General features: G+C 32.9%; 368 protein-coding genes, 9 tRNA genes and 3 rRNA genes (2 of these 380 running past the window's edge). 234 read left to right on the top strand and 146 right to left on the bottom strand.

Going from position 1 to position 461373, the window contains the following annotated elements:
* From ACXAG4_RS03765 to queG, 5 genes are all read left to right on the top strand, one after another.
* Nucleotides 1-338, top strand: partial view of a PorP/SprF family type IX secretion system membrane protein gene (locus tag ACXAG4_RS03765; RefSeq protein WP_475294737.1) — the 3' end only. Its footprint begins 619 nt before the window's first position; only the last 338 of its 957 coding nucleotides appear in the window; its start codon lies beyond the left edge, outside the window; the stop codon is at nt 336-338.
* 18 nt (nt 339-356) lie between these two features.
* On the top strand, nt 357-2243 hold the full coding sequence (locus tag ACXAG4_RS03760) for an OmpA family protein (RefSeq protein ID WP_475294736.1): 1887 nt from the start codon (nt 357-359) through the stop codon (nt 2241-2243).
* Between the two features lie 123 nt (nt 2244-2366).
* Nucleotides 2367-3389 (top strand): Holliday junction branch migration DNA helicase RuvB, encoded by a 1023-nt coding sequence (gene ruvB / locus ACXAG4_RS03755; protein ID WP_475294735.1) that lies wholly within the window; start codon nt 2367-2369, stop codon nt 3387-3389.
* Between the two features lie 135 nt (nt 3390-3524).
* The gene (locus ACXAG4_RS03750; RefSeq protein WP_475294734.1) at nt 3525-4868 is read left to right on the top strand and encodes a cytochrome-c peroxidase; all 1344 of its coding nucleotides are present in this window, start codon (nt 3525-3527) and stop codon (nt 4866-4868) included.
* Nucleotides 4869-4918: 50 nt separating this feature from the next.
* Entirely contained in the window at nt 4919-5845 is a 927-nt protein-coding gene (queG, locus tag ACXAG4_RS03745; protein WP_475294733.1) for a tRNA epoxyqueuosine(34) reductase QueG, read from the top strand.
* On the opposite strand, the gene ACXAG4_RS03740 is transcribed toward queG, so the two are convergent.
* Nucleotides 5842-6879, bottom strand: a complete 1038-nt coding sequence (locus tag ACXAG4_RS03740) for a LacI family DNA-binding transcriptional regulator (protein WP_475294732.1) — start codon at nt 6877-6879, stop codon at nt 5842-5844. The genes queG and ACXAG4_RS03740 overlap by 4 nt on opposite strands.
* Before the next feature lie 169 nt (nt 6880-7048).
* Here ACXAG4_RS03740 and ACXAG4_RS03735 point away from each other — a divergent pair, with 169 nt between their 5' ends.
* The 27 genes from ACXAG4_RS03735 (at nt 7049) to tsaB (ending at nt 41484) form a co-directional block, all read left to right on the top strand.
* Nucleotides 7049-9673: a TonB-dependent receptor gene (locus ACXAG4_RS03735; protein ID WP_475294731.1), complete on the top strand. Its 2625-nt coding sequence runs from the start codon at nt 7049-7051 to the stop codon at nt 9671-9673.
* Nucleotides 9674-9764: 91 nt separating this feature from the next.
* Complete coding sequence (locus ACXAG4_RS03730) at nt 9765-10130, top strand: glutaredoxin family protein (RefSeq protein WP_475294730.1); 366 nt, start codon at nt 9765-9767, stop codon at nt 10128-10130.
* 2 nt (nt 10131-10132) lie between these two features.
* Complete coding sequence (locus tag ACXAG4_RS03725; RefSeq protein WP_475294729.1) at nt 10133-11428, top strand: MFS transporter; 1296 nt, start codon at nt 10133-10135, stop codon at nt 11426-11428.
* Nucleotides 11429-11464: 36 nt separating this feature from the next.
* Entirely contained in the window at nt 11465-12397 is a 933-nt protein-coding gene (locus ACXAG4_RS03720; RefSeq protein WP_475294728.1) for a carbohydrate kinase family protein, read from the top strand.
* 23 nt (nt 12398-12420) lie between these two features.
* Nucleotides 12421-14001 (top strand): sucrose phosphorylase, encoded by a 1581-nt coding sequence (gene gtfA / locus ACXAG4_RS03715; protein WP_475294727.1) that lies wholly within the window; start codon nt 12421-12423, stop codon nt 13999-14001.
* 576 nt (nt 14002-14577) lie between these two features.
* Nucleotides 14578-16875: an NADP-dependent malic enzyme gene (locus tag ACXAG4_RS03710; protein ID WP_475294726.1), complete on the top strand. Its 2298-nt coding sequence runs from the start codon at nt 14578-14580 to the stop codon at nt 16873-16875.
* Between the two features lie 47 nt (nt 16876-16922).
* Nucleotides 16923-17504 carry a Holliday junction branch migration protein RuvA gene (gene ruvA / locus ACXAG4_RS03705; RefSeq protein ID WP_475294725.1) on the top strand — a complete coding sequence of 194 codons (582 nt, stop codon included), beginning with the start codon at nt 16923-16925 and terminating at the stop codon, nt 17502-17504.
* Nucleotides 17505-17511: 7 nt separating this feature from the next.
* The gene (gene sov, locus ACXAG4_RS03700) at nt 17512-24768 is read left to right on the top strand and encodes a T9SS outer membrane translocon Sov/SprA (RefSeq protein ID WP_475294724.1); all 7257 of its coding nucleotides are present in this window, start codon (nt 17512-17514) and stop codon (nt 24766-24768) included.
* Between the two features lie 80 nt (nt 24769-24848).
* The gene (gene gcvH / locus ACXAG4_RS03695) at nt 24849-25229 is read left to right on the top strand and encodes a glycine cleavage system protein GcvH (protein ID WP_475294723.1); all 381 of its coding nucleotides are present in this window, start codon (nt 24849-24851) and stop codon (nt 25227-25229) included.
* A 58-nt stretch (nt 25230-25287) separates the two neighbouring features.
* Nucleotides 25288-25599 (top strand): VanZ family protein, encoded by a 312-nt coding sequence (locus ACXAG4_RS03690; RefSeq protein WP_475294722.1) that lies wholly within the window; start codon nt 25288-25290, stop codon nt 25597-25599.
* 59 nt (nt 25600-25658) lie between these two features.
* Complete coding sequence (locus ACXAG4_RS03685; protein ID WP_475294721.1) at nt 25659-26378, top strand: energy transducer TonB; 720 nt, start codon at nt 25659-25661, stop codon at nt 26376-26378.
* 143 nt (nt 26379-26521) lie between these two features.
* A complete protein-coding gene (locus ACXAG4_RS03680; RefSeq protein ID WP_475294720.1) occupies nt 26522-27313 on the top strand; it encodes an energy transducer TonB in 792 nt (263 codons plus the stop codon).
* Nucleotides 27314-27439: 126 nt separating this feature from the next.
* On the top strand, nt 27440-29536 hold the full coding sequence (locus tag ACXAG4_RS03675; RefSeq protein WP_475294719.1) for a gliding motility protein RemB: 2097 nt from the start codon (nt 27440-27442) through the stop codon (nt 29534-29536).
* Between the two features lie 159 nt (nt 29537-29695).
* The gene (gene cyoE / locus ACXAG4_RS03670) at nt 29696-30520 is read left to right on the top strand and encodes a heme o synthase (protein WP_475295238.1); all 825 of its coding nucleotides are present in this window, start codon (nt 29696-29698) and stop codon (nt 30518-30520) included.
* A gap of 6 nt (nt 30521-30526) precedes the next feature.
* Nucleotides 30527-31108, top strand: coding sequence for a cytochrome c oxidase subunit 3 (locus tag ACXAG4_RS03665; RefSeq protein ID WP_475294718.1), 582 nt, complete (start codon nt 30527-30529; stop codon nt 31106-31108).
* Between the two features lie 148 nt (nt 31109-31256).
* On the top strand, nt 31257-32240 hold the full coding sequence (locus tag ACXAG4_RS03660; protein WP_475294717.1) for a cytochrome c oxidase subunit 3: 984 nt from the start codon (nt 31257-31259) through the stop codon (nt 32238-32240).
* 51 nt (nt 32241-32291) lie between these two features.
* A complete protein-coding gene (locus tag ACXAG4_RS03655) occupies nt 32292-32672 on the top strand; it encodes a cytochrome C oxidase subunit IV family protein (RefSeq protein WP_475294716.1) in 381 nt (126 codons plus the stop codon).
* Between the two features lie 141 nt (nt 32673-32813).
* The gene (locus tag ACXAG4_RS03650; protein ID WP_475294715.1) at nt 32814-33530 is read left to right on the top strand and encodes a hypothetical protein; all 717 of its coding nucleotides are present in this window, start codon (nt 32814-32816) and stop codon (nt 33528-33530) included.
* 3 nt (nt 33531-33533) lie between these two features.
* Entirely contained in the window at nt 33534-34280 is a 747-nt protein-coding gene (locus tag ACXAG4_RS03645; protein WP_475294714.1) for an SCO family protein, read from the top strand.
* Nucleotides 34281-34311: 31 nt separating this feature from the next.
* Nucleotides 34312-34839, top strand: coding sequence for a DUF420 domain-containing protein (locus tag ACXAG4_RS03640; RefSeq protein WP_475294713.1), 528 nt, complete (start codon nt 34312-34314; stop codon nt 34837-34839).
* Nucleotides 34840-34850: 11 nt separating this feature from the next.
* Nucleotides 34851-35069, top strand: a complete 219-nt coding sequence (locus ACXAG4_RS03635; protein WP_475294712.1) for a hypothetical protein — start codon at nt 34851-34853, stop codon at nt 35067-35069.
* A gap of 89 nt (nt 35070-35158) precedes the next feature.
* Nucleotides 35159-35860 (top strand): ABC transporter ATP-binding protein, encoded by a 702-nt coding sequence (locus ACXAG4_RS03630; RefSeq protein WP_475294711.1) that lies wholly within the window; start codon nt 35159-35161, stop codon nt 35858-35860.
* Entirely contained in the window at nt 35853-37082 is a 1230-nt protein-coding gene (locus tag ACXAG4_RS03625; protein ID WP_475294710.1) for an ABC transporter permease, read from the top strand. The genes ACXAG4_RS03630 and ACXAG4_RS03625 overlap by 8 nt, the downstream gene beginning before the upstream one ends.
* Before the next feature lies 1 nt (nt 37083).
* Nucleotides 37084-38328 (top strand): ABC transporter permease, encoded by a 1245-nt coding sequence (locus tag ACXAG4_RS03620; RefSeq protein WP_475294709.1) that lies wholly within the window; start codon nt 37084-37086, stop codon nt 38326-38328.
* 12 nt (nt 38329-38340) lie between these two features.
* Nucleotides 38341-39474, top strand: a complete 1134-nt coding sequence (locus tag ACXAG4_RS03615) for an efflux RND transporter periplasmic adaptor subunit (RefSeq protein ID WP_475294708.1) — start codon at nt 38341-38343, stop codon at nt 39472-39474.
* The gene (locus ACXAG4_RS03610) at nt 39458-40804 is read left to right on the top strand and encodes a TolC family protein (RefSeq protein WP_475294707.1); all 1347 of its coding nucleotides are present in this window, start codon (nt 39458-39460) and stop codon (nt 40802-40804) included. The genes ACXAG4_RS03615 and ACXAG4_RS03610 overlap by 17 nt, the downstream gene beginning before the upstream one ends.
* A gap of 8 nt (nt 40805-40812) precedes the next feature.
* On the top strand, nt 40813-41484 hold the full coding sequence (gene tsaB / locus ACXAG4_RS03605; RefSeq protein WP_475294706.1) for a tRNA (adenosine(37)-N6)-threonylcarbamoyltransferase complex dimerization subunit type 1 TsaB: 672 nt from the start codon (nt 40813-40815) through the stop codon (nt 41482-41484).
* A 55-nt stretch (nt 41485-41539) separates the two neighbouring features.
* On the opposite strand, the gene ACXAG4_RS03600 is transcribed toward tsaB, so the two are convergent.
* The 4 genes from ACXAG4_RS03600 to ACXAG4_RS03585 all read right to left on the bottom strand — a co-directional run bounded on the left by ACXAG4_RS03600 (nt 41540) and on the right by ACXAG4_RS03585 (nt 45871).
* A complete protein-coding gene (locus ACXAG4_RS03600; RefSeq protein ID WP_475294705.1) occupies nt 41540-42352 on the bottom strand; it encodes a mechanosensitive ion channel family protein in 813 nt (270 codons plus the stop codon).
* 143 nt (nt 42353-42495) lie between these two features.
* A complete protein-coding gene (locus ACXAG4_RS03595; protein WP_475294704.1) occupies nt 42496-44532 on the bottom strand; it encodes a thioredoxin domain-containing protein in 2037 nt (678 codons plus the stop codon).
* A 161-nt stretch (nt 44533-44693) separates the two neighbouring features.
* The gene (locus tag ACXAG4_RS03590; protein WP_147138163.1) at nt 44694-44894 is read right to left on the bottom strand and encodes a dodecin family protein; all 201 of its coding nucleotides are present in this window, start codon (nt 44892-44894) and stop codon (nt 44694-44696) included.
* Nucleotides 44895-44968: 74 nt separating this feature from the next.
* Nucleotides 44969-45871 (bottom strand): NifU family protein, encoded by a 903-nt coding sequence (locus ACXAG4_RS03585; RefSeq protein ID WP_475294703.1) that lies wholly within the window; start codon nt 45869-45871, stop codon nt 44969-44971.
* Between the two features lie 174 nt (nt 45872-46045).
* On the opposite strand from ACXAG4_RS03585, the gene ACXAG4_RS03580 reads away from it, so the two are divergent.
* Nucleotides 46046-47050: a PorP/SprF family type IX secretion system membrane protein gene (locus ACXAG4_RS03580; RefSeq protein WP_475294702.1), complete on the top strand. Its 1005-nt coding sequence runs from the start codon at nt 46046-46048 to the stop codon at nt 47048-47050.
* A 52-nt stretch (nt 47051-47102) separates the two neighbouring features.
* Here the strand turns inward: ACXAG4_RS03580 and ACXAG4_RS03575 are convergent, their stop codons facing one another.
* Nucleotides 47103-48266 carry a VWA domain-containing protein gene (locus ACXAG4_RS03575; protein WP_475294701.1) on the bottom strand — a complete coding sequence of 388 codons (1164 nt, stop codon included), beginning with the start codon at nt 48264-48266 and terminating at the stop codon, nt 47103-47105.
* Nucleotides 48267-48497: 231 nt separating this feature from the next.
* Between ACXAG4_RS03575 and ACXAG4_RS03570 the strand changes: the two genes are divergently transcribed.
* From ACXAG4_RS03570 to ACXAG4_RS03560, 3 genes are all read left to right on the top strand, one after another.
* Entirely contained in the window at nt 48498-50666 is a 2169-nt protein-coding gene (locus tag ACXAG4_RS03570; RefSeq protein WP_475294700.1) for a tetratricopeptide repeat-containing sensor histidine kinase, read from the top strand.
* A gap of 19 nt (nt 50667-50685) precedes the next feature.
* A complete protein-coding gene (locus tag ACXAG4_RS03565; RefSeq protein ID WP_475294699.1) occupies nt 50686-51420 on the top strand; it encodes a LytR/AlgR family response regulator transcription factor in 735 nt (244 codons plus the stop codon).
* 74 nt (nt 51421-51494) lie between these two features.
* Nucleotides 51495-52010 carry a gamma carbonic anhydrase family protein gene (locus tag ACXAG4_RS03560; RefSeq protein ID WP_475294698.1) on the top strand — a complete coding sequence of 172 codons (516 nt, stop codon included), beginning with the start codon at nt 51495-51497 and terminating at the stop codon, nt 52008-52010.
* A 99-nt stretch (nt 52011-52109) separates the two neighbouring features.
* Here the strand turns inward: ACXAG4_RS03560 and murI are convergent, their stop codons facing one another.
* From murI to ACXAG4_RS03520, 8 genes are all read right to left on the bottom strand, one after another.
* Nucleotides 52110-52889 carry a glutamate racemase gene (gene murI, locus ACXAG4_RS03555; RefSeq protein WP_475294697.1) on the bottom strand — a complete coding sequence of 260 codons (780 nt, stop codon included), beginning with the start codon at nt 52887-52889 and terminating at the stop codon, nt 52110-52112.
* A 110-nt stretch (nt 52890-52999) separates the two neighbouring features.
* The gene (locus tag ACXAG4_RS03550) at nt 53000-53509 is read right to left on the bottom strand and encodes an OmpH/Skp family outer membrane protein (RefSeq protein ID WP_475294696.1); all 510 of its coding nucleotides are present in this window, start codon (nt 53507-53509) and stop codon (nt 53000-53002) included.
* Between the two features lie 29 nt (nt 53510-53538).
* Nucleotides 53539-54540, bottom strand: a complete 1002-nt coding sequence (locus ACXAG4_RS03545) for an OmpH/Skp family outer membrane protein (RefSeq protein WP_475294695.1) — start codon at nt 54538-54540, stop codon at nt 53539-53541.
* A 125-nt stretch (nt 54541-54665) separates the two neighbouring features.
* A complete protein-coding gene (locus tag ACXAG4_RS03540) occupies nt 54666-57335 on the bottom strand; it encodes a BamA/OMP85 family outer membrane protein (RefSeq protein WP_475294694.1) in 2670 nt (889 codons plus the stop codon).
* Complete coding sequence (locus ACXAG4_RS03535; RefSeq protein WP_475294693.1) at nt 57268-58008, bottom strand: isoprenyl transferase; 741 nt, start codon at nt 58006-58008, stop codon at nt 57268-57270. The genes ACXAG4_RS03540 and ACXAG4_RS03535 overlap by 68 nt, the downstream gene beginning before the upstream one ends.
* Before the next feature lie 3 nt (nt 58009-58011).
* Nucleotides 58012-58701: a type IX secretion system protein PorG gene (gene porG / locus ACXAG4_RS03530; protein WP_475294692.1), complete on the bottom strand. Its 690-nt coding sequence runs from the start codon at nt 58699-58701 to the stop codon at nt 58012-58014.
* Nucleotides 58702-58811: 110 nt separating this feature from the next.
* Nucleotides 58812-59696 (bottom strand): NAD kinase, encoded by an 885-nt coding sequence (locus ACXAG4_RS03525; RefSeq protein WP_475294691.1) that lies wholly within the window; start codon nt 59694-59696, stop codon nt 58812-58814.
* 16 nt (nt 59697-59712) lie between these two features.
* A complete protein-coding gene (locus ACXAG4_RS03520; protein ID WP_475294690.1) occupies nt 59713-60372 on the bottom strand; it encodes a CBS domain-containing protein in 660 nt (219 codons plus the stop codon).
* An 87-nt stretch (nt 60373-60459) separates the two neighbouring features.
* Between ACXAG4_RS03520 and ACXAG4_RS03515 the strand changes: the two genes are divergently transcribed.
* The 6 genes from ACXAG4_RS03515 to clpX all read left to right on the top strand — a co-directional run bounded on the left by ACXAG4_RS03515 (nt 60460) and on the right by clpX (nt 65972).
* Nucleotides 60460-61173: a pyridoxine 5'-phosphate synthase gene (locus ACXAG4_RS03515; RefSeq protein ID WP_475294689.1), complete on the top strand. Its 714-nt coding sequence runs from the start codon at nt 60460-60462 to the stop codon at nt 61171-61173.
* Nucleotide 61174: 1 nt separating this feature from the next.
* Complete coding sequence (locus ACXAG4_RS03510; RefSeq protein ID WP_475294688.1) at nt 61175-61945, top strand: alpha/beta fold hydrolase; 771 nt, start codon at nt 61175-61177, stop codon at nt 61943-61945.
* A 27-nt stretch (nt 61946-61972) separates the two neighbouring features.
* Nucleotides 61973-62320, top strand: coding sequence for a phage holin family protein (locus tag ACXAG4_RS03505; protein WP_475294687.1), 348 nt, complete (start codon nt 61973-61975; stop codon nt 62318-62320).
* A gap of 208 nt (nt 62321-62528) precedes the next feature.
* The gene (tig, locus tag ACXAG4_RS03500) at nt 62529-63857 is read left to right on the top strand and encodes a trigger factor (protein WP_475294686.1); all 1329 of its coding nucleotides are present in this window, start codon (nt 62529-62531) and stop codon (nt 63855-63857) included.
* A 133-nt stretch (nt 63858-63990) separates the two neighbouring features.
* Nucleotides 63991-64665, top strand: a complete 675-nt coding sequence (gene clpP, locus ACXAG4_RS03495; RefSeq protein WP_475294685.1) for an ATP-dependent Clp endopeptidase proteolytic subunit ClpP — start codon at nt 63991-63993, stop codon at nt 64663-64665.
* 74 nt (nt 64666-64739) lie between these two features.
* Nucleotides 64740-65972: an ATP-dependent Clp protease ATP-binding subunit ClpX gene (gene clpX / locus ACXAG4_RS03490; protein ID WP_475294684.1), complete on the top strand. Its 1233-nt coding sequence runs from the start codon at nt 64740-64742 to the stop codon at nt 65970-65972.
* A gap of 240 nt (nt 65973-66212) precedes the next feature.
* Here the strand turns inward: clpX and ACXAG4_RS03485 are convergent, their stop codons facing one another.
* Nucleotides 66213-67727 carry a GH3 auxin-responsive promoter family protein gene (locus ACXAG4_RS03485; protein ID WP_475294683.1) on the bottom strand — a complete coding sequence of 505 codons (1515 nt, stop codon included), beginning with the start codon at nt 67725-67727 and terminating at the stop codon, nt 66213-66215.
* 42 nt (nt 67728-67769) lie between these two features.
* Between ACXAG4_RS03485 and ACXAG4_RS03480 the strand changes: the two genes are divergently transcribed.
* Nucleotides 67770-68561 (top strand): DUF2797 domain-containing protein, encoded by a 792-nt coding sequence (locus ACXAG4_RS03480; protein ID WP_475294682.1) that lies wholly within the window; start codon nt 67770-67772, stop codon nt 68559-68561.
* 51 nt (nt 68562-68612) lie between these two features.
* Here ACXAG4_RS03480 and rpsU read toward each other — a convergent pair whose 3' ends face one another.
* From rpsU to ACXAG4_RS03465, 3 genes are all read right to left on the bottom strand, one after another.
* Nucleotides 68613-68807, bottom strand: coding sequence for a 30S ribosomal protein S21 (rpsU, locus tag ACXAG4_RS03475; protein WP_475294681.1), 195 nt, complete (start codon nt 68805-68807; stop codon nt 68613-68615).
* Between the two features lie 100 nt (nt 68808-68907).
* The gene (locus ACXAG4_RS03470) at nt 68908-71538 is read right to left on the bottom strand and encodes an AsmA family protein (RefSeq protein WP_475294680.1); all 2631 of its coding nucleotides are present in this window, start codon (nt 71536-71538) and stop codon (nt 68908-68910) included.
* Between the two features lie 86 nt (nt 71539-71624).
* Nucleotides 71625-72329 (bottom strand): queuosine precursor transporter, encoded by a 705-nt coding sequence (locus tag ACXAG4_RS03465; protein ID WP_475294679.1) that lies wholly within the window; start codon nt 72327-72329, stop codon nt 71625-71627.
* A gap of 70 nt (nt 72330-72399) precedes the next feature.
* Between ACXAG4_RS03465 and folK the strand changes: the two genes are divergently transcribed.
* Complete coding sequence (folK, locus tag ACXAG4_RS03460; protein ID WP_475294678.1) at nt 72400-73530, top strand: 2-amino-4-hydroxy-6-hydroxymethyldihydropteridine diphosphokinase; 1131 nt, start codon at nt 72400-72402, stop codon at nt 73528-73530.
* Between the two features lie 4 nt (nt 73531-73534).
* Here folK and ACXAG4_RS03455 read toward each other — a convergent pair whose 3' ends face one another.
* Nucleotides 73535-74191, bottom strand: a complete 657-nt coding sequence (locus ACXAG4_RS03455) for a class I SAM-dependent methyltransferase (protein ID WP_475294677.1) — start codon at nt 74189-74191, stop codon at nt 73535-73537.
* A 187-nt stretch (nt 74192-74378) separates the two neighbouring features.
* On the opposite strand from ACXAG4_RS03455, the gene ACXAG4_RS03450 reads away from it, so the two are divergent.
* The gene (locus ACXAG4_RS03450; protein WP_475294676.1) at nt 74379-75674 is read left to right on the top strand and encodes a hypothetical protein; all 1296 of its coding nucleotides are present in this window, start codon (nt 74379-74381) and stop codon (nt 75672-75674) included.
* On the opposite strand, the gene ACXAG4_RS03445 is transcribed toward ACXAG4_RS03450, so the two are convergent.
* The gene (locus ACXAG4_RS03445) at nt 75671-76210 is read right to left on the bottom strand and encodes an RNA methyltransferase (protein ID WP_475294675.1); all 540 of its coding nucleotides are present in this window, start codon (nt 76208-76210) and stop codon (nt 75671-75673) included. The two genes, ACXAG4_RS03450 and ACXAG4_RS03445, sit on opposite strands and share 4 nt — an antisense overlap.
* A 193-nt stretch (nt 76211-76403) precedes the next feature.
* Between ACXAG4_RS03445 and mutS the strand changes: the two genes are divergently transcribed.
* The 3 genes from mutS (at nt 76404) to ACXAG4_RS03430 (ending at nt 79300) form a co-directional block, all read left to right on the top strand.
* Complete coding sequence (gene mutS / locus ACXAG4_RS03440; protein ID WP_475294674.1) at nt 76404-79016, top strand: DNA mismatch repair protein MutS; 2613 nt, start codon at nt 76404-76406, stop codon at nt 79014-79016.
* A gap of 99 nt (nt 79017-79115) precedes the next feature.
* Nucleotides 79116-79187, top strand: a tRNA-Gly gene (locus ACXAG4_RS03435).
* A 29-nt stretch (nt 79188-79216) separates the two neighbouring features.
* A tRNA-Leu gene (locus tag ACXAG4_RS03430) sits at nt 79217-79300 on the top strand.
* A 54-nt stretch (nt 79301-79354) separates the two neighbouring features.
* Here the strand turns inward: ACXAG4_RS03430 and ACXAG4_RS03425 are convergent.
* From ACXAG4_RS03425 to ACXAG4_RS03415, 3 genes are all read right to left on the bottom strand, one after another.
* Nucleotides 79355-79993 carry a peroxiredoxin-like family protein gene (locus tag ACXAG4_RS03425; protein ID WP_475294673.1) on the bottom strand — a complete coding sequence of 213 codons (639 nt, stop codon included), beginning with the start codon at nt 79991-79993 and terminating at the stop codon, nt 79355-79357.
* Nucleotides 79994-80017: 24 nt separating this feature from the next.
* Nucleotides 80018-81091, bottom strand: a complete 1074-nt coding sequence (locus tag ACXAG4_RS03420; RefSeq protein ID WP_475294672.1) for an alkene reductase — start codon at nt 81089-81091, stop codon at nt 80018-80020.
* A gap of 123 nt (nt 81092-81214) precedes the next feature.
* Nucleotides 81215-81778, bottom strand: coding sequence for a TetR/AcrR family transcriptional regulator (locus ACXAG4_RS03415; RefSeq protein WP_475294671.1), 564 nt, complete (start codon nt 81776-81778; stop codon nt 81215-81217).
* A 295-nt stretch (nt 81779-82073) separates the two neighbouring features.
* Here ACXAG4_RS03415 and ACXAG4_RS03410 point away from each other — a divergent pair, with 295 nt between their 5' ends.
* The 14 genes from ACXAG4_RS03410 to ACXAG4_RS03345 all read left to right on the top strand — a co-directional run bounded on the left by ACXAG4_RS03410 (nt 82074) and on the right by ACXAG4_RS03345 (nt 104210).
* A complete protein-coding gene (locus ACXAG4_RS03410) occupies nt 82074-84650 on the top strand; it encodes a WD40/YVTN/BNR-like repeat-containing protein (protein ID WP_475294670.1) in 2577 nt (858 codons plus the stop codon).
* A gap of 28 nt (nt 84651-84678) precedes the next feature.
* Nucleotides 84679-86181, top strand: coding sequence for a sulfatase family protein (locus ACXAG4_RS03405; RefSeq protein ID WP_475294669.1), 1503 nt, complete (start codon nt 84679-84681; stop codon nt 86179-86181).
* Between the two features lie 20 nt (nt 86182-86201).
* Nucleotides 86202-87812 carry a sulfatase-like hydrolase/transferase gene (locus tag ACXAG4_RS03400; RefSeq protein ID WP_475294668.1) on the top strand — a complete coding sequence of 537 codons (1611 nt, stop codon included), beginning with the start codon at nt 86202-86204 and terminating at the stop codon, nt 87810-87812.
* Between the two features lie 4 nt (nt 87813-87816).
* Entirely contained in the window at nt 87817-89643 is a 1827-nt protein-coding gene (locus ACXAG4_RS03395; RefSeq protein WP_475294667.1) for a sulfatase-like hydrolase/transferase, read from the top strand.
* A gap of 417 nt (nt 89644-90060) precedes the next feature.
* Nucleotides 90061-91827 carry a metallophosphoesterase family protein gene (locus ACXAG4_RS03390; protein WP_475294666.1) on the top strand — a complete coding sequence of 589 codons (1767 nt, stop codon included), beginning with the start codon at nt 90061-90063 and terminating at the stop codon, nt 91825-91827.
* Nucleotides 91828-91830: 3 nt separating this feature from the next.
* Nucleotides 91831-93084, top strand: coding sequence for a family 16 glycosylhydrolase (locus tag ACXAG4_RS03385; RefSeq protein WP_475294665.1), 1254 nt, complete (start codon nt 91831-91833; stop codon nt 93082-93084).
* 13 nt (nt 93085-93097) lie between these two features.
* A complete protein-coding gene (locus tag ACXAG4_RS03380) occupies nt 93098-94411 on the top strand; it encodes a glycoside hydrolase family 117 protein (RefSeq protein WP_475294664.1) in 1314 nt (437 codons plus the stop codon).
* A 177-nt stretch (nt 94412-94588) separates the two neighbouring features.
* Nucleotides 94589-95596, top strand: a complete 1008-nt coding sequence (locus ACXAG4_RS03375; protein WP_475294663.1) for a family 43 glycosylhydrolase — start codon at nt 94589-94591, stop codon at nt 95594-95596.
* 24 nt (nt 95597-95620) lie between these two features.
* On the top strand, nt 95621-95935 hold the full coding sequence (locus ACXAG4_RS03370; protein WP_475294662.1) for a sulfatase family protein: 315 nt from the start codon (nt 95621-95623) through the stop codon (nt 95933-95935).
* A gap of 1 nt (nt 95936) precedes the next feature.
* Complete coding sequence (locus ACXAG4_RS03365) at nt 95937-97487, top strand: sulfatase family protein (RefSeq protein WP_475294661.1); 1551 nt, start codon at nt 95937-95939, stop codon at nt 97485-97487.
* 52 nt (nt 97488-97539) lie between these two features.
* Entirely contained in the window at nt 97540-98943 is a 1404-nt protein-coding gene (locus ACXAG4_RS03360; protein WP_475294660.1) for a glycoside hydrolase family 28 protein, read from the top strand.
* 3 nt (nt 98944-98946) lie between these two features.
* Nucleotides 98947-100368: a glycoside hydrolase family 28 protein gene (locus ACXAG4_RS03355; protein WP_475294659.1), complete on the top strand. Its 1422-nt coding sequence runs from the start codon at nt 98947-98949 to the stop codon at nt 100366-100368.
* Between the two features lie 10 nt (nt 100369-100378).
* Nucleotides 100379-101410: a glycoside hydrolase family protein gene (locus ACXAG4_RS03350; protein WP_475294658.1), complete on the top strand. Its 1032-nt coding sequence runs from the start codon at nt 100379-100381 to the stop codon at nt 101408-101410.
* 217 nt (nt 101411-101627) lie between these two features.
* Entirely contained in the window at nt 101628-104210 is a 2583-nt protein-coding gene (locus tag ACXAG4_RS03345) for a right-handed parallel beta-helix repeat-containing protein (protein ID WP_475294657.1), read from the top strand.
* Nucleotides 104211-104262: 52 nt separating this feature from the next.
* Here the strand turns inward: ACXAG4_RS03345 and ACXAG4_RS03340 are convergent, their stop codons facing one another.
* From ACXAG4_RS03340 to ACXAG4_RS03315, 6 genes are all read right to left on the bottom strand, one after another.
* Nucleotides 104263-105825, bottom strand: a complete 1563-nt coding sequence (locus tag ACXAG4_RS03340; protein WP_475294656.1) for a sulfatase family protein — start codon at nt 105823-105825, stop codon at nt 104263-104265.
* Nucleotides 105826-105828: 3 nt separating this feature from the next.
* Nucleotides 105829-107388, bottom strand: a complete 1560-nt coding sequence (locus tag ACXAG4_RS03335; protein ID WP_475294655.1) for a DUF4955 domain-containing protein — start codon at nt 107386-107388, stop codon at nt 105829-105831.
* A gap of 2 nt (nt 107389-107390) precedes the next feature.
* Entirely contained in the window at nt 107391-108590 is a 1200-nt protein-coding gene (locus ACXAG4_RS03330) for a glycoside hydrolase family 88 protein (RefSeq protein WP_475294654.1), read from the bottom strand.
* Between the two features lie 131 nt (nt 108591-108721).
* Complete coding sequence (locus ACXAG4_RS03325; protein ID WP_475294653.1) at nt 108722-112864, bottom strand: two-component regulator propeller domain-containing protein; 4143 nt, start codon at nt 112862-112864, stop codon at nt 108722-108724.
* A gap of 139 nt (nt 112865-113003) precedes the next feature.
* Nucleotides 113004-114794: a RagB/SusD family nutrient uptake outer membrane protein gene (locus ACXAG4_RS03320; RefSeq protein WP_475294652.1), complete on the bottom strand. Its 1791-nt coding sequence runs from the start codon at nt 114792-114794 to the stop codon at nt 113004-113006.
* Between the two features lie 16 nt (nt 114795-114810).
* Nucleotides 114811-117879 carry a SusC/RagA family TonB-linked outer membrane protein gene (locus tag ACXAG4_RS03315; RefSeq protein ID WP_475294651.1) on the bottom strand — a complete coding sequence of 1023 codons (3069 nt, stop codon included), beginning with the start codon at nt 117877-117879 and terminating at the stop codon, nt 114811-114813.
* Between the two features lie 278 nt (nt 117880-118157).
* On the opposite strand from ACXAG4_RS03315, the gene ACXAG4_RS03310 reads away from it, so the two are divergent.
* Both ACXAG4_RS03310 and ACXAG4_RS03305 read left to right on the top strand, forming a co-directional pair.
* A complete protein-coding gene (locus ACXAG4_RS03310; protein ID WP_475294650.1) occupies nt 118158-119834 on the top strand; it encodes a DUF4955 domain-containing protein in 1677 nt (558 codons plus the stop codon).
* 55 nt (nt 119835-119889) lie between these two features.
* The gene (locus tag ACXAG4_RS03305) at nt 119890-122361 is read left to right on the top strand and encodes a glycosyl hydrolase family 95 catalytic domain-containing protein (protein ID WP_475294649.1); all 2472 of its coding nucleotides are present in this window, start codon (nt 119890-119892) and stop codon (nt 122359-122361) included.
* A gap of 2 nt (nt 122362-122363) precedes the next feature.
* Here ACXAG4_RS03305 and ACXAG4_RS03300 read toward each other — a convergent pair whose 3' ends face one another.
* Nucleotides 122364-123386, bottom strand: a complete 1023-nt coding sequence (locus ACXAG4_RS03300) for a LacI family DNA-binding transcriptional regulator (protein WP_475294648.1) — start codon at nt 123384-123386, stop codon at nt 122364-122366.
* A 162-nt stretch (nt 123387-123548) separates the two neighbouring features.
* Here ACXAG4_RS03300 and kduI point away from each other — a divergent pair, with 162 nt between their 5' ends.
* Together kduI and ACXAG4_RS03290 are read left to right on the top strand one after the other, a co-directional pair.
* Nucleotides 123549-124388: a 5-dehydro-4-deoxy-D-glucuronate isomerase gene (gene kduI / locus ACXAG4_RS03295; protein WP_475294647.1), complete on the top strand. Its 840-nt coding sequence runs from the start codon at nt 123549-123551 to the stop codon at nt 124386-124388.
* Nucleotides 124389-124406: 18 nt separating this feature from the next.
* Entirely contained in the window at nt 124407-125576 is a 1170-nt protein-coding gene (locus tag ACXAG4_RS03290) for a DUF4861 family protein (protein ID WP_475294646.1), read from the top strand.
* On the opposite strand, the gene ACXAG4_RS03285 is transcribed toward ACXAG4_RS03290, so the two are convergent.
* Nucleotides 125566-126552, bottom strand: a complete 987-nt coding sequence (locus tag ACXAG4_RS03285; RefSeq protein WP_475294645.1) for a LacI family DNA-binding transcriptional regulator — start codon at nt 126550-126552, stop codon at nt 125566-125568. The two genes, ACXAG4_RS03290 and ACXAG4_RS03285, sit on opposite strands and share 11 nt — an antisense overlap.
* Before the next feature lie 258 nt (nt 126553-126810).
* On the opposite strand from ACXAG4_RS03285, the gene ACXAG4_RS03280 reads away from it, so the two are divergent.
* The 7 genes from ACXAG4_RS03280 (at nt 126811) to ACXAG4_RS03250 (ending at nt 134384) form a co-directional block, all read left to right on the top strand.
* A complete protein-coding gene (locus ACXAG4_RS03280; RefSeq protein WP_475294644.1) occupies nt 126811-127821 on the top strand; it encodes a zinc-binding alcohol dehydrogenase family protein in 1011 nt (336 codons plus the stop codon).
* 18 nt (nt 127822-127839) lie between these two features.
* Nucleotides 127840-129492, top strand: coding sequence for a UxaA family hydrolase (locus tag ACXAG4_RS03275; RefSeq protein ID WP_475294643.1), 1653 nt, complete (start codon nt 127840-127842; stop codon nt 129490-129492).
* 62 nt (nt 129493-129554) lie between these two features.
* Nucleotides 129555-130991, top strand: coding sequence for a tagaturonate reductase (locus ACXAG4_RS03270; RefSeq protein ID WP_475294642.1), 1437 nt, complete (start codon nt 129555-129557; stop codon nt 130989-130991).
* Between the two features lie 3 nt (nt 130992-130994).
* Nucleotides 130995-131822 (top strand): amidohydrolase family protein, encoded by an 828-nt coding sequence (locus ACXAG4_RS03265; RefSeq protein WP_475294641.1) that lies wholly within the window; start codon nt 130995-130997, stop codon nt 131820-131822.
* Nucleotides 131823-131825: 3 nt separating this feature from the next.
* The gene (locus tag ACXAG4_RS03260) at nt 131826-132617 is read left to right on the top strand and encodes an SDR family oxidoreductase (protein ID WP_475294640.1); all 792 of its coding nucleotides are present in this window, start codon (nt 131826-131828) and stop codon (nt 132615-132617) included.
* Nucleotides 132618-132710: 93 nt separating this feature from the next.
* Entirely contained in the window at nt 132711-134036 is a 1326-nt protein-coding gene (gene fucP / locus ACXAG4_RS03255; RefSeq protein WP_475294639.1) for an L-fucose:H+ symporter permease, read from the top strand.
* Between the two features lie 3 nt (nt 134037-134039).
* Nucleotides 134040-134384, top strand: a complete 345-nt coding sequence (locus ACXAG4_RS03250; RefSeq protein WP_475294638.1) for an L-rhamnose mutarotase — start codon at nt 134040-134042, stop codon at nt 134382-134384.
* A gap of 84 nt (nt 134385-134468) precedes the next feature.
* On the opposite strand, the gene ACXAG4_RS03245 is transcribed toward ACXAG4_RS03250, so the two are convergent.
* Nucleotides 134469-137780, bottom strand: coding sequence for a tetratricopeptide repeat protein (locus tag ACXAG4_RS03245; RefSeq protein ID WP_475294637.1), 3312 nt, complete (start codon nt 137778-137780; stop codon nt 134469-134471).
* Between the two features lie 123 nt (nt 137781-137903).
* On the opposite strand from ACXAG4_RS03245, the gene ACXAG4_RS03240 reads away from it, so the two are divergent.
* Nucleotides 137904-139181, top strand: a complete 1278-nt coding sequence (locus tag ACXAG4_RS03240) for a hypothetical protein (protein ID WP_475294636.1) — start codon at nt 137904-137906, stop codon at nt 139179-139181.
* A gap of 62 nt (nt 139182-139243) precedes the next feature.
* Here the strand turns inward: ACXAG4_RS03240 and ACXAG4_RS03235 are convergent, their stop codons facing one another.
* Both ACXAG4_RS03235 and ACXAG4_RS03230 read right to left on the bottom strand, forming a co-directional pair.
* Nucleotides 139244-139576: a hypothetical protein gene (locus ACXAG4_RS03235; protein WP_475294635.1), complete on the bottom strand. Its 333-nt coding sequence runs from the start codon at nt 139574-139576 to the stop codon at nt 139244-139246.
* Between the two features lie 55 nt (nt 139577-139631).
* Nucleotides 139632-140912 (bottom strand): 3-deoxy-D-manno-octulosonic acid transferase, encoded by a 1281-nt coding sequence (locus ACXAG4_RS03230; RefSeq protein ID WP_475294634.1) that lies wholly within the window; start codon nt 140910-140912, stop codon nt 139632-139634.
* Between the two features lie 70 nt (nt 140913-140982).
* Between ACXAG4_RS03230 and ACXAG4_RS03225 the strand changes: the two genes are divergently transcribed.
* Both ACXAG4_RS03225 and galE read left to right on the top strand, forming a co-directional pair.
* Nucleotides 140983-142140 (top strand): DegT/DnrJ/EryC1/StrS family aminotransferase, encoded by a 1158-nt coding sequence (locus ACXAG4_RS03225; protein ID WP_475294633.1) that lies wholly within the window; start codon nt 140983-140985, stop codon nt 142138-142140.
* Nucleotides 142133-143155 (top strand): UDP-glucose 4-epimerase GalE, encoded by a 1023-nt coding sequence (gene galE, locus ACXAG4_RS03220; protein WP_475294632.1) that lies wholly within the window; start codon nt 142133-142135, stop codon nt 143153-143155. The genes ACXAG4_RS03225 and galE overlap by 8 nt, the downstream gene beginning before the upstream one ends.
* A gap of 39 nt (nt 143156-143194) precedes the next feature.
* Here the strand turns inward: galE and lspA are convergent, their stop codons facing one another.
* The 4 genes from lspA to ACXAG4_RS03200 form a co-directional block, all read right to left on the bottom strand.
* Nucleotides 143195-143704, bottom strand: coding sequence for a signal peptidase II (gene lspA / locus ACXAG4_RS03215; RefSeq protein ID WP_475294631.1), 510 nt, complete (start codon nt 143702-143704; stop codon nt 143195-143197).
* Nucleotides 143705-144598 (bottom strand): ACP S-malonyltransferase, encoded by an 894-nt coding sequence (fabD, locus tag ACXAG4_RS03210; RefSeq protein ID WP_475294630.1) that lies wholly within the window; start codon nt 144596-144598, stop codon nt 143705-143707. It abuts the gene before it with no gap.
* A 74-nt stretch (nt 144599-144672) separates the two neighbouring features.
* Nucleotides 144673-145965, bottom strand: a complete 1293-nt coding sequence (locus ACXAG4_RS03205; RefSeq protein ID WP_475294629.1) for a Kelch repeat-containing protein — start codon at nt 145963-145965, stop codon at nt 144673-144675.
* Between the two features lie 3 nt (nt 145966-145968).
* The gene (locus tag ACXAG4_RS03200) at nt 145969-146880 is read right to left on the bottom strand and encodes a dihydrofolate reductase (protein WP_475294628.1); all 912 of its coding nucleotides are present in this window, start codon (nt 146878-146880) and stop codon (nt 145969-145971) included.
* Nucleotides 146881-147179: 299 nt separating this feature from the next.
* Between ACXAG4_RS03200 and ACXAG4_RS03195 the strand changes: the two genes are divergently transcribed.
* Entirely contained in the window at nt 147180-147476 is a 297-nt protein-coding gene (locus ACXAG4_RS03195) for an isoamylase early set domain-containing protein (RefSeq protein WP_475294627.1), read from the top strand.
* A gap of 96 nt (nt 147477-147572) precedes the next feature.
* Here the strand turns inward: ACXAG4_RS03195 and ACXAG4_RS03190 are convergent, their stop codons facing one another.
* From ACXAG4_RS03190 to ACXAG4_RS03165, 6 genes are all read right to left on the bottom strand, one after another.
* On the bottom strand, nt 147573-150344 hold the full coding sequence (locus tag ACXAG4_RS03190) for a T9SS type A sorting domain-containing protein (RefSeq protein ID WP_475294626.1): 2772 nt from the start codon (nt 150342-150344) through the stop codon (nt 147573-147575).
* A gap of 20 nt (nt 150345-150364) precedes the next feature.
* Complete coding sequence (locus ACXAG4_RS03185) at nt 150365-151189, bottom strand: thymidylate synthase (RefSeq protein ID WP_475295237.1); 825 nt, start codon at nt 151187-151189, stop codon at nt 150365-150367.
* A gap of 216 nt (nt 151190-151405) precedes the next feature.
* Nucleotides 151406-152905: a NupC/NupG family nucleoside CNT transporter gene (locus tag ACXAG4_RS03180; RefSeq protein WP_475294625.1), complete on the bottom strand. Its 1500-nt coding sequence runs from the start codon at nt 152903-152905 to the stop codon at nt 151406-151408.
* Nucleotides 152906-152911: 6 nt separating this feature from the next.
* Entirely contained in the window at nt 152912-153544 is a 633-nt protein-coding gene (locus ACXAG4_RS03175; protein ID WP_475294624.1) for a bifunctional nuclease family protein, read from the bottom strand.
* Nucleotides 153545-153663: 119 nt separating this feature from the next.
* On the bottom strand, nt 153664-154623 hold the full coding sequence (locus tag ACXAG4_RS03170; RefSeq protein ID WP_475294623.1) for an electron transfer flavoprotein subunit alpha/FixB family protein: 960 nt from the start codon (nt 154621-154623) through the stop codon (nt 153664-153666).
* Between the two features lie 95 nt (nt 154624-154718).
* On the bottom strand, nt 154719-155465 hold the full coding sequence (locus tag ACXAG4_RS03165) for an electron transfer flavoprotein subunit beta/FixA family protein (protein ID WP_475294622.1): 747 nt from the start codon (nt 155463-155465) through the stop codon (nt 154719-154721).
* A 327-nt stretch (nt 155466-155792) separates the two neighbouring features.
* Between ACXAG4_RS03165 and ACXAG4_RS03160 the strand changes: the two genes are divergently transcribed.
* On the top strand, nt 155793-156770 hold the full coding sequence (locus tag ACXAG4_RS03160; protein WP_475294621.1) for a pyruvate dehydrogenase complex E1 component subunit beta: 978 nt from the start codon (nt 155793-155795) through the stop codon (nt 156768-156770).
* Nucleotides 156771-156833: 63 nt separating this feature from the next.
* Complete coding sequence (locus ACXAG4_RS03155; protein WP_475294620.1) at nt 156834-159335, top strand: DUF5686 and carboxypeptidase-like regulatory domain-containing protein; 2502 nt, start codon at nt 156834-156836, stop codon at nt 159333-159335.
* 63 nt (nt 159336-159398) lie between these two features.
* On the opposite strand, the gene ACXAG4_RS03150 is transcribed toward ACXAG4_RS03155, so the two are convergent.
* The 6 genes from ACXAG4_RS03150 to ACXAG4_RS03125 all read right to left on the bottom strand — a co-directional run bounded on the left by ACXAG4_RS03150 (nt 159399) and on the right by ACXAG4_RS03125 (nt 165110).
* Nucleotides 159399-159704 carry a PID-CTERM protein-sorting domain-containing protein gene (locus tag ACXAG4_RS03150; protein ID WP_475294619.1) on the bottom strand — a complete coding sequence of 102 codons (306 nt, stop codon included), beginning with the start codon at nt 159702-159704 and terminating at the stop codon, nt 159399-159401.
* Nucleotides 159705-159806: 102 nt separating this feature from the next.
* Nucleotides 159807-160454 carry a YiiX/YebB-like N1pC/P60 family cysteine hydrolase gene (locus ACXAG4_RS03145; RefSeq protein WP_475294618.1) on the bottom strand — a complete coding sequence of 216 codons (648 nt, stop codon included), beginning with the start codon at nt 160452-160454 and terminating at the stop codon, nt 159807-159809.
* 108 nt (nt 160455-160562) lie between these two features.
* A complete protein-coding gene (locus ACXAG4_RS03140; protein ID WP_475294617.1) occupies nt 160563-161144 on the bottom strand; it encodes a DUF1287 domain-containing protein in 582 nt (193 codons plus the stop codon).
* 119 nt (nt 161145-161263) lie between these two features.
* Nucleotides 161264-161662 (bottom strand): hypothetical protein, encoded by a 399-nt coding sequence (locus ACXAG4_RS03135; RefSeq protein ID WP_475294616.1) that lies wholly within the window; start codon nt 161660-161662, stop codon nt 161264-161266.
* A 28-nt stretch (nt 161663-161690) separates the two neighbouring features.
* Nucleotides 161691-162860, bottom strand: a complete 1170-nt coding sequence (locus ACXAG4_RS03130; RefSeq protein ID WP_475294615.1) for a cytochrome-c peroxidase — start codon at nt 162858-162860, stop codon at nt 161691-161693.
* Nucleotides 162861-162875: 15 nt separating this feature from the next.
* Nucleotides 162876-165110 (bottom strand): M1 family metallopeptidase, encoded by a 2235-nt coding sequence (locus tag ACXAG4_RS03125; protein WP_475294614.1) that lies wholly within the window; start codon nt 165108-165110, stop codon nt 162876-162878.
* 186 nt (nt 165111-165296) lie between these two features.
* Between ACXAG4_RS03125 and ACXAG4_RS03120 the strand changes: the two genes are divergently transcribed.
* A complete protein-coding gene (locus ACXAG4_RS03120) occupies nt 165297-165824 on the top strand; it encodes an inorganic diphosphatase (protein ID WP_147137876.1) in 528 nt (175 codons plus the stop codon).
* A 281-nt stretch (nt 165825-166105) separates the two neighbouring features.
* Nucleotides 166106-168445, top strand: a complete 2340-nt coding sequence (locus ACXAG4_RS03115; protein WP_475294613.1) for a sodium-translocating pyrophosphatase — start codon at nt 166106-166108, stop codon at nt 168443-168445.
* Between the two features lie 81 nt (nt 168446-168526).
* On the opposite strand, the gene ACXAG4_RS03110 is transcribed toward ACXAG4_RS03115, so the two are convergent.
* From ACXAG4_RS03110 to ACXAG4_RS03090, 5 genes are all read right to left on the bottom strand, one after another.
* Entirely contained in the window at nt 168527-169906 is a 1380-nt protein-coding gene (locus ACXAG4_RS03110; protein WP_475294612.1) for a TlpA family protein disulfide reductase, read from the bottom strand.
* A gap of 41 nt (nt 169907-169947) precedes the next feature.
* Nucleotides 169948-171102, bottom strand: coding sequence for a redoxin domain-containing protein (locus tag ACXAG4_RS03105; RefSeq protein WP_475294611.1), 1155 nt, complete (start codon nt 171100-171102; stop codon nt 169948-169950).
* A gap of 117 nt (nt 171103-171219) precedes the next feature.
* Nucleotides 171220-172644: a RagB/SusD family nutrient uptake outer membrane protein gene (locus ACXAG4_RS03100; protein WP_475294610.1), complete on the bottom strand. Its 1425-nt coding sequence runs from the start codon at nt 172642-172644 to the stop codon at nt 171220-171222.
* Nucleotides 172645-172655: 11 nt separating this feature from the next.
* A complete protein-coding gene (locus ACXAG4_RS03095) occupies nt 172656-176177 on the bottom strand; it encodes a SusC/RagA family TonB-linked outer membrane protein (protein ID WP_475294609.1) in 3522 nt (1173 codons plus the stop codon).
* 167 nt (nt 176178-176344) lie between these two features.
* Nucleotides 176345-177493: a FecR family protein gene (locus ACXAG4_RS03090; RefSeq protein ID WP_475294608.1), complete on the bottom strand. Its 1149-nt coding sequence runs from the start codon at nt 177491-177493 to the stop codon at nt 176345-176347.
* Between the two features lie 124 nt (nt 177494-177617).
* On the opposite strand from ACXAG4_RS03090, the gene ACXAG4_RS03085 reads away from it, so the two are divergent.
* Nucleotides 177618-178190: an RNA polymerase sigma factor gene (locus ACXAG4_RS03085; RefSeq protein WP_475294606.1), complete on the top strand. Its 573-nt coding sequence runs from the start codon at nt 177618-177620 to the stop codon at nt 178188-178190.
* 31 nt (nt 178191-178221) lie between these two features.
* Here ACXAG4_RS03085 and ACXAG4_RS03080 read toward each other — a convergent pair whose 3' ends face one another.
* Nucleotides 178222-178836, bottom strand: a complete 615-nt coding sequence (locus ACXAG4_RS03080; RefSeq protein ID WP_475294605.1) for a deoxynucleoside kinase — start codon at nt 178834-178836, stop codon at nt 178222-178224.
* A gap of 4 nt (nt 178837-178840) precedes the next feature.
* Nucleotides 178841-179620 carry a hypothetical protein gene (locus ACXAG4_RS03075; protein WP_475294604.1) on the bottom strand — a complete coding sequence of 260 codons (780 nt, stop codon included), beginning with the start codon at nt 179618-179620 and terminating at the stop codon, nt 178841-178843.
* A gap of 178 nt (nt 179621-179798) precedes the next feature.
* On the opposite strand from ACXAG4_RS03075, the gene ACXAG4_RS03070 reads away from it, so the two are divergent.
* Both ACXAG4_RS03070 and ACXAG4_RS03065 read left to right on the top strand, forming a co-directional pair.
* Nucleotides 179799-180644 (top strand): GLPGLI family protein, encoded by an 846-nt coding sequence (locus ACXAG4_RS03070; protein ID WP_475294603.1) that lies wholly within the window; start codon nt 179799-179801, stop codon nt 180642-180644.
* Between the two features lie 32 nt (nt 180645-180676).
* Nucleotides 180677-183388 (top strand): carboxypeptidase regulatory-like domain-containing protein, encoded by a 2712-nt coding sequence (locus tag ACXAG4_RS03065; protein ID WP_475294602.1) that lies wholly within the window; start codon nt 180677-180679, stop codon nt 183386-183388.
* Between the two features lie 29 nt (nt 183389-183417).
* On the opposite strand, the gene ACXAG4_RS03060 is transcribed toward ACXAG4_RS03065, so the two are convergent.
* Entirely contained in the window at nt 183418-184035 is a 618-nt protein-coding gene (locus tag ACXAG4_RS03060; protein ID WP_475294601.1) for a PAS domain-containing protein, read from the bottom strand.
* A gap of 210 nt (nt 184036-184245) precedes the next feature.
* On the opposite strand from ACXAG4_RS03060, the gene ACXAG4_RS03055 reads away from it, so the two are divergent.
* Nucleotides 184246-184328: transfer RNA gene (locus ACXAG4_RS03055), tRNA-Tyr, on the top strand.
* A 194-nt stretch (nt 184329-184522) separates the two neighbouring features.
* On the opposite strand, the gene ACXAG4_RS03050 is transcribed toward ACXAG4_RS03055, so the two are convergent.
* From ACXAG4_RS03050 to metK, 5 genes are all read right to left on the bottom strand, one after another.
* The gene (locus ACXAG4_RS03050) at nt 184523-185281 is read right to left on the bottom strand and encodes a hypothetical protein (RefSeq protein WP_475294600.1); all 759 of its coding nucleotides are present in this window, start codon (nt 185279-185281) and stop codon (nt 184523-184525) included.
* A complete protein-coding gene (locus tag ACXAG4_RS03045; RefSeq protein ID WP_475294599.1) occupies nt 185281-189396 on the bottom strand; it encodes a carbohydrate-binding protein in 4116 nt (1371 codons plus the stop codon). Before ACXAG4_RS03045 ends, ACXAG4_RS03050 begins: the two co-directional genes overlap by 1 nt.
* Before the next feature lie 304 nt (nt 189397-189700).
* Entirely contained in the window at nt 189701-191653 is a 1953-nt protein-coding gene (locus ACXAG4_RS03040; RefSeq protein WP_475294598.1) for a GNAT family N-acetyltransferase, read from the bottom strand.
* 156 nt (nt 191654-191809) lie between these two features.
* Nucleotides 191810-192394 (bottom strand): HPP family protein, encoded by a 585-nt coding sequence (locus ACXAG4_RS03035; RefSeq protein ID WP_147137845.1) that lies wholly within the window; start codon nt 192392-192394, stop codon nt 191810-191812.
* Between the two features lie 39 nt (nt 192395-192433).
* Nucleotides 192434-193687: a methionine adenosyltransferase gene (metK, locus tag ACXAG4_RS03030; RefSeq protein ID WP_475294597.1), complete on the bottom strand. Its 1254-nt coding sequence runs from the start codon at nt 193685-193687 to the stop codon at nt 192434-192436.
* 606 nt (nt 193688-194293) lie between these two features.
* Here metK and ilvD point away from each other — a divergent pair.
* From ilvD to ACXAG4_RS02980, 10 genes are all read left to right on the top strand, one after another.
* On the top strand, nt 194294-195976 hold the full coding sequence (gene ilvD, locus ACXAG4_RS03025; protein WP_475294596.1) for a dihydroxy-acid dehydratase: 1683 nt from the start codon (nt 194294-194296) through the stop codon (nt 195974-195976).
* A gap of 46 nt (nt 195977-196022) precedes the next feature.
* Complete coding sequence (gene ilvB / locus ACXAG4_RS03020) at nt 196023-197759, top strand: biosynthetic-type acetolactate synthase large subunit (protein ID WP_475294595.1); 1737 nt, start codon at nt 196023-196025, stop codon at nt 197757-197759.
* Nucleotides 197760-197863: 104 nt separating this feature from the next.
* Nucleotides 197864-198391, top strand: coding sequence for an acetolactate synthase small subunit (gene ilvN, locus ACXAG4_RS03015; RefSeq protein ID WP_475294594.1), 528 nt, complete (start codon nt 197864-197866; stop codon nt 198389-198391).
* Nucleotides 198392-198461: 70 nt separating this feature from the next.
* Nucleotides 198462-199937, top strand: a complete 1476-nt coding sequence (gene ilvC, locus ACXAG4_RS03010; RefSeq protein WP_475294593.1) for a ketol-acid reductoisomerase — start codon at nt 198462-198464, stop codon at nt 199935-199937.
* A 15-nt stretch (nt 199938-199952) separates the two neighbouring features.
* Entirely contained in the window at nt 199953-201218 is a 1266-nt protein-coding gene (gene ilvA / locus ACXAG4_RS03005) for a threonine ammonia-lyase IlvA (protein ID WP_475294592.1), read from the top strand.
* 142 nt (nt 201219-201360) lie between these two features.
* Nucleotides 201361-201879, top strand: a complete 519-nt coding sequence (locus ACXAG4_RS03000; protein WP_475294591.1) for a plastocyanin/azurin family copper-binding protein — start codon at nt 201361-201363, stop codon at nt 201877-201879.
* 200 nt (nt 201880-202079) lie between these two features.
* Nucleotides 202080-203657, top strand: a complete 1578-nt coding sequence (locus ACXAG4_RS02995) for a DUF7133 domain-containing protein (RefSeq protein ID WP_475294590.1) — start codon at nt 202080-202082, stop codon at nt 203655-203657.
* Nucleotides 203658-203801: 144 nt separating this feature from the next.
* Nucleotides 203802-204647, top strand: a complete 846-nt coding sequence (locus ACXAG4_RS02990) for a sugar phosphate isomerase/epimerase family protein (protein ID WP_475294589.1) — start codon at nt 203802-203804, stop codon at nt 204645-204647.
* 89 nt (nt 204648-204736) lie between these two features.
* Nucleotides 204737-205753: an AraC family transcriptional regulator gene (locus ACXAG4_RS02985; protein WP_475294588.1), complete on the top strand. Its 1017-nt coding sequence runs from the start codon at nt 204737-204739 to the stop codon at nt 205751-205753.
* A gap of 11 nt (nt 205754-205764) precedes the next feature.
* Nucleotides 205765-206520 (top strand): ThuA domain-containing protein, encoded by a 756-nt coding sequence (locus ACXAG4_RS02980; RefSeq protein WP_475294587.1) that lies wholly within the window; start codon nt 205765-205767, stop codon nt 206518-206520.
* 64 nt (nt 206521-206584) lie between these two features.
* Here the strand turns inward: ACXAG4_RS02980 and ACXAG4_RS02975 are convergent, their stop codons facing one another.
* The 7 genes from ACXAG4_RS02975 to ACXAG4_RS02945 all read right to left on the bottom strand — a co-directional run bounded on the left by ACXAG4_RS02975 (nt 206585) and on the right by ACXAG4_RS02945 (nt 216962).
* On the bottom strand, nt 206585-208531 hold the full coding sequence (locus ACXAG4_RS02975) for a plastocyanin/azurin family copper-binding protein (RefSeq protein WP_475294586.1): 1947 nt from the start codon (nt 208529-208531) through the stop codon (nt 206585-206587).
* Nucleotides 208532-208547: 16 nt separating this feature from the next.
* Nucleotides 208548-210446 (bottom strand): 3-keto-alpha-glucoside-1,2-lyase-like domain-containing protein, encoded by a 1899-nt coding sequence (locus tag ACXAG4_RS02970; RefSeq protein WP_475294585.1) that lies wholly within the window; start codon nt 210444-210446, stop codon nt 208548-208550.
* Nucleotides 210447-210485: 39 nt separating this feature from the next.
* Complete coding sequence (locus ACXAG4_RS02965; protein WP_475294584.1) at nt 210486-213299, bottom strand: TonB-dependent receptor domain-containing protein; 2814 nt, start codon at nt 213297-213299, stop codon at nt 210486-210488.
* Between the two features lie 105 nt (nt 213300-213404).
* On the bottom strand, nt 213405-213773 hold the full coding sequence (locus ACXAG4_RS02960; protein WP_475294583.1) for a transmembrane 220 family protein: 369 nt from the start codon (nt 213771-213773) through the stop codon (nt 213405-213407).
* A gap of 72 nt (nt 213774-213845) precedes the next feature.
* A complete protein-coding gene (locus ACXAG4_RS02955; RefSeq protein WP_475294582.1) occupies nt 213846-214655 on the bottom strand; it encodes a 3-keto-disaccharide hydrolase in 810 nt (269 codons plus the stop codon).
* 4 nt (nt 214656-214659) lie between these two features.
* Complete coding sequence (locus ACXAG4_RS02950; RefSeq protein ID WP_475294581.1) at nt 214660-215262, bottom strand: gluconate 2-dehydrogenase subunit 3 family protein; 603 nt, start codon at nt 215260-215262, stop codon at nt 214660-214662.
* Nucleotides 215259-216962: a GMC oxidoreductase gene (locus ACXAG4_RS02945; protein ID WP_475294580.1), complete on the bottom strand. Its 1704-nt coding sequence runs from the start codon at nt 216960-216962 to the stop codon at nt 215259-215261. The genes ACXAG4_RS02950 and ACXAG4_RS02945 overlap by 4 nt, the downstream gene beginning before the upstream one ends.
* Nucleotides 216963-217089: 127 nt before the next feature.
* Between ACXAG4_RS02945 and ACXAG4_RS02940 the strand changes: the two genes are divergently transcribed.
* The 18 genes from ACXAG4_RS02940 (at nt 217090) to ACXAG4_RS02855 (ending at nt 238123) form a co-directional block, all read left to right on the top strand.
* A complete protein-coding gene (locus ACXAG4_RS02940; RefSeq protein WP_475294579.1) occupies nt 217090-218133 on the top strand; it encodes a helix-turn-helix transcriptional regulator in 1044 nt (347 codons plus the stop codon).
* A gap of 102 nt (nt 218134-218235) precedes the next feature.
* Nucleotides 218236-219213 (top strand): sugar phosphate isomerase/epimerase family protein, encoded by a 978-nt coding sequence (locus ACXAG4_RS02935; RefSeq protein ID WP_475294578.1) that lies wholly within the window; start codon nt 218236-218238, stop codon nt 219211-219213.
* A gap of 23 nt (nt 219214-219236) precedes the next feature.
* Nucleotides 219237-220409 (top strand): MFS transporter, encoded by a 1173-nt coding sequence (locus tag ACXAG4_RS02930; RefSeq protein WP_475294576.1) that lies wholly within the window; start codon nt 219237-219239, stop codon nt 220407-220409.
* 8 nt (nt 220410-220417) lie between these two features.
* Nucleotides 220418-221566, top strand: a complete 1149-nt coding sequence (locus ACXAG4_RS02925) for a Gfo/Idh/MocA family protein (protein WP_475294575.1) — start codon at nt 220418-220420, stop codon at nt 221564-221566.
* Nucleotides 221567-221794: 228 nt separating this feature from the next.
* Nucleotides 221795-222847, top strand: coding sequence for a sugar phosphate isomerase/epimerase family protein (locus ACXAG4_RS02920; protein WP_475294574.1), 1053 nt, complete (start codon nt 221795-221797; stop codon nt 222845-222847).
* A 1-nt stretch (nt 222848) separates the two neighbouring features.
* Nucleotides 222849-223586: a 3-keto-disaccharide hydrolase gene (locus tag ACXAG4_RS02915; protein WP_475294573.1), complete on the top strand. Its 738-nt coding sequence runs from the start codon at nt 222849-222851 to the stop codon at nt 223584-223586.
* Between the two features lie 465 nt (nt 223587-224051).
* The gene (locus ACXAG4_RS02910; protein ID WP_475294572.1) at nt 224052-224642 is read left to right on the top strand and encodes a GNAT family N-acetyltransferase; all 591 of its coding nucleotides are present in this window, start codon (nt 224052-224054) and stop codon (nt 224640-224642) included.
* 49 nt (nt 224643-224691) lie between these two features.
* On the top strand, nt 224692-225867 hold the full coding sequence (locus ACXAG4_RS02905) for an argininosuccinate synthase (protein ID WP_475294571.1): 1176 nt from the start codon (nt 224692-224694) through the stop codon (nt 225865-225867).
* Between the two features lie 53 nt (nt 225868-225920).
* Nucleotides 225921-226904 carry an N-acetyl-gamma-glutamyl-phosphate reductase gene (argC, locus tag ACXAG4_RS02900; protein WP_475294570.1) on the top strand — a complete coding sequence of 328 codons (984 nt, stop codon included), beginning with the start codon at nt 225921-225923 and terminating at the stop codon, nt 226902-226904.
* A gap of 91 nt (nt 226905-226995) precedes the next feature.
* On the top strand, nt 226996-227790 hold the full coding sequence (gene proC, locus ACXAG4_RS02895) for a pyrroline-5-carboxylate reductase (RefSeq protein ID WP_475294569.1): 795 nt from the start codon (nt 226996-226998) through the stop codon (nt 227788-227790).
* Nucleotides 227791-227792: 2 nt separating this feature from the next.
* Entirely contained in the window at nt 227793-228917 is a 1125-nt protein-coding gene (locus ACXAG4_RS02890; RefSeq protein WP_475294568.1) for an aspartate aminotransferase family protein, read from the top strand.
* Between the two features lie 85 nt (nt 228918-229002).
* Nucleotides 229003-230196 carry a glutamate-5-semialdehyde dehydrogenase gene (locus tag ACXAG4_RS02885; protein WP_475294567.1) on the top strand — a complete coding sequence of 398 codons (1194 nt, stop codon included), beginning with the start codon at nt 229003-229005 and terminating at the stop codon, nt 230194-230196.
* Between the two features lie 24 nt (nt 230197-230220).
* Nucleotides 230221-230982, top strand: coding sequence for a glutamate 5-kinase (proB, locus tag ACXAG4_RS02880; protein ID WP_475294566.1), 762 nt, complete (start codon nt 230221-230223; stop codon nt 230980-230982).
* A 104-nt stretch (nt 230983-231086) separates the two neighbouring features.
* Nucleotides 231087-232025: an N-acetylornithine carbamoyltransferase gene (locus tag ACXAG4_RS02875; protein WP_475294565.1), complete on the top strand. Its 939-nt coding sequence runs from the start codon at nt 231087-231089 to the stop codon at nt 232023-232025.
* Between the two features lie 63 nt (nt 232026-232088).
* A complete protein-coding gene (gene argB, locus ACXAG4_RS02870; RefSeq protein ID WP_475294564.1) occupies nt 232089-232865 on the top strand; it encodes an acetylglutamate kinase in 777 nt (258 codons plus the stop codon).
* Nucleotides 232866-232867: 2 nt separating this feature from the next.
* Complete coding sequence (locus tag ACXAG4_RS02865) at nt 232868-233938, top strand: M20 family metallo-hydrolase (RefSeq protein ID WP_475294563.1); 1071 nt, start codon at nt 232868-232870, stop codon at nt 233936-233938.
* 200 nt (nt 233939-234138) lie between these two features.
* Nucleotides 234139-235416, top strand: coding sequence for an argininosuccinate lyase (argH, locus tag ACXAG4_RS02860; RefSeq protein WP_475294562.1), 1278 nt, complete (start codon nt 234139-234141; stop codon nt 235414-235416).
* Nucleotides 235417-235495: 79 nt separating this feature from the next.
* The gene (locus tag ACXAG4_RS02855; protein WP_475294561.1) at nt 235496-238123 is read left to right on the top strand and encodes an ATP-binding response regulator; all 2628 of its coding nucleotides are present in this window, start codon (nt 235496-235498) and stop codon (nt 238121-238123) included.
* Here the strand turns inward: ACXAG4_RS02855 and ACXAG4_RS02850 are convergent.
* Complete coding sequence (locus ACXAG4_RS02850; RefSeq protein ID WP_475294560.1) at nt 238107-238790, bottom strand: LytR/AlgR family response regulator transcription factor; 684 nt, start codon at nt 238788-238790, stop codon at nt 238107-238109. The two genes, ACXAG4_RS02855 and ACXAG4_RS02850, sit on opposite strands and share 17 nt — an antisense overlap.
* Before the next feature lie 114 nt (nt 238791-238904).
* Here ACXAG4_RS02850 and ACXAG4_RS02845 point away from each other — a divergent pair, with 114 nt between their 5' ends.
* Nucleotides 238905-240401, top strand: a complete 1497-nt coding sequence (locus ACXAG4_RS02845) for a vanadium-dependent haloperoxidase (RefSeq protein ID WP_475294559.1) — start codon at nt 238905-238907, stop codon at nt 240399-240401.
* 22 nt (nt 240402-240423) lie between these two features.
* Entirely contained in the window at nt 240424-240861 is a 438-nt protein-coding gene (locus ACXAG4_RS02840; RefSeq protein WP_475294558.1) for a doxx family protein, read from the top strand.
* A gap of 99 nt (nt 240862-240960) precedes the next feature.
* Here the strand turns inward: ACXAG4_RS02840 and ACXAG4_RS02835 are convergent, their stop codons facing one another.
* The 4 genes from ACXAG4_RS02835 to ACXAG4_RS02820 form a co-directional block, all read right to left on the bottom strand.
* Nucleotides 240961-242448: a cellulose synthase family protein gene (locus tag ACXAG4_RS02835; RefSeq protein WP_475294557.1), complete on the bottom strand. Its 1488-nt coding sequence runs from the start codon at nt 242446-242448 to the stop codon at nt 240961-240963.
* Nucleotides 242448-243137 (bottom strand): glycosyltransferase family 2 protein, encoded by a 690-nt coding sequence (locus ACXAG4_RS02830; protein WP_475294556.1) that lies wholly within the window; start codon nt 243135-243137, stop codon nt 242448-242450. Before ACXAG4_RS02830 ends, ACXAG4_RS02835 begins: the two co-directional genes overlap by 1 nt.
* 91 nt (nt 243138-243228) lie before the next feature.
* The gene (locus ACXAG4_RS02825; RefSeq protein ID WP_475294555.1) at nt 243229-244821 is read right to left on the bottom strand and encodes a 4Fe-4S binding protein; all 1593 of its coding nucleotides are present in this window, start codon (nt 244819-244821) and stop codon (nt 243229-243231) included.
* A 2-nt stretch (nt 244822-244823) separates the two neighbouring features.
* Nucleotides 244824-246131, bottom strand: a complete 1308-nt coding sequence (locus ACXAG4_RS02820; protein WP_475294554.1) for an NAD(P)/FAD-dependent oxidoreductase — start codon at nt 246129-246131, stop codon at nt 244824-244826.
* Between the two features lie 204 nt (nt 246132-246335).
* Between ACXAG4_RS02820 and ACXAG4_RS02815 the strand changes: the two genes are divergently transcribed.
* The 7 genes from ACXAG4_RS02815 (at nt 246336) to ACXAG4_RS02785 (ending at nt 252215) form a co-directional block, all read left to right on the top strand.
* Nucleotides 246336-247046, top strand: a complete 711-nt coding sequence (locus tag ACXAG4_RS02815; protein ID WP_475294553.1) for a DUF547 domain-containing protein — start codon at nt 246336-246338, stop codon at nt 247044-247046.
* Between the two features lie 25 nt (nt 247047-247071).
* Nucleotides 247072-247986: a hypothetical protein gene (locus ACXAG4_RS02810; protein WP_475294552.1), complete on the top strand. Its 915-nt coding sequence runs from the start codon at nt 247072-247074 to the stop codon at nt 247984-247986.
* Between the two features lie 40 nt (nt 247987-248026).
* Nucleotides 248027-249028, top strand: coding sequence for a glycoside hydrolase family 113 (locus tag ACXAG4_RS02805; RefSeq protein WP_475294551.1), 1002 nt, complete (start codon nt 248027-248029; stop codon nt 249026-249028).
* Nucleotides 249025-249759, top strand: coding sequence for a hypothetical protein (locus ACXAG4_RS02800; protein ID WP_475294550.1), 735 nt, complete (start codon nt 249025-249027; stop codon nt 249757-249759). The genes ACXAG4_RS02805 and ACXAG4_RS02800 overlap by 4 nt, the downstream gene beginning before the upstream one ends.
* Entirely contained in the window at nt 249759-251015 is a 1257-nt protein-coding gene (locus ACXAG4_RS02795) for a POTRA domain-containing protein (RefSeq protein ID WP_475294549.1), read from the top strand. The genes ACXAG4_RS02800 and ACXAG4_RS02795 overlap by 1 nt, the downstream gene beginning before the upstream one ends.
* Nucleotides 251016-251085: 70 nt before the next feature.
* The gene (locus ACXAG4_RS02790) at nt 251086-251817 is read left to right on the top strand and encodes a metallophosphoesterase family protein (RefSeq protein ID WP_475294548.1); all 732 of its coding nucleotides are present in this window, start codon (nt 251086-251088) and stop codon (nt 251815-251817) included.
* 149 nt (nt 251818-251966) lie between these two features.
* Nucleotides 251967-252215 (top strand): DUF1456 family protein, encoded by a 249-nt coding sequence (locus ACXAG4_RS02785; RefSeq protein ID WP_475294547.1) that lies wholly within the window; start codon nt 251967-251969, stop codon nt 252213-252215.
* A gap of 49 nt (nt 252216-252264) precedes the next feature.
* Here ACXAG4_RS02785 and ACXAG4_RS02780 read toward each other — a convergent pair whose 3' ends face one another.
* From ACXAG4_RS02780 to ACXAG4_RS02735, 10 genes are all read right to left on the bottom strand, one after another.
* Nucleotides 252265-253788, bottom strand: a complete 1524-nt coding sequence (locus ACXAG4_RS02780) for a carboxypeptidase-like regulatory domain-containing protein (protein WP_475294546.1) — start codon at nt 253786-253788, stop codon at nt 252265-252267.
* Between the two features lie 78 nt (nt 253789-253866).
* Entirely contained in the window at nt 253867-254586 is a 720-nt protein-coding gene (locus ACXAG4_RS02775; protein WP_475294545.1) for a TIGR04283 family arsenosugar biosynthesis glycosyltransferase, read from the bottom strand.
* On the bottom strand, nt 254579-255433 hold the full coding sequence (locus ACXAG4_RS02770) for a DUF547 domain-containing protein (protein WP_475294544.1): 855 nt from the start codon (nt 255431-255433) through the stop codon (nt 254579-254581). The genes ACXAG4_RS02775 and ACXAG4_RS02770 overlap by 8 nt, the downstream gene beginning before the upstream one ends.
* A gap of 10 nt (nt 255434-255443) precedes the next feature.
* Nucleotides 255444-256412, bottom strand: coding sequence for an arsenosugar biosynthesis arsenite methyltransferase ArsM (arsM, locus tag ACXAG4_RS02765; protein ID WP_475294543.1), 969 nt, complete (start codon nt 256410-256412; stop codon nt 255444-255446).
* A 70-nt stretch (nt 256413-256482) separates the two neighbouring features.
* Nucleotides 256483-257295: a purine-nucleoside phosphorylase gene (locus tag ACXAG4_RS02760; protein WP_475294542.1), complete on the bottom strand. Its 813-nt coding sequence runs from the start codon at nt 257293-257295 to the stop codon at nt 256483-256485.
* Nucleotides 257289-257918: a TIGR04282 family arsenosugar biosynthesis glycosyltransferase gene (locus ACXAG4_RS02755; protein WP_475294541.1), complete on the bottom strand. Its 630-nt coding sequence runs from the start codon at nt 257916-257918 to the stop codon at nt 257289-257291. The genes ACXAG4_RS02760 and ACXAG4_RS02755 overlap by 7 nt, the downstream gene beginning before the upstream one ends.
* Complete coding sequence (locus ACXAG4_RS02750) at nt 257911-258402, bottom strand: rhodanese-like domain-containing protein (RefSeq protein WP_475294540.1); 492 nt, start codon at nt 258400-258402, stop codon at nt 257911-257913. Before ACXAG4_RS02750 ends, ACXAG4_RS02755 begins: the two co-directional genes overlap by 8 nt.
* A gap of 10 nt (nt 258403-258412) precedes the next feature.
* The gene (gene arsS / locus ACXAG4_RS02745; protein WP_475294539.1) at nt 258413-259468 is read right to left on the bottom strand and encodes an arsenosugar biosynthesis radical SAM (seleno)protein ArsS; all 1056 of its coding nucleotides are present in this window, start codon (nt 259466-259468) and stop codon (nt 258413-258415) included.
* 93 nt (nt 259469-259561) lie between these two features.
* Nucleotides 259562-259897, bottom strand: coding sequence for an arsenosugar biosynthesis-associated peroxidase-like protein (locus ACXAG4_RS02740; RefSeq protein WP_475294538.1), 336 nt, complete (start codon nt 259895-259897; stop codon nt 259562-259564).
* A 237-nt stretch (nt 259898-260134) separates the two neighbouring features.
* A complete protein-coding gene (locus ACXAG4_RS02735) occupies nt 260135-261277 on the bottom strand; it encodes an acyl-CoA dehydrogenase (RefSeq protein WP_475294537.1) in 1143 nt (380 codons plus the stop codon).
* An 88-nt stretch (nt 261278-261365) separates the two neighbouring features.
* Between ACXAG4_RS02735 and ACXAG4_RS02730 the strand changes: the two genes are divergently transcribed.
* From ACXAG4_RS02730 to ACXAG4_RS02690, 9 genes are all read left to right on the top strand, one after another.
* Entirely contained in the window at nt 261366-262430 is a 1065-nt protein-coding gene (locus ACXAG4_RS02730; protein ID WP_475294536.1) for an anhydro-N-acetylmuramic acid kinase, read from the top strand.
* Nucleotides 262431-262585: 155 nt separating this feature from the next.
* Nucleotides 262586-263812, top strand: coding sequence for a Glu/Leu/Phe/Val dehydrogenase dimerization domain-containing protein (locus ACXAG4_RS02725; protein WP_475294535.1), 1227 nt, complete (start codon nt 262586-262588; stop codon nt 263810-263812).
* A 12-nt stretch (nt 263813-263824) separates the two neighbouring features.
* Nucleotides 263825-265300, top strand: coding sequence for a sodium/proton antiporter NhaB (gene nhaB / locus ACXAG4_RS02720; protein ID WP_475294534.1), 1476 nt, complete (start codon nt 263825-263827; stop codon nt 265298-265300).
* 51 nt (nt 265301-265351) lie between these two features.
* Complete coding sequence (locus tag ACXAG4_RS02715) at nt 265352-266038, top strand: MotA/TolQ/ExbB proton channel family protein (RefSeq protein ID WP_475295236.1); 687 nt, start codon at nt 265352-265354, stop codon at nt 266036-266038.
* 1 nt (nt 266039) lies between these two features.
* Nucleotides 266040-266432: an ExbD/TolR family protein gene (locus ACXAG4_RS02710; protein ID WP_147137684.1), complete on the top strand. Its 393-nt coding sequence runs from the start codon at nt 266040-266042 to the stop codon at nt 266430-266432.
* 7 nt (nt 266433-266439) lie between these two features.
* Nucleotides 266440-267288 carry an energy transducer TonB gene (locus ACXAG4_RS02705; protein ID WP_475294533.1) on the top strand — a complete coding sequence of 283 codons (849 nt, stop codon included), beginning with the start codon at nt 266440-266442 and terminating at the stop codon, nt 267286-267288.
* Nucleotides 267289-267291: 3 nt separating this feature from the next.
* A complete protein-coding gene (locus ACXAG4_RS02700; RefSeq protein WP_475294532.1) occupies nt 267292-268509 on the top strand; it encodes a bifunctional folylpolyglutamate synthase/dihydrofolate synthase in 1218 nt (405 codons plus the stop codon).
* A gap of 84 nt (nt 268510-268593) precedes the next feature.
* Nucleotides 268594-268668: transfer RNA gene (locus ACXAG4_RS02695), tRNA-Val, on the top strand.
* Between the two features lie 112 nt (nt 268669-268780).
* Complete coding sequence (locus ACXAG4_RS02690) at nt 268781-269554, top strand: LuxR C-terminal-related transcriptional regulator (RefSeq protein WP_475294531.1); 774 nt, start codon at nt 268781-268783, stop codon at nt 269552-269554.
* A gap of 138 nt (nt 269555-269692) precedes the next feature.
* Here the strand turns inward: ACXAG4_RS02690 and ACXAG4_RS02685 are convergent, their stop codons facing one another.
* Both ACXAG4_RS02685 and gldJ read right to left on the bottom strand, forming a co-directional pair.
* Entirely contained in the window at nt 269693-270967 is a 1275-nt protein-coding gene (locus ACXAG4_RS02685) for a UDP-N-acetylmuramoyl-tripeptide--D-alanyl-D-alanine ligase (protein ID WP_475294530.1), read from the bottom strand.
* Nucleotides 270968-271058: 91 nt separating this feature from the next.
* The gene (gene gldJ, locus ACXAG4_RS02680; protein ID WP_475294529.1) at nt 271059-272753 is read right to left on the bottom strand and encodes a gliding motility lipoprotein GldJ; all 1695 of its coding nucleotides are present in this window, start codon (nt 272751-272753) and stop codon (nt 271059-271061) included.
* Between the two features lie 264 nt (nt 272754-273017).
* Here gldJ and porU point away from each other — a divergent pair, with 264 nt between their 5' ends.
* From porU to ACXAG4_RS02620, 12 genes are all read left to right on the top strand, one after another.
* Nucleotides 273018-276902: a type IX secretion system sortase PorU gene (gene porU, locus ACXAG4_RS02675; RefSeq protein ID WP_475294528.1), complete on the top strand. Its 3885-nt coding sequence runs from the start codon at nt 273018-273020 to the stop codon at nt 276900-276902.
* Between the two features lie 34 nt (nt 276903-276936).
* Nucleotides 276937-278142 carry a type IX secretion system outer membrane channel protein PorV gene (gene porV / locus ACXAG4_RS02670; protein ID WP_475294527.1) on the top strand — a complete coding sequence of 402 codons (1206 nt, stop codon included), beginning with the start codon at nt 276937-276939 and terminating at the stop codon, nt 278140-278142.
* Nucleotides 278143-278211: 69 nt separating this feature from the next.
* The gene (cdd, locus tag ACXAG4_RS02665; RefSeq protein ID WP_475294526.1) at nt 278212-278694 is read left to right on the top strand and encodes a cytidine deaminase; all 483 of its coding nucleotides are present in this window, start codon (nt 278212-278214) and stop codon (nt 278692-278694) included.
* Nucleotides 278695-278895: 201 nt separating this feature from the next.
* The gene (gene pdhA / locus ACXAG4_RS02660; RefSeq protein WP_475294525.1) at nt 278896-279894 is read left to right on the top strand and encodes a pyruvate dehydrogenase (acetyl-transferring) E1 component subunit alpha; all 999 of its coding nucleotides are present in this window, start codon (nt 278896-278898) and stop codon (nt 279892-279894) included.
* A gap of 3 nt (nt 279895-279897) precedes the next feature.
* Complete coding sequence (locus ACXAG4_RS02655; RefSeq protein ID WP_475294524.1) at nt 279898-281511, top strand: pyruvate dehydrogenase complex dihydrolipoamide acetyltransferase; 1614 nt, start codon at nt 279898-279900, stop codon at nt 281509-281511.
* 123 nt (nt 281512-281634) lie between these two features.
* Nucleotides 281635-282642, top strand: coding sequence for a M28 family metallopeptidase (locus ACXAG4_RS02650; RefSeq protein WP_475294523.1), 1008 nt, complete (start codon nt 281635-281637; stop codon nt 282640-282642).
* Nucleotides 282635-283318, top strand: coding sequence for an SDR family NAD(P)-dependent oxidoreductase (locus ACXAG4_RS02645; RefSeq protein ID WP_475294522.1), 684 nt, complete (start codon nt 282635-282637; stop codon nt 283316-283318). Before ACXAG4_RS02650 ends, ACXAG4_RS02645 begins: the two co-directional genes overlap by 8 nt.
* 146 nt (nt 283319-283464) lie before the next feature.
* Nucleotides 283465-286098, top strand: a complete 2634-nt coding sequence (locus ACXAG4_RS02640) for a T9SS type B sorting domain-containing protein (RefSeq protein ID WP_475294521.1) — start codon at nt 283465-283467, stop codon at nt 286096-286098.
* A 4-nt stretch (nt 286099-286102) separates the two neighbouring features.
* Nucleotides 286103-286738 carry an HAD family hydrolase gene (locus ACXAG4_RS02635; protein WP_475294520.1) on the top strand — a complete coding sequence of 212 codons (636 nt, stop codon included), beginning with the start codon at nt 286103-286105 and terminating at the stop codon, nt 286736-286738.
* 142 nt (nt 286739-286880) lie between these two features.
* Entirely contained in the window at nt 286881-287447 is a 567-nt protein-coding gene (locus ACXAG4_RS02630) for an RNA polymerase sigma factor (protein WP_475295235.1), read from the top strand.
* Nucleotides 287434-288183 carry a hypothetical protein gene (locus tag ACXAG4_RS02625; protein WP_475294519.1) on the top strand — a complete coding sequence of 250 codons (750 nt, stop codon included), beginning with the start codon at nt 287434-287436 and terminating at the stop codon, nt 288181-288183. Before ACXAG4_RS02630 ends, ACXAG4_RS02625 begins: the two co-directional genes overlap by 14 nt.
* 49 nt (nt 288184-288232) lie before the next feature.
* Entirely contained in the window at nt 288233-289312 is a 1080-nt protein-coding gene (locus ACXAG4_RS02620) for a hypothetical protein (protein ID WP_475294518.1), read from the top strand.
* 79 nt (nt 289313-289391) lie between these two features.
* Here the strand turns inward: ACXAG4_RS02620 and ACXAG4_RS02615 are convergent, their stop codons facing one another.
* The 3 genes from ACXAG4_RS02615 to ACXAG4_RS02605 are packed head-to-tail and all read right to left on the bottom strand — an operon-like array spanning nt 289392 to nt 291363.
* Nucleotides 289392-290354, bottom strand: coding sequence for an alpha/beta fold hydrolase (locus ACXAG4_RS02615; RefSeq protein ID WP_475294517.1), 963 nt, complete (start codon nt 290352-290354; stop codon nt 289392-289394).
* Nucleotides 290338-290748, bottom strand: coding sequence for a DUF1348 family protein (locus ACXAG4_RS02610; protein ID WP_475294516.1), 411 nt, complete (start codon nt 290746-290748; stop codon nt 290338-290340). The genes ACXAG4_RS02615 and ACXAG4_RS02610 overlap by 17 nt, the downstream gene beginning before the upstream one ends.
* Nucleotides 290749-290799: 51 nt before the next feature.
* On the bottom strand, nt 290800-291363 hold the full coding sequence (locus tag ACXAG4_RS02605) for a TetR/AcrR family transcriptional regulator (RefSeq protein ID WP_475294515.1): 564 nt from the start codon (nt 291361-291363) through the stop codon (nt 290800-290802).
* Nucleotides 291364-291473: 110 nt separating this feature from the next.
* On the opposite strand from ACXAG4_RS02605, the gene dnaG reads away from it, so the two are divergent.
* A complete protein-coding gene (gene dnaG / locus ACXAG4_RS02600) occupies nt 291474-293432 on the top strand; it encodes a DNA primase (RefSeq protein ID WP_475294514.1) in 1959 nt (652 codons plus the stop codon).
* Here dnaG and ACXAG4_RS02595 read toward each other — a convergent pair.
* The gene (locus tag ACXAG4_RS02595; RefSeq protein ID WP_475294513.1) at nt 293427-294059 is read right to left on the bottom strand and encodes a response regulator; all 633 of its coding nucleotides are present in this window, start codon (nt 294057-294059) and stop codon (nt 293427-293429) included. The two genes, dnaG and ACXAG4_RS02595, sit on opposite strands and share 6 nt — an antisense overlap.
* A gap of 96 nt (nt 294060-294155) precedes the next feature.
* Nucleotides 294156-294944 (bottom strand): NAD(+) synthase, encoded by a 789-nt coding sequence (gene nadE, locus ACXAG4_RS02590; RefSeq protein WP_475294512.1) that lies wholly within the window; start codon nt 294942-294944, stop codon nt 294156-294158.
* A gap of 74 nt (nt 294945-295018) precedes the next feature.
* Between nadE and gldB the strand changes: the two genes are divergently transcribed.
* Nucleotides 295019-295999: a gliding motility lipoprotein GldB gene (gene gldB / locus ACXAG4_RS02585; protein WP_475294511.1), complete on the top strand. Its 981-nt coding sequence runs from the start codon at nt 295019-295021 to the stop codon at nt 295997-295999.
* Nucleotides 295999-296334 carry a gliding motility protein GldC gene (gldC, locus tag ACXAG4_RS02580; protein WP_475294510.1) on the top strand — a complete coding sequence of 112 codons (336 nt, stop codon included), beginning with the start codon at nt 295999-296001 and terminating at the stop codon, nt 296332-296334. The genes gldB and gldC overlap by 1 nt, the downstream gene beginning before the upstream one ends.
* Here gldC and ACXAG4_RS02575 read toward each other — a convergent pair whose 3' ends face one another.
* The 10 genes from ACXAG4_RS02575 to ACXAG4_RS02530 form a co-directional block, all read right to left on the bottom strand.
* Nucleotides 296335-296742, bottom strand: a complete 408-nt coding sequence (locus ACXAG4_RS02575) for a GNAT family N-acetyltransferase (RefSeq protein WP_475294509.1) — start codon at nt 296740-296742, stop codon at nt 296335-296337.
* A complete protein-coding gene (locus tag ACXAG4_RS02570; RefSeq protein ID WP_475295234.1) occupies nt 296729-296875 on the bottom strand; it encodes a peptide deformylase in 147 nt (48 codons plus the stop codon). Before ACXAG4_RS02570 ends, ACXAG4_RS02575 begins: the two co-directional genes overlap by 14 nt.
* Nucleotides 296871-297356, bottom strand: a complete 486-nt coding sequence (locus ACXAG4_RS02565; RefSeq protein WP_475294508.1) for a peptide deformylase — start codon at nt 297354-297356, stop codon at nt 296871-296873. Before ACXAG4_RS02565 ends, ACXAG4_RS02570 begins: the two co-directional genes overlap by 5 nt.
* A 32-nt stretch (nt 297357-297388) precedes the next feature.
* Nucleotides 297389-298666 carry a rod shape-determining protein RodA gene (gene rodA / locus ACXAG4_RS02560; RefSeq protein WP_475294507.1) on the bottom strand — a complete coding sequence of 426 codons (1278 nt, stop codon included), beginning with the start codon at nt 298664-298666 and terminating at the stop codon, nt 297389-297391.
* On the bottom strand, nt 298666-300603 hold the full coding sequence (gene mrdA / locus ACXAG4_RS02555; RefSeq protein ID WP_475294506.1) for a penicillin-binding protein 2: 1938 nt from the start codon (nt 300601-300603) through the stop codon (nt 298666-298668). The genes rodA and mrdA overlap by 1 nt, the downstream gene beginning before the upstream one ends.
* Nucleotides 300600-301106 (bottom strand): rod shape-determining protein MreD, encoded by a 507-nt coding sequence (locus ACXAG4_RS02550; protein ID WP_475294505.1) that lies wholly within the window; start codon nt 301104-301106, stop codon nt 300600-300602. The genes mrdA and ACXAG4_RS02550 overlap by 4 nt, the downstream gene beginning before the upstream one ends.
* The gene (gene mreC, locus ACXAG4_RS02545) at nt 301099-301911 is read right to left on the bottom strand and encodes a rod shape-determining protein MreC (protein WP_475294504.1); all 813 of its coding nucleotides are present in this window, start codon (nt 301909-301911) and stop codon (nt 301099-301101) included. Before mreC ends, ACXAG4_RS02550 begins: the two co-directional genes overlap by 8 nt.
* 11 nt (nt 301912-301922) lie before the next feature.
* Nucleotides 301923-302951, bottom strand: a complete 1029-nt coding sequence (locus ACXAG4_RS02540; RefSeq protein WP_475294503.1) for a rod shape-determining protein — start codon at nt 302949-302951, stop codon at nt 301923-301925.
* Nucleotides 302952-303284: 333 nt separating this feature from the next.
* Complete coding sequence (purH, locus tag ACXAG4_RS02535) at nt 303285-304817, bottom strand: bifunctional phosphoribosylaminoimidazolecarboxamide formyltransferase/IMP cyclohydrolase (protein ID WP_475294502.1); 1533 nt, start codon at nt 304815-304817, stop codon at nt 303285-303287.
* 178 nt (nt 304818-304995) lie between these two features.
* Entirely contained in the window at nt 304996-305454 is a 459-nt protein-coding gene (locus ACXAG4_RS02530) for a GAF domain-containing protein (RefSeq protein ID WP_475294501.1), read from the bottom strand.
* A 68-nt stretch (nt 305455-305522) separates the two neighbouring features.
* Between ACXAG4_RS02530 and xrtF the strand changes: the two genes are divergently transcribed.
* From xrtF to ACXAG4_RS02500, 6 genes are all read left to right on the top strand, one after another.
* Nucleotides 305523-306071, top strand: a complete 549-nt coding sequence (xrtF, locus tag ACXAG4_RS02525; RefSeq protein ID WP_475294500.1) for an exosortase family protein XrtF — start codon at nt 305523-305525, stop codon at nt 306069-306071.
* A complete protein-coding gene (locus ACXAG4_RS02520; RefSeq protein ID WP_475294499.1) occupies nt 306064-306498 on the top strand; it encodes an exosortase F system-associated membrane protein in 435 nt (144 codons plus the stop codon). The genes xrtF and ACXAG4_RS02520 overlap by 8 nt, the downstream gene beginning before the upstream one ends.
* A gap of 65 nt (nt 306499-306563) precedes the next feature.
* Complete coding sequence (locus ACXAG4_RS02515; protein ID WP_475294498.1) at nt 306564-306977, top strand: HYC_CC_PP family protein; 414 nt, start codon at nt 306564-306566, stop codon at nt 306975-306977.
* Nucleotides 306978-307049: 72 nt separating this feature from the next.
* Complete coding sequence (locus tag ACXAG4_RS02510; RefSeq protein WP_475294497.1) at nt 307050-309290, top strand: TonB-dependent receptor; 2241 nt, start codon at nt 307050-307052, stop codon at nt 309288-309290.
* A 93-nt stretch (nt 309291-309383) separates the two neighbouring features.
* Complete coding sequence (locus ACXAG4_RS02505) at nt 309384-309731, top strand: heavy-metal-associated domain-containing protein (RefSeq protein ID WP_475294496.1); 348 nt, start codon at nt 309384-309386, stop codon at nt 309729-309731.
* 24 nt (nt 309732-309755) lie between these two features.
* Nucleotides 309756-311033 (top strand): cryptochrome/photolyase family protein, encoded by a 1278-nt coding sequence (locus ACXAG4_RS02500; RefSeq protein WP_475294495.1) that lies wholly within the window; start codon nt 309756-309758, stop codon nt 311031-311033.
* A 114-nt stretch (nt 311034-311147) separates the two neighbouring features.
* On the opposite strand, the gene groL is transcribed toward ACXAG4_RS02500, so the two are convergent.
* The 7 genes from groL to miaB form a co-directional block, all read right to left on the bottom strand.
* Entirely contained in the window at nt 311148-312779 is a 1632-nt protein-coding gene (gene groL / locus ACXAG4_RS02495; RefSeq protein WP_475294494.1) for a chaperonin GroEL, read from the bottom strand.
* Between the two features lie 103 nt (nt 312780-312882).
* Nucleotides 312883-313158, bottom strand: coding sequence for a co-chaperone GroES (locus tag ACXAG4_RS02490; RefSeq protein WP_475294493.1), 276 nt, complete (start codon nt 313156-313158; stop codon nt 312883-312885).
* Nucleotides 313159-313325: 167 nt separating this feature from the next.
* Nucleotides 313326-313682, bottom strand: a complete 357-nt coding sequence (gene secG / locus ACXAG4_RS02485) for a preprotein translocase subunit SecG (RefSeq protein ID WP_475295233.1) — start codon at nt 313680-313682, stop codon at nt 313326-313328.
* Complete coding sequence (locus ACXAG4_RS02480) at nt 313679-314641, bottom strand: hypothetical protein (RefSeq protein ID WP_475294492.1); 963 nt, start codon at nt 314639-314641, stop codon at nt 313679-313681. The genes secG and ACXAG4_RS02480 overlap by 4 nt, the downstream gene beginning before the upstream one ends.
* 56 nt (nt 314642-314697) lie before the next feature.
* On the bottom strand, nt 314698-315207 hold the full coding sequence (locus tag ACXAG4_RS02475; protein ID WP_475294491.1) for an LptE family protein: 510 nt from the start codon (nt 315205-315207) through the stop codon (nt 314698-314700).
* A 33-nt stretch (nt 315208-315240) separates the two neighbouring features.
* Entirely contained in the window at nt 315241-316509 is a 1269-nt protein-coding gene (locus ACXAG4_RS02470; RefSeq protein WP_475294490.1) for a sigma-54 interaction domain-containing protein, read from the bottom strand.
* Between the two features lie 66 nt (nt 316510-316575).
* Nucleotides 316576-318024: a tRNA (N6-isopentenyl adenosine(37)-C2)-methylthiotransferase MiaB gene (miaB, locus tag ACXAG4_RS02465; protein WP_475294489.1), complete on the bottom strand. Its 1449-nt coding sequence runs from the start codon at nt 318022-318024 to the stop codon at nt 316576-316578.
* A 240-nt stretch (nt 318025-318264) separates the two neighbouring features.
* On the opposite strand from miaB, the gene ACXAG4_RS02460 reads away from it, so the two are divergent.
* From ACXAG4_RS02460 to ACXAG4_RS02420, 9 genes are all read left to right on the top strand, one after another.
* Nucleotides 318265-318654, top strand: a complete 390-nt coding sequence (locus tag ACXAG4_RS02460; RefSeq protein WP_475294488.1) for a hypothetical protein — start codon at nt 318265-318267, stop codon at nt 318652-318654.
* 79 nt (nt 318655-318733) lie between these two features.
* Nucleotides 318734-319516: a hypothetical protein gene (locus ACXAG4_RS02455; RefSeq protein WP_475294487.1), complete on the top strand. Its 783-nt coding sequence runs from the start codon at nt 318734-318736 to the stop codon at nt 319514-319516.
* A 127-nt stretch (nt 319517-319643) separates the two neighbouring features.
* Nucleotides 319644-322133 carry a type I DNA topoisomerase gene (gene topA, locus ACXAG4_RS02450; RefSeq protein WP_475294486.1) on the top strand — a complete coding sequence of 830 codons (2490 nt, stop codon included), beginning with the start codon at nt 319644-319646 and terminating at the stop codon, nt 322131-322133.
* A 5-nt stretch (nt 322134-322138) separates the two neighbouring features.
* Nucleotides 322139-323305 (top strand): formimidoylglutamase, encoded by a 1167-nt coding sequence (locus ACXAG4_RS02445; protein WP_475294485.1) that lies wholly within the window; start codon nt 322139-322141, stop codon nt 323303-323305.
* Nucleotides 323306-323468: 163 nt separating this feature from the next.
* Nucleotides 323469-324836 carry a T9SS ring complex lipoprotein PorK/GldK gene (porK, locus tag ACXAG4_RS02440; protein WP_475294484.1) on the top strand — a complete coding sequence of 456 codons (1368 nt, stop codon included), beginning with the start codon at nt 323469-323471 and terminating at the stop codon, nt 324834-324836.
* Nucleotides 324837-324916: 80 nt separating this feature from the next.
* A complete protein-coding gene (gene porL, locus ACXAG4_RS02435; RefSeq protein WP_475294483.1) occupies nt 324917-325558 on the top strand; it encodes a type IX secretion system motor protein PorL/GldL in 642 nt (213 codons plus the stop codon).
* A 41-nt stretch (nt 325559-325599) separates the two neighbouring features.
* The gene (gene porM, locus ACXAG4_RS02430; RefSeq protein ID WP_475294482.1) at nt 325600-327162 is read left to right on the top strand and encodes a type IX secretion system motor protein PorM/GldM; all 1563 of its coding nucleotides are present in this window, start codon (nt 325600-325602) and stop codon (nt 327160-327162) included.
* A gap of 38 nt (nt 327163-327200) precedes the next feature.
* Complete coding sequence (gene porN, locus ACXAG4_RS02425) at nt 327201-328091, top strand: type IX secretion system ring subunit PorN/GldN (protein WP_475294481.1); 891 nt, start codon at nt 327201-327203, stop codon at nt 328089-328091.
* Between the two features lie 105 nt (nt 328092-328196).
* A complete protein-coding gene (locus tag ACXAG4_RS02420) occupies nt 328197-329240 on the top strand; it encodes an NAD(P)/FAD-dependent oxidoreductase (protein WP_475295232.1) in 1044 nt (347 codons plus the stop codon).
* A 163-nt stretch (nt 329241-329403) separates the two neighbouring features.
* On the opposite strand, the gene ACXAG4_RS02415 is transcribed toward ACXAG4_RS02420, so the two are convergent.
* Nucleotides 329404-329787, bottom strand: a complete 384-nt coding sequence (locus ACXAG4_RS02415) for a DUF983 domain-containing protein (protein ID WP_475294480.1) — start codon at nt 329785-329787, stop codon at nt 329404-329406.
* 85 nt (nt 329788-329872) lie between these two features.
* On the opposite strand from ACXAG4_RS02415, the gene ACXAG4_RS02410 reads away from it, so the two are divergent.
* The 6 genes from ACXAG4_RS02410 to ACXAG4_RS02385 all read left to right on the top strand — a co-directional run bounded on the left by ACXAG4_RS02410 (nt 329873) and on the right by ACXAG4_RS02385 (nt 338733).
* On the top strand, nt 329873-331783 hold the full coding sequence (locus ACXAG4_RS02410; RefSeq protein WP_475294479.1) for an ABC-F family ATP-binding cassette domain-containing protein: 1911 nt from the start codon (nt 329873-329875) through the stop codon (nt 331781-331783).
* Nucleotides 331784-331874: 91 nt separating this feature from the next.
* Entirely contained in the window at nt 331875-333005 is a 1131-nt protein-coding gene (locus ACXAG4_RS02405) for an efflux RND transporter periplasmic adaptor subunit (RefSeq protein WP_475294478.1), read from the top strand.
* Nucleotides 333005-336211, top strand: coding sequence for an efflux RND transporter permease subunit (locus ACXAG4_RS02400; RefSeq protein WP_475294477.1), 3207 nt, complete (start codon nt 333005-333007; stop codon nt 336209-336211). Before ACXAG4_RS02405 ends, ACXAG4_RS02400 begins: the two co-directional genes overlap by 1 nt.
* Entirely contained in the window at nt 336195-337508 is a 1314-nt protein-coding gene (locus ACXAG4_RS02395; protein WP_475294476.1) for a TolC family protein, read from the top strand. Before ACXAG4_RS02400 ends, ACXAG4_RS02395 begins: the two co-directional genes overlap by 17 nt.
* Before the next feature lie 145 nt (nt 337509-337653).
* Nucleotides 337654-338478 carry a leucine-rich repeat domain-containing protein gene (locus ACXAG4_RS02390; RefSeq protein WP_475294475.1) on the top strand — a complete coding sequence of 275 codons (825 nt, stop codon included), beginning with the start codon at nt 337654-337656 and terminating at the stop codon, nt 338476-338478.
* 182 nt (nt 338479-338660) lie between these two features.
* A tRNA-Met gene (locus ACXAG4_RS02385) sits at nt 338661-338733 on the top strand.
* A gap of 103 nt (nt 338734-338836) precedes the next feature.
* Here the strand turns inward: ACXAG4_RS02385 and ACXAG4_RS02380 are convergent.
* From ACXAG4_RS02380 to ACXAG4_RS02370, 3 genes are read right to left on the bottom strand one after another with little or no spacing between them, the layout of a single operon-like run.
* Nucleotides 338837-340117 (bottom strand): HlyD family secretion protein, encoded by a 1281-nt coding sequence (locus tag ACXAG4_RS02380; RefSeq protein WP_475294474.1) that lies wholly within the window; start codon nt 340115-340117, stop codon nt 338837-338839.
* The gene (locus ACXAG4_RS02375; protein WP_475294473.1) at nt 340107-342293 is read right to left on the bottom strand and encodes a peptidase domain-containing ABC transporter; all 2187 of its coding nucleotides are present in this window, start codon (nt 342291-342293) and stop codon (nt 340107-340109) included. Before ACXAG4_RS02375 ends, ACXAG4_RS02380 begins: the two co-directional genes overlap by 11 nt.
* Nucleotides 342286-343881: a nucleotidyltransferase domain-containing protein gene (locus tag ACXAG4_RS02370; RefSeq protein ID WP_475294472.1), complete on the bottom strand. Its 1596-nt coding sequence runs from the start codon at nt 343879-343881 to the stop codon at nt 342286-342288. The genes ACXAG4_RS02375 and ACXAG4_RS02370 overlap by 8 nt, the downstream gene beginning before the upstream one ends.
* Nucleotides 343882-343981: 100 nt before the next feature.
* Between ACXAG4_RS02370 and ACXAG4_RS02365 the strand changes: the two genes are divergently transcribed.
* From ACXAG4_RS02365 to ACXAG4_RS02345, 5 genes are all read left to right on the top strand, one after another.
* Nucleotides 343982-344776, top strand: a complete 795-nt coding sequence (locus tag ACXAG4_RS02365; protein WP_475294471.1) for a hypothetical protein — start codon at nt 343982-343984, stop codon at nt 344774-344776.
* 9 nt (nt 344777-344785) lie between these two features.
* Nucleotides 344786-345481, top strand: a complete 696-nt coding sequence (locus ACXAG4_RS02360; RefSeq protein WP_475294470.1) for a hypothetical protein — start codon at nt 344786-344788, stop codon at nt 345479-345481.
* 65 nt (nt 345482-345546) lie between these two features.
* Nucleotides 345547-346971 (top strand): TolC family protein, encoded by a 1425-nt coding sequence (locus ACXAG4_RS02355; protein WP_475294469.1) that lies wholly within the window; start codon nt 345547-345549, stop codon nt 346969-346971.
* Nucleotides 346972-347155: 184 nt separating this feature from the next.
* Nucleotides 347156-348226, top strand: a complete 1071-nt coding sequence (locus ACXAG4_RS02350; protein WP_475294468.1) for a hypothetical protein — start codon at nt 347156-347158, stop codon at nt 348224-348226.
* Between the two features lie 671 nt (nt 348227-348897).
* Nucleotides 348898-350229, top strand: a complete 1332-nt coding sequence (locus ACXAG4_RS02345; protein ID WP_475294467.1) for a sugar MFS transporter — start codon at nt 348898-348900, stop codon at nt 350227-350229.
* Here ACXAG4_RS02345 and ACXAG4_RS02340 read toward each other — a convergent pair.
* Nucleotides 350226-351257 (bottom strand): LacI family DNA-binding transcriptional regulator, encoded by a 1032-nt coding sequence (locus ACXAG4_RS02340; RefSeq protein WP_475294466.1) that lies wholly within the window; start codon nt 351255-351257, stop codon nt 350226-350228. The two genes, ACXAG4_RS02345 and ACXAG4_RS02340, sit on opposite strands and share 4 nt — an antisense overlap.
* A gap of 152 nt (nt 351258-351409) precedes the next feature.
* Here ACXAG4_RS02340 and ACXAG4_RS02335 point away from each other — a divergent pair, with 152 nt between their 5' ends.
* The 5 genes from ACXAG4_RS02335 (at nt 351410) to ACXAG4_RS02315 (ending at nt 356753) form a co-directional block, all read left to right on the top strand.
* On the top strand, nt 351410-352456 hold the full coding sequence (locus tag ACXAG4_RS02335; protein WP_475294465.1) for a PfkB family carbohydrate kinase: 1047 nt from the start codon (nt 351410-351412) through the stop codon (nt 352454-352456).
* A 118-nt stretch (nt 352457-352574) separates the two neighbouring features.
* Nucleotides 352575-353243, top strand: coding sequence for a bifunctional 4-hydroxy-2-oxoglutarate aldolase/2-dehydro-3-deoxy-phosphogluconate aldolase (locus tag ACXAG4_RS02330; RefSeq protein ID WP_475294464.1), 669 nt, complete (start codon nt 352575-352577; stop codon nt 353241-353243).
* Between the two features lie 114 nt (nt 353244-353357).
* A complete protein-coding gene (locus ACXAG4_RS02325; protein ID WP_475294463.1) occupies nt 353358-354086 on the top strand; it encodes an FKBP-type peptidyl-prolyl cis-trans isomerase in 729 nt (242 codons plus the stop codon).
* Between the two features lie 122 nt (nt 354087-354208).
* Nucleotides 354209-355093 (top strand): GTPase Era, encoded by an 885-nt coding sequence (gene era, locus ACXAG4_RS02320; protein WP_475294462.1) that lies wholly within the window; start codon nt 354209-354211, stop codon nt 355091-355093.
* 85 nt (nt 355094-355178) lie between these two features.
* Nucleotides 355179-356753, top strand: a complete 1575-nt coding sequence (locus ACXAG4_RS02315; RefSeq protein ID WP_475294461.1) for a choice-of-anchor I family protein — start codon at nt 355179-355181, stop codon at nt 356751-356753.
* Nucleotides 356754-357113: 360 nt separating this feature from the next.
* On the opposite strand, the gene ACXAG4_RS02310 is transcribed toward ACXAG4_RS02315, so the two are convergent.
* Complete coding sequence (locus ACXAG4_RS02310; protein WP_475294460.1) at nt 357114-357641, bottom strand: GTP-binding protein; 528 nt, start codon at nt 357639-357641, stop codon at nt 357114-357116.
* A gap of 145 nt (nt 357642-357786) precedes the next feature.
* Here ACXAG4_RS02310 and der point away from each other — a divergent pair, with 145 nt between their 5' ends.
* Nucleotides 357787-359091 carry a ribosome biogenesis GTPase Der gene (gene der / locus ACXAG4_RS02305; RefSeq protein ID WP_475294459.1) on the top strand — a complete coding sequence of 435 codons (1305 nt, stop codon included), beginning with the start codon at nt 357787-357789 and terminating at the stop codon, nt 359089-359091.
* Nucleotides 359092-359135: 44 nt separating this feature from the next.
* On the opposite strand, the gene ACXAG4_RS02300 is transcribed toward der, so the two are convergent.
* The 5 genes from ACXAG4_RS02300 to ACXAG4_RS02280 all read right to left on the bottom strand — a co-directional run bounded on the left by ACXAG4_RS02300 (nt 359136) and on the right by ACXAG4_RS02280 (nt 362458).
* Nucleotides 359136-359996, bottom strand: coding sequence for a TPM domain-containing protein (locus tag ACXAG4_RS02300; RefSeq protein ID WP_475294458.1), 861 nt, complete (start codon nt 359994-359996; stop codon nt 359136-359138).
* A gap of 9 nt (nt 359997-360005) precedes the next feature.
* Nucleotides 360006-360443 (bottom strand): TPM domain-containing protein, encoded by a 438-nt coding sequence (locus ACXAG4_RS02295; protein ID WP_475294457.1) that lies wholly within the window; start codon nt 360441-360443, stop codon nt 360006-360008.
* A gap of 24 nt (nt 360444-360467) precedes the next feature.
* Nucleotides 360468-361055, bottom strand: a complete 588-nt coding sequence (locus ACXAG4_RS02290; RefSeq protein ID WP_475294456.1) for a LemA family protein — start codon at nt 361053-361055, stop codon at nt 360468-360470.
* Between the two features lie 102 nt (nt 361056-361157).
* Nucleotides 361158-361487, bottom strand: coding sequence for a MerR family transcriptional regulator (locus tag ACXAG4_RS02285; protein WP_475294455.1), 330 nt, complete (start codon nt 361485-361487; stop codon nt 361158-361160).
* Entirely contained in the window at nt 361487-362458 is a 972-nt protein-coding gene (locus ACXAG4_RS02280; protein ID WP_475294454.1) for a M23 family metallopeptidase, read from the bottom strand. Before ACXAG4_RS02280 ends, ACXAG4_RS02285 begins: the two co-directional genes overlap by 1 nt.
* Before the next feature lie 221 nt (nt 362459-362679).
* On the opposite strand from ACXAG4_RS02280, the gene alaS reads away from it, so the two are divergent.
* From alaS to ACXAG4_RS02240, 8 genes are all read left to right on the top strand, one after another.
* The gene (alaS, locus tag ACXAG4_RS02275) at nt 362680-365292 is read left to right on the top strand and encodes an alanine--tRNA ligase (protein WP_475294453.1); all 2613 of its coding nucleotides are present in this window, start codon (nt 362680-362682) and stop codon (nt 365290-365292) included.
* Between the two features lie 165 nt (nt 365293-365457).
* Nucleotides 365458-366423 (top strand): GSCFA domain-containing protein, encoded by a 966-nt coding sequence (locus ACXAG4_RS02270; protein ID WP_475294452.1) that lies wholly within the window; start codon nt 365458-365460, stop codon nt 366421-366423.
* 113 nt (nt 366424-366536) lie between these two features.
* On the top strand, nt 366537-367082 hold the full coding sequence (locus ACXAG4_RS02265) for a DUF6252 domain-containing protein (protein ID WP_475294451.1): 546 nt from the start codon (nt 366537-366539) through the stop codon (nt 367080-367082).
* Nucleotides 367083-367113: 31 nt separating this feature from the next.
* Nucleotides 367114-368991 (top strand): outer membrane protein assembly factor BamB family protein, encoded by a 1878-nt coding sequence (locus ACXAG4_RS02260; RefSeq protein ID WP_475294450.1) that lies wholly within the window; start codon nt 367114-367116, stop codon nt 368989-368991.
* A 235-nt stretch (nt 368992-369226) separates the two neighbouring features.
* On the top strand, nt 369227-369508 hold the full coding sequence (locus tag ACXAG4_RS02255; RefSeq protein WP_475294449.1) for a hypothetical protein: 282 nt from the start codon (nt 369227-369229) through the stop codon (nt 369506-369508).
* Nucleotides 369509-369517: 9 nt separating this feature from the next.
* Entirely contained in the window at nt 369518-371461 is a 1944-nt protein-coding gene (locus tag ACXAG4_RS02250; RefSeq protein ID WP_475294448.1) for a tetratricopeptide repeat-containing sensor histidine kinase, read from the top strand.
* A 2-nt stretch (nt 371462-371463) separates the two neighbouring features.
* Complete coding sequence (locus tag ACXAG4_RS02245; RefSeq protein ID WP_475294447.1) at nt 371464-372114, top strand: response regulator; 651 nt, start codon at nt 371464-371466, stop codon at nt 372112-372114.
* A gap of 170 nt (nt 372115-372284) precedes the next feature.
* Nucleotides 372285-372899 (top strand): DUF4230 domain-containing protein, encoded by a 615-nt coding sequence (locus ACXAG4_RS02240; protein WP_475294446.1) that lies wholly within the window; start codon nt 372285-372287, stop codon nt 372897-372899.
* On the opposite strand, the gene ACXAG4_RS02235 is transcribed toward ACXAG4_RS02240, so the two are convergent.
* Nucleotides 372888-373196: a rhodanese-like domain-containing protein gene (locus ACXAG4_RS02235; protein WP_475294445.1), complete on the bottom strand. Its 309-nt coding sequence runs from the start codon at nt 373194-373196 to the stop codon at nt 372888-372890. The two genes, ACXAG4_RS02240 and ACXAG4_RS02235, sit on opposite strands and share 12 nt — an antisense overlap.
* A gap of 111 nt (nt 373197-373307) precedes the next feature.
* Between ACXAG4_RS02235 and ACXAG4_RS02230 the strand changes: the two genes are divergently transcribed.
* Both ACXAG4_RS02230 and ACXAG4_RS02225 read left to right on the top strand, forming a co-directional pair.
* On the top strand, nt 373308-374243 hold the full coding sequence (locus ACXAG4_RS02230; RefSeq protein WP_475294444.1) for a pyridoxal-phosphate dependent enzyme: 936 nt from the start codon (nt 373308-373310) through the stop codon (nt 374241-374243).
* A gap of 26 nt (nt 374244-374269) precedes the next feature.
* Nucleotides 374270-375028 carry an enoyl-CoA hydratase/isomerase family protein gene (locus tag ACXAG4_RS02225; protein WP_475294443.1) on the top strand — a complete coding sequence of 253 codons (759 nt, stop codon included), beginning with the start codon at nt 374270-374272 and terminating at the stop codon, nt 375026-375028.
* Nucleotides 375029-375207: 179 nt separating this feature from the next.
* On the opposite strand, the gene ACXAG4_RS02220 is transcribed toward ACXAG4_RS02225, so the two are convergent.
* Nucleotides 375208-376971 carry an aromatic amino acid hydroxylase gene (locus ACXAG4_RS02220; RefSeq protein ID WP_475294442.1) on the bottom strand — a complete coding sequence of 588 codons (1764 nt, stop codon included), beginning with the start codon at nt 376969-376971 and terminating at the stop codon, nt 375208-375210.
* A gap of 146 nt (nt 376972-377117) precedes the next feature.
* Between ACXAG4_RS02220 and ACXAG4_RS02215 the strand changes: the two genes are divergently transcribed.
* Nucleotides 377118-377444 (top strand): thermonuclease family protein, encoded by a 327-nt coding sequence (locus ACXAG4_RS02215; protein ID WP_475294441.1) that lies wholly within the window; start codon nt 377118-377120, stop codon nt 377442-377444.
* Between the two features lie 39 nt (nt 377445-377483).
* Here the strand turns inward: ACXAG4_RS02215 and ACXAG4_RS02210 are convergent, their stop codons facing one another.
* Together ACXAG4_RS02210 and ACXAG4_RS02205 are read right to left on the bottom strand one after the other, a co-directional pair.
* The gene (locus ACXAG4_RS02210; RefSeq protein ID WP_475294440.1) at nt 377484-378044 is read right to left on the bottom strand and encodes a DUF4136 domain-containing protein; all 561 of its coding nucleotides are present in this window, start codon (nt 378042-378044) and stop codon (nt 377484-377486) included.
* A gap of 155 nt (nt 378045-378199) precedes the next feature.
* The gene (locus ACXAG4_RS02205; RefSeq protein ID WP_475294439.1) at nt 378200-378361 is read right to left on the bottom strand and encodes a DUF5522 domain-containing protein; all 162 of its coding nucleotides are present in this window, start codon (nt 378359-378361) and stop codon (nt 378200-378202) included.
* Nucleotides 378362-378410: 49 nt separating this feature from the next.
* On the opposite strand from ACXAG4_RS02205, the gene ACXAG4_RS02200 reads away from it, so the two are divergent.
* Genes ACXAG4_RS02200 through hemL form a run of 4 tightly spaced genes read left to right on the top strand, consistent with a single transcriptional unit; the run spans nt 378411 to nt 381745 of the window.
* Nucleotides 378411-378740 carry a hypothetical protein gene (locus ACXAG4_RS02200; protein WP_475294438.1) on the top strand — a complete coding sequence of 110 codons (330 nt, stop codon included), beginning with the start codon at nt 378411-378413 and terminating at the stop codon, nt 378738-378740.
* Nucleotides 378740-379651 (top strand): 1-aminocyclopropane-1-carboxylate deaminase/D-cysteine desulfhydrase, encoded by a 912-nt coding sequence (locus tag ACXAG4_RS02195; RefSeq protein ID WP_475294437.1) that lies wholly within the window; start codon nt 378740-378742, stop codon nt 379649-379651. Before ACXAG4_RS02200 ends, ACXAG4_RS02195 begins: the two co-directional genes overlap by 1 nt.
* Nucleotides 379652-380440, top strand: coding sequence for a glucosaminidase domain-containing protein (locus tag ACXAG4_RS02190; RefSeq protein WP_475294436.1), 789 nt, complete (start codon nt 379652-379654; stop codon nt 380438-380440).
* Nucleotides 380441-380458: 18 nt separating this feature from the next.
* The gene (hemL, locus tag ACXAG4_RS02185) at nt 380459-381745 is read left to right on the top strand and encodes a glutamate-1-semialdehyde 2,1-aminomutase (RefSeq protein WP_475294435.1); all 1287 of its coding nucleotides are present in this window, start codon (nt 380459-380461) and stop codon (nt 381743-381745) included.
* Nucleotides 381746-381829: 84 nt separating this feature from the next.
* Here hemL and ACXAG4_RS02180 read toward each other — a convergent pair whose 3' ends face one another.
* The 4 genes from ACXAG4_RS02180 to lysS all read right to left on the bottom strand — a co-directional run bounded on the left by ACXAG4_RS02180 (nt 381830) and on the right by lysS (nt 388254).
* Complete coding sequence (locus ACXAG4_RS02180) at nt 381830-382309, bottom strand: hypothetical protein (protein ID WP_475294434.1); 480 nt, start codon at nt 382307-382309, stop codon at nt 381830-381832.
* 97 nt (nt 382310-382406) lie between these two features.
* Complete coding sequence (locus tag ACXAG4_RS02175) at nt 382407-383627, bottom strand: hypothetical protein (RefSeq protein ID WP_475294433.1); 1221 nt, start codon at nt 383625-383627, stop codon at nt 382407-382409.
* A gap of 288 nt (nt 383628-383915) precedes the next feature.
* Nucleotides 383916-386378 carry a TonB-dependent receptor plug domain-containing protein gene (locus ACXAG4_RS02170; RefSeq protein WP_475294432.1) on the bottom strand — a complete coding sequence of 821 codons (2463 nt, stop codon included), beginning with the start codon at nt 386376-386378 and terminating at the stop codon, nt 383916-383918.
* Between the two features lie 184 nt (nt 386379-386562).
* Nucleotides 386563-388254 (bottom strand): lysine--tRNA ligase, encoded by a 1692-nt coding sequence (gene lysS, locus ACXAG4_RS02165; RefSeq protein ID WP_475294431.1) that lies wholly within the window; start codon nt 388252-388254, stop codon nt 386563-386565.
* A gap of 232 nt (nt 388255-388486) precedes the next feature.
* Here lysS and ACXAG4_RS02160 point away from each other — a divergent pair, with 232 nt between their 5' ends.
* Together ACXAG4_RS02160 and lipB are read left to right on the top strand one after the other, a co-directional pair.
* Nucleotides 388487-388645 carry a YqaE/Pmp3 family membrane protein gene (locus tag ACXAG4_RS02160; protein WP_475294430.1) on the top strand — a complete coding sequence of 53 codons (159 nt, stop codon included), beginning with the start codon at nt 388487-388489 and terminating at the stop codon, nt 388643-388645.
* A gap of 29 nt (nt 388646-388674) precedes the next feature.
* Complete coding sequence (gene lipB / locus ACXAG4_RS02155; protein ID WP_475294429.1) at nt 388675-389394, top strand: lipoyl(octanoyl) transferase LipB; 720 nt, start codon at nt 388675-388677, stop codon at nt 389392-389394.
* A 1-nt stretch (nt 389395) separates the two neighbouring features.
* On the opposite strand, the gene ACXAG4_RS02150 is transcribed toward lipB, so the two are convergent.
* The 5 genes from ACXAG4_RS02150 to ACXAG4_RS02130 form a co-directional block, all read right to left on the bottom strand.
* Complete coding sequence (locus ACXAG4_RS02150) at nt 389396-389908, bottom strand: DUF3124 domain-containing protein (protein ID WP_475294428.1); 513 nt, start codon at nt 389906-389908, stop codon at nt 389396-389398.
* Nucleotides 389909-389981: 73 nt separating this feature from the next.
* Nucleotides 389982-391031 (bottom strand): nucleoid-associated protein, encoded by a 1050-nt coding sequence (locus ACXAG4_RS02145; RefSeq protein WP_475294427.1) that lies wholly within the window; start codon nt 391029-391031, stop codon nt 389982-389984.
* Nucleotides 391032-391183: 152 nt separating this feature from the next.
* Nucleotides 391184-392722, bottom strand: coding sequence for an OmpA family protein (locus ACXAG4_RS02140; RefSeq protein ID WP_475294426.1), 1539 nt, complete (start codon nt 392720-392722; stop codon nt 391184-391186).
* 93 nt (nt 392723-392815) lie between these two features.
* Nucleotides 392816-395251: a ribonuclease HII gene (locus ACXAG4_RS02135; RefSeq protein ID WP_475294425.1), complete on the bottom strand. Its 2436-nt coding sequence runs from the start codon at nt 395249-395251 to the stop codon at nt 392816-392818.
* A gap of 61 nt (nt 395252-395312) precedes the next feature.
* Nucleotides 395313-395912: a ribonuclease HII gene (locus ACXAG4_RS02130; RefSeq protein ID WP_475294424.1), complete on the bottom strand. Its 600-nt coding sequence runs from the start codon at nt 395910-395912 to the stop codon at nt 395313-395315.
* A 478-nt stretch (nt 395913-396390) separates the two neighbouring features.
* Between ACXAG4_RS02130 and ACXAG4_RS02125 the strand changes: the two genes are divergently transcribed.
* The 11 genes from ACXAG4_RS02125 to ACXAG4_RS02075 all read left to right on the top strand — a co-directional run bounded on the left by ACXAG4_RS02125 (nt 396391) and on the right by ACXAG4_RS02075 (nt 414620).
* Nucleotides 396391-399759, top strand: coding sequence for a SusC/RagA family TonB-linked outer membrane protein (locus ACXAG4_RS02125; RefSeq protein ID WP_475294423.1), 3369 nt, complete (start codon nt 396391-396393; stop codon nt 399757-399759).
* A gap of 11 nt (nt 399760-399770) precedes the next feature.
* Nucleotides 399771-401270 (top strand): RagB/SusD family nutrient uptake outer membrane protein, encoded by a 1500-nt coding sequence (locus ACXAG4_RS02120; RefSeq protein WP_475294422.1) that lies wholly within the window; start codon nt 399771-399773, stop codon nt 401268-401270.
* Nucleotides 401271-401287: 17 nt separating this feature from the next.
* On the top strand, nt 401288-402139 hold the full coding sequence (locus tag ACXAG4_RS02115) for a substrate import-associated zinc metallohydrolase lipoprotein (RefSeq protein ID WP_475294421.1): 852 nt from the start codon (nt 401288-401290) through the stop codon (nt 402137-402139).
* 5 nt (nt 402140-402144) lie between these two features.
* The gene (locus tag ACXAG4_RS02110) at nt 402145-403527 is read left to right on the top strand and encodes a DUF4302 domain-containing protein (RefSeq protein WP_475294420.1); all 1383 of its coding nucleotides are present in this window, start codon (nt 402145-402147) and stop codon (nt 403525-403527) included.
* Nucleotides 403528-403702: 175 nt separating this feature from the next.
* Nucleotides 403703-405730 carry a putative porin gene (locus ACXAG4_RS02105; protein ID WP_475294419.1) on the top strand — a complete coding sequence of 676 codons (2028 nt, stop codon included), beginning with the start codon at nt 403703-403705 and terminating at the stop codon, nt 405728-405730.
* Nucleotides 405731-406666: 936 nt separating this feature from the next.
* Nucleotides 406667-408184: ribosomal RNA gene (locus tag ACXAG4_RS02100) — 16S ribosomal RNA — on the top strand.
* A 135-nt stretch (nt 408185-408319) separates the two neighbouring features.
* Nucleotides 408320-408393: transfer RNA gene (locus ACXAG4_RS02095), tRNA-Ile, on the top strand.
* Nucleotides 408394-408479: 86 nt separating this feature from the next.
* Nucleotides 408480-408553, top strand: a tRNA-Ala gene (locus tag ACXAG4_RS02090).
* A gap of 140 nt (nt 408554-408693) precedes the next feature.
* Nucleotides 408694-411493 (top strand): 23S ribosomal RNA (locus ACXAG4_RS02085).
* Between the two features lie 161 nt (nt 411494-411654).
* Nucleotides 411655-411762, top strand: a 5S ribosomal RNA gene (gene rrf, locus ACXAG4_RS02080).
* Together the 16S, 23S and 5S rRNA genes with 2 tRNA genes alongside form the textbook arrangement of a ribosomal RNA operon.
* 317 nt (nt 411763-412079) lie before the next feature.
* Nucleotides 412080-414620 carry a S9 family peptidase gene (locus tag ACXAG4_RS02075; RefSeq protein ID WP_475294418.1) on the top strand — a complete coding sequence of 847 codons (2541 nt, stop codon included), beginning with the start codon at nt 412080-412082 and terminating at the stop codon, nt 414618-414620.
* Nucleotides 414621-414738: 118 nt separating this feature from the next.
* Here ACXAG4_RS02075 and ACXAG4_RS02070 read toward each other — a convergent pair.
* Nucleotides 414739-414811 (bottom strand) — tRNA-Phe (locus ACXAG4_RS02070).
* A 174-nt stretch (nt 414812-414985) separates the two neighbouring features.
* On the opposite strand from ACXAG4_RS02070, the gene ACXAG4_RS02065 reads away from it, so the two are divergent.
* The 7 genes from ACXAG4_RS02065 to ACXAG4_RS02035 all read left to right on the top strand — a co-directional run bounded on the left by ACXAG4_RS02065 (nt 414986) and on the right by ACXAG4_RS02035 (nt 422874).
* A complete protein-coding gene (locus ACXAG4_RS02065; protein ID WP_475294417.1) occupies nt 414986-415720 on the top strand; it encodes a type III pantothenate kinase in 735 nt (244 codons plus the stop codon).
* Complete coding sequence (gene bamG / locus ACXAG4_RS02060; protein WP_475294416.1) at nt 415717-417027, top strand: BamG family beta-barrel-assembly machinery protein; 1311 nt, start codon at nt 415717-415719, stop codon at nt 417025-417027. The genes ACXAG4_RS02065 and bamG overlap by 4 nt, the downstream gene beginning before the upstream one ends.
* An 18-nt stretch (nt 417028-417045) precedes the next feature.
* Nucleotides 417046-418425, top strand: a complete 1380-nt coding sequence (locus ACXAG4_RS02055) for a tetratricopeptide repeat protein (protein WP_475294415.1) — start codon at nt 417046-417048, stop codon at nt 418423-418425.
* A 33-nt stretch (nt 418426-418458) separates the two neighbouring features.
* Complete coding sequence (gene lptC / locus ACXAG4_RS02050; protein ID WP_475294414.1) at nt 418459-419007, top strand: LPS export ABC transporter periplasmic protein LptC; 549 nt, start codon at nt 418459-418461, stop codon at nt 419005-419007.
* Between the two features lie 47 nt (nt 419008-419054).
* The gene (locus ACXAG4_RS02045; protein WP_475294413.1) at nt 419055-419249 is read left to right on the top strand and encodes a hypothetical protein; all 195 of its coding nucleotides are present in this window, start codon (nt 419055-419057) and stop codon (nt 419247-419249) included.
* Nucleotides 419250-420539 (top strand): hemolysin family protein, encoded by a 1290-nt coding sequence (locus ACXAG4_RS02040; RefSeq protein WP_475294412.1) that lies wholly within the window; start codon nt 419250-419252, stop codon nt 420537-420539.
* Between the two features lie 211 nt (nt 420540-420750).
* The gene (locus ACXAG4_RS02035) at nt 420751-422874 is read left to right on the top strand and encodes a peptidylprolyl isomerase (protein ID WP_475294411.1); all 2124 of its coding nucleotides are present in this window, start codon (nt 420751-420753) and stop codon (nt 422872-422874) included.
* Between the two features lie 49 nt (nt 422875-422923).
* On the opposite strand, the gene ACXAG4_RS02030 is transcribed toward ACXAG4_RS02035, so the two are convergent.
* Both ACXAG4_RS02030 and ACXAG4_RS02025 read right to left on the bottom strand, forming a co-directional pair.
* On the bottom strand, nt 422924-423832 hold the full coding sequence (locus ACXAG4_RS02030) for a GYDIA family GHMP kinase (protein ID WP_475294410.1): 909 nt from the start codon (nt 423830-423832) through the stop codon (nt 422924-422926).
* On the bottom strand, nt 423825-425150 hold the full coding sequence (locus ACXAG4_RS02025; protein ID WP_475294409.1) for a hydroxymethylglutaryl-CoA reductase, degradative: 1326 nt from the start codon (nt 425148-425150) through the stop codon (nt 423825-423827). The genes ACXAG4_RS02030 and ACXAG4_RS02025 overlap by 8 nt, the downstream gene beginning before the upstream one ends.
* Before the next feature lie 236 nt (nt 425151-425386).
* On the opposite strand from ACXAG4_RS02025, the gene ACXAG4_RS02020 reads away from it, so the two are divergent.
* From ACXAG4_RS02020 to ACXAG4_RS02005, 4 genes are all read left to right on the top strand, one after another.
* Entirely contained in the window at nt 425387-427564 is a 2178-nt protein-coding gene (locus ACXAG4_RS02020; RefSeq protein ID WP_475294408.1) for a S9 family peptidase, read from the top strand.
* A gap of 46 nt (nt 427565-427610) precedes the next feature.
* A complete protein-coding gene (locus tag ACXAG4_RS02015) occupies nt 427611-429002 on the top strand; it encodes a peptide MFS transporter (protein ID WP_475294407.1) in 1392 nt (463 codons plus the stop codon).
* A gap of 9 nt (nt 429003-429011) precedes the next feature.
* The gene (locus ACXAG4_RS02010; RefSeq protein WP_475294406.1) at nt 429012-430787 is read left to right on the top strand and encodes a peptide MFS transporter; all 1776 of its coding nucleotides are present in this window, start codon (nt 429012-429014) and stop codon (nt 430785-430787) included.
* Between the two features lie 84 nt (nt 430788-430871).
* On the top strand, nt 430872-431420 hold the full coding sequence (locus ACXAG4_RS02005; protein WP_475294405.1) for a thioredoxin family protein: 549 nt from the start codon (nt 430872-430874) through the stop codon (nt 431418-431420).
* Between the two features lie 3 nt (nt 431421-431423).
* Here the strand turns inward: ACXAG4_RS02005 and ACXAG4_RS02000 are convergent, their stop codons facing one another.
* The 5 genes from ACXAG4_RS02000 to surE are packed head-to-tail and all read right to left on the bottom strand — an operon-like array spanning nt 431424 to nt 436205.
* Nucleotides 431424-433463, bottom strand: coding sequence for a ComEC/Rec2 family competence protein (locus ACXAG4_RS02000; protein ID WP_475294404.1), 2040 nt, complete (start codon nt 433461-433463; stop codon nt 431424-431426).
* 23 nt (nt 433464-433486) lie between these two features.
* Nucleotides 433487-433999 carry a C40 family peptidase gene (locus ACXAG4_RS01995; RefSeq protein WP_475294403.1) on the bottom strand — a complete coding sequence of 171 codons (513 nt, stop codon included), beginning with the start codon at nt 433997-433999 and terminating at the stop codon, nt 433487-433489.
* A 12-nt stretch (nt 434000-434011) separates the two neighbouring features.
* Nucleotides 434012-435124: a lipid-A-disaccharide synthase gene (gene lpxB / locus ACXAG4_RS01990; protein ID WP_475294402.1), complete on the bottom strand. Its 1113-nt coding sequence runs from the start codon at nt 435122-435124 to the stop codon at nt 434012-434014.
* Between the two features lie 8 nt (nt 435125-435132).
* Nucleotides 435133-435414 carry a hypothetical protein gene (locus tag ACXAG4_RS01985; RefSeq protein ID WP_475294401.1) on the bottom strand — a complete coding sequence of 94 codons (282 nt, stop codon included), beginning with the start codon at nt 435412-435414 and terminating at the stop codon, nt 435133-435135.
* An 8-nt stretch (nt 435415-435422) separates the two neighbouring features.
* Nucleotides 435423-436205: a 5'/3'-nucleotidase SurE gene (gene surE / locus ACXAG4_RS01980; RefSeq protein ID WP_475294400.1), complete on the bottom strand. Its 783-nt coding sequence runs from the start codon at nt 436203-436205 to the stop codon at nt 435423-435425.
* 178 nt (nt 436206-436383) lie between these two features.
* On the opposite strand from surE, the gene ACXAG4_RS01975 reads away from it, so the two are divergent.
* Together ACXAG4_RS01975 and ACXAG4_RS01970 are read left to right on the top strand one after the other, a co-directional pair.
* A complete protein-coding gene (locus tag ACXAG4_RS01975) occupies nt 436384-438534 on the top strand; it encodes a carboxy terminal-processing peptidase (RefSeq protein ID WP_475294399.1) in 2151 nt (716 codons plus the stop codon).
* A 7-nt stretch (nt 438535-438541) separates the two neighbouring features.
* A complete protein-coding gene (locus ACXAG4_RS01970) occupies nt 438542-439636 on the top strand; it encodes an ABC transporter permease (RefSeq protein WP_475294398.1) in 1095 nt (364 codons plus the stop codon).
* Between the two features lie 68 nt (nt 439637-439704).
* On the opposite strand, the gene yihA is transcribed toward ACXAG4_RS01970, so the two are convergent.
* Together yihA and ACXAG4_RS01960 are read right to left on the bottom strand one after the other, a co-directional pair.
* A complete protein-coding gene (gene yihA, locus ACXAG4_RS01965; RefSeq protein WP_475294397.1) occupies nt 439705-440310 on the bottom strand; it encodes a ribosome biogenesis GTP-binding protein YihA/YsxC in 606 nt (201 codons plus the stop codon).
* 24 nt (nt 440311-440334) lie between these two features.
* The gene (locus tag ACXAG4_RS01960; RefSeq protein WP_475294396.1) at nt 440335-441099 is read right to left on the bottom strand and encodes an alpha/beta fold hydrolase; all 765 of its coding nucleotides are present in this window, start codon (nt 441097-441099) and stop codon (nt 440335-440337) included.
* 291 nt (nt 441100-441390) lie between these two features.
* Here ACXAG4_RS01960 and mraZ point away from each other — a divergent pair, with 291 nt between their 5' ends.
* The 15 genes from mraZ (at nt 441391) to ACXAG4_RS01885 (ending at nt 457792) form a co-directional block, all read left to right on the top strand.
* Nucleotides 441391-441858 (top strand): division/cell wall cluster transcriptional repressor MraZ, encoded by a 468-nt coding sequence (mraZ, locus tag ACXAG4_RS01955; RefSeq protein ID WP_475294395.1) that lies wholly within the window; start codon nt 441391-441393, stop codon nt 441856-441858.
* Entirely contained in the window at nt 441845-442741 is an 897-nt protein-coding gene (gene rsmH / locus ACXAG4_RS01950; RefSeq protein ID WP_475294394.1) for a 16S rRNA (cytosine(1402)-N(4))-methyltransferase RsmH, read from the top strand. Before mraZ ends, rsmH begins: the two co-directional genes overlap by 14 nt.
* Nucleotides 442742-442780: 39 nt before the next feature.
* Entirely contained in the window at nt 442781-443098 is a 318-nt protein-coding gene (locus ACXAG4_RS01945) for an FtsL-like putative cell division protein (protein WP_475294393.1), read from the top strand.
* A gap of 60 nt (nt 443099-443158) precedes the next feature.
* Nucleotides 443159-445120, top strand: a complete 1962-nt coding sequence (locus ACXAG4_RS01940; protein ID WP_475295231.1) for a penicillin-binding protein — start codon at nt 443159-443161, stop codon at nt 445118-445120.
* Complete coding sequence (locus ACXAG4_RS01935; RefSeq protein WP_475294392.1) at nt 445117-446580, top strand: UDP-N-acetylmuramoyl-L-alanyl-D-glutamate--2,6-diaminopimelate ligase; 1464 nt, start codon at nt 445117-445119, stop codon at nt 446578-446580. Before ACXAG4_RS01940 ends, ACXAG4_RS01935 begins: the two co-directional genes overlap by 4 nt.
* 52 nt (nt 446581-446632) lie before the next feature.
* Entirely contained in the window at nt 446633-447874 is a 1242-nt protein-coding gene (gene mraY, locus ACXAG4_RS01930; RefSeq protein WP_475294391.1) for a phospho-N-acetylmuramoyl-pentapeptide-transferase, read from the top strand.
* The gene (murD, locus tag ACXAG4_RS01925) at nt 447875-449206 is read left to right on the top strand and encodes a UDP-N-acetylmuramoyl-L-alanine--D-glutamate ligase (protein ID WP_475294390.1); all 1332 of its coding nucleotides are present in this window, start codon (nt 447875-447877) and stop codon (nt 449204-449206) included.
* Nucleotides 449207-449293: 87 nt separating this feature from the next.
* A complete protein-coding gene (locus ACXAG4_RS01920; protein WP_475294389.1) occupies nt 449294-450490 on the top strand; it encodes an FtsW/RodA/SpoVE family cell cycle protein in 1197 nt (398 codons plus the stop codon).
* Nucleotides 450490-451587, top strand: a complete 1098-nt coding sequence (gene murG / locus ACXAG4_RS01915) for an undecaprenyldiphospho-muramoylpentapeptide beta-N-acetylglucosaminyltransferase (protein ID WP_475294388.1) — start codon at nt 450490-450492, stop codon at nt 451585-451587. The genes ACXAG4_RS01920 and murG overlap by 1 nt, the downstream gene beginning before the upstream one ends.
* Nucleotides 451584-452936 carry a UDP-N-acetylmuramate--L-alanine ligase gene (murC, locus tag ACXAG4_RS01910; protein WP_475294387.1) on the top strand — a complete coding sequence of 451 codons (1353 nt, stop codon included), beginning with the start codon at nt 451584-451586 and terminating at the stop codon, nt 452934-452936. The genes murG and murC overlap by 4 nt, the downstream gene beginning before the upstream one ends.
* An 85-nt stretch (nt 452937-453021) precedes the next feature.
* Nucleotides 453022-453642: a cell division protein FtsQ/DivIB gene (locus ACXAG4_RS01905; protein WP_475294386.1), complete on the top strand. Its 621-nt coding sequence runs from the start codon at nt 453022-453024 to the stop codon at nt 453640-453642.
* An 81-nt stretch (nt 453643-453723) separates the two neighbouring features.
* On the top strand, nt 453724-455052 hold the full coding sequence (gene ftsA / locus ACXAG4_RS01900) for a cell division protein FtsA (RefSeq protein WP_475294385.1): 1329 nt from the start codon (nt 453724-453726) through the stop codon (nt 455050-455052).
* Nucleotides 455053-455122: 70 nt separating this feature from the next.
* Complete coding sequence (gene ftsZ / locus ACXAG4_RS01895; protein ID WP_475294384.1) at nt 455123-457108, top strand: cell division protein FtsZ; 1986 nt, start codon at nt 455123-455125, stop codon at nt 457106-457108.
* A gap of 147 nt (nt 457109-457255) precedes the next feature.
* Nucleotides 457256-457705 (top strand): GatB/YqeY domain-containing protein, encoded by a 450-nt coding sequence (locus tag ACXAG4_RS01890; protein ID WP_475294383.1) that lies wholly within the window; start codon nt 457256-457258, stop codon nt 457703-457705.
* Nucleotides 457706-457718: 13 nt separating this feature from the next.
* Nucleotides 457719-457792 (top strand) — tRNA-Arg (locus ACXAG4_RS01885).
* A 141-nt stretch (nt 457793-457933) separates the two neighbouring features.
* Here ACXAG4_RS01885 and ACXAG4_RS01880 read toward each other — a convergent pair.
* The 3 genes from ACXAG4_RS01880 to ACXAG4_RS01870 all read right to left on the bottom strand — a co-directional run.
* A complete protein-coding gene (locus ACXAG4_RS01880) occupies nt 457934-459304 on the bottom strand; it encodes an alpha-L-fucosidase (protein WP_475294382.1) in 1371 nt (456 codons plus the stop codon).
* Between the two features lie 71 nt (nt 459305-459375).
* Entirely contained in the window at nt 459376-460743 is a 1368-nt protein-coding gene (locus tag ACXAG4_RS01875) for a glycoside hydrolase family 28 protein (RefSeq protein ID WP_475294381.1), read from the bottom strand.
* A gap of 2 nt (nt 460744-460745) precedes the next feature.
* Nucleotides 460746-461373: the 3' portion of a sulfatase-like hydrolase/transferase gene (locus tag ACXAG4_RS01870; protein WP_475294380.1), read on the bottom strand. Its footprint extends 1037 nt past the window's final position; the window shows 628 of its 1665 coding nt (coding positions 1038-1665); its start codon lies off the right edge, out of view; it ends in the stop codon at nt 460746-460748.

Below are 461373 nucleotides of genomic sequence, written 5' to 3'. Positions count from 1 at the left end.
TTACTGGTGGTTATGTGTTTGATATTGATGAAAACTTAAAACTAAAACCTGCTTTTATGGCCAGAGCAGTTAAAGGCGCCCCTATGGCGGTTGATGTTACAGCTAACGTTTTAATAAACGAAAAACTAGAAGCAGGTTTAGGGTATCGTTTAGGTGATGCTATTAGCGGTTTAGTAAATTTTAGAATTACACCAGAACTAAGAATTGGTTATGCCTATGATTTTACCTCAAATAACTTAGGCGATTACAACTCAGGTTCTCATGAAATATTCATTCTTTTTGATGTAGATTTATTTGGTTTCAAAGGCGGTTATGATCGTTCACCAAGATTCTTCTAACATTTAATAATTGTAAACATGAAAAAAAACACATACATACTTGCAAGCCTATTATTAGTTAGCGGATTAGGTTTTGCCCAAAAGAAAAATTTAAAGCGTGTAAATAAACTTTTTGAAATGCGTGCTTACGCCCAAGCTGCTCAAATTTATGAAACCAAAGAAAAAAACCAAGAAGTGTTGCAAAATTTGGCCGATAGTTATTACTATAACGCCAATTTGCAAAATGCTATAAAAACATACCGAGAGCTGTTTGTAACCTACGGAGATTCTATTGATATTGAATACCATTTTAGGTTTGCCCAAGCATTAAAAGGCGTTAAACAATACAATGAAGCCGATGAGCATTTAACCCTATATTACAATAAACCCATAAATACAAAAGCGTTTATTGAAGCAACAGATAAAAAAGCACCACATGTATTCAAACTTAAGCAAATTGTAAATGAAGGTTCTACTAGTGATTTTGGTTTGTCATTCTACGGAAATGATAAAGTTGCATTTGCATCGGCTCGCAGTACAGATAATCCGTCGTATGCATGGAATAATTTACCATATTTAAATTTATATAGCGCCACGTTAAAAAGTGATAACACCATTGCAAATGTGCAACCGTTTCCTGAAACTATAAACACAACATCGCATGAAAGTAACGCTATATTTACAAAAGATGGTAAAACTATGTATTTTAATAGAACCAATACAACACGCAAAAAAACAGATGCAGAGCGTATTGCACATATTAAAATTTATAAAGCAGAATTAGTTGATAGTACCTGGACTAATATTACCGCTTTACCATTTACCTCAAACAGCTATAGTACAGAACACCCTGCTTTAAGCATTGATGAGAAAACACTATATTTTGCTAGTGATATGCCCGGAACTGTTGGTGGTTTTGATATTTATAAAGTAGCTATAAATGATGATGGCACTTACGGAGAGCCCGAAAATTTAGGCAATACGATAAACACAAAACACCGCGAACAGTTTCCGTTTATAAGTGAAAACAATGTATTGTATTTTTCTTCAATTGGTCATGAAGGTTATGGCGGATTAGATGTTTTTAAAAGTACATTTGAAAACGGGGCATACAAAAAACCTGAAAATTTAGGTAGCTCAATAAACAGCAATTTAGATGATTTTGCCTATGTAGTTAAAGAAGCAAATAACATAGGTTATGTATCGTCTAACCGTTCAGGATATGATAGAATGTATGGTTTTGTTAGAAACGAAAATCCTTTATCAAAATATCAAGTTGAAGGTGTTGTAAAAGATAAAAATAGCAATGAACCATTACCTAATGCCTTAGTTGAAGTTATTGATCAGTCATCAAAATCAGTTAAAGACACAATTGTGGGTGAAAATGGTTACTATAATTTTAAGCTTCAACCAAATAAAGTGTATAAAATTAGAGCAAGTAGAGAAGCTTACATTGAGCAAGAATTAGAGTTTTTAACCGGAAAATATGGCAAACCACAACATAAAATAGATATTACTTTAGAATCACTTACTGTTGCTGAAGAACGCATTCAGCAAAACGAAAAAGGCGAATTACTCATAAAATTAGATAAAATTTATTTTGAATATGATACGTCTGAAATATCAAGTGAAGCCGCCAAAACATTAAATGTTTTAGTAAATATAATGAAAAAGCATACTAGCATAAGTGTTGAAATATCTGCACATACAGATGCTCGTGGGGCTCAGTCATATAACCAAATACTATCTGAGCAAAGAGCAAACTTGGTACTAAACTACTTAGTAAATCAAGGAGTTAATAAAAGCAGATTAACAAGTGTTGGTTATGGCGAAACACAACCACTTAACCGTTGTACTGAAGAGGGCATTTGTAGTGATGAAGAGTACGATATAAACCGAAGATGCGAATTTAAAATTATACAATAAACCCTTGTAACCAACCCTAATTAACCAATTTATTTGATAAAGCCTTTCTTAATTTAGAAAGGCTTTTTGTGTATATTTGTTTGCCATTAGCGTATTTAAACTATTCCAATTATATCTATTTGAATGAACGAAAACCTAAATCCTTCAAACGAAAATTTTTCTCCTGAAGAGTTAGATGTCGAAAAAAAATTAAGGCCATTGGCCTTTAATGATTTTACAGGTCAAGATCAGGTTTTAGATAATCTTCAAGTATTTGTACAAGCGGCTAACTTACGAAGTGAAGCACTAGATCACACCTTATTTCACGGTCCACCAGGTTTAGGTAAAACAACATTAGCACATATTTTAGCCAATGAGTTAAATGTAGGCATTAAAGTAACCTCGGGCCCAGTTTTAGATAAACCAGGAGATTTAGCAGGTTTACTAACTAATTTAGATGAACGCGATGTATTGTTTATAGACGAGATTCATAGGTTAAGCCCCATTGTAGAAGAATATTTGTATTCTGCCATGGAAGATTATAAAATAGACATCATGATAGAGTCTGGGCCTAATGCCCGAACGGTTCAAATTAATTTAAATCCGTTTACATTAGTTGGTGCCACTACACGCTCGGGCTTGTTAACATCGCCCATGCGTGCCCGTTTCGGTATTCAAAGTAGATTACAATATTATAAAACCGATTTATTAACCACAATTTTGCAACGTAGCGCTTCTATTTTAAGTATGCCTATTTCTATGGAAGCTGCTATTGAAATTGCAGGCCGAAGCCGAGGAACACCACGTATAGCCAATGCTTTATTACGTAGGGTTAGAGATTTTGCACAAATAAAAGGCAACGGCACCATTGATATTAAAATAGCCAAATATGCTTTAGAAGCTTTAAATGTTGATGCACACGGCTTAGATGAAATGGATAATAAAATACTAACCACAATAATCGATAAGTTTAAAGGCGGCCCCGTTGGTATAACAACCATAGCAACTGCTGTAAGCGAAAGTCCTGAAACTATTGAAGAAGTTTATGAACCCTTTTTAATACAACAAGGTTTTATTGTGCGCACACCACGCGGGCGCGAGGTTACAGAGTTAGCCTATAAACATTTAGGCAAAATTAAAGGAAATATACAAGGCGGTTTGTTTTAAATAACGTGTTCCGCTTATCTGTTAAATTGTACACTTTAACTTATAAACTAATATATTAAGCTTTTTGTCAAAAAATCTGTAAGGTTTTTTATAACCTTGTTTAAGTTTGGTGCCTAATTAAGCCTCAAATTTAAAATGACAAAGTTTTTAAAACCAGCACTTTCGCTACTAACCATATTAGTGCTTTTTTCATCTTGTGAGAAAGATAAAGATGATTATGTTGATTTAACGCTACAAACCAACTTAGAAAAACAATTAAATAAACTTTTTGGTTCAAAAGAAAATCTAATATTACCAGAGTCTGATGATTATTCGGCCATTCCAAATGATATAAAAAACCCTATAACACAAGCAAAAGTTAACTTAGGTAAATTACTATATCATGAAACAGGTATTGCTAAAAACCCTACACAAACCGAAGGTATGAATACATACTCTTGCGCAACATGTCATCATGTTGATGCAGGTTTTCAAAGTGGAATAAAGCAAGGCATTGGTGAAGGTGGCTTTGGTTTTGGTTTTAAGGGCCAAAGTAGAGTTATGGCTTCAAATTATACATCAGAAAAAATAGATGTACAACCCATTAGAACGCCATCTGTTTTAAATGTAGCTTATCAAGATGTAATGCTCTGGAATGGACAATTTGGAGCAACAGGAACTAATGGAAATACACAAGCTAGTTGGACGCCAAATACACCTAAAGCAGAAAATAATTTGGGTTTTGAAGGTGTAGAAATTCAGGCTATAGCAGGTTTAAATGTTCATAGGCTTTCAATAGATGATAACTTTATAAAAACCACCAATTATAAAGCACTTTTTGATGCTGCTTTTCCTAATGATAGTGAAAATGAGCGTTACTCAAGAGTAAATGCAGGTTTAGCAATAGCGGCTTATGAAAGAACACTACTGCCTAATCAAGCGCCTTTTCAAATGTGGTTAAAAGGAAATTTTGAAGCTATGAGTGATAAAGAATTAATAGGCGCATCAATATTTTTTGGAAAAGCACAGTGCTACAACTGTCATTCTGGGCCAGGTCTAAACGGTATGAGTTTTCATGCGTTGGGTATGAATGATTTATCAGGTAATAACGTTGCAGGAATAGTTGATGAAGCTACCAAAAAAGGGCGCGGTGGCTTCACTGGTAACAGTGCAGATGATTATAAATTTAAAACACCCCAGCTTTACAACTTAAAAGATGTTAACTTTTTTGGGCATGGTGGTAGTTTTTCAACAGTAAAAGATGTTATAGTTTATAAAAATAATGCAACTAAAGAAAACCAAAATGTACCAAATGATAAACTTTCAGCAAAGTTTAAACCATTAGGTTTATCAAGTGAAGAAATAGAACAACTAACAACGTTTTTAGAGGTTAGTTTGTATGATGATAATTTAAACAGGTATGTGCCAGAAGAATTGCCATCTGGTAATTGTTTTCCAAATGCAGATTCGCAATCTTCAATAGATATGGGTTGTAATTAAAAATTATTTAATCTAACTATTTATTTGTAGTTTAGATATAATTTTTAGTATTGAATAATAAAAAACAACATTATACAACACTTATTAAAACCGAAGCAAAACGCCTCGGTTTTTTATCTTGTGGTATTAGTAAAGCTACTTTTTTAGAAGAAGAAGCACCTAGGTTAGAAAAATGGTTAAACAACAATATGCATGGCCAAATGCAATACATGGAAAACCATTTTGATAAGCGTTTAGACCCAACTAAGCTGGTTGAAGATTCAAAAAGTGTAGTTTCACTTTTACTAAACTATTTTCCTGAAGAAACACAAACCAATAACACATTTAAACTTTCAAAATACGCTTACGGAACAGATTATCATTTTGTTATAAAAGATAAACTAAAAGCACTTTTACACTTTATTCAAGATGAAATTGGAGAGGTAAGTGGGAGAGCATTTGTAGATTCAGCGCCTGTATTAGATAAAGCTTGGGCAGCCAAAAGTGGCTTAGGCTGGATTGGTAAACACAGTAACTTGCTTAGCCAAAAAGTAGGTTCTTTCTATTTTATTGCCGAATTAATTATTGATTTAGAATTAGAGTATGATGCGCCAACAACAAATCATTGTGGCACCTGTACAGCCTGTATTGATGCATGCCCAACACAAGCCATTACAGAGCCTTATGTGGTTGATGGTAGCAAATGTATTTCGTATTTCACTATTGAACTTAAAGACAATATTCCTTTAGAGTTTAAAGGTAAATTTGACGATTGGATGTTTGGGTGTGATGTGTGTCAAGATGTATGCCCTTGGAATCGTTTTTCAAAAGCACACAATGAGCCACTGTTCAATCCGCATCCAGAACTACTGTCAATGAGTAAAAAAGATTGGCAAGAAATAACCGAAGAAACCTTCCGGAAGGTGTTTAAAAAATCGGCAGTTAAACGCACCAAGTTTTCAGGATTAACACGCAATATTAATTTTTTAAAAGATTAATTCAATTCTTTTTTAGTTGAATCGCGTTTAATTAAAGCCGTGTTTAGGGTGATTGTTTCAGGGGTAAACGGCTTTTCCTTCTTGTAAGCTTTTATTTCTTTATAAAGTTGTTTAAATGCAGTTTTTCCCATTAAGTAACCTGGTTGGTCAATGGTAGTTAAACTTGGTGAAATTACTGATGACATAAACCAGTTGCTAAAACCAACAATACTTATATCTTCGGGTATTTTAACTCCTTGATTATTAAATTCTGTCATGGCACCAATAGCCACCAAATCAGTGTTAATAAAAATACCATCAACATCATCATGATCTTCAAGTAGCTTTTTAACATTGTTTCTGCCTTCATCAAAACTTTTATCTCCACATTCACAAATGTATACCAAAGAGGGGTCGTATGTAAAACCGTTATCAGTAAGCGCTTTTTTATAGCCTAAAAACCTGTCTATAGAGTTTTGTGGTAATAGTGCACCTCTAAAATGTGCTATTTTTTTGCATCCAGTATTAATTAAATGCTGAGTGGCATTATAGGCTGCAAGTCTATCATCAATAATAACTTTTGAGCATTTAACAACCTTGGCAATTTTATCAAACATTACTAATGGTTTATTTTTATTAATAATATCGTTTAAATGGTTAAAGTCTGCTGTTCCGTTAGCTAAAGATATTATAATGCCATCAACACCTTGATTCATTAAATGATCTAATTGTTTTTTTTCTAATTTATATGATTCGTTTGATTGAAGTATAATTACTAGGTAACCTTTTTTTTCGGCTTGAGAAATAATACCTTTAATAACATTTGAGAAAAAGTGATGAACAATTTCTGGTATAATAAGCCCAATAGTTTTAGATTCTTTGGTTCTTAAATTTACTGCAAATTTGTTAGGTTTATAATTTAATGTTTCTGCCAACTCTTTAACAAGTTTTTTGGTTTTAGGGCTTACGTCTGGGTAATTTTTTAGTGCTTTTGAAACAGTTGTTACAGAAATATTTAATTGTTCGGCAATATCTTTTAATGTGGCAGGCTTCATACGGTATTAGTTATTCCGCTAAAGATAATAATAAAAATAAAGTTATCGAAAACGTTTTCGGTTATTTCGAAAACGTTTTCGAATGTTAAAATCGTAAAATAACACTTGTCAAATTATACATTTGGTAAAAATAATTTTAATTTTTTACTATAAACTAAATACATAAGCAATGAAACTATTAAAAAAACACGGTTTTTTTCTGATCTTGGTTCTGTTAACAGCAGGTAGTGCTATGGCTCAATCAATTTCAGGAAACGTAAAAGACAATGCAGGAGTACCACTTCCTGGGGTAAACATTATTTTAGAAGGAACTACTAAAGGTGCTGTTACTGATTTTGATGGAAATTACACAATTTCAGGAGTTGAAAGTGGTGCGTACACAATTTCAGCTTCTTTTATAGGGTATGCAAAGTTTTCAAAAAGCATAACCTTTACTGGAGAAAATTTAACAGTTAATATTGTTATGGCTGAAGATGCACAATCTCTTGATGAAATTGTTGTAACGGGTGTTGTAAATCCAAAATCTAAAATAGAATCTAGTGTGTCTGTATCTACAATGGATGTTGAGTTAATAGAAAAAGCAGCCCCAAGAAGTGCCGGTGAGCTTTTTAGAAATATCCCTGGTATTCGTGCAGAGTCTTCAGGTGGTGAGGGTAATGCTAACTTTAATGTACGTGGTGTGCCTATTTCATCAGGTGGTTCAAGATATTTTCAAATTCAAGAAGATGGTTTGCCATTAAACTTATTTGGTGATACGTCATTTGGTAATGCCGATAACTTCTTAAGAATAGATAGTAATGTAGGGCGTGTTGAGGCAATTAGAGGTGGTTCAGCATCAACTCAAACCTCAAATGGTCCAGCAGGTATTATTAATATGATTAGTAAAACCGGTGCTACAGAGGGAGGTTCTTTGGGAACTACTTTTGGGTTAGATTACCAAACTAATCGTTTAGATTTTGAATACGGTACTCCGCTTGGTAATGGCTTATCATATCACATTGGAGGTTTTATGAGAGCAGGCGAAGGCCCAAGAGAAATAGGATACCAAGGTAACAAAGGAGGGCAATTTAAAGCAAACTTAACTAAGCGTTTTGATAATGGTTACGTACGTGCATATGTTAAATTATTAAACGATAAGTCTGTAATGTATTTGCCAATGCCAATGTTGTTAGAAGGTAGTAACGACGACCCTACATTTTCAAATTTACCAGGTTTTGATATAACTTCTGATGCTGTACACTCTGTAAATTTACAGCAAAGTGCTGGAACATCACCATTTAGTGGAGAAAACCATGTAAACGATGTTCGAAATGGAAACAATCCTATTTCAAAAGCATTAGGAGCAGAGTTTTCTTTTAACTTAGAAAATGATTGGAAAGTTACAGGTAAGGCAAGGTATTCAAGAAATAGCGGTGAGTGGGTGTCGCCATTTACAGCTGCCGTAGGAACAGTTGCAGAAATTGAAACAACAGCAAGAGATGCCGTTAGCGCTACAGGTGCTTTAGTGTATTCTGATGGAGATAGAGAAACTTTTGCACCCTCAAACGGATTAGCACAAATTATTCACATGTTTGATGTAACTGTTGATGATTTGAGTAACTTTTTTGGAGATGTTAAAGTAATCAAGAAAATAAGTGACAATGTAGGTTTTACAGCAGGTTTATTTACAGCCACACAAAACACAAAAATAGGATGGCAATGGAGTTCTTTTATATCTGAAGTAAAAGGAGGTGGACAAGCAAGATTAGCTGATTTTGATGGGTTTTCACGAAACGGACAGTACTCTTATGGTACGCCTGTTTGGGGTAACTGTTGTCAACGTAAATACAATACTGTACATAATGTAAACTCACCTTATGTAGGTATTGATGCTAATATTACAGATAAATTAAATTTTGATGGAAGTGTACGTTTTGAAAATGTACGTGTAAATGGAAATATTCAAGCAGGACCAACAAGTCAAGGTGCTTATGATTATGATGGAAATGGATCTATTGAAGGTATTGAGCAGAGTGTGCCCGTAATTATTGGAAATGCAGGTCAAAATATTGATGATAAATATAACTTCGTATCATATTCTGCAGGTCTTAACTACAAATTAAACAAAGGTGCAGCAGTATTTGCAAGATATAGTTCTGGTGCTTCAGGTAGAGCGGCAGATAGAAACAATTATGGAACAAACGGAAAAGCCGATGTACAATATGATGAAGTATCTCAATTAGAAGTTGGTTTCAAGAAAAGATTAAACAACGGTGTGGTTAATGTTACTGGATTTATGAGTAACACAGATGAAGGATTAAGTAATGAGTTAAATCGATCAGTAGGTAACCCATTTAAAGCATTAGGTTTAGAGGCTGAAACTGCTTTAGCCTTTGGAGAAAATGTTACCTTTAATGGATCTTTTACTTGGACAAAAGCTGAAATTGATGGAGGAGATAATAAAGGAAATACTCCAAGAAGACAAGCCGATTTAGTGTACAATCTATCTCCAGCATACAATTTTGGTGATAACCAGCAACATGGTATTGGCTTAAGTGTTTTAGGTACAACAAAGTCTTATGCGCAAGATGACAATGATTTAGTAATGCCAGGTTATGCATACTTTAACTTAATTGGTAGAGCAGGTTTAACAAAAGGTTTATCTCTAGTGTTAAGTGTAAATAACTTATTTGACACTGTTGGTATAACAGAAGTAGAAGGAAATGGCGATGGTGCTTTTGGAGATGCTCGTTTAGTAAGAGCTCGTTCTATTAGTGGACGTTCATCAACAATATCTTTACAATATAAATTTTAAGATTATTTAAAGTTTAGTTTGATTTAAGTTTGAATAAAAAGGGGTGGGTTTATTTGTTGTTCCACCCCTTTTTTACAAAAAAATAAGTGTCATGAAAAAGCGTTTTGTTTTGTTTTTAGCAATATTAGGATATGTTTCCTTAAGTTTTGTTGCAGTCAAAAAAATAAGTAATAATCAAACCACAAAGAATGAAGTAGTAATTTATGGAGCTGATACTTGCCATTATTGTACTGATACTAAAGCTTTCTTAAAAGAACACAAAGTAGCTTTTACTTATTTTGATGTTGATAAAAATTTAGCTAAAGAAAAAGAAATGATATTAAAATTACAACAAGCAAATATATCTTTAAATACGGTGTCATTACCAGTTGTTGTAATTGATAGAGAAATAATAATGAATGATGATGTAGCAAATTTTAAAGGCTTTTTAAACCAACTAATTTCTAAAACCAAATAAAAATGAAAATGGCTAAACCAAAATTGTCTTTTTGGCAAATACTAAATATGAATGTTGGGTTTTTTGGCATTCAATATAGCTTTGGTTTACAACAAAGTGCTGTAACACCTATTTATGATTTTTTAGGAGCTAGCCCAGATCAAATACCTATACTACATTTAGCGGGTCCTGTAACAGGTTTGTTGGTACAGCCAATTATAGGCGCTTTAAGTGATAAAACATGGAGCCCAAAGTTTGGAAGACGCAAACCCTTTTTTTTAATTGGTGCTATTTTATGTAGTTTAACTCTATTTGCATTTCCTTACAGTAGTTCTTTATGGATGGCTGCTGGATTATTATGGATTTTAGATGCCGGAAATAACACTGCTATGGAGCCATATAGAGCCCTCATTGCAGATAATTTAGATGAAGAACAACAACCTTTAGGCTTTCAAATGCAAAGCTTTTTTACAGGTTTTGGGCAGGTATTAGCAAATCTTTCATTGTTTATTTTTCCCTTAATATTTATAGGTAAAACGGGTGCTTTACCAACATGGGTTTATGCGTCATTTTTTTTAGGAGCTTTTTGTTCAATAGCTTCTATATTATGGAGTATAAGTAAAACAAAAGAAATACCGCCCACTGATGAAGAACTAGCTAAAATAAAAGAAAAACAAGGTGTTTTTGAGCCCATTCTAGAAATATTTTCTGCCATAAAAGATATGCCTAAAGTAATGTGGCAGTTGGCTTTGGTATATTTGTTTCAATGGTATGCGTTGTTTTGTTATTGGCAAAATTCATCAAAAAGTGTGGCGCTTTCAGTTTGGAATGCAACTCCAGAAAATACCGAAGCTTATAGTGAAGCCGTAGGATGGACAGGTTTAGTAAATGGTTGGTATAATGTTGTAACATTTTTAGTGGCATTTGCATTGGTTGGTTTTGCTAAAAAGTTTAGTGCTAAAAAAGTACATGCATTTTGTTTAATTATTGCAGCTATTGGGTTTTTAGCCTTTCCGCATATAGAAAACAAAAACCTACTATTTTTTGCCATTACAGGGTTTGGTATTGGTTGGGCAAGTATGATGGGGATTCCTTACTTAATGGTTGTGTCTGATATTCCAAAAGAACGTTACGGTGTTTACATGGGTATTATAAATATGATGATTGTAATACCAATGATTCTTCAAACACTTTCTTTCGGCTTTATTCTTAAAAACTTCCTAAATAACGACCCTAGAAACGCTATAACTTTTGCAGGAGTATTACTTGTAATAAGTGCGTTGTGTACACTTTTTATAAAAAGTAAAAAGGTAGGTTAAAATTAGATAAACAGAATTTTACAGATATAATTTTCAATGGAAAATAATAATATAGATATTTTGTGTGTTGGCGAAATTTTGGTCGATTTTATTGGACATCAACCAGGTGTTTTAATAAACGAAACTAGCGATTATCACCGCTATTTAGGTGGGTCGCCAACTAATGTTGCCATGAATATGGCTCGATTGGGTTTAAACGCTGCTTTAGTAGCTACTGTTGGGCAAGATGGATTTGGTGAGTATGTTTTTAAGCGCTTAAAAGGCGTTGGTGTTAATGTTAATTTTATTAAACAATTGGAAAGAAATGCAACAAGTGTCATTTTTGTGTCCCGATCGGAAGGTACGCCAGATTTCTTGCCATTTCGTGATACCGATTATAAAATAACAGAAGACCAAATAACTTCTGAAACCCTTAAAAAAACAAAAATATATCACACAACCTGTTTTGCGTTAAGTAAAAAACCAGCGCAAGACACCATAATTAAAAAAGCCGAAGAAGCTTATAATTTAGGGTGTAAACTTAGTATTGATGTAAACTATGCCAGAAAACTTTGGGAAAGTAGAGATGAAGCTTTGTCGGTAATAAAAGCATATTGTAAATTTAATCCTTTGGTAAAAGTTAGCGAAGATGATATGCTGCGACTTTTTGAAAAAGAGTTGCCTCACGAAGAAATTTTCGAATTTTTTCATAATCAAGGTGTTGATACGGTGTGTTTAACTTTAGGCAGTAAAGGTGTTGTTTTGTCGCAAAAAGGAAAAGAACTCATAAAAATGCCTGCTATAAAAATTGAAAAAGTGATGGATGCAACAGGTGCTGGTGATGCTTTTTGGTCTGGGTTTTTGTTTGCGTATATTAATGAAAAACCTGTAACTGAATGCTTAGAAGTTGCTTTAAAATTGGCAGCGCTAAAGCTTCAAAATGTAGGAAGGTTGCCCGATAACATTAACATAGTTTCAAAACTTTTATAAAATAGTCTCAACATATAATTATTATGAGCTCAACTAAAAATTCTATTCCAAATGGCGTTATGCTTAACGCTTATCCAGATAGTATTGGTGAAAATTTAAGCGATATCATTTCAATGCTTAAAAAACCTGAATTTAAAGATGTTTTTTCGCTGTTTTATGTGTTGCCAACTTTTTTTAATAGCGATTTAGATCGAGGGTTTTCAATAATAGATTATAATATTAATAAAGACTTGGTTTCAGAAGCCGATTTAAAAGATTTAGATGCGCTCAATATCATGCTAAAATTCGATATTGTTCTAAATCATTTATCTGTAGCTTCGCCGCAATTCAAAGATTTGTTAGCACATGGTAATGCTTCTAAATACAAAGATTTTTTTATAAACTGGAATACCTTTTGGGAGGGTTATGGCGAATTAAATAGCGATGGCGTTATAAAACCAAATCCCGAATATCTCGATAAACTTTTTATGAGAAAATCGGGTCTTCCAATTTTAAAAGTGCCGTTCTCTGATGGTAGCGAACAACCTTATTGGAACACTTTTTATCAGCAAATAATAGAAGATTCAGAAACTAAAGAACGAAGTTATTTAGGGCAAATGGATGTAAATGCCAAATCGGAATTGGTTTGGGAATTTTATGAAGAAACTTTAGCTAAGTTAAAACAATACGGTTGTAAAATATTAAGGTTAGATGCTTTTGCTTATTTGCATAAAGAAGTAGGAGAAACTAACTTTTTTAATAAACCAGGAACTTGGCAATATTTGGAGCGCATAAAACAAATTGCCGATAAAAATAATTTAAAGTTGTTGCCAGAAATTCATGCCGAATATGGTGTGAATCTTCATGATGAGGTGGCTAATGAAGGCTATCAAATTTACGATTTTTTCTTGCCGGGATTAATGATTCATACATTAGAAACCGCAAGCAATAAAGCCTTGTATAAATGGATTAACGAGATTGTTGCAAAAGGTTATAAAACTGTAAACATGCTTGGGTGTCACGATGGTATTCCTGTACTCGATTTAAAAGGTAAGGAAATTGATGGTGTTTACAACCAAGGCCTTTTAAATGATAGCGAGATTGATGCTATTATGGAAACGGTAATAGGCCGCGGTGGTCGTGTAAAAAATCTTTACGGTCCCGACGGTAAAAAAATATCATATTATCAGGTTAATGCCACATTTTTTAGTGCGTTAGGTGAAGATGAAAAAAAGTTGTTATTGGCTAGAGCTATTCAAATGTTTGTTCCTGGAATTCCTCAAGTATGGTATCTCGATTTATTTGCAGGGAAAAACGATTATGAAGCTGCCGATAACGCAGGAAGCGGTGGTCATAAAGAAATTAACCGTACTACATTGTCTCTAGCAGAAATTGAGTCTGGCTTAAAACAAGATGTAGTTTTGAAACAATTAGAGTTAATGCGTTTACGTAATACTAGTAAAGCTTTTTCTGGAGATATTAAAATTAATAAATCTGAAGCTCATATTATTGATATAATTTGGACTAATAATGATGAATTTGCACAATTAAAAGCAAACATTAAAAGTCTTTCATTCCATATAATCATTAAAAAAGGAGCAGACAAACGTACACTTCATTTTTAAACAATAAATACTATCATAAAAGGTTTATTAGTAATCGAATAATTAATTAGGTTACTAATAAACCTTTTAAAATATAATTGAATTGCAAATTAATGCTTTGTCAAAATTGTTTTTTTACTCTAAATATTAATTTACTACAATAAAATGAAGTTTAAAATACCTTTTTAAGCATAGGGCATTTCTAATGCTCGCCTATATTTTAAAGCGTATAATTTTAATTTAATAGTTAAAATCCAATACTCGTATGATACCTTTTTTTTCAGTCTGTTTAAGTTATTCTGTAATTTCATAGGGCTATTAATTTTTAGCAAAATTACTAAATTTACTTTTAGTTTACAATTTGTTAACATTAAATTTACATTCAGGTAGCTTTCAAAGCTTGTTAAATTCTTTAAAAAACAATTAAAAAACCACTGTTAAATCAATACTTGTCGTTATTTTTCAGTAATTATGTTGTTTGCTTAAAAAGCTATTAATAATATTTAAAGATTGCATGGTTACGTTTTTAGTATTCTTATATTTGAAGTTCAAAAAACATGCTATTCTCAATAAAAAGAGAAGAAAAACATACACACCATGAGCGAAGAAAGTAAACGTAGAGAAGCACTTATATATCACGCAAAACCAACACCAGGTAAAATTAAGGTAGTACCAACAAAAAAATATGCAAGCCAAAGAGATTTATCTTTAGCATATTCACCCGGAGTTGCAGAGCCTTGTTTAGAAATTGATAAAGATGTTGATAATGTTTACCGTTACACATCAAAAGGTAATTTAGTAGCTGTAATTTCAAATGGAACAGCTGTATTAGGGTTAGGTAATATTGGTCCTGAAGCCTCTAAACCAGTAATGGAAGGTAAAGGTTTGTTATTTAAAATTTTTGCAGATATTGATGTTTTTGATATTGAAGTTGATACTGAAAATGTTGATGAGTTTATTAAAACAGTAAAAAATATAGCACCAACATTTGGAGGTATAAATTTAGAAGATATTAAGGCACCTGAAGCGTTTGAAATTGAGCGTCGCTTAAAAGAAGAACTAGATATACCGGTAATGCATGACGATCAACATGGTACAGCAATAATATCTGCGGCAGCATTATTAAACGCTATTGAACTTACTGAAAGAAATATTGAAGACGCCAAAATAGTTATTAGTGGAGCAGGTGCAGCAGCCATTTCATGTTCAAGGTTATACCAAGCCTGTGGTGCTAAAAAGGAAAATATGGTAATGCTTGATAGTAAAGGCGTTATTAGAGATGATAGAAATAATTTAACACCAGAAAAAGCAGAGTTTGCTACCCATAGAAAAATTGATACACTTGATGAAGCTATGCAAGATGCCGATGTGTTTATTGGGCTTTCAATGGCAAATATTGTAACACCAAATATGTTACTTTCAATGGCAAAAGATCCTATAGTTTTTGCCATGGCAAATCCAGATCCTGAAATTAAATACGATTTAGCCATAGACACGCGTGATGATATAATTATGGCTACTGGTCGTAGTGATCATCCTAACCAAGTAAATAACGTTTTAGGGTTTCCGTTTATTTTTAGAGGCGCTCTAGATGTTAGAGCAACTGCCATAAACGAAGAAATGAAAATGGCTGCAGTTAAAGCGTTGGCAAGATTAGCAAAAGAACCAGTGCCAGAGCAAGTTAATGTTGCTTATGGCGAAACCAAACTAACCTTTGGTAGAGATTATATAATACCAAAACCTTTTGATCCGCGTTTAATTGCCGAAGTGCCACCAGCAGTAGCAAAAGCGGCCATAGAATCTGGTGTAGCTAAAAAACCAATAAAAGATTGGGTAAAATATCAAGATACATTATACGAAAGATTAGGCTCAGATAATAAGTTGGTAAGACTCCTTTTAAACCGCGCTAAATTAAACCCCAAACGTATTGTTTTTGCAGAAGCAGACCAGTTAGATGTTTTAAAAGCAGCACAAATTGCTTATGAAGAAGGTATTGCAATTCCTATTTTATTAGGAAGAAAAGAAGCTATTGAAGAGTTAATGGAATCTATTGAATTTGATGCTGACATTGAAATTATAGACCCTAAAACCGAAGAAGAAAATCCCCGAAAAAACAAATACGCAAAAGTATATTGGGAGCAACGTAAACGCAGAGGTGTTACCTATTACTCAGCACAACGTTTAATGCGAGAGCGCAACTACTTTGCTGCTATGATGGTAAATGAAGGTGACGCCGATGGTTTAATATCAGGGTATTCACGCAGTTATCCTACGGTTGTAAAACCAATGTTAGAGCTTATTGGTATGGCGCCTGGAGTTTCAAAAATAGCTACCACCAATTTAATGATGACTAAAAGAGGGCCTCTGTTTTTAAGTGACACGTCTATCAACATTGACCCATCATCAAAAGATTTAGCTAAAATTGCTCAAATGACATCAAAAGTTATTTCGTTGTTTGGTTTAAATCCGGTAATGGCCATGGTTAGTTATTCAAACTTTGGGTCTTCAGATAACGATAAAGCATCAAAAGTTAGAGAAGCTGTATCATATTTACATCGTTATTATCCAGATATGGTGGTTGATGGTGAATTACAAACCGATTTTGCCTTAAATGATGAAATGCTAAAAGAAAAATTCCCGTTTTCTAAATTAGTAGGTAAAAAAGTAAACGCTTTAATTTTTCCAAATTTAGATTCGGCAAATATCACCTATAAATTATTAAAGCAGTTAAATGAAGCAGATTCTATTGGGCCAATAATGATGGGTATGCGCAAACCAGTACATATTTTACAGTTGGGTGCTAATGTAGATGAAATTGTAAACATGACGGCTATTGCTGTTATTGATGCACAACAGAAAGAAAAGTACGAAAAGGAAAATGCACTTAAGAAATAATTTAATGCCAATAATTTTATTACATTTGGTGAGTTAAGGGTACATACATGATAACGCACATTCAAGGAAAACTTACTGAAAAAAATCCAACCCATGTTGTTATAGATTGTAACGGAGTAGGCTACATGATAAATATTTCTTTACATACCTACTCTCAAATTCCAGATAACGAACAGCTTAAGCTTTATACGCATCTTCAAGTTAGAGAAGATGCGCACACACTTTTTGGGTTTTCATCTTTAGCTGAACGCGAAATTTTTAGGCTTTTAATATCGGTTAGTGGTATTGGGGCTAGTACGGCGCGTACCATGCTATCATCATTAACACCAAAACAGGTACGCGAAGGTATAGCAGGTAATGACGTGGCTTTAATTCAGTCTATAAAAGGTATTGGCGCTAAAACAGCACAACGGGTAATTATAGATTTAAAAGATAAAATATTAAAGATTTACGATATTGATGAAGTTTCTGTTGCCCAAGGCAATACCAACAAAGATGAAGCGTTATCTGCTTTAGAAGTGCTTGGGTTTGCCAAAAAACAGGCAGAACGTGTGGTTGATAAAATTGTAGCGTCTGAGCCAGATGCCAATGTTGAAACCATTATAAAACAGGCCTTAAAAAATTTATAAAAGTATTTTGAACACAACCAACCTCAAATTTTATAAATCTGTAAAACAATCTACACTATTAGCTTTTATGCTGCTTTGCAGTGTAGTTGTATGGTCTCAACAAATACCACAAGACTCTGTAAAAACAGGCTTTAGTTTAGGTACAATAAAATCACCAAACCCTAATAGTATTGAGTCTAAATACACCTATGATCCTGTTACAAATAGGTATATTTATACTGAAAAAATAGGTAGCTTCAATATTAAATATCCAGTAATATTAACACCAAAAGAGTATTATGATTTAGTTGCTAAGCAAAGTATAAAATCATACTACCAAGAAAAAATTGATGCCTTTAGCGGAAATAAAGATGACGAAGAAGGCCAAAAAAACTTATTACCAGAGTTTTATGTAAAATCTGGTTTGTTTGAAAGCATTTTTGGCGGTAATTCAATTGAAATTATTCCGCAAGGTTCTGTTGAAATGGATTTAGGAATTCTGTTTTCAAGACAAGACAATCCTGCATTTTCACCAAGAAACCGAAGCAATTTCACCTTTGATTTTGATCAACGTATCAATTTAAGTCTGCAAGGTAAAGTTGGTACTAGGTTACAAGTAAATGCTAATTATGATACGCAGGCATCGTTTGATTTTCAAAACCTAATAAAATTAGAATACACACCAACCGAAGATGATATTATTCAAAAAATAGAAGTTGGTAACGTAAGTATGCCCTTAAACAGTTCATTAATAACGGGCGCACAAAGTTTATTTGGTGTAAAAACACAATTACAGTTTGGAAAAACAACAGTAACTGGTGTGTTTTCTGAACAGAAATCTCAAGCAAATACCGTTGTAGCTCAAGGTGGCGGAACTGTTGAAGAGTTTGAACTTTTTATTAGAGATTATGATGAAAATAGGCACTTCTTTTTAGCACAGTATTTTAAAGATACGTATGATACCTCTTTAAAAAGTTATCCGTTTATAAATAATAAAGGACTTCAAATTACAAGAATTGAAGTTTGGATAACCAACCGTAGCAACCGAACAGATAATGTTAGAAACATTGTAGCGCTTCAAGATTTGGGTGAAAACGATGTTATTGGTTTAGATACACCACCTGCAGGCTTTGTAAATGTAGGTCCGGGTGCCTACCCAAACAACTTAAATAATGATTTTGATCCTACAAATATTGGTGGCGCAGGCTCACAACTAACCAATGCTGTTAGAGATATTGCTACCGTACAATCTGGTATTACGGTTTCTAACGTAAGAGAAGGTTTTGATTATGCTAAGCTTGAAAACGCCCGTAAGTTAACCCAACAAGAGTATACTTTAAACTCGCAGTTAGGTTATATTTCGTTAAATCAGCGTTTAAATAATGATGAGGTTTTAGCCGTAGCATTTCAATATACTGTTGGTGGGCAAGTATACCAAGTGGGTGAATTTGCTAATGATGGTGTTGATGCTACTAATGTTGAAACAAACAATAATGGGCAGGTAACCAATGTTGTAAATACAAGTTTGGTATTAAAACTTTTAAAAAGTAGCATAACAAATGTAAATGAACCTGTTTGGAATTTAATGATGAAAAACATTTATGATACAGGTGCTTATAACTTAAGTCAAGATGATTTTACATTAAATATTTTTTATAACGAAGCATCGCCATTAAACTTTATTACACCAGTTGGCGGAGACTTTGAGTTAGATATTAACGGTAATACTGTTAATGGTTCAACGCCTGAAGACAATAAACTACAAAACGTACCATTACTTAGAGTTTTTAATTTAGATAAGTTGAATTTTAATAATGACCCACAGGCAAAAGGTGATGGGTTCTTTGATTTCTATCCAGGCATAACAGTAATTCCCGAAGGTGGAAAAATTATTTTCACCAGTGCCGAACCATTTGGTGAATACTTATTTAATGTGTTAGGTGGTGGTGATTATAATAATGATGCAGATTATAACGCAGATCAGCAAAAATATGTTTATGATATTCTTTATAAACAAACCAAAACAGCTGCTTTAGATGAAATTGAAAAAAATAAATTCAAACTAAAAGGGCGCTATAAATCTGCCGGAAGTGATGGTATTCCGTTGGGTGCATTTAACGTACCCAGAGGTTCGGTTAGGGTAACTGCAGGAGGAAGATTGTTGGTTGAAGGCGTAGATTATACGGTGAATTATCAATTAGGGCGCGTTCAAATTTTAGATGAAGCTTTAAAAGCATCAAACACGCCTATTGAAGTTTCAACAGAAAACAATGCCGTATTTGGGCAGCAAACACGCCGTTTTACAGGTTTAAATATTGAGCATAAATTTAATGAAGATTTTCTTTTAGGTGCTACACTTTTAAACCTAAATGAACGCCCAATAACTCAAAAAGCAAATTACGGTACAGAGCCTATTAACAATACCATTTTTGGTATTAACGGTAACTATGCCACAAAAGTGCCGCTTTTAACACGTTTGGTAAATAAATTACCTAATATTGATACCGATGCAGAATCTAACCTGTCATTAAGAGGTGAGTTTGCATATTTAGCACCAGGTTCACCCAAAGGAACTAATTTAAATGGCGAAGCTACATCGTATATTGATGATTTTGAAGGCACCCAAAATGCCATAGATTTAAGATCGCAACAGTCTTGGTTTTTATCAAGTAGACCTTTAGATTTAACTAATTCTCCTGGTAATGACAACCCAGGCGTTGAAAACGGTTTTGGTAGAGCCATGTTAAACTGGTACACCATAGACCCTATTTTTTACAGTACAAGACGTCCTGATGGTATAAATGATAACGATTTATCATCACTTTACACCAGTAGAGTTTTTATAAATGAGTTGTTTCCAGATAGAGATTTAGTACAGGGGCAAAACTCGGTGCTTTTCACACTAGATTTAGCATATTACCCGCAAGAGCGTGGGCCTTATAATTTTGAACCATCGGCAGCCGATGGAATTATTGATAACCCAAACCAAAGTTGGGCAGGTATTACGCGCCAATTAACATCAACAGATTTTGAGCAACAAAATGTTGAGTACATAGAGTTTTGGTTACAAGATCCGTTTCAAGAAAACCCCGCAAACTCAGGAGGAAAATTAGTTTTTAACTTAGGTAATATTTCCGAAGATATAATAAAAGATGGTAAGAAATTATACGAAAACGGCTTACCAAAAGATGGCGATATTAGCCTATTGCCAACCACAGATTGGGGAACGGTAACGCCTCAAAATCAATCGTTAATTTATGCATTTGATACTACCGGAGAACAACGTACAAACCAAGATGTTGGTTATGATGGTTATAGTGATAATGCCGAAAGAGACTTTGTCACTAGAGAAAATTTAAACCCTAATTATGCCGCTTTAGATGATCCTGCAAATGATAATTACAACTATTTTCTAGATACAACAGGTAATATTTTTGATAGGTACAAACGCTTTAATGGTGTTGAAGGCAACACGCCCGATACGTTTACAGATACGCAAAGAGCCGCCAATACACAACCTGATGTTGAGGATATTAACCGCGATAACACAATGAATACCATTGATAGTTATTTTGAGTATGAGTTAGATATTACACCCGAAAATTTACCCGAAAATCAATCAGAATTTGATAATTTACCTATTACAAACCCAATTAGGGAGTTTATTAGAGATTTTAAAGTAACACCACGTAATTTACCAAACGGAAATACAGAAAATGTAAGATGGTATTTATTACGCGTACCTGTAGAAGGTAGTCACGTTAAATCTGTAGGCGGTATTAGTGATTTAAGGTCGGTGCGCTTTGTCCGTATGTATTTAAAAGAGTTTGAACAGCCAACAGTGTTCCGTTTTGGTACTTTAGATTTGGTAAGAAGTGATTGGAGGCGTTACACATTGGCACTTGATAAAAATGACCCGTCGCCTGATGACCCTCAAACCGATTTTTCTGTGGGCGTTATTGGTACTTTAGAAAACGAAGGAAGTTATGAAAGGCCACCAGGTATTGAGCCTGAAGAGCTTTTTAATAATAATACTGTAGTTGAGCAAAATGAGCAATCGTTAGTTGTAAATGTTTGTAATTTAGAAACTCAGGATGCTAGAGGTGTTTTTAAAAACATAAATGTAGATATGCGCCAATTTAAACGTTTGCGTATGTTTTTACATGCCGAAGCACAAGAAGGCCAAAGCTTAAGTAGTAATGAAGTAGTTGGTTTTATTAGAATTGGTAACGATTTAAATGATAACTACTACCAAATAGAAATTCCTTTAGAAGTGTCAACCTCTACTACCAGAGAAGGGTTGTGGCCAGGGGCTAATGAAATAAATTTACCCATAGATTTATTGGGGCAAGCAAAAGCATTAGGTATTTCAAATGCTACGCTAAGCAATGAAGACCCTACGTTTTATGATGTAGTTAATGGTGGTTTAGTTGAGGTGTCAAACCCATTTACAGGTTATGTGGCTGGCCAACACAGAATTGGTATAAAAGGAAACCCAAATTTTGGTGATGTAAGAACACTTATGGTTGGTGTAAAAAATGCTACTCCACGAAATGATGTTTGTGCCGAGGTTTGGTTTAATGAGTTACGTTTATCTGATATGGATAACGAAGGTGGTTGGGCTGCTGTAGTAAGCATGGATTCAAACATTGCAGACTTTGCAAATGTTAGTGCCACCGGTAGGCAAAGTACTTCTGGTTTTGGGTCTATAGAGCAAGGACCAAGCCAGCGTGCTTTAGAAGATGTAAAACAATATGATGTGGTAACTAATGTACAGCTTGGGCAATTGTTACCAAAAAAATGGGGTATTCAAGTGCCGTTTAATTATGCGCAAAGCGAAGAGTTAATTACGCCTAAATACGATCAAGTATACAAAGATTTAAAATTACAAGATCGTATTGATGCCGAAGACACACAGGCAGACAAAGATAGGGTTAAAAAACAATCTGAAGATTATACCAAGCGTCAAAGTATCAATTTTATTGGCGTTAGAAAAACCCGAACAACCGATAAAACCCCACGTTTTTATGACGTTGAAAACCTAACACTTAATTATTCCTATAATAAAGTAGAACATAGAGATTTTGAAATTGAAAACTCTGTAAATAAAACGGTAAGAGTTGGTGCTAACTACGCATTTAACTTCAATCCGGTAAAAATTGAACCTTTCAAAAAGAACGATTCATTATTTACAGGTAGATACTGGAAATTCTTAAAAGATTTCAATCTTAATTTATTACCATCAAGTTTCAGTATTAATACAGATATTAATAGACAATTCAATAGACAAAAGTTTAGAAATATTGAACTGAGTGATGATGATATTTCGGTTGAAGAACTATTCCGAAGAAATTATACTTTCGATTTTCAATATACTATCAATTATAATTTAACAGATGCTTTACAGCTAAACTTTAATGCAGCTAATAACAATATAGTTAGAAATTATTTTAAGGATAACGACTTAATTAGAGGTGAACAAGATGAAACCCTTGATGTTTGGGACGGTTTATTTGATGTGGGTGATCCAAACAGGCAAAGTCAAAACTTAGGTATAACTTATCAATTACCAATAAATAAAATACCAACACTTAGTTTTATTGATGCTACATACCAATACACAGGTAACTTTCAATGGCAAAAAGGATCTGATTTATATGGCGAAGTTATTGGTGAAGATGTACATACCATTCAAAATTCTAATGTGCATGATATTAATGCATCGTTAGATATGAATAAATTTTACCGTTATATTGGTTTAGTAAAAAAACCAATTAGGCGCGTACGCAGCAGAACAACTCCAGGTGGTACACCTCCAAGCCCTACAAACGCTAAGAAAAAGCCAAAACCAAAAGCCAAAAACCAGTCGGTAACTAAACTTTTAAATGCTGGCGTAGACATTTTAACCAGTATAAAGCGTATGCAAATAAGGTACTCTGAAAACAACGGTACTTTTTTACCAGGTTATACACAAACACCAGGTTTTATTGGTACATTAAGGCCAACATTAGGGTTTACATTTGGAAGCCAAAGTGATGTTAGGCATTTAGCAGCCAGAAAAGGATGGCTAACCTTATTTGATGAGTTTAACCAACAATACACCGCAACACATACCAAACAATTAGATATTTCGGCAAGTTTAGAGCCTGTAAAAGATTTAAAAATAGATTTAGTTGGAAACAGAACATACTATGAAAATTACACTGAGAATTTCAGAGTAAATAACGTTCTAGGTAATTTACAATACCAATCATTAACACCAAACACATTTGGTAATTATAATATTTCTACAGTTTTAATTAAAACAGCATTTAATACCAGTGATGAAATAACATCAGAAACCTTTAATACATTTAGAGCTAACAGACTTGAAATTGCAGAGCGTTTAGCCGAAAAGTTTTACGGTCCTGGTGTTGCATATGGTAGAGATGCCGATGGTTACCCACTAGGTTTTGGTAAAAACAATCAAAAAGTATTATTGCCAGCATTTTTAGCCGCGTATACGGGGCAAGATGCAAGTAAAGTTAAAACCAGTGCTTTTAGAGATGTGCCAATACCAAACTGGGATTTAAAATATTCTGGTTTCATGAAATTTAAATGGTTTAAAAAACATTTTAAACGTTTTTCTTTAACACACGGGTATCGTTCAGCATATACAATAAACCAGTTTAATACCAACTTAAATTTAAATACAAACCCAAATGATAACGAAGCACCAATACCCGGAGTAGCTTATGCGAGCCAGCCACAACAAGCTTTAGATCAATCAGGTAATTACAAAAACCAGCGTTTGTTTGGAGGTGTTAATTTAACAGAATCTTTTAGTCCGTTGGCACGCATAGATTTTGAAATGAAAAACTCGGTAAAAGTATTATTAGAAATAGCCAAAGACCGTATGTTGTCATTAAGCTTTGATAATAATTTGTTAACTGAGGTACAAGGCAATGAATACACGTTAGGTTTGGGTTACAGAATAAAAGATTTACGCATAAAATCAAACCTAGCAGGCCCTAAAAAACGTGTGGTAAGCGATTTAAATATGAAAGCAGACATATCTGTACGCGATAATAAAACCATTATTAGGTATTTAGATTTAGAAAACAATCAAGTAACCTCAGGCCAAACTATTTGGGCATTAAAATACACTGCAGATTACGCGTTTAGTAAAAACCTAACAGGTATATTTTATTTTGATTATGCCTTTTCTGAATATGCAATATCAACCGCATTTCCGCAAACAACCATCAGGTCTGGTTTAACCATACGTTACAATTTTGGAAATTAGTAATTAAGTGTTTGAATTATATGCTTAATTAAATACATTTGTGAAGAACAAATAATTAAGTCATATAATTAAGACATACCATGAATATACCATCAGAATTAAAATACACCAAAGACCACGAGTGGGTTAAGCTAGAAGGCGATGTAGCAACCATAGGAATAACAGATTTTGCACAAAGCGAATTGGGTGATATTGTATATGTTGAAGTTGAAACACTTGATGAAACATTAGATGCCGATGAAGTTTTTGGAACTGTTGAAGCCGTAAAAACAGTATCTGATTTATTTTTACCACTATCAGGTGAAATTACAGAATTCAATGAATCTTTAGAAGATGAACCCGAAAAAGTAAATTCAGATCCCTATGGTGATGGTTGGATGATAAAAGTAAAATGCTCAAACCTTTCAGAAGCAGAAAACCTTATGTCTGCCAATGATTACAAAGCATTAATTGGTGCTTAAAAAAGCAATACTAGCAGTAACCATTTGTTACACCGTTTTTTTGATAGCGGTAAGCTTAATGCGGCTAAATAATTTGCCAGAAGTAAACATATCATTTGCCGATAAAATATTTCATTTTGGGGCTTATGCCGTTTTAACAACATTATGGTTTTACAGCTTGTTTTTAAATTTCAAATTAAAGTTTAAAACATCAATTACATATGCCGCAATATTTGCTGTAATATTTGGTATAATTATTGAAGTATTACAACAAACACTAACAGCGTACAGAACGTTAGATGTTTATGATGCCCTAGCAAACACACTAGGAGCACTATTAGCAACAACAGCAATTTGGTTTACTAAAAGTTTACACATTAAAAACTTATAAACACTTGCTTTTTTGGTAAATAAATAGTTATTTTAGCAACCTTGATAAACGAATAAATTATGGAACAAAAGAAAAACGCAAAAGCAAACGTAGGACGCAACAGTTCTTTATACTTTGCAATTGGTTTAGCATTAATGTTGTTTTTAACAAATTTTGCTATTAATTACAAAACATATGATAAAGAAGCCATAGATATAGGTATGGTTGAAATGGAAGCTGAAGATGATGAAGAAATTCCATTAACAGAGCAAATTCAAACGCCACCGCCACCACCGCCGCCACCAGCAGCGCCAGAGGTTATTGAAATTGTTGAAGACGAAGTTGAAGTTGAAGAAACTGTAATTGAGTCTACTGAGGTTGATCAAGAAACCGAAATTGTTGAAGTAGAAGAAGTAGTGGTTGAAGAAGTAGAAGAAGATATTGATGTACCATTTGCCGTAATTGAAAATGTACCAGTTTTCCCAGGTTGTGAAAAAGGAAGCAACAACCAAAAAAGAGCGTGCATGTCTAAAAAAATATCACAATTTGTAAATAAAAAGTTTAATACAGAGTTAGCTAGTGACCTTGGTTTATCAGGAAGACAACGTATTAACGTAATATTTAAAATAGACAAAACAGGTGCTGTAACAGGTATTCGAGCAAGAGCACCACACCCAGGTTTAGAAAAAGAAGCTAAACGTGTAATAGGTATGTTACCAAAAATGAAACCAGGTAAACAACGTGGTAAGCCGGTTAACGTTCCATATTCGTTACCAATTATTTTCCAAGTTCAGGATTAAAAATACAGTTCAAATTTGTAATTAAACAGTTTTTAATTACATAATGGGCTTAAAAATAAAAACCCGCTACAAATTGTAGCGGGTTTTCTTTTTTGGTATGCTTATTGTGATTTTATCATAATATTAACATTTAAACTATAATTATGAGAAATCGTAAAGAATCTCACAGCAGCATTCGGCAAAATGCTCACGCTGTGAAAAAATCGCACAAGCATGATGCTAATTTACAAAAAAACTCAACCTTATACTTTCAAGTAGGGTTGATAGTGTGTTTACTTATGGCTTATGGCCTCTTTGAAATGAAATTTGAAACCAAAATACCTGCGTTGGCAGATAATTTCATTAATGATGATCCTTACAGTATTGAAATTCCCTTAATCACACCTGTAAAACCAAAGGTTGAAGCGCCTGTTATTCAAAAATCAGTAAAAAAGAAAGCTTCTATTATTAAAGAAGTGCCTGATGATACTGAAATTGCGAAGGATATTTTAGATTTACCTGAAGCTCCTATTGAAGACAAAAACCCACCAATAAACCCTGATGATGTGGTAGTTGATAAAATTGATGATGAGGTAACAATGCCTTTTGATTTTGTTGAGGTTGTACCAATATATCCAGGTTGTGAAAAATCTAAAAACAACCTAGAACGAAAAAAATGTATGTCTGATAAAATTAACAAACTCATTCAACGAAAATTCAACACAGACCTGGGAAGTAGTTTGGGCTTAAACGGAAAACAAGTTATTCAAACGCAATTTAAAATTGATAAATCAGGCCGTATTATTGATGTTAAAACACGCGGCACACACCCAGATTTAGAAAAAGAAGCCCAACGTGTTATTGGTATTATACCAGAAATGGTGCCGGGGAAACAACAAAATAAAAATGTAAGTGTAATGTACACGTTGCCAATTGTGTTTCAGGTACATAATTAAAAGTTATAATTTTAAAACTATTAAACCGTTATCATGTTATGTGGTAGCGGTTTTTTATTATTTCAATGTAAAACCGTGTTTTTAAAAATGACTATCTTTCAACCCTAAAAACAAAATTACGCTTTCATGCCAAAATACATTGTACTGTGCCTGCTTTTAGTTCAATTAAAAAGCTTTGCTCAAGATAATTTTTCAAACGAAAAACCACCCATTTTTCCAGATTGTGAAACGGTAAGCGTTAATAGTTTGCAACAGTGTTTTGATGCGCAAGTAGCAAACTTCATTTATAACAATTTTAAAGTGCCACAAAATGTTTTAAATAATAATTATAAAGGCAAGGTGGTAGTGCTTTTTGAGGTTGACACAACTGGTGCTTTTAAGGTTATGTATACTGATGCTGCTTATAATGAATTAAAGGCCGAAGCTAAGCGTGTTTTTAATAGTTTACCAAAAATTACACCAGGTACATATAATGGCCGCAAAACATTTAAACAATATTCAGTACCAATTCAAATTCCGTTAGTAAAGCAAACTAATAATACTCAAAATTTAAGAGATAATACTAATGAGATATCTACTTTAGAAAAAGCGGCAAAGCAAGAGTATGATAAGTTAAATAAAACCATAAAACCATACACAAACAACCGCTATAAAAGTGCTTTAAATGTACAATTTGTGCATAGTGATTACGCTAAGTTTGACCGCGCAATGAATGTTGTTGGAACAAATAGTCATACGGCATCTAAACCATTTTTGTATAGTGATGTTTCGGCATATTACAATTTTGAAGAAGCAGAAAATAAATTAAAAAAGAATACTAAAACATGGGCAGGTAAAAAAATTTGGAATGAGCATTTAGTGCAATTGCAAGGCAAAAATTATTGGTTTACTATTGATCCGGTTTTTGATTTACAAGTTGGTAATGATAGTGAAGGCGGCAACACATATAACAATACCCGTGGTTTTGTAGTACAAGGAGGCTTGGGTAAAAAGTTAAATTTTTATTCGTCAGTATTTGAAAGTCAAGGGCGTTTTGCCGATTATGTTAATAGGTATTCCGAAAGCTTAAAAGCCTTTGGTCCAGATCCTGCTATTATTCCTGGGCGGGGTATTGCTAAGCGTTTTAAAATGAATAGTTATGATTATCCGGTTGCCGAGGCGTACTTATCATATTCACCTACAAATTTTCTAAATGTTCAGTTTGGTCACGGTAAAAACTTTATAGGCGATGGTTACCGTTCTTTATTACAAAGTGATGTGTCTAGCCCACACACATTTTTAAAATTAAATACTAAGTTTTGGAAACTTAAATACACAAATACTTTTATGTGGATGAAAGATGTGCGTGATGAAGTAGTTGAAGACAAAGCCTTTTTAACTAAATATGTAGCAAATCATTATTTAAGCTGGAATGTATCAAAACGTTTCAATTTAGGATTGTTTGAATCTGTGCTCTGGACCAATAGTAATGATAGAGGTTTTGATGTAAACTACCTAAATCCAATAATTTTTTACAGAGCTATTGAGTTTGAAACAGGTCAAGGTGCAGGAAATGCGCTTTTAGGCGCTACTGCCAAATATAAATTTACAGATAATATAAATGCATATAGTCAGTTTATTCTAGATGAATTTTCTCTAAGTGATATAAAAGGTGGCGAAAAAAGCTGGAAAAATAAGTACGGCTATCAAATTGGTTTGAAATATTACAATGCTTTTAAAGTAGATAATTTAATGTTACAATTAGAATATAACCGCATTAGGCCTTATACCTATTCGCATAACACTATAGTTTTAAATTACGGGCATAATAATCAGCCAATAGCACATTTATGGGGCGCAAACTTTTCAGAATTAATATTAATAGGAAGATACCGTTTAAACCGATGGTTTGCTGATGCTAAATTTATTTTTGGCTCACAAGGGTTAGATTATAACAACGAAACAGATAACTTTAGTTACGGTGCCGATATTTATAGAGATTATAATGATAGGCCTTTTGATACAGGTGTTGAGGTAACCCAAGGTATTAAAACCAATATTTTCTATGGAAATTTACAAGCAGGTTATGTACTTAATCCGGCTTCAAACTTAAAATTATTTACAGACATTACAATTAGAAATTTTAACCCTAATGCCACCACAACCACCACATTTAAAAACAATACCATATGGTTTAATTTGGGGTTAAGAACAGATTTATTTAATTGGTATTTCGATTTTTAACATAGTTCTGCTCAATATGTTTCTTATTTTGTAATAAACTCATTGCCAAAACACTTTTATAGAGTATCTTTGCACTCGCAAAACAATTAAGCATTGGCAAGGTCTAAATCATCAACTGTAACTCCTTCGGTAATTTCAGATTTTAAAGAAATTACAAAAATGCGTTTGTCATTAAGTGTTGTGTTTTCATCACTTGCAGGTTATTTGTTAGGGGTTGAAACTATTGATATAAAAACACTTGTTTTATTAGCTTTAGGCGGGTATTTTATGGTGGGAGCCTCAAATGGCTTTAATCAAATTATAGAAAAAGATTTAGATGCTTTAATGAATCGTACCAAAAATAGGCCAATACCTTCAGGTAGAATGTCTGTTACTTCAGCATTTGTTATTTCATCAATCTTTACACTTTTAGGTATAATAATATTGTACACCATAAATAAGCAAACAGCCATGTTTGGTGCTATTTCAATATTTTTATATACATGCGCATATACGCCTTTAAAAACCATGACGCCAATAGCGGTTTTTGTAGGAGCCATACCAGGAGCAATACCTTTTATGTTAGGTTGGGTAGCTGCTACAAATGATTTTGGTATAGAACCAGGAACCTTATTTGCGCTACAGTTTTTTTGGCAATTTCCACACTTTTGGGCTATAGGTTGGTTTTTATATGAAGATTATGAAAAGGCAGGATTCAAAATGCTTCCAACCGGTAAGCAAGATAAAGGTACTGCTGTACAAACAATAATGTACACAATCTGGACTATTATTGTGTCTATTATTCCTGTATTTGGATTTACTGGCAAGTTACAACTCTCTATTGTAGCCGCTATTTTAGTTTTTTTAGCAGGTTTAGTTCTGTTAAATTTTGCCATAAAGTTGTTTAAAGAAATGACCTCAAAAGCGGCCAGACAATTAATGCTGGTTAGTGTTTTGTACATTACTCTGGTTCAAATAATATATGTAATTGATAAATTTATATAATAACTTATGGATTTAACGCAAGGAACAGCAAAGCAAAAAAATGAAAGAGCCAAAAAAATGATGCTTTGGTTTGGCATTATTTCACTAATAATGTCTTTTATGGGCTGGACAAGTGCTTTTATTGTAAGTAGCTCTAGGCCAGATTGGTTAAAAGATTTTCAGTTACCTAATGCTTTCATAATTAGCACGGTGCTTATTATTATTAGCAGTATAACGTTTTTGTTATCTAAAAGAGCATTAAAGCAAAGCAACAGAACATTAACAACTGTTTTATTGCTATCAACCTTTATTTTAGGTATAGCATTTGTAGTTTTTCAATTTAAAGCATTTCAACAAATTATAAATTTAGGTTACAACTTTACTGGGCCAACAAGTAATGTAACCATGAGTTACATTTATTTAATAGCTGTAATGCACATATTACACGTAGCAGCCGGCTTAATAAGTGTAATTGTTGTAATTTATAATCATTTTAAACAAAAGTATACGCCAGAAAATATGTTAGGGTTTGAACTATCAGCAACATTTTGGCATTTCGTTGATATTCTATGGGTTTACCTGTTATTGTTCCTGTATTTTGTTGGATAAAAAAGCAGTACAATCTAAAAAATAAATGACCGATACTTAAAAATTACTAAACTGATAATTATCATAGTTTAAAATTTGAAGCTTTAATTTTATTAAAAAGAATAATTGATTATTTTTGTGCAACTTTATAAAATAACAACCATTACATATGAGTACTACAGTTGTAAATGTTGAAACCGAAGGGAAAACTTGGGGAGGCGGTAATGAACCGTTAAAAGCAAGTTACGGTAAAATGATGATGTGGTTTTTCATCGTTTCAGATGCATTAACTTTTTCAGGCTTTTTAGCAGCCTACGGATTTTCAAGATTTAAATTTATTGATTCCTGGCCAATAGCCGATGAGGTGTTTACACACGTACCATTTTTGCATGGGCAAGAGCTCCCCATGATTTATGTAGCTTTTATGACGTTTATCCTTATCATGTCATCAGTAACAATGGTTTTAGCTGTTGATGCTGGTCACCATTTAAACAAAGCTAAAGTTACAATTTATATGTTTTTAACCATTATTGGTGGTTTAATATTCGTAGGGTCGCAAGCATGGGAATGGGCAACATTTATTAAAGGAGATTATGGTGCAATACAAACTAAAGGCGGTAATATTTTACAGTTTGTAGATACTGAAGGGCACAGAGTAGCTCTAAAAGATTTTGTAGTTGCTAGTGGTGATGTAGATAGAACACAACATGAAAATGATAACGGACTTTGGTTTGTTTCTGAAGGTACATTGCCAACATACACAGTTCAAGAAGTATTACATGGTTTAGAGTCACACGATAATATTTTAGTTAGAACACAGGCCTTAACAGAAGAAGGACATAAAACAGTTTTAACAAGAGCAGAATCTATAAAACAAATTAAAGAAAACGGTAAAGCAGTTGTTGAAGGCGCAAACCTTCATGTAAATGAATACGGCTCGCCATTATTTGCAGATTTCTTCTTCTTTATTACAGGTTTTCACGGTTTTCACGTATTCTCAGGGGTTGTACTTAATATCATTATTTTCTTTAATGTAGTATTAGGAACTTATGAAAGACGTAAAAGCTACGAAATGGTTGAAAAAGTTGGTCTTTACTGGCACTTTGTAGATTTAGTTTGGGTATTTGTATTTACATTCTTCTACCTAGTTTAATAAATAAATATGGCGCCAAAAGCAATATGCTAAAGGCAAAAAGAACATAACATGGCACACGAGCATAAATTAGAAATTTTTAGAGGACTTTGGAAATTTAAGTCTAACACACAAAAAATTTGGGGTGTATTAGCATTCTTATCTTTAGTAACAGCAATTGAGGTTGTATTAGGTATTTATAAACCTGATGTATTAATGGGTAGCGTTTTAGGAATGAAAGGCCTTAATTGGATTTTCATTATTTTAACCATAGTAAAAGCCTATTACATTGCTTGGGATTTTATGCACTTACGCGATGAAACCAAAGGTTTAAGACGCGTTATAGTATGGACAGGTGTATTCTTAATACTTTACTTAACCTTCATTTTGTTACAAGAAGGCGGTTATGTATTTAAAGTATATGACGAAGGTTTTATAAAAAGAGATTTTTAAAATAGAATTTTTAGCATTTAAAACGATAGCTAAATAGTGAAGTTTTGAAAGCTAAATGTTAAAATATATAATAAAAGGTGGTTATAATAACCACCTTTTTTATTTTTGCATAATTAAATATTCAACCCAAAAAAATAGGCAATGAATTTAAAAAAAGTAGGCAGATACACAATTTTGGGTGTTTTATTTTTTCTTCCAGTAACCTTTTTATTATTACTGTATCCGGCAACGCACAATTATAATCCGTTAGATATTGTAAACGAAGATGTTATTGAAATAAGTGATTTTTCATCAGCTACTCAAGAGCCAATAACACTTAAAGATAATATTACGGTGTTAGGTTTTTTAGGTAACAACCCAATGCTTAAAACCACCACAGCTTCAAACTTAAAAGAATTAGTGTATGATAAGTTTAAAGGCTTCAAAAAATTACAAATAGTAATAGTGTTGCCAAACGGAACTGAACAACAAGCAAAACAACTTAAAAACGAAATAAGCCAATATGAAGATTTGAAATTTTGGCATTTTGTATTCGGTACAACAAAAAACATAAATAAACTTTATTCAAGTTTAAAAAGCGAAGAATCTTTAGCAAATGATTTATCTACCGAAAATGTATTTATTATTGATAAAGAATTAAACCAACGCGGTAGAATTGATGATAGAGAAGACAACCAAAAAAATAAAAACACACCCATTTTCGGATTATACAGTTATAACTGTATTGAAGTAGCAACCATAAAAAATAAAATGAGCGAAGACGTTCGTATTTTATTTACTGAATACAGGCAAAAACGAAAAGGAGAATTTAATTCTACCATTAGAAGAGCAAACGATTTAAAAGCGGCTAACAATTAAAACATGAGTAAAAAAACGAATTATTCATACATAGGTATTGCATTTATTATTTTAGTTTTTGGTATCATTTTCGTACCAAGAATTGTTGATAGAATTAACCAAGGTGATATTACAAGGCATGAAAGCCGCAGCGATTATGCTGATGAAAAAGGAAAACAAGCCACAGATTTGGTTTTTATTCAAGGTGAAAACGGTAACAGGCGTGTGCCAGATTTTAGTTTTACTAACCAAAAAGGTAAAACCATTACCAATAAAGATTATTTAGGAAAAGTATATGTTATTGAGTTTTTCTTTACCACATGCCCAACAATTTGCCCTATAATGAATACCAATTTAGTTGAAGTTCAAAACGAGTTTGAAAATTTTGAAAACTTTGGCGTAGCATCATTCACAATAAATCCAGAGCACGATACCGTTTCTGTGTTAAAAAATTACGCTTCAACTTATGGCATAACAAACCCCAATTGGCATTTGCTAACAGGTGAAAAAGAAGCCATTTATAAATTAGCTAATGACGGTTTTTATATTTATGCCGCAGAAAACGCTGCAGTTGAAGGAGGTTTTGAGCACTCAGGAAACTTTGCATTAATTGATAAAAACGGATTTATACGCTCTAGAAAAGATGCGTTTGGAAACCCTATTATTTACTACAATGGTATAGTTACTGAAAAAGAACAGGTAAATGATGATGGCCAAAAAGAGCAAATAAGTATATTAAAAGAAGACATAAAAAAACTACTAAACGAATAAGTTTTGTATTTTAATTGAAAACCAAATGAGTATGAGCAATAAAGAGGTGTTAAACGAAAAAAAATACAACAAACTAATAGTAATTCTATCAATTGTAATTCCGTTAGCTGTTGCAGCACTTTTTGGTATAAAAATTCCAACAGAATTACCAATATTTTTACCACCAATTTATGCTTGTATAAATGCAGCTACAGCATTAATATTAGTGTTAGCATTTATTGCTATTCAAAATAAAAAAGTTAAACTGCATGAACGCTTAATAAAAGTAGCTCTTGGGCTTTCTGTGCTTTTTTTATTAATGTATATAGTGTATCACATAACCAGTGATTCTACCAAATTTGGAGGCCAAGGTGTAATTAAATATATGTATTATTTTATTTTAATAACGCATATAATAATGTCTGTAGCAGTAATTCCTTTTGTTTTAATTACCTATGTTAGAGCCATTACAAACAACATTGAAAAACATAAAAAAATAGCTAAAATAACCTTTCCGCTATGGTTATATGTTGCCATAACAGGTGTGGTTGTTTACATTATGATTTCGCCTTACTATTAATAATTAAGTAAATGAAGCGCACTACTATTTTATATATAACATTCTTACTCTTTTTTATACAGAGTAATGCACAATGTGCTATGTGTAGAGCGGTTTTAGAGAGTGAAGAAACCAAAACCGTAGCCGAAGGTATAAATGATGGTATTGTATACCTAATGGCAATACCATATTTGTTAGTTGGTGGTATTATTTTTATTATTTATAAGAAATTCAGAACGTTAAAAAAATAATAAAAACTTTTTAGCACCATTTTTGTAACATTTCTTTGCGTTAGTAGTCTAGTTTATAAGTGCAAAATAACACTGTAACCAATCAAGAAATGTTAGAAATTAAAAACTTGCATAAATCCTATCCAATAGGAGACTCTAGTTTACATGTTCTAAAAGGTATAAATCTTTCAGTAAATGAAGGCGAAATGGTAGCAATTATGGGGTCTTCGGGTTCTGGTAAATCTACACTTTTAAACATTATTGGTATGCTAGACGAAGCAGATTCAGGAGAATACATTCTAGATGAGCTTCCTATTAAAAATCTTACCGAAAAAAAAGCAGCCGTTTATCGTAATAAGTTTTTAGGTTTTATTTTTCAATCATTCAACCTTATAAATTATAAAAATGCCTTAGAAAATGTGGCTTTACCACTTTATTACCAAGGTATGAAACGTAAACAGCGCCAAGAAAAAGCACTATTTCATTTAGAAAAAGTAGGACTTGCAGATTGGGCGCACCATTTGCCAAAAGAACTCTCTGGAGGCCAGAAACAACGTGTAGCCATTGCACGAGCTTTAGCGGCAAACCCTAAATTATTATTGGCCGATGAGCCTACAGGTGCTTTAGATACTAAAACATCGCATGAAATTATGGAGTTTATCCAACAGTTAAATGACGAAGGAAAAACCATTTTAATGGTAACACATGAAGAAGATATTGCAAGCATGTGTAAACGTATTGTTAGGCTTAAAGATGGTGTAATTATGGAAGATAAACCAGTAACCCAAGTTAGAGCTAGCCAATATGTTTGATTTAGACCTTTGGAGAGAAATATTTCAAAGTATTAACAAAAACAGAACCCGTAGTTTACTTTCAGGGTTTACAATAGCTTTTGCTATTTTACTTTTTGCCATATTATTTGGTATTGCCAACGGTTTGCAAAACACCTTTAAAGAAGCGTTTGGCTCTGATGCCAGAAATGCTATTATGATTTTCCCCGGCAGAACAACCAAAGCACACAAAGGCTTACAAGCAGGAAGGCGCATTCAGTTTAAAGATGAAGATTATAATTTGCTTTTAGATGAATATGGAGATAAAGTACAGTACATCACATCAAAAGTAAATAGAAATGCAAGCGCTTCATACAAAGGCGAAAGAAACAATTATGAGCTCAGAGCCATCCATCCAGAATATATGTTTATTGAAAACAATAAAATTAAGTCTGGGCGTTACATCAACCAGCATGATTTAGATGAAAAAACAAAAGTAGTTGTAATAGGAAAAGTAGTTGAGGAAGAGCTTTTTATAAAAGAAGACCCCATTGGAAAATATATAGATTTAAGCGGAATACCCTATAAAATAGTTGGTGTTTTTACAGATGATGAAGGTGATAACGAAGAAAGCGTAATTTATATGCCTTTAACCACAGCACAATTTGTGTATGGTAATAATGATTTTGTTGATATGATGCACCTTACCTATAACCCAAAGCTAAGCTATGATGCTGCCATTAATTTTGGAAACTCCATTACAAAATCTTTAAAAGAAAAATTTAGTGTTGCCGAAAACGATCAGCGTGCCATAAGGCTTTTCAATCTAGCCGAAGGTACCAAAGCCGTAAACCAAATGATGGTAGGCCTAGGTTTTATAATATTAGTAATTGGTTTTGGTACTTTAATAGCGGGTGTTGTAGGTGTTAGTAATATTATGATATTTATTGTTAAAGAGCGCACAAAAGAAATTGGTATTAGAAAAGCGTTGGGTGCTTCGCCAAAATCTATAGTATCTATTATTTTAATAGAATCTATTTTAATTACTGCCATTGCAGGCTATTTTGGGTTGTTAATTGGTATGGGAGTTTTAGAGTTAGCAGCGCCCTATTTAGAAACCTACTTTATAAAAAACCCAAGTGTTAGCAGTGGTTTAGTAATTGGCGCAACACTAACCTTAATTTTTGCGGGTGCTTTGGCAGGGTATTTTCCGGCAAAAAAAGCATCAAAAATTAAACCCATAGTTGCCTTAAGAAACGATTAATATGTTTAAGTTTTTATTTGATAGAGATACTTGGCAAGAAGTTTTTGATAGTTTTAGCAAAAACAAACTACGCTCTATACTCACCATGGTTGGTGTTTGGTGGGGTATTTTGTTACTTATTGGCCTACTAGGCTCTGCCAGAGGTTTAGAGAATAAGTTTAATAGACTGTTTGGAGATTTTGCAACAAACAGTGTGTTTATTTGGGGGCAAAGTACTGGCATACCGTTTAAAGGTTTTCAAGAAGGAAGGCGCGTACAACTGTCATTAACAGATACTAAAAAGGTTGAAGAAAACATTGAAGGTATTGAGTTTGTAGTACCACGAAACTTAAGGCAAACCAGTGTAACACGTAAATTTCAATCGGGTAACTTCAGGGTTGCAGGCGATTATCCGTTGCTTGATGTGGTTGAAAAAAAACGCTTGTTAAACGGGCGTTTTATCAATCAAAATGATATAGATAATAAACGTAAAGTAACCGTTATTTCCGAAGATATTTACAAACAACTCTTTGAAAAGAAAGAGCAAGCTGTTGGGCAATACATTTTAATAAACAACATAAATTTTAAAGTTATTGGTGTGCATAAACTATCAAATGTAAATATGGGGCCACCAATAGATATGCACATACCATTTACCACATTTCAGCAAATATTCAATCAAGGTGATAAAATAGGTTGGGTAATGATTACCGGAAAGCCAAACTATGATATAGTTCAAATTGAACAAGACAGTAAATTGTTATTAAAAAACTTAAACAACATTCACCCAGATGATAAACGCGCCTTTGGTAGTGCAAACGCAGGTAAAGAGTTTGGTAAAGTTACCGGGTTTTTAACTGGTATGCAGTTTTTAACATGGTTTGTAGGCATTGCAACATTAATAGCGGGTGTTTTTGCTATAGGAAATATACTACTAATAACAGTAAGAGAGCGTACCAAAGAAATTGGTATTAGGCGCGCTTTAGGAGCAACACCTTTTGAAATTAAAAGGCAAATTGTTGTTGAAGCCGTTTTTTTAACATTAGTTGCGGGTATTTTGGGTATTATAACCGGCGGGTGGATATTAATACTTTTAGATTCCCTTTTTGGTCAAGGTGATGATGCCACATTAGTAAACGCATCAGTATCTATTTTAGTAGTTTTTATAGCATTATTTATATTAGTAATATTAGGTACATTAATAGGGTTAATACCAGCATTTAAAGCTACAAGTGTTAAACCAATAGAAGCATTAAGAGAAGAATAAACAATCAAAAAAATGAATAAAACAGTAAAACTTATTTTAGTTTTAGTAGCCATTGTGCTACTGGCATTTGTGTTAAAGTATTTTGTAAGCGCCAACTCTAAATCTATTGAAGAGTTTAAAGTGCAAGAGCCATTTCACACAGCAATTAATACAAAAGCGGTGGCAACAGGTAAATTAAACCCAGAGGAAGAAATTGAATTAAAACCACAAATTTCGGGTATTGTAGACCAGATAATTGTTGAAGAAGGTGATGTTGTAAAAAAAGGAGAGCTAATTGCAAAAATTAGAGTGGTGCCAAATGAGCAAAGTTTAGCAAACGCAAAAAGTAGAATTGCAACAGCAAAATTATCATTTGAAAATGCTTCAACAAGATATTCAAGAGATAAAAAACTATTTGATAAAGGCGTAATTTCAGTACAAAATTTTGAAGATAGTGAGCTGTCATACAACCAAGCAAAAGAAGCTTTAGCCCAAGCACAAAATGATTATCAAATTATAAAACGCGGGTCAATATCTGGTGGCGGTTCTGCTAATACAAACATTATAGCCCAAATATCGGGTACAATTTTAGAAATTCCTGTACGAGAAGGAGATCAAGTTATACAAAGTAACAATTTTAACGCAGGTACAACCATTGCAACCATTGCAGATATGAGCAATATGATTTTTGAAGGAAAAGTAGATGAGTCTGAAGTTGGTAAACTAGAAGAAGGTAAACAAATTAGCGTGGTACTTGGCGCTATTGATGATAAAGAATTTCCGGCAACCTTAACCTTTGTTGCTCCAAAAGGAAAAGAAGAAAACGGTGCCGTACAGTTTACAATTAAAGCCAATGTTAAAATAGATGAAACAACTAATGTAAGGGCAGGTTACAGTGCCAATGCTGAAATTGATATTGAAGGAAAAGATAGTGTTTTGGCCATTAAGGAAGCTTTATTACAGTATAACCGAATTACCGATAAACCATTTGTTGAAATTCAGCAAGAAGATGGAGCTTTTAAAAAGAAAACCGTAAAAACTGGTATTTCTGATGGTATAAATATTGAAATTATTGAAGGTGTTGAAGAAGGAGATAAAATAAAGGTTTGGAACAAAGCATCTGAAGAAGACAATAAAAAGGAAGGTGAAGATGAAGACAAAGACTAACACATCAATGAAAAAACAACTTTTTATAGCGTTATTTTGTGTGTTTGTAGCGCAAACATTCGCGCAGCAAAAAAAATGGACATTACAAGAATGTGTAAATCACGCTTTAGAAAATAATATTACCATAAAACAAAGCGAAAACAGTTTGTTGTCTGGAGAGCAAGATGTAATTGCTGCAAAAGGGCAGTTTTTACCATCGGTTAGTGCAAACATAAATCAGAATTTAAGTTTAGGAAATAGAGAATTATTTCCTGGGCAATTTGTTGATAGAACAGATAATAGTACAAGTATAGGTTTAGGCGCTAACCAAACTATATTTAATGGTTTTAGATTAACAAATCTTTACAAACAATCTAAATTAAACTTAGAAACTAGTAAAATTGAATTAGATAGAATTAAAGACGACATATCATTAAACGTTGTTAATTCGTATTTAAATGTATTATTTAATATTGAGAATTTAGAAGCAGCTAAAGCACAGTATGAATTTTCAAAAAAACAATTAGAGCAAGTAAAAGAATTGGTTGATGCCGGCGTACAACCAAGAGTTAACATTTATGATTCCGAGGCTACTTTAGCCAATGATGCGCAGAATGTTACGGTAGCCGAAAATAATTACACCCTAGCATTACTAACATTATCACAATTACTACAGTTACCTTTTGATGGTTTTAATGTTGAATTATTAGAAATTGATACACCGTCTGAAGCCTTGTTGTATAGTGATATTAAACCAATTTTAGCATACGCACTAGAGAATAGAAATGAAATAAAAGCAGCCGAAAAGCGCGTTGAAAATGCCACTTTAGGTACAGAAATTTCAAAATCTGGTTATTATCCAACATTAAGTTTTAATTATGGCTTTGGTTCAAATGCTTTTTTTTCAAACCTATTAGAAAATGAAGCGTCGTTTTTCAGACAATTAAATGATCAGAAATCCCACCGGTTCTCTTTAAGTTTAAATGTGCCTATTTTTTCAAGATATCAAAACAAAACATCGGTAGCTAAATCTGAAATTCAAGAAGAAAATTCAAAATTAAATTTACAGCAAGCTAAAATAGATTTAGAAGCTAATATACAACGTGCTTTTACAGATGCCCAAGCAGCTTTTAAAACGTACCAAGCCAGTAAAAAATCATTAGAATCGCAAAAATTAGCCTTTAATAATGCTCAAGAGCGCTATAATATTGGAGTTATGAATGTTTTTGAGTTAGAACAATCTAGAGTACGTTATATTAACGCACAATCTTCTTTAATAAATGCGAAATACGATTTTGTTTTTAAAACAAAAATTTTAGATTTTTACATGGGTAAAACATTAATAAATTAAGAAGAAAATTGGCATTAATACTTAGCATAGAAACAGCAACAACCAATTGTTCGGTATCTGTTTCAAAAGAAGGCAAAACCATTGCCTTAAAAGAAGATAGTAGAAACGGGTATTCGCACGCCGAAAAATTACATGTATTTATTGATGAAGCTTTAAAAGAAGCTAATATTGAAAAAACAGATTTAGATGCCATAGCCGTTAGCAAAGGCCCAGGTTCTTACACGGGTTTAAGAATAGGGGTTTCTGCAGCTAAAGGTTTAGCATTTGCCCTAGATAAACCGTTAATTTCAGTGCCAACATTATCTGCTTTAGCACAACAAGTTAATATTGAAAAGGGCGTAATTGTTGCTATGTTAGATGCCAGAAGGTTAGAGGTTTATTCGGCAATTTTTAATGCTAATTACAAACAAATTAGAGATACACAAGCCCAAGTTTTAGATGAAACTTCTTTTTTTGATTATTTAAATGAAGGAAAAGTACATTTTATTGGTGATGGAGTAACAAAAACTAAAGAACTGATAAACCACCCAAATGCCATTTTTATTGAAGATAAGTTGCCATCGGCAAATGAAATGGGTGTATTAGCTTATAATAAATATAAAATAAGCAACACCGAAGATGTCGCTTATTTTGAACCATATTATTTAAAAGATTTTGTGGCTATAAAGCCTAAAAAATAACAAAAAAAGACCTGAATTTTCAGGTCTTTTTTTTGTTTGGAGTATATTATAAAAATTACTCTTTGTGTATTTCAACTTGATGTGGGTAAGGAATTTCAATACCAGCAGCATCAAGCGCTTCTTTAGTTTGTTCGGTTACATCAAAATAAACATCCCAATAATGTTCTGTTTTACACCAAGGTCTTACAGCAAAATTAACTGAGCTATCAGCTAATTCCAAAACAGTTACAGCAGGTGCCGGATCTTTTAATACTTTTGGGTGAGATGTTAGTACATTCATTAAAACCTCTTTAGTTTGCTTAATATCGGCATCATAACTTACACCAAAAACTAAATCTACACGTCGTGTGCCTTCAGTAGAATAGTTAATAATATTTCCATTTGATAACGAACCGTTAGGTATAATTATTTCACGGTTTGATAAGCCTATTAATTTAGTTGTAAAAATTTCAATTTCTTTAACAACACCAATTTCACCTTGAGCTTCAATTAAATCTCCAATGCGTATAGGTTTAAATATCATAATTAAAACGCCACCAGCAAAATTTCCTAATGAACCTTGTAAAGCCATACCAACAGCTAAACCTGCAGCAGCTAAAATGGCAGCAAATGATGTGGTTTCAACACCAAGTTTTGCAAGTATTGCTAGAATTAGTAATATTTTTAAAACCCAACCAAGTAAGTTTAATAAAAACTTTTGAAGGCTTTCTTCGTAATTGCTTTTGGCCATTACTTTTTTTGTGGTGTTTAAGAGTTTTTTAATTACCCACGAACCCACAATCCAGATAACAATGGCAGCAATTACTCTAAGGCCATATTCGGCAGCTAGATTTATCCATTTTTCGGTGTCAATGTTTTCAAAATTCATAATTTGATGTTTTTGTTAGTGTTTAAAATTAATAACTATTGTACGTTTTTTTCATTTTACAACGTGAAAATATTGTTAAATGAAGTGTTCAGCTTCATTGTAAATTAAGACACACAATCTTTTAAATTGTCACGTTTAAAAGGTTATTCTTTAATAAACTCAATAGCTTTTTCAACAGCGCTTACTGGTAATTTACAAGCTTTGTTAACACATACATAAATGAGTGTTTCGTTTGGGTTGTAACGGTTTAAAAGTAGTGGCATATTACTTTCGGTAGTACTACCTGCAATTAATTTATTGGGCAAATATGTTTGGTTTAATGTAGCAATTTTTTGTTGTGCATTTGTGCCTACAATAGCAACTTCGTAGTATGAATTGGTGTAATTTAGCATTAGGTCTAACCAATTTGAATAGCCTGAAGCATAATCTTGTATTTCGGGTTTAACATTGTTAAGCATAGTAATTGCTGTTTTGTTAAAGTGTTCATTGTCAAAATAATGACCAAGTTTAAATAAGTTTTTTGCCATTATAGAGTTGCTTCCGGGTATAACATTGTCTCTGTATTCAATACTTCTTGAAACAAGTGAGGCATCTTCATTTGATGTAAAAAAGAACATATTGCTAGTTTCATCAAAAAAGTGATCAAACGTATAGTTGGTTAAATTTCTTGCAGTATTAAGCCATTTTGCGTCTAGGGTGTTTTCATAAAGCGCAATAAAAGCATCAATAACAGTTACGTAATCTTCTAAATAGCCATTTATTTTGCTTTTACCTTCTTTGTAAGTATGAAATAAACCACCATCAGGCTTCATCATGTTATTACTAATAAAATTAGCGTTTTTCAAGGCTGTTTCTAAATATTTGGGGTTTTGAAAAACGCGGTAGGCATCAATATAACCTTTTAGCATAAGTCCGTTCCATGAGGTTAAAGTTTTATCGTCTAACCTTGGTTTTGGGCGTTTGTTACGGGTTTTTAAAAGAATAGATTTCCACGAATTAACTTTTGTGTTGAGGTTTTCTTTTGAAATGTTATGCTTTTTAATAATGTCAACTTCATCATCTTTTCTAATTAATACATAATTTCCATGTTCCCAAAGTCCGTAATCATTAATATTGAAGTAATCTGAAAACAATTCAAAATCATCAGCCAAAATTTGTTGTAGTTCGGCTTTATTCCATACATAAAAAGCACCTTCTTCAAGTTTGCCATCAGTGTTGTTGCTATCGGCATCTAATGATGAGTAAAAAGCACCCTCATTGGTTGTCATTTCACGCTCTATAAAAGTAAGCGTTTCTTCAACTGTTTGTTTGTATAGGTTGTTTTTTGTGAGTAAATAAGCATCGGCATACAAGCTTACAAGCTGGCCATTATCATAAAGCATTTTTTCAAAATGTGGTACGTGCCATTTGGTATCTACAGAATAGCGAGAAAAACCACCGCTAACTTGATCAAAAACACCACCATGCGCCATTTTAGTAAGCGTAAGATTTACATAGTTTAAAAGCTTAGTATTATTGGTTTGGTGGGCATAACGCAATAAAAAATGATAGTTATTAGGCATCATGAATTTAGGTGCTCTGTTAAGGCCTCCAAGTTCATGGTCAAATTGTTGAGACCAAGTATTTACAGCATTTTCAATAAAAGCGGTTTCAAAAGTTGGAGCATCTGTATTAAGAGCAACCATGTCAAGACTTTTTATGCCTTTGGTAACATTATCGGCTTGTTGCTGTAGTTTTTCAGGGTTGTTTTGGTATAATTTAGTAATTTGTTCTAAAATACTTATCCATTGTTCCTTGGGGAAATATGTGCCGCCCCAAACAGGTCTTCCATCGGGTAAAGCCACAACGTTTAAAGGCCAACCGCCACTACCAGTCATAAGTTGTACGGCATTCATGTATGCTTGGTCTACATCGGGTCTTTCTTCTCTATCAACCTTTATGTTTATAAAATTTTTATTCATAACGGCAGCAACCAAACTATCTTCAAAACTTTCGTGTTCCATAACGTGACACCAATGGCAAGCTGAATATCCTACGCTAATTAGCATAAGTTTTTTTTCGGTTTTAGCTTTTTCTAAAGTTGCGTCATTCCAAGCTTCCCAATTTACTGGATTATGTGCGTGTTGCAGTAAATAAGGGCTTGTTTCGTTAATAAGATTATTGGTGAATTTATGTGTCATTGTATCAGACGTTTTGCTTTTGCAGCCCAAAAAGGCCATACAAAGTGCAGAGGTTATAAATATTAGGTTTCGCATAGTTTCAAAAGTAAACATAAATAAATGAAAAAAGCACTCCGTAGAGTGCTTTAAATATATATATAATTTGAGTAGATTGGGGGCAGTTATTCTAGTTCAAATGTTATTTTTAGATTTACTCTAAAATCTGTTACTTCACCGTCTTTTACACTTGCACTTTGATCTTGCACGTAAACAGAACGAATATTAGTTAAACTTTTTGAAGCTTTTTTTACTGCTTTTTTTGTGGCATCTTCCCAACTTTTTTCAGAGTTAGATAAGACTTCTATAACTTTTAATACTGCCATGACATTTTTTTTAAATTATACTTTTTGTATTTACTATTTAGAAACAAAAAGAAAAAAAAAGTCACATAAAAAGTTTAGCCATTTATAGCCTCTACCATTTCTACTTTGCCAGGTAGCATTTGTTTTAGCATATTTTCAATGCCATTTTTTAGTGTAAATGTTGATGATGGGCAACCACTACAAGCACCTTGTAGCAATACACTAACGTTTTTTGAAGTTTCGTCATATGATAAAAACTGAATGTTTCCACCATCACTAGCTACGGCTGGTTTTACATATTCTTCAAGAATATTTACAATTTCTTTTGAAACATCATCTAAAGCTTCAAAATTTGAATCTTTTTGAGCAGATGTTTTTTGTAAAGTTTCGGCAGCTTCGGGTAACACAACATCTTTACCACTTTCAATAAAATGCTTTATAAATTCTCGTACTTCAACTGTAACATCTTGCCACTCTGCTACATCATATTTTGTTATAGAAACGTAGTTTTCTTCAATAAAAACACTTTTTACAAAGGGTAAATGAAAAAGTTCAGTTGCTAAAGGCGATAGTTTTGCTTCGTCTATGGAGGTAAATTCAAATAAAGCTGTTACAATTTTTTTATTAGCAACAAACTTCATAACAGCAGGGTTTGGTGTTGCTTCGGCATAAACGGTTACAGGCACCTTTTTAGGAGCCTCAGTTTCAGTTATAACTACACCGCCATTATTTAAATAGGATTCAATTTGTTGCGCTACTTCGTCTTGTACATCGTTCCATTCAACAATATCAAAACGTTCAACAGCAACAAAATTACCCGAAATGTAAACCTTTTTTACAAACGGAAGATAAAATAATTGTTGTGCCAAAGGCGAAGGTTTAGCATCATCAATATTTTTAAATTCAAAGCTTTGATGCTTTGTTATAAATTGATTTACTTCAAATTTTACAATGGCTTTATTGGATGTTTCTTGCACAGAAACCTTGAAAGTATTCATTTTAGCTAATTTTTCACAAAAATACTAAAAGAAAACTTTAGATATCCATATATTTGATTGCTATGCTATAGATTTTAAACATAGCATAATAGAGTAAAACTTTATATGTTTTTTGTGTAATTTTTTAATAATCAACACGTTTGATGTATACCAAACCTACTAGGTGAAAAGTTTATGAAATTAAAAAATATTTTAACAATGGTAATAGCGGTTGTGTTAACCAATATTGCCGTTTCACAAGAGGGCTTGCCTATTTATACTGATTATTTAACAGATAATTACTATTTAATACACCCCTCAATGGCCGGAGCCGCTAATTGTGCAAAAGTAAGGCTTACAGCACGACAACAATGGTTTGGTCATGATGATGCTCCTAAACTTTTAACTATGAGTGTTAATGGTAGAATTGGAGATTCGCCATCGGGTATTGGTGGTATTGTGTATGCTGATAAAAACGGATTTCACTCGCAAAAAGGTGCTTACGCTACGTATGCACACCACATTATGTTTTCTAGAAGTGAAGTAGATTTAAACATGCTTTCTTTTGGTTTAAGTGCTGGTTTTATTCAGTATCAATTAGATGAAACGTCATTTTTGTTTGATGGCCCAGACCCTTTAATTGATGGTATTGTGCAAAATGCTACAAATTTTAATATGGATTTTGGGTTTTCATATCAGTATTTAGATTACTACGCCCACGCCACTGTTAAAAATATTCTTAATAACGAAGGGATAAATAAAGACCCTAATATAACTAGTAATTTAAGACGTTATTTAATTTCTGTTGGCGGTGTTTTAGGAAAATACGGAAGTCCTTGGAGTTATGAGCCTTCGGTAATGTTACAATATAGAGATGCTACTGAAGAAGCTTCAATTGATATAAACGCTAAAGTTTATAGGCAAATGGATTTTGGTTCACTTTGGGCAGGTTTATCATACCGAAACAGTTTTGATGGTGCCGAATATATAAGTACTAATACTGTAAATAGCCAAAGGTTGCAGCAAATAACACCACTTGTAGGTGTAAATTATAAAAACTTTATGTTTGCTTACACGTACACACATCAGGCAAATTCTGTGGTTTATACCAATGGCGGATTTCACCAGTTTACTCTGGGTATTAATTTTGGTTGCCGTAGAGAACGTTATGATTGTAAATGTCCGGCAATTAATAATTAATTTAGCTTACAATATTAAAAAAGGCGCGTTTAAAAACGCGCCTTTTTTGTGTTTAATCCCAGGTATAATTCTTCTTTTTGGCTTGTGTTTTTATAGCCTTTGTCATGGCGTTTTCTAAACCATTGGTGTTATTGGTTTTCTTTTGTTCAGAAATGTATTTGCTGCGTTTAGCTTGTAATGCTTGAATTTTTTTCTGAATTTCGGTTCTTTCGGCTTTCTTTTGGGCAATGTAAGCCTTAATTTCTGCGTTGTTTTTGCCTTTTAAAGCCTCAGGAAGTGCTTCTTCTTTTATAGTTTCAACAACTATTTCTTCATCTTCAACAGCATCAACCAAATCCCAAGATTTGTTTTTGTATAAATGCGAACTTTTACTAATGGTTCGTTTTACAGCGTTGGCTTTACTGTAACCTTGTGCGTTAGCATCTTGTTCTGCTTGTAATGCCATTTTTGAAACACCTTGTTTTCCGTAGGCAATATATGTTTTGTTTAATTGTTGGTTTAAAATTAATATATCATCATCATATGGCGATGCTATGTGCACAGTAGCTTTATTGTGGTCTATGGCCATATAATTGCCTTGTGTTAATTGGGCACCATTTTTCCAGTGTGATGTTACACCTTGGTTGTAATTTCCGCAAAAAATAGTATTTACCGTTATATCTTTTTCGTTAGCATTTGTGGCAGCATCTTTATAATTTACGTTGCCTTGGGTAAAGGGTTCATTACCTGCTATAAAAATAAGTTTTAAATCATCTGGATTGTTACCCCAATTAAGCTGATTTATTGATGTTTGAATAACCGCACCACAATACTCATTGCCGCCGTTTGTTGTTAATGAAAATAGCTCTTTTGAAATATCATCTAAGTCATCACTAAACGGAAGTACTTGCCTAATAAAGCCTTCATTACCGTTAAGGCGGTCGTTACCATATTCGTATAAAGCAATTTTTAAATTGGGTTTTTTGGTGCCGCATTTAGCGTATGATAGGTCATTAACAATATCCCAAAGTTGTGCTTTTGCTTGGTCTATTAAACCATCCATACTATTACTAGTATCTAACAGTAACGCTACTTTTATGTATTGTTTATTAGGTTCAGTGTGTTTTGTTTTTTTAGCGCTAACTAAAAGTTTTTGTGTTTTTTTGTTGTGGCCATTACAAGCTAAAAAGCTAGATAAAGCAATGCATAGTAATACAAATTGAATACGTGTTTTCATAAGATTTTGTTTTTTGATTTTTTTCTGAAAGCATTTTTAATACTACAGTAAAACTATAATCAAACTTTCTTAAAAAAAATCGACAATGCGTGAACAGGCTTTTTGGGTGAGTTAAAACCTTTATACAATTTGTGAGCACGCCTTTTTAAGGCTAAAAAGCCCACAAAATGTAGATATGCTATTTTATAAAACCAATTTAAGTGCGTAAGTTTAGCTAATATAAATTTGCACATGCGCCAAGTTTTAAAAAATATAGGTTTTTTGCTCATAATGTTAAGCGTTGCTATAATACATGGGCAAGTATTACAAAACCAAACCAAATTTACGGTTAGAGGTAAAGTGCTTGAAAGTGATACCCGCAACCCAATAACCAATGTTAATATTGAAGTTAATGGCGGCGCCTATACAACTACCGATATGTTTGGCGAATTTAGAATTGAAGCTAGTATTGGAGACCAGCTCACAATAAGGCATAAAGATTTTGAAACCATTTATTACACCATTAAAAGTAGTGAGCGTATTTTGGTTGAGGTAGAACCCGAAGTTGATGCATTGGCAGATAACGAATATTTAAGCAAACGCTCTAAAAAAATACAACCACAGTTTAATTGGTTTATAGACTCTGCTGAAGTGTATTTAAAAAAAGATGCTAAAAAAAGTATTAACTTTATTACTCAAGCTTTAAAAATTAGTAATTCTAAAAAAGAAAATGCCCAAGCTTATGAAGTTTTAGCCGATGTTAACATGTTTTGGAAACAGTATGATTTAGCTATTTCAAACTATACCATAAGTATACAAAATAGCAAAACAAGTACTGTAGAGCTTAAACTGGCAAAGGCTTATAAAGAAAACAAAAATTATCAAGAAAGTATTCAGCTTTATAATAACATTAACAAGGCAGAACTCTCAAATTATCAATTAGTTATTTTGTATGAAGGTTTGGGTGATGTTTACAAAGCAACCAAACAGTTTGATAAAGCCATACGTGTTTATAATCAGGCCTTAAACATAGCTAAAAAGCATATAATTACACCTAAAATAACCAATATAAATTCTAAAATTGCTGAAGTTTACACAGATAAAGGTGCTTTAAATGAAGCTGAAGGATTCTTTAATAAATCACTAAAACTCGCTGAAAATGAAAATCCAAAACGCGCAGTTGAAGAAAAAATTAAAGTGGCCGATTTTAAAAACAAAAACAATAATTTTTCAAGTGAAATAAACCTAAGAAAACAAGCTTTAAAAGAAATTGAATCTATTGAGCAAGACACCGTTTTAAACAACCAAAGCGCTTTAACACCCCAACGCCAAAACTACAAAATAGGAAGTGCCTACGCTTACCAAAATGATATTGGAAACGCCATAAAATACCTTGAAAAAAGTATTGAAGAAGCTGATGATAAAGAAGATTTAGTAGTGCAAAAAGACGCCACCAGAAAATTATCTGAAATTTATCGTGATGCCGGACAATTTGATAAAGCATTAATTGCTTACCAAAGTTATGTAGATTTGGTTGATAAGCTTTACATGAAAAAAGAGCAAGAAATTTCGCAAGCCACAAAATTCAGTAAAGATTTGGTTGCCAAACAAAACCGTATTAACAACCTTGAAAGCCAAAAAACACTTGCAGACACTAAATATCAATTAAATACAGAGCAAACTAAACGTCAAAAACTCATAATTTATTCATTAATTGGCGGTTTGTTATTGCTACTTATTGCTGCATTTCTAATGTATAAAAACAACAGGCAGCAGCGTTTTGCAAATAATTTACTGGCATTAAAATCGTTACGCAGTCAAATGAATCCACACTTTATTTTCAATGCGTTAAATTCGGTAAATAGCTTTATAGCTTTAAATGATGAACGGACGGCAAATAAATACCTATCAGATTTTTCAATGCTTATGCGTGCTGTTTTAGAAAATAGCGAAAAAGATTTTATTCCGTTAGAAAAAGAAATTGAACTGCTTCAGCTTTACACAAAACTAGAACATTTCAGGTTTAAAGATAAATTTGATTACACCATAAATGTTAATGAAAATGTAGCTGTAAAAGATTTTGTTATTCCACCAATGCTGTTGCAACCTTACATTGAAAATGCCGTTTGGCACGGGTTGCGTTACAAGAAAAGTAAAGGCCACTTAAATATTAATATTGCAAAAAAAGCATCAAATGAAATAACAATTACAATTAAAGATAACGGTATTGGTAGGGCTCAAAGTAAAGCCTTAAAAACGCAAAACCAAAAAAAGCAAACCTCTACAGGTATGGGTAATATTAAAAAGCGTGTATCTATTTTAAACAAAATGTATAAAGATAAAGTAGATGTAGTAGTATCAAATCTTCAAGAAACTGAAGACACCGGTACCAAAGTTGTTGTAACCCTAAAAAAAGATTAAAGCTTCAAACAAAACATATATGAAACTAAACGCTATTATAGTTGAAGACGAACAAACTAGTAGAGATATTTTAAAAAACTATTTAAGTAAATATTGCCCAAACGTTGCCGTTTTAGGCGAAGCCGAAAATATTGATGAAGCTTTAGTTTTAATTAGAAACAACCATTTAGATGTAGTATTTTTAGATGTTGAAATGCCCTATGGCAACGCCTTTGATTTATTAGATAAACTAGGCAATGTTAATTTTGAAACCGTTTTTGTAACCGCCTATAACCATTATGCAATTGATGCTTTAAATGCCCACGCATCCTATTATTTAATGAAACCTATTTCTATTGATGAACTTATTAAAGCAGTAGATTATGTAACCGAAATTAAAACTAAAGAGCATGCGTTACAAGATCAAGTTTTGGTGCCAAAAACAAATAGTGTTAATGGTAAAATAACCATACCGCAGTTAGATGGTTTTGAGGTTTTAAACACCCAAGACATTTTGTTTTGTAAAGCCGATGATAATTACACCGAAATTCACTTAAACAACAACAAAAAGAAAATAGTAAGTAAAACACTTAAATATTTTGAAGAAGCCCTAAACAATTCTAGCTTTGTAAGAGTGCATAAAAGCTACTTAGTAAACGTAAAAGAAGTAGTAAAATATGTAAAAGGAAAGGGCGGAAGTGTTATTTTAAGCAACGGACAAGAAATCATGGTTTCAGCATCAAAAAAAGCAGCATTGTTATCATATTTTAAGTAATACTTTCATTTAAAACTATATCTTAAAATATAAAATAATAAATAAGATTTTCGTTTTCAAAAAAATAAAAAGTTATGCCAGTAATATTACCAGTAAGAGGAAAATCACCTCAAATACCCCAAGATTGTTTTGTAGCACCAAACGCCACTATTGTTGGAGATGTAACCATGGGAGCCCAATGTAGTGTTTGGTTTAGCGCCGTTATACGTGGCGATGTAAACTTTATAAAAATGGGAAATAAAGTAAACGTGCAAGACGGTGCGGTTATTCATGGCACTTTTGAAAAAGCGCCTACCACAATAGGCAACAATGTATCTATTGGCCACAATGCATTAGTGCATGGTTGTACCATACAAGACAATGTTTTAGTAGGCATGGGTGCCATTATTATGGATGGTTGCGTGGTAGAAAGTAACACCATAATAGCAGCAGGTGCAGTTATAACACAAAATACAAAAGTAGAAGCCGGTAGTATTTACGCAGGCGTACCCGCAAAAAAAATAAAAGATATTAGTAAAGAATTAATTTCGGGAGAGATTAACCGAATTGCCGATGCTTACATAAAATACTCTAGCTGGTTTAAAGAGTAATTGGGCGTTACCCAAGGGTCGCGCTTTCACTACTCAATCTTTTTGCGAAAAAGCAAAAAGGATTTCAAACAAACCGTTCAATCGCTAACGCAAAAGCCACTAAAAATCTAAATAACTAAGGTTGTAATCTTTTTCTAAAAGCAATTTTAAAACCTCTAAATTACCATTGGTATAAAACTCAAGATTAGCAGTATTTTTTTCTTTATTTAATAATTCTAAACGCTCTAATACAGCTTTAGTTTGTTTAGCTACCGCTTCTCCAGAATCTATAATTTTTACATGTTTTGGTAGTAGCTTTATAAGTTGTGGCATTAAGTAAGGGTAATGTGTACAGCCCAAAACCAAATAATCAATATTAGCCTGTATCATTGGTTTCAAAAACATTTTTAAAAGCGCTGTCATTTCATTTGAGTGTAATTTGCCAGCTTCAATTAAATCAACCAAACCTTCGCCAACTTGCTCTACTACCTTAATGTGGCTAGCAAATTTTCCTGCAGTTTTTGAAAACAATTCACTACTTAAAGTTCCTGCAGTTGCTAAAATACCTACAGCATTAGTTTTAGTTTGTAATGCAGCCGGTTTAATAGCAGGTTCAATGCCAATAAAAGGCACATTATAGGTGTTTCTTAAATAATTTATAGCATTAGTAGTTGCCGTGTTGCATGCAACAACAATTATTTTACAACCTTTTTCTAGTAATAACTCTGTGTTTTTAATAGAAAGTTTAGTAATGGCTTCTTTTCCTTTTGGTCCGTAAGGTGCATTAATACTATCAGCTAAATAAATAGTGTTTTCATTTGGTAAAAATTTATGTATTTCTTTCCAAATAGATGTGCCTCCAACACCCGAATCAAAAATGCCAATAGGTTGCTTGTTCATAAAATTCAATGTATAATAAATTTATAAAATAAACATAAAAAAGGTGTTTATATTCACAAAAAAAAAGCAGCTTTTTAAAGCTGCTTTTTAGTTTATTTAAATAAGGTTTTTTAAAGACCTAATTCTTTCTTTACATCGTCAATTAAGTTTTTACCATCGGCTAAAATAGTAACACCAACAGATGAGTCTAAAACGTAATCAAACCCTTGAGCTCTTGCTACTTTTAAAATAGCAGCTTTAGCTTTTTCAGTAATAGGTTGTAATAAATCTACACGTTTTTTATCAATGTTTTGAGCGGCATCTGCTTGAAATTGTTGAATGTTTTGTTGCATTGCTTGAATTTCTTGCCCTCTTTTTGCATTTTCTTCATCGGTTTTTGTAGCTGCTTCAGCCTCGTATTGCTTTACTTTATTTTGAAACTCTGTAACAGATGCTTGGTAATCTGTTTGATAAGTTTTTTGTAAAGCTTCAAGTTCTTTTTGTGCATTTTTCATTGCAGGCATTGCAGCAATTAATTCTTGAGTATTTATGTGGGCAACTTTACTTTGTGCTTGCGAAAAACTAATACTCCCTATACATACGGCCGTTGCTAATAAAATAGTTTTTAAGTGTTTCATCATTTTCTAAATTGTATTAATGTGTTATAAAATTATTTGTTTTGGTTTATACTATCGTTTTGTTTTTGGCGTTCTTCTAACGCTTTTTTACGTTCTTCTAATATTTGTTTTTTCTTTTCTTCTAATGCTTTTTTTCTAGCTTCTCTTTCGGCTAATTTTTTTTGTCTGTTTTCTTCAATTAACTGTTCTCTTGTTTTGGTTTCAGTTTTATTGGTGCTTGTTTCTTCTTCAGCTTTTTTATTATCGGTTGCGTTATTTTTACCGTTTAATTTAGCTTGTTTAGCTTTTTCACGTTCGGCTAATATTTTTTGTCTTCTTTCTTCGGCAGCTTTCACTTTAGCTTCTCTTGCAGCAAGTTTTTCTTGTCTTGCTTTTTCAATGGCGCTTTCACGCTCTTTTTTCTTTTCTTCTAAGGCTTTAGCTCTAGCTTCTTGTTCTAAATTTATTTCAGGCACTAATTCTTCATCTTTGGCTGCTTTTCTTTCGGCTTTAGATTGTGCTTGGGTTCTTTTGGCAGTTCTTGTAATGCTTCGTATTACGGTTTCGCTAACATCTAATACTTTGTTTGAAAATAGCATGGTACCGTTTGATGATTTATCAAAAATGAAATCATATTTTCTGCTTGAAGCTATATCTTGTACTGCTGCAAAAATTTGGTCTTGTATGGGTTGCATGAGCTGCTTTTGCTGTATAAACAAATCGCCATTTGGCCCAAAACGTTTTTGCTGATAGTCTAAAATTTCTTTTTCTTCAAAATATATATCTTCTTCACGCTCATCAATAAGCTCTTTTGTTAAAAGTGCTTTTTCATTACTTAAGTTTTTGCGTTTTTGCTCAATAGCACTAAGTTTTTCTTGAATTTCGTTTTTCCAACTATCGGCTTTTTGGTTTAATTGTGCCAAAGCTTCTTGGTATTCAGGAACATTTTCTAAAATATACTCAGTATCTACATAGGCAACTCTTACACCACGTTGTGCGTTTAAAGATAAGCTTAGTAAAACCAATATCAGTAAATAAAGAACTTTGTTTTGCATCCTGTTTGTTTTTTTAAAATTGAATAACATCTTCAAAATTAACGAATTTTAATTGTAAAAATTTTAATTCTTTTGCAAAACACCAAACTGTTATTAGAAAATATCGTGCCAAAATTATTTTTGGGTTAAAATTGCTGACCAATTATGAAGTGTGTTTCCCAACCGTTTTTCTCTGTTAGCCCAGGCACAGCATCAAATCCATGACCAAAATCTATGCCTAATAAACCAAAGGCTGGCATAAAAATTCTAACACCTAAACCTGCAGAACGTTTTAAGTCAAACGGACTAAAGTCTCTAAAACTATTAAATGAATTACCACCTTCTATAAAAGCTAAACCATAAATTTTAGCTGATGCTTTTAAGGTTATTGGGTAACGTAGTTCTAACGAAAACTTGTTGTAAATAGTACCACCATCTTGACTTGATAATGATTGGTTTGGGTAACCACGTAATTGAATGGCTTCTCTACCATCTAAACTATAAGTTCCTAAACCATCACCACCTAAAAAGTATCTTTCAAAAGGAATAACACCTCTGTCATTGTTGTAAGCTCCTAAGAATCCAAATTCTACAAGAGGTCTTAATACTAAATTTTTTGCCAGTTGATTGTACCACTCGCCTTTAAAGTTAATTTTATAAAATTCTAACCATTTATATTTTTCTTGGTCAATTTCAGAACGTCTGCTTAAAGCGTTATTATATTCGGCTGTTTGCTCTACAGTTGGTGATGCAATGGCGCCAAAGTTGTTAATAATGTCTTGTTTTTCATTACGTTCATTATCTAAAGCTTCGTAATCTACACCATTAACTAAAGAGTATGGAAAGGTTAGTTTAGCCGTAACAGAAAATTTTGATCCACCAGTAGGGAAAATAGGGTCTACTGAGGTGTTATCTCTACTTAAACCAACGGTATATGCTAGGTTGTTAGAGTAGCCATCACCAAATGTAAATAAACCAGTATTGTAATTATTTAAATCATAACGTTGGTAGCTAATAGCGTTAGATAGTGTAAAGAAATCATCTGGCACTGTTAAGCGTTTAGCTAAGCCAAAAGTAATACCTGTAATATTAAAACTTCTACTTTTGTCGGCATTTCCTGTAAAGCTATTAAATAAAAATTGTTTTGTATGTGAGATAGATGTTGAAAACTGTACAGGTTTTTTGCCGCCTAACCAAGGTTCTGAAAATTGAAAACTGTAGGTTTGGTAAAATCTACTAGCCTGTAAACGTAATGCTAAACGTTGGCCATCGCCCATTGGTATTGGTTTGTAAGCTTCTTTATTAAAAATGTTTTTTAACGAGAAATTATTGAATGATAACCCTAAGGTGCCAATAAAACCACCGCCACCGTAACCACCTTGTAGCTCTATTTGGCTAGATCCTGTTTCTTTAACAGAATATTCCATATCAATAGTACCTTCAACGGGGTTTGGGTTGTTAAAATTTGGAGCTATTTCTTGGGCATCAAAAAAGCCTAATTGCCCAAGCTCTCGTACTGTTCTAACAACATTTTGTTTGCTGTAAAGCATGCCAGGGCGTGTTCTAAGCGTTCTATAAATTACGTGGTCATTAGTTTTGTCATTACCAACTACAGATACGCTATTGAAATATGCTGGTTTACCTTCGGTAATTCTAATTTCCATGTCAATAACATTGTTATCGGCGCTGGTTTCTACTTGACGAATGTTTGAAAATAAATAACCGTTGTTTTGGTATAGGTTTGTTAAATCGTTACCATCAGGTTTTGAGTTGTCTGCAATTCTTTTTTGTAATAAAACACCATTGTATGTGTCTCCTTTTTTTATACGAAGAATGTTACTTAATTGCCTATCTGTATAAACCGTGTTACCAATAAATTTGATATCGCCAAAGGTGTAAAGTTCGCCTTCATTTACATCAATATTTAAGGAAATTGTACCGTCGTTGTTATAAATAATACTATCTGATATGATACGAGCATCTCTGTACCCGTTTTCTTTCATTTTATCTACAGCACTAGATAAATCGGCTTGATATGCTGAATCTATAAACTTTGAACGCTTAAAAATGCGTAGTCTATTAATTTTTTTGGTGCTTTTCATGGCTTTTCTAAGTTGTTTATCACTCACTGCATTGTTGCCATTAAAAGCTATATCTTTAATTTTTACTTTTTCGCCTTTATCTATATTTAAAACCATGTTAACACGTGCTGTTTGTGTAGAATCTGCAACATCAATAGTGTTAATGTGTATTTTGGTGTTTAAATAGCCTTCTTTTTTATATTTTTTGGTTAAAAAGTTTTTAGTGTTTGTTATGAGGTTTTCAGTAACTTTTGTGCCTTTTTTTAGGTTATTGTCTTTAACAATGCCTTCTATTTTACCTTTTTTAACACCGTTAATTTTTAGTTCGTTAAGTTGAGGTAAATCAGATAGTCTAATTTCAAGATAAGCTATGTCTTTTTCAATATTTTTAACGTAAACTTCAATGTTATTAAAAAGTTTTGTTCCCCAAAGTTTTTTTATGGCAGCCCCTATTTCTTCACCAGGAATGTTTATTTCTTTTCCTTCGCGTAAGCCCGAAAAATTCACAATAGTTTGCTCACTAAAACTTGTATTACCTAAAACAGAAATGCCACCAATAGTATATTTTTTACTGGTGTCTAGATTTTGAGCTTGTAATTTAACGCTACTTATTGAAACGGTTAGTAGTATTAATAAGAGCTTTAAGTATGTTTTAAAAGGTATATAATTAATTAAGTTGTTCACTTGTTTTCCCAAATCTTCTCTCTCTTTTTTGAAATTCAATAATAGCTTCATACAAATGTTCTTTTGTGAAATCTGGCCAAAGTACATTTGTAAAATATAATTCTGCATATGCAATTTGCCAAAGCAAAAAATTACTAATGCGCTGCTCGCCACTGGTTCTAATAAGCAGGTCTACATCTGGTAAATCATGCGTGTAAAGATGCTTATTTATAATTGATTCGTCAATAGCTGCCGGCGAAATTATATTATTTTTAACTTTATTACTAATCTCTTTAACAGTATTTAATAATTCTTCTCTAGAGCCATAGCTTAAAGCTAAGGTTAAAGTCATTCTAGTATTGGCTTTAGTTTTATCTATTACTTCTAAAAGTTCATTATGAACTTTTGTTGGTAATGCGTTTAAATTTCCAATAGCAGAAAGTTTTATGTTGTTGTCTTGTAGTGTGTTAATTTCTTTTTTTAATGAAGAAATTAATAGTTTCATTAGGGCTTGAACCTCTAATTTTGGGCGGTTCCAGTTTTCAGTAGAAAAAGCATAAAGTGTTAAATTTTGTATGCCAAGTTCGGCACAATTTTCTACAGTTGTTCTTACTGATTTGGTGCCATTTTCATGCCCAAAAGCACGCATCATTCCTTGTTTTTTTGCCCAACGCCCATTACCATCCATAATTATGGCTATGTGCTTAGGAAGTGTTTTGCTTTGTATGCTTTCTTTTAAATTCATTTTTTAATTTACGCAGTAGCATGGGTTTTCGCCAAAGGTATAGGTTAGGGTTATACCAGAAAACATGTACCAATCGTTATTATTTATGTTACCAAACCTAAAAGGTTGGTTGTTGGCTTCACTTGGTGTGCTGCCTTCAATTTCATCAGTAAAGGTGTAGCGTGCACCAATTTCAATACCAATTACAATATTATCAATAAAGGTGGCTTTGTACCCAAGTGTCATGGGTATGCCTAATGTCCAGCTAGAAACATTTTCAGATGTTTGAAAGCCGTTAGCCGGATAGTAATAATTATCAAATTTAGTGGCAACCAAGCCTGTGTGCAGGTAAGGTGCGCCTATTTTTCGTTCGTTATGTAAATTAAAATCGGTAAAGGTAAACTCCATACCAAGTGATACTTCTAATAAATTAGAATCAAATTCATAACCTCTTTGTATGCGTCTTGGGTCATCAGCATCAATATCTTCTGCTTTTAAATCAGAATATATAACACTGGCTCTCCACGAGTGTCTTGAGCTAGCATTCCATTTGTACAAAAAACCTAAAGCAGGTGCATTAGGGTTAATGTATTTGGTTGAGCCTAAATCTCCAATAAAATTACTGCCACCAACGTATACGCCAATTTCATTAATTTGAGCATGACTTACATGTGTGGCTAAAACACTAATTACTAATACTATTAAATGCTTCATAGGTGTTTAAAAGTTTGCAAATATAATAAATAAGATTAGCCAATTGTAATTTGAGCTAAATTGTATTAGTGTTAAACAGTAATTCTTGTAATTTATTGTGAAATATAGGTTTAATTACGCTTATCTTCTCCCCAAAGTAATTTTTTACGTAAGGTATTTAAAAAACTTTCATTTAGTAAATCTATCATTTTTATTTTGAAGTTGGCTTTTTTAATTTTTATAATGGTACCATTGCTTAAAGTGGCAATTCTAGAATCTAAAGAAATTAAATGATGTTCTTCTCTGCTATCTACTTTTAGTTGCACTTCGGTATCGTCTGGAATTACAAGTGGTCTTGCTCCTAAATTATGTGGTGCAATGGGTGTTAAAACAAAATTACTTGCACCTGGTGTTATTACAGGGCCGCCACAACTTAATGAATAACCTGTTGAGCCTGTTGGTGTGGCAACAATTAGGCCGTCACTCCAGTAAGAGTTAAGGAAAGCGCCATCTAAATAAGTTTCAACAGTAATCATTGATGTTGAGTTTTTTCTGCTTACTGATACTTCATTTAAAGCAAAGTTTAATGATGTTATATCTGTGTTTTCAGGGCTAGTTTCAACAGAAAGCAAGCTTCTTTCAGATATTTTATACTTTCCGTCAATTATATTTTGAATAGCAGTTTCAATTTCATCAACATGTATAGTGGCTAAAAAACCTAAACGCCCTGTGTTTATGCCAATTACGGGTATGCCTAAATCTTTAATAAACATGGTTGATCTTAAAATAGTACCATCACCACCAATACTTACTAAAAAATCAAACGAAGTATCTAACTCAATAAACGTTTTATAGTTGTTAAAGTCTTTTATATTGTGATTTTCAACCGCAATAAGCTCATGAAAATGTGTTTCAATGTAGGCGTCAATACCTTTTTTAACTAAAAAGTTAACAAGTGTTTCAACTGATGCAGGTGTTGTTTTGTTGTAGTAACGTCCAAAAATGGCAACTTTCATGTGGGTGCGTTTGTGTTTAAATGTTTAGGTATTTGTTTAAATAATCTGAGCGTTCTTTTAGGTTTTTAATATAGCTGTCTTCTTCATGGCCAGCAGCAATTTTATAGCTGTATCTTCTAAAAGTTTGTATGATATCGTTTAAGCCTGTGTTGCCTATTTTTAAAGTTATTTGTGCAATATCATTGGTCATTTTAGAAATAAAAGCGCCTAAAAGTTTTCCGTTGTTAGATTCTACTATTTGGCTAATTTCACTAAAAGAATAATCATTAATACCTTTTTCAACCACTAAAACACCGCCGGCGTAATTAAAAAAAGGTGCTTCATTAAAAAGGCCAATAATATCGTTTAATTCATAATACCCTAAATAATTATTTTTTTCGTCTAAAACCGGCATTATGTTAGATGAGTTTTGAGCAAAAGCTTCTAAAACATCCAGCCATAAGGTGGTGTCTCTTACATAAAAATCTTCGGTAGCATATAAATATTCGCTAATACTTTTGTTGTTATCAAAGCAATGTACATCAGTTTCAAATAAAACGCCCATAAAAACACCGTTAGCGTCATTTACTGGAATGTGTGAGTAGGTAAGCTGGTTAAATAATAGTTGTAAATCTGCAACTTTACTCGTGCTTTCTATTGGTTTAATGTCGTTTATAATGAATTCTTGTAGTTTCATAATACTTAAATATACCCTGCAAAATAATTAAAAAAAAAGTACTTAAGCCTCTTCAACTTTGTATTTTTGTACTTTAAAATTCAATTTATGACAAAGTTAAGTGTAAACATTAACAAAATAGCAACTTTAAGAAATTCTAGAGGTGGCAATGTGCCAAACGTAGTGCAATTTGCAAAAGATGCTCAAAATTTTGGAGCGCAAGGTATTACCATACACCCAAGACCAGATGAAAGGCATATACGCTACCAAGATGCTTATGATTTAAAAGAAGCCGTTTACACAGAGTATAATATTGAAGGTAACCCAATACCTAAATTTATAGATTTGGTACTGCAAGTAAAACCAACGCAGGTTACCTTAGTGCCTGATGCCGAAGATGCTATAACAAGTAACGCTGGCTGGAATACTATAAAGCACAAAAATTTTTTAATTGATGTTATAAAAGAATTTAAGCAAAATGGCATTAGAACATCTATTTTTGTCGATCCGGTTTTAAACTTAGTTGAAGCTGCAAAAGAAACAGGTACAGATAGAATTGAGTTGTATACCGAAGCCTTTGCACATAATTATGCTCAAGGGGATAAAGAAGGCATTAAGCCATATGCCGCTTGTGCAGAATTGGCTAATGAATTAGGAATGGGTGTAAATGCTGGCCATGATTTGTCTTTAGATAATATTCAATTTTTTAAAGAAAATATTCCAGGTTTATTAGAGGTTTCTATTGGTCATGCATTGGTAGCCGAAAGTTTATATTTAGGCGTTGAAAACGTAATACAAATGTATTTAAGAAAACTAAAGTAAAATGATATTACATTCTAATATTTTAGGCGAAGGAAAACCATTTATAATTCTTCACGGTTTTTTGGGTATGAGTGATAACTGGAAAACACTAGGCAGGCAGTTTAGTGAGCAAGGTTTTCAAGTACATTTAGTAGACCAGCGTAATCACGGGCGCAGTTTTTGGGATGCTAATTTTAGTTATGAATTGCTTGCCGAAGATTTAAAAAACTATTGCGAAGCTCATAATTTAACTAATATTACATTATTAGGGCATTCTATGGGTGGTAAAACGGCTATGTTGTTTGCTTGTATGTATCCAGAGTTTGTATCAAAATTAATGGTAGCCGATATTTTACCAAGGTTTTACCCGGTACATCATCAAGATATATTAGAGGGTTTAAGTGCTTTAAACTTTTCAGAAATTAAAAATAGAACTGAAGCCGACAAAGCATTATCTGGTTATGTAACCGATTTTGGAACACGCCAATTTCTACTCAAAAATTTATATTGGGTTGAAAAAGGCCAATTAGGGTTGCGTATTAATTTAGAGGTTTTGAAAGCTGAAGTGGCCGAGGTTGGAGAATCATTAGCACCACATTTACAATTTAATGGCAGTGCTCTGTTTTTAAAAGGAGATAGATCTGAATACATTGGGGCCGAAGATGAGCGCTTAATATTAAACCAGTTTCCAAATGCCAATATAGTAACCATAGCAAATGCAGGCCATTGGTTACATGCCGAAAACCCAAAAGACTTCTACAACGCAGTTTTACAGTTTCTTGATATTTTGTAAATTGTAAAAAAACAAAAATTGTAGAAAATGAAACTCATAATCAAACTTTTGCTAAACGCCTTAGCTGTATTTGCGTTAGCGCACGTATTTTCAGGTGTTGTGGTTAATAATTACACTACTGCACTAATAGTAGCTGTAGTACTTTCAATATTAAATTTATTAGTAAAGCCAATTTTAGTTATTCTAACATTACCAATAACCATTGTTACGTTAGGCCTATTTTTATTGGTAATTAACGCATTTATTATTTTGCTTGCCGATAATTTAATTGATGGTTTTTCAGTAAGTAGCATCTGGACAGCTATACTTTTTAGTATCCTACTTTCAATATTACAATCTATATTACATTCATTACTAAAAGAAGATAAAAAATAGCCTTATAATCAGTGGGTTAAAAACTTTGTAAGCTTGTAAAAATATATTACTTTTGCATCCCAATTTTAAGCACTAAAACATAAAAAAGCAATTTGCTTAAAACTGTTTTATTTAAAATTGAGTTTCCCTAGTTTGTCACTACAATAATTTTAAGTGCCAAAGGAAATTAATTAATAATAATTGCCATAAGGCTATATATCATTTAAAAATGAACATTACAAGAGAAAACGTTGATGCATTAAATGCGGTAGTAAAAGTAGATATTGCTAAAGAAGATTATAGCGATAAGGTTGAAAAAATATTATCAGATTACCGTAAAACAGCTAACATTCCTGGTTTTAGAAAAGGGCATGTGCCAATGGGTATGGTAAAAAAACAATACGGTAAAGCTGTATTGGTTGATGAGGTAAACAAACTTTTACAAGACGCTTTAAACAAATATTTAACCGAAGAAAAGTTAGATGTTTTAGGGCAACCACTACCAAAACCACAAGATGAAATAAACTGGGATGCTGAAGCTTTTTCATTTGAATTTGAATTAGGCTTAGCACCAGAATTTGATGTTAACATCAAAGGAAAAAAAGCCATCACACACTATAATATAGTTGCCGATGACAAAATGATTGATGAGCAAATTGAGCGCATTCAAAAACAATACGGTAAATTAGTATCTCAAGACACTGTTGAAAAAGACAGCGAAATTACCGGAACTTACAAAAACGAAGAAAAAGAAATTGATAACACTGTTACAATAACTTTAGATAAGTTTAAAGGTAAAACTACCGAAAAACAATTTATAGGCGCAAAAGCTGGAGATGTAATTACATTAAAAACCAAAGGCTTATATAATGATGAGCATGAGCTAATGCACGCTTTAAAATTAGGTCATGATGAAGTACACGATTTAGATATTGAAGTAACATTTACAATTACCGAAATTAACAAACGTGAATTAGCAGATTTAGACCAAGATTTATTTGATAAACTTTTTGGCGAAGGTGTTGTAAAAACCGTTACAGAATTAAAAGACAAAATAAAAGAAGATGCTGAAAAGCAGTTTGTACAACAAGCAGACCAAAAGCTTTTAAATGATGTAACTGAATACTTAGTTGAAAGCACAAAATTTGATTTACCAGCTGAGTTTTTAACAAAATGGTTGCAAACAGCAGGCGAAAAACAATTAGATGACGAGCAAGCTAAAGAAGAATATGAAAAATCTGAAAAAAGCTTACGCTATCAATTAATTGAAGGTAAACTAATTGAAGAGAACGATGTTAAAGTAACCATGGATGATATAAAAAACCATGCAAAAGAAATGATCAAAGGTCAAATGGCTCAATTTGGTCAAATGAACCCTTCTGATGAAGAGTTAGATGGTATTGCAGCACGCGTATTATCAAACCAAGATGAAGCTAGAAGAATTTCAGAGCAATTAATAAGCCAAAAACTATTAGAAGTTTACAAAGAAAAAGCAAACTTAAAAGTTAAAGAATTAAGTTATGAAAACTTTGTTAAAGAAGTGTATGGCGATAAATAAGTAAGAGAATATTCCTTATATTTAGGCGCTTAAACGGTATTGTTTAAGCGCTTTTTTGTTAAAAAAAGCACTCCTGTTTAATACAGTTTAATTGTACCTTAATGTAAATCAGGTATTTAAATAAAAAACAACTATGGATTACGCAAAAGAATTTGAAAAATTCGCAATAAAAGATCAAGGTATCAGCAGTACGTATTACAATAAAATAATGAGTAGTATGTACCCAACCAATTTAACACCCAATATAATTGAAGAACGCCAAATGAACATCGCTATTTTTGATGTGTTTTCGCGTTTAATGATGGATAGAATTATCTTTATGGGAACCGCTATAAATGATCAAGTAGCAAACATCATTCAAGCACAATTATTATTTTTAGAAAGTACAGACCCTAATAAAGATATTCAAATTTACATAAACTCTCCAGGAGGTAGTGTTTATGCGGGCTTAGGTATTTATGATACTATGCAGTTTATTAAGCCAGATGTAGCAACCATATGTACAGGTATGGCAGCATCAATGGGCGCTGTATTATTATGCGCAGGTGAAAAAGGTAAACGTAGTGGTTTACCGCACTCTAGAGTAATGATTCACCAACCACTTGGCGGTGCGCAAGGGCAAGCTAGTGATATTGAAATAACAGCTAGAGAAATTTTAATACTAAAAGAAGAGCTTTATAAAATTATTAGTAAGCATTCAGGGCAAGATTACGACAAAGTATACCAAGATAGTGATAGAGATTACTGGATGAAAGCCGATAAAGCTAAAGAATACGGTATGATTGACGAAATTTTAACAAGAGATTAAAATAAAATTAGTAACTTTAATTTATTGTAAATTAAATGTTTACAATTGAATTTTATCAAAACCAAGATTGATTAATGGCAAAAGAAGAGTTAGAATGTTCATTTTGTGGTAGAAAAAAATCTGAAACCAACTTATTAATAGCTGGTTTAGATGCTCATATTTGTGACAGATGTATAGAGCAAGCACATGGCATTGTTTTAGAAGAATCTAAACAAAATGAAAGCAACGATTTATCAGCAGAATTAAAACTACGTAAGCCTCAACAAATAAAATCGTTTTTAGATGAGTATATAATTGGGCAAGACATTACTAAAAAAGTAATGGCTGTGGCAGTTTATAATCATTACAAACGTTTGTTGCAAACACCAACACAAGACGATATTGATATTCAAAAATCAAATATCATTATGGTTGGTCAAACAGGTACAGGTAAAACATTAATGGCCAAAACCATTGCAAGAATGTTAAATGTGCCTTTAGCTATTGTTGATGCTACTGTTTTAACTGAAGCTGGTTATGTAGGTGAAGATGTTGAAAGCATTTTAACACGTTTATTACAAGCAGCAGATTATAACCTAGAAAAAGCACAAAAAGGTATTGTTTTTATTGATGAAATTGATAAAATTGCTCGTAAAAGCGATAACCCATCTATAACACGTGATGTTTCAGGTGAAGGAGTACAACAAGCTTTATTAAAACTTTTAGAAGGAACCGTTGTTAACGTACCACCAAAAGGAGGTCGCAAACACCCTGATCAAAAGTTTATTGAAGTTAACACTGAAAATATTTTATTTATTGCAGGTGGCGCTTTTGATGGTATAGAGCGTGTTATTACAAAACGTCTAAACATGCAAGCTGTTGGTTATAGCGCATCAAAATCTGATGATGTAATTGATAACAACAACTTGTTGCAATATATTATTCCAAAAGATTTAAAAGATTTTGGCTTAATACCCGAAATTATTGGGCGTTTACCAGTACTTACACACATGGATCCATTAGATGCTAAAACACTAAGAGCCATTCTAACAGAACCTAAAAACGCCATTATAAAACAGTACAAAAAACTGTTTGAAATGGATGAAATAGATTTTTCTATTACTGATGGTGCTTTAGAATTCATTGTAAATAAAGCCATAGAATATAAATTAGGCGCTAGAGGTTTACGCTCACTATGTGAAGAAATATTAACCGATGCTATGTTTGAGTTACCAAGTTCAAATGAAAAGAAACTTAATGTAACAAAAGCTTATGCCGAAGATAAATTAACAAAAACTACATTAAAAAAACTCAAAGCTGTTTCTTAAAAAAAAGTAGTTTTTAAACGAAAAAAACCACGCAATTAGCGTGGTTTTTTTACTATATGGATGTTTTAATTAATAAGAAACATTATGGAACTAAATCCTAGTTTTTTGCTTATTTATTGTAAATATATGTTTAAGTGCTTTGTGTACAAAGCTATGATTACTCATTTTAGATGATTAGACCAAATACTCGTTTAAAAACTTAAATGGTAGTATTTTAACAGGTATTTAAACGATGAAACTTTAAACGTTCAATTTTAAAAGTTCATCCATGTAATCTCTAGTGTTAGAAAGTCGTGGTACTTTATGTTGTCCGCCTAATTTGTTATTTACCTTAAGCCAATCATGAAAAAGTTGCTTACGGGCAATATTTATTTTAGGCTTGTTAAGTGTAATATTGTTGTAGCGTTTAGCCTCATAATCAGAGTTTAAGGCTTTTAAGGCATTATCAAAAAGCTCACTAAAATAATCAAAATCAGTGGGTGGTGTTTTAAATTCAATAAGCCATTCATGAGCCCCTTTTTCTTTACCTTCCATAAAAATAGGAGCTGCCGTAAAATCTACTATTTCAGCTTTTGTGCGTTTACAAACTTTTTTAAGAGCCTGTTCTGCATTTTCAATAATAAGTTCTTCGCCAAAAACATTTATATGGTGTTTTGTGCGTCCAGATATTTTAACCCGGTAAGGGTTTAGTGATGTAAACCTTACGGTATCACCAATTTTATAACGCCATAAACCAGCGTTGGTTGTTATAATAACTGCGTAGTTTTTGTTTAGCTCAACTTGGCTAAGTGGTATGGCTTTTTCTTCAGAAGTAGCATAAATATCCATGGGTACAAACTCGTAAAAAATACCGTAATCTAACATTAGTAATAATTCACTTGAGTTATTCTGGTCTTGAATAGCAAAAAAACCTTCCGAAGCATTATAAATTTCATAATATTTAAAATCTTTTTTAGGAAGTAGTTTTTTGTACTGATCTTTGTAAGGAGTAAAACTCACGCCACCATGAAAATAAACTTCTAAATTAGGCCATACATCAAATAGGCTATGTTTGCCGGTGGTTTCTAAAACATTGTTGAGTAGCACAAGCATCCATGAAGGCACGCCAGCTAAACTAGTAACATTTTCATTAATGGTTTCATCAACAATAGCCTGCATTTTGTGTTCCCAATTGCTCATTAACGAAACTTTATTGCTTGGTGTACTACTAAACTCTGCCCAAAATGGCATATTGTCAATTAAAATGGCCGATAAATCTCCAAACGCTGTGCCGTTTTCTTTATATAATTCTTTGCTGCCACCAAGGCGTAAACTTTTACCTGTAAATAGTTGAGAGCCTTCGTTATTGTTTAAATACATACACAATAAATCTTTACTGGCTGCATAGTGGCAGTCTTCTAAAGACTCTGTGCTTACAGGAATAAATTTACTTTTAGCTCTGGTTGTGCCACTAGATTTTGCAAACCATTTAATAGGTGTAGGCCAAAATAAGTTGTTTTCACCGCGTCTAGATCGTTCAATAACATCTTGCCAACCATCATAATTTTTTATAGGAATACGTTCTGCAAAAGTTTTATAGTTTTTAATAGAAGCAAAATCGTATTGTTTGCCAATTTCGGTATCTTTTGCAATATTTAAAAGGTTTAAAAGTAACTCGTTTTGTACTTCATTTGGGTATTTTAAAAACAATTCAATTTGATGAAAACGTTTCTTAAGAAACCACGAAGCAATAGAATTAACTAAAGGAATTGGCATATTTATTCTATCTTTATTTTTTTAAAAATAATATTTTTTTTCATGTTCTACCAAGGTGTTTTAACAAAAATGGCAACAGAGTTTTCAAATCCAATTCAATACTATTTAGTTTTTGAAAACGATTTTATAAACATAAACCAACTGCTTAACAAAACAATTACTATGCAGTTTGTTAAGTATCAGTGCTTAAACTGTGGTTTAGATAAGCCAATTTACCGCCAAGGTTTTGATAAACAATGCTTTTTTGAAGTGCCACAAGCAGCAGATTGGATTATGAGGCCCGAGTTAAGTAAAGCGCATTTAGGTATTGAAGATCGTGATTTAGCCTATGAAAAAAAGGCGCAACTACAACCACATATTGTGTATTTGGCAAATTCAAGTAACGTAAAAGTGGGTGTAACCCGAAAAAACCAAGTGCCAACACGTTGGATAGATCAAGGTGCACACGAAGCTATTGAAATTGTTGAAGTACCAAACCGTTATTTAGCAGGTATTACCGAAGTGGCTTTAAAAGAGCATGTTGCAGATAAAACCAATTGGCGAAAAATGCTTAAAAATGATATTGAAGATGAAAATTTGGTTGAATGGCGAGAAAAGTTAAAAGACTTAATTCCTGATGAGGCTAAAGATTATTTTATAGAAACAAATACCGAGACAAACATAGAATTTCCGGTGTTTAAATACCCAGAAAAACCCAAAAGTTTAAACATTATAAAAGCACAAACTTATACTGGTAAACTTGTTGGTGTAAAAGGACAATATTTAATTTTTGAAGATGAAACCGTTTTTAATGTTAGGGCCAATGAAGGCTTGGTAGTTAAAATTACGGTATAAAAAAAGTTCGTGTTTTTTATCACGAACTTTTAATTGTCTTCACGAAGCATTTTAAACTTCTTCTTGATCTCTTAAATTTTGAATATAAGCGGCCTTTTGTATTTCACGACGTCTTTTTACAGATGGTTTTGTGAAAAATTGACCGTCTCTTAAATTCTGCATTACTTTAACGTTACGGTGTTTTCTTTTGTAGCGTTTTAATGCACGCTCTATATTTTCACCTTCTTTAATAATAATTTTTAACATTAATATGTTTTTGAGTTGTTACCGCAGTATAGGTTTTTCCTTTTGCGCAGGGTACAATGTAAACTTTTTAATGTAATAACCTAATATTATTTAATATCTTTTAATTTACAGTGTCTTTTTTCTTTCTTTTAAGTAAACCGCCTAAAACATTTTTAACGCTTTCTTCAATAGTTGGTTTGGGTGTTGTTGTGGCGCTAGAGTCTTGTGCTTTAGTAGTTTTTGTTGTGTCTGTTTTGGTTTTGTTTCCTAAAAGACCGCCTAATAAATCGGTTACTTTGTCTTTGCCTTTGTTTAATAGTTTTTGTTTTTCAATTTCTACTAATTGTTTGGTAAGGTTGGTAACGGCCGATTTTAAATCGGTTTTTACTGTTGGTGATGTGTAACTACCGCCAATATTGGCAGTTACAGGTATGGTTATGTTTTTAACATCATCAGTATTTATTTTGCCAATTAATTGGTTTACTTCGCTACCTAAATATTTGGCAGGAATGTTAAAAACAGCATTGTAGTTTAGGGTTTTATCAAATTTATGATCGCCAGAAACAGTTATTGAAATATCTTCATAATTTAAATTAAATGGTTTTACGCTTACGCCACCATTGGCAAATTCTAGTTTTGTTTTAATGTCTTTTAAATTTAATTTTTCAAAATCAATAAAATTTAAGTGGCTTTCTAAAGTATTAAACAATTGGCCTTTATTGGCGTTAACTTTTGTACTTAATAGTTCTGCCAATGCAGATCCTGAAATACTAGATAATTCGGGCGTAAATTCTTCATTTAAATTACCTTTAAAATGTAAGGTAGAATTTAATTTACCTTGAAGTAATTTGGCAATAGGAGCAAGGTTTTGAAGTAGCTCCATGTTGGTAAAAGATTGCGCAATATCAAAACCGTCAATACCTAAATTTAAATCGAATGTAGGTGTTTTTTCTTTTGTTGAAACATTACCAATTAACGCAATAGAGCCATTAAATAAGCTAGATGTAACATCTTTTAAAGTGGCTTGCTGATCTTTAATAACTAATGAACCGGTAACATTTTTTAAATTTAAATTATCATACACTACGGTTTTGGCATTGGCATTTATGGTACAATCTAAAAACGCCGGAATTTTTAATGATTCTTCACTGCTTGTTGTTTTGTTGTTGGTTTCAGTCGTGGTATCTTCAGTCATAAAATCACTCACTTTAAAAAGGTTTGCGTTTACATTAAAGTTTCCTTTTAAAGTATTATTACTAAGTAAAAAACCTAATAAGTTTTCAATTTTACCTGTAGCGCTTAAATCACTATCGCCAGTTTTTGCATCAAAATTGTTTAATAAAACGGTGCCCGGATTAAATGTTATGTTGGCTGTTGAAATATGAATTGGGTTTACAATATCTTCTGAAGAAAACACAAAATCTTTTATACTTGCTGAACCATTGTTTTTAATGCGCTCATAGGCATTGGTTTCAATGGCATTCATGTCAAAAACGGTGTTAAGTTTAGCTTCTAAAATACCGCTAAGTGTTTTATCAAATTCAACAGGGTAAACTTTGGTTATATTGCCTAAATTTAGTTTGCCATTAACATTTGCGTTAACCAACATGTTTTTGGTAATGTTTTTTAGTGTTGCCGATGCTTTAAAAACATCTTCATCTATTTTAAAGTTTAATTTATCAATATCAATATACGTATCATCAACATTGCCTGTTGTATTTTTAATACTTGTGTTAATGGCAATTTGCTCAACACTTTTAGGTAAATTAGGGTATTTAAATGAAGCGTTGTTTGATGATATGTTAATATCTAAATTAGGTATGGTTTCATCGGTGCTTAAGCCTTGTATTTTTCCTTTAATTTTAAAATCGCCAGTGGTTGTAATATTGTCTAAGTTTTGCGTGTATGCTTTGGGCATAACGGCTAAAAAGTTTTTGAAAGAAGACTCTGGGTTTTCAAAGGTAATATTAATAAGCTGTCCAGTTTCTTTTTGTTGCACAGACCCATGAAATTCTAAAGGTAGTTTATTAATGTAGCCTTTGTTGTTTTTAAAAGTGTAAATGCTATTGTTTAAATCTAAACCAATAATAGCATCTAGTTTTAGTGAATTATTTTCTAGGTAGTTGGTGCTATCCATTTTAAAGCTAATATTGGCTTCGCTGGTGGTATTTAATTCTGAAGTTTCAGCAGAAAAAACGCCATTACCTTTATGATTAAATTCAGATAAGTGAATGTGCATATTAGAAGCTTCATCAATGTACGTTAACGCACTATTGTTAATGCTATAGTTTTCAATGCTGAATGAGAAACTATCGGATTCTTCGTCTTGCGCCGGAATATTTTCGCTTTCTTTTACAATATCATAATTTGTGTTGCCAAACTTATCGGTTTTTAGTGTTAAAAGGGCCTCATCAATATTAAATGCGTTTACCGTAATTGGCGCGTCAGCAGATTTCTTAAACACTTCATTAATAGGCATTGAAAACGCAATGCTTTTAACGGTGGCTAGTGTTTCATCTTTAAAAGGTTCAAAATTTGTAATAACCAAGTCGTTTACAGATACGTGTGCTTGCGGAAAATCTTTAATGAAACTAAGGCTAACACTGCTAAATTCTACATTAGCATTTAGGTTTTGGTTAATGTAGCGTTTAACTATTTCTGCTATTTGCGATTGAAAAGCAAAAGGCAATGCAATTAGCAACGCAATAATGATAAGTGTAATTATGCCGGCAATTTTTAAGGCTTTCTTCATACAGAAAATTCTTTTTATTAAATATACGGAAGACGTTGCTGTTTGGTTGAATTTTTTAGAAAGTTTAATATAAATTTAATGTTTTTTTACATAAAATCAATCTCTTCGTTTATCTTTAAATTAAAGCGTTTTCTAAATAAATACACGCCTAAATACATAAAAGGCGTATCAAAAGCAGCAACGACTACTTTAAATAAAAAGCCGCTAAATAAAAGGCCTAAAAATTTATCCCAAGCAATTATATTAAAAATACAAAGTAAGCCAACAACTGTAAAGGTGTCTACAAATTGTGATAACCACGTTGAAAAATTATTGCGTAACCATAAGTGTTTGCCTTTAGTGAGTTGTTTCCAAAAATGGTAAATTTGAATATCAACAAACTGCGCAAATAAATAAGCCATCATACTAGCAAAAACGGCTAAAATGGTATTGCCAAAAACAGTGTTAAACATATCATCATTTACTGGAGACCACGGTGTGGCGGGTACTAAACTAGAGGCGTACACTATTAACAACGAGAAAAAAGAGGCGAAAATACCAGTAATAACTACTTGGTTGGCTCGTTTTTTGCCGTAAATTTCGCTTATTAAATCGGTTATTAAAAAGGTTATTGGGTAGGGTAAAATGCCTACTGAAATTTCAAAAAGTTTGCTGCCAAAAATCTCAATGTCAACCGGATACCAGTAAAAAAATTTTTGAAATATTAAGTTTGATACTACTAATGATGTGATAAAAAGCGCCCCCAAAAGCATGTAAATACGTTGGGCGGCTAGTTTGTTTTCAAGTTTCATGTGCATTGTGAATAAATACCTTTTGCAAATGTAAAATAAACCATTTACTTTTTTTTATTTTGCTTTTTCTATGAAGCAACCCACTACATTTTATATAGCCTTAGGAAGCAACAAAGGAGACAAACTTAAGAATTTACAAACTGCGGTTAATAGCATACATGAGCAAGTTGGTACAATTAAGCTTATTTCAAAGGTTTATAAATCGGCAGCATTTGGTTTTGAAAGTGACGATTTTTTAAACGCTTGTTTGGTGTTGCAAAGTTATTTTACCCCTAACAAAGTGCTAAAAAAATTGTTAACCATTGAAACAACAATGGGGCGCTTGCGTAAAAAAACAACAGGTTATGAGGCGCGTGTTATAGATTTAGATATTATTTTAGCTGAAAATCAGGTTATTGATACCAAAACGCTACAAGTGCCTCACCCCGAAATGCAAAAACGAAAATTTGTATTGCAACCTTTACATGATGTGGCAGCACAAGTAAAGCATCCTGTTTTTGGTAAAGATATAGCACATTTGCTGCAGGTTTGTAAAGATGAATCAGTGTTAGAGCCTATTCAAATTTGGTTAAAAAACCCACGTAAAAACTATAATTTTTCAAAGCTTAATTACATTGCTATTGAAGGTAATATTGGTGCAGGTAAAACAAGTTTAGCTACTATGATAGCGCAAGATTTTAATGCTAAATTAATTTTAGAACGGTTTGCCGATAATCCCTTTCTGCCCAAATTTTATAAAGATGCGGTGCGGTATGCATTTCCGTTAGAAATGTCTTTTCTTGCAGATAGATACCAGCAAATAAGTGATGATTTATCGCAATTAGATTTGTTTAAAGATTTTATTGTAAGTGATTATGATGTGTTTAAATCGTTAATTTTTTCAAAAATAACACTGCAAAATGATGAGTTTAAACTATACCGAAAACTTTTTTATTTAATGTACAAAGACATTGCAAAGCCCGAGTTATATGTGTATTTATACCAAAATACCGAGCGCTTGCAACAAAACATTAAAAAAAGGGGGAGAAGTTATGAGCAAAGTATTGAAAATAATTATTTAGAAAAAATAAACGAGGGTTATTTAGAGTTTTTAAAAACGCAAACAGATTTTAATACTAAAGTTATTGATATTTCAAATATTGATTTTGTGAAAAACAGAGCCGATTATTTATGGCTATTACAGGAAATTTGTGGAGCCTAAGTGTTTATGTTTCCAAAAGAAACGTTGTTATTTTTCCTTTGTCTTCTTTTAAAAAATAGTTGTTTAAAACAGTTTGTTTTTTTGCCTTAAAATTAAAAGGATGTTGTAAAATATCCACACCACTATTATGCTTAATTCTTATGCCTTGGCCAGAAATAATATTAATGTTAGGGCAGAAGTTGCCAATAGGTAAATGTTCAGTAAGTATAATGTATTTATAGTTTTTTAGCTGTTTACAAATATTTGAAATTTCATCATTTGTTAGGTGTTGTAAAACCTGTCTTAAAATAACACAATCTGCTTCTGGGAGCGTTTCCTTTGAAATATCTAAACAATAAAATTCTAAACTTTCAGTATTAAAAATTTGTTTGTTGCGCTTAATAAGTGCTTTAACAATGTCAATAGCAACATATGTTTTAGTGTATTTTACTAAATGTTTACCAATGTTAAAATCGCCACAGCCTAAATCACACACACTTAAAGGTGTTTTAAAACTTTTTAAAAAGGACGATACACTTTCTAAATAAGGCATTATAATTTCAGGTAAGTGTGAGCCTTCACCAGAATAAAAATCAAAATTTTTACCACCCCAAAGATGTTGGTTATAAATTTGGGTCATGGCCGCTTTTGTAGGCCATGGTTTTTTGTTTTTGCGCTTCAAAATATATTGTAATAGTGCAAATATAGTATTTCAATAAAAAAAGTGAAAGTATTTATTTAACAGGAGTTTTGGCTGTTTTTTTTAAGGTGATTTTTAATAAGGTTTTAAAAATGGTATAAAAATTGATTATATCTTCATGTGGTTGTTTATCAACTACGTATAAAACCAAATCAAAATACAATATAAAATGAAAACTAAATTAACCTACTTTCTATTACTTTTTTATGCCTTAATGTTTGCTCAGCAAGAGCGCGGTATTATTGGCGATGATAATTGGCTAGATTATTGGGCAGAGTTCAACCCAAAAAATATTAACTACAGCGAGCCAAATTTTATACTTACAGGAGATATTGCCGAAGACATAACTTTAACAAAAAGAAATGTGTACTTATTAAGCGGTAACGTGTTTGTAACAAACAATGCAACATTAACTATTGAACCTGGCACTGTAATTTTAGGAGACGCAGATTCTAAAGCTACACTAACAATTACGCAGGGTGCTAAAATTATGGCAGAAGGTGAAGTAACAGACCCTATAGTTTTTACATCTAGTAGAAGTTTTAAAAAAGCTGGAGATTGGGGCGGCATAATTATACTTGGCAATGCTTTAACAAATAGATTAGGTAAAGGTTCTGCAGTTGGTTATTACCCAAGTATTAATGCTGCTAATTATGCTAAAACACTTTTTGGTGGTGAAAACAACAGTAGTAATTCTGGAGTTTTAAAGTATGTTAGAATTGAGTATGCTGGTAAAAAAACAAAACAAGCTAAATCATCAAACGCTTTAACTCTTGCTGCTGTAGGTGGTAATACGCAGGTTGAAAACGTTATGGTAAGTTTTTCTGGAGCTAATGCAATTAATATGGTTGGTGGTAACTTTAATATGGCTCAAATGGTATCGTATAAATCAAAAGGAAGTGATTTTAATTTTAATACAGGAGCACAAGTTAATATTAGTAATTCTTTAGCTGTAAGATCGCCATATATTTCGGGATACAATGTGGCACGATGCATAAACGTGCTTTCTTTTGATAAAAATAAAGAAGCCATTTTAAGTGATGTTGAAACACAAGTTGTGGCTAAAAACATGACGGTGTTAACAGATACTAAGGATCTTGATTTTGATTTGAAATCTGGTTTAATACGAGAAGCTATTTATGTTGGCGCAAACACCCGCTTTAAAATTGAAAATAGTGTTGTTTCGGGTTTTAGTAAAGCTGCCGTTTTAGATGAAAATATCAAATTGAACACATCTAATCTAGAAAAAATACAATTTGTAAACTCATATTTTAATAAATGTATGGGTAATATTTACCAAGGTTATAATGAAAACAATGAAGATTTAGAAAACTGGTATGGCAACCCAATATACCAAAACTTATACTCTAAAGGCGTGCACTCTGAAACGTTTATTAAAATTGCTGGCAATAAACCAGATTACAGATTGCGCATAGAAAAAATAATTGCAATGCGAAAAAACTAAGCATTAGCTAGTTTTAGCTTTGTAAAAATATCCCAAACAACAACGCCACAACTTACAGATATATTTAAAGAGTGTTTTGTGCCAAATTGAGGTATTTCAATAACAGCATCACTTTGGTTTACAATACTTTGTTGTACACCTTTAACCTCGTTGCCAAAAACAAGTGCATATTTTGTGTTAGCTTCAATGTTAAAATTATTTAACATGGTGGCGTTTTCAGCCTGCTCAATGGCGCAAACTTTTGTGTTTTCGGTTTTTAATTTGTTAATTACATCAAGGGTGTTTTCAGCATATTCCCAAGTAACTGTTTCTGTGCTTCCTAAGGCAGTTTTATGTATGTCTTTGTTGGGCGGTGTAGCTGTAATGCCACACAAGTAAATTTTTTCAACTAAAAAAGCATCACTGGTTCTAAAAACAGATCCTATATTGTTTAAGCTTCGTATGTTATCTAAAACAATTATAATTGGTGTTTTTTTTGCGTTTTTAAAAGCATCTACACTTAATCTATCTAGTTCGTTATTTTTTAATTTTCGCATTTAAATATCTTCTTTAAACATGGCGTTGTTATATTGTTGAAAATCTGTAAGCAATTGTAAATAACTTGTGTTTTATCAACTTCAATAACCCTGAAATTAATAGTACATTGCATGCTACAATTTTCACAAAAATAATATTAAAAAATTACTTTACCATTGGTAGAAGCACGCCCAAAAAGGCGATAGATTAGTTATGGCGAAAAAAGCAAAAAAAGAAACCCCGTTAATGAAACAGTACAATGCTATAAAAGCAAAGTATCCTGATGCGTTATTGTTGTTTCGTGTGGGCGATTTTTATGAAACCTTTGGTGAAGATGCTGTGAAAACCGCAGGTATTTTGGGTATTATTTTAACCAAACGAGGCGCTGGTAGTGAAAGCGAGACTGAGTTAGCAGGGTTTCCGCATCACTCATTAAACACCTATTTGCCTAAATTGGTAAAAGCGGGCGAGCGTGTTGCTATTTGTGACCAGTTAGAAGACCCAAAACAAACAAAAACCATTGTAAAGCGTGGTGTTACTGAGCTGGTTACACCAGGCGTAGCTTTAAATGATGAGGTTTTACTATCAAAATCAAACAATTTTTTATGTTCAGTGTATTTTGATAAAAAATATATTGGCATATCATTTTTAGATATTTCTACGGGCGAATTTTTAACCTCGCAAGGCAATGCAGAATATATTGATAAGTTATTGCAAAATTTTAGCCCAAGCGAAGTGTTGGTTTCTAAACAAAAGCGTAGTTTGTTTAATGAAACTTTTGGCGAAGATTTTCATACATTTTATCTTGAAGATTGGGTATACCAAACCGATTATGCTTATGAAACTTTAATAAAACATTTTAATACTAAAACACTAAAAGGCTACGGTGTTGAAGATTTGCATGAAGGAATCATTGCAGCAGGATCTATTTTACATTATTTAGGTGAAACCCAACACCATAAATTACAGCATATAACATCTATTTCAAGAATTGCCGAAGATGATTACGTGTGGATGGATAAATTCACTATTAGAAATTTAGAGCTATACCATTCAACAAACAATAATGCGGTAACATTACTTCAGGTAATTGATAAAACTATTTCTGCCATGGGCGGGCGTATGCTAAAACGTTGGTTGGCATTGCCATTAAAAAAAATTGACAAAATAAAACAGCGCCATGAGGTTGTTAGTTTTTTAGCCAAAAATGTGCAGATACATCAAAAAATACAACATCATATAAAGCATATAGGCGATTTAGAACGTTTAATTTCAAAAATAGCAACGGCAAAGGTTAATCCGCGTGAGGTTATTCAACTTAAAAATTCACTAGAAGCTATTGTTCCCATTAAGGCGATAGCATCAAATAGCAGTAACGAATCTTTAAAAATTATAGGCGAAAATCTTCAAAGTTGTGATATTCTTAGAAATAAAATTAAAGAAACCTTAAACGAAGATGCTCCCGTAAATGTGCTTAAAGGCAATGCCATTGCTGCTGGTTTTTCTTCAGAATTAGATGAGTTAAGAGGTTTGTCTCAATCAGGAAAAAAATATTTAGATGATATGCTACAACGCGAAAGTGAACGTACAGGCATACCATCACTTAAAATAGCATCAAACAACGTTTTTGGGTATTATATTGAAGTGCGTAATACTCACAAAGATAAAGTGCCTGAAGAGTGGATTAGAAAGCAAACCTTAGTAAATGCAGAGCGCTATATTACAGAAGAACTTAAAGAATACGAAGCCAAAATTTTAGGTGCCGAAGATAAAATACAAGCCATAGAACAGCAGTTATTTGCCGATTTAGTGGTTTGGATGGGGCAATACATTAAAGCAGTTCAACAAAACGCCCATTTAATTGGCCAGTTAGATTGCCTTTGTGGGTTTGCACAATTAGCAAATGATAATAATTACATATACCCAACAATTGATGAAACATTTGATTTAGAAATAAAAAATGGGCGTCATCCTGTTATTGAAAAACAATTGCCTTTAGGTGAAACATATATAGCTAACGATGTTTTTTTAGATAGAACCGGTCAACAAATTATCATGATTACAGGACCAAATATGTCTGGTAAATCGGCTATTTTAAGGCAAACAGCACTAATAGTATTGCTAGCCCAAATAGGAAGTTTTGTACCTGCCGATGCCGCAAGAATTGGTGTTATTGATAAAATATTTACCCGTGTTGGTGCTAGTGATAATATTTCTATGGGAGAATCTACCTTTATGGTTGAAATGAATGAAACAGCCTCTATTTTAAATAACATGTCTGAAAGAAGTTTAGTGCTTTTAGATGAAATTGGGCGTGGTACAAGTACGTATGACGGTATATCAATAGCATGGGCAATTAGCGAATATTTGCATGAGCACCCAGCAAAAGCAAAAACACTGTTTGCAACCCATTACCATGAGCTTAATGAAATGACAGATACTTTTGAGCGTATAAAAAACTTCAATGTATCTGTAAAAGAGTTAGAAGATAATGTGTTGTTTTTAAGAAAATTGGTTGCTGGTGGCAGTGCACATAGTTTTGGTATTCATGTGGCAAAAATGGCAGGTATGCCACAGCAAGTACTACATAAAGCCAATAAAATTTTAAAGAAATTAGAACAATCACATTCTAGTGAAGAACTTACAGATAAAGTTAAAACAGTAGAAAACGATATGCAGCTAAGTTTTTTTAATTTAGATGACCCACTTTTGGAAAATATTAAAGATGAAATTTTGCACACTGATATTGATACACTTACGCCCGTAGAAGCGCTAATGAAACTAAATGAAATTAAGCGTATGCTAGTAAAGAAAAAGCAAGCTTAAAATATTTTTCATTTATTTTTACAAAAAGGCTTTGTAGTTTATATAAAAGTTTTAAATTTGCATCCGCAATCAGGAAGATTGTATGTTCAAAAACAAACTGCGAAAGTAGCTCAGGGGTAGAGCATCACCTTGCCAAGGTGAGGGTCGCGGGTTCAAATCCCGTCTTTCGCTCTGAGAATTTCTTGAAAATATACCAAGTTGCTGAAGTGGTGGAATTGGTAGACACGTTGGACTTAAAATCCAATGGACATTAGTCCGTGCGGGTTCAAGTCCCGCCTTCAGTACAAAAGCCTTATCTTTTTTTAGATAAGGCTTTTTTATTTTTTATGTTTTTGTGCTTAAAGCCTTTGTAAAGCCTTTGTTATTTCAGTAGGTTCAGGTCTATTTCTATAATCAGCATCTAAAAATGCATAAGTAATTTTTCCATTTTCATCAATTATATAAGTGGCAGCAAGCGGTAATTCATTTGAATCATCACCATTAAATTCTTCTAAGCTAAAATGATTTTTGTAGTTATTGGCCACATCATCAGGTAGTTTAAACATAATGCCAAAATTTTTAGCTACTTTATTGCCTATATCACTTAATACTTCAAATTCTAAATTGTGTTTTTCAGAAGTGTTTAAAGACTTGTCTGGTAACTCTGGTGTTAAAGCCAATAATGTAGCGTTATTTGCTTTAAAATTTGGTAATTCACTTTGTAATGTGCGTAAAGTTAAATTACAATAAGGGCACCAACCACCTCTGTACCAAGTTAACACTACGGGGCCTTCTTTTAAATAATCTTTTAGTTCTACACTATTTCCTGTAGCATTTTTTAGTTTGAAATTTGGTGCAATATCACCAACTTTTTTGGCATTAGTAAGTATGTTGCTTTGTTCTACTTTGTTAACACCATTATTATACAATTCTATTACTGCTGTGTCAGCATTTGCTTCAAAGTTTTGTTTTATTTTATTTAATTCTTCTTGTAGCATAATTTATTATTAAAGTTAAAATTTTTAATTAAGTGTAGGGTAGGTTGTGTAACCCTCTTCGCCTGGTGTATAAAGGGTTTCTTCGTTAGCTTCATTAAAGCTAGCGCCTTGTTTAATACGTTCAATTAAATCAGGATTTGCAATAAAAGGAAACCCAATAGATATTAAATACCGGTTGTTTTCAGATACTATTTTTTCAGCTTCTTTTAGGTTGTTGCCGTAGCCACCGTTAAAAATAACGTTACCATTAAATTTAGTACCTAAAGCCTCTAAAAAGCCTTCAGGAATTTTATTAGATAGTGCAGCCATATGTAAATAAGCTAAGTTTAAACTGTTTAATTGCTTAACTAGATAGTTGTAAGTTTCGGGTATATCATCATAAAGTGCCATGTCATTAAACACTCCAAAAGGAGAAATACGAATACCAGTTTTTTCAGCACCTATTACAGTTGAAATTTTTTCGGCTAATTCTAATACAAAGCGCGTTCTGTTTTCAATAGAACCACCGTAATTATCGGTACGGTTATTAGAACCTCTATTTATAAATTGATTTGGAAGGTAACCATTTGCGGCATGAATTTCAACACCGTCAAAACCTGCTACCATAGCATTTTTAGCTGCTACTAGATAATCATTTTGAATGATTTCAATATCTTCCACAGTCATTTCATGAGGTTTGCTGTGTGGTTTCAAACCTTCAGAGGTGAAAATTTCACCAGCAGCTTGAATGGCAGATGGGGCTATAACCTCAGCACCTTTAGGTAAGTTTAATTGGTGTGCAATTCTGCCTGTATGCATAATTTGTAAAAATATTTTACCTCCTTTTTTATGCACAGCTTCTGTTGTTTTGCGCCAGCCAATAGTTTGTTCGTTAGAATAAATGGCCGGAATGTTAGGGTAGCCCAATCCGCTTTGTGATGGCGATGTGGCTTCAGATATTATTAAACCACTTGTAGCGCGTTGTGCATAATACGTTGCCATGATATCATTGGGTAAGTTGTTAATGGCTCTAGAGCGCGTCATTGGAGCCATAACCACATGGTTGTTTAGCTTTAAGTGATGTAATTTAAAGGGAGATAGTAATTTTGAGTTTTTCATAATTTTTTATTTAACAGATTGATTATCAATCTAAAATTTTAAAATTCTGTTTTGGTTACTTTATAGTTAAGCTATAATTAAGCTTATATCTAAATATATATTTAGATATGAAGTAAAATTTTTTTATATGTTTTTGAATGTGGTTTCTATAAAATCTTCAATTTCATTTTTGCAACTTACCCTGCACGATGTTAGCAATGCGTTTTTAGCAAGCATTAAAAAATTGGCTTCTCTTTGTATTGTTGCTTCATCTTTTGAAGAATTTGTTTTTAATTTTTCAATAAAAATTGTTTTAAATGTTTTTAAATGTGGCTCAATAGCTTTGTTTATTATTTCGTCGTTAGTTTTAGCAAACTCATAATGGGTATTAACTATTAAACACCCGTTTTGATCAGATTCATTAAAGTTGATACTTGCTAAATTGTAAAACAATTGTTTAATGTCTTCAACACCATTGTTAGCATTTTTAAAATCTTCAAGTAGTTTTTTAGATTTTTCTTTGTATGCTTTTATGCATTCTAAAAAAACGCCTTTTTTATTACCAAACCTTGCGTAAATTGAAAACATATTTATACCCATAGCTTTTTCTAAAGCTTGGATTGATGTGTTAGTATAACCATTACGTAAAAATAAAAGCATGGCTTTGTCTATTACTTCTGCTTCTATGTATTGTTTTTTTCTAGGCATGTAAAACTTAATTCAATACAAAACTAAATATATATTTAGAAATAGAATAGTATTTAACGTTTGTTTAAGTTATTGAGTGAATATGCCTTATTAAAATACCGCAGCAAACAGCTGTCATTGTTAATAGGTGTTTGTGTTAAGGTGTAATGTTTGATTTGTATAATAATAGTATATCAAAGAAGGGTTTACAACTATTATACTAAACCATTTCAGTAAAAATCAAAATCATTTGTAACATAGTTAGGGCTGTTATTAAACTAGATTTGTAGTGTTCTTTTTTTCAAAAAAAATAAATATGAAATTAAAAAACTGTTATTTTCTTGCAATGTTTCTTTTTACAACAGTTTTGGTTGCTCAAGAGAAAACTGAATTATTTTTCAAAAAAATAAAAAGTGAAAGAGTAACATCAGACCAATCTGTGGAGTGGAAAAACTTCGGACCAGGAATGTCTGGTTACAACGAAGAGTTTTGGTGTCATCCCACAGATACAAATGTGATGTTTATGGGGCCAGATATGCACGTTAGTTACGGAACATGGGATAATGGTAAATCATGGCACTCAATTAAAGATTATGATGGTGATGGAAAATGTATGGAGCGCGTTTTAGATATCACCTTTTCTAAACAGAACCCAGACTTTGGTTTAGCCCTAGAAAGACGTGGAAAAATATTTAAAACTACAAACAGAGGAAGAAATTGGGAATTAGTGTATACCATACCAAGAGCCGAAAAATCGGCATATAATGCGCATACAAAATTGGCTATACATCCAGCAAATGACGCTATTTGGTTTGTTGGAGCCGGAGATTTTTGGAACGTAAAGTATAACCATCGTTCCAAAGCGTTAATTCATGGTAAGAAAAACAAAATTGCCAGTTATGGCTACGTGTTAAAAACTATAGATTATGGTAAAACATGGAAAAAGGTAGCCAATACTATTTCAAAAGATTTAGATGTTGCACGTATTATTATCAATCCCATAAGGCCAAATCAAATGTACATTGCTACAAACTATGGCTTTTTTGTTAGTAATGATACGGGAGAGACTTGGAAACCTAGCGGAAAAGGGCTACCAAACAATCTACCAAGAGAGCTTACATCCTACTATAATTCTAAAACCAAAGAGTTTATCTTGTATTTAGTAGAGCAAACAGTTTATGAGCCTAATGGCAAGTCTATTACAACTAAAGGTGGTGTTTATAAAAGTAGTAATGGCGGAAAAACGTGGGAGAACATTACTGGTAATTTAGGTGTAAACTATAATATGATAACAGATAAATATCATAGCAATAACTACCATAGAGTTTTAAGTTATTGGTTTGATACAGACTCAAGAAAAGCGTACCCAAAATTTCCAGAAAACACTTATTCCATTTTCAATAGAATAGCTGTGAATCCTTTAAATAAAAATGAGATTTATTTAGTGGCTAACCAGCGTCATGATAAAAGTTTTGGTCCAGGTGACGCTTGGAAAACAGAAGACGGAGGTAAAACTTGGAAAATCTGCGCACGGGCAGGAACGTATTGGAATCAAAATAAAGATAATGCATACTGGGAAAGTAAAGGTTTTGAAAAAGGTGCAAATGTAGAATTCTCTCATGTAGCAAAAGCAAATGCCGAACAAAGCGAAGTAAGATTTGGTAATAGAAGTTTAGCAATTAATGCTAAAGGTGATGTTTTTATTGGCGTACATCAACAAACACAACGTTCTAATGACGGTGGTAAAACTTGGCAACAAATTGATGATTACGAAACCACACCAGGAAGTAATGCATGGGTTGGCAGAGGCGATAGTAATTTACCAGGGCGATTCATGCTGCTTGAAACAGGAATTAAAGACAGATATTTACTTTGTAGTGGAGAACATGGTTTATGGGAAACAGCTCCTTTAGGGAACTACCCTGATAAAGATGCCGTGGCTGTAAAACAAATAGAAGGGCAAGTACATGACCATAGCGGTAACCACGGCTTACATTCTGCTTCTACAGTAGCAGTGCATCCCAAAAACCCAAATATAATTTATGTTATTGGTTGGAGGCAGGAACACCGTGGTAAAATGCGTAGATCTACCGATGGTGGAAAAACTTGGGAAAATATAGCAACAATTTTTGAAGGTAAAAATCCCGAATATAGAGGTATAGCACCACAATACTCCTTAATGATTGACCCTGAAAATCCAAATAATATGTATTTCACAGCCATTCGGCATGTAGTGCAAGAAGTTGGAGCTTCTCCAAAGGAAGATGTCATGTCTAAAGGGAAGTATGGAGTGTATCGCTCTAATGATGGCGGTTATAATTGGATGCTTAGCAATGAAGGACTACCAAAATTGGGGAGTGTGCGAAGGTTAACAATGGATCCAAAAAAGCCAAAAGTTATTTATGCTTCAGTAAATCAAAGAAATAAACACCATGTTGGCGGATTGTATAAATCTACAGATGGCGCTTTAACTTGGAAAAAGGTGAAAATTCCTGCCCAAATAGAATCCGTTAACAACCTATTTGTAGATAGAAATACAAAAGCAATGTACCTGTCAACGGGTTCCAATTTCGGGTCTTATGAAGCTGGTGGTGTTTGGAGAAGTACAGACAATGGTAAAAATTGGAAAAAGTTTTTCAAAGCGCCATATGTATGGCAAACAGAAGTATCTCCAGTTAATTCAAATATCATAACAGTAAATGTGCCTTACCATAAAAACTTTAAAAATCCGGGGTTATACATAACCAAAGACAATGGTGAAAGTTGGAGTAAGATTAACAAAGGTATAGGACAACCTGATAAAATGACCGACTTTAAGCCAGACCCATACAATGAAAATGTGCTTTGGTGTGCAGGATGGGGAAGCGGATGGTTTAAGACCGTTTTAAAGTAATAGAAAACAGAGTTTAAAATAGTAGGATATGAAACATAAATTTAGCTTATTGGTTGTTACGCTAGTATTAATGACTAGTTTGTTTATGGTAGGTCAGGAAAAACCTAACTTCATAGTAATTGTAGCTGATGATTTAGGCTATAATGATGTTGGTTTTACTGGGTCTAAAGAAATTGAAACTCCAGTCTTAGATAAGCTGGCAAAAGGAGGTGTAATATTCACAAATGGCTATGTTACACACCCCTATTGCGGGCCATCTCGTGCGGGATTAATAACGGGAAGGTATCAAGCAAGGTTTGGTTTGGAAATTAATTTGACGAATTCGCATTACGATGCCCATAATGGACTGCCAACCACAGAAACCACCTTTGCTAAGCGGTTAAAAGCTTCTGGATATCGCACAGGGATGATTGGAAAGTGGCATTTAGGCGCGTCATATGTATTTCATCCTAATAATAGAGGTTTTGACTATTTCTATGGTTTCCTTTCTGGCGGTCATACCTATTGGCCTAAAAATGTAACCACAACGCATCCATTATACTTAAAAAATGGGTCACCACATTATTCTGCTAATGAAGGCGGGTATTGGCCTTTATTACGAAATAATAATGCAGCTGAATTCAACGAGTATCTCACTACGGCATTAAGTAGAGATGCAGCTAAATTTGTAAAAGAAAGTGATGATCCTTTCTGTTTATACTTAGCTTATAACGCACCACATGCACCTCTAGAGGCTCCCAAAGAATTAATCGATAAATATGCTCATATAGAAAATAAACAAAGACGTATTTATGCCGCAATGATTGATGCAATGGATCAAGGAATTGGCATGGTAGTAAAAGCTCTTGAAGATTCAGGTAAATTAGATAATACTTTAATTTTCTTCATTTCTGATAATGGTGGAATAGTAGATAAAACAAGAAAAGAATCTGAACCTAGAAGAAAAACTAAAGATTGGGGAGACAATACGCCGTATAGAGGAGGTAAAGGTAGCATGTTTGAAGGAGGTCATAATGTGCCATTTATAGCGCATTGGCCAAAAGGAATTACGGCAGGAAATACTTATGAGTTACCAATTTCGGCGCTTGATATTGCAGCAACTTTAGTTGATTTAGGTCAAGGTGATGCCTCAGGAAAACCATTAGAAGGAGTTAACATTATTCCATACGTTGAAGGCGAAAATAAAGGCGTGCCTCACGAAGCATTATTCTGGCGAATGGATAGTGGAAAAAAATGGGCCGTAAGAACACCAAACGCAAAGTATTTTTTGCCACGTGATGAAACAGGTTTGAATGGAGGTTTCCTAGTAGACATGGTTAAAGATCCTTATGAAAGTACCAACATTATTAATGAGAATCCTAAGTTGAGAAAGAAACTGGCAAAACTATGGAATGAGTGGAATGCTAAAAATCAACCTAATAAATACTTACAAGCAGGTAATTATCAAAAAGCAAGATTAAAGTTTTACAAAGAACTTAGGGAGAAACTAGATAAAGAAGCAAAAAAAGAAAAACCATTGGTTATTGAATAATACACAACATGAATACAAAGATGAAAACAAATAAAACATATTTTTTAGCAATAGTACTGGCATTTTCAACATTGGTTGGGGTAGCCCAAAAACAGCCAAATATTGTATTGCTTTTTGCTGATGATATTAGCGCAAGAGAATTACCAATTTATGGCTCAACCGTTTGGAGTCCGCCTAAAGGGGGAACAACTTCAGATGTTAAATACAAAGCAAAAACACCAGTTTTAGATAAAATAGCAGAAGAAGGCTGTTATGTAAAAACTGCCTGGGCATCAACAGTTTGTGGTCCAAGTAGAGCAATGATGATGACAGGACGTTATGCACATTTGCACAAATGGTGGCATAATAAAGACAAAGGAAAAGCACCAAACGGAAAAGGAAGTTGGGATTTATATGATAGTTCCCCACATAGTATAGCTCATGTTGCAAAAGCCGGAGGATATGCCACGTTTTGGGCGGGCAAAACTCAAATGAATATAGAAGGGTTTCCTTTTGATGAAGGTTGTTTTACACCAGGTGAAGGTTCTTATAATACAGCTATTCACACCACAGATTTTAGGTTAGAAACAAGAAAAGTGAATGGTAAAAAAGAAATTTACAATGCAGACACAAATAAGCCAATTCATAAAAAAAGTTATGTGCAATCTGGTTGGTACTGGAAACCTCATGTACAGTTAATGAATCACCCTGATGCCAAAGAAAAATTTGTTTGGTGGCCAAATGATAAAAAATCAGAAAAGGAATTTGGACTTAACACTTTTGGTCCAGATGTAGAATTGGAATTTACCTTCGACTTTATTGAAAGAAAAGTAAAAGAAGACAAGCCATTTTTTGTGTATCACACCAGCCATTTGGGGCATGATGCTTGGGATTTTCTTCACCCAAGTAATGAAGGGAAATGGCCAGGGACACCAAAAATTAATTGGGATGGTAAAAAATATAAACGCACAACGCCTAAAGTAACTGGAGATAATGGTGTTTATAATGATTATGGAACTATTACTGAAAATGGAATTCACACACATATTAATTATTTAGATTATCAAGTGTGGCAGTACCTAAACAAATTCAAAGAATTGGGTATTGAAAACAATACCATCTTTATTTTTTGCGCAGATAATGGTACGAGTGGTTATGGTAAGTCTAGCCCAATTTCGCAAAAAGGAACACATGTGCCGTTAATTATTTATGCACCTGGTATGAATCTCACTAAAAAAGGTGCGCAAGATGTTTTGGCTAACATGTCGGATTTAATTCCAACTATAGCAGATTTAGGAGGTGTTACAATTCCAGATTCTTATGAGATGAATGGAGAAAGTTTAATGCCTTTCTTAACCACAAATAAACCAAAACATAGAGATTGGGTGTATGGTTATCACAAAGAAACTACTATAATTCGTGGCGATTTGGTAATGAAAGATGGTAATAATGTGTGGTATGATGTTAGTAAATACCCAAAAGATTTAATCTCTTTTCCAAAGATTAAAGATTGGAGTAAAGTGTCTGAAGCTCATAGAAAAGAGCGCGATGAACTTAAAAAAATAGTACCAAAATTTGATTTACATGCTACAGCTCATGATGCTCCAAAAGGCGGTTACGGTAAGGTAGCTCCGCTAAAACATAAAAACTAAACATATGAAAACAAGGTTACTAATAGTATTGTTCTTTACAGGTGTAATTAAATTTGCTTTTGCCCAAGAACAACCAAATATTCTTTGGATAGTTACTGATGATCATCGTTATGATGCCATTCGTTCATTTAATAAAATGCTTACTGGAAATGAAATGAGTGAACTTGGTTATGTAGAATCACCAAACATAGATCGTTTAACAAAAATGGGTACTACGTTTATTAATACCTATTGTCAAGCCTCTGGGTGCGCCCCATCAAGAGCATCTATGCATTCAGGAAGATATCCGTTTCGTTCTGGAGTTTATGAGTTTGAATACCATCATAATAAGGCAGAACATTGTGAACCTACTTTTCCAGAACAACTAGCAAGTTTAGGATATCAAACCTTACGAATTGGAAAATTAGGGGTTCGGTTAAAAACGGTTGAAAACGGTAAATCTAAAAATTATAATATCTATCAAAATAACTTCGATTTTAAACAATTACGAAAAGATGGTTTTACAGGCTGGGGAAAAGATTGGTTCTATGAAATGGATGGAAAAAAACTAGACAAGCCATTTAAAAGTATGGAGTATTTTGTTACTGAAAACGGAGAGTTTGAATATATATCTGAACGATTAGAAAAAGAATTCCCTAAATACGAAGGAACTGCTGAAAAATCTCATAAAAAATATGATTTGTTAAGACATTATAACAAAAAGAAAGGGCCTCAAACCCCATTTTCAGCAGGTATATTAGCAGGAGTTAGTTCAAGAAAAGCAGGTGAAACTAGAGACGGATATTACGCTCAAATATTCAAAGAATATTTAAAAAATGAAGAAGATAAATTTTCGTTTGGCTCACAAACCGTTAACGGAATTAACGAAGAGAAGCCTCAATTTTTCTACATTGGGTTTGATTTTCCGCATACACCAGTATTACCACCAGCATCTTACAGAGAGCGATTTAAAAAGCACACATACAAAGTACCTAATTTTAATGAAAAGGAATTAAAAACAATGCCAAAGCAATTCTTAAAGCAGGTGAAAAATAGTTATACAAATCATTTTACAGATGAAGAAAAACAAAAAATGATTCAAGATTACTTTGCATTTTGTGCCTATGGCGATGACTTGGTTGGGCAAGCAGTAGATGATTTTATTGCCTATAACAAAAAGAAAAATAAACCTTACTTAATAGTGTATGTAAATGGAGATCATGGTTGGAAATTGAATGATCACGGAGCCGTTTCTAAATTCACACCTTGGGATATTGATTCTCATAATCCAATAGTTGTAGTTTCTTCAGACAAAAAGAAATTTCCAGCGGGAAAGGTGGTTAGAGAATTTACAGAATTTGTAGATATAGCCCCAACAATCCTTTCAGTTGGTGGCGCAGATATTAAATCTGAAAAGTTTGAATATTTAGATGGAATAGATTTAGCACAAGTAGCTGCTAAAAAAGCGCCACAAAGAGATTATGTGGTTGGTGAAGCCCATGCTGTAACAGGCCCAAGAGCATTTATTCGTACTAAAGATTATATGTTTTCTATACAAACCCGTCCTCACAAAACAAGAGGAAAAGACATGCATTGGGCGCTTAACGCGTCTTACGAAGATTTAGATCCTGCCTTGTATGATATGAAAGCAGATCCGCACGAAGTAAACAACCTAGCTTTCAACCAAAAATACCAAAAGGTAGCACAGAAAATGAAAGAAAAACTCATTAATATAGTTTTAGGAGACAATAGAGTTGAGGTTGGTTGGGGTAAAGGAAGTCGTGTTACTGGTAAAGAAGTATACAGGAGCAATTTTGCCCCAGGGGCGCATGATTATAAATTAAAACTGTAGTTTTTGAAGCATATTATTTAATTGTATGAGCGTCACTAAGGGTAGGCTTTAATGTCAATTTCACCTGTAAATGCCAATAAAGTTTACATAAAAACGCAAATAATTACTCGTTTCATTTGAAAGCTAGCAGTCTTTTATGTTTAGCGTTGAAAGGGAATTAAAATAAAATTGAAAAGATGTTTTAATTTATAAGTGTTTAGGCTTCCTGGGTAGTTAAATATAGCATTGAAATTAAATAGTTGGCTAAAGGAACATATGTAAAGAGACGTATTTGTTATTGTTGTAAGCCATTATAATGTCTATAAAAAAGTTATACATTAGGCCTAAAAAAGACATTCATTCTATAAATAAAAACATATAATCTGTTAAAATTTATGTGGTTGCTGTAGTTTTAAATTTGAGTAAAAACCATTCAACATGTATTTTTATAGATATGTTATTATTATTTTGTGTATACAATTTAGTTATGCACAAAAATCAAAACCCAAAACAGGTGTTTGTTTTGCCTTGTATACAGTGCATGATAATACGCTAAAGCTTACGGCACAATTTTATACGGTAAAAAATTATGATCCGTTTGAAGCCAAACTGCAAATTAAAAACAATAATACTTGGGAAACGCTACAAGAATCTAATATTGAATATCCTGGTTATACCGCTCATTTTAGAATTGAAAATTGGGATGATACCGTTGAAAAGCAATACCGAATAGTTTACAAAAAGAACATGTTTTACGAAGGTACAATTCGTAAAAACCCAAAAGATAAAGATGAGCTTGTAATGGCAGCATTTTCATGTTGGTCAACATATCAAAAACACGGTGGTGCAGGAGCAAGCGATATTACTAATAATTTAAAAAAACTAAACCCAGATGTGTTGTTTTTTGCTGGCGATCAAGTTTATGATCACAGTGATCATTTCGGTAATTGGATAAAATTTGGAGAAACGTTTGGTGATATTATTAAAAACACACCAACTATTACAATACCGGATGATCATGATGTTGGACAAGGCAACATTTGGGGAGATGGTGGCCGAAAATCAAAAAACAGAGACGGTAATTTAGGCGGTTTCTATATGCCAGTTTCTTATATAAAAGAAGTACAACGCGCGCAAACAAGCCATTTACCAGATCCTTATGATCCAACACCAATACAACAAAACATAGGTGTGTATTATACCAATTTAACTTGGGGCGGAATGAGTTTTGCTATTATTGAAGATAGAAAATTTAAATCGGGCCCCAAACGTGTATTGCAAAATAAGCGTTATAAAGACACCCGAGAAATGGATGTTGATAGTGCCACACTTTTGGGTAAAAGACAATTAGATTTTTTAGAACATTGGACCACCAATTGGAAGGACGCTGAAATGAAGGCTGTTTTGTCTCAAACCATATTTACAAACTTAGCAACACATACGCCTACTATTGATAAAAAAATGAATTACAGTGTAGATGCTAATGGTTGGCCGCAAGCAGGTAGAAATAAAGCATTAAGTGTTATAAGAAAAAGTTTTTCATGCATGATTGCCGGCGATCAGCATTTGGGCTCTGTGGTTCAACATGGTGTTGAAGAATGGAATAACGCAGGCTATTCATTTGCAGTACCTGCTGCTGCTAATTTTTGGATGCGTTGGTGGAATCCTGATAAACCAGGAAACAATAGAAAACCAAACACTCCAAAATACACCGGAGAGTATAAAGATGCATTTCACAATAAAATAACAGTACACGCCGTAGCTAACCCAACACATAAAGATAATACCCCTAAAACCGATTTGTTAAATGGTAGAGCCGCTGGTTACGGTGTCATTAAATTTAATAAAACCAAGCGCACCACAACCTTTGAATGTTGGCAACGTAATGTAGATATTACAAACCCTACAAGTAAACAGTACAAAGGCTGGCCAATAACTTTTAAGCAAACCGATAATTATATTATAAAAAATGGTTATGAATTGCCCATGCTTAAAATTTCAAAAGAAAATCAAGTTGTAACTGTAAAAAATGCCTATACAAAAGAAGTGATAACATCATTAAGAGTTAAAGGTGATAGTTATCAACCAAAAGTGAAGTATGAAGGTGATTATGTAATTGAAGTTGGTGAAGGAGCAAGTAAAAAACATTTTTTTGATATTCAGTCTAAAAAAAATAATAAAGAAATTATTAATGTAGCATTTTAAAAAATGAAAATAAAACAACTAACAACCTGTATTCTAGTATTAATTTTTACATCTTTTTTTACTGTTGAAGCTCAAACTGTTAAAACAGGTCCGCCTAAACCACCAATTGGTAAACGTTGGGTTTTAAATCCAGATTTTTCAGATGAATTTAATGGTACTACGCTAGATAAAACAAAATGGTTAGATCATCACCCAACCTGGAAAGGAAGAGCTCCGGGGCTTTTTATGCCCTCACAAGTATCAGTAAAAGATGGTTACCTTCAGCTTAAGGGCGAAAAAATGAAACAAGATACTTTGGTTAAAATAGGTTCAAAAGAAGTAATGTTCAATATAAAAGGTGCCGCAGTAGTTTCAAAAAAAACAGCGCTTTTTGGGTATTACGAATGCAGGGTTAAAGCTGCTGCAACAACTATGTCAACCACATTTTGGTTTTCTGGTGGCGGCGGTAAAGGCCCTAAAATGTGTGATAGCTATCACCAAGAGTGGGACATTCAAGAATGTATTGGACGCACAGGAGATTTTAAAGGCCAATATTTTGCAAAAGGCATGCACTCTAACGCGCATTATTGGTATAATGATTGTGAAGGCGAAAGACATGATTACAGAGCTGCTCAAGTAAGATATGAAGATGATGAAGTAGCATCAAAAGATTTTCATGTTTATGGCGGTTGGTGGAAAGATGAAACCCAAGCTAGTTATTACTATGATAATCAATTGCCTAAACATCAAAAATTTTATGATAAAATAACTGACAAACCCATGGATAAACCCATGTATATGCGCTTGGTACACGAAACATATCCCTTTCCTTGGATTTCTTTACCAACAGACGAAGAATTAGCTGATGATACCAAGAACACGGTTTATTATGATTGGGTTAGAGGCTATCAATTGGTTGACATAAACAAAGAAAATAGCTCAAATTTAGAAGCTGAAATTCAACTATACAACGAAGCTGTTTTTTTTGAAACAGCCGAAATACTAGTAAAAGCATCTAAAATAATCGAAATTCCTCTTAGTTATAAAACAAACACAAACAAACAAATTATACTGAAACTGGTTAATGCCAACAATGAAAAAGTTGCAGAGGCAAAAATTAATGCATTGGCAGGATACGGTAATTTTAACTATAATTTTGTTTTAAATACAAAGCCAAAAGTAGGTGCGTACAAATTGATTTCAAACTTAATATCCAATAAGTCTGATGAAAAACCACCTTTAGATATAAATACATTAATTGTTAATATAACATCATAATCACTAAAAAACCATGAAATTTTATTTCAAACTAAACAAAATAGCATACTTAATTTTAGCTTTTATTTCATTAGTGGCCTGTTCACAAACTAAAAAAGAAATAAGTAACGAAGCTGAAAAAAAACAAGAAGGCTTTCCTTATAAGTTGCCAGAAACAAAACCTAATCGTCCATTAAGTGCAGCCTTAGAAAGGAATTATGATGCCTACATGGGGCCAAGACAAGAAACCAATGAGTTGTTTACACAGTTTAAGTACACCAAACTCAAAGGTTTTGATTATAATGATGGTGATGGAACAATATCTCGTAGAGACCCCTCAAAAATAATTTTTGCAAATGGTAAATATTATATGTGGTATACGCACCGTGAAACTTCATCTGCACCATTAGGCGTATCTAACGCGCGTTTTAGTAATGATACTATTCCTTCGGCAGATTGGGATTTAGCCGATATTTTCTATGCAACTTCTGAAGACGGATTTACATGGGAAGAACAAGGTGTTGCTGTACCAAGAGCTGAAAAACCTAATTTAGGGCACAGGTCTGTTACAACTACCGATATTTTGGTTTGGGAAGGTAAGTATTACTTGTACTACCAAGCATTCTCAGTAGCGCCCGGTAAAAACGGTGGCGATAATTGCCCAGTAGCAGTATCATATGCAGATTCACCTGATGGCCCATGGAAACCATATAACAAAGAAGTAATACCTAATGGAGCACCCGGTGAATGGGATCAGTATTCAATTCATGACCCTTATCCAATTGTTCACAACGGAAAAATATACTTGTATTATAAGTCAGATTTTAAGGGTAGTGATGGAATAAACACAGTGCGTATGCATGGTTTAGCAATAGCAGATAATCCGTTAGGCCCATTTGAAAAACATCCGCTAAATCCAATTATGAATTCTGGTCATGAAACCACATTGTTCCCATTTAAAGAAGGAGTTGCTGCATTTGCAATTAGAGATGGTAATGAAATGAATACTATACAATATGCTAAAGATTGGGTAAACTTTGATGTAGCTGCTCATGTAGAAATGATGCCTGATGCTGCAGGACCTTTTATTCCAGATGTTTTTACAAATACTAAAAACGGAAGAGGTATTACTTGGGGTATTTCGCATTTTACAGTGCCTCATGGTAACTGGAAAAAAAATCACGCGGTACTTTTGCGTTTTGATTGTGATTTAAGTTTAGATGTTCACGATCCAAAAATGAAAAGGCATCATAATAAACCCAAAATTCAAACATTATACAATCATGGTTTAAGTAAAGAGCAACGCCAAAGAATTGAAAAACAAAACGAAAAGCTCAAGAGTAATTAAAAAACTAATAATAAAAAACCTCAAGATTAATTTTTCTTGAGGTTGTTTTTTAACCATATGCTACCTTTTTTAAATTATTTATGCTCTTATTATGCTAAATAATGGATTAGTTTTGATTGTGTTAGGGTAATATACTTTTTCCAACAAATAAAAAACAATCAAATACAATCCATTTTTTTGAAATTTCAAAATAGAAATATAAAGTATAGAATAGTATCATTTGGTTTAGTTATCACTTTACTTTTTTATAATTGCGAAAAACCTAACAAAGAGACTGTTTTAATACCAAAGAAAACCAGCAATTTTACTTGGGTTTATAAACCTATTGGAGATTATTTTTTTGGACCCGACACAAAACATTTAAAAGAGGGTATGTGGTATAATGATTGGGTGCCAAATGATCATGCATTCATTAAACATAAAAGTGGTAAATGGCATATTTTTGGTATAACGCACCCATTAAAAAATATTAAACCATTAATAGGCAATATACACGCAGGTGAATACGCTTTATTTCATGCAGTGTCTTCAGGTGAAAATTTTAATGAAACAAATACAAAGTTTCATTACAATGACTTGCCCAAAGTGCTAACGCCAAAAGAACGCCCCGGAGAGGTGTTGGCAAATCATGCCCCGTATATTATAAAAAAAAATAACGTTTATTATATGGTTTATGGCCATAGCCCAATACGTTTAGCTACCTCTACAGATTTATATAAATGGGAACCAAAAGGTACTTTGTTTTCAGAGAAAACAGGCGCAAGAGACCCTAGTTTACTTTATTTAGAAGGTATGTATTACATGGTTTACTGTTCAGAAAAATCAGTAAAAATGCGTAGCTCTAAAGATTTGTTAACATGGAGTGATGCCGAAATAATTTTGAAAACAAATAAGTTTGCTCCAGAGTCGCCTTCGCTCATTCATCATAATAATTCATTTTATCTTTTTGTGTGTTCTTGGGATGGTAAATGGAACGGAAATGATATTAAAGGCGCTTATCAAAATAAAACACATGTATACCATTCTAAAGCTACTATAAGTTTTGGTGTAGATTCAGAAAAAGAAATAACCACATTAAAGGCGCATGCTCCAGAAGTTTTTAAAGATGAAGAGGGGCAATGGTATATTTCTAGTGCTGAATGGCCAAATAGAGGTGTTAGTGTAGCTAAATTATCATGGGAATAAACTATTTAAATATAACATAAGCTAATGAAAAAAATATCAGTTTTACTAATAGTATTGTTTTGTGCAAAGGCAATGTTTGCTCAAAAAAAACCTAAAAATCGTCCAAATATTATAATTTTTATGGCCGATGATATGGGGTTTGCAGATACCGGTTTTACAGGGTCAAAAGATATATTAACAACTAATTTAGATGCTTTAGTTACTAATGGTGTTATTTTTAAGCAAGGTTATGTAAATCATGCGCTTTGTGGGCCTAGTAGAGCAGCTTTAATGTCTGGTAGATATCCATTCAGGTTTGGTTTTGAAACGAATTTTAGAGCTAATTATCAAAATAAATAAGATGAAAAACGTAATAGCTTTTTGCTTGTTAGGATTAATAACGTTCCAGTTACAAGCTCAAAGAAAAAAGAAGCCAAATGTTTTAGTAATTTACACAGATGACCATAGGTATACAGGTGTTCATGCCCTTGGAGGTCAAGCTGTATTAACTCCAAATCTAGATGATTTGGCGCATAACGGCATCACATTCACCAGAGCCTATTTAATGGGGGCTTTTTCTGGTGCAACTTGTGTGCCCAGTAGAGCCATGTTACTTACTGGTAGAAACTTATTTCAATTAAAAGGAAGAGGTTTTGATATTCCAGATACCCATACAACTATGGGGGAAATGTTCATGAAAGATGGTTATTATGCTTACCATGTTGGTAAATGGCATCAAGACATGAAATCTTTAGCACGTTCATTTAATGATGGTGCAAAAGTTTCAGGAAAACCAGCATATTTAACAGATCAGTTTAGAATGCCTTATCACGATTGGGAACCAAATGGTGATTATAAACGAGAGAACTGTTACTTATTAGAATATAATGACAAAGGCGAAGTTGTGAGCCGTCCATTAACAAAAGATGATAAACGAGGGCCCACAGGAACAGAAAAAATAGGGCCACATGTATCCGAGGTATTAGCAGACGCCAGCGTTAAGTTTATTTCGGAGTATAAGCAGAAGAAACCTTTCTTCCATTATTTAGCATTCCCAACACCGCATGATCCACGTCAAGCTCCAAAAAAACACAAAGACATGTACCCTGAGGCTGATATTGATTTACCACCTTCATACATGCCGCAACATCCTTTTGATAACGGACATATAGTTTTACGAGATGAAAAACTAGCTGAATGGCCACGTACCGAACAAATTTCAAAACAACATCTATCTGATTATTATGCAATAATTAGTCATTTAGATGAGCAGATTGGACGCGTAATTAAAGCCTTAAAGGATAGCGGGCAATATGAAAATACAATTATTGTTATGGCAGGCGATAGCGGTTTAGCCGTTGGAAACCATGGTTTAATGGGAAAGCAAAATATCTATGACGAAGACGGTATCCATATACCCTTTATTCTTTCGGGTGGTTTAGTTGATGAAGCAAACAAAGGTAGAAGAGAAGATGCCTTTTGTTATAACTATGATATTTTACCAACACTTTGCGACATGATTGGAATTAAAACTCCAGAGTCTGCATCTGGTAAAAGCTTGTTGCCCGTTATTAAAAATGAAAAGGAAAGTGTTAGAAATTATACTTACCATGCCTATCGTCAGCATCAAAGAGCATATCGTAAAGGAGATTATAAACTTATAGAATATGTAAGAGCGCCAGACAAAGATAGAAAACGAGGTGATTTTGTTTCAGGTTCTAGAGTAACACAGCTTTTTAATGTTACAAAAGACCCTTGGGAAACCTTCAATTTGGCCGATTTTCCTGGGTATTCTGAAAAAGTTGCTAAAATGAGAAATGAAATGAAGCAAAAGGCCATCGAATTAAAAGACAAATCTCATGATGAGTTGGTTAATGTTGATTTTTGGGAATATTATAATACTTCAAAATAAAATTATGAAACTAAAAATAATCTTATGTTTGGCGTTTCTTCTTAGTTTAAGTTTGAACGCCCAAGAATTTAATATTCTAGATTATGGGGCTAAAAAGTCTCATAAAGAATTAAGCACAAAAGCAATTCAAAAAGCTATAGACGAAGCTCATAAAGTAGAAGGAACCGTAATAATTCCAAAAGGAACTTATGTTACAGGAACTTTGTTTTTAAAAAGTAATATCACCTTTAAATTAGAATCTGGTACAGAACTATTTGGAAGCTCAGATCTTAAAGATTATGCAGAAGTTCCAATTGCTACAGAAGAACCGCACTTTTCCAAATGTTTATTCTACGCAAAAGGAGAAGAAAATATTACCATTATTGGACACCCACGGTCAGAAATTAATGGTAAAGGCTACATGTTTAAACACAGTCATGAGCGACCTAAATTATTCAGAATTGAAGAATGTAAAAACATAAGGTTTGAAGAAGCTATTATTAAAAATTCAGGATCTTGGTGTATGTATTTTAGAGAGTGCGATTCTATTTATATTAATAAGTGCCACGTTTACAACAAGGAGAACCGTAATAATGATGGCATGAACTATGATGGTTGCTCTAATGTATGGATAACAGATACCAATTTACAAGTTGAAGATGATGCCATTTGTTTAAAAAGTAGTGTAGATAAAATCACCGAAAATATTTTTGTAGATAATTGTACCGTGAGCAGTTATTGGGCGTCTGTAAAATTTGGAACGGCATCAAAATCCGGATTTAGAAATGTAAGAGTAACCAATTCTCAGTTTTTCGATAGTCGTCACGGAACCATAAAACTATTAGCGGTAGATGGCGCTATACTTGAAGATATTCTTTTTGAAAGCATTAAAATGTTCAACTGTGGAGGTCCAATATTCTTAAGGTTAGGTAATCGTGGACGAGATTATTCAAAATCCATAAAACAAGTGTATAAAACTGAAGTAAAACCAGAGGGACGCCCTGTGGGGAAAATTCGAAATATTACATTCAGAAATATAGAAGCTAGATTAACAGGAAGGATAGATCCGCCTACCGAAGGCATTATGTTTACAGGATTACCAGGGCATTATATTGAAAATGTAACCATGGAAAACATTCATTTTTCATACTCCGGTTTTGGGAAAACAGGAGCAAAAAACAATGTTATAGCAGAAGATGAAGCACGTTACCCAGAACAATTGTTTTTTGGTGTTTTGCCAAGTTATGGTATGTATGCGCGTCATGTAAAAGGTTTAAAAATGAACAATGTAACTTTTAAACTAAGAGGAGATGATGATAGACCAGCCATTGTTCTTGATGATGTTCATAACAGCAGTCTAAAAAACATGTATTTAGATCTAAACGCAAAATCTACAACTGTTATAGCTGTTAAAAATACATCTAAAGTAAAATTTAACAAGATAAAGACTAACGGAAAACTTCAAAAAGTAGATTAGATTATGAGGGAAATTATATTAAAAATAGCCGCTTTGATACTGTTGTTGGTTAGCATCTCCTGTAAAAAACAAACAGAATGGAATATTAAAGATTATGGGGCAATTGATGACAATAAAACCATAAATACCAAGGCAATTCAAAAAGCGATTGACGCCTGTAACGAAGCAGGAGGAGGTACAGTGCTTGTTAGCGGACAAACTTTTATTTCAGGAACGTTGTTATTAAAAGATAATGTGACTTTAAAAGTCACCGAAAATACAGTGCTGTTAGGAAGCGTTAACCCAAATGATTATCCGGTAGTAGATCCATTTATTGATGCTACTGGGCAATTTAGAGGGCAGTGTTTTATTGGAGCTGTTGATGTTGAAAACGTAGCCATAACAGGTAAGGGAACCATTAATGGGCAAGGTGAAATGTTTACACCTAAAAACGTTAAAAAAACCATTGAGGAACTCGGAATTGAAATTAAAATTCCTGATTTCAAAAAAATAATTTCAGAAGGGAATAAATATGTAAACAACAACATAAAATATTCAAACCGTCCATTTTTAATTAGAATGGTCAGAGCTAAAAATGTAAAACTAAAAGACATTCATTTACGTCAACCAGCCGCTTGGACACTTCACTTTTATCAATGCAAAGGTTTTGAGGTAGATGGCATTGATATTCATAGTCACGCCAATAGAAATAACGATGCTATAGATATAGACTCTAGTGTTGAAGGGATTATTAAGAATTGTACAATAGATTCTGGTGACGATGCCATTTGTTTTAAAGCCACAAGCCCTAAACCCTCGGCCAATGTTTTAGTAGAAAATTGTAAGCTAAAAAGTCATTGGGGAGCCATTAAATTTGGTACAGAATCTATGGGAGACTTCAAAGATATCACGATTAAAGATTGTTTTATTCATGATACCAAAGGAGGAGGCATTAAAGTGCTAAGTGTTGATGGCGCAAACATAAATAATATAGTGATTGATAATATTGAAATGGAAAATGTAGAAATGCCAATATTTATTCGTTTAGGAGAACGTGGTCTTACATATAGAGGCGCACCTAAAAAGCCCGTTGGTTCTATAAATAATGTAACCATAAGCAATATTAAAGCTACTGTTAGAGACCTAAAAGATTGTAGGTTAAAACCAACAGCTGGGTTCTTTTTTACAGGAACACCAAATCATAAAATAGGGAAAATAAAGTTTGAAAATATTCATGTTACACTACCAGGTGGCGGAACAGAAGAAGATGCTAAAATTGTGGTTCCAGAGAATGTAACGCAGTATCCGGAATTTACCATGTTAGGCGCTGTGCCTGCCTATGGTATTTATGCCCGCCATATTGAAGCCTTAGAAACAAAAAATATAACCTTCAATTTAAAAACAGAAGATAAACGAGAAGAAACTGTTTTTATTGATGTAAACTAAACTCATTCTTATGAAAAAAATATCAACTTTAGTTTTTGCTTTTTTATGTTTAAACATTTTAGGACATACTCAAAACAAAGGCATACCTAAAGATTCTTGGGTAACCAAAAGTCTTGCAAAAAAAGGCAAATTTATTTTAGAAAGTAATGACAGTATTGTTTGGGGATGTGCACCAATTTATGATAATAAAGGTAAAGTACATGTGTATTATTCAACTTGGGCAAAAGACGAGCATTGGCTAACACATAGTAAAATTGCACATGCCGTAGCAGATCATCCTGAAGGACCTTATAAAAAAATGGGCGTTATTTTAGAAGGACGAAAAGGCAAATGGGATGCTAATACCATACACAATCCAAACATAACAAAGGTTGATAATAAATATGTGCTTCTATATATAGGAAATGATACTATTCAACAAGAAAATTGGAGAAATAGGGCCAAAGCTGCCAATACACAACGTGTGGGTATGGCCATTGCAGATTCGCCTTATGGCCCGTGGAAACGTTTTGATAAACCTATAATTGATGTATCTAAAGATTCATTAGCATGGGATGGGTATTGTACCGTAAATCCTTCGTTTATGAAACATCCAAATGGTGAATATTGGATTTATTACAGAGCGTGGGATAGACGAAATGATGACAGACGAAAAACGGGCGTTGCTATGTCAAAAACTTTAACAGGGCCATATATAAAATATGAAGGAAACCCAATTATTGATTTTCCTGAACGTGGTGGGCAAACAGAAGATCCTTACTTTTTCTTCTATAAAGGAAAATTTCATTGCCTTATTCGTGATATGGGGAATTTTGATTGGTTAAGTGGTTTATATCTAGACTCTGAAGATGGTTTAAAATGGGGAGAATACTTTAGAAGTCATCATAAAGGAGATCATTATTTTCCAGTTTGTGAAAAATGCAGATATGAACGAGTTCAGGTACTTTGGAAAGATGGTCATCCAGAATATTTATTTAACGCAATTATGCAAGATAAAGAAAAGGCTAACGGGGCAGTTCTCAAAATAAATTTAAAAAAATAAAAAAAGAAATAGCAAATTATATTAGTACTATTTAAAACACTTAGTTTAATTTTCTTACAAAATTTCTATACAAAAGCTATATTTGTTTTTTATGTTACTATTTATTATTTCAATTTAATTGTTAAATGAATTAAACATTTGTTCTATATAATCTCATTAATGATATGCATTAATTTTTTACTTGTATTTAACTTTGAAAATTCAAAACAACTATACTATGAAAAAAGATTTACTATTGCTTTTCTTTCTATCCTTAACAGCATTTCTTTCGGCTCAAACCACATATTATGTTGCTACAGATGGTGATGATACTAATACAGGAACTGTTGATAATCCATTCAAAACGTTCAATAAAGCTATGTCTGAAATGTCAGCCGGTGACACATGTATTATAAAAGAAGGTGTGTATGACGAAGAATTTGTAATTACTAAAAATGGAACAGCAAGTAATTATTTAACCTTTAAGGCAGCCGATGGTGAAAATGTTCAAATAAGAGCTACCAAGTACGTAAGTGGTTGGCAAGCACACAACGGTAATATTTATAAGGCAAATGTTGATATGAGTATTGAGAGCCGTTTTAGAGCTGTGTACCACAATAGTGCTTATATGGATTTAGCTAGATGGCCAAATAATACTGATAATAACCGTTGGACTGTAGATTGTCATCCTGTTGAAAATGGCGACGGAAGTCATTTTATTGTTAGTGGCATTCAAAATATAGACTGGACAGGTGGTTTAGTGTATTATTTAGGGGCACATTCTGGTGCTAGTTGGACAAGAGAAATAACATCAAGTACATCAACACGAATAGACTTTACCACAGTTGATACAAACAAATGGCCTTTTAGTACACACAATCCTCAAACATGGAGAAATTACCCAGGTAATAACAGAGGGCAATTGTTTTTATTTAATAAATTGGAGGCTTTAGATTATGCCCGTGAGTGGTATTATGATGAGGTTGCCAAAATACTTTATTTCCAACCTGCTGATGGTGCAATTCCTACTAATAATTCAGTTGAATATGCTGCTAGAAAATTTGCCTTAGAAATTAAAGGAGACTATATTAAAATTGAAGGTATAAACTTTTTTGGCGGCAGTGTTAAAATTCATAACAATGCCGATAATAATCAAATTTTAAACTGCAAAGTAATCCATGGTAGTGAAGGGCATGATTCTTTAACAAATACATCAGCTCAAGTAGGTGAGGCTTCAATAGAAGTTTTAGGAGATAACACCCTTATAAAAGGTTGTGCCGTAAATCATAGTTCTGTTAGTGGAATAGTAATATCTGGTTGGGCTGCTGATGATTGTGTAATAGAAGGAAATACAATTAGTAATACCGATTATGTAGGTATTCATGCATCGCCAATTAGAACAAGTGGTGATAATATGAAAATACTTAAAAACACCATTTTTAATACAGGTAGAGATGGTATGTATGTGGCAGGTCAAAACTGTGAAATTGCCTATAATGATGTTTCTGCCTCTCAAAAAATAAACAGTGATTCAGGTATTTTCTATACTGTTGGGAATGATAATTTGAAAAATAACGAAATTCACCATAATTGGTTTCATGATGCTACTGCACCAGCATACTCTCATAATCCAAGTGATCCAGCAAAAGCAGCAGGTATTTATTTAGATAATGATAGTAAAGGCTACACAGTGCACCACAATGTAGTTTGGAATGTATCTTGGAGCGGTTATCAAGTAAACTGGAATAATACGCATTTAGATTTCTATCATAATACCATTTGGAATGCAGAACGCGCTATGGATTCTTGGGACATAAATGGCCCACAAGAGAATAACAAGATTTATAACAACTTTGCAAATACAGGAGATTGGTTTACAAAAACTGCAACTGATTTTGATATTCAAAACAGTCCTATTTTTTCTGAATCGCCTTTTGAAGATGCAGACACGCAAAACTTTATGCCAAAATCAACCAGTTCTTTAGTAGATCAAGGACAAGTTATTACTGGGTTTAATAAATCTTTTAAAGGAACTGCACCAGATATTGGGGCTTATGAGAGAGGAGGTACAAGATGGACTGCTGGCGTTAATGCTATTGAGGACACAGGTGAACCATTAGATTGGTCTATTTACGATACTCAGTTTAGAATTAAAGTAAATACCGAGACGTGTCCAGATGCAGATAATGGAAAAGTAAATATACTTGCTGATGTAGAATTAGAATATGTCGTTACTTTTAACAGCAATGATACTGAATTTACTAAAGAGACAACTATTGAAAATTTAGCTCCAGGAAACTACAGCTTATGCATTGCTCTAAAGAGTGAACCTAATGAAAGTCAGTGCTATGAAGTTGAAATTAAGGAAACAGAAGGCCTTAGTGGTAAAACAGTTTTAAATAAAGACAATTACACAGTAAATATTGTTCAAGGAACACCACCTTTTAACGTAGTTGTAAATAATGAGATTGTGCTTCAAACTTCAGATTATTCGTTTTCCATTCCTGTGAATCAAGGGGATATTGTTGAGGTAATATCAAATAAAGATTGTGAAGGTAAATTAATAGAGTCTATAGACTTTTATAAGAACATAACGGCTTACCCTAATCCAACTACTGGAGATTTTCAATTTGTATTACCTGTTGATGAAGGAAACATATTAATTGAAGTTTATAATATACATTCGCAATTATTATCTTCAAAAGTATATGTTATTGAATCTGGAGTAGTTAATATGACTATTGAGAATAATGAACCTGGAATTTATTTTGCTAAAATTGTTACTAAACAACCCAGAATCATTAAGATTATTAAGAACTAAGTAATTTGATTATAGAATGAAAAAAGCTGGAGATAATCTCCAGCTTTTGTTTTTATAAATAAGGAATTATCTCATTATGTTTTTGCTGCTGATACCAAGGATCATTTGTTTTTTGAAGTAATCTTGCCAAATGATTTAATAAGACTTTTGAAACTTCAGGGTTATCTTTCAATTTAATTTTATGTTTTTGGTAAGGGTCTTCTATATTATCATAAAAGTAGGCCTCATCAATAGTTTTAACCTCATGTTTATCCCATGGCTTTTTGCTTTCTTTTAAACAAAGGGTGTATTTTGTTGTATGAACACCACGCGAGTTACCAAGCATTATTAAAGCAGCTTCAGGCTTTTTTACTTGAGCTTCAGATTTAATTAGTAAGCTTGAAAAATCTGTGCCTTCAATATCTTGTGGAATTTCTGCACCAAGACCAGCAAGCCCCATAACGGTAGGTAAAACATCAGGAACACTAAAAATAACATCTTCTGTACTTGCTGATAATTTTTTTGGCCAATGCGCAATAAAAGGAATGGCTAATGATTCGGTTTCAAAAGTGTTTTTTCCCGTTTTAGCATGGCTTCCCATCATTTCACCGTGGTCTGAACTAAAAAGAATAATGGTATTATCTAATTCTCCCATTTTTTCCAGTTCATCAATAACTTGTCCCATGTACATATCTACACTAGTTATATTTGCAAAATAATGCCTTGCGTAGTTGGCAGTTTCTAAATCTACATTCTCTCTTACCACAAGCTTTTCATCAATTTCAGGGAATTTATCTTTATCATAATATTTATGTAAAGTCTCCATGTCTGTGTTTTCATCATCCCATGGATTGTGAGGAGGGTTCATTGCCCATATCATGCAAAAAGGTTTAGAAGCATCTCTTTGTCCGCGTTCATTTTTAAGATAATCAATAATCTTTTCAGCCTCATTTTTAGCCGAAAACATTTTGGGAAGATGCAATTCGCCATCTTTTTTTCCTTCAATAGCACTTGGGTCGTTAGAATACACTCTAGGATTAAAGTGTTCATCCTTTAAAGCTTGATAAAAATATTCAATATTATGTCTAGACTTTCCGGGAGGAATATAGGTGTCATAATCGTTAATACGATGTCCTCCAGGAGCCTCTTCACTGCCTACGTAATTCCCATTTTCGTCAAACAAGGGGTCGTTTCTCAACCAATGGCATTTCCCAAAGAGAGAGGTGTTATAACCTGCTTTGAAAAATAAATCTGGAATTGTACTTATGTCATCTCTCAAACTTTCATTTCTTCCTTTTTTACAGTTGTTCCAAATACCATTTTGTTCTGGATATCTGCCAGAAAACATCATGCCCCTATAAGGGCTGCACAATGGGTAGTTACTAATGGCGTTTGTAAATACAACACCATTTTTTGCTAATTTATCTATAGTAGGTGTTACTACAGGGTCAGCTTTTCCTTGAGCTAATTCTTTATACGGAGATTCATTCCAAAAACCAGCACTGTAACGTCTTAATTGGTCAGGGAAAATAATTAAAACGTTAGGTTTTTTAGATGCTTGTTTTACTTCAGTTTTTTTATTTTGACAGCTAAATACCGTTAAAGCTATTAGCAATAAGTATAATGTGTTTTTCATGGTTTAGTTGTTTATATTATCTAGCCATTTAGGGAGTTTACCTAAACGCAATTTTAATTGTTCTTCAAATAAAGATTCTGGCTTTACTGGTGTGCCTAAGCTTTCAAGAATTTGAACTTCGTCTTCTTTAAATGTAGTTCCTGAGCCATGAAAGCCTACAATTATAGGCGGAACAATTCTCCAGTACCACGTGTCTTTAGCAATAAATCTAAAATTAGTTTCGGCACTATCAGTTTCTTTATAGTTCCATAATACAAGGTGTCTTCCGTGGTTTGGTAGATTAAATCTTGCACCTCCAGCGCGTCCTTGAAAGAAGCCACCCTCAACATTATCAAATAAAGTAGTTCTTGGTTGAGAAGCATGAGCTTCAAAACACGTGTGAGCAGGATGTTTAGAACGCCAAATAACGGTTCCTGTGTTACTGCCTCCACCTACACCTGTGGTATGGTGCATACCTGCTTTATCGTTTATTTTGGCCAATAAAACACCAGTAGAACCCGCAGAGTGAACAGCGGCATGCCCTATCTTACCATCTATAGTAATGTTTAGAGCCGTACTTGAAGCACAAGATGAAAAACTAATAACTCTATTTACATTTATAAAAGAGCAATTTTTTACCCAAGAATTTACTGCTTTAGATATGGATAAAATACTCCAACCGCCATCATGTTGGGCAGATTTGTGATGCACAAATTCTTTAAGCCAATTGCCCTCAAAAGTTAGATTTTCAAAACCTACATGATTTACATGAGCAAAGCGTTTAATTTTCCAATTATGTTTTGCCTGAATATCATAATGAATAGGAGAAACTAAAGTTATTTTATTGCCATTAACAGCAGCTACTTGATGGTGTTCATTAACTTCTACACCATCATTTAAAATGGCGGTCCATTCTTTTTGTGGTTCAAGAGGGGCAATATCATAATTTATTAAATCTTTGCTGTTATTTTTAACTTCAATAATTATCCAATCTCCTTTTTTAACTTTTGAAGCATCTTCTACTTCAATAGAAAAACTTTCACGTTTGGAGTTTGATACAATTTTTGAAATAAATTCATCTTTTTCTTTTGTAGTAACTTTTATAGCAAATGGGCAAGTCCACATTTTTTTAGGATCTTCGGCAGGTAAATCTCTATCAAAAAACAAGGTTGTGTTGGCTTCATTTTCACCTCTAAATACAATTTTAGATGATGAGATAGTGATTATGCTATCATCATCATTGCCAGTATTGATATAATATTTTCCTTTAGGGAAATAAATAACACCTTCGCCATTTTTCTTCGCGGCTTTAATGGCTTTGTTAATTGCTTTTTTGTCAGATAATTTATCATTAGCAATAGCGCCAAAATCTGTTACATTAAATACTTTGTAATTTACCTTTGGTATTGGGACTTCACTGTATTTATATCCTGTATAAGAGAAGTCTGGTAAAATAGGTGTTGTACCATTGTTTTTAGCCTCTACAAAATCTTCCCAAACTGTTTTTTTTAGGGTTTTAGTTGACTTTTCTTGGCAGTTTAACATCAAAAAAGAACATAAACTCAGTATTAAAAGTTGTTTCATAATTACTGGTTTTGTAATGATGAGTATCTGCCTAAGGCTTCTAAATAGTAATAATCGGCATAGTTTAGGGGTACATCAATTTCATTTCCGTGAGGAATGCTACCAACGCTATGCTTTAAAATAAAGTGCTTGTTCTCATTTAATTTGGCGGTGTATTCCTCTGTTGCTAAAGAAGTCATTATTTTATCAATAGCAGGTTTGTAATTTTCTTTAGAATAATTGTTAAGTTCTAACAATGCAGAAGCTGTTATTGTTGCTGCAGACACATCTCTTGGTTCATTTGGAATGTTAGGCGCATTATAATCCCAATAAGGAATACCATCTTTTGGAGTGCCTTCAAAATTTAAAATATATTGCGCAATTTTTTCTGCTTGTTGTAAATACTTTGTGTTTTTGGTATACCTATAACAAACAGTATAGCCGTAAAGTCCCCAAGCCTGCCCTCGTGCCCATGAGCTTTCATCAGCATAACCTTGTGCAGTATGTTTTCCTCTAACGTCTCCTGTTTCTGGGTCATAATCTACAACGTGAACAGAGCTGTTGTCTTTTCTAAAATGATTTTTTAAGGTAGTGTTGGCATGCGTAATTGCTGCGTCTTTATATTTAGAATCTCCAGTAAATTCACTAACTTTAAAAAGGAGTTCTAAATTCATCATATTATCTATAATCACAGGGTATTTCCAACCACGTTCTGCTTGCCAACCTCTATCAACATCCCAACTTTTTATGCATCCAACCTTTGGGTTAAATCGTGTAAGTAAAGCATCTGCTGCAGTAATCATTACCTGTTTAAAAGCCTCGTTATTTGTTAATTTATAACCATTACCGTAAGAACAATTGAATACAAAACCTAAATCATGATTTGTAGTTAATGTTTTATGAGTTTCAAATTGTGATTGAAATTTTTCTGCGGCTTGTTTCCATTTTTCGTCTTTAGTGTTTTCATAAAGTAACCAGCAACTACCAGGGAAGAAACCCTCTGTCCAATCAAATTCAGTATTGGCCCAGTGCATATACCCGTTTTTGTTTAAAGTTCTAGGAATTCGGTTGGCTTCTTCGGCATCTTTTAAAAGCAAAGCCATTTGTTTTTCGGCGTTTAAAAAACTGGTATTTAAATTAATGTTTTTTGAACTTACAGATGAGTTTACGCAAGCTATGTTAATACAAACCAGTACTAAAAGTGTTAGTTTAACTATTTTCATGTTTTATTATTTAGTTAGCAGAATCAAATATCAAACTTAATTGTAGTTTTTTTGGGTGGTTTTTAATTACAATTTAGGGGGTAATGCATTTTAATGCCTTATTTTATTAGGGTTTTGCTATGTTGTGGATTTTAATTATTTGTTAAGGCATTTTGCGTTATATTATTTTTGCGGTAGGCAGATGGTGTTACTTCAAAGGTTTTTTTAAAGCAGCGTCTAAAATATTTTAAATCGTTAAAACCAACTTCGTATGCAATTTCGGCAATACCTAAGTTTGAATTTATTAATAATTGGCCTGCGCGTTTTAGCCTAATAGTTCTTATAAATTCTGAAATAGATTGTCCTGTTAAAACTTTAAGTTTTCTGTAAAGTACAGATTGGCTCATGTGTACTTTTTCAATAAGTGTTGAAGCCATAAAGGATGATTCTGAAAGGTTTTCTTCAACAATAGTCATTACTTTTTTAAGAAAAATCTCATCGGCAGATTCTAGTTCTAATTCCTTAGGTTCTAAAAGGATGTTTTTTCTAAATTTTTCTATTAAATGTTGTCTAGATTTTAGCAAATTTTGTACCTGCATTTTAAGTAAATCTGCTTCAAAAGGTTTTGTTATATAAACATCGGCACCTTCATTGTATCCGCTTTTTTGTGCTTTAGATGAGGATCGTGCTGTAAGTAAAATAATAGGAATATGGCTGGTGGTTAAGTTGGTTTTAATAGCATTGCAAAACGCTAAGCCATCCATTTTAGGCATCATTACATCGCTAATAATTAAATCTACAGGTTTGGTTTGTGCTAAGGCTAAACCTGTAATACCATTTTCGGCTTCTAAAACGTTATAATTGTTTTTAAAAATATCTTTTATAAAAAGTCTTACCTCTTTATTGTCTTCAACATGCAAAAGTGTTGGTAATGTGTTATCTATGGTAATATCTTTTATTTCATCTTTTTCGTTTACCCAACCAATATTAATTACAGATGGGTTGTAGGGTAATGAGATATCTGCACCATTACTATAATCTGTATCAACAATATTGAGTTGCTCTTCATTAAAATGTGCATTTCCTGTTGGTAGTAGTATTGTGAATTTAGTGCCTTTACCAAGAGTACTTTGTGCTAATACTTCGCCGTGATGCAGTAAAACTATATCTTTTGCTAATGCTAAACCAACACCGGTGCCTGATCTTAATTCATGATGTTGCCCAAGCTGAAAATATCTATCAAAAACATGTGGTATATCTTCTTTTCTAATACCTTTACCAGTATCAGAAATTACAATTTTTAGCCAGTTGTTTGCTTCAGAAACTTTTAGTTTTATTGAGCCACCTTCGGGCGTAAATTTAAAAGCGTTAGATAGTATGTTGAGTATTACTTTTTTCATTTCAATTTCATCAAACCACATAGTGTAATTAGGGTTTTTTGTTTGAAATTGATATTGAATGTTACGTTGTTCTGCTAATTCATCAAATGATAATTTTATGTTTTCAAGAAATGGAACAATGTTTCTGCTACTTACAGATAATTTAAGTTTACCGGCTTCACTTTTTCTAAAGTCTAATAATTGATTTATAAGTTGCAGTAAAATATTAGCATTACGGTACATACCTGCTAATTGTTTTTGTAATGCTCCGTTGCCTTGGTTGGTGTCTATTAAACGCTTTAAAGGGCCAATAATTAGGGTTAGTGGTGTACGGAAATCATGTGAAATATTAGTAAAAAGCTGGAGTTTTAGTTGGTTGACTTCTTCTACTTTTTCACGGTTTTCACGCTCTTGTTTTAGCTGGTTTTTATCATTAATTCTTAAAAGAGTATATTTTCTAATGATTAGGGTTAAAGTGGTTAAAATTAAAAAATAGCCAAGGTAAGCCCACCAAGTTTTCCAAAAAGGTGTTTTAATATTTATGGTTATTTTTTTCGGAATTTGTGTCCATGCACCATAACCGTTTGATGCCTTTAAGTTGAAAACATAAGTGCCTGGGTTTAAGTTGGTATATGTTGCAGTGCGTTTATTGCCAATATATTTCCAGTCAGTATCAAACCCATCTAGTTTATAGGCGAATTGATGTTTTTTGGGGTGTGCATAACCAAGTGCAACAAAATCAAAGCTAAAATCGTTTTGGTTATGAGCAAGTTGTATGTTTTTTAGTGTGTTTACTTGTTTTAAATAAGGTTTGTTTCTAACCTTAAAACTTATTATTTCTACTGGCGGAATATAGGTGTCATTTTCTATAATTTTGTTTGGGTTAAAAATGGTAAAACCAGAAGTGCCACCAAATACTAGTTGTCCGTCAGTTGTTTTTAAGCACGCCCCGTAATTGAATTCATTGCCTTGTAGGCCATCGGTTTCATCAAAGTTTTTAATGTTGTTTGTATGGGTGTCAATACGGCTAATGCCTTTATTGGTACTTACCCAAATATTTTGTTTGTTATCTTGTAATATGCCATAAATAACCTTGTTTGGCAAGCCTTCAGTAATACCATAATGTGTGCTTTTTTGTGTTTTAATGTTAAAATTATAAAGGCCATCGCCTTCTGTACCAACCCATAAATTATTAATTGTTGGTTGGTAAATACTTATAACCTGATTTAAAACAAAAGGTTGATTTTTATGAGAGCTTTTATAAGGTATTTTAGTTATGTTTTGTGTTTTGGTGTTTATAGCTAAAAGTCCGTTTTGGCTACCAACATAAATAATGTTTTCAACTAATGATTTTTTAATAGTATAAATTGAGTTACCTATAAGTTGTTTGGGGTCGTTTATTTTTGTGAATTTATTTGCTTTTGTGTTAAATACATGTAAGCCGCCTTTGTTGGTGCCAATCCAAATGTTGTTACTGTGGTCTTCAACTAAACAAGTTATTTTATTGTCTTCTATAGTGCTTACGTTGCTTTTTAGGTTTTTAAAATGTGTAAAAACTTTAGTTTTTGTGTTGAATTTATTAAATCCTTCACCATGTGTACCTACCCAAAAGTTTTCATTTTTATCTAAAATTAGAGCTTTAATATTGTTAGAACTTAAGCCATTGGAGTTGTTTGGTTGGTGTGTGTAAAATTGAAATTGCTGCTTTTTTGTATTGAAAAAATTTATACCACCACCTTCAGTAGCAATCCAAAGGTTTTTGTTTTTGTCTTCAACAATAGCGCTAACAACTTTATAGTTTAAGTGTTTGTTGGTAGTACCTACAGAGTATGTTGAGAAGTTGTTAGAGCTTCGGTCTATATAATTAATTCCACCGGCCCAAGTGCCTACCCATAAATCGCCCCTGGCATCTTCAATAATGCTGTAAATTGAATTTTGGCTTAAACTTTTAGGGTTGTTAATTTCATTTTGGTATTTGTTAATTTGTTTGGTATCTAAATTTAGCTGGTATAACCCATCATAACTGCCCACCCATAATTGTCCGTATTTGTCTTGGTAAATAGTTCTAACAGGTGTATTAAAAACTTTTTGTTTGTTTATGGTATAGTCTTCAAATGTTTTTGTGACTTTGTTAAAAAATGCGAGTCCGTTATTGTAACCTAACCAAACATTGTTTTCACTGTCTTTGTATAATGTTGTAGTGTAATTTTTTGTTGTGTTAGGGTTGGCATTATTGGGGTAATTATATGTTTTTAACGTTTTGTTTTTTTCGTTTAGTAATTGAATTTTTTCAGCATTACAAATCCATAAAACATCTTTTTTTTCTAAAAGAATTGAGGTGATGTTGTTTGAGGCTAAACCGTTTTTTGTGAAATTAGATATATTGTAGGCTTCTTCAGTTTTTGTGTTGTATTTATCTAAGCCATTATTAGATGCTATCCAAACAAATGTACTGTCTAAAGCTATAACGTCTCTTACACTACTGGTGTAAAATGTATTTAAACTTTTAGATTTTTTTACACGAATAAAATTATCTTGTTCGTTATTATAAATGTTAACACCAATTTCAGTGCCAACCCATAACTTGCCAGTTTTATCTAATGATATTGATGTTATGCGGTTATGGCTTAAGCTAGTACTATCGTTTGTACTAAAATTATAAACCTTAAACTCTGTGCCATTAAACTTATTAAGGCCATACCTTGTGCCAAACCATAAAAACCCTTTGTTGTCTTGAAGAATTTTTATTACCGATCTTTGAGACAAACCATCATTTGTAGTAATATTTTTAAAATTTAAATTATTACTGTAAATGGTGTTGTTTTGACTAAAGCTAAAATAAGCGCAAAACAAGAAAATATAAGTTGTTATAAAATTTAATAGTGATTTGCTTATTATGTTTAATAGATGCGCCATTTATAACTTTTGGAGATTTATAAATATAGAAAATTAAGAAGAATAAACCCTAAACTAAAATTTAGAATAGGGTTTATTACATTAACTAAAACTAACTTACAAATACTTAAAAAAATAATGTTTTTGTATTTTAAATGAATTAATAACCTGGGTTTTGGTCTAATTCTGGGTTTCTATCCATTGCAGCTTGCGGAATGGGCATTAAATAATTTCGGTCATTCCAAATGTATGCTCTTCTAAAGTTGGTGTATGGCTCTCTAAAAATTTCGTCACCTGGGGCTAATACATCATCTTTGGTGCTTGGTGTTAAATACATAATAGAGCCATCGGCTTGTTTTAGCGGGTAACAGCAAGATACATAGCCTCCTTCTTGAGGGTTTAATGGGTTAATTGGTACACTACCGTTACATACTTGATTTCCAATTCTCCAACGGCGAACATCCCAAAAACGATGTCCTTCAAAAGCCAATTCTACTTTGCGTTCGTGTTTAATTCTTTCAAACATTCCTGGTTTATCTAATCCTGGATAATTTACTTCTAAATCTGGCATATTTGAGCGATTTCTAACAACGTTTACAGCATCATAAACAGATTGGTCTGGGCCAGCGGCTTCGTTTTGTGCTTCGGCATAGTTTAAATATACTTCGCCTAAACGTAATACAATCCAGCTTTGTGAAGACATACCAAAGTCTCCAACAGCTACATCTGGATCCATAAATTTACGTAAGTAATAGCCTGTAATAGTAGCTAGACCTTGTGCATGAGGCGCATCAGTATTAGCTATTGGTCCCCAAGTGTTATTGCTGTTATCATAAACCCATGCAAAATCATAAGTACGGCCAAAAAAGGTAGAACCGTGATGAAGTACTGTTTGGCTTAATCTAGGGTCTCTGTTAACGTATGGGTTTTGCGGATCGTGACCATTTTCAACTGTAGCAGGCAAGCCGTTTAAAAGTTCATATGATGCTACTAAATCTTCAGTTGGGTTATGTTGTCCGCCCCAAGAACCTCTATTACTTGGTGGACGCGAGAAATTATCAACTGTACCGCCTTTATTTACACCATCAAAAAGTATTTCAAAAAGTACTTCTTTATTATTGCCTTTAGATATGAATAATGCCTCATAATCTGCAGCCATTTCACGATCACTTTCTCCGCTATTTACAGCATCAATTACTTTTTTAGACATTGCTGCAGATTCTGCATATCTTTTAGCATGCAATAACATGCGCCCGTGAAAACCCCAAACGGCTTCTTTACAAATGCGCCCCCATTTTGAGCCAGCGGCGTTAATGTTTTTTGCTAGCGGAAGCATTTCGGCTATTTCAGTAAATTCAGTATCAATGAAATCATAAATTTCAGATTCTGCATTTCTGGGTTTGTATAGGGCTTCAACGTCTGATATATCTGGAACTTCAGTAATTAAAGGTATGCCGCCGTATCTTCTCACTAAATCAAAGTAAAAGAATGCACGTAAAAAGCGGGCTTCAGATTTAATTAATTGCATTTTTGTGCTATTAGATAATGAAGAGCCATTTATACCTTCAATTAAAGTGTTACACTCAAAAATGGCTGTGTAGTTTTCATTCCAATTGCTAAACTCCCAGCCTTGTGTGGCCGATTGTCCTGCTTCTACGTACCTCCATGCTTCAACATAACCACTTTTATTTGCAATAATATCTGTTGTGCAATCTAGAAAGCTGCGTCTGCCATAACCACGAGCTTTGTGCCCTGTAGATTCCCAACCAAAGCCATTAGGCATGTAGCTGTATATATCATACAAAAGCGCTTCGGTGTAGCCTTCGTTTTCAAAAACTGCTGCACTAGATATTTTATTAAGTGGTTCTTTTTCAAGATAATCTTCGGCACAACCAGCTAGTATAAACGCCGATAATGTTATAAAGAATATTATTTTTATATGTTTCATCATTTTCAATTTTTTTAGTTTAAAAAGTTACGTTTATAGCAAAACTTACGGTTCTCATTTGCATGTAGTACCAAGGGTGCGTACCAAGGTCTGATGCTTCTGGATCCCAGAAATCTATGTTTGATATAGATAAAAGGTTGTTTCCTGTAACAGCTAAACGTAAGGCATCTATACCAAGGTTTTTTAAAACGGGTAAATTAGGTACGTTATAAGCAAACTCTGCGTTTCTTAATTTTACAAACCAGCCGTCTGTTAACCAATAATCTGAATTGGCATCGTTGTTACTAGAGTTTCCTTGGTAAAGCCTAGGTAACCACCCGTTGGTGTTATCGGCTGTCCAAGCATCTGTAAAGGCTGCAGGCCCATTACTGTCATTAACAAAAGGAGAGGGTTTCCAACGGTGAGTAAAACGTGTGCCTCCTTGAAAATCTGCACTTAATTCAAAACCTTTATAGGCAAAATATGTGTTTAAGCCAAAAACTATTTCTGGCACACCGCCACGGCCAATGTAAGTACGGTCGTTAGCATCAATTTTACCATCAGGCACACCGTCTGGTCCTGAGATATCTTTGTATTTAATATCTCCAGATTGATAATCGCCAAAGAATGATTGGTCTGGTGAGTTTGCTACATCATCAGCATCTTTAAAAAGCCCTAATGAAACGTATCCGTAACGTGAGTCAAAAGGACGGCCTGTTTGCCTTAAACCGTCAGGAATATTAGCAGCTTCAGACATTTCAATAATTTCACTTGTAGCGTATGTGAAAGTTCCTTGCAGACTCATGTTTAAATCTCCAAAGTTATTTTTGTAACGTATAGAAGCTTCAATACCTCTGTTTTCAACAATTCCTAAGTTTGAAGGAGCAAGACTAGCACCAACTTCTCTTGGTATATCTCTTCTGGCAATAAGTAAATCTTCGGTACGTTTTTTAAATATTTCTAAATCACCAGTTATTTTGTTGTTAAGCAAACCGTAATCTAAACCAATATTATAAATTTTTGCTCTTTCCCAAGTTACAAATGGATTTGGAATTACGTCTGGAGAAATGGCTTGTTGGTAACCATCTGCAGTTACGGTACCTGAAGGGTTGTTGCGGGTTTCGCTAAATTCAAATAAAGAAAGGTATTGATATGGTGTAATACGGTCATTACCATAAATACCCCAACCAAAACGTAGTTTTAAATTAGATAACCAATCTGTGTTTTCCATAAAACTTTCGTTTGAAATTCTCCAAGCAGCCGATAGGGCAGGAAACCATCCGCCAGCATTGTCTTTTGGGAAGTTAAAAGACTTGTCGTAACGTGTGTTTAATTGAAATAAGTATTTGTCTTTGTAGTTGTAATTACCACGAATAGCGTACCCTAAACGAGCGTTTTCATTAGCAGAACCATCATTTCCAATACGGTTTGTTGAGCCAGCAAATATTTGGTCTATAGATTCTGAAAGAAACCCGTCTCTAAACACCTCAATCCATTCATTAAAATAATCTGAATGTTCAAAAACAAATAATCCTCCAAAAGAATGATCACCTAATGTTTTTTGATAATTTAAGGTAAATTGGCCTGTTTTACGCGTTCTTTCCGTCATGCGTTGTGTAAGTTCTGTTGAAGGAATAGACTGTTTTTTATCTGCAATAGGGTCACTTCCTGTATAAAACGTATACGGTGTTTTAAATTGTTTGCGTTTAAACACATCTCTATCAAAAGAGTATGCGTATTTAGCAGTTAAACCTTCAATAAAAGGAACTTTATAAGTAAAGCTTAAGGTGCTTTGAAAGCTAGAATTTTTGTTTCTGTTGTAACCTGAGTTGTTTAAAGCTCCTATTGGTGATGCATTTAAACCGTTCCAGTGTAATTCACGTTGCCCATTTATATCAATATAAGGTTCAAAGGTTGGAAAACTTTGGTTAATCAATCCGAAGTTTTCATCAGCAGATTCGTTTCTGTCATCTACACGTCCAGCAAGGTTTAAAGACATGCTTATACTTTTTGAAAGGTCACTATCAATGTTAGCCCTAAAGTTGTAGCGTTTATATGATGAAATGTCATATAAACCATCTTGTTTTAAATATTCTAAAGAAGTTAAGTAACGTATGTTTTTGTTACCGTTAGAAATGGTAAGGTTGTGTGTTTGAATAGGCGCTGTATTATTCATAGCTTCTCCCCACCAATCTGTACTAGTACCGGTGCCATCTCTAAAGGCAGCTAATTGCTCATCTGTAAATTCAGGAACGTATTCGCCACCAGAGCGTTCAGCAAGGTTAAAAAGCGCTTCATTTAAATGCGTAGCATATTCATAAGAGTTCATTCTTTTAGGTAAGAAAAGTGGGTCTTGCACACCAAAACTACCAGAGTAGTTAATTTCAGCAACACCTTCTTTAGCACGTTTTGTAGTAATTAAAATCACACCATTTGCACCTTTAACACCATATATGGCTGCAGAGGCAGCATCTTTTAAAATCGTTACGCTTTCAATATCGTTTGGGTTAATACGGCTCATACCGCGCTCTACACCGTCAACTAAAATTAAAGGCGAGTTGTTGCCATCATTAAAAGTACTTTTACCACGAATAAAAAAATCAATATCTTCAGAGCCCGGGCTACCAGATCTAGACATGGCCGTTACACCAGTAATTTTACCCGCTAAACTAGCATTTAAGTTTGGTGTGGCTGCTTTTGTGAATGAATTACCTTTAATGGTAGAAACAGAGCCTGTTAAATCTGCTTTTCTTTGTGTGCCATAACCCACCACTACCACTTCATCTAAAGATTGGCTATCTTCTTCTAAAGTTATGTTTAATGTAGTTTGGTTTCCAATAGTAACTTCTTTGCCTTTATAACCTAAAAAGCTTATTACTAATATGTCATTATTAGTTACGTTGTTTAGGGTAAAGTTACCATCAAAATCTGTTTGTGTACCATTACTAGTATTTTTTACAATAATATTAGCTCCTGGTAAAGGACCACTTTTATCAGAAACCGTTCCTTTAATAGATTTCTGAGCAATAGCTGTCATACTTGTTAAGAGTGCAAAAAAGCACAGCAAAACATGATTGCTTACTAATGTTTTGAGTTTAGTTTGTTTCATAAAATAATTAGTTAATTGTTGGTACTCCAAAGAACATTAATAATTAAACAAAACCGAGGTAATATAAATTTTAAAATAGGGGGTAAATCATTCGCTTATGTTGAAAACGTGTAAGTTATGGTTGTTTTGTTTCTAAGTAAGAATATATAGTATTGTAACTTCTTTTTAATAATGTATTGAATAAAACGTACCCTAAATAGTACTGAAAAATCCCTGTTTAAAACATTGAAAAAATAGATATTAGCATAACTAAACTTTTTAAAGCCTTAATAAATATTATGAGAATTTTAAACTCCGTTAATTTAATACCTGTTTTGCTTATAATTATGGTTTCAACAAACCCAATAATAGCCCAAAAAGAAGCAAAGGTTTGGAAGACTTATAAGGAAGATACAGAAAAAGGAGTGAAGTCTGTTTTAATAGATTACTCTAGAGCTGGATATGCTTTTGGAGAGAAAAATATACCCAACGTGTCTCAATTAAATTACCCTTATTTTAACATTACAGACTACGGCGCTATACCTAATGATACAATAGCAGATGATACAGCTATTCATGCCGCCATTAATGCAGCAGAAAATGCTAAAGGAGGTGTTGTGTTTTTTCCAAAAGGAAGATATGTGGTATGTAAAGGTGTTAATTATAAAGGTTTTGAAATTAATCATTCTAATATTATTTTGAAGGGTGAAGGGGCTGGACCAGGTGGAACCGAAATTTTTATGCAAGATTATATGAGGCATGATAAAAATGTGTTTAAATGGATTGGTCCGCACATGTTTACATTTAGGCCTAAAGAACTAGATTATGATGCGTTTTGTTCAACAAACATATCATCAAGGCCTTACGCCGTAACCAGCGCAATAACAACGTTTTCTTCTGAAGGAAGCAACGAAATACAGGTAAAAGATGCCTCTAAATTTAAAGGACTTACCCATATTATTTTGGTAATGCCATATAATAAAGAATGTGTAAAAGATTTTCTTGGTGATATAGTTACCCGTCCGCAATGGGAACGCATTAATAATAAAGGTGTTACGGCTAATGAAATTCATAAAATAAAAGCAATTAAAGAAAACACCATTATTTTAGAGCACCCTTTATTAACAGATGTTAAGCCTGAATATGGATGGTATGCTGCGCCACATGAAGTAATTACAGAATGTGGTTTTGAAGACATACACATTATTGGTAATTTCCAAGAAAAATTTGTTCATCACAAAAATAAAATACATAACAGTGGTTGGAAAGGTGTTAATATGGCACATGTGGCTAATAGCTGGATTAGACGATGCGTTTTCTCTAATGTAAACAGTGCCGTTAGGGTAACAGGCAGTATCTCAAGTTCTGTAATTATGAATATTATTGATGGAAAACAAGGGCACGGTTCTGTAGAAATGACCTTTGGAACTAGAAACCTTACAGGATTATGGTTAGATAAAACAGATTATGGGCAATGGCATGGTATTGATGCTTCTCACATGGCAGCTGGTAATGTTGCATGGAGAATATCTGCACCTCAAGGTAGAGGTTTCGATTTGCATTCAGGGTATACCAGAGCAACTTTATATGATTGTTATGAAGGTTATAATATGACTGGTAACGGTGGCAATTATAAAGTAGAGCCTCACCACATGAAAGGTTTTACATTATGGAATTTCAAACAAACAGGGCCAGCGGTTAAGGATTATAATTATTGGTCTATGCAACCAAATAAAGATAACCCCAAAAGTCTCTATTGGGGTTTTGCTGTGGCTAAACCAGTTGTGGTTGGTTTTCATGGTTCAGAAACCACCTTTGTAGAATCTAGCATTGGCTATTCAGAAAGTTTAGGTAAAAAAGTATACCCAGAATCTTTATTTGAAGCGCAACTAACACATAGGCTTGGTGAAAGACCCACTTGGTTAAACCATGTTTTAAACGATTGGGAAACATGGAAAAAGCAGGTTTTACAATAAAATGTAAAGTATATAGTATAAATTACATTAATGAACACTTAATAATTATTTACTTATGAACATATTTTTAAAAAATAGCACTTTAATAGTTATTATATCTGTTCTTATATCTTGCCAAAAACAAGTTGAAAATAAACGTGAAACGTATACAAATTATTCTGAAACAGTGGCTGCCAACTGGCAAAACGCTTTAATAAGTGGTAATGGTGAAATGGGTATAATGGTATACGGAAACCCACAAGAAGAAAAAATTATTTTTAACCATGAAATGCTTTACGAATATATTGGTACTGAGGCAATAGAGCCACCAGTGGTTGGCGATATTATGCCAAAAGTTAAAAAACTAATAAAGCATACAAAATATAAAGAAGCAAAAACCGAAATACTTAAACTGGCTAAAAAACGAGGGTATCAAGATATTTTATGGACAGACCCGTACCATCCAGCATGTGTTTTAAATATCAACCAGAAGTTTGATGGAGACGTTTCAAAATATAAAAGGCAATTAAATTATGAAAATGGTGAAATAACCGTGCAGTGGCTTGCTAATAATATTCAATACACAAGAACATCATTTGTTTCAAGGCCAAACAATGTAATAGCTACCAAACTTAAAAGTAGTAAAGCACAAGTTATTAATGCATCTTTTACGCTGGCACATCAAATTGATACAAATCAAACTGAAAAAGATAAAGAGTCAGGGATACAACAAAATGTAAAAATGCTATTTCCAGATAAATGGCAGAAGCTTAATAACCCTTTAGTAGAGTTTCCTGAAATAGATGTAAATGAAAATTGGATAACCTTTCGTAGTAAATATCAACTAGTAGATAGAGGTTATGAGGTTATTATGTGTATTAAAAATGAAGGTGGTACACTATCCTCTGATGGTCGTGAAATTTCGGTTAAAAACGCCAATGCTATTGAAATTATTGCTAAAGTAATACCGGTTGAGCCTTACTCAGCCTCAGTTGTTTCACAGGCAAAAAATTATATTAGTAGTTTACCTTCTTATAATAATCTTTTAAAAACACACGCTACCATTCATGGAGAAATGTTTAACCGTATAACACTTCATTTAGATAAAACAGGTTTTTTAGATGGTTCAAACGAAGCTTTAATAAACAATCAAAAAACTGAAACAGACATCAACCCTTATCTTTTAGAAAAGGTTTTTAATATGGGAATTTATGGTTTAATTTCTAGTAGCGGAAAAAATCCACCCAACTTAATGGGTATTTGGAATGGCACTTGGAGACCTAGATGGTCTGGAGATTTTACTCTAGATGCTAATATAAATTTACAAATAGCAGCCGCTAATTTGGCAAATCAAAAAGAAGCAATTAATAGTTATATGACGCTATTAGAACGCATTGCACCAGATTGGGAAATAAATGCCAAAAACCTGTTTGGCTGCCGTGGTTACGTGTCTGGAACCAGAACATCGGGCAGACGCAATTTACATACGCACTTTGGTGAGTGGCCAGGTAATTATTGGACTGCGGGCGTAGAGTGGCTTCTATTGCCTTGTTTTGAATATTACCAATGTACTGGTGATGTAACTTTTATGAAGGAAAGGTTATATCCTATGATGAAAAAAACAGCGTTGTTTTATGAAGATTTTTTAGACACGTATGATGATAATGGTAATTTTTTAATAGGCCCATCATACTCTCCAGAAAATACAGCAATTTTACCAAATGGAGATACTTTAGGCGCTGTAGCAAATGCAACCATGGATATTGCGGTAATAAAAGAGTTGCTCACAAACTTAATTAAAATAAATAATGAATTACATTTAAATGATGAAAAAGTGGCTCTTTGGAAAACTATGTTACATAAATTACCACCGTATTTAATAAATGATGATGGAGCTTTAAAGGAATGGGCAAGAGCAGATTTAGCAGATAATTATAACCATAGGCACATTTCACATTTGTATCCTGTTTGGCCAGGACTAGAAATTTCTCCAGAAAATAAAGCCCTTTTTAATGCTTCTAACATTGCTATTGAAAAAAGAGGAAGAGGCAATGGTAGCGCACATGGTTTAGCACATACGGCGCTTATTGCTACCCGATTAAAAAAAGCCAATTTAGTATATGGTAATTTATTATTCTTAATGAAAAATAATTACCTATACAATAGTTTGGTAACATCGCACAACCCAAAAATTATTTATAACACAGACGCTTTACACTCTATTCCTGCTGTAATTTTAGAAATGTTGGTGTTCTCAAAGCCGGGTGTTATTGAGTTTTTACCTGCATTATCTCATAAATTTCAAAAAGGAAATATTGCTGGGGTTTTGTGCAGAACACATGCTAAAATAGAATATTTAGAGTGGAACATGCCAGAAAAAACAATGAACACCAAAGTATCTAGTGGTAAAAAGCAAACAATAAAATTTCAATTACGAAAAAAAATTACTGAAATAAAAGTTAATAATAAAACAACTAAAGTAGAAGGTGATAGTGTATTGCTCAGTTTTAATGCAGGAGAAACCAAAACCATTCAAATTACATGGTAATTTTAAACTGTTTTATGTTGTGAAGATTGCCTAACAATTAATTCAACATCTAAAACTTTTGATGTTTTTTTAAACAATTTATCTTGTATTTGCTTTATTAGTAAAGAAGCAGCTGTTTTACCCATTTCAAAATCTGGCTGATTAATAGTAGTTAAAGAAGGTTCTATAACCGATGAAATAGGATCATTATTAAACCCAACAACAGCAATATCTTTTGGTATATTTATGCCAGAATTTTTTAAATACTGAATTGCAGCAATAGCGGCCGTATCGTTTGATGAGTAAATGCCATCAACATTTCCCATTTTTATTATTTGTTTAGCAAAAGCAACACCATCATTTTCAGATAATTTAGACTCTAAACAATAATCTTCATTAAAATTTAAACCATGTTTTTTTAAAGCATCAACGTAGCCTTGTTTTCGGTTTTTGTATAACGGATTTATTTGTGGTCCCGAAAAATGAACAATATTTCTGCAATCGTTTTCAATTAAATGTTCTGTAGCCATAAAGCTAGCTTTGTAATCGTCAACACTTATACTAGAGCAATTTTCAAGTTTACAGGGCCTATCATAAAAAACAATGGGTCCGCCATGTTTTAAGTACGGCATTAAATGATCAAACGTTTCGGTTTGCATTGATATGGAAATTAAAACACCATCAACTCTATTGGCTAATAATGTTTCCATAAGTTTTTGCTCTCTTTCAAAATCTTCAAACGATTGGCAAATAATTACATTATAACCAGCCTCTTGTGCGGTTTCTTCAATGCCAGAAATAACACTAGAAAAGAAATTACGCGAAATTCTAGGCACAATAACACCAATGGTATTGGTTTTATTGGTTCTTAAGTTAGATGCTAAAGTGTTGCGTTGGTAACCAAGTTCTGTAGCTTTATTAAGTATTTTTTGCTTGGTTTTTTTTGAAACGCGCGAACTATCATTTAAGGCTCTAGAAACCGTAGAACTATTAATGCCTAAAGCTTTAGCTATGTCGTGTATAGTTACTTGTTCACCTTTTTTCATATTTAAAAGCCTAAGGTTTTAGGTTAAATAAAAAGAGCCTTTTTTAATTAGTGGGCTAATATATGTAAATAGATGTTCAATATAGTAAATTTTAAAAATACAATCGATTGTATTTTTAAAATAAATCACTAATTTTACAATCATAATCAAACAAAACTAAAAATGATAAAGAATAGCCAAGTAAGATATGCGGCTTCTCCAAGAGAAGTAAAACAAATGGATACTAATGCCCTAAGAGACGAGTTTTTGGTAGAAAATGTTATGACTATAAATGAAATTAACTGGGTGTATTCTCATTATGATAGGTTTATGGTAGCTGGCGTTGTACCGCAAAATGATGTTACACTTGAAACAGTTGATGAGTTAAAGTCTGAATTCTTTTTAGAGCGAAGAGAAATAGGTATTATAAACATAGGCGGTAAAGGCTCTGTTACTGTTGATGGTAACGTTTTTGAAATTGAAAATAAAGAAGCACTTTACTTAGGACAAGGAAATAAAGTTGTTGTGTTTTCTAGCGCCGATGCTAATAACCCTGCAAAATTTTACTTAAATTCAACACCGGCACATAAAGCATTTCCAAATAAAAAAATAGGTGTTAATGATGTTGAAGTAGTAGAATTAGGTGCCAATGAAACAGCAAATGCCAGAACGCTTAGAAAATACATTGTAAATAGCGTTGTAGATGTGTGCCAATTACAAATGGGTATGACATCATTAAAAACAGGAAATGTATGGAATACCATGCCAGCGCACGTGCATGATCGTCGTATGGAGGTGTATTTTTACATTGAAGTTCCAGAAGGGCAATCGGTTTGTCATTTTATGGGGCAACCCAATGAAACAAGACATATTTGGATGCAAAACGAACAAGCAGTTATATCACCACCATGGTCTATTCATTCAGGAGCTGGTACCAGTAATTACACCTTTATTTGGGGTATGGCAGGCGAAAATTTAGATTATTCAGATATGGATATGGCTAATATTTCAGAATTAAGATAACAACTAAAATAAACAGATATGAAAGCTCTAAAGGTATTAACCGTTGCATCTATATTAAGCATGTTTTTTTCTTGTGAAAAAGAAAGTAGTATAACATTTCAAGTTGAAAACACACTTGATTTAGACCGAAGTTTTGAAACCATAGAGCTTTCAAAAGCTGTTTTAAATCTTCAAAATTTAGAAGGTTTAGCAATACAAAATGTTGAAACAAATGAAGTTTTAACATCGCAATTAGTTGACACAGATGCAGATGGTGTGCACGATTTGTTGCTTTTTCAGCCTAACATAAAAGCCAATGCAACAAACACATATAAAATAGTTGAAACTGTTAAAAATGATAGTGTTACTGCTGTTTGCTATTCAAGATTTGTGCCCGAAAGAACAGATGATTATGCTTGGGAAAATAATAAAGTAGCTTTCAGAATTTTTGGCCCAAACGCGCAATACAGATTTGAAAATAATTTACCAGAACCCACTTTATCTAGCGGTGTTGATGCTTGGTTAAAAAAAGTTGAATACCCAATTATAAACAAATGGTACAAAAAATATACTGAAAAAACAGGTAGCTATCATGAAGATACTGGTGAGGGTTTAGATAATTTTCATGTTGGTAAAAGTAGAGGTGTTGGTGGTTTAGCCTACAAAAAAGATAGCGTGTTTTATATTTCAAAAAACTTCACAAAGCATAAAACTATCGCAACAGGACCTATAAGAACCAGTTTTTATGTGGAATATGATATTTGGGGGCCAGAAGGCACACCAATTAAAGAATCCAGAATTATAAGTTTAGATTATGGAAGCAATTTATCAAAGTTTGAAGTAAATATTCAGGGTGTTAATACAATTTCGGCAGGTTTAACTCTACATGAAAATGATGGTGTTGTTACATCAAAACACGGAGAAACATGGCTTAACTACTGGCAACCACATGCTAATGCAGAGTTAGGAACAGCTATTGTAACACCATCAATATATTTTATTGGCAGTGAAAAATATGAAACAGATAAAAAAGATTTAAGCAATGCTTTCATGCACTTAAAAACAGTTAATAATAGTGTGGTGTATTATGCAGGTTTTACATGGAGTGAAAGCAAACAATTTAAAAACCAACAAGCTTGGGAGCAGTATTTAAGTGCGTTTGCTAAAAAAGTTGAAAACCCATTAAAAGTAAAGCTAATCAGTAATTAGTTTTATTTGAAGACATTCTAATAATCAATTCAGTATTTAAGGTAATTTTATTTAAAGTTACCTTTTTATTTGGTGCATCAATACGGTTTAAAAATGTTTCGGCAGCCAATTTCCCCATGGCTTCACTATGCTGATTTACTGTTGAAATGGCTGGTGATACAAATGACGTAAAAGGTTCATTACTAAAACCAATTAAAGCAATATCGTCGGGTACATTTATATTGTTTTCTTGCATTACTTGCAATGCACCTAAAGCGGCATAATCTCCAGAAGCATACACCGCATCGGGTCTGTCTTTTAACTCTAAAAGCTGTTGCATAATACGTCTGCCATCTTCCAGCCTCAAACTGCTTTCAATAATAAGTTCATCTTCAATAGGTAAATTGTGTTTTTTTAAGGCATCTCTATAACCAATTTCACGTTCTTTATAAATTCTAATGTGTTTGTAACCAGCAATGTGTGCTATACGTTTGCAACCTTGGTTAACTAAATGTTCAACTACTTTGTGGCTACTATTATAATCGTCAATACAAATATAATCTACGTTTAAATCGTTTTCACCTCTATCAAAAAGCACTAATGGTGTGCCTTTTTCTTTAATTTTTTCGTAGTATTTTAAATTGGTGGTTTCGTTAGCCATAGAAGCAATAATACCATCAACTTGCGCACTTAACAGCGCATCAATACAATCACATTCTTTTTCGTGAGATTCGTTAGATTGTGAAATGATAACATTATAGCCTTTTTCGTTTAAAACCCCTTCAATATTTTCAACCACCGATGAAAAAAAGTTACTATTATTTCTAGGAATAATAACCCCAACCAAGTTACTTTTACCTTTGCGTAAAGCTGTAGCTAAACGGTTAGGTTGGTAATTTAATTTTTTTGCCATTTTACGCACATCGTCTTTAGTTTTATCACTAATTCTTGGATGGTTATTAAGTGCTTTTGAAACGCCTGAAGGTGTTAAACCCAAAGCTTCGGCAATATCTTTTATGGTTGTTTTTTTCTTGATTGTAAAATATTTTTATATTTTTGTTCAAACGTTTGAACAAAAATAATAGTTTTTTTAAAATAAACAAAACTAATAATGTAACCTTAGGCCTTGTGTGTCATAGGTTTTTTGTGTTTTTGTTCGTTTTTAAGTTTATATTGTTCAATCGTTTGAACTTAATGAGAATTTGAACCGAAAAAGAGCGTGCTCCATTCGGGCTAATATTATAAACATAAACTAATGAAATACATTGTTTGCGAAAAGCCAGGTGAGTTTCTTTTAAAAGAAAAAGAAGCGCCGGTAAGAAAAGAAGGTGAAGCTTTATTAAAAATTAAAAAAGTTGGTATTTGTGGTACAGATTTGCATGCTTATGCAGGAAATCAGGCCTTTTTTACATACCCAAGAATTTTAGGGCATGAGTTAGCTTCTGAAGTACTTGAAATTGGTGAAAACGACCGTGGTATTAAAGCAGGCGATAAAGTAGTTGTTATGCCTTATGTTAGCTGCGGAAAATGTATTGCTTGCCGCAACGGAAAAACTAACTGTTGTACAAATATTACAGTTTTGGGTGTACATGGTGATGGTGGTATGCAAGAACAAATTACAGTGCCGGCAAATATTTTATTACCGGCAAACAATTTAAGTGATGATGAAATGGCTATTGTTGAGCCTTTAGCTATTGGTGCACATGCAATAAGAAGAGCCAATATTCAACCAGGCGAAACAGTTGCTGTTGTGGGTTGCGGGCCAATAGGTATTGGTATTATGAAGTTAGCCCAAATAGCAGGTGCTAAAGTAATTGCAATTGATATGAATGAACAACGTTTGCAATACGCTAAAGATAAAATTGGTGTAGATTATATTGTGAAAGCAGGAGAAAATGCCGTAAAAGAGGTTGAAGAAATTACAAACGGAGATTTATGTACAGCGGTTTTTGATGCATCGGGTAACAAATACGCTCTAGAGGCTTGTCCTGATTATATGTCGCACGGTGGTCGTTTCGTATTAGTAGGTTTATCAAAAGGTGAATTAACGTATACACACCCAAAAGTACATGCCAAAGAAATGACTTTAATGTGCAGTAGAAATGCTACTACCGAAGATTTTGAACATGTAATTAGTGTGTTAAACCAATTCCCAACAGAATCATTCATTACACATAATGTACCATTTACTGAAATGATTGAGAATTTTGATAGCTGGTTAAAACCAGAAACAGGCGTTATGAAAGCCACAGTAAATTTTAATTAAGAAAGCGAAAAAGAAAAAATGTCAGCAAGTTACGTTCAAATAGATCCAAAAGACAACGTTGTTGTAGCTATTACACCTTTAGAAAAAGGATTAAAAACACAAGTAGCAGGTAAAACAGTTGTTTTAAAAGAAAATATTAAACAAAAACATAAATATACTTTAAACGATTTTGAAGTAGGCGATCAAATTTACATGTACGGTGTTTTAATTGGTAAAGCAACAAAGCCAATTCAAGCTGGGTGTGCTATTACTATTGATAATGTTAAACATGCTTCGGAAGCGTTTCAAGACACCAAAGAAGCTTACAGTTGGTCTGCGCCAGATATTTCAAAGTTTGAAGGTAGAACTTTTAACGGCTTTCATAGAGAAGACGGTAAAGTAGGCACTGCCAATTATTGGTTGGTAATTCCTTTAACGTTCTGTGAAAACAGAAATGTTGATGTTTTAGAAGGAGCACTTTCTGAAAAATTAGGCTATCAAACAAAAAAAGATTTTGCCGTAAATACCGATGCTTTAATTGAGCAGTACAAAGCAGGAGCATCAAACGACGCCATTTTAAATACACCAATTATTACTACAAAAGAGGAAATGACTAAAAACAGATTGTTTCCAAATGTAGATGGTATAAAGTTTTTAAAGCACGATGGTGGTTGTGGCGGTATTCGTCAAGATTCTGAGGTGTTATGCCAATTATTAGCAGGATATATTTCAAACCCTAACGTAGCAGGTGCAACTATTTTTAGTTTAGGTTGCCAAAATGCACAAATAAGCATGTTGCAAAATGCCATTGATGCTATTGCACCAAACAATACAAAACCAGTTCATTATTTAGAGCAACAACAAAGCTCAAGTGAGCGAGCTTTAATTGAAGAAGCTGTAAAACATACCTTTTTAGGTTTAGTTGAAGCTAATAAATTAGAACGAAAACCAGCACCGTTAAGTAAATTAGTTTTAGGTTTAGAGTGTGGCGGATCAGATGGTTTCTCAGGAATTTCTGCAAATCCTGCACTTGGTTACGCCTCAGATTTATTAGTTGGTTTAGGTGGTTCTCCTGTATTGGCAGAGTTTCCAGAACTAAATGGTGTGGAACAAGAATTAATTAATAGATGCGAAACTGAAGAAGATGCTAAAAAGTTTTCAGGTTTAATGAGAGCATATTCAGCAGCAGCAGTAGCGGTTGGTTCTGGTTTTGAAAACAATCCATCACCAGGAAACATAAAAGATGGCTTAATTACCGATGCTATGAAATCTGCAGGCGCAGCAAAAAAAGGTGGTACATCGCCCGTGGTTGAGGTTTTAGATTATGCCGAACAAGTAACAAAACCTGGTTTAAATTTATTGTGCACACCAGGTAATGATGTAGAGTCAACTACAGGTTTAGTAGGGTCTGGTTGTAACGTGGTGGTGTTTACCACAGGTCTGGGTACACCAACAGGCAACCCGGTTGCACCTGTTTTAAAAATGTCTAGTAATACTAATTTATATGAACGTATGAATGATATTATTGATATTAACGCAGGTACCGTAATTACCGGTGAAGATACTATAGAATCTATGGGTGAAAAGATTCTAGACCACATTATTAAAGTGGCTAGTGGTGAGGTGCCATCAAAAGCGGTACTACATGGAAATAACGATTTTATTCCTTGGAAAAGAGGCGTTTCATTATAATAAACATTAAAATAATTTTTTAAAGCTAGAAGCTAAAGGCTAATAGCAAAAAGCTAACAGTAATGAATTCATTAAATAGAAATACAGCATCTGTAAACACATATACAGAAAGAATAGTTCAATTTGGAGAAGGTAACTTTTTAAGAGCTTTTGCCAATTGGATGATACATGAAATGAACAAAAATGCTAGTTTTGATGCTGGCGTTGTGGCAGTACAACCAATAGACCAAGGATTGATTAAAATGCTAAACGATCAAGATGGTTTGTACACACTTTACCTTAACGGTATTAAAAATGGTGAAGCTATTAGCGAACATCAAATTGTAGATTGTATTCAAAGAGGTATTAATCCGTATGAAAATCCAGCCGATTATTTAGCAATAGCTGAAAATCCAGAACTTCGCTTTGTAATTTCAAACACTACCGAAGCTGGTATTGCTTACAATGCTGATGATAAATTAGATGATGCGCCACAATCAAGCTTTCCAGGTAAATTAACAGCACTTTTATACAAGCGTTTTCAAACCTTTGGCGGCGCTTCAGATAAAGGAATGATTATTATTCCTTGTGAATTAATAGATAGAAACGGCGATAACCTAAAACGCATCATACTTCAGTATGCAAATGATTGGAATTTAGGCGCTGAATTTACAGAGTGGATAAACGAAGACAATATTTTCTGCAACACTTTAGTTGATAGAATTGTGCCAGGGTATCCGCGTGATAAAATGGATAAAATTACCGAAGAATTAGGCTATAAAGATAATTTAGTAGTTGAAGGTGAACAGTTCCATTTATGGGTAATTGAAGGGCCAGAAGCTGTAAAAGAAGAAATTCCAGCAGAAGCTTGCGGCTTAAACATTGTATTTACAGATAATATGGAGCCTTACAGAACACGTAAAGTACGTATTCTTAATGGTGCGCACACCAGTTTGGTGCCTGTTGGTTATTTGTATGGTATTGATAAAGTGCGCGAATCTTTAGAAGATGCCGTTGTTGGTGGTTTCTTAAAAGATGCCATTTTTGAAGAAATTTGTCCAACTTTAGATTTGCCTGAAGCAGAACTAAATCAGTTTGCTAATGATGTTATTGACAGGTTTAGAAACCCATATTTAGAGCATGCTTTAATAAGTATTTCATTAAATTCTACTTCAAAATATAAAACAAGAGTTTTACCATCTGTTTTAGAATATATAAAAAGAAAAGATGCATTACCACAACGTTTATTATTCTCCTTAGCGGCGTTAATAGCATTTTATAAAGGCGATAGAAATGGTGAAGATATTCCGTTAAAAGATGACCAATCAGCTTTAGATTTCTTTAAAGATCATTGGGTAACTGGAGATATAGCTGCTGTTGCGAAGGCAACACTTGAAAATGCAAATTTCTGGGGAGAAGATTTAACACAGTACAACGGGCTTTTAGAAAACGTAACTAAAAACCTTGAAAATATTGTGAATAACGGAATGAAAACAACTTTAGAAAATTTTGTAAAGTAAGCAATGATAATAGATTCGCACCAACATTTCTGGCACTACGAACCTAAAAAGCACGAATGGATTGATGAGTCTATGAAAGTGATTCGTCGTGATTTTTTACCATCAGATTTAAAACAAGTTTACACTGAAAACGGTATTGATGGTTGCGTAGCTGTTCAAGCAGATCAAACTTTAGCGGAAACCGATTTTTTAATACAACTTTCAAAAGAAAATAGTTTTATTAAAGGCGTTGTTGGTTGGGTAGATTTAAGAAGTGATACTGTTGAAAGTACTTTGGAAACCTACGCTAACACTAATGTTTTAAAAGGTTTTAGACATGTTGTGCAAGGTGAAGCAGACCATAATTTTCTATTACGCCCAAACTTTTTAAGAGGAATTTCGGCGTTAGAAAAACATAATTATACGTACGATATTTTAATATTTCCACACCAATTAGGTGCAGCTTTAGAGTTTGTTAAACGTTTCCCAAACATGCGTTTTGTAATAGATCATATAGCAAAGCCGTACATAAAAGATGGGTTTTACAACGGTTGGGCAACTTTAATGAAAGAAATAGGAAAGCATGATAACGTATACTGTAAAGTGTCTGGTATTATTACTGAAGCCGATTTTAAAACATGGACACCAGCGCAAATTAAACCCTATTTAAATCTGGTTTTTGAAGCCTTTGGTGCAGACAGAATTATGTTTGGTTCAGATTGGCCTGTGTGTTTAGTAGCCGGAAATTATAAACAAGTAAAAGCATTAATTACAAATTTTATAGAAAACTTAACAGCCAATGAGCAAGCAAAAATCATGGGGCAAAACGCTATAAAATTTTATAACTTATAGAATATGGATTTAGGATTAAAAGATAAAGTTGTTGTTGTAACAGGAGCAGCTGGTATTAAAGGGAGCATTGGCGAAACCATTGTACAAGCATTAGCTAATGAAGGCGCAACACCTGTTATTGTTGATAGAAACGATAGAGGTTTTGGCTACGCCGAAGCATTACAAGCTAAAGGCATTGATAGTATTTTTATAAAAACAGATTTATCTGATTACACACAAATTGAAGCCGCAGCTAAAAAAATAGAAGAAAAATACGGTAGAGTAGATGCATTAATTAATAACGTTGGTGTTAATGATGGCGCTGGTTTAGATGCTTCAATGGATGATTTTATGTATTCGTTAAAGCTAAATATGGTTAGCTTTTTTGCTATGACTAAATTCTGTTTACCAATGATTAAAAAGGTAAAAGGGAATATTTTAAACGTAGGCTCAAAAGTAGCGTTAACTGGCCAAGGCGGTACATCGGGTTATGCAGCTTCAAAAGGTGGTGTATTAGGTTTAACAAGAGAATGGGCGGTAGATTTAATTAAAGAAGGCATACGTTCTAACGCCATAATTATTGCCGAAAGTTGGACACCTGCATATGATGCATGGATTAAAACTTTAGAAAATGGTGAAGAAAAACTAAAATCTATTGTTAAAAAAATTCCTTTAGAAAACAGGATGACAACACCACAAGAAATAGCAGACCAATGTTTGTTTGCAATTTCAGAAAAGTCATCTCATACCACAGGGCAGTTCATTACTGTTGATGGTGGCTATGTGCATTTAGACAGATCTTTATTAACCGAATAAAACATTTGTTGTCAAATAAAAGACAAAGAAGCCAAAATATATCTTTTGGCTTCTTTATTTTGCAATAAGTAATTCTAACTAATTAAACTAAAAATGGATAAACTAAAAAAAATACCAGTTGTTAAAAAGGAGTTGTTATTTCCTTTTATAATTATAACATCATTATTTGCCCTTTGGGGAATTGCCAACGATTTAACAAACCCAATGGTTTCGGCATTTAAAAAAGTAATGCCAGAATTATCAAACGTACAAGCATCATTGGTGCAATTTGCATTTTATTTTGGGTACTTTTTTATGGCATTGCCTGCAGCACTTTTTATTAGAAAATACAGTTATAAATCTGGAATCATTTTAGGGTTATGTTTATATGCCATTGGTGCATTTTTATTTTATCCGGCAGCAGCAAATGAAGAGTTTAATTACTTTTTAATTTCATTATGGGTTATTACATGTGGTTTAGCTTTTTTAGAAACCACATCAAATCCATTAATTTTAGCATTAGGCGATAAAGAAACAGCTACACAACGTTTAAATTTAGCACAAGCTTTTAACCCAATAGGTTCGTTAACAGGAATGATAATTGCTCAAGTTTTTGTAATTGGCGCTTTACGTTCAGATGATTATACAGCAGAGGCTTATAACGCTTTATCTTCGGAAGAATTAGCTGTTATTAGAGAAAATGATTTGGGCGTTATTAGTGTACCATATATTGCTTTAGGTGTATTAGTATTGGTTATTATGGGAATTATTATTGCTACAAAAATGCCTAAAACAGCTGAGGATGATAAAATGTCTTTATCTGAATCTTTCAAAAAATTATTTGCTAACAAAAATTACATACAAGGAGTTTTAAGTCAGGCATTTTACGTAGGTGCTCAAATTATGTGTTGGACCTATATTTTTCAGTATGTAGATAATTTAAATATTACCAACGGTACTGAGTATACGGCAACATACTTTAACATTGCTGCTATGATTTCATTTTTATGTGGCCGTTGGATTGGTACAGCTTTAATGAAAAAAATAAACCCATCAAGATTATTAATGTTATTTGGTATTGGTGGTGTTGTAATGTGTGCAGGTGCCATTTTATTACCAGGTATAGCAGGTTTATTATCGTTAGTTGGTATTTCAGTATTTATGTCTATTATGTTCCCAACTATTTACGGTATTGCCTTAAAAGATATGGGTGACGAAGCTAAAATTGGTTCAGCAGGATTAGTTATGGCCATTGTTGGTGGCGCTTTAATGCCAGTGGCGCAAGGTGCTATTTTAGATTGGGGAGGCGATGGTTTTGCCGATGTACAAGTATTAGGTTTTATACCAGAGGTTAACTTTTCGTTTATTTTACCTCTAATATGTTTAGCTGTAGTTGCATTATACGGTTACGCTAGTTACAAAAGAAATTTAAAAAACTAAAAAATGAGCACAAAAAGATATTGTTATTCTTGCGATTTAAAGGATAATCCAAAACTAATTGAAGAGTATAAAGAATACCATGCAGCAGGTAATGCGTGGCCCGAAATAACTAAAAGTATTAAAGATGCTGGTATTGTTGATATGCAAATATACTTAACAGGTAACCGCATGTTTATGATTATGGAGGTTAATGAAACGTTTGACCCCGTAAAAAAGGCCGAAATGGATGCCAATAACCCAAAAGTGCAAGAATGGGAAAAGCTTATGTGGAATTACCAACAAGAATTACCTTGGGCTAAACCAGGTGAAAAATGGATAGAACTTGAAAAAGTATTTCAATTAGTTTAAAAATAAGTAGTTTAAAACACCAAAAAAAGCAGCCAATTGGCTGCTTTTTTACTTACTAACAAAAAAATAGAAAATTAAAACTAACTAAAAATCTTTTATAACGTTTGCCCAAAGGTTGTTTTGGTATTCTTTTAAGGCTAGGTTTAAATAGTTTTCATATTCAGGTTTATTACCTAAACCTTTGTTTCCTAAAGCTTCAAGATAATATGAGTGCGATAAAAATTTGTTGTTTGTTGCTTCGCCTTCTTCAACAGCAATTAAAGTATTATCTGTGCCTTTTTCTCTGTAGGCTTTTGCTTTTTCAATTAAATCATTAAATAATTCATTAGCCTTTTTAATATTTCCAAGTTTTTTGTGTGATGCTGCTTGAAAATATAGTAAGTCATGCATGCGCCAATTGTTAATGGCCTGCGTGCTTTTAATATAACTTTGGGTTGCTTTTTTAGTATTATTCATTTTACTATAAACTTCGGCTTTAAAAAAGTGAATCATAGCATTTTTTTCATCGTGTGTGGGTTTACCAACTTCTAAATTTTCAGGATATAACATAGCAGCATCTAAGTAAGATAAAGCTTCATTGTATTTTTTGTTTTTTGTTAGCTGTAAAGCTTTTAAAACGTTGGCATCAACATAATGCCAATAAATATCTCTGCCGCCTTCCCAAGTTCTAAATTGGTGCGATTTTAAAAACGCAAGTGCAGCATCATAATTTCCATCTAAATTGTAAAGAGCCACAAGTGTTTTGGGTGCTTGTACATCTTTTTTTACAGTTTCAATATTTTTTTCTAAAATATCTAAGCATTTTTTATAGTTGCTTTTTGAAACATCAAAATACTTTGATAATTCTGAAAACCACAATGGTACATTGCTATTAATACTAATGGCTTTGCTAATGGTGTTTATGGCTTTTTCAATGTTTTTTTCATGGTAGTAAGCGCTAAAAGCTAGGTTTCTGTGCGCCATGGCAAAATTGTCATTAAGCGCTACAGCCTTTTTCCAGGCGTTTATAGCTTCTTCTTTTCTTGTGTTGTAAAGCAAGTTACCTAATAAGTAATAGGCTGTGGCGTTGTTAGGATCTTTATTAATTACATACTTTAAAATGATTTCAGATTCTTCTCTGTAAGGAAAACAATAATCTACACCAATTTTTTTTGAAAGTTCAAGTTGTTCATGTGCTTTTTTGGTGTTACCACTTTTATTGTAAAACCATGAAAGATAATAGTGTATTAGTGGGTTTTTAACTTCTTTTAATGAAGAAAGTAGTTGTATCCCATCATTATACAAACCAGCATTCATGTAATTTGTTGCAATTTCAAGATAATTGTTATCTAAATCTTGCATGTTTTTATGCCAATTATTTATTGATGTATTACTGTTAAGTAGACTTTTTTCATAGAGAGCAGAAAAATTTAAAGGGTCATATTCTAAAAGAATATCAATTAAAGTTTTTGCTTTTTCGGTATTATTAGTTTTTCTAAGTAAAGCACTATATAGTACATTAATTCTGCCATCTCTTGTGTTTGTAGAATGAGCATCTTTAATATATTGTAGTGCTTTATTGTAATTTCCAGCAATACTTTCTAGTTGTGCCAGTTGATAATTTGCAGCTGCAAACCATTGGTAATACCAGGTGGCTCGGGCAAAATTTGCATAAGCTTTATCAGTTTCACCTAAATACCTATAAGCTAAAGCTTTGTGATAATAAATTTCACCTTCTTTAGGTTGATAATATTTAATATTTAGTTTTTTTGAAGCTGTTTCAAGGTAAGCTAAGCCTTCTTTATACTTTGTTTGAGTAATACGGCGAATGCCTAAGGCAATATTTGTTCTGTAATCTGTAGGCGATTTTTTTAATGCAGCTAAATAATAATCATCTGCATTCATACCAGGTCTGTTAAATTGGTCTACAAATCTGCCGGTTAAGTAAAGATCTTCAACAGTTTCAATATTTTCAGGTTTTTTTATCTTTTCTTGGGGTGTTGGTAATTTAGGGTTTAGTGGCTTAAAAGGTGTGTATGAAATGAGCGTGTTGCCATCAGCATCAAACAATACAACCTCTAACTTAAATTCATCAAAATCTTTTCTAAATTTATATGTTGAAGTAAAAGGTTTAGCTGGGTTAATATTTATTTTACCTTCAGAAATAATTTCAGAATTATATTTTAAAACATATTTGGCATTATCATGATTTTTAGTGGTGTTAAAACCAAAGAATACAGACTTTTTGTTTCTTTTTTGGAGTGTTACTGAAGCTTCAATATTTGAGTTTTTAACAACCTCTAAATCTCTAATGGCGTACCAGTAGTTTTTAGCATCTTTAACGGCGTGTGGCATGTTCCAGCTATAATCTGGCTGATTGTTAGAAAATGTACCCGTCATTAATTCTACATAAGCTTTTCCGTCATCGGTTAACTTCCTTCTTGCATTTTGGCCTTGTAATCCTGGGCCAAATTGCCAAAGTTTTGAGGCGTTATTTTTATAAGGATCGCCTACATGAACGGTACCGGCTTTAACACCATAGTCATAACCGCCAATAAAGCCTTCTTTTATATCCCACATAAAAAAAGATACAGGGTTTGGGTGGTTTTTCCACCAAGTTAAATCTACACCTTCATTATAACTTGTGCGTCCGTAGTCATTAGTTTTATTAGAAAAAGGCCATTTTATAAAACTGCTGTTATTATGAAAAACTCCAATTTCTTGGCTAGGGGGCCAAAAAGTTCTAAAATTATTATTTGCAGTTATGGCAACATTAGCCCAAAATAAAAAGGCTTGAGTTTTGGTGCTGGTATTATTAAGCCTGTAGTCAACTTCAATATAAGATTTTCCGGGGTGTAAGGTCATGCCAACCACACCTCGTGCTCTAATGGTTTTTTCGGTTTCACCAATCCAAATAGTTGCGCTGCCATCATCATTTTTCACCAATCTGTAATCACTAGGGAGCATAGTTGTTGTTCTGTGATGATGCGGAAAGCACCATTCTATACCACCAGAAACCCAAGCACCTAATGTGCCAATTAAATCGGGTTTAATAACACTGTTTGTGTGAAATAATTCATGACCATTAGTTTTATCAATTGCAGAAAACAAACGGCCACCAAAAGCAGGCAGGACTTTAACTTTAACATACTCATTTTCTAAGTATACCATGTTGTAAGTTTCATCAATTAGCGTTCTAGTTAAATTGGTTTGTGCAGGGTATGGGTAAACATGACCTTCGGCACCTTGTACGCCTCGGCCTGTGTAAAAAATAGGGCTTTTTAAATTGTTTCCTGTTTTGTAGGTTGGTATTACTTCTGTGCCTTCGTAAATTTTTACTTGGGCACTGGTAATACAATATAAAAGTAAAATAAAAGCAGTAACTACTTTTTTGTGTATGGCATTATACGGCTTCATGTTTTTTAGTTTAGTGGTTTTAGTTGGTGTTTCTTAAAAAAAGTGATTATTAAATTACCTTGATATTTATAAATAATGCATTAAATTGCTGTGCAAAGTGTGTACAAAGTTTGCATATAATACATGATAGAGCAGGAATACCTTAAATATTGTTTAGAAAAAATAGAAGAAAGTTTAGATTGGAAACCAGCAGTAGCTTGGAAAGAATCAGATTTTATTAGGCTTTCAGAAATTATAACACATAAGTCAAATATTTCAATTAGCGCGCATACTTTAAAACGCCTTTTTGGAAAAATTAAATACAAAAAATATTATAATCCGCAGCAAGCAACCAAAGATGCTTTGGCTAAATTTTTAGATTATAATGATTGGGAAGCGTTTGTTTTTTCAGTAAAAAAGGAAAAACAAGTAATCTCACCTAAGCTAAAAAATAAAAATAAAATACAAAAACCTCAAGCACTTATAATTGCAGGAGTTTTAATGGTGTTATTAGGTGTTTTTTTATTTAAAAGTAACAAAAAAGAATCATTAAAAAATACATCTTATAAGTTTGCGTTGGCAGATTCAGTAGGTGTTGTGCCTTACACGGTATCTGTAAATTATAATTTGAAAGATGTAAAATTTGATAGTACTTTTATAGATTTTGGCTTTAATCACCCCATAACAGGTAATCAAACTGTTTTGCTTGATAAGAACGAATTTATGCGAAACTTTACCTACCAAATACCTGGGCAATATGTAATAAAATTAAAAAGTGAAGGGAAAAACATAGTAAAAAAGAAAATACTAGCAAAATCTGATGGTTGGGAAAGTTTTTTTAATAAAGAAATGGCCATTGGTAATTATTGGTTAGATAACAAAATACCAAAATCTGTAGCACTAAATAATTTATATTATGCTCCTAAATATTTAGATTCTGTAGGTTTTAATACAAACCAAGTATATTATTTAAGCAATAGATTTTACAATGAATTTAATATTGATGGTGATAATTTTGAGCTTAACGCTAAGTTTAAAAACTCAGAAGATTTAGGCGGAATAACATGTTTTGATTTTATTATTAGAATTATTTGTGAAAATGAAACAAATAACATCAAACTCATGGAAAATGGGTGTTCTCAATTTTCTGGAATGAAAATAGGAGAAACTGTTTTAAGTGGTGTAAATAAAGATTTATCGGCATTTAAGTTTAACCTTAACTCTTGGAATTACCTAAAAATAAAAACTAATGAAAAGCATGCCGAAGTTTATATAAACCGCAATAAAATTTTTGAAGGTAGTTATAACAAGCCAAACGGTAATATTGTTGGCCTTGAAATAATTTTTAAAGGCTCAGGAATGATAGATAATTTGCGTTTAAAAGATTTAAAAACCAATAAAAAATATACTAATACATTTTAGGGTATTAAACAAAAAAAGCAGCCTTTTGGCTGCTTTATGTTTTAGTTAAAGGTTAATTGTAATTAGTGACCTGTAACTTCTTTAATTTTATCTTTAGTTGCATTTGCAGCATTATCTACAGCTTCACCAGCAGCATCAGCAGCATCGTTTACAGCTTCTCCAGCGGCATTAGCAGCATCACCTGCAGCATCAACAGCGTCTTCAGCAGCTTCTTTTACAGAATCTGCAGCTTCACCGGCAGCGTTTGCAGCATCATTTGCAGTTTCTTTAGCAGCATCAGCAGCATTACCAGCAGCTTCTTCAATTGCATTACCGGCTTTTTTTGTCTCTCTACAAGAAGTAAAAGTTACACCTAAAGCCAATACTAAAGCTGTGCTTAAAATTAGTTTTTTCATGATTTTTCGTTTTAGTGTTAATTAAGATTTGTGATAAATATAAAAATTTATTTAACTATATACGTAAATAATTAAGAATTTGGATTACCGCTCCTTTATTATTTTTTATATAATCTAAATTTTTAGACCCTGCTTTTTCACAAAAGTCACTATTAGTGATTAGCTTGTTTAAATTAGAAAATAATTCTTGCTTATTAGCAACAGAGAACATACCACCAAAGGTAATCATTGCTTTTGCTTCAGGGAATTTATCATAATTTTTCCCAATAATAATGGGTACACCAAAAACGGCGGGTTCTAATGTATTGTGTAAGCCTGTATTACCCATTGCACCACCAACATAGGCAATATTTGCATAATTGTAAATTTTGCTTAATATACCTATGGTGTTTACAATAAACACTTGGGCATTTTGTAAGTTACTATTATCTTTTTCAGTAAATAAAACAGTTTTGGTTTTTAATTGCGTCTTTAGGTTGTTTATTTGGTTGGGTTTTATATTGTGTGGTGCAATTATAAATTTAACGTTTTTATACTTGGTGTTGTTTATAAAATCAATTAGTAGGGTTTCGTCTTCAGGCCAAGTACTACCGGCAACCACACATAATTGATTGTTTTTAAAAGTTTCAATAAAATTGAGTGTATTGTTTTGCTGTAATTGGCTGTAAACCCTATCAAAACGCGTATCGCCGGTAACAGTAGCATTTTTGTAGTTTATAGAGTTTAATAGTTTTTTTGAAGTTTCGTTTTGTGTAAATATATGGTCAAAAGCAAAAAGCGCATTTTTTAATTTTTTGCCATAAAATTTAAAATAAGATTGATTAGCCCTAAAATTAGCCGATATTAAAATGGCCTTTAATTGCTTTTCTTTTAAGGTGTTTAAAATATTAGGCCAAATATCATACTTTACAAAAATGGTTAATTCAGGTTTTACAACATTAATAAATTTAGTTGCATTTTTAAGCGTATCTAAAGGTAAATACACAACAATATCTGCAATTGGGGTGTTTTTTCTAATATCGTAACCCGAAGGAGAAAAAAAACTTAGTACAATTTTATGCTTATTATAATGTTTTCTAAGTTCTTTAAAAACAGGAAGTCCTTGTTCATATTCGCCTAAAGAGGCACAGTGAAACCAAAGTGTTTTATCTCCAGGTTTTAAATGCGTTTTAAGCAAATTAAAGGTTTGTTTTCGGCCATATACACCACGCTTAATTTTATCATTAAAAGGCGCTAAACATTTTAACCCAAAACCAGCTAAATTGATACCAATGTTGTAAAGAAAACTCAATATTATTTGTTTGTTGCTAAAATACATTTCTTTACGTAATTTCATTGGTTTACCTACACGATTTTTTGTAATTTCGTAGTGTAAAAACTCAATAAAAGAGTTCTAATTTTTTCAGATGAAGAAGATTCAAATGGTAGACCTTAAAGGTCAGTACAACGCTATAAAAGACGTTGTAAACCCTTCTATACAACAAGTTATTGAAACCACATCATTTATAAACGGACCAAAAGTTCATGAATTTCAAAAAAATTTAGAAACCTATCTTGGTGTAAAACATGTAATACCATGTGCAAATGGTACAGATGCTCTACAAATTGCTATGATGGGGCTTGGTTTAAAACCAGGCGATGAAGTTATAACGGTTAATTTTACTTTTGCTGCTACCGTAGAGGTTATTGCGCTTTTAAACTTAACACCCGTACTAGTAGATGTAAATGAAGATGATTTTAATATAAATATTGAAGCTCTAAAAAAAGCCATCACACCCAAAACCAAAGCCATTGTGCCAGTACATTTGTTTGGTCAATGTGCTAATATGGAAGCTGTTATGCAAATAGCAAAAGCACATAACTTGTTTGTTATTGAAGATAATGCACAAGCTATTGGTGCAAATTACACGTATGAAAACGGTACAAAGGTAAAAGCAGGAACCATTGGTCATGTTGGGGCAACATCATTTTTTCCTTCAAAAAACTTAGGATGTTATGGTGATGGCGGTGCTATTTTTACAAATAATGATGATTTAGCACATACCATTAGAGGTATAGTTAATCACGGTATGTACGAGCGTTACCATCATGATGTTGTTGGCGTAAACTCAAGATTAGATAGCATTCAAGCAGCTGTTTTAGATGCAAAATTACCAAAGCTTGATGGCTATAATAAAGCACGACAAACTGCTGCAAAAAAATATAATGAGGCTTTTAAAGGAATAGACACTATTATTACACCATCTATAACAGGTGGTTGTGGTGAAAATATATGCGATACTTGTGATTGCCACGTATTTCACCAATACACACTTAAAATTAAAGGTGGAAAAAGAGATGCTTTAGTGAAGCATTTAAATGAAAATAACATACCATGTGGTGTTTATTACCCAATACCATTACACAAGCAAAAGGCCTATGCAGATGCACGTTATAATGAGGCCGATTTTACAGTAACAAATCAACTAGTTAAAGAGGTTATTTCATTGCCAATGCATACAGAGCTAGATGATGAGCAAATAGAACATATTACATCAACCGTTATAAAATTTGTCAATGGATAAAATACTAGTTACAGGAGGTTTAGGCTTTATAGGCTCACACACCGTAGTAGAATTACAAGAAGCAGGTTATGAAGTTGTTATTATTGACGACTTATCAAACTCTTCAGAAAAAGTATTAGATGGTATAACTGCCATTACTGGAAAAACACCAATTTTTGAAAAGATTGATTTAAAAGAAAAAACCGATGTTGAGGCGTTTTTCAAAAAACATAATGACGTTAAAGGCGTTATTCATTTTGCGGCAAGTAAAGCTGTGGGCGAAAGTGTAAACGAGCCGTTGTTATATTATGAAAATAATATTGGAACACTTGTTTACCTACTAAAAGAATTAAAAAAATTACCTGAAGCTAGCTTTATTTTTAGCTCATCATGTACCGTTTACGGGCAAGCAGACGAGTTGCCAATTACTGAAAGTGCACCAGTAAAACAAGCAGAATCTCCTTACGGAAACACAAAACAAATAGGCGAAGAAATTATTAGAGACACCTGTAAAGTAGTGCCAACTTTAAAAGCCATTGCTTTACGTTACTTTAATCCTGTTGGGGCGCATGCATCTACTGAAATTGGAGAGTTGCCAATTGGTGTGCCACAAAATTTAGTGCCTTTTATTACGCAAACAGCTATTGGTATTAGAGAACAATTATCTGTTTTTGGCGATGATTACCCAACTCCTGATGGCACCTGCATAAGAGACTATATTCATGTAGTAGATTTAGCTAAAGCGCACGTAGTAGCACTTGAAAGATTGCTTAAAAATAATAACAAAGAACCATACGAAACATTTAATTTAGGAACAGGAAAAGGTAGCTCTGTTTTAGAAGTTGTTAATGCTTTTGAACGTGTTTCTGGCGAAAAATTAAATTATAAAATTGTTGGTAGAAGAGAAGGCGATATTATTTCGGCGTATGCTGATACCAATAAAGCTAAAGATGAATTGGGCTGGCAAACTAAGTTATCATTAGATGATGCAATGCTTTCAGCTTGGAAATGGGAACAAAAAGTAAGAGGAAAATAAAACTCACAAATATTTAAACAAAAAAACCGATTAAAATTATTAATCGGTTTTTTTTATGTTTTGAGGTTTCTTTTTAAAAAGTGTTACAAACACCAGTATAATCATGCCTGTGGTTACTGAAACATCGGCAAGATTAAAAATACCAGTTCGTAAAGTGTCAGTAAGTTTCATGTACCAAAAATCGGTTACACTGCCATACATAAATCTATCATAAACATTAGCAATACCGCCACCAATAATACTAGAAAAAGCAAATAAAGACCAGTTGTCTAGACTTTTATCTTTAAAAATATAGCGTAATACAAAACCTAAAACTAGAACAGGTAAAACTAAAAGTAAAATAATACGCATTGGTTCATTTAAATCGCTACCCATGCCTAAAAAAGCACCTGTATTTTCAACATTATGTAATGAAAAAAAGTTGCCAATTATTGAAGATTGACTGCCGGGTTCTACATTAGCTCTCACCCAAATTTTTGATATTTGATCAAGCGCAATAGTGGCTACAATGGTTATTATTATGAAAAGAGAACGACGCGAAATTTTCATTTACAAAGAGCCTTCAAAAGTTGCAGAAACAGTTTCTGATGTTCTGTTAATTTTCTTAACTAAACCTTGTAAAACTTTACCAGGGCCAACTTCAGTAAAAAGTGTAGCGCCATCAGCAATCATTTGTTGTACAGATTGTGTCCAGCGTACTGGTGCTGTAAGTTGAGAAATTAAGTTTGTTTTTATTTCTGAAGCATTAATAACTGCATTAGCCGTTACATTTTGATATATAGGGCAATTAGGTTTGCTAAAGGTTGTGTTTTCTATAGCAGCTGCTAATTCTTCGCGTGCAGGTTCCATTAAAGGTGAATGAAATGCACCACCTACAGGCAGAACTAAAGCTCTTCTGGCGCCTTCTTCTTTTAAAGTTTCACACGCTTTGTTTATAGCTTCAACTTCACCAGAAATAACTAATTGACCTGGGCAGTTGTAGTTAGCAGCAACCACAACACCATTGGTTGTAGCACACACTTTTTCAACAATATCATCATCTAAACCTAAAACAGCAGCCATGGTACTTGGTGTAATTTCACAGGCTTTTTGCATAGCCATAGCACGTTGTGAAACCAGTTTTAAACCGTCTTCAAAATTTAATGTACCGTTGGCAACTAATGCTGAAAATTCACCTAACGAATGACCCGCAACCATATCTGGTTTAAAACTATTGCCTAGGGTTTTAGCTAAAATAACTGAGTGTAAAAATATTGCAGGTTGCGTAACTTTTGTTTGTTTTAAATCATCAGCAGCGCCTTCAAACATTATATCTGTAATGTTAAAACCTAAAATATCGTTAGCTTTTTCAAATAATTCTTGTGCAATGGCAGAGTTTTCATAAAGATCTAAACCCATACCTGTAAATTGGGCACCTTGCCCTGGAAATATATAAGCGTTCATTTGTTTCTTTTTTTAGTGCTGCAAAAATAGCAATATTATTAGTTTTTAGGCAACTATAAGCCTTGTATTGATTTTTACTTACTAATAATGGTTATGGTTTCTTCTATATTACCATTATACGTAATAGTAATAGTAGCCTTTTCTCCTTTATATTTTGAAGTGTTTTTAACCTTTATTTCAAAACTAGAATTAGCATCAACAAGCGTGAAATTTAAATTATTAGTAATACTGAAAGCGTTATTTGCATTGGTTAATTTTACGTTTGTAATAAAACTGCCAGTATTGCCACCTTCATTTTTAATTTTAATAGATGAGGTTGATTCTTTAGAAATAAGTACTTTTTTAGGTGCTTTTAAATATGATGTTTTTAATGTGAAACCTTCTGGAGCATCTTGGTTATACACTTCCATATTATGTTGTCTTCCGCCGCCTCTTGTTGGTGATCCAGCTGCAATATAAATGCCTTTACCAGATAAAATAGCTTGTGTGCCATGTCTGGGATAATGCATATTAGCTTTATTTATCCATTGCTCAGTTTTAGGGTTGTATGCTTCAACTATGTTATATGCTGGTCCATGTTTTTCGCCTTCACCGCCCATAACAAAAAGTTCGTTGTTTAAAACAGTAACGCCGGGAGCAGCACGTGGCGTAGGAATATTATTTTTTAAAACCGACCATTTTTTTGTTGAAAAATCATAAACATCAACAACGGAAACTAAAGGAGCAAAAACACCGCCTTTTCCACCAGATTGTCTTCCAGCAGCAGCATAAAGCTTATTATGTATAATGGCCGCACTAAAATGGTCTCGGGCTTGTGAGGCATTTTCAAGAACTGTCCATGTGTTTTTTACAGGATCATATTCATCAAACCAATTAACAAAACCGCCATCATGCCCAATGGTATTGCCTCCAACCAGATAAAACTTATTATTGTAAACAACTAAACCAGCACCACCACGCCTTCTGTTTTCAGGAATTTCAGGACCTTGAATCCAGGTGTCTGTTGGTGGTTGGTAAAGCCAAACATTATCTTCAGGAATTTCACGCGGAAATTTATTGGTTTTAAAAGCTCCAATAACCCAAATGAATCCTTTGTAAAATGTAGCTTGAAAATGATTAAATTGTTTAGGAGCTTTGTTTTTTGCTACCTGCCAAGTGTTGTTTTTAAAATTATAAATGTCTAATTTTTGTGCAGATTCCCTGCCGCCAAACATATAAAATTTATTGCCCGCTTGTACAAAAGAACATTCATGACGTGCTGTGTAATTTTCAGCTTCGTTTTTATCAATCCATTGGTCTTTTATTTGCGCATTAGTAGTGCAAGACAATATTAAAACAGTTAAGCTGCAAAACAAGGCGTGTTTCATAATTTATTTTCTTATGTAAGTAATGAATGAAAATTCGTGTTTGTGATTGTTATCTTTTTTATGAAATGTGTTACTTGTTTCTTTCCAAATACTAGTATCAATTTCAGGAAAAAAAGCATCAGCCTCAAAAGTTTCATGTACTCTTGTAAGTTCAATTTTATCAGCTATATTCATGGCTTGCTCATAAATTTGTCCGCCGCCAATAATAAAAGGTTGCGCATCATTTTTACACGCTTCAATAGCAGCATCTAAACTATTAACAGTTATAACGCCAGCGGGTGCTTTGTAGTTTTGTTGCCTAGTAATTACAATATGTGTTCTGTTTGGTAATGGTTTAGGAAAACTTTCAAAAGTTTTACGCCCCATAATAATATGATGGCCATTGGTTAACGTTTTAAAGCGTTTTAAATCGTCGCTTAAATGCCAAATAAGTTTATTGTCTTTGCCAATTGCATTGTTTTGGGCAGCGGCAACAATAATAGTTAATTCTTGTGTTTTATTGCCGCTAATTTGTTCATTGTAAACTTCACTTTCGGCAATGTGAGGTGCTTCTTTTTTTAATTCAGATTTTATTTTTTCAATTCTATTTTTTTGAAGCGCAACAAGCTTATCTAATTGTTTTTGTTCCCAAACTTTACCCATAAATTTATGAGTTACAAAAACATTAAAAACGTGATATAACAATATGAATAACCATAACAAAATGGCAAAAACAAACCACTCAATTTCAGCAATTTTAAAATTCTTACCAATACCTAAAGCGGTGTTTGCTAATATTAAAAATAAGGCGCCTATTAAAAACACAACAAAATGAGCATATAAACGCTTTTTTTGTTTGATGCGTTTTTGTGCATTTTGTATTAATTCTAGTTGTTCTTTATCTATTTGAGGAACGTTTTTCTTTTTTCCGAACATATATTTAAAAAAATGAAATGTAAAGTTACTATTTTAAATGATTATTTTATGGATTTTAGATAATTTGACTCAGTGCTTTACAGTTTTGTGTGAATGAACATTCTGAAAATCAGGGTGAAAAGATGAGTTTTTAGGTTGCAAAAACTGTATTTTTTTAACTATATTTTTTACTAGTTTAAAATATTGTTAAGCTATATTAATAAATTGATAATTCTTTAGTGTTTAAAGGTTTAATTACTGATGCGTAGGAATTAGTTTTATAAATTTGCTCAATATACAACACGCAAAAATTTTAAGTTATGGCTATTAAAAAACAATATTTAAAAAGTAAACCAATATGTAAAGTTACTTTTTCTATTGAAGCTGAAGAGGCAAAAAATGTTTCTGTAGTAGGAAGTTTTAATGAGTGGAACGCTAAAAAAGCGCCTTTAAAAAAATTAAAAAATGGTACGTTTAAAGGTACTGTAGATTTAGATAAAGATAACTCGTATGAGTTTAAGTATTTAATTGATGGCGAATATGTAAATGACGCTGCTGCCGATGCTTATGCTTGGAACGATTTTGCTAATGCTGAAAACAGTGTAGTAAAAGTTTAGTACACTGATAATAAAAGTATTAAAAAGAAGAGGTGCTTCAATACATTTATTGAAGCACCTCTTCTTTTTTAAAATATATATTTAAACTGTTTCTGTTTATTTTTTAATGAATCTTTTTACGCCTGTTTTTCCATCAAAATTTAATTTGATAAAATACATACCGCTACTTAGTGTTGAAACATTAATTTGTTTACTGCTAGTAGTACCGTTTGTTATGGTTTTTCCAGTAACATCAATAATACTATAATTGTATTTACCATTTAGTACGGGTAAATCTAAATTAATTTGATTAACTACTGGGTTTGGGTAAAGCATAATTTCAGTACTTACATCGTTTACATCTTCAATACCAAGAACATCGCTAACTGTAGCTTCATACATACCGTTACCGTGTGTACCTATTAATAAGTGGTTATCTGAAGGCCTATAAGCTAACGAACTTACAACGGCAAACCCAATTTGATTTTGAGATTCTCTAACCCAATCAATGCTAGTAGGGTCTGTGCTAGAATATAAACCTCTGGCAGTACCAACAAAATATAGTGTTTGTCCTGCAACTTCAGTAATAGCTGCTGAACGTATTGAATGTGATGAAAGATTACGTTCTACTAGTGTCCAGGTTGGTGTAGCAGCTGTAGCATTTGTTGTTAAATAAATACTGTTAATTCCGTAATTAGAGTAGGTTGCTAACACAATATCATTATTAGTTGGGTGAATGGCTAAACCAGAAACTATTGATGGAAATGTAGTGCTAGCTGTTGGTGGCGTAATATTTACTGCTGAAGATATATTTGTAGCATTTTGCGGATCATTCAATCTGTAAATATGCCCACTATCTCCACCCATTAGTAAATAACTTGAAGCTGGGTTGTAAGTACCACGTGTGGTTGAGAAAATTTCAAACTGGTCATCGTGTCCAAAAGCTGCAGTTGTATTACCTAAATCTGTCCAACCATCTTGGGCTACATTTGTGGCATCAGTAGTTCTTAATAATTTATCTAATGATGCAAAATATAAGGCATTAGTATTGTCAGGATCTAAATAGAAATAAGTAATAAATTGGCTGTCATAAGGTGTTCCAGGGGCAGACTCTGGCGTTATCTCAATGTATGAGCCACAATTACGATATGTTGTACCGTTTTGAAGACTAATAAAGAAACCTAGGCCACCATTACAATTTACGTCTCTTGTTATGGCTGTAGATGCACCATCACCACTGGCAACATTAAACTGTTCAGTTAAACTTGGAAGCCCTATAGATTCACCACCAAGTACACAACCATTATCTTGAGCGCCACCAATTACGAAATCAGAACCATTTTCAGGGTCAATATTTACATGATAAAATTGAAATGTTTGGTAATTGTTGTTTAAACTCGTCCAAGCAATTGTGCTTGCAGTAATATCATTTGTAACATGAACACCACCATCGGTTCCAGAAAATAACACGTTATTGTTAAACGGATTAAAAACTAAAGCGTGAATATCTGGGTGATGATTTAGGTACGTTCCGTAGCCACCAGAGCTAGCATAACCTCCAATTCTAGAAAACATGGCATCTGTAGTTATGTTTTCAATTTTATATGCATTAGTACCGCCAATAACCACAAAATTTTCATCATCAGGCTTAACGTTTACAACTAAATCATACCCGCCTTGAGCAGCAAAAGGGTCATTTCCTTCAGAACATCCTGCTTCATCAGGTAATTTACCAGAATAATCAGTCCAATTTGTGTTGCTTTGGTTCCACATCCATAAATCGGCTTCTTGTAATGGTGTTGCATCATCACAATCAATACTATTTCCGTTTACAAACAAAGCATATAATTTATTTTCGTTTGAAGGCGCTAAGGCTAAAACAACTCTTCCTGCTGGTGTAAAGTTATTAACAATACCATCATCATTAATTCTTCCCCATGAGCCAATACCTGTAGTTGACGTCCAAATGCCTGCAGTAGCGGAATCATGTACACCCGAAAATGCTGCGTAGCATCTTCCCGATGAGGTTATAACAATATCAGTGGCTTGTACTGGAATGCTTGGGCTTCCATTAATTTCAGTATTCCAGTTAATTCCGTCAAATCTATTAATCCTTCCAATAGTTGCAGCGTATAAATCGCCTGTTAATGGGTGGACAGCCAAATTGTAAGTAACATCAAAAACAGAGTCGAAACTTTCAAAATCGCTATCGGTTGAAGGTAATTGCGTCCAAGAGATACCACCATTGGTAGATTGCCAAATACCTTGGCCAAAAAAATAGGCTCCAGATGTTTGTTGTGCGCTTGAGCTTGCAGAATTACCTATGCCTTCACCAGTAGCGTAATACCATGTGTTTTCAAAGCCTGATCTTGGGTCTTGCACAATAGCCGTTACGTTATGTATTTCATCATTTGATGAAACTTTAGTCCAGTTGGTACCACCATCTGTGGTTCTAAAAACACCACCACTAACACCACCAGCAATTATGGTATTGCCAGTGTTATCACTTCTGTCAACCACCAAAGCTCTTGTTCGGCCACCCATATTACTAGGGCCACGACTTATATATGCTGCTTGCGGAACTTTAGCTGTTAAATTAGTTTTTACTCTAAGTTTAGCGCTTTTAGCTTGTTTAAATTCACGCTTTTTATCATTTTTTGATATTACGCCTGTTTTAGGGTTTACCTGCCTGAAGTATTCGTATAAACTTCTGGCTTCATTATATAAGGCACGCTCTTCGGGTGTTTTTTTCTTTCCTTTTTTAGTGGGATTGATATTCTTTCTTTCAACTTTTGCTGTTTTGTTAGAATCATTTTTAGGAATGCTAACAATACAAAAAGCAATAATTGCAAAAAGCGCTAAAGAAGCTAAAAGTAATTTTTTTTTCATAATAAAAACAGGGTTTTGGTTTACACAGCCACGGTACCTTTTATATGCGGATGAGGATCATAATTTAATAGCGTAAAATCTTCAAATTTAAAATTGAATATATCTTTAATATCTGGATTTAAAACCATTTTAGGCAGTGGTTTTGGGTCTCTTGATAATTGAAGTTCTAGTTGCTCCATGTGGTTGTTGTAAATATGCGCATCGCCAAAAGTGTGTATAAAATCACCTGGTTTGTAGCCACAAACTTGTGCCATCATCATAGTAAATAATGCGTAAGATGCTATGTTGAAGGGAACTCCCAAGAAAATATCGGCACTTCGTTGGTAAAGTTGACATGATAATTTGCCATTGGCTACATAAAACTGAAAAAAAGCATGGCATGGTGGTAAGGCTGCTTTGCCGTTGGCCACATTATCAGAAAAAGATTTTGAAGTATCAGGTAACACCGATGGATTCCAAGCAGAAACTAACATTCTTCTGCTGTTAGGGTTGTTTTTTAGTGTTTCAATAACGTCTTTAATTTGGTCTATTTCATCATTATTCCAATTGCGCCATTGGTGTCCGTATACAGGTCCTAAATTGCCATTTTCATCAGCCCATTCATTCCAAATTCTAACACCGTTATCTGTTAAATATTTAATGTTAGTTTCACCTTTTAAAAACCAAAGTAATTCATAAATTATAGATTTTAAGTGTAGTTTTTTAGTAGTAACCATAGGGAAACCTTCACTTAAATCAAACCGCATTTGGTAGCCAAAAACACTTTTAGTGCCAGTGCCTGTGCGATCTCCTTTTTCATTTCCGTGTTCTAAAACGTGCTTAACTAAGTCGTGATATTGCTTCATCCCTTCTTCCGTCTTCCCCAAGGGAAGAAACTATTTTTGTTAGTGAATTATTTTTTTGAAAATAAAAATAAAGATATGTAATGAATCTTTAAGATTCCAGAGCAATTTTATATTAAAAGTTATTAACTTACCTAAAAGAGTGAGATTAAAGCAGCAAGAGGGAATTAATTGTTCTTTGCTTTGTCATTCTGAGATTTCAGCTTTCGCAAGAATTTATTAACCAATAATCATACCAGCAATTGTAGCCGAAACTAAAGAGGCTAGAGTACCGCCAATTAAGGCTTTTATGCCAAATTGCGATAATACTTTGCGTTGCCCAGGTGCCAATGAACCAATGCCGCCAATTTGGATGCCAATAGATGCAAAATTTGCAAAACCACAAAGCATGTAAGTAGCCATAATTATTGATTTCTCGTAATTAAGGTGAATGGCGTTTGATGCATTTTTTAAGTCGGATAATTGAATATAGCCAATAAATTCGCTGGCGGCTAATTTTATGCCTAATAATTGCCCCATAAGTGCCATGTCTTCGCTAGCTACACCAATTAACCACATTAAAGGCGCAAAGGCATAACCAAGAATTAATTCAAGCGACAGACTTTGATAAGCTGTGTTTTTAGCAATCCAAGTATTAATGTTAGAAACATCGCCAACCCATCCTAAAATACCATTAAACATGGCAATAAAAGCAACAAAAACCAAAAGCATTGCACCAACGTTTACGGCTAGTTTTAAGCCTTCGGTAGTACCATTTGCTATGGCATCTAAAAAATTAGCACCTATTTTTTCTTGAGAAACTTTTACATCGGTATTAATATCTTCGGTTTGCGGAAAAAGTATTTTTGAAATAACAATAGCGCCGGGTGCCGCCATTACAGATGCTGCTAATAAGTGTTTCGCATAAAATAATCGAAGTTCAGGGTCATCACCACCTAAAAAGCCAATGTATGCCGCTAATACAGCGCCTGCAACGGTTGCCATACCACCAATCATAACTAAAAGCATTTCAGATTTGTTCATTTTTTCTAAATATGCTTTTATTAAAAGTGGAGCTTCGGTTTGACCCAAAAATATGTTACCTGCAACACTTAAACTTTCTGCTCCAGAAATTTTTAATGCTTTTGAAAGTAACCAAGCCATGCCTTTAACAACTTTTTGGATGATACCCAAATAAAATAGTACAGATGTTAATGCAGAAAAGAAAATGATGGTTGGCAATACTTGAAATGCGAAAATAAAACCAAACGTATCCATGTCTACCACCAAACCTTCAAACAAAAACTTACTGCCAGCACGTGTAAAATCTAGTACACTAACAAAGAGGCTTCCAATAAATTCAAAAATGGCTTTTACAAACGCTATTTTTAAAACACCTATGGCAATAATTAGTTGAAAAGCTAAACCAATACCCACAATTTTCCAATCTATAGCTTTACGGTTACTGCTAAAAAGAAATGCTATAAAAACAAGTGAAACCATACCTAAAGCACCACGCCAAAGGCTGTTTAACGAAAAGCCTTGGCTTGCTATTATTGTGTTTTCTGGTTCAATGGCATTGTTTACTAATGTTGTACTAATTGAAGTATCATTATTAGCATTTACTTGTAATGTTTCGGTGTTACTTTCTGAAAGTATTTCTTTTTCTGTGTTTTGGGCAAAAGTTGTAGTAGAAAAAGCCAACAAAACGGCTGTGAAAAACAGAAAAAGTTGTTTCATAATTAATTATTTTCGTTTTGAAATTTCGTCTCTAATATGTGCGGCTTTTTCATAATCTTCATTTGAAACAGCTTCATCTAAAAGGTTTTGAAGTTCTTGTATTGATTTGTTTGCGTAGTTTTGTTTTGATGGCGCGTTGGTAGTTTCTAATTCTTCAGCAACAAAATCATCACCTAAAATATCTTCAACATTATTGTTGTCTTCTTCAGTTTCTTTTTCAGGGTTTACTTTTAAATAAATACCAGCTTTATCTAAAATGTTTTTGTAGGTAAAAATAGGAGCCTCAAAACGTAACGCTAAAGCAATAGCATCACTAGTTCTGGCATCAATAATTTCTTCAATTTTATCGCGTTCACAAATTAAACTTGAATAAAAAACGCCATCAACTAGTTTGTGTATAATAACTTGCTTAACTACAATGTCAAACCTGTCGGCAAAATTTTTAAATAAATCGTGGGTTAAAGGTCTTGGAGGTCTAATTTCTTTTTCAAGAGCAATGGCAATAGATTGGGCTTCAAAGGCACCAATAACTATAGGCAGTTTTCGTTCACCATCAACTTCATTCAATATAAGTGCATAAGCACCATTTTGGGTTTGACTATAAGAAATTCCCTTAATGTTTAATCTTACTAGGCTCATAATTTATAAAAACGCAAAGAACTGTTTAAATTTGGAATTTACCAACTGCCAAGGCAGATTATTGGAAATAATGCCGAATTTAAACAGTTCTTTTAAGCTACAATTTATAAAAAAATAATTTATTGTTGAGCCTTAAAAGCTTTTAATTTTTCAATGAGCTGAGGCACTACTGTAAAGGCATCTCCAACAACGCCATAGTCTGCTGCTTTAAAGAAAGGAGCTTCGGCATCGGTGTTAATAACTACTTTTACTTTTGAAGCGTTAACTCCAGCTAAATGTTGAATAGCACCAGAAATGCCAATAGCAATGTAAAGGTTAGATGCTACGGGTTTACCTGTTTGTCCAACGTGCTCACTGTGAGGTCTCCAGCCTAAATCTGATACTGGTTTAGAACAAGCGGTGGCAGCGCCTAAAACATCGGCTAATTCTTCAATCATGCCCCAGTTTTCAGGACCTTTTAAACCGCGTCCGCCAGAAACAACAACATCAGCATCTGCAATAGTTACTTTATCGGTAGCTTTATCAACAGACTCAACGGTTACTGTTGAGGGTTCAATTGCTGGCGAAAAATCTTCGGTAGTAGCGCTTGCGCTATTTTCAACTAAACCAAAAGCATTATTTGACACTCCTACAATTTTAATGTTGGTGTTAATTTGAGTTACTTCAAACGCTTTATTAGTAAATGCATTTCTTTTTACGGTAAATGGTGCGGTATTACTTGGAGCTTCAATAACATTTGATGCGTAACCAGCATTTAAATTTACTGCTAATAGCGGTGCTAAGTATTTGCTATCTGCACTAGAGCTAACAATAATTACTTGTGCGCTTTCTTTTTCGGCAGCTTGTTTTAATACGTTAGCGTATACTTTAGCGCTAAAATTGTTTAAATCACTGTTGCTTACATTTAAAACTTTATCTACACCGTAATTACCAAGTTGGTCTGTATTACTGGCGTTAATGGCTAAAGCTGTAACTGTTGTGCCTAATTGGTTTGCTACTGCTTTGGCATATGAGGCTACTTCAAAAGCGCCCTTTTTTAAGTTTCCTTGATCTGATTCTGTATATACTAAAACTGACATATTTTTTCGTTTTTCATCTTTAAAAAGCCTGTCCTAAAGAAAGGGCTTAAAAAGAATTTATTAAAATTTTCTCCGTAATGGGGTTAGAGGAGGATTTAAATCACTTTAGCTTCGTTATGAAGTAAGCTAATTAGTTCATCTAAATTATCTTCTGTTACCAATTTTACAGGACCTTTTGGTGCAGGTTTTTCAAATGATACAGAAGCTGTTTCCCCCGTGGTGTCTATGCCATCAACAACGGTTAATGGTTTTTGGCGCGCCATCATAATACCTCGCATGTTTGGTATACGTAAATCACTTTCTTCAACCAAACCTTTTTGGCCGCCAACTACTAAAGGTAAATTTGTTGCAACGCTTTCTTTACCACCATCAATTTCTCTGGTAGCTTTTGCGGCAGTGCCGTCAACCTCTAAACCAATACAATTGTTTACAAAGTTAGCATCTAATAAAGCGGCTAACATACCAGGTACCATACCACCGTTATAATCAATAGATTCTCTTCCAGCAATAATTAGGTCGTAACCACCATCGGTAGCTACTTTAACTAGTTGTTTGGCAACAGAAAAGCCATCGGTAGCGGCAGCGTTTACTCTAATGGCAGCATCGGCGCCAATAGCTAAAGCTTTTCTTAAGGTTGGCTCGGTTTCGGGGCCACCTACATTAACAACTGTTACTTTTGCACCTTGTTTTTCTTTAAACCACATGGCTCTTGTAAGGCCAAATTCATCATTCGGATTTATAACAAATTGCACACCATTGGTGTCAAATTTTGTATTGTCATCACTAAAGTTTATTTTTGAAGTCGTGTCTGGAACATGACTTATACACACTAAAATATTCATATAATTATAGTTTATAAAAGATATTTTTAACGGTTACGAATTTAGGTATTTATTTTCAAAAATACTATGCATGCATAATAAATTTTAGTAAAAATTGATGAAAAGCTTATAAAAACAGCTGTTTGTTTGTGAATTTACAACATAATTATACCTTATTTTAAAAATGAATAAAAAAAATAAACTATAAAAATGATAGTGATTTTGAATTATAATTACCCTTTTAATGTAAAATTATTAATTTTTAAAAGCTAGTGATTTTAGTATTGATTTTTATAGGAAATTGTTAGCAATAATTCCTATTTTTGCTTTTTGAATAAAACAATTTTGATGAAGACAATTCAATTTAGAGAGGCTGTTTGTGAAGCCATGAGTGAAGAAATGCGCAGAGACGAAAGCGTATACTTAATGGGTGAAGAAGTAGCTGAGTATAATGGAGCATACAAAGCTTCAAAAGGTATGTTAGATGAATTTGGGCCAAAGCGTGTTATAGACACGCCAATTGCAGAGCTTGGTTTTGCTGGTATTGCAGTAGGTTCAACCATGACAGGTAACAGGCCAATTGTTGAGTACATGACTTTTAACTTTTCTCTTGTTGGTATTGACCAAATTATAAATAATGCCGCTAAAATTAGGCAAATGTCTGGTGGGCAATTTAAATGCCCTATTGTATTTAGAGGGCCAACAGCTTCTGCTGGTCAATTAGGTGCTACGCACTCGCAAGCTTTTGAAAACTGGTTTGCTAATACACCAGGTTTAAAGGTTGTGGTGCCATCAAACCCTGCCGATGCTAAAGGTTTATTAAAATCGGCAATTCGTGATGATGACCCAGTTATTTTCATGGAAAGTGAGCAAATGTATGGAGATAAAGGTGAAGTGCCAGAAGGTGAATACCTTATACCAATTGGTGTAGCCGATATTAAAAGAAAAGGAGATGATGTAACTATTGTGTCTTTTGGAAAAATTATAAAAGAAGCTTACAAAGCAGCCGATGAATTAGAAAAAGAAGGTATTTCTTGTGAAATTATAGATTTACGTACTGTGCGCCCAATGGATAGAAAAACCATTATTGAATCGGTTAAAAAAACAAACCGTTTAGTAGTTTTAGAAGAAGCATGGCCATTTGGAAGTGTTGCTACCGAAATTACATATACAGTACAAGCTGAAGCTTTTGATTATTTAGACGCGCCAGTTGTAAAATTAAACACAGCCGATACACCTGCACCATATTCACCAGTTTTATTAGCAGAGTGGTTACCAAACCATGAAGATGTTATTAAAGCTGTAAAAAAGGTGCTTTACAAATAAAATAAAACTTTTTACGTTATATAAACTTCATTAGCATGATTGTTGATGAAGTTTTTTTGTATTATGAATATAAGAACTTTTGCCCTTTTTCTATTTATAGCATTTACAAATGTTGTGTTATCTCAAACAAAAGTAAGTGGTTATGTGTTTGATGAAAACAACCAACCCATACCATTTGCCAATGTTATTTTTCAAGGATCTACCCAAGGAACCATTACTAACGAAGATGGTAAATTTTATTTAGAATCTGATGAAACTTGGCAGCAATTAACCATATCTTTTATTGGTTATGAAACATTGGTTGTAGCGCTTCCTAAAAAAGTAAATTACAATTTAGAATTTGTTTTAAAAGAAGAAGCAGCTCAGTTAGATGCAGTTGTTTTAACCACCGGAAAACAATCTAAAAAAAATAATCCGGCTATTGATATACTTCGAAAAATTTGGAGTCACAAGCGTAAAAATGGCTTAAAACAATTCAACCAATACGAATTTGATAAATACGAAAAAGTAGAATTTGATATAAATACCATAGACAGTGCCTTAATTAAAAGTCGCTTGTTTAAAGGTATGGAGTTTGTTTTTGATAAGGTTGATACCTCAAATGTAACAGGTAAAACCTATTTGCCAATGTTTATAAACGAGGCAGCATCGCGCGTGTATGGTGATAATACCATTAACAAAGAAAAAGCTGTTTTAAAAGGTAATAAAAACTCAGGATTCAGCAATAATCAAATAATAATTGATTTTATTGATGATTTGTATTCAGATTTTAACGTGTATGACAACTACCTAAAGTTTTTTGATAAAAGCTTTGTAAGTCCGCTATCAAAAACCGGCATTAACACCTATAATTACGTATTGGCCGATACCGCTTATATTGATAATAAAATGTGTTTCAATATAATTTATTATCCGCGCCGAAAAAATGAGTTAACCTTTAAAGGTGATTTTTGGGTGGCAGACACCACCTATGCCATTAAAGAAATTAACTTACAAGCATCAAAAAGTGCCAATATAAACTGGGTAAAAGAAATTTATATTGAACAAGAGTTTGAAGTACTAAACGATTCACTATTTCTTGTAAAGCGCGATTATATGATGTCTGATTTCGCCTTCAATAAAAAAGAAAAATCACGAGGCGTTTACGGTAAACGTACCACGCTTTATGATAATTATAAATTTGATATTCCGAAGGATAAAAAATTCTATGAAGCCGAAGTTTACAATTATAATGAAGATGTTTACAACCGCGATGATGCCTTTTGGGAACAAAACAGACTGGAAGATTTAAACAAAGATGAAAAGGGCGTTTATAAAATGTTAGATACTCTAAAAACCGTAAAAAAGTTTAAGCAGCTGTACAATTTAGGCAGTATTTTATCATCTGGTTATATAGAGTTTAATACGTTACCGCTAGATTATGGTCCTATTTTTTCAACCTTTGGGTTTAACGAAGTTGAAGGTTTACGCCTGCGTACCGGTGCGCGAACATATTTTGGTAAGAATGATTTATGGCGTTTAGAAGGCTTTTTGGCTTATGGTTTTAAAGACGATAAATTTAAATACGGTATATCGGGTAAATGGCTGTTAGATAAAAAAAGCCGATTAATAATTTCTGGAGGAAATAGGCGTGATGTTGAACAAATAGGTGCTAGTTTAACCACAAGTACCGATGTTTTAGGCAGAAGTTTAGCCTCATCGGCAGTTGTTGGCACAGGCTCAAATGATAAATTAACATCTATTAATTTAACAAGTTTTGCTATAGAAGCTGAACCCTTACGTAATCTCATTTTTAGAGTTGGCGCTAACTACAGAACGTTAGAGTCTGCATCACCAACATTTAGTTTAGATTATAACACGCCCAACGGCATTGCTTCTGAAATTAAACAATTTGAAACATCGGCTTCATTATTTTATTTCCCTGGCAGAAAAACAACAGGTTTTGGTGTTGAAAGACGCGATGCTAATGATGATTACTCGCGTATTTTTGCCCAAGTTAGCCGTGGCGATAAAACTATTTTTGATAGTGATTTTGATTATACTAAAGTACAATTTTCTTATGTGCAACCATGGCAGTTAGGAGGTTTTGGAAGGTTAACAACCTCTATTGAAGCAGGAAAAACTTTTGGCGAAGTGCCACTTGGCTTGTTAAGTGTTATTCCTGGTAACCAATCGTATTTTTCAATTTACAATACCTTTTCACAACTAGATTTTTATGAGTTTGTGTCTGATACCTATTCATCATTTCATGTTGAACATAATTTTAACGGACGTTTGTTTTCTAAAATTCCGTTTTTACGTAAGCTAAATTTACGAGAAATTATAAGTGTACGTGGCGTTTGGGGAGAACTGTCTGATGAAAACAAAGCGCTTAGTAATGTGCCAAGTAATCCTGCAAATTTACAGCTGGTTGCACCTACAGATAAGTTGTATTATGAATATGGCTTTGGGGTGGGCAATATATTTAAAGTATTCCGTGTAGATTTTAATTTTAGAGGAAATTATCTTGATAACCCAGATGCTAGAAAATTTGGGGTAACAGGTACATTTGGGTTCTACTTTTAATAAAAAAGAAAAGGCTACCATTTTAAGGCAGCCTTTGATATTATAGGGAAAACTACTTGATGTTTATTTTTTATTGCGAAGCTTTTTGTAACCAAAAGCAGCAGCTCCAAGAGCTAAAATACCTAAACCACCATCTAATGGTGCAGAAGGTGTTTTTTTATTTGTGTTACCTTTTTGTTTGTCGTTACCTTGGTTGCCAGTGTTTTCTCCATGATCACCTTTGTTAGAACCTGTTTTAATTCCATCGGCATTACCACGCCCGTTTCCGTTGTTGCCTTTTTTTGCATAAATATCTGTTGAAAAAGTTAATGCTAAAACAACCATTAATGCTGATAGGGTTTTTGAAATTGAGTAGTTTTTTGTTTTCATAATATTAAAAATTTATGTTGTAAATATACATGATACGTTTGTAGGAAAATCTTTTTATCGATAAAACGCATTGAAACTTGACGTAATGTTATTGTCAGTCAGTTAATTAGGTTTGTTTGGTTCGTGTTTATTAATGGTTTTAATAAACTTTAAAGTTTCTGTATTAGCCATTCCGTTGGGGTTACAGCCTAATTTACCTTCAGGAATTTCAATACCTAAAGCATTATAATGTTTTACCCAACCCTTATGAAATGTGTTTGTTTTTGGGTTTTTAAAGGTCATTGGTTCTAGTTTAAAAATACTATCGGTTTTAAATATTTCATAAATATATTCTGAACAATAAAAACCTTCATCTTCTAAAATATATGTGGTGTTATAAGGTTTGCCAATTAATTTTTTGGCGTATTCTAAAGTGCGTTTTATTTGTGGTTTCGTTAAGTTTTTAATGCGGTAAACATCAACGTTATAATTTTTATTTTCAGTTTTAATAAAGTTTACAAACGGTTCTTTAATTACACCTTTTTTACTATCGGCATGGTAAACATATACTGTGTTATTTTCAATTTTACATACGCCCATATGGGTATAATTGCTTTTTTTTGTTGTTTGCGTAACCTCATTTATTGCTTCAGATAAAGTACTATTACTAGCACTTCTAAAAACAATGTCGCCATTTTTTATGTTTGAAGAATTACAACAATAAAATAAGGTAATTGTAAATAAAAAGGCTAAAAATTTTATATGTTTCACTTTAAATGTGTTTTTAATTTTAGTGTTTAAACTACGTTTAGTTTTTGTGTACTGTGTTGCTTTAACGGTACTTTATGTAATGTGTAGTGAATTGTTTATACAGGTATTTTAAATGCCATACCTATAGTGCCCTATTATTTTAAAGTCAAATAAACAATCCTCTATAACTTGTCCGCCACCAATATTGTGAACTATTAAATACCGTTTTCCGTCTTTGGATTTTTTGTTTACAACAATTCCAATATGAGTTATGGCGCCACCTAAATTCCAGCAAACAATATCTCCAGGCTTATAATCAGTTGCCTGTTTAGATATTGGTTTTTCAGCACCTTTACGTTTGAAAAAAGTCATTAAATTAGGCACTCTTCGGTGGTCAATATTTTTATCAGTTGATTGAAGTCCCCAAATTTTAGGATAATTACTAAAGTTAGCTTTCATATCTTCATGAACTTCTTTTTGCAAATCAATTCCAATTTTTCGGTAAGCACGAATCACAACATCAGTACAAACACCCTTATTTTTTGGAACATCTCCATTTGGATAATCTATAGAAAAGTAACTTGGGTCATAGCTTACCTTTTGTTTTGTTAATTCAAGAGCACTTTTAGATAAATTAATTTGTTCAACTGCTGTTTGGGTAAAACAAAGGTTAAAACTTAACAATAATGTTATTAGAAGTGATTTTTTCATGTGTGCTAATGGTCTCGTATAACAGTCAGTTGCGGATAAATATAAGAAGTTTTCGGTTTAGCACAGACGTTAGCAATTACGAGTGGATTCGGACGTAGTCGAATCCGCCGTAATTGCGGTTATACATTGTTGTGTGAAGGCTTTTCATTTTTTAAAAGCTCATTCTTTATAAATTCAATAGATTCTCCGTAATAATCATTTCCATTCCAATCTCCGATTTCTATTTGAGTCAGTTGATTATGCAGACAAATAACAGGTGTCATTGGTTCAAGCTGTATTCCGAAAGATTTTTTTCCGTTGTCATATATTGCGTAACTATTTTCAGTTTCAGCCTCTCCCCAAATAGTTTTTTCAATCAGTTTAGTCGCTTTGTAAAATCTTAAAGATTTAAAAATTTCAGGCTCATTAACTCTTAGAATTTCATAAAGGTCTTTACCAAATTCTACATATCTAGTTTTGACTTCTTGAAAAGTTTCTTCTTCATATTCTTGAGAACTATTTAATAAATGATGAGTCATTCTATTGAGTTTTTCAGCTTACACACAACTAATTAATATTCCCACCAACCGGTAATGCGCTTGGTACTTTTTTGGGTGTAGTTTTGTCAAATTCTTCATCATTTAAAGTATTTAAAAAAGATATAATAAGCGGCATATCTTTCATTCTAATAGTTAACTTTTGAGCTAAAGTATCAATTTGATTAACGCCTATGTGCGGGTTTCTAGATTTTTTAAAAGTAAGGTCTTCATAAAATTCTAAAACCTTTTCTAAAGTTAATAAAGTACCATTATGCATGTAAGGAGCAGTATGTCTTAAATTTCTAAGTGTGGGTGTTCTAAAAGCAAACTTTTTGTTAAAACCAGTGTCTGTTGCATCTAGTTTTTCATTTTCAGGAACACTTAAAACATGCATTTTAAAATCTGAAAACATGGGGCCGTTGTGGCAATTAATACAACCTACTTTTTTAAAAAGTTTGAAGCCTTCTTTTTCGGCTAGTGATATGGCTGTAGAATCTCCACGCATATATTTATCAAAAGGAGTGTTGTTTGTAATTAAAGTTCTTTCAAAAGCAGCTATAGCTTTACTAATATTTACAGTGTTTATTGGGTTTTCCTCTGAAAAAATAGAGGCGAATAGTGTTTGGTATTCTGGTATTTCTTTTAACCTTTTAACAACTTCACTAAGAATTTCTGCTTCTGAAAAATTAGTGCCGCGCATTTCCTCTAAAGCTTTTATAGGCTCTAAAGCTTGATGTTCTAGACTTTGCATTCTGCTATCCCAAAACATAGGAGCTTTTTTGGGTATATAATGGTTTTGCATAGTAATGCCATTGAAAGCAGTGTTTAAAATGGTGTGCGCATTACGTTTTACAAATGGTATATTGTTAGGTGTGTTAAAAGTGCGTTTGATGCCAAAACCTTTGCCGTTTACACCAATTGAAATATCTTTAAACTCAGCATATCCATTGGACGGATGGTGGCACGTGGCACAAGCAACATCTTTATTGCCCGATAATATAGGGTCAAAAAAAAGTAAGCGCCCAAGATTTACCTTTTCTTTGGAAAACAGATTGTTTTTTGGCCATTTTACCTGTAAAGGTAATGCGCTAACAGTGTTTTGTTGTATAGGAATAAGGTTTTCTTCTTTAGAATTTTTGCAGCTAAAGAAGAAAACCAATACTGTTAAAATATGTAATATTCTTGCTGTGTGAAGCAATTTATATAGTATTTACTAGTTTTTAGATTGTGTTTTTTTAAAACTATCAAATTCAGAATCTGTTTTAACCTTTGGGAAACTGTTGTTTGTTGTATTGGTATCGGCAAATTCAAAATTAGGATCTAAATTAACTTTAGCAACTTCTTTACTTTTAACAAAAGTATGCTGAATTTCGTATTCGTTACGCCTCCAAACTTGTGCTGGTAATTGATCTATTTCTTTTGTGCCATCAGTAAAAACCCATTCAATGGTAACAGGCATTACAAGGCCCCCAATGTTTTTAATGGTAACTTCGTATAAATTTTTGCCAGATAGTTGTTTTCTAATATCTGTTTCATTCAACCTTGATAAAAAACCACCATAATCTTTATCAGGTGTTTCAATCATGTTAATAAATTCTGGTCCGTTTGAAAAATCATTGGCTGTAGTATTGCTGTTGTTTCCGTTGCTTGCAATTTTTGTTTGGTTAGTTTTTTGTTGGTCTTCAATATTTTTATTTTCTTCAAAAACTTTAAACCATTTTACGTTACTAAGTTCCATGTCTACATGGTCTGTGGTAAAAAACCAGCCACGGTAAAACCAATCTAAATCTACAGCGCTAGCATCTTCTAAAGTTCTAAATAAATCGGCCGGATTTGGGTGTTTATATTTCCAACGGTTGGCGTATTCTTTAAAAGCGTCATCAAATAATTCTTTACCCATAATGGAGTTTCTAAGCATTTGCAAACCAACGGTGGGTTTAACGTAAAAATTCATGCCAAATTGCGAAAATAATTCGTTATCAGAATTTGTCATAATAGGGCGTAATATGTTTTTATCGCCGCTCATAAACGGTACAATGGTTGCTGGTGTTACGCTGTTAAAATCTGGATATCTTTCAGCAACAGTACGTTGGTGTAAAAAGGTGTTTAAGCCTTCATCCATCCACATCCATTTGCGTTCATCAGAGCTTACAATCATAGGGAACCAGTTGTGGCCAACTTCGTGTATAATGGTACCAATCATTCTAGACTTTGCGTTTTTAGTCATTTCACCATTTTTTGGTCTTCCACCATTAAAACTTATCATAGGGAATTCCATTCCAATGTTTGATGTGTTTACTGAAATACAAACAGGGTACGGATAATCAAAAGTGGCTTCAGAATATACTTCTAACGCATGCATAATGGCTTTTGTAGATTCTTCTTTCCAAACAGGTAACCCTTCTTTGGGGTAAAAAGACATAGCCATTACATTGTTACTTGGAAGTTTAACGTTTTGGGCATCCCATAAAAATTTTCTTGATGAAGCAAAAGCAAAGTCGCGAACGTTTTCAGCTTTAAATTTCCATGTTTTTTGCTTTTTACTTTTTGTTTTTTCGTTAGTAATAGCTTCTTCTTTAGTAATAATCATTACAGGTTTTTCAAAAGATTTTGACGCAGCTTTTAGGCGTTTGCGTTGTTTTTTAGTAAGTACATTTTCGCTGTTTTGCAGTGCACCGGTAGCAGCCACAATATGGTCTGCAGGTACAGTTATTTCAACATTATAATCGCCAAATTCTAAAGCAAACTCACCAAGTTTTTGAAACTGTTGATTTTGCCAGCCTTCGGTGTCACTATATACTGCCATTCTAGGAAACCAGTGTGCTAACAAATACACGGTGTTGTTATCTTCTGGGAAATATTCATAACCTTCTCTAGAGAGTAAAAACATACTGCGGTCTGTAATGTGGTAAGACCACCCAATGTTTATAACTGTAGATTCGCCAGATTTTAAAGGAGTATTAAGTTTAACCTTCATCATGGTGTTATTAATCAGTGTTTTTATATCCTTTCCGGCGCCATCTTTAACATATTTTATAGTGTAACCCGCAGGAAAATCAATAGATCTGGTTAAAAACTGCATTTTTATAGAAGTAATACTGTCTTTTAAATTGTTATTTATGCCCCCAAAATCTTCATTACCTTTTTTGTTAACGTTTTGTTCTAACATTACCCAAACATACGTCAGGTTGTCTGGTGAATTATTAAAATATGTAATGGTTTCTTCTCCAGTAAGGGTGTTGTTGGTTTCGTTTAAATGGGCTTTAATATTGTAATTAGCACGTTGTTGCCAATAATCTTTACCAGGTGCGCCACTTGCAGAACGATAACTGTTTGGTGGTGCAATTAAGTTATCTATGGTTTCAAATTTACCTTGCCAAGGTTTGTTTTGTGCGCTTAAAAGTAGGCTAAAAAGTAAAGCGCTTAATAGTGTTAAGGATAGTCGCATATATAAATGAGTTAGTCACAATTAAGAAATTAGCACAATATAGCAAATATTGAAAGTACATTTTGCCAAATCAACGTTTAAATTACCACAAGATTAAGGTTTTGTAAAAATTTTAAACACCATAAATTAATTGTTGTTAAAGCTAAGGTTGTTATGTACCTTTGTTAACCAAATTATGAAGCAAACATGAGTAAGAAAAAAGAATTAACATTTGATGTTTTAATAGAAATACCAAAAGGAAGTAGAAATAAGTACGAATACGATTTTACATTAAACAAAATACGTTTTGATAGAACATTATTTTCGTCAATGATGTATCCTGGAGATTACGGGTTTGTACCAGAAACTTTGGCTTTAGATCAAGATCCTCTAGATGTATTAGTGCTTTCAACAGAGCCTTCATACCCAATGGTAGTAATGGAGGTAAGACCTATTGGTGTTTTTCATATGACCGATGAAAAAGGACCTGACGAAAAGATAATTTGTGTGCCAGTATCAGACCCTGTTTGGAGCCATAGAAGTGATTTAATAGATTTAAATCCGCATAGATTAAAAGAAATTGAACACTTTTTTCAAGTTTATAAAGATTTAGAAAAGAAAAAAGTAGATGTAGGTGGTTGGGGAAATGCAGAAGAAGCTGTGAAAATTTATCACGAATGTGTTAAGCGTTACGATGAAAGTGAACATAAAAAGAAACGCACTTACACTATTTAATAATATTTAAAAAATAGAATTTTCAAGCCACCTTTTTATTAGGTGGCTTTTTTATTTCAGGTACTTCAGCATTAGTTTTAATTATAAAACAGTTGTTAGCTATACAAAAATTCAATTGTTTTGAGTGCGTTTTACTAACAAATATCATATAAATAATAATATTATAATTTAAGGAAGGGTTTAGGTGAATAATCTTTAATTAAATCATGCTTTTTTTATCACTTTTATTTTCCTACTTTTATTCGCATTAATTTTTTAACTTAATAACTAACATAAAAAATATGGAATTAATAGTAGACTTCTTACCGCTTTTTGGCGTGTTAGCGTTAGCATTCGTTTTTATTAAAAGTGCATGGGTATCAAAACAAGATCAAGGAACAGATACCATGAAAGAAATAGCCAAAAATATTGCAGATGGCGCTATGTCTTTCTTAAAAGCAGAGTATAAAATTTTATCAATATTTGTAGCAGCAGTAGCTGTATTATTATATTTTAAAGGCACAAATGAAGCCGGCTCAAATGGTATGGTTGCCGTATCATTTATAGTTGGAGCTATTTGTTCTGCTTTAGCCGGTTTTATTGGTATGAAAGTAGCAACAAAAGCCAACGTACGTACTACAAGCGCCGCTAGAACTTCTTTAGGTAAAGCTTTAGAAGTAGCATTTGCAGGTGGCGCTGTTATGGGCTTGGGTGTAGTAGGTTTAGGCGTTTTAGGCTTAAGCGGTTTGTTTATGATTTATAGCGGACAAGGCTGGGAAATCACTGAAGTTTTAAATGTACTTTCTGGTTTTTCTCTTGGAGCTTCATCTATAGCGTTGTTTGCGCGTGTGGGTGGTGGCATTTATACCAAAGCTGCCGATGTTGGTGCAGATTTAGTAGGTAAAGTTGAAGCAGGTATCCCTGAAGATCACCCGTTAAACCCTGCAACTATTGCAGATAATGTTGGAGACAACGTAGGAGATGTTGCTGGTATGGGTGCCGATTTATTTGAATCTTACGTGGGTTCTATTATAGGAACAATGGTACTTGGCGCTTTAATAGTTACACCAGGTTTTGATGGTTTAGGAGCTGTGTATTTACCATTAGCCTTGGCAGCAGTAGGTATTGTAATGTCAATAATAGGAACATTCTTTGTTAAAGTAAAAGAAGGCGGTTCGCCACATGCAGCTTTAAATATAGGTGAATTTGGTTCTGCAGGTTTAATGCTTATAGCATCATATTTTTTAATAACTAATTTTATTCCTGCTGAAGTAGATGGTTTACCATTTGGAGCAATGGGTGTGTTTTACGCAACAATTGCTGGTTTAGTAGCAGGTTTAGCTGTTGGAAAGGTAACCGAGTATTATACAGGTACTGGAACCAAACCTGTAAACAATATTGTTAGGCAGTCTGAAACAGGAGCAGCTACAAATATTATTTCTGGTTTGGGTGTAGGTATGATGTCTACTATGTTCCCAATACTTTTAATTGCAGCGGCTATTTTAGTATCACACCATTTTGCTGGTCTTTATGGTATTGCAATTGCAGCGGTTGGTATGTTAGCTAATACAGGTATACAATTGGCAGTTGATGCTTACGGACCAATTTCTGATAATGCAGGTGGTATTGCTGAAATGGCTGAGTTAGATCCTGAAGTTAGAGAGCGTACCGATAAATTAGATGCGGTTGGTAATACAACAGCCGCTATTGGTAAAGGTTTCGCAATCGCATCGGCGGCATTAACAGCATTGGCTTTGTTTGCTGCGTTTATGAAAACAGCAGGTGTAGCGTCTATTGATGTGTCTAGGCCAGATATTATGGCGGGTTTATTAATAGGAGGTATGTTACCATTTGTGTTTTCTGCATTATCAATGAATGCTGTTGGTAGAGCTGCCATGGCTATGATTGAAGAGGTTCGTCGTCAGTTTAGAGATATACCAGCGTTAAAAGCAGCGCTTGATGTTATGCGTAAGTATGATTCTGATATGAGTAAAGCTACCGAAGCAGATAGAAAGATATTTGATGCTGCTAATGGTGTTGCAGAATATGATAAATGTGTTGATATTTCTACTAAAGCGTCTATTAAAGAAATGGTATTACCAGGTTTATTAGCTATAGCAGTACCTGTAGCAGTTGGTTTTATTGGTGGTGCAGAAATGCTTGGTGGTTTACTAGCAGGTGTAACCACATGTGGTGTGCTTATGGCAATTTTTCAATCTAATGCCGGAGGCGCTTGGGATAATGCTAAAAAAACAATTGAAGAACAAGGTAAAAAAGGAACAGATGCGCACAAAGCAGCTGTTGTAGGTGATACTGTTGGTGATCCTTTTAAAGATACCTCAGGCCCTTCATTAAACATTTTATTAAAGCTTATGAGTGTTGTTGCTTTGGTAATTGCGCCAAGTTTAGTAACTGATGAAGCGGTGCAAGCTTATAATGATACAACTAATGATACCGTTGAAATGGTTGAAGTAACAAAAGAAGTAAAGGTTGATATGACTAATTTTGATGATGGTACAGCAAAAGCTATTGTTACAGTTGTTACTACACAAAATGGAGAAGCGTCTAAAACATACAAAACTTTTAAAGGCACTGAACAAGAAGTAAAAGCGCATGTTGAAGCGCTTAAAAATAACGGATAGCCACTTTTACAAACTAAACTAAATTTTACCACAAAAAAACCACGCTGTAAGCGTGGTTTTTTATTTGTGTTATATTTCAACTTATAAGATGCTATCAAACAACTTAGTTAAATCATTACTAGATGGTCTATGAGCACTAGACATTACAATGTTTCCTTTCGGGTCTAATAAAATAAACCTAGGAATTCCCATAATTTTGTAAGCCTGAATAAAAGGTGTATTAAAATCATTATCGGTTATTAATTGAATGCCTCCCATATTTTTTTCTGCAATCATAGCTTTCCATTTGTCTTTATCTTTTTGTTTATCTGTAGAAATGCTTACAAAATGAATATTTTTATCATGGTATTTTTCTTCAACTTTTTGCAAAAATGGTATTTCGTATTTACAGGGTCCACACCATGTAGCCCAAACATCAATATATACGTATTTTCCTTTCAAATCATTTAAACTAGTAGTGCCGCCTGCATAGTTTTCATAATTTTCAAATTTAGGTGAAGGTTGTCCAGGGTCTAAAGCTTTAAGAGTTTTGTATAAATCCTGAATATTAGCTTTGTGTTTTTCATTTGTTGAAGTATTTAAAAAAATGTTTAAATCTTCCTCTTTATTATTAGATCTTGTTAAAGTCATTGGCATTGCTTTAAAAAGTTCAGCATTTCTAATGGTTTCGTTTTCAATTTCAATTAGAGCTTTTTGTTGTGCTTTTTGAAAAGGAAGAGAATCTTTTCTATAATAATTCATAGATTTTTCTCTTATTTCATTTGCAACCATTTGCTGATAATCTGTGGAGTACAAATAATCATTACCATTATTCAGGTTAAGGCTTAATAATTCTTGTTTAAAAGCATTAGAAGCTTTGAATTCTTTATTTTTTGTTACATAACTATGCATTGTTTCATAGCTTATTTTTTTTGATAGCCTATTGTAGTTAATAGATTTTTTTTCATTCAACTTAATATTTTCAGGTATGTTAGAAAGAGTATCAAAAACTTTTTCTATGTTATTTTGAATAGTTTTTATTTTGCTTTCAAAAGCCTTTTCATCTAAATTATAGTGGGTCATTCTATTTGAGTTAAAATCAAATTCTTGTTTGATTTTGTATGCAAAATAGTTGTTTAAATTACTATAATCACCAGAGAATTTTAAAGATTTAATAGGGTCGTTCATGTCTGCAGTTATAGTAATATTACCACCCTTATTAAGATAAGGTGTTAGCCTTAATTGATTGAAACGTAAATTATACATACTGCTTTCTTCAATGAAAAGTGTATCTGTAAACGCGCCAGTATCTTTAATATTTATGATTTTTGAGAACCCATTTAAGGAGCTAATTTTTAATTCGCCTCCTTTAGTATTTGATATATTACCTGATAAGATTACATAATCTACAAGTTTTTTTGTTTTTTCTTTACAAGATGTTGTAAGTATAACTAATACTGCAAGTATTAACGTTTTTTTCATGTTTTTATAATTTATAATGATAGGGATAACATTCGCTGTTATTAATCTAATAATTCATGTAATTTTTTATCTAGCTTATCTTGTCTTAAGTCTTTAGCTATAATAGTTCCTGTTTTGTCTACTAAAAAATTTGCAGGTATACCTTGTACATTGTACAGTTTTACAACGGGACTTTTATATGCTAATAAATCGCTAACATTTATCCAAGGAATTTCTTCATCATCACTCGCCTTTTCCCATCTTTCTTTTTTATGATCTAGGGTAAATGACACTATTTCAAAACCTTTATTATGATTTTTACTGTAAGCTTTTTTCATATGCGGAATTTCTGCCCTGCAAGGTCCACACCAGCTAGCCCAAAACTCAACTAAAACATAATTGTTATCTTTTAACACGTTAGATAACTTAAACTCTTTTCCCTCTATATTTTTTGCTGTAAAATCCTTTACCACACTACCTATACCTACAGCAGTAGACATTTGTTGTCTTTCTTTTATATTCTTGTAGGTATTCCTTACTAAATAAATTTCTGGATGATTTTTGCCATATTCTTTTTCTAATGCATCTAGATGAAGTATAATGTCTTGCGTATACCCCATTTTGTGAAATACTAAAAGTTTAGCATAAGAATCTTGCCCATTAAAAATAGATGCATAGTATTGTTTCTCAATTTTTGTTACCTCACTGCTTAAATTGCTATATTTATTTCTAATACTATCAACTTGAAAACTTTCTTGGGTAAGTGTTTTAGTAAAGTTATTTAAAAGCTCTTTTCTTTTGATGTATTCAGAATCATTAGTTAAATTATTAATGATTACATCATTATATTTCCCACCTTTGATGGTTGACTTATTTTTGCCTCCTTTCATATCAAACTCCAAGTTACCGGGCTCTAAAATAAATTGTTGTTTATACTTGTATTCTCCTTCCGGATTATATAGTGTTAAATACGCGTTTCTTGTATGCAACAGCGTATTTTTAATATAAAACTTTCCGTTTTTTATGGGAACTCTTTTGTTTAAAATAGAATGTGTGCGTTCTACAGTAGTATCTATAACAACTATATCTACAGTGTAGTTTTCGTAGTTGTTCCAGTTTTTACCTATATAATTAATAGTTTTAGATCGTTGGGCAAATGTTGTACAGCTTAAAATACTAAAGGCTACAACCGTTATTAAAAAATGTATCTTCTTCATGCTCAAAATAAATTATGTTCTATCAGTTTATGCTGTAATAAAATATTAATTCAGTTAGTTAATAAAAACACCAGCTATAATTGCTACAACAATAGATGGTGTTTTTATTTTATAATTTTAATTGCTAGGGTTGGGTATTAACTCATTATTACCAGCAAGCGCTGTTCTAGGAATTGGAAAAAACAACTTTTCTGGACCAGTAATTGTAGGTCTTATTGTAGATGCATTTATATTACCCAATCTGTCATAACGAACAAAATCAAACCAAGACTCTCCTGTTTCTTTAAAGAGTTCTAACATTTTTTCATTCCTTATATCTTCTAATAAAGTAGCCTTATCTACAAGGCTTTTTGTAGGTACGCCAGCTCTTAATCTAATATCATTTAATTTATTTAATGCCTCTGTTAATGAACCACCAGAGCGTCTTGCCTCAGCTTCAGCATAAATAAGATATATTTCTGCCATTCTTAGCATATTTACGGTATTACCACCTCCTTCTTGAGAAACAGCAAAAGGGTATTTAGAACTTGAGGTTGAATTGGGATTTCCAAACACAAAAGAGTATCTAGGGTCATAACCTGTAGTACCATCTGCACTGCCATCTCCAGACACACCATCTTGCTCATCTGCAAGTAATCTTAAATAGTTAGATGCAGTTGCAAAAGAATTTAGATGATTACTAACACTAATATCACCTTCTTCTATGTCTCCTGCAAAAGGGGCAAATAAGGTCTCAGGTCCGTATTTAGTTTCAAAAATATTACTATAACTAGCTTCCAAACTATAACCATCTGTATTATTAATAACCGCTAGTGCATTAACTGCTGCATTCTCAAAATCTGCCATATATAGTTGTACTTTAGCTAATGCTGCTCTAGCTGTGGTTGCTGTAATATAAAAATGCTCTCTACCGTTTGTTGCATTATCTACGGCAAATTGTAAGTCATCTAAAATTAAATTAAAAGTTTCATTAACACTAGCTCTCGGTCTAGTTTCATTACTTCTGTATGGTACTGTTGCATTTACAATACCTAACTCTGAATTTAAATTATAAAACTCTCCAAAAACTCTTAATAAATTAAAATGAGAATACCCTCTAAAAAAACGAGCTTCTGCTAATAATTCATTGGCCCTAGTTTGGCTTACGTTTGCATTACCATTCTCTATTGATTCTATAAAAAAGTTAGCATTATTAATTGTAAAGTATTCCGACCTGTATATTTGTAAAATTAAGCCGCTAGTAGGCGGAATATTATGATCTGCTATACCTTGATTATCTGGTTGTGATAATGTATTTTCTTGAGCTGCAGCTCCTAATCTTGAGGTTATACTGGGGTGCAATAATGGTGTTTTGTCTGTAGCACCGGCTGCACCTCTATAGCTGTTGTATATTCTATTTAAAAATAAAACTGCAGAGGTTTCGTCTTGTATTACATTTTCTTCTGTTAAGGCATTTTGAGGTTTAACATCTTCTATACTACAACTTGTTATACTAGTAAATACAGCAGTAAACAACAATGTTCTTATATATATTAGTTTCATATTTTTTTTAATTAAAAGTTAACATTTACACCAAAAGACCATGATTTAGCATTTGGATACCCTTGTGAATTTAGCGTTCCTTGAGAACTTGCAACTCCTACTGCCCCTTCTGGATCTATTCCAGGGAAGCTGGTCCATGTTTTTAGGTTAGAACCTGATAAGAATATAGATAAGTTACTAAGACCTAAGGTTTCTAAAACTTTAGTATTAAAATTATATTTAAGTTGTACATTTCTTAATCTTAGGTATGAACTGTCATAAACATTATTTGTAGACACTCTATTATTTTGGTTTGGATCTCCAGAAACTAACCTTGGTAACTTAGCATCGGTATTTGTGGGAGACCACCTGTATGGATGACTAAAACGACGTTCTACATTCATACCAAAATCTGGAGAATAAGGATTATTAAAAGCGGTGATAAAAACGCTTTCTGTACCAGAAACAAAATTAAAAAATGCAGAAAGTTCAAAACCTTTATATTGTAACGTAGAATTAAACCCACCAAAAAAGTCTGGCTGAGGACTACCTAATATTTCTCTATCTTCATCATTTATAACACCGTCTTCATTAAGATCTTTATACTTAAAATCTCCTGCACCAGTTCCTGGTCTCTGGTAAAATGCACCTGCACCATTAGCAACAGCTGCAGCATTTAACTCTTCTACCTCTTCTTGAGTTTGAAAAATACCTTCAACCACATAACCTTTGGTTAAACCTATTTCTTTTCCTACTTCAAACCTGTCTACTAAAAAAGAATCTAAGCCATCTGCATCATATTTTTCTAAAACATTTTTATTTTTAGAAATATTGAACCCTGCAGACCATACGAAATCTTTAGTTTGTATTAGATCTCCAGAAATTTCTAGTTCAAAACCTTTATTACTAACATCTGCAAAATTGTTTGTGAAACTTCCTAGTCCAGACTCTATGGCAAACGGAGGCGAAAATAATGCGTCTGTAGTTTTTCTGTTATACATATCAATACTACCGCGTAAACGGTTACTAAACAAGGCATAATCTAAACCTATGTTAAACTCTTTAGTTACCTCCCATCTAATATTTGTATTTGGTAGCGTATTATTCAATCCGTTTGCCCCTAAACCATTATAAAAACCATCGCCTCTACTTCCTCTTTCAAAAAACTGTAGGTACAAAAAGTTCCCTGTATTATTAGAACCAACTTCACCTAAACTACCTCTTAGCCTTAAAATGTTTACACTATTACTACCTTTTAAAAACTCCTCATTAGCTATATTCCAACTAGCAGAAACTGAAGGAAAATAAGCTTCTTGATTGTTAGGGCCAAAACGTGAAGATTTATCGCGTCTTAAATTACCTGTTAAAAAGTATTTGTTTTTAAAATTATAAGATGCTCTAGCAAATATAGAATTTAACCCAACCTGATCTCTTGTATTAGACCTTGTTAAAACACGTTCTGCATTAATACTAGTTGTTAACACATTATCGTCTGGAAAACCTTGAAAAAGAAAAAAGTTTCTGTCTCCATTGTCTCTTTGCCATGAAAAGCCTACAAGACCAGAAACATTATGGTTACCAAACGTATTTTTATAGGATGTAGTTATATCTGTAGTAATACTGGTAGCTATAGACTTACTAAGAATTAATATTGAATTAGCAGAACCTCTAGGTGCAGAAAATGCTGTTTTACCAAAAGTAGATGCAAAATCTGGTGTATAAGAATCATTATCTGTAAAAAAGTAAGATCCATTAACTTGCCCTTTAACTGTTAAGTTTTTTAAAACTTCAGATTCTATATACACATTACCTAATGCTGTATAAGATTTTCTGTCTAATCTGTTTCCTGTTGTAAAAGCTAATGGGTTTGCAGATTCTTGATCAAAAAAACCAAATAATCTAGCTGGTGCATAAATATACTCCCCTTCTTCATTTTTTGGAGCATAATCTGGCCTAGCGTTTAATATGCTATTTAAATTTGAATTAATATTATCATATCCCGAAAAATTATCGGTGTACCCTAAATTAGTGTTAATTCCTACTTTAATATTTTTTGCTAACTCATTATCTACACCCAACCTTACATTGTACTGCTTAAACTCATCTTCTCTTAATAAGCCTTCTTGGTCTGTATACCCCAAAGACATAAAGTAACTAGACTTGGAAGAACCTCCTCTTATAGAAAGATCATACTTATTGGTTATTGCAGCATTTCTATAAACTACATCATTCCAATTTGTATTAGCATTACCAAAATAATCTGGATTTAGACCGTTATATGTTGTTTGAAAAGTAAATGTAGCAGGGTTAAAAACAGAAGTTAAATCTGCAATACCAAATTGTAAAGCAAAAGGTTGTATTTGCCCAGCATTAGCAGCGTCTACAGAACTAGAAACATAAACATCTGAGAATTCTTTAAACTCATCAGCATTTAACCAATCTATAGTATTTATTGGTTTACTAATTGTGGTGCTTGTAGAAAAACTTACTTGCGTTTTTTCGCCTTTATTCCCTTTTTTAGTGTTTACAATTATAACACCATTTGCTCCTCTAGAACCATATATTGCCGTAGCAGCAGCATCTTTTAAAACATCTATGCTTTTAATGTCTTGCGGATTAATTCCTAGTAAAGGATTTGGTGTTTCTGCAAAAGCAGTTTCATCACTTGAGTTAAAATTTATAGTTGGATTTACCTGAAAAGGTACACCGTCTATTACAAAAAGCGGATTATTATCACTATTCCCAAAAGGAGAAGTTACTCCTCTAATATTAATGTTTACGTTGGCACCTGGTTTTCCAGAATTTTGTTGTACTTGCACTCCTTTTACTAAACCGCTTAAAGAGCGATCAAAACTAGCATTGCCAATTACATTTTGCACTATACTTTCGCTTTTTACAGAAGATATAGCCGAAGACACTTGCTCCCTAGTTGTTGATCCATAACCAACTAAAACAACCTCATCTAGCTCTGCTAAACGTTCTTTTAAAACTATATTGTAAACAGTTTTCTGTGTAACTTGTTGAGATGACATCTCATAACCCATACCGTAGGCAGATAAATAGTGGCCAATTTCTGCTTTTAATTTAAAACTTCCGTCAAAATCAGTTGATGTTCCTCGTATTATAAAATCAGATTTTTTCTGTGTAGGTGAAGGCTTATGGTTACTTACATATACCGTTATGCCAGGTAAAGGCATGCCGTTTTCATCTGTTACAGTTCCCGATATTTCGGTGTCTTGACGTTTGGAGGTTTTCTTAATAACAATGGTGTTGTTTGATGTAACATTTAAATCAAAATTACCATTAGAAAGGCTTTTTTCAAGCAGTTTATTTGCTTTAATAATACCTTTTTTTAGAATTACTTTTGGGAAGTTTTTGAACATATCTACTTGATAAATGAAGGTGTAGTCTGTTTGATTCATAATTAAATCAAAAACTTCATCTACAGTAGCAATTTTATCTTCTGGAATGTTTATTCTAGTATTTTGCGATAAAACATTATTAGAAGATATACCAAAAACACTAAAGCACAATAAAAATATTGATATTCTCATAATGTGTAGTAGTAGCCTTTTTCTAAATAAGAAAAAAGCATTAGTTAATTTAAATTCCATAAATTTACATGTTATTAGTTAGTTAAACATTTAATTGATTAGTAATGAGAAAATTAGAGGGGTAAAGCGTTATACTTTGGACGGTCTAAACTTTATTCCTCTTTATTCTATTCTTTTAAGAAAATAGTGTTGTTATTTATTTCATATGTATTTATATAGTTTGTGTTTTTAATTAAATCTAAAATGTCTTCAATGTTTTGATTTCTGCTAACAACTCCTTTAAACATTACGTTTTCTAAGTTTTTGTCAACAAAAATTATATTAACATTATACCATCTAGATAGTACTTTCATTATGTCTTTTAGGGGTTTATTTTTAAAGCTAAATAGGCCACGTTTCCAGGCAATTTCCGAAGTGGTGTCGGCTGTGGTTATAACAAAATTTTTACTGCTAGTATCTAAAATAGATTGTTCGTTAGGTTTTAATGTTTCTTTATAATTGCTGTTTTTAACAGAAACCTTACCTTCAACCAGGGTTGTGTAAATATGTGTTTCGTCTTTATAAGCTTTAATATTAAACTCAGTACCTAAAACTTCAACTTCTTGAATATTGGTAAGTACTTTAAAATTTTGACCGTTATGTTTATTGCTTTCAGAAACATCAAAATAAGCCTCACCGTAAACAAGCTCTACAGTTCTAGACCCTTGTTTTGGGAAAGAAACGGGGTATTTTAATTGTGTTTCTGAATTTAACCAAACCTGAGTGCCGTCAGATAGTTCAACAAAATATTGTCCACCCCTAGGAATTGTTAAGTAGTTATAGGTGACTTCAGTTGATGCTTTTTTGCTGCTATAAGTAAGCTTTTTGCCGTTGTTTTTTATATGGTTAGATGTGTAGTTTTTGTTTTCTTCTAAATTAATATTAGTACCGTTTTCTAAAGTTAAGGTAGCTTTGTTAGAGCCAATATTAATAGTGTTTTTAGTTTGTGAAATTTTTGTTTTCGGTAACGTAGTATTGTTTTTTTTGTTTAATACTACTGGAAGTGATAGTAATGCTATTAAACAAGCAGCGGCCGCATATTTAAACCACCCTTTTTTGTATATAGGTATAGGTTTGTTTGTGTTTATTTGGTTTTCAATGGCTTTAAAGGCTTTGTTTAAATCAGTTTTAAGAGTTGCTAAATTTAAATCGTGTTGGTCTTTTATGTAGCTTTCTAAAACAAATTTATTGTTGGTATCATTAATCCATTCATCAAGTTCAATTAACTCTTGTTTAGTGATGGTATTGTTTAAAAGTTTAATTATATGAGATTTCATTTTAGTTGTAAATCGTGTCTTTTTATAATTTTATAATAAAGCTTTATACATAAAAGGCAGTAAAAATTTAAAAAACCCCCAAAAAAAATAATTTTTTTTTAACCTTTGAGAAAATTTTTCTTCTATGATAGATGATAATAGTGCTCTAGAGTTATTAAAAAAAGGAGATAAAAAAGCGTTTAGGTATTTTTTTGATATGTATTATAATAGACTGGTAGCCTTTATAATGACGTATACCGATGATAAAATGAAATCTGAAGATATTGTGCAGCAGGTTTTTGTGCTTATTTGGAATGATAGAGATAAACTAGTTAATATTAGAAACCCCAAAAGTTATTTTTATAAAATAGCTTATAATCGTTATTTGGATGGTGTTAAAAAAGAAAAACGGAGAACTAAACTTCTAGAGTTAGCTTACGAAAAAGCTTTAAGAGATAGAATTGAAGAAGATAATGAGGCTTTAAAAAGTAGAATAAAAAAGTTAAATGCCATTATAGAGGCTTTGCCAAAAAGATGCAGGCAAATTTTAAAAATGAGTAAAGTAGAAGGTTTTAAATATGCTGATATTGCTGATATTTTAGGAATATCAGAAAAAACCGTTGAAAACCAAATAGGTATTGCCTTTAAAAAAATACGAAAGGCTTTTGAAGATGATAATATTGTTTTGTTTTTTTCACAGTTATTAAAAAGAATATAGCTGATTTGGTGTTAGTTTTTAAGATTATAACCTAAAACAACCCATGTATTTCGGCATCAATTGTGTTAATTACAGCGCCTAAATCTTCGGGTTTATCAACAAAATCTAAATTGTCAACATCAATGATAACTAGTTTTCCATTTTTGTAGCCATGAATCCAAGCTTCGTAGCGTTCGTTTAATCTACTTAAATAATCAATACTAATAGAGTTTTCGTAATCACGCCCACGCTTGTGTATTTGCTTTACCAAATTGGGTATAGAGCTTCGTAAATAAATTAATAAATCTGGTCCTTGCACTAAAGATTCCATCAATTCAAACAACGATTTGTAATTTTCAAAATCTCTGTTAGTCATTAATCCCATAGCATGAAGGTTGGGAGCAAAAATGTGTGCGTCTTCATAAATGGTTCTATCTTGTATTATTTTTTTACCGCTTTCTCTAATTTGTAATACTTGCCTAAATCTGCTATTTAAAAAATATACTTGCAAGTTAAAACTCCAACGTTCCATTTGGTTATAAAAATCATCTAAATATGGGTTGTCAACAACATCTTCAAGCTGTGGTTCCCATTTGTAATGTTTTGCAAGTAATTTGGTAAGAGTTGTTTTACCTGCCCCTATATTTCCGGCAATAGCTATATGCATGGTATTAATTAATTTTTAATTGAAACTGTTGTAGCGTTTGGTGGTGGTAAATATACAAGGTTTCGTTGGTTACAAAAAACTGTTTTATTAATAAATTAGGGAGTATAATAGGTGCTATTGTATTAGTGTTTTCTTTAAAAAAAAATAGATTATTGTCTTTTTGTAAAATAATGTTTTCGTTGCTTTCGGCCAGTGCTTGGTAGCCATTATTTTCAGTTTTAGATATTAGATTTCCAAAATAATTATACCGGTAAATATAATTTTGTGTAAGTAACCAAGCGTTGTTGTAGTTGCTGGTTAAACCTAAAACGGCACTTTTTATAGGTAATGATCTGGCTTTTGTTGTGTTGTTTTTATAGTTGTACAGTTCTAGTTGTAAATTATCTAAATTAAAAAGCCACAGGGCATTATCAAAACTACTAGAAATATGAGAAACATTTTTGTAAGGGGCAATATTATTGAAGTCTATTTTAAAAACTTCGGCCAACCTATTATCAAGAACAATAGCCGTATTAAAATCAGGGTAAAAAAGGTTTATTTTTAAAGGGTTAAATGTATTGGCTGTTTGTAGGTTACCTAATTGTAAATTATTATAGCTAGTAATAGCCTTATCCGTTTTTTTGTAAAACGTGTTGTTTTTTATGTAGTAAATAGTTCCGAAATTATCAACCGAAACTATAATATCAGCATCAATGTTTGTGCTTTTAATAAAAGTAGTTTCAATGCTATTTTGTGAAAAAGAAGCATTTTGAAAACATATAAAAATAAAAACTAGGTATTTCATACAAAATTTGAAATTACAAAAAATAGCTGTGTTAAAATAAACTTTTAGTATTTATGGTAATACAAAATTTCAAAATTAAACTTTAAGAATCATTTAACAGTTTTCATTTAAACCTTTATGTAATCTTGTTGTCTTACAACCATAATTTAAAATAAATATTTCACTCAAATTATAAAAAATGAAAACTATAACAGCTACAATTTTATTTGCTTTAACCTTTGTTTTTACGGGTTTAATGCAGGGGCAAGATTTTCAAGGTAAAGCCTATTACATGTCTAAAACAACCATAGATATGGATAATTTTGGAAGACCAGGCATGGATGAAAACATGAAAAAAAGAATAGCCGATAGACTCAAAAATGCCTTAGAGAAAACATACATTCTTACTTTTAATAGAGAAGAATCTGTTTACAAAGAAGAAGAAAAACTTGATGCTCCAGGTAGTGGAGGTAGTGGTTTTGGGCGTATGATGATGGGTAATTTTGTTGCAGGTAACCAATATAAAAACATAAAAACAAATGCTTTTTTGCAAGAGCGAGAGGTATTTGGTAAAAAGTTTTTAATTAAAGACTCTGTGCCATCATTTGAGTGGACTATGACAGGTGAAAGCAAAAAAATAGGTCAGTATACAGCCTTTAAAGCAACAGGTAAAAAAATAAAATATGGTTTAGATGTAAATTTTAGAAGACCAAAACCAGGAGAAGAAGACAAAAAAGAAACACCAGCCCCAGAAAAAGAAGAAATAGAAGTAGTTGTTTGGTATACACCTCAAATTCCTGTAAGCCAAGGCCCATCAGATTATTGGGGATTACCAGGTTTAATTTTAGAAGTAAATGAAGGGCGCACAACCATACTTTGTTCAAAAATAATAATGAATCCTGATGATAAAGAAGTTATAAAAGTACCTTCAAAAGGAAAAGAAGTCTCTAGGGCAGAGTTTGATGAAATTTCAAAAAAGAAAATGGACGAAATGCGCCAAAATTTTAGACGCGGTGGCGGCAGACCAGGAGGTAGAAGAGGGTAAAACACTATCAACAAAACAAAAAATACCAACCAATGAAATACAAAATATTAGTGCTGCTTTTATTAGCGGTTTGGGTAACACATGGCCAAGTGAAAATTGAAGGCGTAGTAAAAGATAGCATAGGTACGCCTTTAGAGTTGGCAAATATTATAGCTATAAATCAGGCTACACAAAAGTTAGATGCCTATGGTATTACTAATGAAAACGGGCAGTACAAATTATCAGTAGAAAAAAATGCAACATATAACGTTCAAGTAAGTTATGTTGGCATGCAAACAGCTCAGGCTGTGGTTGAGGTAACTAATGAAGCTGTAGTTCAAAATTTCACACTACAAAATGATAATACACTTGATGCTGTAGAGTTGGTTTATGAAATGCCCGTAACCGTTAAAGGCGATACAATTACATACAATGCCGATTCTTTCCGGTCTGGAACCGAGCGTAAATTAGGTGATGTACTTAAAAAATTACCTGGTGTAGAGCTTAATGATGATGGCGAAATTGAGGTTGAAGGTAAAACCGTTGGAAAGGTGATGGTTGAAGGAAAAGATTTTTTTGATGGAGACTCAAAACTTGCTGTAGAAAACATTCCAGCAAATGCCATTGATAAGGTAGAAGTATTAAAAAATTACGCCGAAATTGGGCAACTTCGTGGTGTTACAAATAACCAAGATAACATAGCTATAAACATTAAGCTAAAAGAAGGTAAAAAGAAATTTTGGTTTGGTACAGTAACAGGTGGTTTAGGAGATTCGCCTGATGAAACACTGTATTTGGCACAGCCTAAACTGTTTTTTTACAGTCCGGAATATAGCATAAACCTAATTGGCGATTTAAATAATATTGGCGAAGTGGCATTTACAAGACGCGACTATTTTAAATTCTCTGGCGGTTTTAGGTCTCCTAGCCGTAGCAGTGGTACCAATATAAACTTAGGTAGTAATGATATTGGTTTTTTAACCATGCAAAATAACCGTGCTAAAAGTATTGAAACCAAATTTGGAGCCGCAAACTTTAGTTACGCACCATCAAAAACTCTAGATTTAAGCGGATTTGCCATTTTTTCAAACAGTAAAAATGAATTAGAAGAAAACAGATCAGTGGTTTATACAGATCCTGATTTAAACATTCCAGATGAAATTACAGAGAGTAATACCACCCAACGTAGTGATTTAGGTATGCTGAAGTTAAGCGCTACATATAAACCAAATGCTAACAATCAATTAGATTATGATATTTTAGGAAGAGTTTCAAAAGAAACCCAAGATCAAAATTACTTTTCCACAGTTATTGGTAACATAGAGCAACCCGAAGAAACATCGCCCTACAGTATTAATCAAAATTTAAATTATTACTACACCTTAAACGATAAAAATATTTTTGCTTTTGAAGTTCAGCATTTATTACAAGACGAAGATCCGTTTTATAACGCCATTTTATCTGATAAAGAAAATTATGAAGAAACGGCAAATAATTTAGGTTTAGATAACAACCAAATAAACTATAATATTGCACAAGAAAAACGTGTAAAATCTAATCAGTTAGATGCTAAATTAGATTATTGGAATGTACTAAATAATAAAAGTGATATAAATTTCACACTTGGTACAATTTACAGTAAACAAGATTTTAGTTCAGAAATTTTTCAATATTTAGATGATAAATCAATTTTTAATCCAACAACAACAATTAATGACGGGTTGAATTTTAATGACATTGCATATACGTTTTCTGACGTGTATTTAGGAGCGCATTATCGTTTAAAATCTGGTATTTTTACATTTACACCAGGTGTTTCGGCACATGCTTACAGTGCAAAAAACAATCAGTTTAATGTAAGTTACACAGATAACTTTTTTAGGCTTTTGCCAGATTTTAACACCCGCATTCAGTTAAAAAATAGTGAGCAAATTGTTTTTAATTATAGCATGCAAACTAATTTTACTGATGTAAACCAACTTGCAAGAGGCTTGGTATTAAACAATTATAATTCACTTTTTTCTGGTAATCAAGAGTTAGAAAGTGCCTTGTCTCACAATTTAAATCTTTCATATTTTAGTTTCAATATGTTTAATTATACAAACGTAATGGCTAGGTTAAACTACTCTAAAACTGTTGATAGAATTAGAACCACTTCTGCCTTTGAACCCGGTAGTGTAATACGAGTAAGTACACCTTTTAATTCTAATTTTGCCGATGAAAGTGCTAGCGCTAATGGAAGAGTAGAGAAAACCTTTGGTAAATTTAAAGCACGTGTTAATGGTAATGTTAGTTATAATAAATTTAATCAGGTAATTAATAATTTGCCCTCGGTTAACGAAAATTATTCATATACCTACAGAACCAGTTTAAGTACAAATTTTAGAGAAGCACCAAATTTTGAAATTGGGTACCGGCATACAACACAAGATAATAATCAAGGAGATAGAAAAACAACGTTTTATACCAAATCGCCATCAGTTGAATTTGATGCTTTAATTTTTAAGAAATTCACTTTTAAAACAGATTATACCTATAATAATTTTAGTGATGAAGACCGCACTATCAATGATTTTGAGTTTTGGAATGCATCATTATCTTATAGAAATAATCAGGATAGTAAATGGGAGTTTGAAATAAAAGCAACTAATTTATTAGATACTAGAGTGCAAAACCAAAGTAGTACTGGTAACGTATCAGTTAGTGTGGTTGATTATTATATACAACCCAGGTTTGTAACTTTTAGGTTGCGTTATGAGTTATAAATTGAGTAGTGATAAAGCATAGTTTTAAACTATGCTTTTTTGTTTATTTTGTTTACAATATGATTAATGTTTTTTGATGCTTTTTCAATAGAATTTACATAATACTGTGCTTTTTCATCAAAACTTAAAAAAGGCGCTTTGTTAAGTTGGCTTACAGCTGTATTAATATTGTTTAGTGCTTTTGAGAATTTATTAGTAATAATATTAGCAACTCTTTGGTAAGTAAGGTTTCTTGTTTGTAATTCTTTCAAGTCTGTAATATCTCTCAAACATGAGTTGCTGTAAATAATTTTATTGTTATTGTCTTTAATAGAGTTTACTTTCAATAAAACATAAATTTTAGAGCCAGATTTTGTTTTTAGTATTAATTCAGTATTATCAATTCTCCCTGTATCTAAAAATGTATTATAAGCAGTTTCTACTTGCGTAATGCATTTTGGGTGATATATAAAGAAGATAGATTTACCTATAATTTCGGCTTTAGAATAACCCATTTTATTTGCAAAGGTTTCATTGCATTCAGCTATTTTAGAGTTTTCGGGGTTAACCGATAGAAGCATGTCTGGAGATTTTTCGTACAAGCACTTATACCTATTGTGAGAAGTGTTTAATTGCTGCTTAAGCAAGTTTATTTGTTGTAGTTCCATGAGAGTAGATTAATTAGATTGGTAGCAATTTTTGTGTAAAATAGTTAAAAAAATTAACATTTAAAAATTAAATATTGATTTTCAGTAACTTAAAGGTGAAGTTTTTCATGAAAAAAATAATTTAGGGAATGAATTTTAATACTCAACTAAATTTTATGAAAATATTGCTTTGTATATTGTTGTAAGTGCGGTATATTTGCGCTCGGTTTTGGGAAGATACTCAAGCGGCCAACGAGGACAGACTGTAAATCTGTTGGTTTTTACCTTCGCAGGTTCGAATCCTGCTCTTCCCACAAAAAACAAAAAAGCAAGCTTTTTAAGCTTGCTTTTTTTATTTAAAACTAAAAGCTAATTGAAATTAATATACTTAGCTTTTAAGTTTTTAAAAATTAATAAGTTAAGAGTTGTTTAGTTTTCTTTTGTTCTTAAAAAAAAGAGCTTACGTTTTTATAAGCTCTTTTAATTATGCATTTTATATGTTTAATTTTTAAGGTGCTACCGTAAATTGAAAAACAGTTGAGCTTGATTGATTACCAACTTCATCTCTTGTAATTACTTTCCAATAATAAATAGTATTAGCATTAGTAGTAACTTCTCTATTAGTAGTCTCTTTTGAAACTGTAATCATGTCTGTAGGCGGATTAGCAGTTCCAAAATATACATCGTATTCCTTAATGTCATTGTTTTCGTCGGTCCCGCTCCATTCTAAAGTTACCGATGTGGTGTTATTAGCAAGTACTTCATTTCTACTTGGGTTTATAGGGGTGGCAGCATTTGGCACAAAAGATACAGCTGCAACGCCAGCAGCTATAAAAGTTTGTTTGCCAGAAACAGATGTTTCAGTTGTTCCCTCTTTAGATGCAATAACTTCCCAGGTATAATTTCCTTGTGGTACAATTTCAGTAACGTTTAATGAAACGTTATTTGTGTTGGCTGTTATATCAAAACTTCTAGATGTAGAATTATCATCATTTGTAAGGTTTAAAGTGTACTTAACAGTATTACTGCTGCTAGCATCACCTGTCCACCTAAATTCTATGGTATAAGTTCTGTTAGCATCACCGTTGTTTCCTGTTAGGTTTTTAGCCTCTGCGCATACTTCACCATTTTGAGGAAAAACAAGGCTAGCTGCTGCAGGAGGGTCAATAATTACAGGTGGTGGGGTGTCGTCATCGCCGCCTCCACTACCAGAACTACATGCAGTAACTAAAGAAATGAGTATTATTAATATATATATCTTTTTCATTATTTTACGATTTTAAATGTTGATCTTGAATTTGAAGTGCTTACAGATACAAAGTATACGCCAGATGCCAGACTTTGCATGTCTAGATTAGATTCTCCAGTTTTAGAAATACTTTTTTTAGAGCTTAGTAATGTTCCTGATATGTTGAATAGATTAATAGATACTTCGTCTGTTGTTCCTGTAATAATTTGTAATGTATCTTGTACAGGGTTTGGGTAAACACTAATGCTGTTACCAATAACTATTTCTTTATTGAATTTTCCTTGGCAATCTTTTTCGCCTTTAACAGTTATAGTGTTTTTGCCTTCTTGAAGCGGAAGCATTAAGCTGCTTTCAGATGTTGTAAATTCTGTGTTGTTAAGATTTATAGTGTATATTTGGCTTCCCGATAAGCTTAAGGTAACATTTTTATCTTTTTGTGAAACCTTTGAGGTTACCGATAAATCTAAAGGTTCAGATATTGTGATGTTGAATATAAAAACATCACTTGTAGCACTATCAGTAATTTCAAGTGTGTAATTCCCTGCATCTAAATTATCTATAGTTAGACTTTCTGAAAAGTCTTGGGTAGCTGAAGATGCTCCACTCATTACAACTGTATAATTACCAATAGCATTAGCGTTTATTACTATTGAACCGTCATTGTTGTTTGCACAAACTTCACCTGTATTTATAACTGTAAATTCAGCTAAAGTAAATTCTTTATATGTAACTGTAACCTCAGCGGTATTGCTTAAGCCTGTACTGTTTTCGGTAATTTTATAAGTAATTGTTGATGGGTTTCCAGAAAATTCAGCTGATGGTGTAAACGTTAAAACTCCTGAGGTTATGTTGTAAGACCAATCTCCCAATACCCCAGCATTCAATGTTGTATCAATTTCTGGGGTAGAAACATCTAAATCAACAGTCACTTGTGAAGCAGATAGGTTAGTTCCACTACTATCTGTATCATTATTTATTATATTTATTGCTACAGCTCCTGCATTGTTATTAGAGCTAATATCATTATTTGCTATGGGTTCTTGAACGTACTCAAAATTTATAGTACCTTGGTCTGACAGTCCATTTGATATTTCTGTTAAAACATATTCAATGTCTGTAGGATTATCTGTAAAACTAGAATTTGGTGTAAAGGTTAGTTCTCCGTTAGCCTCATTATAACTCCATGTACCTTCATTTGCAACAACTAATTGTGTTTGTTGTCCGTTGGTATTGGTGTCAATATCTATAATAACTTCAGAAGGTACTGGTGTGTTACCGTCTTCTTTTGTGTCGTTTGCAAGTATATTTAAAGTTATATCATTACCTCTAGGATTGCTTAAGCTTTCATCGTTAGCTGCGTTAACCGCAGGTTCTATAACTACTAAACTTAATTGTGGGCTAGGGCCTCCAAAAAATTGAGGCGAGTCACCTGGTGAATTAACAAAAATTAAAATTTCATAAGTATCTGCTGGAAGAGGACCGCTTAAATTTATTGTGAAAGTCCCCGTTCCTGCTGTTGCTGCACCGGGCCTAATAGAAGCAAATCCCCCAGTAACACCTGTTGACTTAGCGCGCAAGTTAAAATCTACAGATTGTGTTGTTTTTTTTGTGGCATATTCTACATCAAGTGTAAAACTAGTTTGTGTATTTGTAATTGTTAAAGCTACTGTATCAGATTCAGGGTTGGTGTATCTTACAAAGGCTTCATTGGTTTCAAACTCTATGTTATCTATGTTAAATAGGCTAGATCCTGTTCCTATATATTCTAGTCTTAAAATTTTTCTTCCTCTAGATAAAGTAATAAGGCCTTCAAAATCTTGAAAAGTTTCAAGGCTGCCTGTGTCAGTTATATCTATTGTTGCTAATTCTGTTGTGTTATTAAGTATTCTAATAGAGCCACCGTTGGTAGAACTTGCACGTATTTTTATTTTATATTCACCATTAATAGTAGCATTAACATCATATTCAGTAGCATCACCATTATCAATGTTTTGTATTTGGGTGTTTTCTGTATTAGTTTCTACACCTTCATTTTTTGAAAAGTTTTCAGCTTCAACTGTGCCAGGAATATTAAATGATAAACAAATATTTTCAGCATCATCAATACATTTATCATCAGCATTATCAACAAAGCCTTGTACTGGCCCGCAGCTTTGAATTGTTACAGCAGGATTTCCTAATCCGTCATTATCTTCATCGGCATATAAAGTTGTTTTTGTACAAAGGGTGTCATCGTTCTCTACTGATAGCACTGCTGCAGCTATTCTACCGCCTGTTTTTGCGTAGGTTACTGTAACTGTATTATCTCCATTTATAAGTAAATTGTAAGGAACATTAAACTCTAACATGCCATAAAAGTCTGCTCTCCCTGTTTGATCATATCCTTTCCAATTTGTTGGAATATTTAACGTTGTGCCATTAAATGTGACTTCACTAGGTAACCTGTCTAAGCCTGTTGGAGTTGTAGATCCTACTCCTGTTGTAAGAGGTATACCTACACTTAAGCGTAGTGTAGCATCACCGCTAGCAGCTGTTACAACGTTTTTTATTGTAAACGTGTTTGCTTCATTGGCGTTTATTAATACTGTAGGAGCTTTATCGGTGGTGGCTTGGGCTGATGTGCCGTAATATTTTTTTCTTACAATACTACTGGTAAACTGAATAGGAGTCTCATATGTTATTTTTAAGAGTTTAGTTTCTCCTTTTTTTAAAGAAACACTAGTTGGTATGGTATTACTATCTGTACCTGTTTCATAAATAGGTGTTTCTTGTCCATTAATTATAAGGGCTGATGTAGTTACATTGGTTACATTTGATGGTGTGCTTAGAAAGTTTAGGTTTAATGTTTTGTCATTAACATCAAGGTTATTTATAGCAATATAAACAATATTACCATCTACAAATGCTTGTGCCTGCACATCTAAATCATCACTTGTTATTTTCGCGCGGTTTCCTTTAACATCTTTCCAAAATCTATAAAAGTTAGCTTTGTAAGATAACACGTATTGGTTATTTCTGTAAGGAGCGGTTGTGTATAGCTCAGTAGGGCGTGTAATGGCAGGAGTATATGGTCTTGGGTTGCCATTTCCGCTGTCACTAGTAAAACCACTTTCATAGAAAAAATCAGCTCTACCCGTTACAAAAGGGAGGCATATTTCAATGTTGTCTTGACGCTCTAAGAAATTAAATAGCATGTTATTTAAACCTGATATTGAAATAGCACTGCGTGCTTCATTAAAATAACTAGGCGCAGGACCTGCAGGAAATGCTTCGTCACTTTCTATAACACCATATTCTGTAATTGCTATTTTTTTTGGAGCGCCAAATTTTTGTGCAGTATAAGTTTCTATTAAATCTAGAATTGCTTCAGAGTTACTTCCAGATCTGCCATTGGCTTGCCCAACTTGATTTACGCCGTCATATGGATGTATAGAAATAGCATCAATATCGGCTCCTGCAATATCAATAAATTTTTTCATGTGATTTTGCCAGGTTTCACGAAAATCTCTTCTGGCGTAAGAAGGAAAAGCACTAGAGAATCCTATAACTTTCATTCTTGCTAATTCAGGTGTGTTATGAACGGCTTTGGCCATTTCTCTAAACCATTCACACATCTTAGTAACAACTTGCTGGTTTGTTAAGCCGCTTTCATCTGTAAATTTATCGGCCTTAATAAAAGGTTCATTAAAAGGCTCCCAATATTCAGGTCTTCCTCCGCTTCCAGAACCTACTTCATCAACCCAATATCTTATGGCTGTGTTTACAGCATCGGCAGGATCAAAAGTTGCAGACCAAATGTTTGTAGGGTTGTAAGTATATACAAGTCTGTTAACAGGTCTTACAATACCGTCTGATGTTGGTGGAGTGTCAACAAAGTTACCTTTTCCATTGAAGGCAAATGGTCCCCAAAACTGCCTTCCAAAACCAACATTATTATCTTTGTAAAATGTTGGGAAATCAGGGTCTTCTTTAGCGTCATGATTGTTGAAATATTTTGTTCTGTCTAGATTGGATACGTTATCTAAGAAACGCTGTTTTTCTAAATCAATTGAAATATTTACATTCTGAGAAAAAGAAACTGCAGGCATTATAAATATACCAAACAGTATCATTCTAAGTAAAATTATCTTCATATTCATATAAAAGTTTTTAGTTCATTTTTGTTAAAAAATGATAGTTTTAGTTTGCTTAAGTAAAGTTAACTGCTAAACTTTTTTTTGTTAAAACAAATGGTTTAATACACATACCATATGTTTGATATGTAAATATTTTGTTGTTATTAGTGTAAAATGTTTTTAAAGCTTGTGATAGTTTTTAAAGTTTTCTTGATAAGAACTAAAGGATAGTTGAGTAGCTAAAAAAATGTATTTTGCTTTAATTGGATAATTTAGAGTTTTGAGAAGTTTTTTTTGAATTGACTTTTATTAAAAAAAATGTTTATTCAGTTAGCTTTATTTTTTGTACGTTTTTTGCAATGTTTATACGGTTAATTATAGAGTCAATTATTGTGTCATATAGTGTGTCGCCTAAAACACTATCTTCTACACCGGCATCAATATTGGGGTTATCATTAACTTCAACAATATAAACGTCATTGTTCACAATTTTTAAATCTACACCATATAAGCCATCTCCAATTAAAGCAGCTGCTTTTTGGGCTACTTTTAGCACTTTTTCGGGTACTTCATTTATTGCTAGTGTTACGTAATCGCCTGACGGATCATCACTTTCACTATTCCAATCATAAATTTGCCAATGGTTTTCTTTCATAAAATATTTACAAGCAAAAAGCGGTTTGTTATCTAAAATTCCTATCCTCCAATCAAATTCTGAATACAAGAATTCTTGACAAATAACCATGTCTGATTTTTTAAATAGCTTAAGTAATTCAATTTTAGCTTCTTCTTTATTATTTACTTTAATAACACCTAATGAAAACGCACTATCTGGTTGTTTTAAAACCACCGGATAGGTTAAAGCGTCTAACTGTTTTAAGTTAGAAATATTGTTGGCCAGTACTATAGTTTGTGGCGTTTTTATTTTGTGCTTTTTAAACAATTCATTTTGGTAAATTTTGTTAGAGCACCTAAGTATAGACCAAGGGTCATCAATAACCACCATGCCTTCGGCATAAGCTAACCTTGAAAACTCATAGGTATAGTGGTTTACATTGGTGGTTTCTCTAATAAAAAGTGCATCAAATTCGTTAATTTTATCAACGTCTGCCTTTGTTATTAGCTCTAAATACACGCCTTTTTTATTAGCTGCTATTTTAAGTTTTTCTAAGCCTAAAGCATTTGATGGTGGTGTTTCTTCTTTTGGGTTTACAAGTACGGCTAAATCGTATTTGTAATTGGCTAATTTTGGGTAATTGTGTCTTTTTTTATTGAAAAAATTTACTGCAAAACTGTACATTAAATCTTTTTCAGTATCATTTTCAATATCCTGAAAAGTAAAAACTTTAATGTCTTTTATAAGCCATTTTTCATTTTTAATAAAGTTCACCTTAAAAAAAGGGGCTTCAAATATTTGATATAGTTTTGATGCTAATGTTCTGTAACTTTTGTTGGGTGTTTGCCCAAAATAAATGTTTAAAGAAAAGGCAGTGTTTGAAATTTTTAGTAATCTTTTGTTTATAAGCGCATCTAAATCAAAAGCAATAGATTGAATAACATTTTTTATTCTGAAATCTCTAATAACCGTAATGCTAGGTATAACTCTTTGTCCGCGTGCCGATGCTAACAAAGAAACATAATAGCCATAACTTTGGTATTTGTATGAGCTACAAAGGTTAAAAATTCTGTAGTCGGGGTTATTGTGGTATTGTGTGTTGTTAATATAATCTTTAACAGCAATTACTTTGGCGTTTATAGTATTTTCTTGCCATTTAAAAGGCTGGTTTATTACAATAATATTTTTGTAATCTTTAGTAGCGTTTTCTTGGTTGTATTTCATTTTTATGGCGTGTAAACCTTTAGTGTAATAGTTGTTTAACAAAGCTGTTTCAGTAAAATTATGCTTTTTGTACCAATTAATTAATTGTTGGTTTGTAGCGCTAACTTCTAATATTATAGTGTTAAAATTATGCGCCGAAGCATAAGTTTTTATATAATTTAAAATAATTGAGCCAATACCTTTATTGTGATATGTTTTTATAAGTGCAACAGAGTATATGCGTAGTGAAAGTTTATATTTAAATAACACAAATGCACCAATAGGGGCTTGTTTAGCAATAATATCTTCAACAATAAAAATTTCTTGAAAATTGCTGCTTAAGCTTTTTTTTATGTTTTGTTTTGAATTTTGTTGGTATGTTGGAAATACATCCTTTTCTAGCTGTAGTAAAAAGGGTAAATCTTGGTTTTGAGCTTTTCTAAAATTAAAGCTCATTATAGGGTAAATTTAAGCATTGTAATAAGCCAAAATAATATTTTAAATTTGAGAAAATTTGTAATTATAATTTAAACGAAATTAGCCGATTTTTTAATATAACCAAGTGAAAATTTAGTTAATTTAAATATGCTTATTTCGAGTTATTAAAATAAACTAGTTTTTAGTTTTTTTTCTAAATGAACGAGTGTATTTGCTGTTTGTGGGATAGCTTCTTTTCGAAGTCATATTGTTAAAAATAAGTGCAACTATAAGCAAAATAATAACACCTGAAAGTACGGGTGCAAACAAGTAATAATAGCCTAAATCTCTTATTTTTTCAGTGCCTATTACAGCAATTAAAGCAGTTGCTCCACCAGGAGGATGAAGTGTTTTTGTAAACTGCATAAGTACAATAGAAATAGCTACGGCTAATGGCGCTGTAAGCCAAATAATATCGGGGAGTAACTTTAAAATTGTTACTCCCACAAAGGCAGATATTAAATGGCCTCCAATTAAATTTCTAGGTTGCGAAAAAGGGCTTTGAATAGCACCGTAAATTAATACGCAAGTAGCCCCAAAAGAGCCTATTAAAAAGGTGTTTTCTACTTTGGGTAAATATAGTGATTGAATCATGGCAATTAAGCCAATACCAATAAAAGCACCAACAAAAGACCAAAAGTGCTCTTTAAAATCAACTAGTGTTTCCTTGTAAATAACATATTTTGAAATACGAATAGTTCTGTTAATTCGTTTTTTCATTTGTCATTTTTTGGTGGTGCAATCATTAATTAACAAGCATTATATTTTGAAGGCTTGTTTAATTTTATCTATATAATCTAACTTCTCCCAAGTAAACAATTCAACATCAAGTGTTACGTTTTCGCCATTAGGTTGGCTAAAGGTTTTTGTAACTGTTTCATTGCTGCGCCCCATATGGCCATAGGCAGCAGTTTCGCTATACATTGGTGCGCGTAGTTTAAGGCGTTCTTCAATAGCAAATGGTCTCATGTCAAAAATTTCAGAAACTTTTGCAGCTATTTCACCATCAGTTAAATTTATTTTTGCAGTACCATAAGTATCAATAAAAATACCCATTGGTTCTACAACACCAATGGCGTAACTAACTTGTACTAAAACTTCATTAGCAATACCCGCAGCTATTAAGTTTTTAGCAATATGGCGTGTAGCGTAAGCGGCACTTCTATCTACTTTACTTGGGTCTTTGCCTGAAAAAGCACCACCACCGTGTGCGCCTTTGCCACCATAAGTATCAACAATAATTTTTCTGCCTGTTAAGCCCGTATCACCATGTGGGCCACCAATTACAAACTTTCCGGTTGGGTTAATGTGGTATTTTATATCATCATTAAATAAAGCTTGAGTGGCTTTTGGTAATTTTGCAATTACTCTAGGTATTAAAATGGTTTTAATGTCTTCTCTAATTTTGGCAAGCATAGTATCATCATCGGCAAAATCATCATGTTGTGTAGAAACTACAATAGCATCAATACGTTGTGGTACATTATCATCACTATATTCAATGGTAACTTGACTTTTAGAGTCTGGTCTTAAATAAGTAATATCTTTGTTTTCTCTGCGTAATTCTGCTAATTCTTTTAAAATTCTATGCGATAAATCTAAAGCTAAAGGCATGTAGTTTTCGGTTTCATTAGTGGCATAGCCAAACATCATACCTTGGTCTCCGGCTCCTTGCTCTTCTTTGGTAGCTCTATCTACTCCGCGGTTAATATCATCAGATTGCTCGTGAATAGCAGAAAACACACCGCAAGAATTACCATCAAACATATATTCGCCTTTAGTATAACCAATTTTGTTAATGGTATCTCTGGCAATTTGCTGTACATCTAAATACGTGTTAGATTTTACTTCGCCAGCAAGTACTACTTGCCCTGTTGTTACAAGGGTTTCGCAAGCTACTTTAGAGTTTATATCAAAAGCTAAAAAATGATCTATAAGTGCATCACTAATTTGGTCAGCAACTTTGTCTGGGTGTCCTTCAGATACACTTTCTGAAGTGAATAAATATGACATTATTAAAAATTTTAAATGAGGTAGATTTGACGTAAACGTCTCAGGAAGTTAACACTGCCTTTAGCATTTTTGTTTATATCTTAAATGTGACAGATATAAAGAGGTTGCAATCAGTCAAATCTTTCCTCTATTATTGAGGTGCAAAAATAAAAAAATTAAACTAAAGACACATTGTTTTTCTTTTTTTTAAGAAAAAAGTTGCATTCTAAAATTTTTCTATAAATATTTGTTTCAGCAAGATGAATAACAAAGTATTAAATATCATTTCAATTAGCGTCAGCGTGATTATTTCACAATGATACGGAAGTGCTATTTAGTAAATTAATATAAAATAAAACCTTCCTAAAAATCACATAGGAAGGTTTTTTTATGATTTTTTTTTAGTGCATTGGGCATCATAAAAAAATAGAGTTAATTTATTGATTGTTATGTGTTTAGGTTGTTTTTGTGGGTAGTGAATTTAACCCGTAAAAACAATAAAAAACACGTACAAGTAGCTAAAATATTATTTTCGTTTATTGAAAATTAACATTTTTTGTTAAAACTCTTAAAAACATATAAATATCATAATTTAACTAACTAAGATTTAAATTTTTATCATAAAAAATGAACAAACTAAACAAACATAGTAGCAGATTAACGCAAGACGAATCGCAACCAGCATCACAAGCCATGTTATATGCTGTTGGTTTTTCTGATGAAGATATGCACAAAGCTCAAATTGGTATAGCAAGTACAGGGTATGATGGTAACCCATGTAATATGCACCTAAACGGCTTGAAAGATGAAGTTAAGGTAGAGTGTAATATTGCTGGTATGGTTGGTTTAGGGTTTAATACTATTGGTGTGTCTGACGGTATTTCAATGGGTACATCGGGTATGAATTACTCACTTGTATCTAGAGATATTATAGCAGATTCAATTGAAACCATTATGAATGCACAAAGCTATGATGGCTTAATAGCTATTGTAGGTTGCGATAAGAATATGCCAGGTGCAGTTATGTCAATGCTGCGCTTAAATCGTCCGTCAATAATGATGTACGGTGGTACCATAAAATCTGGTAATTATAAAGGTAAAAAATTAAATATTGTATCTGCTTTTGAAGCGCTTGGGCAAAAAGTAGCAGGCGAAATAGACGAAGCAGAATATAAAGAAATTATTAAAAGATCTATTCCAGGTGCTGGTGCATGTGGCGGTATGTATACAGCCAACACAATGGCATCGGCAATAGAGTGTATGGGGTTTGCATTGCCTTATAACTCATCAATTCCTGCTGAAAATCCTAATAAATTATCTGAAGCTGAAAGATACGCCAGAGCCATTAAAAATTTATTAGAGTTAGATTTAAAACCTTTAGATATTATTTCAAAAAAGTCTATTGAAAACGCTATCACTTTAGTAAATGCTTTAGGCGGATCAACAAATGCAGTTTTACACTTTTTAGCTATTGCACATGCAGCTGATATAGATTTTACTTTAGAAGATTTTCAGCGTGTAAGTGACAAAACACCATTAATTGGAGATTTAAAACCATCGGGTAAATACTTAATGGAAGATGTGCATGGTGTTGGTGGTACGCCAGCAATTATGAAATACCTTTTAGAAGAAGGTTATTTGCATGGTGATTGCATGACGGTTACAGGTAAAACACTAGCCGAAAACTTAGCCGATGTAAAAGCTATGGAGTTTGAAGATCAGGATATTGTTTATCCTACAGATAAAGCCTTAAAGACATCAGGAAACCTACAAATTCTGCACGGAAACTTAGCTACAGATGGTGCTGTTGCAAAAATTTCAGGAAAAGAAGGTTTAGTGTTTGAAGGTAAAGCCGTTGTTTACAACAGTGAGCAAGATGCCAATACAGGAATTTCAAATGGCGAGGTAAAACGTGGAGATGTTGTGGTTATAAGGTATGTAGGTCCAAAGGGCGGACCCGGTATGCCAGAAATGCTAAAACCAACATCATTAATTATGGGAGCCGGTTTAGGTAAGTCTGTAGCATTAATTACAGATGGTCGTTTCTCGGGCGGTACGCACGGTTTCGTAGTTGGCCACATCACACCCGAAGCCCAAGCCGGAGGCGCTATTGGGTTAGTTGAAACAGGCGATAAAATTAGAATTAGTGCCGAAGATAACACTATCAACGTATTAATTTCTGAAGAAGAATTAGCACAAAGAAAAGCAAACTGGCAAGCGCCAGCATTAAAACATAAAAAAGGAATACTATATAAATACGCCAAATGTGTAGCGCCAGCTTCTGAAGGTTGCGTAACAGATAAGTATTAAAATTCCAACTAAATAAAAAGAGTCTTTCAATATAAAGTTGAAGATTATGAAAGAAACACAAACCATAGAAAAAACAAAAACGGAAACCACAAAAACCGAACGCATAACGGGTTGCGAAGCAATTATAAGATGTTTAATTGCTGAAGGTGTTGATATTCTTTACGGATATCCTGGAGGTGCTATTATGCCTGTTTATGATGAGTTGTTTAAATACCAAGACCAAATTCATCACGTATTAACACGTCATGAACAAGGGGCTGCTCATGCTGCACAAGGCTATGCCAGAATATCTGGTAAAGTAGGTGTTGCCATGGCAACATCGGGTCCGGGTGCTACCAACTTAATAACCGGAATTGCCGATGCGCAAATAGATTCTACACCAATGGTATGCATAACAGGGCAAGTGTTTTCGCATTTATTAGGTAGTGATGCGTTTCAAGAAACAGATATTGTTGGTATATCAACACCTGTTACCAAATGGAATCATCAAATTACAAAAGCTGAAGATATTCCAGAAGTAATAGCTAAAGCGTTTTACATAGCTAAAAGTGGTAGGCCAGGTCCTGTGTTAATTGATATTACTAAAGATGCACAGCTTCAGGAATTCGATTTTAAATACGAAAAATGCACAAACGTAAGAAGTTACAAGCCTGTGCCAAAAACTAATATAGAGTCTGTAAAAGCAGCAGCCCAATTAATTAATAATGCCAAAAAACCTTTAATTGTTTGGGGGCAAGGTGTTATTTTAGGTGAAGCTGAAAATGAGCTTAAGGCTGTTATTGAAAAAGCTGGTATTCCATCGGCTTGGACAATTTTAGGGGCTTCAGCAATACCAACATCACACCCGCTAAATGTTGGTATGGTTGGTATGCATGGTAATTACGCACCTAACAAATTAACCAATGAATGCGATGTTTTAATTGCCATAGGCATGCGTTTTGATGATCGTGTTACAGGAAACTTAGCCACCTATGCCAAACAAGCCAAAATAATTCATTTTGATATTGATCCGGCAGAAATAGATAAAAATGTAAAAACCGATGTTGCAGTTTTAGGCAATTCTAAAGAAAGTTTAGCACTGTTACTAAATGAACTTAACGAAAACAAACACCAAGCGTGGCACCAAGAGTTTAAAGATTTATATAAAATAGAATTTGATAAAGTAATTAAAGCCGATTTACTTCCTGAAAAAGAAGGTTTAACTATGGGAGAGGTGTTAAAAGAAATTAATACCCAAAGTAAAGGAGATGCGGCTATAGTTTCTGATGTTGGGCAACACCAAATGATTGCTTGCAGATATGCCGAGTTTAACAAAACTAAAAGTAATATTACATCGGGTGGTTTAGGTACCATGGGGTTTGCATTACCAGCGGCAATAGGTGCTAAAATGGCAGCGCCAGAGCGTGAGGTTGTGGCAATAATTGGTGATGGTGGTTACCAAATGAATATACAAGAATTAGGTACCATTTTTCAGCAAAAAGTACCAGTAAAAATTGTAGTGCTTAATAATGAGTTTTTAGGCATGGTACGCCAATGGCAACAGCTGTTTTTTGATAAACGTTATGCATCAACAGAAATGACAAACCCAGATTTTGTAACCATTGCAAAAGGGTATCATATTGAAGCTAAACGTGTAACAAAACGCGAAGAATTAGCCAGTGCTGTTGAAGAAATGATAGCTTCAAAATCATCATACTTTTTAGAAGTTTGTGTAGAGAAAGAAGATAATGTATTTCCAATGATTCCTACAGGAGCATCAGTATCAGATGTAAGATTAAGCTAAAAACAGTTTTAAAGTATAGAACAAAAGATAAAAGGTGAGGTTATTTAAAAGTAAAGTATTTCAAAAACAAATCTTTTCACTTTTTGTCTAATATCTTTTAAAAAATGAACGAAGAACAAAAAACATTCACGATTTCAATTTATACCGAAAATAATATCGGGTTATTAAATCGTATTTCAGCCATTTTTCAACGCAGGCATATAAATATAGAAAGTTTAACAACGTCACAGTCTGAAATTGAAAATGTTAACCGTTTTGTAATTGTAGTAAATATTTCTGAAACGCAAGCAAAAAAAATAGTAGGGCAAATAGAAAAGCAAGTTGAGGTAATTAAGGCGTATTATCACACAGATAATGAAACTATTTTTACAGAATCTTGTATGTTCAAAATAAAGTCTGAATTATTATTTGAAGAACCTCAAATTCAAAATATAATTAAAGAAAGCAATACTAGAATTGTTACAGTAAATAAAGAATTTTTTGTGTTAGAAAAATCTGGAAGACGTCATGAAATTGAAGCCTTACGCAGAGATTTAAACGCTTTTGGTATTATGCAATTTGTACGCTCTGGAAGAATAGCTGTAACCAAAGATGAAATGAAAATTACAGAGCTTTTAAAAGCAAAAAAATAATAAACAATAAATATTAAACACTACACCTAATTTATTAGGTAAAACAAGTATTAAAACAAGAACATTACAAATGGAAAATTATTTTAACACACTTACATTAGCAGGTAAATTAAACCAATTGTCTAAATGTAGATTCATGGATGCATCTGAATTTACAGATGGTGTAAACGCACTTAAAGGCAAAAAAATAGTAATAGTAGGTTGTGGAGCTCAAGGGTTAAACCAAGGCTTAAACATGAGAGATTCTGGGTTAGATATTTCTTATACATTACGTGAAGCAGCTATTAAAGAAAAGCGCGCATCATTCGTTAATGCTACTGAAAACGGTTTTACAGTTGGTACTTATGAAGAGTTAATTCCAACAGCCGATTTAGTTTTAAACCTTACACCAGATAAGCAACATACAAACGTTGTTAAAGCTGTAATGCCTTTAATGAAAAAAGGGGCAACTTTAGCATATTCTCATGGTTTTAATATTGTTGAAGAAGGTATGCAAATTCGTGAAGACCTTACAGTAATTATGTGTGCGCCAAAATCACCAGGCTCTGAGGTGCGCGAAGAATACAAAAGAGGTTTTGGTGTGCCAACACTTATTGCAGTACACCCAGAAAATGACCCTGAAGGTAAAGGTTTAGCACAAGCAAAAGCCTATGCTGTTGCAACAGGAGGAGATAGAGCAGGTGTGTTAGAATCGTCTTTCGTTGCTGAGGTAAAAAGTGATTTAATGGGCGAGCAAACAATTCTTTGTGGTTTATTACAAACAGGTTCTATTTTATGTTTTGATAAAATGGTTGAAAAAGGTATTGAACCAGGGTACGCTTCAAAATTAATTCAATACGGTTGGGAAACTGTTACAGAAGGTTTAAAATACGGTGGTATTACAAACATGATGGACAGACTATCAAATCCTGCAAAAATTAAAGCTTTTGAAATTTCTGAAGAATTAAAAGATATCATGCGCCCATTATTCCAAAAACATATGGATGATATTATGGAAGGTAATTTTTCTAGTGGAATGATGGCAGATTGGGCTAATGGAGATGAAAACTTATTAGGTTGGAGAGCTGCAACTGCTGAAACTGCTTTTGAAAAAACACCAGCGGGTGATATGGAAATTAGCGAGCAAGAATATTATGATAATGGCGTATTAATGGTAGCATTAGTTCGTGCAGGTGTAGAATTAGCGTTTGAAGCCATGACAGAGTCTGGAATTATTGATGAGTCTGCGTACTATGAGTCTTTACACGAAACACCATTAATTGCAAACACTATTGCTAGAAAAAAATTATACGAAATGAACCGTGTAATTTCAGATACTGCAGAGTACGGTTGTTATTTATTTGATCATGCATGTAAGCCTTTGTTAGCAGATTTTATGAAAACAGTAGATACTGATATTATTGGAAAAGCATACGCAAAAGACAATGGCGAAGGTGTTGATAACGCTAAATTAATTGAAATTAATGCAGCGTTAAGAAATCATCCAGTTGAAAAAATTGGTAGATTCTTAAGAACATCAATGACAGCTATGAAGCCAATAGTTTAATACTAAAAACATATTATGGCGCAGGAAAAAAACATATATTTTCCTAACATAAATAATATAAAGCTAGCTGCCGATACTATTAAAAAAGTATCGGCAGTTACGCCTTTATACCATAGCTTAAGATGTTCAAAAAAATATAATTCTAATATCTATTTTAAGCGTGAAGATCTTCAACAAGTACGCTCATATAAAATTAGAGGAGCCTATAATAAAATAAGTTCTCTATCACAAAAAAAGGCAAATAGTGGTGTGGTTTGTGCAAGCGCTGGTAACCACGCGCAAGGCGTGGCGTTATCATGTAAATTGTTAAAAATTAAAGGTGTGATTTACATGCCAACACCAACGCCCAATCAAAAAGTTGAGCAAGTAAAAATGTTTGGTGAAGATTACATTGATATTAAATTACAAGGTGATACGTTTGATGATGCATATCATGCAGCCATGTTAGAATGTAATAGCTCAGGGAAAATTTTTATCCATCCATTTGACGATGAAAAAGTAATTGAAGGGCAAGCAACCGTAGGTTTAGAAATTATAGAGCAATACAATAAAACTATTGATTATGTTTTTATACCCATTGGCGGTGGTGGTTTAGCTGCGGGTTTGTCAACGGTTTTTAAAACCTTATCTCCTAAAACAAAAATTATTGGGGTAGAGCCGCAAGGAGCACAATCTATGGGTACTTCAATAAAAAATAATAAAAATACTACTTTAAAAAACATAGATAAATTTGTTGATGGTGCTGCGGTAAAACGTGTTGGCAACCTAACATTTCCTATTTGTAAACAAAACTTACATACCGTTATTTCTGTACCCGAAGGTAAAGTGTGTGAAACCATTTTAGAACTTTATAATAAAGATGCCATTGTAGTTGAGCCTGCAGGCGCATTAAGTATTGCTGCCTTAGATTTTTATACTGAAGCCATAAAAAATAAAAATGTGGTGTGTGTTATTAGCGGAAGTAATAATGATATTACCAGAACACCCGAAATTAAAGAACGCGCATTGCTTTACGCTAATTTAAAGCATTATTTTATTGTGAAATTCCCGCAACGTGCAGGTGCTTTAAAACAATTTGTAGTTGATATTTTAGGCGAAAATGATGATATTACCTATTTTCAATATGCTAAAAAAACCAACAGAGAAAATGGTTCGGCAGTAGTTGGTGTGCAACTTAAATCTTCAACAGATTTAGAGCCTTTAATAGCTAAAATGAAGGCTCATAATTTTTATGGCGATTATTTAAATAACAAACCAGATTTGTTTCAGTTTTTAGTTTAAATAATTGTTTTACACCTTCCAACGAAAAATTTAGTATTTAGTATTAAATATTTTTTAATTAAAATTTGAGACTGTTTTTTCTTGCCGTATTTTAGTGCATTGAACACATTAGAATATTAACAAACAAAATTTAGTTTTAAAAATGAAAGTATTTAAATATGTATTAACATCAGTTTTTGCTGCATCTATTTTATTTAGTTGTGGCGGAGAAAAGAAAGAGAAAAAAGAATCATTTTCATATGAAAATAAATCAACAACTACTGATGAGGTTAAAGAAGAAGATAACGTAGCCAATATAGTGTTAGTTGGTGATGATATGATGAAGTTTGATAAAAATGAAATTAAAGCTAAAGCTGGCCAAAAAGTTAAATTAACATTACGCCATAAAGGAAAAATGGATTTAAACGTAATGGGACATAACGTTGTTATTTTAAAACAAGGCGTTGATATTGCAACCTTTGCGGGAAAAGCAGCTACAGCCAGAGACACCAAATATATTCCAGAATCTGCAAAAGATGATATTATTGCACATACTGATTTAATTGGAGGCGGGCAAACAACATCTATTGAGTTTGATGCTCCAGCAGCAGGAACATATGATTTTATTTGTAGCTTTCCTGGGCATTACGCAATAATGAAAGGTAAGTTTATTGTTGAGTAAACTTTTCAATCCTAAAAATAAATAGAGAGGCTCAAAATGAGCCTCTTTTTTTGTGCTTATTTTTCAAACTGTAAAGTTTAAAATATAGTGACGAGATATATTAAACATTTTTGTTTTAGCCATAGCTTAACTTTAACCATTATTTATTAATACTAAACATGAAAAAGCTAGATAAGTTAATTTTACTTTCAATCTTTACTGTGCTAATAAGCTCTTGTAAAAAAGAATCTGAAAACCAACGTGTTTTTTCAAATTGGGAAAAAACGTTAATAAAGTATACAGATACCACAGTAAAAGTATACGGGCATTATGCGCCCGTTAAATTACCAATTAAAACAGGTGTAACCTTATGGAATCCGGTAGCAATTATTTCAGGCCCTAACAATATAATTTATGCAGCAAATTATACCGGTGAAATTTATTCTTTACAAGATACTGATGGTGATGGTTTAGAAGATCATGCCAAATTATTTTGCGATGTAAAGAATGACAGTATACGCTACCCCACAAGTTTAGCCTTTAAAGATAATAAGATGTACGTAGCTACAACCCAAGAGATAAGGGTGTACGAAGATACCGATGGTGATTTTGTAGCGGATAATAGTTATACGTTTTTTGATGATTTTCCTTGGACACTGCACTATTGGGATTGGACTTTTGGTCTTGATTTTGATTCGGAGGGCTATCTATTCGCTATTCTTTGTACAGATCAGCTCAACAAAAATGCTGCACCAGATCCAAATAAATTAAGAGGTTCAATTTTGAGAATTGCACCAGACGGAAAATCTTATGAGCGATTAGCAACAGGGCTCAGGTTTGCTTATGGATTAACGTTGAATGAAGAAGATGAGGTTTTCTTTTCCGATAATAAAGGAAATCAAAATAAATATGAAGAACTTAATCATGCTAAAAGAGGAGGTTTCTATGGTAATAACCCAAATAAATATCCAGATGAACCCAAGGCTACTGATCCACTTGTAAAATTAAAGTATGGGTTTGCACCTGTTGGAATTGTTTTTAACCCAAAAGACAATGATTTTGATGGAACAGCAGGCGATTTATTTATTTCTTACTGGGGGCCTGATGGTCAATGGACCGAAGGGTCTATTGCTCGTGTACGTATGGTAAAAAATGAAAATGGGGAGTATGAAGCTGAAGAATTTCCAGTAGCCGATAATATTGAAAAGCTTTCCGATTTAGATTTTGATGCCAATGGAGATTTGTATTTAGCCCAATTTGGCACAGAAGGGCGTATGCATTTACCTCATAAAACACCTGAAGGTGCTTTTTATAAAATGGTTGTAGCTGATTGGGTAGAGCCTGACGATCCAAAGAAAATTACCGCAATTGTAAAGGGTAATTCTAATAAAGGTAAACAAATATTTAAGATGAGGGCCTGTAATACATGCCATTCTATTGATGGTAATGAGGAGATGTTAGGGCCAGATCTAGCAGGAATTGGACGCTTACTTTCTAGAGAACAGATTATTGAATCAATCAATGACCCAAATAAAAATATCAAAACAGGATTTGATCAGATGCAAATCAAAAAAAGAGACGGAAGTGTGTTTAATGGAAGAATGTATACCAGTAATAAAGATGAAGTTGTTCTTATAATTGCAGGTAACGAAAAGCTAACAATTAAAACTGAGGATATTGAATCAAGTAAAATTGTGGATATATCCTTAATGCCGCCAGGGTTGCTAACTGGTCTAAAAGACGAAGAAATTAGAGATTTGATTGGTTATATGCAGGGGCTGACGTTAGATGAAGAATAGTTTGAGTAAAGACAAGATATAATTCAAAATTAAGTAATCAACTTTTAAATTCTCAAAGTAAATTGATGAAGTCGTGTATATGAAGCTTGGGAAAATGGACATCTAAATTAAAATAAATATTCACTTATTATACTAAACAAGATTATGGCTATTAAAATTGGGTGCTTTGCACTAATCAATCCGTTTCAAACTTTAGAACAACAAGCAGATCAAATACAAGCATGGGGTATTAAATATGCCGATGTTACTGATAATGCCGATGGCGCTTGTTTAGGGTCGCATTTCGGTTTTAATGCGGTAGCTAGTTTAGATGCTAATGCTTTTGATATTAAAAGGCTTTTTGAATCTCGCGGCATTACATTAACTAGTGTTTGTGCACACGCTACATTGTTAGATCCTACTGCTCCTTGGCGTTATGGCACATCACAAATTGTTAAAGCCATAAGAATGGCTGCTGCAATTGGCATTAAACATGTTATCACTACAGAAGGAGATGCGCATACAGAATTTGGACATAATCTTACAGATGATGAAGCTATCTTCAGCATTAGAGAAAAACTTCATGAACCTTTGCAAATGGCAAAAGATTATGGGGTGAAAATTTTGTTGGAGCCTCACGGAAAATATACAGATTCAGTGAAACACATGGAGCGTATCATAGATGCTTGTAATTCAGAAGCGTTAGGCGTTAACTTAGATACTGGTAACCTTTGGTTGGGTGGAGGAGACTCAATTGAAATGATTAATAAATTGGGAGATAAAATTGAACATGTTCATTGGAAAGACTTGCCCGAAGAATATATTGAACAAAGAGGTAAGGTATTTGGCTGTGGTATGTCACTAATTCCATTAGGGTCTGGGGTTATAGGTATAGAGAAAATTCATCAAGCTCTTAAAAAAATTGGCTTTGATGGTTATACAACCCTTGAAGTAGCAGGTGAAGAAGCGGTTAAAGCAAGTTACCATTACTTAAATAGTCTAGAATCATAATTTGCATTTCGAATTGAAAATACTAAAAGAAAATTTGCGCACTTTTTTGTAACTTGAAAGGTCAAGTTAATTAAGACCTTTTTAGTGCAATGAAAACCGAGAAAGAGAAAGATTTCCATATGTTGTATATACCAGACCGTTGCGTGCCTTTAGAGCAGGCTGCTAATTCCGGACAACTAAAAATGAGGGGCCTTAGGCGCGCAGATTATCCAGGTATTGATCTTCCTGACCATATTTTACCCAGTGTTTATAGCATAGGATATTGGGATGCCAAAATAAATCAGAATTGGGGATTAAACTGGCATAGAAATGAAGGTATTGAATTCACCTTTTTAGAATCAGGAAGCTTAACATTTACCAAAGGAGATAATGAAGAATACCAATTAAAATCTGGAGATTTTACTATTACAAGACCTTGGCAACCTCACAAACTTGGTAATCCTAATATAGGTATATGTAAGCTGTACTGGTTAATAATTGATGTGAATGTTCGGCAACCACATCAAAAATGGGAGTGGCCAGATTGGATAATCCTTTCAGAAGAAGATCTTGATTTTTTAACAAAGGTTCTTAGGCAAAATGAGATGCCCGTTTGGAAAACAAATAATAAAATAAAGAGTTATTTTGCAGAATTAGGTAAATGCTTAGATACTATAGAAATTGCTATTCAACACTCTAAATTAAATATTTTAGTAAATCAGCTATTATTGGAATTGGTAGATTTATTTAAGAAAGACAAAGTTGTGTTGGATGAATCTCTTACAGTTAATAAAAGAACAGTTAAAATATTTTTAAGTTATTTAGAACAAGATTACCATAGAAACTGGTCTTTAGAATCTATGGCAGAACACTGCGGTCTTGGCATTACAAGCTTATCAAAGTATTGTAAAGAACTTACTAATATGACCCCAGTAAATTATCTTATAAAGCTTAGGTTAGATGCAGCAGCCAAAATGCTGAATAAACCTAAAAATAAAAGTATAGCTGATATTTGTTACGACTGTGGGTTTTCAAGTACACAATATTTTGCAACCATTTTTAAAAAACGATTCAAATGTTCCCCAAGAAATTACAGGATAAAATATGCCAAACATGTGGCTCATTAAGGGCATGTCGCATGAAACATATCTTAAATTTTCTTGTTTGCACACTTTTATTAATAAACTGTGCAAGCAATAAAAACCAATATAAAAACAAAATTAAAGTAATAATACTTACTGGTAGTAACAACCATAATTGGAAAGCTACTACTAACCAATTGCTAGACATGTATTCTGAGTCTGGATATTTTGAAACCTACGTAACAGAATCTCCAGACACTCTTAAATATAACGATTTTAAGAAGTTTGATGTGGTTTTAAGTAATTGGAACCCTTATCCAGAAAATGTAAAAGATTGGCCCCAATATACAAAACAAGGTTTAATGAAATATATAGACGAAGGTGGAGGATTTGTACTATTTCATGGAGCCAGTGCCTCATTTTACGATTGGAAAGCATTTCATGAGTTAATTGGAGGCACCTGGGGGAAAAAGACCAGACATGGTAAAATTACCGAGCATAAAATTGTTTTCACAAACCGTACACACCCCATTACCAAAGGAGTAGAGGATTTTTTGATAATAGATGAACTATGGGTAAACCTTGAATTAATAGATAATCCAAATGTTTTAGCTACATCATTATCAAAAAAAACTAACAATGGGCGTGATATGATGGAGCCTGTAATACTTTGGAATACCAAGGGGAAAGGACGTTGTTTTCATAATGTTCTAGGACATAATGTTGAAGCATTGGAAAACGAGGGCTGGAAAAAAATTATGCTACGTGGAACCGAGTGGGCTGCCTCAGGATATGTATCTAGGTTTAAATAAAGCACTTTTTAGAAAAGAAAAGAGGCTCAAATTGAGCCTCTTTTTTTATGACTAAAATTGAAAATTATTTTACAATTAGTTTTGTTCTCATGGTAAATGAGTGCCCTGGAAATGTACAAACTATCCAATATTCTCCTGGTTCGTTTGGTGATGTAAAGTAAATGGTTTCAGAGTCTTCTGGTCCCACGGTACCAGAGTGTGCTAATACTAAATCACTAAAAGGAACATAGTTTAAATCTGGGCCATCTAAACCTAAACCAAGAGCCATTTCTCCAACTTTAATAGGTGTTTCTTTACCTGGTTTAGTAATAACTATGTTATGAATCATATCATCATTGTTATTTAAGGTAAATTCAATTTTACTATTTCGGTTTATTGTAATTTCTTCAGTATCATATTTTAGTCCGGGAATTGTTCCAATAGATACTTTTTCATCAGCACCAGCTTCACCCCAATCATGCGGCATTGTAGTAACTCGTTTAGGTTGTTCTATTTTTTTATCAGACTTTTTCATTTCCATTTGCATTGATTTCAATTCGCCACCCGGAACTTCATTTAAGGTGTAATATGCTTTTTTATGCAGTAATGTTTCTCCCGATGTTGCTTTTAAAGAAGGAATTTCTAGTTGGTGAATGTACCCTAAACGCATGCCGTGTACAGTAAGTTTAACGGTTAAGCCATCAGCAGAAAGTTTAGCTTTGTGAATCATAGCATTTTGCTGATCAATAATTGGGCTGCCGTAAGTTTTATGGTATTTATACGTAAAAGTTTTCATTTTATAGTTTGAAATATCTTCAGCCTGTTGTTTGCTAACTGGTTTAGTAAATTCTAATTCAAAACCATCATCTTTAGCTTTCATAGTTTTAATTTCAAACGGCATTTTACCAGTCCAAACTAAACGTTGTAAACCAAAATTTTTCTTCCCAGTTGAAGCCCAACCTCTACTAGTCATACCAACAAACATATTGTTGTCACTTCCCCAAATCATACGTAACACTCCAGATGAAAAACCATCAACAAAAGGAAAAGCAGCACCTTGATAAACACCGTTTACTTTTTCCATATAAACACGCATAATTTTACTGTGTCCTTGGTCTCCTACAAATTGTTGGCCTTCAAATGGGCCAAATTTACCATTTGTAGTGTCATATAAAATATCAGATGTTGAAATACCTAAAATGGTATGAGGGAACCAAATAGCAGGAGCTTTCAACTCTTTTTCTTTTTTGGCATACTCATACAATGTCATGCCAGAATTGTCCTGAATATCTTCTGGTTTTAATGTTAAAGGAGATAGCGGGTCATCGCTCCATTTTAACCCTTCAGGGTGGCCAGCAAAATCACCAACTTCTAAATGCGTCATTCTGCCTGAGCCTACCCAATCTCCTTGGTTTTCAGTATAGAAAAAATCGCCTTTATCATTAATAGCAAAACCAGCAGGAGAGCGTAAGCCTGTTGCTATTGGAGTAATTTTTCCTTCAGGAGTAATTTTTAACATCCAACCACGCCATCTTACAGTACTTTTTCCGCCACCTATCCATGAAAGGTTTAGTGTAACAATCATATCGCCATTTTTGGTGAATTTTGGTCCGTATGAGTAATCATGGTAATTGCCAGATAGTGGCCATGAAAAAATAGTTTTGTATACATCGGCTTCATTATCACCATTTTTGTCTATAAGTCTTGTTAATTCACCGCGTTGTGATAAGTAGAAGCTGTTGTCTTTATAACTCAAACCTAGAGCTTCGTGTAAACCGTGTGCAAATAGCTTATAGTCTGGGTTCTTGCCGTAAGGTTTGTCTATTAACCAAACCTCTCCACGCCTTGTTGATACACCCAGTTTGTCATCATCGGTTAATGCTAAGCCACCAACTTCTAGCTTTACGTTGTTAGGAATAGGAACATCAACTATTTTATAATAGTCTGATTCTTTTAGTTTTAATTGACCAAAAACAATCTGACCAATACAAATGCTTAAAATTACTGTTAAAAGTTTTACTGTTTTTTGCATGATTAATTGTTTTTAGTTACCAAATAATACTGTAATTTATTGTGTGTTTACCTTTAGGGACTTTTACTAATAATTCATCTTTACCATTAATATTTCTTATAACTGGTTTTAAATTATTATTAGAAAAATCAATGTAATAACTCTCGTTATTAACAATAAAAATATTATTAGATAGCGCTTTAATGCTTTTGCCATGGGCTAATTTATGCCATAAGTTTTGTTTACTATCAATAGTTATGTTTTTAGTTAAATGACGATTTTCATTAGATACAGTAAAGGAATTTGAAATAGAGGCTCCTTCTGTTACGTATAAAAATGTTGGTATTTTTTCAGCATTTAATTCATAACCTAATTGTTTTACACCTTTGTTTTCTGTTTGTGGTAAGGGCCAAGGTGTATTTTCGTCTTGTAATTTTGCGAATTCTAAATCTCCATGTAGTGAAATAGAAAAGCCTACTGGTTCACCAAGTTGTTTATAACCTCTAGATAGCCACATGTGTGTGGTGTTTAAAAAGGAACCACTCCAAGCTTTTAATAAAGAGCCTGTTGCTAGGTCATAGGAATAATGAATGCCTTCAGGTAAACCAACAGATATACAATGTGTTCTAGTTTCATTTTCATGTGTAACAAAACTTCGTTGTAGACGAGGGGAGTTTTCGGGTTCAATTACAATGCCATTTAAAGGATTGAATTTGTTGGCGTCTTTCCATACGTTTTCCTGAATAGAATACTTTTGCATGTTAGGACCTTCGGTATGTAATGTAAACCCACCTGCCCAAGGTTTATTTTGGTTATATATTATTTCAAATGGGTAATCGCCTTTTTCTAATGTAACAATACTACTTTTTATAGTATTCATACCTCCTTGTATGGTTAGTATTCTTTTATTGTTGATTAGTAAATGTGCTAAACCAGTTGTACGGCCTTCAAACAGGTAGTTTCCGGTTTCAGGTATATTTATTGATCCTGTGTGTGATATTAGTTTTTGTTCTTTAACTTTTGTAACATCAACAAGTGTGAATTTATCAACGGGTTCTTTTTTAGCTATTGGAATTGTGTCTAGGTTTTCAATTGTTTTACTTTTAGTTTTATATTCTGTTCTAATTATATTTGAAAGCTTTAATTTATTGTTTTCATATAATTTATATTTTATGTTTTTAAAAGCTACTGGGCCGTGATCGCCTTGTAGCATAAGTGGTCCTCTTTCTTTTTCATCAGCAAAGGCAGCAGCTCTTGTAGGGCCTTTAACTTCTATGTTTTTATGAATTAATGAGCCGTTTAACCAAACTTCTTCAAACCAAGCGTTTTTAATTTTTTTACCAGATGCATCAAATTTAGGAGCATGGAATATGATTTTAAAATGTTGCCACAAACCAGGAGCTTTTGCTGCATTAATTCTGGGAGGATGTCCTTCATAGCCCTGTTTTCCATTTTCAGCATCTTTGTTCCAACGTTGATAAATACCTCCAATATCACTATGCTTAGGTTCTTTTACGCCCCAACTATCTAATAATTGTATTTCGTATCGTCCTTGAAAGTATATGCCAGAATTAGATTTAATAGGCATCATAACATCAAGTTCAAGCTCAATGTCACCGTGTTCAAAAGCAGTAAAAAGGTGTTTGTTGTACTCTTGGTCATTCGCATTAAAAAGAATTCCAACGCCATCTTCTCCAACTAAAGTTTTTTCTTTATGTCTGTCGGCTATAACGTTTCCCACTATTTTCCAGTTAGTACTATTAGATTTAAAGGCAGATAAATTGTTTAAATCTAGTGTTTTAAAAGGTAAAGATGTAACGGGTAGCTTTTTAGTTTCTTTTTTAGCAACCGTTTTTTGGGGCTCTTTTTGGTCTTTTGCACATGAGGCAAAAAATACAAAAAGTAAGATTAGTAAATAATTTAAAGCTTGTTTCATTTGTTTTTAGTTTAGCTGTACTAAGTATTTAATACATGATTAAAATGTGTAGTTAAGGTTAATTAATGAGCTTCTTGGTAAAATTGGTACAACCACAAAACTGGTATCTGGGTTTGCTTGTACAAAGTCTTTTGTAACACCATTAGCGCTTGCACCAAAACTATTTGCGCCAAAAAAGTTAGCTAGTCCTTCAGAATTAAATAAATTGTTAATTACCAAATTAGCAGATAGGTTTTTAGAAATTTTATAGCCAATACCTGTGTTAAAAGTACTGTAGGCATCTAGTTGGAATGCATTTGCAGCATTACCTTCTCTTTTACCCATGTATTGCCAATTAAAAAATGCCGAAAGCGTATTGTTATTATAATAACTCCCCAAGTTAAACATTAATTTAGGGTTGAATGCTAATTGGTTTCCAGAGTAATCTGTAATTGTATCGTCAGTTGTGTCTACAGTACCAGCAGCGTTGTAAACTTGCCACTTTTCAGCTTTTGGGTTTTGTAAAACACCATTAAATTTAAATGCTATGTTTTGAATTGGAGTTACAACACTTTCCCATTCAAAACCTAAAGTTCTTGAGGTGTTAAATTGAATTGGTGTGTAAAATACGGTGTTAGAATCGCTATCAAATTCAAAATTGCTAGTACCAATATTTTTAAGTTCGCTCCAAAAAATGGTGCTAGTAAAAGAAATGAGTTTAGAGCTTAGTTTTAACCCTGTTTCAATTTGCGTAATTTTTTGAACTTCGCCTTTACCGTTAATTGGTACATTATCAAAATTGTTAAAATAGTAATTTAATTCTGGTGCTTTATTTCCTTTAGAAAAACGACCAAAAATAGCTGTGTTATTGTTTAGTTTGTAATTTAAACCAGCGGAGTATGAAAGGTAATTGTAGTTAAAATTAAAATCGTCAGTAGCTCCTGTAGGTCCTAAAAGGCCGTTATCATAGGCTGTGTTTTCATTGCCATCAACACCGCCGTTTATACCTAGTGGCGCGTAACGATCTTTGCTGCCTTTGTGGGTAATGTTTTCAAGACGTAAACCAACATCTAAACGTAAGTTTTGGTTAATATTCCATTCGTCATTTATAAAGGTGGCAATTTGGTTTACATTAGCATTAGTGTTTACATAAAATAAGCCGCCATAATTGCTAGCGCCTGTGGCATCAGATAAAGCAACAACAGGTTGGTTAGGGTTTTCTAAAGTAACTTGTAACATTCTTGGGTTGGGCTCATAAGTAACATATGCAAAACTACCTTGGGTAAAATGATTTGTTTTAGAAAAACCAAGTGATAGTCCGGTAGAAATATTATGATTTTTAAGTTCTTTTTGAAGCACAAAGTTATTCATCCATTCATCTGCAGAAATATCTTTATACCAAGCCGAAGTTCCCATAATAGCATCATTTGGCAAGCTGCCATTTGTTAAATATTGAAATGAACCACCCGATAAAATGGTGCTATTATCAACGCGTGCTAACTCGGTACCAGATTGTGCATCATTAAAAACTACTTGCCCAATAGGAAAACCAGCACCACTAACAAAATAAGCAGTTGGATCACTTAATGACACAAAGGCGTTACTAATTGAGGTTTGCCAATTGGCTTTTTTTGTAGAAAATTTAATGTTGTTTTTAAGTGTCCAGTTATTGCCAATATTTTGAGAAAAATCAAAACCTAAAGCAAAATCTTGGGCGTGTACACCATTTGAAGGGTTGAAACTATTGGTTTTGTTAGGGTTTCTTCCGTCAGGAATTTCAACATCAAATGAAGGCATCATTAAAGCTGTTGAGCTAAAGTCTTGTCCAAAAGCGGGTTTAGGGTTGTTCCAGTTAGTAGCGGCAACACCAGTGTAGCGGTTGGTGTAATCATCTAAAAGTTTTCCGTAGAATTTAAAATAACCTTTGTTGTTAGTTTTAATAAGGTTTAGTTTGGCCTGCCCACCTTTGCTAAATGTGAAATTGGTGTTTCTAGCACCATCATCATGCCTGTAGTGTCCACCAAGGTTAAAATACCAATTGTTGCCCAACGGAGCATTTAAATTAGCATCAATTCTGTAAATAGGATTATTATCTTCACCTTGAATGCCTGTTGAAGCTATAATGTTGCCACCAAAATTTTCATTTATACCTTTTGAAATAAAATTATAAATACCACCGGGCGCATTCATTGTAGTAACCGATGCGCTTCCGCCTCTTAAAGCTTCAACTTTTTGTGTTGTAATATCGGTTCGGTGAAACAAATCTGGCGAATAGTAAGAGTGTTGTATCAGACTAACAGGTAAGCCATCTTCTTGTAATGATACGTAATACCAGCCCATATCATCTTCGGCAGAAGCCGAAATTCCTCGTGTATAAACTCTTGTAAATACTTCGCCTGCAGACGCATCAGTAAACGTTCCTGCTATATTTTGAAGTAAATTTGCAGTACCTCTAGGAAATGTGTTTTGTATGTCTTTTTGTGTAAGTGTGCTAACAGATGTACTGGTTTCAATTGTTTTGTTAGGGTTAAAAGAACCTGTTACTACAATAGTTTGAAGGTTTAATAAATCGGGCTCAAGATTAAATTTTAGTGTAATATCGGTATTTTTAACGTCAATTTTTTTGCTAATAGTTTTGTAGCCTAAATATGAAATTTTTAACGTGTAATTTCCTTCTGAAATATTTTGAACATTAAATAAGCCTTCTGTATTTGTTATACTTGTTTGGTTAGTTGGTTGTATTGAAACATGTGCACCTTCAATGGCTTTATTGTTGTTGTTATAAATGCTACCGCTTATTGATACTTGAGACCATGCGATGTTACTTAATAAAATAAGGATTAGATAAAGTGTGTTTTTTTTAAAGTTAATCATTGTTTAATAAAAAGAGAGAATTTAGTTTAGTTAACACACAAAAATGCAAAATAAAAATACTATTTGTGTGCGTATTTATTCAGTGAAAAATTTTGAACAAATGTATTATTTTTTATTGGCTTTAATTTGGTAGAAAATAGCCGCAGCCGCAATTAATAAGCCTAAAAATTCTCTAGAGCCTTCAAGGTATGGTTTCTCATAAACCATTTCACCAAAAATTTCTTGTTTATTGTCTGAGTTTAAATAATCTAAAAATAACGAAAAATGAAAAGAAGCATAGCCAAACAAACCTAAAAGCATTAACCATAATAAAGGTTTGGGTATAGCCTTAAAGTTGGGTGTTAAACAGGCGATGGCTACCATAAAATAAATTAAAAACCAGAGTAAACCGTCTGGGTCATTAAGCTGTATTGCCGCAAATGCTATAAAAATAATGCATAAAATTACATTTGTAATTTTTTGTTTTTTACTCATTATAATTTTTTTGTTTGTAAATGTACAGTTATTTTTAAGTTTTATTTTTTATAATACAGGCTTTGCAGGTGCTTATAATTCTAAAATCTCAATATTTTTAAACTCAACAGGATGACTTTCACTTTGTAAAGAAATATACCCTTCTTTTAATGGTTTACCTTCAAGCGATTTCCAATATTCAACATTATAGTCAATATTTCCACCGCCATATTGTGGTTTGTAGTAGCGCATTACTTCATTGCCATTAATGAAGTGCTTAATAATAGAGTCATTTCTAACTTCAATTTCAATATGAACCCATTGCTCTCTGTGGTACGTTTGCGATGCTGAAGTTATACAGTGCTCTGTTTTTAGCTCATTATCCATTACAACGTTGGTGCCCGGTGTGCAAAGGTTGGCAGTTGTACGTTCATCTTTTCCATTGCCGCCTAAAAGTTGTACTTCAATAGATACCGGGAAATTTTGATCTAGCCCAATTTTTTTTGGGTCTTCACAATGTATCATAATACCACTGTTTCTGTTAGCCCAAGCAGCACCGTCACTCAATTGTTTTCCTGTAAACCTGTAATCCATTCTAAAACGGTAATTAGAAAAAGGTTTTTTATAGTAAATATGCCCAAAAGTGTTGTTGAAAGTGTCTTTATATTTATTGTAGTTTACTTTTAAAATGCCATTTTCAGCAACAAACGTATTGTTGAAATTATTACCAGCAGGATGTCCTTTTATTTTAATAATCCAATCATTTAAATCTTTGCCGTTAAATAATTTCACCCATTGTTCTTTTTCAGGAGTTGGGTTTTTTGTTGCTTGTTTAGGTTTGTTTTTGCAAGCAATACTATTAAATAACAATGTGAAAATTAGAAGTGTTTTTAGGTATTTCATAAGTTTATCTTTGTAATGACCAAGCTTTTCCTTTTGTTGTTTCTTGTAAATTTACGCAGCCTTTGTCTGGACCAGGAACGGGGTTGTAAGCAAGTACCTTTTCACCAACTAATTCGCTGTTTTTAAATGCCCACACTGCTTTTGAGCGGATGTTTTTTAGAGCATTAAATACTATTTTTTCGTTTTTACTGAAGGTTTTACGTGTTTCGGGACTAGATTTTAAATATTTAGCTAAAAGAGTATCATAAGCTTCTGTTTTTATGTCAGAAATAGAATAATCTTCAGTTGTATTTGTCGTTAGTTCCAGTATAATGGCATCTATTTCATGTATAAATTTTGTTTGCTTTTCTTTGTTGAAAGCTTTAAAAGCTAAGAGATCTATAAATTCAGGTACATTGACTTCTAAAGCGCCGGGAGAAGCTTCGGTTTTAGGTAAAATTAAATCAACAATATTTTTTAAAATATGGCCTTGATTTACAGTTAAAAGTTTAGGTGTCCATATTTTAGCTTCAGAAGTACAACTTTGAAGTATGCTTAAAGCGCTTGGTGCAACTGCAGCGTAACCCAACGATAAACCAATGTTTTTTAATGCGTTTCTTCGATTCATGAGTTTTTAGCTTTAAATTGTTTAATGGCATGATTGGCAGCCCGTGCTGTTAGAGCCATATATGTAAGTGATGGGTTTTGGCAACCAGCCGATGTCATGCAAGCACCATCTGTTACATACACATTTGGTACGGTATGTATTTGGTTGTATTTGTTTAAAACGGATGTTTTTGAACTGTGCCCCATTCTGGCAGTACCCATTTCATGTATGCCTATACCTGGTGCTTTAGGTTGGTCTCTGGTTTGAATGTCTTTAAAACCTGCTTGTTCTAACATGGTAACTGCTTGTGCTATCATGTCTTTTCTCATGGCATATTCGTTTTCTTTCCATTCGGCATCAAATGTTATGGTTGGTAAGCCCCATTGGTCTAGTTTATCATAATCTAAAGTCATTTTATTATCATGATATGGCAAGCATTCGCCAAAACCACCAATACCTAAACGCCAATTTCCGGGTTCTAACATTTTTTCTTTAAAAGCAGCGCCATAGGCTAGTTCTTCGGTAGATTCTGTATAATCGCCTCTTGTAGCTCTACCTTGGTAGCCGTAGCCTCTTAAAAAGTTTTTGTTTTCTGAAGCTTTATCGCCTAAATTAACAAATCTTGGTATGTAAACACCGTTAGGTCTTCTTCCGTAGTAATATTTATCTTCAAAACCATCAATTCTTCCAGAAGCTCCAGCTCCTAAGTGATGGTCCATGATATTATGGCCTAATTCACCAGAATCATTACCTAAGCCATTGGGAAATCTGTCAGATTTTGATTGTAATAAAATAGAAGCTGATGCCATAGCAGATGCGCAACAAAAAATAATATCTGCTTTAAATTCTAGTTTTTCTTTAGTTTCAGCATCAATTATTTTAACGCCTGTTGCTTTTTTTTTGTCGGCATCGTAAATAATTTCATAAGCAATAGAATGCGGTCTTAATGTTATATTCCCGGTACGTTCAGCTGCTGGTAATGTAGAAGCGTTACTGCTAAAATAACCACCAAAAGGACAGCCACGGCTACAGCGGTTTCTGCTTTGGCAGCGGCTACGGCCTTCTCTAGCTGTGTTGCTTGTTATATGGGCAACTCTGCCAATAGTTAGTACGCGCCCAAATTTGGTTGCCATACTTTCTTTTAAGTGTTCTTCAACACAGTTAAGTTCCATTGGTGGTTCAAAAACACTATCGGGTAATTGGGGCAGGCCTAAGGCTTCGCCACTAACGCCAATAAATTTTTCAACATAACTGTACCAAGGTGCAATGTCTTTATATCTAATAGGCCAGTCTATACCATGGCCATCACGTATATTTGCTGTGAAATCTAAATCACTTAACCGGTAGCTTTGTTTTCCCCACATAATAGACCTGCCGCCAACATGGTAGCCACGCATCCAATCAAAGCGTTTAGTTTCATTGTAAGGATGTTCTAAATCGTTAACAAACCAGTGTTTTGTTTCGTTTTTTACGGTGTAACCCGTTCTGCTTTGTTTGGGGTATTTTTTTAGTTCTTCGGCAGTAATATCTCCTTTTAATTCTTGGTCCCACGGGTCTAAATTCATGGTAGGGTAGTCTTCAATATGTTTTATCATTCTGCCGCGTTCTAAAACCAGTGTTTTTAAACCGCCTTCACAGAGTTCTTTGGCTGCCCAACCCCCTGAAATACCTGTGCCAATTACAATAGCGTCGTATGTTTCAGTATTATTAATGTTACTCATTTAGTTTGTGTTGTAATTTTGTAGATTAATGTGGTGAATATTGATAATATCCTACAAAATAGGGTTAATTTTTAATATAAATTTAAAAATACTTATTTTGCACTATTATAATGTTTAAATTTTTTCAGTGAAAATAAATATACATCAAATAGAGCCTTATGAAGCCGATGGTGTGGTGTATCATGCAGATACTTGTTTGCCATTAATAGATGCTTATCAAAGAAAAAAGTTGAAATTTAAAGCTTTGGCAAGACATACATATCCTGGTGATAGGTTAGATGATAATACCTTGGGGTTAAATAGTATTGGTTATTGGGATGCAAATGAACCGCAAGATTGGGGTTTAGATTGGCATAGAAATGAGGGCATAGAATTTCATTTTTTAGAGTCTGGTACTATGCCCTATTCACAAGAGAATAAAGAGGTGTTGTTAACGCCAAATCATTTAACAATAACCCGTCCTTGGGAAGCGCATAAAGTTGGAAATCCTTATATAGGTATGGGGAAGTTTTATTGGGTTATTATTGATTTAGGCGTGCGAAGACCGCACCAAGAATGGGTTTGGCCAGATTGGATTACGCTTACTAACAGTGATTTATCTAGGTTAACAACCATTTTAAGGCATAATGAAAAGTCTATTTTAAAAACAGATCAGCGATTTAGAGATTGTTTCAAACGTATAAATATGGCTGTAAATACAGATGAAAACGGAAGTAACGCTTCGCGAATACGTTTGCTAGTAAATTATTTGCTTATTTTGATTTTAGATTTATTAGATACCGAAAAAATTGAGTTAAATGAAGCATTAACCGATAGCTCTAGAAGTGTGCAGTATTTTTTAAAAGAGTTGGATAAAAATTTGTCTGAAAATTGGACTATTGAGCAAATGGCACAATCTGCAGGTGTTGGTTTAACGCGCTTTACGCACCATTGCAAACAGTTAACAAATTTAACACCAATGCGTTATTTAACAATGCGAAGATTAGAAATGTCGAAAAAAATTCTGAAAGAAAATGAAAAATTAACTGTGGGTGAAGTAGCTTACATGTGTGGTTTTACTACAAGTCAGTATTTTTCAACAGTATTTAAAAAACATGAAAAATGTTCGCCCAATGAATATAGGAGATTGCATTGTTTAAATGAATCCTTAACGGCTTATCCTGAAATTTAACAGTTTTGTTTAAATTCTTTCACTGAATAAAAATAAACAGCAATAACATTTTATTTATATATTTTCACGTAATTACCAACAACAACTAACTAAATATAAGGTATGAAACGACGTGATTTTATAGGCAAAGCGGGGCAATCTGGTCTTGCTTTAACACTGCTTGGTGTGGCTTCATGTAAAAAAGCTTCAAAAAAAGAGACGAATAACGTTGATAGCGCCAAAACACAAGAAAAAGCTCCTTTTTTTAAAATTTCATTAGCCCAATGGTCATTGCATAGAGTCTTATTTGCTGGTGAAATGGATCATTTAGATTTTGCTTCAAAATCAAGAAATTTTGGTTGTGAAGGTTTAGAGTACGTCAATGGTTTTTTTAAAGATAAAGCCAAAAATATGGCGTATTTAAAAGAAATGAATGCTAGAGCAAATGCCGAAGGTCAGCAAAACGTGCTTATTATGGTTGATAGAGAAGGTGATTTAGCAGTTGCCGATAGTAAAAAGCGTTTGCAAGCCATTGAAAATCATTATAAATGGGTAGAGGCGGCGCATTTTTTAGGCTGTCATGCAATACGCGTAAATCTTGCTGGGGCTAATAATTTTGATGATGGTGTGCCTGTAGCTGTAGATTCACTGCAAAGCTTATCAGAATTTGCAAAAGGTTCCAACATTAATGTTTTAGTTGAAAACCATGGTGGTTTATCTTCAAACGGTAATTGGATGCACCAAGTGTTTTCAAAAGTAAAAAATGATAATTGTGGAACGCTTCCAGATTTTGGTAATTTCTGTATTAAAAAAGGAGAAAAAGACGCTAATGGCGTACGCCCATGTTTTGAAGAATACAATAGGTACAAAGGTATGCAGCAGCTACTGCCTTTTGCAAAAGCAGTAAGTGCTAAGTCTTATGATTTTGATGAAAACGGCAACGAAACAACTATAGATTATTATAAAATGATGTCTATGGTAAAACAAGTAGGATACACTGGTTTTGTGGGTGTTGAGTTTGAAGGGGATAAGGTTTCTGAAGCTAAAGGCATAGAGTTAACAAGAGATTTGCTAATAAAGGTTGGCAAGCAATTATCATAATATTACTAACTAATTAAATTTTTATGGAGAATATTAATAAAAACAGACTGTTTTTGGCAAGTTGTCTTGCTTTAATAACCACAGCAATGACGTTTGCAATACGCGCCAGATTAGAAACCGTTTTTGGGCCTGAAGGCGTAGGTTTAACTTTAGAACAAATAGGGTACGCATTTACACCGGCATTTTTTGGCTTTACCATAGCCATGATTATTGGTGGGCCATTAGTAGATTTATTAGGTATAAAAAAAATAACTTGGATGGCTTTTTTAACGCATGCCGTAGGTATTGTGTTAACACTATTGGCAAGTTCAATGACATCATTATTTATTGCAACATTATTTATTGGTATAGGTAATGGGTTTGTAGAGGCAGCACTAAACCCTATGGTTGCCTCAATGTACACCAAAGAAAAAACTAAAATGTTAAATAGGTTTCATGTATGGTTTCCTGGTGGTATTGTTATTGGGGCACTTTTGGGCTGGTTGGTTATGGATGTATTAAACCTAAGTTGGCAAGTAATGGTTGGCACCTTGTTTATTCCGTTAATAGCATATGGTATTTTGTTTTTTGGTCAGAAAATGCCTGTTACAGAGCGTGTACAATTAGGAATAAGTAATAAAAAAATGTTTTCAAGTGCATTAAAACCATTGTTTTTATTCATGGTGTTTTGCATGTTTTTAACGGCAGCATCAGAGTTGGGTACAACGCAACGTATAGAATCACTTTTAAAAGAATCTGTATCAGCACCATTATTAGTGCTAGCATTTATTAACGGTATTATGGCTTTGGGGCGTATGTTTGCGGGTCAGGTTGTGCATAAATTAAAGCCTTCGGGTATGCTGTTATACTCTGCAATTTTTACTTTTATTGGTTTGTGGATGTTAACTATTGTAACTGGCGGTATGACGTTTGTTGCAGCGGCAGTATTTGCAGTTGGCGTAACTTTTTTCTGGCCAACAATGCTAGGTTTTGTAGCAGAATATTTGCCAGAAACAGGCGCTTTAGGCTTATCTATTATGGGAGGCGCGGGTATGTTTTCGGTATCAATAGTATTACCAATTATGGGTAATTTAATGGATAACGCTAGTGCTTCAGAGGCATTACGTACCATGTCTATTTTACCAGCAATTTTAATTGTGGCCTTTTTAGGATTGAATATTTACATGAAAAAACGAAATAAAACAGAAAACGCATAAAATAAAATATGTCAAGAAAATTAAGAATGGGAATGATTGGTGGCGGTACCGGATCGTTTATTGGTGATGTTCACAGAAAAGCCGCGTCTATTGATGGAATGATAGATTTAGTTTGTGGTGCTTTTAGTAGTAGTGCAGAAAAATCAATAGCATCTGGTAAAGCATTGTATTTGCCAGAAGATAGGTGCTACGGCAGTTATGAAGAAATGATTGCAAAAGAAAAGGAGTTGCCAGAAGATGTTAGAATGGACTTTGTGGCCATTGTAACACCAAATCATATGCACTTTCCGCCTGCTAAAATGGCTTTAGAAAATGGTTTTCATGTGGTTTGTGATAAACCAATGACTTTAACTTTAGATGAAGCTATTGAACTTGAAAATATAGTTGAAAAGAGCGGAAAATTGTTTGCGCTTACACACAATTACACGGGCAATTCTTTAGTGAAACAAGCCAAGGCTATGGTAGAGAATGGAGACCTTGGTAAAATTAGAAAAATACAAGTACAATATTTACAAGGTTGGCTAAGTACAGCGGTTGAAGCTACTGGGCAAAAACAAGCAGCGTGGAGGGTAGACCCAAAGCGTTCTGGAATTGGTGGTGCTTTGGGCGATATTGGTACACATGCTGAAAATTTAGTTGAATATATTACAGGTTTAAAAATAGAAGAATTAGCGGCAGATTTAGGAAGGTTTGGTAAAGGACGTGTTTTAGATGATGATGGAAATGTGCTAATTAGAATGGAAAATGGCGCTAAAGGCACGATGTCTTTTTCGCAAATAGCATTGGGCGAAGAAAATAATTTGGCTATTAAAGTATATGGTGAAAAAGGAAGTTTAGAATGGCACCAAGAAAACCCTAACCAGTTAATTACACATTGGCTGGAAGAGCCTGTTAAAATTTACACACCTAACGGAAATAATTTATACCCTGAAGCATTGGCGGTTTCTAGAATTCCAGCTGGTCATCCGGAAGGTTATTTAGAAGCTTTTGCTACTATTTATAAAAACTTTGCTACGCATTTATTAGCGGTTTTAAATGGTGAAATTATTGAAAAACCAGATTATCCAACAGCTAAAGATGGGGTGCGTGGTATGCAATTTATTTACGCATCGGTTGAAAGTGATAAAAACAATGCAGCTTGGACTAAATTAAGTTAAGTGAAATTAATATTGGCAAGGTTTGCGTTAGGGATTGCAGCGGCATCCTTTTTTGAAATGTCAAACAATGTTATTACGAGGAGGAACGACGAAGTAATCTCGTTGGCTATGAGATTGATACAGGTAATTAGAAATTACCTGAGCAATGAAAGACAAAAAAGATATAGCGTAAAGCCCGACCCTTGTGGTAACGCGAAAAAAATATAAACTAAACACAACAAAAATATTATGAAAACAATTAAAGGGCCTGCGGTTTTTTTAGCGCAATTTGCGGGCAGCGAAGCACCGTTTAACAGTTTAGATGGCATGTGCCAATGGGCTTCAAACTTAGGATACAAAGGCATACAAATACCTACGTGGGAAAGCAGTTTAATTGATATTGAAACAGCAGCAAATAGCCAAACGTATTGTGATGAATTGAAAGGAAAGGTGCAGTCTTACGGGTTAGAAATTACGGAGCTTTCTACGCACTTACAAGGGCAATTGGTGGCGGTAAATCCGGCTTACGATTCGATGTTTGATGGTTTTGCGCCAGAGCACGTTAGGGGAAACCCCAAAGCAAGAACTGAATGGGCTATAGATTTTGTAAAAAAATGTGGAACGGCAAGTGGTCGTTTAGGATTAAAATCACATGCGTCATTTTCGGGTGCGTTAATGTGGCACACAGTGTATCCTTGGCCGCAACGCCCTAATGGATTGGTTGAAATGGGTTTTAAAGAATTAGCAAACCGTTGGTTGCCTATTTTAAATCATTTTGATGAACATGGGGTTGATGTGTGTTATGAAATTCATCCAGGAGAAGATTTACATGATGGTATTTCGTATGAGCGCTTTTTAGAAGCTACTGGAAATCATTCGCGTGCAAATTTACTGTATGACCCAAGTCATTTTGTGCTTCAACAATTAGATTATTTACAGTTTATAGATATTTATCATGAAAGAATACGCGCGTTTCATGTAAAAGATGCCGAATTTAACCCAACAGGAAGACAAGGTGTTTATGGTGGTTATGCTGATTGGAAAGATAGAGCAGGACGTTTTAGAAGCTTGGGCGACGGACAAGTAGATTTTAGTGCTATATTTTCAAAACTAACTACTTATGGTCTAGATTTATGGGCGGTTATGGAATGGGAATGTTGTATAAAATCATCAGAACAAGGCGCTAGAGAAGGTGCGCCTTTTATTAAAAAACACATTATTGAAGCTGCAACACGTAGTTTTGATGATTTTGCAGGAGGCGATATTGATGATGCATATTTAAAAAGTGTATTAGGTATATAGTATGAAGAAAATATATGTTCTTAGTACGTGTCTTTTAGTGTCTTTCGTTGCTTTAGCACAAGACAAAATAGACCCGAAACTTACTGAAGTTTGGGAACCGAAAGTTAAAAAAGTAGTTCCTGGTCATAACAATTCAGCACCAAGTGATGCTATTGTATTGTTTAATGGTACTAATTTTGACAGCTGGACAGGTAAAAATAATACTGTTGGCTGGACATTGAATTCTGATGGTTCTATGACTGTAAATCCAAAAACCGGTGGTATTACTACAAAAGAAAAGTTTGGTAGCATACAATTGCATATTGAATGGAAATCTCCCATTGATATTATTGATAAAAAAGGGCAAAAACGTGGTAATAGTGGTGTGTTTTTACAAGGGCGCTATGAAATTCAAGTATTAGATAATAATGATAATGAAACCTATTCTAATGGGCAGGTAGCTTCTGTTTACAAGCAGTCCATTCCTTTGGCAATGGCATCGGTTCCAACTGGAGAGTGGAATACTTATGATATTATTTATCATCAACCAGAATTTGATAAAAAAGGTAATATTGTTAAAAAAGCCACTGTAACGGTATTGCATAATGGTGTGTTGGTTCAAGATCATTTTGAAATACAAGGGCCAACGGTTTATAGAGGAAAACCTAGTTATAAAGCACATGGTAAAGCACCTATTTTTCTTCAAGACCATGGTGATTTGGTAAGTTACAGAAATATTTGGCTAAGAAAACTAGATTAAAATAATTTTTTTTAAAACATAATAAATTGAAAGCGCGGTAATTACTGCGCTTTTTTTGTGTAAAAAAAAGAATTGATTGCATTTTTAAAAGTAAAAGGGCTTAAAAATAACATATTTAATAATTTTTGCTAAAAACTAACTTTGGTGTGTTTTTTTAATAAAAATATATTTAGTTTTGTTCCACATATTAACGAAAGGGGCTCACGCCGACGATTTAGAGTTAATAATTAAGATAGTTTATTCAGTGAAAACAGGAAACAACATATCTCTTATCTCTTCTGTTCTAGTAGCAATTACTAGTGCATCTGTTGTGCGTTTTCCTCAAACTCGCCCCTGAGGGGCTATTCAGTTTTAGAAAGCATGCGCTGCTTTCAATTTTCGTTATTATTTAGAGTTAAAAGTTAAAAGCCTAAAGCTTTTATTTCCACTAACATGCATTTTGCATAAGGTTTAATTAGTATTAAAATGGAAACCGTATTGGATATTGAAAAAAATACCATTGTAGAAAACGCCAAAGCCTACTGTAATGAACAAGGTTTAGAGGTGGTGTTTACTCATGAAATTGATCACACACAGTTGCAAATAATTTCAGAGCGCACCAAAAACCTTTCAGCTATGTATCATGCCAATGTTGGTATGCTACTAGATCGTTTAAATAATGGTTGCTATCTTATTATTAAAGATGGCGAAATTTATGGGCATATTTTTGCGCACAAGCATGTTGTAGGTAAATTTTCGGTGTATGAACGTGCCTCTTTATGGGTGCATGAGCAGTACCGAAGTCATAATTTAGGCTTGCTTTTAATGGATTTGTTAACCAAACATTTTAATAAAAACTTTCTTATTTCAATAGCTCAAGGCGCTACAGTTCATCATAATAATGAGTTGTTAGGTATGAAATACATTACCTTAAAAGATTTGTCGCCAGTACTCATTGAAGTTTTAGAAAAATTAGGAAAGCTTAGAGATGAGGTTAAGTATAAGTATTATGTTAATGCGTATTTTGAATCTAAAATTAGCCAGTTTAACAAAATTCTAAAAAGTAAAATACTTTAAAAAAATAAGTTCTTTCAAATTAAAACATCAAAAAAAATAAAATAAACACATGAAAAAACTAGTAATAGCCTACAGTGGTGGTTTAGATACATCGTATTGTGCGGTAAGCCTTTCAAAAGAATACGAAGTACACGCAGTAAGTGTAAACACTGGTGGTTTTACAAAACAAGAAGTTAATAAAATTGAAGAAAATGCCTATAAAATGGGTGTTACAACCTATAAAAATATTGATGCTGTTCCTACTTTTTACAACAAAGTAGTAAAGTATTTAATATTTGGCAATGTGTTAAAAAATAACACTTATCCGTTGTCGGTAAGTGCAGAGCGTATTGTTCAAGCTATTGAAATTATAGAATATGCCAAAAGTATCGATGCCGAATATATTGCACATGGAAGTACCGGAGCAGGAAACGACCAAGTGCGTTTCGATATGATTTTTCAAACCTTAGCACCAAGTATTAAAATTATTACACCAATTCGTGATAAAAAATTATCAAGACAAGAAGAAATTGAGTATTTAAAAGAAAATGGTATTGATATGTCTTGGGAAAAAGCACAATACTCGGTTAACAAAGGCTTGTGGGGAACTAGTGTTGGTGGTGCAGAAACATTAACGTCGGAAAAACCTTTGCCTAGTGAAGCCTACCCGTCGCAATTACAAAAAGACGGCGAAGAAAAAGTGACTTTAACTTTCGAGAAAGGTGAATTTGTAGCTTTAAACGGTGAAGCAAATGCCCCTGAAGTAAATATTGAAAAGTTAAATAACATCGCTTCGGCCTATGCCATTGGTAGAGATATTCACGTAGGCGATACCATTGTTGGAATTAAAGGACGTGTAGGTTTTGAAGCTGCAGCAGCTTTAATTACCGTAAAAGCACACCATTTATTAGAAAAGCACACACTAACAAAATGGCAATTACAGCATAAAGATTACCTGTCTAATTTTTACGGTATGCATTTACACGAAGGCCAATATTTAGATCCTGTAATGCGCGATATGGAAGCCTTTTTACAAAGTAGTCAGGATAAAGTTTCGGGTGATGTAACGGTAACCTTAAAACCATATCATTTTACATTAGATGGAATAAAATCTAAGCACGATTTAATGAGTGCAAAGTTTGGTAGTTATGGTGAAGAAAACAAAGGTTGGACTGCCGATGAAGCTAAAGGATTCATTAAAATAGTAGGAAACCAAAATAAAATATACCAACAAGTAAACTCATAATCTTTTTGTCATGCTGAACTCGTTTTCAGTACTACAATAGCATTAAAATAGAAATGAAAAAAATACAAGTAGGAATTATAGGTGGCGCAGGTTATACGGCTGGCGAATTAATAAGATTATTGATAAACCACCCAGAAGCCGAAATAGATTTTGTTTACAGTACCAGTAACGCTGGAAACCAAATAAGTAAAGTACATCAGGATTTAGTAGGTAGTTTAAATCGTGTATTTACAGATACAGTTAACCCGAAAGTAGATGTGTTATTTTTATGTTTAGGGCATGGTAATTCGGTTAAGTTTTTATCCAATCATACTTTTTCTGAAAACACTAAAGTTATCGATTTAGGTAACGATTTTAGATTAGAAGCCGATAAGGTTTTTGAAGGTAAAAACTTTGTTTACGGTTTACCTGAATTAAATAAAACTGATATTCAATCGGCTAATTATATTGCAAATCCAGGATGTTTTGCTACAGCAATTCAGTTGGGTTTATTACCGCTTGCCGATGCCAATTTATTGCAAAACGATGTGCATATTAATGCGGTAACAGGAGCAACTGGTGCAGGTACATCATTGTCTGCAACTACGCACTATACTTGGCGCGATAATAATTTTTCGTATTACAAACCGTTTACGCATCAACATTTAGGAGAAATTAATCAATCGGTGAAGCAATTGCAAAATAGTTTTAATTCCGAAATTAATTTTATGCCAAATCGCGGTAATTTTTCACGTGGTATTTTCGCAACCCTTTATACTAAGTTTGATGGAACTGTAGATGATGCTAAAAATTTGTATAATAATTTTTATGATGGTGCTAAGTTTACTTTTATTAGCGACGATTTTTTACACTTAAAACAAGTGGTTAATACCAACAAATGTTTGGTGCATTTGCATAAACACGAAGGTAAATTATTAATAACAAGTATAATTGATAATTTATTAAAAGGAGCCTCAGGGCAAGCAGTACAAAACATGAATTTAATGTTTGGTTTAGAGGAAACTACAGGACTAGGATTAAAAGGAACTTATTTTTAACTAGGATTGTCATTGCGAGGAACGAAGCAATCTGTTTAAAAAGATTACTTCAGTCATACTTCCTTCGTAAAGACAACAAAAGAAGATTTTTATGAAAATTGCCATAATAGGAACAGGGAATTTAGGAAGTTCGATTGCCAAAGGACTTATTAAAAATAAATCGTTTACATCGTTGTATTTAAGTGATAAAAATACAGCAGCGGTAAAAGATTTTAGTAGCGAAGAGTATGTGAAAATTACAAACGATAATGCCGAAGCTATTAAAAACTCCGATGTTGTAATTTTTGCGTTGCAACCGCGCCATATTGATGGTGTTTTAAACAGTGTTGCAGCAGGAATACAAAAACATCACGTAATCATGTCGGTTGCTGCAGGTGTAGAAATTGCGAGAATTGAAAATATAATTGGAGCAGATAAAAATATTATTCGTGTAATGCCAAATACGGCAATTTCTATTGGTAAATCTATGACTTGTTTGGCGGCAAACGAAAAAGGTGAAAGTAAAATGGATTTAGCAAAAACCATTTTTAACCAATTAGGAGCCACTATGGTAATTCCAGAAGAGCAAATACAGGCAGCAACGGTAATTTGTGCAAGTGGTATTGCATTCTGGATGCGCCTTATTCGTGCCACTACACAGGGCGCTATTCAATTAGGGTTTGAAGCTGAGGAAGCTCATGAACTTGCGGTGCAAACTTGTTTTGGTTCGGCGAGTTTGTTGTTGGAATCTGGTAAACACCCAGAACAAGAAATAGATAGAGTGACTACACCAAGCGGTTGTACTATTGAAGGCTTAAACGCTATGGAACACCAAGGTTTAAGTTCGGCTTTAATACAAGGTATTGTGGCCTCTTTCGAAAAAATTAATCATTTAAAACAAAGCTAAAAATGCCGTTATTTGATGTGTATCCGTTATACAATGTAACTCCAGTGTCTGGAAAAGGCGCTTACGTTTACGACGATAACGGAACAGAATATTTAGATTTATACGGTGGTCATGCAGTAATTTCTATTGGTCATGCACACCCCAATTATACAAAAGCTATTACAGAACAGGTTAATAAACTTGGGTTTTACTCTAACGCGGTTCAAAATCCGTTACAGGTTGAATTGGCTAATAAAATTGAAGTTTTATCTGGCTGCGAGGGTTATAACTTATTTTTATGTAATTCTGGTGCCGAAGCTAATGAAAACGCTTTAAAATTAGCCTCGTTTAAAACTGGTAAAGAGCGTGTTGTGGCCTTTAAAAACGGATTTCACGGACGTACATCGGCGGCTGTTGCAGCTACCGATAATAAAAATATTATTGCGCCTATTAACGCGCAACAAAAGGTAACTATTTTAGAACTTAATGATATTTTAGGCGTAAAAGCAGAACTTGAAAAAGGCGATGTTTGTGCTGTTATTATTGAGTTTATTCAAGGTGTAGGTGGTTTAGATCAAGCTACTGCAGATTTTTACGAACAAGTATTCGCGCTTTGTAAAGCTAACAACACCATGTTTATTGCCGATGAGGTGCAATCGGGCTATGGGCGTTCGGGTAAATTCTTTGCGTTTCAGCATTACAATGTTACTCCAGATATTATTTCGATAGCAAAAGGTATGGGTAATGGTTTTCCTATTGGAGGTGTTTTAATTCATCCAGATATTGAAGCCAAATATGGCATGCTCGGGACAACTTTTGGTGGAAATCATCTTGCATGTGCTGCAGGTTTATCGGTTTTAAATACAATTGAAGAAGAAGGATTAATCGCTAATGTAAATGAAGTTTCAGAATATTTTATTTCGGAAGCTAAAACCATTCCGCAGATAAAAAATATAAAAGGTCGCGGTTTAATGCTTGGTTTAGAATTCGATTTTGAAGTAGGCGAATTAAGAAAAAAATTAATTTACGAATACCACATTTTTACAGGTGGTGCTTCAAATAAAAAGTTATTGAGAATTTTACCGCCATTAAACATATCAAAAGCGCAAATTGATGTCTTTTTTAAAGCGTTAAAAGAAGTACTTTAAAGTTTAACAAAACATTATAAATGCCTAATTGTCATTCCGTTTTAAAAATTGTACAATAGGGCGAACTATAAAAAGAAAAAAACAAATGAATACCTTACTATCTATTGAAAAAAGAAACGCTGTTTTATTACGAATGGCAGAACTTTTAGAAGAAGAAAGGCAAGAAATTATTAATATTAATAAAACCGATTGCGACGCTTATAAAGGCGACGATATTTCAATGTTCGATCGTTTAAAAGTAAACGATGCTAAGGTTGACGAAATGATTAAATCAGCAACGCATTTAGCATCGCAAGACGACCCTGTTGGGGTTGAACGTTTCAGTTTTAAGCACGATAACGGCATGCAAGTGTATAACAAAACAGCGTCGTTTGGTACGGTTTTAATTATTTACGAATCGCGTCCAGATGTTACGGTTGAAGCTGCAGGAATTGCTTTTAAATCGGGTAACAAAATTTTACTAAAAGGCGGTAAAGAATCGTTACGCTCTAATTTAAAAATTGTTGAACTTTGGCATCAAGCTTTAAAGGAAAATGGTGCGTCAACCGATTGGGTAGAGTATCTTCAGTTTAACAGAACCGAAACCCAAGCGTTTTTAGAAAATCCAACTCAGCAACTCGATTTAATTGTACCTCGTGGAGGCGAGCGCTTAATCGCGTTCACGAAAGAACACGCACGTTGTCCAGTTATTGTAAGTGGTCGTGGTAATAATTTTGTGTATGTGCATAAGGAAGCCGATTTAGATATCGCTATTGATGTAATCCTTAACGGAAAATCAAAAATTTCGGCATGTAATGCTGTTGATAAAGTGCTGGTTGACGAAAATCTCCCTAATAAAACTGAATTTGTAGCTGCTTTAATTTCAAAATTAAAAGATTCAAAAATTGAAGTTTTAGGCGATGCTGAAGTTGCAAAAACACACAATTTAGAAAGCATAACTTCAGATGACAATTGGTATGAGGAGTTTCTAGATTATAAAATTTTAATTGGTGAAATTGCTAATAACGAAGCAACTATTGCCATGATAAATAAATATTCTGGCGGGCATTCTTCATCTATCATCACTAAAAACGAAAGTGAAGCTAAAACCTTTATGGAAAATGTTGATACGGCAGCGGTGTATCATAATGCATCAACGCGTTTTACTGATGGCGGACAATTAGGTTTAGGTGGCGAATTAGCCATTAGTACAGATAAATTGCACCAACGCGGACCAATAGGTTTACAGCATCTAGTAACCAATAAATGGTACGTACACGGTACAGGACAAACAAGATAAGTCTTTATCAGACTTTAAAAATAAATGAAAAAGAAACGCATTTTACTAAAAATAGGATCTAATACACTTACTAAAGAAACCGATAATTTATCGCGTGGAAAAATTGAAGATTTAGCAAATCAAATAGCAAAACTTCAAAACAATTACGAGTTTGTAATTGTAAGTTCTGGCGCTATTGCTGTTGCGAAACAGTTTGTGAAATTAGAAAGTAAACAAGAAGACGTTTTTGTAAAACAGGCGTTGGCTTCTATCGGTCAGCCGCATTTAATTCGTATTTATCAAGAAATATTTAGGGAATACGGCTTGCTAACATCGCAGTGTTTATTGTCGTATTCCGATTTTGAAAAAGAAGAAAGCAAAGTCAATATTGTTAACACCATAAACGTTTTGGTAAACAATAATTACATTCCTATTATAAATGAAAATGATACAGTTGCAACCGATGAAATTAAGTTTGGCGACAATGATAAATTAGGCGCGCTAACAGCCTCGTTAATTGAAGCCGATTTGTTCATAATTGCAACAAACACAAACGGCATTTATACCAAAGCTTCAATGAAAAACGGAACGCCAGAAACCATTGCGTTAGTTGAAGATTTTGAAGCTTTAAAAAACGAAGTTGTAAATTCTAAATCATCACACGGTAGCGGTGGTATGCAATCTAAAATTGAAGCGGCTTCGGTTGCGAAAAAGGCAAACATAGAAACCTGGATTGTTAATGGTTTAGAAGATAATTTTATAAAAAATGCCATTGAAAATAAAGTGCCATTTACAAAAGTTAAGTAGAAGAGTTTAAATAATACCGTCATTACGAGCCATAGCGAAGTAATCTTTTTTAATTTAAAAGAAGAAGTCTTTTCTCGAATGATAATTAGTTTTAAAATAAAGAAATGAAACATTACACATCAATAAACGATATCGATAACATCGATTCTTGGATTGAAGAAGCCAAAGCACTAAAGCTAATGCCGTTAAAACATATAGATTTAGGAAAAAACAAAACCTTAGGTTTGTTGTTTTTTAATTCTAGTTTGCGCACACGCTTGAGTACTCAAAAAGCTGCTTTAAATTTAGGGATGAATCCTATTGTAATGAATGTTTCAGGTGATGCTTGGGGTTTAGAGTTTGAAGATGGCACGGTTATGAACGGCAACACCGCAGAACATATTAAGGAAGCTGCAGCGGTAGTATCACAATACTGCGATATTATTGCCGTAAGAGCATTCCCAACCTTAACCGATAAAGTAAAAGACGAAAGCGAACAGGTGTTAGAAGCTTTTAAAAAATACGCGTCTGTGCCCATTGTTAATATGGAAAGCGCCACAGGGCATCCTTTACAAGCTTTAACCGATGCAATAACTATTTCTGAGTTCTCAAAAAAAAAGAAGCCAAAAGTGGTGTTAAGTTGGGCGCCACACATAAAAGCATTGCCACATGCGGTAGCAAATAGCTTTACCCAAGCCATGCAAAAAATGGATGTCGATTTTGTAATTACAAATCCAGAAGGTTATAATTTAAGTCCGGAAATTACAAAAGATACACCTATAATTCATAACCAAGAAGAAGCATTTAAAGATGCCGATTTTGTATACGTAAAAAACTGGAGTTCGTACGAGGACTACGGAAAAGTGGTAAATAAAGACCCAAATTGGATGATTACCAAAGAAAAATTAGGCGTTGCTAAATTTATGCACTGTTTACCAGTACGTAGAAATGTAATTGTAGAAGATGCGGTTTTAGATTCCGAGAATTCAATTGTCATTCAACAAGCTAATAACAGAACATATGCTGCGCAATTGGTGTTGAAAAAAATATTGGAAAATAAATAATTAGCTATTGGCCTTTGGCTGTTAGCAAATAGCAGCCAAAGGCTAAGAGCCAAAAGATAAAAAATGGAAAAACTATCCATAGTAAAAATAGGAGGAAATATCATTGAAGATGCCAATGCTCTCAATGCATTCCTTAAATTGTTTTCAAAATTAGAAGGCAAAAAAATATTAGTGCATGGAGGCGGCAAACGTGCTACAAGTGTTGCTTCTAAACTGGGTATTGAATCTAAAATGGTAAACGGGCGTCGTATTACTGATGCTGAAACTTTAGAGGTTATAACGATGGTTTACGGCGGATTAGTCAATAAGAACATAGTAGCCAAACTACAAGCATTAAACATTGATGCTATTGGTTTAACTGGAGCAGACGTGAATAGTATTAAATCGGATAAAAGACCAGTAAAAGATATAGATTTTGGTTTTGTAGGCGATGTAAAAGAAGTGGCTCATAATGCAATAGATAAATTAATAAAAGCCAATTTTATACCAGTGTTTTGTGCCATAACACACGATGGTAACGGACAATTGTTAAACACTAATGCAGATACCATTGCAAGTCAAGTAGCGATTGGTATGAGTGCTTTATATGAGACATCCATCTACTATTGTTTTGAGTTAAACGGTGTTTTAGAAGATATTAATGATAAGAATTCTGTGATAAAACATATTAATTCTCATACCTATAAAACGTTGTTAAAAAAAGGTATTATTGCAGACGGCATGTTGCCTAAATTAGAAAATTGTTTTGATGCCCTAAAAGGAGGCGTTAGCAATATTCACATGGGAAACACATCAATGCTTACCCAAGAAAATGATAATTTTACAACCATAACATTGTAATCATGATTCAAGAATTAACACAAAACGCTATAAAGCTTTTAAAAACGTTAATTAGCACCCAGTCATTTTCTTCAGAAGAAGACCAAACAGCTTCTCATATTGAAGGTTGGTTTCAACAATATAATATAGATTTTAAGAGAACCAAAAATAATGTTTGGGCTGTTAACAAGCATTTTAAAGAAGGAAAACCAACATTGTTGCTTAATTCACACCATGATACGGTAAAGCCTAATTCAGCATACACCAAAGACCCTTTTAACGCTCATGTAGAAGATGGTAAATTATATGGTTTAGGAAGTAACGATGCTGGTGGATGTTTAGTGAGTTTAATTGCTACGTTTACCTATTACTATAATCATGAGAATTTAAAATATAATTTGGTGATTGTTGCTTCTGCGGAAGAAGAAAGTAGCGGCCCAAACGGATTGAATAGTATGTTGCCCATTATTCCAAAAATTGATGTTGCAATAGTAGGAGAACCAACGTTGATGAATTTGGCCGTAGCCGAAAAAGGATTAGTAGTTTTTGATGCTAAAGTAGCTGGAACACCAAGTCATGCGGCGCATCCAAACAACAATAACGCAATTTACAATACCATTGAGGCATTACAGTGGTTTAAAGATTTTAAATTTGAAAAAGGCTCTGAAGCCTTAGGAGATGTAAAGTTAACAGTAACACAAGTAAATGCAGGTAAGCAACATAATGTAGTGCCTGCGCACGTAGATTTGGTTATAGATGTTAGAGTAAATGATGCTTATAGCAATGCAGAAATTGCTGAAATTTTACAAAACAAAGCACCAGTTGCAAGCATTACACCGCGCAGTTTAAGATTAAACTCATCATCTATTCCTGTAAATCATGATTTGGTAAAAGCAGGAATAGCTTTAGGAAGAACAACCTATGGGTCACCAACCTTGTCTGATCAAGCAGTATTAAGCTGCCCTAGTTTAAAATTAGGTCCGGGAGATAGTACGCGTTCACACAGCGCAGATGAATTTATTTATTTAAATGAAATTGAAGAAGGTATAAAGATTTATATTGAACTGTTAAATCGGGTAATTATTCCTGCGTAGGCAGGAATCTCATAGCAGAAATTAGGTTTCTATTACTTAAGCCAATTAAGAAGAAAAGGTAATAATAAAAATGGAAACTGTCATTCCCGTGTGGGGGATTAAAAAAAACAATATAACTTCTACTAGGTTTTTAAACCTTGTAGATTAAAAAAATAATTAACTAAAACTGAAAGCAGAGATTCCTGCTTTCGCAGGAATTTATGAAACTCTGGGATAAAGGCATATCAATAGACAATAAAATAGAGCAATTTACGGTTGGAAATGATCGAGAAATTGATATTCATATTGCAAAATACGATGTCATTGCATCAAAAGCACATGCAAAAATGCTGCAAAGTATAGGCATTATAACTACTGAAGAATTAGAGGAATTATTAGGTGGGCTGGAAGTTTTAGCAGCGCAAATTGAAGAAGGTACTTTTGTTATTGATGAGCAATTTGAAGATGTACATTCTAAAATTGAATTTGAGTTGACTAAAACTTTAGGCGACGTTGGGAAAAAAATCCATACTGCCCGTTCAAGAAACGATCAAGTTTTAGTAGCCTGTCATTTATACTACAAAGAGAACTTACAGGTAATTCACAAAAAAACTAAAGCCTTATTTGACACACTTTTAGGTTTAGCTGAAACACATAAAGATAAATTACTTCCGGGTTATACGCACTTACAAGTGGCAATGCCATCATCATTTGGGTTATGGTTTTCAGCTTATGCAGAATTGATGATTGATGATGTGTATTTGCTAAACGCAGCTTTAAAAACAGTAGATCAAAACCCGTTAGGTTCGGCGGCTGGTTATGGCAGTTCTTTTCCTATTGATAGAGAATTAACCACTAAAGAAATGCAGTTTTCAACCTTAAAATACAATGTGGTTGCAGCACAAATGGGACGCGGTAAAAATGAGCGTACTATTGCTGCTGCTTTGGGTAGTTTGGCTAATACACTGTCTAGATTTGCAATGGATGTGTGTTTATACATGAGCCAAAATTTTGGTTTTGTAAGCTTTCCAGATGAATTAACAACAGGAAGTAGTATTATGCCTCACAAAAAAAATCCTGATGTTTTTGAGTTAATTCGTGGTAAGTGTAATAAAATTCAAGCTTTACAAAGTGAAATGGTATTAATAACTAATAATTTACCAAGTGGTTACCATAGAGATTTTCAGTTATTAAAAGAAAACATGATAGCAGCTTTTGAAGAGCTTAAAGATATTCTTGATATTTTTAACTATGCAATACAACAGGTAATAGTAAAAGATATTGATTTGAATGACGATAAATACAAATACCTTTTTACTGTAGATAATATTAATACGTTAGTAGTAGAAGGGCAAAGCTTTAGAGAAGCTTATCAAAAAATTGGCGGACAAGTGCAAGATGGTAGTTATGTTCCTGATACATCAAAACAGCACACACACGTTGGTAGTATTGGTAATTTAAGTTTAGATAAAATAAAGGCTAAGTTTCCAGAGGTTTGATTCATGAATAAAACTTTTAAAGTAGCCTAATAATTAATTAAATTGCTTAGCAATTTTTAATTGCATGTGTGAAAACGGGGTGGAGCAGTCACAAAAAGGTAGCATAATAAATTTTAAAAAATCAATAGTCTTTAAATCGGGTATTGTTTTTGTAACTATTATGTTGTTAGTGCTTTTTGTATCTGGTTATCTTATTAATAAAAAAGCCACTACCGTAATAAAAACCTATAATCAAGATAGATTAATTCATGTTTCAAATATTTTAGAGAAATCTTTTTACTCAATGTTGAGTGAGGTTGAAAATGATATTTCTTTTCTTTCAAAAAACATTCATATAAACGGCAATTTTCAACCTAAAACATTAGATACTTTCTTTTATTCAATTTTAAGTGAAAAGCCTAATTACTTTCAAATTAGGTTGCTTGATGTTAATAATAATGGTTTAGAAATAGTAAAGTTTATAAAACAAGATGAGTTGGTTGAAAAAATACCCAAAACCAATTTACAGTTTAAAGGTGCTAAAAAATACGTTACAAGTGCTTTAAAAGTTAAGGCACCATATTATTTTTCTGAAATAAATTTAAATGAAGAACATCAAGAAATTAGCAAACCTTACAGGCCAACCTTAAGGGCAATTGGTAAATTATACAATACAAACAATACGCTTAAATATTTAATAATTATAAATGTAGATGTAACATCATTTTTTAACGATATTAAAGAAATTAGCAAACAAGATATTTTAAATGTAGTTATTGATGTTGAGGGAGATTATAAATACCATGAAAATTTTAATGTTTCCTTTGGAAAACAACGAAATACAGATAGTAATTTCTTTAATAATTATAGGGTAAAGCCATCTATATTACAAAATAATGGTAGCAAAACCTTAGTTGATACAAATAATCAAGTTTTTTTATATCATGTTAAACCTATTCAGTATTCATCGGGTTTAAACACCTTGTATTTAATAACATTAGCAAATGAAAAGGCCGTTTTAGCTAACGTTAATAACGTTAATTCATATTCATTTTTAACCATTGTTATTATTTGTGTTGTATTATTGCTTTTGGTATGTTTTTATGCTTATTATTTTATTTTAAAATTACAGAAAGTAACAAAAGCTATAAGTAATTATGCAGAGGCTGATGTATATGAAAATCAGTTAGCTGAAATAAAAAGCAGATCAGATGAATTAGGTTTGTTAAGCAATGCTTTTTTACAAATGAAGGCGGATATTGATGCTAGTTTCAAAAAGTTAAAAATTGCATTGCGAAGAGAAAAAGAAGCGGTTGAAGATAAAAAAGTGTTTCTGCAAAATATGAGCCATGAATTAAGAACACCGTTAAACGCTATTTTGGGCTTAGTTTACCTACTAGATAAAAATAAACCTTCGGCAAAAGCTACACCTATTATAAATGCTTTAGGCAGAAGTGCTAATAATTTAAAAGGGCTTATGCATGATATTCTAGATGAGCAAAGTTTATTAGAAGGAAAAATTAAACTAAACCCAACACAATGTAATATTAATGAACTATTAGAAACTATAATTTCAAACTATACATTTGATGCTGTAAAAAAAGGGTTGAAAATAACTTTAAACACAGATAAATTAATTAGAACAAATAGCTATATGCTTGATGTTTTGCGTTTTGAGCAAGTGGTAACAAATTTATTGGTTAACAGCATTAAATATACATTACAAGGCCAAATTGAAGTAGGTAGTAATATTAAAAATAATAACTTAATTGTTTGGGTAAAAGATACTGGTTTGGGTATAAAACCAGAGAATTTAAACAAAATTAAAAACCGATTTTACAGAGAAAACACCAATAAAATTAAACGTGAAGATAGTTTTGGTTTGGGGCTTTCAATAGTAAAACAAATTATAGATTTGTTTAAAGGAGAATTACAAGTACAGTCTGTTATTGGCAAAGGCTCAACTTTTAAGTTTATTATGCCAATAGAACAGGTAAAAGAGAAGAAAAATAAAGAAGAAGTACAAACTTTTTTATACCCAACTGATGTTAAGCTGTGTAAAATACTTCATATTGAAGATGATGTACCTTCTCAAATTCTTATAAGCAATGCTTTCAATGCTTTATCGGTTGAGGTTGTTGCCATTAATGATTTTGAAATTGTAAATGAGGTTTTAAGTACTGCTAATTTCAATTTAATTTTATCAGATTTAATGTTAGATTCAAAAAATATAATTACACACATCAACTCATTATCTGCTAAAATAGCTATACCTGTTTTAGCGTTTTCAGCACTAAGTAGTAAAGATGTTGAAACTCTAAAAGTGCCTTATATTCAAAAACCAATACATTTAAACGCGTTAATAGACTGTGCTATTGTTTTAATGTTAAAACATAAATATAACACACCTAAATTGGAAAATATTTATGAGCAGTATGATTTTAATAAACACAAAATAACCAATTATTTAAATATACTAAATAAAGAGTTTGATGTTTATTTAAAGCGTATTACAGTTGTTTATAAAAGTAAAAATAATGAAGAATGGTTAGCTATAAAACATAAAATTATAACACACCTAAATTCTTTAGAGTTGTTTCAAATGAAAACATTATTTACTGAAACTATTGAAGATTTAACGCCACAAAATTTCACAATTTTAACTAATGCTATAAAATATATACAATGCTATTTACGTAATGAAATAAGGCTTAGTTTAATAAGTTAAGCTTTTGCAAAAAGGTAATTTCAAAAGTTTTACTTAAAGGTATAGTGTGGTTGCCTATTTTTATGCCGTCAGTGGTTACTTTATCTACTTTGAGTAAATTAATTATGTATGATCTATGCGTTTTAAAAAAGTTACTATCTAATTTAGGGGCAATATCTTTTAAAGTCATAAGTGTCATTACTTTCTTGTCTTCCATTACAAATTCTAAATAATTGCCAGCAGATTTTATAAATAGAATTGTGTTAACATGAATTTTAGTTAGGTTTGTACCTTCTTTAATAAAAAACGAATCATCTTTAGGGTAGTTATGTTTTGTTTCAGTGCTTTTTACTTTAAGAATGCTTTTATAAAACCTGGCAAATTCAATGGGCTTTACCAAATAATCTATAACCTGATTAAAATTGTATGACTCATAACCAAAATCTTTGTTAGATGTAACCATAATTACAGGAGTTTTGGTATGAATTACAGATAAAATTTCTTTTCCAGTTATATCTGGTAAATCATAATCTAATAAAATTAAATCAAAGCTACTTTGGTTAATTAAATTAATAGCCTCAAAGCCAGAGTTTGTAATTGTAGCATCAATGTTCATATTTAGTTTGCTACAAAAATGCTCTAAAAGGTCGCATACCAAAGGATCGTCATCAATAATTAAAACATTCATATAACGTTTATCAATTAGTTATTAAGTTTCGTCAATTAATATAGTGATTTCGTGTAAAAAACAAATTATAGAATAATTTAAATAGTAATATTGGTGTAAACTAAACTAACTTAAATGAAACTAAAATTACAGCACTTAAGTGTATTAATGGTGTTTTTATGTCTTTTTTCTAACTGCAAAAACACCTCAAAGAAAACAGAAACAGTAAATGTTGAAGTTGAAAATGAGCCTAAAGGAGAAAACAATGTAGCGTACCAATGGGCGTATGTGGCTTTAGAGGCTACTGCTAATGATACCGATACCTTTAAGCCAAGACCTACTATTACATCAAGGTTTTTAGGATTAATTTTCACATCAATGTTTGATGCTTGGTCACGTTACGACGATAAAGCAATACCGGTATATTTAAAAAATGTTGATAGATGCCCAACCAACCAACAAACTTTAAAAAATAAAGAAATAGCTATTAGTTATGCGGCTTATGGCGCTTTAAAAGAATATTACTTTTCAGATAGTTTAATGTTTAGTAATAAAATGAAGACGTTAGGGCTAGATCCAAACAATACATCTTTAGATCCCCAAACACCAGAAGGAATAGGTAATTTAGCAGCTAAAATGGTTATAGAATCTAGGAAAAATGACGGATCTAATCAATATGGAGAGGTTGAAGGTTCTAACGGGAAACCATATTTTGATTATACAGGCTATAAACCTGTTAATGATCCAGATACTAATGTTGATATAAATAAGTGGCAACCAAAATATTTTTCAGATGGAAAAGGCGGTAGGTTTGCTCCAGGTTGTTTAACCCCATATTGGCAAAAGGTTAAACCGCTTTTATTAAAATCGTCAGATCAGTTTCGTCCTGGTCCGCCACCATTAGTAGGTTCTGAACAATTGAAAGAAGAAATAGCTGAAGTAGTAGAGCTGCAAGCCAGCTTAACACCAGAAAATAAAGCATTAGTTGAGTTTATGAGAGATGGCCCTAAATCAGTTCAACAAGCTGGCCATTGGTTAAAATTTGCGCAAGATGTATCAAGACGTGATAAAAATACTTTAGATGATGATGTGAAAATGTATTTTTTAGTAGAATCTGTTGCTATGGATGCCTTTATAGCATGTTGGGATTCTAAAATGTTTTATGATTTTGCGCGTCCGTATGCATTGGTTCATAAATATTTTGAAGATGAAGATATTAAAGCTTGGGGCGGTCCTGAAGTAGGAATGACAACATTAAAAGGACAGTTCTGGAGACCTTATTCGCCTGATGTTTTTTTATGCCCGCCATTTCCAAGTTACGTATCAGGGCATAGTACCATTAGTGGTGGGTGTGCAGAAGCTTTAAAGTTATTTACAGGGGATGATTTTTTTGGAGAAGAAGTTACACTTGTTCCTGGAGCATTAACAGAACCTGATAACTTAGAAGATCCGGTAGTTCTTAAATTTCCAACTTTCACAAAAACAGGAGAGATGGCTGGTATTTCAAGAGTAATGGGAGGTTATCATATTCAAGCAGATAATATTGAAGGTTTAGAGCTGGGTAGAAAAGTAGCAAGGTATAATTATAATAAGTATTTAAAGTTAATAGGAAATGATGCAAATGCACAGTAGTTTTATAACCAAAAAGTAGTATATGACTAGAATTTTGTTAAAATTTGATAGAGAAAGAATTTTAGCTATTAGTGTGGGCGTAGTTTATTTATGGTTTGGAATGCTTAAGTTTTTTCCTGAAGTAAGTCCTGCTGAAGATTTGGCAAAAGAAACAATACAATTTTTAACGTTTGCTATGTTGCCCAAAAACCTAGGCTTCTTACTACTTGCAATTATAGAGGTAGTTATAGGTTTGTGCTTGGTGTTTAATGTAAAGCCTAAACTAGTTATTTTGGTAGCCATAACACATTTGGTTTTAACGTTTGTGCCATTAATATTCTTTTCTCATTTAATATTTGGCAAAGTTCCATTTTCACTAACTCTAGTTGGTCAATATGTAATTAAAAATATTATAATAATAAGTGCGTTAATGCTTATTTACCCAACAAAACAATTACTGTTAAACAAAGAAAATTTTTAAGTAAGAAGTTATTACAAGCTTAAAGCGTTTTTCAGAATATTTATATTCAATTTAGTTAATGAAAAAACTGAAAGTTATTTAGCTTTCAGTTTTTTTACTTTAAACTTTTGAAGCAATAGACTTAAAAAAAACATAACCAAAACCAGTAAACAACATGGTGTGAAATGGGAATAAACCAAAATCACCACCTTGGTCTCCAACAATAAAAGCGCTATACATACCAAAACCAAAGTAAAGCATTAAAATACCTTCAAAAATTACATTAACTGATAATTTCCTTTTAATGTATTTATTGTTTTTCCAAGAGTCTTTTAGATTATTTATATTGAATTTAGGTGTACGAATAAAAGCCGATTTTTTACCAAAATGACCTTCTAGAACAGCAATAGAATTATGCAGTGAAAAGCCCATAGCTATTGAGAAAAACACAAAAAACATGCCTATATAGCCCATGAAGTTTTTTATGCCTTTGCCGTAAATATTACGATACATAATCCAGTAACAAATAAAAAATATAACGGTGCTTACTACAAAAAAGCTCATGGCTAAAAAGTAATGTTTTAAGTGCGCATATTCATTTTTAATATAAAGCATTGGTATGCTTAAAATAGCAACAATAAGTATGTTTAAAAACATGGTGCTGTTTAACAAATGTAATAATCCATGCACTTTAGTTTTAGCTGAAATGTTTTTGTTTTTTAAAACACGCCATAACATTTTTCTAAAGTTTTCTGCACCACCTTTGTTCCATCTAAATTGCTGTGAGCGTGCAGCACTTATAACAACAGGTAATTCGGCAGGTGTTTCAACATCTTCTAAATATTTAAACTTCCAGTTTTTTAATTGCGCTCTGTAGCTTAAGTCTAAATCTTCGGTAAGTGTGTCACCTTCCCAATTTCCAGCATCAATAATACATGTTTTACGCCAAATGCCTGCTGTACCATTAAAATTAATAAAATGGCCTTTGCTGTTTCGTCCTACTTGCTCTAAGGTAAAATGGGCATCTAAAGCAAACGCTTGTATTTTAGTAAGTAATGAATAGTTACGGTTTATGTGGCCCCAACGTGTTTGCACTACACCAATTTCTTCATTTTTAAAATACGGTACTGTACGCTTTAACCAATCTGGTTTTGGTAAAAAATCAGAATCAAAAATGGCTATAAATTCGCCTTTAGCAATTTTTAACCCTTCTTTTAAGGCGCCGGCTTTAAAACCAACACGGTTTGTTCTGGTAATATGCTGAATATCTAAGCCAGTTTTTTGAAGTTTGGCTATATGTGCTGCGGTGCTTTCAACTGTTTCATCAGTAGAATCATCTAAAACCTGAATTTCAAGTTTGTTTTTTGGATAATCAATTTTTGCAATGTTGTCAAGCAAGCGTTGCATTACATACATTTCGTTAAAAACGGGTAATTGTATGGTTACAAATGGTACTTCGGAAGGGTTTTCTAAATTAAACTTAGGTGCATTGTCTTTTCTTTTTGCTGATATATAGTTGAAAAGAAGATTTAATTGTGCCAATGCATACATAAAAATGAGTAGTATAGCAATGGTGTAAATAACAATGATGATGGTTTCTATAATCATTATTTAAAACTGTATTTAAATATCCAACCTAATATCTTAACGCCTGCAAATATAGCACCTTTTACGGTACCTGAAACTTTTGATACACCTATTCTATTTCTGTATTTAACAGGGATTTCTGTATAAGTTAGTTTTTGTTTTAAGGCTTTTAGTTGCATTTCTACAGTCCAGCCATAAGTTTTATCTTCCATATTTAAAGCCAAAAGTTTGTTGTATTTAATGGCTCTAAAAGGCCCAAGGTCTGTAAATTTAGCGCCAAACATAAGTTTCATTAGTGTGGTTGCAAGCCAATTTCCAAAAATTTGTGGCCCTGTCATAGAGCCAGTTTCTCTGTGTTTTTTCACACGTGCACCAATTACAAAATCTATATTATTAGTAATTATAGGTGCCACAATTTCGGTGAGTTGTTCTGGGTAATCAGAGTAATCACCATCTAGAAACACAATAATATCTGGCTTTTCTGTTTTGTTAGCAATGTAATCCATTCCTTTTAAACAGGCATAACCATAGCCTTTTCTGTTTTCTGTTAATACGGTAGCGCCAGCATTTTTAGCATTTACCTCGGTATCATCAGTAGAGTTATTACTAACAACAATAACTTCGTTTACTGTTTTAGGGATGTCTTTTATGACATGTTCTATAGAGTCTGCTTCGTTATACGCAGGAATAATAACATTAATTGTTGGCATATGCTAATTTTGTGCAAAAGTACAATAACATATTAGTTCACAAAATAAAGAACCAATAGCTTCTTTTAAATTATTGTAAATAAATTTTCGGTTATTTTTTGTTTACTAAATCCATTAAATCTACATCGTTACCTAAAAGAACATCGGTAGGGTTAATTCTGTTTTCTAAAGGGCCGTTTTCTAATTTTAAAACACCTCTTGGGCAAACAGCAGAACAAATACCACAACCTACACAGCTAGCACGTACTATATTTTCGCCTTTTTGAGCGTATGCTCTAACATCAATACCTTGTTCACAATATGTAGAACAGTTTCCGCAAGAAATACATTGCCCGCCATTAGTTGTAATTCTAAATTTTGAAAATAAACGTTGTTGAATACCAAGAATACCTGCCATTGGGCAACCCATTCTGCACCAAACACGATTGCCAAAAATAGGGTAGAAGCCAGTGCCTATAACACCTGAGAAAATGGCGCCTATTAAAAATCCGTAAACCGAGCGTAGTTTACTGGCTTCAAACAAAAATATTTTGTTGTTAGCTGTATTTGTAAAGTAATGTATGGCAATTAATGCTAGTACAATAACTAAGTATCCTATAGCGCCGTAGCGTGCATCTTTAGCAAGTTCTTCTTTTTTGAAATACCAAATTACAGCAAATAAAGCACCTAAAAAAACAGCAACACCAATTAAAAACATGTCTTTTGTGAGCCAGTATTTTTCAGAGTCGTAGCCTAAATAGGTACTAATAACTGCCGTTGTCATTACAACCGAGAACACTAATACCGAATAAATAACCCAACGTTCCACTTTCCAAGCAAACATACTTTTATCACTTAATTGCCTGAATGAGTCGCCTGCAGTTTCGGCTAAACCGCCACAACCACAAACCCACGAGCAATACCAACGTTTACCATATTTATAGGTTAATATTGGAGAAATAACAAAAATGGAAAGAATGGCAAACAGTAAAAAGGCAATACCAATGGTTTCGGCATTTATAAATTGATCTACACGCCACTCATCAAACGCATAATAGTTTAATGGCCACATGTTTTTTAAATCGTTATAAGGCAATGAAAACGAATCGCTATTTAATCTAGACATTAATTCTGGGATTAAAAAAGCAAAGGCAGTTTGAAAAAACATGACACTTACAGTACGCAACTGCTCATATTTGTTATGCTTGTATTTCCAAATAAATTTAATGCCAAAAGCAAAAATAGCAATGGTGTAAAGTGTACCGTAAACAAACCATTGGCTAGCAGCATTACCACTTAAAAAATAACTAAGCGGGTCAAAAAAAGCTACAATGCCCGTGTTGCCATTAGGGTTGGCGCCTAAAAGCTCTTCATAAAAATATAGTATAATGTAAAAGCCTGTTAGTACAATGCCAGTAATCCAGCCCCAAAAACCACGGCTAGAAATGCTTTTGAACCAAACGCCATGATTTTTTATACCTGCAGGTTTATTAGCATATAAACCTTTTGAATATAAAATAACACCAACGGTAATAGCGGCAAGTGCAATAAATAGCCATAAAGCTTTATTTTGAAAATTATTGAAGAGAGAGAAAACTATAATGGCTAGTCCGCCTAAACCAATTACGGTTCCTAATTTTTGTAGCGTGTTTAACGTATCAGATGCATTGCCTGTTAAAGACATATTTCGTTGTATAGTGCCCATAATTATTGTGTTACAGTGTTGTTTTTGTAGAATGCAGTACGAATGTCTGTTTCAAAATGTTTAAAAAATTCAGGATCGAAATTAGCTTGCTTCAAATTGTCTATTACGTAGTTTACAGATTGTTTTTCTGTAAGCCATTTATCAAACACTTCATGGCGCATGCGTATCCCGAAGGTATTTATGCCTAAAAATTCATTTGTGTTTTTATGGTAAGCAATGGTTACACATTTATTACCGCTTTTATGCATCCAATGAAATTGAGCCTCATAATCTGGTTTACCTTTTGAACCGTGAACCCAACCGTACGTTTGGTATTCAATATCAATAAATTTAGCCGAGTTAAACCAATGTCCTGGTTTGTATTCTATACGGTTACCACAAATGGTTTGTGCTAGTGTTTCACCCATCATACGGCCAGTGTACCAAACAGCTTCAATAGGTCTGCGGTTTCCAATAGCTTCGTGTTGTTCGGCACAATCACCAATGGCATAAACATCAGTTATATTGGTTTCTAAAAAACGATTTACTTTTACACCGCGGCCTAATTCAATATCAGAATTTTTTAAAAAATCAATGTTAGGAGAAACCCCTGCTGTTAAACCAACAACGTTACAATTTATTTCTTCGTCAGTTTCAGCAATAATAACAGATTTTACATGACCCTTATCATCAGCTTTAATTTCTTTTAAGTTAACACCTAAGCGCAAATCTATGCCGTTTTTACGAATTTCTTGGTTTATCATTTGGCTTTCGCCGTTGGGTAAAACGCCATTCCAAAAGCTGTCTTCACGTACCAAAAATGTAACAGGAATATGTCTAGAATGAAGCATTTCGGCTAATTCAATACCAATAAGTCCGCCACCAACTATAACAGCTCTTTTACAAATGTTGTTGTTAGGAGCGTAGGTTTCTAAACGTTCTAAATCTTGTTTGTGGTACATGCCCATAACACCTTTTAAATCTTGCCCAGGCCAACCAAATTTATTGGGTTTGCTACCAGTTGCAATTATGAGTTTATCATAATTCATTTGCTCTCCGTTAGAAAAATGAAGCGTTTTTGATGTGGTTTCAATTCTTTCTACAAATCCTTTTTTAAGCTCAATGCGGTTTTTTTTCCAAAACCAAGGCTCATAAGGTTGTGTGTGTTCAAACTTCATATGCCCCATATACACATACATAAGTGCTGTTCTTGAGAAAAAATAATCTGTTTCGGCAGAGATAATAGTTATTTTTTTATCAGAAAGTTTTCTAATATGTCTGGCAGCTGTAACTCCAGAAATACCATTACCAATTATTACAATGTGCTCCATTTTTGTTGAATTATGAGAATTGAGTCGGAATTAAAGATAAGAACTTAATGCAGCGTTTTAATTTAGAATGGCTTCAAATTACCCTTTGTTTGTAAGTTGTTTACGTTTATTAAGACGCTAATTTTTTTTTCGGGTTTTGTAAGTTAGCTAACATTTTGTTCGACTTACCAGTTGTTACTTTGTCAAAAAAATAAATTTCAAAACATGAAAAAAATACTAATTATAGCACTATTAACTTTTGGTTTAAAAGGAACAGCACAAACAGCCAATAGCTTTTTTGAAAGTGCCAATACATTTTTTAAAACCTATGTAACTAATGGCAAAGTTGCTTATGATAAAATACATAAAAACCCTGAAGGTTTAAATAAAGTTATAGCATTAGCACAGGCAGTAAACGTATCAAAAAACAATGCAAATACGTATCAGGCATTTTGGATTAACGCTTATAATCTTTCAGTAATAAAAGGTATAATTGATAATTATCCAACTAATTCGCCATTAGCAAATGCTGGTTTTTTTGATAAAGTTAAACACAATATTGGCGGAAAAAATATAACGCTAAATGATATTGAGCACAAATTATTACGTGCCCAATTTAATGATGCTCGTTTTCATTTTGTATTAGTTTGTGGTGCCATTGGTTGCCCGCCATTAATTAGTGAAGCGTATTTGCCTTCTACGTTAAATAAACTAATGGATACGCAAACAAAGAAAGCTTTGAATGGTGATTTTTTAATGGTGAATATTAAAGAGAAACGTGTAGAGGTATCACAAATAATGGAGTGGTACAAAGAAGATTTTACTATGAATGGCATTACTGAAATAGACTTTATAAATAAGTACAGAACCGAAAAAATACCAGCTAATTTCAAAATAAAATACTTTGAGTATAACTGGCAACTTAATAAACAATAATCAAAAAAAATAATTATACATACACATGAAAAAACTAATAACCATAGTATTTGTGGCTATAGCATTTACTGCTTTTTCACAAGAAGAAAACCAAGAAAATAAGGGTAGCGTTATACAAACTTACACACCGTCAAAACTTTTAAAAAAAGGGCAATGGGATATTAAGTGGTTTAATAATTTATACACCCAAACCAAAGCCGCCGATGAAAATGGTGATGTTACCAAAAACCTTAGCAGAGAAACCTATTTTACTTCAACTTTAGATGCATTTACAGGCGTTTCAAAAAACAGTAAACTTAACGTAGGTGTTATTTTAGAGTTTCGTTCAAATGTAGTGGGTGATAGAAGTGCACTTGATGTTTTTAAGTTTGATGGTGAACGTGGAACCGCTCGTTCTGGTTTAACATCTATTGCGCCGGCAATAAAATTTAATCCGTTAAAAAATGTATCAAACTTCACTATTCAAACAGCATTACACATTCCTTTAGTAGGTAATGAAACTGAAGATGATGTGTTTTTTGACCAAAAAGGATTCATTTTTCAAAATAGATTCTTTTACGATTATACCTTTGGAAGTGGCGATTGGCAAATTTTTTCAGAATTAAACACAGAGTTTAACTTTGGAAAAGAAGATGTTTACACTCCAGATTTTTCAACCTCTTTAGAAGGTAGTTTTGCAAACAACAGTTTACGTTTAACACCGGGTGTGTTTTTAAGTTATTTTCCTAGTAATAAATTTACAGTTTTAGCATTGGCACAACACTCGCAGTTGCTAGATTTAGGTAATGATTTCTCTCAAGATTTTACAGCAGTTGGTGGTGGTGCAAAATACCAATTAACCAATGTTTTAAATGTGGAAGCGCTTTACACCAACTTTGTAAGAGGTAAAAGCTCTGGGTTGGGGCAAACGTTTAATATAGGTTTAAGAGCCTTGTTTTAGGGATTAATTAATAGTACTTTAGGAGCTGTATATTTTTAAAATGAAAACATATAAGCTCCTAATTTTATTGCTGTTGCTGCAATCTTGCACAGCACAAGTTGAAAAAATAAATGGTGTTAGTTTTGTAGCGTCTAGAAATGCTGTGAATAAAACTCATGTAAATCCGGTTGTAAAACTAAATGCTAATTATGCGGCTGTAATGCCTTTTGGCTTTGTAAAAAGTTTAAACAGTACAACGTTAACCTATAACGCCAATAGGCAATGGTTTGGTGAAACCGCAAAAGGTGTAAAGCAATATGTTGAAACACTACAAAAACACCATATAAAAATAATGATAAAACCTCAAATTTGGGTTTGGCATGGTGAGTTTACGGGGTTTGTTAAAATGACTTCGAAAGAAAATTGGAAGGCTTTTGAAACATCATATTCAAAATTTATTTTAGAATACGCCGCTTTAGCCGAAGAGGTAAATGCCGATATTTTTTGTATTGGAACAGAATTAGAAACATTTATAAAAAACAGGCCTGACTTTTGGTTTCAGCTTATAAAAAAAATAAAAACGGTTTACAAAGGAAAATTAACCTATGCAGCCAATTGGGATGAGTTTAAACGCACACCGTTTTGGGGCGAGTTAGATTTTATAGGTATTGATGCTTATTTTCCTGTAAGCGATGTTAAAACGCCAACTTTTGAAGATGCTTTGAAAGGTTGGAATAATCATTTGCCAGAAATTATAGCAAAGCAAAAGGCATTTAATAAACCTGTTTTATTTACAGAGTTTGGTTACCGAAGTGTAGATTTTTCAGGTAGAGAACCATGGAAAAGTGAACGAAGCATGCAAGGCGTTAATTTAGAGGCACAAGTAAATACCACAAAAGCACTTTTTGAAACTTTTTGGTATAAAGAGTGGTTTGCAGGTGGTTTTGTTTGGAAATGGTTTGTAAACCATGAGCAAGTTGGCGGAGCGCAAAACCATATGTTTACACCACAAAACAAACCTGCTGAAAAATTAATAAGTACATATTTTAAAAAATTCGAATGAAAAAAATAGTATACACAATTTTAGTGTTGTTTATGGTAAGCTGTTATAGTGATGATAACGCCCCTTTAGTTGCAGATGAAGAAGCCATACTTTCAACATTCATTGCAAACAAAAAAATTATTAAAGATAATGTTATTGCTTGTGCCGCTAGTGATGAGGTTTCCGTAGGATTAATAAATGTATATTTTTATCCTGAAGCTGGTGCTAAAGATTTTAAATTATACCAATCGGATGGTACTGATGGTAACGATTTTTCAAAATACCAATTTGTAAAAGCGGTAGCGCAACCCTTTATTGATGGTACATTGCAACAATTTAAAGTACGCTCTAAAGTAAATTGGTTTGTGGTGGTTTATATGGTTGATGATACTGTTAAAATTTCAACACCTATTCGTTCAAAAGTGTTTTCGCAACCAACAAATTGGAATAATACTGTAACCATAAATCAAGAGCAAATTGGTATGCCGCAGTTTAGTTGGCATGTTATAGATGAAACATTAAACGCTATATTTTTTCAGGTTGTAACTACACAAAATTCTGAATTCCTTTCTGGAACTTACACAAACGAAAATAATTTTCAATATTATAAATTAAATAATGTAGTTTTGAATGTAACTAACGGAACGCCACCAAACTTAGTGTCTAATAACACCTATAATTTTATTGTAATGGATGTGAGTTTAGATAATTGGGTAAACACGGTGAGTAGTTCTTCTTTTGTAGCAAATTAATGAGGTGTTTTCTTGTATTATGCGTATTGTTTTTATGTGCTAAAATTAGCGCACAAGGACATGTTAATAATGTAACAATACAAGGTAATAAAAGGCTTAAAGCAGCTTTTGTTAAAAAGATAAGCACAGTTAAAGCTGGTGGTGTGTTAGATTCTTTACAACTAAATCAAGATGTAGAGTTTTTAAAAAGATTACCTTCAGTGTCACACGCGTATTATCAAGTTTATAAAACTGAAACAGGTAATTATAACGTTGTTTTTAATATTGAAGAAAGCTTCACTTTAATACCTTCACCCAGTATTTATACTACAAATAATGGCGAATTTGCTTTTAGAATTGGTCTTACAGAATTTAATTTATTAGGGCAAAATATTGGTTTAGGCGCTTTTTATCAGCATGATATTTATGATTCTTATGCCATAAATTTTAGAGCACCATTTTTATTTTCAAATAAATTTGGGCTAGCCGTAAATTTACAAGATTTAACAACTTTAGAGCCTGTATTTTTTAATAACAGTTCTGCAGATTATAGGTATAATAATGAATCTGTTGAGGTTTTAGGACTTTATAAAATTAATTTTAAAAACAGGATTGAGCTTGGTGCAACCTATTTTAGTGAAGATTACAATTACGTTGCTGGTGTAACAAGTAATGCGGTACCACAAAGCTTAGAAGTAAATAAATGGTTAGCAAAGTTAATTTATGAATTCAATAATTTAAGCTACCATTACCAATATGTTTCTGGGTTTAGAAGTTTGTTTAACTTTCAGTACGTTACAGCAACCAATAGTGAATTGCCTAATTTTTTTATTACTTGGAACGACTTTTTCTATTTTAAACGCGTAGGAAAAAAAGGCAATTGGGCAAACAGAATGCGTGTTGGCTTATCACAAAATGATAATACACCTTTTGCACCTTTTTCAGTAGATAATAATATAAACATTAGAGGTGTTGGTAACACCATTGATAGAGGTACAGGCGCTATAGTTTTTAATACAGAATATCGGCATACTTTAATTGATAAAAAAAATGTGGCCCTACAAAGTAATATATTTGTAGATAGTGGTACATGGCGTAACCCAGGCGGTACATTAAGTGATTTTACAAACAGTGATAATGTTAAAGTATATTCTGGGTTAGGGCTCAGGTTTATTCATGAAAAAATATTTAATGCGGTTTTTAGAATAGACTATGGTTTTGGGCTCACCCAAAATGCTTCACAGGGGCTTGTGTTTGGTATTGGTCAATATTTTTAATTAAATCTTAACTTTAAAAAAGCATTGTTTTTTATAATTCTGCTATAGTTTTGCAGAAAAGTATTATAAAATGGCGCGCACTATTGCAATAGGAGATATTCACGGAGGTTTACAGGCTTTAATTCAGGTATTAAATAAAATAGAAATAAAAGAAGAGGATACCCTTATTTTTATGGGTGATTATGTTGATGGATGGAGTGAATCTGCACATGTAATTCAGTTGTTAATTGAATTGTCTGAAAAAATAAATTGTATTTTTATAAAAGGAAATCATGATGTTTGGTGTGAAAATTGGCTAAACTCAAAAGGCGTAAATAAAACGTGGTATATGCATGGTGGTAAAGAAACCATTGAAAGTTATACCAGTTTTACACCTCAGCAGAAAAAGGAACATTTAAAGTTTTTAAAAAACATGCCTTTATATTATTTAGATGATGATAACAGGTTGTTTTTGCACGCTGGCTTTACATCACAACACGGTGTTGAAAAAGAACCTCATAAATCTAATTTTTACATAGACAGATCGCTTTGGGAAATGGCTCTAGCAATGGGTGATGATTTGGAAGAATCATCAAAATACTACCCTAAACGCTTACAACATTATAACGAAATTTATATTGGCCACACACCAACAACCAATTTTAATATTGAAAAACCTATGAATGCCGCTAACATCTGGAATGTAGATACAGGAGCAGCTTTTAAAGGGAAATTATCAGCCATGGATATTGATAGTAAAAAGGTATGGCAAAGTGATAATTTACCAAGTTTATACCCAAATGAAACGGGTAGAAATAAGTAAGTGATTCTTCCTGTATAAAGCTTTAATTCATCTATTTTATTAGTACTAATTAATCATGGTAGTTTAAATGTAACGTTGTTTTGTTTACATTTACCAAGTATTGTATAATAAACAATGATAACTATTTTTAAATAGCGAAAACAAATACTATGACCAATAACGATGTTTTAAAGAAATTACGAGTTGCATTACAATTACGAGATGATGATATTATTAAAATTTTATCACTTGTAGATTTTAGAGTTTCTAAAAGCGAGTTAAGCGCTTTCTTTAGGCGAGAAGATCACCCCAAGTATATGGAATGTGGCGATCAAATTTTAAGAAACTTTCTTAATGGCCTAGTAATTCATTTAAGAGGTCCAATGCCTAAAAAAGGTGAAAAACAGAAGCCTAAGTAGAAATAATATTTTCTTATTATTCAATAAATTTAAAAAAAAAATTAGTTAACTACTCAATGCTCTTAAAATTTTTAATAGCTTGGTTTGGCTCAATAACATTATAACCTTCCCAAAATTTAGGGTCGTAATCTGGTAAATAGGTTGGTGTTACATTTGGTTTTTCTTCAAAAGAATTAAAATCAGTATCTAAAATAGTATGGTTTTCAAAAACAACCAATTCTTTTTTAGTGCTGTTAGACATTATAAAATGTATGTCTGTAGATAATTCGTTTTGCTTTCTTCTACCTTTTACATGTTTATTTTTTTCAATAATTTTTAAAGGTCGTTTAATTCCAAAGTTCATGTTGTTAAAAGATTCAGCATATTTAAGTGTGTAAATACCAGTGTTGTTTTTTGTATAAATTAAAGTGCCTTTATGTATTTTTTCTTGATAAGAAATGCCTAATAACCTAAAGTTTTTAAGTGGTTTTACGTTTTGGTAATCTACTCTAATTATGGCAAAATCATCAGTGTTTACGTAAATAATTCCTTTGTAATCTGCACTTCGTTTAGGTTCAAAACTAATTTTGTAAGCAAAAGCATCTCCAATGAAAAGATAGTCTAGTATCTCAAAATTATATTTTTTTTGTTTTTCTAAAAAGTTGAGGTGAGAATCTTCAAAAGTAAAACTTGCTTTTTCTAAGGCAGTAATGGTTTGTTTTCTATGTTTTAAAAAGTGTTTTTTGCGTTCTGCTTCCTTCTTTTTTTGTGCTTCTAAAAAAGCTTCTGTTTTTTCTTTTTCTTTTTTGTTTTCTTCACTGTCAAATAATGAAGAGTCTATCTCTTCTTTAGTGCCAAAAATGCCAGATTTAATTTTAAAATACGAATCGCGTTTAACATGCTTTCTAAAAATGGCATTAAAACGAGCCTCTAAACCATCAAAAGAGACTTCTAAATTTTTATCGTATAAATGCGAAGCTTTAATAATGTCTAATTTTTCAGTGGGTTCACTGTTTGAATTTCTATATAAATCACCTAAAAACTCAACGTGGTCTGAGGCATTTTTGGGCATCAATTCCATAATACTATCCATAAATTTTTGATTAAATTCAGGTATGCTGGTTTCTTTTACTTTTATGCTATTTTTTGTAATATTATTAAAATGCGATTCTCTAAAAAACAACCTGCTTTTAGTGTAGCTTTGCTGGTAGTTTTTGTTTAAATTTTGGTTAGCTTTTTCAATGATTTCTTCGGCTGTGTAGTTTTTATTCGAAACCAAAACTTCATCTAATGCAATAGATTTTGGTGCTAAAATTAAAATGCTATCTGTAAAAGTTTTTGCAGCTATAGCTTTGGTTTTGTAGCCCATGCAACTTATAAAAATAGAGTCTTTATTGTTTAAATCTTTTTTAAAATGAATTTGAAAAACACCATTAGCATTACTAATAACACCTGCATTTTTACTATAGCTTATATTGGCATAAGGTATGGGTTTTTGTGTAGTTGAATCTATAAGTTTAACGCTAATAGATTGTTGTGAAAAGGCGTTTGTTATGGTGATTAAGCACACAATTACTAAAGTTAAATATTTCATGTTTTTTGATTTTGTTATGAAAATAAAACATTACAAAAACACGACTGCCTAATTAACATTTTGTTACATGCTTTTTTGCTATTTTTTAACAGCTACATGCTTTAAATAGTAGTTGTTTAATGTTTCGGCATTAGCACCAAGCCATTTTTTTAAGTGAATGTTTAAAAAATGATATTGCAAGCGCCAAACACCATTTTTATTATAGCGCCTTGGTGATGTTGTTAGCCATTTTTGTATAACAACAAATTGTTTTTGTTGGTAAAGTTTGGCAATAAAATCATTGTCTTCATAAATAACAAAACGCTCATTAAAACCACCAATAGTATTAAAAAGTGTTGTGGTTACAAACAAACTTTGGTCGCCACCACGAGCGCTTTTCCATGAAAATTGTGTTAGCCAACCCGTAAATTTTAGCCACCAATGCTGGCTGTTAAACTTCATTTTAAAACAGCCGGCTTCATTGCCTTTTTCAACTTCACTTATTATGAGTTTATCAAAGTTTTTAGGCGGAAAAGAATCGGCGTGTAAAAAATATAAAATAGATGCTGTTGCATGTTTAGCACCTGTGTTCATTTGTTTGGCGCGCCCTTTTTTTGAAGTAATAAATTTAATGTTGCTTAAAGCTTGTGTTTTAATAACTTTTCTAACAAGATGTTTTGTGTTGTCTGTACTGCCGCCATCAATTATTAAAATGTCTTTTATATTTTCTATTGAAGCATTTTGAAGCAGATGATTTAACAATTTTTCAATAAAAGCTTCTTCGTTTAAAGTAGGTATTATTATTGAAACGTTATTCATTTAAATGCCAGTTATAATCTAAAAAACTTTTTTTGGCATTAGCCGAAATTTGAACTGTTGAGTAAGTGTTTAAAAAATCTATTAACGAACCATTTTGCTTAAAATCTTTAGCAAACCACTGAAATATTTTTGAAATTTGAATAGTGTTTTCTGAAATGTTGTTTTTAGAGGTATCTAATAAAAACGCTTTTGTAGCATTGGTTAACTGTGCTTCTAAATTTTGAGAAGTAAACGCTTTATTTTGCAATTTAGGGCATGAAATTGAAGCACAATTTATAGCAAAATGAATTCTAGGTTCATTCATTTTACGTAAAATTTGATGTTCTATCTCGTCTAAATTGTACCATTTATTTCCAAGTTTCCAATGGCGTTGTTTCCAAGGGTTTTTGATGTCTTTAATACTTTTAATGGGGTGATTACGTAAAATTAAATCAACAGTAAAAGCGTTGTAGGCGTTTATCCAGAAGGCAAGTTTTTCTTCTTTTGTTATTGTTTTAAAGTTTTCATGCTTATATATTAAACTTAAAGTATATAAATATCCATAAAAATCTTTTTGGTCTTCTTTAAATCCTTTGTAATTAACATTTCCATTTTTTGAAACATGCTTTTCTAAAAGCTCATTCCATAGCTGGTGCGCACTATATGTTCTTTTACTTAAAACCTGCTTAAATGTAGTAGCAATAGTATCTTGATTGGTTGGCTTTTTAATATTTTTAGAGACAGTATCTTGCTGTTTAGCAACTTCAATAATGAGGTTGTTAGTATTCTTTCTAGTTATGGCTTGCTTTTTTGTTTTACAAGAAAACATGCAGGCTACACAAAAAAATAACGTGATAATACGAGCCATAATAATGTTTTTAGCAGCAACCACCACCATCATAATGGTAAGTAGATTTGCTTATAAAAATATCATCTCTATTAAGTTTCGCTAAAGCGCCAGCAGTTTTGTCACAAATAGCCAATGGCTGATTTTTTAGTAAAATATGGCCTGCTTTATCATCAAAGAAATCATCTTCGCCAAAATAAATAGCCGCCTTTCCTGTAAATATACATGGGCCATCAGCAGGCATTGGGTCTTTAATAGCTGCCACTTCAATAGATTCAATGTAAATTAATTCATTAGTATCATAATCTTTGGGACTTAATATTCTGTAAGGTTTTCTGGCTCTAATTTCAATAGTGCCAAAACCAGCATCGGTTAACATTTTTACGTAGTCTTTTATTGGCAAACTTCCACTAAGGCAAAGGGCTCTAAGGCGTTCGTCATTTCGTAAATTATCGTTCATGGGTTGCTCACAGGTAGGGTCGCTCATTACTAAGCGTCCGTGTGGTTTTAAAACACGGTACATTTCGGCAATGGCTTTTTTTAAATCATCTTCTTTAAAAATATTAAACAAGCAATTTTGGGCAGCTACATCAATAGTGTTATCTTCAACAGGTAAATTTAGGGCGTCGCCTTTTCGTAAATCTACAAACTCACTTTTAAACCAAGGATTTTGTCTTTCGGCTTCAATGAAATTTTTACGTGAGGCCTCTAACATTTCATCAACCACATCTATACCAATCACGCCGCCTTTTTCTCTGTTGAAATACGAAAATTGTAATAATTCCATACCGCCACCAACGCCAACGTATAACATTTTTGGGTTGTTTGATAAATCTCGGGCGTGTACTGTAGACCCACAACCGTAATTCATTTCTTGCATTATTTTAGGAATTTTTAATCCTGGTAATTCCCAAATAGGATTGGTGGTGCAGCACAAACCAACATCGGGTGTTAATGCGGCCTCTTTATATACGTCTTTTGTGGTTTCTAAGTAACTCATGTTTTCAGTATTCAGTTGCAGGCGTTTTAGTGATTATTACACTCTAAAAAAAAAGCACTGCAAATATTCTCTATAGTGTTTTTATTAATTCTTTAAATAAAGTAATCATATTAGGCTCTGCTTTGGCAGCATTGGCTATAATATCATCAATGTTTACAGGTTCTAAGTTATCTGGGTCGCATTCATCGGTTAAAACTGACACCGCAGCTACCTTTAAATTCAAGTGGTTGGCAACAATAATTTCTGGCACAGTACTCATACCAACGGCATCTGCACCTATAATTTTTAGCATACGGTATTCTGCTCTGGTTTCTAGTTGAGGGCCAACTACCGATGCGTAAACACCCTTGTGTAGTGTAATATTGTGGGTTTTTGCTATGCTTGTAAAAGTATTGTTTAATTTTTTATCATAAGGTGCGCTCATATCAGTAAAACGTTCGCCTAAAAGCGATACGCCTTTAAAGGCTAGTGGCGAGCTACCTTGAAGATTTATATGGTCATCAATCAACATGAGTTCACCTTTTTTGAAATTTAAATTGATAGCTCCGGCAGCATTAGACACTAAAAGGGTTTTAATGCCTAGTTTTTCCATAATTCTAACAGGAAATGTAACATCTTGTAATGTGTAGCCTTCATATAAATGAAAACGCCCTTGCATTACAATTACTTTTTTACCTTCTAAATTACCGTAAATTAATTTGCCTTTATGAAACTCTACTGTTGCTGTTGGAAAATTAGGAATATGATTATAACTAACCTCTTTTAAAATTTCAATATCATTAAGTAACTGCCCTAAACCTGTGCCTAAAATAATACCAACTTCAGGAGATTTAAAGCCCTTTTCTTCAAGATATTCTGCGGTTTCTTCTATATATTTTAACATGATTGTTTTTTAAGTTTTTCTTGTAATGTTACATTTAGTTTGTAAAAGTTTGATGTTTTTAAATCCTCAAACGTATCAATATCGTTTAAAGTTTCTAAAGTACTAAATGTTATATTATTTTCTTGTAATTCTGTAATGGTTTCTTGTAGCAAATTTGGCTCACTCCAAGGTTTGTTTTTAAACACTGATGGCGTCATTTTTGATAAGCCAATTAGGTAGTAACCGCCATCATGAGCAGGCCCAAAAACACAGGTATTGTTTTTTAGTTTTTCCAACGCATTTTTTATGTGGTTTTGGTTAATGTCGGGCAAATCAGAGCCTATTAAAACAATGCGTTTAAAGCCATCGGCAAATGCTTGCTCAAAGGCATTTTGCATGCGTTGCCCTAAATTAAGGCCCTTTTGTACATAGGTTTCGGCATTTGGCCACTTATTATCTTCAATAGTTTCAGAAAAATAAATGCGCTTACTTATGTTTACGTTTTTAATGGCATTTTTTGTTATGTCAACCAATGCATTGTAAATATAAAGAGCGTTTTGGTTGCCTATGGTTTTTGCAAGCCTAGTTTTTACTTTACCAAGTTGGGCGTTTTTCACAAAAACAATAATTAGTTCTTTACTCATAAATTTTAGTGCCTTTTTTTAGCCATTTACTCCATGCTTTTGAAAATGCATGAACGTTTTCAGTTTCTTTTTCTTCGGAATTAAAAACAGGATTCCCGTGGTTTTTCCATTCAAAAATACCGCCATAAAGGTTATAAACGTTAGTATAGCCTATTTTTTGAAGTTTTTCAGCAATGTCTTCAGATCGTATGCCTAGTGAACAATACACAACAATTTTTGATTTTTTGTTAGGAAGTTTTGCCGTGATACTATCTAAATTAAAATTATTATAGCCAGCAAATACGGCGTTTTTTATATGGCTTGTGTTGAATTCATTAGGCTCTCGGGCATCTAAAAGTATTACATTTGCTGTTGGTTTTAAACTATCAACATACATGTAAGGTACGTTTTCTGTATTATGTTGCTTAAGTAATTTGGCAAGCTTTTTTTGTGAAAAACCCAAAGCACATATTAGCGTAAAAAGCAAAAATGTTAGATGTTTCATAAAAATAAAATTAAGCAACTGAGCCTTGGCAGCTACTGCCAGCACCGGCGGTACAACCATAACAATGCTGCGAAATTACAATATTTCTGCCTTCTAAAAGAGCCTCGTTGTATTCTGAAATATGTTTAGCTTTGCTATTTACGGGCAATGCTAGCATTTGATTAAAATCGCAATCAAATAAATAACCATCCCAACTTACAGATAGTGTGTTTGTACACATAACGTTAGAAACGGCTGTTGGGTTGTAGGCATCAACTAACTGATACATGTAATCTTCATAATTTTCAGAAGCAATTAAATAATCTAAAAAACGGCTAATTGGCAGGTTGGTGATTGCAAATAAATTATGAAACTGAATGCCAAAATCTTCAATAAGCGCTTTCTTAAAATCTTTTTCCATAGCGGCTTGGTCTCCTGGTAAAAAGGCTCCTGATGGGTTGTAAACCAAATCTAATTTTAAGCTGCTGTTTGGCATGCCATAGCCAATGGCATTTAAATCTTTTAAGGCTTGAATAGATTTATCAAAAACACCATCACCACGCTGTTTGTCTGTTTTTCCACGGGTCCAGTGTGGCATTGAACTTACTACGTGAACATTATGTTTTTTAAAAAACTCTGGTAAATCGTGGTATTTTTTGTTGGCTCTAATAATTGTTAGGTTGGAGCGAACAATAAAATCTTTAATACCGGCTTTTGCGGCTTCTTCAACAAACCATCGAAAATTAGGATTCATTTCTGGCGCTCCACCAGTTAAATCTAAAGTATGTGCACCAGTGTTTTTTATAACATGTAAACATTGCAACATGGTTTCACGCGTCATTATTTCTTGTCGGTCTGGGCCAGCATCAACATGGCAATGTTCACAAACTTGGTTACACATATAACCAACATTTATTTGCAAAATTTCTAGTTTTTTAGCTTTCAGCGGAAATTGGTTTGTTTCAGCAATTTTATTTTTAAAAGTTGGTAATTCACCGCTTTGAAAAATACCGTTTGAAAGAATTTCTAATTGTTTGTTACTGTTTGCTAATTGGCTTTTACGTTTATGTAGAGATTTTGTAGCCATATTTATTGCTATTTACTATTTTGGGATATACAATTGATGTGTTGAAATGTGTGTTAAAATTTAAATTGGTAAATCTAAATTCGTAATTCAATTTTACATTTCCAGTTTATTAACTTTATTCATCATTTGTACACCATGAACTAAAGTTGCGCCGCTTTTTATAGCAGCTCCAACGTGTATGGCTTCCATCATTTCTTCTTTGGTAACACCGCGTTGTAAACCGTCTTTTGTGTAGGCATCAATACAATAGGGGCATTGCTCGGTATGTGCAACAGCTAAGGCAATAAGGCTTTTTTCTCGGGCTGTTAAGGCGCCTTCTTCAAACACTTTACCGTAATATTCAAAAAATTTGTTACCTAACTCTTCACTCCATTCAGTGATTTTTCCAAATTTTCTTAAGTCGGCAGGATCGTAATATGTTTTTTGCATTTTTTTAATTTTCGTTTAAAAGTATAAAAATGTTTTGGTTCAGTCGATAAATAATGAGCTTCTTACAAAATAGATGATGTTTTATTTACAGAAAAAGCTTTCAGTAATTAAAATTAATCACCAAAAGCTTATAGTGTAGTGGTTTAGTTTTTTTAAAATAAAAAAACCAAACAGAAGCAACTTACAGCACGCATAAAAACAGCTAACTGTTATTAGAAATAGTCAGTAGTTTTTAGTTTAATCTCTTAAAACACTTCTAGAAATAACAATTTTTTGTATTTCAGAAGTACCCTCGTAAATCTGTGTTATTTTAGCATCTCGCATTAATCGCTCAACATGATATTCTTTTACAAAACCATTGCCACCGTGAATTTGTACAGCTTCAACGGTGTGCTTCATGGCAACGTCTGAAGCATTTAATTTGGCCATTGCCGAAGACTTATCGTAATTATTACCTTGATCTTTATCCCAAGCGGCTTTCATAACTAACATTCTTGCGGCTTCAATATCTGTGTGCATATCTGCAAGTTTAAAAGCAATAGCTTGATGGTTGGCAATTTCGGTGCCAAAAGCTTTTCTTTCTTTACTATATTTTAAAGCAAGTTCATAAGCGCCAGAGGCAATGCCAAGAGCTTGAGCAGCAATGCCAATACGACCGCCAGATAAGGTTTTCATGGCAAATTTAAAACCAAAACCATCCTCGCCAATTCTATTTTCTTTAGGTACTTTTACATCGTTAAATTGTAGTGTATGCGTATCGCTTCCACGAATGCCTAATTTGTCTTCCTTAGGGCCAATATGGAAGCCTTCCATACCTTTTTCAACAATAAAAGCATTTATGCCTTTATGGCCTTTTTCTTTATCGGTTTGCGCAATTACCAGATAAATATCAGATCTTCCACCGTTTGTAATCCAGTTTTTTGTTCCATTTAACAAGTAGTGGTCACCTTTGTCAATGGCGGTAGTTTTTTGAGATGTGGCATCACTACCAGCTTCGGGCTCACTAAGGCAAAAAGCCCCAATGCTTTGTCCGCTTGCTAGTTTGGTTAAATATTTTTGTTTTTGTTCTTCGGTTCCGAAAGCCTCTAAGCCATAACAAACTAATGAGTTGTTTACAGAAACCATTACAGATGCCGATGCATCAATTTTTGATAGCTCTTCCATGATTAAAACATACGAAATGGTATCCATACCGCTACCTCCATATTTTGGGTCTACCATAATACCCATAAAGCCTAAATTGGCCATTTTTTTCACTAATTCTTCGGGGAATTCTTGTTTGTTGTCTCTTTCAATAACACCTGGTAATAATTCGGTTTTTGCAAACTCTCTTGCAGCATCTCTAATCATTTGGTGTTCTTCGGAAAGTGTAAAATCCATAACTTATTGAAAAATTTTATTAACGAATATTGACAAATATACTATTTTTGATGTGATATTTTTAAGGATAAATTATATTTTTGTCAATATGATAAAAAACAGCTACAATGTAATAGGGGTAATGTCTGGAACATCGCTTGACGGAATAGACTTAATATACACCACTTTTACGTTTGATAAAAAGTGGCATTTCAATATTTTACAAGCCGAAACCATGCCGTATAATAGTACTTGGAAAATGGTGTTAAAAGATTTGGTTTCTAAAAATATTGAAGAATTAAGGGTGATTGATGAAGATTATACTAGCTATTTAGCATCAGTAATTAGACATTTTATAAATAAACACCAAATAACAAATGTTGACGCGGTTTGTTCACATGGGCACACGGCTTTACATCAGCCAGAAAATAAATTAACATACCAAATAGGAAATTTACCAAAATTAGCTAAAGAAATTGGTTTTAATGTTGTGTGTGATTTTAGAGTACAGGATGTTGAACTTGGCGGACAAGGCGCACCATTAGTGCCTATTGGAGATGCTTTACTATTTTCAAATTACACCTTTTGTTTAAACTTTGGTGGTTTTGCAAATATTTCGACGCAAGTTGATGATAAGCGTGTGGCTTTTGATGTTTGCCCAGTAAATATTGTACTTAATCATTATGTTAAAACTTTGAATTTAGATTTTGATGATAAAGGCCAAATTGCATCAAAAGGAGCAATTAATTACAATTTATTAAACCAGCTTAATGCACTAGAGTTTTACAATTTAAAAGCGCCTAAATCACTAGGTTTAGAGTGGGTAAATACACATGTTATACCTTTAATTGATGCTTCAGAAAAAAATATAAGCACTATTTTAAGAACATTTGTTGAGCACATAGCTATTCAAGTTTCAAAAGTCATTAAAAATAGTAGTGATAGTTGTGTTTTGCTAACTGGTGGTGGTGCTTATAATAGCTTTTTGTTGTCTAGAATTCAGGAATTTACAAAGGCAGAAGTTATCGTGCCCTCAAAAGAAATCATTGAATTTAAAGAAGCCTTGATTTTTGGGCTTTTAGGTGTTTTAAAATTACAAGACCAAAACAACTGCTTAAAAAGCGTAACTGGTGCTAAAAAAGACCATAGTTCGGGCAAAATATACCTTTCTTAAAAATAACCCAAAATTAATATTTAAGCAGCTAAGTTTTTTATATTTGTTACTTTAATAATTTAAAGAAACATTTTAAGATGACTCAACTTTAGCTGCACTAAATTATACTTCAAAAAAAATTTAAAAAACTTAAGTTGAATTCTCACACAAAAAAAATGAAAGAATTATTAAAAATATACGAAAACAAAAAACCAGAAATAGTTTTTAATTGGAAAGATGCCGAAACCGACGCCGAAGGCTGGGTGGTAATTAACTCACTTAGAGGTGGTGCAGCAGGTGGTGGAACACGGATGAGACAAGGGTTAGATATGAATGAAGTGTTATCATTGGCCAAAACAATGGAAATTAAATTTACAGTTTCCGGTCCTGCAATTGGTGGCGCTAAATCTGGTATAAATTTCAATCCTAAAGACCCAAGAAAAAAAGACGTTTTAGAACGCTGGTATGCTGCCGTATCACCTTTGCTAAAAAGTTATTATGGTACTGGTGGCGATTTAAATGTTGATGAAATACACGAGGTAATCCCAATTACAGAAGAAAGTGGTGTTTGGCATCCGCAAGAGGGTGTGTTTACAGGGCACTTTAAACCAACCGAAGCCGATAAAATTAATAGAATAGGCCAATTAAGGCATGGTGTTATAAAGGTTTTAGAAAACCCAATTTACTCACCAGATGTTGCAAAAAAATATACAGTTGCAGATATGATTACTGGCTTTGGTGTTGCCGAAGCCGTTAAGCATTATTACAGTATTTATGGTGGCAATGTAGAAGGAAAACGTGCTGTTGTACAAGGTTTTGGTAACGTAGGTGCAGCTGCCGCATTTTATTTGTCGCAAATGGGTGCTAAAATAGTAGGTATTATTGATATTGTTGGCGGTGTTATAAATGAAGAAGGGTTTACATTTGAAGAAATAAGCAGCTTTTTTCTTTCGAAAAAAGGAAATACAATTGAAGTTGATAATTTAATACCTTTTAAAGAAGCTAATGAGCGTATTTGGTCTATTAATACCGAAATATTTGCACCTTGTGCAGCTTCAAGATTAATAACAAAAAATCAAATAGATGAAATGATTGATAGTGGTTTAGAAGTCATTTCATGTGGTGCTAATGTGCCTTTTGCAGATAAAGAAATATTTTTTGGCCCTATCATGGAGCATACCGATTCTCGTGTTAGTTTAATACCAGATTTTATTTCAAACTGTGGAATGGCACGTGTGTTTGCATATTTTATGGAGCGTAAAGTGCAAATGACAGACAACGCAATTTTTAACGATACATCAAACATTATAAAACAAGCAATAGAAAAAGTGCATAGCAAAAACGCAAAAAAAACAGGTGTTAGTGCTACGGCTTTTGAAATTGCTTTAAACCAATTAATTTAAAATAAAACATTTATGTTAAAGTATTTTTTAGGCAATAGCCCCAAGTGGTTTAAACTAACCATGATTAGTTTTTTAATATTTAATATTATTTCATATTACACTTTAGGCAAAACAGTAACGTCATGGGTTTTTATAGGCGAGTTTATTTTTACACTTGCCATGGCATTAAAATGTTATCCGTTACAATCTGGCGGTTTATTGGCTATAGAGGCTTTGGTATTAGGCTTAACTACACCTCATAACGCGTATCATGAAGTAGATCAAAATCTTGAGGTGGTGCTATTATTAGTGTTTATGGTAGCTGGTATTTATTTTATGAAACCACTACTAATGTATATTTTTAGTAAGGTGTTTACTAAAATTAAATCTAAAATGATACTGTCATTACTGTTTGTGTTTTTAGCAGCTGTATTATCAGCTTTTTTAGATGCCTTAACTGTAACTGCTGTATTAATTAGTGTTGCTGTAGGTTTTTATGGCGTTTATCATAAAATACATTCAAGTGAATCAACAGATTATGATGATTCTGGCGTTGTAGATAGAAAAGAACTAAGTGGAGAAACATTAGAAAAATTCCGTAGTTTTTTACGCAGTTTAATTATGCACGGTGTTGTAGGTACTGCTTTAGGAGGTGTTTGTACGTTAGTAGGAGAACCACAAAACTTATTAATTGGAGAACGTTTAGGATGGGATTTTATTCAATTCTTTTTGCAAATGGCACCAATAACAATACCTGTGTTATTTGCTGGCTTAATAACCACAGTAATTTTAGAACTCACAGGCTGGTTTGGTTTTGGTGAAAAACTACCACCCGTAGTAGCAAATATTATTGAAAACTATACAGTTGAACAAGATGCACAACGTTCAGATAAAGAAAAATATGGTTTAATTGTACAAGCAGTTTCAGCAATATTATTAATAGCAGGTTTAGCATTACATATTGCGCCAGTAGGTTTTATTGGTTTAGCTTTAATTATTGTACAAACAGCCTTTATGGGTATTATTGATGAGCATAGCTTAGGGCATGCTTTTGAAGAAGCGCTTCCATTTACAGGTTTATTGGTGGTGTTTTTTGTAATTGTGGCTATGATTCATGATCAGCATTTATTTAGTCCTATAATTCATTGGGCTTTAGAGCAAGACCCAGCATCACAACCAGGGTTGTTTTATATAGCAAATGGTTTTTTATCTGCTATAAGTGATAACGTTTTTGTGGCAACTGTATATATTGGTGAGGTGCAAGCAGCCTTTGAAAGTGGAGCTATTGATAGAGAACATTTTGAAAAATTAGCTATTGCTATTAACACAGGTACAAATTTACCAAGTGTGGCAACACCCAATGGACAAGCAGCATTTTTATTCCTTTTAACATCGTCATTAGCGCCGTTAATTAATTTATCTTACGGAAAAATGGTTAAAATGGCATTACCTTATACAATTGTATTGGGTGGTTTAGGCTATTTAATGGTAAAATTTGTGTTAGTATAATTTTATTGTAATACTTTCGTTACTTTAGTTAAGTGAAAAATATTTTTTATGATGTTACAAACCCCACAAGAAACACCTGAATTAGTTGATGGTGAATCTGTTGAAAAAACACTCTCTATTATTGAATTAATAAGTAGTGGTGGTGCAGCAGGACAAATAATTATAGCCATACTTTTTGTATTGCTAATAGTTGCAACCTACATTTATTTTGAAAGATTGTTTGCCATAAAAGCAGCCTCAAAAATTGATGCCAATTTTATGAATCAAATTAAAGACCATGTTAGTAATGGTAAAATAGATTCGGCACAAATGTTATGTGCACAAGCAAACTCTCCAGTTTCAAGATTAATTGCTAAAGGAATCACTAGAATTGGTAAGCCTTTGGCAGATATAAACACGGCTATTGAAAATGCAGGAAGATTAGAAATTTATAACTTAGAAAAAAACGTTAGTGTGTTAGCAACCATATCTGGTGCAGCACCAATGATTGGGTTTCTTGGTACAGTAATTGGTATGATTTTATCAATTTTTGAAATAGCAAACTCTGGAGGTCAAATAGATATTAAATTATTAGCCGATGGTTTGTATACGGCTATGACAACCACTGTTGCTGGTTTAATTGTTGGTATTGTTGGTTATATAGCTTACAACCATTTAGTAGTTAAAACCGATAAAGTTGTTTACCAAATGGAGGCTAATTCATTAGAGTTTTTAGATCACCTAAACGAGCCAACTTAATATGAATTTTAGAGGAAGAAATAGAGTAACACCAGAATTCAATATGTCTTCAATGACAGATATTGTGTTCTTACTTCTAATATTTTTCATGTTAGCTTCAACATTAGTTACCACAAACGCTATAGATATTTTATTGCCAAAAGCAAGTGGTAAAACCGAAAACAAAAAGTCTGTAGCAGTAAGTATAAAAAAAGACTTAACCTACTACATAGACCAAAAACGTGTAGGCGAAAGTGTTTTAGAGAATGAATTACTATCGGCACTTTCAAAAGTTGATAAGCCAACCATTGTTTTAAGAGCCGAAAAATCAGTACCAGTTGAAAACGTGGTTAAAGTTATGGATATAGCTAATCGCAATAAATTTAAAGTAATATTAGCCGTTAGGCCTAATTAATATTTAAATGAAATACTTTAAAACAAAGCATGAAAAAGATTCAGCAAAAATTACAGCATTAATTGCTATAATTGTGCTATTGCTTTTGTTTGTGGTAGGTCCGCCATATCAAGACCCGCCAGAAGAGTATGGTGTTGCTGTTAACTTTGGAACAACAAATTTTGGAAAAGGCAATGTACAACCCAAAGCGCCTGTTAAATCAGAGCCCAATGAAGTAAATAAGCCTCCGCAACCTGATGTTTCTCAACCACAACCAGCAAAAGCTTCCGAAGTAAAAGAAGAAGTTATTACCCAAGAGAATGCTGAATCTATAGCTATTAAAAAGCAAAAAGCAGCTGAAGCTAAGGCAAAAGCCATTGCAGAGGCAAAAGCAAAAGCTGAAGCTGAACGTATAGCCAAAGAAAAAAGAGAGCAAGAGGAAAAAAAGAAAAAGTTAGATGCCTTAATTGGTGGTGTAAGCAAATCTAAAGGTACAGAAACTGGTAGTGAAGGAAATGATGATAAAGCCGGCGATAAAGGCCAGTTAGATGGTAACCCGTACGCACCAAGTTATTTTGGTGGGTCAGGACCCGGTAAAGGTGGTGTTGGTTATGGTTTAGGTGGTAGAGGTAGGCCAACAAAGTCTATTTATAAACAAGAATGCAATGAGTTTGGCCTTGTAGTAGTAAAAATAATTGTAAATCGTAATGGTAACGTTATTGAAGCCGTTCCGGGTGTAAAAGGCACTACAAATACAGCAAAATGTTTGCTAGATCCAGCAAAAAAAATAGCATTATCACATAAATGGCCAGCCGATTCAAAAGCGCCAGCAAAACAAATAGGTTTTGTTAGTATCAATTTTGATGTAGGTAATTAATTTATGACGTATCAAGAAACGCTTAATTGGATGTTTGCGCAACTTCCAATGTACCAAAAACAAGGAGATTCGGCTTATAAAGCAGATTTAAGTAACACACATCTACTGGTAAATCATTTAAAACATCCGCATAAAAAAATTAAAACTATTCATGTAGCCGGTACTAATGGTAAAGGTTCTACAAGCCATATGTTGGCATCAGTTTTACAAGAGGCGGGTTATAAAGTGGGCTTGTACACATCGCCTCATTTAAAAGATTTTAGAGAGCGTATTAAAATAAACGGCAAAGTAGTTAGTAAACAATTTGTAATTGGTTTTATAAAACGAAATAAGGCTTTTTTTGAAGCTAATAAATTGTCGTTTTTTGAAATGACAGTTGGTATGGCTTTTGAATTTTTTGCAAAACAAAAAGTTGATATTGCTGTTATTGAAGTTGGTTTGGGCGGCAGGCTAGATTCTACAAACGTTATAACTCCCGAAGTATCAGTAATTACAAATATAGGTTTAGATCATACAAAGTTTTTAGGCAATACTTTAGAAGCCATAGCAGCACAAAAAGGCGGTATAATAAAACCTAATATTCCGGTTATTATTGGTGAAACTCAAAAAGAAACAGTTCCAGTTTTCAAAGCTTTAGCAAAGAATAATAATGCAAAAATTACTTTTGCTGATGCTGTTATTAAAACAGATTTGGTTAGCGACTTAAAAGGTGTTTATCAATCAAAAAACATTAAAACAGCATTACAAGCTATTATTGAGTTAAAAGTGCGTGGTTTTAAAATATCTAATAAACATATAAAAGATGGTTTGTTAAGTGTTGTGAAAAACACAGGGCTTTTAGGAAGGTGGCAGGTTATAAACCAAACACCAAAGGTTGTATGTGATACGGGGCATAATAAAGAAGGTTTGCAACTTGTAATGCAACAGTTAAAAAATGAATTGTTTGATAACTTGCATATTGTTTTTGGAGTAGTTAATGATAAAGATTTATCATCAATAGTAACATTGTTGCCTAAAAAAGCAACTTATTATTTTTGTAAGCCAGAAATTTCTAGGGGCTTACCAGCAAAAGATTTGCAAAGCGTTTTTAAAGAGCATAATTTATTGGGTGAATCCTATGGTTCTGTAAATGAAGCTTATAAAATGGCGTTGTCTCAAGCTAAATCTTCAGATTTTATTTTTATTGGAGGCAGTACTTTTGTTGTAGCAGAAATAATTTAAAATTTCTTTAAAAAAGTTTTTGCAGAACGAAAAACTAGGTTATATTTGCATCCGCAATCAGGAACAATGATTGTTAAAACATAAGGGCGCGTAGCTCAGTTGGTTCAGAGCACTTGGTTTACACCCAAGGGGTCAGGGGTTCGAATCCCTTCGCGCCCACAAAGGCTTCCATTTCTGGAAGCCTTTTTTTATTCTCATAATTTTGCGAAATAATAAACAACTTGTTAAAATTATCTTTTTTTCTTAAATTTAGGAAAGCTATTATTTCAAAATGATTATAAAGGATGTAAAACATACCTACAAAGATATTTTCTCTTCTTATGATAATCCGTCGTTAGAAAAACATATAAATAAAATTATTGAACTTGATGAATATTGGCCATACAGTTCTACGTTTTTTTGTTTGACTAATACGCAAGACCTGTCCTTTGGTTATATAAGTAAAAATATGAAAGCTTGTTTAGGTTTTGATAAAGAGGAGTTTTACAAAGGCGGAATGAAATATTTTTGGAGCCGAATTCATCCAGATGATTTAGAACCTTGGCTAGCAGCATTAAACGATTTAATGTTTTTTACATTAGATTCTATTGATGAATCTGATAGAAAAAAAATGAATTACACCTGGAACTATAGGTTGAAAAAAAGTAATAACCAGTATGTAAATGTAATTCAAAATACAACGCCTTTAGAGCTAGATTCTCATTTAAAACCTATTATAGGTTTGGCGCATTATACGGTTTTAGAGACTTCTTCTATTAAAATGGATATAACAGCTACGGCAAAGTTATTAAACAGCAATAATGAGTATGAGACTAAATATTTTAATAACTTTTCTCAAAAATTGTTAACTGACAGTATTAGTAACAGAGAACGTGATGTTATACGTTTGTTGGTTTTAAGTAAAACTAGTAAAGAAATTTCAGCTAAATTAAATATTAGCTCTCATACAGTTGATACACACCGAAGAAACATATTAAAAAAATTAAAACTATCCTCAACAGGTGAGTTAATTGCACTAGTTAAGTCTAATAAAATTATAATTTAACTAAAATATACTCAAATTGAGTATTGCTATATTTAGTTAGTTTTTACAATTTTACATTGCTATTAATTAGTTTCTTAGGGAGAAGAAAAGAAAAGTGTTGTAATAATTATTGTTTTAATTAGAAGCAACACTTTTTGTTTATATTAAATTTAAAGTACGCTCTAATGCCATGCCTCGAGAACCTTTTATTAAAAGTGTTGTGTTTAGTTTATTATTAATTGAAAATTTGCTTTCAAAATCTTGAAAAGTTTTAAAGAATGATGCTTTAGGGTTTTCAATTTCTGTTTTAAAGAAATTTTCACCAACAAATATAACGGTGTCTATTGGTAAAGAAATGGCTAATTTAGCAATGTTTTGGTGCTCTTTTTTAGCTTCAGTGCCTAATTCAAACATGTCTCCTAAAACAGCTATTTTATAACTATCTTGCTTTTCAAAATTTTCTAAAGCAGCCTGCATGCTTGTAGGGTTGGCATTGTAAGCATCTAAAATTATTTTAATATTTTCTTTATGTATAATTTGCGAGCGATTATTAGTAGGGTAGTAGCTTTCTATAGCATTTTTTATAGCACTTTCATCTACTTTAAAATAGCTGCCAATAGCTATTGCAGCTGCAATATTATTGTAATTATAAGTACCAATTAAATTACTTTGTATGGTTGTGTTATTGTGTTTAACTTTTACATAAGGTTGGGCATCAATAAATGTAGTATTTACATTTGATGTTATGCTACCAAAGGTAAATATGTTAGCATTACGCGTTTTTTGTATTTGAATAGGGTCTTCAGTATTTACAAAAATAATTTTCTTATTAGCAATGAGGTAATCATACATTTCGCTTTTGCCTTTTATAACGCCTTCAACACCGCCAAAACCTTCTAAATGTGCTTTTCCAAAATTTGTTATGTAACCATAGTCTGGTTTTGCAATTTCACATAAAAAGGCTATTTCTTTTTGGTGGTTTGCACCCATTTCAACAATGCCAATTTCAGTGGTTTTGTTCATTGAAAGCAATGTAAGTGGTACACCAATATGATTGTTTAGGTTGCCCACGGTTGCTATTGTTTTGTGTTTTTGAGATAGTACGGCGTTTATTAATTCTTTAGTGGTTGTTTTGCCGTTGCTACCCGTAAGGGCAATAATAGGTGCGTTTAAATATGACCTGTGAAATGATGCTAGTTTTTGCAGGCTTTCAAGTACATTGTCAACCAGAAATATGTTAGGTTTTGTAGCGTACTCAACCTCGTCAACAATGGCATATTTTGTGCCTTTTTCTATGGCTTGTTCAGCATATTTGTTGCCGTTAAAATTGTCGCCTTTAAGGGCGAAAAAAAGGGAATTACTTTCAATGTTTCTACTGTCAGTATTTACTTTTGAGCATTCTAAAAAAAGGGCGTGAAGCTGTTTTGTATCCAATGGCTTGTTAAGTTTTAATAAAATAAAAGTATTAAAAAAAGTCCTAACTTTTGGTTAGGACTTTTCAATTTATGTTTTAAAAAACTATTATTTAGTTTTTACTTTTAGATTTACTTTTAGATTTAGAACCTACACGAGACATAGCACATCTAAAACCAATATAATCTGTAGCCATATCTTCCGGGAAATAACGTCTTTGAGCAGGGTCTAACCAATATTCTCTGTCTTTCCATGAGCCACCTTTGTAAACTCTAACATTATCATTAATTAAAGAAGTTCTGTTGTTGTCTTTGTCATATTCTCTAATAATGTTTCCATCTTCATCTCTGGTTACAGAGTGTTTAGGTGAGTTGTACATTAACCTAGTTTCAGCTTTGGTGTCTTCGCCTTCTTCATCTTCATCATTAAAGCTTTCAAAATATCTAGAAGATCGTTTATCACCATCTCTAAAGTTTATTTCGTTACTTCTGTCAAAGTTTGTACGTAGGTATGTTTCGTTTTCATCAATAGGAACTTGTACAATTTCACCAGGTAAGTTTCTTGCTATAACTTTTCCGTTAGGTAACGTGTCGTATTTAATGTCATCAACAGTTACAACTTTTACACTACCATCATCATTTATAGCGTTTTTGGTATAAACGTTTCCACGGTAATAGTTAAAATCGTTAAAATCATCATCAACAATAGGTCTATAAACATCAGCAACCCATTCTGCAACGTTACCTGCCATGTCATATAAACCAAAATCATTTGGAGCGTATGATTTTACAGCGTTTGTAATATCGGCACCATCGTCAGACCATCCTGCAATTCCGCCATAATCACCTTTACCTTGTTTAAAGTTGGCTAATTGATCACCACGGTATTTTCTACTTCCGTTACGTGTATATTGGCCATCCCATGGGTATTTTTTTCTACCACGGTATAAGTTGTAATTTCTTAATTCACTTAAACCTAAAGCGGCGTATTCCCACTCGGTTTCAGTTGGTAGCCTATATTTAGGAGAAATAATACCGGTTTCTCTGGTTGCGTAAATATTGGTTTCGTTACCATCGGCATCGGTTTGGGCGTTTCTTTTGTTTCTGCCGTCTCCGTTTATAATTTCTTCGTTACCACCGTAAGTTTGAGTTGGTGCGTTTATGTATGTGTCTGTGTTAAAAGTAGTTTCGGCGTCAACATCTGTTATTTTAGCATCACGTTTTAAATAACCAGCTCTTTCCAGGTAGTATTCGTTAACACGGTCTGACCTCCAATTAGCAAATTCAACAGCTTGAATCCAGCTAACACCAACAACAGGATACTCTCCATAACCTGGGTGGCGTAAATAATTTTCTGTCATTACTTCATTGTAACCTAAACGGTTTCTCCAAACAAGTGTGTCTGGTAAAGCGCCGTTGTAAATGGCTCTAAAATTATCTTCAGATGGTGGATAAACTCTTTTAATCCAATCTAAATATTCCATATACATGGCATTGGTAACCTCGGTTTCATCCATATAGAATGATTGCACGTGTTGTTGTGTTGGGCTATTGTTCCAATCATGCATTACATCGTCTTGTACGCGGCCTTTTGTAAAAGTACCACCTTCAATAAACACTAAACCTGGGGCAGTTTCTTGTTCTTTAAAGTCTGTGTTGTACTGAAAGCCTCCTTCTCTGGAGTTAATTTGCCATCCGGTAGCTCTAGAAGTGTTTTTAGAACTAGAAGATTTTTTACAACTAGTTGTAACCGTTACAAGGGCTATAACTAATAAAATCTTGAATGCTACTACTTTTTTCATATACATAAGTTTAAGTAAGCTAATTATATTTTTGGTGCTGCAATATAAGAATTTAACCTAATAACGCAAGCTATTTTTTGCATTTTGTCCAAAAAATTGTGTATTTCACCCTTTTTTTGATGCTTTTTATCGATGTTTTTAATGTTTTGAACCATCGATTTGTGTTGTAATAACGCCTATTTAACCAATTTATTATTGTATTTTTGTTTATATTATTTAAAATTGTTGTTTTTAAATACTATGGCGCTTTGTAAAGCGTTATTTAAACGAATGAAAAAGAAAGTAGCATTAATTTTTTTAGTTCTTGCAGCATTTTCACATGCGCAACAAAAACAGTTTACAATTAATTGGGAAGCGCCTAAAACCATTACAACAGGTAGTTTTTCGTTTAAAATTCCATCGTTTAATAAAGATCATTTAACGTTTAATTTTCAAGATGGTTTAAAGTTTAATGCGCAATGGCCTGTAACAACACCGGTTAATGAAACATCAGTTAAAGTAACAAATGTATCTTATGTTTCTGTTTCAAAAAAGGACTTGTTTGATGTTGATATTGAGACAATACCAACTAATTTAAAATTCAGTTTAAAAAATTCAGTTAGTAGAAATAAGCGCTATGCGTTTTTTCAAATATCACCTATTATCAAAGGTGTTAATGGTACTTTTAAAAAAGTAACTAGTTTCAATATTAGTTACACCACAGGAAGAACGTTAAAAGTAGTACAAAAAAATAATCAGTTTAAAACATCTAAAGCAATAACAAATTCAGTTTTAAGCACAGGCAGTTGGTATAAATTTTATGTTGATACCACAGGTGTTTTTAAGCTGTCAAAAAGTTTTTTGCAAAAATTAGGCGTTAGCGTAAATACTATTGATCCTAGAACTATTAAGATTTACGGTAATGGTGGCCGAATGATACCTTTTGTAAACGCAGAACCTTACCCGTTTGATGTTGTTGAAAACGCCATTAAAGTAGTTGGCGAAGAAGATGGCACTTTTGATAATAACGATTACGTTTTGTTTTACGCACAAGGCCAAAAAATGTTTAATGTAGAAAGCAATACAAACATTAATTGTTATACCAACAAAACCTATTATTACATAAATATAGGTTCAGGTTTTGGTAAGCGTATTGGTGCTTTTGCGCAACCAACAGCAGTTGCAAATCAGCAAATAAACACCTATCATGATTATAAATTTTATGAAAAAGATGAGTATAACTTAGCTTTCTTAGGAAGGCGTTGGTTTGGTGATAGGTTTGATGTTGAAAACACAAAAACGGTTACATTTAATATGCCTGGTTTAGTTACTTCACAACCTATTAGTTTAAAAGTATACCTAGCAGCAGTTTCGCCGGTGGTTTCAACTATGGAGTTGAACGTAAATGGCACTAGTATTGCAAATATAAACATGCCAGCAAACTCCGATAGGGTACTAGCTACCCAAGGCAACTACTTAGGAAATGTTAATGTAAATACAGATAATATTGAAGTAACACTTACCTATAACAATCAAGGTAACCCAAGTGCGGTTGCATATATAGATTATGTTAGTGTTGAAGCAGAAAGAAACCTTAATTTTAGTGGTAATCAATTTCAATTTGCCAATAAAAATACTATAACAGCATCTGGCGTGGGGCAATATAATATTAGTAATGCTTCCGATATTTCTGAAATATGGGATGTAACCAATATTTATAATGTAACTAATTTTATACCCGAAGAAGCAAGCAACACTTTAAGTTTTAAAGCTAATTTAGGAGAAGCTAAAACTTATGTTGCTGTAACTTCAAAAGACTATTTTACACCAAATTATGATAGAAATACTACCGTTTTAAATCAAAACATAAAAGGCAATATTTTTAATGATGTCAATGGTAACTTTAAAGATGTTGATTATTTAATTGTAGCGCCAACCAATATGGTGTCTCAAGCAGAACGATTGGCTGAAATAAACAGAAATCAATATAATTTGAATGTAAAAGTGTTAAGCTTAGAGCAAATTTATGCAGAATTTAGCACAGGAAATCAAGATGTTGGCGCCATTAGAAATGTAGTAAAATATATTTATGACAATGCAAGCACAACAGAAAACAGAATTAAATATTTGTGTTTGCTAGGTGATGCATCTTTTGATTATAAAGATAGAATCAACAACAACACTAACATTGTACCGTCATGGTATTCATACAATAGCTTTAGTTTAACAGATTCGTTTGTGTCTGACGATTTTTATGGTATGATGGATGATGCCGAAGGTAATATGAGTACCAGTAATAAGCTTGATGTTGCCGTTGGAAGAATTTTAGCAAAAACACCGCAGCAGGCCAAAGAAATGGTAGATAAAATAGCATCATACTACACTAAAGAATCTTTTGGCACTTGGCGCAATAATTTTGTGTTAGTATCTGATGATGTAGATAAAGATTGGGAAGGTATTTTGCAAGAAACCACAGATGAGATAGGTAACCTAGTATCTAATGAAAAAACATTTATAAATTCTGTAAAAATTCATACCGATGCATATCAACAAGAATCATCGGCTGGTGGAGATAGGTATCCGCAAGTTAATACGGCTTTTGTAAATGCTGTAGATAACGGTGCATTAGTTGTAAATTATTTTGGTCATGGTGGTGAAGATGGGTTGGCCGAAGAGCGTATTTTTCAAAAAACAGATATTGAAAACTTACGCAATTTCTGCAAGTTAAGCTGTTTTGTAACTGTTACTTGTGAATTCACAAAATTTGATAATCCGTTTAGAGAAACCGCTGGTGAATTAATGTATTGGAACAAACAAGCTGGTGCTATTAGTTTAATAACTACCACAAGACAAATTTATGTGCCAACAGCCATTAGGTTTAATAATACTTTGGGGCAATATTTGTTTTCTTATAATGATGATGATGCGTATTCAGATTATGAATACCCATCAATGGCCGAGGCTTTAAGGCTAACAAAAACAGACCAGGTAATGTCTAGCGAAATACAACGCAGACTCATTTTTTTTATAGGTGATCCGGCCATGAAACTTTCAATACCAAAGCCAAATATTCGCTTAACAAAATTAAACGATATAGATATCACCACTGCAACTGATACCCTAAAAGCTTTAGGTAGAGTGAAATTAACGGGCGAGGTTACCGATATTTCTGGTAATAAATTAACAAATTACAACGGTACACTATCTACAACAATTTATGATAAACCAATTAATAGGCAAACATTAGCAAATGATGGTACAAGAAATAATGGCGAAGTAGTTAAATTAGATTTTGAAACATTAGGCGAAATAATTTTTAGAGGGCAAGCCTCTGTAACCAACGGAGATTTTGAGTTTAATTTTGTGGTGCCAAAAGATATTGGTATTCCTGTTGGGTTTGGTAAAGTAAGTTTTTATGCTAAAAACGAAGCCTTATTAGAAGATCAAACAGGAGCAAGCATAAACCAAATTAAAATTGGAGGTATTAATGAAAATGCAGCAGAAGATAATATTGGCCCTGTTATTACCTTATATATGAATGACGAAAATTTTGTTTCGGGTGGTATAACAAATGAATCACCAACTTTGTTAGCAAAATTAGAAGACAGCAACGGTATTAATACAGCAAGTGGTATTGGGCACGATATTGTAGCTATAATTGATGGCGATGAAACCAACCCTGTGGTTTTAAATGATTATTATCAAACCGAGGTAGATGATTACCAAAAAGGAACTGTTAGTTTCCCGTTTAGAGATTTAGAACCTGGTTTGCACACCCTAACACTAAAAGCTTGGGATGTTTATAATAATTCTTCTATTGCCGAAATTCAATTTGTTGTTCACAATGAAAATCAAGAATTAGTAATAGAAAACGTACTAAATTACCCTAATCCGTTTGTAAATTATACAGAATTTTGGTTCAATCACAATAGTTCATCACCTTTAAACGTTTCTATACAAATATTCACAGTGTCTGGTAAATTGGTAAGAACTTTAAACGGGCAAACAACAGGCGGTATAAAAACAACAAGCTCACTATCTAGAGATGTAATTTGGGATGGGCGCGATGATTTTGGTGATAAAATAGGAAAAGGTGTTTACGTTTACAAACTAACCGTACAATCTAACCTACTAAACAAAAAAGTTGAAAAAATACAGAAACTTGTAATACTCTAATAAAAAATTATATTTGTTAAATAAATACTATTTCATGAAGAATACATTATTGCTATTAACCACATTAGCATTTGTTTTAAAAGTAAGTGCGCAAAATACAGTAATTCCTTTTGAAGATGATTCACGCGTTATAACTACAGGAGTACCTTTTTTACTAATTGCGCCAGATGCTAGAGCAGCAGCCATGGGAGATATGGGTGTGGCAACATCAGTTGATGCATTTTCACAACAATGGAATGCCTCAAAATATGTCTTTTCTGAAACTAAATCGGGTTTTGGTGTAAGTTATACACCATATTTAAGTAAACTTGTAAATGATATTTTCTTAGGAAATTTAACCTATTTTAACCGTTTAGATGAGCGTAGTGCTTTTGGTGTTAGTTTGCGTTATTTTTCATTAGGCGATATTGAGTTTATTGATAGACCAGAAGACCCGGCAAGAATTCAAAGACCAAATGAATTATCATTAGATGCCTCATATGCTTTAAGATTAAGCGATCAATTCGCAATGTCTGTAGCAATGCGCTACTTGCGTTCAGATTTGCGTTTGCAAGTTGATGGTCAAGATGTATCTGCAGCAAGTACTTTTGGTGTTGATATTTCAGGATATTATCAAAGTGAAGAAGAAGCCTATGCCGATTTTAATGGGCGTTGGCGAGGTGGTTTCGCCATTCAAAATATAGGTCCAAAATACAAATATGACGACGGTGGAATTGAAAACTTTCAGCCCACTAATTTACGTTTAGGAGGTGGTTTTGATTTTATTTTTGATGACTACAATAAGGTAGCAGTAACTGCCGAAGTAACTAAATTATTAGTGCCAACACCACCAAGATACGGTTTTGTTGATGCTGATGACGATGGTGAATTTGATAGAGGCGAAGAAGAAGTAGTTATAGTTGAAGGTCAAGATCCAGATGTAAGTTTCTTATCAGGTATGTTTCAATCATTTGGTGATGCGCCAGGTGGTTTTAGCGAAGAGCTAAAAGAGTTTACTTGGGCTTTAGGTGCAGAGTACGTATACCAAGATTCATTTGCTTTTAGAGCAGGTTATTTTAACGAAGCAGAAGAAAAAGGAGCAAGAAAGTTTTTAGCATTAGGCGCAGGCTTCAAGGCAAATGTTGTAAATATAGATTTATCGTATTTGTTTTCAGCATCAAAAATTCAAAGTCCTTTAGAAAACACACTACGTTTTTCACTAACATTTAACTTAGGAGAAGGCGCATACCAAGAATATTAGTAGTATTTTAACAATTAATAAATAAAAACTATTGCATATAAAGCAATAGTTTTTTTGTCTATAATAATTATGAAAGAAGTAAACATAGCTACCAAAATATATGTTTTTGAAAATTTAAACGCATTACCAAAAGATGTAGTTGAACTTATGGGAAAAGCCGCCGAGGCTAGAAAAAAAGCCTACGCCCCATATTCAGAATTTTTGGTAGGTACAGCATTACTTTTAGATAACGGTAAAGTAATTACAGGTAGTAACCAAGAAAACGCCTCGTATCCCTCAGGTTTGTGTGCAGAACGTACGGCTATATATTATGCAGGCGCCCAATATCCCAATGCTAAAGTGCTTAAAATGGCAATAATTGCAGGTTCAAAAAACAAAACTACCACAGCGCCAATACCACCTTGCGGAGCATGCAGGCAAACCATTGCAGAATATGAAATTAAGCAAGAAACACCAATAGAAATTTATTTTATGGGTGAAGAAGGTAAAGTAGTGAAATCAAATTCATTACAAAACTTACTGCCTTTAGTTTTTGATAAGGCTGTGCTGTAACAAGTGTTGCTAAATACGTATTAATTACGCTTATAATTTTAAATACTACATTATTATACTGAAAAAATTAAAAAATAAGCACTGCAGATAGTTTGCAACCGTTTTTTTAATATTTTTTTCTACTTTACCATAATTAGGTTTTTGCAATAAAACACAAAGTGTTACTTTTGTAGTCACCTTAGTAAAACTTAAAATTAGTCGATGCAAAAAATCACTAAAGAAACATACCTAAAATGGTATGAAGATATGCTGTTCTGGAGAAAGTTTGAAGACAAGCTTGCAGCAGTTTATATACAACAAAAAGTTAGAGGATTTCTTCATTTGTATAACGGTCAAGAAGCTGTACTAGCAGGCGCGTTACACGCAATGGATTTAACCAAAGATAAAATGATAACCGCTTACCGTAATCACGTGCAGCCAATTGGTATGGGCGTAGACCCAAAGCGCGTTATGGCAGAGTTATATGGTAAAGCTACTGGTACCTCACAAGGTTTAGGTGGTTCTATGCATATTTTCTCAAAAGAACACCGTTTTTATGGTGGGCACGGTATTGTTGGAGGTCAAATTCCTTTAGGTGCAGGTATTGCATTTGGAGATAAATACCACGATAAAGATGCGGTAACACTTTGTTGTTTTGGTGATGGGGCTGCAAGACAAGGCTCATTACACGAAACATTCAACCTTGCTATGTTATGGAATTTGCCAGTAGTATTTGTTTGTGAAAATAACGGGTACGCTATGGGAACATCAGTTGAACGTACTGCAAATCACGATGATATCTGGAAACTTGGTTTAGGTTATGAAATGCCTTGCGGACCAGTTGATGGTATGAATCCTGTAAAAGTTGCCGAAGCTTTTGATGAAGCTATTCAGCGTGCAAGAAAAGGAGGCGGACCAACATTTTTAGAATTAAAAACATATCGTTATAGAGGGCATTCAATGAGTGATGCGCAGCATTATCGTACTAAAGATGAGGTTGAAGAATACAAGAAAATAGACCCAATTACTCAGGTTAAAGATATTATTCTTGAAAAGAAATACGCTTCAGAAGACGAAATTAAAGAAATAGATAAGCGCGTAAAAGCTAAAGTATCAGAATGCGAGAAATTTGCAGAAGAATCACCGTTCCCAGAAAAGAATGTGATGTACGATGCAGTTTATGAGCAAAAAGATTATCCATTTATACAACACAAAATATAAACAATGGCAATAGTAGTAAATATGCCTCGTTTAAGCGATACCATGGAAGAAGGTACCGTTGCGAGTTGGTTAAAAAAAGTAGGAGATAAAGTTGAAGAAGGCGATATATTAGCTGAAATTGAAACAGATAAAGCCACTATGGAGTTTGAATCTTTTAACGAAGGTACATTACTTCACATTGGAATTCAAGAAGGTGAAACTGCTAAAGTAGATTCGCTTTTAGCTATTATTGGTGATGAAGGTGAAGATATTTCAGGTCTTTTAAATGGTGAAGCATCAGCTGAAGCTAAAGAAGAAACGCCTGCTAAAAATGAGTCTGAAGAAACTACATCAGAAACCAAAAAAGAAGCTGCAGAAGTTGAAATGCCAGAAGGAGTTGTAGTAGTTTCAATGCCACGTTTAAGTGATACCATGGAAGAAGGTACGGTTGCAACTTGGTTAAAAAAGGTAGGAGATAACGTTGATGAAGGTGATATTTTAGCTGAAATTGAAACAGATAAAGCTACTATGGAGTTTGAATCTTTTCAATCAGGCACTTTACTTCATATTGGTTTGCAAGAAGGAGAATCTGCTAAAGTAGATGAACTTTTAGCCATTATTGGGCCTGCAGGAACCGATGTTTCAGAAATAGCAAAAAACTATAAAGCTACTACTGAAGCACCAAAAGAAGAAGCTCCAAAAGCAGCTACTCCAGCAAAAACTGAGGCTCCAAAAGCAACCCAACCTAAAAAAGAAAGTAAACCACAAAAGCCTGCAAAAACTGATGAGCGTATATTTGTTTCGCCATTAGCTAAAAAAATGGCTGAAGAAAGAAACATTAATCTTTCACATGTTACAGGTACTGGTGAAGGTGGTCGTATAGTAAAATTTGATATAGAAAACTTCGTGCCAGGTTCTGGTGCTGGTGCTGTTGGTAAATATATACCAACGGGTCAAGAAGATTTTGAAGATGTGCCAAACTCACAAATGCGTAAAGCCATTGCTAAATCTTTAACAAAATCTAAATTCTCTGCACCACATTATTACTTAGCAGTTGAGTTTGATATGGATAACGCCATAGCCTTCCGTAAGCAGTTTAACTCTATTCCAGATACAAAAATATCATTTAATGATATGGTAGTTAAAGCATGTGCATTAGCTTTAAAAGCTCATCCACAAGTAAACTCGCAATGGTTTGATGATAAAATGCGTTTAAATAATCACGTACACATAGGTGTGGCTGTAGCTGTTCCAGACGGTTTAGTAGTGCCTGTAGTACGTTTTGCTAATGAACAAAGTTTACCGCAAATAGGTGCTGAGGTTAAAGAATTAGCAGGTAAAGCAAGAAATAAAAAATTAACGCCCGATGAAATGTCTGGTAGTACATTTACAGTTTCTAACTTAGGTATGTTTGGTATAGATTATTTTACATCAATTATTAACCAACCTAACTCAGCAATTTTATCTGTAGGTGCTATTGTTCAAAAACCAGTAGTGAAAGAAGGGCAAATAGTAGTTGGTAACACAATGAAATTAACCTTAGCTTGTGATCACAGAACGGTTGATGGTGCCACTGGAGCACAATTCCTTCAAACATTAAAAGGGTATATTGAAAACCCAGTAACTATGTTAGTATAATATTGTTTTGAAACGCATTTCTTTACAATGACGCGTGTTTCAAAACACTCATAATAATATAATGTTAAACCTGTTTCTAATGAAACAGGTTTTTTTATCTTTAGTTTTTAAGCAATAATATATATGTATAAAGTATTTTTTTTAGCTGTTACTATTTTTTTTACAACTTGTAAAACTACAGAAACAACTACCAAAACTGGCGTTATTCATAATAATAACAAAAATGAAATAGTACAAAATGATGTTGTAAATTTAAGCACTACAATAGAAGAGGCTAGTATAAAATCAAATTTGGAATTTTTAGCTTCTGATGCTTTAGAAGGTAGAAATACAGGAACTCTTGGTATTGAAAAAGCAGCTGTTTTTATAGAAGATTTTTTTAAAAAGCATAACGTAAAGCCTTATTTTGAAACGTATCGTGATAGTTTTGATCTTAAAGATATTGTTGGTTACAATGTAGTTGGTTATGTTGAAGGGAATGATGATATGCTTAAAAATGAATTAATAATCCTTGGGGCGCATTATGATCATATAGGAAAAGCTAAAGAGGTTAATGGCGATGTTATTGCTAACGGAGCAAATGATGATGCCTCAGGAACAGTTGCAGTTATGGAATGGGCAAAATATTTTGCAGCAACAAAAAACAATAAGCGTAGCATTTTATTTACACTATTCAGTGCAGAAGAAATGGGCTTAAAAGGCTCAGAGCATTTAGCAGAAAGACTTAAAGCGGCTAATTTAAACTTGTACACCATGATTAATTTTGAAATGATTGGTGTGCCAAGAGCTAAAAACCAAGTCATGTCGTATATTACAGGGTACAGTAAATCAAACATGCCAGAAAAACTAAATGAATATGCTGGTAAAGAGGTTGTAGGTTATTTTCAAAAGGCAAAACAATTTGGTTTGTATAAACGTTCAGATAATTATCCGTTTCATAAAGTATTTGGTGTGCCTGCTCACGCTATTTCAACATTCGATTTTACAAATTTTGAATATTATCATCATGTTGATGATGAAGCAGATAAAATGGATTTTAAACATATGACGCATTTTGCAAATAGTTTTATTCCAGTAATTGAGGGCATAACTAATTCAGTTTCAAAAGAAATTAAAATAAAAAATGAGTAAAAATATAATTATAACAGGAACTAGTAGAGGTATTGGTTTTGAACTTGTAAAACTATTTGCTAAAGCAGGACATAGAGTTTTAGCTTTATCTAGAAATGAAAAACCGGTGTTTCAATTGGCTTATGAAAACGTTACAACATTTCCGTTTGATTTAAGTAATCCGTTAGATTATAAACGCGTTGAAACGTTTTTAGATTTAAAATTTAAAAAAGTTGATGTATTAATAAATAATGCAGGCATGTTACTAAACAAGCCTTTTGCTGATACAACTATAACCGATTTTGAAAAGGTATATAAAACCAATGTTTTTGGAGTATCTGAAATGACCCGAAAATGCTTGCCTTTTATGGGTAAAAATGGGCATGTAGTAACTATTAGCTCTATGGGTGGTGTACAAGGTAGCATGAAATTTCCGGGTTTAGCTGCATATAGTTCAAGTAAAGGTGCTGTTATTACTTTAACCGAATTATTAGCTGAAGAATATAAAGAAACCGGGCCTAGTTTTAACGTGTTGGCTTTAGGTGCCGTACAAACTGAAATGTTACAAGAAGCATTTCCTGGATATCAGGCACCAATTACCGCATTAGAAATGGCTGAATATGTTTTTAACTTTGCGTTAACGGGCCAAAATTTTTATAATGGAAAGTTGTTGCAAGTTGCTAATTCTACACCGTAAAGCATAAAAATAAATCATCGTTTTTTATCTAAAATAATTAAAAGTTCAACGTGAAAGTCATTTTTTTCTTGCGGTTGTAAGTAAATTGTAGTAACTAGAGGCTTTAATAATTTGATTATATTTTCAAATTAAGCTATTAACTGCAAATGAATAATTTAGCTATCCCTAACAAAGCTATACAAATAACTTTTGTATGCTTTACGCTATTCTTTTTTTCAATTTTATCTTTTTCTCAAACACCAATTTATGCCAACGTATTAGTAAGTGATGTTGGTGTAAGTAATAATATTGGTAGAGCTAACACAAGTAGAAATGTTGTAGTTTCTGAAAGTGGTGAAATATATGTGGTTTTCACTGGATCTATGGGAATAAGAGTAGCGAAAAGTATAGACAGAGGTCAAAGTTTTCAACCAAGTGTACCTGTGTTTGTAGGTAATAATGAGCCTGAAATTATTGTAAATAAAAGAGGCGATGTTTTTGTAAGTTGGGTGTCTTTAGGTCGTGTTTATATATCTAGAAGTATAGATGGTGGTGCTACATTTGAAGTGCCAGTAAATATAGGTACAAGTTTTTCTGAAGCTGTACATATGGCTGTGTTTGATGATGCTTTGTATATAATTGATAGAATTGGAGCAAACATATACATAAACAATAACAGGGGCGAAGGCACTTTTACACACATAACTAATACAAATTATGTATATGCCGATATTAGGGCAGACCAAAACGGCGTTTTATACATTCCTTCTGATGATCCTGCACTCTATTTATCTAGAAGTGACGATGGCGGCGCTACATTTACAAGTGTACCTGTATTGCCCAGAGGTAGAAGCGTATATTTTTCTAGTTATGCGTTAAGTGACGGACCATGTGGTACATTTATATTTGTTGCAGGCGGAAGCCCTACTGTAACTGATGGTTTTAAAATTGACGTAGAAACAGGTGTAACAACACCTATAATTTTTGGTAATAATAGCGGTAATACAGAAGGAAGAACACTGTATGCCGATAACCGAGGTACTTTAGTTGATGGCTACAAAAGCTCCTCAGGCCAATTATTTATAAACATTAGTTATGATCAAGGACAAACATTTAGTACGCCTATTTTAGTAGCAAATGGAACTAGCCATAACGTAACAAGAAACCCGTTTCATGAAGATATTGATGTTGTTTTTGATGTTGCTGGCCAAGTATATCTTAATGTGTATGATGGCATTTTGAAAAATATTAAAATAACTAATAATAATTTACCAGCAATTTGTCCTGGAGATACTTTTAATCTTCCATACGAGTTAGCGGGTACATTTAATGCAACCACAGAATTTGTGGCATATTTAAGTGATGCCACAGGTAGTTTTGAAAATAAAACCGAAATTGGGTCAATAATAAGCAATACCAATGGGCAAATATCCTGTAGTATACCAAGCAGCATTGCTTTTAGCGAGTTTTACAGAGTTGTTATAGAATCTGCAACAGATTGTGCTCAAAGCAATATTGTAGACATAAAAATTGGAAAAGTAGATATAAACACGCCAACAACTTTAATAGTTTGTGATGATAATAACGATGGTTATTACGCCTTTGATACATCTAACATAGAGTCTGAAGTACTTGGAAACTTACCAAAAACAGGTTTAAGTATAACGTATTTTGATGGTAACGGTGATGCTTTACCTAGCCCTTTGCCCAATCCTTATACAAATACAATTCAGCATGAAGAAGATATTTTAATTAGAGTTTCTAGAACAGGTACTAGTTGTTTTTCTGAAACATCATTAAAATTACAAGTGTTTGATAGACCCATTGTAAACCAACCGCAAACAATATTTGCTTGCGATGAAGGTAATGGAATTGCTACTTTTAATACAACAAATATTCAAACAGAATTAATTAGAAGTCAAACTAATGTTACGGTTTATTATTTTGATGGCAATGGAAATGCATTACCAAGTCCATTACCAACAAATTATAATAATACAGTGCCTTGGAGAGAAACCATAAAGGTTAAAGTTGAAAATAATTTGAATACAAATTGTTTTGTAGAAACATCATTTAATTTAGAAGTCAATACAGCACCAGAAATAGATTTAGAAGCAAAATATTATATATGTAACCTTGAACCTTTTCGATATTTATCGGTAAGAACAGATTTAGATTATTACGAGTGGGAATATCAAGATGGTACTATAATTTCAAATACTTTTGAAGCTAATTTAATTAATGAGGGCAATTACACACTACATTTCGGAACATTAAATAATAACATTTTATGTCAAAATTCTGTAGAATTAACCCTTGTTAGGTCTGTGTTGCCATCTATTCAAGAAGTTAAAACTAAAGAACTTTCTGATGAAAATTATATTGAAATAATAGCTACGGGCGATGGTAATTTTGAATATTCAATTGATGGTGCAAACTTTCAAAATAGCAATATATTTTCAAATGTTATAGGCGGTGTTTATACAGCTATAGTTAGAGATAAAGACGGTTGTGGCGAAGATTTTCAAAAGGTTATAATATTAGATTACCCAAAATATTTTACGCCAAACGGTGATGGTTTTAATGATGTTTGGCAAATTAAAGGCATAGAAAAATATCCGTTAGCCGATATTAAAATTTATGACCGTTATGGCAAATTTATAAAGCAAATAAAACCTCGTGTAAATGATGGTTGGGATGGTACTTTTAATGGAAAAACTTTACCTTCGTCTGATTATTGGTTTACAGCTAATTTAGATGGCGAAAAAACAATAACCAAACATTTTAGCCTTAAAAGATAATAAAGTGAGCAAATACAAGTGTGTTATTTTTGATTGTGATGGTGTTTTAATAGATAGTGAATCTATTGCTATTGGCGTACTAGTAGATATGGCCAATAATTTAGGTGCTAATTTTAATTTTAAAGAATCATTAATTGCCTTAAAAGGTAAATCGCTTAACTCATGTATGGCGCTCATTTCAGAAGCTATTAACAAACCACTACCCAAAGATTTTGAAAAGCAATACAGAGCTAATACTTTTGAAACTTTTAAAAAAGAAATTCAGCCAATAAAAGGTATAAAAAACGTACTGCAAAATATTAAAGTACCATTTTGTGTAGCCTCAAGCGGTCCCGAAAATAAAATACGTTTAAATTTAGAAGTAACAGAATTACTACCATTTTTTGGAAATAATATTTTTAGTTGTTACACCATTCAAAAATGGAAACCAGAGCCCGATGTGTTTCTTTGGGCAGCAAAAACAATGGGATTTCAACCCAAAGACTGCTTAGTTGTAGAAGATAGCGTGTCTGGTGTAAAAGCAGCTTTGGCCGGTGGATTTGATGTTGTTGGATATACAGAGCACGATTATAAAAATGAATTACCAGCACTTGCAACCAATACCATTAAAAGCATGGATGAATTATTGCCAATGCTTTAATTTTAAAAAAAACACCACATATAACACTTTTTAAATCAGTGTTTTAGGGTGTTTTTATCTTCAGAATAAATTATTTTTTATTGCTTAGGCAACCATTTGCACAAAATTTGCGTCTGTATAAATAGAAAGCAAAATGAAACTTTTGAAGGTTATACAACTCCATAAAAACGAAACAGCTTTAATAAAAAAAGCATTAAAAAATAATCGTGAAGCACAACACGTATTATTTGAGTTGCATGCCCCAAAAATGTTAAGCGTTTGCAGGTATTATGTAAAAGATTTACAACAAGCCGAAGATGTTATGCTTAACGCATTTTTCAAAGTGTTTTCAAACCTAAAACAATTTAAGGCAGAAGGAAGTTTTGAAGGTTGGATTAGGCGTATTATGGTGCGCGAAGCTATTTCATATTTAAGAAAAAAAAATAGTATAGAGTTTCCTGTTGATACATTTCAAAACAATACAAATTCAGAAAATAATATAAATACAAACATTGAAGTAGCAAATATTCAACAACATATTGATGCCTTGCCCCAAGGTTATAAAATGGTTTTTGTAATGTATGCCATTGAAGGGTATAAACATCATGAAATTGCAACCATGTTAAATATTACAGAAGGAACATCAAAATCGCAATTGTTTAAAGCGCGTAAAATGCTTCAGGAAGCTATTTCTAATTCAAATAAAATAACAGGCTATGGCACCAAATAATTTTGATAAACATATAACAGAAACCTTAGAGAAACGTAGCATTCAGCCATCAAATGATTCATGGAATAAACTATCAAATCGTTTAGATGCTACCTCAAACAATAGCACTGAAAAATCCTATGTTTGGGTTGGTTTAGCGGCTAGTGTTGCGGCTATTTTATTGGTAGCATTTCAGTTTTTTAAAGCAGATAGTATAAATGAATCAACTATAAAAGTTGTTGATACTTCTAAAGAAGAAATTTTAAAAACTAAAACAAATACAACAAAAGAAGCTGTTATAAGTGCGCCTAAAACTTCTATTGCAGTTACAAAAACAGTAAACAAAGAAAAAGAGTTAATTAAAAAGCAACACATTAATAAACAGATTGTTAATGAAGTAATAACAGCAGAAATATTGCCAAAAGAAGCTGAAACCATTACAAAACCAACAAAAAAACTACAGGAAAAATTAACCTTTGAAGACCAAAAAGTACAACAAATAGTAGCTAAAGTACACCAACTTAAAACTGAAAAACAACAAGTAACCGATGCAGAAATTGAGGCATTATTAAAACAAGCACAGCAAGAAATTGCATTTAAAAAGCTTTATAACGAAAGTACAGGTGTTGTTGATGCTAATGCATTATTAAGAGATGTTGAAAATGATATTGAACGCTCTTTTAGAACCAAGGTTTTTGATGCGCTAAAAGCAAGTTACAGTACCGTAAAAACTGCGGTTGCCAACCGAAATAATTAAAATACATCAATTAATAAATCATCAAATCAAATCAAATAAACGAACAGTTATGCAAACTATTACTCATTATGCAGTGCTTTTGGCACTATGTTTAAGCGTGCAACTAATCAATGCACAAGACACTATTTCTAACCCCAATAATACGCTTAAAATTGAAGCATTAAAACAAACCAAAGCACAAATAGAAAAAGAAGAACGTGCTTTTTTAAAAGCTGAAGTTGAAGCTATTAATACAAGGCTAGATAACAAAGAAATAACCGTTGAACAAGCCGAAAATTTAAAACAAGAAGCCGCAAAAAAACGCGCTTTAAACATTGAAAACAGAATATCTATAATCAACAATAAAATAGCGCTTTTACAACGTAATGATGAAGGTTATGAAACTGAAAGTGATGTTGACGACTCTAAAATAGGCATTTCAATTAGTACAGAAGAAGGTACTTTTGCAGGAATAAAAATTAACAGTAAAAATAAGCCTAAAAAGTATGATAAACGAACTACCAGTGATTTGGTAGTGGCATTTGGACTAAATAATGCTATTGTTGAAGGGAAAAGTTTAAATGATTCACCATATAAATTTGGAGGTTCGCGTTTTTTTGAAATAGGTTGGGCATGGAAAACACGTGTGTTTAAAGAATCTAACTTTTTACGTTTTAAATATGGTTATTCACTGCATATTAATGGTTTAAAGCCCCATGATAATATGTATTTTGTTAAGCAAGGCAATCAAACAGTGTTACAAGAGTTTCCTCAGAATTTAAAAAAATCAAAACTATCAATTACTAATTTGGTATTTCCAATGCATTTTGAATTTGGTCCTTCAAAAAAAATAGAAAAAGACACTTATTTTAGATATTCAACAAAAAAACAATTTAAAATAGGTATTGGCGGTTACGCTGGTTTTAATATAGGAACCCGCCAAAAATTAAAATATGAATTAGATGGAGAACGTATAAAAGATAAACAAAAGCGTGGTTTTAATACTACTAATTTAGTGTACGGTGTAAGTAGCTATATTGCTTTTGGCGATGCTGCTTTGTATGTTAAATACGATTTGTCTCCTATTTTTAAAGATCAATTAGTTGAGCAAAACAACATATCAATTGGTGTGCGTTTTGATATGGATTAGGTTATAAGCACGAGTTAATCAAAGCAAAAACCCTCAAATTTTGAGGGTTTTGTGTTGTATATAAATATTTTTTGAATGTTTACAAAACACGTCCCATAAAAGCACGTATTTTTTCAATTATTTCATTACCATCTTCTTCTAAAGCAAAATGGCCTGTATTAAAAATGTTATAGTCAATATTTTTTACATCATTTTTAAAGGCTTCTGCACCACTTTCAGGAAAAAAAGCATCGTTTTTACCCCAAACAATTAATAAAGGTGGTTGGTTGTCGCGTAAATATTGTTGCCATTTTGGGTATAGTTTAATGTTATTTTGGTAATCATAAAACAAATCTATATTTACTTTATGCGCGTTAGGTCTAGATAGTCTTAAGTAATCTAAGTGCCAAGTATCTGGGTTTACTAGCTCTGGGTTTCTAGTACCGTGTGTGTATTGCCATTTTAAACCATCTAAAGAAAAAACAGGTTTAAGTGCATTTTCAGTGGCTTCATTTCTGTTTTTCCATAACGCTCTGGTATCTGCCCAAGCAGCACCTAAACCAGCTTCGTATGCGTTACCATTTTGGTTAATAATAGCCGTTATTTTTTCAGGGTTCTCAGTTGCAATTCTAAAGCCAATTGGTGCGCCATAATCTTGTATCATTATGGCAAATTTTTCAATATTTTTTTGTTTTAAAAATTGATTGATAGTATTGGCAATATTATCAAAGGTATAAGTGTATTCGGTATCTAAAGGGAAATCACTATTTCCAAATCCCGGATAGTCTGGTGCTATTAAATGATAGTCGTTTGAAAGTTGATTTAAAACTTTGCGATATTGGTGTGATGACGATGGAAAACCGTGCAAAAGAACAATAGTAGGTTTGGTATTATCTCCAGCTTCTCTGTAAGCTATATTTATTCCATTTACGTTTTCTGTTTTATAAACTATTTGTGACATAATTTCTTGTGTTTTAGGGTTATTATTTTTTGTTTGTGCGTTTAAAAATGTAATGGCAAATGCCATAAGTGTGTACGTTAATTTTTTAAAGTGTTCTTTCATTTTCATTTATTTTTAAATCGTTAATACTAGCATAGCGTTTTTGCATAAGTCCGTTTTTGTTAAACTCCCAGTTTTCGTTACCGTAAGCTCTAAACCACTGCCCTTGTTGGTTTTTATATTCATATTCAAATCTTACAGCAATGCGGTTATCTTTAAAAGCCCACAACTCTTTTTTAAGTTTATATTCAAGTTCATTTTGCCATTTTTTAGTTAAAAAAGCTTCTACTTGTTCGCGGCCATTAATAAATTGGTTTCGGTTGCGCCATTCGGTATCTTGTGTATAAGCCATAGCAACTTTTTGTGGGTTTTTACTGTTCCAAGCATCTTCTGCCATTTGTACTTTTTGTAAAGCAGTTTCATGGTTAAAAGGTGGTAAAGGATGTTTTATTTCCATAATGTTTGTGTTATTACCGAACATTCGGTAAAAAATTAAATTAAAAAAATTCTAATTATTTATATAGTTGTTTTCAATATGCTTTAATGTGTTTTCAAAAAGTACAATGTTGTTTAAACCTTTGCAAACAATTAAACTACCTTGTATTTCTATTAATGTTTGTATTGCTTTGGTTTTTGCAATTTCGGGAGTTAAATTTATATCTGTACCAAATTTTGTAAAAACAGCAATCCATTCTGTCATTGCATTTTCAATATGATTACCAAAAAGTTCTAAACTAGATTGCATTGATAACGCACGTAAAACACAGGTTTCATTGCCTTTATCGTATAAGTTTCTAATTTCCTCTAATGCATTTTTTAACCTCATTTCTGGTGGGTTTTCTGTGTTATTTAAAGCAAAAAATATATGTTCGGTTACCCAACTATCAATGTGCTTTAGTACCGCTTCAGCCATTTCTTTTTTTCCGTTAGGAAATCTATGATATAAACTAGCCTTTTTTAAACCTGTAGCATCAGATAAATCTTTAATGCTAGCACCCTCATAGCCTTTGGCTCTAAAAACTTTTGTTAGGCTTGTTAAAATTTCTATATCTAATACTTTTTGTGGTCTCATGAGGCAAATATAAAAAAATAATTTTAATTACCGAACGATTGGTAAAGTAATTTTCATTTCACAAATTAATTCTTAAATAGTATTTTTACAAACACTTTAAATTTTGTGTATTGATTTCAGTAGCTTCCATAGATCAAGTATTTGAAACCGCCAGAGTAGAGGAGGTTATAGGTGATTTTGTAAACCTAAAAAAAGCAGGTAGTAATTTCAAAGGACTTAGCCCGTTTAGTGATGAGCGTACCCCAAGTTTTATGGTATCGCCCGTGAAACAAATTTGGAAAGATTTTAGTACTGGTAAAGGCGGTAATGTTGTAGCTTTTTTAATGGAACATGAACATTTTACATATCCTGAAGCTATAAAATATTTAGCTAAAAAGTATAACATTGAAATTGAAGAAACCCAGCAAAGTAATGAGCAAAAAGAAGCTGCAAATGAGCGTGAAAGTTTGTATCTGGTAAGTGAATTTGCAAATGATTATTTTCAGCGTATACTTACCAAAACAGATCAAGGTAAATCTATTGGGTTAAGCTATTTTAAAGAACGTGGCTTTACCAATGAAACCATAAAAAAATTCAATCTTGGTTATTCTCTAGATCAGTGGCAAGCGTTTACAGATGAGGCTTTAAAAAACGGCTATAACATTGAGTATTTAGAAAAAACAGGACTTACCATTGTAAAACCAGACAAACATTTTGATAGGTTTAAAGGCCGTGTAATGTTCCCTATAAAAAGTATGAGTGGCCGTGTTTTAGGCTTTGGCGGGCGCATACTTACAAACGATAAAAAAGCCGCAAAATATTTAAATTCACCCGAGAGTGATATTTATCATAAAAGTAAAGTGCTTTACGGTATTTATAATGCCAAACAAAGTATTTCAAAAGAAGATAATTGTTTTTTAGTAGAAGGTTATACTGATGTTATTCAATTTCATCAAACAGGCATTAAAAACGTAGTATCATCATCTGGTACCGCATTAACTTCAGAGCAAATTAGACTAATAAACAGGCTTACAAAAAATATTACTGTTTTATTTGATGGTGATGCAGCAGGTATGCGAGCATCATTACGTGGTATAGATTTAATTTTAGAGCAAGGTATGAATGTTAAGGTTTGCAGCTTTCCTGAAGGCGAAGACCCCGATAGTTTTGCAAGACAAAATACCTTGGAAGAATTAACCGAATATTTAACAAATAACGCTAAAGATTTTATACAGTTTAAAGCTAATATTTTATACCAAGACAGCAAAGGAGACCCCATTAAAAAGGCCGAAACTGTTAGAGATATTGTAAATAGTATTTCTAAAATTCCTGATAGAATTAAAAAAGAAATATACATACAAGAGTGTGCTAGAATAATGGATATTAGTGAAGAGGTTTTATTTAGCACCTTAGCGCAAATTGATAAAAAAGAGCAACAAGAAACAGGTAAACAAGTAAAGCAACAACAAAAAGCTTTTGAAGTAATAAAACACCAACAACCTGTAAAAAAGGTAGATGTTCAATATTTATTAGAACGAAAAATTATTGAAATTTTATTACTATACGGAGATAGAACCGAAGATTTTGAAGACTTGGTACTTAAAGAAAATGAAAAAGGTGATTTAATTTTAGAACCAGTAATACAACAAGCACGTGTTTTTGAAAAGGTGTTTTTAGATTTGCAAGATGATGAAATGCAATTTTCAAATACCCAGTTTAAAGATATTTATTATACAGTAATAGATAACCTTAACCAAAATGAAAATTTTGATTTAAGAACCTTTATTAATAGTGTAAATCAAGATACATCAAACGCTATTACTACTATTTTAATGGATGATGAAAAACATGCCCTAGCAGATTGGAATAGGGTAGAAATATATCCAAAAGAAAAAAAGGATAGTGTTGCTCAACTAGTAAGCGAAACAATTTTAAGCCTGCGTTGCTTTTTAATAGACCAAAAGGTTAAGGAGTTTCAACAAGAAACGTTACAAAACAAAGGTGATGTAAATAGAAATATTCTTGAGGAAGTAAAAGAATACTCAGGCTTAAAAATGTTATTATCTAGAAAACTAAACAGAGTTTTATAACTGTTCTGCTAGTTTAGCTTGGTTTACTAAATCAACTAAATTAGTTACTTTTAATTTACGCATTAAACGCGCTTTGTAAGTACTAACTGTTTTTTCGTTAATATCAAGCTCTTTTGAAATTTCTTTATTCTTTTTACCAATGGTTAAAAGTTTTAAAACTTCAGCTTCTCTAGTTGATAATTTTTTGTAAAAAGTACCACTGCTTCTGCCAACACGGTTGCCAAAAGCAAGTTGTTGTGTTAACTCGTTACTTAAATAAATACCGCCATCATGCACTTTGGCAATGGCTTCACTTATTGTAATAACGTTTACAGTTTTTGAAATGTAACCAGAAGCGCCTGCTTTAATGGCATTTATGGCATAAACTTCTTCTGGTTGCCCGCTAAATAGTATGGTTTTAACCTCAGATTGCTCATTTTTTAAATGGCGCAAAATGGTTAATCCATTTAACTTAGGAAGATCTGTTTCTGTTAAAAGAATATCTACTGAATTCTTCTTAATGAAATCTAATGCGGCTTCGCCGTCATCTACACTACCAACAATTTTTATGTTGGGTGACGCAGAAAAGAGAACTTCAAGTCCCTTTCTGGTAATTGGATGGTTGTCTGCTATTAATAATTTTATCATAATGTGGTTGTTTTTGCATAATTTTTTGAGAGATAATAATTACATTGAGAGATTATGCATCGGTAAAAGTAGTAATTTATTTATAATTGTACAAATTTACTTCAAATCACTAGGAATAGTACAAACTGGTATTGGTACCATTTTGTGTTTATTGCTTCGGTTAAAACGTTTATAAATTTTAAAAACTTCAAGTTTTCTACCTTCAAAATCATTATCTGTTTTACCTTCATCATCCATTTGCATTGCCCATTCTAGTTCAGGGTAAGTGGCACCAATTTGGTCTTCATCACTTCTTGCATCACCAAATAAACCATCACTTGGGGCTGCTTTCATAATAGATTCGGGTACTTTTAAAAAGTCGCCAATGTTATATACTTCAGATTTTAAAAGATCAGCAATAGGGCCTAAATCTACACCGCCATCACCGTATTTTGTGTAAAAACCAACCCCAAAATCTTCTACTTTATTTCCTGTACCAGCAACTAAAAGTTTGTATAAACCAGCATAGTAGTATAAGGTTGTCATGCGTAAGCGAGCACGGGTATTTGCTAAAGCCATATCTACAGTGGCTTGGTTGCCTTCTAGAGATACTTCGGTTTTAAATTCTTCAAAAACAGGTGTTAAATCGGCTCTGGTATCGCTAACATTATCATAACGTTTTTTAAGTTGTAAAATATGTTCTTGCGCTCTACTTACATGACTTTCGGCTTGATGTATTGGCATTTCAACAACTAAAACTTGTAAGCCAGTTTCAGCACATAATGTAGATGTTACGGCAGAATCTATGCCGCCAGAGACACCAACAACAAAACCGTTTACACCAGCATTAGTAGCGTAATCTTTCAACCAATTTACAATATGTTTAACAACTTTTTCTGTTTGCATATTAAATGAATTTAATTCTAAGAATAGTACCTTTGCAAACAAAAATAAACCAAACACTCAATTAATAAAAATTTATGCTGCCTAAGTTTTGTAAGAATTGTTTTTTATTGTTTTCACTTGTTATTATGTTCATTTTATCGTGTAAACAAGATTATACACTTAAAAATGATATAGCAAAAATTAACACTAATATTGAAATTGAAAGGTTTGATAAGTATTTTGCAAAAACTAATGAAACTAATTTAGCTGATTTAAAGCAGGCGTATCCGTTTATGTTTTCAGAAAAATTTAAAGATTCATTTTGGATTGCAAAAGCACAGGATACTTTGCAACAAATGTTATATAATGAGGTAGATAAAGCATTTTCTAATTTTAATACTACTGAAACAGAAATAGAGAAACTTTTTAACCATATAAAATATTATTTCCCAGAGTTTAATCCGCCACGTGTAATTACAACAACTAGTGATGTTGATTACAGAAATAAAGTTATAGTAACAGACACCATTGCAATTATAGCTTTAGATAATTATTTGGGCAATGAACACGAGTTTTATGCTAATATACCACGATTTATTACGGCTAATTTAGAAAAAGAACAAGTGGTGGTAGATTTAGCTACAGAATATGCTAAGAAATATATATTTCAAACAGCAAACAAAACATTGCTAGATGAAATGATTTATTTTGGCAAACAACTCTACTTTAAAGATGTTGTTTTGCCTTTTAAAACTGAAGCTCAACGCATTGGCTATACCCAAGTTCAGCTAGATTGGGCAACAGCTAATGAAAGTGATGTTTGGCGTTATTTTGTTGAGCGTGAATTACTTTTTAGTACAGATGCTAAATTGCCAAGTCGTTTTATAAATCCGGCGCCATTTACCAAATTTTATTTAGAAGGTATTGATGCTAATTCACCCGGTAGATTGGGCCAATATATTGGTTGGCAAATTGTAAGAGCATACATGGACCAAAATGATGTAACCCTAAAAAAAATGCTAATTACAAGCCCCGAAGAAATTTTTAATAACACTAAGTTTAAACCCAAAAAATAATGGCAAAAACACATACTTCTAAAATAGAATTAAATGTTGAATTAGATGAAAACCGTGTGCCCGAAAAGCTATCATGGTCTGCACAAGATGGCGGTATAAATAACGAAGAAGCTAAAGCAATGATGCTTAGTGTTTGGGACTCTAACGCGCAAGAATCTTTACGTATAGATTTGTGGACTAAAGATATGCCTGTTGATGAAATGAAAGTGTTTTTTCATCAAACATTAGTATCGATGAGTGATACGTTTAAAAGGGCAACACAAGACGAAAAAATGACAGCTACAATGAAAGATTTTTGCGATTATTTTGCTGAAAAATTAGAATTGAAAAAATAGCTACAAGTTTCGCTTCATAATTATATACGTAATGCCTCCTTTTTCAAAAGTTTCATCGGTTTCTTTTAATCCAAATTTTTTGTAAAAGGAGGTTTTATCTTTTCGGGCATTACACCATATTTCTTTAAATTGGTTTTGTTTAGCATATTCAAAAACATGTGCTAATAATTGTGAGCCGTAGCCTTTACCTTGGTGTGTTTGTAGTGTTGCAAACTTTCTAAATTGTAACGTATTAGCTTCAGTAAACAATGATACTACCGAAACTAAGGTGTTGTTTATAAACAAGCCAAAATGTATTGCTGTTTCATCATTGGGCAACTCAACATAAGCTGTAGGTTTGTTTGGCCACATAACCTTATGCCTAATAGCAATGGTTTCAAAAGCTTCAATAGGCTTAATTACTATCATTTTCTAGGTCTTTTTCAAGATGATCTAAATACAAAATACCGTTTAAATGATCTATTTCATGTTGAAAAATTACCGATGTAAAACCAGTTACGGTTTCAGTTTTGTGTTCGGCAGTAGGTGTGTCGTATTCAATGTTTATAGAAAAAGAACGGCTGCTTAAAAGTATCTGTTCTATTGGGTATAGATAAACAACCTTCTCTAACAGTTTGTGTTTTTTTTGAGTAGCTAGTAATTTTTGGGTTTAAATACACTTCAAAAGGCATATGTTCTTTATCAAAGCGTTGCACCCAAATAATATTTTTTAAAATACCAACTTGCGGCGCTGCAATACCAACGCCCAAACTCATGCTGTCTCTAACTGTAGCGTATAAACGTTTTATAAATTTTTGCTGAATTGTGTTTTTAGGATCAGGTATTATATAAGTGCTTTTAGTTCTTAATAATAAAGAATCTTTTGTGTTAGTAATTTTAAAAACACGCATAGGTTTTGTATCACTAGAATTAGAAATTAATTCAATTTCAGATTTAGAAAAGCGGCCATTAGTAACATGTTTTGCTCCAGAGCATCCAATAATTGTAAATACGGTTAAAAGTATTAAAAGGTATTTTTTCATTTTGATTAAGCTCATGAAAACAGTATTCAATATTACCATTCGTTAATTCTGTTAGAATCTAGTTTTATAAATATAAAAATTAGAATTGTGAAGGCCCAAAGCCCAGAACCACCATAACTAAACATGGGTAACGGAATACCAATAGTTGGTATTAACCCCATAACCATGCCTATATTTATAAAAAAATGAATAAAAATAATAGATGCCACACCATAACCGTAAATGCGACTAAATTGTGATTTTTGTAGTTCGGCTAGGTGTAAAATTCTAAGTAGAAGTAACACAAAAACAATAACTACAAATGATGTGCCTAAAAAGCCCCATTCTTCACCAACAGTACTAAAAATATAATCGGTGTGTTGTTCTGGTACAAATTTCCCTGTAGTTCTGGTGCCTTCAAGGAAGCCTTTACCTTTAAATCCGCCAGAGCGGATGGCTTTTTCAGATTCGTTTAAGTTGTAAGCAAATGTTTTTTTCATAGCTTTTAACTTAGCAGGATCTTTTTCTAACCTAAGCCATAAGCTAATTCTGTCTTGCTGATGTGGTTTTAATACACTTTTGTAGAAAAAATTAACACCAAAACTTAAGCCAGAAGCCAAAAGTAGTATAAATAGTGCTTGTATTAGGTTTAATTTTTTTTTGTTGAAAAAGTAATAGGTGAAAATTAAGATTGAAGCTATTATTATAGTTACAATAGCGCCAAATTTTAAAGCTAAAATAGCAAGGATAATAACCGAAATACCTATGGCTAAATAAAATTTTGGTAAGCCTTCACGATATAAAACAAAAAAGAAAGCACCGTAAACTATGGTACTACCAGTATCATTTTGCAGTAATACTAAAACGGCTGGTGTAATTATAATGGCAAACGTTCTTAGTTGGTCTTTAAATTTCTTAATATCAGTATTTAAATCGCTAATATATTTTGCAACAGCTAATGCAGTGGCTGTTTTTGCAAATTCACTAGGTTGAATAGTGAAACTTCCAATAGCGTACCATGATGTAGCACCGTTTACATTTTTTCCAAAGATGAATAAACCAACTAATGATATCATTGAAAATATGTAAATAACACTAGAAAATCGTTCGTAAAATTTAGCATCAAAAGCTAGTAATAGTACAATTAACACAAGAGTTAAAAATATAAAGGCAAGCTGTTTACCAAAGGGTTGCGAAAAATCGAAGTAGTTTATTGTGTCTCCAGTATGAGAAGCCGATAAAATATTTAACCAACCAAAACCAACGAGTAATAAAAATAGAATAATGGTTATCCAATCAAATTTAAAATGTCTATTTGTGTCTCTTAGCATTATGGTGTTTTGCTTTCTATGTGGTTTAAATGTTGTTTTAAGCGCTTATACTCATTATCATCAACAAATTGAAATGATGTTTGGCCATTAATTTTAAACGGCTCGCCAGAGTAAGGTTTTGCGTATTCGTTTTCTAAAGTATGTTTTAAAAGCCATTCTTCTAAATCTTTTCTTGTGGTATAGCCTTTAATGTGTTTTTCAATCATTAAACTAGCTACTTTACCAGCAAACCTGCTTCCCCAATAACCGTTTTCAACAAATACAGCTATGGCAATTTTAGGGTTTTCTTTAGGGGCAAAGGCCACAAAAATAGAGTGGTCTGTTAACTGTGTTTTTGTACTATCAATTATTGCAAAATTCTCTACAGTACCCGTTTTTCCACAAATATCAATATCTTTTATTTGCAGAGACTTTGCGGTACCATTTTTGTAAACTTGATACATACCTTCAATAACGGGCTCAAAATGTTGTTTGTCTATGGTAGTATATTTACGTTCTGTAAAGCGGTTTGGCACATCTTCACCCTTAATAGCTTTTATTATATGCGGTGTGTAATAATAACCACGGTTTGCAATAGCAGCAGCCATATTTGCTAATTGTATAGGTGTTGTAGCAACTTCACCTTGGCCAATGGCATTTGAAATAGTGTATGTTGAATAAAATGTTTTTGGATATATGTATTTGTAATAATCTCTGTCTGGAATGCGCCCTTTTTGTCCAACGTACAAATCGTTATTTAAAAAATTACCTAAACCAAAGCTTTTGGCATGACTGCTCCATCTGTCAATACCTTCAGAAGCGTTATTGTTTTTATCTAAAATCTTCCTGTAAGTAGTTGCAAAATAGGCGTTGCAAGATTCTTGTATACCCGATATTAAATTATTTCTTCTGCCAATATAACAGTGACATTTCATAAACCTATTACCATAACGGTAACCGGCATAACAAGTTACTTTATCGTGTGGTGTTATAACGCCTTCTTGCAAGCCTATTAAAGCATTCATGAGTTTAAATGGCGAACCAGGTTCATATACGCCTTGTAAACTTCTGTTAAAAAGTGGTTTTGCAATAGAATCGTTATATAGTTTTGTGAAATTTTTGGAGCGTTTTCTACCAACTAACATGTTGGGGTTGTATGTTGGAGCTGCTACCATGGCTAGAATTTCACCCGAAGAAGGTTCAATAGCAATAACACCACCGCGTTTATTTTGCATAAGAAGTTCTCCGTACTCTTGCAGTTTAGCATCAATGGTAATATGTATGTCTTTACCTTGTTTAGGTAGTGTGTCAAATTTACCATCTTTGTACGGGCCTATGTTACGGTTAAAGCGGTCTTTTTGAATAAACTTAATGCCTTTTACGCCTCTTAAAATATCTTCGTATGATGCTTCAACACCTTGTTTGCCAATAAGGTCGCCCATTTTGTAGTAGGGTTGTTGCTCTATAATACGTTGGTTAACTTCGCCAATATCACCTAAAACATTAGCGCCAATAGAGCGTTGGTAGTGGCGTAAAAAACGTTTTTGAATATAAAAACCTTCAAACTTGCGCATTTTTTCTTGTAAAACGGCATAGTCTTCTTTTGATAAATGCGATAAAAATACTGATGGCAGCCTGGGCGAGTAGTTTCTTGCTTTAGCAAATGTTTTTAAAAAGCGTTCTTTATCAATTTTTAACAGTTTACAAAACTCAGTAGTATCTAAAGGTTTTACTTCTCTAGGAATAACCATAACATCGTATGATGGTTGGTTAGATACTAAAAGCTCTCCGTTTCTGTCATACACAAAGCCACGTTTGGGATAGTCGTACACTTTTCTAATAGCATTATCACTATACAAATCTTGACCATTAAAGGAATAAATTTGTAAGTAAAATAACCTTGAAATAAATACTAACCCAACAAGAATTATAGATCCAAAGAGTAAAAATTGCCTCATTTAGTTTTTCTACTAAAAATGATAGATAAAATTATGCTTAAAATTACTGTAAATATACCACAGAATAACGTTTTTTGAAGTATTAAAATTGTTTTTGAAATGCTAAAAAATTCTAAAGAAAACAAAATGAAGTGGTGTGCAAATGTTAAAATTATTACATAACTAATTTTAGGGCCAAAATCTATTGTTGAAAAACGTATGGTTTGGTGTTCATATAAAGTACCAAAAGACCACCTTAAAAGCAGTGGCCTTACATAGGCTATAAAAACACTGGCCGCGGCATGCATACCACCTGAGTCTAAAAACATATCAATAGTTAAACCAATTAAAAAACTCACAAAAATAAGAGTTAACCTATTGTCTTTAACCGGAAAAAACGCAATAAATAAAATATAAACGTAAGGGTTTATGTAGCCGTAAAAATTAATATTATTAAAAATAATTATTTGGGCTAGCACTAGCATAACAAACCTGCTTATATTTAGTATTAAAGCGCTATTCATCTAACAGGTTGTTTATTTCTTGTTTGTATGCGTTTTCAATAATATAAACATGTTCAAGGTTAGTCATGTCATTAAATAAGGTAATGTTAATTTCATAAAAGTTTTCGGCAACATCTTTTTCAAAATCTTTCACAATACCAATACCAATATTTTTTGGAAATATTGATGAACGCCCTGATGTAATTATAGTATCGCCAATGTTTACTCTTGCGTTCACAGGAATATCAATTAATTGAACGGTTGTTGGGTTTTGCTCGTTCCAGGTTAATGTACCAAAGTGGTTAGACTTTTTTAACTGAGCACTTATTTTGTTAGTGGTGTTTAAAATTGAAATTACGGTTGCAAAGTTATTACTTGTTTTATCAATAATTCCAATAATACCTTTTGAGCTTATAACGCCGTAATCTGTTTTTATACTATCGTTTGCGCCTTTATTAATAAGTAAAATATTGTCTTTGGTTGTGTAGCTGTTTTTTATAATACTTGCAGAATAAAACTTGTACGCTGTGCCAAATTTGGTAGAATCAATAAAGGTAGAATCTACATTTAAATTGCTATTAAAAAGTAAATTTCTAAGGAGGTTGTTCTCTTCGGTTAATAATTCGTTTTGCGTTTTTAAGTGTAAATATTCGCTAATATTGTTAACCGAATTATACACGCCGCCACTAACAAAATTAGCAGAATTTACAAACTTGCTTTTATGGTAAGAGTGTGATTGAATGGTAAATACCAACGACACTAAAAATAGCAACAAGAACAACAGAAAGTTTTTGTTCCGTATTATAAAATTTATAATTTGTTGCATGTGTTAACCTCCTATTTTATCAATACACTTTTGTATTTAGGTAAGTTTTTAAGTGTAATACCAGTACCTCTAACAACAGCACGTAATGGGTCTTCGGCAATATAAACAGGTAAATCTGTTTTTTGCGATAAACGTTTGTCTAAACCACGTAGCATAGAGCCACCACCCGCTAAATAAATACCAGTATTGTAAATATCGGCAGCCAACTCTGGTGGAGTTTGCCCAAGTGTTTCCATAACGGCATCTTCAATTCTTAAAATAGATTTATCTAAAGCTTTAGCAATTTCTCTAAATGAAATTGAAACCTGTTTAGGTTTACCTGTTAATAAATCGCGCCCTTGTACGCTCATATCTTCAGGAGGTAACTCTAAATCTTCGGTAGCAGCACCAATTTGAATTTTTATTTTTTCAGCAGTACGCTCACCAACATATAAATTGTGCTGTGTACGCATGTAGTAAACAATATCATTGGTGAAAACATCTCCTGCAATTTTAACCGATTTATCGCACACAATACCACCCAAAGCAATAACCGCAATTTCGGTAGTACCACCACCTATATCAACCACCATATTTCCTTTGGGTTGCATAATATCAACACCAATACCAATAGCGGCAGCCATAGGCTCATGTATTAAGTAAACCTCTTTACCATTAACACGTTCAGCACTTTCTTTAACCGCACGCATTTCCACTTCAGTAATACCAGAAGGAATACAAATAACCATTCTAAGTGCTGGTGTAAAAAACTTCTTTTTTAAAGCCGGTATGTTTTTTATAAACATACTAATCATTTGTTCCGAAGCATCAAAATCTGCAATTACACCATCTTTCAACGGGCGAATCGTTTTAATGTTCTCATGGGTTTTACCTTGCATTAAATTAGCCTCTTGGCCAACTGCAATTATTTTGTTATTTACTCTATCTCTGGCAACAATAGATGGTGCATCAACAACAACCTTGTCGTTATGTATAATAAGCGTATTTGCAGTACCTAAGTCTATAGCAATTTCTTCGGTTAAGAAATCAAAAAATCCCATGTATTTCCTGTGGTTTTATTGCGTTAGTATATGAAATCTTGTAAATGTACTAAAAGTTGATAAAAGATTGCATGTGTTAAGTGCCTAAAAATTATAATATTTTTAGGCACATTAAAGTTATACGTTTTTTATCTCATTTCAGACTTTTTGTATTTAAAATTTGGGCGTTACCTAAAGGTCGGGCTTTTCACTATATCTTTTTAAAATATTATTTTAACTAAGTGTGTTTTTACTACGCATTGGCAACGTTTTGCAAGTAAAACAGCTTATTTTAATGGTTTTAAAAAGGATGCCGTTGCAATCCCTAACGCCTTTGTTTGTTGTGGTTAGTGCTTAGTGTTTAAAATGGCGTGTACCCGTCATAACCATAGCCACATCATTATCATTACAATAATCAATGCTTAGTTGATCTTTAATAGAACCACCTGGTTGAATAACCGATGCTATACCAGCATTTTTAGCAATTTCTACACAATCTGGAAACGGAAAAAACGCATCACTAGCCATAGCAGCACCATTTAAATCAAACTCAAAAGAATTAGCTTTATGTATAGCTTGCTGCAACGCATCAACACGGCTTGTTTGCCCTGTTCCGCTAGCGCATAGTTGTTTTCCTTTTACCAGCACAATGGTGTTAGATTTTGTGTGCTTACAAATTTTTGATGCAAATAATAAATCTTCAACCTGCTCTGGTGTTGGTGCTAAATTTGTAACAGTTTTTAAATCTTCGGCTTTGTCTGTAACGTTATTTCTGTCTTGTAATAAAACACCATTTAAACAACTTCTTACGTTCATTTTAGGCATTTCAACATCATGAATTTCAAGTAAAATTCTGTTTTTCTTTCCTTTTAATAACTCTAAAGCTTCAGCATTAAAAGAAGGCGCAATAACTACCTCACAGAATAATTTGTGAATTTCTTCGGCGGTAGCCAAATCAATTTCAGTATTACTAATTAAAACGCCTCCAAAAGCAGAAACTGGGTCGCCAGCCAAAGCATCAACGTAAGCTTTATGAAGTGAGTCTCTTTGTGCTAAACCGCAAGCATTATTATGTTTTAAAATGGCAAATGTTGGTGCGTCATTTTTAAATTCTAACATTAAATTAACGGCTGCATCAACATCTAAAAGGTTATTGTAGCTTAACTCTTTGCCATGTAATTTTGTGAATAACTCATCAAAGTTTCCAAAGAAAAAACCTTTTTGGTGTGGGTTTTCGCCGTAGCGTAATACTTTGCCTTTTGTTTCACTTACTTTTAAAGCAGCTATTTCATGGTCTTGATTAAAATAGTTGAAAATAGCAGAATCATAGTGCGAAGACACGTTAAAAGCTTTGGCTGCAAAACGCTTTCTATCAGCTTCGGTTAGTGTGCCGTTTTTATCTGTAATTAATTCTAGAAATTCAGCATAATCATCAACAGATGATACGCAAATTACATCGGCATAATTTTTAGCAGCGGCTCTAATTAAAGAAATACCACCTATATCAATTTTTTCAATAATATCTTGGTTGCTAGCACCTGATGCTACTGTTTTTTCAAAAGGGTATAAATCTACAATTACAACATCAATTTGTGGGATTTCGTATTCAGCTAATTCAGCAACATCTGAGTCGTTATTTTGTCTGTTTAAAATACCACCAAAAACCTTTGGGTGTAGTGTTTTTACACGTCCGCCAAGTATTGATGGGTAAGATGTTACATCTTCAACAGGAACAACATTTATTCCTAAGTCATTAATAAATTTTTCGGTACCACCTGTAGAATAAATGGTTACACCTTGCTCATTTAATTTTTTTACAATGGGCTCTAAGCCATCTTTACTAAATACAGAAATTAAGGCAGACTTGATTGTTTTTTCGTTGCTCATTAGTGTTGTGTTGTTTAAAAATTGAGAGTTTTTAGTTAGTTTTTGTAATAAATTGCAAAAGTACTCAAAATCATTAAATAACAAACTAATGGCTTGTGTAAAATAGACCTATTTTTTTAACTAAACAGGTAAGTTGTTAACAGTTGTGATGTGTTAAATTTTAAGTTGTGTTTGGGGTTTATGCAAGTATTGTGGCTACTTGTTGGCAAACGTATTCTAAAAAACGTTCGTCTGCTTGGGTAAATGGGTCTGGTGTATTAGAGTCTATGTCTATTTGCCCAATATTTTCACCATTCACAAAAATAGGCACTACAATTTCTGCTTTTACGGTTATACTACAGGCAATGTAATTATCTTGAGCCATTACATCGGGTACTACAAAATTTTCATTGCTAACAGCTACTTGCCCGCAAATACCTTTACCAAACGGAATTACGGTATGGTCCGTTGGTGCGCCAACGTAAGGGCCTAAATGTAGTTCTTTTTTATCAGTTTTTGCAAAATAAAAACCAACCCAATTGTAATATGTTATGTGTTTTTCAAGTAATTGGCAAATGTTTAATAAACGTTGGTTTGTTGTTTTTTCAGTGTTAGAAATTATTGCGTCTATCTGTGGTTTTAATGTTTCAAAAATCATAAATAAAAAAGTTTTGGCAAAAGTATTTAAAAAGGTGTAATTTCGGTATTTAGTATTCCTAATTTTTTGTGAAAACACTTTTGGTAAAATACAAGTCGGTTTTAACATTCATCCTTACATTTTTGGTTGTTTATGTTGGGCTTTCATTTTTATACAACTGGTATTTAAGTGTTTCAGAAAGTTTAAATTATTACCCAGATTATATAACACATTTAGTGGCAATGCAAACAGAACAATTACTAGCTAGTTTGGGGTATAATGTACAAATGTTACCACACCCTAATGAACCATCAATTAAAGTAATTTTAAATGGAAATTATTTAGCTAGAGTAATAGAAGGCTGTAATGCCATTAGTGTTATTATTTTATTTGTAAGTTTTATTATTGCGTTTTCTAGCAAGTTAAAAACAACATTGGTGTTTTTGTTTGCAGGAAGTGTTTTAATTTATGTGGTTAATTTATTAAGAATTGTATTATTAAGCATGGGTTTGTATCATTATCCGCAATATGAGCATGTATTACACACCGTAGTATTTCCGGCCATTATTTATGGTATGGTGTTTTTGCTTTGGGTGTTTTGGGTAAACCGTTTTTCAAAACAAAACACACATGCATAAAACCGTAAAATACTTAGTGTTATTTGTGCTTTTTACTTTACTTGTTTTGGTAAGAGCTTTTGAAGAGCAGTTGTTTTACGACCCATATTTGCTGTTTTTTCAAAACGATTATTTATACATTGATAGCCCAAGGCGCGAAATTGCAAAACTTTTAGCATTTACAACATTGCGCTACACTATTAATACCACATTATCAATAGCTATTTTATATGTAGTTTTTAAAGATAAAAGTGTGGTGAAATTCTCCAGCCTGTTGTATGCAGTTGCTTTTGTGGGGCTCATGTTGTTGTACAGTTATTTTGTAATTAACCCAAAACAAGAGGATTATTACATGTTTTTTAATGTGCGCCGTTTTTTAATTCAGCCTATATTTTTAATATTACTACTAGCAGCATTTTACTATAATAAGTTGAAAAAGCGCACTTAAAAAATGTTAATCATTTAATAAAACAACCTGGGTGTGCGCATACTTTTGTATTTTTGTTTTAAGTTATGATAAAACAGTTATTATATAAAAGTTTTTGTGCAGTTTTAGCATTGTTAGTGTTGGTTTCTACAGTGTCTTTTACTGTTGAAAAACATTATTGTGGCGATGTTTTAATTGATGTGTCTTTATTTGCCGATGCCAACAAATGTGCAGGTATGGAAATGCAAGGGCAAACTTCAATAGAAATAACAAAAAAATCATGTTGTAAAGATGAAGTTCATGTTGTTGAAGGGCAAGATCATCTTTTTAAATCTTTCTCTGATTTAGATTTTCAACAGCAATTATTCATAGCATCATTTGTTTATACATTTTATAATTTTAGTGAAAGTTTGCCAAAACAAACAGTGCCTCACAAAGATTATTCTCCACCAAAATTAATATCCAATATTTTAGTTTTAGATCAAGTTTTTTTGATTTGATTTAATAGTGTTTTTTCAATTTCAGCAAACGCTGTAAATAACCAAAAACATTATTTTAAATTAAATAAAAAAATGAAACAACTATTATACGTGTTGTTTCTAATACCATTAATATTTAGCGCACAAGAGCAAATTAATGGTGTAATTTTAGAAGCAAACACCCAAAATAAAAATATAAAATTAGCAGGTACTAATGTATATTGGCTAGGTACAGATTTTGGTACTGTTACTAATATTGATGGTGAATTCTCCCTTCAATATAAAAAAGAATACAGTAAACTAATTATAAGTTATGTAGGTTACAAAACAGATACCTTAACTATAAATGCACCCAAAACAATTAAACATTATTTGCAGCCAACAGATAATTTAAAGGCTGTAACTGTAACCTCAAGAAAACAAGCAACAGCTAAATCATACATGCAAGCAACCAATACTTTTACGGTAAGTAGTGACGAGTTGCTAAAAGCGGCTTGCTGTAATTTATCTGAAAGTTTTGAAACCAACCCATCAATTGATGTAAACTTTGCCGATGCCGTTACAGGTACCCGCCAAATAAAAATGTTAGGGTTAACAAGTCCGTATATATTAATAACTACTGAAAATATTCCGTCTATTCGTGGGGCTTCGCAAGCGTTTGGATTAAGCTTTGTTCCGGGTACTTGGGTAGAAAGTATTCAAGTAACCAAAGGAGCAGGTAGCGTGGTTAATGGGTTTGAAAGTATTGCGGGCCAAATAAATACAGAACTTGTAAAACCATCTACAGACAACAAGTTGTTTGTTAATTTATACGGTGCAAGTAGTGAACGTATGGAGCTTAATACGCATATAAACACAAAGGTTTCTAATAAATGGCATACAGGTTTGTATCTACATGGTAACAGCCACCAAGCTAAACACGATGTAAATGACGATGGTTTTTTAGATATGCCAATTTACAACCAAATAAATATTATGAACCGTTGGCAATATACCAATGCCGAAAAAGGTTTTGTGAGTTTTATAAATTTGAAGTTTTTAAATGACGAAAAACAAGCTGGTGAACTAGATTTTAACCCTAATAACGATAAATTAACAACAAACCATTGGGGAAGCGAAATAGACACCAAGCGCTACGAAGTTTCAGCAAAATTAGGCTACGTAAACCCAGAAATTCCATGGCAAAGTATTGGTGTGCAAACCGCTTTTAGTAGCCATGAGCAACAATCGTATTTTGGATTTAATAGCTATAATATAACTCATAATAGTTTGTATGCTAATGCTATTTATAATTCTATAATTTCAGACTCTAGGCATAAAATAAAAACAGGCGTTAGCTATACGTATGATAATTATGACGAGCTTGTTAATACTTCAAATTATGAGCGTAAAGAACAATCTGTAGGAGCATTTTTTGAGTACAATTATGATAATTTAGAATTATTTAATGTTACTGCTGGCTTGCGTATAGATCATCATAATTTACTAGGTACTTTTGTTACACCAAGGCTACATGCTAGATATTCACCTTGGAGCAAATCGGCCTTTAGGGCATCGGTTGGTCGTGGTAAACGTAGTGCTAATATTTTTGCTGAAAATCAAAATATATTTTCAACATCAAGAAATATTAATATTTTAAATACCAATGGCGAAATTTATGGATTAGACCCTGAAATTGCTTGGAATTACGGCATATCGTATTTACAAGGTTTTAATCTCTTTGGAAGAAAAGCCGATGTTACTTTTGATTATTATAAAACCGATTTTAAAAATCAAATTGTTGTAGATTTTGAAAACCCGCAAGAAGTGAATTTTTATAATCTTGAAGGCAATAGTTACGCTAATAGCTTTCAAATAGAAGTAAATTATAACTTTTTTGAAGGTGCTGATTTTAGAACCGCCTACAAATATTATGATGTTAAAACAGATTATAAATCTGGAACATTAGAAAAACCATTAACACCTAAACACAGGTTTTTTGCAAATTTAGGCTATGTAACTAATAGAGAAAAAGGCGCGCGTAGCCGCTGGAAGTTTGATGCTACATTTAATTGGTTAAGTAGCCAAAGGTTTGCATCAACATTAAGTAATCCATCTCAATACCAATTGCCAGAAAACACACCAACATTAGCAACCTTAAATGCGCAAATAACAAAAGTGTTTTCTCCTAAATTTGAAGTATATTTAGGTGGCGAAAACATTACAAATGTAAGGCAATCAAATCCTGTTTTAGGGGCTAATGACCCTTTTGGTGCAAATTTTGATACCACATTTGTATACGGTCCAATTTTTGGAAGCATGTATTATACGGGGTTACGTTTTAAAATTGAATAGTAGCTATCGTCCTAATAAATGAGTGAATTAATAAAAGAAATAAATAATTTAAATAGGTTTTCGCTTCCGCGGAAATAAAAAAAAGAAAATATCATGAAAAAAATACTAACATTAGCATTAATGCTAACCGCAACAATAACATTTTCACAAAACAAAAATGCAAGAGCCAGTTTAGAGGTTGATGGCGTTTGCATGATGTGTAAATCACGCATTGAAAAAGCAAGCTTAAACACAAAAGGTGTAAAATCTGCATTATGGAATGTAAAAACACACGAGCTTAAATTAATTTTTGATGAACGTAAAACCAATGTAGAAACCATTGAAGCCAACATATTAGCTGTAGGGCACGATGTGAAAGATAAAAAAGCAACTGATGAAGCATACAATTCAGTACATCCGTGTTGTAAATATCGTGATGCAGAGGTGAAAGACGCACATTAATAATAAAAAAAGATAACAAATTTTATGGATAGTATTTCGGTATTTTGGTTTAGAAGAGATTTAAGATTACACGATAATACGGCATTAAACAAAGCACTTTCTGGTAAGCAGAAGGTGCTTTGTCTTTTCATTTTTGATGAACATATTTTAAATGAATTGCCTGAAAATGATGCCAGAGTTAGTTTTATTCATAATCAATTGAAGCATGTAAATGAAGCGCTTAAAAAATATAAATCTTCACTTTTAGTTTTAAAAGGAAAACCACTTGAAATATGGAAAGAATTAACTAAGAAATATAAAGTAGACGCTGTTTTTGCAAATAAAGATTATGAGCCATACGCACGCAATAGAGATGCTGAAGTGGCTAAATTTTTAAATGAAAACCACATTGCTTTTAATACATATAAAGACCAAGTAATACATGAAGAAAATGATGTGTTAAAAAACGATGGCAAGCCATACACGGTTTATACACCTTACAAAAATAAATGGTTATCAGTTTATAAGGCTCAAAAACCAGAAGCATTATCAAATACAGCTAATTTTTTAAATAAAACACATGATTTTCCTGAGTTAAGTACCATTGGTTTTAAAGTTTCTGCCATAAAAGTAAAAGCATACAATCTTGATAATTTAAATGTTTATAAAGAAAAACGTGATTTTCCTGATGCCGATATTACCAGTTATTTAAGTCCGCATTTACGTTTTGGTACGGTAAGCGTAAGAGAAATAACTAGTAAGTTGAGTGAAGAAAATAGCGTGTTTTTAAGTGAATTAATTTGGCGTGAATTTTTCATGCAAATATTATATCACTTTCCTAAGGTGGTTACTGAAAATTTCAAATCGAAATACGATGGTGTTCAATGGCGTAATGATAAAACAGATTTTAAAAAATGGTGTGAAGGAAAAACAGGTTACCCAATGGTTGATGCTGGTATGCGCCAATTAAATGAAACGGGCTATATGCATAACCGCGTAAGAATGATAACCGCAGGTTTTTTATGCAAGCATTTGTTAATAGATTGGAAATGGGGCGAAGCCTATTTTGCTAAAAAACTGTTAGATTATGAGTTGGCAGCCAATAATGGTAACTGGCAATGGGCCGCAGGTACTGGTTGTGATGCAGCACCTTATTTCAGAATTTTTAATCCTATTGAGCAATTAAAAAAGTTCGATAAAGATTTGAAATATGTAAAGCAGTGGATTTCTGAGTTCGGCACATCAAAATACCCAGAACCAATGGTTGAACATAAGTTTGCAAGACAACGTGCTTTAGATGTTTATAAAGCAGGTTTAGAGTAAGTTAAATAGTTTATTATTTAATAAAAAACGCTTTTCTAAATTAGAAAAGCGTTTTTAAAAATATTAATGTTTCTCACAGTATATGAGTGAGATATTATCTATAGCAATTTGCTATTACATCATACCTGGCATACCACCGCCACCCATTGGAGGCATTGCAGGAGCATCTTCTTTAATGTCAATTAAAGCACACTCGGTAGTTAAAATCATACCAGCAACAGAGGCAGCATTTTCTAAAGCAATACGTGTTACTTTTTTAGGGTCAATAATACCAGCTTTAAGCATATCTACATATTCTTCAGATTTTGCATCGTAACCAAAATCTTTTTTACCTTCAAGTACTTTGTTTATTACCACAGAGCCTTCGCCACCAGCATTTTCAACAATTGTACGTAAAGGTGCTTCAATAGCTTTATTAACAATTTGTACACCAGTAGTTTCATCTAAATTAACAGTTTCAAGTTTTGCTAATACTGCTTTAGCTCTTACTAGTGCAACACCACCACCGGCAACAATACCTTCTTCAACAGCAGCACGAGTTGCATGTAAAGCATCATCAACACGGTCTTTTTTCTCTTTCATTTCAACTTCAGAAGCAGCACCCACATAAAGTACAGCAACACCACCAGCTAATTTAGCTAAACGTTCTTGAAGTTTTTCTTTATCATAATCTGAAGTAGTGGTTTCAATTTGTGCTTTAATTTGATTTACACGTGCTTTAATAGCTTCGGCATCACCATTACCATTTACAATTGTAGTATTGTCTTTATCAACAGTTACTGTTTCAGCAGTTCCTAACATTGATAAATCAGCGTTTTCTAAAGTAAATCCTCTTTCTTCAGAAATTACAGTTCCGCCAGTTAAAATAGCTATATCTTCAAGCATAGCTTTACGTCTGTCTCCAAATCCAGGTGCTTTTACAGCAGCAATTTTTAAACCGCCACGTAATTTATTAACAACTAAAGTAGCTAAAGCTTGCCCATCAACATCTTCTGCAATGATTAATAATGGACGACCAGATTGTGCAACTGGCTCTAAAATTGGAAGGATTTCTTGTAAGTTAGAAATCTTTTTATCAAATAATAAAATGTACGGATTTTCTAAATCTGCAATCATTTTATCAGAATCTGTTACAAAATAAGGTGATAAATATCCTCTGTCAAACTGCATACCTTCAACAACATCAACGTATGTATCCATTCCTTTGGCTTCTTCAACAGTAATAACACCTTCTTTTCCTACTTTGGTAAAAGCTTGAGAAATTAATTCGCCAATAGTGTCATCATTATTTGCAGAAATTGCGGCAACTTGTTTTATTTTTTCTGAAGAATTACCAACTTCTTGTGCTTGTGCTTCAAGGTCTTTGGTAATAGCTTCAACCGCTTTGTCTATGCCGCGTTTTAAATCCATTGGGTTTGCCCCAGAAGCTACGTTTTTTAAGCCTTCTTTAACAATGGCTTGAGCTAAAACGGTAGCAGTAGTTGTACCATCACCAGCTAAATCGTTGGTTTTGCTTGCTACTTCTTTTACCATTTGTGCACCCATGTTTTCATGAGCATCTTCTAACTCAACTTCTTTTGCTACTGATACACCATCTTTAGTAATGTGAGGTGCGCCAAAGCTTTTAGAAATTATTACGTTACGCCCTTTTGGACCTAAAGTTACTTTTACTGCATTTGCTAATGCATCAACACCACGTTTTAATCCGTCGCGTGCGTCTATATCAAATTTTATGTCTTTTGCCATTTTTTTAATTTTTAGCTTTTTGCCTTTAGCTGTTCGCTATTGGCTTTTAAGTTTATTGATTAATTTTTAGGAGCTAGAAGCCAAGGGCCAATAGCCAAAGTTTTTATACAATTGCAAGTATATCGGTTTCTCGCATAATAAGGTAATCTGTACCTTCTAATTTTAATTCTGTTCCGGCGTATTTACCATATAAAACGGTATCACCAACCTTAACAGTAATAGGTTCGTCTTTGGTGCCAGGTCCGGCAGCAACAACAGTTCCTTTTTGTGGTTTTTCTTTTGCATTATCTGGAATGATAATACCCGATGCTGTTTTGGTTTCAGCTGCAGCAGGTTCAATAACAACTCTGTCTGCTAAAGGTTTAATGTTTAAGCCCATTTTGTATATAGTTTTTATAAAATTAATATTGTTTAACGCCTTAGTGTTAAGCTAAAAATGTGCCAATGGTGTATAACTGACAAACTTGCAGATTACCGTGTTTTGGAAATTATAAGGCATAAAAAAAGCCAGCTAATTTAGCTGGCTTTTTAATTTTTTTAACTGGCTTAGTTAGTAGCTGTAGTATCTGCAGCTGCGCCGTTAGTTGTTGGTTCTGTAGCTTGTGTTGGTAATTCAATTTCATTTACCGCATCAGTGTCTAATGCTTTTGAGTCTACAGACTCATTGCCTCCTTTTATAGCTATGTTTGATGCTAAAATTAACACCAATAAAAAGGTTGCTAAATACCAAGTACTTTTATCTAAAAAGTCTGTAGTTTTTTTTACGCCTCCTAATTGTTGAGTACCGCCACCGCCAAAAGAAGATGATAAACCACCACCTTTAGGGTTTTGTACCATAATAACAACTATTAGTAAAAAAGCTACTACAACAATTAAACTTAAAAATATTGTAAAACTCATTATTCTTTATTGTTTTGTTTTTGTAATTGTTCTACTGCCTTAATTTGGTTTGCAAAGAAACTACTTTTTTCTGGATATTTCAAACTTAAAATTTTATAAGATTGAATTGCCTTTTTAAAGTTTTTTTGTTCCACATAAATTCGTGCCAAAGTTTCAGTCATTAATGCCTCTGGTTTTACCATTTGTGCTTTGGCTAAATTACCCTTTTTATTGGGGGTTGCGCTTGGTGTTATTTTAGGTGTGTTAGTTATAAACTTGTCTATAAGTTCAAACTTTTTAGCCTTTTTTGGGTCTATGCATTGTGGTTTTTTTTGAGGTATTTCTTCTTGTTTTTGAGGTGTTTCGCTGTTGGTGTTTTCTCTTTTAATAGGTTTAAAACGTGTTAATTTTAACCATTGATTAAAAGAATGTTTTTCATTTTTATCAAATTGAAGCGGTTGACCTAAGTTTAAAATTTCTGTAGGTGATAGTGTTGTTTCTTCGTTATTTTTTGTGGTTTCTGCAATACTTTCTTTAGTATCTAAACTAAAATTCGCGACTTTTTTTTGAGGTTCTTTGGGTTGAAAAAGTGCCGGATCTAAAACATCTTTAGTAGCGTTAATATGTTGTTTTAAAATCTCATCTTCAACAATTCTTCTATCTACAGCAATATTTTCTGAAGCAACATCAATATTTTTTAAATGTGCGCTATTTTTTTTTATAATTTGAGATATTTCGTTTTGTGAAAATGCTTCCGAAGTAATAAAATCAAAAAGTATACTGCGGTCTGTAGTATATGCAGCTGTGGTTTTTAATGCTTGGTTGTATTTAAGGCTGCTTTGGTTTTTCAAGCCTTTTAAATACATGGCTCTTGCCGCTTGAAAATATGGGAATTCATCAACTACAGTTTGTAAATCACTGGTTTGTTGGTGTGTTACTTGCTGCGGATTTTGTAATATGTTAGTTAATTGTGATGAATTCATGGGTTTAGCCAAATTTACGTAAAAAATAATATTTGCTGTTTTATTAGGTTTTTATGTTACCACCTGGCTAAAGTGGCATTAAAAATATCTTGTGTTAAGCGGTCTAAAATTTCTTCGTGGGCTGTGTCTTTTACTGAGCCTACAAGTTGTGAGCTTGCTGGAAAATCATAGAAAAAAGAAAAACTTTGTTCTAAATCGTCTTCAGAGTTATTGGTGTTAAAAAAACGTACTTTAACAGTAATTGTTAATCGGTTTTGGGCAGCAGTATTTTGTGCTGTTGATGTTGTGGGCGCAATGGTGTAATTAGTTATTTCGCCTTCATAAATTAAATCTGCACCTGATGGTTCTAACCTGTAATTGGTTTGATTTTGTATTAAATCTTCTAAAGCTATTTTAAAATCGCGGTCTAAACCAGGTTCAAATAATAGAGACGTGTTTTCAAACCTGTTAACCTGATATGTGTCTGCTTTTATTGATGTTGGTGGCGAAAACCCATATTGCACTTTACAATTGGTAAACAGTACTGCCGAAAAAACTAATAAAAATAAATATGCTATGTGTTTCATTTTTTTGAAGTTGTTTATAGAAAGAACTAAAAATTACAAATCATATTGTTTAATTTTTCTATATAATGTGCGCTCGCTAATACCTAGTTCTGCGGCGGCTAATTTACGTTTTCCGTTGTGACGTTCAAGTGATTTTTTAATTAATTCTAACTCTTTGTCTTGTAATGAAAGGGTTTCTTCTTCTTCTATTTCTTCGGCAAAATGATATTTGTCTTGTGAATTATCAATGGTTTCAGAATTACCTGTATGTTCGGGTATAGACAATAATTCGGGTTCTTGTACGGGTTCTTCGTAAAGTGCATCTTCATCAGCATTATTGCCGTAAATTTTCTGAATTAAATGTTCGTTGTCTTTTTCAACATCTTTGGTATTGCCGCTTTTCATGAGTTCCATGGTGAGTTTTTTTAAATCGTTTAAATCACTCTTCATGTCCCATAAAACTTTATAAAGAATTTCGCGTTCGCTACTAAAATCACTTTCAGATTTTGATGTTTTTATTACTGCTGGCAAATTATTGTTTGCGCTTGGTAAATATGAGCGTAGTGTTTCGGCAGATATGTTTCTGTCTTGCTCTAAAACTGATAATTGTTCGGCAATGTTTCGTAACTGCCTAATGTTACCATTCCAGCGGTGTTTTGTAAGTACGTCAATTGCGGCATCGGTTAATTTTACGGTTGGCATTTTGTATTTTAAAGCAAAATCACTGGCAAACTTTCTAAATAACAAATGGATATCAGTTTGTCTTTCACGTAGTGGAGGCAAATGAATTTCAACTGTACTTAAACGGTAGTATAAATCTTCTCTAAACTTTTCTTTTTCAATAGCTTCAAACATTTTTACATTTGTGGCAGCTACAATACGAACATTGGTTTTTTGTACTTTGCTAGAGCCTACTTTTATAAACTCGCCATTTTCTAAAACGCGAAGTAAGCGTACTTGAGTGGTTAGAGGTAACTCGCCAACTTCATCTAAAAAAATAGTGCCGCCATCGGCTACTTCAAAATATCCGCTACGGGTTTGGGTGGCACCTGTAAATGCTCCTTTTTCATGCCCAAAAAGTTCACTATCAATAGTGCCTTCGGGTATTGCACCACAGTTAACGGCAATATATTTATTATGTTTTCTGTGTGATAATTGATGTATTATTTTTGGAATACTTTCTTTACCAACACCACTTTCGCCGGTTACCAATACAGAAATATCTGTAGGTGCTACTTGTATGGTTTTTTCAATGGCACGATTTAGTGCTGGTGTATTGCCAATAATACCAAAACGTTGTTTTATAGCTTGAACAGATTCCATTTTTTTTAAGGTTTAGATGAAGGAGAAGCAACAAGCGCTTTTTATTCATCTTTTGTCTGTGTTTTTTTAATTGTTTTCAGAATAACCAACGGCTTCACCCATTAAGGTTGCGCTGGTACAATTGGTTATTTTAACGTTTACAAAATCGCCTATTTTATAGTTTTCTTTAGGAAATACTACCATGGTGTTTTGGCTGTTTCTTCCAGACCAATGCTCGTTTGATCGTTTTGAAGTTTTTTCAATTAAAACCTCTTCAACTTTTCCAACATGTTGTTGTGTGCGCATTAAACCGTGTTTTTGCTGAAGTGCTATAATTTCGTTTAGGCGTCGTTTTTTTACATCTAAAGGAATATCATCTTCCATTTTACGTTCGGCTAAAGTACCAGGTCTTTCAGAGTAGGCAAACATAAAACCAAAATCGTATTTTACGTATTCCATTAGGCTTAATGTGTCTTTGTGATCTTGTTCAGTTTCAGTTGGGAAACCAGCAATCATATCTTGACTAATGGCACAATCTGGAATAATACGTTTTATATTGTCAATAAGCTCAAAATATTCCTCGCGCGTGTGTTGGCGGTTCATTTCTTTTAAAATGCGGTTGCTACCACTTTGCACTGGCAAGTGTATGTATTTACAAATGTTTTTGTATTTGCCCATGGTTTCAATAACATCTAAAGTCATGTCTTGAGGATTTGATGTTGAAAACCTAAAACGCATTTTTGGCTGCGCTGTGGCACATAATTCTAATAATTTAGAAAAATTAGTGGCTGTAGCTTTTTGTAAATCGGTGGCTTTTTCAAAATCTTTTTTAAGGCCGCCGCCATACCAAAGGTAGCTGTCTACGTTTTGGCCTAAAAGCGTTACTTCTTTGTAGCCTTTATTCCATAAATCATTTACTTCTTCTAAAATACTTTGAGGGTCTCTACTACGCTCACGGCCGCGTGTAAAAGGTACTACGCAAAACGTGCACATATTGTCACAACCACGGGTAATTGATACAAAGGCGGTTACACCGTTACTGTTTAGGCGTACCGGAGCAACATCTCCGTAAGTTTCTTCTTTTGATAGAATGACGTTTATAGCGTCTCTGCCTTCATCAACTTCAGCTAAAAGATTTGGTAAATCTTTATAAGCATCGGGGCCAACAACAAGGTCTACAATTTTTTCTTCTTCAAGAAATTTGCTTTTAAGGCGTTCTGCCATACAGCCTAAAACTCCAACTTTCATGTTTGGGTTGCTTTCTTGTTTTACGGCGTTGTATTTTTCTAGGCGTTTGCGTACGGTTTGTTCTGCCTTATCTCTAATAGAACAGGTATTAACCAAAACTAAATCGGCTTCTTCTAAAATTTGCGTGGTGTTGTAACCTTGCTCATTTAAAATTGAAGCTACAATTTCACTATCAGAAAAATTCATTTGGCAACCATAACTTTCAATAAAAAGTTTGCGTTTGTTGCCTTCCTTTTGCGTTAAAACTAAAGATTCGCCCTGTTTTTTTTCGTCTATAATCTTTTCCATAATATAATTCAACCAAATTGCGGTCAATATTTATGCCTCTATTAATTTAGGCAGTTGCAAAGATACAATTAATTTGGGTTTTGTGACAAAGTGTCAGATGCTAAATTTAGTTAAAATTCTTAGTAAGTTTATTTAATAAAAACGCAACCATTTGGTTTTTAATACATCTTTTGAAAAAAAATAGTTATGGTTAAATTTATGAAGCAGCTTTTGTTTTTTATTGTATTAATTTTTAGTGTGATGAATACCCAATGCAATGACGATAACAGCATTGATACAAATGCATGTGATTTAACAGCCTTAGTTGATGAAGAAGCATACGCTAAAGCTAATTTTGAAGGTTTAAATATTACAAATGCTACAATTGAAGCCGATTGCTTGCAAGTTACATTTGGGGCATCGGGTTGTAGTGGCAAAAATTGGGAGTTTCAGTTGGTGGATTCTGGAGCAGTTGCAGAATCATTACCAGAACAGCGCTACATAAAATTAAATTTTAAAAATAATGAGGCTTATTTAGCTTATTTTGAGCGTACGGTATCATTTAATTTAAAACCAGTTAGAGTAAAAGGCAGTAATGAAATAACGCTACATTTAGAAGGATTAAACACACCGTTAACTTACATTTATTAATACTTTTTTTATGGGTTTTTGTTTGTAATTGAAAAAAAAATATACCTTTATTCGGTATTAAATAACTAACCCAAACATAATGAATACCATATCAAATTTATTAGAGAAAATTCAAAATGCAAAAACTTTAGATTTTGGAACCATTTTTGGCGAAGCCATAGAGCTATTTAAAAAAACATGGTTGCACGGTTTTTTACTGCAGCTTTTCACAATATTAATAATGTTGCCGCTTATAATTATATTTTATGTGCCTTTTATAGGTTTAATTGTAGCACAACAAGAAAGTGGTTATAGTGATAACCAAGCTATAGGTAACTTTTTTGCAGGTATGTCATTATTATACATACTTGTTGTAATTGTGGGTGTGTTTGTTTTAGGAGCCGTATCTGTGGCGCTAAATGCCGGTTTTTACAGAATTATTAAGAAGTTTGATTATAATGAGCAGGTAACAACCTCAGATTTTTTCCATTTTGTAAAAGTGAAATATTTAACCAAGTTCTTGGTGTTAATGTTAATTTCAATGCTTATTGCAATACCATCGGCGTTATTGTGTTATATACCTTTATTATATGTAATTGTACCAATAAGCTTTTTTGCAATTGTAATGGCTTTTAATCCAGATTTGTCTGTGGGAGAAGTTGTTAAAGTTAGTTTTAAGCTAGGAACAAAAAAATGGGGAATTACCTTAGGTTTATTAATAGTTGCTAGTTTATTATCACAAATAGTAGGAATGCTTTTATGTGGTATTGGTATACTTTTTACAGGCGCATTTCCGTATCATACAACATATTTAGTATATAAAAACGTTATTGGTTTTAAAGATAATGATGACATTAATCAAATAGGATTAATAGAAGAATAAATTTAAAAAAAGCCCGTATTTATGTATTGAAATACGGGCTTTTTTGTAAAAATATTACAGGGTTAATCCATAAAATGCGGCACATAAACTTTTTTTCATATACATTTGTAGCTTCAAAAACGGAAGTATGGCGAAGAATTTAGTGATTGTAGAGTCACCTGCAAAAGCAAAAACTATAGAGAAATTTTTAGGAAAAGAATTCAAAGTAGAGTCTAGCTTTGGGCACATATCAGACCTTCCTTCAAAAGAATTAGGGGTTGATGTAGATGGTGATTTTAAACCAAAATACGAAGTATCAAAAGATAAAAAAGCGGTAGTAAAAAAACTAAAAGAATTAGCTAAAAAAGCAGAAATTGTTTGGTTAGCTAGTGATGAAGACCGCGAAGGAGAAGCTATTGCATGGCATTTAGCCGAGGCTTTAAAACTTGATAAAGACAAAACAAAACGTATTGTTTTTCATGAAATTACCAAAGCTGCAATAAAAAAAGCTATTGAAAATCCGCGAGGTATTGATTACGATTTGGTTGATGCACAACAAGCACGCCGTGTTTTAGATAGAATTGTGGGGTATGAGTTGTCGCCAGTGTTATGGCGAAAAGTAAAAGGAGGTCTATCTGCAGGAAGAGTACAATCAGTTTCAGTACGTTTAATTGTTGAAAAAGAACGTGAAATTCAAGATTTTAAACCTGAAGCATCTTACAGAGTAGACGCCGAATTTTCTAATGAAGATGGGCAATCTTTCAAAGCCAAACTACCAAAAAACCTTTCAAATAAAGAGGAAGCGCAAGCGTTTTTACAAAAAAATGCATCGGCCAGCTTTAAGGTAGCCAATTTAACTAAAAAACCGGCAAAAAAATCGCCTGCAGCACCGTTTACAACATCAACATTACAGCAAGAAGCATCACGTAAATTGTATTTTTCAGTAAGTAAAACCATGACGATGGCACAACGCCTATATGAAGCGGGTTTAATTACATACATGAGAACAGATAGTACCAATTTATCTGATGAAGCTCGCCAAGGTGCACAAGCTGAAATAGAAAAAGCTTATGGTGATAATTACAGTAAACCTCGTAATTACACAGGCAAAACCAAAGGTGCACAAGAAGCGCATGAGGCTATTAGGCCAACAGATTTTTCAAGGCATACTGTTAATATAGATAGAGATCAAGCGCGTTTATATGAGTTAATTTGGAAACGCGCCATTGCATCACAAATGAGTGAAGCGCAATTAGAGCGTACCAATGTTAAAATTGAAGCTTCTACACATAATGAAACGTTTACAGCTAACGGTGAAGTTATTACGTTTGACGGGTTTTTAAAAGTGTATTTAGAAGGTACAGATGATGAAGATGTTGAGCAAGAAGGTATGCTGCCAGCAATGAAAACCGGTGAGACACTTCTAAATAATTACATAACCGCAACAGAGCGTTATACGCGCCCGCCAGCACGATATACAGAGGCTTCATTGGTTAAAAAACTTGAAGAATTAGGTATTGGGCGTCCGTCAACATACGCGCCAACAATTTCAACCATTCAAAATAGAAACTATGTTGAAAAGGGAATGGTTGACGGCGTAGAGCGTAACTATTCACAACTTACATTACAAGAAGGTAGCGTTACAGATAAAACGTTAACCGAAAAAGTAGGCTCAGATAAAGGCAAACTTGTTCCAACTGATATTGGTATGATTGTAACAGATTTTTTAGTTAATCATTTCAACCAAATATTAGATTATAATTTCACCGCCAAAGTAGAAGAAGATTTTGATGATATTGCTGAAGGAAAAGAAGATTGGCAAAAAATGATGAAATCATTTTGGAAAGATTTTCACCCTAAAGTTGAAGACGTCAAAGAAAACGCCGATAGAGAATCTGGTGAACGCATTTTAGGAACAGACCCCAAAACGGGCAGACAAGTAAGTGTGCGTTTAGGTAAATTTGGGCCAATGGTACAAATAGGAACTGTTGATGAAGAAGAAAAACCACAATTTGCAAGCTTAAGTCCAGACCAGCAATTAACAACCATAACCTATGAAGAGGCAATGGATTTGTTTCAATTACCTAAAACGTTGGGCGATTTTGAAGGCGAAGAAGTACAGGTTAATAACGGCCGTTTTGGGCCTTATGTTAAGTTTGGTAAAGCATACGTATCATTACCAAAAGGAACAGATCCTTTAAGTGTAGATTTAGATGATGCTATTGTTTTAATAAAAGAAAAGCAAAAAGCCGATGCTCCAATTTACATGTATAAAGATTTACCAGTGCAAAAAGGAAAAGGACGTTTTGGGCCATATATAAAATGGAACAACATGTTTATTAATGTGAATAAAAAATACGATTGGGATAATCTTTCAGATGACGATATAGTAGAACTTATTGAAACTAAAATTCAAAAAGAAATTGATAAAGTTATACATAATTGGGAAGACGAAGGTATTCGTGTAGAAAAAGCACGCTGGGGAAGGCATAATGTAATACAAGGCAAAGTAAAAGTAGAGTTGGCTAAAACAGTTGATGTTACTGAAATGACGCTTGATGAAGCTAAAGCTATTATTGAAGCCAATGCACCAAAGAAAAAAACAACCAGAAAAAAAACTACAACAAAAAAGAAATAATATAAATGAATTTTAACTTTCTTTCTCCAGTATCAGATTTAGTTTTGGCTCACAATGAGCTATTATCTGCTCAAGCATTAGGAAGAAAACTTAAAATACATTCTGAAAAAAATGGTATTCCAGATTTAGATGATGTAAACATTGCTATAATTGGCGTTTTAGAAAACAGAAACGATGTTAATTATATAGGTGAAACATTTCATTTAGATGAAATTAGAAAAGCATTTTACAGTCTTTTCCCAGGTACTTGGAATACCACAGTGGCCGATTTAGGCGATATTCACAAAGGCGAAAGTGTTGAAGATACCTACTTTGCTGTAAAAACAGCCATAAACTTACTTGTTAAAAAAAACATTATTCCTATAATTTTAGGAGGCTCGCAAGATTTAACATACGCAAACTATAGGGCTTATGATAATTTAATACCCATGGTTAATGTGGTTAATGTTGATAGTAAGTTTGATTTAGGCGATTCTTCAAAACCCATAAAAAATAACAGTTTTGTAGGGAAAATTATTTTAGATCAGCCCTACAACTTATTTAACTATGCTACAGTTGGGTATCAAACATATTTCAACTCACAAGAAGAAATAGATTTAATGAATCAACTTTATTTTGAATCGTATAGGTTGGGTGAGGTGTCTCACAATATTTCATTAGTAGAACCTGTTTTAAGAGACGCAAATATTGTGAGTGTAGATTTAACTTCGGTAAAAAGTTCAGAGGTAAGTTCAAAACAAAAGTTCTCCCCTAACGGATTAAATGGTAAAGAAATTTGCGCCATTGCAAGATATGCAGGTATAAGCAACAAAGTATCATCATTCGGTATTTATGAATATAAACCTTCAAAAGATGACGAAATTACAGCTATGTTGGTAGCTCAAATGCTATGGTATTTTGTTGAAGGTGTAAACTACAGAGTGAACGATGATGATTTTACTAATGATAATAACTACCAGAAATTCATAGCTTTAGTTGATGATGATGAACTTATTTTTTACAAGAGTACCAAAACAGGAAGATGGTGGATTGAAATTCCGTTTATTACCGAAGTAAATAATAAATTAAAGAGACATACGTTATTACCTTGCAGCCATGAAGATTACCTTGATGCATGTGCTAATAAAGTGCCAGAACGCTGGTATAAAGCCTTTAGGAAAAATTGCGTATAAAATCGCTATTAGGGTTGAAAAGGTAATTTCATCGGTGAAATGCCAAATTTTTACGATGAAACGTAATTTTTTTTTAAAAAAAGTTGGTTATTTAAAAATATATAAATATGTTTACGCCACAAATTAAGAAGCTGAATTAATTAACCTCGAGTTTACTATAGATATGAAGAAGTTTATTTTATTAACCGCAGTAATAACAATACTAGCTAGTTGTGGCTCTAAAGATAGAGGAGAACTAGTGGGTGTTAAAGGTAAAAAATGGCACCCAGAAAAACCTTATGGAATGGAGCTTATTCCAGGAGGTGCATACATTATGGGTAAAGCTGATGATGATTTAGCTGGTATTAATGACGCGCCAGCAAAAACAGTAACTGTAAGAGCATTTTATATGGATGCTACTGAAATTACAAACAGTGAGTACCGTCAATTTGTTCATTGGGTTAGAGACTCTATTGTTAGAATGCGTTTAGCAGTTTTAGCCGATGAGGTTGGATTAACTCAAGAAGATGATGGAACAATTGGTGAATTTGCATTTAAAGATGCAGATACAACAAATATGACTGTTTACGAAAAGTATATGTTTGAAAACTATACAGGCTTAGGTCCAACGGGTTATGAAGGCAGAAAAATAAATAAAGACATTGATTTAATATTTGATACATCTGAATATATTGATGAGTATTATGCCGAAGTAATGGATACCATGTATTTACCGTTAGAAGAATCATACAACGGGCAACGCACTTGGGATGTTAAAAAATTCAAGTTCCAGTATAATTACATGGATATTAAAGAAGCTGCCAAAAACAGAGGTATAGCACGTAAAGATGTTATTAAAAAAGAAGAAGTAGAAATTTATCCAGACACTACTGTATGGATTAGAGATTTTGCCTATTCATATAATGAGCCAATGCACAACGATTACTTTTGGCATGATGCTTACGGAGACTACCCTGTAGTAGGTGTAACTTGGAAACAAGCAAAAGCATTTTGTGAATGGAGAACCATAAATAAAAATACCTACCAAAAATCTAAAAAAGGAGCAGCTTTAGTTAACAGATTCAGATTACCATCTGAAGCAGAATGGGAGTATGCTGCAAGAGGAGGCCTGCAAGCAGCAACATACCCTTGGGGTGGTCCTTACACAAAAAGTGATAGAGGTTGTTTTATGGCTAACTTTAAACCAGTAAGAGGTGATTATGCGGCAGACCAAGCATTATATACTGTTGAAGCAAAATCATACGAGCCAAATGACTATAATTTATACAACATGGCGGGTAACGTTTCAGAATGGGTAAATGCATCTTATGATCCTAACTCATATGAGTATACATCAACTATTAACCCTAATGTTAATGATGAAGACAACACAAGAAAAGTAATAAGAGGCGGCTCATGGAAAGACGTAGCATACTTTTTACAAGTAAGCTCAAGAGACTATGAGTATGCAGACTCTGCAAGAAGTTATATTGGCTTTAGAACTGTGCAAGATTACATGGGCACTAAAGTAACAAGTAACGGAAGCAATTAACAACGTAACAAATCAAATTTAAATACTATTAATTAACCTACTTAAGTACTAGCGTACTTAAATTTTAAAAACCGAAAATTATGGCACAGTCAAAAGCAAGTAAAAGATTCATGAACATGGCTTATGGATTAGGAGCAGCAATTGTAATTGTTGGAGCATTATTCAAAATTATTCACTTTGAAATTGGTCCCTTAACAGGTAATGTTATGTTAACAATTGGTCTTGTAACCGAGGCTATTATATTTGCTATTTCAGCATTCGAACCTGTTGAAAACGAATTAGATTGGTCTTTAGTATACCCAGAATTAGCTGGTGGTGCTAAAAAAGACAGAGCAGTAGCTACAGATGAAAATCCTCAGGGATTATTATCTAAGAAATTAGACAATTTATTAAAAGAAGCTAAAATTGATGGAGAATTAATTTCAAGCTTAGGCGAAAGCATTAAGAATTTTGAAGGCGCAGCAAAAAACATGTCTTCTACTGTAGATTCTATTGAGGCTACTAAAAAGTATGGTGAAGAGTTATCTTTAGCAGCAGCACAAATGGAATCATTAAACAGCTTATACAAAGTACAGTTAGAAAGCATTAACAAACAAACATCTATTAACGAAGAGTCTGTTGAAAATGCAGCAAAATTAAAAGAGCAAATGCAATCTTTAGCATCTAACTTATCTTCATTAAATGGTGTATATGGTGGAATGTTATCTGCAATGAATAAATAATTAGGTAATACCTAAAGTATTAACCCAAAACCTAATTAAAAATGGCAGGAAATAATTTATCACCAAGACAGAAGATGATTAATCTGATGTATTTAATCTTCATTGCAATGTTAGCATTAAATATGTCTAAAGAAGTGCTTTCGGCCTTCGGATTAATGAATGAAAAGCTTACACAGTCTAATAAAGCAGCAAGCGAACGCAATGAATCGTTTGTAGCAAGTTTAGACCAAAAAGCTGCAGATCAACCAGAAAAATACGAGCCTTTAAAAGCAAAAGCGCATCAAATTGATGTATTGGCAACAAACTTCAATAACTATCTTGAAGATTTAAAAGGCAAAATGGTTGCAAAAATTGATGATCCTACGGATTATGAAATTATGGATAAAGGCGATTATTTAGATCAAAATTTCTTTAAAGGCGATGTAATTAAGCCCGAAGGGAAAGAGTTCTTAAATCAAATTGCAACATTTAGAGATGGCGTTTCTGAAATTTTAAAAGATGAAAAAGGAATGCAAGACATTGTTAAAGATGTACAGAAAAACTTTAGCACAGACCAAGTAATTAATAGAGATAACAGACCCGTAGATTGGTTAGACTACCATTATAAAGGTTTTCCTTTAGTAGCATCATTAACAAAAATGACGCAATTACAAGCCGATATTAAAACTACAGAGTCTCAAGTGTTGTCAGCAATGTTACAAGGTACACTTTCTAGTGAGGTGTCTATGACTAACTATACAACTTTAATGGAAACTTCAAAATCTGCTTACTTTAATGGCGAGCAGTTTGACGGACAAATTGTTTTAGGTAGAAAAGATGCTTCAACAAAACCAAGTAGAGTTGAATTAACTTTAGATGGAAGAAAGCTTTCTGAAAACCAATATTCTATTGAAGATGGTAAAGTAAAATTAAAAATAGGTACAGGTGGTGTTGGTGAACATAAAATTGAAGGAAAATTAATTTTTGCTCAAGATGGTGAAGAAATTGAAGTTCCTGTAAGTTCATCATTCGCAACAGTATCTAAACCAAACTCAGCCACAATTTCAGCAGATAAAATGAATGTAGTTTACCGTGGTGTTAAAAACCCAATGACTATTTCATTTGCTGGTGTGCCAGATAACAAAGTATCTGCAAGCGCCCAAGGTTTATCAAGATCAGGCGGCAGCAAATACATCATGGATGCTACATCTGTAAAAGGAAGAGAAGTAACAATTAATGTAACTGGTACATTACCTGATGGTGGTAAAGTTTCAGACAGAGCTACTTTCAGAATTAAAGATTTACCAAAACCAACAGGTACCGTTAGAGGTGAAGACGGTGCTTTAAAAATGCAAAGAAACTCTTTAGAAATTTCAACTGTTGGTGCTAAGTTTGATGATTTTGATTTTGAATTACCATTACGTGTAACAGGATTTAAATTTAAAGTACCAGGGCAGCCTACAATAACTGTAAACGGTAGCAAGTTAGATAGTAGAGCAAAAGCAGCTTTACGTAAAGCAAAAAGAGGTTCGGGCGTTCAAATATTTGATATTGAAGCTAAAGCTAGCGGTGTTAGCGTAAGGCTTAAAAAAGTATCGCCGGTATTTATTGAGCTTACTAACTAGTACCATAGGTAATACCTAATAAATAAAAAGAAAAGACAATGAATTTAAGAAGTTTTTTATTAACCGTAGCAACTGTTTGTACAGCAACTACCATGTTTGCTCAAGCAAATATTTTAAATGCTAAAAGCCCTGAAGATATTGGGGTGCGAACAGATGAACAAAAAGTAGTAGATAATGACAAGCCTTTAGAATACGGTTATGTTGATGATAGAGATATCTTATTTGCTAAAATGACGTGGGAACGCGTAGTGCTTAATGAGCGCTCTAACTTTCCGTTGTACTACCCAATTGATACTAATAACATTGGTAAAGACAGACGTAGTTTATATGATGTTTTAATGAAAAACATTAAAAACGGTAAAATAGAAAACATCTATGATGATTCATATTTTTCAACAAAACGTACTTTAAAAGATATTGAAGCAGCTTTAACTAAAGTTGATACCACTGAGCTTGGTATTGAGCAGTTAAATGCAGGCGAAACTCTATCTGCTGAGTATATTGATAAAAGAGCAATAACAGCGGCTGACATTGTTGAGTACCGTATTAAAGGTTTATGGTATTTTGACAAAAGACAATCTGAAATGAAATACAGATTGTTAGCTATAGCACCTGTAGCCCCAGATGTTAATTTTATAGACTCTGATAACCCAGATTTAGTGCCATTGTTTTGGGTGTTTTTCCCAGATGCCAGACAGGTGTTACATGAGGCTAAAGCTTTTAACGGTGAAAACAGTTCGCAACCTTTCTCTTTTGATCATGTGCTAAATTCTAGACGCTTTCATGGTTACATTTATAAAGAAGAAAATGTATATGGCGATAGAAAAATTACAGAGTACGTATCAGATAACGCGCTTATGCAGTTGCTAGAATCTGAAAGAATTAAAGATAAGATTAGAGATTTTGAATTAGATATGTGGACATACTAGTTTAAACTTATTAAATCATAATATTAAAAGCGCTCACTTTACAAAGTGAGCGCTTTTTTTGTGTTTATTAATAAAGGAAAACCTTCCATTTTATATCTTCGTGGCATGCAAGTAGATTATATTATTGTTGGCACCGGTTTAGCAGGTATTAGTTTTTGTGAACAGTTAAAGGCTAATAACAAAAGTTTTGTTGTTTTTGATGATGGTTCGCAGCAATCATCAATGGTGGCAGGTGGTTTGTATAATCCAGTAGTATTAAAGCGTTTTACAGCTGTTTGGCAAAGTAAAGAACAGTTAAATGTGGCATTGCCAATGTATAAAAACATTGAAAACCAATTAAATATAACTGTAGATTATAAAATACCAGTGTACCGAAAATTTGCATCAACCGAAGAGCAAAATAATTGGTTTACAGCTTCCGATAATGTTAAGCTTACTCAATATCTTTCAGAGGAAATAATAAAAAACACAAATACGGCTATTAATGCGCCTTTTGGTTTTGGTAAGGTGTTAAATACAGGTAGAATTGATGTTAAAACGTTAATTGAAGCTTATAAAAAAGACTTGAAAAGTAATAAGCAGCTTATTGAAAGTGGTTTTAATTATAACGAGTTACGAATTACAGGTTTAAATGTTGCTTATAATAATATTGAAGCTAAACATGTTGTTTTTGCTGAAGGTTATGGGCTTACTAAAAACCACTATTTTAATTACTTACCTTTAGTACCAGCAAAGGGCGAACTGCTTGTAATACATGCGCCAAATTTAAAAATAGATTTTGTGCTAAAGTCGGCAGCTTTTTTAATTCCTATTGGTAATGATAATTATATTGTTGGCGCTACTTATGAGTGGAAAGATTTAAGCAATAAAACAACCAACAAAGCAAAATTAGAGCTGTTAGATAAACTTAAAAATTTACTTAACTGTAACTTTACAGTGGTTAATCAGGTGGCAGGTATTAGGCCAACGGTTAAAGATAGAAGGCCTTTGGTTGGGCAACACCAAGAATATAAAAACTTATATGTTTTAAATGGCTTGGGTACGCGTGGTGTAATGATTGGGCCATACGTTGCCCAAAAGCTTTACAATTTTATTGAAAATGAAGTGCCTTTAGATACTGAAATAAATATAACAAGGTTTAAAGCGTAACGCTGCTGCGTTAAGGATAGCAGCGGCATCCTTTTTAAAACGTGTTTGCCAAAGTGTATTTTAAAAATGCTAAATATTTTGAAATATAATTACAGCTAACAAAGTGTTGTTATGTTTTAAAAAGATATAGCGTATAGCCTGACCCTTTAGGGTAACGCCCTAATTATTTTTTTACTAGATTTTTATCATAACTCATAAAAAAGTTAATCCAAATATTTCTAGACAAACGCATTATTACTGGCATAAAAACTACTAATGTGCCAACAATTGATATAAATGTAACTTTTAAATTTGCGTTAAAAATTAAATTGCTAATTATAAAAGCAGCCACTGCAAAAGCAACACCAACGGCGTAGCTAACATACATGGCGCCATAAAAAAATGAAGGCTCTATGCGGTATTTTGTTTGGCAGTGAGAGCAGCGTTCGTGCATTTTTAAAGTTTCGGCTAGGTTGTATGCGTTTTTATTTATGTACATTGATTCTTGCTGACACTTTGGGCAAGCGCCGGTTAAAATACTATATAGTTTGGTTCCTTTTTTAAACATTTATTTTAGTGTATTTTTGTACGCGTTTTTATAACGCAAAAATAAATTTATTAGTTTTAATAATTGTAACAAAAGTCACATATCTATGCTTAATATACATAATCTTTCCATTTCATTTCAAGGAGAATATCTTTTTGAAGACATTACTTTTAAGCTAAGTGGTGGCGATAGTGTTGGGCTTATTGGTAAAAATGGTGCAGGAAAATCTACCATGTTAAAAATTTTATCAAAAGATTTAGAGCCAGATTCTGGCCAAATTGCCACAGATAAAGCTTTAAAAATTGGATTTTTAAAACAAGACATAGATTTTATTTTAGGCAGAACCGTGTTAGAAGAAGCTTATGAGGCCTTTACCGAAATTAAAGCTTTAGAGGCAAAAATGGAAGCGGTAAATACACAATTGGCAGAACGAACCGATTATGAAAGTGAAGCCTACAACCAGTTAATGATTGATATTAACGATTTACAACACCACTACGAAATTTTAGGTGGCTATAATTACCAAGGTGATACTGAGAAGATTTTACAAGGTTTAGGGTTTAAACGCGAAGATTTTAACAAACTAACAGATACTTTTTCAGGCGGTTGGCGTATGCGTATAGAGTTGGCAAAACTACTGTTGCAAAACAACGACATTTTACTGTTAGATGAGCCCACAAACCACCTAGATATTGAATCTATTATTTGGTTAGAGGGCTTTTTAAAAAGCTATACGGGTGCAGTGGTTATTGTATCGCATGATAAAATGTTTTTAGATAATGTTACCAACCGTACCATTGAAATTTCTTTAGGTAGAATTTATGACTACCCAAAACCGTATTCAAAATACTTAGTTTTAAGAAAAGAGCTGAGAGAACAACAACTAGCATCACAAAAAAATCAGCAAAAACAAATTGAACAAACCGAAAAGCTTATTGAAAAGTTTAGAGCCAAAGCATCAAAAGCAACCATGGCACAATCTTTAATTAAAAAGCTTGATAAAATTGATAGAATTGAAGTTGATGAAGATGATAATAGTGTAATGACATTAAATTTTCCGGTATCAATAACACCTGGAAAAGTTGTTGTAGAAGCTGAAAAGGTTTCAAAAAATTATGGAGATAATCAAGTTTTAAGTGAAGTAAGTTTACTTATTGAACGCGATAGCAAAACGGCTTTTGTTGGTCAAAATGGGCAAGGTAAATCTACTTTGGCTAAAATTATTGTAGGCGATTTAAAATATAACGGCCACCTAAAATTAGGGCATAATGTGCAAATAGGATATTTTGCACAAAATCAAGCAGAATATCTAGATGGTAATAAAACTGTTTTAGATACCATGATTGATGCCGCTAATGAAACCAACAGAAGTAAAGTGCGCGATATTTTAGGCTCGTTTTTATTTAGAGGCGATGAGGTTGAAAAATATGTGCGTGTGCTTTCTGGAGGTGAGCGTAACCGTTTAGCCTTAGCAAAATTAATGCTTCAGCCGTTTAATGTGTTGGTAATGGATGAGCCTACAAACCATTTAGATATAAAATCTAAAAACGTATTAAAAGATGCTTTAACACGTTTTGAAGGTACTTTAATTTTAGTGTCGCATGATCGTGATTTTCTTCAAGGTTTAACTAATAAAGTTTATGAATTTAAAGACCAAAAGCTAAAAGAATATTTAGGTGATATAGATTATTACCTAGAACAGCGAAAAGTTGATAATTTAAGAGAGGTTGAAAAAAGAACTGTTGTAAAAGAAACACCAAAAGTTAAAAAACAACAAACCTACGAAGAACAAAAAAAGCTCAAATCTTTAAACAATAAGCTTAGCAATGTTGAAGCTAAAATAAGTGATTTAGAAAGAGATATTAAAGCCATTGATGCAGATTTAGAGGCTAATTATGAGCAGGTAACTTCACAACCTAACTTTTTTGATAACTACCAGAAAAAGAAAAAAGATTTACAAGAATTCATGGAAAAATGGGAATTGCTTCATGAAGCGTTAGAAATGTTAGAAAATTAAGTTACACATTAATTATTTTATGTTTTTTTTAACTTTATTCACTTAGGGGTTTAGGTAATTTTGCGTGTATACACCATCAAAATTACACTAAATGCGTAAAATTATACTATCCGCTATAGGCGTTTTGCTAATAGTAGTTTCTTTTTTTATTGCCAAAAATTTAATTGCTAGTAAAAATAAACCCAAACCTGTAAAAGGTAAAGTAGTTAAAACAGTTTTTGTAGATACGGTTAAAAATGCCACTATTCCTATAGTTGTTACAGCAAGCGGTAATACCGTAGCCAAACGTAGGGTAGAGCTTTATGCCGAAGTACAAGGTGTTTTTAAACAAACAGGAAAGCTTTTTAAACCTGGGCAAGTTTACAAAAAGGGGCAACCTTTAATTAGAATTGATGCTTCAGAATATTACGCAAGTGTACAATCTGCCAAAAGCAATTTGTATAATGATATTGCAGCAATTATGCCAGATTTAAGATTAGATTTCCCTGAGGTTTACAGCAAATGGCAACAATATTTATCTGGTTTTAATATTGAAAAAACAACGCCAAAGTTGCCTAAAATGACTTCAGAAAAGGAAAACTTTTTTATTACCGGCAGAGGCATAGTATCTAGTTACTATAATGTTAAAAATTTAGAACAACGTTTAGCAAAATATTCAATAAATGCGCCGTTTACTGGTGTGCTCACAGAGGCTTTAGTAACCGAAGGTACTTTGGTAAGAAATGGCCAAAAGTTAGGAGAATTTATTGATACTTCAGACTATGAAATTGAAGTAGCCATAAGCAAAACGTATGCACCATTTTTAAAAACTGGTAAAAAAGTAGTGTTAAAAACATTAGATGGTAATGCTACTTACACAGGTACGGTAGTACGAGTTAATGGTAGTGTAGATTTAACCACACAAACCATAACAGCATTTATTGAGGTAGCGCACCCAGATTTAAAAGAAGGTATTTATTTAGAGGCTGAATTAGATGCTAAAAACGAAGAAAATGCTATTGAAATTAACAGGTCTTTATTAACCGATGATAACACCATTTTTATTTTAAAAGATAGTGTTTTAGATGTTGTACCCGTAAAACCAGTATACTTTACAGATACCAAAGTGGTTTTAAAAGGCGTAAAAGATAATGTTATTTATGTGAGCCAACCAGTGCCGGGAGCATACAAAGGTATGTTGGCAAAACCAGCAAGTAAAGCATTAGCAACAACACAAGAATAATGAAAAAGATAATTGAATATTTTATACGCTACCATGTTGCTGTTAACGTGGTAATTTTAGCCTTTTTTGTGTTTGGTATTATTGGTATGCTATCGTTAAAATCGTCTTTTTTTCCGTTAGTAGAATCAAAAATAATTACAGTAGCCATTACCTATCCTGGGGCATCTCCACAAGAAATAGAAGAAGGTATTGTGCTTCAAATTGAAGATAATTTAAAGGGCTTAAAGGGTGTAGATAGAGTTACATCAGTTTCTAGAGAAAACAGCGGAAGCATAACTGTTGAAATTGAAAAAGGCGAAAACTTAGATTTTATGCTTTTAGAGGTTAAAAATGCCGTTGATAGAGTGCCGTCATTCCCATCGGGCATGGAGCCTTTGGTGGTTTCAAAACAAGAAGCTGTTAGAGAAACTATATCATTTGCTGTTAGCGGTAAAGACATTCCGTTAGTAACTCTTAAACAAATTGCGCGCCAAATAGAAACAGATTTGCGTGCTATTGATGGTATTTCGCAAATTGAAATTTCTGGTTTCCCAGATGAAGAAATTGAAATTGCTGTAAACGAAACCAGCTTATTAGCTTATAATTTAACTTTTAATGAAGTTGCTCAAGCTGTTAGTAACGCTAATATTTTAGTAACAGGTGGTAACGTTAAAACAACTACCGAAGAGTATTTAATTAGAGCAAATAACAGAGAATATTACGGTAGCGAGCTTTCAAATATTGTAGTAAGAGCCAGTAATGATGGTAAAATAATAAGGTTAAAAGATGTTGCTGAAATTCGAGATGTATTTTCTGAAACACCTAAAGCTACTTATTTTAATAAAGAATTAGCAGTAAATGTATCGGTTACTAGTACTAATAATGAAGATTTAATTTCATCGGCAGATAGGGTTAAAGAATACATTGAAACATACAACCAAAAATATACCAATTTAAAGCTTGATGTAGTAAGAGATTTATCTATAACCTTAAATCAACGCACAGAGTTATTAGCAGAAAATGCTATTGTAGGTATGATTTTAGTTTTAGTATTTCTATCTATTTTTTTAAATACAAGATTAGCCCTTTGGGTTGCTTTTGGTTTGCCAATTTCGTTTTTAGGGATGTTTATTTTTGCAGGCCAGTTTGATGTTACTATAAACGTATTGTCATTATTCGGAATGATTATCGTTATTGGTATTTTGGTAGATGATGGTATTGTAATTGCCGAAAATATTTATCAACACTACGAAAAAGGGAAAAAACCAGTACAAGCAGCTATTGATGGTACTTTAGAAGTTATTCCGCCAGTGGTTTCGGCCATTATTACAACGCTTTTAGCCTTTTCATTGTTCTTCTTTTTAGATAGTAGAATAGGTGAGTTTTTTGGTGAAGTATCAGTAATTGTAATATTAACACTAGTTGTTTCGTTAGTAGAAGCTTTAATAATTTTACCAGCGCATTTAGCACATTCAAAAGCATTAAGAGTTAAAAAAGAAACGCTTCAAAACTCCAAAGCTTCAAACAGTTTTTTTGCTTTTATGAGAGGTTTAAACAAAAGTGGCGATAGATTCATGTCTTTTTTAAGAGATAAAGTTTACACACCGGTGCTTAACTTTGTGTTGGCCTATAAAATTTTGGCATTAGGCATTTTTATAATGTTACTAGTTTTAACCGTAGGATCAATTGGTGGCGGCATAATTAAAACAGCCTTTTTCCCAAGAATTGCTAGTGATACTGCAACAATTGAATTAGAAATGCCTGCCGGTACTAATGTTAAAATTACAGATTCTATTATTTCTATGATTGAAGAAAAATCATTTATAGTAAATAAAGAACTTACCGAGAAGTATTTAAAAGGCACCGGTAAAGAGTTGTTTGAAAACACTATTGTAGATATTAGCAGTTCATCTAGTGCAACACTTAAAATTAATCTTTTACCAGGTGAAGAACGCCCTGATGAAATTCAATCGTTTTTAGTAACTAATAGGTTAGAGGAGCTTGTTGGCCCTGTAATTGGTACAGAGCGCTTAATTTATGGCTCTGGTGGAAATTTTGGCGGTAACCCTGTTTCGGTTTCACTATTAAGTAATAATATTGAAGAGTTAAAAGCATCAAAAAATGCCTTAAAAAAATATTTGCAAACAAACCCGCTGTTAAAAGATATTGGTGATAATGATCCTGCGGGTATCAAAGAAATTCGCCTTCAACTTAAAGAAAACGCCTATTTATTGGGCTTAGATTTAAGAACTGTTATGGCTCAAGTGCGTTCAGGTTTTTTTGGAGCGCAAGCACAACGGTTTCAACGTGGACAAGACGAAATTAAAGTTTGGGTGCGTTATGATAGAGCAAACCGTAGCTCTATTAATAATTTAGATAACATGCGTATAGTTACCCCAACAGGAGCACGCGTTACTTTAAAAGATATTGCAAATTATAATATTGTTAGAGGAGATGTAGCTATAAACCATTTAGAAGGTAAGCGAGAAATACAAGTATATGCAGATTTAAAAGACCCAAGTAATAGTCCAACAGATATTTTAGATGATATTAAAGAAAATTTTATTCCGCAATTGCAAATAAAATATCCGTCGTTAAGTGCATCTTTTGAAGGTCAAAATAGAGAATTCAACAAACTTTCAAGTTCTTTAGGGTTTGCAGGCCCTGTAATTTTGCTGTTAATATACATTACCATTGCTTTTACATTTAGAAGTTATTCACAACCATTATTACTAATTCTTTTAATACCATTTAGTTTAACAGCTGTGGCTTGGGGACATTGGATATCTGGTTTTCCGGTAAATATTTTATCACTATTAGGTATTATAGCATTAATAGGTATTATGGTAAATGACGGTCTGGTTTTAATAGGAAAGTTTAATACCAATTTAAGAGACGGGATGAGGTTTGAAGAAGCCCTATCTGAAGCAGGAAAATCACGTTTTAGAGCCATTTTCCTAACATCACTAACAACCATTGCTGGTTTAGCACCATTACTTTTAGAAAAAAGTAGACAAGCGCAATTTTTAAAACCTATGGCAATATCAATTTCTTATGGTATTGGCTATGCAACCGTATTAACATTATTGGTTTTACCGCTGTTTTTATCATTTAGTAACAGCATAAAGCAAGGCTTTAAATGGTTAATTACCGGAAATAAAGTAACAAAAGAAGAAGTAGAACGTGCCATTATAGAGCAAAATGAAGAACATGAACATGAAAATTAGTTTTGTAAGTCTGTTATTTTTTACAACCGTTTTATTTGCACAACAAAAAATAACACCAAAAGATGCGGTAACATTAGCGCTAGATAATAATTATGGTATAAAATTAGCTGAAAATCAAGTTGAAGTTGCTAAAAATAATGCCAGCATATTAAACAATGGCTACCTGCCAACATTACGAGGTGTTGCTGGTGCAACCTACAATATAGATAACACAGAAGCTGAGTTTTCAAACGGAGATGTTACTAATTTAAACGGGGCAGAAAGTTCACGCTATAATGCTTCAGTAGAATTGGGGTATACTATTTTTGATGGTTTAGGGCGTTCATACAACTATAAACAATTAAAAGAAACTCAGCAATTAACGGCTTTACAAGCTAGAGAAACCATTGAAAATACTATTCTGCAACTTTTCACAATATATTATAATGTAGCTGAATTTAAAGAAAATAAGGCAGCGTTAGCACAAACTCTTAATATTTCAAACGATAGGCTTACCAGAGCTAAATATCAATTTGATTATGGGCAATCTACTAAACTAGAAATTTTAAATGCTGAAGTTGATATTAACAATGACAGTATTAATGTAATGAATGCCCAACAGCAACTTCAAAGTGCTAAACGAGACTTAAACCTAGTTTTAGGAAATGCAATAACCAATACTTTTGATGTTGAAACAAATGTGGTTTTTACAAACCTGTTAAGTAAAACAGATTTACTTAATAAAGCAAAAGCCTACAACGCTAGTTTACTTCAAATAAATAAAAATATTGAAATAAATAACTTAATAGTAAAATCTGAAAAGGCAGCCTATTTGCCAACAATTGGTTTAACGGGTAGTTACGGTTGGAATAAAAATGATAACAATGCAGCATCATTTTTAGCAGTATCAACAAATACAGGCTTTTCCGGTGGTGTTAATTTAAGTTGGAATTTATTTGATGGCGGTAGCACTATAACGCGCGTAAAGAATGCTAAAATAAATTTAGAAAATCAAAACCTTCAAAAAGAAGAATTATTAATAACCTTAGAGCGTGATTTTAATAATGCTTGGGATGATTATCAAAACAAACTTAGTATATACAAATTACAAGAAAAAAATATAATAACAACACAAAATAACTTTGATAGAACTGCTGAAAAGTTCAAATTGGGGCAACTCAATTCTATAGAGTTTAGGCAAGCACAAATAAATTTACTCAATGCAGAGTTAACAAAAAATCAAGCCAAATATGCTGCAAAAATAGCAGAATTAGAACTTTTAAAAATTAGTGGCGAACTGTTGAATATCAATTTTTAAGGTAAGATTATTCGTATAACATAGATGAAATACATGTTTTTAAGGATTAAGTGTTAAAATATCGTGCATTTAATCGATTAAAATGGTTTTTAATCCTTTTTTAAGTTAGTTTCGTAATAGAATTAACCCCTAATCTAGTTCTACAATGAAAACTTTAAAACTTATAGCCATTTGTTTATTCACAACAGCATATACTTTTGCTGATAATGTTTCACTACTTCAAAAAGAAGCTCTAATTGTATTTTATAATGCCACAAACGGTAGTAATTGGAATACAAAATGGAACTTATCAGCCGATGTTAGTACATGGCATGGTATTACTGTTGAAAACAATAAAGTAACAGAAATTAATTTACCATTTAATAATTTACAAGGTGAATTACCACAAGAAATTGCAAACTTAACAAGTCTTAAAGTATTAAATTTAGGGTTTAACAAAATTTCAGGAAACATACCTGCATCAATAAGTCATTTACAAGATTTAACCTCTTTAGAATTATTTATGAATGCTTTTGAAGGTAACATTCCATCAGAGCTAGGAAATCTTAAAAATTTACAATCGTTAAAATTATATAGCAATAAGTTAACTGGAGAAATTCCAACAAGCTTAATGCAATTAACAAACCTAGAAGAGCTTTTAATAGGAAGCAACTTTTTAACAGGAACTATACCAACTAATATTAATGCCTTATCAAAACTTAAAAAATTAAGTTTAATGGATAACAAATTAGTGGGCGAAATACCAGTTCAATTAAGTCAATTAAATAATTTAGAAGAATTGTTATTGTCTTCTAACAACCTAACTGGCGATTTGCCAATTGAGCTAGTTAACTTAAAAAAGTTAAATACAGTAATGGTTAGTGATAATAACTTAAACGAAGAATATGTAAGTATTTCTGGTAAAAATCCTCCAGGAATGATGACAATAGACACAAACGCAACAGCGGTATTAGATATTGAAAAAGAATAATTTTTTTAGAGTAAAGTTTTATATTGTTAGTTTAAAGCAGTCTTTTATAGGCTGCTTTTTTAGTTTTATAATAATAAATAGTTTTAAAAGCTTAATATTCAGCAACTAATAATTGTTTCGAAAATAATTTTAAAATATTGCTTGTTAAATGTAAAAAGGGTTGTATATTTGCAGTCCAATATCGCGGGATAGAGCAGTAGGTAGCTCGTCGGGCTCATAACCCGAAGGTCACTGGTTCGAGTCCAGTTCCCGCTACGAGTAATGACAAGGGTTTCAAGAAATTGAAGCCCTTTTTTTTGTTTCTCTGTACAACATATGTACAACAAACTGCTCCTTGAAGATGAAAATTTGGTATTTGTTAGTTTTCAATTGAATTCTGTATTTCACTAAAGATTCTTTGGATAATGCTTCTTTTTTTTGTGAAGTATTCTACTTGTCCAGACATGTTATGAGTGAATTCAATTGTTTTTTTGTGATTGGTTTTTAACCCTTCAGGGAGTTCTATGTCCATATAATAAATTGAGTCATGATAAACTTTTGATTTGTTTTTTACTATGCCTTTTATCTCTCCAAATTCTTTATGCGGATAGTCTTTTAACTTAATTAACACTGTGTCCAATGTTTTGATTTTACCATATCCGTCAGCGGACATTACACCCCTTGCATAAATGCTATCTGCCTTAGGTAATAAAATAAATAAGGGAGAGTCTTTTTTGACATATTGTGTTGAACCCAAAAAGGGTTTATAGAATTCAATTTTTCCAGAAACAGGTGATTCTATAGTATAATTATACTCCCAGAAATCAATAGCCGTTTTTAATTCGTAAAAAGTCTTTTTTAAATTAAATGATGCATCTTTGAGAGTTTTTTTTCTTTCTTTTTTTAGAAATTGAATGTTATCCAATAACTCTTGATTAGTATGAATTAGTTCTTGATTATTTGATATTAGAGATAATTCTTTTTCTTTAAAATTCAAAGTATTTAATTTAGATTCGTTTACTTTATCTTTCACTATAATATTATCGCTGAATAAGGAAGAATCTACTTTGAACGAGTTTTGAATAATTATGTTTTTTTCGTCAAACACTTTTTTTGCTGATTTATCAAGTCTTAATTTTTCGTTATTTCTGTAAATTTTACTTCTTAAGTTCTTTATTTTTTGTCCAGTGAGATCAATCTTAAGTAAATTGACGTACTCCGTTAATGCTAGCAAGAAATTGTAATAGAATTTTTCTATATCCCCTAATTTTAAATCATCTTTAAAAGCTAAATAAGGATTAGTGGGTATACTATCTAGATTGAATAGTTCTAACTTTTTTTTAAGAGATATTAGGTCATTGTATATCGTAGGAGTTTTTATAAGGGCAATTAGTTCTCCTTTTTGTATATACGTATTTTCTTTTATTAAAATTTCTATTTCACCGTTATTTGGAGAATAAATATTATTTATTTGTTCGTTTGAGATAATAAATGTATTGCCAGTTATTTTTTCAGGATATTTTACAAGTGCCCCTATAGTAACTACAAGAAATAAAAAGATGAAAACAAAAGCTATAATCCTTTTGTAACTTTTTATATTGCTAACTAATGAAATATCTCCAAGCTCTTCAGACTCATATTTCCCTATATCACTGTTCATTTTCTTTGATTAGTAATTGGTTTTCAAATAATTTATAAAAAAAAGACTTTTTTTTAACTAACTGATTGAAAGTTCCAGCGTCTACTATATTGCCCTTGTCAATGGTAATTATAAAATCTGCGCACTTTATTGTTGATAATTTATGAGATACTAAAATTATTGTTTGATTTTTTAATCCACTAGTAAAAACATCAAGTATTTTTTTTTCACTTATTGAATCTATAGCGTTTGTAGCCTCATCCATAATTAAAAGCTTTGGTCTCTTATACAAGGCTCTTGCCATTAACAAACGTTGTTTTTGTCCTTGGCTTAAACCTTTACCTCCTTCTTTTAATTCAGTGTTTAGACCCCTTGGTAATTTATAGATTTCTTCTTTTAGATTAACCCAAGAAATTACTTTTTCAACTAGCTTAGAATTGTGGTCTCTTTCTTCTCCCATAACTATATTGTTTAAAATGGTGTCTTTGTATAGCGTACTTTCTTGAAAAACAACCCCTGAGCGTTTTCGTATAAAATCATTATCAAATACCTTTAGGTTGTTTTTCCCAATATTAATAGTGCCAGAGTAATCATCGTAAACTTTAGCTATTAATTTTAAAATAGTACTTTTTCCACATCCACTAACTCCAACTATGGCTGTAATTTTTTTGTCTGGAATCCTAAAAGTAATATTATTTAAGACCCCTTTAGAGTTGTCTTTGTATCTAAATGAAACATTTTTAAAAATAATGTCATTATTATTATCATCGAAATTTGTAACTAATAAATCAGATTTAATTTGTTCGTTAGGAATATTATTGATTTCATTCACTCTTAAAAAGCTTATAAATGCAGATTGAGCAGTTTTTATGAAATTTACTAATTCCATAACAGGAGCTCCTAATTGCCCAATAATAAATTGGATAGATATTAATGATCCTAACGTCAGCTCTCCTTGAATTACCAGATATGCTCCATAAAAAGTCAACCCAATATCTTTAATCCCATTGATAAAATCAGCACCTAGTTGCTGTAATCTGTCAATATTTAAAAGTTTAATTCCAACATTGTATAGAGAGGCCTGAATTTTTTCCCATTTCCACCTTCTATTCAGAGAGTAATTATTTAACTTAATATCTTCAAAGTTTTTTAATATTTCGATCCAAGAGCTTTGGTTTTTGCCCATTAATTGATAATATTTTATGTCCATTTTTTTTCTTATTCCATAAAAAGCTGAAACCCATAGAACATATAAAACAGTAGAGGTTATGAAGATGACGAACAATATCTTATTAAAAAAGAATAGAATAATGCCATAGATTAATATTATAAGAGCAGACATTACCACCGAAACAGCTGAATTAGATACGAACTGTTGAATCCTTTCTTGGTCTCTTGAACGCTGGATTATATCTCCGAGAAGCATCCCGTCTATAAAACTAACAGGTAAAGAAAAAACTTTAATTAAATAATCAGTAATTATGGAGATTTTCATTCTGCTTGCAATATGTAATGAAATTGATGCTCTAATCCATTCTCCAATACTTCTAAAAACAATTAGGCAGACGTTAGCGATTAAGACTACTGTAATGAAATTAAAATCATTTCCAGAAATACCTACATCAATTATTGACCGAGTAATGAAAGGTAAGGATGCATAAACTAAGGCAATTATTATCATTACCAATAATAGTTGCAGTAAATTTTTTTTATAATCAGATAGGTGTCTGAATAGAAACTCTAATGCTGATAAATAATTAGTTTTACTGCTTTTTTGCTCTACAAAGTTTTCGGATAATTCTAGACTAATTACTTTGCCTATTTTTTCATCACCAAGCCAGTTTGGAAGGAATTCCTTTTTATCATATTTTAAAAGACCTGTAGAGGGGTCTGATACATAAATAACATCATTTTTAATTTTATATAAGACAACATAGTGATTCTTATTCCAATGAATAATAATGGGTTTTTTTATAGAAATTAAGTCATTATAAGATAAATCATAAACGTATGTCCTAAAACCAATTTCTTCGCCTATTTCACAGAGTGAAAGTATTGATATTCCCTTAGAGGTAAGTTCTCTATTGTAAGAAGAAATATCAATTATTTTGCTATAATATTTAGCAACAATTTTTAAACAGGTTAATCCACAACTACGAGTATTAAGTTGAGGATAATGAGGAAAGGGCTTAATCATTTAACTCAATTTTACGAATAACAAAGGGGATGTAAGTCATGAAACGATTATCGATTAGGAATGTAGAAAAAATTCTAAAAATCACCTCTCTAAATAAACTCCATTTTTGCGAATTCGTGTTGTTCAAATCGAGCAAGTATGCTTTGTAAAGGGGTATGTTTTCAATTGATGGGATAGTTGGCGTTTCTGTTAATAATTTATCTAAATCTAAATTTCCTAAATCGTTATTTAAGTAGTTTGATTTAATGTTTTTTTTGTCACGTGAATATGAATTATTGAATTTATCTAAGATACTTTTTTTGTTTTTTAATAGGGTAGATGTATTAAAAGATGTCCCATCATCATATGAAAAGACTAACCAGCAATCAATTAAATATTCTAAGAAACTAATGAAGAGAGCTGAGTCTTCGTAGAACCATAAAGTTTTTATTTTCTTCATCAGTGCCAACGAAAGGTTTAGTTGTGTAGACTCCTCTAATATATTGTTGCTGCTGTTTAGTATGAATCTTGAAGTTTTATAGAAAATAGAAGCTACTGCATAATAAATACTATCATTTGAAAACCTATATCTAGGGTCAAATTGAAAAGGAAAAGATACTTTGATTAAATCTGATTTATTCTGAAATAATAGATTTAGACGATCTATTAAATAGTCATTTATAAACTCATTGTCTGAATCTATGACAATGTATATATTTTGTTCAACTTTATTTTTGCCTACAGGTTTTGATGAAAAAAAATAGTATTCAATTTTTCTATAGTCTATACTTTTAATTAAAGTATGAATTTTTCTTATTGTTTCATCTAAAATATGACTATTCGTTTTTTTTCCTGTATCTATTTCAATTACTAAATAGTCTGTGGATACTTTTGAAAATGCTTGTGATTTAGAATAATAAGGTAGTAAACCTCCATAGTTATCAAGTTCTTTGCTAATTAATTCAATAAAAGGCTCTTTGTTCTTTTCTATATGAATTCCTTGGATGGATTGAATTAATTTTGCATAAAATTTAGAGTCAAGATTTTTTAAGTGCCTCATTCTATATTTTCCATCTCCACACCAGTTACCTGTTGTTTTAAGTTTAAATTCAGATATTAAATCCATAATTGAATTGATAGGAAATAGTAATTCATTAATGTTTTTTCCACCCATAATATCAAAGAGTAAAGAAGTAATTTTCACCCTTTTGAAATATATTTCCTCATCTGATAAACCTCTACCTCCATTCTTTTCTAATTTTTTGGTGTGCGGAATTAAATACTTCAAAAAGTTATCAGTATCATTAAGAATTTCTCCTTTAGAAATCATATTGATGAAAGCACCTTTGCACGTTATATAGTCTACCCATAATATTTCTTGGATATTCTGAACTGGTATTACAATCGCTTGTATTTTTAAGTTTTCAAAAGGTAGAGTTTCATTGAATACTGTATTCCTATCCTTGGTGAAAATCAAAACATCAATATCTGAGTACTCATTGTTATTTCCATCTATATAGCTTCCAGATACTAAACAAGCATAATGACTTGAATAGTATTGATTTAGAAAATCTGTGAGATTTTTAATATTTTTTTTATCTATAGCCATTTGTTTTTAAGAAATATTTGCTTATGTTTGATGAGGTAAATCTTACAATATTTTTAAAATGCAAAAATGGATAATTATTTCAATTTAAACTATATTATTTATGAAAAATTTAAAGTTTCCTGAAGTTTCTAAGGAAAAACAGCAAAGTATTTATGGAGCAACTGGTAGCGCGTATTCTGATGATTTTTGGGATCAATGGGATGCGGGAGATGAATTAGATCCTGTTTATATTGGAGGAGGAGATTCTGGAGGTGATTTTGACTGGGAGGGTACATTTGGAGATGGTCAAAATGATGCTGATGATTATTATGGAGGATCAGGAAGTAGTTCTGGAGATGGTTCAGATTCAACTCAACAGCAAAGTGGCTGGGATAATAGTGATTTTTTGGCGTATTATGAAGGTGGAGATGGAGTGCCTGTTTCGTTACATCAAATAGGTCATTTTGAAAATATAAGAAATAGTTCTGTATTTACTGATTTGATGAGTCGAGTTGAAACACAAATAGACGCAGTTGTTGAAAGTCACCTAGACTCATGTGGGACTAATCAATGTGAAACGATTGAGTACGATTTTTTAAATGTATATGATTTTACAGATGTAGTATTTCCAATTGGAAGTGCAATTGTTTCAGGGGTTTTATCGAATGTTGAATTAACAATAAGCCCATCTGGTAATCTTGTCGGCTGGACAGGAGATATTTATCTTACTTTCCATGATGTATTTGAAGATCCTATAGATATTTACAATAAAATTCCTGGTACTATTGATTATGCAGACCCTTTTATAATTAATGAAAGTTGGACTGAAACTATAAATGGGACAGTTACTAATACTACAGGAGAAGGAGGTTATGATAGTCCAGAAGAATATTTTGAATATGAATATGGTTATTAATTGAATTGAATGAAATTATTAGCTTATTTTTTGTTTGTGCAATCTGTTTTATTTAGTTGTAAAGGACAGGAAAAGAAAAACTTTGATTCAGAATATAAGAGTGTTGATGCCTATTTTGAAAAGGTTCACGAATTAGAGAAACTAGAACTTATAAAGGAAAATTTAATTCTAGATGTTGATAGTTTTATTGTGTCTGATAATTACAGAAAAGATGGAGAAAATCGATTCAATAAATTAGGCAGAAAGAAATACTTAAAGATTAAAGGAGAGATTTATCCTGAATTTTTTAAAAATTATTTATACCAACAACATATAAAATATGAAAACGAGGTATATGCTTTGTATTTTACTATGGCTGGTTTTGATGATATGCAATGGAAGATTTTCGCTTGTCCTGAGGAGAATTGGTCTAATCACAAAGAATTAAAGAGAAATCTAGAAGGTAAGTCTCCTTTTAAGGAATTACTATTTAGTTACGATGAAGGTAAGACTAAGAACTATAAGAACGCTAGAATGTTTATTAAGAATGACTATTTAGTATTTGAAAGAGGGAATTTGTGTCATTCGCTTTATGACCTCAAAAATAAAAAAGTAGTGTTGAACGTAGAAAACCCTTACTCATCATCTTTAGGTGAAAACCAAAATGATTGGATTAGAGTTAATCTACATGAAAAGATAAAAGCATATTTAGCTACAGCAAGATAAAACATTTTTATAAAAAAAATAAAAACTAAAGGCAGAACAACATTGTTCTGCTTTTGTTATTTGCTATGAAATTTAAAAGACTTATTTTTTATTTCGCAATTTTAATATCAATCTTCTCATACAGTCAGCAGGAGAACTTGACTTTGGAGGATTTTATGATTTTTGCCAGAAATTCAGTAGAAGCTAAAAAATTTGAAAAGACTAAGATCATTAATGAGAAGGAGTACTCTTTATATTATAAAGATTTTTTGCCAGATGTGTCTTTAACTTTTACATTACCTTCTTATAACCGCTCAATTTCTGAGGTGCTTCAACCCAATGGGAATTTTGCATTTAGAGAATCTAACAATGCAAATTCTAGAGTAAATTTATCTGTCTCACAAAAGCTGCCCTTTACAGGGGGAGAGATTACGATAGTAAATTCTTTAAATCGACTTGATCTTTTTGGTGATAATGGAAATTCAACGTCGTATTCAGCATCTTGGTTTGGAATCAATATATCTCAACCACTTAATTTTTTTAATTCAATGAAGTGGGATCAAAAGATTCAAGAGGCACAGAAAAGACTAAATGAAATAAATTACAAAAAGGATGAGATAGGTTTAAAGAAAAAAGCAATAAATCTTTATTTTGAACTATGGAATATTAAAAATGAAATTAATGTTACAAAGAGAAAGCTAGATGTTTCTGAAAAATATAAAGATGTGGTCACAAAGTTGATAAAAAATGGAAGGGCTTTGGGGTTTGATTCAATTGATGTAGAATTAAAGCTATTAGATGCACAAGGTAGAATGAAGTTTTTAATTAAGAGTGAAGCTCTATTGATGACTAGCATAAGTAACTATTTTAATATGGAGAAGTTAAATAATAATTTTTCTCTTGATAGCCCAATATTTGATTTCAAGCTAAAAGAATTAGATTTTTATATTAATAAATATGAAGAAATCTATCCAATTATAGAGGAAAATAGACTACTTGGTTTGCAAAAAAACATCAAGCAATTAGAAAAGAATAGATTATACTCGGGAGATTTGTCGTTGGGTATTGGTTTTAATAATACATCAGATAATTATGATAATATTTTTCAAGACCCTAATCAGAGTCAAAATTTTTCAATATCGTTAAATATACCGTTACTTGATTTTGGTAAGAAGAAAATTGAATTAGAAATAAGCAAGATACAATATGAAATAGCTGAATCTAGTTTAAAACAAGAAAAATTTTCTACTATTGAAAGAGTAAGTTTCCTTTATGAAGAGATTAAGGAATTAATTTCTAGTTTAAAAATTGAGGAATCAAGGGTGAATCTGCTAGAAATTAAATTAAAAAGAATGGAAGCTTTATTGTATTCACAAAAGGTGTTGCTAAAAGATTATTCCGAGACAGAAGAAGTTTTATTTACATCTATTGCTAATAGAGTGAATATTATTGGAAACATATACAATAAAATTATGGAACTAGAAGAAGTATTGCTTTTACAAATATTATAATACTATTTAAGAGGCACACGATTGAATGTGTTTAGTCCAAGAAAACTTTTCTATTGGCATGTTTGTTGTTTAAAAAAAGGTAGTAGATGAAATTAATTAAATATTTGATATGAAAATTAGATGTAATTTGTATGTGCATTTAGCTTTTACGAGCTTATGGATTAATATTTGTTTTTCTCAAATAATGCTTAGAGCCGATATAAATATAAGTCCTAACGCCAAAATATCTATAAAAGAAAATATCAGTGATTTTTCAAGTATAGATACTTTACTACTACATAAATTTATGCCATTAGGCAAAAATAATGAAGAGGAATTTATAGGAAAAGAATATATATATAGGAATACCTATGCCCAATACAAGAATTCAGATGGGAAAATAACATATTTTGTTAACCCACCAAAAGTTCATTATAATAATTACTTTTTATCTGATTCTATTTTTTTTATTTCTGAGAACTACCTCGCCCAAAATAAGAGAATTTTTAATTCTAAAAAGCGATATGTTTTAAATATAAAACTTCCATCTCAATTTGAACTTGTTTACCCTAGTAAAGAAGATTTAAATAAAAGTTTTTATTTAGCTCCTCCAATTATAGCAGGTAGCTTTGATGAGTATAAACATTACTCAAGCCATATATTTACTAGAAAGGGGGTTAAGGTAAAAGAAAAGCGATTAAATGATATAGCTAAGATTATAAATGATGCTTGTGATTATTTTAGTGATATTTTTTCTGATCAAAAAGAAAAACCAAATATATTTTTTTTGCCTTTTGATAGTAACCTGCTAGGTAAAAATATTGATAACTTAATAGTCTTAAATGAACGTTTTTTGACAGAAGAATGGTTAAATAAAAAAACTTTAATTCACGAAACTTTACATTTATGGTGGGGAGATAATTCTGTAAGGTTTGAAAATCCTGTTATTATGGAGGCTATTACAGAATTTCTTACATTAAGGTATTTATTAAGAATAGGAGAAGTGGATTATCTTAATTTTCTTTTGAAAAAAAAGAAAGAGAGGATTAAAGCCATAAAAAAATATGATTTAAGGTTTAGTAAAATAGAAAACAAGAAACAATACCATACATATTCTTATGATTTGTTACCATCTTTATTATGGTCAAATAATTTAGATAATAAGATGTTTGATATATTGGTGAACTTTCACAAGAATAGGTCAAATTCTTTTGTTTCATATAGTATGGGACAAGAATTAATGAACAGTATGAATATAAAGATCATAAGTAAATAATCTCTTAGGATTTATCAAGGTAGACCAAAAGACTCTAGCTGTCTCAACTAAAGATCTAAAAAAATTACAGAGAAGTTTGTCAAGAACGAAAATGCAAACGCAATGGTTTCTTAGTTTAAATCTTAGATCAAAGTTTTTATACAATTGAACACTCCTTATCTAGCAAATCAGGAATCATTCTAAACAAGGTGAGTTTAAATTCGTAAGCCCCGAAAACTATGATCATTTCTTTGAACATTTAAGAAATGGCAAACTGATTCAGGGCTTATTCACAAGTAATTTGGATCAATGAGGAGTATGAGTTCTGGTAAAATATTTGTATATAATAAAAAACTAGCTATAAATATCTTATTAAAATATATAAGATTATGGATAGTTTAAGGTTTAGCCAAAAATGGGAATAGACTTTATGGCTTCTTTTTTATGAGCGATTTTTTTACCTTATAAATGTCTGTTTTTTAGACATTTAACTTATGTTAATAAAATAAAAAACTCATAACCCGAAGGTCACTGGTTCGAGTCCAGTTCCCGCTACTAGCAAAGCCTTCAACTTATGTTGAAGGCTTTTTTTGTTTTACAAATTCCATGTTTTTATAAATATTGATAGAATTTAAAACATTATCAAACTAAAACAGTATTTTTAGCACTACCACAAATATCTGTTTTAAAATATGAGTAACATACATACTTCGGCAAGCGCTAAAACTAATTACACATTACCAATTGTTATTATAGCAAGTTTGTTTTTTATTTTCGGATTTGTAACCTGGATTAACGGTGCGTTAATTCCTTTTATGAAAACCATCAATGAACTTACTGAAGCGCAATCGTATTTAGTAGCATCAGCATCGTATATTTCATTTGTTGTTATGGCGCTACCTGCTTCATCTGTGATAACAAAGCTAGGATACAAAAAAAGTATGTCTTTGGGTTTAATAGTTATGGGGCTTGGTGCTTTAGTGTTTATTCCAGCGGCAAATGCCCGAACGTATTGGTTGTTTTTAACCGGTATTTTTATTCAAGGTGCCGGTATGACGTTGCTGCAAACAGCTTCAAATCCTTATATAACTATTTTAGGACCTATTGAAAGCGGAGCTAAACGTATTGCCATTATGGGAATTGCAAACAAAATTGCTGGTGCATTGGGGTCGGTAATATTTGGAGCTATTCTATTATCAGGTATTGATGATGTAAAAGAAAAATTAGCCATAGTTGACGTTTCAGAAAAAGAAACCTTACTAAGTACAATGGCCGATAGTGTTATAACACCATATATTATTATGGCAGTGGTGTTATTTCTATTAGGCGGTTTAATTTTAAAAGCACCGTTACCGAATGTTGAAAATACCTCTTCGGGAGAAGCTAGTACTGAAAAAACAACCAAAACAAGTATATTTCAGTTTCCTAACCTATGGTTTGGGGTGTTAGCTTTGTTTGTGTATGTTGGTGTTGAAGTAATTGCTGGCGATACCATAATTTCATACGGCATTGCATTAAATATTCCCGCTGAAGAAGCTAAATACTTTACGTTATTTACATTAATGGCCATGGTAGCAACCTATGCTTTGGGTGTAATTTTAATTCCTAAGTATGTAAGCCAATCTTTAGCGCTTAGAGCAAGTGCTATTTTAGGTGTAATTTTATCGGTTTGTATTGTATTTACAACAGGGTTTCCATCGGTACTTTTGGTAGCGGCTTTGGGTATAGCAAATGCATTGGTTTGGCCTGCGGTATGGCCTTTAGCTTTAAATGGTTTAGGTAAGTTTACAAAAACAGCATCGGCTTTATTAATTATGGCAATTTCTGGTGGGGCTATCATTCCTCCATTGTATGGTGCCATTGTAGATAGTAGAAAAGAAACATTAGTAACAAGTGGTTTAGGTGAAGCAAATGCAGCTATAGAAGCCGCTAATAATGGTTACTGGATTTTACTACCGTGTTATTTTATAATTTTATTTTACGCTTTCTGGGGTTATAAAATTGGTGTTTCAGAAAAAAACTAATTGCGTTTTTTATTAGAAGAAGCTCTAACAACTAATTCAGCATCTAAAATTTGCTTATTTAAAGTTTGTGTAATAGTGTCTTTTTTAGCGTGTTCTAAAAATGTTAAAGCAGCACGCCTTCCTATGTCTTCACTATGTTGGTTAATACTTGAAATAGTTGGTGTAACCATGGCGGTAAAAGGTTCATTACCAAAACCAACAAGCGCTATGTCTTCAGGAACTTTTATGCTTTGTTCGTTTAGCACCTGTAAAGCCCCTAAAGCAGCATAATCGCCTGCTACATAAACGGCATCAGGCCGGTTTTTTAAGTTTAATATTTGTTGCATTTTAGCTCTACCGTCTTTAATAGTTAAGCTACTTTCAATGAGTAATTCATTTTCTAAAGGTAAATTATGCTTTTTTATAGCATCAATATAACCTTTAATACGGTTATTATAAATTCGGGTGTGTTTAAAACCGCCAATATGGGCAATACGTTTACAACCTTGCTGTACTAAATGTTCAACAATCATATGGCTGCTTTCATAATCATTAATACCAATGTAATCTACATTCAAATCGTTTTCACCACGGTCAAATAAAATAAGGGGTATGCCTTTAGATTTTACTTTCTCGTAATAGTCTAAATCTACCGTTTCATTCGCCATAGAAGCAATAATACCATCTACTTGGGTAAATAACAAAGTGTCAATATTATCACACTCTTTTTTATATGATTCGTTAGATTGGGTAATAATAACATTATAGCCTTCTTTATTTAAAACTTCTTCAATATTTTGAATAACCGATGAGAAAAAGTTACTATTAGTTCTTGGTACAATTAAGCCCACCAAATTGCTTTTACCTTTACGTAAGGCACTGGCCAAATGGTTAGGTTGGTAATTTAAGTTTTTAGCAACTTGTCTAACCGCTTTTTTGGTTTTATCACTTATTCGGGAATCATTGTGCAACGCCTTAGATACCGCTGCTGGTGAGATGTTAAGCACGTTGGCAATATCTTTTATAGTCGCTTTTTTTTTGTTTCCCAATTTTTTATATATTTGCTTAATCGTTTAAGCAAATATATTGCTTTAGTAAGAAAAATCAAAACAACTTAATCTTTTTAATACGTTTTGATTTATTTTTAAAATACTGCTTAAACGTTTAAGCAAAAAACTAATTTATTAAATAAGAATTTACAATGAGTAAAGTAGTCACGTTTGGAGAAATCATGTTAAGATTAGCTCCTCAAGGATTTTTAAGATTTTCACAAGCAAATAATTTTGATGTTATTTACGGTGGTGGTGAGTCTAACGTAGCAGTTTCATTAGCAAACTATGGTGTAGATGTTGATTTTGTTACACGTTTACCAAAAAATGATATTGGTGAGTGTGCCATGATGGAAATGCGTAAAAGAGGCGTTGGAGTAGATAAAATTGTTTGGGGTGGAGACCGCTTAGGTATTTACTTTTTAGAAACTGGTGCGGTATCTCGTGGTAGTAAAGTGGTATACGATAGAGCACACTCTGCAATGGCTGAAATTGAATCTGGAATGATAGATTGGGATGCTGTTTTTGAAGGTGTTGAGTGGTTCCACTGGACAGGTATTACACCTGCAATTTCTCAAGGTTCTGCTGATGTTTGTTTAGAAGCTGTTAAAGCAGCTAGCGCTAAAGGTATTACTATTTCAACAGATTTAAATTACCGTGCTAAACTTTGGAAATATTGTGATGCTGCTCACAGAGAAGCTGTCATGACAGAGTTAACTTCATATTGTGATATTGTTTTAGGTAATGAAGAAGATGCTGAAATGCACTTTGGTATTAAGCCAGAAGGTATCAGCGTTCAAACTGAAGGACACAATGTAAAAGCTGAAGCATTTTTATCAGTTTGTCAACAAATGATGGAAAAATTCCCAAGAGCTAAAAAAGTTATCACAACATTAAGAGGCTCTATTTCTGCATCGCACAACACTTGGGCTGGAGTTTTATATGATGGTAAAACATTATTTGAAACACGCCAATACCAAATTACTGATATTGTTGATAGAGTAGGTGGTGGAGATTCATTTATGGGTGGTTTAATCTACGGATTATTAAAATACCCAGAAGATGACCAAAACGCACTAGATTTTGCTGTAGCTGCCTCTTGTTTAAAACACACAATTAAAGGTGATGCTAACTTAGTAACAGTATCTGAAGTAGAAAAATTAATGGGTGGTGACGCTTCAGGGCGTGTTGCTAGATAAATCCCCTCTTTAATTCTCCCCAAAGGGGAGATGTAGAGTGTAATTTACATTTAAAATAACTAAAGTTTAACTTAAAAATATAAAGTCCTTCCCTTTGGGAAGGATTTAAGATGGGAATATGGCACAATTTACAAGATTAGAAGTTGCTCAGGCAATGAAAGAAACAGGAATGATTCCTTTGTTTTTTAACAACGATATAGAATTAAGTAAAAAAGTATTAAAAGCATGTTATGATGGTGGTGCTCGTTTAATGGAGTTTACTGCACGCGGTGATTTTGCTCACGAAGTTTTTGGTGAATTAACTAAATATGCTGTAGCTGAATTACCGGGTATGATTATGGGTGTTGGTTCTGTAACCGATGCAGGACAAGCATCTCTTTACATGTCTTTAGGTGCAAACTTTGTAGTAACACCTGTTTTAAGAGAAGATATAGCTATTGCTTGTAACCGTAAAAAAGTACTTTGGTCTCCAGGTTGTGGTACACTAACCGAAATTACTAGAGCTGAAGAATTAGGTTGCGAAATAGTAAAATTATTCCCGGGTGATATTTACGGTCCGCAGTTTGTAAAAGGTATTAAAGGTCCGCAACCATGGACAAGCATTATGCCAACAGGAGGTGTGTCGCCAACCGAAGAAAACTTAAAAGGATGGTTTGATGCCGGCGTAACATGCGTTGGTATGGGGTCTAAATTAATTTCAAAAGAAATTATAGCAAACAAAGATTACGCTAAATTAGAGCAAGACGTAAAAAATGCGTTAGCAATAGTTAAAGCTGTTAGAAAATAAAAACCATATTTTTTATAACAAAGAGCGCCTCAATTTATTGGGGCGCTTTTCTTTTTATTCTGAACATAAATTCGTTAATTCGCATCTATTAAAACAATAAATAAATTATATACAATGAAAATAGGAAAAATTTTTAGCGTTTTTGCCGTAGCTTTATTAGTGGTGTCTTGTAACCAAAATGGCGCGCAAAACAAGCCATTAAACACAGCTGCAGATTCTTTAAGTTATGCCATTGGTATGGATGTAGCAAGAAATGTATCTGCTACATTTGATGAAGAGTTTGATCATGATTTATTTTACCAAGGCTACAAAAATGTTGTTGATTCTGCCGATGTTAAAATTGATAAAAACCTAGTACAAGGTATCATTCAAACGTACATGCAGAAAAAACAACAAGAAATGGCTGAAAAACAACAAGCTGAGGCAGCTAAAAAAGCTGAAGAGAAATTTGGAGAATTAAAAGCTGCTGGCGAAAAATTAATGGCTGAAAATATTTCTAAAGAAGGTGTACAAACTACTGAGAGTGGTTTACAATACATTGTTTTAGAAGAAGGTGATGGTGAAAAACCAACAGCTTCAGATAGAGTTAAAGTACACTACCACGGTACATTATTTGACGGTACTGTGTTTGATAGCTCTGTTGATAGAGGTGAGCCAACAACATTTGGTGTTGGGCAAGTAATTAAAGGATGGACAGAAGGTTTACAATTAATGCCTGTAGGTTCAAAATACAAATTCTTTATCCCTCAAGATTTAGCTTACGGTCACCAACAACGTGGGCAACACATTAAGCCTTTTACACCTTTAGTATTTGAGGTTGAATTATTAGAAATAGTTAAGTAATAACACATTACTTTTAGCAATATTAAAAAGCAGGAAGCACAGTCTTCCTGCTTTTTGCTTTAAATAAATTGTTTAAAACAGCCGTAAGGTTGTAACTTTGCATAACATTTTAAAAAGAATATATGGCGCATAAAGCAGGTTTTGTAAATATTATAGGTAATCCAAACGTGGGTAAATCTACCCTAATGAATGCTTTTATAGGCGAAAAACTTTCCATTATAACCTCTAAAGCGCAAACTACGCGTCATAGAATTTTGGGTATAGTAAATGGCGAAGATTTTCAAGTGGTTTTAAGTGATACACCAGGTATTATTAAACCAGCGTATGAGTTACAAGAATCTATGATGGATTTTGTAAAATCAGCTTTTGAAGATGCCGATGTTTTAATTTACATGGTTGAAATTGGTGAACAAGCCTTAAAAGACGAAGCATTTTTTAATAAAATTACCAATTCAAAAATACCTGTTTTATTATTACTTAATAAAATAGATACTTCAGATCAAACACAACTAGAAACTCAAGTGCAATTATGGGCAGAAAAAGTGCCAAACGCTGAGATTTATCCAATTTCAGCACTTGAAGGTTTTAATGTAAAAGAAGTGTTTTTTAGAATAGTTGAACTTTTACCAGAATCTCCACCATTTTACCCCAAAGATCAATTAACAGATAAGCCAGAACGTTTTTTTATAAATGAAAGTATACGCGAAAAAATTCTGTTGCACTACAAAAAAGAAATACCATACGCCGTTGAGGTAGAAACCGAAGAATTTCACGAAGAAGAAAATATCATCAGAATTCGTTCTGTTATAATGGTTGAGCGAGACACTCAAAAAGGCATCATCATAGGTCACAAAGGAAGCGCGTTAAAACGAGTAGGAACCGAGGCTAGAAAAGATTTAGAAAAATTCTTCGGCAAGCAAATTCATATAGAACTTTACGTAAAAGTGAACAAAAATTGGCGCTCAAACCAAAACCAGCTGAAACGTTTTGGTTACAATCAACGCTAAAAGCTAACGCAACTTTTAAAGTTACATAACATTCTCTTTAACAAGTAGTTTCATATTTGTTGATTAATTAATCAACTTAAAAAAAATGAAACTTAAAAACGTATTAAAATTATTTAGTGTAGCATTAGTATCTTGCTTTATGTTAACTGCATGTGCCGAAGATGGTATTGATGGGCAAGACGGTGTTGATGGTGTAAACGGACAAGACGGTGCTGATGGGCAAGATGGACAAGACGGCGCTGATGGAATGGATGGAATGGATTTTACCTATTTCTCAACCGCAGCAAAAGTGGCTTTAGGTGATGGTATAACTGAAATTTCGGCATACGATGCCAATACACAAACTATTTTTTCTACAAATTCTGAAGCTAAAGAAGTAGAGGTTATTGATATTTCTGATGTAAATAATCCTGAAATAAAAACCGCTATTGATGTAACTCTATACGGAGGTAATGTTAATTCTGTAGCAAGTAAAAATGGTTATTTAGCTATTGCTGTTGAGGCAGAAAATAAACAAGCTGATGGTAGTGTAGTTATTTTTAAAACCGATGATTTAACAACACCTTATGCTAACATTACTGCAGGTGCATTGCCAGATATGGTTACTTTTACACCAGATGGTAAATATATATTATCAGCTAACGAAGGTGAACCAAATGATGACTATACTGTAGACCCAAAAGGTTCGGTTACTTTAATTGATGTTGAAGCAAAAACAGCAAGCCAAATAAATTTTGATGCTTTTAATAGCGAAGAAGCTACGCTTGAAGCTAGTGGTTTTAGGGTATTTGGTCCGGGTGCAGATTTAAGTACAGATGTTGAGCCTGAATACATTACCGTATCTTCAGACTCTAAAACAGCTTTCATAGCACTACAAGAAAATAATGGTATTGCAAAATTAGATATTGACACTAAAACAATTACAGATATATATCCGTTAGGAACAAAAGATTATAATGAATTTGCTTTCGATTTAAGTGATAAAGACGATATTGTAGGAAACCTAAACTATTGGCCTGTATTAAGCTTTTACCAACCAGATGCTATTGATTATTTTGAAATTAATGGTATGGGCTATATTATTACCGCTAATGAAGGCGATTCAAGAGATTACGACGGATACTCTGAAGAAGATAGAGTAAAAGATTTAACTTTAGATCCAGCAGCATTTTCAGGTGCAGCAACATTACAATTAGAAGAAAATTTAGGACGTTTAAAAATTACAACAGCTAACGGTGATACAGATAACGATGGTGATATAGATCAAATTTACGGATACGGTGCGCGCTCTTTTTCTATTTGGAGCACAACAGGTGCTTTGTTATTTGATTCTGGCAATGAATTTACTTTAAAAGGACTTTACAGTTTTGGTAATTACCAAGAAGGAAGATCTGATGATAAAGGCTCTGAGCCAGAGGCAGTAACCACTTTTGTTGAGGGTGCAAATACATACGCAGCTATTGGTTTAGAAAGAAGTGGTGATGTTTTAATTTATAACATTACAGATATTTACAATCCGCAATTTATGCAACGTTTACGTAACACATCACCAGAAGGTTTATTAGTAATTGATGCAGCAAATAGCCCTAACGGAAAAACATTACTGGTAGTTTCTAATGAGTTTCCAGATGATGCTACATTAAACATCTATTCAAAATAAAACTAAAACATTTAGTTTGCTAAAAATAAAGAGCTGTTTAAAAGATAATATACTTTTAAGCAGCTCTTTTTGTATTTTAAAGTATTCGTAATTTTAGGTGTAATAAGTCTAGTAGAATGTATATTAAATAAAAATACCAGTTATTAATTATATATTTTTTAAAATCTAATGGTAAGTTGTTATTAGCGTAACAATTAGTTAAAATGTAACTGGCATATTTGCTTCATCAAAGTTTGTTAAACTTTTGAGTTAGTTAGTTTAGTTATAAAAAGCCTTAATTTTGCCCTAAATTAAGGCTTTTCTTCTTATAAAAACTAAATTTTTAGTAGCTACTAAGTACGTTCAAAATATAAAGTAATATTAAACTTCACTAATATTTGGCGCTCCAACATTTTGGTTTAATATTTCTTTCATGAAATTATTAAGCATATGCATTTCTTTTTTGCTAGATGTTTTACCAATACTACCTGCAAAATATAAAGTAAACCAAATTAGTGTCATTAAAATCATAACACTAATTTGTATGCTATAATTGGTGTTTAGTTTCCAGTTGCTGTAAGCCCAAATACCAAAACCAATAAATAGCGTAGCAACAATAAAGTGTAAAAACATAAAAAGCGTCCACACAGTAGGGTTAGGGCCAAATAAGCCATATAATAAACTTGTGTTATTATCTATTTCATCAATTTCTAAATGTAACTGTGGTGTAAAAAACTGCTGTTCTTTTTTAGGGAATTTTATAAAAACATGATTCTCAATACGGTTAACAATAAAAGTGTTTTGTTTGTTTTTAACGGTTTCAAAAGCCTTTAAAACAACTTGGTTATTAACATTTAATTTTAGTTTAAACCTAGGTCTTAAGGCTATATTTTTGTTAGTTGGCATCATGTTAGTTTTGTATCATTTAAAATAGTAAAATTTATTAATTAAAAGCAAACCTCTTAATAGTTTTAAAAAACAGTAACTAATGGCAGTATATTTTCTATTTTTGCAAAATATTTAAGGAGCATAATAACGCTAACCTTTTAATTTTATGAGTAGTATAGTAGCAATAGTAGGAAGACCAAATGTAGGTAAATCAACGTTTTTTAATCGTTTAATTCAAAGGCGAGAAGCCATTGTAGATTCTGTAAGTGGTGTAACAAGAGATCGCCATTATGGTAAATGTGATTGGAACGGGCGCGAGTTTTCTTTAATTGATACAGGAGGTTACGTTATTGGAAGTGATGATGTTTTTGAAGCCGAAATAGATAAACAAGTTGAGTTAGCTATTGATGAAGCCGATGCCATAATTTTTATGGTTGATGTTGAAACAGGTATAACTGGTATGGATGAAGACGTTGCTAAGTTATTACGAAAAGTACAAAAACCTGTATTTTTAGTAGTGAACAAAGTTGATAATTCAAAGCGAAGTGAAGATGCCGTAGAGTTTTATGCACTTGGTTTAGGCGAATATTTTACCATTGCAAGTATTAACGGCTCTGGAACCGGCGAACTTTTAGATGCTTTAGTTGAAGCTTTACCAGAAAAAGAAGAAGTGGTTGAAGAAAACTTACCACGTTTTGCTGTAGTTGGTCGCCCTAATGCTGGTAAATCGTCATTTATAAATGCGTTAATTGGTGAAGATAGATATATTGTAACCGATATTGCTGGCACCACACGCGATGCTATTGACACTAAATATAACCGTTTTGGTTTTGAATTTAATTTAGTTGATACGGCAGGTATTAGAAGAAAATCTAAAGTTAAAGAAGATTTAGAATTTTATTCTGTAATGCGAAGTGTTAGAGCTATTGAACATGCCGATGTGTGTTTGTTGGTTTTAGATGCTAACCGCGGATTTGACGGACAAGTGCAAAATATTTTCTGGTTAGCCGAACGTAACCGAAAAGGTATTGTTATTCTAGTTAATAAATGGGATTTGGTTGAAAAAGATCATAAATCTGTTAAGGAATATGAAAAAGCCATTCGAAAACAAATTGAACCGTTTACAGATGTACCTATTGTGTTTATTTCTGCACTTACAAAACAACGTATTTATAAAGCAATAGAAACAGCTGTTGAGGTTTATAAAAACCGCAGTAAACGTATTAAAACAAGCGAGCTTAATGAAGTGTTTTTACCTTTAATAGAGCATTACCCACCGCCAGCATATAAAGGCAAATTTGTTAAAATAAAATACATTATGCAGTTGCCAACACCACAACCACAGTTTGCGTTTTTCTGTAATTTGCCACAATATGTAAAAGACCCTTACAAACGTTTTCTTGAAAATAAACTACGCGAAAATTTTGGCTTTACAGGTGTGCCAATTAGCGTTTACATGCGTAAGAAGTAGTTTTGTAAATATTGAAGTTTAGGGTTGGTGTAACTTTAAATGGTTTACCAACCTCCAGAAGCTCCGCCACCGCCAAAGCTACCGCCACCAAAGCCGCCGCCAAAACCACCTCCAGAAGACCAGCCACCGCCGCTAGAGCTACCCCAGCCGCTGCCACCAGATGAACCACGGTAACTACCACGCCCCATGTTGCTTAAAATAATAGCATCTAAAATACTGGTACCATCAGTTCGGTTACCACGGTTGCCACCGCCACCACGTCGGTTTTTTGAAATAGAAATTAAAATAATAAAAAATATAAAAAGGAGCATAACAATTAATCCAACAGGGAAATCATTGGTTTGTTTTCTGGTGCCTTTATATTCGCCATTTAAAACTTCAAAAATAGCATCGGCTCCACGGTTTAAACCGCCAAAGTAATTGTTTTGTTTAAAGTAAGGTATTATGTCGCGCTCAATAATACGTTTTGATAAAGCATCGGTTAGCAAATATTCAATACCATGACCCGTATTTATTCCAATACGCCTATCATCTTTAGCTAATAAAATAAGAATACCGTTGTCTTTTTCTTCACTGCCACCAATACCCCATTTTTGGCCCCATTTGGCTCCTAAATAATTTATGTTTTCACCTTTAGTAGAACTAATAATGGCCACCACAATTTGCGTAGATGTAGTATCAGAATATTTAATAAGCTTGTTTTCTAATATTTTTTTTTGTGAAGGTTCTAATAAGTTTACATAATCGTAAACACTTGTTTGAAATTTAGGTGTTTCAGGAATATCAAATTGAGCAAACCCAACTGATGTAGTAAAAAGTAAAAATAATGGTAATAGATTTTTAAACACAGTTAATAATTGGGTGTCTTTTTTTTTAAGTAAAGAGAAAGAAACTGAATACTGCATGCCGTAATTTTATCCTTTTGAAATGTCGTTTGAAAGCTCGTTGGTATCCTCTTTTGTGTACGGAAAATAATGTTTTAACGCATTACCGGCTTTGGTAATACCATCAACTAAGCCTTGTTTAAAATTACCTTTTTTGAATTGCTGTTGAATACTGTTTTTTGTGCTATCCCAAAAATTAGGTTCAACCAAATTATTAATACCTTTATCACCATAAATAGCGAAGGTTTTATCTTCTACAGCTACATAAATTATAACACCGTTTTGTGCTTTAGTGTTTTCCATTTTTAGCATGTAAAACACTTCTAAAGCTCTTTTAGAGGCGTTACCATTGCAAGTTTTTTCAATGTGTACGCGTATTTCTCCAGAGGTGTTTAACTCGGCCAACCTAATGGCTTCAATAATTTCTTGCTCTTCAGTTGCAGAAAGAAAATCTTCTATTTTAGACATAATAAAGCAATGATTTCTTAGGTTTTATTGGAAATCAAATTTAACTTCGGGAGCTTTTTCGGCGCCAGCTTCAGCTTCAAAATACGCTTTTTTATCAAATCCCATAATACCGGCAATTAAGTTGTTAGGGAAAGAACGTATGGTTTTATTGTATGGTTTTACAGCTTCATTAAACCTGTCTCTAACCACATTTATTCTGTTTTCAGTACCTTCTATTTGAGATTGTAATTCAAGAAAATTCTGGTTTGCTTTTAATTCTGGATAGCGCTCAACGGTTACTAATAGACTTTTTAATGCGCCTGTTAAGCCTCCTTGAACTTCATTAAATTTAGCTAATTGTTCTGGTGTAATATTTGATGGGTCTATGCTTACAGAAGTAGCTTTAGCTCTTGCATTAATAACGGCTTCTAGAGCGCCTCTTTCGTAATCTGCAGCTCCTTTTACGGTATTAACTAAATTATCAATTAAATCTGCACGTCTTTGGTATGCGCTTTCAACTTTACCCCAAGCTTCATTGATGTTTTCATCTAGACTAACCAAGGCGTTGTATTTATTCATAGCAAAAAGGCCAAATAAAACAATAATTACAACAGGTAAAATCCATTTTTTCATAATAAAATTAATTTATAGGTTAATGTTTGTAAATGTATGACACAATATTGGTTAAAATGTTACTTAATTATAAAAAATGAATGAAAATTTTGTAGAAATATTTCAAAGATGTTCTTTTATTTTAAGTAGTTGCTCTTTAATGTCTTCAAGCTTATTTATAATTTCAAAGTTGCTTAAGGCTTCTTTTTTTTCTTCTTTTAAATGAATTTTTGCGCCTTCTAAAGTAAACCCACGTTCTTTTACTAAATGATATATAAACTTAAGGTTTTTTATATCTTCGGGAGTGAATTTGCGGTTGCCTTTTGCATTTTTTTTTGGTTTTAAAATGTCAAATTCTTTTTCCCAAAAGCGTATTAATGATGTGTTTACACCAAAGGCTTTTGCAACTTCGCCTATGCCGTAATAACGTTTGTTGGGTAAATTAATATGCATTAGTCTAGTGATTGGTTTTCCATTGAAGCATGTTCAAGCATTTCGCTAAACTCCTCGGCAGTTAAACTTCCATAGTAAAAATTAATAGGGTTTATATTTACGCCGTCTTTTCTAATTTCATAGTGTAAATGTGGTGCTTGAGATCTTCCTGTGCTACCAACAAAACCAATTAAATCACCGCGTTTTACTTTTTGGTTTTTGCGTACGTTGTATTTGTATAAATGCGCGTAAAGGCTAATGTAGCCAAACCCATGATCTATTCTTATATGTTTACCGTAACCACTAGAGCCAGAGTCTGCACGTACTACAACACCATCTCCACTGGCATAAATAGGGGTGCCTCTAGGTGCTGTAAAATCCATACCTTTATGCATTTTTCTAACTTTAGTAAAAGGGTCTGTACGCATACCGTAACCAGAAGCCATACGTGTTAAATCTTCATTGCTAACAGGTTGTATGGCAGGAATTGCAGCTAATAATTTTTCTTTTTCTTCGGCAAGCAACGCAACTTCGTCTAAAGATTTTGATTGTACAACAATTTGTTTTTGTAAAATATCTAAACGTTTTGTGGTTTCCATAATAAGTTTAGAGTTATCAAAACCCGCTAAGTTTTTATAACGGTTTATACCACCAAAACCTGCCTTTCGTTGTTCATCGGGTATAGGGTTTGCTTCAAAATAAACGCGGTAAAGGTTGTTGTCTCTATCGGCAACATTGGCTAAAACCGCTTCGGCTTCATCCATTTTTTTATTTAAAATTTCAAACTGAAATTGCATATTTTGTAATTCGCGTTTTAAGGCCTTCTCTTTAGGAGATTCAATGTATTGTCCTGCAATAAAAACAAAGCCAAAAGCAAATAAGCAAGCAGCTAGTAAAAACAAAAAAACGTACTTAAATGTAGTTCTTTTTTTACGCTCAATTTTTCTGTATGAAAGTGATTCTGAATCGTAGTAATATTTTACCTTACTCATTACGTTATTTATTCTATTTTTGCATGAGATTATCTAAACCTAATTAGCTTAAAATTTTAAAGCTAACGTGCCAAACTTGTAATTATTGTATTTAATGTTTGGTACTAATTTTAAAGCTAAACAGGTACGCTAACACCAAACAAAAATAAAATTTGGTGAGTAAAGATAAAAATTGTTTTACAATTTAAATAATTTAACTAAAAAAGAGCAAATCTGCATTCATGAAGTCACAAGAAATTAGAGCTACGTTTTTAAATTTTTTTAAAGATAAACAACATGCCATTGTACCATCTGCACCTATGGTGTTAAAAGATGACCCTACGCTAATGTTTGTTAATTCTGGTATGGCGCCTTTTAAAGAATTCTTTTTAGGCAATGCTGAACCAAAAAGTAGTAGAATTGCAGATTCTCAAAAATGCTTACGTGTTTCTGGCAAACATAATGATTTAGAAGAAGTAGGGTATGACACTTACCACCACACCCTTTTTGAAATGCTTGGAAACTGGAGTTTTGGTGATTATTTTAAAGAAGAAGCCATAGCTTGGGCTTGGGAACTTTTAACCGAAGTGTTTAAAATAGATAAAGATATTTTATACGTTACTGTTTTTGAAGGTGATGAAGGTGATAAACTACCAATGGACACTGAGGCTTATAATTTATGGAAAAAGCACATATCTGAAAACCGTATTTTAAAAGGAAATAAAAAAGATAATTTCTGGGAAATGGGAGATCAAGGTCCGTGTGGGCCATGTAGCGAAATTCATGTAGATATACGTTCGGCAGAAGAAAAAGCCAAAGTAGATGGTAAAGATTTAGTAAACATGGATCATCCGCAGGTGGTTGAAATATGGAACCTTGTATTTATGCAATACAACCGTAAAGCCAACGGCTCATTAGAACCATTACCAAATAAACACATTGATACCGGTATGGGTTTTGAACGCCTATGCATGGTATTGCAAAATGTACAAAGTAATTATGATACCGATGTTTTTACACCTTTAATTAGAGAGGTTGAAACCATTACAGGTAAAAATTATAGTAAAGATGAGAAAGTTGATGTAGCCATTCGTGTAATTTCAGATCACGTGCGTGCTGTAGCTTTTTCAATAGCCGATGGTCAATTACCAAGCAACAATGGTGCAGGCTATGTAATTAGGCGTATTTTACGCAGAGCAGTACGCTACGGCTTTACATTTTTAGATAAAAAAGAACCTTTTATTTACAGGTTGGTTGATGTGTTAAGTGAAAAAATGGGAAGCGCTTTCCCAGAATTAAAACAACAAAAACAATTAATTCAAAATGTTATAAAGGAAGAAGAACAATCGTTTTTAAGAACTTTAGAGCAAGGTTTAATTCTGTTAAATAGAATTGTTGAAGAAACTAAAGGCAATACTGTTTCAGGCGAAAAGGCTTTTGAATTATATGATACATACGGTTTTCCAATAGATTTAACATCGTTAATTTTAGGTGAAAAGGGTTATGGTTTAGATGAAGCAGGCTTTAATAAAGAACTTCAAAAACAAAAAGACAGATCGCGTGCGGCAAGCGAAATGAGTACTGATGATTGGACGGTTATAGTTAATGATGCCGACCAAGAATTTATTGGTTATGATGCCCTAGAAGTCAACGTTAAAATTACTAGATACAGAAAAGTAACCTCTAAAAAAGACGGTGATATGTATCAATTAGTATTCAATTTAACACCATTTTACGCTGAAGGTGGTGGGCAAGTTGGTGATAAAGGTTATTTAGAAGATGTAAATGGTGATGTGGTTTATATTTTAGATACTAAAAAAGAAAACAACGTAATTATTCATTTTACCAAAAATTTACCTAAAAATATTGAAGCATCGTTTAAAGCGGTTGTAGATGCTAAACAGCGTTATCGTACAGAGTGTAACCATACAGCAACGCATTTGTTACACCAAGCGCTACGCGAAGTTTTAGGAACACACGTTGAGCAAAAAGGTAGTGCCGTACACTCAAAATACTTACGTTTTGATTTTTCACACTTTTCAAAATTAACAACCGATGAATTGCGCGATGTAGAAAATTTTGTAAACGCTAGAATAGACGGCAAATTACCTTTAGAAGAAAAACGAAATATTCCTATGGATGAAGCTGTTGCCGAAGGTGCTATGGCATTATTTGGCGAAAAATATGGCGATACCGTAAGAGCCATTCGTTTTGGGCAATCTATTGAGCTTTGTGGTGGTACACACGTAAAAAACACAGCCGATATTTGGCATTTTAAAATAACATCAGAAAGCGCAGTTGCTGCCGGTATTAGAAGAATTGAAGCTATTACTAATGATGCGGTTAAAGATTTCTATCAAGAAAATAACCGTGCGTTTTTTGAAATGAAAGATTTACTTAACAATGCTAAAGAACCTGTTAAGGCACTTCAAAACTTACAAGACGAAAATAGCGCTTTAAAAAAGCAAATTGAAGCTTTACTTAAAGACAAAGCTAAAAATTTAAAAGGTGAGTTAAAAAATGAGCTGGTTGCTGTAAATGGTATTCAGTTTTTAGCCAAAAAGGTAGATTTGGATGCTGCAGGCATAAAAGATATAGCCTTTAATTTGGGCGGAGAACACAATAATTTATTTCTTTTATTAGCTGCCGAACAAAATGGTAAAGCATTGTTATCTTGCTATATATCAAAAGAATTGGTTGCAAGTCATAATTTAAATGCAGGACAGGTAGTACGAGAATTAGGTAAGCACATTCAAGGCGGCGGCGGCGGGCAACCTTTTTTTGCAACCGCAGGCGGTAAAAACCCTAGCGGAATTGAAGTGGCTTTAAAAGAAGCAGAGGCCTTTATAAAATAGGCTTTATTTTATTCTAAGTATTTTGTTAAATGTTTTTATTTCGCATTTGTAAAATTTAATAAATCTATTTTTTAATGTGATATAAGTTTTATTTGTTTTCATAATAAATGTTTTATGGTTATTAGACAGTAAAACATAAAAAGTGTTACATTGATGTGATTAAAAATGAACTTACAAACAAACATACCATTACTTAAACAAAATGAAAATTTAATAAATTACGAGTCTAATATCCTATTATTAGGCTCGTGTTTTGTTGAAAATATTGGTGAAAAGTTATCTTATTTTAAGTTTAAAAATAATGTTAATCCGTTTGGTATTCTATTTCAGCCTAAAGCTATAGAAACACTTATTAAACGCGCATTAAACAATTTACTTTACACAGAAAAAGATGTGTTTTTTAATAATGAACAGTGGCATTGTTTTGATGCGCATTCAAAACTAAGCAATACTTCAAAAGCTAGTTTGTTAGAAAATTTAAACGCTCAATTACAATTAACAGCACATCAAATAACAAATTCTTCGCACATTATAATAACCTTAGGAACTGCTTGGGTTTATAGCGCTATTAAAAATGATAATATTGTGGCAAACTGCCATAAAGTTCCACAGAGAAATTTTAATAAAATATTACTTCCGGTAGAAGATATTGTGGCATCACTACAAAATATAATAGCGCTTATAAAAACTGTTAATGCTGGGGCGTCGGTTATTTTTACGGTGTCTCCAATTAGGCATGTAAAAGATGGTTTTGTTGAAAACACACGTAGTAAAGCACATTTAATTTCGGCCATTCATCAGGTTATTAATACACAATTATTAACTGAAAAACATGAACTACACTACTTTGCTTCTTATGAAATAATGATGGATGAGTTGCGTGATTATCGTTTTTATGCTGAAGATATGATTCACCCAAACCAAACAGCCGTAAATTATATTTGGGAAAAGTTTAAGCATGTATGGCTTTCAGAAAACGCATTGAAAACAATGGATGATGTTGATACTATTCAAAAAGGACTAAGGCATAAACCCTTCAATCCAAATTCTGAAGCACACCAAAAATTTCTTCAAAAATTGGAAAATAAAAAACAGGCCTTGAGTAAAACCTTTCCGCACATTTCTTTTTAAAACAAAATTTTAAATTATACGTAATAAATCAAAATATACGTAATTCATCGTATTGATTTCGTTTGTGAATTGTTGCAGTTTTGTGATGCTATTAATCATAAAAAAACAACAAAATGAAACATTTCAAAAATCAATTCTTATCAGTAGTTATTATTTTATCAATGCTATTTGTGTCATGCTCATCATCTGATGATTCTGATGGCGATGTAAAAGCATCATCAGGTATTTTAGTGGCAGAAGTAGATGGTACTTCGTATAAATCATTCGAAATTTCTTCTTCAGCAACTATTTCAAACGTAAGTTCAACAGCAAAAAGTTTAATAATTATTGCAACAAACAGTGATGGTAACGCTTTTTCTATGACTGTTTTTGGGTATGAAGGCGCGGGCACATACGATTTTACAGGTGCTAATTTAGCCATAACAAATGTGGCAAGTTACACTGAAACCGATGTAAATATAAATAACCCTTCAGCCTCAACAACCGAAATTTGGCAAGCACCCTATGACGATACTAAAGTAGGTTCTATTACCATTACCGAAGAAACCGATACCAAAATTAAAGGCACATTTAGCTTTACATGTAAAAACGTAAACGGCGATAACTCTATAAAAAATATTACAGAAGGTTCTTTTGATTTAAAAAAACAAGTACTGTAATAAGCTAATTAACATAAACCAAAATTCAACAATGAGAACATTACAAATTTTAGTTTTCCTATTAGCAAGTACGCTAATGTTAAACGCACAAAAAGCAGAAACACCAGAAAATAGCTATGATTTAGGTGCCAATATTAACCAAATGACTTTAACAGTTGCAGGTACTTTAGTTGTTGCAACTAATGATGGTTTGGTAGGCATAAAACCAGATACCAATAAGTTACTTTTCAATTTTACAGATTACGGCAGAGTAAAACCTGAAGAATTAAATTTTGTCCCCATGTCTCCGTACGTAATGGTGGGGCAAACAGGGTTTGCAAACTTATCGGCAAAAAAAGCGGTAATAGATCATATTTCTGGTAAAGTTTTGTTTACTACAGAATCTAAAGGTTGGAAAAACGTTTTTACTTGCGATGTTATTATGCCACAAAACAAATTGGTAGTAAGCGGCTTTCAAAAAGGAGGCGGAAAGGCTGAAAATGTAACGCCTAAAGTAGGTGTTTACGATTTGGCTACGGGTAATTTAGATTATGAATTCTTTTTAATAAAACCAGGAAAAGTATCTATGAAATACTTTGCTGTTACCGGTACGCCAATGCTTTTAAAAGATAAATTACTGGTGCCAACATCACAAGGTATTATAGCAAAATCTAAAACTGGCGAAACACTTTGGGAAAACAAAGTAAAAAATGTTAACTGGATGACTGCTAATGAAACCGAAACCGATATTTATGCGTTTGCAGCAACAACAAACGGAAAAAACACACGAATTTATAAGCTTAATGGAAGTGGTAATGAGGTTTGGACTGAAGAGCGCAAAGTAAAAGGAAACGTTACCAATTTTGAAATGCTACCCCAAGGTTTAGCTGTGGTTAGTGATGTTACTGGCGGTAGTGGTGCTTTAGGCGCAAAAGCAGAATCTAAAATAACCATGTTTAGTGCCGCAACTGGAGATGATTTGTGGGAAAAAGCACCAAAAACAAAAGGCTACGTGCAGCATTTTTATGTGCAAGATGATGGTATTTTGTTTGGTATATATGAAGGCGGTATCAATAAAATTTCATTTGATGGCAATACCTTGTTTAAAAAACCATTAAAAACTGGTGAAAACATTATGGTAATGGCCCAAACACCTCAAGGTTTAATTTATATTACCAGTGAAGATGCTAATATAGTAGATTTAAAAACAGGTGAACAGGTTTGGAGCAAGCCTTTAAAATATAAACGAGCTACTTCGGTTGCCTCTACTTTTGATGCTAAAAACAACCGTTATTTAATTGCAGCCGATGGTAAAATTATGGCTATTGATGCTAATTCTGGTAGCGTAAGTGATTTTGCTAAATGTAATTTTGATGAAAAGGAAGATCCAAATACCATGCAAATTAGAGATGGGGGCGTGTTCTTATCATCAGACCAAAATATGACTTTAATAAATTTTGATGGTAAAGAAAATTATCATGCCTATTACAAATCACCAGGCAGAAGCACATTTGGTAAAATTGCAGGAGGTGTTTTAGCGGTAGCATCTACGGCAATGGCTGCCGGTATGAGTATGAAAGCTGGGGCTAACCGTAGTGCTTTTGGTAGTGTAAACGATTTAGATAGCTATAATGAAACAGGCAAAGAAGCAAAACGAGCTGCCGATATGTTTGCAGGTATTGCAAGTGCCTCTTTTGATTATTTATCAACCAGATTTAAAGCAACAGCTGCTACTGAAAACGCTCAATTTATATTAACAAATTTAGATGGTGGTGCTGGTCTTGTTAAAGTAAATAAAGATTCAGGTAAAATTGATAAGGAAATTATGCTAAAAGATAAAAAACCAGAATATGAAGTAGATGAACTAGGCGGTTATTTGTTTTACAAAGCCAATGATAAAACAATATATTCTTACAATCTTAATAAGTAAATCTTGTTGTTGAGATTTGTACTGATTAGGCGTGGTAAATTATTTTATTGCGCTTAATCTTTTTTAATAACTTTTAGTCGATATTTTACCTTTTTAGAAAACTTATATTGTAGATTTAAAATGCTATTAATCAGTTCATATCAAAAGCATCAATTGCTATTTTCTTGTGAAACAGGAAAGCAGTTGGTGTTTTTTTTATGGGCAACCATAACTAATAATGTAAAACGTTATAGTTATGTGTTTTAATATAATTTTTGAGGTTATAATTGGGTTGCTGTTATTACTTTTAAGTATAGCTATTATTGTTACGGTTAAACGTATACTTGTGTTTAATGAAAACGCAAAAAAAAGTAATCAAGCACTTGCTTTTAAAGTGTTTTTAGCAAAAAAGCAAAGTGCGCAATTACAACAAAAAACGGTGTTGTTAAACACCTTAAACACCAAGTTATACCCTCGTTTTTTTAGTATAATTGAACAAATACTTTCATTACAAAAATTTATATTTGATGAAAGTTGATAAATTTTTATGAAAAAACTACTGTGCGCTCTCGTATTAATATTCAGTAATTATTGCTTTTCACAAAATGCTCAAAAAACAATTGATAGTTTAAAAACACTATTAAAAACCCAAAAAGAAATTTCTTTAGTAAATACACTCACAGAACTTGCATGGGAGTATGAAAACCGTAGTATAGATAGTGCATTATTCTATTCAAAACGGGCATTAAAAATTTCAAAAAACATAAAAAGTGACGAGGCTTTTGCTGCGTCTTACAATAGTTTAGCCAGTTGCTTTGATGCTTTAGGAAAACTAGATAGTGCCATTTATTATCATCAAAAAAGTTTAGATTTAAAACTAAAACTTAATAATAGAATTGGTGCAGCAAACACATATAATAACTTAGGCATTGTTTATGATTTATCGGGAGATTTTGATGTGTCTCTAGAACACTACTTTAAAGCATTAAATATTTTTGAATCTGAAAATGTCCCTTTTGATAAAGTACCAATGGTACTGAGTAATATTGGTATTGTTTATAAAAAGCAAAAAGAATTTGATAAAGCTTTAGAGTATTACAACAAGGCCTTAGAAATTTACAAAGCAAATAATTATAGTTTTGGTGAAGTTGTTACAAAAGGTAATATTGGTGCTATTTTAATTCAATTAAGTCAATTTGAAAAGGCAATAAGTTACTGTTCTGAAGCCCAAAAAGCTTACACCAAATTAGGCTACAAAAGGTATGTGCCTTACATGTTAAGTAACATAGCCATTGCTAAAGATAGCTTAAAACGCTACAGCGAAGCAGAAAATGATTTTGAGCGAGTTATTGCTTTATTTCAAAAAGAAAATAATAACTATGAATTAGTGCATAACAAGCTAAGTTTTGCAAATAATTTAAAACAACAAAAAAAACTTAAAAAAGCTTTTGAGCAAGCAAATAGTGCCTTGCAAATAGCCAATAACAAAGGTTTTAAAGAGTGGGAAGTTAAGGCATACAACGTTTTAGCTAAAATTGAAAAGTCAAAACAAAATTACAAAGCTTATGCTGCCTATTTAGAAAAGTATGCCCAAAAAAAAGATAGTTTATTTGAAGAAAATAAAACCAAAACTGTTTTTGAGTTAGAAACCAAATACAAAACCGCTAAAAAAGAAAAAGAAATACAAACACAACGCGCTCAAATAGCAGAAAAAGAACTTAATATTAGTAGAAAAAACACGCAATTACTTGGGCTTGGTGTTTTGGCAATTATACTATCGGTTTTTGGGTATTTGGTATATAAACAACAAAAATTAAAAAATAAACAGCTTCAAAAAGAAAGTCAGTTAAAAGAGGCGCTGTCAAAAATTGAAACTCAAAATAAATTACAAGAGCAACGTTTAAGGATATCAAGAGATTTGCATGATAATATTGGCGCGCAACTTACATTTATAATATCGTCTATTGAAAATTTGCAATACGGTTTCAAAATTTCAAACACCAATTTAACCAATAAACTTACAAGCATAAGTAGTTTTACAAAAGATACTATTAATGAGTTAAGAGACACTATTTGGGCAATGAATAAAAACGAAATTTTATTAACAGATTTGCAAAGCAGAATTTCTAATTTCATTGATAAAGCCAATATATCAGCACAAGACACACATTTTAATTTCAGCATACAAGAAAACTTTAAAAACAATACTGTTTTCACATCTGTTCAAGGCATGAATATTTATAGAATTATGCAAGAGGCCATAAATAATGCTATAAAATACGGCAATGCCAATAATATAAATATTGAAATATCTGAAAAAAATAATAAACTTGTTTTTGAAGTATTTGATAACGGAATTGGTTTTAATTTAGATGAAGTTGAAGCGGGCAACGGTTTAAACAATATGAAGAAACGAGCCGCCGATATTGGTGCAAACATAACCATACAAAGCAACAAAAACTCCGGAACCAAAATAGCAGTAACTTTATGAGTATGATGGTTAAAATAGCTATAGCAGAAGACAATAATTTTTTACTCCAAGTGGTTAAAGAAAAACTCTCTTTTTTTGATGATTTAAAGTTGAGTTTTAATGCAACCAACGGACAAGATTTAATTGAAAAATTGCAAAACAACCATAACTTAGATGTTATTTTAATGGATATTGAAATGCCCGTTAAAAATGGTATTGAGGCTACCGAGATTGTAAAACAAAAGTACCCGCATATTAAAATTATAATGCTTACAGTTTTTGATGATGATGAAAACATTTTTAACGCCATTAAAGCAGGTGCCGATGGTTATTTGCTAAAAGAAGTAAACCCAAAAGATTTATACAACGGTATAGTTGATACTTTAGGAGGTGGCGCAGCCATGACACCTTCAATAGCTATGAAAACTTTAAAATTGTTGCGTACACCTATAAAAAAATCAAAAACAACAACTTGTGAAGAAATAACACTTACCAACCGTGAAGTTGAGGTTTTAGAGCATTTAAGCAAAGGTTTAAGTTATAATGCCATAGCAAATAATTTAATTTTGTCTGTTGGAACCATTAGAAAACATATTGAGAATATCTATAAAAAACTACAAGTACATAATAAATTAGAAGCTGTTCAAAAAGCCAAAAAAAATAACTTAATTTAAAGGTTGTTTAACCTTGCGGTAAACTAAAAAAATAACAACCAACATATATTTGTAGTGTTAATTTACATTCCAAAAAATGCATTGGTTAGACTTCTTATGTCGAAGGAAACTAATGTTTTTTTTTTTGCCTTAAACTTTCCCGTTCAAATTAAAAAATTATAAATTAGTGTATGCGAAAAATTTTATTTGGTGTTGTAATTACTCTGGTTGTTATTTTAACCTTCAAGTATTGTAATGATGAGAAAGAAGATGTAGTTCAGCTTAAAGAAAGTTCGGCACTCATTCAAAAACAAATACAAAACGTAGGGAAACTAGTGGTTACCGAAGGTCATTTTAGTGAGGTGTTTAACTACCAAAACTCTAAAGAACTTTTAGGCTCTTACGTAACATCACAAAAAAAAGCACTGGTAGTTGTAAATGCCAATGTAACTGTGGCGTATGATTTGAGTAAAATAGAATATAAAATTGACGAAAGCACAAAAACGCTTCACATTTTAAGAATTCCTGAAGAGGAAATTAAAATAAGTCCAGATTTTGAATATTATGATATTCAAGCCGATTTTTTTAATCCTTTTGAAGCCAAAGACTATAACGCCATTAAAAATATAGTCAACCAATCTTTGGCCAAAAAAATTGAAGCTTCTGCACTTAAAACAAATGCAAAAAACCGTTTGTTAAGTGAACTTTCAAAGTTTTATATTTTAACAAATTCATTTGGTTGGACTTTAATGTACCAACAAACACCACTTAACACACCCGAGTCTTTACAAAATTTAAAGTTCTAATTTTTTTGCTAAACTTAGCCAACCGCCACCATTAATGCAATCTAAGTTATTTTGTTTTAATAGTTTACTTGCAATACCAGAGCGTACACCACTTGCACAACAGGTAATGATGGGTTTGTTTAGTTTTTTTATGTCATTAATACGCTGGTTAAGTGTTTGTAACGGATAATTTAAGGTGTTTGGAATAGCGCTTTGTAAATATTCCGTTTCTGTTCTTACATCAATAATAACAGCACCTTTGTTGGCATAATCTATAATTTTGTTTTTGTTATTAAATAAAAAGTTTAGTAATCCCATTATTCCTTAAATTTTAAACAAATATCCTTATTAATTTATTAAAACAATGTAACAAAAGTTACCGTGTAATTTTAGTATATTCAACCACGTTTTTACAAGAAATGTAGAAAAATGAATAAAGCTAGTTTGCAGAACATTCATAACAGTATAAAACCTTACATTCATAAAACACCGGTGTTTACATCGCAATTGTTAAATGATATTTGTGAGGCTCAGGTGTTTTTTAAATGCGAAAATTTCCAAAAAATGGGAGCGTTTAAAATGCGCGGTGCAACGCATGCTATTTTAAATTTATCGGAAGAACAAAAGCGTAAAGGTGTAGTAACACATTCTTCAGGTAATTTTGCGCAAGCATTGGCTTTGGCAGCTAAAAGCATTGGTGTAAAAGCATATGTTGTAATGCCCAAAAATGCACCACAAGTAAAAAAAGTGGCGGTTTTGGGTTATGGTGGTATTATAAGTTTTTGCGAGCCTACAAATCAAGCTAGAGAAGCAATGGCTAAAAAAATACAGGCAGAAACTGGAGCAACTTTTTTACATCCATCAAATAATAAAGATGTTATTAATGGACAAGCCACTGCGGCTATTGAGTTGTTAGAAGAACAGCCTAATTTAAGCTACATTTTTGTGCCTGTTGGCGGTGGTGGTTTGCTTGCAGGTACTATTTTAGCAGCAAATGCATTTTCTAAACATTGCAAAGTTATAGCCGGTGAGCCAGAAAATGTAAATGATGCCTACAGGTCTTTACAATCGGGTAAAATTGAAAGTAACACGGCTAATAATACCATTGCCGATGGTTTAAAAACCCAATTAGGAGATAAAAATTTCCCTATTATAAAAAATTATGTTGAAAGTATTGAATTGATTAAGGAAGCTGAAATTACAAATGCTATGGCCTTAATTTGGCAACGTATGAAATTAATAATAGAACCATCAAGCGCAGTAGCTTTTGCAGCAGTTTTGAAACAAAAAAGTAAAATAAAAGGAAAAAAAATAGGTGTGATTTTATCTGGCGGAAATGTTGATATTAGCAATTTACCATTTTAATTGTACTATAAATTAAATAAGAAATTATGCAGGTTACAGAACCTTATGTGAGTTTGAAAATAGAGGAAAGTGTTGGAATAATTGAATTTTTTCATCCAAACCGAAACTCAATGCCTAGTGATGTGTTAACAAAACTAGAACAAACTATTATTGAAGCAGGCGTAAATGATGCCATAAAAATTATTGTTTTAAAAAGTGGCGGTAACCGAACATTTTGTGCTGGTGCAAGTTTTAATGAGTTAATAGCCATTGAAAACGCCAACACAGGTAAGCAATTTTTTTTAGGTTTTGCCAATGTAATTAATGCCATGCGTAAATGCCCCAAGTTAATAATTGGCAGAGTACAAGGTAAAACTGTGGGTGGTGGTTTAGGTTTAGCTGCGGCTACAGATTATTGTTTGGCAACGCAATATGCATCAGTTAAACTAAGTGAATTAAGTATTGGTATTGGGCCTTTTGTAATAGAACCAGCAGTTTCTAGGCGTATAGGAAAAACAGCCATGTCTCAAATGACAATAAATGCCGAAGCGTTTTATGCTGCCAATTGGGCAAAAGAAAAAGGGTTGTTTGCTGAAGTTTTTGATACAACCCAGGAGTTAGACGAAGCCGTATTAAGTTTAGCCAATAAATTAAGTAGTTACAACCCCGAAGCTTTAAAAGAAATGAAAAGAATTTTTTGGGAAGGCACTAGCAATTGGGACGATTTGCTTAGTAAAAGAGCTGAAATAAGTGGTACACTAGTGTTAAGTAAATTCACAAAAAAAACCTTAAAGCGTTTTAGATAAAAAAAAGCTCAAGAAAAGCGAAAGCTTTATCTTGAGCTAAACTAATACTACTAATTGTATCTTAGGATTTATAGTGTAGGTATTAGCCTTAAACTTTAAATTATTCATTACTGAATATTTTTAAGACACATCTTTTTTAATTAGGTCACAATTAAATATTTGATTTTTAATTTATTAAGTTAAATACTGATGTTTTTCTTATTGGTTATTATATGTAAACCATCATCAATTAAGTTACCAAGCTTAGGTTTTTGTTGCTTTACATTTTCTAAATAATTTAAAATGTTGTTGCATAAAACAGTTTCATTATCGGCATGAGCTAATTCAAAAAGTTCAACAGCAAGTAACCAATCTGTGGAGAAATTTTTACTAAGTTCATCAAGTACTTTTGTTCTAGAAATGGTTTTGTTTTTACCTAAGCGGTAATCTCTAACTTGTTGGTAAAGGGCTTCAAGTTTAAGTTGTTTATTAGTTTTTTTAATTTGAATTGTTTTTTCTGAAGGCACATGGGTTATTAAATCAAAACTATTTAAATCTGCAGGTCCGGAAAAAGCAGATGCAATATGTTTTCCAACAGCCATGTCGTACTGGCCCCATTCGGGTTTAAATAAAACGGTGTCATTATGTGTAACGGTACAATTTTTAAAGCTTATTAAAATTATTTTGCCTTTTAAATTACGTTTTCCTGTAATAATTTCACCTGAAACTTTAATGCCACCTTCAAATTCTAAAGTAGTTATTTCTTCTTCAAAAATGTTATAAGCCGCTAAATCTCTGGGGCTCATATCTTCAATAGCAATATTAATACCTTTTAATTTTCCAACCGGAAAACCAAAACCTTTAGAGTGTGTTTTTACACCATGGTTTACAAGTTCTTTTTCTCGGTAAGCTAGCGCTGTATTGCCTGTTGTTTGTACATAAATAGCATTGTTGTTGTAATTAATAACACTGGTGAAAACACCCGAAATTTGAATGCCTGTACTAAGCTCTACAGTGCCTAATGCATTCGAGTTTATTAGTTTTTCAACACCCATTAATCCGCCAGTTCTAACAGCCATGGTGTTTGCAAATTCTTCTAAAATTAAACTTAAATGGGCAAAATTTGGTGTAACAAAAAGCTGAGGTTGTGGTTTAGTGATGTCAAAATCTTTAAAGGTAGCCTCAATACTGTAAGGTAATTTTTTAACAGCATCGGTCATGCACCAAGCGCTTTCACCAATAGATGATAATAAGCCAGCACCATAAATTTTAGGGTTTTCAACCGTGCCAATTAAACCATATTCAACCGTCCACCAATGTAGGTTTCTTATAAGAGCCATTTCACTAGGTTCACCCATGTTTTGTTGTAAAGTTTCTACTTTTTTTTCAGCTTCGGCAATAGCCTCATTACTAGTGTTGGGTGCTTCTTTTATAATAGATAAATGCCTAACGGCTTCATACAATTCATAATCTTTTGCAGAAGAAATGGCTTTACAACCTATTTCACCAAAGCGTCTTAAATACTCGGCATATTCAGGGTTTGCAATTATAGGTGCATGTCCTGCGCCTTCATGAATAATATCTGGTGCTGGGGTGTATTCAATATGTTCTAATTGCCTAATATCACTAGCAATTACAAGTACGTTGTAGGCCTGAAATTCCATAAAAGCATTTGGCGGAATAAAACCATCAACAGCTACTGCTGCCCAACCAATATCTTTTAAAATACGGTTCATGCCGTACATATTTGGAATACTTTCAATTGAAATGCCTGTTTGTTTCAATCCGTTTAAATATGATTTATGTGCCACTTTACTTAAAAAGTTTACATTTTTACGCATTACATAGCGCCATACTGCTTGATCTATGGCAGAATAATCTTCATAATTTTGCGGCTTAATAAATTGTTTTAAATGTTTTGGTAAACGATTTAATATAGGATTAGACTCAACAGCAGTATTCATTTTAATAATTATTAGTAATTGCAGTTTAAAAATACGAAATATTCAACAATGAAATAAAATAGCGCTTATTTTTAAAAATACTTTAATACTTAGCTGATTTATTTTGTAAGGTATTTTGTATATTTATTTACTTTAAATAACTTATTATGTACCATTACAAAGCAAGAATAATTGATGTTTACGATGGCGATACCGTTACAGCCATGGTAGATTTAGGGTTTTTACATTTTCAAGAAATGAAGCTACGCCTTTACGGCATTGACACACCTGAATTAAGAGGTGTTGAGCGTGAAGCCGGCATAGTTGTAAGAGATATTGTGAGAGAAATGATACTTAATAAAGAAGTTGAAATACACTCTTATAAAGATAAGCAGGGTAAATACGGGCGTTATTTAGCAAATATAATTGTTAATGGTGTTGATTTGAACCAATGGTTGGTTGATAACGGGCATGCAAAACCATATTTTCCTTAAAAATAAAAAGCCGCTTATTTGCGGCTTTTTAAAATGTGATTATTGTGTAACTCCCGGAGGATATTTTTCCATTATTTTAGAAACAAACTCTTTAATACGTTCTTCTTTTTTCTCCATGTTACGGCTTAAATAGCCTGTACCCATACCTTGCCAAACAAGTTCTTTTTTGGTAGCATCAATTAAATCAATGTATAAAGTACCTTGCGTACTAGTACTAACAGTTGGTTGGTTCCAACCCCAACCCCAACCGGGTCCCCATCCTGGGCCCCAGCCACCCCAACCCCAGGCGCCATTGCCCCAAGCGTTGTTGTAAACATCAACACGTTGTTGAGATTTTGTAAATAAGCTAACAAGTAAATCTGGTTTTTCAGATTTTGTGTAGCCTTTTGCTAAAAGTTCAGCTTCAATAGCGCGCAAAATTCGGCGTTTATCTAAATCGCTAATTTCAGCTTTGTCTATACCAGTTTTAAAAAAAGCAAAGGTTTTGTAATTGTTAAACGGTGCTTTTTTATCGTAATCGGCCGCTACTCGTACAGAGCTGCATGAGCTAGCAATAAGCACAATTAATAAAATTGGTAATGCTCTAAATAATGTTTTCATAATGCAATTTTTTTTTAACGGTTAAAGTAAATTTAATAAAGAAAATTAACTGTTTTAGGTTATGAGCATTTTTTAATTAAAATGTTTTTCGGTAACGCTAATAACATCAATAATCATACCAATGCTTTGTTGTAGAGTAGGTTGCTTAGTGCTAATTAACGTTTTTTGCCTGTAGCAGCGTTAAATCCGTAAGGGCAATGTCTGCAACCGCTTTCACAACAATAACCACGTTTTAAATGGTATTGCTCTGTGAAACATCGGTAGCCTTCGGGCGTTAAGTAGTAATCGCCTTCTTCAATAGGAATTATTTTTTTCATTAATACAAATATAATGTAATTTGGATTGATTTTTGATGCAAAAAAAGCAATGATACGTATTTCAAAATATATTGTACCAAAAGGTTATACGGGCATAACATTGTTTCCGTTTGTGTTTTTAAAATCTTCAAACTTAAAAGCAAATAAAGTACTTTTAAACCATGAGGCAATTCATTTAAAACAGCAAATTGAATTGTTAGTTTTGCCATTTTATATTTGGTATGTTTTGGAATTTTTATTTAGGCTTGTGCAATACAAAACGTGGCGTTTGGCATATATAAACATTTCATTTGAAAGAGAAGCCTATACTAATGAAGTACAGTTAGAATATTTAAAAAACCGACCATTTTGGGCATTTTTAAAGTACCTTAGCAAATAATGAATTTTAATATTGAAGATAGCATTAATGAGCACGTAGTTTTGCCAAAAAATTATGGTGTAGAATTATATATTAAACGAGAAGACACTATTCATCCTTTTATTTCAGGAAATAAATACCGAAAATTAAAATTTAATTTATTAGAAGCAAAATATCAAGGGCATGATACGCTTGTTACCTTTGGAGGTGCTTTTTCAAACCATATTGCAGCTGTTGCTTATGCCGGAAAACTGTATGGTTTTAAAACCATTGGTATTATTAGAGGTGAAGAATTAAAAGCTAAAGTTGAAGAAAACCCAACATTGCGTTTTGCTGCCCAAAATAATATGCATTTTGAGTTTGTTACAAGAGAAGTTTACAGGCAAAAAACATCAGATGCCTTTTTAAAACATTTAAAAGCTTTTTTTGGTAAGTTTTATTTAGTGCCCGAAGGCGGAACCAATACATTAGCTATTAAGGGGTGTCAAGAAATTTTAACCAAAACCGATGCTCAATTTGATTACGTGTGTACAGCTGTAGGCACAGGCGGTACAATAGCTGGTTTAATAAATAGTGCACAAGAAAATCAAGAAATTTTAGGATTTCCGGCCTTAAAAGGAGACTTTTTAAAAGAAGATATTAGTAAATTTGCAATACAAAATAATTGGCGTTTAATTACAGATTACCACTTTGGCGGATATGCCAAAATAAATGAGGAGTTGGTAACGTTTATAAATACCTTTAAAACTGAAAATAATATACCTTTAGATCCTGTTTATACAGGAAAAATGCTATTTGGTATTTTCGATTTAATAAAAAAAGGATACTTTAAAAAAGGATCTAAAATTTTAGCAATTCATACAGGTGGTTTACAAGGTATTACTGGAATGAATGCCGTTTTAAAAAAGAAACAATTGCCTTTAATTAAATAAATGAAAAAAACACTATTTATAATTTGTCTTAGCTGCTTTTTGTTTAATTGTAAAACAAAAAAACATGTTGTAACTAAACCTAAAAAGCAACCAGTAGAGCGCGTAAGTAAAACAAACAAGGAAACACCCGCACAAACAACAGTGCCTGCTGTTAAAGTATTTACTAATGATACTGAAAAGTATATTGATGCTTACAAAACCATTGCCCAAAACGAAATGAAATTATACAACATACCGGCAAGTATTACCTTGGCTCAAGGTATTTTAGAGTCGGCTTCAGGTAATGGAAGACTATCTGTAAAAGCAAATAACCATTTTGGTATAAAATGCCATGACTGGAAAGGAGCAAAAATTTATCATGATGATGATGCCAAAGGCGAATGTTTTAGAAAATACAAAGACGCTAAATATTCGTTTAGAGATCATTCATTATTTTTAAAAGAACGTAAACGATATGCAGGTTTATTTCAGTTAAAAGAAAACGATTATAAAGCTTGGGCAAAAGGATTAAAAGCTGCAGGTTATGCTACAGATAGAAAATATCCACAGAAATTAATTTCTTTAATTGAACGTTACAACTTGCATCAATACGATAAAGAAGTACTAGTTTATGGTTACGTAGCACCTGTTGAACCGCTTAATAAAACTATAATTTATGTGGTAGAAAAAGGAGACACGTTATATTCAATTTCAAAAAAATATAATTTAACAGTTCAACAACTTCAAAATATAAATGGTTTAACAAACACGAGTTTAAGTATAGGGCAAGAATTAATTGTTAAACCATAAATACAAAACTAATTTTTCATGATTTATAAAAGAAGTAGTGCTTTGTTTGCCGAAGCAGAAAAAGTAATTCCAGGAGGCGTAAATTCACCCGTTAGAGCTTTTAAAGGTGTTGGTGGTACACCCATTTTTGTAAAAGAAGCCAAAGGTGCTTATTTGTTTGATGAAGATGGTAATAAGTTAATAGATTACATAAACTCTTGGGGACCAATGATTTTAGGGCATGCTTATAAACCCGTTGTTGATGCTGTAGTTGAAAAAGCCAAAAAAGGAACTTCCTTTGGAATGCCTACTGAAATTGAAACTAAAATTGCAGAATTAGCCGTTTCAATGGTGCCTAATATTGATAAAATTAGATTTGTAAATTCTGGTACCGAAGCATGTATGAGTGCCGTTAGGCTTGCACGCGGTTATACCGGAAAAGATAAAGTAATAAAATTTGCAGGCTGTTACCACGGGCATAGCGATTCGTTTTTAATTCAGGCAGGTAGTGGCGCCAGCACATTTGGTACGCCAAATAGCCCAGGCGTAACGCAAGGTACTGCTAAAGATACTTTGTTGGCAACGTATAATGATATAACAAATGTAGAGCAATTAATTGATGCTAATAAAAATGAAATAGCTTGCATAATTATTGAGCCTGTTGCTGGTAATATGGGGTGTATTCCTCCAAAAGAAGGGTTTTTACAAGCATTAAGAAATTTGTGTGATACACATAATATTTTATTAATTTTTGATGAAGTAATGACTGGATTTAGGCTAGCAAAAGGAGGCGCACAGGAATTATTTAATATTAAGGCAGATATTGTTTGTTTTGGTAAAGTTATTGGCGGTGGTTTGCCCGTTGGTGCTTTTGCTGCTAGAAACGAAATAATGAATTATTTAGCGCCGCTTGGGCCTGTGTATCAAGCTGGTACATTAAGCGGAAATCCATTAGCTATGGCTGCTGGTTTAGCTATGATTAGCACACTTAACAATGATACCCAAATTTTTAAAAGGTTAGAAGAGAAAACTAAATATTTACATGAAGGCATAGCAAATGTATTAACGCAAAACAATGTGGTTTATACTATTAACAGAGTTGGCTCTATGATTTCTGTACATTTTGATGAAGGTGAAGTAACTAATTTTGATACGGCTGCTAAGGGTAATAATGATACGTTTAAAAAATTCTTTCATGGCCTGTTAAATCAAGGTGTTTATATTGCACCTAGTGCTTTTGAAACTTGGTTTATTACAGATGCTTTAACTTATGAAGATTTAGATTTTACTATAAACGCGGTTAACGAAGTTGCCAAAACATTATAAGTTGCGTATATATTTAAAATAGAAAAAGGCAATTCAACATTCTGAATTGCCTTTTTCATTAACAAACTATAATCAATCAACAAACTAAATTTTAGTTTCTTTTTCACCATGCATTCTCTTTTTATGCATGCCTTTTTTACCTTTTTTACCGCGGTGTGCCATTTTTGCTTGTATTTTTTCCCATTTAGCAAATTGCGTTTCGTTTAAAATTTTCTTCATGCTAGCTTTCATAGCAATTTGATGGTCTAATCTTTCATTCATCATTTTTAAACGCGCTTCTTTTGTTGGTTTTTCAAGTTCACCACTTTCTTTTTTAGCTTTAAAAGCATCTCTTTTGGCTTTTCTTGCTTCGGCATTTTTTAAAAGTATATCTTTTACTTGGGCTTGTTGCTTTTCATTTAAGTCTAAATGTAAAGTCATTTTTTTTGTTTGTAGTGTTGCCGCTTCTTCTGGTGTTAAATCATGCATTTTGTGCATGTTATTTTTTTGTTTTCTGTCTTGATTTGGCTGCGCAAAAGCTTGTACAGTTACAAGGGCAATTGCAATTACTAGTATTTTTTTCATTGTATTTAAGTTTTTAATTTTAATGTGCCTTTTTGACTTAAACGAAATGAAAAGGTTTAATTGTAATTTTAATTTAACGTGAAATTAACAGAATAGGTTACTTAATAATAGGAATGCTTAATTGAATACCTGTTTGAAAATCGGGTGCGTTATTTACTTCTAAATCTTGTTTAAAGTAACATGATATTTTGTAGTTTGGACGTTTGTATGTGTAAGTAGCCGCTATGGTTGATAGTGTTTTGTAAAGTGTACTAACACCATTGTGCCAACCGCCATTAATTTCGGCCCATTTACCAGATAGCTTGTAATAGCCTTCTTCTTCTTTTTTGTTGTAGCGTGTTTGCATTTGATAATTTATACCAAAAGCATGATAGTTTTTTTGTTTGGTAAATGTGGTAAATTCTATATTACCTTCAAAAGTTGCTAAAAACAAATTGTTACCCAAATCTATAGCATTGTTACTAAACTTAATGATGTTTTTTCTTAAAAGATTAGTGCCAAAGGCTATGTTAAAAGGAAACTTCTTATTAATAAAATATTGTTTTACAATGTTTGCAGATAAACCAAAATCTGCCGAAGGGTTATGTTTTGAGGTGTTTATGCCTAAATGTGAACCAAAATTTATAAATATATTTCGGGTTTTATTAATTTTTAAATTGGGGTAGTAGTAATACGCCAATTCTAAACCACTAATAAAAAAGTCGTTGTTTTCAAATCTCAAAGTATTACCATTTCTATCTAAATACTCAAAGTTAACTTGGTTTAACCCGTAGTAGCGTCTTCCAAAAGGGTCTTCGCCACCGGCAATATTGCTATGAAACCATTCAATAGTTTCATCACTTGTAAATAAAGAAAAAGGGTGTTTGCCTTTGGTTATTAGGTAAGATCTTAAATTAAGGTTTAATTCTTGTGTATTGCTTATTGGTATGGTATAGCCAATTCTAAACTCTTTTAAAACAGCATCAATAACAATATTCATGTAATCTGCGGGTGTAGTTTCTTGGTTAATAAAATTAAAACGCCGGTAAAACCATGTGGTATTGCTTAATTGTTTTCTAACTTCGGGGTCTTTAGGAAAATAAGCTTCAACGTAAGGGTGAAACGTATTGCCGCTGCTGTATTGAAGCGTTATTTCTTTATTTTTTGTTGCCTTGTGTTTAAAGTTGGTGTTAATTCTAGCATTAAAAACTCCAAAATGATGTGTGCTTAATAATGACGGGTTTTCTATGCCGTTTTTAATGTGTAAACTGTCTTGTTTTTGAGCAAAAAAAACGTTTGAAAACAGTATGAAAAATAGAATGACACCCTTTTTAATCATGGGCACAAATATAGTGTAATTTAGAGTTGTTGTTTCTTAAATTTAACCAACGCATATTGTTTTTCTTAAAAAAAATATAAAGTGAAGTTAATTGTGTTAAACCTTTCTAAATAAGCATTGCTACGTGGTTTTTTTATTGGTTATTTGTGTTATAATTTAGTTTTCAATAAGAGAAATACATCTAATAAGTGATTTACACTTTTAGAGTTTTAACTTTTAGTATTAAATTTAGTTAAGTTGTTAGTTAGTTTTAAAACCCGATGATTGAGAGTCATCGGGTTTTAATTTTTAATCAACTTGAAATGTAGAAAAATGGTAAACAGGCACACCATCATCAGTTACGCCTTCAATTTTTATGGCATAATTACTTCTAACATCACTGGTGAAAAATGAAATGTTCTGATTGTTTTTCTCTTGGGTTAATTGAATTTTGGGTTCCCAATGCAGAGTTGTTCTAATATCTTGTTTGTTACTACTATCAAAAGGATCAATATGGTTTGGGGCATAAAATTCTCTAGCGGTATAAAAACCTGTTGACGTAAAATCTATAATACCAGGTTTACGCTTTATGTTTTTTGCTAAAAAATCGGCACCTTCTTTTTGGTGAATAACAATAACACCATTGCCACTATTTGGAAAAAATACAGCATCGGGTCCTTTTAAAACATCAATAAATTCTATTTCGGCCCCTGTCATTGTATAAACATCTTCAATTTGTACAGGAATATTATTAAGGTAAATACTTGGTGTGCCGCCACCTCTTATTGTAATGCTGTCATTAACAACATTAACACCCGGCACCATACTAACCAACTCTAAAAAACTCATGGTTTCTAAGTTTTCATAATCTTTCATGTCAATTCTGTTCGTTGGAAAGCCGTAAATTGCTTTTTCATTAAGCTCTTCGGTTCTTTTTTCTTCTTGTGTTTTTCGGGTAGCTGTAACTACAACTTCGTCTAGTAAGCGGGCGTCTTCAATAAAACCTAAATTAATATCATATATGTTTTTAGATTGTTTTATGAAGTTGTTAATTTTTGTAGAATCGTTTAAATTAGGTTTTAAAACAGATTGCCTTTTAATAATTGGGCTTGGACTATAGTTTGGCGTTAAATGAATATCTACCATCCTGTTGGCTTTGGTTTCTTCTTTTTGAAAATTGTTTACTCTAGCTTCAATAATGGTAGGCATGGTATCCATAAATACAAACGGGCCATATTCAAAACTACCATTAGCGTTTACAGGCTTTTTTTCTTGATGCGGAAATGTACCCATAAAAGTTAACCTTGTAGTACCTGTTTTTATGCTTTTGTTTTTTTGAGAAGTTATACGACCAGAAATATATAAACCTCTTTCTGGTTTATAAATGGTTTCTTTTTTTGTTTCATATAAAAGGTTGTTCCATGTAAAGCGTCTCCAACCATGTGTTAGCATAACAAGGTCTAATAAATATTTGCGTTTGGCATTGTTGTTTTCAAAAAAGTATCCTGGGTTTTCTATATGACCTCTTAAATCTGAATTTAATAGCAAATAGGTTTTAATATTTTCTTGTAGTGTGCTATGTTCAATAGCATCAATATCAGTAATAGCCATAGATAAATTACCAGTAACAGCATTACCTTGCTTATCTTTTACATTAACATTAAAATTTACCTGTTGTCTTGTTCCGGGGTTTTTATTATTTGTGGTTAAGTTTACCTGTACATCATTTTCGGGGTTATCAATATACACTAATCGTTCGGCAACGGGTTTTCCTTCGTTGTTAAAAAGTGTAAAATGTGTAACACCATCATTTAGTGTGTTGGTGTTAAGTTTAATAACATAATTTTTAATTGCAGTGTTTTCAGTTTTTTCAAAAACAAAATCACCTCTTTGGTGTGCCACTAAATAAGCATTTTTTAGTCCAATAGGGTTGTTTGTTGATACACCAACCAATAAATGGTTGCCATTATTTACAATGTTAAGATTGTAACCTACAGGTAATGCTTTAGGAAGCGGATACGTGTGTTCAACGTTGTTTATTGTTACATGAGCGGCGTAGCTTTTACCACTTTTAGGAGTTAAACTAGCAATGCCTAAGCCAAATTGTAATGTTTTAAAAGCAGATAGAACATTGTTGTCAGAATCTTTAATTACACCGCTAATAGCAATATCGCGGTTTAGTTTGTCTTTTACTTTTATGCCAATTTTTGAAGATAAACCATTTACTAAATATCCGCCTTCGGGATAAAAACTAATTTCGGGTTTTTCTTTTAATGTGTTGTTTTGTTTAGGCGTAAGTTCGGTTTTTGTTATGTTGGTAGTAATGCTGTCTGTGTTACTAACATTCCAAATAGGAATTTGTTTTTTAAAAAAATAATCGGTGTCTTGGTTACGCATATAGTTGGTATAAGCTCTTAGCATATAATTACCAGATTTCCAGTTTTTTTCAATTTTGAAATCGCCTGCCGTATTTTGGGTAAACATGTATAGCTGTTTTTTTGAAACAATACTATCTTGTTCATTTATAAGCTCAACATAAACCACTCTGCTTTTATTACTTTTTTTGTGGTTTATGCCGTTTACTAAATAAGTACTAAACCAAATATCTTCGCCTAAAGAATAGTAAGGTTTATCTGTTTGAACGTATACTTTTTCAGGGTAATTATCAATGTAGCTGTTTAATTTTTCTTGAATTAACTCTGAAAAATTATTGGTTATTGTGAATGAAAGTAACAAGCAAACAATAAAACCAAGCGTAATTTTTTTAAGCATTTTGTTTTGGGTAAAGTTTAGTTTTTTAACAGATTTAAAAGTACAATATTTTAGTGTGAAAATTTTCTTAAAATTCATTAACAGAATTTTAGACTTTTGTTTTTGCTTTTGATTTAAACTTGTTTAAAAAAAAAGAGGAATTACAATAGCAATTCCTCTTTTTAAAATATTTAAGTGTTTTTTGTTATACCACAGAAACAAATAAATCTTCATCAGTTTTTTCAACTTTAGCAAGACTGTTTTTAGTAAGTTCTTTAATAGATTTATCCCATTTTTTATTAGATAAACCTGCTTGTGTTTTTAAATCTGCAAGAGGTAATTTCTCGGCTTTTTTCAAAATATCTAAAACCGCTTTGGCATCATCAGTAATGGCTACTTTTTTCTTTTCAGGGCGCATTTGCGGGAAGAATAACACCTCTTGTATAGATTGGTTATTAGTTAAAAACATAATTAACCTATCCATACCAATACCCATTCCAGATGTTGGTGGCATACCATATTCTAAAGCGCGTAAAAAATCAAAATCTATAAACTCAGTTGCTTCATCATCACCTTTAGCCGCTAGTTTCAATTGGTGCTCAAAACGTTCACGTTGGTCTATTGGGTCATTTAATTCAGAGTATGCATTTGCAATTTCTTTACCACAAACCATAAGCTCAAAACGCTCTGTTAATTCAGGGTTATCTCTGTGTTCTTTACATAATGGGCTCATTTCTTTAGGGTAATCTGTAATAAAGGTTGGTTGTATGTAGTTGCCTTCACATTTTTCACCAAAAATTTCATCAATTAGTTTGCCTTTCCCCATAGTTGCATCAACCTCAATACCCATATCAATGGCTGCTTTTCTAATTTCATCTTCGGTTTTACCAGTAATATCAAAGCCAGTAAATTCTTTAATAGAATCGGCCATGGTAACTCGGGCATAAGGAGCTTTAAAATCAACCTCATGTTTGCCAAAAGTTGCTTGGGTAGTACCGTTTACAGCCATAGCACAGTGCTCTAAAAGGCGTTCACAAAAGTCCATCATCCAGTTGTAGTCTTTGTACGAAACATAAATTTCCATAGCCGTAAACTCTGGGTTATGAGTTCTGTCCATACCTTCGTTTCTAAAGTTTTTAGAAAACTCATAAACGCCATCAAAACCACCAACAATAAGTCTTTTTAAGTAAAGCTCATTGGCAATACGCATGTATAAAGGCACATCAAGGGCGTTATGGTGTGTAATAAAAGGTCTTGCGGCGGCACCACCAGGAATAGGTTGCAAAACAGGAGTTTCAACCTCAAAATAACCAGCATCATTAAAAAACTGGCGCATAGCGTTAAATAATTTTGTGCGCTTTACAAAAACATCTTTTACATGCGGGTTAACAACCAAATCTGCATAACGTTGGCGGTAACGTTGTTCTGGGTCCGTAAAGGCATCAAAAACAACGCCGTCTTTTTCTTTTGGTAGTGGTAATGGTTTTAAAGCCTTACTAAGTAATTTAAAATCTTTAACACGCACGCTTTTTTCGCCAACTTTAGTGGTAAATAAATCGCCTTCAATACCAATAAAATCGCCAAAATCTAAAAGTTTTTTAAAAATTTCGTTGTATTTAGTTTTGTCTTCACCAGTACAAATTTCATCTCTGTTAAAGTATACTTGTATTTTGCCCTGGGCATCTTGTAGTTGGGCAAAACTAGCTTTACCTTGTATTTTAACCATCATTAAACGACCTGCAATGGTAACATCTTTACCTTCTTCAAACTGTTCTTTAATTTGTTTTGAAGTATGGCTTACAGGATATAAATCTGCAGGGTATGGGTTAATACCTAAAGCACGTAATTTTTGTAATTTTTCTCTTCTAACTAGCTCTTGCTCTGATAATTGCGACATAATCTAAAAACTGTGTGTAATTTTAAGTGCACAAAGATAATCATTTGATTTACAGTTTGCCATTTTTTTTTGGGCGTTACCGCGCTTTAGGCGCGGTCGGGCTTTACGCGCTACACGGTAGCTTGCTGCAATCCCTAACGCGAGGGCAAACCCATAAAGATGTTATGTTTATGTAACAAAATTGAAATGTTAACGTCTTATATATACATCAATCAAATCAAAATAAATAATAATGAGTTTTTGGAGAGTTTTATTATCCATTATATGTCCGCCACTAGCCGTAATAGACAAAGGTTGTGGCTCAATTTTAATAGTGTTTTTATTGTGGTTATGCGGCTGGGTGCCAGGTGTAATTGCAGCATTAGTTATACTTAATAACCCTAAACATTAAACGCAAAAAATGTTGTATTTTTGTGGGCTATGAATAAGGAAATAAAAGTAACCGATTTAGGCCACAAAGATTATAAAGACACTTGGGATTACCAAGAACAGCTTTTTAAAGGTATTGTAAATACAAAAGTTAAAAATAGGCGTGAAGACGCTGGTTTAAAAACCAACAATTATTTTTTGTTTGTAGAGCATCCACATGTGTATACTTTAGGTAAAAGTGGCGATGTATCAAACCTGCTTTTAAATGAAGCACAACTACAAGAAAAAGGCGCTACATTTTATAAAATAAACCGTGGTGGAGATATAACTTACCATGGCCCAGGACAAATTGTTGGTTACCCTATTTTAGATTTAGAAAATTTTTTTACAGATATACACAAATACCTACGCTTGTTAGAAGAAATGATAATTTTAACCCTAGCAGAATATGGCTTAAAAGCTGAGAGAAGCACGGGTGAAACAGGCGTTTGGTTAGATGTGGGTACGCCGTTTGCAAGAAAAATTTGTGCCATGGGTGTGCGCGCTAGCCGATGGGTAACCATGCATGGTTTTGCCTTAAACGTAAATGCCGATTTAGGTTATTTTGACAATATAATACCGTGTGGCATTAGGGGTAAAGCTGTTACAAGTTTACATGTAGAGTTGGGTAAAACTAAAGTTGACGAAACCGAAGTTAAAAACAAACTTTTAAAACATTTTAAAACACTTTTTGAAGCAGAACTTGTACACAGTAAAGCAACAGCTTTTTAAGTTATTTAATTCTTTTGGCTTGGGTTGTAAATGATAAACCTTGTTGCCCCATTGTAGAATTCATAATACCTTCAAATAAAGGTTCGGGGCAGTTTTTAGGAATTTTCCATTCAAAAATAAAGTTTGAACCTGTACCGCCAGATGTATCAGTTTCATCAATAACAATATCGGCAGTTTCCATAGGAGCTAAAAAAATAGGTTTGTTAAAGTAGGCCCTAATTGCTTTTCCGTGTGTGTCATAATACTGAGCTTTTAAAATATAAATGGTATCTGTATCACTGGTGTTTCTTAAGCTAACCATGGCGGTTAAATTGTGCGTTTTGTTTTCGGTTAAACTATAAATTTGAGAATAAATAGATAGGTATGATTTACCGTATTCTAAAGAATCTGTAGCGCTTAAGTTTGCAATATGGCGTTTTGCCCAATTATCTGGGTTTATAGAGCTTATTTGTTTTTTTTCTTCGCAGCTGTAAACTAAAAGTGCTGTAAATATAAGTGCGAATATGATTTTCATAATACCAGTTTTTTTGTGTGAGATGGCTAACTAAATGTACTTAAAATTTTTTAAAACACAGCATTGTTGTTTTCTAACTTTCGGCATTAAAAAATACTTTGTAGTAATGCATTTTTTTCTCATTGTCATAACCGCGTTCTAAATATTCGGTTGAGGCATCTGGGGCATCAATATCTAGTTTAATTTGTATGTTGGTGTCTAATTTAATGTCGGTTTTTATTTTCTTTTTTTCTTTATTAACAACACGTTCAACTACATCAAACTGATTTCTAATTAATAAATTTTGTTCGTCTTCAAAGGTTTTTTTGTATTGGTCAAATTCAGTTTTGTATGTGTCTTCTTCAAAAATTTCGTCTTTAAACTTTTCAATGTTTACTATTTCGTTTTCTTTAAAAAAGTCTATTGTTTTAGCTAAAAAGGTGTTTTGTTCTTTAGCGCCGTAGTTTGTTTTTATTATTTCGGTTGAAAAATCTTTACAAAGCTCAAGGTATTGTTGCGTATGGCTGTTAGAATCGTCGGCATATTTTATGTTTAAAAACTGATTAATCCAATATTGTGCATCGTAATTATTATTGTCTACACTAAAAATAATATTGCCTTGAGCATCAGTTTGGTTTAAAATTAAGCAGCCTTTGTCAACTTTTTTAGAGCTGATTCCTTTTTGTACTAAAACATCGTAACTGTTGTTTTCTAAATAGGTTTGAAAAAAGTTTATTTTGCTTTCAATTTTAAAAATACCAATAGCGTTTGTGGTAATTTCGTTGTATTCAATACCTTCAAAAAGGGCTACAATAACATCGCCAGTTTTAATGTTTGCAGATGTTGATTGCTCGTACAAGTGTGTAACTATATGCTTTGATGTGTCAATAAAAGCATCTTCGTCTTTAAACATTTGAGCGCTGTAATTATTAATTTCGTTTAGGCTTATGTTAGAGTGGTGATTAAACCTATAACTTTGTACGGCACTACCAAAGAGTTTTAGTAAAAATGGTAACATTAGGTCGTAGCTAGCTTCATCAAACACAACTGTTTTTTCTGAAAAGGCGTTTTTGGTATCGTTAAATTTATTACCAACCTTGTGTATTATTAATTTAGTTATTTCGGCGTTTTTTCTAGAAATCATATTACCAATTTGTTTTTGCAATAGTATTAAAAGTTAATTACAAAGTTTGTTTTTTAATTAGTATTTAGCAAAAAATAGAGCGCCAAAACATGAAGTTTTGGCGCTCAAGATTTGAGGACTTCGGGTAAATCTACCAAATCGTACCCTTACTTTTATATTTTTACAAACTCTACGCGTCTGTTTTTTGCTTTGCCATTTGCAGTATTATTGTCTGCTACGGGCTCTGTTTTTCCTTTGCCTTGGGTTGATAGCCTGTTTTCTGAAATTTTATAAACATTAACTAAAGCATTTTTTACGGCTTCGGCTCTTGCTTTTGATAATTTCAAATTACTATCATTGCTTCCATCAGTATCTGTATGGCCAATAATATTAAGTTTTATGTTTTGGTCTTGATTTAAAACTTGAGAAATTTGACGAATTATACCAAATGACTGTGGTTTTATGGTTGCTAAACCAAAATCAAACAATATGCCGTTGGTTGAAACTTTACCCTCAGCCATTAATTGTCTTCTTAAATCAACACCACCTTCAGCTATTTTTAAATTACTAATAAAAATATGTTCTTCGCCTTCAGCAGTACCTCTTAATTCAAACTTTAAAAATGCAATGTTTGTGTTATATATTAATTGTGGTATATCAATATACTTGGTTTGGTTAACCCACATACGGAAGCGTTTTTTATTAACTGCAATAGAAATATGTGGATTGTTTAAAACTTCATTTCTTAAATCTGCAGTAACAGTTACGTTAATGCGTTGATTTGAACCGTTATTGTTGTCTACATCAATACCAAAGGCTGAATATTGCCCAAAAGGTATAGCAGCTTTTGCATAATTGTTACCGTAGCTAAAGCCTTGGTTGTCATCAAAAATAATATTAAGTTTTGCTGTTGAAGATGTATTATTGCTTAAGCCTTCTGTAAATAAATCAAACTCAATGGTATATTCTTCAGGCAATTTATTGTCTATTAAAGGCATAAAATAAATGCCGTACCCCGATTTAAATTCAAACCATTTTCCATTGGCTTTACTTAATTTTACAACTTCGCCAGAGCCGTTAGTGTTCCATTTACTTGGGAAATCACCAATGAAATCTTGCGAAAAATCATCAAAATATATTAGTTCATCTCCAGGAACAAAGTCAAACTTACTATAAATTTCAAGGTTATCAGATGCGTTTGTGTTTTCTGGTTTTGTGCTGGTTGTTGTGCTTTTAGTGTTTTGGTTTTGTGGTTTTGTGGTTGTGTTGTTTTCAGAATTAGTATTGGCTTCTTCTTCTTCTTGTTCGCGTTTACGCTGCCCTAACAATAATTCTTTAGCTGTTTTTATACTGTATTTTAATGCTTTTTTTGCTTTGTTTATTTGTAGTGTTGCTTTGCCTTGTTTTAAAACACTAGCGCCATTAATGTCACTCAAAATATCTGGAGCACTAGCGCTAAGTATATCTAAATCTTCAAGAGCCTCTTCTAAGGTATCAATATCATCGTCATCTAAAGGAGTGCCAGCTTTTGCATAACCATCGTATTTATATATTTTATCATAAACATCAAATGATTCTCTAACAAAGTTATCTACATTAGTTAAGCCAACTGTGCTTTTAGGTCTTTTCAGTTGTTTGGTTTGAGAGTAAACAAATTGCATACTAAGTACAATAAAACAACCTATTATACTTAAGGTGAACTTTTGAAACATGTTAGTTTGTGATGTAATTAATAGCAGGCTAAAGATAAAGATTAGTTTTGTATGGGCAATACTTTCTCGCAATAAAATGTATAATGTTTTGGTTTAATTTATTTGATATACAATTATGGCATTAGCATCACCTTTTGTTACAAACTCTAAAGCGCTGTCTTTGTCAATATTATCTAGAGTAATTTTTGAGTTGCCGTAAACGGGGAAGTTTGGCAGAAGTTTAGATTGGCTATCAAAAATATATACTTTATGTGATTGCGTATCGGTTACAGTAACGTAAATTTTATCGTTTATATAAAAAATATTAGGCGCTGTGTAGTTGCCAAAATCTAATTCGGTAGTTTTATTTTTAATATGTAGTTTATTTTCAGTTAATGTTACTATTGTTTTACTGGTAGTTGTTAAATAGTGATTTTCATTTAAATTAACGTTTTGCATATTAACATTACCATTGGTTTTTACGCTAAGTAAATTACCCGTATTTGTTGTAGTAGTAAACGTATTTTTATATAGATATATAGATTGATTGGAATAGGAAGTGTTTGTTTTAGGTGTTACTCTGTGTTTACCTGTTCTGTCTAAAATATAAAGTTTGTTTTGTGTTTTAAAACTTATATAATCTTTACTACCAATTCTAAAGTGTTTAGGTTGATTTATAATAGAACCATTAGCTGATTTAAAAGTAAACCCATTTACAATTTGTGCTTTTACGTTGTACATTAAAATGTTTTTACCTTGTGTTACTAATAGCCTGTAGTTTTTCTTTTTATCATAATCAAAAACAGAAAGTGGTTGGGTTATAGCATCATTAAATTTCATAGGAAAAGGTGCTACATTATTGCCGTTTCTGTCAATTACATAAACATTTTTTGGTGTGGTAAAGCATAGTTGTAATCGGCCGTTTTTATAAATATCAATTTGGTTTATGGTGCCTAAAACGGGCCCACTTAATTGTTTTTTCCAAATAATTTTTCCTTTATTAGAAATTAAATACAAGTTGTTATCAACATCTTGCACTACAATTTCTTTTTCTTTTGTTAAATGGTTAACTACAAATTGAGGCGTGTTTAAAATAGCTTTGTTTAATGAAATGTTTAGCTCTTCGGAAACTGTATTTTGTACAACATTAGTTTTATTCTTTTTAATAACACCATTAACGTGAGCAAAATTAGCATCATAAATAAATTGAAGCGCTGTAGCTTTGTAATCGTTTACGTTTAAATTATGAACATTAATATGGCTTTTTATAATATTATTAAAGGCTAACGGATTAAAAACCATAAGTACTGAAGCTTCATCACTTAAATGTGTTTTAGTATTGTTAAAGTAGTCTCTGTTATTTAAAGTAGTTTTGTTTTGGTAGCTTGCAATAATGTTGTGAAGCATTTCGGTGGTTTCGGCAAATACAAAAAAGGTGTCAATTACACAATACAAATTGGCTTTGTTGAAAGATATAAAAGGGTGTAAATGTTTAGAAAACAGTAACGGATCATCAAATTCATAAATAGTAACTTCTCGGTAAGTTTCAACAATTTTTTTATTATTACTTAAAGCATCTTTTGTAGCAATATTATCAATAGAGTTTAAAACAATAGCTTGGTTTTCGCCTTCATAAATTACACCAAATTCAATAATATCTTTTAGTAAATTAGTTGTAGTGTGCGTAGAATCTTGTTTGTTGTATGTAATTAAATTAGTTTCAAACTTTTTAAAATCATCAAATGTTACGCTCATAAAACCATCACTATTTGCTGGTGTAATGGTGTGTGTTTTGTTTTCTTGTGCAATGGTGCCTTTAAAAATATTAATTGTACTATTTAAAGAATCTGTAGCCTTAGCTATGCCGTTAATAATAATTTCGTTTTGGCTTGCATCAACATCAAAAGCTAAGTAGTTGGTAAATGTTTTTAAGTTTAGTTTTGGTTCTAAAAAAACACGATTATTAATAAAACTTGTGTCTGGTTTAATAATAACAGAGCAGGTTTTGTTATCATTTAATGTGCTGTAAATTTTCTTTAAATTAATGTTGGTTTCAAATTTGTTAAAAACATCATCAATTATATTTTTTGATGAAGACGCAAAAAATACACTATCAATTATTGAGCTGTAAAATATTTTGTTGTTTAAAGTAGATTTTACAATGGTTTTGTTTTTGTAAGTTAATGTTTCTTGGATGTAATTTTTTAAAGAATCTGTTTTAAACAAAGCAGCATCTTGTTTTGTTATAAACATGTATTGTAAGCTGTCATTTTTGTCTTTTGAAAAACAAATTAAAGAGGCAGTACTAGGTTTTAAAACAGATGTGTTTTTTAACGTTTCTTCTAAACTTAAATATGTTTTGCTATTTGAAATTTTTTTTAAAAAATGATTGTTGCTTATAGCATTTTTAAGACTCTCAAAATTTGAAGTTTTAATTATTATGCTGCTGTTTTTTGGAGCAAAATCAATAAGTTCAGTGCGTTTTGTGTTTGGGTTAGTACAATTTAAAAAAGTAAATAATACAATAAAAACTATGGCGTAGGGTTTCATGAACAAATTAATTTTATGTAAAGATAAAAACTTGTGGCAAAAAGGCATTTTTTAAAGCAATTTATAAATCTAAACTAAGTTGATCTGGCAATAATTTAAACGACTTACGGTGATGTTTAGTTACGCCGTATTTTTTTATAGCAGCTCTATGCTCTTTAGTTGGGTAGCCTTTGTTTTTTTTCCAGTTGTACATAGGGAATTCTTCATGAATTTTGTCCATATATAAATCTCTATAAGTTTTAGCCAATACAGATGCGGCTGCAATACTTAAATATTTACTATCGCCTTTAATTATGGTTTCATGCAAAATGTTCTTGTAAGGTTTAAATTTATTGCCATCAACAATAATAAAGTTTGGTGTAATTTTAAGATTACTAATAGCTTTATGCATGCCTAAAATTGAAGCATTTAATATATTAATATTGTCTATTTCAGTTTCAAAAACATGAGCAACGGCAAAAGATAAAGCGTCACTTTCAATAACAGGTTTTAAAAGCATGCGTTTTTTTTCGCTTAATTGCTTTGAGTCTGTTAAAATTTGATTGCTAAAATCTTCAGGTAAAATTACGGCAGCTGCAGTAACAGGTCCTGCAAGACACCCTCGGCCAGCTTCATCAGTTCCACATTCAAACAAGAAATCAGAATATTTTTTTAATAGCATATAATATTTGTTTGAGCAAAGCTATAAAACTTTAAAAACTAAAGTGTTATGCGTGCATTGTAATTGTTGGTGCGCTTGTTTTTTTTAAAATTATTTTGATAAATCATCGGTATATCTAATAAATATTCAGAATATAACACAAAAAACAGCATTAAAAAACGAATGTGTTAATTTTAAAACCTGCTTTTTAGCAGGTTTTTTTATGTTTTTTATGTTTTTGCTTGGTTATTAATTATAATATTGTGATGTTTGCAACCGACTAACTCAATATAAATATTCTTGTTTAATATTTAAAAGAAAGCCAGCTTTATGTTGGCTTTCTTTTTTTGTTTTATTCTAACGATATTATTATAATCTAACTACAAAAAATGCTAAATACCTAATAATTGGTCTTGTTTGGTTGTTTTTTTGTTACATATTTTGTCATTCTGATGAAATATAGTGATATTTACATTTGACTAACTCAAATTTTTAATTTATGAAATTAAATTACGCGTATTTGATGGCGTTTTTACTAACGCTGTCATTTCATGTGTCCAGTGCGCAAAATGGACAAATTAATGGATCAATTATTGACTCGGGCGGTATTCCTTTAGATGGAGTTACCGTTATTGTGCAAGGAACTTCACGAGGTGTTGTTTCAGATTTTGATGGGAATTATGCCATTAAAGCTAAAAAAGGAGAAGTGTTAAAGTTTAGTTACATTGGTATGAAAACCCAACTTGTTACTGTTGGCGATAGTGATGTAATAAACGTTACGCTAATTGAAGATTTAGAAGGTTTAGATGCTGTTGTAATTACAGGGTATCAAAATGTAAAACGCGAGCTTTTTACAGGGGCCTCTCAAACAATTAAAGCTAAAGACGTTAAATTAGATGGTGTAGCCGATATATCTAGAGCTTTAGAAGGTAGAGCCGCAGGTGTAAGTGTACAAAATGTTACTGGTACTTTTGGTGCAGCACCAAGAATTACAATTAGAGGGTCTTCTTCTATTTTAGGTGATACAAAGCCTATTTGGATTATTGACGGTGTTATACAAGAAGAAATTGTAAACCTATCAGTGTCTGATCTTGTGTCTGGTGATCCTAATACACTTTTAAGTTCTGCTGTGGCTGGTTTAAATGCAGCCGATATTGAAAGTTTTGAAATTTTAAGAGATGCTTCAGCAACCGCATTGTATGGAGCAAGAGCTTTAAATGGTGTGGTGGTTATAACCACAAAATCTGGTAGAAAAAACCAAAAACCTACATTTAATTATGCTGCAGAATATGCGGTAAGAGATATTCCACGATATTCAAATTTCGATTTGTTAAACTCGCAAGAAACAGTATCAGTTTACCGTGAAATGGAATCTAAAGGGTTTTTGAATTTACCTTCTTCATTTCAAGGTAGGTTTGGAGGTATATACAATATAATGTATAGAGCCATTAATAATTACGATGAAACTACGGGGCAGTTCGAGCTAGAAAACACACCAGAAGCAAAAGCTAAGTTTTTACAACAATATGAATTAGCAAATACAGACTGGTTTAAAACATTATTTAGAGCAACTCCAACACAAACTCATACTTTAAGTTTTTCTAGCGGTAGTGAAAACGCAACATCATACGCATCATTAGGTTATTACACTGATGCCGGTTGGACGGTTGCAGATCGTGTAAGAAGAATAACAGGTAACTTAAGAAATACATTTTTCTTATTTGATGATAAATTAAAGCTAACAACACAGTTACAAGGTTCTGTTAGAAATCAATTGGCTCCTGGAACACTATCTAGAGAAGAAGATACCTTTTTTGGGTCGTTCACAAGAGATTTTGATATTAACCCGTTCAGTTACGCAATTAATACAAGTAGAGCCTTACGCCCAAGGGATAATGATGGTAATTTAGAATATTCTAGATACAATTGGGCGCCATTTAATATTATAAACGAGTTAGATAATAACTCTTTAGAGCTAAATGTGAATGATATAAAAATGCAATTGCAAGCAGATTATCAAATTAATGATAAGCTTAAATACACACATTTAAGTTCTGCGCGTTATGTAACTTCTGTTGGTGAGCAGGGAGCAACTGAAAATTCAAATGTAGCAGCAGCTTACAGAGCAGATGAAACTACCATTGTACAAGATGCTAATACATTTTTGTTTACAGATCCAGATGAGCCTAACTCAAGACCCAAAGTAGTATTGCCAGTTGGAGGTATTTTAACAAGTACAAAAAATACACTGGTAACATATACTTTTAGAAACACTTTAGATTATACAACAAGATTTAAAGATGATTTACACGGTTTACGTTTATACGCAGGGCAAGAGTACAGGCACACCGATAGGTCTAGCAGTTCAAACACAGGTTACGGATATCAATTTGATAGAGGTGGAACGGTGTTTACAGATCCTGATATTTTAAAGAAAGTAATTTTAGAAGGAAACGATTATTTTTCATCACAAGAAACAAGACAACGTGAAGTATCACTATTTGCAAACGTAACTTATGATTTTGATAAGAAATACGTATTAAATGTTTCAGGAAATTACGAAGGCTCAAATAGAGCAGGTAAATCTTCAGATTCAAGATGGTTACCAACATACTCAGTTGGAGGAAAATGGAATATTGATAAAGAAGATTTTATTCAAAACTCAAATGTTATCTCTAGTATGGCATTTCGCCCAAGTTATGGTTTAGTTGGTTTATTAGCCGATAATGCTACCAATAATCTAGCTGTTTTTAGAAACCAAGTTACAGATAGGTTTAATCCTGATGATAGAGAAAACTTTATAAATATTGAAGATTTACAAAATAGTGAATTAACCTATGAGAAAACTTTAGAGTTAAACTTGGGGTTAGATTTAGGACTTTTCAATAACCGCATTACCATGAATTTTGATGCTTACTTTAGAAAAGGTAAAGATTTAATAGACTTAATTAGAACAACCGGTATTGGTGGTGAAGAGTTAAAACTTGGTAACAATTCTGAAATGACAACAAATGGTATTGAGTTTCAGCTTAACACTGTAAATATTGATAATGATAATTTTTCTTGGAGAACAAGCTTCAATATTTCACACTTCAATCAAGAAATAACAGATTTAAAGCAAGAAACAAATGTTTTTGATTTAATTACCGGAACCGGAAGAGGTAACGCAATAGGTTTTCCTAAAGGAGCATTGTTTTCATATGAATTTCAAGGTTTAAATGAATTTGGTTTGCCTCAGTTTTTAACAGATCAGCCAGATTATGATCCAGCAGATCCTTTTGCACTAATAGATTTTCAAGATACTGATGATGTGTTAGATTACCTTGTTTATGAAGGCCCAACAGAACCAAACCTTACAGGTGGTATTGCTAATAATTTTAAATTTAAAAATTGGGATTTAAGCTTTTTCGTATCTTTTTCAGCAGGTAATAAAGTAAGGTTAACACCTAGCTTTAAGTCACAATATACAGATTTAGACGTGTTCCCAAGAGAATTTGTTAATAGATGGATTGCACCAGGCGATGAAAACATTACTAATGTGCCAGTAATTGCATCAAAATCTTTGTTACAAGCTTACGGTGATACAGATTTAAGGCAATTGTATAACGCTTATAATTATTCTACAGAGCGAGTTGCCGATGGTGGTTTTGTGCGTATGAAAAACATAACTTTAGGTTATTCATTAGATAAGCAAACAGTACAAAAACTAGGCTTATCTTCTTTTAGAATGAGTTTACAAAGTACAAACCCATTCTTAATCTATTCAGATTCAAAATTAGGTGGTCAAGATCCTGAGTTTTTTAGGTCAGGTGGTGTTGCGTTACCAATTTCTAAGTTATATACGTTTTCACTTAATATTGGCTTTTAATAAAAAATACTATGAAAAATATTTATATAAGAAACATACAAATACTATTTGGCCTAGTGTTGCTAACATCATCATGTAGTGATATTTTAGATGAAACACCAGACAATAGAACAACTATTGATACGCCAGATAAAATAGCAGAGTTATTAGTAGCAGCTTATCCCGAAGCAGCTTATGTGTCGTTTTTAGAACCAATGTCAGACAATGCTGGAGATAAAGGCTCTAGTGCAACTGTAGAGTTTAGAGTAAACGAAGAAATGTATTTCTGGAGAGATTTAAATGATATTGATACAGATACGCCAACAAATTACTGGAACCAGGCTTACAAAGCTATTGCACAAGCAAATCAGGCTTTAGCTTCAATTGAAGAACTTGGTGATGGTAGTGAACTTAGTGCTTTAAAAGGTGAAGCTTTATTATGTAGAGCTTACGCACATTACATGTTGGTTAATATTTTCTCTAAAGCTTTTAATCCGTCAACTTCAAGTTCAGATTTAGGAATTCCTTACGTGTTAGAACCTGAAACTGTTTTACTAGCAGATTATGAAAGAGGTACTGTGGCTGATGTTTATGCTAATATTCAAAAAGATTTAGAAGAGGGTTTACCATTAATTGAAGATAATTACGAAATTAATACCTTTCACTTTACAAAAAAGGCCGCTAGTGCTTTTGCATCAAGGTTTTATTTAACTGTAGGAGACTGGGAAAAAGTTATTGAGCATAGTAATATAGCTTTAGGTGATGGTAATACATTAGCTGTTTTAAGAAACATAGCGTCTTCAAGCAACTTAACATTTAATGAGCAAGTAGCCCTTTATACATCATCAACAGTTGAACCTGCAAACTTATTGCTAGTAACAGGTAATTCACTTTACAATAGAATAGATGCTAGAGCACGATACCAAATGGCACCAAATATTGTAAACAGTTTGTTTAATAGTGCTAATATTTCAGGAAAAGGTTGGGCCTATAGTTTATTTTTTAGAGGCGGAAGCGATAACAACTTTATTCCTAAGTATCAGGAATATTTTAGGGTAACAAATCAAGCGGCCGGTATAGGTATTCCATTTGTTACTTTTGTATTATTCTCAACAGATGAAGCTTTACTAAATAGAGCTGAAGCATATGCTATGTTAGGCCAGTATGAAAATGCTACAAATGATATTAATATGTCTTTAGCGCTAAAAACTGATGGGTATGATCCAAGTACAGATACATTAACGCCTGAAGATATAGCGGCAATATATCAAGGAGTTCCGGCAGATTTGTATACGCCATTTTACACCATTTCTAGTGAAGCTTTGCCGTTTGTTAGCGCTGTTTTAGATATTAAACAAACCGTATTTTATAACGAAGGTTTAAGATGGTTTGATATTAAAAGGCACAACATAGCTATAGAGCATTTAGATTTCTTTGGAAATAGTTATGAATTGCCAAAAGGAGATAACCGAAGAGCTGTACAAATACCAGAAGCAGCACAATCATTTGGTATAGAGGCTAACCCTAGATAATAAATAAAAGAAGAAGTATGAAAAACATTATAAAAATAATTTACCTAAAAGTATTTTTCTTAGCACTAGTATCTTGTGGTAATTCAGATGCTGTTGGTGATAGTCAAATTGATACCGATGCGCCAATACTAAACAATTTAGATCTTTGGTTAAGAGATAATTTTGTTGAGCCATATAATATTGAAGTGCAATATAAATGGAATATAAACGAAACAGATATTGATAGATTTTTACACCCACCATTTGAGCAAAATGTAAAACCAGTAGCCGAAGCTTTGCTAAAAGCTTGGATAGAGCCATACACTGCATTGGGCGGAGAAAACTTTATAAAAAATATAGCTCCAAGGCAATTTACATTATCTGGCGGGTTTAATTTTAATCCTAATAGCCCAACAATTACATTAGGTGTGGCTGAAGCAGGAAGCAAGATTACACTTTTTAATGTTGATTATTTAGATTTCTCTGATGTTGATATAATCAAGCAACCATTAAAAACAGTGCAACATGAATACGCGCATATATTAAACCAAACAGTACCGGTAGATCCTATTTATGGTCAAATAAACCCAGAAAATTACAATTCAAATTGGTTTAATAGATCTGATGCAGAAGCAAGAGAGTTAGGTTACATCACTGCTTATGCCTCAAGTCAAGAAAGTGAAGATTTTGTTGAAATGGTTTCAGAAATTTTAACAAACTCAAAAGAAGATTATGATGCCATTGTTGATGGTATAGCAAGTGAGCAAGCCAGAGCTATAATTAGGTTTAAAGAGTCTTTAGTAGTTGAATATTACAAAGAAAACTTTAATATAGACCTGTATGAGTTACAAGCTTTAACAGAAGCAGCAACTTTAGAATTGATAAATTAAGAAATATGAAAAAAATTAATATAAAAAAGTATGGGGTGTTAATGGTGCTAATAGTAGCATTGTTTTCATGTAGTAATGATGATACAACCGAATTGTTTGATACTCCACCTGCCGAAAGGTTAGCGCAAAGAAACTCAGAGTTGTTAAACCTGCTTACTTCAGAAAGCCAAGGGTATAAAGCATCGTATTTTACTAAAAATGATGAATTTGGAGGGTTTACATTTTACATGAAGTTTAATGAGGATGGTACAGTTGATATGACTTCAGATTTTAATAGTGAAACCGAAATTCAAACATCATCATTTGATGTTAGGTTTGGAACCACTAATGAGCTTGTATTTACAACACGAAATCACATTCAAAAAGTTAGTGATCCTTTATTTGATGGTTTAATAGCAACAGGATATAAAGGAACATCGGTATTTCAATATTTTAATTTTGAAGACGGTAAAATAATCTTTAAAGATGTTAGAAATAGAAATACTTCAAGCTTAATATTAGAGCCAACAGGTTTTACAGATTTCACAACCGAAAGTGTTCAAAAAGCTGAAGCGTCTTTAGCTCAAAGGCAAAATATATTACCAAAACCAACATCTTCTGTATTCCAAATTCTAAGAATTGAAAATGGGAGTGGTACTTCAAATTTTAACCTTAATTATGACTCACTAAGGCATTATGCAAAACCAACACTTACTTTTGATAGTGGTGAGGTAAGCGAGTTGGCTTTTGGCATGTTGTTTACTGAAACAGGTTTAAAATTAAGTCCAGCGCTTGATTTTGAAGGTGAAACTTATGAAGATTTCACCTATGATGAAGCTTCAAATAGTTACATTTCAACTGTAAATGGTACTACAGCAACAATATTATTTGCAGATTGGCCTGCGTATATTTCACCAAATATTTTTAGTATTGCAGAATTAGATGGCGGAGCACCTATTTTTCTTTACAGGCCATCTTTAGGAGCAAACGCTTTAACGTCTGTTGGGCACGATGCTATAATTGATGGGTTAAATGACTTTTTAGGAGGATTTGGAATTTCTGTTTTTGATTATATTTTCTTTTTTGATTTTGATGATAATGGTCAAATATGCGAAGGGCAATTCCGCCTTAGGTTTAATGGCTTTCCAGATTTAAATTATTGCTTCTCTGCAGCAACAATTAATGAAGACAGAACTTTTAATGTAACATTTCAAGGGCCTTTAAATCAAGATAGTCTAGATTTCCAATTCTTAGCACAAGATTTAATAGACTTCTTCAACAGTGCTAATGGTATGGTAGGCGAACTGCATGGTGGTTTTGAAACAGATTCTGCTAGATTTAGTAACCAATCAGTGTCATTTGCAAGTTTAGATAGTCCAAACTTAAGAGTTTACGGTTTGTTCTTCTAATAAGAAAAGGTATAAATAAATTATATTTTACTTAACCACACTGATAATTTCAGTGTGGTTTTTCTTTATTTAAAATAATTTAAGTCACTTTCCGTTCAAATAATTACTTTTGCTGTTTTAAAAAATAAGCTAAAACAAAGCACAATTTATTTTTAATAACATTTAGAAAATAAACATGCCAAATATATTTACAACTAAAATCAAACAAAATACAATTAAAGCATTATTAGTGTGTTTATATTTGGGTATATCGTTAAGTGCAAAAGCGCAGGCTAATTCAACAGATGCTAAAATAAAACAGCAAACAACTGCTCAAGATTCAATTCAAGAACCAAAACTTAAAAAAAGGCCTGTTTCAAAATCATCAAAAACAGATAAAGACGAAAAACCAAATATTGAAGAATATTCAATAATTTCAATAGAAAATGATACAACATACGTAGATACTACGTTAACCATAAAAAAAGACTATAAATTTAATTATTTGCGAAAAGATAATTTTGGCTTATTACCTTTTGGTAATTTAGGGCAAACCTATAATAGTTTAACTCATAATTTTCAAAACACAAGTTTAATGCCTGGTTTTGGTGCAACAGCAAGACATTTTAATTATTGGGAAATTGAAGATGTTTTCTATTACCGTGTACCAACACCATTAACAGAGTTGTTTTTTAAAACAGCTTTTGAGCAGGGGCAGCTAGTAGACTCTTTTATTACAATAAATACCTCGCCACAATTCAATTTTTCAATAGCATATAAAGGGTTACGCTCTTTAGGTAAATACCAAAATGCGCTAACCAGCACAGGAAATTTTAGGTTCACATCAAACTATCAAACTAAAAACAAAAGATATAATTTACGCGGGCACATAATTACACAAGATTTGATGAACCAAGAAAATGGCGGATTAGATAACGTTAGTACCCAAAATTTTATTGAAGGTGATGAAGAGTTTCAAGACCGTTCCATTCTAGAAGTAAACTTTGAAAATGCCGAAAGTATATTAGTAGGCAAACGCATATATTTAGAACATGATTATACGCTAGTAAAAAAAGACTCACTGTCTTCAAACGAAATAAAACTTGGGCATGTAATGGCTTTTGAAGATAAGTATTTTGAATACGAACAATCATCAGCAGTTACCAACTTTTTTGGTGATGCCTTTGTAACATCAGGTTTAAGAGACAGAGCAACCCTAGAAAACTTCTATAATAAGGTATACGTAAACTACAGCAATAATTTAATAGGTAACGTACAATTTAACCTAAGCAATAACAATTACAATTACGGTTATAATAAAGTAGTAGTGTTAAACAATAACACAATAACCAATAGGCTAAAAGGGAATGTATACGCCGCAGGTGGTAGTTATATAAAACAATACAAGGGTTTTGAACTCAATGGACAGTTTGGTTTAAACCTCTCAGGAGATTTTACCGGTAATTACATAAAAGCCAAAGCAACTTTCAATTTAAATGAAGATATTGCAGCATCAGCCGCATTAAACCACAGCTCAAAAACACCAAATTATAATGCGTTACTTTATCAAAGCGATTATAAAAATTACAACTGGCAAAATAGCTTTAACAACACCGAAACTCAGCAAATAGCATTCAACCTAAAATATAAAAATTGGGCAAACCTAACGGTAGATTTCAATACAATAACAGACTATGTATATTTTAAGCAAGATGAAAACATACCAGTTAATGAAATAGCACAATCCATAAGGCCTTACCAAAACAATAGTACAATAACCTACTTTAGGGCAAAATTTCAAAACGAAATCAAACTAGGTAAATTTGCACTAAACAATACAATAATGTATCAAAACGTGCAAGACAATAACAATACATTAAACGTACCCGAAATAAACACGCGCAACACATTCTATTTTTCAAGCCACCTCTTTAAAAAAGCCATGTATTTACAAACGGGTGTTACGCTAAACTATTTCACAAAATATTACATGAATGCTTACAACCCATTGTTGGCAGAGTTTTATGTACAAAATAATGATGAAATAGGAGATTTCCCAAGGTTAGATTTCTTCCTAAACGCAAAAATCCGTCAAACACGTCTCTTTTTAAAAGCAGAACACTTCAACTCAGCCTTTACAGGTTACAATTATTTCTCAGCACCCAACAATCCGTACAGAGATTTTACCGTACGCTTCGGTGTCGTATGGAATTTCTTCTTATAAAATTATAGCGTTCCCCTACATACTTTGGGGTCGGGCTTTCACTACTCAATCTTTTTAAAGTAATGTTGTAGTACCATTATAGGTATATAAATTGTTAGAGTTAAAGTATGTTTTGCAGAGTTAAAGACATAAAAACACTTTAAAAAGGATTTCAAACAAGCCGTTCAATCCCTAACGCGCGTGTTAGTAGCGGTCATTTTAAATAAATAAGTGCTGTATTTATTAGCAGTAAACAGCAAACAGAGCGCATTCATAATAAAACAAACGGCATAAAACCCAAACAATAACACATATATATTAGTATTAATAATACAGTAGCAAATAACCAGATTCACCAACAAACACAAATAAAAATATAATCGGTGAATAATATCAAAAAAATATTCGCATGTAAAGTAGTGATTAATAAAGGGTTAAAATACGGTTAAAAATAAAATATAAATAAAGATAAAAAAAGGCTTGCGAGAAAGAAAAAGGGTTGTATATTTGCACCCGCAAAACGGATGACACACGTTAGAAGTTAAGCAGAAGTTCATAGAAAAACGAGATTTAAACGAAGGTTAAAAAACTTTCAAAAAAAATCAAAAAAGTTATTGTGAGTTCAAAAAAAGGTGCTATGTTTGCACCCCGCAAAAATAGCTAACAAAACAGTTAGAAATCGAGCGGTAAGTTCACTAAAATATTGGGTTAAAATTTTGAAAAAATATTTTCAAAAAAAAACTTAAAAAAGTTTTGTGAGTTTAAAAAAGGGTTTTATATTTGCACCCGCTAAACGAGGAAACGACATTTAGAGAAGAAATAAAGTTCATAAACATATTGAAATTGACAGCGTAAATATTAACTGGAAACGGTTAATATAAACAAGAGAATAAACCATTTTGAGTACTGAAGATTCTATTAGTTGTTAAAGACACAGTCGAAAGACTTAAAAATTTAACGATGAAGAGTTTGATCCTGGCTCAGGATGAACGCTAGCGGCAGGCCTAACACATGCAAGTCGAGGGGTAACAGGAGAGCTTGCTCTTGCTGACGACCGGCGCACGGGTGCGTAACGCGTATACAATCTGCCTTGTACTGGGGGATAGCCTTTAGAAATGAAGATTAACACCCCATAGTATTATAGATTCGCATGATGAAATAATTAAAGGTTACGGTACAAGATGAGTATGCGTCCTATTAGCTAGTTGGTGTGGTAACGGCACACCAAGGCAACGATAGGTAGGGGCCCTGAGAGGGGGATCCCCCACACTGGTACTGAGACACGGACCAGACTCCTACGGGAGGCAGCAGTGAGGAATATTGGACAATGGGCGGAAGCCTGATCCAGCCATGCCGCGTGCAGGAAGACTGCCCTATGGGTTGTAAACTGCTTTTGTACGGGAAGAAACACTCCTACGTGTAGGAGCTTGACGGTACCGTAAGAATAAGCATCGGCTAACTCCGTGCCAGCAGCCGCGGTAATACGGAGGATGCAAGCGTTATCCGGAATCATTGGGTTTAAAGGGTCCGTAGGTGGACTGGTCAGTCAGAGGTGAAATCCTGCAGCTTAACTGTAGAACTGCCTTTGATACTGCTAGTCTTGAGTTATTATGAAGTAGTTAGAATATGTAGTGTAGCGGTGAAATGCATAGATATTACATAGAATACCAATTGCGAAGGCAGATTACTAATAATATACTGACACTGATGGACGAAAGCGTGGGGAGCGAACGGGATTAGATACCCCGGTAGTCCACGCCGTAAACGATGGATACTAGCTGTTCGACTTCGGTTGAGTGGCTAAGCGAAAGTGATAAGTATCCCACCTGGGGAGTACGTTCGCAAGAATGAAACTCAAAGGAATTGACGGGGGCCCGCACAAGCGGTGGAGCATGTGGTTTAATTCGATGATACGCGAGGAACCTTACCAGGGCTTAAATGTAAGTTGCATGATTTAGAGATAGATCTTTCTTCGGACTACTTACAAGGTGCTGCATGGTTGTCGTCAGCTCGTGCCGTGAGGTGTCAGGTTAAGTCCTATAACGAGCGCAACCCCTGTTGTTAGTTGCCAGCATGTAAAGATGGGAACTCTAGCAAGACTGCCAGTGCAAACTGTGAGGAAGGTGGGGATGACGTCAAATCATCACGGCCCTTACGTCCTGGGCTACACACGTGCTACAATGGTAGGGACAGAGAGCAGCCACACCGCGAGGTGGAGCGAATCTATAAACCCTATCTCAGTTCGGATCGGAGTCTGCAACTCGACTCCGTGAAGCTGGAATCGCTAGTAATCGGATATCAGCCATGATCCGGTGAATACGTTCCCGGGCCTTGTACACACCGCCCGTCAAGCCATGGAAGCTGGGAGTGCCTGAAGTCCGTCACCGTAAGGAGCGGCCTAGGGTAAAATCGGTAACTAGGGCTAAGTCGTAACAAGGTAGCCGTACCGGAAGGTGCGGCTGGAACACCTCCTTTCTAGAGAAAGACGACTAGTAGTGTAAGTTTTTAAGAAAGAGATAGTTTATTCTTCTTGCTGTTAATTTAAAATATAAAGTAAGTCATTAGGCATTAGTGATTAAAGCTAAAGACTAAGGGCGAGCGACTAAGTACAGTCTCATAGCTCAGCTGGTTAGAGCGCTACACTGATAATGTAGAGGTCGGCAGTTCGAGTCTGCCTGAGACTACAAGTTCATTAAATATTGAAAAGGAAATTCTAGAGGTTGAGAATTCTAAATTCGTAATTCTGAATTCTACAATTTGAATTCATTACGGGGAATTAGCTCAGCTGGCTAGAGCGCTTGCCTTGCACGCAAGAGGTCACCGGTTCGACTCCGGTATTCTCCACTAAATTCTGAGTTAATTTCAGAATAAAAGTTCATTGACATATTGAAAAAGATACATGATAATTAGATAGAAATATTTAATATAAAATTATAATAATTGTAACGAGCAATTATGTAAACTCATTAAAAAAGCAAAAAGTACAATAAGCTAAATAAGGGCGTATGGGGAATGCCTAGGCTCTCAGAGGCGATGAAGGACGTGATAAGCTGCGAAAAGCTGCGGGGATTGGCACATACAAATTGATCCGCAGATATCCGAATGGGGCAACCCACTATATTGAAGATATAGTATCCGAAAGGAGGTGAACCCGGAGAACTGAAACATCTAAGTACCCGGAGGAGAAGAAAACAAAAGTGATTCCGTTAGTAGTGGCGAGCGAACGCGGATTAGCCCAAACCAGTATTGTTACGGCAATGTTGGGGTTGTAGGACTACAATATTTGAAACTAAGTTAACTAGAATTGTTTGGAAAGACAAACCATAGAGAGTGATAGTCTCGTAAAGGTAAGCGAAGTGGAGATAGTAGTATCCTGAGTAGTGCGGGGCACGTGTAACCCTGTGTGAATTTGGCGGGACCATCCGTTAAGGCTAAATACTCCTGAGAGACCGATAGTGAACTAGTACCGTGAGGGAAAGGTGAAAAGAACCCTGAATAAGGGAGTGAAATAGAACCTGAAACCATACGCTTACAAGCGGTCGGAGCCCATTAGGGTGACGGCGTGCCTTTTGCATAATGAGCCTACGAGTTACCGTTGCTAGCAAGGTTAAGCACTTCAGGTGCGGATCCGTAGCGAAAGCGAGTCTGAATAGGGCGTTTAGTTAGTAGTGGTAGACGCGAAACCGTGTGATCTACCCATGGGCAGGTTGAAGCTGTAGTAACATACAGTGGAGGACCGAACCGGTTGACGTTGAAAAGTCTTCGGATGACCTGTGGGTAGGGGTGAAAGGCCAATCAAACTCGGAAATAGCTCGTACTCCCCGAAATGCATTTAGGTGCAGCGTAGTAATAGTTTTATAGAGGTAGAGCTACTGATTGGATGCGGGGGCTTCACCGCCTACCAATTCCTGACAAACTCCGAATGCTATAAAATGTTTTACTGCAGTGAGGGCATGGGTGCTAAGGTCCATGTCCGAGAGGGAAAGAACCCAGACCATCAGCTAAGGTCCCCAAATGTATGTTAAGTTGAATAAACGAGGTGAAATTGCTTAGACAGCTAGGATGTTGGCTTGGAAGCAGCCATTCATTTAAAGAGTGCGTAACAGCTCACTAGTCGAGCGATTTTGCATGGATAATAATCGGGCATAAACATACTACCGAAGCTATGGACGAAAGTGGTAGGGGAGCATTCTAATTGTGTTGAAGGTGTACTGTGAGGTATGCTGGAACGGTTAGAAAAGAAAATGTAGGCATAAGTAACGATAATGCGGGCGAGAAACCCGCACTCCGAAAGACTAAGGTTTCCTCAGCTATGCTAATCAGCTGAGGGTTAGTCGGGACCTAACGCGAACCCGAAAGGGGTAGTGGATGGACAACAGGTTAATATTCCTGTACCTGCTCTCAACAAAAGTGACGGATCTCTGGAGTTACTGCGTACTGACGGAATAGTACGTTGAAGCTTCGGCAATAGTACACTAAGACTTCGGTTGCGGTGATAATGTAGCGAAAGAGGTTCCAAGAAAAGCGAGAGAAGCAGCCCGTACCCTAAACCGACACAGGTAGTTGGGATGAGAATTCTAAGGAGCTCGAGAGATTCATGGCTAAGGAACTAGGCAAAATAGACTCGTAACTTCGGGAGAAGAGTCGCCCACTTATGTGGGCCGCAGTGAAAAGATCCAGGCGACTGTTTATCAAAAACACAGGGCTATGCTAAATTGAAAGATGACGTATATGGCCTGACACCTGCCCGGTGCTGGAAGGTTAAGTGGAGGGTTTAGCTTCGGCGAAGATCTGAAATGAAGCCCCAGTAAACGGCGGCCGTAACTATAACGGTCCTAAGGTAGCGAAATTCCTTGTCGGGTAAGTTCCGACCTGCACGAATGGTGCAACGATCTGGATACTGTCTCAGCCATGAGCTCGGTGAAATTGTAGTAACGGTGAAGATGCCGTTTACCCGCTGTGGGACGAAAAGACCCCGTGCACCTTTACTATAGCTTAGTATTGGTTTTGGATAAGTAATGTGTAGGATAGGTGGGAGACTTTGAAGCGGCGTCGCTAGGCGTTGTGGAGTCATTGTTGAAATACCACCCTTTGCTTATCTAGAGTCTAACTCAGAAATGAGGACAGTGCTTGGTGGGTAGTTTGACTGGGGTGGTCGCCTCCAAAAGAGTAACGGAGGCTTCTAAAGGTACCCTCAGCACGCTTGGTAACCGTGCGTAGAGTGCAATGGCATAAGGGTGCTTGACTGAGAGACCTACAAGTCGATCAGGTTGGAAACAAGAGCATAGTGATCCGGTGGTTCCGTGTGGAAGGGCCATCGCTCAAAGGATAAAAGGTACGCCGGGGATAACAGGCTGATCTCCCCCAAGAGCTCACATCGACGGGGGGGTTTGGCACCTCGATGTCGGCTCGTCACATCCTGGGGCTGGAGAAGGTCCCAAGGGTTGGGCTGTTCGCCCATTAAAGTGGCACGCGAGCTGGGTTCAGAACGTCGTGAGACAGTTCGGTCTCTATCTACAGTGGGCGTTAGAAATTTGAGTGGATCTGACTCTAGTACGAGAGGACCGAGTTGGACTAACCTCTGGTGTATCTGTTGTCACGCCAGTGGCATTGCAGAGTAGCTACGTTGGGAAGGGATAAGCGCTGAAAGCATATAAGCGCGAAACCCACCACAAGATGAGATTTCTTTAAAGGGTCGTGGGAGATGACCACGTTGATAGGCTACAGGTGTAAAGGCAGTAATGTCATAGCCGAGTAGTACTAATAACCCATAGGCTTATTGTACGCCTGTTTTTTTAGAAGAGTTTAGTAATTAAAGTTCATGTAATTTTTTCAATATGTTAAAATATTTGCTACGAAGTAGCAGTTTGAAAGTAAAAAGTATAAAAGTGATAAAGTGTATAACTTTAAGAGCTTTAAAACTTAAATCTTTGAAACTTAAAATTTAAGGTGGTTATAGCGATGGGGCTCACCTCTTACCATTCCGAACAGAGAAGTTAAGCCCATTAGCGCCGATGGTACTACATTTGTGGGAGAGTAGGTCGTTGCCTTTTTTGAATCCCGATTCTAACGAATCGGGATTTTTTTTGCTTTATACTTAAGGTAATTTTACTTAACAAATGATACTTATTGTAGTTTATAAAATTACCTTGGCTGGTGGCTGCAATAGTGATAGTAGTGGTTAGCTTTTGTAAAACTTTTATATATGGTTTTACAAAACTAGTAACGCATAGCGCGATTTTTAAATACTTTTAAAAAAATGCTATAATTATTTTGGATAAGATTTATAAGGAAACTTTAACATTTTATTGATAAGGGTTTTTGTTTTTAATTTCATCTATTGTATATATTAATCAATTGTATATTTATAATGAATAAATTTATCTTATCGTTTTCTTTTCTTTTTGTTTGCTTTATAAGTATTGGTCAAGAAGCTATTGAAAGCATTACTCCAAAGGCTAATTATAGATTAGCTGCTAAATTTTCACCTTCAAATATTTCAAAAAAAGTACATTCAACTGAAGTGTATCCGAGGTGGTTGGCTACAGGGAATAAGTTCTGGTACCAGTATAAAACTACAGATGGTTCTAATTATTATTTAGTTGATTGCGATAGAAAAACAAAAACTAAATTGTTTGACAATGCTAAAATGGCTAAATGGCTTTCAGAAATAACAAAAGACCCTTATGATGCAAAGCATTTACCACGTTTTAACTTTGAATTTTTAAAAGGGGAAAAGGCTATTCGTTTTAGAATTACATCAAAAGAAATGATTGATGTTGTAAACAAAACGGAAAAAGCTGAAACTAAAATAGACACAAGCTCTATTAAAGATTCTATTTCAGTTAAAAAGCTTAAAAAGCAAAAACCTAAAAAAGAGAGAAAGACTTATTATTTAGAGTATACTTTAGGTTCAAACGGTTTAACTGTTATTGATAATAGTAAAGAAGAAAAAACTTTAAATAAATGGGCTAATGTTGCGCCAGATAGTTCTTTAGTAGTTTTTACAAAAAAACATAACTTGTATTGGATGGATAAAGCTAATTTTTTAAAGGCTTTGAAAAATGATAAAGATACTACTATTGTAGAGCACCAATGGACTAAAGATGGTGTTGAGAACTTTGGCTATAGCAGGAATAATATGGGGATTAGTGAAGATGATGTAAAAAAGAAAATTGAAGACAGAAAACCTGTTTATGGTTATTGGACACATGATTCTAAAAAGTTTGTTTTTCAGCGTACAGACGTTAGGCACATTAAAGATTTATGGGTTATAAATTCAGTTACTAAAGGAAGACCTACTTTAGAACGTTATAAATATCATATGGCTGGTGAGCAAGAATTTCCTAAAAGTTATATTGAAATTTTTGATACTGCCACAAAGCATATAACAAAGGTACAATTAGATACCACCGTACAACAAAGTTTAAGTATTTATAGGTATTCATACAAGAAATCTGACACAACAAAGCATAAACCTACATTAGTTTTATCTAAAAAAGGTAATTTGTATTTTAGTACTATTAGCAGAGACAGGAAGCGTTTAGATATTCATGTGGCTAATATTGAAACTGGCAAGGTTAAAACCATTATAAATGAGCATTCAAATGTTTATGTTGAAGCAAGAAATAAGCCTTTTTATTTATTTAATAATGAAAAAGAAATAGTTCACTGGTCTGAACGTGATGGTTGGGGGCATTTGTATCTATATGACTCACAAGGCAATGTTAAGAAACAAATTACCAAAGGTGAGTATCATGTTGATAATGTTCATGGTATTGATGAAAATGAACGTATTGTATATTTTACGGCTAACGGTGTTAATAAAGATGAAAACCCATATTATGCACATTTGTATAAAATTAATTTGAATGGTACTGGTTTAAAATCATTAAATCCGGGTAATTTTAATTCTAAAGTAAACTTATCAGACTCTAATAAATACTTTGTTAGTAATTATTCTAGGGTTAATACAGCGCCAAAAACAGCGCTAAGAACATCAAATGGCACTTTAATAATGGATTTAGAAGAAGCCGATTTGTCTGAGCTTTTTGCTTCGGGCTATAAGTTTCCTGAACCATTTACAGCTAAGGCCAATGATGGTATTACTAACATTTATGGTGTTATGTATAAACCTTTTGATTTTAATGAAAATAAAAAGTATCCCATTATAGAATACGTATACCCGGGGCCACAAACAGAAGCAGTTAATGCATCGTTCTCTGTAAGAATGGATAATGTTGATAGGTTGGCACAAGTTGGGTTTATTGTTGTTACTTTGGGAAATAGAGGTGGAGATCCTAGGCGATCAAAATGGTACCATACATATGGCTACGGAAATTTAAGAGATTATGGTTTGGCAGATAAAAAGTATGTTGCAGAGCAATTAGCTGATAAACATGATTTTATTGATATAAATAAAGTAGGAATTACAGGTCACTCTGGGGGCGGATTCATGTCTACAGCAGCTATGTTAGTGTATCCAGATTTTTTTAAAGTAGCCGTTTCATCAGCAGGAAACCACGACAATAATATTTATAACAGCTGGTGGAGTGAAACACACCATGGTATAAGTGAAGATGAGCAAGCTGATGGCAGTATCAAATACAAATACTTAATAGATACCAACCAAAGTTTAGCCAAAAATTTAAAAGGAAATATATTATTAGCTACTGGCGATGTTGATAATAATGTACACCCAGGAGGTACCATAAGAATGGTTAATGCTTTTATAAAGGCTAATAAAAGATTTGATTTTATTATGTTTCCTGGGCAACGTCATGCTTTTGGTAACATGACAGAGTATTTCTTCTGGAAAAAAGCCGATTATTTTAGTAAATACCTATTAGGAGATGAAGCTACTAATGTAGATATCACAGAAATAAATAGAGATGTGCCTAAAAAAAGGTAGTTAGCTAGATTTAAAAAGAATAAAATCATGTTTAAGTAAATGTATTTAAACATGATTATTTTTGTAAAAAGCTACAAAAACAAAAAATCCCGTAAACAAATGTTTCGGGATTTTTTTGTGGTACCTCCAGGAATCGAACCAGGGACACAAGGATTTTCAGTCCTTTGCTCTACCAACTGAGCTAAGGTACCTCGCCAAAGCGGTTGCAAATATATATTCAATTTTATTATCTACCAAAATAAATTTAAAAAAAAATTACTTTAACTTTTTTTAATAAAAAAATAAGCACCACAAGTTTTAATATTATAATATAATTAAGATTAAAATTGTAGTTGTTTTGTACTTTTAGCACATTCTTTTTAAAAATGAATTTAATAATAGACATAGGAAATACCAATGTTAAACTAGCGGTTTATAGTTTAAAAGCTCAATTAAAGCTTAGGCGCGTGGTTCAACACAAAGCGCTTATTAGTAATGTGCATGAAATTTTAGGTGTATATCCTACTTTGAAAAAAGGGATAATTTCATCAGTTGGTAATATTAAAGCTGAAGATTTACAAACGCTTCAAAATTTAATTGACTTATTAATTTTAACCCCAAATGTTAAGTTACCTTTTTCAAATACATATAAAACCCCAAAAACATTAGGGGTAGATAGATTAGCTTTAGTAAGCGCATCTGTAAAACAGTACCCCAAGGAAAATGTTTTAATTATTGATGCAGGAACTTGTATAACTTATGATTTTATAAATAAACAAAATCAATACATAGGCGGCGCTATTTCACCTGGGTTGCGTACCCGTTACAAAGCATTAAATAATTTAACAGCTAATTTACCGTTATTAGAAACAGAAATGCCTGAAAGTATTACGGGGCAATCTACAAACGAATGTATACATGCCGGTGTAGTATATGGTATTTTAAACGAAATAGACGGCGTTATAAGTGATTACAAACATAAATATTTAGATTTAACAGTTATTTTAACAGGTGGCGATGCTAATTTTTTGTCTAAAAAGTTAAAAAGTAGCATATTTGCCAATTCAAATTTTCTTTTAGAAGGTTTGAACTATATTTTACAATTTAATTCAAACGAATGATTAAAAAACTTGTATTAGTTTTTATTGCTTTAGTTGCTATACAAAGTTACGGGCAAGAAGGAACAGCTTCACCATACTCATTTTATGGTTTAGGAAACCAAAAGTTTAGAGGCACAGTAGAAAACCGAAGTATGGGTGGTATTGGTATTTTTATTGATAGTATTCATGTAAATTTACGTAATCCTGCGTCTTATGTAACAAAAAATATTGATGCTTGGGATGGCGAAAATAGACCCGTAAAATTTGCCGTTGGCGGTGGTTATTCAAACATCAACTTAAAATCTAACAATGGTGCAGATAAAGCAAAATCAACCACTTTTGATTATATAGCTATAAATATTCCGTTAGGGAAATTTGGTTTTGGTTTTGGCTTATTACCATACACAGCGGTTGGTTACAAACTAGAATCGCAAAATAGTGAAGGCGATATAAAAAATAGATTTAAAGGTGAAGGTGGTGTAAACAAAGCTTTCTTAGGTTTAGGCTATCAAATAGCCGAAGGTTTAACCATTGGGGTTGATGCCCAATATAATTTTGGTAATACTGAAACAAGTGTTGTAGAATTTCTTTATGATGATGATGGTACGTTAACACAATACCAATCTAGAGAAAATAATAGATCTGATTTAAGCGGACTAAACTTTAATTTAGGCCTATCATACAAAACAATGGTTACAGATAAGTTAGAAATGATTTCAGGAGTAACCTATGCGCCCGAAAGTTTAATAACTTCAAAAAATCAACAATCTTTTTCAACAATAACAACAAGTTCAAATTCTCAAGATGAGTTTGTTGTAAACACAGTTGATGTAGATTTAGAAGCATCAGGGTTACAAGAAACAGATTTAATATTACCCTCAAGATTTTCAGCTGGTTTAGGTATTGGTGCCCCTAGAAAATGGTTTGTTGGGGCCGATTATTTATTTCAAAATACAAGCAACCTAAGAACCGCATTGCCATCAAATACCAATACAACTACTTATGAAGATGCTGCAACCATATCATTAGGAGGTTTTTTCATACCAGATTATAATGCTTTAGATAGCTATTTTAAAAGAACCGTTTATAGAGCTGGCGTTAGGTTTGAAAAAACAGGATTAGTATTAAATTCAGAGTCGGTAAAAGAGTTTGGCATATCTTTTGGTGTAGGTTTACCACTAAGCGGAGGCATCTCAAACGCTAACCTAGGTTTTGAAATAGGAAAGCGCGGTACAACTAACAATAATTTAATTCAGGAGAATTTTGTTAATCTGCAATTAAGTTTATCTTTGGGCGACAGATGGTTCCAGAAAAGGAAGTATAACTAACAATAGAATAAAATTATCATGAAGGCGAAAATTACTTTATTACTAACATTATTAATAGGCTTAAATTTTGGTTTTGCACAACAAAATGAAGAGTGTATAACTAAACTGTCTATTTTTCATGAATATGTTAAAGCAAAAAATTACGATGCAGCATATGAACCTTGGATGTTTGTAAGAGAAACATGTCCAAAATTCAATAATGCAATATATGTTGATGGCGAGAAAATTTTAGATCATAAAATAGACAAAGCAACAGGTGCTGAAAAATTAGCATTTATAAATGATTTACTTAAACTGTATGACCAAAGAGCAGAGTATTTTGCATCAAAAACTCCTGTAGGTAAATATGGTGCTTTAAAAAGTCAGTTGCTTTATGATAACAGAAAAGAATTAAATAAAACTACTGAAGAGCTTTATGAAAGCTTTGATGCTGCCTACAATGCAGATAAAGCAACATTTCAAAACCCAAAAAGTTTATATACTTACTTCTCTTTAATGGTAGATTTATATGATGCTGGTAAAAAACCTGCACAAGATTTATTTAATAAATATGATGATATTGTTGAAAAAGTTGAAGACGAAGTAAACCAATATTCTGAAAAGTTAAACAAACTTGTAGCTAAAGAAGATGCTGGAACAGCGTTAACAAAAAGAGAAAATAGCTACAAAAAATACTACGAAAGTTATTTAAAAGCTTATGACCAAATTTCTGGAAGTATAGACAGTAAATTAGGTGATAGAGCTAACTGTGATAACTTAGTACCATTATATCAAAAAGATTTTGAAGCTAACAAAACTAATGCTACATGGTTAAAACGTGCAGTTAGCAGAATGTATTACAAAGAATGTACAGATACACCATTATACGAGCAACTAGTAAAAGCTTATGATGAAACTGCACCATCTGCAGATACTAAATACTTTGTGGGTACTGTTTTATTAAAAAATGGAAAAGAAAACGAGGCTATTAGTTACTTTACAGAATCATATGATTTAGAGTCTGATACCTTCAAGAAAGCAAAATTAGCAAACAGAATTGGTTTAATATTAAAGAAAAAAGGACGTTACGGGCAAGCTAGAAAATACTTTAGAAATGCTTTAGCGTTAAACCCATCAAATGGCCGTCCGCACTTATCAATAGCAGCCATGTATGCAGCAAGTGCTAATAGTTGTGGTGATACTACTTTTAATAAAAGAGCTGTATATTGGCTAGCTGCCGATGAAGCCAGAAAAGCAGGAAGAGTAGACCCAACACAAAAGAAAAATGCTGCAAAATCTGTGGCAAACTATACAGCAAAAGCACCAAGTAAATCTGATATTTTTAGTGCAGGTAATTCTGGGCAATCTATTAGAATTGGTTGTTGGATAGGGGCTTCGGTTACCGTACCAAGTATTTAAAAATATGGTTTGAGGTAAAACTCAAAACAACACATGAAACAAAACATTAAATATTTACTAAACATAGTCACAGTTTTTACTGTGGCTTTGTTTTTTTCATGCACAGACAACTATAAAGAAGTGCAAAAAATTGGTATTTCAGAAAATGAACCTGTTGGCGAAGCCGAAAATATCAATTTAAAAGTTACAGATTCTGGTAAAGTAACAAGGCATTTGGTAGGCGCTAAAATGCTTAACTTTTCAAACAGAGACTTTCCGTATTATGAATTTCCTGAAGGCGCTACACTTCATATTTATGATGGTGCCAAAAAAAGCACTATAGTATCAGATTATGCCGTGGTTTATGATGCCACAAGTATTATAGACCTGCAAGGTAATGTTGTTATTACAACGCATGATAAACGCGTTTTAAAATCAGAACAGTTATATTTTGACAGAAAAAAGGAATGGATCTTTACAAATGTTCCCGTTACTTTTGAGTCTGAACAAGATATTATACACGGTAACGGTTTTGATTCAAACGGCGATTTTACCAATGCCGAAGTGTTAGAAGTTACAGGTATTTTTGCTGTTGAAGATTAATAAGCCATACATCTTAAAATTAATTATCTTTATCCTAAATTTTTAAAATGAAATATTTAAGCATTTTTCAATATGCATATTTAGCCTTTGCAGCTGTATTTTTTTATTCTGTTTTTGAAACGTATCAAAAAACAGGCGTAGTAAACTATTCATACATAGTTTTAGGCGCATTGGCCATTTTTATGTTTTTCTTCCGTAGGAGGTTTAGTAAAAAGTTTCAAGACAGAAACAAACAAAACTAAATGACACTATATATTGTTATAATAGTTGTTTCACTGGTGCTTTCGGCATTTTTTTCAGGTATGGAGATAGCGTATGTTTCTTCAAATAAAATACATATTGAAATTGAAAAAAAACAAGATGGCATATTAGCTAAAATACTAAGCAAACTTACTGCTAAACCATCAAAATTTATAACAACAATGCTTATAGGTAATAACATTGCGCTTGTTATTTATGGGTTTTTTATGGGCGATGTTTTAGTAAATTGGTTCCAGTCTTTTTTACCAACACAAAGTAATTTTGTAGACTATATGTTAACAGATTTAAGCCTGCTAACACAAACTATTATTTCAACATTTATTATTTTAATAACCGCCGAATTTTTACCAAAAGTATTCTTTCAAATTTACGCTAACACACTTTTAAAAGTATTAGCAGTACCCGCGTATATTTTCTATTTACTCTTTAGTTTAATATCAGAATTTGTAATCTGGATTTCAGATTTTATTCTAAAAACCTTCTTTAAAACCGAAGGAGACCAAATACAAATGGCCTTCTCAAAAGTTGAATTAGGTAACTATATAAGTGAGCAAATGGAATCTGTAGAAGAACATGACGAAGTAGATTCTGAAATTCAAATATTTCAAAACGCTTTAGAATTTTCTGAAGTAAAAGCACGCGAAGTTATGGTGCCACGTACCGAAATTATTGCCGTTGAAATAAACGAATCTATAAAAACATTAAGTGCGTTGTTTACCGAAACGGGCAGAACAAAAATTTTAGTTTACAAAGAAACTATTGATGATATTTTAGGCTACGTACACTCTTTTGAACTCTTTAAAAAGCATAAAAACATAAAATCTATGATTATGCCCGTTGAGTTTGTGCCCGAAACGGTGTTGATAAAAGATGTGCTAAATGTACTTACAAAAAAACGCCGAAGCGTTGCAGTTGTTATTGATGAATACGGTGGAACATCAGGAATTATGACGGTTGAAGATATTGTTGAAGAATTATTTGGTGAAATTGAAGATGAACATGATACTTTAGATTTAATTGAGGAAAAGGTAGACAATGAAACCTTTATGTTTTCGGCACGTTTAGAGGTAGATTATTTAAACGAAACCTATAAAGTAAACTTACCCGAAAGCGAAAATTATGAAACTCTTGGCGGTTTAATTGTAAACCACACCGAAGAAATACCAAACCAAGGCGATGTTATAAAAATAGATAATTTTAAGTTTATTATTTCTGAAGTTTCAAACACTAAAATAGATTTAGTAAAACTTAAAATGTTAGAAGATAATTAGTTGTTACACCTTTTTTTTGGTAAAATTAAAATATAGCAACATAACAAATTACGCATTACTAGCAATAAAAATAATTAAAGCCTATTTCTTTTTTTATTATTAAATAGAAAATGGTATTTTCGCGCACGATATTTTCGTCAAATTTAGTGTTTTAACTAACATTTCAATAAAAAGAAAAAATCCGAAAAACGGATAAAATTAAGTATAGAAGATGGCAATTTTAAGTAAGATTAGACAAAAGACCTTAGTATTAATATTGGTAATTGCAATGGCATTATTTGCTTTTGTTTTATCTGGTCTTTTTGATGGTAGCGCAAGCTTTTCAAACAAAGGTCAAAATGTAGGTACAATAAATGGTAAAGATATTTCAAGAGAAGCATTTTTACAAAAAGTAGAAGTTGCACAGCAGCAACTTGGTGGTTCTGCAACTAATACACAGGTTATGAACCGCGTTTGGGAACAAGAAGTAAGACAAGCCGTTTTAGAAACGCAGTTTGATGCTTTAGGTATTACTGTTGAAAAAGATCAAATTAGAGATTTACTTAAAACAGCCTTAGCCACAAACCCTCAGTTTTTAAATGAAGCAGGTGTTTTTGATGAAAATAAACTAAACGAATACATTGCTAATTTAAAAGAAAACTCACCCGAAGGTTATGCCGGTTGGGTAAATTATGAGCAATCTTTAGCTACAAATGCATTACAGCAAAACTATTATAATTTAGTAAAAGCAGGTTTAACAGGTACTTTAGCAGAAGGCGAGTTAGAGCATAAATTAGATGGTAATAAAGTTGATATTAAGTATGTACAAGTACCATATGCTTCAATTGCCGATAGCTTAGTAAAAGTATCAAAATCTGATGTTTCTAGCTACATAAACAACAATAAGAAAACATTTGAAGTTGAAGAATCTAGAGATATAAGATTTGTTGAATTTAAAGAAGTAGCATCAGTTGCTGATGAGTCTGCAATTATAAACGAATTGTCAACCTATTTAAATGGGCAGTTAGTTGATGAAACAGGAAGAAAAGATACTATTGTAGCTTTTTCAAAAGTAAAAGATAACCAAGAGTATATCAATTCAAAATCTGATATAAAATTTGATGATCGTTTTGTGTTCAAATCAGCATTACCATCAAAAATAGCTGATAGCTTAATAAATTTAGAAGTTGGAGAAACTTATGGGCCTTATAAAGAAGCTGGTTATTTTAAAATTTCAAAATTAATTGCTGAAAAACAACTTCCAGATTCTGCAAAAGTAAGACACATTTTAATTCCGTTTATAGGTTCGCAAAGTGCTGGTACCGATGTTACTTTAACTGAAGACCAAGCAAAAGAAAGAGCAGATAGTATTTTAGTAGTAGTGAAAAATAATCGTTCTAAATTCCCTGATTTGGTTACTGAATTCTCTTCAGACCAAGGAAGTGTTGCTAATGGCGGACGTTATGACTGGCACGCATACAACACAATGGTACCAGAGTTTAATGATTTTGAATTTAATGGTAAAACAGGAGATTTAGGTGTTGTTAAAACAGTATTCGGTTTTCATATTATAGAAATTGAAGGATTAACAAGTAAAAAGAGAGCTGTTAAAGTTGGTACTATTGCAAGAAAAATTGAACCATCTGAAACTACAACAGCTAAAATATTTAGAGACGCATCAAAATTTGAAATTGATGGTGCCAAAGGTGATTTTGAAGCTTTAGCTAAAGAAAACAATTATACGGTTAGACCAGTAAATGGCATGAAAGCTTTAGATGAAAGTATTCCTGGTATTGGTAACCAAAGACCAATTGTACGTTGGGCTTTTGAAGATGAAGCTAGCGTTGGTGATGTTAAACGTTTTAGTTTGTCAACTGGCGGTTATGTGGTGGCTCAATTAGTAGCAAAACATAAAGCAGGTTTAATGTCTGTTGAAGATGCTTCAGCTACAGTATTACCAATTTTAAGAAAAGAAAAGAAAGCAGAATTAATAAAAGATAGAGTTTCTGTAAGTACTTTAGAAGATTTAGCAACTGCTGAAAACACATCAGTAAAAACAGCATCTGCTATTACAATGAAGAGTCCAACAATTCAAGGAGCTGGTAGAGAACCTTTAGTTGTAGGAACTGCGTTTGGCTTAGGTGAAGGTGAAACGTCTGGTTTAATTGAAGGTGTAAATGGCGTATATATGATACAAGTTACTAAAGTTACACCAGCTGTAAAATTAGATAACTATCAAGCAGCAGCAAATAGGTTAGAGCAACAAAAAGCGGCCACTGTAAACAGTAAGCTTTACAATGCTTTAAAAGCAGCTGCCGAAATTGAAGATAATAGAGCAGCATCACAAGTGCAGTAAAAAATATAAATATAAATATAAAAAAGCCCTCGCATTGCGAGGGCTTTTTTTATAATATCATTTTGGAATAAGGTATAACGGTTGTTAAACCTTTATTTTTAAAATACAATTCCGGGTTTGTTGCTGATGTAGCTAAAACAAAATCGCCACCCCAAGCACCAAGGCTTTTAATACTGCCATTAAAATCATTAAACTGTAAAGTTTTTACGGGTGTTTGGTTGGTTATGTTTGCAATAATACGTTCATGTGTATCTATTAAATTTTCAAAAGCATTTAAAGTATTACAAGCAATCATTTCAGCAGTTATCATATTAATTTCTGAAATAGCACCCTTTAAATCATTTTTGTTTTGTGCTTTGTAATGCGCAATGCCTTCTCTACTATTCTGTTTTTTATTAAGGTAAATAAAATATAAATGCTCTTTAAAATTAGGGTTAAAGTCTATAGGTTCAACTACGGGTAATTCAGTAGCTATTTTATAGGTTATTGGGGTATTGTTATCAGCGCATGCAATATCATAACCACTACCACCAAAAGTTAGTTTTAAGAGTTTATAAGGATTAATATTAGCCCATTTTGATAAGTTGTTTATTAACGTTGAAGATGTACCTAAACCCCAATTTTTTGGAAATTCTAAATGCGTTTCAATAGTATAACCGCTTTTAGTATTTAATAAGTTTGGGTTTAATTGATGGATAGCTTCAAATATTTGTACAATTCTGTCAGAAATTAGGTTTTGTTGTAAAGGTTTTAATTTATTATTGTGAATTTCAAAAGAGCCTTTAAACCAAATGTTATTTTTTTCATCAAAACTAGACCAATTAATTAAGGGGTTTTCAGTAGGTTTAATAATTAGGTTTTGACCATATTTTGTGGGTATAGCAAGAGCTTTTACACCATCTAAAACCACATATTCAGCAGTTAATAATAATTTACCGTTGCTGTTATATTTAATCATTATTAACTCTTAAATTATTTAAAGCCTCAACAACTGCACTATGCGAAACTGTATTGTTTTTAAAATGATTAGTAAGTGTTAGTTTTTCTGCATTTGTGGCTTCAAACTGGTTTAAAATATTCATTAAATGCATTTTCATATGTCCTTGCTGAATACCTGTGGTTGTTAAAGAGTTTAAGGCAGCAAAATTTTGTGCTAAACCAGCAACGGCTACAATTTGCATAAGCTCTTTGGCCGATGGTGAACCCAACATTTCTAATGATAATTTTACTAACGGATGTAAATTTGTTAATCCTCCCACAGTACCAAGCGCTAAAGGAATTTCAATATAAAAAGTAAACGTATTATTTTCAATTTTAGCATGGGTTAAACTGCCGTATTGTCCGTTTTTTGAGGCGTATGCATGAGCACAAGCTTCAATGGCTCTAAAATCGTTTCCGGTAGCTAACACAACCGCATCAATACCATTCATAATGCCTTTATTGTGTGTTACGGCACGGTAAGGTTCGTTTTCAGCAATGGTAACTGCTTGCACAAATTTTTCGGCGTATGCTTTACTTGCTTTTGGGTTATTTTCAACTAAATCATTAACAGGGCAGCTTACTTCAGCTCTAACCAAACAATCAGGGACATAATTAGATAAAATACTCATTATAACCTCAATATGCTTGTCGCTTTCAGAAAATAATTCAAAATTTAAAGCTTCGGTTTTCAACGTTTCAGCAAACTGTTCTAAACAAGAATTTATAAAGTTTGCACCCATAGCATCTAAAGTTTCAAAAGAGGCGTGAAGCTGATAATATCCAGCAATACTATCGGTTTTATTACGTAATTCAATATCTAAAATACCACCACCACGTTTTTGCATATTTTGGGTAATGGTATTAGTATCTTCAATTAATTGTGGTTTTATGGTATTAAAAAACGTTTGTAAAGTTTCAAAATTACCATGGAACATAAAATGTACCTGACCAATTTTAGTGGTAGAAATTACAGATGTTTTAAAACCACCACGTTGTAACCAAAATTTAGCTGCTTTACTAGCTGCGGCAACTACAGAGCTTTCTTCAATAGCCATGGGTATGGTGTAAAGCTTGTTATTAATTAAAAAATTAGGTGCTACACCAAGCGGTAAATAGTAGTTTGTTATAGTGTTTTCAATAAACTCATCGTGTAGTTGTTGTAGTTTTTCATCACTATTCCAGTATTGTTTTATTGTGTTTTTGGCACTATTTGGGTTGGTAAAATACGTATCTACAATCCAATCAATTTTTTCTGCTTTTGAAAGTTTAGAAAAACCAGTAATAGATTTACTCATAAAACATTTTTTAATTAGGCAAAGATACTAACTTGCTGTTTATAATGAATTGCTTTTTATTGTAACTTAATTAAGTGTTAATAAATGCTGAATTTTGAATTATTTTTAGTAAAATTGACATCATTTTATGTAAAAATCAAAGTTTTTGAAAAAACATCTATTATTTTCAATTATAAATTGTAATAATTGAAAACCTATGTTGTATTTTAAAAACCTAAAATCTTGTAACGTTATTAATGAGATATCTTAAATTTTCAGTTTGCGTTTTATTTATTTTAACTTCAGTTTTAAACGCACAAAACAAACAAATTACTTTAGAAGACATTTGGAGTGGTAGTTTTAGACCCGAAAGTATGGACGTATTGCACTCTATGGCAAACGGTAAGCAATATTCGGTTTTAAATTTTGATAGAGCTGCAATGGCAACAACTATTGATATTTATGACTATAAAACACAGCAAAAAGTAAAAACGTTAGTAAGTAGTGCCAACCTTAGTGCTATGCAATATTTTAGCAATTATACCTTTAGCGCCAATGAAAAAAAGGTGATTTTAGCAACCAATGAAACACCAATTTACCGCCATTCTGCAGTTGGTAATTATTTTGTTTATAATGTTGAAGATGAAACTTTAGATCTTATCTCAAAAGAATTAATACAAGAACCAACATTTTCACCTAACGGAACCAAAGTAGCTTACGCTTTTGAAAATAATCTATTTGTGAAAGATTTAATTTCTGGCAAAACTACCCAAATAACTTCCGATGGTAAAAAAAATAGCATTATAAATGGTATTACAGATTGGGTTTATGAAGAAGAGTTTGCTTTTGTTCGTGCTTTTGAGTGGAGTGCCGATAGCCAAAAAATAGCATTTATTAAGTTTGATGAAACCAATGTACCTGAATTTTCAATGGATGTTTATGGTGAAGCGCTTTACCAAACCCAACAAGTATTTAAATACCCAAAAGCAGGTGAGCCAAATTCTAAGGTATCTTTACATGTTCACAATTTGGCCTCAAGCACAACAACTAATGTTAATTTAGATGAAAAAGCATATTACATTCCTAGATTACAATGGACAAACAACGCAAATTTGCTAAGTTTTCAAATTTTAAACAGAAAGCAAAACAATTTATATGTAATGCGCTTTAATACCGAAACTAATGAAACTACTGTGCTTTTAAATGAAACGGATAAAGCCTATGTTGATGTAACCGATAATTTAACCTTTTTAGATGATAATAGCTTTATCTGGACAAGCGAAAAAGATGGATACAACCACATTTATCATTATGATAATAATGGTAAATTAATAAACCAAATAACCAAAGGAAACTGGGAGGTAACAAATTACTACGGTTATAACCCAAAAGCAAAACGTATTTTTTATCAATCTGTTGAAAACGGTTCAATAAACAGAGACGTATATTCTGTAAAAATTAATGGCCGTGATAAAAAGCGTTTATCTAACAATGATGGCACAAATAGTGCCTCTTTTAGCGCCGATTTTTCGTACTTTATAAACACATTTTCAAATGCCAATACACCAACGCAATACACTTTAAATAACGCCGTAAACGGTAGTGTAATTTCTAAAATAGTAGATAATGCTGCTTTGGCTAAAAAAATAGAAAACTATACGCTTTCTAAAAAAGAGTTTAGTACTATAAATATTAATGGAAATGATTTGAATATGTGGATGCTTAAACCAGCTAATTTTGATGAGTCAAAGCAATATCCGTTATTCATGACACAATATTCTGGTCCGGGTTCACAATCGGTTTCAAATAGTTGGAATAGTTATAACGATTATTGGTTTCAAATGTTAGCACAACAAGGCTTTATTGTTGTTTGTGTTGACGGCAGAGGTACAGGGTTTAAAGGTGCTGCATTTAAAAAGATAACACAAAACCAACTTGGTAAATATGAAGTTGAAGACCAAATTGCTGCTGCAAAAAAACTTGGAGCATTACCATATATTAATGCAGATAAAATTGGTGTTTGGGGTTGGAGCTATGGTGGCTTTATGAGCAGTAATTGCATGTTTAAAGGTAATGATACCTTTAAAATGGCCATAGCCGTTGCCCCGGTAACTAGTTGGCGTTTTTATGATACTGTTTACACAGAACGTTACATGACAACACCACAAGAAAACCCATCAGGATACGATGATAATTCTCCAATTAACCATGTAGATAAATTAAAAGGAGATTTCTTATTAATACACGGCACTGCCGATGATAATGTACATGTGCAAAACACCATGCGTTTAGTAGAGGCATTGGTGCAAGCAAATAAACAGTTTGATTGGGCTATTTATCCGGATAAAAACCATGGTATTTATGGTGGTAATACAAGACTTCATTTGTATAGAAAAATGACTGATTTTATTCAAAAGTCACTAGGGGATAAATAATTTTTAAGATTAAAAAGTATTAAAATAACTAACTCAAAAAAAGATTATGGCAGAAATTACAAAAGCACCACACCAAAAAGAATTATGGGGGCATCCAGTAGGACTCTATGTATTGTTTTTTACAGAAATGTGGGAACGTTTTTCATATTACGGAATGCGCGCTTTATTGGTTTTATATTTAACTTCAAAAACAACAGGTTTGAATCCAGGGGTTGGTTGGAGTCAAGGTGAAGCTTTGGCACTTTACGGGTGGTACACAGCATTGGTTTACATTATGTCTATTCCTGGAGGTATTTTAGCCGATAAATTTCTTGGGCAAAAAAAGTCTGTAATACTAGGTGCAGTTTTACTTGTTATTGGGCATAGTGTACTAGCAATTGAGGCAATGTGGGCTTTTTATACTGGTCTAGGCTTTATTATACTTGGGGTTGGATGTTTAAAACCTAATATATCTACTATGGTAGGTGGACTCTATAAAAAAGGCGATGTAAGAAGAGATAAAGGCTTTACAATTTTTTATATAGGTATAAATGTAGGTGCTTTTTTATCTGGGTTAGTTGTTGGTTATGTGGGTGAAGTACATGGTTGGCATTATGGTTTTGGGTTAGCAGGCATATTAATGGTATTTGGTTTAATACAGTTTTTGGCAGGGCAAAAATATTTAGTGCACGTTGGTAATTACTTGGGTAAGTCTGAAAGTAAAGAAGATCAAGAAAATTTTAAAAGACCACTCACTAAAATAGAAAAAGATCGAGTTATAGTATTGTTAATCTCTTTCTTGTTAATTATTGCTTTTTTTGCAGCTTTTGAACAAGCAGGTGGCTTAATGAATATTTATGCCAAAGAAAAAACAAATAGAATGTTAATGGGATGGGAAGTACCCGCAACATGGTTTCAGTCATTAAATTCATTTTTTATAATTACGTTAGGTGTTGCTATTTCTGCTTTTTGGGCTAAAAGAAAGTTAAAAGGAACAGAAGCATCATCTTTATTTAAAATGATTGTTGGTTTAGGTATTACTGGTGTTGGCTTTTTGTTTATGTCTGCTGCTGCATCAGAATATGATAATACAGGAAGTTCTATGATGATATGGTTAGTATTAGCATATTTGTTTCATACAATTGGAGAACTATGTTTATCTCCAGTATCACTTTCATTTGTAACAAAATTAGCACCAGCAAAATATGCATCGATAATGATGGGTATTTATTTTGCAACTACTGGTTTAGGTAATAAAGCAGCTGGTTTATTAGGAGAATCTTCATCTGTATTTGGTGAATTTAAAGTGTTTACAGGAATTGCAATATTTTGTATTGTTTTCGCTTTAATAGTTTTCATTTTCTTTAAAAAATTAAAAGCTTTAACACATGGAGCAGAAGATAACGAAACAGATTTTAGCACTAAAGAAGCCGAAGGCTTTGAATTAGTAGATAATTAATATTTCATTATGAATACAGATATACAAAACCTTTTTAAAGATAAAGTTTTAGGGCATCCCGCTGGTTTAATAGTATTGTTTTTTACAGAAATGTGGGAACGTTTCTCATTTTATGGTATGCGTGTGCTATTGGTTAACTTTTTAACAATGGCTATAACAAGTTCAAACCCAGGCTGGGGCTGGACGGCTGAAAATGCTGGAGCTCTTTTTGGTACCTACGCAATGCTTTTATACATAACACCTATTGTAGGCGGTGTTATAGCCGATAAAATTACAGGGTACCGTTGGGCAGTTGTAATAGGTTCTGTAATAATGGCCCTAGGGCATGCTTCAATGGCTTTAGAAACCGAGTTTTCATTGTACTTAGGGTTGGGACTTTTAGTTATTGGTACTGGTTTTTTTAAACCAAATATCACATCTATAATATCTGAAATGTATAAAGAAAATCCAGAGAAAAAAGATGGTGCTTATACTATTTTTTACATGGGTGTTAATGCAGGAGCTTTCTTTGGTATGATGCTTTGTGGTTACTTAGCTGAAAAAGTAGGATGGAGTTATGGTTTTGGTTTAGCAGGTATTTTTATGATATTAGGAACGCTTCAATTTTGGTTGTCGGGTAATTTATTCGGTAACATAGGCGCTAAACCTAGTAAAGTTCACGAAGTAGAATTACCTCAAAACATCAATGAAAAAGGTAATAAAACTGTTAAAACTGATGATGTTGAAAAACAAAATCCGTTTACAATGTTAGATAAAATTTTAATTGTTATAACAGCTATTATTGGTCTTGGGTATGCTATTAATGATCCTATGTCTAAAATTGCAGGAATAGATATGTTTTCATGGGCCAAAACAACATCTATTGAAGGGCAATATGTAGTAGTGCTAATAGGTTTATTATTGTTCTTAGTATTATCAATAGGAAGAATTGCCAGATATACAAAAGTGGTTAGAGATAGAATGATAGCTTTCATTATTTTTGCTTTCTTCACCGTATTCTTTTGGATGAGTTTTGAGCAAGGAGCTTCATCATTAATTCTTTTTGCAAGAGATAACGTAGATAGGGTTTTAACAGGTAATGCCGCTGTAATATTCAATATAATAAACGCATTGTTAACAGTGGTGCCTTTAATTATTATAACATACGTATTATTTCTTCTTTGGAAAAAAACGTTTAAAAAAATATCAGGGTCAAATATTGTATTAGTGGTGTGTTTTTTAGGTATGTGGGGATTAGTTGGTTGGATGTTGAATAGAGAATTTTCTGCAGATATTTCTGAAATTACCGTATCTTGGTTTAGTATATTAAACTCCTTTTTTATTATTGTATTTGCATCTTTCTTTTCTAAATGGTGGGAAAGTAAATATAATCCATCGGCAGCCACAAAATATGCTTTAGGTTTAATAATTATGGCCATTGGTTTTGGGTTATTAGCATTTGGGTCATATGGTATTGAAACCGGCGTAAAAGTTAGTATGCTTTGGTTAGTATTAGCTTACTTATTTCATACTTTAGGTGAGTTATGTTTATCACCTGTAGGTTTATCTTATGTTAGTAAATTAGTGCCTGCCAGAATGATTGCTTTAATGTTTGGTATGTGGTATTTAGCCATAGCTATTGGTAATAAATTAGCAGCAGTTGTTGGTGGCCAAATAGAAAATATTACCAAAGAGTACAGTTTGTCAACATTCTTTTTAATATTTACTATTGTGCCCTTAGTTGCAGGTTTACTTGTTTTTGCATTAAACCCTGTTTTAAAGAAACTTATGCACGGTGTACGCTAATTATAAACGTTAAAAAATATAGAAAAAGCTCCTAATTAGGAGCTTTTTTTGTAAGTTGGGCACACAATTTGCAACAAATTTACTATGAAAAAAATACAACTTATACTAGTTTTAGTGGTTTTAACCACACTAAATGTTACAGCTCAAGAAATAAATTGGCTTACTTTAGAAGAGGCTGTTGAACTTCAAAAAAAGGCACCAAAAAAAATTATGATGGATGTTTATACCAATTGGTGCGGGCCATGTAAAATGTTAGATAGAAACACATTTCAAAATCAGCAGGTAGCAAATTATGTGAATGAGCATTATTATGCCGTAAAATTTAATGCTGAAGGAAACGATAAAATTACTTTTGATGGTAAAACATTTAGCAACCCAAATTATAATCCAGCAAACGCAAACCGAAGAAATTCACCACACGAATTATCAAGATATTTTCAAATACAAGCATACCCAACTATTGTGTTTTTAGATGAAGAGGGGAAACTTATATTTCCGCTAAAAGGTTATAAAACACCACCACAGTTAGAGTTGTACTTAAAAATGTTTAAAGCAGATGAGCATAAACAACTTGATACACAAGAAAAATTTAACGCCTATTACGAAGCGTTTAAACCTCAATTTCAAGGATAAATATTAATATTTTATTATAAAAGCTCCCTTCTTGCTAGTTTGGTGAAAAGGGAGTTTTCTTTTTTTACAAACAAGTGCCCAATGTTCAATATAAGATTTGTAATTACTGCCATCGGCAATAATTTGTTTGGGTTTAATAGAATCAATAAGTCTGCTTAAATTAATTTTTGGCGATTGCCTAAGCAATACATAATCGGGTTTAATACTCTTTACATTGTAAATACCCAAACTATCAACAACTAAAAGATTCTTTTTGTTTAAAAAATACATGTTTTTTATTGGTGTATATTTTATAGTTTTAATGTGGTTTCCAACAGTAAAATCTTTAATTATTTTAGTGTTTGCTGTGGTTGTGCTATCAAAATCATTTGAAACAAAAAGTTTGTTTTCAGTAATATTTCCTAGTAAACTATATCTGCTTTTATGGAATACTATAAATTCATTTTTAAGAGAAGTAAACTGTGTGTAAATAACTGAAAGTTGTAACAATATTACAGATATTAAAGTCCAAACTATGGTTTTGAAATGTGTTTTTAAGGCCATTTTCACAATACAAATAATTAAAATATAGCTTGTGAAAACATACAATAAATTAAACGGAATGTTTTTAAAAAGAAACGCCTCTTGTTGTGCTACCCAAGCAACAAAACTATTCATTAAATAAATTACAAACCCAAAAGCATCAGCTAAAAATTGAGGAAGTAAGCTTAAAGATGCTAATAAAATAACAAGAATACCAAAGCCTAAAACAAAGCCAAGTAACGGAATTATAACTAAGTTTGAAATGAAAAATAACCCCGGAAATTGATGAAAATAAAACAAACTAATAGGTATAATACCAAACTGTGCCGATATTGTAACCGTTAAAGTTTGCCAATATATTTTTAGTAGCTTATTTTTTGGTTTCCAAAGTTTATTTAGCATGGGCTCTATAGCTACAATGGCAAAAACGGCTAAATAGCTTAATTGAAAACCAACATCAAAAATAAAAAGTGGTTTAAATAGTAAAATAATAAACATTGAAATGGCTAATGTATTATAAACATTAGTTGGCCTTTTTAAATTTAAGGCAATTGCTACTATGCTAAACATGGTTACAGCTCTGGTAACCGATGCCGATAAACCTGCAATTACAGCAAAACTCCATAATATTAAAAGCAGTAAAATAGTTTTAATTAAAGCACCTTTTTTAAAGCGTTCCACAGGTTTTAATAATATGTTTAATATCATTAAAATAATACCAACATGTAAACCTGAAACCGCTAATATATGAATGGCACCAGCATTGGTATAGTTAGTATACACGGTTTTGTTAATGTTTTGGCGTTGCCCTAAAAATAAAGCGTTAATAATGGCGAGTTCGTTTGTTGAAAAATTGTAAGTTTTAAGTTTACTGTTAATAAAACTGCGTAAATTATTGGCATAGCCCAAAAGCGTATGTGGTTTTGATGAAAGTTTTAAAAGCGCTCTATTATCAATAAAAATTTGATGATAAATATATTGTTTTTGTAAATACGTTTTGTAGTTGAATTGATTTGGGTTTAAAGGACTAATTAAGTTTTTAAAAGTAGCTTTTGTAATTAAAATATCATCTACTTTTAGTTTAGTAGAAACACTGTCTTTTTCAATGTTTAAAAGTGTTTTTCCTGAAACATGAGTGCTGTCAATATTAAGTAAATCAATAATATATTTATCATAATAATTACCAGGTTTTAACACTTCGCGCACTCTAAATGTTATAGTGCTTTGTGTTGTTTCATCTGTAGTAATTGTATGCGTGTAGTTATTGCTTTTGTTTTTATGATTGTGAAAATTAGTAACTAAAACACCCAAAAAAAATGTTGTTATAAAACTAAATATACCAAACCAAACAGTTTTTTTTAGTTGGTTTTTAGCTGTGAAATAACAAATACCTAAAGCTACAAATGTAACAGCAAAAATAGTTGAAGATGTATTTATGCTAATAGGTGTTACATACCCAATTATAATGCCTATAATTAAGAAAAAGGTAAGTTTTATTATGGTGAAATTTAACAGCCGCATTAAGCTGTAAGATAAATAAATTCTTATAAAATACGGCGTGCTTCGGTAAAAGCTTTTAACCAATAGGTTTCATTTAAACCAGAAATGATAACACCGCGGCTTGTAGTAGCGTGTATAAATTTTATATCGTTATTTTTAATGTCAACAATTAAGCCTACGTGGTTTATTGCGTTTCGGCGATTTTTGCTGGTTTTAAAAAAAAGTAAATCGCCTTTTTGTACCTGCTTTAAGCTAATGGCTTTTCCTTTTTTGGCCATGTCTCTAGAAATTCTAGGTAAATAAATTTTGTGTGTTCTAAAAGATTCAAAAACTAAACCAGAGCAATCCATTCCGGCTTTAGTAGTGCCGCCCCATTTGTATTTAACACCTTGAAATTGTTTTGCAAAACGAATAATGCTTTCAGATTGTGAAATACTTTTATTATCATTTTTTGAAATTACTTTTGAAGTACTACTTTTTGAAGTTTTAGCTTTTTTTGAAGATTTACAATTACAAAAACTAACAAGTAATACTATGATAAAAAGAGCTTTTTTCACTTTTAAAATGTTTTAAGATGTTAATGAAGCATAAATAAGTTTTGCGGTGTTTTTACTTGCGCCTTTACCGCCTAAGGCTTTTTCAAGCTCATAATAATCTTCAAAAATTCTTTGGCGTGTGTTGGTGTTTAAAATATTTTCTAGTTCGTGTTTTAATCGTTTTTTATTAAAATTGTTTTGAATTAATTCAGTAACCACTTCTTTATCCATGATTAAATTTACCAGTGATATGAATTTGAGTGTAATAATACGTTTAGCAATATGGTAAGAAATAGCGCTACCTTTATAACAAACAACTTGAGGTACTTTAAATAAAGCGGTTTCTAAAGTAGCCGTACCCGATGTAACCAAAGCAGCATGTGCTACACTAAGCAAATCATATGTTTTATTGGTGATGAATTTTACATTATTTGTTTTAATAAATTGCTGATAAAAGCTAAATTCTTGACTTGGCGCACCGGCAATTACAAATTGATAACTTTTAAAATCATCAACCAAACTAAGCATAACAGATAGCATTTTTGTTATTTCTTGTTTTCGGCTTCCTGGTAAAAGAGCAATTATTGGTTTTTCGTTTAGCTGGTGTTTTTTTCTAAAATCAATAGGGTTAACCTGTGTTCTGTCTGCAATGGCATCAATTAACGGGTGCCCAACAAATGCAACATCATAATTGTATTTTTTATAAAATGGTTTTACAAACGGCAGAATAACATACATGGCATCAATATCGCGTTTAATAGCTTTAACACGACTAGCCCTAGATGCCCAAACTTGCGGAGAAATGTAATAATTAGTTTTAAAACCTTCGGCTTTTGCCCATTTAGCAATGCGTAAATTAAACCCAGAGTTATCAATGAAAATGACCACATCGGGCTTAAAATTTTTAATATCATCTTTACAAAAAGAAATGAGTTTAAAAATTTTTGTGAGGTTCATTATAACTTCAGTAAAGCCCATAAAAGCACGTTCTTTGTAGTGCTTAACTAATGTGCCACCAACGTTTTGCATTAAATCGCCACCCCAAAACCTAATATTGGCATTGGTATCAATTTTTTGTAATGCTTTCATAAGGTTGGCACCATGTAAATCTCCCGATGCTTCTCCTGCAAGTATATAATACTTCATTTTTAAATTTAATACAGTTTAAAAATAAATGTAAAAACAGCAATAAAAACGGTAATTAGTAATACGCCACGGGCTCTGTAGTCTTGTCTTTTTTTAATAAAAATAAAAAAAGCAACTAAATTTAATACAGCACCAAGGCTTATTAGTTTTCCTAAAAAACCTTCGTTGGCAGCGGCTTTAATTACGTTTGTAAAATCATCACCATTACCTAATAAAGTAGCGGCAGCTAATAAACCAATGCCGTTTGCAATAAGGCCAACAAGCATGCCAATAATTATGTCTTTTTTCATTTAAAAAATTATTCAGTTTTATTAAAATTCCAAGAATTTAAAGTTTTTAAAGCTTGGTAAGCGGTTAAGTCAAATTGAACGGGTACTACAGAAATGTAACCATTTTCAAGTGCGTATTCATCAGTATCTTCACCGCCATCTAAATTTACAAATTTACCACTAAGCCAGTAATAATCTTTACCCATTGGGTTTTGGCGTTTATCAAAAGTTTCAACCCAATTACCTTTTGCTTGTCTGCATATTTTTACACCTTTAATTTTATCTTTAGGTAGGTTGGGTATGTTTACATTTAAAACAACATCATTTGGTAGTTTGTTTTTTAAAACTTCAAGAACAATTTGTTTTATAAAAGGTTTTGCATCTTCAAAATTAGCATTCCAAGAATAATCTAAAAGCGAAAAACCAATAGCTGGTATACCTTCAACACCAGCTTCAACAGCAGCACTCATGGTGCCAGAATAAATAACATTTATTGAGGCGTTAGACCCATGATTAATACCAGAAACACATAGGTCTGGTTTTTGGGTAATTAACTCTCTGTTGGCAAGTTTTACGCAATCTGCAGGTGTGCCAGAGCAGCTGTATTCTTTTTGTGGTCCGTTATCAAAAGTAACTTTGTTAACATAAAGTGTGGCATCAACAGTAATGGCATGCCCCATACCGCTTTGTGGGCTGTCGGGTGCAACTACTACAACATCGCCAATGGTATTCATAACACTTATTAAGGTTCTAATTCCTGGAGCGTTTATGCCATCATCATTTGTTACAAGTATAAGTGGTTTTTTTGTCATAAAAAGTATATAAATAACATATGCTAAAATACATAATTTCATTAGGAAACAGGCATTTTCTTTGGTTTAACAAAAAATTAGGCCTATTTGCAGTTATTGGCATAGTTTTTTCTTTATTTTAGTGAAATATTACTATTATTTAATAGAACTATTTAAATATTAACTGATGAAAAAAATTATGAAAAGGAATTATAAAGTTCTATCGTTGTTGCTGTTGTTAGCCTTTGCTTCATGCAGTTTTACAACCAAAACATTTGATAACCCAGACAAAGATAAATTACTGGTACAAATTATAACGTTTGTTTTAGAGCGTGGGCATTATGATCCTATTGCAATGGATGATAACTTCTCGCAAGAACTTTTTGATGATTATATTGAAACCTTAGACCCGTTTAAACGCTATTTTTACGAATCAGACATTAAAGATTTTGAAAAATATAGATTGCAATTAGATGACCAATTAAAATCTACCGATGTTACATTTTTTAATGAAACACACGAGCGTTTAATAATGAGAATACGCGAAGCTAAAGAAATATATAACGATGTTTTAAGCACACCTTTTGATTATACAATTAACGAAACATTTAATACAGATTACGATAAAGATGGTTATGTAAAATCAAAAAAACAAATGAAAGAACGTTGGAGAAAACAATTAAAGTTTTCAACACTTTCAAACTATGATGATATTCATATTCAAGAAGAGCAAGCTAGAAAAAATGATGCCTCATACGTTTCAAAAACCGAAGCACAAATTGAAAAAGAAGCACGCGAAGCCACAAAAAAATCATTAGAAATATATTTCAATGACAATATTGATGATTTGCAACGCGAAGATTGGTTCTCAATTTACGTAAACACTATTGTTGAAGAGTTTGATCCGCATACATATTACCTAGCACCACGAAACAAAGAAGCTTTTGATATGGATATGTCTGGTAAATTAGAAGGTATTGGCGCCAGATTACAAAAAAGAATGGATTACATTAAAATTGTTGAGCTAATATCTGGCGGTCCTGCATGGAGAAGTAATGAGCTTGATGTTGAAGATGTTATTTTAAAAGTAAGACAAGAAGATGAAGAGTTTCCTATAGATATTGTAGGCATGCGTATTAATGATGCCATAAAATACATAAAAGGCCCTAAAGGCACTAAAGTAATTTTAACTATTAAAAAAGTAGATGGTACCATTAAAGAGGTAACCATTGTTAGAGATGTTGTTGAGTTGGGTGAAACCTATGCAAAATCATCAGTAGTTGAAAAAGAAGGTAAAAACTTCGGAATCATTAATTTACCAAAATTTTATGTAGATTTTAATGATTATAAAAACGTAAATGCGGCACAAGATGTTAAAAAAGAAATTGAACGTTTAAAGCAAGAAGGCATTGAAGGTTTAATTTTAGATTTAAGAAATAATGGCGGTGGTTCATTACCAACTGTTGTTGATATGGCAGGCTTATTTATAAAAGATGGTCCTATTGTGCAAGTACGTTCAACAGGCGATAATAAAGAGGTTTTAAAAGACAGAGATAAATCCATTTCTTGGGATGGTCCTTTAGTAATTTTAGTAAACGAATTATCTGCTTCGGCTTCCGAAATTATGGCTGCCGCTATGCAAGATTACAAAAGAGCCATTGTTATTGGTAGCAAACAAACCTACGGAAAAGGTACCGTTCAAAATGTGTATAATTTAAATGATTTAGTTAGAAGCAGTACAAGCGGAGATTTAGGAGCTTTAGCTTTTACAACTCAAAAATACTACAGAATTAACGGTGGTTCTGTGCAGTTAGAAGGTGTACAAAGTGATGTAACTGTTCCCGGACGTTTTAGTTATATTGAAGTAGGTGAAAAGGAAAAAGAAAATCCGTTACCGTATGACGAAATAACACCTGCAAATTATACGCCTTGGGAAAATTATTTTGATTATGAAGCTACCATAAGCAAAAGTAAAGCCCGTATGAGCAATAATGAACAGTTAAAACTTATTGATGAAAATGCTAAATGGGTAAAAAGTAAAATTGATGAAACAGTAGTGTCTTTAAACTACAATCAATACAAAAAAGATGCAGAGTTAAATGATGAAGAAGGTAAAAAGTTTGATGCTATTTCAAAGTATAAAACCAATTTAACGTTTAGATCTCATGCGTACGAGAAATCATTATTTGAACAAGATACCACAGATTTAAAAGAAAAAAGAGAACGTTGGCATAACAGTTTAACAAAAGATGTTTATGTAGAAGAGGCTATAAATGTTTTAGAAGATTTAAAAACAGCATATCCAATAAAAAAAGTGGCATCAACAAATAAACTAGAAATAAAAAAGTAGTTGGTTTATGCAACATAAACCAAATTCATTAAAACAATTAGCGCTCCAAAAGTTTAAAAAAAACTTTTGGGGCGTTTTTAGTTGCTTTTTTTTAATGTTTGTAGGTGTAATAGCTGTATTTGCTTATGTAATTGCTCCAGATAATACAAGGCATGCCAACCAAATGCACTTGTCAATTCATTCCAAAAAGCCGGGTTTTAAAGTTTTAATGCTTACAATTCCTTCAGAGTTTAAAGAAAAAGAAAATGTATTAAACAATGTGTTCTTCGGAAAAAAAAGTATAAATACCGAAGTGCCTATTTCAAAATATAAAATAGAAAATAACGTATTACAATACACTGAATATGCTTCTGATCGTTTAGAAGGTGTTGAAAAAACATTAAGGCTTGAAGTGTTTCCAAATAGCAATGCTTCAAAATTTATTAAAGAAAAACGTTTCCTTTTTGGTACCGATAAATACGGACGTGATTTATTAAGTAGAGTGCTTATAGGTGCCAGAATTTCATTTTTTATTGGCTTTATAGCAGTATTTATATCGTTAATAATTGGTCTTTTTATGGGTAGTGTTGCAGGATATTATGGTGGAAAAGTTGATGCTGTAATTATGTGGATTATAAACGTAACTTGGTCTATACCTACGTTATTACTGGTTATTGCAATAACGTTGGCTTTAGGTAAAGGCTTTTGGCAAGTGTTTATTGCGGTAGGCTTAACCATGTGGGTTGAGGTTGCTAGAGTTGTACGCGGACAAATAATTAGTGCTAAAGAAATGCAATATGTAACGGCTGCAAAAGCGTTGGGTTATGGCAATTTTAGAATTATAACCAAGCATATTTTGCCTAATATAATGGCGCCAGTTATTGTAATTTCGGCAGCTAATTTTGCAGCGGCCATTTTAATTGAAAGTGGGCTTAGTTTTTTGGGTATTGGCGCACAACCTCCAATGGCAAGTTGGGGTGCTATGATAAAAGACCATTACAATTATATAATTTTAGGTAAACCTTATTTAGCTGTTATTCCTGGGCTGTGTATTATGAGTTTAGTTATGGCCTTTATGTTAATTGGTAACGCTCTGCGCGATGCTCTAGATGTGAAGACTTAGCTTTTTTTAGTGTTTTTTTATTATGAAAACACTTAAAATATTGCTTTAGTAAGCGTTGTGAAAAGTTTCTAACGGTTTTCTAAATTGCTGTTTAAATAATCAATATAATTTAGCAAATCATCTTTACCAATACTTTTTGATGATGATGTAATAAAGTATTCAGGCATTTCCACCCAAGTTTCTAACATAATATTCTGGTAGGCTTTCACATGTTTTTCAATAGCCATAGGTTTTAGTTTATCGGCTTTTGTAAAAATGATACAAAACGGAATGCCGTTTTCACCCAACCACTGCATAAATTCTAAATCTATAGTTTGTGGTGTGTGTCTAATATCAACTAAAACAAAAGCGCAAACTAATTGCATGCGGTTGCTAAAATATTGTGTAATAAACTTTTGAAACACCTTTTTTGAAGATTTTGAAACGCGTGCATAACCGTAACCAGGTAAATCTACCAAATGCCAATTATTATTAATTAAAAAATGGTTTATTAACTGCGTTTTTCCTGGTTTCCCCGATGTTTTTGCTAAACTTTTTCGGTTGGTAAGCATGTTAATTAATGATGATTTGCCAACATTGCTTCGGCCTATAAAAGCATACTCTGGTAAGTGCCCTTTTGGGCATTTTTCAACATCAGAATTGCTTACTACAAAGCTGGCAGATTTAATATCCATTAACTAATCTATGCTTTTTATATTTTAAAAATCACGTTTGTTTAACCAGTTTTCCATAAGGCTGTTAAATGTGTTAGGGTGTTCCATCATAGCGGCATGCCCACATTTATCAATCCAATATAAATCAGAATCTGGTAAAAGGCTATGGAATTCTTCAGCAACTTCAGGAGGCGTAACACTGTCATTTTTACCCCAAATAATACATGTTGGAGTTTTCATGTTAGGCAAATCTTTAGCCATGTTGTGTCTAATGGCACTTTTAGCAATTGCTAATGTTTTTATAAGTTTATTTCTGTCGTTAACAGTAGCGTATACTTCATCTACAATTTCTTTTGTAGCAACTTCAGGATCATAAAAAACCTCTTGGGCTTTCTTTTTTATAACCTCATAATCACTACGCTTTGTGTAACCACCGCCCATGGCACTTTCGTATAAGCCAGAACTGCCTGTAATTATTAAAGTTTTTACTTTTTTAGGAAACAATTTAGTATGGTATAAACCTATATGGCCACCAAGTGAATTACCTAATAAAATTACTTCATTAAATCCTTTAAACTCTATAAAACTGTGTAAGTAATTTGCAAAATTTTTAACATTGGTTTTAAGTAAAGACATGGTGTAAATAGGTAATTCTGGAATTATAACCTTATAGCCTTTAGAGCTAAAATGTTTGGTTACAGCATCAAAATTACTCAATCCGCCCATTAATCCGTGTAGCACTATTATAGGAGTACCTTCACCAACTTCAATATAGCTGTAATTACCTTCTTTTTTTAAACTGTGCGTCATTAAATAGTTAGTCTTTCACAAAAAACAAATATAGTTATTTCATTCATAATATAACTATCATAATTAATTCAGTAAAGCAAAACTTATTTAAAGTATTGTTAATAATATGGTTGTTAAAGTTTTGTGTTTTGTAAATAGTTGATTGCTAGGGTTTATAGGGGTTTTGGGGAACTGTTTGTAGATAAGTGGAGAGTATGTGGTAAAATTTATTAACAAAGTGGTATATTGTGGTAAAATGTGGTAAATTTTTCAATATCTTTGAATTTTGAATAGGAAACCTAACAAACAAGCTTGAATTTTTTAACAGGAACATACGAATGCAAAGTAGATGCAAAGGGTAGGTTAATGATGCCTGCGCCTTTAAAAAAGCAAATGTCCGCTGTTTTGGCAGAGGGTTTTGTGTTGCGCAGATCGGTGTTTCAAAAATGTTTAGAGTTGTATCCAATGGCAGAGTGGCAAGTGCTAATGCAAAAAATGAACAAGCTAAACAGGTTTAAAAAAAAGAACAACGATTTTATTAGAAGGTTTACTGCAGGTGTAAAAATGGTTGAAGTTGATGGTAACGGGCGTTTGCTAATACCCAAAGATTTAACTGTTTTTGCAAACATTTCAAAAGATATTGTTGTGGCTTCGGCTGTAAATATTATTGAAATTTGGGATAAAGATTTATATGAACAAGCCATTGATGATGCGGCGTTAGATTTTGCAGATTTAGCCGAGGAAGTAATGGGGCAAGATGATGAGTATGGAATATCATAATCCAGTATTGTTAAAAGAAACCGTTGATGGTTTAAACATAAAGCCAAATGGCGTGTATGTTGATGTTACTTTTGGTGGTGGCGGACATAGTAAAGAAATTTTAAGTAGGCTTGATGAAAACGGAAAGTTGTTTGCTTTTGATCAAGATGAAGATGTTCTTAGAAATAAAATTGACGATTCAAGATTTACGCTAATTAGTGAAAACTTTAGGTATTTAAAGCGTTTTTTAAGGTTGCATGGTGTAAAGCAAGTTGATGGTATTTTGGCAGATTTTGGTGTGTCTTCGCATCAATTTGATGTTGCTGAACGCGGATTTTCAACACGCTTTGAGGCAGATTTAGATATGCGTATGAATCAGCGTAGTGCACTATCTGCATTTCATGTGGTAAATGAATATGAAGAGGAGCAACTTAGGCAGGTGTTTGCACAATATGGTGAGCTAAGGCCGGCGCCAGCAATGGCAAGGTTAATTGTAGCGCAAAGGCAAAACGAGCCAATTGTAACAAGTGAACAGTTAAAAGCGGTTTTAAAAAAGTTTTTACCGCCTAGGCATGAAAATAAAGTGTTGGCGCAAATATATCAGGCAATAAGAATTGAAGTAAACCAAGAAATTGAAGTTTTAAAAGAGTTTTTGTTGCAAACGCCAGAGGTGTTGGTAAAAGGTGGTAGGCTAAGTTTTATATCCTATCATTCTTTAGAAGATAGGCTGGTAAAACGTTTCATAAGAAATGGTTTGTTTGAAGGAGAGCCAGAAAGGGATATGTTTGGAAATTTTGAGGTGCCGCTTAAAAAAGTTAACGGGCTTATAGTGCCATCAAAAGAAGAAATTGAAATTAATAATAGGGCTAGAAGTGCAAAATTGCGAATAGCTGAAAAGTTATAAAAGTGTTTTAATAACTGTATGTAAGCTGTTGGTTAAGCAATGAAAAAGAACATTTATAACATATTAAAAGGAACATTTTTAGTAAGTGATGATTCTTTTAAAAACTGGAGGTTTATCATTTTTATATCAGTGTTGGCTTTGGTTATGATAGCAAGTTCGCACAGTGCAGATAAAAAAGTGTATGAAATAGCACGGTTAAAAAATGAAGTAAAAGAAACCCGGTCCACGTTTTTAGAAGGTCGTACAAAATTAATGCGGCTAAAAATGGAGTCGCATGTAATAGATATAATGAAAGAAAAAGGAATTGCGCCATCAGTAATTCCACCTAAAAAAATAAAAGTAAAATCTAAAAATTAAACAACATTGGCAATTAACGAGAAAAACATATTAAACCGTTTGTACTTTATAGCAGGGTGTATGTTTGTCTTCGGGCTTGCTGTGGTGTTTAAGCTGTTTAGTATACAGTTCCTGCAAGGCGAAAAATACAAAGCATTAGCAGAAAAGCGTGTTGTAAAAGATGTTGTTATTCCTGCAAACAGGGGTAATGTGTACTCGGTAAATGGCAATTTGTTGGCAACGTCAATTCCTAAATATGATATTAGAATTGATGCGCTAACCTCATCTGCAAAAAACTTCACAAAATATTTGAAACCTTTAGCAGATTCACTGTCAAAATTCACAGGTAAATCATCAGCTTTTTACCAAAAAGAATTAAGAAAAGCACGCGCTAATAAAAACAGGTATTATTTATTAGTGAGAAATGTTGGGTATACAGATTATACAAGAATTAGAAACTTTCCGCTACTAAGTTTAGGTGCTTTTAAAGGCGGGTTAATTGTTGAGCAAACAACAAAACGCGAGCATCCAATGGGTGGTATTGCGCAAAGAACCATAGGTTATGAGCGGGTTGATGATAAGGGTAACATTACACGCCCGGGTATTGATGGTGCTTTTGGTGTTAAATATTTGCGTGGGGTTGATGGGCAACGAAAAAAACAGCGCATAGGTAAAGGGCAATGGAAACCATTACGTGATGCTAATGAAATTGAACCTAAAGATGGTTATGATGTATACACAACTATTGATGTTAATATACAGGATATTGCACACCACGCACTTTTAGAGCAGTTAGAAAAATATAAGGCAGACCACGGTTGTGTGGTAGTAATGGAAACAAAAACGGGTGAAATTAGAGCTATTTCAAATTTAGGTAGAAATAAAAACGGACATTACTATGAGCGCTTAAATTATGCGGTTGGTGAACGTCATGAGTCTGGTTCTACCTTTAAATTAATGGCTTTAGCAGCTGCTTTTGAAGATAAGTTGGTAGATACAAGTGATGTGGTTGATACAGAAAAAGGTGTTATTACTTATTACGGAAAAAAGGTGAGAGATTCTAAATGGGGTGGTTACGGAAAAATTTCAATTTCTCGCGCTTTTGAAGTGTCTTCAAACACCGGAATTGTTAAGGCAATAGATAAAGCTTACAGAAAACAACCTGAAAAATTTGTTGATAGGTTATATGATATGAATTTGAATTCAGATTTAAACCTACCAATAATTGGTGAGCCAAAGCCTATTATTCCAGATCCGCGTGTAAAAAATGGCCGTTGGAGTGGTATTGCTTTGCAGTGGATGGCTTACGGTTACGGTGTGTCATTTACGCCATTGCAAACCCTCACTTTTTATAATGCGGTTGCTAATAATGGTGTAATGGTAAAGCCTAGGTTTTTAAGAGAGGTTAGAGAGTTTGATAGGGTTATTGAACCTTTTAAAGAAGAGGTTATTAACAGTGGAATATGTTCAAAAGAAACGGTTGGTAAATTACAAGCGTTGTTAAAAAATGTAGTTGAAAAAGAACATGGCACAGGTCATCGTTTGTATTCTGAAAATTTTTCAATGGCGGGTAAAACAGGTACTTGTCAAAAAGATTATATCAATAAAGAAAAGCTTAATTATATATCATCTTTCGCTGGGTATTTCCCTGCTGAAAACCCTAAATATTCCTGTATAGTTGTTATACACGAACCTGATAAAAGTGTGGGGTATTACGGGGCCGATGTTTCTGGGCCTGTTTTTAAAAGAATTGCACAAAAAATATTTACCGATACACCAATTGTTGATGAAGTGGAAACGCTAGATGTTAAAAAAAATTCAGTTGAAAAAGAGTTTAAAAATTACTATCAATTAGCGCAAACCTATAAAACAATTATGCCAAACGTGGTTGGTTTACCTGCAATGGACGCTGTTGCGCTTTTAGAAAATATGAATGTAAATGTAAAAGTGAAGTTGCAAGGTAGCGGTATTGTAAAAGAGCAATCCATTAATAAAAATATCAAATTAAAAGATAATCAAACAATTGTTTTAATAGCATCATGAACGTTTTAAAAGACATATTATATAAAGTTTCAATAAACGCCGTTGTAGGAGATACAAACGTTGCGGTAAACGCTATTCATTTTGATTCTAGACATGTAGGTGAAAATGATGTGTTTGTAGCTATTGTTGGTACAGCAGTAAATGGACACAATTTTATTGAAAAAGCTATTGAAAACGGAGCTAAAGCTATTGTTTGTCAGCTAATGCCAAAAGTTTTAGTTGATGGTATAACGTATGTTGAGGTTGGTAATTCTAATAAAGCATTGGCAATTTTGGCGTCAAACTATTACGGTGCACCTTCTGAAAATTTAAAGCTAGTTGGGGTAACGGGTACCAATGGTAAAACAACAGTTGCAAGTTTGTTATATCAGTTGTTTAAAAATGCAGGTTATAAAGTTGGGCTACTTTCAACAGTAAAAATATTAGTTGATAATAAAGTGTATAAAGCAACACACACAACACCAGATTCTTTAACTATTAATAAATATTTAAAGGAAATGAATGATGAAGGTGTTGAGTTTTGTTTTATGGAAGTGAGTTCGCATGGTATTCATCAAAGCAGAACCGAAGGTTTGGTGTTTGCGGGCGGAATTTTCACAAACCTCTCGCATGATCATTTAGATTATCACAACACATTTGCAGAATATAGAGATGTAAAAAAACAGTTTTTTGATGGCTTGCCAAAAGAAGCATTCGCTTTAACTAATGCTGATGATAAAAATGGTGCTGTAATGCTGCAAAACACAAAAGCAAAAAAATATACGTATGCTTTAAAGAGTTATGCCGATTATAAAGCGCAAATTTTAGAAAATCAGTTAAGTGGCTTGCTGCTTAAAATTAATGATAATGAGGTTTGGACAAAGCTAATAGGAAATTTTAACGCTTATAATGTTTTAGCAATTTATGCTACTGCAGAGCTTTTAGGGCTTGAAAAATTTGAAGTTTTAAGGCTTGTTTCTGAATTAGAGAGCGTTAGTGGGCGTTTTCAGTATGTAATTTCAGATGAAAAAATAACTGCAATTGTTGATTATGCACACACGCCCGATGCGCTTAAAAACGTATTAGAAACCATTAATAGCATCCGTACAAAAAACGAAGAACTTATTACAGTTATTGGTTGTGGTGGTGATAGAGATAAAACGAAGCGCCCAAAAATGGGGCATATTGCAACGGCACTTAGTACAAAGGTTATTTTTACTAATGATAACCCAAGAAGTGAAGATCCTGAAACAATATTAAGAGACATTGAAGCGGGTGTTGAGCCTCAAAATTTCAAAAAATCATTAACAATTTCAAATAGAGCGCAAGCTATAAAAACAGCTTGTCAATTAGCGTCGCCTAATGATATAATATTAATAGCCGGCAAAGGGCATGAAACGTATCAAGAAATTAAAGGTAAACGTTTTGATTTTGATGATTTAAAAACAGTAAAAGAATTTTTAAAACAGTTACAAAAATAAAATGCCATTTGCGCTTAACAAAGTTTAAGTGAGCAAATGGCAAGAAAAAAGCATGTTATATTATTTATTTAAATATTTAGAACAACAATTCCAATTTCCAGGAGCTACGCTTTTTGGGTTTATAACTTTTAGGGCTGCTTTGGCAATGATATTGTCGTTGTTAATTTCAACTATATATGGTAAAAGAATCATCCGTTTTCTTCAAAAGAAACAAATGGGTGAAACTATACGAGATTTAGGTTTAGATGGGCAAGCCGAAAAAGCAGGTACCCCAACAATGGGTGGTATTATTATTATTCTGGCAACTCTAATACCGGTAATTCTTTTAGCAAAATTAGAAAACATTTATATCATTTTATTGCTAATAACAACCTTATGGATGGGAGCTATTGGTTTTATAGATGATTTCATAAAAAAATTTAAAAATAATAAGGAAGGACTAAAAGGTAGGTTTAAAGTAATTGGTCAAGTTGGTTTGGGTGTTATTGTGGGTGCAACGCTTTATTTTCATAATGATGTGGTTATAAAAGAAAAATTACCGTTAGAAACGCAACAACAAATACGAAAAGAAAATCCTGCAGCTAAAGAGTCTGCATTTTTTAAGGTTGAAGAAAAATCAACTAAAACAACCATTCCGTTTGTTAAACATAATGAATTTGATTATTCAGATTTAATAACTTGGATTCACCCAGATTTAGAAAAATACACATGGTTAATTTTTATAATAGTGGCCATTTTTATAATAACAGCTGTTTCTAATGGCGCTAATTTAACCGATGGGATTGATGGTTTAGCTGCCGGAACATCAGCAATTATTGTGCTTACATTAGGGATTTTTGCTTGGGTGTCTGGTAATATAATTTTCTCAGATTACTTAAATATCATGTACATACCAAGGGTTGAAGAAATTACTATTTACATAGCAGCATTTGTTGGTGCGCTTATTGGTTTTTTATGGTACAATACGTATCCGGCACAGGTGTTTATGGGAGATACCGGAAGTTTAACTATTGGCGGAATTATAGCAGTAATAGCAATTGCTGTACGAAAAGAATGGCTCATTCCTGTGTTGTGTGGTATATTTTTAGCTGAAAATTTATCAGTAGTAATGCAGGTTAGTTGGTTTAAATATACCAAGAAGAAATATGGTGAAGGTCGCCGAATTTTCAAAATGTCGCCACTGCATCACCACTATCAAAAACTAGGGTACCACGAAAGTAAAATTTCAACACGCTTTTGGATTATTGGAATTCTACTAGCTATTCTTTCAATAGTAACATTGAAGATTAGATAAATGAAAAAGCTTGTAGTTCTTGGAGGTGGCGAAAGTGGTGTTGGTACAGCGTTACTGGCAAAAGAAAAAGGATACAGCGTGTTTGTGTCTGATAAAGGAAAAATAAAAGAAAAATATAAAGAGGTTCTTATAAATAATGAGATTGCATGGGAAGAAGAAATGCATACCGAAGCAAAAATTCTTAATGCAAATGTGGTGATGAAAAGCCCAGGGATACCAGATAAAGTGCCGTTGGTAAAATTAATACATAACAAAGGTATTCCGGTGGTTTCAGAAATTGAATTTGCGGCTATGTTTACCAAAGCTACAATTGTGGGTATTACAGGTAGTAACGGAAAAACAACAACAGCAAGTTTAACGCATCATATTTTAAAACAAGAATTACATGTAGGTTTAGCAGGTAATATTGGCGATAGTTTTGCCAAACAAGTGTTGCAAAAAAACTATCAGGATTATGTTTTAGAGATTAGCAGTTTTCAATTAGATGATATCATCAAATTTAAGCCGCACATAGCAGTAATTACCAACATAACTCCAGATCATTTAGATAGGTATGATTATAAGTTTGAAAATTACATTGCTTCAAAATTCAGAATAGTAGAAAATCAAACTAAAAACGATTTTTTAATATATGATGCTGATGATGAGGTTATTGTAAAGTACTTAGAAAACAACCCTGTAAAATCAACATTATTACCGTTTTCCTTAACAAAACGTATTGAAAATGGAGCCTATTTAGAAAACAATAATATAAAAATAACAGTAAATAATAGCGAATTTATTATGCCAACAACAGGTTTAACATTAGAGGGTAAACATAACGTAAAAAACGCAATGGCAGCTTCAACAGTTGCTCATTTATTAAAAATTAGAAAGCAAACAATAAGAGAAAGTTTAGAGAATTTTCAAGGCGTAGAGCATCGTTTAGAAAACGTACTTAAAATAAATAAAGTGCAGTATATAAACGATTCTAAAGCTACCAATGTCAATGCAACATATTTTGCTTTAGAAAGTATGGATGCGCCAACCGTTTGGATAGTTGGCGGTGTAGATAAAGGTAATAACTATGAAGAGTTGTTTCCTTTTGTGAATGAAAAAGTAAAGGCTATTATTTGTTTAGGCGTAGATAATGAAAAGCTACTTAAAACGTTTGGTAGCATGGTTGATGTTATTGTTGAAACACAATACATGAGCGAAGCTGTAAAAATAGCTTATAAAATTGCCGAGGTTGGAGATAATGTATTGCTGTCACCAGCATGTGCAAGTTTTGATTTGTTTGAAAATTATGAAGATAGAGGGCGTCAGTTTAAAGATGCTGTACGTAACTTATAATAATACCATCTTAATCTTCCTAAAGGGAAGCAATAAGATGTTAAATACAAATTTAAGAGTTTTTCCTTAGGGGAAAATGTCCGCAAAATGAGTAGCATATTTAAAAACATAAAAGGAGATCGTTTAATTTGGGCAATTGTGGCGTTGTTGGCTATAGTTTCATTTTTGCCTATATACAGTGCTGCTAGTAATTTAGCTTATAAAGGCGGTGGTAGTAATACGTTTGCTTTTTTTGTAAAGCATTTTATGCATTTGTTTTTGGGGTTTGCAATAATGTATGGGGTTCATAAAATTCCGTATAGGTATTTTAAAGGCTTGTCCTTAATTATGATTCCTGTGGTATTAGTGTTGTTGGCTATAACCATGATGCAAGGAACGGTTATTGATGGCGCCAATGCAAGCCGTTGGATACAAATACCAATAGTAGGCATGTCATTTCAAACATCAACGTTAGCAGCGGTAGTTTTAATGGTGTATGTGGCAAGGTACATGTCTAAAATAAAAGATAAAAAAATAACATTCAAAGAGTCTATTTTACCACTTTGGGTACCCGCATTTTTAGTGTTGGCTTTAATATTGCCTTCAAACTTTTCAACAACAGCTATTATATTTTTAATGGTTATTGTATTGGTGTTTTTGGGCGGATATCCATTACGATATTTAGCAGTAATTATTGGCAGTGGTTTGCTAATGCTCACATTGTTTATTTTGGTTGCAAAAGCATTTCCTGATGCTATGCCAAACAGGGTAGATACTTGGATGAGCAGAATTGAAAGTTTTTCTAATACAGAAGATACAGAAGCCGATTATCAAATTGAAAAAGCTAAAATAGCTATAGCCTCTGGAGGTATAAATGGTGTTGGTCCAGGAAAAAGTAGACAAAAAAACTTTTTACCACAATCGTCATCAGATTTTATTTTCGCCATTATAATAGAAGAATATGGTTTGTTAGGAGGCATGTTTGTTATGGTTTTATATATGTGGCTGTTGTTTAGAATAGTAATAGCGGCCCAAAAAGCAGATACCGTTTTTGGTAAATTATTAGTGTTGGGTGTTGGCTTGCCAATTGTATTTCAGGCATTAATAAACATGGCAGTGGCGGTAGAGTTGTTTCCTGTAACTGGGCAAACACTACCATTAATTAGTAGTGGAGGAACCTCAATCTGGATGACTTGTTTAGCACTAGGTATTATTTTAAGTGTTAGTGCTAAACGCGAAGAAATAAAAGAAAAAGAAGAAAATATAGAAGAAAACCCATTAGAAATTTTATCTGAAACTATTTAATGAGTAACTACAAAATCATATTATCAGGTGGTGGTACTGGCGGTCATATTTATCCGGCTATTGCAATTGCTAACGAGTTAAAAAGGCGTTTTCCAAATGCCGAATTTTTGTTTGTTGGCGCAAAAGATAGAATGGAAATGGAAAAAGTACCACAAGCGGGCTATAATATTGAAGGTTTATGGATTTCGGGCATACAACGCAAGTTAACAGTAAAAAACTTGTTATTCCCTTTTAAAGTGATTAGTAGCGTTTTAAAATCTAAAAAAATATTAAAACAATTTAAGCCAGATGTGGCTATTGGTACGGGTGGTTTTGCTAGTGGTCCGTTATTATATTCGGCAGCATCTAAAGGTATTCCTAGTGTAATACAAGAGCAAAATTCGTATCCAGGAATCACCAATAAGTTTTTATCAAAAAAAGCAGCAAAAATATGTGTGGCTTATGATGGTTTAGAGCGTTTTTTTCCGAAGGATAAAATTATAAAAACGGGTAATCCGGTGCGTCAAGGTTTGTTAAATATTACATCAAAAACAAACGAAGCCAAAAAGCATTTCGGTTTAAAAGAAAATATGACAACCTTGTTGGTTTTGGGCGGTAGTTTGGGGGCAAAACGTATAAATGAATTAATAGAAAAAAAATTAGACTTTTTTAATACTCAAAACGTACAAATAATTTGGCAATGCGGTAAGTTGTATTATCAGCAATATAAAATTTATGGTAATACAAAGCATGTACAAGTGCATCAGTTTTTAAATGATATGGCTAGTGCTTATGCAGCGGCCAATGTTATAGTTTCAAGAGCAGGTGCTAGCTCAGTTTCAGAGTTGTGTATTGTTGGTAAACCGGTAATTTTTATACCATCTCCAAATGTTGCGGAAGATCATCAAACTAAAAATGCAATGGCTATAGTAAATCAAAATGCAGCTTTACTTATAAAAGAAGAAGATTTAAATGCCGATTTTGAAAATAAATTTTCACAATTAATAGCATCAAAAGAAAAACAACAAACGTTGTCTGAAAATATTAAAAAATTAGCCTTGGTAAACGCAACAAAAGATATTGCAGATGAGGTTGAAAAATTATTAAACAAAGCATGAATTTAAATAACGTACATAACATATATTTTGTGGGCATTGGCGGTATTGGCATGAGTGCTTTGGCTAGATATTTTTTAGCTAATAATAAGTGTGTTGCTGGTTATGATAAAACACCAACTGAAATAACCGAAGCCCTGTCAAGCTTGGGTGTTCATGTGCATTTTAATGATGCTGTACAGGTTGTGCCAAAGCCATTTTTAAACCCAACAAACACTTTGGTTGTTTATACGCCGGCAATACCTAAAAATCATGCAGAACTTAATTATTTTATTAATAATAATTTTAAGGTATTAAAACGCTCGCAAGTTTTAGGTTTAATTACAGAAAATACATTTTGTTTGGCTGTGGCTGGCACACATGGTAAAACAACAACATCAAGTATTTTAGGGCATTTATTGCATGAGTGTAATGCAGAGGTTACTGCGTTTTTGGGTGGTGTTACAGAAAACTATAATTCAAATTTAATATTGAAGGGAACTGAAGTTTCGGTGGTTGAAGCAGATGAATTTGATAGGTCGTTTTTAACATTGTCTCCAGATTTAGCATGTATAACTTCTATGGATGCTGATCATTTAGATATTTATGGTGAAGCTGAAGCATTGCAAGAGTCGTTCGTGCAATTCACAAAACGCATAAAACCAAATGGTAAGCTGTTTGTTAAAAACGGTTTGCCACTTGAAGGTATAACCTACGGAATTGAAGATGACGCAGATTACAGTGTTCAAAATATAAAAATAGAAAATGGATCTTATGTTTTTGATGTGAAAACACCAAAAGCTATCATTAAAAATTTAGTGTTTAATCTTCCGGGTAGGCACAATTTGTCTAATGCGCTTGTAGCTTTTGCTATGGCTATAGATTATGGTTGTTCTCATGAGCAGCTCGCCAAAGCTTTAGCGTCTTTTAAAGGAGTGAAAAGACGATTTTCGTACCATATTAAAACTGATAATTTAGTTTTTATAGATGATTATGCACATCATCCTGAAGAAATTAACGCAGTGCATCAGGCTGTTAGAGAAATGTATCCAAACAAAAAAGTATTGGCTGTATTTCAACCGCATTTGTATAGTAGAACAAGAGATCTTATAGATGATTTTGCTTTAAGCCTATCAAAATTTGATGAACTATTGTTGCTAGATATTTATCCGGCAAGAGAGTTGCCTATTGAAGGTGTAACATCAAGTTGGTTATTAAGTAAAATTACTAATAAAAATAAGCAATTGGTAAGTAAACAGGCGCTGTTGCAAAAAATAAACGAAAGTAATGCGCATGTAATTTTAACCATTGGTGCAGGTGATATTGGAGAGCAGGTAAAACTAATTAAAAAAAGTTTAAGCGTTGAGAGTTAACTGGAACTACATAAAAATGTTTGTGCTGTTAGTGTTTACAGTGTTTCTGTATGCGTTTTCATTGAAGAAAAATGGAGTGCGAAACGTGTCTAAGCCTAACATTGAATTTGTGGGTGAAAACAGGCCGTTTATTACCACTAACAATGTTAGTAAATTGTTAATACAAAATTACCAAGGCGTGAAAAACGTGTCAAAAGAAACTTTAGATTTGAATGCGTTAGAAACTGCCCTAAAATCTAATCCAATGGTCAAGTCTGCAGAGGTGTATGTTGCTGTAAATGGCACACTTAACGCTAAAGTTGAACAAAAAACACCTATTGCAAGAGTAAATACAAATGTATCGTATTACATTGATGACGAAGGTTCGTTTATGCCTTTGTCTGCAAGTTATTCAGCAAGAGTGCCGTTGGTTACAGGGTATGTAGAGAAAAATAATTTAAAAAGTCTCTTTACTGTAGCTCAAAAAATAAAAAACGATGTGTTTTTAAAAAAGCACGTTATAGAAATACACCAAGGTTTAAATAAAACAATCAATTTAAAACTTAGGCAGTGTAATTTTATAGTACAGTTAGGAGACGTGAAATTATTAGATAAAAAAATTAATAATCTAAAAGCGTTTTATAAAAAAAGTTTAAAAGAAAACACGCTAAATGATTATAAGAAAGTGAATTTACAATTTGATAACCAAGTAGTTTGTAGTAGGTAAATTGTTTGGTGGCAATAATCATTTAAGTGCGTTTAGTATTTAAGTATTAAAATCTCAATTTTTTTGAGTAAAACGTAAACTATGGAACATAATTTAGCAGTAGGATTAGACATAGGAACCACAAAAATTGTGGCCATGATTGGTCGTAAAAACGATTATGGTAAACTTGAAATTTTAGGCATTGGGAGGTCTAAAAGTTTAGGCGTACACCGTGGTGTGGTAAATAATATCACACAAACAATACAGTCTATACAACAAGCGGTTCAAGAGGCAGAAGCGGCTGCAAATATTAAAATTGCCGATGTTACAGTTGGTATTGCGGGGCAACACATACGTAGTTTACAACACAGTGATTATATTACCAGACCAGATTCTGAAACGGTAATTGATGATGATGATATTGATAGGCTAATAAATCAAGTACATAAGTTGGTTATGTTACCCGGTGAAGAAATTATTCACGTATTACCACAAGAATATAAAGTTGATGGGCAAGCTGAGATTAAAGAGCCAATAGGTATGTATGGCGGTAGGTTAGAAGCTAATTTTCATGTAGTTGTGGGCCAAGTATCATCTATCAGAAATATTGGTAGATGTGTTAAAAGCTCAGGTTTAAGTCTTGAAGGTATAACTTTAGAGCCTTTAGCATCAGCAAATGCCGTACTAAGTCAAGAAGAAAAAGAAGCCGGTGTAGCCTTAATAGATATAGGTGGTGGTACAACAGATTTAGCCATTTTTAGAGACGGCATCATTCGTCATACAGCAGTTATTCCGTTTGGAGGCAATGTAATTACTGAAGACATAAAAGAAGGCTGTTCAATTATAGAAAAACAAGCCGAATTATTAAAAATAAAATTTGGTTCAGCATGGCCAGGTGAAAACAAAGACAATGAAATTGTCTCAATACCAGGGCTTCGTGGTAGAGAACCAAAAGAAATAACCCTCAAAAACTTGTCTAAAATAATTCACGCACGTGTGGTTGAAATTATTGAGCAAGTATATGTTGAAATAAAAAATTACGGACACGAAGAGCAAAAGAAAAAACTTATTGCAGGTATTGTTTTAACTGGTGGAGGTAGCCAATTAAAGCACTTAAAACAATTAGTAGAATATATCACAGGTATGGATACCAGAATAGGCTATCCTAATGAACATTTAGCAGGCGATAGTGATGAAGACATTACCAGCCCATTGTTTGCAACAGCTGTAGGTTTAGTGTTAGATGGCCTAAAACGCCAGCAACGTAAAAAAGTTGAAACAGAAATTACAACAGAAACAGAGGTTGAAGAAGCAACTGAAACTACAAATGAAAACGTAAATGAAGTTGTTGAAGAACCCAAAAAAGAACGTAAGTCGTTTTTAGATAAATTAACCGAACGTGTTAAAGATTTTCTAGATAACGCAGAGTAGCCAAAGCGGCACATTAAAAAGAACCATTGAATTTAAAATATAAGTACAAAACCCCAGAAAAACAGAATTTATGAGCAGCAACAAAGAATTCGAAAGCATTAAGTTTGATTTACCCAAAAACCAATCAAACGTAATCAAAGTTATCGGTGTTGGTGGCGGTGGTAGCAATGCCATAAACCACATGTTCCAACAAGGCATAAAAGGTGTAGATTTTTACATCTGTAATACCGATGCTCAAGCACTTCAAAACAGTGGTGTTCCAAACAAAATACAATTAGGCGTTAACTTAACCGAAGGGTTAGGTGCTGGTGCAAATCCTGATATTGGAGAGCAAGCAGCAGTAGAGAGCTTTGAAGAAATTTCTAGAATGCTAGACTCTAACACTAAAATGGTATTCATTACAGCTGGTATGGGCGGTGGTACAGGTACAGGAGCTGCGCCTATAATTGCTAAAATGGCTAAAGATTTAGATATTTTAACAGTAGGTATTGTTACCATGCCATTTCAGTTTGAAGGAAGAATGCGTATTGAGCAATCACAAAAAGGAATTGAAAAAATTAGAAGTGTTGTAGATTCTTTAATAGTAATAAACAACAATAAGCTTAGAGAAGTTTATGGTAATCTTGGTTTTAAAGCAGGTTTCTCTAAAGCCGATGAGGTATTATCAACTGCTGCTCGTGGTATTGCCGAAGTTATAACACACCATTACACACAAAATATAGATTTACGCGATGCTAAAACGGTATTAAGTAATAGTGGCACTGCAATTATGGGGTCTGCAGTAGCTGCTGGTCAAAACCGTGCGCAAGATGCCATTAGAAATGCGCTAGATTCACCGTTATTAAACGATAACAAAATAACAGGTGCCAAAAACGTATTACTACTTATTGTATCAGGTACACATGAAATCACTATTGATGAAATAGGTGAAATTAATGACCACATTCAAACAGAGGCTGGCCATGGTGCTAACATAATAATGGGTGTTGGTGAAGACAGTACCTTAGAAGAATCAATTGCAGTAACCATTATAGCAACAGGTTTTAATATTGAACAACAAGACGAAATTTCAAACACTGAAACCAAAAGAGTTATTCATTCTTTAACAACCGAAGAACAAGATTTAAGTACCGAAGAAAAAGAACCAGCTATAATAGCGCCATCTATAGAGTTAGAAAAGAAAGAAACACCAAAAATTGTTCGTCACACTTTGCATTTAGATGCCGAAGAAACGCATATAAAACCAAAGCCTTCAAAACCAGAAAATAACGTTGATAAAAATGTAAATTTAGATATCATTCCAACTACCGAAATTATAAAAAACATCAATGTTGTGTATGATGAAGTGAAGGCAACCGTTGCAGATGAAGACGATTTTATCATTAAGCCAGTAACAAAAATGGAAAATGATATTAAAAATATTGATGTAGTAGCCGAAACTATTGAAGAAGAAGAACAACAAATAACCCTAACTTTTGATTTGCCTTTAACAACCAATAATGTTGAAGCAACAAAAGAACCTGTTAAAGATGAAGATATTATTTCGCATGATTTAAATGAAGAAATAAAAGATATCACAGTAAATGACTACACAGAGCTAATTACTATTACCGAAACAAATGAAGAAGGTGATATTAGATATACTTTAGATGATTATGCCGAAGCTGATGCCGTAAACCCCAAGAAGCAAACCAAAGAAGAGGTTGTTGAAGAGGTAGATAATGATGTGGTTTTTGAAAGAAAAGTGGTTAATGAGCCAGCTGTAGAAGCAGAAGAAGAGCAAGAAATAGACCCAATGAATACGCCTATTTCAGAACTTTTAAAAGAACGTGCCGAAGAACGCAGACGTAAAATGAAAGACTTCAATTATAAATTCAATACTTCAAAAATTGATGATATTGAAAAAGTGCCAGCATACAAACGTCAAGGATTAGATATTAGCCAAACCAAATCATCATCTGATACTGATATGTCTCGAACCAGTGTAGGTTTAGATGATAATGACGACATACAATTAAGAAGTAATAATTCTTTTTTACATGACAATGTCGATTGATTTTTTCCTACTTAAGTAGTTATGAACCCGAAAAGCAACTCTCACCTTTTCGGGTTTTTGTATTTTATGCATAGGTTTAAACTAACGGTTTTACTAATAAAATAACACTACAATTTCTTATATTCGCATTCTAAAAAAAAATAAAAAATGAGTTTACAGCAAGACGTAATGACGGCTTTAAAAGAAGCAATGAAAGCCAAAGACCAAACAGCTTTAACAGCTTTAAGAGCCGTAAAATCGGCCATACTTTTAGCCAAAACCGAAAGTGGTGCAGGCGATGAGTTAACTGAAGAGCAAGAGCTTAAACTATTACAAAAGCAAGTAAAACAACGTAAAGATAGTGCAGCTGTTTATTTAGAACAAGGTAGAGAAGATTTAGCGGCGCCAGAATTAGCTGAAGCCGAAGTTATTAGTCAGTTTTTACCCGAAGCTTTAACAAATGAGGAAATTGAAAAAGTAGTAGTAGCTACTATTGAGCAAACAGGGGCTGAAGGCATGAAAGATATGGGCAAAGTAATGGGAATTGTTAGTAAACAATTAGCTGGACAAGCCGATGGTAAAACTATTTCAAATATAGTAAAAGCTAAATTGGCTTAAAAAAATAAAAAAAGGCTGCGTAGTTCAACTGGATAGAATATCAGATTTCGGCTCTGAGGGTTGGGGGTTCGAATCCCTTCGCGGTCACAAATAAATTAAAAAATCAAGTATTAAATCAAGCTTGCTTGAATTTGTAAACTTGATTTTTTAATTTTCAAAGCAGAGCTTTTAGGGATATTTAATCCATTACAAAGTTATTTGTTAGCTTAAATTTGTGAAATTATTTTTTTAATATTTTACCAAAGTGAGTTCTACAATTTCAGGAATGCCATTTTGTTCTAAAACACGTAGTCTGAATTTTTGAGCTTTTACTTCTTTAAAAGGGTGTTTTTCATGAAATGTAGCAGGACCACCAGTAAACAATACAGTCCATTTATTTTTAATAAAAGCTTCAATTTGATATTTCAGAATAGATTTTTTGTAACCAGCATGCATAGAAAAATAATTGAATGTTTCTTTTTTTCCAAAATCTAATTCAACCCAAGGATTAGCATCATCTTTGTCGGCTTTCCACGCAGTAAAAAGGTTGAGGTCAAGCAGGTTTCTTTCAGTTATATTTTTTTCTAATAAGGTGCTAGAGGTTTTAATTTTTACGTTTTTATGCGGTGGCTGCACTTTTGGTAATGATGTGCGAAGAGCAGAAATTTTTATAGATTCACCAACTTCTTTTAATCGTTTTATAACGTTTTCATCCATTAAACCTTTATCGTTTGGTGCAGCATTCAATAAATAATTGCTGTAATATTTATTGGTGTAGCTAAGTTCATTAACTATATCTTCAACAGGTTTTAATTCAAGTTTTTCAAAACCTTTTTCCCAAAACCAAGATGGTTGCATTACGGGGCCTTGTTGAGATGGAAATGTATTGTCATAAGGTATGTGTTGCCCGTGTGTGGCTTCATAATGCACAATTTGAGTATATGCCAAATCGGCTCTACAGCTATGGTTTATAACCAAACAATTGGGTTGAATAGAATGAATATGATCTGCTAAAATGTGAAAAGGCAATTCTTCAAAATTAGGGCCATTCCCCCAGCGAGATCCCCAACCATCAATAACAATACAGTTTATTTCACCGTAGTTTGTTAAAAGTTCTGTGAGTTGTTCTTTGGTGAATGCTATATTTTGTTCATTAATGTTGCCACGTTGCACTCCGTGATGTCTATCCCAAACAGAAAAGTAAAGACCAACGGTTAAGCCTTCATTTCTAAAAGCATCTACATATTCTTTAACTACGTCAATTTTGTTATATGGCTTTTCGGCAGAAGCAATATCATAATTACTCACTTTGGTATCCCATAAACTAAACCCATCATGATGTTTTGTAGTAAATACGCCGTATTTCATACCTGCAGATTTTGCAGCTTTAGCCCATTGGTTGCAGTCTAATTCAGAGGGTTTAAAATCTTTTGGGTCATGAAAGGGGTAAGCCCATTGTTCGGCATGGTATGTTCCCATATTATAATGAATAAACATACCAAATTTAAGGTTTAAAAAATCTAAAACATTTTGATCTGTTGAAGATTGATTATTCTTTTGTGCCCATGAATTTGAGCTAATAAGTAAAAAGATAAAGGTTGAAATTAATATTCTTTTCATTAACAAATAGTTTTATCCATAAAGGTAATTCATTTGTTAGAGTTGAATAAACAATTTATAAATTTTATGTTTTAATTTATTTTCTTTCTATTTGAGAAGATGTTAGATTTATAACCGTTAATTACATCATCAAATAGAATTGTTGGCCTTTCATCTTTTGAAATAGTATTAATGTTTACATTATTAATGAAAAGCCCCTTTACATGACGAGCATAAATACCATGAGTTGGTAACGTTCCAACTAAATGAAATTCTGGCCACCAATCACCTAGAGTTTCTAAAGTGTATTCTTTAATAGTTTTATTAGCATCTTCTTTAGTGCCGCCGCCAGAAACCGTCATTTGGATATTGTTTAGCTGAATATCTTCTATGTAATTATTTGGCATGCCTGTTATAAAAAACGCCGAATTCTTATCTAAATCTCTATTGTCAACGATAAAATCTGAAAATAGAAACCCATGCATTGCCTTCATTGGAAGTATTTCTTGAGGTGCATCTACACCTGCACGTTGTTGGCAAAAGGTCATAAAAACAGGGCGCGGAACATTTTTCATAACTAAATTAGAAAATGACATGTTTTTCATTTCGCCACCTTCATTCATTTGAATTTTTAAACCAGAATCTTGTATATCATGAAATGTACAGTTTGAAACGGTAACCGACTCAAAGTCTGCTCTTGATGATAAACCAATACGCAAACCAGCCCATTTGCTTGTAAAAACGCAATTTGTTACTACAATATCTTTACAAGGAAAATCAGGGTGAGATGTTTGTAAACAAATGGAATCATCGCTTGTGTCAAATGAGCTGTTGCTTACTCTAACATTGGTACAGCCATCAAAATCTAAACCATCACCATTATTATTAACTCTGCTTACAATTTTAATGCCTTCAACAACAATTTCATTGCAATATAACCAAGCCGAAGTCCAAGCCGCGGGGTTTATTAATGAAATACCTTCAATATAAATATCATGACATCTTAAAAAACGAATCATCATAGGGCGGCCACCTTTTTTTTTGGTGAAGTTCTTTGTGTGTCCATTACCATCAATAGTACCTTCACCTTTAATAGCAAACGATTTAGCATCCTTAGCAAAGATTAAACACCGGTCCATGTGCGGTTCGTTCTTGTACATGTTTTTATGCGTGTTTAATGCATAATCCTCAATATTAGGGCTACCCAATAATGTAGCGCCATTTTCAATGTAAAGAGTTACAAAATCTTTTAAGTAAATAGTGCCAATTACAACTGTTTTTCCTGCGGGAATAATTACATTACCACCGCCATTTTTTGTACAAGCGTTAATGGCGCTTTGTACGGCTTGGGTATCTAGTGTTTCGCCATCTGCTTTGGCGCCATAATTTAAAACATTAAAATCTGTAGCATATGCAATAAAGTGAATGCATATAAAGCTAATGGTGAAAATGTAATTCATTATTATTTGCTTTTGTAATTAGATGTTGATTCACTTTCAAAAGTGTATCTATAAACCTTTGGTGTTCCTTTGCCACGAGCATTAATTAATTCTTTTTTCCAAACCGATTTTAATTGGTTTAAAACTGAAGCGTGTTTAGGGTTGTTAATTAGGTTGTTAAGTTCTGAAGGGTCATTTTTTAGGTTGTAAAGTTCTTCATAAACTGGTTGTTCACCTTCAAGAGATCCGTTAGAAAGTGCACGATATATTGCAATATCAGTATCATGTACTTTATAAAGCATATCATTTATGTTTAAACCAAGCTCTTTGGCAGCAGCAATTTTCTTTAAAGCAGGAAAACTTGTGTTTTTGTAGTAGCGTATGTATTTCCACTCTTTGTTTTGTACGGCTTCAATTTTAGGATTACCAAATTGTGTTGCCCATAAGTTTTCAGTAAAAATATAATCTCTAACTTCGGTTTTATCACCTTTAACTAAGTTTGAAATGTCTTTACCTTGAAATTCTTCAGGAATACTCACACTAGCTAAGCTTAACATAGTTGGTGCAACGTCTATACTTTGTACTAAGGCATCACTTTCTAAACCTCTTTGCCTCTTCTTTAAAGAAGGGTTGTAAACAATCATAGGTACA

It is taken from the genome of Seonamhaeicola sp. ABD4_175 (assembly GCF_056160885.1).
The sequence above is the reverse complement of the archived record's forward strand: the minus strand, read 5'-3'. Positions and strand labels throughout refer to the sequence as shown.

Excerpts from the sequence above, each read along its gene's own strand:
- proC (WP_475294569.1), top strand. The coding sequence starts at position 226,996 with ATGAAAATTGCCATAATAGGAACAGGGAATTTAGGAAGTTCGATTGCC.
- ACXAG4_RS02760 (WP_475294542.1), bottom strand. The coding sequence starts at position 257,295 with ATGTTAAAATATATAGAAGAAACCGCAGAATATCTTGAAGAAAAGGGC.
- ACXAG4_RS02345 (WP_475294467.1), top strand. The coding sequence starts at position 348,898 with ATGAGTAACATACATACTTCGGCAAGCGCTAAAACTAATTACACATTA.
- ACXAG4_RS03355 (WP_475294659.1), top strand. The coding sequence starts at position 98,947 with ATGAGGGAAATTATATTAAAAATAGCCGCTTTGATACTGTTGTTGGTT.
- ACXAG4_RS02705 (WP_475294533.1), top strand. The coding sequence starts at position 266,440 with ATGAAATACTTTAAAACAAAGCATGAAAAAGATTCAGCAAAAATTACA.
- ACXAG4_RS02815 (WP_475294553.1), top strand. The coding sequence starts at position 246,336 with ATGAAAAAAATACTAATTATAGCACTATTAACTTTTGGTTTAAAAGGA.
- ACXAG4_RS02335 (WP_475294465.1), top strand. The coding sequence starts at position 351,410 with ATGAGTAAAGTAGTCACGTTTGGAGAAATCATGTTAAGATTAGCTCCT.
- ACXAG4_RS02640 (WP_475294521.1), top strand. The coding sequence starts at position 283,465 with ATGAATAATTTAGCTATCCCTAACAAAGCTATACAAATAACTTTTGTA.
- murC (WP_475294387.1), top strand. The coding sequence starts at position 451,584 with ATGAATTTAAATAACGTACATAACATATATTTTGTGGGCATTGGCGGT.
- ACXAG4_RS02035 (WP_475294411.1), top strand. The coding sequence starts at position 420,751 with ATGGCAATTTTAAGTAAGATTAGACAAAAGACCTTAGTATTAATATTG.
- ACXAG4_RS03140 (WP_475294617.1), bottom strand. The coding sequence starts at position 161,144 with ATGAAAAAATCACTTCTAATAACATTATTGTTAAGTTTTAACCTTTGT.
- ACXAG4_RS03180 (WP_475294625.1), bottom strand. The coding sequence starts at position 152,905 with ATGAAACAACTTTTTCTGTTTTTCACAGCCGTTTTGTTGGCTTTTTCT.
- clpP (WP_475294685.1), top strand. The coding sequence starts at position 63,991 with ATGGATTACGCAAAAGAATTTGAAAAATTCGCAATAAAAGATCAAGGT.
- ilvN (WP_475294594.1), top strand. The coding sequence starts at position 197,864 with ATGAACGAAGAACAAAAAACATTCACGATTTCAATTTATACCGAAAAT.
- ACXAG4_RS03100 (WP_475294610.1), bottom strand. The coding sequence starts at position 172,644 with ATGAAACTAATATATATAAGAACATTGTTGTTTACTGCTGTATTTACT.
- ilvB (WP_475294595.1), top strand. The coding sequence starts at position 196,023 with ATGAAAGAAACACAAACCATAGAAAAAACAAAAACGGAAACCACAAAA.
- ACXAG4_RS02135 (WP_475294425.1), bottom strand. The coding sequence starts at position 395,251 with ATGAAACCCTACGCCATAGTTTTTATTGTATTATTTACTTTTTTAAAT.
- ACXAG4_RS02850 (WP_475294560.1), bottom strand. The coding sequence starts at position 238,790 with ATGAATGTTTTAATTATTGATGACGATCCTTTGGTATGCGACCTTTTA.
- ACXAG4_RS03045 (WP_475294599.1), bottom strand. The coding sequence starts at position 189,396 with ATGAAGATAATTTTACTTAGAATGATACTGTTTGGTATATTTATAATG.
- ACXAG4_RS03035 (WP_147137845.1), bottom strand. The coding sequence starts at position 192,394 with ATGAAAAAACGAATTAACAGAACTATTCGTATTTCAAAATATGTTATT.
- mrdA (WP_475294506.1), bottom strand. The coding sequence starts at position 300,603 with ATGAGGCAATTTTTACTCTTTGGATCTATAATTCTTGTTGGGTTAGTA.
- ACXAG4_RS03070 (WP_475294603.1), top strand. The coding sequence starts at position 179,799 with ATGAAAACTATAACAGCTACAATTTTATTTGCTTTAACCTTTGTTTTT.
- alaS (WP_475294453.1), top strand. The coding sequence starts at position 362,680 with ATGAAGTCACAAGAAATTAGAGCTACGTTTTTAAATTTTTTTAAAGAT.
- ACXAG4_RS01945 (WP_475294393.1), top strand. The coding sequence starts at position 442,781 with ATGAAAAAGAACATTTATAACATATTAAAAGGAACATTTTTAGTAAGT.
- ACXAG4_RS03510 (WP_475294688.1), top strand. The coding sequence starts at position 61,175 with ATGATATTACATTCTAATATTTTAGGCGAAGGAAAACCATTTATAATT.
- ACXAG4_RS02375 (WP_475294473.1), bottom strand. The coding sequence starts at position 342,293 with ATGATTAAGCCCTTTCCTCATTATCCTCAACTTAATACTCGTAGTTGT.
- ACXAG4_RS02615 (WP_475294517.1), bottom strand. The coding sequence starts at position 290,354 with ATGAAAGAACACTTTAAAAAATTAACGTACACACTTATGGCATTTGCC.
- ACXAG4_RS02935 (WP_475294578.1), top strand. The coding sequence starts at position 218,236 with ATGAAACGACGTGATTTTATAGGCAAAGCGGGGCAATCTGGTCTTGCT.
- ACXAG4_RS02045 (WP_475294413.1), top strand. The coding sequence starts at position 419,055 with ATGAAATATTTAAGCATTTTTCAATATGCATATTTAGCCTTTGCAGCT.
- ACXAG4_RS02005 (WP_475294405.1), top strand. The coding sequence starts at position 430,872 with ATGAAAAAAATACAACTTATACTAGTTTTAGTGGTTTTAACCACACTA.
- ACXAG4_RS02965 (WP_475294584.1), bottom strand. The coding sequence starts at position 213,299 with ATGATTAACTTTAAAAAAAACACACTTTATCTAATCCTTATTTTATTA.
- ACXAG4_RS03320 (WP_475294652.1), bottom strand. The coding sequence starts at position 114,794 with ATGATGAAACATATAAAAATAATATTCTTTATAACATTATCGGCGTTT.
- ACXAG4_RS03480 (WP_475294682.1), top strand. The coding sequence starts at position 67,770 with ATGTTCTACCAAGGTGTTTTAACAAAAATGGCAACAGAGTTTTCAAAT.
- ACXAG4_RS02410 (WP_475294479.1), top strand. The coding sequence starts at position 329,873 with ATGCTTAATATACATAATCTTTCCATTTCATTTCAAGGAGAATATCTT.
- ACXAG4_RS03300 (WP_475294648.1), bottom strand. The coding sequence starts at position 123,386 with ATGAAAAAAGGTGAACAAGTAACTATACACGACATAGCTAAAGCTTTA.
- ACXAG4_RS02325 (WP_475294463.1), top strand. The coding sequence starts at position 353,358 with ATGAAAATAGGAAAAATTTTTAGCGTTTTTGCCGTAGCTTTATTAGTG.
- ACXAG4_RS02220 (WP_475294442.1), bottom strand. The coding sequence starts at position 376,971 with ATGAATACTGCTGTTGAGTCTAATCCTATATTAAATCGTTTACCAAAA.
- ACXAG4_RS03725 (WP_475294729.1), top strand. The coding sequence starts at position 10,133 with ATGAAAATGGCTAAACCAAAATTGTCTTTTTGGCAAATACTAAATATG.
- ACXAG4_RS03595 (WP_475294704.1), bottom strand. The coding sequence starts at position 44,532 with ATGACACATAAATTCACCAATAATCTTATTAACGAAACAAGCCCTTAT.
- ACXAG4_RS03590 (WP_147138163.1), bottom strand. The coding sequence starts at position 44,894 with ATGGCAGTATTAAAAGTTATAGAAGTCTTATCTAACTCTGAAAAAAGT.
- ACXAG4_RS03445 (WP_475294675.1), bottom strand. The coding sequence starts at position 76,210 with ATGCGAAAATTAAAAAATAACGAACTAGATAGATTAAGTGTAGATGCT.
- ACXAG4_RS02365 (WP_475294471.1), top strand. The coding sequence starts at position 343,982 with ATGAAAAATTTAAAGTTTCCTGAAGTTTCTAAGGAAAAACAGCAAAGT.
- ACXAG4_RS02710 (WP_147137684.1), top strand. The coding sequence starts at position 266,040 with ATGAATTTTAGAGGAAGAAATAGAGTAACACCAGAATTCAATATGTCT.
- ACXAG4_RS03105 (WP_475294611.1), bottom strand. The coding sequence starts at position 171,102 with ATGAAGAAGATACATTTTTTAATAACGGTTGTAGCCTTTAGTATTTTA.
- ACXAG4_RS02875 (WP_475294565.1), top strand. The coding sequence starts at position 231,087 with ATGAAACATTACACATCAATAAACGATATCGATAACATCGATTCTTGG.
- ACXAG4_RS02200 (WP_475294438.1), top strand. The coding sequence starts at position 378,411 with ATGATACGTATTTCAAAATATATTGTACCAAAAGGTTATACGGGCATA.
- ACXAG4_RS03340 (WP_475294656.1), bottom strand. The coding sequence starts at position 105,825 with ATGAAAAACACATTATACTTATTGCTAATAGCTTTAACGGTATTTAGC.
- ACXAG4_RS03205 (WP_475294629.1), bottom strand. The coding sequence starts at position 145,965 with ATGAAACACGCCTTGTTTTGCAGCTTAACTGTTTTAATATTGTCTTGC.
- ACXAG4_RS03150 (WP_475294619.1), bottom strand. The coding sequence starts at position 159,704 with ATGAAAACAAAAAACTACTCAATTTCAAAAACCCTATCAGCATTAATG.
- ACXAG4_RS02820 (WP_475294554.1), bottom strand. The coding sequence starts at position 246,131 with ATGGAGCACATTGTAATAATTGGTAATGGTATTTCTGGAGTTACAGCT.
- gtfA (WP_475294727.1), top strand. The coding sequence starts at position 12,421 with ATGAGCTCAACTAAAAATTCTATTCCAAATGGCGTTATGCTTAACGCT.
- ACXAG4_RS03520 (WP_475294690.1), bottom strand. The coding sequence starts at position 60,372 with ATGAAACTACAAGAATTCATTATAAACGACATTAAACCAATAGAAAGC.
- ACXAG4_RS03050 (WP_475294600.1), bottom strand. The coding sequence starts at position 185,281 with ATGAAAAAGATATATATATTAATAATACTCATTTCTTTAGTTACTGCA.
- ACXAG4_RS02800 (WP_475294550.1), top strand. The coding sequence starts at position 249,025 with ATGAAAAAAATAGTATACACAATTTTAGTGTTGTTTATGGTAAGCTGT.
- ACXAG4_RS03385 (WP_475294665.1), top strand. The coding sequence starts at position 91,831 with ATGAAAATAAAACAACTAACAACCTGTATTCTAGTATTAATTTTTACA.
- ACXAG4_RS02650 (WP_475294523.1), top strand. The coding sequence starts at position 281,635 with ATGTATAAAGTATTTTTTTTAGCTGTTACTATTTTTTTTACAACTTGT.
- porM (WP_475294482.1), top strand. The coding sequence starts at position 325,600 with ATGGCAGGAAATAATTTATCACCAAGACAGAAGATGATTAATCTGATG.
- ACXAG4_RS02380 (WP_475294474.1), bottom strand. The coding sequence starts at position 340,117 with ATGAACAGTGATATAGGGAAATATGAGTCTGAAGAGCTTGGAGATATT.
- ACXAG4_RS01970 (WP_475294398.1), top strand. The coding sequence starts at position 438,542 with ATGCAACATAAACCAAATTCATTAAAACAATTAGCGCTCCAAAAGTTT.
- ACXAG4_RS03640 (WP_475294713.1), top strand. The coding sequence starts at position 34,312 with ATGAGCAATAAAGAGGTGTTAAACGAAAAAAAATACAACAAACTAATA.
- ACXAG4_RS02985 (WP_475294588.1), top strand. The coding sequence starts at position 204,737 with ATGAAAACCGAGAAAGAGAAAGATTTCCATATGTTGTATATACCAGAC.
- ACXAG4_RS02110 (WP_475294420.1), top strand. The coding sequence starts at position 402,145 with ATGAAAAAAATTAATATAAAAAAGTATGGGGTGTTAATGGTGCTAATA.
- ACXAG4_RS03665 (WP_475294718.1), top strand. The coding sequence starts at position 30,527 with ATGGATTTAACGCAAGGAACAGCAAAGCAAAAAAATGAAAGAGCCAAA.
- metK (WP_475294597.1), bottom strand. The coding sequence starts at position 193,687 with ATGTCATATTTATTCACTTCAGAAAGTGTATCTGAAGGACACCCAGAC.
- ACXAG4_RS02160 (WP_475294430.1), top strand. The coding sequence starts at position 388,487 with ATGAGTTTTTGGAGAGTTTTATTATCCATTATATGTCCGCCACTAGCC.
- ACXAG4_RS01940 (WP_475295231.1), top strand. The coding sequence starts at position 443,159 with ATGTTTGTCTTCGGGCTTGCTGTGGTGTTTAAGCTGTTTAGTATACAG.
- ACXAG4_RS03580 (WP_475294702.1), top strand. The coding sequence starts at position 46,046 with ATGAAATTAAAAAATATTTTAACAATGGTAATAGCGGTTGTGTTAACC.
- purH (WP_475294502.1), bottom strand. The coding sequence starts at position 304,817 with ATGAGCAACGAAAAAACAATCAAGTCTGCCTTAATTTCTGTATTTAGT.
- ACXAG4_RS02925 (WP_475294575.1), top strand. The coding sequence starts at position 220,418 with ATGTCAAGAAAATTAAGAATGGGAATGATTGGTGGCGGTACCGGATCG.
- ACXAG4_RS02020 (WP_475294408.1), top strand. The coding sequence starts at position 425,387 with ATGAGATATCTTAAATTTTCAGTTTGCGTTTTATTTATTTTAACTTCA.
- argH (WP_475294562.1), top strand. The coding sequence starts at position 234,139 with ATGAAACTCTGGGATAAAGGCATATCAATAGACAATAAAATAGAGCAA.
- ACXAG4_RS03155 (WP_475294620.1), top strand. The coding sequence starts at position 156,834 with ATGAATATAAGAACTTTTGCCCTTTTTCTATTTATAGCATTTACAAAT.
- ACXAG4_RS03225 (WP_475294633.1), top strand. The coding sequence starts at position 140,983 with ATGAAGAAGATTCAAATGGTAGACCTTAAAGGTCAGTACAACGCTATA.
- ACXAG4_RS02595 (WP_475294513.1), bottom strand. The coding sequence starts at position 294,059 with ATGATAAAATTATTAATAGCAGACAACCATCCAATTACCAGAAAGGGA.
- ACXAG4_RS02010 (WP_475294406.1), top strand. The coding sequence starts at position 429,012 with ATGAATACAGATATACAAAACCTTTTTAAAGATAAAGTTTTAGGGCAT.
- ACXAG4_RS02690 (WP_475294531.1), top strand. The coding sequence starts at position 268,781 with ATGATTATAAAGGATGTAAAACATACCTACAAAGATATTTTCTCTTCT.
- ACXAG4_RS02730 (WP_475294536.1), top strand. The coding sequence starts at position 261,366 with ATGATAAAAAACAGCTACAATGTAATAGGGGTAATGTCTGGAACATCG.
- era (WP_475294462.1), top strand. The coding sequence starts at position 354,209 with ATGGCGCATAAAGCAGGTTTTGTAAATATTATAGGTAATCCAAACGTG.
- ACXAG4_RS03235 (WP_475294635.1), bottom strand. The coding sequence starts at position 139,576 with ATGAAAAAACTAATTTTAAGCACAGCTTTAGTATTGGCTTTAGGTGTA.
- ACXAG4_RS02770 (WP_475294544.1), bottom strand. The coding sequence starts at position 255,433 with ATGGCTCGTATTATCACGTTATTTTTTTGTGTAGCCTGCATGTTTTCT.
- ACXAG4_RS02700 (WP_475294532.1), top strand. The coding sequence starts at position 267,292 with ATGACGTATCAAGAAACGCTTAATTGGATGTTTGCGCAACTTCCAATG.
- ACXAG4_RS03560 (WP_475294698.1), top strand. The coding sequence starts at position 51,495 with ATGCCAGTAATATTACCAGTAAGAGGAAAATCACCTCAAATACCCCAA.
- ACXAG4_RS02150 (WP_475294428.1), bottom strand. The coding sequence starts at position 389,908 with ATGAAAATCATATTCGCACTTATATTTACAGCACTTTTAGTTTACAGC.
- ACXAG4_RS02830 (WP_475294556.1), bottom strand. The coding sequence starts at position 243,137 with ATGCCAACAATTAATGTTATTATTCCTGCGTATAACGAAGCAGACTCT.
- ACXAG4_RS03185 (WP_475295237.1), bottom strand. The coding sequence starts at position 151,189 with ATGAAGCAATATCACGACTTAGTTAAGCACGTTTTAGAACACGGAAAT.
- ilvC (WP_475294593.1), top strand. The coding sequence starts at position 198,462 with ATGGAAAATTATTTTAACACACTTACATTAGCAGGTAAATTAAACCAA.
- lpxB (WP_475294402.1), bottom strand. The coding sequence starts at position 435,124 with ATGAAGTATTATATACTTGCAGGAGAAGCATCGGGAGATTTACATGGT.
- ACXAG4_RS03175 (WP_475294624.1), bottom strand. The coding sequence starts at position 153,544 with ATGAGCCTAGTAAGATTAAACATTAAGGGAATTTCTTATAGTCAAACC.
- ACXAG4_RS03370 (WP_475294662.1), top strand. The coding sequence starts at position 95,621 with ATGAAAAAAATATCAGTTTTACTAATAGTATTGTTTTGTGCAAAGGCA.
- ACXAG4_RS03410 (WP_475294670.1), top strand. The coding sequence starts at position 82,074 with ATGAAATTAAAAAACTGTTATTTTCTTGCAATGTTTCTTTTTACAACA.
- ACXAG4_RS02190 (WP_475294436.1), top strand. The coding sequence starts at position 379,652 with ATGAAAAAAACACTATTTATAATTTGTCTTAGCTGCTTTTTGTTTAAT.
- ACXAG4_RS03380 (WP_475294664.1), top strand. The coding sequence starts at position 93,098 with ATGAAATTTTATTTCAAACTAAACAAAATAGCATACTTAATTTTAGCT.
- ACXAG4_RS02350 (WP_475294468.1), top strand. The coding sequence starts at position 347,156 with ATGCTTAGAGCCGATATAAATATAAGTCCTAACGCCAAAATATCTATA.
- ACXAG4_RS02715 (WP_475295236.1), top strand. The coding sequence starts at position 265,352 with ATGTTACAAACCCCACAAGAAACACCTGAATTAGTTGATGGTGAATCT.
- ACXAG4_RS02265 (WP_475294451.1), top strand. The coding sequence starts at position 366,537 with ATGAAACATTTCAAAAATCAATTCTTATCAGTAGTTATTATTTTATCA.
- ACXAG4_RS03390 (WP_475294666.1), top strand. The coding sequence starts at position 90,061 with ATGTATTTTTATAGATATGTTATTATTATTTTGTGTATACAATTTAGT.
- argC (WP_475294570.1), top strand. The coding sequence starts at position 225,921 with ATGAAAAAAATACAAGTAGGAATTATAGGTGGCGCAGGTTATACGGCT.
- ACXAG4_RS03645 (WP_475294714.1), top strand. The coding sequence starts at position 33,534 with ATGAGTAAAAAAACGAATTATTCATACATAGGTATTGCATTTATTATT.
- ACXAG4_RS02025 (WP_475294409.1), bottom strand. The coding sequence starts at position 425,150 with ATGAGTAAATCTATTACTGGTTTTTCTAAACTTTCAAAAGCAGAAAAA.
- lipB (WP_475294429.1), top strand. The coding sequence starts at position 388,675 with ATGAATAAGGAAATAAAAGTAACCGATTTAGGCCACAAAGATTATAAA.
- ACXAG4_RS02040 (WP_475294412.1), top strand. The coding sequence starts at position 419,250 with ATGACACTATATATTGTTATAATAGTTGTTTCACTGGTGCTTTCGGCA.
- ACXAG4_RS02230 (WP_475294444.1), top strand. The coding sequence starts at position 373,308 with ATGAATAAAGCTAGTTTGCAGAACATTCATAACAGTATAAAACCTTAC.
- ACXAG4_RS02605 (WP_475294515.1), bottom strand. The coding sequence starts at position 291,363 with ATGAGACCACAAAAAGTATTAGATATAGAAATTTTAACAAGCCTAACA.
- mutS (WP_475294674.1), top strand. The coding sequence starts at position 76,404 with ATGGCGAAAAAAGCAAAAAAAGAAACCCCGTTAATGAAACAGTACAAT.
- ACXAG4_RS03065 (WP_475294602.1), top strand. The coding sequence starts at position 180,677 with ATGAAATACAAAATATTAGTGCTGCTTTTATTAGCGGTTTGGGTAACA.
- ACXAG4_RS03525 (WP_475294691.1), bottom strand. The coding sequence starts at position 59,696 with ATGAAAGTTGCCATTTTTGGACGTTACTACAACAAAACAACACCTGCA.
- ACXAG4_RS02785 (WP_475294547.1), top strand. The coding sequence starts at position 251,967 with ATGACCAATAACGATGTTTTAAAGAAATTACGAGTTGCATTACAATTA.
- ACXAG4_RS03365 (WP_475294661.1), top strand. The coding sequence starts at position 95,937 with ATGAAAAACGTAATAGCTTTTTGCTTGTTAGGATTAATAACGTTCCAG.
- porK (WP_475294484.1), top strand. The coding sequence starts at position 323,469 with ATGAAGAAGTTTATTTTATTAACCGCAGTAATAACAATACTAGCTAGT.
- mraY (WP_475294391.1), top strand. The coding sequence starts at position 446,633 with ATGTTATATTATTTATTTAAATATTTAGAACAACAATTCCAATTTCCA.
- ACXAG4_RS01935 (WP_475294392.1), top strand. The coding sequence starts at position 445,117 with ATGAACGTTTTAAAAGACATATTATATAAAGTTTCAATAAACGCCGTT.
- porL (WP_475294483.1), top strand. The coding sequence starts at position 324,917 with ATGGCACAGTCAAAAGCAAGTAAAAGATTCATGAACATGGCTTATGGA.
- ACXAG4_RS02950 (WP_475294581.1), bottom strand. The coding sequence starts at position 215,262 with ATGAATCGAAGAAACGCATTAAAAAACATTGGTTTATCGTTGGGTTAC.
- ACXAG4_RS02250 (WP_475294448.1), top strand. The coding sequence starts at position 369,518 with ATGAAAAAACTACTGTGCGCTCTCGTATTAATATTCAGTAATTATTGC.
- ACXAG4_RS03710 (WP_475294726.1), top strand. The coding sequence starts at position 14,578 with ATGAGCGAAGAAAGTAAACGTAGAGAAGCACTTATATATCACGCAAAA.
- ACXAG4_RS03330 (WP_475294654.1), bottom strand. The coding sequence starts at position 108,590 with ATGAAAATAGTTAAACTAACACTTTTAGTACTGGTTTGTATTAACATA.
- ACXAG4_RS02390 (WP_475294475.1), top strand. The coding sequence starts at position 337,654 with ATGAAAACTTTAAAACTTATAGCCATTTGTTTATTCACAACAGCATAT.
- ACXAG4_RS03200 (WP_475294628.1), bottom strand. The coding sequence starts at position 146,880 with ATGTTCGGAAAAAAGAAAAACGTTCCTCAAATAGATAAAGAACAACTA.
- ruvA (WP_475294725.1), top strand. The coding sequence starts at position 16,923 with ATGATAACGCACATTCAAGGAAAACTTACTGAAAAAAATCCAACCCAT.
- ACXAG4_RS03090 (WP_475294608.1), bottom strand. The coding sequence starts at position 177,493 with ATGAAATCTCATATAATTAAACTTTTAAACAATACCATCACTAAACAA.
- ACXAG4_RS02655 (WP_475294524.1), top strand. The coding sequence starts at position 279,898 with ATGGCAATAGTAGTAAATATGCCTCGTTTAAGCGATACCATGGAAGAA.
- ilvA (WP_475294592.1), top strand. The coding sequence starts at position 199,953 with ATGGCGCAGGAAAAAAACATATATTTTCCTAACATAAATAATATAAAG.
- ACXAG4_RS02235 (WP_475294445.1), bottom strand. The coding sequence starts at position 373,196 with ATGGGATTACTAAACTTTTTATTTAATAACAAAAACAAAATTATAGAT.
- ACXAG4_RS03170 (WP_475294623.1), bottom strand. The coding sequence starts at position 154,623 with ATGTCAGTTTTAGTATATACAGAATCAGATCAAGGAAACTTAAAAAAG.
- ACXAG4_RS02490 (WP_475294493.1), bottom strand. The coding sequence starts at position 313,158 with ATGGGCTTAAACATTAAACCTTTAGCAGACAGAGTTGTTATTGAACCT.
- ACXAG4_RS03535 (WP_475294693.1), bottom strand. The coding sequence starts at position 58,008 with ATGAATTTAAAAGAAAGCATACAAAGCAAAACACTTCCTAAGCACATA.
- ACXAG4_RS02300 (WP_475294458.1), bottom strand. The coding sequence starts at position 359,996 with ATGCAGTATTCAGTTTCTTTCTCTTTACTTAAAAAAAAAGACACCCAA.
- ACXAG4_RS03660 (WP_475294717.1), top strand. The coding sequence starts at position 31,257 with ATGAGTACTACAGTTGTAAATGTTGAAACCGAAGGGAAAACTTGGGGA.
- ACXAG4_RS02550 (WP_475294505.1), bottom strand. The coding sequence starts at position 301,106 with ATGAATAGCGCTTTAATACTAAATATAAGCAGGTTTGTTATGCTAGTG.
- ACXAG4_RS01890 (WP_475294383.1), top strand. The coding sequence starts at position 457,256 with ATGAGTTTACAGCAAGACGTAATGACGGCTTTAAAAGAAGCAATGAAA.
- porU (WP_475294528.1), top strand. The coding sequence starts at position 273,018 with ATGAAAAAGAAAGTAGCATTAATTTTTTTAGTTCTTGCAGCATTTTCA.
- ACXAG4_RS02105 (WP_475294419.1), top strand. The coding sequence starts at position 403,703 with ATGCCAAATATATTTACAACTAAAATCAAACAAAATACAATTAAAGCA.
- ACXAG4_RS02755 (WP_475294541.1), bottom strand. The coding sequence starts at position 257,918 with ATGAGTAAAGAACTAATTATTGTTTTTGTGAAAAACGCCCAACTTGGT.
- arsS (WP_475294539.1), bottom strand. The coding sequence starts at position 259,468 with ATGGCTACAAAATCTCTACATAAACGTAAAAGCCAATTAGCAAACAGT.
- ACXAG4_RS03415 (WP_475294671.1), bottom strand. The coding sequence starts at position 81,778 with ATGCCTAGAAAAAAACAATACATAGAAGCAGAAGTAATAGACAAAGCC.
- ACXAG4_RS02175 (WP_475294433.1), bottom strand. The coding sequence starts at position 383,627 with ATGATTAAAAAGGGTGTCATTCTATTTTTCATACTGTTTTCAAACGTT.
- ACXAG4_RS03760 (WP_475294736.1), top strand. The coding sequence starts at position 357 with ATGAAAAAAAACACATACATACTTGCAAGCCTATTATTAGTTAGCGGA.
- rsmH (WP_475294394.1), top strand. The coding sequence starts at position 441,845 with ATGGAATATCATAATCCAGTATTGTTAAAAGAAACCGTTGATGGTTTA.
- murD (WP_475294390.1), top strand. The coding sequence starts at position 447,875 with ATGAAAAAGCTTGTAGTTCTTGGAGGTGGCGAAAGTGGTGTTGGTACA.
- ACXAG4_RS03565 (WP_475294699.1), top strand. The coding sequence starts at position 50,686 with ATGAAACTAAACGCTATTATAGTTGAAGACGAACAAACTAGTAGAGAT.
- cyoE (WP_475295238.1), top strand. The coding sequence starts at position 29,696 with ATGCGTTTGTCATTAAGTGTTGTGTTTTCATCACTTGCAGGTTATTTG.
- ACXAG4_RS02455 (WP_475294487.1), top strand. The coding sequence starts at position 318,734 with ATGAATACCATATCAAATTTATTAGAGAAAATTCAAAATGCAAAAACT.
- ACXAG4_RS03615 (WP_475294708.1), top strand. The coding sequence starts at position 38,341 with ATGAATAAAACAGTAAAACTTATTTTAGTTTTAGTAGCCATTGTGCTA.
- ACXAG4_RS02290 (WP_475294456.1), bottom strand. The coding sequence starts at position 361,055 with ATGAAAAAATGGATTTTACCTGTTGTAATTATTGTTTTATTTGGCCTT.
- ACXAG4_RS03540 (WP_475294694.1), bottom strand. The coding sequence starts at position 57,335 with ATGAAGCTATTATTGAATTTCAAAAAAGAGAGAGAAGATTTGGGAAAA.
- ACXAG4_RS02270 (WP_475294452.1), top strand. The coding sequence starts at position 365,458 with ATGAACTTACAAACAAACATACCATTACTTAAACAAAATGAAAATTTA.
- ACXAG4_RS03085 (WP_475294606.1), top strand. The coding sequence starts at position 177,618 with ATGATAGATGATAATAGTGCTCTAGAGTTATTAAAAAAAGGAGATAAA.
- ACXAG4_RS02415 (WP_475294480.1), bottom strand. The coding sequence starts at position 329,787 with ATGTTTAAAAAAGGAACCAAACTATATAGTATTTTAACCGGCGCTTGC.
- ACXAG4_RS03165 (WP_475294622.1), bottom strand. The coding sequence starts at position 155,465 with ATGAATATTTTAGTGTGTATAAGTCATGTTCCAGACACGACTTCAAAA.
- ACXAG4_RS02355 (WP_475294469.1), top strand. The coding sequence starts at position 345,547 with ATGAAATTTAAAAGACTTATTTTTTATTTCGCAATTTTAATATCAATC.
- ACXAG4_RS01985 (WP_475294401.1), bottom strand. The coding sequence starts at position 435,414 with ATGAAAAAAGACATAATTATTGGCATGCTTGTTGGCCTTATTGCAAAC.
- porG (WP_475294692.1), bottom strand. The coding sequence starts at position 58,701 with ATGAAGCATTTAATAGTATTAGTAATTAGTGTTTTAGCCACACATGTA.
- ACXAG4_RS03190 (WP_475294626.1), bottom strand. The coding sequence starts at position 150,344 with ATGAAAAAAAAATTACTTTTAGCTTCTTTAGCGCTTTTTGCAATTATT.
- ACXAG4_RS03485 (WP_475294683.1), bottom strand. The coding sequence starts at position 67,727 with ATGCCAATTCCTTTAGTTAATTCTATTGCTTCGTGGTTTCTTAAGAAA.
- ACXAG4_RS03625 (WP_475294710.1), top strand. The coding sequence starts at position 35,853 with ATGTTTGATTTAGACCTTTGGAGAGAAATATTTCAAAGTATTAACAAA.
- nhaB (WP_475294534.1), top strand. The coding sequence starts at position 263,825 with ATGTTAAAGTATTTTTTAGGCAATAGCCCCAAGTGGTTTAAACTAACC.
- ACXAG4_RS02260 (WP_475294450.1), top strand. The coding sequence starts at position 367,114 with ATGAGAACATTACAAATTTTAGTTTTCCTATTAGCAAGTACGCTAATG.
- ACXAG4_RS02915 (WP_475294573.1), top strand. The coding sequence starts at position 222,849 with ATGAAGAAAATATATGTTCTTAGTACGTGTCTTTTAGTGTCTTTCGTT.
- ACXAG4_RS01920 (WP_475294389.1), top strand. The coding sequence starts at position 449,294 with ATGAGTAGCATATTTAAAAACATAAAAGGAGATCGTTTAATTTGGGCA.
- mreC (WP_475294504.1), bottom strand. The coding sequence starts at position 301,911 with ATGCAACAAATTATAAATTTTATAATACGGAACAAAAACTTTCTGTTG.
- ACXAG4_RS02330 (WP_475294464.1), top strand. The coding sequence starts at position 352,575 with ATGGCACAATTTACAAGATTAGAAGTTGCTCAGGCAATGAAAGAAACA.
- ACXAG4_RS02400 (WP_475294477.1), top strand. The coding sequence starts at position 333,005 with ATGAAAAAGATAATTGAATATTTTATACGCTACCATGTTGCTGTTAAC.
- ACXAG4_RS03290 (WP_475294646.1), top strand. The coding sequence starts at position 124,407 with ATGAAAGCTCTAAAGGTATTAACCGTTGCATCTATATTAAGCATGTTT.
- ACXAG4_RS01960 (WP_475294396.1), bottom strand. The coding sequence starts at position 441,099 with ATGACGCACAGTTTAAAAAAAGAAGGTAATTACAGCTATATTGAAGTT.
- ftsZ (WP_475294384.1), top strand. The coding sequence starts at position 455,123 with ATGAGCAGCAACAAAGAATTCGAAAGCATTAAGTTTGATTTACCCAAA.
- ACXAG4_RS02500 (WP_475294495.1), top strand. The coding sequence starts at position 309,756 with ATGGATAGTATTTCGGTATTTTGGTTTAGAAGAGATTTAAGATTACAC.
- galE (WP_475294632.1), top strand. The coding sequence starts at position 142,133 with ATGGATAAAATACTAGTTACAGGAGGTTTAGGCTTTATAGGCTCACAC.
- ACXAG4_RS03270 (WP_475294642.1), top strand. The coding sequence starts at position 129,555 with ATGAATTCATTAAATAGAAATACAGCATCTGTAAACACATATACAGAA.
- ACXAG4_RS03425 (WP_475294673.1), bottom strand. The coding sequence starts at position 79,993 with ATGCTACAAGAAGAATTAAATAAAATAAAACAAAACTTTGAAGCAAAT.
- ACXAG4_RS02065 (WP_475294417.1), top strand. The coding sequence starts at position 414,986 with ATGAATTTAATAATAGACATAGGAAATACCAATGTTAAACTAGCGGTT.
- ACXAG4_RS03110 (WP_475294612.1), bottom strand. The coding sequence starts at position 169,906 with ATGAAAAAAACGTTAATACTTGCAGTATTAGTTATACTTACAACATCT.
- ACXAG4_RS02805 (WP_475294551.1), top strand. The coding sequence starts at position 248,027 with ATGAAAACATATAAGCTCCTAATTTTATTGCTGTTGCTGCAATCTTGC.
- ACXAG4_RS03345 (WP_475294657.1), top strand. The coding sequence starts at position 101,628 with ATGAAAAAAGATTTACTATTGCTTTTCTTTCTATCCTTAACAGCATTT.
- ACXAG4_RS02195 (WP_475294437.1), top strand. The coding sequence starts at position 378,740 with ATGAATTTTAATATTGAAGATAGCATTAATGAGCACGTAGTTTTGCCA.
- ACXAG4_RS03080 (WP_475294605.1), bottom strand. The coding sequence starts at position 178,836 with ATGCATATAGCTATTGCCGGAAATATAGGGGCAGGTAAAACAACTCTT.
- ACXAG4_RS02145 (WP_475294427.1), bottom strand. The coding sequence starts at position 391,031 with ATGATTTCTAGAAAAAACGCCGAAATAACTAAATTAATAATACACAAG.
- ACXAG4_RS03305 (WP_475294649.1), top strand. The coding sequence starts at position 119,890 with ATGAACATATTTTTAAAAAATAGCACTTTAATAGTTATTATATCTGTT.
- rpsU (WP_475294681.1), bottom strand. The coding sequence starts at position 68,807 with ATGTTAAAAATTATTATTAAAGAAGGTGAAAATATAGAGCGTGCATTA.
- ACXAG4_RS02575 (WP_475294509.1), bottom strand. The coding sequence starts at position 296,742 with ATGATAGTAATTAAGCCTATTGAAGCTTTTGAAACCATTGCTATTAGG.
- ACXAG4_RS03575 (WP_475294701.1), bottom strand. The coding sequence starts at position 48,266 with ATGAAAACACGTATTCAATTTGTATTACTATGCATTGCTTTATCTAGC.
- ACXAG4_RS02030 (WP_475294410.1), bottom strand. The coding sequence starts at position 423,832 with ATGATTAAATATAACAGCAACGGTAAATTATTATTAACTGCTGAATAT.
- proB (WP_475294566.1), top strand. The coding sequence starts at position 230,221 with ATGAAAAAGAAACGCATTTTACTAAAAATAGGATCTAATACACTTACT.
- ACXAG4_RS02825 (WP_475294555.1), bottom strand. The coding sequence starts at position 244,821 with ATGGGCACTATACAACGAAATATGTCTTTAACAGGCAATGCATCTGAT.
- ACXAG4_RS03275 (WP_475294643.1), top strand. The coding sequence starts at position 127,840 with ATGTCAGCAAGTTACGTTCAAATAGATCCAAAAGACAACGTTGTTGTA.
- ACXAG4_RS03730 (WP_475294730.1), top strand. The coding sequence starts at position 9,765 with ATGAAAAAGCGTTTTGTTTTGTTTTTAGCAATATTAGGATATGTTTCC.
- tig (WP_475294686.1), top strand. The coding sequence starts at position 62,529 with ATGAACATTACAAGAGAAAACGTTGATGCATTAAATGCGGTAGTAAAA.
- gldJ (WP_475294529.1), bottom strand. The coding sequence starts at position 272,753 with ATGTATATGAAAAAAGTAGTAGCATTCAAGATTTTATTAGTTATAGCC.
- ACXAG4_RS03600 (WP_475294705.1), bottom strand. The coding sequence starts at position 42,352 with ATGAATTTTGAAAACATTGACACCGAAAAATGGATAAATCTAGCTGCC.
- ACXAG4_RS03680 (WP_475294720.1), top strand. The coding sequence starts at position 26,522 with ATGAGAAATCGTAAAGAATCTCACAGCAGCATTCGGCAAAATGCTCAC.
- lptC (WP_475294414.1), top strand. The coding sequence starts at position 418,459 with ATGAAACAAAACATTAAATATTTACTAAACATAGTCACAGTTTTTACT.
- ACXAG4_RS02625 (WP_475294519.1), top strand. The coding sequence starts at position 287,434 with ATGGCACCAAATAATTTTGATAAACATATAACAGAAACCTTAGAGAAA.
- ACXAG4_RS03115 (WP_475294613.1), top strand. The coding sequence starts at position 166,106 with ATGGAATTAATAGTAGACTTCTTACCGCTTTTTGGCGTGTTAGCGTTA.
- ACXAG4_RS02920 (WP_475294574.1), top strand. The coding sequence starts at position 221,795 with ATGAAAACAATTAAAGGGCCTGCGGTTTTTTTAGCGCAATTTGCGGGC.
- lspA (WP_475294631.1), bottom strand. The coding sequence starts at position 143,704 with ATGAAAATTTCGCGTCGTTCTCTTTTCATAATAATAACCATTGTAGCC.
- ACXAG4_RS03515 (WP_475294689.1), top strand. The coding sequence starts at position 60,460 with ATGACAAAGTTAAGTGTAAACATTAACAAAATAGCAACTTTAAGAAAT.
- ACXAG4_RS03750 (WP_475294734.1), top strand. The coding sequence starts at position 3,525 with ATGACAAAGTTTTTAAAACCAGCACTTTCGCTACTAACCATATTAGTG.
- ACXAG4_RS03310 (WP_475294650.1), top strand. The coding sequence starts at position 118,158 with ATGAGAATTTTAAACTCCGTTAATTTAATACCTGTTTTGCTTATAATT.
- ACXAG4_RS02255 (WP_475294449.1), top strand. The coding sequence starts at position 369,227 with ATGTGTTTTAATATAATTTTTGAGGTTATAATTGGGTTGCTGTTATTA.
- ACXAG4_RS03160 (WP_475294621.1), top strand. The coding sequence starts at position 155,793 with ATGAAGACAATTCAATTTAGAGAGGCTGTTTGTGAAGCCATGAGTGAA.
- ACXAG4_RS02865 (WP_475294563.1), top strand. The coding sequence starts at position 232,868 with ATGATTCAAGAATTAACACAAAACGCTATAAAGCTTTTAAAAACGTTA.
- ACXAG4_RS03735 (WP_475294731.1), top strand. The coding sequence starts at position 7,049 with ATGAAACTATTAAAAAAACACGGTTTTTTTCTGATCTTGGTTCTGTTA.
- ACXAG4_RS03720 (WP_475294728.1), top strand. The coding sequence starts at position 11,465 with ATGGAAAATAATAATATAGATATTTTGTGTGTTGGCGAAATTTTGGTC.
- ACXAG4_RS03245 (WP_475294637.1), bottom strand. The coding sequence starts at position 137,780 with ATGAAGCCGTATAATGCCATACACAAAAAAGTAGTTACTGCTTTTATT.
- ACXAG4_RS02210 (WP_475294440.1), bottom strand. The coding sequence starts at position 378,044 with ATGAAAACATTATTTAGAGCATTACCAATTTTATTAATTGTGCTTATT.
- ACXAG4_RS02835 (WP_475294557.1), bottom strand. The coding sequence starts at position 242,448 with ATGATTATAGAAACCATCATCATTGTTATTTACACCATTGCTATACTA.
- lysS (WP_475294431.1), bottom strand. The coding sequence starts at position 388,254 with ATGTCGCAATTATCAGAGCAAGAGCTAGTTAGAAGAGAAAAATTACAA.
- ACXAG4_RS03260 (WP_475294640.1), top strand. The coding sequence starts at position 131,826 with ATGGATTTAGGATTAAAAGATAAAGTTGTTGTTGTAACAGGAGCAGCT.
- murI (WP_475294697.1), bottom strand. The coding sequence starts at position 52,889 with ATGAACAAGCAACCTATTGGCATTTTTGATTCGGGTGTTGGAGGCACA.
- ACXAG4_RS02840 (WP_475294558.1), top strand. The coding sequence starts at position 240,424 with ATGACTAGAATTTTGTTAAAATTTGATAGAGAAAGAATTTTAGCTATT.
- ACXAG4_RS03450 (WP_475294676.1), top strand. The coding sequence starts at position 74,379 with ATGAAAACTAAATTAACCTACTTTCTATTACTTTTTTATGCCTTAATG.
- ACXAG4_RS02790 (WP_475294548.1), top strand. The coding sequence starts at position 251,086 with ATGGCGCGCACTATTGCAATAGGAGATATTCACGGAGGTTTACAGGCT.
- ACXAG4_RS02075 (WP_475294418.1), top strand. The coding sequence starts at position 412,080 with ATGAATAAATTTATCTTATCGTTTTCTTTTCTTTTTGTTTGCTTTATA.
- ACXAG4_RS02845 (WP_475294559.1), top strand. The coding sequence starts at position 238,905 with ATGAAACTAAAATTACAGCACTTAAGTGTATTAATGGTGTTTTTATGT.
- ACXAG4_RS03120 (WP_147137876.1), top strand. The coding sequence starts at position 165,297 with ATGAGTAAGAAAAAAGAATTAACATTTGATGTTTTAATAGAAATACCA.
- ACXAG4_RS03630 (WP_475294711.1), top strand. The coding sequence starts at position 35,159 with ATGTTAGAAATTAAAAACTTGCATAAATCCTATCCAATAGGAGACTCT.
- ACXAG4_RS03230 (WP_475294634.1), bottom strand. The coding sequence starts at position 140,912 with ATGAAATTACGTAAAGAAATGTATTTTAGCAACAAACAAATAATATTG.
- ACXAG4_RS02795 (WP_475294549.1), top strand. The coding sequence starts at position 249,759 with ATGAGGTGTTTTCTTGTATTATGCGTATTGTTTTTATGTGCTAAAATT.
- ACXAG4_RS02225 (WP_475294443.1), top strand. The coding sequence starts at position 374,270 with ATGCAGGTTACAGAACCTTATGTGAGTTTGAAAATAGAGGAAAGTGTT.
- der (WP_475294459.1), top strand. The coding sequence starts at position 357,787 with ATGAGTAGTATAGTAGCAATAGTAGGAAGACCAAATGTAGGTAAATCA.
- nadE (WP_475294512.1), bottom strand. The coding sequence starts at position 294,944 with ATGCAAACAGAAAAAGTTGTTAAACATATTGTAAATTGGTTGAAAGAT.
- ACXAG4_RS02285 (WP_475294455.1), bottom strand. The coding sequence starts at position 361,487 with ATGCATATTAATTTACCCAACAAACGTTATTACGGCATAGGCGAAGTT.
- ACXAG4_RS03395 (WP_475294667.1), top strand. The coding sequence starts at position 87,817 with ATGAAAACAAGGTTACTAATAGTATTGTTCTTTACAGGTGTAATTAAA.
- ACXAG4_RS02180 (WP_475294434.1), bottom strand. The coding sequence starts at position 382,309 with ATGAAAAAAATACTAGTAATTGCAATTGCCCTTGTAACTGTACAAGCT.
- ACXAG4_RS03250 (WP_475294638.1), top strand. The coding sequence starts at position 134,040 with ATGAGCACAAAAAGATATTGTTATTCTTGCGATTTAAAGGATAATCCA.
- ACXAG4_RS02130 (WP_475294424.1), bottom strand. The coding sequence starts at position 395,912 with ATGCTATTAAAAAAATATTCTGATTTCTTGTTTGAATGTGGAACTGAT.
- ACXAG4_RS03420 (WP_475294672.1), bottom strand. The coding sequence starts at position 81,091 with ATGAAAAACTCAAAATTACTATCTCCCTTTAAATTACATCACTTAAAG.
- kduI (WP_475294647.1), top strand. The coding sequence starts at position 123,549 with ATGATAAAGAATAGCCAAGTAAGATATGCGGCTTCTCCAAGAGAAGTA.
- ACXAG4_RS02905 (WP_475294571.1), top strand. The coding sequence starts at position 224,692 with ATGAAAAAACTAGTAATAGCCTACAGTGGTGGTTTAGATACATCGTAT.
- ACXAG4_RS03470 (WP_475294680.1), bottom strand. The coding sequence starts at position 71,538 with ATGAAGAAAGCCTTAAAAATTGCCGGCATAATTACACTTATCATTATT.
- ACXAG4_RS02750 (WP_475294540.1), bottom strand. The coding sequence starts at position 258,402 with ATGAAACATCTAACATTTTTGCTTTTTACGCTAATATGTGCTTTGGGT.
- ACXAG4_RS03655 (WP_475294716.1), top strand. The coding sequence starts at position 32,292 with ATGGCACACGAGCATAAATTAGAAATTTTTAGAGGACTTTGGAAATTT.
- ACXAG4_RS03135 (WP_475294616.1), bottom strand. The coding sequence starts at position 161,662 with ATGACTCATCATTTATTAAATAGTTCTCAAGAATATGAAGAAGAAACT.
- ftsA (WP_475294385.1), top strand. The coding sequence starts at position 453,724 with ATGGAACATAATTTAGCAGTAGGATTAGACATAGGAACCACAAAAATT.
- folK (WP_475294678.1), top strand. The coding sequence starts at position 72,400 with ATGAAGCAACCCACTACATTTTATATAGCCTTAGGAAGCAACAAAGGA.
- ACXAG4_RS02990 (WP_475294589.1), top strand. The coding sequence starts at position 203,802 with ATGGCTATTAAAATTGGGTGCTTTGCACTAATCAATCCGTTTCAAACT.
- ACXAG4_RS03315 (WP_475294651.1), bottom strand. The coding sequence starts at position 117,879 with ATGAAACAAACTAAACTCAAAACATTAGTAAGCAATCATGTTTTGCTG.
- ruvB (WP_475294735.1), top strand. The coding sequence starts at position 2,367 with ATGAACGAAAACCTAAATCCTTCAAACGAAAATTTTTCTCCTGAAGAG.
- ACXAG4_RS03740 (WP_475294732.1), bottom strand. The coding sequence starts at position 6,879 with ATGAAGCCTGCCACATTAAAAGATATTGCCGAACAATTAAATATTTCT.
- ACXAG4_RS01880 (WP_475294382.1), bottom strand. The coding sequence starts at position 459,304 with ATGAAAAGAATATTAATTTCAACCTTTATCTTTTTACTTATTAGCTCA.
- ACXAG4_RS02000 (WP_475294404.1), bottom strand. The coding sequence starts at position 433,463 with ATGCGGCTGTTAAATTTCACCATAATAAAACTTACCTTTTTCTTAATT.
- ACXAG4_RS02280 (WP_475294454.1), bottom strand. The coding sequence starts at position 362,458 with ATGAGTAAGGTAAAATATTACTACGATTCAGAATCACTTTCATACAGA.
- ACXAG4_RS02530 (WP_475294501.1), bottom strand. The coding sequence starts at position 305,454 with ATGATTTTTGAAACATTAAAACCACAGATAGACGCAATAATTTCTAAC.
- ACXAG4_RS03690 (WP_475294722.1), top strand. The coding sequence starts at position 25,288 with ATGCGGCTAAATAATTTGCCAGAAGTAAACATATCATTTGCCGATAAA.
- ACXAG4_RS03675 (WP_475294719.1), top strand. The coding sequence starts at position 27,440 with ATGCCAAAATACATTGTACTGTGCCTGCTTTTAGTTCAATTAAAAAGC.
- ACXAG4_RS02315 (WP_475294461.1), top strand. The coding sequence starts at position 355,179 with ATGAAACTTAAAAACGTATTAAAATTATTTAGTGTAGCATTAGTATCT.
- ACXAG4_RS03265 (WP_475294641.1), top strand. The coding sequence starts at position 130,995 with ATGATAATAGATTCGCACCAACATTTCTGGCACTACGAACCTAAAAAG.
- ACXAG4_RS01975 (WP_475294399.1), top strand. The coding sequence starts at position 436,384 with ATGAAAAGGAATTATAAAGTTCTATCGTTGTTGCTGTTGTTAGCCTTT.
- ACXAG4_RS02470 (WP_475294490.1), bottom strand. The coding sequence starts at position 316,509 with ATGGAATCTGTTCAAGCTATAAAACAACGTTTTGGTATTATTGGCAAT.
- ACXAG4_RS02170 (WP_475294432.1), bottom strand. The coding sequence starts at position 386,378 with ATGCTTAAAAAAATTACGCTTGGTTTTATTGTTTGCTTGTTACTTTCA.
- ACXAG4_RS03280 (WP_475294644.1), top strand. The coding sequence starts at position 126,811 with ATGAAATACATTGTTTGCGAAAAGCCAGGTGAGTTTCTTTTAAAAGAA.
- gldB (WP_475294511.1), top strand. The coding sequence starts at position 295,019 with ATGCTGCCTAAGTTTTGTAAGAATTGTTTTTTATTGTTTTCACTTGTT.
- ACXAG4_RS03545 (WP_475294695.1), bottom strand. The coding sequence starts at position 54,540 with ATGCAAAACAAAGTTCTTTATTTACTGATATTGGTTTTACTAAGCTTA.
- ACXAG4_RS02780 (WP_475294546.1), bottom strand. The coding sequence starts at position 253,788 with ATGAAATATTTAACTTTAGTAATTGTGTGCTTAATCACCATAACAAAC.
- ACXAG4_RS03570 (WP_475294700.1), top strand. The coding sequence starts at position 48,498 with ATGCGCCAAGTTTTAAAAAATATAGGTTTTTTGCTCATAATGTTAAGC.
- ACXAG4_RS03635 (WP_475294712.1), top strand. The coding sequence starts at position 34,851 with ATGAAGCGCACTACTATTTTATATATAACATTCTTACTCTTTTTTATA.
- ACXAG4_RS03400 (WP_475294668.1), top strand. The coding sequence starts at position 86,202 with ATGAAAACAAATAAAACATATTTTTTAGCAATAGTACTGGCATTTTCA.
- ACXAG4_RS02140 (WP_475294426.1), bottom strand. The coding sequence starts at position 392,722 with ATGTTTCAAAAGTTCACCTTAAGTATAATAGGTTGTTTTATTGTACTT.
- ACXAG4_RS02205 (WP_475294439.1), bottom strand. The coding sequence starts at position 378,361 with ATGAAAAAAATAATTCCTATTGAAGAAGGCGATTACTACTTAACGCCC.
- topA (WP_475294486.1), top strand. The coding sequence starts at position 319,644 with ATGGCGAAGAATTTAGTGATTGTAGAGTCACCTGCAAAAGCAAAAACT.
- ACXAG4_RS02215 (WP_475294441.1), top strand. The coding sequence starts at position 377,118 with ATGTACCATTACAAAGCAAGAATAATTGATGTTTACGATGGCGATACC.
- ACXAG4_RS02610 (WP_475294516.1), bottom strand. The coding sequence starts at position 290,748 with ATGGAAATAAAACATCCTTTACCACCTTTTAACCATGAAACTGCTTTA.
- ACXAG4_RS03550 (WP_475294696.1), bottom strand. The coding sequence starts at position 53,509 with ATGATGAAACACTTAAAAACTATTTTATTAGCAACGGCCGTATGTATA.
- ACXAG4_RS03610 (WP_475294707.1), top strand. The coding sequence starts at position 39,458 with ATGAAGACAAAGACTAACACATCAATGAAAAAACAACTTTTTATAGCG.
- ACXAG4_RS03505 (WP_475294687.1), top strand. The coding sequence starts at position 61,973 with ATGAAACTCATAATCAAACTTTTGCTAAACGCCTTAGCTGTATTTGCG.
- porV (WP_475294527.1), top strand. The coding sequence starts at position 276,937 with ATGAAGAATACATTATTGCTATTAACCACATTAGCATTTGTTTTAAAA.
- ACXAG4_RS02055 (WP_475294415.1), top strand. The coding sequence starts at position 417,046 with ATGAAGGCGAAAATTACTTTATTACTAACATTATTAATAGGCTTAAAT.
- surE (WP_475294400.1), bottom strand. The coding sequence starts at position 436,205 with ATGACAAAAAAACCACTTATACTTGTAACAAATGATGATGGCATAAAC.
- cdd (WP_475294526.1), top strand. The coding sequence starts at position 278,212 with ATGAAAGAAGTAAACATAGCTACCAAAATATATGTTTTTGAAAATTTA.
- ACXAG4_RS02810 (WP_475294552.1), top strand. The coding sequence starts at position 247,072 with ATGAAAAAACTAATAACCATAGTATTTGTGGCTATAGCATTTACTGCT.
- ACXAG4_RS02475 (WP_475294491.1), bottom strand. The coding sequence starts at position 315,207 with ATGAAACACATAGCATATTTATTTTTATTAGTTTTTTCGGCAGTACTG.
- ACXAG4_RS02480 (WP_475294492.1), bottom strand. The coding sequence starts at position 314,641 with ATGAATTCATCACAATTAACTAACATATTACAAAATCCGCAGCAAGTA.
- ACXAG4_RS02395 (WP_475294476.1), top strand. The coding sequence starts at position 336,195 with ATGAACATGAAAATTAGTTTTGTAAGTCTGTTATTTTTTACAACCGTT.
- ACXAG4_RS02295 (WP_475294457.1), bottom strand. The coding sequence starts at position 360,443 with ATGTCTAAAATAGAAGATTTTCTTTCTGCAACTGAAGAGCAAGAAATT.
- ACXAG4_RS03350 (WP_475294658.1), top strand. The coding sequence starts at position 100,379 with ATGAAAAAAATATCAACTTTAGTTTTTGCTTTTTTATGTTTAAACATT.
- ACXAG4_RS02510 (WP_475294497.1), top strand. The coding sequence starts at position 307,050 with ATGAAACAACTATTATACGTGTTGTTTCTAATACCATTAATATTTAGC.
- ACXAG4_RS02970 (WP_475294585.1), bottom strand. The coding sequence starts at position 210,446 with ATGAAACAAGCTTTAAATTATTTACTAATCTTACTTTTTGTATTTTTT.
- gldC (WP_475294510.1), top strand. The coding sequence starts at position 295,999 with ATGGCAAAAACACATACTTCTAAAATAGAATTAAATGTTGAATTAGAT.
- ACXAG4_RS03095 (WP_475294609.1), bottom strand. The coding sequence starts at position 176,177 with ATGAGAATATCAATATTTTTATTGTGCTTTAGTGTTTTTGGTATATCT.
- ACXAG4_RS02980 (WP_475294587.1), top strand. The coding sequence starts at position 205,765 with ATGAAACATATCTTAAATTTTCTTGTTTGCACACTTTTATTAATAAAC.
- fucP (WP_475294639.1), top strand. The coding sequence starts at position 132,711 with ATGGATAAACTAAAAAAAATACCAGTTGTTAAAAAGGAGTTGTTATTT.
- ACXAG4_RS03075 (WP_475294604.1), bottom strand. The coding sequence starts at position 179,620 with ATGAAATACCTAGTTTTTATTTTTATATGTTTTCAAAATGCTTCTTTT.
- ACXAG4_RS03405 (WP_475294669.1), top strand. The coding sequence starts at position 84,679 with ATGAAACATAAATTTAGCTTATTGGTTGTTACGCTAGTATTAATGACT.
- ACXAG4_RS02115 (WP_475294421.1), top strand. The coding sequence starts at position 401,288 with ATGAAAAACATTATAAAAATAATTTACCTAAAAGTATTTTTCTTAGCA.
- ACXAG4_RS03685 (WP_475294721.1), top strand. The coding sequence starts at position 25,659 with ATGGAACAAAAGAAAAACGCAAAAGCAAACGTAGGACGCAACAGTTCT.
- pdhA (WP_475294525.1), top strand. The coding sequence starts at position 278,896 with ATGCAAAAAATCACTAAAGAAACATACCTAAAATGGTATGAAGATATG.
- ACXAG4_RS02775 (WP_475294545.1), bottom strand. The coding sequence starts at position 254,586 with ATGAATAACGTTTCAATAATAATACCTACTTTAAACGAAGAAGCTTTT.
- ACXAG4_RS02245 (WP_475294447.1), top strand. The coding sequence starts at position 371,464 with ATGATGGTTAAAATAGCTATAGCAGAAGACAATAATTTTTTACTCCAA.
- gcvH (WP_475294723.1), top strand. The coding sequence starts at position 24,849 with ATGAATATACCATCAGAATTAAAATACACCAAAGACCACGAGTGGGTT.
- ACXAG4_RS02910 (WP_475294572.1), top strand. The coding sequence starts at position 224,052 with ATGGAAACCGTATTGGATATTGAAAAAAATACCATTGTAGAAAACGCC.
- ACXAG4_RS02125 (WP_475294423.1), top strand. The coding sequence starts at position 396,391 with ATGAAATTAAATTACGCGTATTTGATGGCGTTTTTACTAACGCTGTCA.
- ACXAG4_RS02370 (WP_475294472.1), bottom strand. The coding sequence starts at position 343,881 with ATGGCTATAGATAAAAAAAATATTAAAAATCTCACAGATTTTCTAAAT.
- ACXAG4_RS02505 (WP_475294496.1), top strand. The coding sequence starts at position 309,384 with ATGAAAAAAATACTAACATTAGCATTAATGCTAACCGCAACAATAACA.
- ACXAG4_RS02930 (WP_475294576.1), top strand. The coding sequence starts at position 219,237 with ATGGAGAATATTAATAAAAACAGACTGTTTTTGGCAAGTTGTCTTGCT.
- ACXAG4_RS02405 (WP_475294478.1), top strand. The coding sequence starts at position 331,875 with ATGCGTAAAATTATACTATCCGCTATAGGCGTTTTGCTAATAGTAGTT.
- ACXAG4_RS02310 (WP_475294460.1), bottom strand. The coding sequence starts at position 357,641 with ATGATGCCAACTAACAAAAATATAGCCTTAAGACCTAGGTTTAAACTA.
- miaB (WP_475294489.1), bottom strand. The coding sequence starts at position 318,024 with ATGGAAAAGATTATAGACGAAAAAAAACAGGGCGAATCTTTAGTTTTA.
- bamG (WP_475294416.1), top strand. The coding sequence starts at position 415,717 with ATGATTAAAAAACTTGTATTAGTTTTTATTGCTTTAGTTGCTATACAA.
- ACXAG4_RS02620 (WP_475294518.1), top strand. The coding sequence starts at position 288,233 with ATGCAAACTATTACTCATTATGCAGTGCTTTTGGCACTATGTTTAAGC.
- ACXAG4_RS03325 (WP_475294653.1), bottom strand. The coding sequence starts at position 112,864 with ATGGCGCATCTATTAAACATAATAAGCAAATCACTATTAAATTTTATA.
- yihA (WP_475294397.1), bottom strand. The coding sequence starts at position 440,310 with ATGGATATTAAATCTGCCAGCTTTGTAGTAAGCAATTCTGATGTTGAA.
- ACXAG4_RS02645 (WP_475294522.1), top strand. The coding sequence starts at position 282,635 with ATGAGTAAAAATATAATTATAACAGGAACTAGTAGAGGTATTGGTTTT.
- ACXAG4_RS02890 (WP_475294568.1), top strand. The coding sequence starts at position 227,793 with ATGCCGTTATTTGATGTGTATCCGTTATACAATGTAACTCCAGTGTCT.
- ACXAG4_RS02240 (WP_475294446.1), top strand. The coding sequence starts at position 372,285 with ATGCGAAAAATTTTATTTGGTGTTGTAATTACTCTGGTTGTTATTTTA.
- ACXAG4_RS02725 (WP_475294535.1), top strand. The coding sequence starts at position 262,586 with ATGAAAGAATTATTAAAAATATACGAAAACAAAAAACCAGAAATAGTT.
- ACXAG4_RS01875 (WP_475294381.1), bottom strand. The coding sequence starts at position 460,743 with ATGAATTACATTTTCACCATTAGCTTTATATGCATTCACTTTATTGCA.
- porN (WP_475294481.1), top strand. The coding sequence starts at position 327,201 with ATGAATTTAAGAAGTTTTTTATTAACCGTAGCAACTGTTTGTACAGCA.
- ACXAG4_RS02975 (WP_475294586.1), bottom strand. The coding sequence starts at position 208,531 with ATGCAAAAAACAGTAAAACTTTTAACAGTAATTTTAAGCATTTGTATT.
- argB (WP_475294564.1), top strand. The coding sequence starts at position 232,089 with ATGGAAAAACTATCCATAGTAAAAATAGGAGGAAATATCATTGAAGAT.
- ACXAG4_RS02735 (WP_475294537.1), bottom strand. The coding sequence starts at position 261,277 with ATGGATTTTACACTTTCCGAAGAACACCAAATGATTAGAGATGCTGCA.
- rodA (WP_475294507.1), bottom strand. The coding sequence starts at position 298,666 with ATGCTAAGAGACACAAATAGACATTTTAAATTTGATTGGATAACCATT.
- ACXAG4_RS03195 (WP_475294627.1), top strand. The coding sequence starts at position 147,180 with ATGGCTATTAAAAAACAATATTTAAAAAGTAAACCAATATGTAAAGTT.
- ACXAG4_RS03000 (WP_475294591.1), top strand. The coding sequence starts at position 201,361 with ATGAAAGTATTTAAATATGTATTAACATCAGTTTTTGCTGCATCTATT.
- ACXAG4_RS02885 (WP_475294567.1), top strand. The coding sequence starts at position 229,003 with ATGAATACCTTACTATCTATTGAAAAAAGAAACGCTGTTTTATTACGA.
- ilvD (WP_475294596.1), top strand. The coding sequence starts at position 194,294 with ATGAACAAACTAAACAAACATAGTAGCAGATTAACGCAAGACGAATCG.
- ACXAG4_RS03335 (WP_475294655.1), bottom strand. The coding sequence starts at position 107,388 with ATGAAACAACTTTTAATACTGAGTTTATGTTCTTTTTTGATGTTAAAC.
- arsM (WP_475294543.1), bottom strand. The coding sequence starts at position 256,412 with ATGAGTTACTTAGAAACCACAAAAGACGTATATAAAGAGGCCGCATTA.
- ACXAG4_RS02120 (WP_475294422.1), top strand. The coding sequence starts at position 399,771 with ATGAAAAATATTTATATAAGAAACATACAAATACTATTTGGCCTAGTG.
- ACXAG4_RS03125 (WP_475294614.1), bottom strand. The coding sequence starts at position 165,110 with ATGCGACTATCCTTAACACTATTAAGCGCTTTACTTTTTAGCCTACTT.
- ACXAG4_RS02955 (WP_475294582.1), bottom strand. The coding sequence starts at position 214,655 with ATGAAATACCTAAAAACACTTCTAATTTTCACATTGTTATTTAATAGT.
- hemL (WP_475294435.1), top strand. The coding sequence starts at position 380,459 with ATGATTTATAAAAGAAGTAGTGCTTTGTTTGCCGAAGCAGAAAAAGTA.
- murG (WP_475294388.1), top strand. The coding sequence starts at position 450,490 with ATGAGTAACTACAAAATCATATTATCAGGTGGTGGTACTGGCGGTCAT.
- ACXAG4_RS02360 (WP_475294470.1), top strand. The coding sequence starts at position 344,786 with ATGAAATTATTAGCTTATTTTTTGTTTGTGCAATCTGTTTTATTTAGT.
- ACXAG4_RS02960 (WP_475294583.1), bottom strand. The coding sequence starts at position 213,773 with ATGAGTAAAAAACAAAAAATTACAAATGTAATTTTATGCATTATTTTT.
- ACXAG4_RS02740 (WP_475294538.1), bottom strand. The coding sequence starts at position 259,897 with ATGCAAAAAACATATTACGATCCTGCCGACTTAAGAAAATTTGGAAAA.
- ACXAG4_RS03240 (WP_475294636.1), top strand. The coding sequence starts at position 137,904 with ATGATAGAGCAGGAATACCTTAAATATTGTTTAGAAAAAATAGAAGAA.
- ACXAG4_RS02015 (WP_475294407.1), top strand. The coding sequence starts at position 427,611 with ATGGCAGAAATTACAAAAGCACCACACCAAAAAGAATTATGGGGGCAT.
- groL (WP_475294494.1), bottom strand. The coding sequence starts at position 312,779 with ATGGCAAAAGACATAAAATTTGATATAGACGCACGCGACGGATTAAAA.
- ACXAG4_RS03620 (WP_475294709.1), top strand. The coding sequence starts at position 37,084 with ATGTTTAAGTTTTTATTTGATAGAGATACTTGGCAAGAAGTTTTTGAT.
- ACXAG4_RS03040 (WP_475294598.1), bottom strand. The coding sequence starts at position 191,653 with ATGAGCTTTAATTTTAGAAAAGCTCAAAACCAAGATTTACCCTTTTTA.
- ACXAG4_RS03585 (WP_475294703.1), bottom strand. The coding sequence starts at position 45,871 with ATGAATACTTTCAAGGTTTCTGTGCAAGAAACATCCAATAAAGCCATT.
- ACXAG4_RS02515 (WP_475294498.1), top strand. The coding sequence starts at position 306,564 with ATGATAAAACAGTTATTATATAAAAGTTTTTGTGCAGTTTTAGCATTG.
- ACXAG4_RS03060 (WP_475294601.1), bottom strand. The coding sequence starts at position 184,035 with ATGGAACTACAACAAATAAACTTGCTTAAGCAGCAATTAAACACTTCT.
- ACXAG4_RS03650 (WP_475294715.1), top strand. The coding sequence starts at position 32,814 with ATGAATTTAAAAAAAGTAGGCAGATACACAATTTTGGGTGTTTTATTT.
- ACXAG4_RS02445 (WP_475294485.1), top strand. The coding sequence starts at position 322,139 with ATGAATTTTAACTTTCTTTCTCCAGTATCAGATTTAGTTTTGGCTCAC.
- ACXAG4_RS02540 (WP_475294503.1), bottom strand. The coding sequence starts at position 302,951 with ATGGGATTTTTTGATTTCTTAACCGAAGAAATTGCTATAGACTTAGGT.
- ACXAG4_RS02460 (WP_475294488.1), top strand. The coding sequence starts at position 318,265 with ATGAATACCCAATGCAATGACGATAACAGCATTGATACAAATGCATGT.
- ACXAG4_RS03465 (WP_475294679.1), bottom strand. The coding sequence starts at position 72,329 with ATGAAACTTGAAAACAAACTAGCCGCCCAACGTATTTACATGCTTTTG.
- ACXAG4_RS02565 (WP_475294508.1), bottom strand. The coding sequence starts at position 297,356 with ATGAAAAAATACCTTTTAATACTTTTAACCGTATTTACAATTATTGGA.
- ACXAG4_RS02520 (WP_475294499.1), top strand. The coding sequence starts at position 306,064 with ATGCATAAAACCGTAAAATACTTAGTGTTATTTGTGCTTTTTACTTTA.
- fabD (WP_475294630.1), bottom strand. The coding sequence starts at position 144,598 with ATGAACGCTTATATATTTCCAGGGCAAGGTGCCCAATTTACAGGTATG.
- ACXAG4_RS02945 (WP_475294580.1), bottom strand. The coding sequence starts at position 216,962 with ATGAGTAACATTAATAATACTGAAACATACGACGCTATTGTAATTGGC.
- clpX (WP_475294684.1), top strand. The coding sequence starts at position 64,740 with ATGGCAAAAGAAGAGTTAGAATGTTCATTTTGTGGTAGAAAAAAATCT.
- ACXAG4_RS02420 (WP_475295232.1), top strand. The coding sequence starts at position 328,197 with ATGCAAGTAGATTATATTATTGTTGGCACCGGTTTAGCAGGTATTAGT.